Consider the following 328,872-nt stretch of genomic DNA (forward strand, 5'->3'; position numbering starts at 1 on the left):
CCGACATCGCCCAAGCAGCCGTCACCGTCCACCAGGACCAACCCGGCAACACCCGACTCATCGCCTACGTCGTCGCCGACACCACCACACCGGCGAGCGACGAGGAAGAGCGGAGCCAGATCGGCGAGTGGCAGGATCTCTACGACTCGCTGTACTCGGAGCCTGGTTCCGAGTTCGGTGAGGACTTCTCCGGCTGGAACAGCAGTTACGACGGCGAGCCGATCCCGCTGCCCGAGATGCGGGAGTGGCGCGCGGCCACGGTCGAGCGGATCAGGGCGCTCAGGCCCGGCCGGGTTCTGGAGATCGGCGTGGGTACCGGTCTGCTCCTGGCCAAGCTGGCGCCCGAGTGCGAGGAGTACTGGGGCACCGACTTCTCCCCCACCGTCGTCGAGGCGTTGCGGCGTCACGTCGACGCCGACCCCGAGCTCGCCCGGCGGGTCACCCTGCGGGTGCGGGCCGCGCACGAACACGACGGCCTTCCGCACGGTCACTTCGACACGATCGTCCTCAACTCGGTCGTCCAGTACTTCCCGAACGCCGGCTACCTGCGGCAGGTCGTCGAGCAGGCGTTCCGTCTGCTCGCTCCCGGCGGAGCCCTGTTCGTCGGTGACATCCGCAATCCGCGTCTGCTGCGCACCTTCACCAGTGCGGTGCAGGCGGCCCGAGCCGACGATCCCGGTGACACCGTCGCGGTGCGTCGGGCCGTGGAGCAGAGCCTCGTGCTGGAGAAGGAACTCCTCGTCGACCCCGAGTACTTCACCGCCCTCGCCCACGACGTCCCGGATCTCGCCGGCGCCGACATCCAGCTCAAGCGCGGCGCCGCCCACAACGAACTCACCCGCTACCGTTACGACGCCGTCCTCTACAAGTCCGGCGTCACCGTCCATCCCCTCGACGACGCGCCCACCCTGCCCTGGGCCCGGGACATCGGCGTCCTCGCCGAGCATCTGCGTACCGCGCGGCCCGAGCGGCTGCGGGTGACCGGCGTCGCCAACTCGCGCATCGCGGACGATCTCGCCGTACAACACCGTCTGGAAGGCGGGACGTCGGCGGCGGATCCGCTCGTGCCCGGGGTCGACGCGGAAGCCTTCCACCGTCTGGGCGACGAGTACGGCTACTGGACCGCGGTCAGCTGGAGCCCGCACGACCCCGCCGCCGTCGACGTCACCTTTGTCAGGCGTGCGCTCCTCGGCGACGGTGTGCCCGTCGGTTCCTACGCGCCCGCGGGTGCCGCCGACGGCAGTACCCCGCTGTCGGACTGGACCAGCAGTCCGGCCACCGGCCGGAGCACCGGCGCCCTGCTCACCGCCCTGCGCGAGCATGTCCGCCGCCATCTGCCGGACTACATGCGTCCCACCGCCATCGTCCCCCTCGACCGGCTCCCCCTCACCGCCAACGGCAAGCTCGACCGCGCCGCGCTGCCCGCGTGGGACCTGGAGCCCGCGGACATCGGCCGGGCGCCCGCCACTCCGCAGGAGCAGGTCGTGTGCGAGCTGTTCGCGGAGGTGCTCGGCCGGCCCGTGGTCGGCGTGGACGAGGACTTCTTCGACCTGGGCGGACACTCCCTGCTGGCGACCCGGCTGATGGCCCGCCTCCGGTCCGCCTTCGGCGTCGAGCTGGGTCTGCGGAGCCTGTTCGAGGCGCCGACCCCGGGCGGGATCGCGGCCCGGCTCGACGTCGACGACCCGGACGGCTCCTACGAGGTGATGCTGCCGCTGCGTACCGGGGGCAGCCGGCCGCCGCTGTTCTGCGTCCATCCTGGCGGAGGCATCAGCTGGTCGTACAGCGCGCTCATCAAGCACCTCGGTCCGCAGTACCCGCTCTACGGAATCCAGGCGCGCAGCCTGGCCCGCCCGGAAGCCCGGCCGGGCAGCGTGGAGGAGATGGCGGTGGACTACGCCGACCAGATCCAGCGGGTGCAGCCGCACGGTCCGTATCACTTGGCCGGCTGGTCCTTCGGCGGGCTGTGCGCGCACGCGCTGGCCGCGGAGTTCCAGCGGCGCGGCGAACCGGTGGCGCTGGTCGCGGTGCTCGACGTGATCCCGAACTGGCAGGGGCTGACCCATGCCGACGTCCCCGCCCCCGACGACCGGGTGATGCTGCTCTACCACGTAGGTCTCGTCGACGACGGCAGTCACCGGCACGACGGCGAGGAGATGACCTTCGCCAGGGCCCGGGAGATTCTGCGTCGCCAGGGAAGCGTGCTGGCCAACCTGGAGGAGGACCGGCTCGCGACGATCACCGAGATCTCGGCCAACAACACGCATCTGACCGTCGACTACCGGCCGGGCCCGATCGACGGCGACCTGCTGCTCATCGCCTGCTCGGAGCAGCAGGACCCGCCCGTCACCGCCGCTGCCTGGCAGCCGTACGTCCGCGGCACCGTCGAGGCCCATGTGGTGTCCGGCGAGCACGGGACCATGCTGACCCGGCCGGACACGCTGGCCGAGATCGGCCGGATCCTGTCGGCCGAGCTCGACCGGCTCAGCGGCGACGAGTGACGTCCCGAGGCCGCATGCGAGGCCCCCACCGTCCGCTTCACGCGAGGACCGACTCCCGAGGACTGACAACGATGCTGACCGACGTGCTCTCCGTCGACCTGGCCAAGGCCTTAGAGGCCGTCGACGGCTGGCTGATCGAGTACATACGCCAACCGCACGGCGAACTCGGACGCCCCGGCCCGGTGTGCCCGTTCGTCGAACCGGCCCAGCGCGCCGGTGCGCTGGAGATCCGGGTCAGGCTGGTGGGTCCCACCCCCAGCCAGACCCTGATCGACGAGATCGTCCGCTGCGGCCTCGACGAGTTCAGCGAGGTCGACTGGAAGGCCGGCAATCCGAATCTGCGCTCGCTGCTGCTCGTCCTGCCGGACCTGCCGCCCGAACAACTGCACCTGCTGGACGCCGCGCACACCGCGCTCAAGCCCGAGAGCGTGCGGCGCGGGCTGATGATCGCCCAGTTCCACGAGAAATGCCGGGAGAAGGCGGCCCGCAACCCCAGGTTCGAGGTGAGTTACGCCCCGGTGCCGATGATGGCGGTGCGTTCGATGGCGATCCACGACGTGCTGTTCCTGGCGGACCGGCGGGAGTGGTTCGAGGAGTACGCGAGCCGCTTCGGCGCCCGCTACCGCGACTCGGGGCACGGCGTCGACCCGCTGCTGACCGAGGTGTACGAGCGGGCCCGTGCCAGGTACGGCGTGGGGGGCTGAGGGATGCGTGGCGAACCGCGGCCGGGGAGCACGCGATGACCGGCGCCGCCGTGTACCGGGGCATGGACCAGGCCACACTGGACCGGCAGTACTCGCCGAGCAGCCGTGTGCCGAGCCTCGCGGCCTATCTGCGGGAGTACGAGCGGCTGAGCGCGAGCGCCCGCCGCGACCACCCGGTGCGCACCGGTCTCGGCTACGGCCCGCACCCGGCCGAGGTACTCGACTACTTCCCCGGCGCTGGTGCCCGTCCGCCGCTGCTGGTGTTCGTGCACGGCGGGAACTGGCAGGCGCTCGGCCGGGCCGAATCGGCCTTCCCCGCACCGCCGTTGCTGGCCGCGGGCGCGGCGGTCGCCGTGCTCGAGTACGGCCTTGCGCCGGAGGTCGGGCTGGACGCCATGGCGGGGATGGTGCGGCGCGGCGTGGACTGGCTGCTGCGGCACGCGGACCGGCTCGGGTTCGCCCCGGACCGGCTGCATCTGTGCGGCACCTCGGCCGGCGCGCATCTGGCCGCGATGGCCCTGTTGCCCGGCCCGTCCGACGGCCCCGACGTGTCCGGCCGGATCGCGGGGGCGGTGCTGCTGAGCGGCATGTACGACCTGGAGCCGGTGCGGCTGTCGTACGTCAACGAGGCGCTGCGGCTGGACGAGGCCGCGGCCCGCCGCAACAGCCCGCTGCGCCTGCTGCCGGCGCGGCTTCCCGAGGTGGTGGTCGCCCGCGGCGGCAACGAGACCGAGGAGTACGTCCGCCAGCACGACCGGATGGTGACGGCGCTGCGCGCCTCGGCGTCGGTGACGGAGGTCGTCGTCGAGCGGCGCGACCACTTCGATCTCCCCTACGACCTGGGGGTGAGGGGCACCGAGCTGGGCGACGCGGTCCTCACGCAGATGGGACTGGAAGGAACGGCCACATGACCACCGAGCAGACCGCCCAGGGCTCCGAGCCGAGCCTCGGGTGTCCGTTGTCCGCCGGGACCCCGCCGGGCACCACCCCGTACGCGCACTATGCGCGGATGGACGAGCTGCTGGCGCTCCAGCACCCGCTCAGCACGGCGGACACCGAGCCGGGCTTCATCATCATGAGCCAGGTCAAGGAGCTGCTGTTCAAGCTGCTGCACACCGAACTCACCACCGCACGGGACCAGTTGGCCAAGGACCGGCTCGGCGACGCGCTGTGGACGCTGCGCCGGTCGGCGCGGGTCCAGCAGGTCCTGCTGGTGTCCTGGGAGACCTTCTCCGTGCTGTCGCCCGTGGAGTTCGCCGAGTTCAGGGATGTCCTCGGGTCCGCCTCCGGCTTCCAGTCGGCCGGGTACCGGAGGCTGGAGTTCCTGCTCGGCAACAAGAACCCGGCGATGGCGGAACCGCACCGCCACACGGCAGGCCATGACGCGGTGGTGAACCAGCTGCACGAGCCGAGCCTGTACGACGCGGCGCTCGCGCTGCTGGCCCGCCGCGGTCTGCTCGCACCGGACGACTCCCCGGCCCGTGGCGCCACCCGGCCCTACCGGGCCGGGGCGGAGGTCGAGGAGGCCTGGCGGGCGGTCTACCGGGATCCGGTCCGCCACCACGACCTGCATCTGCTCGCCGAGGCGCTGATGGACACCGCGGACCAGTTCGCCCGCTGGCGCTACACCCACCTGGTCACGGTGCAACGGATGCTGGGCGCCAAACCGGGCACCGGCGGCACCGAGGGCGTGGCCTGGCTCGCCCGGATCAGTGAGCACCGCTTCTTCCCCGAGCTGTGGTCGGTGCGCTCGACGCTCTGACCCGCCCGGCCGGTGACGGCTTCCCCGCCGACGGCCGGCGAGGTGGAGGACACCGGGGACAGAAAGACGCCGACGATTCGAGAAGGAGGGCCGATGGAGGGCGGGATCCCGCGCGCGGTGGCCGAGGAGCTGGACGCGGCCGATCCGCTGGCCGAGTTCCGGGAGCGGTTCGTCGTCGACGATCCGGAGCTGATCTATCTGGACGGCAACTCGCTCGGCCGGCTGCCCGCGGCCACCCCCGGTCTGCTGCGCGAGGTGGTCGAGGAGGGCTGGGGCGGCGGGCTGGTGCGGTCGTGGCAGGGCTGGATCGACTGGGGCGCCCGGCTCGGCGACCGCCTGGCGGAGCATGTGCTCGGCGCCCGGCCCGGCGAGGTGGTGGTCTCGGATTCGACCTCGGTCAACCTCTTCAAGCTGGCCGCCGCCGCGCTGGACGCCGCTCCGGGGCGCCGCACGGTCGTGATGGACGCCGAGGACTTCCCCACCAACCGGTACGTCCTCCAGGGCCTCGCCGATCAGCGCGGGCTGCGCCTGCGCCGGCTCGCCTCCGACCTCGACGGCGGCCTCGACCTCGACCTGCTGAGCTCCGCCCTGGACGAGGACGTCGCACTGGTGGTCCTGTCGCTGGTGTCCTACCGCAGCGGCGCCCTGCTGGACATGGCGAGGGTGAACGAACAAGCCCGCGCGGCCGGCGCCCGGGTTCTGTGGGACCTGTCGCACGCGGCCGGAGCCGTCCCCGTCGATCTCGCCGCGAGCGGTGCGGAGCTCGCCGTGGGATGCACGTACAAGTACCTCAACGGCGGCCCGGGTTCGCCCGCCTTCCTCTATGTGCGCCGCGACCTGCAGGCCGGGCTGCGGCAGCCGGTGTGGGGCTGGTTCGGGCAGCGGGAGCAGTTCCTGATGGGGCCCGACTACGATCCCGTGCCGGCGATCGAGCGGTTCCTGGTGAGCACCCCGCCACTGCTGTCGCTGGCCGCGATCGATCCGGCCCTCACCCTCGTCGAACAGGCCGGTGTGGCGCGGATCCGGGCGAAGGGGCTCCTGCTGGGCCGACTGGCCGACGACCTCACGGACCACTGGCTCACCCCGCTGGGTTTCCGGCCGGCCTCACCCCGGCCGCCGCAGCGGCGCGGTTCGCACGTGTCGCTGTACCACCCCGACGCCTGGCGGATCTGCCAGGCGCTCGCCGCCGACGCGAAGGTCGTCTGCGACTACCGGGTCCCGGACCGGCTGCGGATCGGCCCGTCCCCGCTCTACACCAGGTTCACCGAGGTCTGGGACGCACTGGCCCGCCTCCGCGAGATCGCCGCCGGGGGCGGCTACACGGCCCGGCCCGCCAGCCTGTCCCGGGTGACCTGACCGCCGGCCCGGCCTCTTCGTCCGCCACGCCCTCACCACACCACCCGATACGGAGTGTCCATGCACGACGCGTCCCCGCTCACCACCGACGGCCTGGTACGGATCCTGTTCGGTTCCTCGGCCTTCCAGATGCTCAACGCGGGCCGCAATCTCGGCCTGTTCCCGCTGCTCCACCGGCGCCCCGGCCTGACCCCGGAGGAGATCGAGGAGGAACTGGGCCTGGCGCAGCGCCCAGTGCAGATCCTCCTCCTGGGCACCACCGCCCTGCAGTTGACCAGGCGTCAGGGCGACGTTTACCACAACGCCGATGTCCTGAACGGCCTGTTCGCGGACGGAACGTGGGAGATCATCGAGGATCTGATCGACTACGAGGAGCAGATCGTCCGCCCCGCCGAGGTGGACTTCACGGAGTCGCTGCGCAGCAACACCAACGTCGGACTGCGGCGGATCAAAGGCACCGGCACGGACCTGTACCACCGGCTGTCCGCGGACCCGGACCTGGAGCGGCTGTTCTATCGCTGTATGCGGTCCTGGTCCCGGCTGTCGAACCCCGTACTGGTCGAGAAGGCCGACCTGACCGGGGTGCGCCGGGTGCTCGACGTCGGCGGCGGCGACGGAGTGAACGCCATCGCCCTGGCCCAGGCCAACCCCGGGGTCGAGTTCACCGTCCTCGATCTGCCCGGCACGGTGGAGATCGCCCGCCGCAAGATCGCCGAGCACGGGCTGGCCGACCGGATCTCCGTCCTGGCCGCCGACATCTTCGCCGACGCGTACCCGGCGGGACATGACTGCGTGCTGTTCGCCAACCAGTTGGTGATCTGGTCACCGCAGGAGAACGTGCGCCTGCTGCGCAAGGCCCACGCGGCCCTCCCGGACGGCGGCCGGGTGCTGGTGTTCAACGCCATGTCCGACGACAGCGGCGACGGCCCGCTGTACGCGGCCCTCGACAACGTGTACTTCGCGACCCTGCCCGCGGCGAGCAGCACCATCTACCGGTGGGGCCAGTACGAGGAGTGGTTCACCGCGGCCGGTTTCGTGAAGTCCGAGCGGCTGCCGGGCGGCCGGTGGACGCCGCACGGCGTGATCAGCGCGGTCAAGTGACGTCCCCGCGAGAACCGGAGCCGACCATGTCCCTCGCTTCCCCCGACATCTCGCCCAAGGGCGGGAGCCCGGCGTGCCCCGCCGGCCCGCACATGATGGATCCGGATCTGCTCGCCGACCCCTTCGGCGGCTACGGCCGGCTGCGCGAGCAGGGCCCGGTGGTCCGCGGCAGGTTCGTCGACGGCACTCCGGTGTGGTTCGTGACCCGCCACGACGACGTCCGCGCGGTGCTGCGCGACCCCCGGTTCGTCAACACCCCCTCCAACGTGCCGGGTGAGGGGGGCGCGGACCCCCGTGAGCGCATGATGGAGCTGCTCAAGGTCCCGGAGCACCTCCGGGTCTACCTGCTCGGCTCCATCCTGGACAGCGATCCGCCGGACCATCCCCGGCTGCGCCGCCTGGTGACCCGTGCGTTCGCGGCCCGGCGGATCCTCGATCTGCGGCCGGAGATCGAGCGGATCGCCGACCGGCTGCTGGGCGGGCTCCCGGACCTGGAGGAGAACGGCGCGGTCGATCTGCTGGAGCACTTCGCGTATCCACTGTCGATCACGGTGATCTGCGAGCTCGTCGGAATCCCGGCGGCCGACCTCGAGCGGTGGCGGGAGTGGGGCGGCGACCTCGTGTCGATGCGGCCCGAACGGCTGCAGCACTCGTTCCCCGTGATGATCGACTACTGTCACGCGCTGATCGAGCGGCGTCGCGTCGCGCTCGCGGACGATCTGCTGAGCGAGCTCATCCGGGCCCAGGACGACGACGGCGGACGGCTCAGCGACACCGAGCTGGTCACCATGATCATCACGCTGGTGCTGGCCGGCCACGAGACGAGCGCGCATCTGATCGGCAACGGCACCGCCGCGCTGCTCACCCACCCCGACCAGCTGGCGCTGCTGCGCAAGGATCCGGCCCTGCTGCCGCGCGCGGTCCACGAGTTGATGCGCTGGTGCGGGTCGGTGCACGTGGCGCGGCTGCGGTACGCCACCGAGGACCTGGAGCTCGCCGGCACACCCGTCGCCCGCGGCGAGGCGGTCCAACTGGTACTGGTGTCGGCCAACTTCGACCCGCGGCACTACGAAGACCCGGAACGGCTGGACATCACGCGCCAGCAGGACGGACAGGCCGAGAACCACGTCGGCTTCGGCCACGGCATCCACTACTGCCTGGGTGCCACGCTGGCCCGGCAGGAAGGCGAGGCGGCGCTCGCCGGGCTGCTGGAGCGCTACCCGGACCTCGCGCTCGCGGACGGCGACCCGGAGCTGAACCGCGCCCGGCTTCCGGGCAGTTGGCGGTTGGAGTCGCTGCCCCTGAGGCTGCGTCCGTGACGGCTCCGGCAGCACTGAGGGCTCCCCGGCATGCCGGGGAGCCCTCAGCCCTGGGGGGTGGCTGGTCGCGCGGTCAGTCGGTCACGGCGATGGCCCGCACAGGGCAGGACAGCGCCGCCTGAGTCGCCTGCCGCCGCGTCGCCGTCTCGGTGCCGCCGGGCACCAGCGCGGAGTATCCGTCGTCGTCCTGGGTGAACACGCCGGGCGCCGTCAGGGCGCACTGCCCGGACCCGATGCAGGTGTGATGGTCGATGTGGATCTGCATGAGAGGGCCTCTCCGGAGGTCGGGTGGCGGGGCCGTCAGTGACCGAGTTCGTGCGCGGCGGCGCGGTCGAGTGTCACGAGTATCCATTCCTCGAAGTCCCGGTCTCCCTTCGACGCGGCCTCGCGCCAGCGTTCCACTCGGTCGCAGGGTGCGCTGATGCGGGGCAGGCTGGCCCGCGGCGGCGCGGCGACTCGATTCCCCTGCCGGCTTTCTCTCAGCCGGAGTCTGAGCTGGTTCCGGGACCAGCCGTGCTGTTCCGCCCGCTCGAGCCAGGTGTCGGCCTCCGCGGGAGGCAGTGAGGCGACCTCGGCGTGATGGCCGAAGCTGAGGGTCTCGCGCCTGCGCCGGAGCTCGAAGTGCCGCGCCACCCATGCGTAGTTGCGCAGGGTCTGGTAGTCGAGCCCGGCGGCCTGCACTCCGGTCTGGTAGCGGTCGGCGTAGCGCTCCTGGCCGTACACGAGCCAGTCGCCCAGGCACCAGGCGGAGGAGTCGGCGATCTGGAAGATGTGCAGTCCGGCCTTCTCCCACCGGTCGTACGAAAGGGTGGCCGGGATCTTCAATCCGACCCGGGTGGTCAGGATGCGCTCCTGACCGCCCGCTCTGCGGGGAAGGGCGGTGTCGGCCGCCCTGCGGCCGACCGGCAATTGACTGTCGCGCTGATCGGACTTGGCGATTTGCTGCACCGGCTTTCTCCTGGAATTGAGGCACCGACACTCTCGTACCAGTCGTCAGCGCCCTTGAGCCATGAAAGTAGCAAGCTCCAAAAACGGTAGGTCACTGTTCGAGATGCCGTCAATGAGCAATTCCGGCCGGGTGCTGACCGATTGAGGCGCAATAGTTCTCTCTACCGACAGCTCGTGTCCCCGGGCTTGCGGGACCGGCGCGGGCCGTGCCCCGCACGGCCCGTCATGATCGGGGAGCGGAGGCGGGGAGGGCCTCACCGGAGGCCGAACGCACGGCCGCGTCGATGCCGTCAAGGATCACTTCCAGGCCAACCCGGAAGGCTTCCCTGGCTTCGCGTTCCATGTACGGTTCGGCGCCGCCCGGTTCCTCCCCGGCACCGACGGCGGCGGTGGTCGCCTGCGACTCCAGTGCCGCGAGGGCCGGGAAGCGCTCGGCGAAGTCCGGCGCCACCTCGGTCAGCAGGGCGGACCGCTCGGCCCACCACTCCTCGTCGGACACGCCGGTCTCCGGCGCCGCCTGCCGGTGCTCCGCGGCGACCCGGGACATGCCCCGGACGAACTGGAACAGCACGGCGATGACGCGGCGGACCTGCAACGGCTCCAGACCGACTCCGCCCAGGATCCGCACCACCGTCTCCAGTTGCGTGTACTCGCCCGGACCGAGCACGGGTCGGGCCTGTGAGATCTGCAGCACCCATGAATGGCGCAGATAGAACGCCCAGGCGTCCTCGGCCCAGGCGGCGATCGCCGGGCGCCATCCCGCGCCGGTGTCGTACTCGGTGGGCAGTTCGGCCAGCACCCGGTCGTGCATGAGGTCGACCAGTTCACCCTTGCTCGGCACATACGTGTAGAGCGCCATGGCGGTCCGCCCCAGCCACGCCCCGACCGCCCGCATCGACAGGGCCGCCATTCCCTGTTCGTCGGCCACGGCGATGCCCGCTGCAACAATCGTGTCCACATCAAGTCCAGGCTTCGGCCCGGGCCCCGATCTGGCACCCGCGGAATCGGCCGAGCGCCAGAGCAGAGCCATCGAGCGGCGGGCGTCGCCCTGTCCGGCAAAAACAACCACCTTGCAACTCCTTACTGCATAAAGTAACCTCACCCGAGCATCTCTTTACGGCGTAAGGATATCAGGTGGGCACAAGCCCGCCCCGGGATGCCCGACGTTCTCGGAAGGTTTTCGATGGCAGAGCTCCCTGTCTCATACATCCAGGTCACCGACATCACCCGCATCACACCGCGCATGGCCCGTGTGACGTTCGAGGCCGACCGGCTGGAGGACTCCGTCGGCCGGACACCGGACCAGCAGGTCAAGCTCTGCTTCCCGCTGCCCGGCCAGCGGTCGCCCGTCCTGCCGGACGAGGACGACGACGCGACCAGCTGGTACCAGGCGTTTTTGGCCATTCCGGAGACCGAACGGCCGTTGATGCGCAGCTTCACCCTCCGCCGGCGCCTGCCCGGGACCAACACCGTCGAGATCGACTTCGTCCTGCACGGGGACACCGGGCCCGCCACCAGTTGGGCCGGCACCGCCCGCCCCGGTGACCGGCTCGGCATGGTCGGCCCGTCGGCCGTCTACGCCCGGCCGGTCTCCCTGACGGACTCGATCGCGGGCTCCGACTGGCTCCTGCTGGCCGGCGACGAGACGGCGCTGCCCGCCATCGCCACCCTGCTGGAGGCCCTCCCGGCGGGAACCAGCGCCCAGGCCTTCATCGAGGTCTCCGACGCCGCCGAGCGGCAGTCCCTGGAGACGGCGGGCGACGTCACCGTCCACTGGCTGGAGCGCGAGGGCACTCCGGCCGGGCGCAGCGATGTGCTGATCGACGCCGTACGCCGGGCCGAGTTCCCGCCGGGCCGCCCGTTCGCCTGGCTGGCCGGCGAGTCGGGCGCCGTGCGGGCGCTGCGCCGTCACCTGGTCGACGAACGGGGCATCGACAAGCGGTCGATCGACTTCAGCGGCTACTGGCGCTTCAAGCTCACCCAGGACGACGCCCCCACCGCGGAGGACATGGCGGAGGCGCAGGAGCGGCTCGCGGAGTTCCAGGCCGCCGCCGAGGACCGCCCCTGACGAGCCGCGCGGCGGGCCCGCCACTCGGCCGGTCTCGCCGCGACCCGACCGAACAGCGGTACGCACGAGAGAAGGATCCCATGATCACAGTGCGAGGTCTTGCCCGGCGGTTCACCCTGCGGGGACGCACCGTCGACGCGGTCAAAGGCATCGACTTCGACGTGGCGGCGGGGGAACTGGTCGGGTTCCTCGGTCCCAACGGGGCCGGCAAGACCACGACCTTACGGATGCTGACCACCCTGCTGCGGCCCACCGGCGGGAGTGGCACCGTGGCCGGCTGCGATCTGCTGACGGACCCTCAGGGCGTCCGGCGCAGGATCGGCTATGTGGCCCAGGGCGGCTCCGCCTGGCCGGAGTCCAAGGTCGCGGAGGAGATCGAACTGCAGGCCCGGCTGTACGGTATCTCGCGCGCGGAGGCCCGGCGGCGCGGGGCGCTGCTCGCCGAGCGGCTCGACCTGGCCGGCCTCGACCAGCGCCCCGCCAAGACGCTCTCCGGCGGTCAGCGCCGCCGCCTCGACATCGCACTCGGGCTGGTGCACGAGCCCGCGTTGGTCTTCCTGGACGAGCCCACCACCGGACTCGATCCGCAGAGCAGGGCCAATCTGTGGGACCACGTCCGCCGGCTGCGCGCCGAGCAGGGCACGACCGTCTTCCTCACCACCCACTACCTCGACGAGGCCGACGCCCTGTGCGACCGGATCCTCGTCACGGACCACGGCACGATCGTCGCCGAGGGAACCCCGGACGAGCTCAAGGCCCGCGTCGCCGGCGACGCGATCACCGTGGAGGTAGCCGAGCGGGCCGCGGAGGCCGCCGAACTCGCCGAACGGCTGCCCGGCGCGCACGAGGTGACCGTCGCCGCCGACACCGTACGGTTCCGGGTGCCCCGTGGGGACGCGGCCCTGCCGGAGCTGCTGCGCACCCTCGACAGCCACCGGATCGCCATGGCGTCCGTCAAGGTCAACCGGCCCACCCTCGACGACGTGTTCCTCAGCCTGACCGGGCGCTCCCTGCGCGACGGCGAGGTCGCGGCCGAGGCCATGGAGGCCACCCATGCTGCGTGACACCGGCCTGATCTTCCTGCGGGACATGAGGCTCGCGCTGCGCAGTCCGACCTGGCTGATCATCGGGATCATGCAGCCGCTGCTGTACCTGTTCCTCTTCGGGCCGCTGATGGTGACAGTCGTCGACCACACCCCCGGCTTCCCGTCAGGTGACGCCTGGGAGGTGCTCACCCCGGCGCTCATCGTGCAGACGGCGCTGTTCAGCGGCTCCTTCGCCGGGGTCGGGCTGCTCACCGAGTACCGGGTCGGCGTGGTCGACCGCTTCCGCGGCACCCCGGCCAGCCGGTCCGCCCTGCTGTTCGGCAAGGTCCTGGCGCAGGCGGTGCAGGCCACCGCCCAGTCGGTGCTGATCGTCCTCGTGACGCTGCTCGTGTTCGACCTGAACGCCCCGGCGTCCGGTGTGCTTCTGAGCCTGGCGATCGCCGCGGTGCTGGCCATCACGCTGTCCTCGGGGTCGTACGCGCTGGCGATGGTCCTCAAGAGCGAGGCCGCGTTCCCCTCGCTGATGAACGCCGTGCTCCTGCCGCTCCTCCTGCTGTCCGGCGTGCTGCTGCCGGTCACCGAGCAACTGGCCCCCGGCTGGCTCTACCACCTGGCCCGGATCAATCCGCTGACCCATGTGGTCGACGCCGAACGCGCCGCCTTCCGGGGGGACATGAGCTCCACCGGGCTGCTGACCGGCTCGCTCCTGCTGCTGCTCATGGCCGCGCTCGCCCTGCTGTGGGGCACACGGACCTTCCAGAAGGAGAACGCCTGACGGCCCAGCGGGACAACGCCCGCGGGCGGCCCCGCCGCCGGACCCCGAGACCGGGCTCCCCCTTTTCCCCCGGAGGGGGAGCCCACCCGCACCATCCGAGGAGCACATGTGAGTACCCACGCCATCAAGGTGACCGGGGCCAGGGAGAACAACCTCAAGAACATCTCACTGCGGATCCCGAAACGGCAGCTGACGGTCTTCACCGGTGTCTCCGGCTCGGGCAAGTCCTCGCTTGTGTTCGACACCATCGCGGCCGAGGCCCAGCGTCAGCTCAACGAGACCTTCACCGCCTTCGTCCGCAACTTCCTGCCCGACCACGGCCGCCCGGACATGGACGCCATCGAGAACATCTCCGCCGCGGTCGTCATCGACCAGAAGCGCCTGGGCGGCAACCCGCGCTCCACGGTGGGCACGATCACCGACATCAACCCGCTGCTGCGGCTCATGTTCTCGCGCGCCGGCGACCCCGCCGGCCTGCCGCCCGGCGCCTTCTCCTTCAACGACCCCCAGGGGATGTGCCCGGCCTGCGAGGGCCTGGGCACCGTCGTGCGGCTCGACCTCGACGCGTTCGTCGACCGCACCAAGTCCCTCAACGAGGGGGCGCTGCTGCACCCCGACTTCTCCACCGACAGCTGGTACTGGCTGAGTTATGTGGAGTCCGGTCTCTTCGACAACGACAAGCCGCTCGCCGACTTCACCGAGCGGGAGTGGCAACTGCTGCTGCACGGCGAACTGCCGCACAAGCTCCGCCTGGTCTGGCAGGGCAACACGCTGAACGTCAGGTACGAGGGCCTGGCGGAGAAGTTCACCAGGGTCTACATCAAGAAGGAGGACATGTCCGAGCGGGCCCGCCAGGTGTTCTTGCGGTTCGTCCGGTCGGCTCCCTGCGAGGACTGCGGCGGCACCCGCCTCGCCCCGGCCGCCCTGTCCAGCCGGATCGCCGGCCACCACATCGCGGACCTCACCGCGATGGAGGCCGAACACCTGGTCACGGTCCTGACGGACCTGGATCTGCCCCAGGTGAAGCCGGTCCTGGACGATCTGGTCGCCCGTCTGCGGCACCTGGTCGACATCGGTCTCGGGTACCTCAGCCTGGACCGGGAGACGGGAACCCTTTCGGGCGGCGAGTCGCAGCGGATCAAGATGGTCCGGCACCTGTCCAGCGACCTGACCGAGATGCTGTACGTGTTCGACGAGCCGAGCGTGGGCCTGCACGCGCGGGACGTGCACCGGCTCAAGGAACTCCTGGTCGCGCTGCGGGACAAGGGCAACACCGTGCTGGTGGTCGAGCACGACCCGGACGTCATGGCCATCGCCGACCATCTGGTGGACATGGGTCCGAGGGCCGGGACGCGGGGCGGCGAAGTGGTCTTCGAGGGAAGCTTCGCCGACCTCGCCAGGGCCGACACCCTCACCGGCCGCCATCTCCGGCACCGGCTGCCCCTGAAGACCGAGCCCCGCCGCCCCACCGGGACGCTCACCGTGACCGGCGCGAAAAGCCACAACCTGAAGGACGTGACGGTCGGCTTCCCCACCGGCGTCCTGACCGTGGTCACCGGAGTGGCGGGATCCGGCAAGAGCTCGCTCGTCAACGACGAGTTCCTGCCCCGGCACCCCGACGCCATCGTGATCGACCAGTCCGCCGTGACGGCGAGCCGGCGGTCCAACGCCGCCACCTACACCGGGCTGCTGGACCCGATCCGCAGGCTGTTCGCCAAGGCCAACGGGGTCAGTCCGGCACTGTTCAGCGCCAACTCCAAGGGTGCCTGCCCGAACTGCCAGGGGCTCGGCGTGCTCTACACCGACCTGGCGTTCCTGGAGACGCTGAAGTCCGTATGCGAGGCCTGCCGGGGCCGCCGCTTCCGCGACGACGTCCTCGTGCACCGGCTGCGCGGCCGGTCGATCAGCGACGTTCTGGAGATGACCACGGCCGAGGCGGCGGACTTCTTCACCGAGCCCAAGCTCCACAAGGTCCTGCACGCGCTCACCGAGGTGGGCCTGGACTACCTGCGCCTCGGCCAGCCGCTCAGCACCCTCTCCGGCGGCGAGTGCCAGCGCCTCAAGCTCGCGGCCCACCTGCACCGCGTCGGCAGCGTCTACGTGATGGACGAGCCCACCACCGGCCTCCACATGTCCGACACCCACCGCCTCCTCGGCATCGTCGAGCGCCTCGTCGACCAGGGCAACACCGTCATCGTCATCGAGCACAACCTCGACGTCGTCAAGAGCGCCGACTGGATCATCGACCTGGGCCCCGAGGGCGGCAGCGGCGGTGGGCAGATCCTGTTCGAGGGAACCCCCACCGACCTCCTGAAGACCCCCGGCTCCCACACCGCCGAGTACCTGCGCAGGGACATCTCGAGGCACTGACACATCCGCGCGTGCCCGCCGGCCGCGCGGCGGTTCACCGGCTCGCGGAGGCGCTGTCGTTGGCGTACAGCCGAATGGTGGTGCACCCGGGGGCACGGTGGCACCTACCAGCACAGTACGGGAGTACCGCGACGCGGCGACCGCGGCGGGGTGGGATCTGCCTCGGCAGGGATGCGGGCGCCGTCACGACCGCGCCCGCCGTGAACGGCCTCCACGCGCGCATGGATGTCTTCGTACGTCCACGCGCGCGTGCCCCCGTTTTCAGAGCTCGCCGCCGCCCAACAAGCCACTGGCCGCGAACGGGCTCCCCCCGGGCACCTTGTCCACGGGAATCTCAGTGGCCCCCGACGGCGCGCTGACGTCGCCCGCCTCGGAGAACTTCAGGACCAGCGGCAGCTTGTCGGCCTTCGGGTCGTCGGCGAGGACGGAGAGGTCGACCTTGACTTGGGTCAGGTCGCCGTTCTTCAGCGTGAAGTCGACCGCGACGTTCTTGTTCGGGGCGTCCTTGAGGGCGTTGTCCGGCGGAAGGTCCGTTCCCGGCGGAAGGTCGCCCTCCAGCGGTCGCAGCTTGTCGAAGACTCCCCTGATCAAGTCACGGAAGTTGCCCTTGGCGACAACGTGTTCGGTGCCGTCGCTGCCGCTCTTGGTACGGAAGGTGACGTCGCGGGCGATGACACCGCGTACGGCCTTCATGATCTTCTGCTGGGCCTTGGCGTCGATCCCGTCGGTGCCGGCCGACCCCTGAGCCGTCTTCCCGGAACCCTGGGACTTCCGGGACTTGGCCAGCTCTTTGGTGTCGACCTTCACCCACTTGCCTTCGAGGACCTTCCTGAACTCCTTGGCGCTGTCCGGGATCTGGCCGGGCGTGGGCATCGGAACGCCCATCGCCTCGCCGAGGGCCTTCATGTCGGAGCGGTAGTACGTGAAGTCGCCGACGGCCCGGTACTCGGCCAGGACGCCGTCGGCCCCCGTGATCTTGAGACTCGTACCGATGAGGTCCTCCTCACCCGAATCCGACAGCGGCTTCTTGGACTTGACGGCGACGTCGACGCGCAGCCCGCTGACGAACTTCGCGAACTCCGGCGGAAGAGCGTCGTCGGAGTCGGCGTCGCCCGCGAGCGCGGTGAGCGCGTCGGGGGCGGCATCGAGATCCAACTGGAAGGCGAGTGACTTCTGCTCGCCGAGCCGGTCGACGGCGTGGTCCACCTTCTGGCCGGCGGTGAGGTTCTGGACCGTGCCGCAGGCGGCCGCCGTGGCGAGCAGGACGGCGGCGCAGCCGGCCGCGGTGATGGTCTTGCGTATGACAGTGATGAGGGTCTCCTCTACGATGCCGCGTGGCTCCGCGCGGCATCCCTTCGTTCACTCGTTCGCTTGATCACCTATGTGACTCATGAGTTGCCCACAGGGTTGTGCGGCAACTGGAGTGGCTGCTCGCCGCACTCGGTGACGAGGTCACGGGGATGATTCGCCGCGCGGGGCAGAGCGACGATCCGCACGGCGAAGAAGCGGTCCCTGGGCTTGATCCGCTTTGACGGACATTGGAGATCAGGGGTTCAGCCCCGGGAGGATGTCCATCATGGAGAGCATGGGGAAGAAGAAGCCTCGCCCTCGTCGCTCGTTCACGCCGGAGTTCAAGGCGGAGATCGTCGAGCCGTACCGACGCGGTGACCGCTCGGTCGGTCAAATCGCCAAGGACTTCGACCTGACCGAGACCGCTGTGCGCGAATGGGTGAAGCAGGCCGAGGTCGATGCGGGTGAGCGCGACGGCCTGACCAGCAGCGAACGCTAGGAACTGGCCGCACTGCGGCGGGAGAACCGCCGGCTGCGGGAGGACGTGGAGGTCCTCGAGCGGGCCACGGCTTTCGTACAACCTGCACCGTCTGCGCAGCAGCCTCGGCTACCGCAGTCCCGCCGAATACGAGACCGCACTCGCAGCCTGACCACCACACCGATGGTGTCCGTCAAAGCGGAACAAGCTCACCCTACCCATCGAGGCCAGTCTGTGGACTTCGCCCCACCCCCGGGCCGGGCCGCGCCATCGGCTACGTCGTGACGGCCACCGAGCCCCCGCAAGGGGTTGTCAACCTGTGCTCGGCCTACGCACCACGACGGAACCGGGCGGCCTTACGGGCCTCGGCGATCTGGCGGGCCTCAGCAGAGCGGCGAGACTCGCCACCGGCACCGGCCCGCCCCGGGTGGGTGCCCAGACCGCGGAAGGGGACACCGCCCCGCTTCGGGCGCTCCGCGACCGGCCTGCTGCCGCTGACGGGGACACCGGAGGGAGCCTGCGCGCCGGTGATGCGGCTCAGCTCGGCCTCGCCCGAGCGGACCTGCGTGATCTGCGGCCTGATGCCTGCGTCGGACATGAGACGCGCCATGTCCCGACGCTGATTGGGCAGGACCAGCGTGACGACACTGCCGGACTCGCCGGCGCGGGCGGTGCGGCCACCGCGGTGCAGGTAGTCCTTGTGATCGCTGGGCGGGTCGACGTTGACGACGAGATCGAGGTCGTCGATGTGGAGGCCCCGGGCCGCGACATTGGTGGCGACCAGCACCGTGACGTCGCCGGTCTTGAACTGTGCCAGGGTGCGGGTGCGCTGGGGCTGCGACTTGCCGCTGTGCAGCGCCGCGGCCTTCACGCCGCTGCTCAGCAGGTGCTTGGTGAACTGGTCGGCAGCGTGCTTGGTGTCCAGGAACATGATCACGCGCCCGTCGCGGGCGGCGATTTCGGTGGCGGTGGCGTATTTGTCGGCGCCGTGCACCTGCAGCACGTGATGCTCCATCGTGGTGACCGCGCCCGCCGACGGGTCAACCGAATGGACCACCGGGTCATGGAGGTGACGACGGACCAGGAGGTCGATGTTGCGGTCCAGCGTGGCCGAGAACAACATGCGCTGGCCATCGGGGCGTACCTGGTCCAGCAGTTCGACGACCTGTGGCATGAAGCCCATGTCCGCCATCTGGTCAGCCTCGTCCAGGACGGTGATGTTCACCCGGTCCAGGCGGCAGTCCTTGCGCTCGATGAGATCCATGAGGCGGCCAGGAGTCGCGACGACCACCTCGGCCCCGGCACGCAGTGCGCCGGCCTGCCTGCCGATCGACATGCCGCCGACCACAGTGGCCAGCCGCAGCTTCAGCAGCCGGGCGTACGGGGCGAGCGCATCGGTTACCTGTTGGGCCAGCTCGCGCGTGGGGACGAGAACCAGGGCCAGCGGTTTCCGTGAGTCGGCACGCTGCCCGGCCGTGCGCACGAGGAGCGCCAGGCCGAAGGCCAGCGTCTTGCCCGATCCGGTGCGCCCGCGCCCCAGGACGTCGCGCCCCGCGAGGGCGTTCGGCAACGTGGCGGCCTGGATCGGGAACGGCTCGTTCACGCCGAGGGTGGTGAGCATCTTCAGCAACTCGACGGGCATGTCCAGTTCGCCGAAGGTCGCGACCGCCGGGAGGGCCGGGGTGACGGTGACCGGCAGTGCGAACTCCCCCTGAGGTGCGGAGGGATGGCGTCCTTTGCCGCCTGAACTGACGCCGGGGCGACCCTGGCCCTGTGGACGAAAACGGTCGTTCGTGCGAGCTGAACGGCTCATGGAGAACCTTCCTCGACAGGGCACGCATCGAGGAATTCCCGACAGAAATGAGCCGGATGAATTGCAAGAACGAGCCGAATACGAAACCAAAAGAATCTCAGCGGAATACAAAAAAACAGTAACTGGGCCCGCCGCAAGATGCGCGGACTCCAGCTACCTCAATACGTTTTGACGTCAGGCGGGAGTGATGTTCTCCGCCTGCGGACCCTTCTGGCCCTGCGTGACATCGAAGTTCACCCTCTGACCTTCCTGAAGCTCACGGAAGCCCTGGGCTGCGATGTTCGAGTAATGGGCGAAGACATCCGGGCCGCCGCCGTCCTGCTCGATGAAGCCGAATCCCTTTTCCGCGTTGAACCACTTGACGGTGCCAGTAGCCATTTCACATCTCCTTCGGGGCACCCTGCGTTGCCACAATGCCCCCGTCCGGATAAACACCGGAGATACAAAAATGCCCGACGACATACGGTCGCCGAGGCACTTGAAACTTCGGGAACCACAACTACAGCTGCAGTTAATTTTAGCACAGCACGCACATGCGCGCCACAACGCCAACTCGAATGCGTGCGGGAGGAGGATTCTCGGATTACACAGGGTGTAGGCTTCCACGCCCTTTCGTAGTTTGCGGAAAATCAAGCGCGCCTGATGGGTTGGCCGACGGTGACCACTCGGCTCCCGGGCTGGTTCGGAGACCAGGCTGACGACTGCACGGCGATCTACGCGATGTGTTCACGGCGGCCGGTGGAGGCGGAGCTGCTCGGCGACACCGGTGCGCATCGCGGTCTGGTCGTGCATTCTTCCGGGCCGGTCGGGGACGTCGAAGCCCTCCAGGGTGTACCACCTGTCGAGAGCGGCGTGCGGGCACTGATGACTCGGCGCCCAGGACCCGGTCGGTGAGGACCGGGTCGTGCTTCGGCCCCGCGCCCGGCTGCTGCTTGCGCTGCCCGCCGCGCCGCTCGTGCAGTGCGGACTCACACCGCGCAATCCACGCACCGGCCAACTCCTCGGCCAACCCGCCGAGATGTGCAAGAGAGATGCCTTGAAGGAAGGATGGGACCACCGCGCGGTCCGTCTGGCGTACGCGGCCTCCTGGGCGTGTTCGGCGTCCTCGGACGCGGCGTCGGCGGCCTCCCGCACGGCGGCCAGCGACAGCAGCGGTTCCATGAACCGCTGCAGGTACTGCATCAGCCGGTCCTTGTATGCGAGGAACGCCTCGACCTCGACGTCGCGCAGGTCGATGGTGCGCCGGAGCGATCCCATGAAGGTGCGGGCGTCGTCCGCCAGGTCGGCGAAGCGTGCCGTCAGCACGGACAGCGCGATGTGGGCCTTGGCCGGATCCGGCTCGTCCTCCACGGCGATCACCAGCAGCGCCCGCAACTGCGTGACGATGTCGTGCAGCGCGACCGCCTGGGCTCGGCTTGCCGTACCAGCCGATCCGCAAGGTGTCGCGGGCGCGGGTGGCCGCGACGAACAGCAGTAACCCGGCCTTCAGTTCCTCCCGGGCGAGGCGCCGGGGGCCCGTGTCGCCGTAGCGCTGGACGATGGACGCGCGGGGGATGACGCCGCCACGGGCACCGCCGATGGCGATCCTCTGGAATTCGAGGCCCTGGAAGCGGTGCATGGTGCCGACATGGATGTCGCCGCCTCCCTTGACGCCCTCCTTGGGGCCTTTCCCTGTCGCGGAGAGTCTCCGTGGTCGAGTGGCCCGTGCCGCCAGGGGTGTCGCCCGGCTCCGGCGGCACTGACCAGGTAGCCGTCCTGGCTGACGGTAGGTCAAGTAAGGGTTGCGGAGCCGTTCTCTGAGGCCCCTGTTTCAGCGGTGTGTGCCGTGTCACGCATTCTGAGGGCTGGCTAAGTTGTCTGCATCACAGCGGAAATGTCCTTTTATTGCCCATGCTCGAAACGGATGCCGACTCCCGAAGTGGAGCTCATCGGCAACCTCTTGGGCGCGAAGTATCAAAGTGACCCATGACACAGCATTCGCGACATTCCCGCTTTTTCCTCTGGAAAGGTGCCGCATTATGGCCGCTTACCTCTGTCCTCCTGCCGTGATACACGGGGAGCACGCCGTGAAAACCAGCCAGATCGTGGCGGAGGTGCGCGAGCGGCATCCGCACGCGGCGTGGGCGCCGCGGATCGACGGCATCGCGGCCGGCACGGGCATCGAGACCCGCGGGTGGATGCTGCCGCTGGAGGCCGCGGTCGCGCCCGGCAACGGCGGTGGCCTGCGGGGCGTCGGCGTCGGGGCGGCCCAAGAGGCGTTGGCGCGAGACGGGTTCACCCAGCAGGACGTGGACCGCGTGATCGCCGCGCTTGAGGCGATACCCGCGCCGCAGACCGTCCAGGAGCGCACCGGGCCGGCCTGGGAGGCCGTGCAGTCCTACGGGGAGCGGGCGGCGCGCGGGGCCCTGCAGATCGCCGGGCTGGACGCCGCGGACATCGACTGCCTGATCACCAGCCACTCCACCACCCCGGCACTGCCGGGTCTGGACATCGCCCTGGCCAACAAGCTCCCGCTGCGCAACGACGTGATGCTGCTGCCGGCCACGCAGTGGGCCTGTATAGCGGGGACGCGCTCCCTGGCGCTGGCGGCGGATCTCGTGGCCGCGGACCCCGACCGGGTGGTCCTGGTCGTGATCGCGGAGGCGCTGAGCACGACCTATCAGCCCGCGGACGACACTCTCGAGTCCCTGATCGTCCGGTTGTTGTTCGCGGACACCGCGGTCGCCGTGGTGGTCACGGGCCGCCAGAGGCGCGAGTCGATGCTGCGGCTGGACGCCGCCTGGCACCACACCCTGCCCGGCACCCAGGACCTGCACCGTCTGGATACACGGGCGGACGGCACCCACTTCGTGATGGACCGGCGCGGGCCGCGCGCCGTACAGGAGACGGTCACCGCGATGTGGGAGTGGCTGCGCGTCCGCTACCAGGACGACCCCGACTCCTGGCACCCCGACGTGCTGCTGGCGCACCCCGGCGGGACCCGGGTGCTGGAGTACATGGAGCAGACGATGCCCGAGGCGTGGCCGTCGGGGCTGCTGGAGTACAGCCGGGACAGCTACACCAGCGGCAACCGCGGAGGCGCCGCCGTGTTCGACATCATGCGGCGGGCGCACGACGCCGGGCAGAAGCCGGGCAGTCGCGCCGTCCTGTACGCGGCGGCACCGGGCCTCACCGCCACCGCGCTGGAAGGAGAGTGGCTGTAGTGCGAGCCCGCGCCACCCGTACCCGCTCCCGTACACCGGCCGCGCCCCCGCCCCGCAGCCGCGTCACCTCACGACTTCCGCCCAGACCACCTTGCCGGTGTCCGTCCACCGCACCCCCCACCGGGTGGTGAGCCTGTGCACGATGTGCAGGCCACGACCGCCGTCGTCGAGGAGGCCGCCCCGGCCCAGACGTGGCCTGCCGTTGCCGGTGTCGCCCACCTCGCACAGCAGGCCGTGACCGGTCCTGATCAGCCGTACCGTGACGGGACCGGCGGCGAAGCGCACCGCGTTCGTGACCAGCTCACTGACCAGCAGCAGCACATTGTCCCGGGTGTCGTCCCTGGTGCGCCATTGCCGCAGCAGCGCGGAGACCTGTGCGCGGGCCCGGGCGGGGGCGTCGTCGCGGGCGGGCAGCCGCCAGGTCGCGGTGTCCCCCTTGCGGTAGCCGATCATCCGCGCGAGCAGCAGGGTCACATCGTCGCGCTGGCGCACGGGCGCCACCGCGGAGACGACGCGCCGTGCGGCCTGCTGCAGGGCGTCCCAGGGGTGCACCTCGGACACGGCGTCCGCCAGCCTGCCGATGCCCTCGTCGATCGACACGGCCGGGTCCTCCACCAGGCCGTCGGTGTAGAGGGCGAGCAAGGAGCCCGGGGGTGCGCCGAACGTGTGCACGCCGAAGGGCTCCCGCAGCGCGAACTCGGCGCCCAGGCCGGGATGAGGGCGGACCGCGAGCGGGCCCGCGTGCCCGTCCGGGGACACCAGGATCGGGGGGATGTGGCCGGCGCTGGACAGCGCCACATGGTGGCTGACCGGGTCGTAGAGGGCGATGCAGCAGGTCGACCCGAGGGCGCTGTAGCCGGCCGCCAGTCCGGAGTCCGCGTCGTCCAGCATCGACACGGTCTCGTCCAGGTGCTCCAGCACCTCGTCGGGCGCCAGCCCCGCGGACAGCAGCGCGCGGGCCTCCATGCTCAGCTGGCCCATGGTTGCCGCGGCTCCCAGGCCGTGCCCGACGACGTCACCGACCACCAGCGCGGTACGGCCGTCCGGCAGCGGAAAGCTGTTCACCCAGTCGCCGCCGACGCCCGCGCTGTCGGGCGTGGCGGGGTGGTAGACGCTGGCGATCTCGATGGTGTCGCCGCCGGTCCGGGGCAGCAGCCGGCGCTGCAACGCCAGCACCTGCGTGTGCTCGCGCTGGTGCTGACGGGCCAGGTCGACGTGATGGGCGGTCCTGGCCACCAGTTCCTGCAGGTCGAACAGCTCGCTGTCGCGGAAGGGGCAGTCCGCCCGCCGCCAGACCTCCGCCAGGCCCAGCACGACAGGCGGCGCGCCGTCCAGGACCAGCGGTATGCACGCCACACCCGCCGACCGGTCACCGGGCACCAGGGCCCGCATCACTCGCGGGCTGCCGAGGACCCGCTCGATCGCCTCCCGGTCGGGTATGACGATGACCTGCGGGGCGTCGTCCCGCCGTACCGCCTGTGCCAGCAGGCGACTAGCGTCGCTGGGAAGATCGTCGCCCGGAGTCACGTACCCCACGGGCCACGCCCTATCCGGCACCAGGGCCGCCCGCCGTAGCCGGATGCGCCCCTGTCCCTGCCGGGTGACTCCCTCGCCCGTCCACACGGCGAAGTCGAGGTCGACGGCGGCCACGTCTCCCCAAGCCAGCAGGGACTGCGCCAGCGACTGCGCGGTCTCGCCGATGTCCAGCGAGGTGCCGATCGCGGTCTCGGCGGCGTACAGGTGCAGCCTCCTGGCCATGGCGATCAGGGAGACGGTCAGGCCCTCCTGAGGCACCGCGGCGGGCAGGATGCTCAGCGAGACCACCAGCTCCGACCCGTCGCCGCGCCGCAGGCGCTGGATCCGGGCGACGTGCGCCTCACCGGTCTCCAGGACCTGCCGCAACCGCCGTGTGACCGTCGGTACGTCCCCGGGGGGCAGGAGATCGACGAAGGGGCTCCCGGCCACGGCGTCCAGGCCCGCGAACACGGGGGCGTCCAGATTGCAGCGGGTGATTCTCAGATCCCCGTCCAGGTTGACCACGCCGAGAATCTGATCCTGACGGCCGGCTGCCGGGTTGTCGGGTACGCGTGGGCGGGTGGTGCGGTCGCCCTGCGTGTCGGCAGGACCGGCGGCCGCTACCGCTCCGCCGCGCGGGATGTAGCGCCCCAGGGCGCTACTGACCAGGTCGAACGGCGAAGAGGACGAGGGAGAGGGTGTGGAGTCCATGGGGCTCTCTCGGCAATCCCCGGCGCAGCGCCGGGGCCGTACTCGGACCCGTGCGACGGGGCCCCGAGATCCCTGACCGCACACCTCATTGAATAACACCGGGGGTCGCTTCGCCCACACCGGCGAATCGCGCGGTGAACGCGGACAGAGGGGGGATGCCGCGGCCGATGGGGTCGTGCTCCCCTTGCCGGGGCCGTCGCCCGCCAGGAGCCCGAAGCGATGACCCCCGCAGCCCCTCCCCCCGCGTCCCAGGCGTCGCAGCTCCAGGGCTCGAAGGGGACCGTAGGTCCGGCGTCGACGGCGGGGAGCAGCGCGGCGACCTCGTGGTACGGCCGGAAGCCGTCCCCGCGGTCGTGACCGCCTCGGAACTACCCGAGGAACGACAGACGCACCTGACGGTCGGCATTGTCCTTATTGGTGTCCACCAGGCACACCGACTGCCATGTCCCCAGCTCCAGCCGCCCGCCGATCACCGGCAGCGTCGCGTGGGGCGGGACGATCGCGGGGAGGACGTGGTCGCGGCCGTGGCCGGGGCTTCCGTGGCGGTGCTGCCAGCGGTCGTCGGCGGGGAGCAGGGTGTGCAGGGCGGCCAGGAGGTCGTCGTCGCTGCCGGCGCCCGTCTCGATGATGGCGATGCCCGCGGTCGCGTGCGGGACGAACAGGTTCAGCAGGCCGTCGCGGCCGGCCGCCGCCTCGCCCAGGAAGGCCTCGCAGTCGCGGGTGAGGTCGACGACGCGCTCCCGGGAACCGGTGGCGACGTTCAGCACTCGGGTGGTGAAGGCATCTGACATGCCCCCATCCTGACCCATACGCCGGGTTTCACACCTCACCGACCGACCGACAGGCGATACTTGGGGTCCATTCCGCGAGACACCGTTGACCGTCTGCTCGCCGAGTGGCTACTTTCGGCCGCATGTTGCGTTCAGCCCTGCTCACCACGCGCGGTCACATCGACCTGCTGCGGGTGGCCTCCGCCGCGTGTCGCCGCGGCTGCTGACGCCCTTTTCCCGCTCTCTGCCTCACCTTCCGCCTGCGCCTAGCCTTGTCCGTCCGTCTGACCTGCTCATGACGTGACGGTGCCGAGGCGTATCGGTCGGCCCCCTCTTCCGCACCGGACGCTCTCCCCCCTCCGTGGAGCACCCATGAGCATCAGTCATGCCCCGCCCGGCCTCAGCAAATCCGACATTCCGGAAAGCTCCGGGGTCGCCGCACCCGACCTCCACCCCCTCGTCCCCGCATCCGCCGCCCGCCACACCCGCGTCCCCCGCTGGCTGCGCCGCACCACCGGCCCGTTGCTGCTGCTCGCCCTGTGGCAACTCCTCAGCAGCACCGGCGTGTTGACTTCGGACGTACTCGCCTCGCCCGGCCGGATCGCGCAGGTCGCCCGGGATCTGATCGCCGACGGGTCGCTGACCTCGGCGATGGGCACCTCGCTCCAGCGGGTCGCGGCCGGACTGCTGCTGGGCACCGCGATCGGTACCGGACTCGCCCTGGTGTCCGGGCTGTTCCGGATCGGCGAGGACCTCGTCGACGCGCCGGTGCAGATGCTGCGCACCGTGCCGTTCGTCGGTCTCATCCCGCTGTTCATCATCTGGTTCGGTATCGGCGAGGCCCCGAAGATCGCCATCATCACGCTCGGCGTGACCTTCCCGCTCTACCTCAACGTGTACGCCGGCATCCGCGGCGTCGACGCCCAACTGATCGAGGCCGGGGAGTCGCTCGGCCTGTCGCGGTGGGGGCTGGTGCGGCACGTCGTGCTGCCGGGCGCCCTGCCCGGGGCGCTGACCGGACTGCGCTACTCCCTGGGCATCTCCTGGCTCGCGCTGGTCTTCGCCGAGCAGGTCAACGCCGACTCCGGCATCGGCTTCCTGATGGTGCAGGCGCGGGACTTCCTGCGGACCGACGTGATCGTGGTCTGCCTGATCGTCTACGCCTTCCTCGGCCTGCTCGCCGACTTCGTCGTCCGCTCCCTCGAAAGGCTGCTGCTGCAATGGCGACCGACGTTCACCGGACGGTGAGCCCCGTGACCACCCCGTCAGCGGTACGTGTCGAGGGGCTGACCCGCTCCTTCGACGGCCGCGCGGTCATCGACGACCTCCATCTCGACATCCGCCCGGGCGAGTTCGTCGCCCTGCTCGGCCGCAGCGGCTGCGGCAAGTCCACTCTGCTGCGCATCCTCGCCGGGCTGGACCGCGAGATCGAGGGCACCGTACTGGTGCCGCGCCGCAGGGCGGTGGCGTTCCAGGCGCCCCGGCTGATGCCGTGGAAGCGGGTGTGGCGCAACGTACTGCTCGGCCTGCCCGGCAGGCCCGAACGTGCCGTCGCCGAACGGGCGTTGGACGAGGTCGGGCTCGGTCACCGGGTGGACGCCTGGCCGAAGACCCTGTCCGGCGGCGAGGCGCAGCGTGCCTCGCTCGCCCGGGCCCTGGTGCGCGAGCCCGATCTGCTGCTGCTGGACGAGCCGTTCGGCGCGCTCGACGCCCTCACCCGTATCAAGGCCCAGCGGCTGGTCGGGGAGTTGTGGCAGCGCCGCGGCTGCGCCGTCCTGCTGGTCACGCACGACGTCGAGGAGGCCGTGCTGCTCGCCGACCGCGTCCTGGTGATGGACGACGGCGTCATCGCGCACGAGCAGCGGATCGACCTCGACCGGCCGCGCGACATCACCGACCCCCGCTTCGCCGAACTGCGCGCCGGGCTCCTCGAACGGCTGGGTGTCGACACCGCCACCGAAGCCGCCTGAACTTCCCGTCCCCCACTCCACCTTTCGCAGTGCCCGTCTTTCGCAGTTCTCGTCTTTCGCAATCCCCGACATGAACGGAAACCCCATGCGACGCCCCCTCGTCCCCGCCGCACTGCTCCTCCCCCTCGCCCTGCTGCTCACCGCCTGCGGCGGGAACTCGGCCGCCAGCACCGGCTCCGGCGGCCGTACCGACGGCAAGGGCTCGCTCACCCTCAACGTCGGTGACCAGAAGGGCGGTTCGGAGGCGATCCTGCGCGCCGCCGGCGAGCTCGACAACCTCGACTACAAGATCAAGTGGTCCACGTTCACCTCCGGCCCGCCGCTGCTGGAGGCGGTCAACGCCAAGGCCGTTGATGTCGGCGGCGTCGGCAACACCCCGCCGGTCTTCGCGGCCGGCGCGGGCTCGAAGATCTCGGTGGTGGCGGCCTGGCACGGCACGTCCAAGGGCGACACCATCCTCGTACCGGAGAACTCCAAGCTGACCAGCCCCGCGCAGCTGAAGGGCAAGTCGATCGCGGTGGCGCAGGGCTCCTCCGCGAACTACCAGCTCGTCGCCTCCCTCAAGAAGGCGGGGCTGAGCCTGAGCGACGTGAAGGTGAAGTACCTCCAGCCGGCCGACGCGCTGGCCGCGTTCACCTCCGGCAAGGTGGACGCGTGGGCGGTGTGGGACCCGTACACCTCGCAGGTGCTCCAGGCCAAGCAGGGCCGGGTGCTCACCACCGGCGACGGCATCACCAACGGCCTTACCTTCCAGGTGGCGGCGCCCGCCGCGCTGAAGGATCCGAAGAAGGCCGCCGCCATCAAGGACTACCTGGCCCGACTGCGGCGGGCGCAGGTGTGGGTCTACACCCATCAGGAGGAGTGGGCCAAGGTCTGGTCGAAGGACACCGGACTGCCCTACGAGACGGCGCTGGCCTCGGTCAAGCGCACCAACGGCACCCGCGTCGCCGTCGCGGTCGACAAGCCGCTCGTCGCCTCCGAGCAGCAGATCGCCGACGCCTTCACCCAGTTGAAGCTGATCCCGCGCAAGGTCGACTTCAACGACTTCGTGGACGAGCGCTACAACGGCGACCTGCCCGCGTCGACCACCGCGCCCCGCCCCTCGAAGGGGCAGTGACATGACGGTACGGCTCCACTGGTTCCTGCCGACGGGCGGCGACGGCCGCACCCTCGTGGACCGGCACGCGTACGCCGCCAACGACACCTCGCGCCGGGTCAGCGGGGTACGCGCCCCCGACCTCGAGTACCTGGCCCAGATCGCCAAGGCGGCCGAGCAATTGGGCTTCGAGGCGGTGCTGACACCGACCGGTACCTGGTGCGAGGACGCCTGGCTGACCACGGTGGCGCTCGCCCAGCACACCCAACGGCTGAAGTTCCTGGTGGCGTTCCGGCCGGGGCTTGTCTCCCCGACGCTGGCCGCGCAGATGGCGGCCACCTACCAGCGGCTCACCCGCGGACGGCTGCTGCTCAACGTGGTCACCGGCGGCGACTCGGCCGAGCAGCGGCGCTTCGGCGACCGCCTCGACCACGACCGGCGCTACGCCCGCACCGACGAGTTCCTGTCGGTCGTCCGCGGGGTGTGGCGGGGAGAGCCGTACGACTTCCACGGCACCCACTACCAGGTCGACGGCGGACTGACCGCGCTGCCGCCGGACCCGCTGCCGCAGCTGTTCTTCGGGGGGTCCTCCGAGGCGGCCGGTCCGGTCGCGGCACGGCATGCCGATGTGTACCTGACCTGGGGCGAGCCTCCGGCACAGGTGAAGGGGAAGATCGACTGGATCCGGTCGCTGGCGGAGCGGGAGGGGCGCACGCTCCGGTTCGGGATCCGGGTGCACACCATCTCCCGGGACTCCTCCGCCGAGGCCTGGCGGACCGCGAACCGGCTGCTCGACGACCTCGACGCGGACACGGTCGCCGCCGCGCAGGCGGCGCTGGGCCGCAGTGAGTCGGTGGGGCAGCGGCGGATGCTCGCCCTGCACGGCGGCTCGCGCGACCGGCTGGAGATCCACCCCAACCTGTGGGCGGGTGTCGGCCTGGTCCGGGGCGGGGCGGGCACCGCGCTGGTCGGCAGCCATGCCGAGGTGGCCGACCGGATCGAGGAGTACCACGCGCTGGGCGTGGAGCACTTCGTGCTCTCCGGGTATCCGCACCTGGAGGAGGCCTACTGGTTCGGTGAGGGCGTGATCCCCGAGCTGGCGGCGCGCGGGCTGCTGGACCGCGCGGACACCGGGCGCGGGGCGCCGCTCCTGGTGGCGGGCGGACGCTGAGCGGGCGGGAAGATCCCCGGCCGGCGCGGTGTTCGCACAGACGTGAACAGCACACGTGAGGTCGAGGTGGTCGTTGCGGGCGCTGGACAGGCGGGTCTGTCCAGCGCCTATCACCTGCGGCGCACCGGCTTCGCGCCGGACCGCGACTTCGTGGTCCTCGACCACTCCCCCGCGCCGGGCGGCGCCTGGCAGTTCCGGTGGCCTTCGCTGACGTACGGCAAGGTGCACGGGATGCACGCGCTGCCGGGGATGGAACTGACGGACACCGATCCGGCCCGCCCGTCGGCCGAGGTCATCGGGGAGTACTTCGCCACCTATGAGCAGGCCTTCGACCTGCGGGTACGGCGGCCGGTCGACGTCCGTGCCGTGCGCGAGGGCGACGGCGGGCGGCTGCTGGTGGAGACCTCGGACGGTACGTGGTCGACGCGGGCGCTGATCAACGCCACCGGCACCTGGGACCGGCCGTTCTGGCCGCGCTACCGCGGTCAGGAGACCTTCCGGGGGCGGCAGTTGCACACCGCGCAGTACGCGGGGCCCGAGGAGTTCGCCGGGCAGCGGGTGGTCGTGGTGGGCGGGGGCGCGTCCGGCACCCAGCACCTGCTGGAGCTCGCCCCGTACGCGTCCGCCACCACCTGGGTCACCCGGCGCCCGCCCGTGTTCCGCGAGGGGCCGTTCAGTGAGGACGTGGGCCGCGCGGCGGTCGCGCTGGTGGAGGAGCGGGTGCGGCAGGGGCTGCCGCCCAGGAGCGTGGTCTCGGTCACGGGGCTGCCGCTCAACGACGCGATCCGGCAGGGGCTGCGGGACGGGGTGCTGGACCGGCTGCCGATGTTCGACCGGATCACCCCGGACGGGGTGGAGTGGAGCGACGGGCGGCGGGTGACCGCCGACGTCATCCTGTGGGCGACCGGGTTCCGGGCCGCCCTCGACCATCTCGCGCCGCTGCGGCTGCGCGAGCCGGGCGGCGGGATCCGGGTCGAGGGGACCCGCGCGGTCGCCGATCCACGCGTCCATCTCGTCGGGTACGGGCCGTCGGCGAGCACCGTCGGCGCCAACCGGGCGGGGCGCGCGGCCGTACGGGACATCAGGCGGCTGCCGGCCTCGCGGCCGCTCGCCGCGTGACGTCCCGCCGGCTCACCGCGGGGGCTGCGTGACCTGACCCGGTTGCGGGGGCTGCTGCGGGACCTGGCTCTGAGGCTGCGGGGGCTGCTGCGGGACCTGGCTCTGGGGCTGCGGCACGCCCGGGCTCCCGCTCGGCGGCTGCGGCCCCTTGCTCGCCTGCAGCGCGTTGAACTCGGCCACGTTGCGCTGGTGCTCGGCGTAGTCGGCGGTGAAGCGGGTGTCGCCGGGCTTGACCGTGACGAAGTACAGCCAGTCGCCCGGCGCCGGGTTGACCGCCGCGCGCATCGCGTCCTCGCCCGGGTTGTCGATCGGCGTGGGCGGCAGGCCCATGCGCTGGTAGGAGTTGTAGGGGCTCTCGATCCGGGTGTCCTCCGAGGTCGTCCGGACCGTGCGGCGGTTGAGGGCGTAGTTGATGGTGGAGTCCATCTGCAGCGGCATGCCGCGCTCCAGCCGGTTGAAGACGACCCGGGCCACCTTCGCCATGTCGGCCTTGGAGGAGGCCTCGGCCTGGATGATGCTCGCGATGGTGACCGCCTGGTAGACGTTCATCGCGTTGTGCTGGGCGCCGGCCGCGAGCGGCGCCCCGTTGAACCTCTGGTTGGCGGTGCCGACCATCGACCGCAGCACGGACTCCGGGGTCGCCTTCTCGTCGAGCGGGTACGTCGCCGGGTAGAGGTAGCCCTCCGGGTTGCCCTGGGCGTCGCTCGGCAGCTGCAGGGCGGCCTTGCCGATGGACTTCCGGGTGGTGCCGGCGGGCAGGGCGAGCGCCTTGTCGACGGCGTCGTAGACCTGGTTCGCGCGCCAACCCTCCGGGATCACCAGGGTCGCGGGCCGGGCGTCCCCGTCCTCCCCCAGGATCAGCAGCGGCACCGCCACGGCGGTGCCGGCCAGGACGGCGCCGGTCACGACGAGGGCGATACGGCCCCGTCGTGTCAGTCGGATCGTTCTCCGCGGCGGAGTGTTCGTCAGCATGCGGGCACGGTAACCCGCATATCACTCCAAACCGGGTAAATCAGCCTATACCACTGCGCATCTTCATCTTGTCGGTTCCAGTTGCGCGTCCCGGCGGACCAGGGCCGCGTACCGCCCGTCCAGCTCCAGCAGTTCCTCGTGCGTCCCCCGCTCGGCCACCCGCCCGGATTCCAGGACCACGATCTGGTCGGCGTCCCGGACGGTGGACAGACGGTGCGCGATGGTGAGCGTCGTCCGGTTGGCCGACAGGGCGTCGATGGCCTCCTGGACGGCGGCCTCCGTACGGGTGTCCAGGGCGCTGGTCGCCTCGTCGAGGATGAGGACCGGAGGGTCGCGCAGGATGGTGCGGGCGATGGCCAGACGCTGCTTCTCGCCGCCGGAGAAGCGGTGGCCGCGTTCGCCGACGACCGTGTCGTAGCCGTCGGGCAGCGCCGCGATGTGGTCGTGGATCTGGGCCGCCCTGGCCGCCTCGTGCAGTTCCTCGTCGGTGGCGTCCGGCTTGGCGAAGCGGAGGTTGTCGGCGACCGAGGCGTGGAAGAGGTACGTCTCCTGGGAGACGACGCCGACCGCGCGGGCCAGGGTGTCGAAGTCCAGGTCGCGGACGTCGACGCCGTCCAGGGTCACCCGGCCGCCGGTGACGTCGTACAGCCGGGGCACCAGATAGCCGAGCGAGGACTTGCCCGCGCCGGTCGGGCCGACGATCGCCAGGCTGCTCCCGGCCGGGACGGTGACGTCGATGCCGGCGAGGACCGGGCGGACCGCGGTGTCGGTGCCGTCCGTGCCGTCGGGGTTGTCGTATCGGAACTCGACGTCCGCGAAACGGACCTCGCCCTTCACGCGGTCGAGGTGGACCGCATCCTCCCGCTCGGTGATGTCGATGGGCAGGTCGAGGTACTCGAAGATGCGCTGGAAGAGCGCGAGCGAGGTCTGGATCTGCACCCCGGTCGACAGCAGGCTGACGGCCGGGCGGAACAGGCCCTGCTGAAGCGAGACGAAGGCCACGATCGTGCCGAGCGAGGTCCGCGGGCCGCCCATCTGGAGGGCCGTCCCGGCGGTCCAGTAGATGACGGCGGGCATGGCGGCCATGACGATGGTGATGACGGCCATCCGCCAGCGGCCGGCCATGCTGGACCTCACCTCCAGGTCGACCAGCCGCTCGGACTCCTCCGCGAAGGAGGCCGTCAGCGACTCGGCCCGGCCCATGGTGCGGCCGAGCAGGATGCCGCTGACGGAGAGCGACTCGGTGACCGTGGCGGCCATCGCGGCCATCTGCTTCTGGCGCTGGGTGGTGATCTTCCTGCGTTCGTTGCCGACCCGGCGGCTGATCCACACGAACACCGGCAGCAACAGCAGTGAGACGACGGTCAGCCGCCAGTCGAGCGCGACCATCGCGACGATCGTGGCGACCACGCTGGTGAGGTTGGAGACCAGGGAGGTGGCGGTGGAGGTGACGGTGGCCTGCATGCCGCCGATGTCGTTGGCGATGCGCGACTGCACCTCGCCGGTGCGGGTGCGGGTGAAGAAGGCCAACGACATGCGCTGCAGGCGGCCGTAGACGGCGGTGCGCAGGTCGTGCATGACGCGCTGGCCGACCGTCGTGGAGATCAGCGTCTGCAGGACGCCGAAGACGCTGGTGAGGACGGCGCTGAGGATCATGCCGAGCGCGAGCAGGCTCAACAGGCCGGTGCGGCCCTCGGGGATCGCGACGTCCAGGGTCTCCTTGAGGAGGAACGGCGTGGCCACCGAGACCAGGGACGCGGCGCCGACCAGCAGGCCGACGATCGCGAGCCGGCCGCGGTAGGGGCGGAAGAGCCTCAGGATGCGGCGCACCTGCCGGGGCTGTTCCTTGGCGTCGGCAGGCGGTGTCCAGGAGGTTTCACGGTCGGGATGCATGGGCTCCTACGGTGGTGAGCGGGTGTCGGCACGGGTCGGCCGACGATGACTGACGGATCGTAGCTCATTGTTACCTATACTCACAATGAACTACATCCTGATATTGTTCCCGCATGACCACCCCCGACCCCGAGGGCCTGCTCGCCGAGCAGTTGCTGCGGCTCACCCGCCGGGTGCACCGCATCCAGAAGCGCCACCTGGAACAGCGCGACCTGGGTATCACCCCGGCCCAGTCCCGGCTGCTGCGCACCCTCGCGCACTACGGCTCACCGCCGCGCATGGCCGACCTCGCCGAGCGCCTGGAGGTGGTGCCGCGCGCGGTGACCACCCTGGTCGACGGACTGGAGGCGAGCGGCAGGGTGCGCCGGGCGCCGGACCCGACGAACCGGCGGGTGACCCGGATCGAGCTGACGGACGAGGGGCGCAAGGCGCTGGGGGAACTGCGCGGCGCGCGCCGGGCGGCGGCGAAGGAGATCCTCGCGCCGCTCACGGACGAACAGCGCGAGGTGCTCGGCGGGCTGCTGGACAGCCTGATCGACGGGGATACCGCCAAGCGCTGCTGAACCTCTCGCGGCAGCACGCCGGTGACAAGGCAGCGGCTCCCCCTCCGTGCCGCCGGAGGGGGAGCCGCTGTGCGTCCGGGGCGGGTCAGCCTGCCTCGGGGGACGGTTGTCCGGCGGACTGGGCGGGCTGGGCGGGAATCTGCGCCAGGGAGGGCTCCCGGGCCTCCGGGACGGCTGCCTCCACAGCGCCCGCATCCGGTACGACGGCGATCTCGCCGTCCAGCACCTTCTTCGCCCGCTCGGCGTCCAGCGCACCCTCCCAGCGGGACACCGCGAAGACGGCGACGCAGTTGCCGAGCAGGTTGGTGGTGACGCGCATCGAGTCCATGATGCGGTCCACGCCGAGCAGCAGGGCGACGGCTCCGGCCGGAATGACACCGAGGGAGCTCGCGGTCGCGGACAGCGCGAGGAAGGCCGAACCGGGTACGCCCGCCATGCCCTTGCTGGTCAGCATCAGCACCGCGACGACCGTGATCTGCTGGCCGAGGCTCAGGTCGACGCCCACCGCCTGGGCGATGAACAGGGTGCCGATGGAGAGGTAGATGGAGGCGCCGTCGAGGTTGAAGGAGTAGCCGGTGGGCAGCACGAGGCCCACGGCGTCGTCCCGGCAGCCCGCCTGCCGCAGCTTCTGCATCATGCGCGGCATCACGGACTCACTGGAGGCGGTGCCCAGCGCCAGCAGCAGTTCCTCGCGGGTGTAGCGCACGAACTTCCACAGGCTCAGCCCGCTCACCATCCTGAGCGCCACGGCGAGCAGGACGAGGAACAGCGCGGCGACGGCGTAGCACAGGACGATGAGCTTGCCGTAGGTCCTGATCATGCCGAGGCCGTACTGGCCCACGAGATGGACCATCGCGCCGAACACGGCGAGCGGGGCGAGCCGCATGACGAAGCCGACGACGGCGAAGACGACCTCCTGGGCCTGCTCGATCGCGGGCAGCACCTTGGGCACCCTGGTGTGGCCGAGGTGCAGCAGCGCGGCTCCCACCAGGCAGGCCAGTACGAGGACTTGGAGCAGGGCGTTGTCGGCGAAGGCCCCGACGAAACTGGTGGGCAGGGCGTTGAGGACGAACTCCGTGGTCGACGGCAGCACGCCGCCCTGGGTCTGCTGGTCGAGGGCCGAGGCGTCGAGCTTGGAGGCGTCGATGTGCATGCCGGAGCCGGGCCCGACGAGGTTGGCGGCGAGCACGCCGAGGAGCAGCGCTGCCGTGGACGCGACCTCGAACCAGATCAGGGCCTTGAGCCCGATCCGCCCGAAGGCCTTCAGATCACCGGCCTTGGCGATGCCGAGGACCACCACGCAGAACACCAGCGGTGAGATGACCGCCTTGATCAGGCGCACGAAACCGTCGCCGAGCGGCTGGAAAGCCGTGGCCGAGTCCGGCCACAGCTTTCCGACGACGATGCCGAGCACGAGTGCGCAGGCGACCTGCGCGAAGAGGGAGGTACGCAGGATGCGTGCGACGCGTCGCGGCAGGGACGGTACGGACTGCGGCACGGACACTCCTAGGGGGACGTTCACATCCGGAAGCCGCGCAGGACTTCCGCGATGCGGAAAATTGATTCCGTAATCATTCACTCTGGGGGGTTCAGGGAACCCCTGCGAGACCCCCGTGTTGCGCACGTGTAAATCCGTCCCGAGCGACGCATCGCCTGTCTCCCTCAGCGGCAGCGGCTGTTGTCCTCGGTGATCACCCCCTGCACCGTCGTCAGCGAACGGTCGTGGCAGCCGGCCGAGCCGTACAGCCGGTAGCGCTCGCTCGTCGTACCGACCGCGTGACGCTGGTCGCGGGGCACGTTGAGGGTGTAGGCGGCGTCGCCGGTGTAGGTGTCGTCGAGCCTCGACCACGCGGTGCGCCGGCCCGCGCGCGTCTCGACGACCGCCGCCCGGTCTCCCAGTGTGAGGACGGTGCGCAGCCGGTCGTCGGCACCGATGGTCGTGGTGCCGTTCATCGTGTACATCCGGTGGGTGCGCGTCGTCCGCGCGGGTCCGCGTCCGTCGACCGTGACCGACTCGTCGTCCGTCCAGGTGGCGTCGAGGCCGTCGGTCGTCTCACCGTCGGTCCACCGATGGGCCGAGGTGGTGGCGAGTGTCCGCCTGACGGTGGTCGTCACGCGGCCGTGCGAGGTGTCGAGGTATCCGGCCACGGTCAGCCGGTGACCGGCCCGGGTGTCCACGCGGTGCTCCGAACCGGGTGTGTAGGTCGCGGAGTCGGTGAGGTCCCCGGCCTTGTGCACGGTGAGTCCGCCGGTGACGTGTGCCCGTCCCGCGTCCTGCCAGACCAGGACGTTCACGCCGGTGCTCCAGCCGGTCTGTCCTTCGGGGACGCCGAGCACGGAGACCTCGACGCGGTGCGGACGGCCGTCGTTGAGGATCCCCGCGTAGGGGGTCAGGTCGTACTCGATCGGCGTCACGTCGAAGGCGCGCGGGCCCGGGACGACGTACCAGAGGAAGGGGTTGGACCAGCCGCCGGTCCATACGTTCGGGAACGGCGCGGCGATGCCGGCCAGTTGGCCGTCGACCTTGACCTGCACCTCGCGGTAGGGCCCGTCGGCGGCCTTGCAGGAGTAGGGGGCCGGGTCGGGTGCGGCCAGGTACCAGAACTCCTCGCAGCCGCCGCCGGATCCGGTGGCGTACACCTCGGCGACGAGGCGTTCGCTGTTGCGCGGGGTGGTGAGGGTCGTGCCGGCGGCCGTGTCGGTGGGGGTGAGGACGCGGTCTGGGGTGTCCGGCGCGGGGCGGCCCGCATAGAAGGTCAGGGTGACCTTGACGTCGATGACGCCGGTGTAGGTGTCGTCGACGACGTTCCCGATGAGCATCTCGACGTCCTGTGTGTCGCGGAAGGTGGCGCTGTAGCGGGTGACGTCCTTCTCCACCGACCACGCGATGCCGTCGGGGGACGGCTCCGGCGTCGACGTGCGCAGCACCTCGACGCCGCCCACGTGGAGCCGGCCGAGCCGGTCGAACTGGCGGCCCTTCACCTTGCCGTCCAGACGCAGCACGACCTTGCTCCAGCGGTCGCCGCACCCCCGCGGGGGCGTGTAGGTGCCCTTGTACGGAGTGAAGTCCCGGAACTGCGCCTCGGCGAGGGTCACTTGGCAGGACTTGGTGTGCGGCCTGGTGACGGGCGGGGCGGCGGTCACCGGGTCGTGCCAGTCGGAGCCGAACTCGGCGGGGACGTCGGCGGAGTGGGCGGGAGCCGCCCCCAGGAGCGTGCTCGCCAGAAGGGTCGCCCCTGCGAGCATGGACATGACTATCCGGCTTCTCATGGCCGGTGTTCTACGGGGAGTCGGGTCTCCCCGCAACGGCGCCTCGGCGGATCAGGCTCTCAGATCCGCCCTGTCCCCCATGACGATGACAGGGTGCCGGTCCGGGTCAAGGGTGCGCAGCAGGTACTCCATGGCCTCCTTCGAGACACTCACACAGGCCGACGTGCCGCTGCCGTGGTCCATGTGCAGCCAGATCCCACCGCCCTTCTCCTGGCCCTCGGGCCGGGTCGGGTCGTTCGGCGGGGTGCCCCTGACGCGGTTGTAGTCGATGGCGATGACGTAGTCGAAGTCGTGCCAGTGCGACTCGTCCCACGCGCGGGGAGCCGCGAACGACTCGTCCCGCGTGTACGGCAGCCGGGCGCCCGGGTCCCCGAGCACGCCGCCGGCGTCGGAGAGCGTGTACACCCCGACCGGGCTGCGCTGGTCACCCATCTGGTGGTCGGTGGTCCAGCCCTTCTTGCCGTTGTGCGCCGGCCAACCGCGGGTGCGCTCCCAGGCGCTGCCGTGCCTGGTGTACAGCACCAGCGTGGAGTCGGCCGAGTCCTTGCCGCGGCCGTAGACGGCCACCAGCTGGCCGGAGTCGGCGGGAATCCGCCCGTGCAGCCGGTCGCCGACGCCCGGGACGCGGGTCGGGTCGGAGGTGGCGGAACGGCTCTGCCCGGACCGGCCGGTGGCCCCGGGACCGCCGACGGTCCGGGAACCGTCCGCTCCCGTCGAGCCGCACGCGGACAGGGCCGTCAGGAAGGTTCCGAGGGCCGCCACCGCGACCGTCTTCCGCCGCACGCCGTTCATCCGCACCGGGCCATCGTGGCACCCCCCACCGACCCGGCGCGCGATGTTCCGGACATCACACCCGAGCCGGTGAACAACGGACCGGGAGAAGGCTCGCCACGGCACAGCCGGATCTGTACGCCCCCGGGGAAAACCGCTTGCTATTGACCACGGTGCGACGCGAACCTTTCACGGTTTGCTGCCGCCTCCCCTCCCTGACACGAGCCACTGGGACGTCATACGTCATGCAGATCCAAGACCTTCCGTATCCCGACCCGGGCGTGCCCGACACGCGTTCGGGCCCCAGATTCCTGTGGTGGCTGTGGCGGAACCAACTGGGCGGGCAGATCAAGTCGCTGGCCTGGGGCCTGCTGCACTTCGTCTCCGTCTCCGCGCTGCCCTTCTGCGTCGGACTCGCCGTCCAGGCCGTCATCGACCGCTCCGGCACCCGGCTCGCCCTGACGGGTGCGCTGATGCTGGCGTGCGGTACGGGTATCGCCGTCGGCGACACCTTCCTGCACCGGGCCGCCATCACCAACTGGATCACGGCGGCCGCCCGCGTCCAGCAGCTGCTGGCCCGCAAGGCCGCCCAACTGGGCTCGGCACTGACCCGGCGGGTCGCGGCCGGCGAGGTGGTGGCCGTCTCGACGGGCGACGTGGAGAAGGTCGGCTGGTTCGTCGAGGCCGTCTCGCGCTTCACGGCCGCCGCGCTGGCGGTGGTCGTGGTCTGCGTCGGCCTCCTCGTGTACCAGCCGGCCCTCGGCGTGATCGTCGCGGTGGGCCTGCCCGTGGTGGCGCTCGCCGTGCTGCCGCTGCTGCCCCGGGCGACCCGGCGCGCCGACGTCCAGCGCGAGAAGGCGGGCCGGGCCACCGAACTCGCCTCGGACACCGTCGCCGGGCTGCGCGTACTGCGCGGCATCGGCGGCGAGGAACTCTTCCTCGACCGCTACCGCAGCGCCTCCCAGGAGGTACGGCGCGCGGCCGTGCGCAGCGCCCGGATGTGGTCCCTGATCGCCGCGATCCAGGTACTGCTGCCCGGGCTGCTGCTCATCGCGGTGGTCTGGCACGGTGTCCACCTGGCCCGCCAGGGCCGGATCAGCGTCGGCGAACTGGTCACCGCCTACAGCTCGGTGATGATCCTCGCCTATCCGCTGCGGCACTTCGAGGAGATCGCCATGGCGTACTCCTTCTCGCGCCCGTCGGCCAAACGGGCCGCCGGCGTGCTGTCCCTGGAGCGCGGCACGGACGCCGGGGGCTCGCGCGCGGCCGAGACGCCGGGCGGCGACCTGTACGACCCGGCCACCGGACTGCTCGCGCCCTCCGGCCGGTTGACCGCCGTGGTCTGCGGCGACCCCGACGCGGCAGGGCGGCTCGCGGAACGGCTGGGCGGACACCCCGCCGAACCGGGTCCGGCGGTACTGCTCGGCGGAGTGCCGCTGGACGAGCTGCCCCTGGACAGCGCCCGCACCGCCGTCCTGGTGCAGGACAAGGACCCGGTGCTGCTGTCCGGTTCGCTGCGCGAGCTGCTCGACGTGCCCGCGTCCGGCGCGGTCCGGGCGGAGGAGGCGCTGGGCGCCGCCCAGTGCGGGGACGTCCTGGACGCCCTCGTCCAGGGATCGCTGGACGCCGCCGACCCGATGGACGCCCGCATCACCGAGCGCGGCCGCTCCTTGTCGGGCGGCCAGCGCCAGCGGCTCGCCCTGGCCCGGTCCCTGATCACCGACCCCGAGGTGCTGGTCCTGGACGAGCCGACCTCCGCCGTCGACTCCCACACGGAGGCGCGGATCGCGGAGGGGGTACGGCAGCTGCGGACCGGCCGCACGACGGTGGTGTTCACCTCCTCGCCACTGCTCCTGGACCGCGCGGACCGGGTCGTCCTCGTGCACGACGGCGAGGTCGTGGCGGTCGGTGTGCACCGCGACCTGGTGCACACCGAGCCCCGGTACCGGGCGGTCGTGACCCGTGAGACCGACGACGAGGCCGCCGTGCCGGTGGCCCTGGATGCAGACGACGAGACCGCCCCGCGGGGCGCGCTGGAAGAGATCGAGGAGAGCGCATGATCGGCGTCGCGCCCCCGGCGTACGACCCGGCGGCCCCGACGACGGCCACCACCCTGCCCGTCGGTGCCGCCGGGACGGTACGCGCCTATGTGGCCGAGCTGTTCCGCCGGCATCGCCGTGCCTTCCTGGCCCTGATCGCCGTCAACACCGCCGCCGTGGTGGCCTCCATGGCGGGCCCCTACCTGCTGGGCGGCCTCGTGGAGCGGGTGTCCGACGAGGCACGCGAACTCCATCTGGGCCTGACCGCCGGGCTGTTCCTGCTCGCGCTGGTCGTGCAGGCCGTGTTCGTACGCGAAGTACGCCTGCGCGGCGCGATGCTCGGCGAGCGGATGCTGGCCGACCTGCGCGAGGACTTCCTCATCCGGTCGGTCGGGCTGCCGCCCGGCGTCCTGGAGCGGGCCGGTACCGGCGACCTGCTGTCGCGCATCACCACGGACATCGACCGGCTCGCCAACGCCATGCGCGAGGCGGTGCCGCAGCTGGCGATCGGTGTGGTGTGGGTCGGGCTGCTGCTCGGCGGGCTCGTGGTCACCGCGCCGCCGCTGGCGGCCGCCGTGCTGCTCGCCCTGCCGCTGCTGGTGGCGGGCTGCCGCTGGTACTTCAAGCGGGCGCCCTCCGGCTACCGCTCCGAGGCCGCCGGATACGCCGCCGTGGCCGCCGCGCTCGCCGAGACCGTGGACGCCGGCCGTACCGTCGAGGCCCACCGCCTCGGCGACCGCCGCATCGCCCTGTCGGAGCGCCGGATCAAGGAGTGGACGGCCTGGGAGCGCTACACCCTCTGGCTGCGGTCCGTGCTCTTCCCGGTGATCAACGCCACCCATGTGACGGTCCTCGGTTCGGTCCTCATGGTCGGCGGGGTCTTCGTGCTGCACGGCTGGATCGGGGTGGGTCAGCTCACCACGGGCGCGCTCATCGCGCAGATGCTCGTCGACCCGGTCAACCTGATCCTGCGCTGGTACGACGAGGTGCAGGTCGCCCAGGTGTCGCTGGCCCGCCTGGTCGGCGTGCGCGACATCGAGCCGGACGCGGGTGACGCCTCGCTGGCCCCCGACGGACGGGACGTGCACGCCGACCGGGTGCACTTCGGCTACCGCGAGGGCGTCGACGTCCTGCGCCAGGTGTCGCTGGAGGTCGAGCCCGGCACCCGGCTGGCCCTCGTCGGGCCCTCGGGGGCGGGCAAGTCCACGCTGGGCAGGCTGCTCGCCGGTATCTACGCGCCCCGGGACGGCCGGATCACGCTGGGCGGTGCCGAACTCTCCCGGATGCCCGCCGAGCGCGTCCGCTCGCACGTCGCCCTCGTCAACCAGGAACACCACGTGTTCGTGGGCTCCCTGCGCGACAACCTTCTGCTGGCCCGCACCGACGCCACCGATACCGAGCTGTGGACGGCGCTGGTCGCGGTCGACGCCGACGGGTGGGCGCGGGCGCTGGAGGACGGCCTGGACAGCGAGGTCGGCTCGGGCGGGCTGACGCTCACCCCGGCCCAGGCCCAGCAGATCGCGCTGGCCCGGCTGGTGCTGGCCGACCCGCACACCCTGGTCCTGGACGAGGCGACCTCGCTCCTCGACCCGCGCGCGGCACGCCACCTCGAACGCTCCCTGGCCCGCGTCCTGGACGGCCGCACGGTGGTCGCCATCGCCCACCGTCTGCACACCGCGCACGACGCGGACGTGATCGCCGTGGTGGAGAACGGCCGCATCAGCGAGCTGGGCAGCCACGACCAGCTGGTCGCGGCGGACGGCGCGTACGCGGCGCTGTGGCGGTCCTGGCACGGGTGAGCGGAGGGCTCCCGGGCCGGCCGGCGGAGCGAGCCTCGGCGGGCGGCGCGTGCGGTGCGCGCCCCCGGCCGCGGGCCCGCCGGTCGGGGTCCGCGGGCCGGGGCGGGCCCGCTTCCACGCAGGCCAGGCCCCGTGCCGTTGCGCGGGGCCGAACAGGGGTGGAAGGCTGGAAACCGGCACCGGCTCGGGGAACGCCCGGCAAGCATCCGGTTCGCGCCGGGTGACGCCTGTGCCCCGCACCCCGGCGGTCCGCCGCCGACCGCGGTGGGGACGGGCCCTGCCCAGCACCTGGAGGTATCCGTGGACAGCGCCGACGGATGGGGAGACGACGTCTACCAGCCCGATGCATCCGAGATCCAGGACGACGCGGGCCTGCTCGACGCGGAGGACACGCTCGTCGACGACGGTGTCGACGACCCCCTCGACCGCGGCTGGTCCCCTCCCGAGCGGCCGTGGGCGGTGGAGCACGCGGGCGTGACGGCGGCCGAGCGCCAGCAGGGCGAGACCCTGGACGAGCGCCTCGCCGAGGAGCTGCCCGACCTCGTCGCCCCCGACGGCGACGGCATCGGCGACTGCCAGGGCACTGACGGCGAACCTCTGGACAACGAGGTCGGCGACCTGCGCTCCGGCCGCCTGGTGGCCCCGGACGAAGGGGCCCACGAGGACGAGGAGAGCGCCCTCGTCGCCACCGACGTCGGTATCGACGGCGCCGCCGCCTCCGCCGAGGAGGCCGCGGTGCACATCGTGGACGAGGACACCTCCTACGGCTGACGCCCACGCCGCCTGCCCGCCCACCGCCCCACGCCAGGAGCCGCCATGCAGCAGGACAAGCACCCCGACTACCACTCCGTCGTCTTCCGCGACCGCGCCGCCGGATACGCCTTCCTGACCCGGTCCACCGCGACCAGCGACCAGACCATCGAGTGGGACGACGGAGAGACGTACCCCGTCGTCGACGTGGAGATCTCCTCGGAGAGCCACCCCTTCTACACCGGCAAGGCCCGCACAGTCGACACCGAGGGGCGCATCGCGCGCTTCGAGCGCCGCTACGGCGGGGCGGACTCCGGCGGGGGCGCCTCCCCCGGGCCCGCCTCCGGTGGGGGCGGCGAGACGGCCTGAGCCCGTCAGATGACGTTGAGCGCGGCCGCGCAGCCCACTCCGCCGAGCAGCATGAACACCGGCATCAGCACCTTCAGCTCGACCCAGCTGCCCGCCCGGAACCGCATCGCCTTCGGCGGGCCCAGCGGGTACCAGCGCTTGCGGCCCACGGGGATCGGCCACAGGATCGGGCAGCCGGAGACGGTCAGCGCGTCCCCGATGTCGTGCACCAGCGCACCCAGCACAACGGGCAGCCCCAGCCACAGGTACTGCTGACCGGGCTCGGTGAACAGCCAGTGGGAACCGTTGCCCGGCTTGTCCAGGACGCCCGCGAGGATCCACGCGCTGGTCGCGGCCAGCAGCCAGACCAGGACGTCGCTGCTGGATCCCCGGGCCGCCCGCCACAGCAGGCCCTCGATCGCCAGCACCATGTGTGCGAACAGGATCGCCAGCACCGCCCAGCGGCCCCCGGTGATCGCCGCCACGGAACAGCCGCCGCCGATCAGGACCGCCCACAGCCAGGTGTGCGTCAGCGTGCGGTGACCGCCGGAGCGCCGCGGGTCGCCCTGCTTCCTGGTCGCCTTGTAGACGGCGTACGACAGCTTGTCCACGATCTCGCACAGCCAGCGCGACAGCGGCCCGAAGGCGCGTGAGATGGTGGCCGCCTTGTGGTCAAGGTCCGGGGCGAGCGCGGCACCGGCGCAGATCAGCGCACCGACCAGGACAACCGGCCAGGGCATCGGGTGCCCGGCCGCGGCGGCGGCCGCTCCGACGCCGAGCCAGGCGGCGGCCCCCGACAGTGAGTGTGCTGGTCCCATCATGGCCGTTGCCCGCCCTATTCCTCGTGTGCCGCTGTCCAGTTGACCGGGTGCGTCGACGCTCCGTCGGCGACACAGCGTAGCGGCCATGATCTTCTTGCCCGCAGCCGATTCCCCCATTGGCCGGGGGGCCAGGCAAGATGGGGGCGTGACCCTCATCGATCAGCTGCCGCCGACCGCCGACCCCGACGCCCTCTACGAAGCCTTCGAGTCGTGGGCCCAGGAGCGCGGTCTCACGCTCTACCCCCACCAGGAGGAGGCGCTGATCGAGGTGGTCTCCGGTGCGAACGTGATCGTGTCGACGCCCACCGGCTCCGGCAAGTCCATGATCGCCGCGGGCGCCCACTTCGCCGCGCTGGCCCGGGACGAGGTCACCTTCTACACGGCGCCGATCAAGGCGCTGGTGTCGGAGAAGTTCTTCGAGCTGTGCAAGCTCTTCGGCACCGAGAACGTCGGCATGCTCACCGGCGACGCCTCTGTGAACGCCGACGCGCCCGTCATCTGCTGCACCGCCGAGGTGCTCGCCTCCATCGCGCTACGCGACGGCAGGAACGCGGACGTCGGCCAGGTGGTCATGGACGAGTTCCACTTCTACGCGGAGGGCGACCGCGGCTGGGCCTGGCAGATCCCGCTGCTCGAACTGCCCCAAGCACAGTTCGTCCTGATGTCGGCCACGCTCGGCGACGTCTCCTTCTTCGAGAAGGACCTCACCCGCCGCACCAACCGGCCCACTTCGGTGGTCCGCTCGGCGACCCGCCCGGTCCCCCTCTCCTACGAGTACAAGTTCACCCCGCTCACCGAGACGCTCACCGACCTGCTGGCGACGAGGCAGGCGCCGGTGTACATCGTGCACTTCACCCAGGCGCAGGCCGTGGAACGGGCGCAGGCGCTGATGAGCATCAACATGTGCTCGCGCGAGGAGAAGGACCAGATCGCCGAGCTGATCGGCAACTTCCGCTTCACCACGAAGTTCGGCCGCAACCTCTCCCGGTACGTCCGGCACGGCATCGGCGTCCATCACGCCGGCATGCTGCCCAAGTACCGGCGTCTGGTGGAGAAGCTGGCGCAGGCCGGTCTGCTGAAGGTCATCTGCGGCACGGACACCCTGGGCGTCGGCGTCAACGTGCCCATCCGCACGGTGCTGTTCACGGCCCTGACCAAGTACGACGGCAGCCGGGTGCGCACCCTGCGCGCCCGTGAGTTCCACCAGATCGCGGGCCGGGCCGGCCGGGCCGGCTTCGACACGGCGGGGCTTGTGGTCGCGCAGGCGCCCGAGCACGTCATCGAGAACGAGAAGGCGCTCGCCAAGGCGGGCGACGACCCGAAGAAGCGCCGCAAGGTGGTGCGCAAGAAGGCGCCCGAGGGCTTCGTCGGGTGGACGGAGAACACCTTCGAGAAGCTGATCGGCTCCGAGCCGGAGCCGCTGACGTCCCGGTTCCGGGTCACGCACACGATGCTGCTGTCGGTGATCGCCCGGCCCGGCAACGCCTTCCAGGCGATGCGCCATCTGCTGGAGGACAACCACGAGCCGCGCAAGCAGCAGCTCAGGCACATCCGGCGGGCGATCGCCATCTACCGCTCGCTGCTGGACGGCGGCATCGTCGAGAAGCTGGACGAGCCGGACGCCACGGGCCGTATCGTCCGCCTCACGGTCGATCTCCAGCAGGACTTCGCGCTCAACCAGCCGCTGTCCACCTTCGCGCTCGCCTCGTTCGAGTTGCTGGACCCGGAGTCGCCGTCCTACGCGCTGGACATGGTGTCGGTCGTGGAGTCCACCCTGGACGATCCGCGGCAGATCCTCGTCGCCCAGCAGAACAAGGCGCGCGGCGAGGCCGTGGCCGCGATGAAGGCGGACGGCGTCGAGTACGAGGAGCGCATGGAGCGCCTCCAGGACGTCACCTACCCCAAGCCGCTGGAGGAGCTGCTCTTCCACGCCTACAACACCTACCGCAAGAGCCACCCCTGGGTCGGCGACCACCCGCTGTCGCCAAAGTCGGTCGTCCGCGACATGTACGAACGGGCGATGTCCTTCACGGAGCTGGTGTCCTTCTACGAGCTGGCCCGCACCGAGGGCATCGTGCTGCGCTACCTCGCCAGCGCCTACAAGACCCTGGACCACACGATTCCGGACGACCTGAAGTCGGAGGACCTGCAGGACCTGATCGAGTGGCTCGGCGAGATGGTCCGCCAGGTCGACTCCAGCCTGCTGGACGAGTGGGAGCAGCTGGCCAACCCGGAGGAGATGACCGCCGAGGAGGCCCAGGAGAAGGCCGACGAGGTCAAGCCGGTCACCACCAACGCGCGTGCCTTCCGGGTGCTGGTCCGCAACGCGATGTTCCGCCGTGTGGAGCTCGCCGCCCTCGACCAGGTCGACGAACTGGGCGAGCTGGACGCGGAGTCCGGCTGGGACGCGCAGGCCTGGGGCGAGGCGATGGACAAGTACTGGGACGAGTACGACGACCTCGGCACCGGTCCCGACGCCCGCGGCCCCAAGCTGCTGGTGATCCAGGAGGAGCCGCAGAACGGGCTCTGGCGCGTCCGCCAGATCTTCGACGACCCCAATGACGACCACGACTGGGGCATCAGCGCGGAGGTCGACCTCACGGCGTCCGACGCGGAGGGCCGCGCGGTCGTACGCGTCACCGACGTCGGCCAGCTGTGAGCACAGGAGCATCCCACCCATGACGAATCCCGCCGAGAGGCTCGTCGACCTGCTCGACCTGGAGCAGATCGAGGTCAACATCTTCCGTGGCCTGAGCCCGCAGGAGTCCCTCCAGCGGGTCTTCGGCGGCCAGGTGGCGGGCCAGGCCCTGGTCGCCGCCGGGCGCACCACGGACGGCGACCGCCCGGTGCACTCCCTGCACGCGTACTTCCTGCGCCCGGGACGCCCGGGCGTGCCGATCGTGTACCAGGTCGAACGGGTGCGGGACGGGCGGTCGTTCACGACCCGCCGGGTCACCGCCGTGCAGCAGGGCCGCACGATCTTCAATCTGACCGCCTCCTTTCACAAGCCAGAGGAAGGACCTTTCGAGCACCAGCTGCCGCCGGCCCGCGAGGTGCCGGACCCGGAATCCCTGCCGACGGTCACGGAGGAGATCCGCAAGCACCTGGGCGCACTGCCCGAACAGCTGGAGCGGATGGCGCGCCGCCAGCCCTTCGACATCCGTTACGTGGACCGGCTGCGCTGGAACGCCGATGACATCGAGGGCGCCGAGCCGCGCAGCGCGGTGTGGATGCGCGCGGTCGGCCCGCTGGGCGACGACCCGCTGGTGCACACCTGCGCGCTCACCTACGCCAGCGACATGACGCTCCTGGACGCGGTCCGCATTCCGGTCGAACCGCTGTGGGGCCCGCGGAACTTCGACATGGCCTCGCTGGACCACGCGATGTGGTTCCACCGGCCGTTCCGCGCGGACGAGTGGTTCCTGTACGACCAGGAGTCCCCGATCGCGACGGGCGGCCGTGGGCTGGCTCGCGGGCGGATCTACGACCTGCGGGGGCGGCTGCTCGTGTCGGTCGTCCAGGAGGGGTTGTTCAGAGCTCTGTAGTCACCGCTCGGCGCGCTGCTCAGTGCTCTGCGGGCCGGGGGCTTCTGCGGCGCAGCCAGCCCAGCAGTCCGCGTGACGGCCGGGGCTCGGGCGCCGGGTCCGGTGCGGGCGGGGCCGGCCGCGAAGCGCGCCGGACAGGGCGCGGTGCGGGACGCGGGGCGGGCCGGTGGGCGCGTGCTTCCTCGACGGCCCGTGCCAGGTCGCCGCGGAGCAGGCCGATCTCGTCCGGGTCGTCCGCCGTCATGATCCGCTCGGCGAGCTCGGCGGCGGGCGAACCCGGGGCGCCGTGAGCGGGCGGCCCCGGCCGGAACCGGTTCAGATGGGCACGTTCATAGGGGTCCTTCACGACGTCCGCGATGTGCGCGGGTTCGAGGAAGGCGGCCATCGCTCCCGCGCGTTCCCATGGATCGCCGGCCTGCCGCAGCAGGAATTCGAGGTGACGTCGGCGCCAGGTGCGGGCCCGCAGATCCATGCCCTGCTTCAGCCGGTCGCGCAGCGCCGCGGGGGTCCGGCCGGTCAGCAGGGAGGAGTTGTGCTCCTCCGTCGCGAACTGCCGCACTTCCTCGGCCAGGTAGAGCCAGACGACGGCTCGGTACCGGTTCAGATGAAACTTCACCGGCACCACCAGGCCGAGGCGTGCGAGGCGGATGAACCTGGCGGCCGGCACCCGCATGAGGGCCGCGCCCTCCGCGGCGCCCACGGCCCTGACACTGTCCCGCAGCGATTCCGGGAATCCGTCCTGCGCGCGCAGGCGCTCGATCTCGGCGCGGTCGACGCGGCGGCCACCGCCGCCTCCCTCGTCGGGCAGGGTCCGGATCCGTCCGAGGTGTACGGCGAGGTCGAACTCGCCGCGCCTGAGCCCCAGTTCGCGAGCGGCTCGGCTCGGTGCGCAGGTCAGTCGACGTGGTGCCGTGATGGTGTCGCCCGACATGGTCGTCTCCCCCGTGGAGTCGGTGGCTCACGCCGTCCGCGTTCGCCGTGAAAAAACCGTAGCCGGTTCGGCGCATCTCGTGGCGAGCCTGTGGATAACTCCACGCGGAGGATGAATGACCAGGTCAGAGGTCTTCTTTCGGTGCGCGTTCGGGCTGTCGGGCGTCCACGCCGAGATGTTCGCCGACCCGGTTGACGAGCAGCGTCATCTCATAGGCGATCTGGCCGATGTCGGCCTCCGCGCCGCTGAGCACGCACAGACAGCTGCCGCTGCCGGCGGCGGTGACGAACAGCACGGCGTCGTCGTACTCGATCATCGTCTGGCGCACCCTGCCCGCGCCGAAGTGACGTCCCGAACCCTTGGCCAGGCTGTGCAGTCCGGACGCGACGGCGGCGAGGTGCTCCGCGTCCTCGCGGCGAAGTCCGGTGCTCGCCCCCGTCACCAGACCGTCGTTGGAAAGGACCAGCGCGTGCCGTACGTGTTCCACGCGTCCGGTCAGGTCGTCCAGGAGCCAGCCGAGTCCCTGGTTCTGCGCCATGTTCCGTCTCCCCGTGTGACGTCTCCCCCTGGCCGGAGGATCTCCCCGCCAGCCTTCCCCACGACCGCCCTCCGGGCAAGGAGGATGGGGGCATGGCAGAGAAGATGACCGATGAGGAATGGCGGGCGTTCGTCTCGGCGGGCACTCGCACCGGCAAACTGTCCACGGTGCGGGCCGACGGCAGCCCGCATGTGGCGCCGATCTGGTTCGTGCTGGACGGCGACGAACTGGTCTTCAACACCGGCAAGGAGACCGTGAAGGGGCGCAATCTGACCCGTGACGGGCGGGTCGCACTGTGCGTGGACGACGACCGGCCACCCTTCCACTTCGTGGTGATCAACGGCCGCGCCCGGGTGTCCGAGGATCTCGCCGACGTCCGGCACTGGGCGACCAGGATCGCCGCGCGGTACATGGGTGAGGAGCGCGCCGAGGAGTTCGGTGCCCGTAACGGCGTTCCGGGTGAACTCGTGGTCCGGGTCGCCGTCGAGAAGGTGGTGGCGCTGAAGGACCTGGCCGACTGAGGACCGCCGTCGGCCGGTCAGCCCACCGAGTCGAGCAGCCGGGCGGTGTGCATCCGCCCGGCGTACTCGACGAGACGGATGAGCACTTCCTTCCCCGAGTCCCGGTCGCGGGCGTCGCAGAGGACCACGGGCGTTCCCTGGTCCAGGTCGAGGGCGCGTGAGACGTCGTGGGCGCCGTAGGCGCGTGCGCCGGTGAAGCAGTTGACGGCCACGACGAACGGGATGTGCCGGTGCTCGAAGTAGTCCACCGCCGGGAAGCAGTCCTCCAGCCGCCGGGTGTCGGCGAGGACCACGGCTCCGAGGGCGCCCTGGGACAGCTCGTCCCACAGGAACCAGAAACGGTCCTGGCCGGGGGTGCCGAAGAGGTACAGGGACAGACCGGAACGGATGGTGATGCGTCCGAAGTCCATGGCCACGGTGGTGGTGACCTTCTGGTCCACACCGTCGGTGTCGTCGACCAACTGCCCGGCCTCGCTCAGCAGTTCCTCGGTGCGCAGCGGACGGATCTCGCTGACCGCGCCGACCAGGGTGGTCTTGCCCACGCCGAATCCGCCGGCGACCAGAATCTTCAGCGCCAGGGCGGATGTCTCGGCGTCCGCGGTGTCCGCGGTGTCGGAGTGCTCGGAGACCATGATCACTTCTCTCGGGAGTGCGGGTTGCGGTCGACGGTGGGGCGTGGGTCAGGTGGGTGGTGAACGGTCATCTACAGCGCCCGCAATCCCGCGATGACCTCGCGCAGGATCCGTTCGTCGGGCAGCTGGGCCGGCGGCACCGGGCGGCTGATCGTGACCTGGCCCAGTTCCAGCAGGTCGCCGAGGAGCACCCTGACCACTCCCACGGGAAGGTCCGCGCCGGCGGCGAGTTCGGCGACCGACTGGGTTTCCGTACGGCACAGGTCGACCAGCGCCCGGTGCTCGGGGCCGAGGGCGGAGTCGCCGTCCGCGGCGGGGCCGCCGGGGTCGAGCGTGACGAGCGCGATCAGGTCGAAGCGCACTCCGGTGGGACCGGGTCTGGTGCGACCTCCGGTCATGGCGTACGGGCGGACCAGGGGCCCGGCCTCGCCGTCGTACCACTGGCTGCCCCGCTCCCACGGGGCGCCTCTGGGGTCCTCGGTCATGGGTGCCGGCCGCCCTCTCGCCTCATCCGGCGGCGGGTGGCCGCGCGGCCACCCGGGGGGCCGCGTAGAGGTGCTCGCCGACGCGCTTGACCAGCCGTGCCATCTCGTAGGCGACCAGCCCGATGTCGGCGGTGACGGCGGTGAGCAGGGCGAGGCAGGAGCCGTCTCCGGCGGCGGCCACGAAGAGGAAGGCGTCGTCCATCTCCACCATGGTCTGGCGGACGCCCCCCACTCCGAAGTGCCGTCCGGTGCCCTTGGCGAGGCTGTGGAAGCCGGAGGCCACGGCGGCGAGGTGCTCGGCGTCCGCGCGCTCCAGGTCGGTCGAGGCGCCGACGGCCAGGCCGTCGTTGGACAGCACCACGGCGTGCCGTATGTCGCTCACGCGTGTCACCAGGTCGTCCAGCAGCCAGTCGAGTTCGCCGGACCGCTGGGCGGCCCTCATGCCCGGGTTCTGGATCATGCGGGGTCTCCTTCACTGCTGTCGCTGCCCGCTTCGGGGCCGGTGGTGGCACCGCGGCCGGGTTGCCTGCCGCCGCCGCGGGCCCAGCCGTCGCGGTAGGCCGCCATGCGGTCCCGCACCAGCTCGGGGGTGCGCCCGTCGTCGCCGCGCGCGTCCGGTGCCGAGGACGGCTCCTCGGGGCGGTGTTCGCGCAGTTGGGGCGCCAGACTCGCCTGCCGTACCCGGCGTGGGAGGTCGCCGGTGCCCTCGGGTTCGTCGGGTGGGCGGTGCAACCGCAAGGTGGTGACTCCCGGGGGTGGGGTTTCGGTCACGGGTTTTACCGACGGCCGGCCGGTGGCCGCTAGGGCGGGCCGGTCGGCGGACGCGGCCACGGCCTCCTGGGGTGAGCGGGCGCCGGGCACGCGCGCGTGAGCGCGGTGTTCGGCCCGCTCCGCGTCCGCCGCCGAGCGGGTGGCGGGTTCCGCCGGGCCGCTGTGCAGCAGGGCTGTGGGCAGCAGGACCACGGCGGTGGTGCCGCCGTAGGGCGAGGTGCGCAGGTGCACTTTGATGCTGTGGCGTGCGGCGAGCCTGCTGACCACGAAGAGGCCGAGGCGGTCGCTGTCGAACAGGTCGAGCGCCTCGGACTGCTCGATGCGCCGGTTGGCCTCGGTGAGGGTGTCCGCGCCCATGCCCAGGCCGCGGTCCTCGATCTCCAGGGCGTAGCCGTTGCCGACGGGTTCGCCGGTGACGCGCACGCGCGTGTGGGGCGGTGAGAACTGGGCGGCGTTCTCGACGAGTTCGGCGAGCAGATGGGTGAGGTCGGCGACGGCGGCGCCGACGACGGACGCCTCGGGGAGCTGCCGTACCTCCACGCGCGCGTAGTCCTCGACCTCGGAGACGGCCGCGCGGACGACGTTGGTCAGCGAGACGGGCATCCGCCAGGCCCGGCCGGGTGCCGCGCCGGAGAGGATGATCAGGCTCTCCGCGTGGCGTCGCATGCGGGTGGTGAGGTGGTCGAGGCGGAAGAGGTCGCCGAGTTCGTTGGGGTCCTCGGAGCGGCGTTCCATGCTGTCCAGCAGACTCAGCTGGCGGTGGACCAGGATCTGGCTGCGGCGGGCGAGGTTGACGAAGACCCCGGAGATGCCGTTGGCGAGTTCGGCGCGCTCCACGGCGGCGCGCAGGGCGGCCCGGTGCACCGTGCCGAGGGCCTCGGCGACCTGGCCGGTCTCGTCCTCCGCGGGGGGTCCCGGGGGTGCCTCGGCCCGGACGTCGATCTCCTCCCCGGCGCGCAGTCTCCCCATCGCCTCGGGAAGCTTGCGGCGGGCGATCTCCAGGGCGCTGTTGCGCAGGCTGACCAGTTCGACCACGAGGGCGCGTCCGATGCGCACGGAGATGACGAGCGAGGCGGCGACGGCGGCGAGGCCGAAGAGGACGGCGGCGCCCGCGGGGGTGAGCAGACCGCGGGTGTACGGGTCGGACCGGCCTGCGACGGCGCTCGCCGCGTCCGTCCCGATGGCCCGCATTCCGTCCCGCACGCGCGCGTGGGCCGCGTCCCAGGTGGCCGCCGGGGCCGCGGCGACCGCGCGGGGGCCCGGGGCGGCGGCGAGGACCTTGTCCTCGAGGGTGCCCACGGTCGTGTAGGCGCCGCTCGCGGCGAGCTTCTGCCAGGCGGTGCGCCGGCCGCCGGGCAGGTCGGCGACGGCGGACTCGGTGAGTGTGCGGCGCGTGTCGACCGCGCCGGTGAACAGCCTCAGCCGCTCGCCCGAGAGGCCGCCCGCCAGGCGCGCGCTGACAAGCACCGCGTCCTCCCGCGCCAGTGCCTCCCGCGCGCGGGAGAACTCGAGCACCACGCGCGCGTCGGAGCCCAGATCGGCCTGCTGGATGCCGGTGAGGGCGCCGTCCACGCCGAAGGCGGTGGCGATGGTCCGCGTGTACTGCCCGTACGCCTCGTCCCAGCCGGCGCGGCGGTCGAGCACCGCCGTGCGCAGCGTGCGCAGGTGCTCGGCCCCGGTGACGAAGGCCTCCAGGCGCTGTGCGACACCGGAGGGCAGTTCCTCGCTGTCGGCGACGGTGTGGTCGTCGCCCAGCCGCAGCCTGCCCACGGCCCGGTCGGTGCGGGCGGCGAGGGCCCGGAGGTCGCCGCTGTGGCCGGCGGCCGGGTCGGTCGCGTAGCGCACGGCTGCCGTGCGCTCGGTCTGCAGGGCGGTGACGGCCTGGGCGAGCGGGGCGCGCAGCCGGGCGTCCACACGCTGCGACTGACGCAGCCGGGACACGTCCTGGGCGGTGCTGACGGTGGCGTAGCCCCACAGCGCGAGCAGGGAGACGACGGGCACCATCAGCAGGCAGACGACCTTGGCCCGCACGGTCCGGGGCCGGATCCGGCGGCGTCCCGCGCGCGTGGGCGCGCCGTCGGGAACCGGGCCGGCCGGGTCGCCGGCATCTTCGTCGGCGGGTGGTCCGGCATGTGCGCGACGGCCGCGCACGGGCGGCGCGGACGAGGTCTTCGCGCCTGCTGTGGGGGTCCTACGGGGTGTACGCATGGCCTCCTCGCTCGGGAGTGGGTCAGGGCACGCGGTGCCGGGCGGGGCGCCGGTCAGTGGGCCGGGCTGCGCACCGGACGCTGCGCGGAGGCGGATGCCTCGCGCTCCCCCGCCGTCGGCGAGAGCGCGACGAAGGCCGAGGTGATGAACAGGTAGGACCCGAGGCCGACGGCGAGGGGGAAGATGAACTGCATCGCCGTGGCCCCGGGCAGGACCTCGCCGGAGGGAGTGACGTGCACGCGGACCGCGAACATGGCGGTGTAGTGCATGCTGCTGACGGCCGCTCCCATGACGAGGGAGGCGAGGGTGACCGCGATGGGCGACTTGATGTTGAGCCCGGCCCACAGGGCCGCGGTCGCGGCGACCACGGCGATCAGGATGGAAACCCCGACCAGCAGCGGGTCGTAGGTCACGTCGCCGTGCAGCCGCACCGCCGCCATGCCCAGGTAGTGCATGCTCGCCACGCCCAGTCCGGTGGTGAGGCCGCCGAGGAAGAGCGCGCGGGTGCGGTCGCGGCTGTAGCCGACGGCGAAGACGCCGGCGCAGACGACGACCATGGCGACCAGGAGACTGAGGATGGTCAGCGGAACGTCGTAGCGGATGTCGGTGCCGCCGACGCTGAAGCCGAGCATGGCCACGAAGTGCATGGTCCAGATGCCGGTGCCGATCGCGGAGGCCGCGGTGACGAGCCAGTTGCGGCGAGCGCGGCCGGTGGTGCCGAGCGCGCGTACGGTGCAGCGCAGCCCCAGTGCGGCGCCGATGCAGGCCATCACGTATGACAGCGCGGGCGTCAGCCAGCCCAGGGAGGCGTGGTCCAGGTGTCCCATGGCCCCGGGACGCTAGCCCTGGCAGGGGCGTACAAAGGGAGCGCATTTCGAAAGGTGTTGGAATCTGGCGCAGACGTGCGCCGGAACGATCGCGTCACGCTCGAACATGCGCGCCGGGCGTCATCCACGCCGGTGAGGGATCATGCGCAGCATGAGCGATGACCACACACACGTCCAGGAGTTCTTCACGGCTCGGGCGGCCGACTGGGACGGCAAGTTCCCCGACGACGGACCGGCCTTCGCGGCGGCCGTCGCCGAGCTCGGACTGCGCGCCGGGGACCGCGTGCTCGACGCCGGCTGCGGTACGGGACGCGCTCTGCCGCCGCTGCGCGCGGCCGTGGGGCCGTCCGGCCTCGTGGTCGGGATCGACCTGACCCCGGCGATGCTGGAGGCCGCCGTACGGGCGGGGCGGCACCGGGACGGGCGGCTGCTGCTCGCCGACGTCGCCGCGCTGCCGCTGCGGTCCCGGTCGCTCGACGCCGTGTTCGCCGCGGGGCTGATCGCGCACCTGCCCCACCCGGCGGAGAACCTGCGGGAGCTGGCCCGCGTGGTGCGTCCCGGCGGCGCCCTCGCCCTGTTCCACCCGGTCGGCCGGGCCGCGCTGGCCGCGCGCCAGGGCCGTCGGATCACCCCGGACGACCTGCGCGCGGAGGCCAACCTCGGCCCGCTGCTGGCCGCTTCGGGGTGGCGCATGACGTCGTATGTCGACGAGGACGCCCGCTTCCTGGCGCTGGCGGTCCGGGCCTCCTCGTAGGACCCGGGTAGCTCCGGGGGATGCGTACGCGTCGCTTCGCCGCACCGTCCCCCTTCTGTCGCCGATGGTCCAACTCCAGGTTGAATGGCAACAGATCGACGCTCAGCAGGCGAAGCGGCACAGGGGGAAGGTGATCCGTATGTGGGGCAGGATCCGCGAGAGAATAGCCAGGCTGTCCGTCTCCGCGCCGGCGGAGAAGAGCGGAGGCAAGGACAAGCGCACGCACAATTTGTTCGAAGCCGCGGCCGTCTATGTGTCGTCCTCCGCGGAGGACGACCAGGACCGGGCCGACGAGGCGGCGGCCTGGGTGTCGCCGGAGGCGCTGTCGTTCGGGGTGAGCGAGCTGGCGTGCCGGGCCGTCATCGCGCTGGCCCGGGAACGCGACGAGTCGCCCCAGAAGGTGGCTCGCGACCTACTGGGGCTGCCGGTGGTCTGAGCGGCGTCCGGTGAGCGGCTTTTCGCCCTGTCCAGGCGGAAAGCCGCAGCTCCGCGTGGAGCGGGAGTCGTGACAACCGCCTTCCGCTCGCACTAGGGTGCGCGCCGTTGGACGAACCACTGGGGAGGCTGGGATGGCAGAGACGGACGAGGAGGCCGTCGCCGCCGCGGACGATGCGCTGTACGTGCTCACCGCGGTGCTGCTGACGCCTGCGCAGTTTCCGAGCGTGCTGGGCGACGACTATCCGGAGGCATGCGCGGCGCTCGACCTCGCGCCCCGTGCCGACGGCTACGGCCTGGTGCTCGGCCAGGACGGCGACGGCGCGCGCTGGACGGTCGTGATCGACGACGTCTCGCTGGTCGCCGTCGCGATCGCGTCCTGGGACTGCGGCATGGAGTACGAGTTGTCGCCCGACGAGCGCACGGTCGTCGCCGCCCTGCCGGGCTGGCCCCTCGCACTCGCCGTGGCCGCTCCGGGCGTGCCCGCGCCGCACGACCCGGGCGCCGAGATCGCGGACCGCCCCCCGCTGGCGCCGCCGGACACCACCTCCTGGGGACCGGCTCAGCGCCGTCTGGGCGCCGACGAGATCGCGTCGCAGTGGGCCATGTGGCGGGGACAGATCGACGACGCGGACTTCCCGGCCCCGGACGGCTCGGCCGAGCGGGAGAGCGACGGGGCGCAGGCGCCGAAGGGCCACCGCGGCATCCGGCGCGCCCTGGCCGAGGCCCAGGCGTATGTGGACGCTCCGCCGCCCCTCGGCCGGATCCGCTCGACGTTCGCTCCGGGGGACGCCCGTACGCTGCGCGCCGACGGCCCCGGCTGGTCGATGGTGGCCCGCACCGACGACATGGCGTTCCTGCTGCTCGACGAGGAGCCCGGCGAGGTGCTGCCGGTGGGCCGGGGCCCGGAGCTGCCCGGCCTGCTGGAGGCGCTCGACAAGCTGGCCGTACGGCCCAGCTGACCCCGCCCGGGCCGCCGCGCTCCGCCCGCGCGGCGGCCGGGGTCACCCGCTCCCGTCCGGGTCGACCAGGAGGGCGCCCATGGCGGTGTCCGGGTCCTCGTGGGCCCGCAGCGCCTCCAGCTCGGCCCGCCACGGCTGCGCCCAGTCCGTTCTGGCGCCGCCGGCCCGCACCAAGGTCAGGGCGAGCAGCCCGGACATGGCCGTCGCACGTGCCCGCAGGCCGCGCGCGGCGGCGAGCAGGGCCGCGCGCACGGCGGGGCGGTCGTAGTCCACGGGCACATAGTCGCTGGCCGTCGGGACGCGTCCCGGACCGGCCTCGCACAGCCGCGCCAGCCGCTCCCACCGGTGCTGTTCGTGGCGTCCGTGGCGTACGTCCTCCAGAGCGGCCTCCCAGCTGAGGCTCGCGGCATCGGCGCACAGCCCGGCGGCCTCCAGCGTGTCGGCCAGGCTGTCCAGGAGGTGCAGCGCCTTGCCGCCCCCGATGCCCGGCCGCATGGCCCGCGCCCACTCGTGCAGACGCCGCAACGCCTCCACGCGCACCCCGGGCTCGTCGGCGCGGGCGCGTTCCGCCATGGCCCGCAGGGCGGTGTGGGCGGCGGCTTCGGCGACCGGCCCCGGCGGGAACCACACCAGTTGCCGTGCCGCCGCCTCCCACACCCGGTGGGGGCGGTCCGGGTCCGCCATCGCCGCGCCGAGCGCTCCGAGGGCGTCGGTGGCCTCGGGCGTCAGCAGACCTCCCAGCGCCTGACAGGCGGCCACCGCGGTGTCCTCGCCGCCCTGCTCAAGGAGCCGCACCAGGAAGGCCCGGTACGGCACGCTCTTGGCGTCGGGGACCGGCCGCACGCGCGCGTGCACGACGGCGTCCCGTACGGCGGGTTCGTCCGCCGCCGCGCGCAGCCGGTCCGCCACGCCCGGGCGGTCGATCTCGGGCAGCAGTGCGCGGGCCAGTACGGCCCGGACGTCCGGATGCTGTCCCGGGGCGTCCCAGGCCGCGAGGAGGGCATCGAAGGCGCCGTCCAGGGTGCCGAGCGCGCGGACGGCCTCCTTGCGGGTGCCCACGGGTGCGTCGGTGGCCGCGGCCACGGGCGCCAGCAGGGCCACGGCGTCGTGGTCGGGCACCCGCTCCAGGAGCCGCCGCAGCGCGGCCAGCGCGGCCCGTCCCCGCACCCCGCCGGTCGCCGCGTGCCGCAGCAGGGTGTCGCGCAGCCCGGTGCGGGCGGCTTCCGGCGTCCGGTCGGTGATCTCCCCCAGCGCGGCCAGGGCCGCCGCGGCCACGGGCTGCGGGGCCTCCCGCGCGAGTGCCGTCAGCCGCTCGGCATCCCTCAGCAGCGCCGCCGCGTCGGCCCGGGTCCGCAGGGGGGCGGTTTCGTCGGCGGCCACGCGCGCGTGGTGCTCGGACCACGCCTCCCGCTGGCCGGGCAGCCACCGGCCCATCGGCCCGGGGTGCACCTTCGGTGCCCAGGGCGCCGGGCGGGGCCGTACCCGCCCGGTGAAGCGTTCTCGTGCGGCGGTCAGGACGGCGTCCAGGAGGTCCGTGCGCCGGGCGGCGACGGTCCGCAGGACGACCGGGACGGTCGCGAAGGTGGCGTCCAGGGCCACGAGTTCGGCGCAGCGCCTCTCCCGCAGGCGCGGCGGCCGGACCCAGACCTCCGCCGCGCGGGCCGCGAGTTCAGGGTCGTCACAGGTGAGCGCCACCTGTCGGGTTTCGGCATCGAGTGTGGGCAGGGCGGTCAGCCGGTGGGCGAGGAGTTCGGCGAGCACCGTGGTCACGTCGGGCCGGTTCCGCGCCAGCCCGTAGGTGGCCGCCCAGATGGCCCGGGCCGCCTCCTCGTCCACGCTCAGGGCGGTCACCGTGCGGGTCCCCGTAGCCGCCAGGACCACCTGGCCGAGCAGTCCGGCCGTGTACACGGTGCGGTCGCGCCGGCCGGCCCGTGCGGCGTGTTCGACGACGCGGCGCAGCAGCCGCTCGGCGGCTGCCAGGCAGGCCCGTGTCGTGTCACGCGACTGGACGGTGGTGAGCACGGCGTCGCGCAGGACGCGTTCGGGCAGGGCGGCCAGCAGCCGTGGTGCGGCACCGGCGAGTTGCTCCAGCGTCGCGCGGCGCACCTCCTCCTGGTCGTGCCAGGCCCGTTCGCAGTCGGCCGCGATCCGGGCGAACTGCACGGGGTCGCCGTCGAGTTCCGCGCAGGCCAGCAGCGCGGGCCAGGCAAGGGCCCGGTGGTGGGACCGGTGGTTCGCCGCGAGTTCGCGCAGCAGCGGTTCGGCGTCCGCCAGCGGCAGGGCCGCGGCCAGCCGGGCCTGTCTCCAGGGGCTCGCGTGCTTGTCCAGCCTGGCTTCGATCATCTCCGCGCGGTCGGACGGGGTGAGGGCGGCGAACATGCTGAGGGGGGCGCTCCACGGTCGTCTGCCGCCCGCGAACCGGCGTTCGGCGACGCGGCGCCGGTCGGCCGGCGGCAGGAGCACCAGCAGCCCGTCGGGGGTCACCTCGCGCCGTTCCGGGCCGCGTCGGCGACCGACGGTCGCGGGGCACTGCTCCGCCAGGAACGCGAGGTCGTCGGCGGGCAGTTCGCGCAGCGCCCGTCGCACGGACGGTGGCAGCGGCCCCGCGGGTACGGAGTGGTCCGGCCGGCGGCCGTCCGCTTCGGGTTCCGCCGCGCGCAGCACGGCGACCGCTTCGGCGGGACGGCGAAGCGCCGAGAGGATCCCGTGCGGGGTGAGCAGGCTCGGTGCCCGTTCGAGAAGCAGAAGGGCCGCGTGGGGGTCGCGTCGGGCGGCGACCGATGCGACGGCGCGGTACCGGCTCATGAAGCGGTGCGACTCCTGCCGCGGGCGGGCCTCGAACCGGGCCGCCAGGTGTTCGGCCACGGCGCGTGGCGCGGTGCGCGCCAGGGAGTTGAGGACGCCGTGGGGCGGGTCGACGCGGTCCAGCCAGTCCCGCGCGGTCTCGGCGGAGCACGCGGGCAGCAGCGCCGCCGCTTCCCCTGCCCCGTGCCGTTCGCGCACCCGGGGCAGCAGCCGGGCGGCGAGTGCGTGTCGGCGGCTCAGCCTGAGCAACCGGAAGGTGTCGTGCCGGGTGGCCCTGACGTCGCTCAGGGCGAGGCGTTCCAGGGCTGGTTCGGGGACCGGCAGCCGGATCGCGGCGGCCCGGGCCCGGCTTCCGAGCAGGGGATCCGTGAGGGCGGCGGCCACCTGGTCCACGTCGCGCCGTACGACGGCGAGGAACAGGGCGGTGTGCCGTTCGTCGGGATCGCCGGTGTCGAGGGCGTGGTGGAGGGTTCGGTAGGCGTGCGGGGTGAGAGTGCGGGCGTAGCGCGCCAGGGCACTCGTCCGTTCCGGGAACGGCAGGGGGTCGAAGTGGGCCCTCAGCCAGGCGGGCGTCAGCGGCGCCTGCGGGGTGAGGGACTCTGGGGACGGCGTCTGCGACGCCTCGTTACCGGCCATCAGCGCTCACCGTGGAGCCGCTGGGCCTCCTTTCCATACGTCATGGCCGTCATGATGGTGCGCTGATGATCAGTGCCGCAAGCGAATTACACGCGGCGCGCCCCGCCGCCCCCGGACCGGGCCGTGGGCGGGCCCGGGCGGGGCACAGCACCTCAGCGGCCGAGTTCCTTGCGCGTGACCCGGCGCATCCTGCGCCGCTGCGAGGGATCCAGCGCGAGGTACGCGGCGGCCGGCACTCCCAGGATGATCAGGAACGAGACCCACCAGGGCAGCCATATCAACAGGATGAGCCCGACCGCCACACCCCCTGCGGCGATCTTCGCGTTCTTCGACATGAGCGTCGCCTCCTTCGCGGCCAGTGCCGCTCTCTGATCTGAAAACGGGCCCGAGCGTCCGGCGGTTCCGGACCTCGCCCCTGAGACATCCCTGAGACGTGACCCTTACGCGCCCCTGAGAGCCGGCGCCTCCGGCCGTTGCCTCGTATCGCACTGCCGCCGAAGTGGCTCAGGTCACAGCGTAACCATTCCGGTCCCACCGTCGAGTGCTGTACCCTCGGCGACTCCGACCGAAGTAGTCAAATTTGAGGAGTACGGCAGAGTCGTGCAGCGGATCACCCCGGCACCACCCTCTCAGATGTCCGAACTGGCCCGCTGCCGCGCCGTGTTCTTGCCGGCCGACCCGGCTCGCACCGGCGACGTCGCCTTCTGGCGGTCCGACGGCGGCGCCCCTCCGGCCGTCGCGTCGGGCTCCGCCAGGGACCTGGCCGTCGTCCTGCCCGGCCCGCACGGGGTCGAGCACGTGCGTGTGCGCGCGGTCCTGCTGCCGGTGCGGGCGGCCCTGCCGTTGCTCACGCGCGCGCGTGCCGCCGCGCAGGCACACCGGGCGACCGCGTTCTGGGGCACGGCCGCCGTGTTCGCGCTGCACTTCCTGGCACGCGGCCTCCTGCTGCCCGGCCTGTCGCCGGGGGATCACGACGCCTGGCGGGCGGGCCCGCTGTCCGCACGGGACGCGGAACTCGTCCGCGAACTGGCCGCCGCGATGCCGCCCGAGGCCCGCGCCGTACCGGTGGCCGGCGTCGAGCCGCCGCGTCTGCCGGACCCGGAGCGGCTGCTGCGCGCCTTCCTGGACGCGGTCGCGGACGCCCTCCCCCGCTCCCCCGCCGCACCTCTGGTGACGGGTGGCCCGGCGTACGCGGCACCGGAATCGTCGCGGCTGCCCCAGGCGCGGGCCTGGGCCGACGACGTCGCCGCGGGCCATGACGCGGGCGTACGGCTCTCGCTGCGCCTGGAGGTGCCCGGCCTCGGCGGCGCCGCGCCGGACGAGGTGCCGCAGCGGTTCCGGGCCGTGCTCCAGGTGCACGGCGTGAGCGACCCCGCGCTCGTCGCGGACGCCGCCGAGATGTGGGCCGGGTCCGGTCCCGTCGGCGGGGCGTTCGGCCCGCGCGCGAGGACGGACGCCCTGCTGGCGCTGCGCCGCGCGGTCCGCGCCTGGCCGCCCATGACGCCGCTGCTCGCCGCGGGCGTGCCGGACGCCGTCGAACTCGCCGACGACGAGGTCACCGAGCTCCTGGGCGAGGGCGCCCGGGCACTCGCCTCGGCGGGCGTCGACGTGCACTGGCCCAGGGAGCTCTCGCGCGAACTGGCCACCCACGCCGCCGTCGGCCCGCGGGACGGCGACACGGGACGCGGCGGCGACACCGCGCGGATGCCGTCGTTCCTCTCGGCCGACGTCCCGCTGAGCTTCAGCTGGTGGTTCGCGCTGGACGGGCAGGAGCTCTCCCGGGAGGAGCTGGACCTCCTCGCGGAGGCCAAGCGCCCCTTGGTGAGGCTGCGCGACCGGTGGGTCCTGATCGACCCTCGGGAGGCACGCGAGGCGCGGGGGCGCCAGGACCGCGAGGTCACACCGGTCGAGGCGCTCGGCGCCGCGCTCACCGGCTCTACGGAGGTCGACGGCCGGCGCGTCGAGGTACGGCCCACCGGATGGCTTGCCCAGCTGCGGGAGCGGCTCGCGGAGCCGGAGGCGCAGGAGCCGGTGGAACCGCCGGCCGCCCTCGCCGCCACGCTGCGGGACTACCAGATGCGCGGGCTCGGCTGGCTGGCCAGGATGACCTCCCTGGGACTGGGCTGCTGCCTGGCCGACGACATGGGCCTGGGCAAGACGATCACGCTGATCGCGCTGCATCTGCACCGCCAGACGGACCCCTCCGCCGCCGGTCCCACCCTCGTGGTCTGTCCTACGTCCCTCCTCGGCAACTGGCAGCGCGAGATCGAACGCTTCGCACCGGGCACGCCGGTACGCCGTTTCCACGGCTCCCGCCGCGACCTGGCCGGGGTGGCCGACGGCGAGTTCGTGCTCACCACGTACGGCACGATGCGCCTGGACGCCCGGCGGCTGGCCGGGGTGCCCTGGGGCATGGTGGTCGCCGACGAGGCGCAGCACGTCAAGAACCCGTACTCCTCGACGGCACGCGAACTGCGCACCGTCCCCGCACGCGCGCGCGTGGCGCTCACCGGCACCCCCGTGGAGAACAACCTGTCGGAGCTGTGGGCGATCCTGGACTGGACCACCCCGGGTCTGCTGGGCCGGCTCGGCACCTTCCGCTCCCGTTACGCGCAGCCCGCCGAGGGCGGCCAGGATCCCGCCGCCGCACAGCGGCTCGCCCGGCTCGTCCGGCCGTTCCTGCTGCGGCGCCGCAAGTCGGATCCCGGTATCGCGCCCGAACTGCCGCCGAAGACCGAGACCGACCACGCCGTCTCGCTGACCAGCGAGCAGGCCGGTCTGTACGAGGCCGTGGTGCGCGAGACCCTGGCCCGGATCGCGATCGCCGACGACATGTCCCGGCGGGGGCTGATCGTGAAGCTGCTGACGGGGCTCAAACAGATCTGCAACCACCCGGCGCAGTATCTGAAGGAGGACGAGCCGAAAATCGCGGGACGATCGGGAAAGCTGGAACTGCTGGACGAACTGCTCGACACCATCCTGGCCGAGGGCGCGAGCGTCCTGGTCTTCACCCAGTACGTGCGCATGGCCCGCCTCCTGGAACGGCATCTGGCAGCCCGTGGCGTGCCCTCGCGGCTGCTGCACGGCGGGACGCCCGTCGCCGAACGCGAGGCGCTGGTGCGGCGCTTCCAGGACGGTGAGGTGCCCGTCTTCCTGCTGTCGCTGAAGGCCGCCGGCACCGGCCTGAACCTCACCAGGGCCGAGCACGTCGTGCATTTCGACCGCTGGTGGAACCCCGCCGTCGAGGCGCAGGCGACCGACCGCGCGTACCGCATCGGCCAGACCCGGCCCGTACAGGTGCACCGGCTGATCGCCGAGGGAACCATCGAGGACCGCATCGCGGAGCTGCTGAGCCGCAAGCGGAACCTGGCCGAGACCGTGCTCGGCTCCGGCGAGGCGGCACTCACGGAATTGACGGACGCCGAACTGACCGATCTGGTCCAGCTGCGAGGGGAGCCGCGATGAACCGGTACGACGAGGACACCGAGCGTACGTTCGCCGCGCCGCCACCCGCGCACGGGCGTGGCTTCGCGCAGACCTGGTGGGGTCGCGCATGGGTGCGGGCGCTGGAGGACGCGGCGCTGGACACGGCACAGGTGAAGGCGGGGCGCAGGCTCGCGCGCGCGGGAGCGGTCGGCGCCGTGACGGTGCGTCCGGGCCGGGTCACGGCGGTCGTCCGGGATCCCTCGGGCGCGTCGCACCGGGCGGACGTCCTGCTGCCGGAGCTGTCCGAGGAGCAGTGGGCCCGCTTCCTGCGCCTGGCCGTCGAGCGGGCCGGGCATCTCGCGGCGCTGCTCGACCGGGAACTGCCGCCGCATCTGGTCGAGGACGCGGCGGCCGCGGGCATCGACCTCCTGCCGGGCCTCGGCGACCTGGAGCCGGAGTGCGGCTGCGACGCCTGGGACCACTGCGGGCACACGGCGGCGCTGTGCCATCAGGTGGCGCGGCTGCTGGACGAGGACCCCTTCGTACTGTTGCTGTTGCGGGGCCAAGGCAAGCGGGCCTTCCTCGACGAACTGCGGCTGCGCGAGGCCGCGCCCGAGACGCCGCCCGCCGAGCCCGAGGGCGAGGACGCGCTGGAGGCCTGGGCCGCCGGGGACATCCTTCCACCGCTGCCTTCCCTGCCCGGTCTGCCGGAGGCGCCCGGCGTACCGCCCTCCCTGGACACCGAGGCCCCGCCCGTCCCCGGGATCGATCCGGCGGCGCTGGAGTACCTGGCCGCGCGCACCGCCACCGAAGCGCACCGGCTGCTCACGGAAGCGCTCGGGGCCCCACCGGAGCCGCGAGGATCCGCACCAGAGCCACGAGGATCCGCACCGGAGCCGACGGTGGCGCTGGATGCCGTACGGCTTGCCGCCGGTGACCCGCCGGGGGCCGTCGCGGACCGGCTCGCCGAGGGGTCGGGGCGTGGCAGGGAGGGGCTGGCCACGGCCGTGCGGGCGTGGCGTCAGGGGGGTGCGGCCGGACTGGCCGTGCTCGACGAGACGTGGCCGGTGGAGGGCGAGGCGCTCGCACGCGCGCGTGCCGCCCTCGAAGCGGCCTGGGACGAGGACGAACGCCCGGCGCTGCTGTCCTCGGACAACCGGTGGACCGTTGCGGAAGCGGGGCTTCAGTTGCGTCTGGGACGGGACGGCCGCTGGTGGCCCTACCGCGAGGAGCGCGGGCGCTGGATTCCGGTGGGCGGCGGGGTGCGGGATCCGGCGACGGCACTGGCATCGGCGCGGCTCGCCGGTGAGGACCGGCCGGAGGAAGGGAACTGACGCCTCGTCACCGAGCGGCTCCCTCGAGCCGACGAGTGGGCGACGCCCCGCGTTCACCCGCCGTCCCCGCGCAGTTCCGCCGAGGAGCCAAATCTGGCCACGGTCAGTCAAGTTGCCCATCAGGAGGCCCGATGTCCTCGCACACCACCGGACGGCGCCGCGTCCGCCGTACCGCCGCTTCCGGTCTGCCCCTGGCCCTGGCCGCCGCCCTCGTGGCGGCCGGCACGGCCGCGGCAGCGCCCTCGGGGGACGCGCATGTCACCCGCGCGGCGACGCTCGGTGACATCCCCCTCGGTGCGTTCAGCGACGCGCTGCTGCCCGGCAGCGTGAGCGACGACCGGGGCATCGACCTCGGCGGCATCGGCAGCGACATCTACCCGGCGGGCCGCAAGGGCGAGTACTGGACGGTGACCGACCGGGGCCCCAACGGCCAGATCAAGGTGAGCGGCCAGAAGCGCCGCACCTTCCCGGTGCCGGGCTTCGACCCGGCGATCGTGAAGATCCGGGTGTCCGGCGACACGGTGAAGGTGATCGACGCGATCCCGCTCACCACGTCCTCCGGGAAGGCCGTCACCGGGCTCCCGAACCAGCAGGGCCGCGACGAGGCGCCGTACACCTACGACGCCGCCTCGCAGCTGTCGTACAACCCGAACGGGGTGGACACCGAGGGGATCGTGCGGGCCGGGGACGGGACCTTCTGGCTCGTCGACGAGTACGGCCCGTCACTGATCCACGTCTCCGCGCGTGGGAAGGTGCTCACGCGCTACGTCCCCCGGGGGCTCGGCCTCACCGGCACGGACTACCCGGTCGTGGAGGCGCTGCCGTCCGTGCTGCTGCACCGGAAGACCAACCGTGGCTTCGAGGGGCTGGCCAAGCTGCCCGGCGGCGACCTGGTACTGGCCCTGCAGAGCCCGCTCTCGCTGCCGGACGGGGACGCCGGGGACGCGTCGCGGACGACCCGTCTGCTGCGGTTCTCGCCGAAGAAGAAGGCGGTCACCGCCGAGTACGCCTACCGGTTCGACGCGGTGAACGTGGTCGACCCGAGCGAGGACGACACCTCGGAGCTCAAGATCTCCTCGGTGGTGGCCGTGGGCCGTGACCGGCTGCTGGTCGAGGAGCGCACCGACAAGGCGGCCCGGCTGCAGGTGGTGAAGCTGGGGCGCGAGGCGGACATCCTGGACGGCCCCTGGGACGACGACACGACGTCTCCGTCCCTGGAGCAGCTGGACGACCCGGCGGCCGAGGGCGTCCCGGTGCTCGCCAAGCGCCTCGTCGTCGACCTGGGCAAGGTCTCCGGGGTGCCCGGGAAGATCGAGGGCGTCGCGCGCGTGGACGACGACACGCTCGCGCTCGTCAACGACAACGACTTCGGGATGACGGACGGCTCAGGTGCCTTCGACGCGCAGGGCCGGCTGGTGGACAGCGGCATCGAGACGACCGTGACGTACGTCCGGCTGCCCCACGGCATCTGACGGCGCCGCCTCAGGGCAGCGTGTCCGGGAACGAGCTGACGAACGACTCGAAGTCGCTCGGCACCTCGCTCGGCAGCACACTGGGGAACCCCGACGGCAGACCGCTAGGCAGCCTGGAGGGCAGCCCCGACGGCAGCCTGCTGGGCAGCTCGGTCGGAAGTCTGAACGAGGGCCGGGGAGTCGCGCTGCTCGCGCCGCTCCCCGGCTTCTGGTCGTCCGGGGATCCGTCGTCCCCGGAGGCCATCAGCACCACTGCGAGGACCGCCCCGGCCGTGACGAGCACGGCGAGGACGGCGAAGAGCGGGCCCCGGCGCCGCTGCGGGCCGGGGCCCGGACCGTCGGCGGGCGGTCCGAAGCCGCCACCCGGCGGTCCGGGCGGCGGAGGCGGTACGGACGGTGTGGTCATACCGTCCACCATCGCCGCCTGCGGTCCACGAGGCGAGCGGCGCACGGAAGTTGATACCGGCTCACGCCACGGACCGTACGATTCCGGCGCACTGCGCGCGCGGGCCGGTCGGCGGCACGCGCGCGTACGCTGCACCGGCACGCGCGCGTGTGTGCGCTCAGCCGCGCGCCCCCAGCAGATGGTCCATGGCCAGCTGGTCGAGGTGCTCGAAGGCCATCCCGCGCGCGGCGGCGGCCTCCACGTCGAAGTCCTCGAAGGCCGTGCGGTCGGCGAGCAGCGCCTGGAGGCCGTCCGCCGCGGTGGGCTGCGCCAGCTGGTCGAGGCGCGCGGCGCGCAGCGCCTCCTGGACCTCCGGGTCGGCCCGGAAGGCGGCCGCACGCTCCTTCAGGATGAGGTAGTTGCGCATGCAGCCGGCCGCCGAGGCCCACACCCCGTCGAGGTCCTCGGTCCGCGGCGGCTTGAAGTCGAAGTGGCGGGGACCGTCGTAACCGGCGCTCTCCAGGAGGTCGACCAGCCAGAAGGCGGACCGCAGGTCGCCCGCGCCGAAGCGGAGGTCCTGGTCGTACTTGATGCCGGACTGGCCGTTGAGGTCGATGTGGAAGAGCTTGCCCGCCCACAGGGCCTGCGCGATGCCGTGCGGGAAGTTGAGCCCGGCCATCTGCTCGTGGCCGACCTCGGGGTTGACGCCGTACAGCTCGGGCCGCTCCAGGCGCTCGATGAAGGCGAGCGCGTGGCCGACGGTGGGCAGCAGGATGTCGCCGCGCGGCTCGTTCGGCTTGGGCTCGATGGCGAAGCGCAGGTCGTAGCCCTGGGAGGTCACGTACTCGCCGAGGAGGTCGAAGGCCTCCTTCATGCGGTCGAGGGCGACCCGCACGTCCTTGGCCGCGCCGGACTCGGCGCCCTCGCGTCCGCCCCAGGCCACGTACGTCTTCGCGCCCAGCTCGACCGCCAGGTCGATGTTGCGGACGGTCTTGCGCAGCGCGTAGCGGCGCACGTCGCGGTCGTTGGCGGTGAACGCGCCGTCCTTGAAGACCGGGTGCGTGAAGAGGTTGGTGGTGGCCATCGGCACGGTCATGCCGGTCGCGTCCAGGGCCTGGCGGAAGCGCTTGATGTGCGACTCGCGCTCGCTGTCCGAGGACCCGAAGGGGATCAGGTCGTCGTCGTGGAAGGTCACTCCGTAGGCGCCGAGCTCGGCCAGGCGCTGCACCGTCTCGACGGGGTCGAGGGCGCGGCGCGTGGCGTCGCCGAACGGGTCCCGTCCCTGCCAGCCGACGGTCCACAGGCCGAAGGTGAACCTGTTCTCGGGGGTGGGCTGGTAGCTCATGCCGCGGCTCCTTGCTCGCTTGCGACTATTTCGTCATGGCGATTTACAAATTAGTATGCGCTCGCGTCCCTGGGAAGGGACAAGATGTCCTCGAGGTCGGATCTCGAGACCAGATCCCGCGAGCCGCGGAAAGAGGGAGAGCCCGATGTCAGCAGCCGAGGGTCCGCTCGTCGTCGGCGTGGACTCGTCCACCCAGTCCACCAAGGTCCTGGTCGTCGACGCGGCCACCGGGCAGGTCGTGGCGAGCGGCCAGGCGCCGCACACCGTCTCCTTGGGCGCCGGCCGGGAGAGCGACCCGCGCCAGTGGTGGGAGGCCCTGTGCGCGGCGCTCCAGCAGTGCGGGGACGCCGCCCACGAGGCCGCCGCGGTGTCGATCGGCGGCCAGCAGCACGGCCTGGTCACCCTGGACGCCCGGGGTGAGCCGGTGCGCCCGGCGCTGCTGTGGAACGACGTGCGTTCAGCGCCCCAGGCCCGCCGCCTGGTCGAAGAGCTGGGCGGCCCGAAGGCCTGGGCGGAACGGACCGGCAGCGTGCCCGGCGCGTCCTTCACGGTGACCAAGTGGGCCTGGCTCGCCGAGCACGAACCGGACGCGGTCCGTGCCACCGCGGCCGTCCGGCTGCCCCACGACTACCTCACCGGGCACCTGACCGGCCAGGGCACCACCGACCGCGGCGACGCCTCCGGCACGGGCTGGTGGGCGTCCGGGACCGAGGCGTACGACGAGGAGATCCTCGCGCATGTGGGGCTCGACCCCGCGCTGCTGCCCCGGGTGGTGCGGCCGGGCGAGGTGGCCGGGACGGTGCGCGACAGCCACGACCTGCCGTTCTCCAAGGGCACCCTGGTCGCCGCCGGCACCGGCGACAACGCCGCCGCGGCGCTGGGCCTCGGGCTGCGTCCGGGCACCCCGGTGCTCAGCCTCGGCACCTCGGGCACGGTGTACGCCGTCTCGACGCGCCGGCCCGCCGACCCGAGCGGCACCGTCGCGGGCTTCGCCGACGCCCGTGGCGACTGGCTGCCGCTGGCCTGCACCCTGAACTGCACGCTCGCGGTCGACCGGGTCGCGACCCTGCTGGGCCTGGACCGGGAGGCCGTCGAGCCCGGCACCTCCGTGACGCTCCTGCCGTACCTGGACGGCGAGCGCACCCCGAATCTGCCGAACGCCTCCGGTCTGCTGCACGGGCTGCGCCACGACACCACCGCCGGGCAGCTGCTGCAGGCGGCGTACGACGGCGCCGTGCACTCCCTGCTCGGCGCGCTCGACCTGGTGCTCGACGAGGACGCGGACCGCTCGGCGCCGCTGCTGCTGATCGGCGGCGGTGCCCGGGGCTCGGCCTGGCAGCAGACGGTACGGCGGCTGTCGGGGCGGCCGGTCCAGGTGCCCGAGGCCAGGGAACTGGTCGCGCTGGGCGCCGCGGCGCAGGCGGCCGGGCTGCTGACCGGCGAGGACCCGGCCGCGGTCGCCCGCCGCTGGAACACGGCGGCCGGACCGGTGTTCGACGCGGTGGAGCGGGACGAGGAGACGCTGGCCCGGATCGCCGGGGTAGTCTCCGACGCGGCCCCGCTGCTGGAGCGGGCGGACGGCCGCTGAGCCACCCCTCACAGGCACGCCCACGAGGGCCACGGACCGAGGACTGACTTCAGGCATGACCGCATCGCCGCACGAGGGCCGCCCGGCCGGCCCCGGCCGGGCTCTGCCCGACACCCAGCAGGGCATGCGCCGCCGCAACCTCGCCCGGGTGATGCACGCCGTCAGCGCCGAGGGACCGCTCTCGCGTGCCGCGGTCGCCTCGCGCATCGGCCTGACGCGGGCGGCGGTCTCGACGCTGGTGGACGAGCTGATCCGGTTCGGCCTGCTGGAGGAGCTGGGCCCCGAGCGGCCCGGCCGGGTGGGCCGGCCGGGGTCGGCGCTCGCGCTCAGCGGGCGGGGGCCGGCCGGGATCGGGGCGGAGATCGGCGTCGACCACCTCGCGGTGTGTGCGGTGGACCTGCGCGGCGAAGTCCGGGCCCGGGCCGTCCGGCACTGCGCGAACCGGGGCCGAGCGCCCGAACCGGTGCTGGAGGAGCTCGACGCGCTCGTCCGCCGGGTCGTGGCCGAGGCCGAGCGGGAGGGACTGTGGCCCGCCGGGCTCGCGGTCGCCGTACCCGGCCTGGTTGCGCGGGACGGCCGTACGGTCGTACGCGCCCCTAACCTCGACTGGCACGACACGGACCTCGGCGGTCTGCTACCCACCGGCATACCGCTGACCGTGGACAACGAGGCCAACCTCGGTGCCCTGGCCGAACTCTGGCTCGGGCAGGACACCCCGGGCGACTTCCTGCACGTGTCGGCCGAGATCGGCATCGGCGCCGCGGTCGTCGTGGACGGCCGGCTGCTGCGCGGCAAGCGGGGCTTCGCGGGCGAGCTGGGGCATGTGCCGGTCCGCCCCGACGGGCCCCGCTGCCCGTGCGGCGGACGCGGCTGTCTGGAGCAGTACGCCGGTGAGGAAGCGGTTCTGCGCGCGGCCGGGCTCGAACCGGGTGAGGATCTCGTCGGGCTCCTGGCCCGGCGCGCCGACGACGGGGACGCGGGTGTACGACGGGCCCTCCAGGACGCCGGTACCGCCCTGGGCATCGCCCTGACCGGAGCGGTCAACCTGCTGGACCCCGAGTCCGTCGTCCTGGGCGGCGCGCTGGCGGGGCTGTCGCCGTGGCTCCTGCCGTCGCTGGAGGCCGAGCTGGCGAGCCGGACGGCGGGCCCCGCCTGCCCGGTGTCGGTGTCCCGCCTGGGCCCCGAGGGACCGCTGCTCGGCGCCGCGCACTCCGTGATACGCGCCGTGCTCGACGATCCGGCGACGGTGGCGGAGCGGGGTTGAGGGCCGCGCACGGCCGGCCGTACCGCACACGATTCACCGATGGTCGAGTTCACCAGGGAGGCACACGTGACGGAATGGTTACCCCGTGAGGAGTGGGTCGGGACCCAGCCGCAGGCCCTGCTGGCCTCGTGCGTGGTGATGCTGGACGGCCGCGGCCGCGTCCTGCTCCTGCGCTACGGACCCGGTCAGCCGACCGCCGGTACGTGGTGGCTGCCGGGCGGGATGGTCGACCACGGGGAGGACCCGTGGGCGGCGGCGCGGCGGGAGATGCGGGAGGAGACCGGCATCGAACTCGGCCCCACCCCCGCCCTGATCGGCGTCGACCACCGGGTGGACGTCCTGGGGACGGGACCCGTGCTCGACTGCTTCTTCCACGGCGGCACCCTCGACGCCGAGGCGGAGGTCCGGCTCAGCGCCGAACACGACCGCCATGGGCTGTTCACCCTCGACGAGCTGACCGACACGCCGCTCACCGCCCGCCTCCGCACCCTCACCGCCCTGCGCACGGCGGCGCTGTCCGGAAGTGTCGTCTGTCTGCGGGAGGGTGAGCCCCTGTGATGTCTAGGCGTCCCGCTTCCACGGGCCGACGGCGAGCTTCCCCGTGGTGCCCAGGTCCAGCTCCGGGGTCACCATCACCGGCGCGGCGCCGGGCTTCGCCCAGACCCTGACGTACGGGACGTCGAGCGCGGTACCGGAGAGGACGGTGTTGCGCCACACCAGACCGGCGTGGGCGCCCTCGCCCGGCTTCAGGGACAAGGGGCGGGCCGGGCCGTCGGCCCCGGTGCCGGAGGCGATGGCCGAACCGTCGTGCAGGATCCGTACACCGGAGACCGGCCGGTGTTCCTCGTCGAGAGGGCCCACCCGGGGGTAGCCGGTGAGGCGCTGGGTCCGGGTACCGCAGTTCACCAGATGGAGGCCCACCACGCGCAGGCCCATGGCGGCGTCCCCCTCGTCGGCGTACAGGCGCAGTCCCGAGGACGGGCAGGGGCCGCCCGGGGCGGGTGCCTCGTCGACGGGGACGCTCCTGACCTTGTCGACGCGCACCCGTGACCAGCCCTGCGCGCCCCCCAGCAGGTCGCCGACGCCGACGGTGCCGGTCACCGTCCGGCCGGGTCCGACGGACGGCACGATGCGGGAGCCGTCGGCCACGCGGGATCCGGAGTCGGAGAGGAAGGCGAAGGTGACGGTGTAGGTGAAGGGTTCCGTCGCGTGGTTGGTGATCTGGAACTCCGCGCAGTCCCCCGCTCTGCCGCCCCCCGGATCGGTGACCCTGACACCGGCCGTCTCCTCGGCGGCGGGCTCGGAGGGCGCCGCCGACCGCGAGGAGAACTCCGTACCGCACGCCGGGCCGTTGGACGAACCGGCGGAACTCGCCGCCTGGGTGCAGGAGGTGAGGAGCAGCAGGCCGATGACGGCGGACAGGCCGGCGGGGACGGTACGCATCCGCCGAGTGGATCAGGAAGCGACCACGATGGGCTGTGGCGGAAGCCACTGCTCCGGTCACAGGGCCGTCACAGGCCCGCTTCACTCGATCGAGTGGCCGAGTTGTCCACAAAACAGCCGCCGTCCACGGAACGGCTCGCCGTCCTTCTGCCCAACCCGCAAGCACCGTACCGTGATTCACGCGAGGCGCTGCCGGCGTGGCCTCGCGTACTCGCGGAACACACATGATCGGGGGGAGACACATGTCGGGGGAAACGTCTGAGCCGGACGCGTGTCAGTTCGCAACCCGGGCGGTCGATTCGCCGTTGGCGAGGGTGTGCGACACCAACGACCACGGCTGCGCGAGACGGCCGTGACTCTCCACCGCTGACCGCGCTCCCGCACGCCCCCACACCGGAAGGCAATCCCATCATGCACCGGGACAGACCCCTCCCCACCAGAAGACGCCTGCTGAAGGGGGCCGCCCTGGCCGCCGTCCCCTGCGCACTGCTCCCCAGCACGCGGGCCGGAGCCGAAACCGAGGCCGTCGACTACCCGGCCGCCGAGTGGCAGCCGGCGACCACCTCCAACTACACGGCGTCCAGCCGCCCGTACACCTACGCGGTCGACCGCGTGATCATCCACGTCACCCAGGAGACCTATACCGACACGCTGACCATCTTCCGGAACCCGCAGAAGCAAGTGTCCGCGCACTACCTGGTGCGCTCCGCCGACGGGCACGTCGCACAGTGCGTACGCGAGGCGGACGTCGCCTGGCACGCGGGGAACTGGGACTACAACACGCGCAGCATCGGCATCGAGCACGAGGGCTGGGTGGACCAGCCCGCCTACTTCACCGACGCCCTGTACGAGCAGTCGGCGAGGCTGACGGCGGCGATCTGCGACACATACGGCATCCCCAAGGACCGGGCCCACATCATCGGGCACTACCAGGTACCGGGGACCGACCACACCGATCCGGGGCCGAACTGGGACTGGGTCCGCTACCTCAGACTGGTCAACTTCGTCTGACCGGTTGTCCGGGTCACCACCCCGAGTGACGATGTCCCCAGCCGCATCGCCCTCCGGGAGGCCGAGTTGTCCGATCCGTGGGTGGCCCTGGAGCCCGGGGCCGACCCCGCCGAGCGCGTCCGGGTGCTGCGCCGGGCGCACGAGACGTTCACCACGGCGGGTACCGTGCCGCGGCCGGTGCGGTCGGTGGTGGCGGACTCGTGGCGGCGCAGCGCGCGGGCGGGCGTCGGTCCGGAGGGCACCGCCAGCGTGGAGCTGACGGACGGTGACCTGGGCGCCTACCGCGCGGAGCACCCGCTGGCCCGGGTGATGCCGCTGGTCCGGGAGCTGATGGGGCCGTTCGCCGCGGACGGCGAGCATCTGCTGGCGGTGTGCGACGCGCACGGCAGGCTGTTGTGGGTCGAGGGCCATCCGGCCACCCGGCGCCGGGCGGACCGGATGAACTTCGTGCCGGGCGCGCGCTGGGCGGAGACCGCGGTCGGGACGAACGCGCCGGGCACGGCGGTCGCCGTGGACCGGCCGGTGCAGGTGTTCGCGGCGGAGCACTTCATCCGGCGGGTGCAGCCGTGGACCTGCGCCGCCGCGCCGGTGCACGATCCGCACACCGGCCGGGTGCTGGGCGCGCTGGACATCACCGGCGGCGACGGGCTGGCGCACCCGCACAGCCTGGGCTTCGTACAGGCAGTGGCGCGCGCCGCCGAGTCGCAGCTGGCGCTGCTCGTCCCGCCGCGCCCCGCCGACGAGGCGCCCGCGCTGACCGCGCTGGGCCGCGACGAGGCCATGCTCCGGCTGGACGGGCGCCGGATCATGCTCAGCCGTCGCCACAGTGAGCTGCTGGTGCTGCTCGCCCGCCATCCCGAGGGCCTGACCGGCGACGAACTGCTGTGCGCGCTGTACGAGGACGAGGCGGTGACGCCGGTGACGCTGCGCGCCGAACTGGCCCGGCTGCGCCGGCTCCTGGGACCGGGGCTGCTGGCGTCCCGCCCGTACCGGCTGACGGCTCCGGTCGAGTCGGACGTCGCCGTAGTCGAACGGCGGCTGCGGTCGGGCGCCGTGACCTCGGCGGCCGCGGCGTACACGGGTCCCCTGCTGCCCGCCTCCCAGGCTCCGGCGGTGGTGCGGCTGCGGCGTCGCCTGGACGAGGGGCTGCGGGCCGTGCTGATCGCCCGCCGCGACCCCGATCTGCTCGCGGACTGGGCGCACGCGCCCTGGGGCGAGGACGACCTGGAGGTATGGCGGGCGCTCGCGGCGGTGCGTCCGACGGCGGCGGTACGGGCGCGGCTCACGGCGCTGGAGTCGGAACTGGCGGCCCCCGCACACCGGGCGCCACGCTGACCGGCCGCGCAACGTGGTCGCAACGTTTCGCTTCCTACCCTCGCGCCGGGAGCTGCCCAACGGCGGGCAGCGCTTCACCGGGAGGCAGACCAGCATGACCCGTTACGCGGCACCCGGCACCGAGGGCGCGATCGTCTCCTACCAGGCGCGCTACGACCACTTCATCGGCGGCGAGTACGTGCCGCCGGCTCGCGGTCAGTACTTCGAGAACCCCTCCCCGGTGAACGGGCAGCCGTTCACGGAGATCGCGCGCGGCACCGCGGAGGACGTGGAGCGGGCGCTCGACGCGGCGCACGCGGCCGCGCCCGGCTGGGGCCGTACGTCGGTGACGGAGCGCTCCGACATCCTGCTGAAGATCGCCGACCGTATGGAGGCCTACCTCGAACCCCTGGCGGTCGCCGAGAGCTGGGAGAACGGCAAGCCGGTGCGCGAGACGCTGGCCGCCGACATCCCGCTGGCCATCGACCACTTCCGGTACTTCGCGGGGGCGATCCGCGCGCAGGAGGGTTCGCTGGGCGAGATCGACGACGACACCGTGGCGTACCACTTCCACGAACCGCTCGGCGTGGTCGCGCAGATCATCCCCTGGAACTTCCCGATCCTGATGGCGGTCTGGAAGCTCGCCCCGGCGCTCGCGGCGGGCAACGCGGTCGTCATCAAGCCCGCCGAGCAGACCCCGGCCTCCATCCACTACTGGATGAGCCTGATCGCCGACCTGCTGCCCCCGGGTGTGGTCAACATCGTCAACGGCTTCGGTGTGGAGGCGGGCAAGCCGCTGGCGTCCAGCCCGCGGGTCGCGAAGGTCGCGTTCACCGGTGAGACCACCACGGGGCGGCTGATCATGCAGTACGCCTCCGAGAACATCAAACCGGTCACGCTGGAGCTCGGCGGCAAGTCGCCGAACATCTTCTTCGACGACGTCTGGGCGCACGACGACGACTTCCGCGACAAGGCGCTCGAAGGCTTCACGATGTTCGCGCTCAACCAGGGCGAGGTGTGCACCTGCCCCTCCCGGGCGCTGGTCCAGCGCGGCCACTACGCCGAGTTCCTCGACGCCGCCGTCGCCCGCACCCGGCAGATCAAGCCCGGCCACCCCCTCGACACCGACACGATGATCGGCGCCCAGGCCTCCAACGATCAGTTGGAGAAGATCCTCTCCTACCTGGACGTCGGCCGGCAGGAAGGCGCCAAGGTACTCACCGGCGGCGAACGCATCGAGTACGACGGCGAGCTGAAGGGCGGCTACTACGTCCAGCCGACCATCTTCGAGGGCGACAACCGCATGCGGATCTTCCAGGAGGAGATCTTCGGCCCCGTCGTCTCCGTGACCGGCTTCGACGACTTCGACGACGCCATCAAGACCGCCAACGACACCCTCTACGGCCTCGGCGCCGGCGTCTGGACCCGCGACGCCACCACGGCCTACCGCGCCGGCCGCGCCATCCAGGCGGGCCGGGTCTGGACGAACTGCTACCACGCGTATCCCGCACACGCGGCGTTCGGCGGCTACAAGCAGTCCGGGATCGGGCGTGAGACGCACAAGATGATGCTGGAGCACTACCAGCAGACGAAGAACCTGCTGGTGTCGTACTCGCCGAAGAAGCTGGGCTTCTTCTAGACACCGAAGCCCGGCGCCCGACCATTCACAGGAACGAGAGAGTCTTCAGCAGGAGCCCAGGAGCCGACAGGAAGTCGAAGTGGCCGCCGGGCAGCGGGACGTACTCCACCTCCGGTGAGTAGTGCCGCCAACCGTCCATCTGCCCGAGGCGGATCTCCGCGTCCTCGGTCCAGTGCAGCACCGAGATCGGGCTCTGCACGGTCACCGGAGCCGGGCGCCTGTACAGCCGGTTCACCTCCAGGTCCTTGTGCAGGACTTCGAGCGCGAGGTCGATCAGGACCGGATGGGGGACGCCGCCGCGCATGGTCACAAGGTTGCACATCTCCGCGCGCAACTGGTCCTCGTCCAGGCCGAGATACCGGTCGTACGGGCAGTGGTGCGGAGCCACCTGCGCCGATACGTAGAGCCGTGCCGGGGCCGGGAGGCCGATGTCGGCGAGGCGGTGGGCGGTCTCGAAGGCCGGCAGGGCGCCGGCGCAGTGGCCGAAGAACGCGAAGGGCCGGTCCAGATACGGCTCCAGGTACTCGACGAGTTCCACGGCGAGCCGCTCGTAACTGCCGTAGTGCGGCTCGCGGGAGCGGTTCTCCCGTCCGGGCGGCTGGATGGGGCAGACCTCGATGCCGTCGATCTCCTCGGGCCACCGGCTGAACATCGACGCGCCCACACCGGAGTAGGGGAAGCACAGGAGACGTCCGACGGGGTCCGACTGGGGCCGGCGCAGCAGCCAGTTACCACTCATGTCAGGCTCCCATTCTCCCGGCCACCGACGCGGCGGCGGCCGATTCGTAGGCGAAGATGACGGCCTGAACCCGGTTACGCAGGCCCAACTTGCTGAATATCTCCTGGACGTGCGACTTGACCGTGGAACCGGCGACGCAGAGCGCGGTGGCGATCTCCGCGTTGGACATCCCCCTGGCCAGCAGGCGGAGTACCTCGTGCTCGCGCTCGGTCAGTGTCGGTAGCGCGCCGATCCTCGGAACGTTGTGGGCGAGCCGCTGCACGAGTGTGCGTTCGACCGGCAGATAGCCGGACGCCAGCAGACGTACGGCGGAAGCCAGTTCACCTGCGGCCACCTGTCGGCGCATGATCGCGCAGCCGCCGAGCCTGAGCACGTCCAGGTCCATGTGGCTGATGTCGGAACCGAGGATGAGCACCGAGGCCGGTCCGCTGCGCGCCGCCGCCGCCAGCTGCCTGACCTGCCCCAGCAGGAAGTCCGCGTCCTTGATCACGGGTACGTCGACGACGAAGAGCGCCGGATCCAGCTGGGCGCCGAACCGGCAGGCCTGACTCATGTTCGCCGCTTCCCCGACGACCTTGACCGATGGTTCGCTGCCGAGGATCGATCTGATCCCGTTGCGGACGAAGGCGTCCTCCGCAACGAGCACGACGCTCATCCCTGTCACATCAGTCTCCCTAGATGGCATCAAGCGGCTGGATCGCGGGGCGGAAGAAGCGGGTCGGATCGCTCCGATCAGCGTTGTGCGGGAGGGCGCGGAGCCCTTCGAGTATCTTTCGGCGCGGCCCTATCGCCGCCCTATCGCTGGACGATCGCCCACCGCGAAGAGCCCACCGCGAAGAGCCCGCCGCGGGTGCCGAGACAGGCTCCGGGCGGGCTCTTTTCCGTAACGTGCTCCCTCACCGCTACGTCGTGTCGAGGCTCTTCTCCTCCTCCCGCCCGGCGGGAGCCGGTGCGGGAACGCGTGCCATCTCGTTCCATTGCGGGAGCAGCCCCGGCACCACGACGGCGACCAGATACACCCCTCCGGCCGTGAGCAGCACCGGTGCCAGTCCGACGGCGGTGATCATCGAACCGGCGAGGATTCCGCCGAGGGGCATGCCCGCCCAGGCGGCGGCTTCCGCCAGGGAACTCACCCGGCCCAGCAGTTCACGCGGAATCCGCTCGACGAAGACGGCACTGAGGATCGGATTGATGAAGCCCGATCCGAAACCGCCGACCAGGGTGGTACCGATCACCAGCCACAAAGGCGCGCCCAGTGCCAGCGCGACGAGGCGCGGTACCCCGCCGAGGAAGAAACCGAGCAGGAATGCCAGTCTTCGGGGCACGTGCTCGCCGTAGAGCGCCGCCAGGACCGCGGCGAGGGCTGCCGTCACGGAGAAGGCCGATCCGATCAGGCCGAGTTCGAAAGCCCCGTGACCGTGGTCGTGTATCCACACGGGAAGCAGGACCGCGCTGTACGCGGAGTCGATCATGTTCGTCACGCTGATCATCGCGACCAGCGACCGCACCATGGGGCTGGACACGATGAACGACCAGCCGCCGCGTAATTGGCTGAGATACGCCTCCTGTTCGGCGGCCTCGGCCGGCCGCTCGCGACCCGGGGCGCAGAGGGCGACGGTGATCGCGCACACCAGGAAGGACGCCGCGTCCACCAGCAGCGCGTTGACCGGCCCGGTCACCCCGATGACCGCGCCCGCCATGGCGGGCGCGACGATCATCGCGGTCCGCTCGGTGGCGCTCACCAGCCCCGTGACCCGCTCCAGCGGCAGTCCGGTCGCGTCCGCGATGTCCGGAGCCAGGGTGAACTTCGAGGTGTCGGCCGGCCCCCTGGTCACCCCGGCGACGGCGACGAGCACCAGCAGGACGGGGAAGGTCAGCGCGCCGGTCACGTGCAGCAGGGGCAGGAGGGCGACCGTGGCCGCACTGCAGAGGTCGGCGTAGCAGCTGACGCGGCGCGAGCCGAGGCGGTCGATGACCGGACCGCAGGCCGCTTTGGCGATGACGAGCGGGGTCAGTTCCGCCGCGGCCACGATGCCGGTCTTGGTGGCGGAGCCCGTGGTGGTCAGCACGAGCCAGGGGATGGCGATGGCGGTGAGCCGCGTACCGGCCACCGAGAGCGCGTTCGCCGCCAGGACGGGCAGCAGCGTCGATGTGCCGCCTTTCGGTCCGGCTTTCATGCCGCCGCTGCCCGGGAGTCGATCAGCTGGGCCATGCCCGCGGGGGTCGGGTTGAAGTAGAAGTCCCGGGGGGAGATGTCGATGCCGAACTCACGGTGGAGCTCCGCGATGATCTTCACGCCGAGCAGCGAGTGCCCGCCCAGTTCGAAGAAGTCGTCGTCCGCGCCGATGCCCTCGACGCCGAAGTGGTCGGCCCAGAGGTTCACCACGGCCTGTTCGGCCGGCGAGGCCGGGGCGCGGTACTCGCTCATCAGCTGCGGGTTCCTGCCCTTGGTCCGGGCCGCCAGCACGGCGCCGTCCACCTTGCCGTTGGCGGTCAGCGGGAAGGCGTCGAGGACGGTGATCAGCGACGGCACGGCGTAGGACGGGAGTACATCGGCGAGCGACCGGCGCAGTTCCATGAGCGTCGTGTGCCGGTGGTCCTTGCGCAGCACGACGGCGGCGTGGACGGTGTGGCCGCCGGTCGCGGTCGCGGCCTTGGTGACGTGGTACTGGGCGACGGCGGGCAGGCCCGCGAACGCGGCCTCGATCTCCCCCAGTTCGATCCGGAACCCCCTGATCTTGACCTGGCGGTCGGCCCTTCCCAGGAACTCGATCTCCGGCTCGGTTCGCCGCACGATGTCGCCGGTGCGGTACATACGGGCGCCGTGCCCGTCCGGGTCGGGCACGAACTTCTCGGCAGTGAGCGCCGGCCGGCCCAGATAACCGTGGGCCAGCCCCAGGCCGCTCGTGTACAACTCGCCCGTCCCGCCCGGGGCGACAGGCCTCAGGTCGGCGTCCAGCACCTTGACCGTGGTGCCGTTGATGGGCTGGCCGATGGGCACGGAGGGGGTGCGGATCGGGCTGTCGAAGGCGTGGCAGCAGGTGTAGGTGGTGTTCTCGGTGGGACCGTAGCCGTTGACCACTACGGTGCCGGGGAGGGCCGCGACCGCGCGGTTGGAGTGGTCGACGGACAGGACGTCACCACCGGTCAGCAGGTACTTCACCTTCTTCAGGTCGTCGAGCCCGTAGTCCACGACCTGGTGCAGCAGACCCGTCGTCAGCAGCAGCACGGTGATGCCCGAGGCCCGGATGAATCCGGTGATCTCCGCGAGGGAGAGGTCCCCGGCGGGGGCGACGACCAGCCGCGCCCCGTTGAGCAGCGCGCCCCAGATCTCGTACGTCGAGGCGTCGAAGGCCACCGGGGCGATCTGGAGGAGGACGTCGTCGGGGGTGATCTCGGCGAAGTCCGGGTCGACGACGAGCCGCACCACGCCCCGGTGCGGGACCATCACGCCCTTGGGGGTCCCGGTCGACCCCGAGGTGTAGGCCACATAGGCCAGATCCTCGCCGGAGGCGTTCTCCACGGCCCGCGTGGACGAGGCCCGGTCGTCGACGAGTACGGTGGCGATGTCGTCGGGGAGGTCACCGGCCGGCTCGCGCTGCGTGATCACCAGGCGCACCTTCGAGTCGCGCAGCATGAACTCGGTGCGGGCGGCGGGGTAGCGGGTGTCCAGGGCCAGATAGGCGGCCCCGGCCGTGAGCACCGCCAGCAGGGCGACGATGCCGTCGGCCGATCGCGTGGTGAGGACGCCGACGACGTCACCCGCGCGCACGCCCCGCTCGACGAGCCGCCCCGCGAGACGGTCGGCCCGGGCCTTGAGCTCGGCGTAGGTCAGGGATCCGCGCTCGTCGCTCAGGGCCTCCCGGTCGCCGAACTTCTCGCAGCACCAGCGGAACCGGGCCATGATACTGAGGTCATTCATTGTCGCTCCTCTGGCAGCTTGAGTCGCATGTGGGTGGCGGCTTCGCGCCGCGAGCCGCGGGTGGCACGAGGCCGGAGCGCCGCGCTCATCGCCAGCCCGCGCGGGCGGCCGGTGTCAGCCCGTACAGACGCCACCGATCGGCGCCCTCCGCACCGCTGAAGTGGACCGGTGTGCCGGAGCCGCCATGGCGGTCGGCGACGATGTCGCGGGCGAAGGAGAAGGCGGCCTCCTCGGGCGTCCGGGCGCCGAGGCCGATCGGCGAGCGCAGCCGGGTGAGTTCGAGCTCCGTCGTGCCGGCCTCCCGCAGCCGCTGCAGGGGCGGGCTGATGGCGCCGACGTGGGCCACCGGCAGTTTCAGGGCGCGGGTCAGCACGGGCACGTCGAAGGTGTCATCATGGGTGAGGACGCACAGGACCGTCCGGCCGTCGGTGCGGGTCGAGTCGAGGTAGTGGTGCGGCCGGTCGACCACGATCTCGTCCGCCTCCGGGAAACGGCCGCGGGTGGCGAACGCCGGGCGGGCGTCGCACACGGTGACGTGGTAGCCGAGGGACTTGCCGATGCGGACCAGTGCCGAGGCGGGGTCGATCGCCCCGAACACGATCATGCGGGGCGCCGGCACGCAGGACTCGACCAGGAGCACGACCGGCTGCCGGTCGCGGCTTCCGTCCGCCTCGATCACCACGCTTCGCGTGCGGCCCAGGGCCAGCAGCGCCGCCGCCTCGCGGGCCGCGGTCGCGTCCAGCGCGGCGCCCTCGCCGAGGGTCCCGTCGTACGCACCGTCAGCCCGTACCAGCAGCGCCCGGCCGAGCAGGCCGGCCGGGCCTTCGGTGACCCGTGCGACCGCCACGGACTCTCCCGCTGCCGCCGCGGCGACGCATGCGGCGACGATCGGCCGGGCCGGGTCCGTCAGGCGCACGGGAGTCACCAGGATGTCGATGACGCCGTCGCCGGAGTCGCCGAAGCGCTCCAGCACGGTCTCGCCCGTTTCGAGCGCCTTCCGGCACAGGACGTGGGCGGCGTCTTCCGCACCCGCGCCGGGCAGGCTGCCGAGCGCGGTGCCGTCGGTGTCGACCGCGAGCGCCGCGCCGGGCTGCCGGGGGGCGGGCCCGTCGACGGCCACGACCGTGGCGAGGGCGAAGTCACGTCCCTGTCCGCACCATTGATGCAGTTCGGCGGCGATGTCGAACATGCTGTGTCAACTCCGCTCAGGAGGGGCTGTCAGCCGGGGACGGTGGGTGCCACCTGGGCCATGGGCAGGGGGACGTGCGGGGAGAAGATGTCCTCCAGCGCGTCGAGCGACGGCACGTCCCTGATCAGCGCCCGGTCCCGGTCGCTCGTCATCCCCTCGCGCACCGCCAGATCGACCCAGGCGAGCAGACCGTCGAAGAAGCCGCCGTGGTTGAGGACGAACACCGGCTTGGTGTGCAGGCCCAGCTTGGCCCACGTGGCGATCTCCATCAGCTCGTCGGCCGTGCCCAGTCCGCCGGGCAGCGCGACGAAGGCGTCCGCGAGCTGGTACATCAGGGCTTTGCGCTCATGCATGGTGCCGACCACCATCACCTCGACCCCCGCGGGCTCCCTGCCCTCCAGGCTCAGCAGGTGATGGGGCACCACACCGGTGACGTACGAGCCGGAGCGCAGGGCGGCCTCGGCCACGGCGCCCATCAGCCCCGTCCCCCCACCGCCGTACACCAGGCCGATCCGCCGGCGCCCGAGCCAGCGGCCGGTCTCCCGCGCGAGGTCGAGGTACTCCTCCTTGGCCGGGCGCGCGCCGCAGAACACACTGACTCTCCGAAAACCGGCCATCAGCACTCCGAATGGATCGCGAGGGGCCTCGAACGGGACGATTCGATCTCCACCAGGAGATCGAGCAGCACCTGGGCCCCGAGGATGAGGTGTTCGTCGGGCGTCCGCTCCACGGGCGAGTGGCTGATGCCCGCGGTGCTGGGGACGAAGATCATGCCGGTGGGCACCCTGGTGCTCAGCGCCGAGGCGTCGTGCCCGGCGTAGCTCATCAGGCGCCCCGCCGACGGGGCGTGCCGGACGCACACCTCGTGGATCCGGTCGACGTAGCTGTCGTCGAAGCGCACCACGGGTTTGTGCGACAGCCGGGACAGCTCCACGGAGCAGCCCTGCTCGGCACCGATCCGCCGGACGAGCGCCTGGGTCCGCTCCACCGCGCGCAGCAGCGACAGCTCCGACTGGGCACGGAACTCCACCGTCAGATGCGCCTCCCCCGGCACCACGTTCGGCGCGCCCGGATACAGCTGCATCGCACCGACGTTGACCACCATGGACTCGTCGACCTCGTACGCCGTCTCCCACAGATACGCGGCGATCTTGGAGACCGCGCGTCCCGCGTCGGCGCGTACGTTCATCGGGGTGGTTCCGGCGTGGTTGGCCTGGCCCCGGACCACCAGCAGATAGCGGTCGATCCCGACGATGCCCTCCACCGCCGCCAGCGTCCTGCCCTGTTCCTCCAGCCGGGGCCCCTGCTCGATGTGGAGCTCGATGAAGCCGCTGATCTCCTCGATGTGCCCGGACTCCACCAGTGCGCTGGAGCCGACCAGTCCGCCGTTCGACGTGGGCAGGACGCCTTCCTCGTCCCAGAAGCCGACCGCCTCGATCGCCGCCGCCGCCGGATGGCCGGACTCGTGCAGGGTCCTGAGCACTTCGACGGCCGCGATGGCGCCGTACGCGCCGTCCAGCCGGCCGCCGACCGGCACGGTGTCCGTGTGCGATCCCGTCAGCAGCCAGGGCCCGGTCGATCCCGCCTGCCGTCCGAAGACGTTGCCGACCTCGTCCGTCCAGGCGTACAGCCCGGCGGCGGAGATCCGGTCCGCCAGCCAGACCCGCGAGGCCAGGTCGGCGGCCGAGCCCGCCACCCGGTCCACGCCACCGTCCTCCCGCCCGCCGAAGGTGGCGAGCTTCTCCAGGTCGTCGAGGAGGCGACGCTCTGAGATCCGCAGTGAGTTCACGACACTGCCTCCAATCAACTCAAGACGTTGCCGTCGCCGACCCGCAGAGCGCGTGTGCGCCGGTGGTCGATGTGCACGAACGCGCGTTGCAGCCAGCGGTCCTCGCCGTCGTAGCGCGGCACGAAGGCCGACCGTCCGTGCATGGTGATCCGGTTGTCCACGACGACCAGGTCGCCCGCGGCGAGCACCAGGTCCGTCTGCACGGTCTCGATGGCCTGCCGGAGTTCGGCCATCGCCGCGGCGGCACGGGCGTCGAGCGGATGGGTGTTGGCGAAGTCGACCCGGATGTCGGGGTCTTCGTCCGCCCCGTACAGCACCGCGTGCACCGGGTCCCGGCCGGCCGCGAACGAGGGCGGCGGGGTGGACCGGAAGCGGGGTTCGGCCAGGACGGTGCGGTGCTCCGGCCCGACCAGGGGCAGGGCCTCGCGTATCGACGCGATCCGCAGTCCGGCCCGGCCTTCGTGGTCGTTGCGCAGGCACAGCAGCGACACGAAGTCCGGCCGGTGCTCCAGGTGCACGTTCTCCACATGCATCTGCAGCGGCCGGGACCCGGCGTTGCTCTGCTGGAACTCCTGGCCCGGCACGGGCACCACGTTCTGCACCAGCGCCCCCGCCTTCTCCCGGCGGAAGGCGATCATCTCGCCCAATTGCAGCACGCTGAGCGCCAGCAGGGCGGCCGACGGGGTCGCGTCGCGTTCCACGGACCCGGCCTCGATGGGGGTCGGCCGGTCCGGCCGGACCGGCAGCCCGCTGATCCGCAGGCAGCCCCGGGGGCCGGGATCGCTGCGGAAGCGCCGGAGCTCCTCCAGCAGGCGGCCCGGCAGACAGCAGGAGTGATCGCGTGCGGCGGCGAGCCACTTGGGGTGGTCGACCAGCCGTGGCGGAGTCTCGGCGAGGCGCTTGACGAGCCGCTCGACGTCCGCCCGCTCGGCCTCGTCGAGCACGAGTGCGCCCGATTCGGCTATGTGGATGTCCAGGCTTACAGCCACGGTCTTTGTGCCCTCTCTTGATCCGATTGAGCAAGGTGGGCCGACGGCGGGGCGGTTACCTCGGTCGGCGTGCCGGGCGTGACGTCAGGACGGCTGGTCCGGCCCCCGGCCATGTATGTAGCCGTAGAGGTGCATGTAGCGGTGGATGCCTTCCATCCACGCGAGTTCGGGGCCGGTACGGGACGCGGTCCGGGTGAGCCGTGCGATGACCTCGGCCCCGTCGGCGCTGTTCGTCGCGATGGCCAGGCCCTGGCCCGACCGCACGCCGACCACGGCCATCACGACCGTGCCCTTGGTCGATCCCGAATGCCCGAACCACTGGCCGTGGCGGTCGGTCATCATGCCGAGCCCGTAGTCGAAGTCCGCATGGCCGGTGAGCATGTCGCGGGCCGGCCCGGTGCCGAGCACCCCGGGGCCGAGCCCGAGCGCCGCCGTACGCACCGACAGCATCAGCCGGGCCAAGTCCACCGGGGTGGACCACAGTCCGCCCGCGGCCTGCTCCAGGATGACGCGCCGACCGCCGTCGAGGGGCCGCCCGTCCGCGTCGTGGCCCCAGGCCACCGGCACTTCGGCCCGTGCGGGATGGTCCTGGGCGAAGCTGCTGTCCACCAGTCCGAGCGGCTCCAGGACCAGCCGCCGGGCCAGCTCGTCGAACGGCTCGCCGGTGAGATCGGTGAGCACCTGCTGCAGTACGGCGAAGTTGGCGGCCGAATAGCTGGTGAGCCCGGCGAACAGCGGGTCCACGACCAGGGCCGGTTTCTCGCTGGGCACCCGCCGCTCCAGTACGTCGCCCAGGGCCGGCACCGGTGTCTCGGGGTGGAAGTCGGTGAAGCCGTGGATGGGCAGTCCCGCGCTGTGGCTGAGCAGCTGCCGAACGGTGATCCGGGCCTCGTCCCCGTGGATGTCACGGATGCGCAGGGTGCGCAGGTACGTTGCGATGTCCGCGTCGAGGTCGAGCCGCCCCTGGGTCGCCAGGGCGAGCGCGACGGTGGCCGCCGCAGTCTTGCTCGCCGACCCGGCCTGGAAGGCGGTGCGTTCGCCGACGGCCGTGCCGGAACCGGCCCGTGTCTCACCCAGCTGCCAGGTGCCGGAGATCTCCCCGCCGTCGATCAGGGCGACGCTGACGGCGGGAATGCCGCGGGCGGCCAGCAGCTCCCGGATCCCGTCGTCCGGCCCCAGTCGGAGCCGGCTCCTCTTCGAGCCGCGCGCCGCCGCCCGGACCCGCGCCGTCCAGTCCCCGGCCCGCGCCGGTCCCGCCGCCTTCGCCGCGTCGAGGGCGGCGGCGAGCTCCGACACCGTCTGATGGGTCATCGCCATCCGCGGAGTGAGCATCAGGCCGGTCAGCTTGGCCTGGGCGACCATCCGGACGACCGTGATCGAGTCGCCGCCGAGGCGGGTGAACTCGTCGTGCACGCCCACCCGTTCCCGGTCCAGGACCTGGGCCCAGATCGCCGCCAGCACATGCTCCGTCGTGCTGCGCGGTGGCACGTACCCCGCGGCCATGGCCGCCGACTCGGCCGCCTCCGGCGACGGGAGCGCTTTCCGGTCGACCTTGCCCGCCGGGCTCAGCGGCATCGTGTCGAGCTCGACGAAGACCGCGGGCACCATGTACTCGGGCAGCGCGGCGGAGAGATGGGCACGCAGTGTCGGCGGTGCGGGCCGCGCGCCGGGGGCCGCCACCACGTAGGCCACCAGCCGCCGGATGCCCGGGGTGTCCTCACGGGCGGTCACGACGGCCTCGCTGACCTCCGGGTGGGTGAGGAGCACGGCCTCGATCTCGCCGAGTTCGATCCGGTAGCCCCTGATCTTGACCTGGTTGTCGACGCGGCCGAGGAACTCCAGCTCGCCGTCGGGGCGGCGGCGGGCCAGGTCGCCGGTGCGGTAGAACCGGGCTCCCGGGCCGGGGGCGTACGGGTCCGGGAGGAAGCGTTCGGCGGTGAGCGCCGCCTTGCCCAGGTAGCCGCGGGCGACACCGGTCCCGCCGATGTACAGCTCGCCGGCCACCCCGACCGGCACCGGCTGGAGCGCGGCGTCCAGCACGTACATCCGGGTGTTGGCGATGGGGTGGCCGATGGGCACGGGTACCGACGGGTCGAAGTCCTCGGGGATCACGTGGACCGAGCAGCCCACGACCGTTTCGGTGGGCCCGTACTCGTTGATGATCCGGGCGCCGGGGGCCACGCTCCGCCAGGCCGCCACGGTCTCCGGCTTGACCTCGTCGGCGCCGACGACGAACGTGCGGACCGAGTCCACCGCCCCGTCGGCGCCGATCAGTGAGCGCAGGACGTCCAGATGCGCCGGGGTGATCTTCAGCAGGCTGTAGTCGGCCCGCCCGGTGAGCAGCCGGGCCAGCGTCTCGGGCCGCTGCTCCGGGGGGAGCACGGTGACGCTGCGCCCGCCGATCAGCGGCAGGAAGAAGTTCGGGACGGACAGGTCGAACGCGACCGAGCCGAGCATGATCGCCCCGTCGGCGCCGTCCAGCCCGTACCCCTCGACCGCCCAGAGCAGGTAGTTCACCAGCCCCTCGTGGCTGATCAGCACGCCCTTCGGCCGTCCGGTGGAACCCGAGGTGTACAGGGCGTACACCAGGTTGGCGGGCGTCAGATCCCGCCGTGGCGGTGTGCACGGCGCGGCGGCGATCCGCTCGGCGTCGGCGTCCAGGCACAGCACCGTCCCGTCGTAGGGCGCGAAGCGGTCCCGCAGGGAGTCCTGCGTGATCAGCACGTCGGCCTTCGTGTCGTCGAGGATGTAGCGGGAGCGGTCGGCGGGGTGGGCGGGGTCGATCGGTACGTACGCACCTCCCGCCTTCGCCACGGCCAGCAGGGCGGTCAGGATGTCCGGGCCGGAGCGCAGGCTGACGGCGACGAAGCTCTCCGCGCCCACGCCGTGCCCGGCGAGTACGTGTGCGAGCCGGTTCGCGCGCGCGTCGAGCTCGCGGAAGGCGGTCGTGCGCCCGTCGGTGTCCAGGATCGCGACCGCGTCCGGCGTGCGGCGGACCTGCTCCTCGAAGAGGTCGGGCAGGGTCGCCGCGGGGTGGTCGGTCGCCGTCCGGTTGCGGGCGAAGAGCTCCAGCTCGCGGTCGCCGTCCGCCAGCCAGGCGGCCGTCGCGTCGCCCTCCGGGTCACGGACCATCGCCTCCAGCACCGCGCGGTACATGGCGCCGAGGCGTTCCCGGTTCTCGGCGGACACGTCCTGCGGGCGGCTGATCAGGGCGAGCAGCCCGGGATGCGAGGTCACGGAGAGCCCGAACTCGTTCGGGCTGTCGTCGATGCTGGTCTCGACGTCGATGAGCCCGGTGTCCAGCACATGGAAGTCGAGGTAGTTGAAGTACACGTCGGCCAGTCGCCGGCCACCGGCGAACTCGCGCTGCATCTGGCCGAGCGGGAACCGGCGGTGCGGCCACAGCCCGATCTCGGTCTCGAACACCTGCCGGACCAGTTCGGTCCAGGTCCGCGCGCCCCGCTCGAAGGGGAACGGCACGGTGTTGATGTACAGCCCGTACACCTTGTCCGCGCCCGCCACCTCGGGACGGGTGTCGCAGACCAGGCCGCTGGAGAAGGCCTGCTCGCCGGTGAGCATGCTCATCACCTTCAGATGCGCCGCGTGCATCACGCTCTTCAGCGGTACGTCCGCGTGCTTGGCCAGCGCCTTCAGCCCGTCCTGGAGGTCCCTGAACCAGACATGGGTCTGCTGGATCGATCCGGGGGGCTCGGTGCTGGAGCCCCAGGCGCTCGGCAGCGTGAACTTCGGGTGCGCCGCCACGGACGCCCGCCAGTGTTCGCGGGAGGCCTGCGAGGCCAGCGCCCTGCGCTCCAGCGCCACGAAGTCGGCGAAGCGGACCGCCGGAAGCGGCTGCGGCTCCCCGGCCGTGCCCGCGTACAGGGCGCGGTAGCGGTTCAGCACCTCCATGATCATGGAGCTGAAGCTCCAGCCTTCGAGGATGGGATGGAACTCGGTGAAGGTCAGCCACCAGCCACCCCGGTAGCTGCGGGTGAAGAACCGCAGCAGCGGGGGCTTGTCGAGCTCGAAGGGCCGACCGCGCTCGCGGGCCATCAGGGCCCGCAGTTCGGTCTCCTGCTCGTCCGCGGGCAGATGGGAGAAGTCGCGGCTGTCCACCGTGACCCGGGCGTCGGGGTGGACGAGCTGGATCGGCTCCGAGTAGCCGTCGAGGTCCATCGACGTGCGAAGGATCTCGTGGCGGGCCACCACATGGTCCACCGCGGCCTGGAACTTCTGCGCCGAGAACGGCTGGGGGTCGCGGATACGGAACGAGGTCACATTGTGGTAGTTGCCCTCGCCTCCCGCCGCGTGCATCTCGAACAGCATGCCGAGCTGTACGTGGCTGAGCGGATAGGCGTCGCGTACGCCTTCCGGGACCCGCTCGCGGTCGGCCTCGGTCAGCAGCTCGAAGGGGGCGACCAGCGGGGCGTCCAGGCGCTGAGGGCCGCGCTCGCCGAGAACGGCGGCGAGCCGGGCGACCGTACGGTGCTCGAAGACGTCCCGTACCGAGACGTCGAAGCCGTCCCCGCGCAGGGCGCCGACCAGCGCCACGGCGCGGATGGAGTCGCCGCCCAGCTCGAAGAAGCTGTCGTGCGCGCCGATCGCCTCGGTGCCGAGGACGGTGCGCAGACGCGCCGCCAGCTCGGACTCGGTGCCCGGCCGCGGTGCCACGAACTCCGAGCTGAGCCGCGCCCCTCGGCCGGGGGCGGGCAGCGCGCGGCGGTCGACCTTCCCGTTGCTGGTCAGCGGGATCTCGTCCAGCCGGACGACCGCGGCGGGGATCATGTAGGCGGGCAGCCGTTCGGCCAGGAAGCCGAGCAGGTCGGCGCCCGGGTCGTCGGTCACCGCGTAGGCGACCAGTTCGGTGCCGGACGGTCCGTCGGTGCGGCTGGTGACCACCGAGGCGTGGACGGCCGGGTGCTCGTCGAGCGCGTTCTGCACCTCACCGGGCTCGACCCGGTAGCCGCGGATCTTGACCTGGGTGTCGCGGCGCCCGACGAAGTCCATGTGGCCGCCCGGCAGCATCCGGGCGAGGTCGCCCGTGCGGTACAGGCGTCCGCCGGGGACGGCCGAGAACGGGTCCGGGAGGAACTTCTCGGCGCTCGGCCCGGGCCGGCCGCGGTAGCCGCGGGCCACGCCCACGCCGCCGACGTACACCTCGCCGACCACGCCGGTCGCCACCGGCCGGAGCTGCTCGTCGAGCACATAGGCCGTGGTGTTGGGGATGGGGCTGCCGAGCGGGACCAGGTCGGTGCCGATCGGGCCCGGGATCTCCTGGCAGGAGTTGCCGACGGTGATCTCGGTCGGGCCGTACTCGGAGGCCAGCCGGGCGCCGTCGACGCGCCAGCGCTCCACGAGGGTGCTGGTGAAGCTGTCGCCCGCCGCGATCACCATGGCCGCCACCGATGCGCGCTGTTCCGCGTCCAGTTGCCCGGCCAGCAGCTCCAGATGTCCGGGGGCGAGCTTGAGGAAGCTCAGCGGGCGGGCGTCGAGCAGCAGCCGGCCGAGGTCGGCCAGGTCGAACTCGGCGGGAAGCAGGGTGACGGGCCGGCCCAGCAGCAGGCCGGTGTAGAGGTTCGGCACCACCAGGTCGAAGGCCACCGAGGAGAACAGGGCGGTGCCGCCCGGCGCCCGCGCGTACGTCTCGGCGCTCCACAGCAGGTAGTTGACCAGGCCGCGGTGGGTGACCTCGACGCCCTTGGGGCGTCCGGTGGTGCCGGAGGTGTAGATGACGTAGGCCAGGCTGTCGGGGTCGATGCCGACGCCCGGGTCCGTGGCCGGGTAGCCGTCGAGTCGTACGGTGTCCACGAGGACCGTCGTACGGTCCTCGGCGGGCGCGAGGTCGGCGGCCCGCGCGGAGGTGCTGAGGACCAGCCGGGCGCCCGCGTCGGCGAGGACGTGGGCGGTGCGGTCGGCGGGGTGGGTGGGGTCGACGGGCACGTACGCGGCGCCCGACTTGAGCACCGCGAGCAGTGCGACCACCAGCTCGGGGCATCGGTCCAGATGGACGCCGACCACGGACTCCGGGCCGGCGCCGAGCGAGATGAGATGCCGGGCGAGCCGGGCGGCCCGCTGCTCGAGCTCGCCGAAGGTCAGCCTGCGCTCACCGGCGACGACGGCCACGGCGGCCGGGTCCTGCGCCGCGATGAGCGTGTGCACGGCGTCCCAACGGCGGTCCTCGGCGGTGTCGTTGGGGGCGACGACGAAGCGGTGCAGCTCGTCGTCGGTGAGGTACTCCAGCGCGGCGACCGGGCGGTCCGGGTCGGTCGCGGCGCTGTCCAGCAGCCGCAGGAAGTGCGCGGCGACCCGGGCGGCGGTGTCCGGGTCGAACAGCTCGGCGGAATACTCCAGTACGGCGTCCAGCGGGCCGTCGGGCGCGTCGACGATCTGGAGGTTCAGGTCGAACTTGGCGGTGGTCCAGGAGGTCTCCACGGCCTCGGCCCGCACCCCGGGCAGCTCCGGGCCGCTCGCGCCGGTGTTCTGGTAGCCGAACATGGCCTGCACCAGCGGGGTGCGGGAGAGATCGCGTCCCGGGTCCAGTTCGTTCACCAGCCACTCGAACGGGACCTCCTGGTGGTCGAAGGCGTCGAGCACGGCGAGCCGGTTGTCCCGCAGCAGTCCGGCGAAGGACTGGTCGCCGGACCAGCGCGCCCGCATCACCAGGGTGTTGACGAAGAAGCCGATCAGGTTCTGCAGCTCCGGCCGCAGCCGGTTGCCGACCGGCGCCCCGACCGCGATGTCCGTGCGTCCGGTGTAGCGGCCGAGCAGCGCCTGGAAGGCGGTGAGCAGCACGACGAACGGCGTGGTGCCGTGCTCCTGGGCGAGGGCGCGTACCGAGTCGGCCGTCGCCGCGGGGACGGCGAACCGGTGGGCCCCGCCCCTGGAGGTGCGCACGTCCGGCCTGGGCCGGTCCGCGGGCAGCTCCAGCGGCGTGATCCCGGCCAGCCGGTCCTTCCAGTAGGCGGTCGCGGCCGCCATCTCGCCCTCGTCGAAGCGTCGGCGCTGCCATGCGGCGTAGTCGGCGTACCGCAGCCGCTGCTCGGGCAGTTCGGCCGGTCCGGTGCCGGTCTCCTCCCGGTAGAGAGCGCTCAGTTCGGACCAGAACAGCGACTCGGACCAGCCGTCGAAGGCGATGTGGTGGAAGACCACCACGAGGAGGTGCCGGTCGTCGGCCAGGCGCAGCAGGTGGATCCGGGCGCTGGTCCCCTCGGCCACGGCCAGCGGCTGGGCGGCGAGCTGTCCGGCCAGCTCCTCGGCCGCCCGCTCCTGATCGGGAGTGGCGCTGAGATCGGTCGTCTCCAGCCGCGGGCCGTCGGCGGCGATCTCCTGTACGGGCTCCTCGCCGGCCAGCCGGTAGCGGGTGCGCAGGATGTGGTGCCGCTGGACGAGCCTGCTCCAGGCTCGGGCCAGGGCGCCGGTGTCCAGCTCCCCGGTGAGCCGCAGCACCATCGGCACCAGGTTGTCGGCGGCCAGATGGTCGAGGCGGTCCAGGAACCACAGCCTGCGCTGACCGAAGGAGAGCGGCAGCCCGGCCGAGGAGGCCAGCCGCGGGATGGTCGTCTGCGACCGCTCGGCACCGGCCAGCCGGCGCCGCAGCAGCTGCTGCCGGCGGTCTTCGATCTCAGTGCTCATCTCGGTCCTCTTCATCCGAAGTGGTCAGCCGGTTCAGCTCGGCCTCGGACATCTCGGCGATGTCCGCCCGGATCCGCTCTTCGACGAGCCGGGCGAGGCCGGCGACGGTGGGGTGCTCGAAGACACTCCGGAGCGGCAGCCTGATCCCGTAGTCGGTCTCGATCGCCGCGACGAGCCGCGACGCGAGCACCGAGTCGCCGCCCAGCTGGAAGAAGGTGCGGTGGACGTCCGGCGTCACGTCGTAACCGAGCAGGTGCGACCACGTCCTCGTCAGCCCCCGCGCCAGTTCCCCCCGCGGTCCCGCGTCGCCGTCCGCCGCCTCCTCCGGGGCGGCCGGCAGGGCCGCGGAGTCGACCTTGCCGTTGGCGTTCAGGGGGATCTTGTCGATCAGCACCAGGGCGCCGGGCACCATGGGCTCCGGCAGCAGGCCGGCGCAGTGCTCCAGCAGCTCGGCGGGTGCGGGGTGGTGGCCGGGGGCGGGGACCGCGTAGGCGACGAGCCGGCTGGTGGCGCCCTTGCTCTCGACCCGCACCAGCGCGTCGCTGACCTCGGGCCGCGAGGTCAGTACGCCGACGATCTCGCCCGGTTCGATCCGGTAGCCGCGCAGCTTGATCTGCTCGTCGAGGCGGCCCAGGAACTCGACGTTGCCATCGGGGAGGAGCCGGGCCCGGTCGCCGGTGCGGTACAGCCGGCGCCCGGGTTCGGCGGAGAACGGGTCCGGGACGAACTTCTCGGCGGTCAGCGCGGGCCGGTTGCGGTAGCCGCGGGCGACACCGGTGCCGCCGATGTGGAGCTCGCCGGGCACGCCGATCGGAGCCGGGTTCCCCTGGCCGTCGAGCACGTACATGGTGGTGTTGGGGATGGGTGTGCCGATCGGCAGTACCTCCGGCTGCTCGGCGCTCTCGATCGGGTAGGTGGAGTTGGCCACCGAGATCTCGGTGGGGCCGTACTCGTTCAGCAGGCGCGGGCCGTCGGGTCCGGCCTTGTGCAGCCACCGGTGGAGCACCGCGGCCGGGAAGGCGTCGGCGCCGACCGCCAGCGTCCCCGCGATACCCGCGGCCTGCTCGGGGGTGAGCTGGGCGCTCAGCAGATCGAGATGTCCGGGCGTCAGCTTGATGAACGAGAACGGCGCGGCGGCGGCGAGCAGCCGGCCCAGGTCGGCCGGGTCGAAGCCGGGTGGCAGCAACACCACCGGCTCCCCCATGAGCAGCGCCGTGTAGAGGTCCGGCACCACCATGTCGTAAGCGGTGGACGAGAACAGCGGGGTGCCGCCGCGGCCGGAGCCGGCATAGCCCTCCACGGTCCACATCAGATAGTTCCGCAGGCCCCGGTGGTCGACCAGGACGCCCTTGGGCCGGCCGGTCGAGCCGGAGGTGTAGATCACGTAGGCCAGCGAGTCCGGGTCCGTGGCGGTGGCCGCGAAGGGCGGTTGTGCGGCGAGTTCGGCCCGCTCGGCGGGGGCGTCCAGGACGAGCGGTACCACCGAGTGCAGCAGACCGGCGTGGGCGGCGTCCGTGATCGCGTAGCGCGCACCGGAGTCGGTCAGCATGTACACGAGCCGCTCGGTGGGGAAGTCCGGGTCCAGCGGCACATACGCCGCGCCCGCCTTCCACACCGCGAGGAACGACACCACCAGGTCGGTGCCGCGTTCCAGGCAGACGCCGACCACCGACTCCGGCCCCACGCCGAGGCCGCGCAGCCGCGAGGCGAGCCGGTCGCTGCGGTCCGCGAGCTCGGCGTAGGTGAGGTCGCCCGTGTCGCAGAGGAGAGCCGGCGCGTCCGGGGTGGCCGCCGCCTGCCGGGCGATCAGCTCGGGTACGCAGAGCTCGGGGCGGGCCGCGGTGAGGTGGTTCCGGCTCCGCAGCACCGTCTCCCGCTCCTTCTCCGGCAGGATGGGCAGGTCGTGCAGGCGGGCCTGCGGGTCGGCTCCGATGCTCGCCAGCAGCTGGGTGAAGTGCTCGGACAGCCGGTGGGCGGTCTCGGTGTCGAACAGGGCGGTCGAGTACTCCAGTACGGCCAGGCAGGAGCGGTCGGGCTGGATCTGGACGACCAGGTTGAGGTCTGCCTTCGACCCCGTCCAGGCGTCGAGCAGCATCCCGGTGTCCCGCCTGCCGCCGTCGACCGAGGTGACGCCGTCGTCGTGGAGGTCGAAGAGGACCTGGGCCAGTACGTTGCGGGACTGATCGCGCTCCGGGGCGAGTTCGCGGACCAGCTGTGCGAGGGGCACCTCCTGCGCGTCCTGGGCTTCCGCGACCGTCCGGCGGACCCGGTCGAGCAGTTCGGTGAACCCGGGGTCGCCCGCGGCGTCGCAGCGCATGACCACGGTGTTGAGGAAGCAGCCGAGGACACCCTCGGTCTCCTCCCGCAGCCGGCCGGCCAGGGGGGTGCCGATCGGGATGTCGGTTTGCCCGCTGTAGCGGGAGAGCAGGGTGGCGTAGACGGCGAGCAGCGTCGCGTACGGTGTCGCGCCCCGCTGCCAGCCGGCTTCGAGCACCGGCCGCATGATCACGGCGGGGATCTCGAACTCGAAGGCCGCGCCGCGGGTGTCCCGGATCGGGGGGCGGGGGCGGTCGGTCGGCAGGTCGAGCGTGGGCAGACCGGCCAGTTGGCGGCGCCAGTACGCCAGTTGCTCTTCGAGGGCGCCGCCGCCGACCCGTTCGCGCTGCCACACCGCGAAGTCCGCGTACTGCACGGACATCTCCGGCAGCAGGGGCTCGCGGCGCGTCTGACGGGCGGCGATCAGCTCGTCGAGCTCGCGTCGCAGCACGACCATCGACCAGCCGTCGGAGGCGATGTGGTGGAAGGTCAGCAGCAGGGCGTCCGCGCCGTCTTCGACCCGGACGAGCAGGGCCCGCCAGACCGGACCGGCGGCGAGGTCGAAGCCGCGGGCGACCTCGCGGCCCACCGTCGCGGGCAGCTCGTGCTCGGGTACCCGGACCACGCCGAGTTCGACCGGGCGGTCCTTGTCGATGATCTGGCACACGTCGCCGTTGACGGACCGGTAGCGGGTGCGCAGGATCTCGTGCCGCGCGGCGAGGTCGCGCAGCGCGCCCTCGATGATCACGGCGGGGATCCGGTCCTCCGCGAGCCGGATGATGATCGGCATCGTGTATTCGGTGCCGCCCGGGTTCAGCTGGTCGAGGATCCACAGGTCCTGCTGGGCGAAGGAGAGCGGCAGCGGCCGGTCGCGGGGCACGGGTTCGACGACTGCCGTCGGCAGGGTGACCCGGCCGATCAGCCGGGCCTGCTCGGCCGGTGTCGCGGCGTTGAAGAGCCGGCGCACCTGCACCGTCCGGCCGGAGATCTTGCGTAGTCGCATCGCCACCCGCAGCAGCAGCAGCGAATACCCGCCGAGCTGGAAGAAGTTGTCGTCCAAGCCGATCCGCTCGGCGCCCAGCACCTCCTGCCAGATCTCGACGACCTGGATCTCCTCAGGTGTCTTCGGGGCACGGTACGGGGCGCGCCGGGGGTCCGCCGTGAGGGTGAGCGCCGCCCGGTCGATCTTCCCGTTGGCCGTCAGGGGCAGCTCGTCGACCTGCTGGAAGACGGACGGCACATGCGAGTCGGGCAGCCGGGCGCGCAGATAACCGCGCAGCTCGTCGTGGTCGGGCGGCCCCTTGACGAAGGCCACCAGCCGCAGACCGCCGCAGCGATCGGGGGCCACGGTGACCGCTGCCGCCTCCACCCGGGGGTGGGCGGCCAGCAGCGCCTCGACGCCCTCCGGTTCGATCCGTACGCCGCCCAGCTTGACCTGGTTGTCGATCCGGCCGGCGAACTCCAGATCGCCGTGCACACCGGTCCGCGCCAGATCGCCCGTGCGGTACAGCCGGGCGCCGGGCGGGCCGGCCGGGTCGGGCCGGAAGCGGTCCGCCGTCAGCCCCGGGGCGCCGAGATAGCCGCGGCCCACGCACTCGCCGCCCAGATGGATCTCGCCGGTCTCGGCGCTGTCGCCGTCCCTGTCGAGCAGGACGATCCGCACGTTGTCGATCGGGCCGCCGAGCGGAACCGCGCCGGGGGCGGTGGACGGCTCGTACGGATGGTCGGTGACGCCGATGGCGCACTCGGCCGGGCCGTAGACGTTCCAGACCCTGGTGCCGAGGACCGTCAGGGCGCGGGCGCACAGGTCGCTGGTCAGCGCCTCGCCCGCCGAGGTGAGCCAGCGCAGGGTGGTGACCTGTGCCGCCTCCGGCTGGTCGAGCAGCAACTGCAGTATCGAGGGGACCAGTTCGAGCGCGGTGATCCGCTGTTCGCGCATGAACTGGAGCAGCCCGACCGGGTCGCGCTCGACGCCGTCGGGGGCGAGCACCAGGGTGGCGCCGCAGACCAGCGGCAGGAAGATCTGGAAGACGATCGGGTCGAACCCGGCGTTCGTCGCCGACAGCAGCCGGTCGCCGGGACCGACCTCGTGTCGGCGCACCGCGTCCCACAGCCGGTTCGCCAGGCCCCGGTGGGTGTTGACCACGCCCTTGGGCGTACCGGTCGAGCCCGAGGTGAAGGCGACGTACGCCGCGTTGTCGGGATGGACCGCGGTAAGCGGCCGGGCGGGCTTCGCCGGCAGCGTGTCGGGCCCGATCACCGACCACGGGCCCTCGAGGGGTTCGGTGGAGATCAGCACCTGGGCGCGGGCCGTGGTGAGCATACCGGTCCGGCGCTCCACCGGATGATCCGCGTCCAGCAGCAGGAAGGCGCCTCCGGAGGACGCCACGGCCAGCATGGCCACCGCCAGCCGGGCCGAGCGCGGCAGCTGGATGCCGACCATCGCCTCCGGGCCCACCCCGAGTTCACGCAGCCGCACTGCCAAGGCGTGCACGCGGTCGCCGGTCTCGCGGTAGCTGAGGGCCTCGGCCCCGTCGCTGACGGCCATGGCGTCCGGGGTCAGGGCGACCTGACGCCAGAACAGCTCCGGCAGCAGCGGCTCCGCGATGTGCGGCACGCTCGGCACGGCGGCTTCAACGGTCATGAGCCGACTTCCTGCGCCATGCGCAGACGAAGGCTCAGCGGACGCATATCGGTCCAGACCTCCTCGATGTGCGCGAGGCAGACCTCGCGCGTGCCGCTGACGCCCTCGCTGCTCCACCCCGCGGGGAGTTCGCGGCCCAGCGGCCAGATCGAGTACTGCAGCTCGTGGTTGACCACGACCCGGAAGAGCTCGGAATTCGACTCGGACACTTCTGCTCCTACTGATCGGTGGCGGGAACGCCTTGGGCGAGCAGGTCAAGATCGAGGGTCATGCAGCGGATACCGCCGCCGCCTTTGGTGAACTGGTCGACCGGGGTGACGATCGGGTCGAAGCCCCAGGCCGCGAGCTGTCGGCGGATCCGGTCGGGGCAGGCGGACATCACGATCGAGGTCCCGATGACCACGGAGTTGACGCAGAAGGTGGTCGCCTCCTGCTCGGTCACGACGAGTGGTTCCGGGATGAGCTCCAGCAGCCGGCGGCGGCTGTCCTCGTCCCAGGCCCCCGGCCATACGAGGGCGCGCCGGTCGTCCAGCGGGCAGACCGACATGTCGAGGTGGTAGAACCGCGGGTCCACCAGACGGACCGGGACCACCTCGCGGCCGAACGCCGCGGCCAGGCCGGGGTGCGCCGCCGCTGTGGTACGCGTGCCGTGCCCCGCGAGCAGCCGCTCGCCGAACGCCAGGACGTCGCCGCCCTCCAGACGGGCGGCCGGATCCCAGTCACCGGCCGGGATCTCGGTCCAGCCGTGCGCCGTCAGCCATTCGGCCGCCAGTCGCGCCTCACCGTCCCGTTCGGGTCTGCTGAACCGTGACCGCAGGAACCGGCCGCCGCTGACGACGGCGGTGTCGGTCGGGTACACCATGTCGGGCCAGTCCGGGTCGGACGGTGCGGTGTGCACCGTTCCCCCGGCCTTGCCCAGCGCCCTCGCCAGCTCCTCCCACTCTGCGCGTGCCTGCTCGGGGCTGGGCTGGGAGCTGGTGGTCATCCACGGGTTGATCTCGAAAGCGACCCGGAAGTGCGCCGGGTCACGCAGCAGGAAGGGACGCGCCACGGACTGCGGGATCATACGACCACCCGCGACTGCGCACTGCTCCGAAGCTCCCGCGACTTGCGCAGGTCCCGGGCGACGACGACCTTCTTCAGCCACCGGTCGGTCCCGTCGTACCGTGCGGTGAAGGGCCGCCGACCGTGCACGGCGCGGTAGTTGTCGATGAAGCCGATCTCCCCGGCGTCCAGCACCAGGTCGTCGAGTTCCTCGTCCAGTGCCGCCACCACGCGTTTGAGCGCGTCCTCGGCGTCCCAGTCGCCGGGCGCGGCATCCATGAAGTACGGATCGATCCGCAGATAGGGTTCGTCGCGGCTGCCGAAGAGGACGGACACCGGTCTGGTGCGCTCGGCGATGTCGTGCACGCTGGTGCTCTCCGTCACCTCCGCGCGCAGATGCTCGGTGTCGGGCTTGATGAGGAACCGTGGCTGCCGCAGCACCTCGGTCACCTCGGGCGACAGCGCGATGTTCTTGATGCCGGCGAAGGTCGTGGCCACCGCCGTGTGGTTGCGCAGGGCCATGAGTCCGAGGTAGTCGCAGCGGAACGGGTGGAAGCCGTCCTCGGTGTGCCACTCCAGGAGCTTCGTGCTGCCGTGACCGCTCTGCGCGGCCTCCTCGCCCCGCACCGGCACCACGTCGTGGACGAGCCGGCCTCCCTGCAGGGTCGACCAACCGAACGGCTCGCCGAGCAGCGCCGCGAGCAGCACGAAGAAGATCTCCTCGCGCAGCGTGGAGTCCGGCTCCGGCTGCCTCGACCAGTGCGAGGGGGTCGGGCCGATCGCGCCGTCGTCGACGGGGAACCCGCTCACCACGACACCGGCGGAGGTCTCGCACAGTTCGAAGGAGCGCAGAAAGTCCACAAGTCCGTGCGGCAGTCCGGTGGCCAGGTTCCCCGCCTGGAAGAGAAAGTCCGCGTCGGACGCGGAGGTGCACCGGTCCCGAATCTGAGCCACCAGGTCCTCGATCCGGCTCAGCTCGCCACCGTCGACTCGATAAACGCCCACATCCCGTGGGAATTCCTTGGAGTTCATGATTGCCCGCTTTCTCGGCGAGCGGACTCAGTGGCCCGCCATTCGGTGTGCCGTACCAAGCTCGCCGAGACGGACCGGCCGAACCATCCACCCCGGGACTGGAATCGGCTCCCGCATCCGCCACGCGGCGGAGAACCCGCTCACCGGCGCTTTCTCCCCCGTACGGAGGAGGGGCGCCCGCAAAGCCGACGCCCGGCCGGTACCGGCCGCCGTGCCCGGCCGGTGAGCATGGCGGGGACAACCATCCGCCGCCAGCGAGGAAGGGATCCCGTATGAAGACAGAGGATCTGCTGCCGTTCTGGGACAGCGACCTCACCGGTCTCCCGGTCTTCTGCCTGCCGCACGCGGGAGCGGGCGCGGGTGCGTTCCGCGTCCTGGCCCGCGAACTGCGTCCGGCCGTCAACCTCCAGCCGGTGCAACTGCCGGGGCGCGAGAACCTGGTGGGACTGCCCCTGGTCGACGACGCCCGGCAGGTCGTCGACTGGCTGGGGCCGCGACTGCTGCCGAGGCTAGCGGCGCCTTTCGTGCTGGCCGGTCACAGCATGGGGTCGCTGCTCGCCGCCGAGCTGACCGCCTGGCTCGAACGCAACGGCGGACCGGTACCCGAGCTGCTCGTCGTCTCCTCCTATCCCGGCGACTTCCGGCTGAACCGGATGGCCGCCCGCGAGCGCACGGACGCGGAGTTCGCGCAGGTGCTGGCCGAGCTGGGCGGAACCGCGCCGGAGGTGCTGGAGAACGCGGAGATGCTCTCCTTCGTCCTCGAATCGGTGCGCAACGACCTGCGTCTCGTGCGGGGGTACAGCCCGTCGTACGACCGGGTGAGCGTGCCCATCCTCGCCGTCGGGGGCACGACGGATCCCGACGCCGACCGGGCGGCGCTGGAGACCTGGCGTGCCCGGACCACGGCGAACACCAGGGTCGAGGTCTTCGAGGGAGGGCATTTCGCGGTGTTCGAGAACGCGGATTCCTTCGGGGCCCTGATCGAGGAGCAGGCCACGGCGGCTGTGCGGGTCGGGTCCCCTGAGCAGGTTCTCCTGGAGGTGCTGCGGCGCCGTCTGGAGGACGACGAGGTCACGCTGGACGACGACTTCTACGCGGCCGGCGGGGACTCGCTGATCGCCCTGGCCGTGGTCTGCGAGCTCAAGGAGCGGGGGCTGGAGCTGCCGCTGCGCGCGCTGCTCACCAGCACGTCCATCAGGGAGCTGGCGCCGCTCGTCGTCCCGGCCGCCGCCGAGGCCGAGGACACGCTGCGGCCCTTCGACGCACTGGAGCCGGCCGACCGCGACCTGCTGCCCCCGGGACTGCAGGACGCCTATCCGGCCTCCACGCTGCAGGTCGGGCTGATCTACCTCTGCGAACTGGCCGGTGACCCGAGCCTCTACAACGACCTCGTCGGAATGCGGGTCCACGCGCCCTTCGACGAGGCGAGGTTCCGTGCGGCGCTCACCACGGTGACGCGGCGCCATGCGGTGCTGCGCAGCTCGTTCGACCTCAGCACGTACTCCACCGCCGTGCAGTTGGTCCACCCGGCCGTGACGCCCCCGGTCGAGATCGAGTCCGGAGACGGCGAGGCGCTGGTCCGCGCCTTCCGCGAGCGGCAGCTGGCCGCCGGTATCGACTACGCGACCCCGCCCGCGTTCAGGATCCACATCGCCCGGGAGGCGGACTCCTTCCGGCTCACCGTGGCCATCCACCACGCCATCATCGACGGCTGGAGCATGGCCCAGCTGGTGGTCGAGCTGCTCACCGCCTACGACGCCGAGCTCGCCCACCGCGACGCGGGCCTGCCACCGGTACCGTCCGACGGCCATCGGCGGTTCGTGGCGCTGGAGGCGGCCGCCTCGCAGTCGGCGTCCTTCTGGCAGACGGAGGCCGACGTACCGCCGCTGCTGCTCCCCCGGCGCACGCAGGACACCGTGCCCGATCCGGTGGAGACCCGCCGGATCGGGCTGGACCCTTCGGACGTCGCCCGTCTGGAGGCCGCCGCGGGACACGCGGGCGTACCGCTGAAGAGCCTTCTCCTCTCCTTCCACCTCCGGGCGCTGGCGCAGGCCACCGGCCGGGACCGTGACGTCGTGACCGGGCTGGTGGCGGGTGGCAGGCCGGAGGTTCCCGGCTCCGACCGGCTGATCGGGCTGTTCCTCAACACCGTTCCGCTGCGTATGCGTTCCGTCGCCGGCGACTGGGTGGAGCACGCCCGGCGGACCTGGACGGCCGAGCGGAATCTGCTGGCGCACCGGCGCTGTCCGCTGTCGGCGATCGAGCAGGGCCTGGGGCGTCCCGCCTTCGACGTCTCGTTCAACTTCACGCACTTCCACGCGTACCGCCAGGTGGATGCTCTCGGCCTCAAGGTCGACGAGTGGTGGTCGTACGACAAGGCGAGCTTCCCGCTCGGCGTCGACGCCATGATCGACGCGCCGGACCTCGGCAGCTGTGTGGTGGTCGCCTTCGACCCGTCGCTCGTCCCGGCCGCGCTGGTCGACACGTATGCCGACGCCTTCGGCTCCGCGCTGCGCCGCGTCGCCGCTCCCCGCCCGGCCGGGGAGCGGCGATGACGGTCATGTCGCGGAGCACACCGGACCTGTCCGGCCCCGAGGTGGACCTCGACGCCCTGAACCTGTTCGACCCCGGCCTCTACGCCGAGCGGGACCCGCACCCCCTCTGGGCGTACCTGCGCAGGGCCGCGCCGCTGCTCCGGCAGACGCTGGCGGACGGGCGTACGTTCGCGTCGGTCACCCGGTACGAGGACGTGCGCCGGGTGCTCAGCGACTCCCGCTCGTTCACCTCGGAGCGCGGCAGCCTGCTCGAACAGCTCGGCCACGACGACGAGGCGGCGGGCCGGATGCTGGTATCCACGGACCCGCCCGATCACGCGGCCCTGCGGCGCCCGCTTCAGCAGGCCATGCAGCCGCGTGCCCTGGAAGCCGCCCGCGACCGCATCCGGTCGGCCGCACGTGCGGTCCTCGCACCGGCGGCCGGCGGTGAGCCGTTCGATCTGGTCGATGTCGCCCTCACGTTCCCGATGATGTTCACCGGGGCCCTCATGGGCGTTCCGGAGCGGGACTGGCCGGAACTCGTCCGGTGGACGTCGATGGCCGCGTCCCCGGAAGACCCCCGCTTCAGGGTCGGGCACCGGAGCGCGACCCTGGCCATCGCCCACCACGAACTCTTCTCCTACTTCACCGCCCAGACCCGTGCCAGGCCCGACGGGAGCGGCGATCTCCTCGACGTCCTGGCCGCGATGGACAGCACGGAGAAGACCGTCTTCAACTGCTACAGCGTGCTGCTCGGCGCCAACGCCACCACGCCCCACGCGTTCACCGGCACCGTGCTGGCGCTGCTGGAACGGCCCGGCCTGCTGGCCGAGGCCCGCCGCGACCTCGGCCTCGTCCCCTCGCTGGTGGAGGAGGGGCTGCGCTGGACCTCCCCCGCCAGCAGCTTCCTGCGGCACGCCGTGGCGGACGTGGAGTTCGAGGGCGGCCTGCTCCGCGAGGGGGAGGCGGTCGCGGCGTGGGTCGGGTCGGCCAATCGGGACGAGTCCGTGTTCGAGGACCCGTTCCGGTTCGATCCGCGGCGGACCCGCAACCGCCACCTGGCCTTCGGCGCGGGGCCCCACTACTGCCTGGGCGCGGTCCTGGCGAGGATGGCGCTGCGCGACCTCTTCACCGAACTCCTCACCCGGGTGGACCTGATCGAGCTCGCCGGCCCGGTCCAGCGCCTGCGGTCGAACTTCGTCGCCGGTCTGCGGACCATGCCGGTACGGATGGTGCTGCGCGGTATCTAGGAGGCGGAGCAGATCGCAAGGGGCCGGCGAGCTCGATGAGCCGGCCCCTTTTGCTCATACCACTATCCGGAATCGACCTTGCCGAATTCCCCGTGATATCCGGGTTTTCCCCTGCCGTTGCTGATCCACTCAAACGACCACTCGGCGGCGTCATACATCCAGTACGAGAAAGCTCACACTGAGCCGAAAATCCACTACAATTGCGGCGCCCTGAACGGATGTTGATTCCATTCCAGAGGGAAAGGTCTCCTCCTCCGGTGAAGCAGACTGGGACACCCGCAGGCCGTGATCACGAGGGCACGCTCTTCGCGCTTCTGGGACGATTCGAGGTCACCCGCGGCCGTGTCTCGGTACCACTCCACGCCCGCAGGACCCGTCTCGTGCTGGCGGCCCTGGCGTGCCGCCCCCAGGAGATCGTGGGCGTCGAGTACCTCAGTGAGGTGGTGTGGGGCGAGGATCCGCCGGCCACGGTCCGCAGCCAGATCCAGATATGTGTCTCCGCGGTACGCAGGGCCCTGGCCACCGTCGGCATGGGAGAAGCCCTGCGCACACACGCCGCCGGGTACTCCCTGGTACTGGAGCCCGGCCAGCGGGACATCGACCGCTTCACCCGCCTGGTACGCGCCGCGCGGTCCGCCAGCGACGCCGGCAGCCTCGAGGCGTCCGTCGGCCACTACCGCGAGGCGCTGGGACTCTGGCGCGGACCGGCCCTCAGCGACATCGACAGCGACGTCCTCCAGCGCAAGGCGGTGGCGCTCAACGAGGAGCATCTCACCGTCCTGGAGGAGTACTTCGACCTGGAGCTGCTGCGCGGCCGCGACCGGACCCTGATCCAGGAGCTGGCCGACCAGGTCGCCGACAACCCGCTGCGTGAGAAGCTCCGCGGCCAGCTGATGCTCGCCCTGCACCGGGCCGGCCGGCGCTCGGACGCGCTCGCGATCTACCGCGAGGGCCGGCGACTGATGGTGCGCGAGCTGGGGATCGAGCCCTCCGACGAACTGCGCCGCCTCGAACAGGAGATCCTCCGGGACGCACCGGAACTGGCCCCCGCTCACGGCAGACCCGCCGGCCCCCAGACACCACGACAACTGCCCCGGCAGTCCCGCTACTTCGTCGGCCGGGCGGGCAGCGTCCACCGGCTCACCTCGATCCTCACCGGCCCCGGCGACCCGGCGGAGCCCTGCGACCGGGCCGTGAACCTCTACGGCCGGGGCGGGACGGGAAAGACGACGCTCGCCGTCCATGTCGCCCACGCGCTCGCCCATGACCACTTCGGCGACGGACAGCTCTACTACGACATGCACGGCAGCCACACCGTCACCGCATCCCCGACCCGGGTCCTCGACCACTTCCTGCGCGCGCTCGGCGTGCAGCCCGCCGACATACCGGACGAGCTGGACGAGCGGGCCGCCATGTTCCGCAGCCGCCTCGCCGAGCGGAAAGTGCTGGTCATCCTCGAGGACGCCGCCGACGAGCATCAGATCCACCCGCTGCTGCCGGGCGGCCGGGACTGCGGGGTCATCGTCACGAGCCGCCGGCCCCAGACAGGTCTGCCCGAACTCGAGAGCATGCAACTGGACGCGCTGAGCCAGTCGGAGGCGGTCGACCTGCTGGGGCAGATCATCGGCGACCGGCGGGTACGGCAGGAACCGCTGGCCAGCGCCCAGCTGGTCCGCGAGGTCGACCGCCTGCCCCTCGCGGTGGGCATCGTGGGAGCACGGCTCGCCGCGTCGCCGCACCGGACGGTCTCGTCCATGGCCCACCGCATCCACGACGAGCGCCGCCGGCTCGACGAGCTCGCCCACGGCAACCGGGCGATACGCACCACGATCTCCTCCACCTTCGACACACTCAAGCCCGACTTACGCGAACTCCTGGGCGGGCTCAGCCTGTTCGGTGTCGAAGCCGTACCGGGATGGATGGCCGGCGCGATTCTCCGGGGGGTGACCGAGGACGCCAACGACCTGATGGACGAGGCCGCCACCAGTCAGTTGCTCGTACCGCTGGACATCGAGCCGACCGAGAACCCCCGCTACCGCTTCAACAGCCTCATCCGCCTCTATCTGAGGGAGTCGGTCGACCAGCTCCCTTTCGAGCAGCGCGCCGAGGTCGTCCGCTCCGTCACGGAGGGCTGGCTGGCACTCGTCGACCAGGCGCAGGCGCAGCTGTGGGGCGGCAACTACACCGTCGTCCGCGGCGCGTCGGTCCGCTGGCAGGCGCCCGAGGAGGTGGTTCGGCACGTACTGTCGGATCCGCTGGGCTGGCTGGACGCCGAGCGGCCGGGTCTGCTCGCGGCGGTCGCTCTCGCGGCCGAGTTCGACCTGGACGAGGCGTGCTGGGAGCTCGCCACCCAGCTGGTGACGCTGTTCGAGGTCCGGCAGCACTACGCCGACTGGCAGGAGACCCACGAGACGGCGCTGCGGCTCGTGCGACGCACGGGGAACATCCGCGGTGAGGCGGCGGTGCGCTGCTCACTGGGATCGCTCCACCTCTCCCAACGGCAGGTCGCGACGGCTCTTCCGTATCTGGAGAGGTCGCTGGAGCTGTTCGAGGAGCTGGCGGACATCAGCGGAATGGCCCTGGCGATACGCAACATCGCCCTGTGCAAGCACACGGACGGCGCCTTCGACGCCGCGTGCCGGCACTACGAGCGGGCGGCCGAGCTGTTCCTCCGGGCGGAGGACCCCCTGGGCCGCGCCCATGTGCTGTGCAACATGGCGCCGATCCACGCCGCGTGCGGTGACCCGGCACGAGCCGAGCGGGATCTGACGGAGGCGCTGCGCATCTGCCAGTCGATCGGCAGTCCCCGGGTGGCCGCCATGGGCCTGCACCGGCTGGGCGCGCTCTGTCTCGGCCAGGGGAAGCTGGACGCCGCTCTGGAGCGGTACCGGGAGGCCCTCGCCATCGTGCGCCGCCAGAACGATCCGCTCGGCGAGTGCTACGTCCAGCACGGCCTCGGCGACACCCACCTGGCCAGGGGTGACTACGCGGAGGCCGCGGGCTGCCTCGAAGGGGCCCTGATCACCGCGGAGACGGCGGGGAACACCCACGCGGCGGCACAGGTGCGGGTGAGCCTGGCGGAGGTGTGCATCGCCCGGAACATGCACCAGCGGGCCAGGAGTCTGCTGGAGCAGGCGCTGACGGTGCTGGAGCAGTACGACCACAGGGGCGCGACCGCCAAGGCCCGTGCGGCCCTGGCGCGGCTGAACTGAACGGGGGCCGGTCGCTCATCGCTGAGCGCCCGGCCCCCGGCGGGACGGTGATCGCGTCGTCAGGAGTGCGAGGACGGCCCCCACGGGGTGTCGTCGGTGGTCGCGCCGATGGCCTGTCCGAGCGACGAGTGAGCCGGAGCCGACGGCGACACGAGGGGGCCGGCGGCCGCGCCGAGGACGGCGGCGAGCAGGAAGGCGCACACGCGTACCGTGGTGAGCTGGGTCATCGTCTACTCCCGGTAGGTCGGCCGACTGCTCTCGGCGGTCCCGGACTTGCCTGATGAGCTCACGCTAGGCAGCGCTTCCATTACCCACCCATCGGCCCGCTATCGCCGCGATCCCGACGGCGATAGCGAGCCCACTTCCACCGGCTGACCTGCGCTTGTGCGGCAGAACGCGACTATCGGGCAGGCTCCTGCCCAGCCCACGGCCGCGGCGGTGCGAGCCGGACGGTCCGCCCGTCGTCGAACCGGAACTCGTACCGGATCCGGCCGAGGGCCTCGTCGAGCACCGCGAACATCTCCTCATGGGTCGCGGCCTCCCCGCACACCGTGTCCAGCTGGCAGGTCATCCCTCCGCCGAACAACGACTGCCCGGGCCTGACGATCTGGCGATAGGCCGTGATCCCCGGCACCTTGCGGGCCGCCCTGCCCCCCTCCACGGCGGTCAGCCGACAGGGCTCGGCGGGTCCGGCGCCCCAGTACTGGAAGTACACGCGGTCCATCGCCTCCGGCTCGGCCCAGTCGTCCTTGCCCAGCGCCCGCAGCCCGGCGAGGCGGATCAGGTCCACCTTGGCCGCCCGGCGGCTGATCTCGTTGACGAGTCCGCCGAGCCTGCCGTTGACCTCGATGACGCGCGGTCCCCGCGCGGTGAGCTTCACCTCCGTGTGGGCGACGCCGAAGTCCACTCCGAGTGCCAGCAGCGCTCGGGTGGTCAGCTCCGCCACCGCCCTCAGCTCGTCGGGGTGCAGCGCGGACGGCCAGAACTGGCCCTGCTCACGGAAGGGGGGAGCCTGGGGGAACTTGCCCGAGACCGACACATGGGTGATCCGGCCGGGGGCGCAGAGGCTCTCGACGGACACGTAGTCCCCGTACGGCAGGCTCGGTCTGCCGTGCAGGTACTCCTCGAGCATCATGCCCGAGGGGTGCCGTCGGGACATCTGCTCCAGGGTCGCCTCGTCGCGGATCAGATGGGTGTCGCGACTGCCGCCGCCGTACAGGGGCTTGGCGATGGCGGGGAGCCCGACGGTGCGCAGGGCCGCGGTCCAGTCCGGCGCGCGGTGGATCGGGTGGTGGCGGACGGAGTCGACGCCCGCTTCGGCGAGCCTGCGGCGCTGCCGGTACTTGTCGGTCAGGAGCAGCACCGTTTCCGGCCGGTGCCCCGGGAGGCCCAGGGCATCGGCGATCCGGCCGGTGTCCCGGAGCATGGGCTCGCTGTAGGTGACGATCCCGTCGGGGCGCAGCGCCCGCACCCGGGCGATGTCGTCGTCGCCGCCGGTCAGCTCGACGACCTGGCCCAGCTCCCCGAGCAGGGGCCGGACCTGGTCGGTGTGCTCCGAGCGCGGGACGAGGAAGGCCAGCGGGGTGTCCCCGGCCAGCGCCGTGGCTATCTCGGCCGCGGCCGCTGCGCCGTGGTCGTAAGCGATCACCAGCATGTCAGTCTCCGGGGAACGGGCGCGTCGCGAAGGGAAGGGAGATGGCGCCGCACAGCAGCGCGAACGTGAACGACTGCAGGTATTCGTCGACGATCGGGTGCCTGATCAGTGCGGGGTCGAAGGCGACCAGTACGCCGCTGCCGAGGCCAGGTGCGTCGATCAGCACGTCGACGCGGAGCGGAACGCCGCTCTTGCTGAAGGACCACCACGAGTCGGTCCGCGTCCGCAGGTGCTCCAGCCGGTGCCGGGGCCGGAAGCGGGTGAGTGCGAAGGTGACGTCGAACGACGGGCGGCGCAGCCGGTGTTCGAGCGCGGTGAGTGGGAGGTGGCGGTGTGCCCACAGGTTCTGTTCGGCGGTCCAGGCCCGTCTGGCCTGGTCGGACCAGGTGCCCGTGGTAGTGCGCAGCCGCAGGGGGAGAGTGTTCAGGAACAGCCCCAGGAGGTGGTCGGCTCGGGCGTCCCCGGGCCTGCGGTCCAGCTCCACTCCGGTGACGATGTCGGTGTCGCGCCCGGTCGCCTGCACGAGCGACCAGAGGTGCATGGCGAGGAAGACGCTCCTGGGCGGGACGCCCGCCTCCTCGGCGGCGGCGCGGATTCGGTCGACGGCCGTTTCCTCCAGGGGGATGAACCGTGTCTCGGTGGGATCGGGTACGGCGCCGACGGGACGGAAGGGAAGGAGCAGGGGCGGCACGTCCGCCTCGGCGAGCCAGAACGCCTCCGCGTCCGGATCCGCGCGGTCGAGGCCGGCGGCGTCGGCCGGTACCGCGGGCAGTTCTCCGCGCGCGCCGGTGAGGCCGGTCTCGTACCGGGTGAGCAGCTCGGCCAGCAGCAGCCACACGCTCCACCGGTCGAGGACCGCGTGGTGGGCGGCCACCGAGAGCCTGAACGAGTCCGGTTCGCGGACGACGTGACAGCGGAAGGCCGGAGGTTCGGACCAGTCGACGCAGGCGGCGAGTCGGCGTTCGCGGAAGCCGCGGACGAGTTCGTCGCCGTCACCGGTCTCGATGTCGAGAGGAGGCCGGGCCTCCGGCCGGACGAGTCGTACGGAGGTGGAGTATCCGGTCATGTCGAAGGAGCTGCGCAGTGGGTCATGGCGGGCCATGACGCCGCGCAGGGCCGCGCGGAACGTCTCCTCGTCGAAGCGCGCGCGGACGCGCAGGCCGGCGAGGTTCAGGCAGAGACCGTGGTCACCGCTCGACCGACGGCTCTCGCAGTGGGTGAGGAGCGCCGCCTCCTGGGCCGTCACGGGGCGGGCGTCCGCGGCCCCCGCGGGCGTGCGTGCGCTGAACGGCCGTCCCTCCACCCGGAGTTGCCGGAGGATCAGGGCTCCGACGGCCGCCGCCTGTTCGTGCGGGGCGAAGTGGCCGCCCGGGATCGTCTCGACGCGGCAGTCCCCGGTGGTGCGATGCCGCCACAGGGCCAGTGTGGAGGCGGTGACCGCCGGGTCGTCCTTGCCGCCGATGGCCAGGATCGGGGTGGTGAGCCGGTCGTAGGTGGGGCGATAGCGGCGGACGAGGCGCAGGTCGTTACGGAGGACCCGCAGCTGGGGGGCGTCCGCCTCCGAGGCCTGTCGCGCCCCGGGTTCCGTTTCGCCGAGACGCGCGAGCTCCGTGAGGATCCGGGCGTCGCCGAGGTCACCGGTCGCCATGGCGTCCGGCCGCAGATCACCGCCGCAGGAGGAGACGACCAGCAGCCGGGGCGCCGGCGCCCGGTGGCGCTCCAGCCAGGCGGCCCACTCGGCGGCGATCAACGCGCCCATGCTGTGCCCGGCGAGGCCGAACGGTTCCTCCAGTACGGGCCGCAGCACCGTCCCGAGCAGCTCGGCGAGTTGCGCCGCGTCGTCCTGCAGAGGCAGCCGGGCCAGGCTCCCCCGGCCGGGAAGCTGCACGGGCTGCAGGTCGATCTCCGGCGGCATGCCCCGGGCGAGGCCGCGACAGGCCGATGCGCCGCCGCCCGCGTGAGGCAGGCAGAAGACGGGGAAGCCACCTCTACGGCCGGACCAGAACGGCAACAGGTCCTCTACCCTCATGCTCGGCCCCTTCTGGTCGGCGGCACAGGTCGACTCTTCCACCAGGGTTCGCCGCTGCCGCCGCCCGCGTAACCGGCCGCCTGCCGGGTCTTTCCCCCCTCACCCGCCGCACGGGGGAGCCGATGCGGGCCTCATGACCAAAAAGTCCTGCCCACGACCGGCCGCGGCCTCGCCCCACCTCGTACGGCCTGAAGCCAAAGCGTCCGCACATGCGTGCACCCCCCGACAACTTCCTCACAGGCGTACGTCATGATCATCGGGAAGTCTGACGCCCGCGCCCGTCCCCCACCCAGGGTCGCGAGGCGTGGGCACGTCATCACCGGCTGACCTCCGAGCGCAGCCGAACAGCACCACAAAAGGAGGCCCGCCGTGGGGCAGCCCGCAGCCCGCCGGTACGACCGCACGCGCGACTCCGGCGGAGCCGAACCAGGAGGCCGCCGGCGCCGCGCCCGCCCTCGCGCGCGTGTCCGCAGGGCGACCGCCCGTGGGCTCTGGGCCGGGGCGGCGTTAGGTGCCGTGCTGCTCTGCGCGGGCATCGCCGTGGCGTACGACGCCCTGGGCGCCGGAGACCGGGCGGGCCGCGCAGCCCGCCCGGACGCATCACCGAGCCCGTCCGCCGACCCCGGCGCCTCCGCTTCACCGTCACCCGATCCCAGCCCCTCCGCCTCCGCCTCCGCCACCGCGATCGCCGTTCCCGCCACCGGTCCCGGCACCTTCACCGCCGCCCGCGCCGGCGGAAAGGCGGTCGGCCGAGGCAGCCGGCTGCGGCGCTACAAGGTGCTCGTCGAGGACGGCATCGCCGTCTCTCCGGAGGCGGCGGCGGCCGAGGTCTCCGCGGTCCTGGCCGACCGCCGGGGCTGGACCCGGGACGGCGTCAACTCCTTTCAGCTGGTCCGTTCGGGCTCCTACGACTTCGTGGTGAAGATCGCCACCCCGGGCACGGTGGACAGCATCTGCGGTGCCGCGGGCCTGCGGACCCGGGGCAAGGTCAACTGCAGCGTCGGCACCGACGTGGTGGTCAACCTCAAGCGGTGGGTGCGCGGCTCCCCGGAGTTCGACGGGCCGATCAGCGAGTACCGTGCCCTGATCGTCAACCACGAGGTCGGCCACCGCCTCGGCCACGGCCACGAAACCTGCCCCCGCGCCGGCAGCCCCGCCCCCGCGATGATGCAGCAGATCAAGGGCCTGAAGGGCTGCATCGCCAACGCCTGGCCCTACGACGCCGACGGCCGGTACCTCGGGGGGCCTACCGTCCCCTGAGCGTCCGGGAGGGACCGGCGATCAGAATTCCGGCTCTCGTGCTCTCCCCTGTACTTCGTCGGCTGATTTAGGATCTGACGGATCGACACGTACAGGGGGACGTATGCGGCCGAAACAACTGAACGGGTATGCACGGGTCGCGGCGGGTGTCTCATGATCAAGGCATTCTTCTCCTACTCGACCCAGGACGCCGCCTTCGTGCGCGAGGTGGCCTCCGAGGTCGGCCGCGCCTTCGCCACCATCGACTACCGGTCGTTCAGCGCGGGCGGAGACATCCTCGACTCCGTCGACGAGGCCGTCAGGGAGTCCGCCGCCTTCGTCTTCTTCCTCAGCAAGGCGGCCCTGGCCTCCCCATGGGTGAGGCACGAGATCCGTGAAGCACGCTTCCATACGGCGATGGGACGGATCAAGAACGTCCTCGTGGTCCGCATGGACCACGGCATCACGCCCGATGACCTGCCGGAGTGGCTGAACCGCACCAAGCACATCACCACGATCTCGGCGAAGCCCGCGGCGCGGAAGATCAGAACCATCATCGACGACCTGGTGCGTCAGGGCCAGAGTCCCCGCTTCGTCGGGCGGGCCACCGAGATCGCGGCGCTGCAGGACGTGTACTCCGCGCCGGAGCCGGGAGCGGAGAGCCAGGTCGCCTGTGTGGCGGGGCTCTCGGGCATAGGCAGGCGCGCCACGTTGACCAAGATGATCCGTGAGTCGCTGGACCTGGAAGCCCTCCTGGTGATCAATGTGGAGCCCGGCGACACCGTTCAGGCGCTCGCGGCGAAGCTCTCCGCACTGGTCGATCCCTCGGAGACCCCCGAAGAGTCGCTGCAACGGACCAAGGAGATCACCGCGCTCGGCGACGAGCAGGCCCTCGCCCGTGCGCTGACCAAGCTGCAGGAGATCTGCCAGTACCACCAGATGCCCGTGCTCAACGACGAGGGCGGGCTCCTGGACAACGACGGCGACATCGCGCCGTACATCCTCGACCTCATCGAGGCCCTGGGCCAGTACCCGGACATCGTCACCGCCTTACTGACGAACAGGCGGCCCGCATCGGAGCGGTTCGTCGCCCGCGGCATGCGCCCGCCGTCCGTGGTCCACCTCCAGCCGCTGGAGGACTCGGACATCAACCGTCTCGTCGGCCTGATGGCGAAGGCCCGTCAGATCACCCTGAACCCGGCGACCGTCAAAAAGATCACGTCAGCGGTCCGCGGATACCCGCCTTCCGTCACCTACGCGCTCGAACTCGTCGCCGCCTACGGTCCCGATCTCGGGATCCGGGGCCCGATGCTCTCGGACTTCGGCGCCTCACCGTTCACCCGTTATCTCAAGGACAACAAGTTCAGCGGCCTGGAGCGCAAGATCCTCCGGGTCATGGCGGCGAACAGTCCGCTGCCGCTTCCCGTTCTGCAGGATGCGACCGGTACCTCCGACGACGGCATCGAGAAGGCCCTGATCCATCTCATCGACGTCTCGCTGATCGTCCCGACCGCCGGCGGCTGGTACGAGGTGTCCGGACCCGCCACGGACGCCATCCGCCGTGAGTTCGGTGCCTGCCACAAGGACGAGTACGGGGCGGTCGCGAGCAGGCTCGACGAGTTCCTGGCCCATTCCGAGGACGGAACCGACTTCCTGGCCCTGCAGCGCACGCTGTTCCGCGCCATCGACCTGGCCGGACAGCGCTCCACTCCTCGGGCGTACGCCCTGCTCACGGACCGGGTGAAGCTGGCCGAGCAGTACTACCACGAGCAGGAGTACCAGCGGGCCGTCGACATGGCGACCGATGCGCTCAAGACGGACCCCGGCATCCACCAGGCCCGGACGACGCTCATCCGCGCCCATGTGAAGCTCAGTGAGTACGAAGAGGCCCGGGAGCACATCGCGCAGCTGAAGAAGCGCGGTCAGATCCGCGACGCGTTCTTCCTGATGGGTTTCCTGGAGCGGCACCGGGGCGAGCACCGGGAGGCACTGAACTACTACCAGAAGGCGCTCGACAGCGGGCGCGGCGGCATGGCCATCCATCGCGACATGGCCGACTGCTGTCTGCGCCTGGGCGATCTGCCCCGTGCCAGCGAGCACATCTCCCGGGCGGAGGAGAAGCAGCCCGACAACCGGTACGTCGTGGACCTGAAGATCCAGATCGCCTGCAAGCTGGGTGACCGGCAGACGGCGCTGTCCCTGCTCCTGCGGCTGGCGGACATCGACCGGGCCGAGATGGTCAGCCACCGCACCTCACGCGTGGAGTACCTGTCCGGCAACATGGAAATCGCGTACGAATTCGCCCAGAATGCCGTCGAGAAGTCGGACAATGTGCGCTTCGAGGTTCTGGCCAACTACGTCCTCTGCGCGCTGCGCACCTCCCGCATCGACGAAGCGGGGGCGGCCCTGGAACAACTCGACCGCAAGTTCAGCAGGCAGCGCCGTGACATCCGGACCGGGCTGAGGGCGCGGCTCTGCATCGCCCAGCAGGACTACCAGACGGCCCTCGAACACACCGAGCGGTTCATCAGCCCGGAGCGTCTTGTGCATCTCCTCATCCGGCGGGACGCGCTGCGCGGACTGCTCGACCGGACCGCGCTCTCCCCGCAGCGGCGGGCCGACCTCAAGGCCGAGCTGAAACGGTGCGAGGACCGGCTCGCCGGCCGGGAGGAGGACTTCGACCTGGACGCGCGGGGGGACGCGGGCTAGCTCGGGAGTCGCGGGTCCGCTTTCCAGGTCATGTGGGTCTCGGCTGTCTGATCCAGCCCAGGGAGCGCTCGACGGCTCGCTGCCAGTTGTCGTATTCGGACTCGCGGCGTTCGGGGTCCATGTCGGGCAGCCATTGGGCGGCGCGGTGCCAGTTGCGGCGGAGGACTTCCAGGTCGGGCCAGTAGCCGGCGGCGAGGCCGGCGGCGTAGGCGGCGCCGAGGGAGACGGTTTCGGCGACCATGGGGCGTACGACGGGGACGTCGAGCACGTCGGCCACGAACTGCATGAGCAGGTTGTCGGCTGTCATGCCGCCGTCCACCTTGAGCTCTTCCAGGGTGAGCGAGGAGTCGGCGTTCATGGCGTCGACGACCTCGCGTGTCTGCCAGCCGGTGGCCTCCAGGACGGCCCGGGCCAGGTGTCCCTTGGTGATGTACGAGGTGAGGCCGACGATGACCCCGCGCGCGTCGCTGCGCCAGCGGGGCGCGAAGAGACCGGAGAAGGCGGGGACGATGTAGCAGCCGCCGTTGTCCTCGACCGTCCGCGCGAGGGTCTCGATCTCCGGAGCGCTGCTGATCAGGCCCAGGCGGTCGCGGAACCACTGGACCAGTGCGCCGGTGACGGCTATCGACCCTTCCAGGGCGTAGGCCGGGGGCTGGTCCCCGATCTTGTAGGCGACGGTCGTCAGGAGTCCGTGCCGGGACCGCACGACCTCGCTGCCGGTGTTGAGCAGCAGGAAGCTGCCCGTTCCGTAGGTGCACTTCGCCTCGCCCGGGGAGAAGCAGGTCTGGCCGAACAGGGCGGCCTGCTGGTCGCCGAGGGCGGCCGTGATGCGGACGCCCGGGAGGAGTGAGCGGGCCTCGGCGTAGGTCTCGGCGGACGACCTGATCTCGGGCAGCATCGGGCGGGGCACCCCGAAGAAGGACAGAAGCTCCTCGTCCCAGGTGAGGGTGCGGATGTTCATCAGCATGGTGCGGCTGGCGTTGGTGGCGTCGGTGATGTGCAGGCCGCCCTCCGCGCCCCCGGTGAGGTTCCAGATCAGCCAGCTCTCCATGGTGCCGAACAGCACCTCGCCGTCCTTGGCACGCTGCTCCAGACCGTTGTCGTGGTCGAACAGCCAGCGGATCCGCAGCGCCGAGAAGTAGGTCGAGGGCGGCAGGCCGCACCGTTCGAGGAAGAACTCGTCGCCGGGCCGCTGTCTGAGGTCGTCGACGAGCGGCGCCGTGCGGGTGTCCTGCCAGACGACGGCCCTGCCCAGCGGGGCGCCGGTCCGCCGGTCCCAGAGCACCGTCGTCTCCCGCTGGTTGGCCAGGCCGATGGCGGCGACCTCTCCCGTGTCCACTCCGGCTTCGGACAGGGCCTCGGGGACGACGCGCTGCAGATTGCGCCAGATCTCGACGGCGTCGTGCTCCACCCAGCCGGGCCTGGGGAAGTGCTGCCGGTGCTCGCGCTGGGCGACCGACACCAGCCGCCCGTGGTGGTCGAACAGAATGCATCGGGTGGAATTGGTGCCCTGATCGATGGACATTACATACCGTTCAACCATGATCGGGTCTGCCTTCCGATGTGGCGAGGAGGGGGCGCGACTACCAGCGGGCCGCACCCAGGTCTCTGGAGATCGCCCGTGCGGCCTCCCGGAGCAGGGTGATCAGACTCGGCCGGGGACGGCCTCGGCCGTCGCAGATCCGCTCGACCGGGCCGGCGAGCCCGATGGCGCCCACGACGAGGCCGCCGTGCCCTCGGATCGGCGAGGCGATGCCCGCGTCGCCCATGCTCATCTCCTGGACCTCGGCGGCCCAGCCGAGCTCCCGGACCTCGGCGAGCGCCCGGGTGAGCCGCTCCGGATCGACCAGGGTGTGCCGGGTGTACGCCTCCAGCCCCGATTCCAGGACCGGCTCCAGGGGCGTGGTGCCGAAGGCCAGCAGAACCTTGCCGAGCGAGGAGGCGTGCAGCGGCAGCAGCGAGCCCACGTCCAGGGTCTGGAGTGTGTCGTCCGGCCGGAACACATGGTGGACGACGAGCACCTTGCCTTCCAGGGGGGTGCCCAGACGGACGGTTTCCCCGCTGCGGGCGGCCAGGGCGTCGGCCCAGTTGATGGAGCGCGACCGCAGCTCGTTGACGTCGAGGTAACTGGTGCCGAGATGCAGCAGGGCGGCCCCGAGCTGGTATTTTCCGGTCGCAGCGTCCTGCTCCACGAAGTCCACGTGCTGGAGCGTGCGCAGTATGCCGTGGGCGGTGCCCTTCGCCAGCCCGAGCGAGGACGCCACCTCGCCGAGCCCGAGCCGACGGGGCCCTCCGGCGAGCAGCCGCAGGATCGCGGCCGCCCGTTCGATCGACTGGACGGGGCCGGTCATGAAGCGAGCCTATTACCGCCGTGGAGGGTTCGCTTCGCGTGCGGACGGCCGCTTCGGCACGGGGATGACCCTCGGCGTTCGGTAATGCCGACCGTCGTTCATTGACCTGCCCCGCTCCCCTCCCTAACGTGCTCTGAAGGCCAGGCAACGTGCCCGAGGCCCGGCGTTCGGCCGGCGTTCACCGGAGGAGGGAAGATGGCGGTGCAGCTCGATACGCTGCTTCGAGAGGCAGTCGAACACGTCTTTCCGCTGCCGCCCGTGGCCGGGGCCGTCTCGGCCGTGCGCCGACGGGTCGGGGTGGTCCTGACCGACTGGAACGTGTCCCCGGAGATCGTCGAGGACTCGCTCCTGGTGGTGTCGGAGCTGCTGACGAACGCGATCGTCCACGCCCTGCCCCCGGCGGAGCTGCGGCTGTCGTGGGCGCGGGGCGACGGGCCCGGCACCTTGCGCGTCGAGGTCACCGACGCGGGACCCGCGCGACCGGCGGGGCAGTCCCCCGTGGGTATAGACCCCGACGAGCACGGCCGGGGCGAGCACATCGTCCACGCGCTGGCGGCCCGGCACGGTGTACGCGTCCACCCCGGCGGGTTCACACGGTGGGCCGATCTGGTCGCGGCGTGAGTACGCGCGGCGGTATGCGGGATGTCAGGCCTCGGAGAGGCGCTGGGAGGCGGCACGGACGCCCGGGAGCTCGGCAACGGCCGACTCGGTGACCGTCTGTCCGGGAACGGCCGGCTTGCGCAGCAGGAGCAGCGCCGCGTCGTCGTGCAGCCGGCCGCCCACATGCGCCAGCAGTTCGTCGTGGAGCGCGGTGAGAGTGCGTGCCGGTTCGTCGGACACATGGCGCGCCACTCCGTCGGCGAGCGGGTAGAACTCACGCCCGTGATCGCGGGCCTCGGTGACCCCGTCGGTGTAGAGCAGCAGCTGATCTCCGTCGGCGAAGGGCAGCACCTGGAGGCTGGGAACCTCGCCGGAGAGGGCGCGCAGCCCCAGGGGCGGGGTCGGGTGCGTGGGCTCCACCGCCTCGACGCTTCCGGATGCCCGGATCAGCAGCGGGGGCGCGTGTCCGCAGTTGACCACTTCCAGCTGGCCCGGCCTCGGGTAACCGGCGACCACGGCGGTGACGAAGTCGTCGGCTCCGAGGTTGCGGGCCAGGCTCCGCTCGATCCTGCCGACCACGGCGAGGAGGTCGGGTTCGTCGTAGGCGGCCTCGCGGAAGACACCGAGCACCAGTGCGGCCGTCCCCACGGCCGGCAGTCCTTTGCCGCGTACGTCGCCCACGATCAGCCTCACCCCGTACGGGGTGGGCACCAGCGCGTAGAGATCCCCGCCGATCCGGGCCTCGGCCGCCGCGGCGCTGTAGCGGACCGCCACCTGGAACGGGCCGACCCTCTCGGGTACGGGCCTGAGCAGCGCGTGCTGGGCGGCCTCCGCGACCGAGCGGACGGCCGCCAGCACCCGTTCACGCCGGCCGCGCAGCGCGCTGGCCAGGCCACTCGCCAGCGTGACGGCCACCAGGGCGGACAGAACGGCCGCCAGCTCGGAGGCCGGAACGCCGTCCCGGGCGCCGAGCGTCGCGCCGAGCCCCGTGGCGAGCAGGCCGACGCAGAGGACACCGCGCGGCCCGTTGGTGGTGGCGGCCAGCGCGGGGCCGGCCGCGAGCATGGGCAGCCAGATCATCCCGGCTCCGCCGACGAGGTCGACGAGCACGATGACGGAGACGATCAGCACGGGCAGTACGGGCATCCCGGCGGCCAGCTGTGCGGCGGCGCGCCTCTGGGCCGGCGCCCCGGGACTGGCCACCCGCCTGAACAGCCGTTTCGGCCAGTGGTCGCCACCATGGTCTCGGGCCTGACTCATTCCGTCCGCAGTCCTCACCTGTGTGCGCGTCTGTACGCCGGGGCGCTCCCGACTTGTCCGTTTTATCCAGGAAACGGGTTCGGCTGGGGTGCCACAAGGAGAGGATTTTCAGATAGTGAGCGAGAGGCTCCTGGTCACGCGGCTCGCGGTGGGGATCAGCCGCGCCCGGATCTCCTGGAGGCGGGGGAGCCGGTCCGCCGGCAGCGAGACGCCGAGCGAGCCGAGTATCTCCCCGCAGTAGACGGGCACGGCGACGCAGACCGTGCCCAGGGAGTACTCCTCCAGGTCCGTGACGGCCGGGGCCACGGGTGAGGAGTCGAGCCGCCGCAGGAGTTCCGGACGACTGGTGATGGTCCGTGGCGTGAGGTCGGCGAGGGCGTGCCGGGAGAGGTAGTCCATGCGGGAGTCGTCGTCCAGTTCGCGCAGCACGGACTTGCCCAGGGCGGTGGCATGCCCCGCGTCCTCGAACCCCACCCAGAGATCGACCCGGGGCGCCCGGGGACCGTCGACGATCTCGGCCACCCGGATCTCGCCCTCCTCGTAGAACGTGAGGTAGGCGGCGGTCGCGAGCTCGTCCCGCAGCGCGGCGAGCGTGGGCCGGACCCGGGTGAGCAGCACCTGCGCGCGGCCCATGGCGTGCAGGTTCTGCAGTTTGTCGCCCAGGACGAACCCGCCGTCGTCCATCTTCCGTATGTATCCGTCGTGGACCAGCGTCCGCAGCAGGTGATAGGCGGTGGCCAGGGGCAGGCCCGTCTCACGCGCCAGCTGCTTCGCCGGTGCGCCGTTCTCGTGCGCGCTCACCGCCTCCAGCAGCCGGAAGGCCCGCTGCACGGACGTGATGAGAGTGGGGCCGTCGGGAGCACCCATGCCACCAGCGTGCGCCGAGCGCCCAACGCAGGCAAGGCGGCCATGCCCGGGACCAGATCACCAGCGCCCCCGATGAACCCTGGTGACAGCGGCCGCTGTCGTGCCTACGAGACACCAGACGTCCGAACCGGCGGCCCCGCCCCCCTCACGACACAGCCACGGCACCGTCCTCCGCGGCGGCCGGGACACCCCAGCGGATCCGGAAGGCGCACAGCGAGACGGTCAGTGCCGAGGCGGCGACCGCGGCCATGCCGAGGGTGAGGCCGCCGGCGCCCGCGATGAAGCCGATCAGGGCGGGGCCGGCCAGCAGGCCGGTGGTGCCCATGGCGGCGACCAGGGCCAGCGCGTCCGCGCCGCGCGCGGCGGCGGCCACGTACACGCACGGGGTGATCGCCGCCGCGCCCAGTCCGACGCAGGCGAAGCCGAGGAGTGTGGGCAGTACCCCGCCGGCCGGCAGGGCGAGCGCCAGTCCGAGGCCGGCCACGGTGCTGCCGACGCGGACGACACGGCCGTCGCCCCAGCGGCTGCGCCAGCGGTCGGCGAAAGCGCGCGCCAGCAGCATCATGACCGAGACCACGGCGATGCCCAGCGGCGCGACGGCCGCCGAGGCCTTGACGACGTCCTTCAGGTAGAGCGCCGACCAGTCGTTCATGGCGCCTTCGGTGACGGTGCCGAACGCCATGGCGCAGCCCATCCACAGCGTCGTCCGCGACGGCGGGGTCAGGGCGCGGGAGCGTGTCCGGGGCTCCTTCCTCTCCTGCGGCGGCTCGTCCGTCAGCAGGCGGGGGCGGGCCCAGCCGAGGAGCAGTACGAGCAGGGCGGCGGCCGTGGCGAAGTGTGCCGTGACGGCCGGGGTCACCGCGTTGACGCCGGAGGCCAGGAGTGCCGCGCCCAGCAGCCCGGCGCTGAACGTCGCGTGCAGCTGGGACATGGCGGTGCGCCCGTACTTGGTCTCCAGTGCGGCACCCTGCGCGTTCATGGCGACGTTCAGGCAGCCGACGGCGACGCCGTCGCAGCAGATGACCAGGAGCGCCACCGGATAGTCCGGCACCACGCACAGGGCGACGAGCAGCGCGGCGAGGCACAGGGCGGAGGCGAGTGCCAGGCGCCGGGAGCCCAGTCGCCGGGTCAGGAGGGCGACGAGCGGGAAGGAGGCGGCGGCGCCCGCACCGCAGGCCATCAGCAGCAGGCCCAGTTCCTCCTCGGTCAGGTGCAGCCGGGTCTTCAGCGCGGGGAGGCGGGAGGCCCAGGTGGCGTACTGGAACCCGAGGAAGCAGAACAGGGCCGCGATCGCCCACTTCTCGCGGCGGAATCCGTCGTGGACGTGTGGCAGGCGCATCAGCCCGTCTCCTCCCCGTCGTGAGGGCGGCTCGTACGCACCCCGGTGGACATGTACACCGCGTCGCCGCCGTAGCCCGGCGGCAGGGCGACCTCGCGGTGGGGCCGGTGGCCGTGGGCCCGCCAGAAGGTCTCCTTGCCGCCGACCGCGACCAGCGAGATGTGCTCGTACCCGCCCGCCTCGGCGGCGGCCGTCAGGCGGTGCAGCAGCCGCCCGCCCAGTCCCCGGCCCCGCAGGTCCTCGGCGACGACGAGGTCGTGCAGGTGGAGGTTGCGGGAGCGGAAGACGGTGCCTTCCGGCCTGGTGAGGTCGGGGCAGTGGAACCTCGGATAGGGCAGCGCGAGTACGTAGCCCGCGATCCGGCCGCCGAGGTCCAGGACGAAGCAGGTGTCCGGCGAGCTGCGGCCCCGGGACTCCAGCGCGGCCCGGCCCTCCGAGAGCGAGCAGTCGGCGTACGCGGCGGCTTCCAGGGCGGCCACGGCGGGCCAGTCGTCGTCGGCGACCGGGCGGACGCGCACGACCTCGTAGGGCAGCGGGCGGAAGCCGTTGAATCGCTGGGCCATGTAGCTGGTGGCGTAGGCGCCGGCGGACAGGATCCAGACCGGGTCGCCGGACGCCAGGCCCCTGGGCACACGCACCCGGTGGTGCCCGGCTCCGTAGGCGTCGTCGCTGTCGCAGGTCGGGCCCGCGACGACGGCGGGGACGTACGCCGTGTCGTCCCCCTTCTCCGCACCCGGGAACACCAGCCGATAGCTCACCCGGTCCATCTCGTACAGCCCGTTGAACTTGCCGACGCTCAGGTACAGCCAGTGTTCGGCCTCGCCGTCCGGTCGCCGGCGCTCGGTCATCCGGTACACATGGGCCCGTACGGCGCCGTGGTCGGCCACCAGGTGGCGGCCCGGCTCCATGACGAAGGCGAGCGGGGTCCCGCTGATGTCGCGCAGCCGCTCCATGCCCTCGCGGATGACGGCGAACATCTTGTCCAGCGGGGGTTCGAGCCTCCGCCCCCACCGGTCGAGGTAGCCGAGCGCGGGCAGGCCGCCGCCGAGGTTGACGTGGTCCGGCGCGATGCCGCTCCGGCGCAGCGCCACGAGCACCTCGGCGAGGGTGTCGAAGGCGTCCTGCCAGGCTTCGACGGTGAGCTGCTGGGAGCCGACGTGCACGGACAGTCCCGCCGGGATCAGGCCGGCCGCCCGCGCCTCGGTCAGCACCCGTACCGCGTCCGCCGGCGAGCAGCCGAACTTCCGGCTCAGGCCCCACAGGGCCCCCTCCCCGCTGGTGGCGAGGCGGCAGAACACCCGGGCACCGGGAGCGTGGTCGGCGATCGCCGCCATGTCCTGCATGCTGTCGGTGGCGAAGGTCCGGATGCCGAGCCGGTGAGCCTCGGCGATGGCCGCGTCGGACTTGACGGTGTTGCCGTAGTGGATCCGGTCCGCGGGCACGCCCGTCCGCAGGGCCTGCGCGATCTCGGCGGGGCTCGCCGCGTCGAACCCGGCACCCCGGTCGGCGAGGCAGGTCAGCACCTCGTCGACGGGGCAGGCCTTGACGGCGAAGCGGACGGCGAGGCCGGGCAACTCCCGCAGGAGAGCGTCGTACTGTCCCTCGATCCCCGGGAGGTCGAAGACGACGGCGTCGTCCGAGGCGGCGGCCGGCGGGGCGGGCACGTTCCCGTTCACTGGGCCGCGCTCCCGAGTCCGGTGTCCCGGGCCGCGCGCACCAGCGAGGGCCAGGCCTCGATCAGCCGCGCGAAGTCCTCGATGTCGCGGCGGGCCTCGTCCAGCAGCCGTTCGCGGCGCGTGGCCAGCAGGTCGGCGAAGTCCGCGTAGCGGCCGCCCAGTTTCCGGTAGGCGCTGTCGACGCGGTCCAGCCGCCACACGTTCTCGGACCGGTCCAGGCGGGTGCTCTCCCGCAGGAGCCGGACGACGGCGTCGGGCCGGACGCGTTGCCGGTCGTCGAGGAGGGCGGCGCCCGCGGCGGCCATCCGGTCGTAGACGTGGTGGAAGTAGAGCATCGACAGCAGGAACTTCACGAACCGCGTCTGGTAGGCGAGGAAGCCGGTCTCGGTGCGCCGTTCCGGGGTGTGGAAGTTCTCGATGTGGCGGTTGTGCAGGATGCCCGGCAGCGTGGCGTCGTGGACGAGGTGGAGGAGGAAGTAGTCGCTGCCGATGGTGTCGGTGGCCGGGGGCAGCGGCACCCGCTCGTACACCTCGTGGTGGAAGGCGATGTTGCACATGTCCACCCGCATGGGGTCGACCAGGGTCAGCGTCGAGTGGTCGCCGGTGAACGGGGCGGTGCCGGCCCCCTTGAAGGACTCCTCGACCAGGTCCCGTCTGCGCTCCTCGGACCAGTCACCGGGCGCCCACAGGCCCACCACCTCGTGGTAGATGTCCTCGTCCAGACGCTGGATCTCGCCGATGTCCACGGAGAGTTCGCCGATGAAGGAGGCCCCGGCCAGCGACACCGGGCGGTCGGCGTGGGCGGGGGCGAGGTCGGTCTCGGACACGTGGGACGCGGCTTCGGCGGCGCGTCGGCCCAGCGAGGGGAGTTCGTGGTGGACGGGGAAGACCGGCTCGCCGTCCAGCAGTTGGTAGGCGCTGTCGGAGTCCCGGCGGTGCACCGACCGGCAGCCGAGCGCGGCGGCGGTCAGGAAGGCGCGGTTGGTGCAGGCCCCGTAGGAGACGCCGGCCGGGAGCATGAGGCCGAGTATCCGGTCCGGGTCGGCGAGGCCGGCCCGGTGCACCACGCGCCGCAGGAAGTCCCGCTGGCGCGCCTCGTCGAGGTGATGGCCGGTCACGCCCGGCACCGTGGGCAGACCGGCCAGGACGCGGGCGTGCTCGGCCCGGATCCGGTCGTCGCAGGAGTCGAGGACCAGCAGGTGCACCTCGGCGTCGAAGCGGCGGGCCGCGTGGGCCGCCTCCTCGGCGACGGCGGCCAGGGTCGGTGCGCACGGCCGGTTGGTGGGGAGGGTGAGACAGATCCGGTGTGTGCCGGTCCCCCGGTTCACCGCGCGTCCTCCTGTCCGCGCCAGGAGTCCAGCCCCAGCAGCTTCCGGCCCAGGCCGTCGAGCGTGGCGGGGCCGTAGCGGAGGGCCTCGGGCCTGCGGGCGTCGCCGAGGAGGGTCGCGTTCCAGTCGGGGGTGGCGAGGGTGCGCCAGGACTCGACGCGGGAGCGGCGCAGGTCCGTGTGCTCCTCCAGCGCGGGCATCATCGACAGGTACTGGACGGCTCGGACACCGTTGTCGGAGAGGTTGGGTGCCACGCCGTGCGCCAGCAGCCCGTTGAAGATCAGCAGGTCGCCGGCCTGGAGGTCGGGCCGTACGACGGGGAACTCCGCGCGGTCGACGTCGGGGCGGATCGGGTCGCGGCCGGCGGGCTGGGCGGCCCGCCACCGCTCGAAGCCGCGGAACAGTTCGGGCGCGCACTGGAAGCCGCCGAGTTCGGGGCGGGTGTCGGTGAGCGCGATGATGCCCTGGACGCGTTGCGGAAGGACACCGAGGGTGGTGTCGACGTCCCAGTGCAGCTCGATGTCGAAGCCCTGGTCGGTGGGTTCGATCAGCGAGCGGGAACGGTTGCCCCGGTTGGGCGGGTTGAGGTTCAGCCGGTCCAGGGTGACCCACAGCTCCTCGCAGTCCCATACGTCGACGAAGGCGTCGTGGACCCGCTCGGTCTGGCGGCTGTCCCACAGGAGCTGGTGGTGGTAGGCCTCGACGAAGCCGTAGACATGCAGATCGCGGTCGAGGTCCGAGCGGAACTCCCGCTCCTGGTACCAGGTTTCGGGACGGTCGGGGTCGAGTCCCTGGAACTCCCAGGCGAACTCCAGCAGGCTCTTGGCCGCACCCGGGGAGATGGCGTCCCGGACGACGACATAGCCGTACGTCTGCCAGAAGGCGTGGTCCGCCTCGGACAGCACGCGCAGCGGCCGTGACTTCTCGATGTCTCTGAGCGGGGTCTGGGCGAGATAGGTCTCGGCGTCCGCGCTGAAGTAGGGGCGGTCCGAGGCCGCTCGGTACAGGTGGCGGTCAGGCGTCGGCATGGCGGCGACTCCGGGGTGGTCGAACTGACGTGCCCTCAAGTTGGACTAGACCACTTCTGGTGTCAACGGATCATGGCCGAAAATGCCGCCAAGTGCCTGTGTACTGCCGGTTGTTGCCCGGCTCAGTCCCGTGCGAGACCGCTCGTGTTCATGGCATGGCCCAGGCAGAGCCGGGGCATGTTCTCGTGCGGCCGGCCGTCCCATTCGGGTGCGCCGGTCGGGGGCGGCGAGGTGACATAGCTCCGGGACATGGACAGCGCCTGGATGGTGCCGGTGCGGTTGGCGGCCAGGACCGCCCAGTACGGGTCCTTGCCGTGCGGGCCGGTTCGGTGGACGCTCCGGCCGCCCCGCATCTCTCGCGCGAGATCCTGCGCGAACGTTCGGCCGCCGGACTGCGTGTCGCGGGGATCCCAGCGGCCGTTGGGATCGTCGCTCTGGTAGATACGCAGTCGGCGGTCGCCCCGCCCGGCCCACCGGGCCGCCCGGTTCAGGAAGTCGACGTGTAGTCCGGTGTCCCCCCTGAACGCCAGGTCCACCGGCCAGAGTTCACCCCAGGCGCGGTCGAAGTCGGGGCCGTCCACCGCTCGGCCCCACTCCTCGTCCTGGTAATACGGATCCGCTCCCGCGCGGGTGAGCAGCCGGTGCAGTGTGACGGCCGCCGCGCTGAATCCCGCGACCGCCACCCGTCCCACCTCCGGCGGCGCCGGGTGGACCCGTGGCACCCTTCCGTCGTCGTCCCTGGGAATCCAGCGGCAGATCTCCTTGAGCATCCGCATCAGGGTCCGCTCCGAGTGCCACAGCTCGAAGTGCGAGCTGGGGGCGACTGGGATCACCACGACCGACTTCCGCTGCGCCGCCAGCATCTGGTAGACGATCCCGTGCTGGTTGAACCAGTGGGTGTAGGCGATCTCGGCGTAGGTCTGCGAGGCGAAGTAGGGCCGGTCGGGGAGGGTGCGGGCCATCAGCCCGTACGGGTAGTCGCGGCCGAAGGGATACGAGTCCACCGGGTAGTCGGGCGGCCGGGTGTTGGGCGTGAACCAGACCAGGAAGTCCAGCGTGCGGCGTCCGACCTTGGCCAGCTCGTGCGGCAGCCACACCCCGACCAGGAAGCGGGGGCCTTTCGGCTCGGTCCCCACCTCCCCGTACTCGATCATGTGGATGCGCCCCGCCTGCTCCGGCGCGCACGGCCGTACGGTGGTGCGGAAGCGGCCCCAGCCCTGCGCCGCCACCGGCCAGTCCTTCTCGTCCTCGTTCCCGAGCGGCTCGGGGGCGAGGGTGTGGTAGGCGGTCTGCGGTGGGGCGTAGGAGTTTCGGTAGCGGTGGTCCTGGTCCCGCAGGACGCCCGGGAGCGGACCGATCCGTACCGATCGCGGCGGGATCCTCTTCTGCGGGTCGCGCTCGTGCGCGTGGGCGGCGCGGTACCTCTCGTCCTGCGGCTCCTTGGTCCGGCGGGCGAGCTCCTGGAGCTCGTTCTCCGACCGGAAGGTGAGGGGCGCCGGCCGTACCCGGGACAGGACCGCGGTCACGGTCACCAGCTGACCGCGGGTGACGACCCGGAGCCGTGGATCGGTCCACCGCCAGACACTCTCGGCGGCCGTGCGCACCAGGTTGACGACGAGCGGCGCGAAGCGGGCGTGGTCCAGCGAGAAGGTCACGTTGACGACGGCGTCGGGCGTCTCCGTCTCGTCGTCCGCCGTCACCACCCGCCGCGGCTCCACGCGCACATCGCCCGATCCGGTCCAGGTCGAGAGCACCAGCCCGGCCCCGGTCACCTTCCCGCCGCTCGCGTCCCGCACCTCCAGCCGGAACCGCCGGCTCACAACTCCTGCCCCGTGGCGGGGTCGTACTGCACCTCCACGGCCACCACCTGGTCGGTGGGCAGGACCTCGACCCACTGATCGAAGACCTGGTAGGGCTCCGCCGGCCGGAAGCCGCCGTCCAGCGGGTCGAATCCGGTCTCGAAGGCCCGTTCCGTGGCCAGGGTCCGGGAGATGTCGGTATTGGCCGCCCGGAGTTCGGCGGCGAGCATCCGAAGGACCTCTCCCACGTTCTTGCCCTGGTACTCGGGCGGGTCCCCCGGCTGGAACGGGTACGGCAGGTCGAGCGCGGCCTCGCCCTCGACGTTCGCCTGGGACAGCCACAGCAGGGCGTCCAGCTCCCGCCCGGGCCGAACCGGCAGCACCGCCTTGGCCCAGGCGGCGTTGAGGAACTCGTTGCGCCGCTCGTCGCCGTCCTCCTGGATCAGCCAGCCCAGGGAACTGCCGAGCGGGGCGGGCTGGGTCTCCTCGGTGATGAGGTAGTCGGTGCGCCACTCGGGAGTGGCGTGGCCCTGGGTGTCGAGCGCGTTGGTCGCGTCGGTGTGGGTGTACCAGCTGACCACGGTCTGTCCCGCGAGCGGACCGCCCGTCGGGGCGGCCGGGGCGGGAACCGGATACCGGCTGGGGCTGCCCTGACCGGCATGGACGGGTACCACCGGCCTGGCCCGCCAGTAGTCGGGGGCCACGAAGTACAGCATCTCGTCCACGTCGAAGATCTGCCGGATCAGCTCCGAGCCCAGATGCGGGTCCTCGAAGAGCTGGAGCTGCTGGATCAGGGCTCCGTAGACGGTCTGCCGCTCCTCGCTGCGCAGGTCGCGTGACGGGCGCGGACGCACGCCGCTGACCAGCCTCAGCCGCTCGCGCACCGCGTTCCCGTACGCCTCGTGTTCCAGGCGCGCCACCTGCTTGTCGTACGCCTCCTGCGCGGCCGTGTTGGTGGCGTCGATCGCGTGCTTGTTCTCGGCCGTGGGCTCGTACACCATGACGGCGTCGAACGGGATGAACTTCTGGCCGCCGAAGTTGGCGTAGGTGAGCCGCAGTTTGAGGACGTTCGCGCCGGTGTCGGGGTTGGGCAGCAGGTCGTCGGCGTCGGTGGTGTACCTGACCTGGGCGCCGTGGAAGTCGAGGGTGCCGATCTTCTTCAGCGCGAACCCGGGCGGCGGGGGCGGCAGCGGATAGTCGAAGCGGAACTGGATGATGTCGTTGGTGCCGACGTCGGGCCGGAAGATGCCGTGGTCCCGGTTCTCGTCCGAGGTCTGGTAGGTGTTCTCCGCGTCGTGGTCGGCGCCCTGGTAGAGCACGAACGGAACGCTCAGATGGTGGGTCACCTGCTGGTCCGGCGGATACGGCACCACGTCGGGCTTCTTCACCGAGGTCAGGTCGGGCGCGGGCGCCACGTGCACGAGGTCGCCCAGGCCCAGGTCGCGGCCGGGCCCGTCCAGGTAGACCTGCCAGCTCAGCCGGGTACCGATGTGCTGGACCTGCACGCCGACCTTGCGCATCTTGCGCCGCAGCTCGTAGTTGACCAGGTGGTCGGTGGTGTTCTGGATGAGATAGCGGCGGCTCGTGGTGTCCGTGGTCTCGGTGACCTGCTTGAAGGTGGTCTTGAAGTTCCGCTTGATCTCGCTCGTGACCTTCGAGCTCTGGGTCCGGGCGTGCTTGTGGGTGCGCTCGGCGGACTGCTTGACGGTGGTCTGCTGGCTGAAGCTGGCGCTGGCGTCGGCGTGGTAGACCCCGGCGTCCACACCGCCGGTGACGCTGACACCCAGCGTGGTGTCGTTGGCGTTCTCCTCCTTGACCGCGTCGACCAGGTCGTCCTGCTCGGTCAGGGACTCCTCGACCTTGCGGGAGGTCTCCTCCGACTGCTCGGCGGTCCGCTCCAGGAGCATCCGCCGGGTGCTGGTCTCGACGACCTCCACGGTGCCGCCGGGGCTGATCCACAGATGTCCGGCCGGCGTCCCGAGGAAGGTGTCGAACTCGAAGAAGTACTGCCGGAACAGGTTCACCACGCCCACGGGTGACAGCACTCCCTGCGCGGCGGCCTCGAACCGCTCGGCCAGTTCGCTCAGTTCCCGGCCGGCCAGGGCGCGGGCGTCGGCCCCGGTGAACGCCGCGTCCGGTGCGTCGGCCAGCGCGCGCAGCGAGTTCTGCCGGCCGAACCAGCCGGCCAGCGGCTGGTAGACGCCGAACAGCTCACTCGCGTACGGCAGCGTGCCGGTGAAGTCGGCGAGCGGGCGCCCGTTGAACACCGGTGGGCCGATCACGGGCGCGGGGAGCAGCTGTACCGTCTGCGGGGTGCCGCCCGTGGTCGTCGCGAAGGGCACCGAGCTCAGCTGCTGACCGGGCGAGGCCTTGGCGAGCAGCAGTTCGCTACGGGTCTCGGCCGCCGGTGCGGCGAACGACAGGGTCTGGGCGCCGGTCGAGCCGATCTGCCGCCCCACGTACTGCCGGCTCGCTCCCGCGGTTCGTTCGATGAACATGCCCTCCAGCAGGGGCACTCCGGGATACCGCTCGGGGCCGCGCACCTCCACCGCGCTGGGCAGGCCGAGGGCGATCCGCTGTCCCGCCGGCAGCTCGCCGGGGGTGGTGGACTCGATCCGGTAGGACCAGATGGCGAAGCCCGGCTCCGCGCCGGGCGTGGGAAGGGGCGTCCTCCCCTTGAAAGTGACCGTGAGCATCTTTCCCCCCATCGCCGCACCGTCGCCTGGGAGATGCCCTGCTACTCCGTTCCGGGCACGTCGACATGCCGGAAACCACCGGATCGAGCGTATTTCGCGCCCCGCCCCGCCCGTCAGCCCGCGAGGACGCGCTCCGCCGCCGCCACGCCGCAGACGCGGGCGGCGCCGTGCGTGGCGAGGTGCAGGGCGCCGCGCGGCGGGGCCTGCGGTACGCCCATCTCGACCACGATCGTGTCCGGGCGGGCGGCGAGGAGGACGTCCAGGGCGGCGCGCATCCAGTCGTGCCGGTGCTCGTCACGCACCACGGCGACGACACGGCGGCCGCCCGCCGCCGCCAGCGCCGCGGCGCCCGCGTCGGCACCGGTGAAGGTGCCGCCGGTGGTGCCGGGCAGCAGACGCTCCAGCTCGGCGCCGAGGCCCCAGGGGGTCTCGTTCCCGACGGCGATGTTGGCGGCCGGGTGGAAGGTGGCGACGTACACCGGTCCGGTGACCGGTTCGGCGCCGCCCGTGCGGGTCACGGTCAGCGCGCGGCGCGCCGCCACCAGGCCGATCTCCGGGGCGGGTTCGACCTCGGCTCCCCCACCGCGGCGCGCCTCGGCGGTCCAGCGGGCCAGGTGCCGTACCCGGGCGGCGGCGTCGGCCAGACGCTCGTGCGGCAGTTCACCGGAGCGGACGGCGGCGACCAGTGAGTCCCGCAGTGTGAGCACCGTGTTCTCGTCGCACAGTCCGCCGCCCACGCAGATCGCGTCGGCGCCGGCCGCGATGGCCAGGACGACACCGTGCTCCAGCCCGTACGTCCCCGAGATCGCGCGCATCTCCATGCCGTCGGTGACGATGAGGCCGTCGTAGCCGAGTTCGCCGCGCAGCAGCTCGGTGAGGATCCGGCGGGACAGGGTCCCGGGGTGGTGCGGGTCCAGGGCGGGGACGAGGATGTGCGCGCTCATCACGGCGCGGGTGCCGGCCGCGATGGCCGCGCGGAAGGGGGGCAGTTCCCGCTCGTACAGGGTGTCCGCGTCGACGTCGATGCGGGGGACGGCGTGGTGGGAGTCGACGTTGGTGTCGCCGTGCCCGGGGAAGTGCTTGGTGCACGCGGCGACGCCGGTGGACTGCAGGCCCTGCACGTATGCGGCGGTGTGCCGGGCGACCAGGTCGGTGCCGGCGCCGAAGGAGCGGACGCCGATGACCGGGTTGTCGGGGTCGGCGTTGACGTCGGCGGACGGCGCCCAGTCGAAGTTGACGCCGCAGGCGGCGAGGCGGCGGCCCAGTTCGCGGGCGACGCTCCGGGTGAGGTCCGGGTCGTCGACGGCGCCGAGGGCGAGGTTGCCGGGGAAGGAGGAGCCCGTGCGGACCTCCAGGCGGGTGACGTCGCCGCTCTCCTCGTCGATGGCCACCAGCAGGTCGTCCCGCTCGGCCCGCAACTGGGCGGTGAGGTCGGCGACCTGTTCCTGGGTGGCGACGTTGCGGCCGAACAGGGCGACGGAGGCCAGCCCTTCGCCGAGCCGGCGGCGCACCCAGTCCGGCGCGGTGGTGCCGGCGAAGCCCGGCTGCAACACGGCGAGCGCGTCGCGGGTGAGGGTGTCGCCCGCGGCGGAGCCGCTGTCGGACGCGGTGGTGGCGCGTGTGGTCATCGGGGGTGTCATCCCTTCACGGCTCCGTCGGTCAGGCCACTGACCGCCTTGCGCTGCAGAACGATGAAAAGGATCAGGATGGGCAGCGCGAACAGCGTCGACGCCGCCATAGTGGCGCCCCAGTCGTCGCCGAAGGCGGTGCGGAACTGGGAGATCCAGATCGGCAGGGTCTGCTTCTCGATGCTCTTGTTGAGGATCAGGACGAGCGGGTACTCGTTCCACGCGGTGATGAAACCGAACAGCGAGGTGGCCATCAGGCCGGGCGCCAGCAGCGGGAAGATCACCCGGACGAACGCCTGGGTCCTGGTGCAGCCGTCGACCATCGCGGACTCCTCCAGCTCCTTCGGCACGGCGGCCACATAGCCGCGCAGCGTCAGGATCGTGAGGGGCAGCACCATCATCGTGTAGAAGACGGTGAGCGGGACGAGGCTGTCGAGCATGTCGTTGTCGCGGACCAGCATGTAGATGGCGATGACCATGACCTCCCAGGGGGCCATCTGCGCCAGCATGAAGGTCACGATGAGGCCGCGCCGCCCCTTGAACCGCATGCGGGCCAGGGCGAAGGCCGCGAAGAGCGCGATGACCAGGGAGAAGACCACCGCGCAGACCGTGACGACGACGGAGTTGCCGACCAGCGTCCAGAAGTGGTCCGCGTGCACGGCCTTGTCGAAGTGGCCGAGGGTGACCTGGGTGGGGAACCACACCGGGTCCTCGGCGATGATGTCGCCGGTCGGCTTGAAGGCCGTGGCGAACATCCAGTAGACGGGGAACGCGAAGCCGACGAAGAGGACGAGGGCGGTCGCGTTGGGCCAGATACGGCCGAAGAGTGAGCGCTTCACAGCTCGTCCTCCTCTTGCTTGAGCACCATGCGCAGGTAGTACGAGGTGATGACGAGCAGCACCAGGATGGTGAGGAACGAGATCGCCGCGCCCACCCCGAAGTGCTGGTTGCCGACGCCCTCGACGAAGGCGTAGATGGGCAGGGTCTCGGTCAGCCGGTCGGGGCCGCCCTCGTTGATCGCGAAGATCTGCGCGAACGACTTGAAGACCCAGATGACCTCGAGGAAGGTCGTGGCGTACAGGAACGGTCTGAGGAAGGGGAAGGTCACCGAGGTGAAGCTCTGCCAGGCGCCGGCGCCGTCCAGGGACGCGGCCTCGTACAGCTCCTTGGGGATCGTGGTCGTGGCGGCGTAGAGGTTGATCGCCACGAACGGGATCGACTGCCAGACGATCAGCAGGGTGACCACGGAGAAGGTCGAGAACTGGCTGCCGAGCCAGTTGTAGTCGGCCATGGAGTGCCAGCCGAGCTTGTCCAGCACCCAGTTGACGACGCCGAACCGCTGGGCGAACAGCCACTGGTAGACGGTGGTGGCCGCGATGACGGGCATGGCCCAGGCGAGGACGAGGCCCAGCATCAGTGTCAGCCGCATCTTCCGGCCGAGGCGGGCGAGCAGCAGGCCGATCAGGGTGCCGAAGACCATGATGAGCACGACGTTGGCCGCGGTGAAGACGACGGAGCGCTCCACGACGTGCCAGAAGTCCGCCCCGCTGAGCACGCTCTTGTAGTTCTCGACGCCGTTCCACTCGGTGAGGTGCTGGATGAGCTGCCGGGGGTTGAGGTTCTGGAACGACAGCATGCCGTTCTTCACCAGCGGCCAGCCGAGCAGGATCAGGGTGGCCAGCAGCGCCGGCAGCAGGAGCAGGTAGGGAGTGGCGGCACCGCGCCTGGGTGAGGGCCCGGACCCGCGTGCCTCACCCCGGGGAGGCGCCGGCGTCTCGGCCTTGCGGACAGCGGGCTCCCCGGCCGTGTCCGTGCCTTCGGTCTGCACTGACATGAGTTGCCATCTCTTCCGTGGCGGTACCGGCCGCAGGAGTCGTACCGGCCGTTCGAACGACACGTATGAGCCGGGGGCGACGTGCGGCGCCCCCGGCGCGGGTCATCAGTTCTGCTGGGCCAGACGCTTGTTGATCTCGCCCTCGACTTCCTTGGCGGCGGCCGCGGGGGACTTACCGTTCAGCACCGCGGTCATGTAGGACTTGATCGGGTTCGGGGTGTTCTCCACCGCGGCCCACTCGGGGATCAGCGGGGTGGTGCCGCCGGCCGCCGCCGCCGGGGCCGCCGCCTCGGCCACGGCGTTGCCCTTGAGGTTGCTCTGCAGCGACTCCTTGTTGGGGATGACGCCGTTGAGCTTGGCCAGCTGGCCCTCGAACTTGTCGGACAGGGCGAGCTTCAGGAACTCCTTGGCCAGCGCCTGCTTCTTGCTGCCCTGGGCGACCGCCAGGTTGGAGCCGCCGAGGAAGACGCCCTCGGGCTTGTCGGCCGTCTCGCCGGGGATGGTGAAGTAGCCGAGGTCCTTCTCGATCGACTTGTTGGCGGCGACGGCGGTGCCAGCCTCCCAGCCCATGCCGATGAACGCGCCGGTCTTGCCCTTGGCGAACACCTCGGCCTGCTGCGGGGTGGCCTCGTCCTTGTCCTTGGGGGCCTTGGAGTAGGAGGCGTACTGCTGGTAGATCCCCATGGCCTTGGCGACCTTGGGGTCGGCCAGGTTGGAGACGTACTTGTCGCCGTCCTTCTTCACCAGGTCGGCGCCCTGGCCGATGGTCAGGCCGTCGAAGAAGTACCAGTTCTGGCCCGGCAGGTAGAGCGGCTCGGCGTCGGTCTTCTTGCCGATGGCCTTGAGGTCCTTGAAGAACTCGTCCCGGGTCTTGGGCGTGGACTTGATCCCGGCCTTGGCCCAGATCTTCTTGTTGTAGATGACGACCCGGTTGGCGAAGTACCACGGAGCCGCGTACTGCTTGCCGTCGTAGACGGAGGACTGCGAGACGGACGACGTCCAGTCCGTGCCGATCTGCTGCTTGAGGTCACCCAGTTCGGCGAGGCCGCCGGTGGCCGCGTACGCCGGGGTCTGGGTGTTGCCGACCTCCAGGACGTCCGGCGGGTCGGACTCCGAGAGGGCGGTGATGATCTTCTCCTGGATCCCGTCCCACTTCTGGACCTCGAACTTCAGCTTGGCACCGGTCTTCTTCTCGAAGGCCGCCTGGAGGTCCTTGCTCCACTGCGGCGGAGCGGACCCGTCCATCGTCCAGACCCGCAGGGTCTGGCCCTTGAAGCTGTCCGGTCCCGCGTCCTTGCCGCTGTCGCCGTCGTCGCCGCCGCACGCCGCGACGGAGACCATCATGCCTGCGATACCCATCGCGGCTATCAGCTTGCGCTTCACGCCACCCTCCTCAGGAATGCCACTGACCCCCCACGCCCCCGGCCATGACCTGCGTAAGTCGCTGCTGCACGTGGGACTCGGGACCTGGCCACTAGTGGTGTAGACCAGTACGGTGGAGCTTGGCCTAGACCTTTGGGGGTGTCAAGGGTGGTTCGGGAAGCCGTTCGGTCCGTTATGAGAAAGTCACCGGACGCGACCGAGCGGGCATCGGGCGGCCCGCGGCGCGCCGGGGCGCGCCTTCCTGGTTGGACTAGACCATAGGGCAGTTGGGGGCTATAACGGGAGATCGCCGAATGAGCCGGGAAGGCAGGCCATGACCATCGATGTCAGCAGCGCCCAGCACCGGGGGGCGCCCGGACGCAGCGCGCGCGTGCCGAAGTACTACCGCGTCAAGCAGCAGATCCTCGAGATCACCGAGGCCCTGCGGCCCGGTTCGGCGATGCCCGCCGAGCGGCTGCTCGCCGTACGCTTCGACACCTCGCGCACCACCGTCCGGCAGGCGCTGCAGGAGCTCGTGGGCGAGGGGAGGCTGGACCGCATCCAGGGCAAGGGCACGTTCGTCGCCCGGCCCAAGCTGTACCGCACCCTCCGGCTCACCTCCCACACCGAGGACATGCGGGCCCAGGGCCTCGACCCGGCCTCGCAGGTGCTGGACATCGGCCATGTCGCCGCGGACGCCAAGCTGGCCGGGCTGCTCGGCACCGAGACCGGCGACCGGGTGCTGCGCATCGAGCGGCTGCGGCTGGCCAGCGGCGAACCCATGGCGATCGAGACGACGCACCTGTCCGCACGGCGCTTTCCCGGCCTGCGGCGGTCGCTGGCCACCTACACCTCGCTGTACACGGCGCTCGCCGAGGTCTACGGCGTGCACCTGGCGGAGGCCGAGGAGACCATCGAGACGTCCCTGGCGACACCGCGCGAGGCCGGGCTCCTCGCCACCGACGTGGGTCTGCCGATGCTGCTGCTGTCACGCCACTCGCGGGACGCCGACGGGGCGCCGGTGGAGTGGGTGCGCTCGGTCTACCGCGGATCCCGCTACAAGTTCGTGGCCGCGCTGATGCGTCCGGCGGACCGAGGACACGGCTGACGCCTCCTCGGACACGACCCGCACAAGGGGATGGGCTTTTCGTGACCGACATACCGGCGCCAAAGACGCTCGCGGCGGCTCTGGCCGATGCCCGTGAGGCGGCCTGCCTCACACAGGAGGAGCTGGCCGGGCGGTCCGGACTGAGTGTGCGGGCGATCCGCAACCTGGAGACCGGCCACACCGCCCGCCCCCGCAGGCAGTCGCTGCTCCTCCTCGCCCAGGCCCTGGGGGTCCCGCCCGGACGGCTGCTGAGGCCGCCGTCCGCCCGGAACCCGGCCGGGCCGGAGCCCGCCGAACTCCCCGCGGCCCCGGGGCACCACCTCGCCGGACGGGAGGGGCTCGTCGCCTCCCTGATGGACCACCTGTCCAGGCAGCGACGGGGCACGACAGGGCCGGCCGTCGTCGTCGGACCGCCCGGCGCCGGTAAGACCTCGCTGCTCCTGCGGGCCGCGCACGGCGTGCGCGACCGGTTCCCCGACGGGCAGGTCTTCGTGGACCTGCACCCCGCCTCCTCCCTCCCCTTCACCGCGGACACCCTGGTCCGCCGCGTCCTGCGCTCCCTCGGCGCCGCGGCCCCGGCGGACAGCGCGGAGGAGGCGTCCGCCCGGCTGCGGGACGCGCTGAGCAGACGCCGCGTCCTGGTGGTCCTGGACAACGCCGACAGCGAGGCGCAGATCCGCCCACTGCTCGTGGACGAGGTGCGCAGCGCCGTCCTGGTGGCCGCACGGCGGGAACTTCCGGCGCTTTCGGCGCAGTTCCGTCACCAGATCGGTGCCCTGGCGCAGCTGGACGCCCATCGGGTCCTGGAAGACCTGGTGGGCGTCGCGCGCACCCGGGCGGAACGGTCCGCCGCGTCGAGCATCCTGCACTCCTGCGCCCGTCTGCCGCTGGCCCTGCACATCGCCGGCCTGTGGCTCACGGCGCGGCCGTACCGGTCCCTGCGCGACCTGGCGGACCGCCTCGCGGACGAGCGGGACCGCGTGGCGTTCCTGCGCGTCGGGGACCTGTCCCTGCAGTCGAGCGTGACGGCCTACCATCGGTTACTGCCGCCCCCGCTCAAGGAGTCGCTCAGTCAACTCCGAGCGATGCGGGGCGACTTCGGCGTGGACGACGTGCTGAGCCGGGTGACGCCGTCCAGGGAACTCGCCGTCGACCTCCTGGAGGACCTGCTCCACCGCCAGATGATCCATGTCGCCACGGTCGAGCGGGCCGGCCGGATCCGCTACCGGCTGCACGACGCGGTCCGTCTGTACGTGGCGCACTGCCTCTCGGACCGCCGCCCGCTCGGCACCGGCGTACTCGGCCACCGGTGACCCTGGACGTCCCGCCGGCGAGCCGTGAGACTCGTGGTCCATGGACGACGAAACCCCGCGCGTCGAACTCACCCCGCACGCCGCCGACCTGGTGCGCCGGTTGCGGGCGGTGCACGGCCCGCTGATGTTCCACCAGTCCGGCGGCTGCTGCGACGGCAGCGCGCCCATGTGCTACCCGGACGGCGAGTTCCGCACCGGCGCCTCGGACGTGCTGCTGGCGGAGCTGGAGGTCGAGGGCGTCGAGGAGCCGGTGACGTTCTGGATGTCCAGGAGCCAGTACGAGGTGTGGAGTCACACCCGGCTGATCGTGGACGTGGTCCCGGGACGGGGCAGCGGCTTCTCGCTGGAGGCACCGGAGGGGGTTCGTTTTCTCACTCGTTCTCGCGTAGTCGACGCATAGCCGTCCCACCGGACATCGCGGTCTGGTGCACTTCCCCCGAGTGCTGGGACAGTTGACGGGACTTCAGGGGGGACAGTGACGCGTCGTCGGAAGCGGTTAGCGGCGGGCAGAGCGGTCTGCACGGTTCTCACGGCGTTCGGCGTGCTGGCCGGTGCGGCTCTGACGGGGGCGGCACCGGCCGCCGCCGTACGGGACGCCGGCTCGGAGATAGCGCCGGGCGTCACCTACGAGGAGTTCGACCTCCCGGCGGCCAAGGGCGTGACCCACGCCCACCTGCTGGCCGTCGACCTGCGCAACCCGCGCGTACGCCTGGACCTGCTGTACCCGGGCGCGGTGGCCGCCCGGAAGCCCGTTTCCGAGCTGGCCGACTCGGCGGGGGCGGTGGCGGGCGTCAACGGCGACTTCTTCAACATCACCGAGACCCAGCACCCGGGCGTCGAGGCGACGGGCGCCACCGTGGGCCCGGCCATCGCGCACGGCCGGGTGCTGAAGGCCGCGGTGCCGAACGGGCAGCGGTTCGGTCCCGCGCTGCCGCCCGGCACGACCACCGAGGACGTCTTCGGCGTGGGCGTCGACCGGCGGGGCCGCCTGGACCGGCTCGCCCTCCACGGCTCCGTGCGCACGCCGGACGGACGGCTGCCGCTCGGCGGGCTCAACCAGTACGCGCTGCCGGTGGACTCCGTCGGCGCGTTCACCGCGCGGTGGGGCGGCGTCTCCCGGGTGCGCGCCACCTGCGGCACGGACACCGACCGGGCGGCCCCGTGCAGCACGGACACCTACGAGGTGACGGTCCGCCACGGCCGGGTGGTGGCCGCCTCCGACACCCCGGGCGGCGGTCCGATCGCGGCGGGCACCACGGTGCTGGTCGGCCGGGAGGCGGGCGCGCGGCAGTTGCGGAAGCTGTCCACGGGCGAGCGGGTGACGGTACGGCACCAGCTGGTGGCCGCCACGTCCGGGATCCCGTACCGCTTCGCCCTCGGCGGCTATCCGGTGCTGCGCGGCGGGCAGCCGCTGCCCGGCCTCGACCGCACCACCTCGGCGGTGCGCACGGCCGTGGGCGTCATGGGCGGCGGGCGCCGGCTGCTGCTGTTCGCGGTGGACGGCGCCCCGGCGTACCGCAGCGGTCTGACGATCGGCGAAGTCGCCGACGAGATGCGGGCCTTGGGATCGGTCGACGCGTTCAGCCTGGACGGCGGGGGCTCGACCGAGCTGGTCGCCCGCGAGCCGGGCGCGACCACCGTGTCGGTGCGCAACCATCCGAGCGGCGGCGCCGAGCGGCCCGTGCCCAACGGCATCGGGGTCTTCTCGGCGCCGTGACGCGCGGGTGGCTCACGGCCGCAGGCTGCTGACCAGTTCGGCGGTCGCGGTGAGTCCGCTGTGGATGGTGGGGGCCATGCTCGTGCTGGCCAGGTAGAACCCGAGCAGCACACAGACCAGGGCATGGGAGATCTTCAGCGCGCCGTTGCGAATGAAGATCACCGCCATGATCAGGAGCAGCAGCACCACAGAGATGGAAACGGCCATCGCGAACCTCCTCCGCCACATCCATTTCGCGGCGTTCGCCCGCAAGTGTGGCGTAGCGGAGGGTGCGCCCGGTGGGCCGACATGTCCCCCGTTCGTGTGGTGTTTACCGAGTCGGGTGGGCGTCCAGGAACGCCTCCAGTCCGGCCAGGTCGTCGGTGTTGAGGTGGTCGACGTCGGCGGCGAGCAGTTCCGTCCACAGCGCGTCCCGCGCCGGACCGGCCGTGTCGGGGGTGGCCCAGAAGCGGACCCGCCGGCCACGCGCGTGCGCGGCCTTGATGATGCCGCGCAGCTTCTGGCGCTCGGCGTCCGGGAACGGCCCCTCGCCCAGCCAGCTGAAGTTCAGCGTCCAGTTGTCGCTGATCAGCGGGACGAAGGAGGCGGGGGCCGCGCTGCCGAGGTCGGTGAGCCGGCCGTCGTAGAAGGCCCGGCGCACGCTCTGGGCCTCCATGGGGGTACGGGCGGCACGGTCGCCGGAGATCACGGCGGTGACCGGCCCGGGGTGGACGCGGCCGTGGGCGTAGGTGGTGAACAGGTGCTTGTAGCGCTGGAGGTGGCGGTCGAGTTCGAGGTACGTCGAGGAGCCCTCGGTCTTGATGTCGATGAGGAGTTGCAGCGGCCTGCGCGCTCCCCGGTGGACCGAGCCGTGGTTGGCCTTCACCCGGGCGGCGAGCGGGTCGAGGTAGAGGGACTCCAGGGTGCGGGACGGGTCGAGCTGGGTGGCGTCGTGGGCGACGAGGAGCTGGTCGCCCACGAGGAAGATGTCGGCCTCGACGCTGCCGAAGCGGTGGCCGAGGGCGTCGAAGAGGGGGTGGGGGTGCTCGTAGTCGTTGTGGGCGTGGGCGCGCCACAGCGGACGCGGGCCGTGTTTCCGCTCCCCCGCCAGCGCCTGCGCGCCGGGCGGGGCGAGCGAACCCGCGAGGGCGGCGCCGAGGGTGGTGAGGGCTCTGCGGCGGGTGGTGAGGGCCATGCGCTGCCTCCCTGTTAGGCCTTACGGAACCTCAGCGATTGTGCGATCCGTAGGGGGCCAAGGAGCAGTGCTGTGCGGGGAGTTGGCCGGACTGCCGTCGTCTGTTCACTTCTCCCGCGGGATGCGCGCGCAAAAGCCCGCCCCTGGTGGGACGGGCTTCGCGCGGACTTGCCGCGGGCTTTTGCGGGTGTACGTCAGGGGGCGCGCAGGTCGGCCAGTTCGGCCACCGTCTCCCGGTGGGCACCCGCCGTGCCGAGCGCGACCGAGTCCGCCTTGGCCCGCTTGAGGTACAGGTGGACCGGGTGCTCCCAGGTCATCCCGATGCCGCCGTGCAGCTGGAGTGCCTCCTCGGCGGCGTGGACGGCGACGGGGGACGCGTAGCCTTGCGCGACGGCGACCGCCATGTCGGTGTCCTCTCCGGTGGCCAGCGCGTCGGCCGCGGCCCGTGCGGCGGCCCGGAGGCTGACGACCTCCAGCCACAGCTGGGCGAGCCGGTGCTTGAGCGCCTGGAAGCCGCCGACCGGCCGGTTGAACTGCTTGCGCTCCTTCAGGTACCGGACCGTCTCGGTCAACGTCCAGTCCGCGACCCCCAGCTGCTCGGAGGCGAGCAGCCCGGCCCCGGCCCGCAGCGCCCGTCGTACGGCGGGTTCGGCGGCGCCGAGCCTGCGGCCCGCGGCCCCGTCGAAGCGGACGGTCGCGACCGGCCGGGTCAGGTCCAGGGAGGGCTGCGGGGTGACGGTGACGGCGGCGGCGTCCACGGCGTACAGATCGCCGTCGTCGGCGGGCACCAGCAGGACGTCCGCGACAGCCGCGTCCGCGATACCGGTCAACTCGCCGTGCAGGGCGCCGTTTTCCTGCCGTACGGTCTTGACGGCGCCGCCCGGTGCGACCTGCAGCCCGACGGCCAGGACGCCGATCGTCCGGCCGGAGGCCAGCTTGGCGAGCAGCTCGCCGTCGTGGCACTCCAGCAGGGCCTCCGTGGCCACCACCGCGCTGGTCAGGTACGGCACCGGCGCGACCGCCCGCCCCAGCTCCTCCAGGACCACGGCGGCTTCGCGGTGGGTGGCGCCGTGGCCGCCCAGCTTCTCGGGCACCAGCAGGCCCGCCAGGCCCATGCCGTCGGCGAGCGCCTTCCACAGGGCGAGGTCGTGCGGGGCGTCCGACTCCGTGCGAGCGATCACGCCCGCCGCGTCGCAGTGGTCCGTGAGCAGGTCACGGACGGCGGCGCGCAGAGCCTCTTCCTCCTCGGAGTAGAGAAGATCCGGCTGTGTGCTCATCGGGCCAGGTCCTTCCAGGCGACGTCCTTGTCGGTGCGCGGCTCGGTGGGCAGGCCCAGGACGCGCTCGGCGACGATGTTCAGCAGGACCTCGGTGGTCCCGCCCTCGATGCTGTTGCCCTTGGAACGCAGGTAGCGGTAGCCGGCGTCGCGGCCGGTGAAGTCCACCAGCTCGGGGCGGCGCATGGTCCAGTCGTCGTACAACAGGCCCTCCTCGCCCCGCAGTTCGACCTCCAGGCCGCTGATCTCCTGGTTGAGGCGGGCGAAGGCGAGCTTCATGCCGGCGCCCTCGGGGCCGGGCTGTCCGGCGACGAGCTGCTGGCGCAGGCGTTCGGCGGTGAGGCGGGAGACCTCGGCCTCGACCCAGAGCTTCAGCAGGCGCTGGTGGAGGTCGTGGGTGCGCAGCTCCGGGCGTTCGCGCCAGGTCTTCGACACCGGGCCGATCATGCCGCCCTCGCGGGGCAGGCGCATGCCGCCGATGGCGACGCGTTCGTTGTTCAGCGTGGTCTGCGCGACCCGCCAGCCGTCGCCGACCTCGCCGAGGCGGCGGGAGTCGGGGATGCGGACGTCGGTGAGGAAGACCTCGTTGAACTCGGCCTCGCCGGTGATCTGGCGCAGCGGCCGGACCTCGACGCCGGGGTCGGTCATGTCGCAGAGGAAGTAGGTGATGCCCGCGTGCTTGGGCACGTCCGGGTCGGTGCGGGCGATGAGGATGGCCCAGCGGGCGATGTGGGCGCTGGACGTCCACACCTTCTGCCCGTTGACCACCCAGCCGTCACCCTCCTGGACGGCCCTGGTGCGCAGCGCGGCCAGGTCGGATCCGGCGCCGGGCTCACTGAAGAGCTGGCACCAGACCTCCTCCCCCGTCCACAGGGGCCGCAGAAAGCGCCGCTTCTGCTCCTCGGTGCCGTACTTCAGGATCGTCGGCGCCGCCATGCCGAGCCCGATGCCGATGCGCCGGGGGTCGTTGTCGGGGGCGCCCGCGGCCTCCAGCTCGGCGTCCACGACGGTCTGGAGGGAGCGGGGGGCGCCCAGGCCACCGAGCCCTTCCGGGTAGTGCACCCAGGCCAGCCCCGCGTCGAAGCGGGCCCGCAGGAAGTCCAGCCGGTCGGTGGTCGCGGGCGGATGGGCGGCCAGCAACTCCGCCGTACGGCGCTTGAGTTCGGCTGCGTCGGTCATGCGGCGGCTCCGTTCTCCGAAGTGGGATCCAGCGACAGGGAGGGCACGACGGCCACCCGTCCGGTGGTGACGCCGTCGGCGACCCGCTGCACGGCAGCCGCGGCCCCGCTCAGCGGCACCCGCTCGCTGACCAGCGGCTTGACGGCTCCCTGGGCGGCCAGCTCGGTGAGCCGCTCGTGGCAGTGCCGGACCAGCTTGGGGTTCTTGGTGTTGTAGAGGCCCCAGTGCAGGCCGAGGATCGAGTAGTTCTTCACCAGGGCGTGGTTCAGCCCCGGGCTGGGGATGCTGCCGCTGGCGAAGCCTACGACCACGATCCTGCCCTCGAAGGCGACGACCTTGGTGGACTGCGTGTAGGCCTCGCCGCCGACCGGGTCGTAGATCACGTCGGCGCCCCGGCCGCCGGTGGCCTCCTTGACCGTCGCGACGACGTCCTCGGCGCGCCGGTCGATCACCACGTCGCAGCCCAGCTCGCGGGCGACGGCGGCCTTGTCGGCGCCGCCCACCACGCCGATGACGGTGGCCCCGGCCGCCTTGCCGAGCTGCACGGCCGCGCTGCCGACCCCTCCTGCGGCAGCGTGGACGAGCAGTGTCTCGCCGGCCTCCAGAGCGGCCCGCCGGTGCAGGCCGAACCAGCCGGTCTGGTAGCCGATGTGCAGCGCGGCGGCCTCGGCGTCGTCCAGCGATTCCGGTGCGGGCAGCAGGGCGGCGGCGTCGGCGACGGCGTACTCGGCGAACCCGCCGTACGGCAGCGCCGGGTTGGCGAGCACCCGCCGTCCGTCCTCGGTCTCCCCGCAGATCTCCACGCCCGGCGTGAACGGCAGCGGCGGCCGGATCTGGTAGTGGCCCCGGGCCATGAGCACGTCCGGGAAGTTGATGTTGGCGGCGCGTACCTTCAGCAGGATCTGGCCGTCACCGGGCGTGGGGCGCTCCACCTCCTCGAGCCGCATCACCTCGCTCGGCTCACCGTTCTCGTGCACTTGCCATGCCTGCATGCGGGTGCCTCCACGCGACTGCCTCGTCCGACGGGGTTCCTCGCATACTAAGCGGTCGCTTGCCCATCAGGGAACAGTCAGATGCGTCACCCCTGCCGGGGTCGCGCCCGCACGTGCATCCGCTCCCCCTGCGGTCCGAACAGACTGAGGAACTCCACCGGCCCCTCCCCCGTCGACCCGAACCAGTGCGGCACCCGGGTGTCGAACTCGGCGGCCTCCCCGGCCGTGAGCACCACGTCGTGCTCGCCCAGCACCAGCCGCAGCCGTCCGGACAGCACGTACAGCCACTCGTACCCCTCGTGGGTGCGCGGCTCCGGTTCGAGTCTCCGCTGCGGTTCCAGCACCTTGAAGGCCTGGAGCCCGCCGGGCTGGCGGGTCAGCGGCCAGTGGGTGCGCCCGTACCGCACGATCGGCTCGGACCGCACCCGCGGGTCCCCCACCGGTGGCGCGCCGACCAGTTCGTCCAGCGGCACCCGGTGGGCCTGGGCGATCGGCAGCAGCAGTTCGAGGCTGGGCCTGCGCAGGCCGGACTCCAGCCGGGACAGGGTGCTGACGGAGATCCCGGTCGCCTCGGAGAGCGCGGCCAGGGTCACCTCCCGCTCCTTGCGGATGCGCCGCAGCCGTGGACCCACTTCCGCCAGTACGTCATCGGTGGTCATGCCCGACATTGCAGAATCGGCAACGAGGTTTGTCAATACGGCAGAGGCCGGGCGACCGTCTCCGCATGACCGAGAAGAGCGAGAGCACCTACGAAGTGATCGTCGTCGGAGGCGGGGCGGCCGGGCTGTCCGCCGCGCTGGTCCTCGGCCGGTCCCGGCGCCGCACGCTGGTCGTGGACGCGGGCGAGCCGCGCAACGCGCCCGCCGCGCACTTGCAGGGCTATCTGTCACGGGACGGCATGTCTCCGGCCGAGTTCCTGGCCGTGGGCCGCGAGGAGATCGCCCGGTACGGCGTCGCGCTGGTCCGGGACCGGGCGGTGGACGCCGCCAAGGGGACCGGCTTCAGCGTGCGGCTGGAGAGCGGGCGGAGCGTGCACGCCCGGCAGCTGGTGGTCGCCACCGGCCTGAAGGACGAGCTGCCGCCGGTCGCGGGGCTCGCCGAGCGCTTCGGGCGGGACGTGCTGCACTGCCCGTACTGCCATGGCTGGGAGGTGCGCGACCGGGCGTTCGGCGTGCTCGCCACCACCCCCCTGGGCGTCCACCAGGCGCTGATGGTCACCCAGTGGTCCAAGGACGTGACCCTCTTCCTGCACACCGTCGCCGAGGCGGAGCTGTCGGCCGACGACCTGCGCAGGCTGACGGCGGCCGGGGTCCGGGTGGTCCCGGGCGAGGTGGCCGCCGTGGTCGCCGCCGACGACCGGCTCACCGGGGTCCGGCTCGCGGACGGGACGGTGTACGAACGCGACGTGCTGTTCGCCGCGCCGCGTGCCGTCCCGCGGACCGATCTGCTCGCGCGGCTGGGCGCGGAGCTGCGCGAGACGCCCTTCGGCACCTATCCGGTGATCGACGAGCGGGGACTGACCACCGTGCCCGGGCTGTGGGCGGCGGGCAACGCGAGCGGGTTCGCGGAGCAGGTGGTCAACGCGGCCAGTCGCGGCTACCGGGCGGGCGCGGCGATCAACGGGGAGCTGCTCTTCGCGGATCTGGACGCCGCCGCGGGGGTGTAGGCCGGGCGGCCCCGTTGCACCATGGCTGCATGCTGCTGACCCGGCTCGCCCACGTGTCCCGGGAGGTCGCCGCGACAGCGGCGCGGTCCCGGAAGACCGCCCTGCTCGCGGAGCTGTTCCGGGAGGCGGAGGCGGACGACGTGCCGATCGTCATCCCGTATCTGGCGGGACGGCTGCCGCAGGGACGGCTCGGCGTCGGCTGGAAGGTGCTGTCCCGCCGCGTCCCGCCCGCCACCGAGCCGTCCCTCACCGTCCGCGAGGTCGACGCCCGGCTCACCGGGCTCGGCGAGGTCTCCGGGCCCGGTTCCCAGGCGGAGCGGGCGCGGCTGGTCGGCGAGCTGATGGGCGCGGCCACCGAGGAGGAGCAGCGCTTCCTGTTCGGGCTGATCACCGGCGAGGTGCGGCAGGGCGCCCTGGACGCCGTCGCCGTGGAGGGGCTGGCCGGGGCGACCGGTGCGGACGCGGCGGACGTACGGCGGGCGGTGATGCTCGCCGGTTCGCTGCAGACGGTCGCCGAGGCCCTGCTCGCCGAGGGGCCCGGGGCGCTGGACCGCTTCCGGCTCACCGTCGGCCGTCCGGTACTGCCGATGCTGGCGCACAGCGCCTCCTCGGTCGCCGAGGCGGTGCAGAAGCTGGGCGCCTGCGCGGTGGAGGAGAAGCTGGACGGCATCCGCGTGCAGGTCCACCGGGACGGGCCCACCGTACGGGTGGTCACCCGCACCCTGGACGACATCACCGACCGGCTGCCCGAAGTCACCTCCGCCGCGCTGGAGTTGGCGGGCGAGCGGTTCATCCTGGACGGCGAGGTGATCTCCTTCGACACGGCCGGCCGGCCCCGCTCCTTCCAGGAGACGGCGGGCCGGGTCGGCTCCCGGGCGGACGTGGTGAAGGCGGCCCAGGAGGTGCCCGTCTCCCCCGTCTTCTTCGACGCGCTCGCGGTCGGCGGGCGCGACCTGCTCGACCTGCCGTTCGCCGAACGGCACGCGGAGCTGGCCCGGCTGGTGCCCGGGCCGATGCGGGTCCGGCGCACGCTGGTGTCCGGGCCGCAGGACGTCGCCGAGGCGGAGCGGTTCCTCGCCGACACCCTGGCGCGCGGCCACGAGGGCGTGGTGGTCAAGTCCCTGGACGCCGCCTACAGCGCGGGCCGGCGGGGCGCGTCCTGGCTGAAGGTCAAGCCCGTGCACACCCTCGACCTGGTCGTCCTGGCCGCCGAGTGGGGGCACGGCCGCCGCACCGGCAAGCTGTCCAACCTCCACCTCGGCGCCCGCACCCCGGACGGCGGTTTCGCCATGCTCGGCAAGACCTTCAAGGGCATGACCGACGCGATGCTCACCTGGCAGACCGGCCGGCTGACGGAGCTGGCCGTCGAGGAGCACGGCTGGGGGGTGACCGTACGCCCCGAACTCGTCGTGGAGATCGCCTACGACGGCCTGCAACGCTCCACCCGCTACCCGGCCGGTGTGACCCTCCGCTTCGCCCGCGTGGTCCGCTACCGTGACGACAAGCGCCCCGAGGAGGCGGACACCGTCGAGACGCTGCTGGCCGCGCATCCGGAGGTGAGGCCGTGAGCCCGACCGCGCCGAAACGCAGCGCCGGACTGCTGTTGTTCCGGCACACGGGCGACGGCCTGGAGGTGTTGCTCGGGCACATGGGCGGCCCGTACTTCATGAAGAAGGACGCCGGCGCCTGGACCGTCCCCAAGGGCGAGTACGAGCCCGGTGAGCCCGCCTGGGACGCGGCCCGCCGGGAGTTCCGGGAGGAGCTCGGTCTGCCGCCGCCCGACGGGCAGGCCGTAGCGCTGGGCGACGTCCGGCAGACCAACGGCAAGATCGTCACGGCCTGGGCGGTCGAGGCCGACCTGGACCCGGAGACGATCGACCCGGGCACCTTCACGATGGAGTGGCCGCCGCGGTCGGGCCGCGTAGGGGAGTTCCCCGAACTGGACCGCGTGGCCTGGTTCGGTCTGGACCGGGCCCGTGGGGTGATCGTTTCGGCGCAGGCCGCGTTTCTGGACCGGCTGGCGGAGCACTCGGCTGACTAGCCGTTCCGCGTTGCGGTGCCCTCCGCCGCGCGGGATGGTCGAAGCAAGCCCGCTCCGAGGGAGGTCAGCCATGCCCATCGCGACGGTGAACCCGGCGAACGGCGAGACGATCAAGACGTACGAGGCCATGGGCGAGGAAGAGCTGGAACGCCGCCTCCAGCTCGCCGAGGCCACCTTCCGTACCTACCGGACGACGGCCTTCGCGGAGCGCGCCCGGCTACTGACCAGGGCCGCCGATCTCCTCGACGAGGACCAGGCGGAGATCGGCCGTGTCATGACCACCGAGATGGGCAAGCCGGTCAAGCAGGCCCGCGCGGAGGCCGCCAAGTGCGCCAAGGCGATGCGCTGGTACGCCGAGCACGCCGAGGGACTGCTCGCCGACGAGGAGGCGGCCGGGCAGGACGTGGCGGACTCCGGGGCCTCCCGGGTGCGGGTACGCTACCGGCCGCTCGGTCCGGTGCTCGCCGTGATGCCCTGGAACTTCCCGCTGTGGCAGGTGGTCCGCTTCGCGGCCCCGGCCCTGATGGCGGGCAACGTGGGCCTGCTCAAGCACGCCTCCAACGTCCCGCAGACCGCCCTCTACCTGGAGGACCTGTTCCACCGGGCGGGCTTCACCGAGGGCTGTTTCCAGACCCTGCTGATCGGCTCCGGGGCGGTCGACGACATCCTGCGCGACGACCGCGTGAAGGCGGCCACACTCACCGGCAGCGAGCCCGCGGGCCGGGCGGTCGCCTCCACCGCCGGGGAGATGATCAAGAAAACGGTGCTGGAACTCGGCGGCAGCGACCCGTTCGTCGTGATGCCGTCCGCCGACATCGACCGCGCCGCCGAGGTCGCGGTGACCGCGCGGGTGCAGAACAACGGGCAGTCCTGCATCGCGGCGAAGCGGTTCATCGTGCACACCGACGTGTACGACCGCTTCGCCGAACGGTTCGTCGAGGGCATGAAGGCGCTCAAGGTCGGCGACCCGCTGGAGGAGGACACGGAAGTCGGGCCGCTCGCCAGCGAGCGCGGGCGGGCCGACCTGGAGGAGCTGGTCGACGACGCCCGGCGCGGCGGGGCCCGCGTACTGTGCGGCGGCGAACGGCCGGAGGGGCCCGGCTGGTACTACCCGCCGACCGTCCTGGCCGGCATCGACCGCGAGATGCGCATCCACCGCGAGGAGGCGTTCGGACCGGTGGCGACCCTGTACCGGGCCGGTGACCTGGACGAGGCGGTGCTCATCGCCAACGACTCGCCGTTCGGCCTGAGTTCCAACGTATGGACCCGCGACGAGGCCGAGGTGGACCGGTTCGCACGGGATCTGGAGGCCGGCGGCGTGTACGTCAACGGCATGACGGCCTCCCACCCGGCCTTCCCGTTCGGCGGTGTGAAGCGGTCCGGGTACGGGCGTGAGCTGTCCGGGCACGGAATCCGCGAGTTCTGCAACATCACCACGGTTTGGCAGGGTGCGTGACACTTCCGCGGCTACGATCCCGTCTGTGAACCGCGAAGTGACTCTGCCTCTGATCGTCGACGACCGCGGTACCTTGCAGGTGTCCGCGGCCGAAGTGAGCAAGCTGCTGCGGACGGTGGGCGGGCGCTGGCTGCGCCTCGTGGAGGCCGGGGAGGACGGGCTCGACGAGGACACCGTCGCCGCCTTGACCATCGAGCTCGCGAAGCTCGCCGACCGGATCGACGTGGCCTGCATCGCGCACAGCAGCGGGCAGCACGGCTAGGACCTGGCCCAGGCCCCCGTCTGGAGTAATCCGACGCGAGATCGTCGCCCTCCCGGGTGATCGTGGATGAACCACCTCCTGAGGTGAACCACCTTCTGACCGGCGGGCGCCTGCCTGCCGGACGGCGAAAGCAGGCACGGTTCATGGCGACTTTGTGCAGACCCTCGGTGTCGGTTCCGGAGCACGTGATCACGATGGAGGAGACGCTGGAGCTGGCGCGCTCCCGCCACGCGGACCACCCACAGCTGCCCCTGGCCCTCCGGCTGATCGAGAACACGGGCGTGAAGACCCGGCACATCGTGCAGCCGATCGAGGAGACCCTCAAGCACCCGGGCTTCGAGGAGCGCAACAAGCTCTACGAGGCCGAGGCCAAGGCCCGGGTCCCCGCGGTGATCCAGCGCGCGCTCGACGACGCGGAACTGCTCACCACCGACATCGACGTGATCATCTTCGTCTCGTGCACGGGCTTCATGATGCCCTCGCTCACGGCGTGGCTGATCAACGAGATGGACTTCGACAGCACCACCCGGCAGATACCCATAGCCCAGCTGGGCTGCGCGGCCGGCGGCGCCGCGATCAACCGGGCCCACGACTTCTGCACGGCCTACCCCCAGGCCAACGCGCTGATTGTGGCCTGCGAGTTCTGCTCGCTGTGCTACCAGCCCACCGACATCGAGATCGGCACCCTGCTCTCCAACGGCCTGTTCGGGGACGGCATCGCCGCCGCCGTGGTCCGGGGCAGGGGCGGCACCGGCGTCGAACTCGAGCGCAACGGCTCGTACCTGATCCCCAAGACCGAAGAGTGGATCATGTACGACGTCCGGGCCACCGGCTTCCACTTCCTGCTGGACAAGCGGGTCCCGGCGACGATGGAGCCGCTCGCCCCGGCACTGCAGAACCTGGCCGGCCTGCACGGCTGGGACGCGGCCGACCTGGACTTCTACGTCGTCCACGCGGGCGGCCCCCGAATCCTCGACGACCTCAGCAAGTTCCTTCAGGTCGACCCGCACGCGTTCCGGTTCAGCCGGGCCACCCTCACCGAGTACGGCAACATCGCCAGCGCCGTGGTGCTGGACGCGCTGCGCCGGATGTTCGACGAGGGCGGCGCCGAGCACCGGGCGCGCGGGCTGCTCGCCGGGTTCGGTCCCGGCATCACCGCGGAGATGACGCTGGGCCGCTGGCGCGGCGCGGACGAAGAGCCTGCGGCATGACCGAGGAGACGCTCACCGACACGCTCCCCGGGCCCCTGCCCCCGGTCCGGCCCTGGCCGGCGCTCGATCTGACCGGGGTGGACTTCGACCCGGTGCTGACCGAGCTGATGCGCGAGGGCCCGGTCACCCGCATCCAGTTGCCCAACGGGGAGGGCTGGGCGTGGCTCGTCACCCGGTACGACGACGTCCGCATGGTGGCCAACGACCCCCGGTTCAGCCGCGAGGCGGTCATGGACCGGCAGGTCACCCGGCTCGCCCCGCACTTCATCCCGAGCCGGGGCGCGGTCGGCTTCCTGGACCCGCCCGACCACACCCGGCTGCGCCGCTCGGTCGCCGCCGCGTTCACCGCGAAGGGTGTGGAACGGGTCCGCGACAGGGCCCGGGGCATGCTGGACGAACTGGTCGACGAACTCCTCCAGGACGGCCCGCCGGCCGACCTCACGAGTGCGGTGCTCGGCCCGTTCCCCATCGCGGTGATCTGCGAGCTGATGGGCGTCCCGGCGGCCGACCGGCACGACATGCACACCTGGACCCAGCGCATCCTGTCCTCCTCGCACGGCAAGAAGGTCAGCGAGCAGGCCAGGGACGAGATGGGCGCGTACTTCGCCGACCTCATCGGCCTGCGCGAGGGCGGTACGGCCGAGGACGTCACCTCGCTGCTGGGTGCGGCCCTGGGCCGCGGCGAGGTGACGCTGGAGGAGGCCGTCGGGCTCGCGGTGCTGCTGCAGATCGGCGGTGAGGCGGTCACCAACAACAGCGGGCAGCTGTTCTACCTGCTGCTGACCCACCCCGACCTGGCCGAACGGCTGCGCGCCGAGCCGGAGATACGCCCCCGGGCCATCGACGAGCTGCTGCGCTACATCCCGCACCGCAACGCGGTCGGCCTGTCCAGGATCGCCACCGAGGACGTGGAGATCCGGGGCGTGACGATCCGCGCCGGCGACCCGGTCTATGTGTCGTATCTGGCCGCCAACCGCGACCCGGACGTCTTCCCCGACCCGGAGACGATCGACTTCTCCCGCGATCCCAACCCGCACGTGGCGTTCGGCTTCGGCCCGCACTACTGCCCGGGCGGCATGCTGGCGAGGCTGGAGTCCGGGCTGCTGGTGGACGCCCTGCTGGACCGGGTGCCGGGTCTGCGGCTCGCCGTACCACCGGACCAGGTGCCCTTCCGCAAGGGCGCGTTGATCCGCGGTCCCGAGGCCCTCCCGGTGACCTGGTGAGGGACCGATGACGGCGACCGACGGGCTGCTCGTGCCACCGGGCCACGGCCGGGTGGTGCACACGCCCGCCCAGCGCGTGACCTTCAAGGTGACCGGCACCCACTCGCGGATGGCCTCCACCTTCGAGGTGGAGGTCCCGCCGGGCTTCGACGTGGGCGCCCATGTGCACACCCGCAGCGAGGAGTTGTTCTACGTGCTGGAGGGCGAGCTGGACGTGCTCGCCTTCGAGCCGCGGGTGCGCACGCCCGACAACTGGCGGAAGTGGCAGTCCCGTTCGGGCGGCGGAGTGGTACGGGCGACACCGGGCACGGTCATCGTCGTACCCCCCGGCTGTCCGCACGCCTTCGCCAATCCGACGGAGGCACCCGCGAAGATGTTCTTCCAGGCGTCTCCGCCCCCGGACCACGAGCGCTACTTCGAGGAGTTGCTGGAGATCCTGGGGAACGGTGGCCCGCCGGATCACGAGGCCATCGAGGCACTCCGCGGGCGCTACGACATCGAGCAGCTCACACCGCTGCGGCACCGGTGAGCCGCCCCGCCCGCTACCGGATCGGCATCCCCGACAGGGTCCGCGCGATCACCAGCCGCTGGATCTCGCTCGTCCCCTCGAAGATCGTATAGATCGCGGCATCCCGGTGCATCCGCTCCACCGGATACTCCCGCGTGTACCCGTTGCCGCCCAGGATCTGGATCGCCTGCGCCGTGACCTTCTTCGCGGTCTCACTGGCGAAGAGCTTCGACATCGACCCCTCGGCGGCGGTGAACGGCCTGCCGTTGACCGCCATCCAGGACGCGCGCCACACCAGCAGCCGGGCCGCGTCGATGGACGTACGCATGTCCGCGAGCTGGAAGGCCACGCCCTGGTTGTCGATGATCGGCCGCCCGAACTGCTCACGGGTCCTGGCGTAGTCGAGGGCGACCTCGTACGCGGCCCGGGCGGTGCCCACGGCCATCGCTCCCACGGCCGGACGCGAGGCCTCGAACGTGGCCATCGCCGCGTTCTTCACCCTCCCCGTCCCGCCCGCCTTGGCCCGCTCCCGGGCCCGGGCCAGCCGCTCGTCCAGCTTCTCCTTGCCGCCGAGCAGGCAGGAGCCGGGGACGCGCACGTTCTCCAGGACGACCTCGGCGGTGTGCGAGGCGCGGATGCCGTGCTTCTTGAACTTCTGGCCCTGGGACAGACCCGGCGTGTTCGGCGGGACGATGAAGGAGGCGTGGCCCTTGGAGCCGAGTTCCGGGTCGACCACGGCGACGACGACGTGGACGTTGGCGATACCGCCGTTGGTCGCCCAGGTCTTCGTACCGTTGAGCACCCACTCGTCCTTGGCCTCGTCGTACACCGCACGCGTGCGCATGGAGGCCACGTCGGAGCCGGCGTCGGGCTCGGAGGAGCAGAAGGCGGCCACCTTTACATCATCGGCGTCGCCGTACATCTGGGGGATCCAGGTGCCGATCTGCTCCTCGGTTCCGTTGGCGAGAACGCCCACGGCGGCCAGGCCGGTGCCCACAATGGACAGGGCGATGCCCGCGTCGCCCCAGAACAGCTCCTCCATGGCCATCGGGATACCGAGCCCGGTGGGATCGAAGTACTGCTGCGCGTAGAAGTCGAGGGAGTAGATGCCCACCTTCGCGGCCTCCTGGATGACCGGCCAGGGAGTCTCCTCACGCTCGTCCCATTCGGCGGCCGCGGGCCGGATGACGTCGGCGGCGAAGCCGTGCAGCCAGTCCCGGACCTCCTTCTGTTCGTCGTTGAGCTCCATGGTGAACTCGGCCATGTCCCCTCCAGCGGCGGCACGTACATGTTACTAGCGGTAACACGAGTCTGTTACCGGCCGGTAGGAAAAGTCAACTCCCGACGGCCCGTCGGCATCCCGTTCGATGTCAGGGCCATAGTCAGTGTTAGTTTGCGCAGGCGTCACCGAATCAGACGGGTGGGGAGAGCACATGGACACCACACAGCGGACCGATCAGCAGCGGGCCGCCGACCGCAGACGGCGCGAGCTGCTGGAGGCCGCCGACCGGGTGGTGCTGCGCGACGGGCCGCAGGCCTCGATGAACGCCATCGCGGCGGAGGCCGGCATCACCAAGCCGATCCTGTACCGCCACTTCGGCGACAAGGGCGGTCTTTACGCCGCCTTGGCCAAACGGCACACCGACGCCCTGCTCGACTCGCTGCGGGCCGCGCTGGACGCTCCCGCCGACCGGCGGGAGCGGGTGGAGGCCACGCTGGACACCTACCTCGCCGCGATCGAGGCACGGCCCCAGGTCTACCGGTTCCTGATGCACCCCTCGGAGGGCGGTCAGGGGGGTGACCAGGGATTCGACGTCGGCAAGCACTCCGCTCCGCTGCTTCGGCGGATGGGCGAGGAGCTGGCCCAGGTCATCGAGGACCGGCTGGATCTGGGGCCGGGCAGTCAGCAGCTTGCCCGGGTCTGGGGGCACGGGATCGTCGGCATGATGCATGCGGCGGGTGACTGGTGGCTTGGCGAACGCCCCTGCTCGCGGGCGGAGTTGGTACGCAGCCTGGCCGACCTGCTGTGGGGCCGCCTGGCGGCGGCGGGGGACAAGATGGGCGGCCCGGGGTTCTGAGGGACCCCGCACGGCTCATCGCCCCCAGGACGCCCGCGCCACCTGCCGCATCAGCCGACGATGCCGCCAGCCCGTCAGGTGGTCCGCGTACACCCTGCCCTCCAGGTGGTCGCACTCGTGCTGCAAGCACCTGGCGAAGAACCCCGTGCCGTGGACGGTGACCGGCTCCCCCGTCACCGTGAAGCCCTCGACGACCGCGTGGTCGTACCGCTCCGTCCCCGCCTCCAGCCCCGGCAGGGACAGACAGCCCTCCGGACCGCGGATCACCACGCCGTCGGCCTCCACCAGCCGTGGGTTCACCACATGGCCGAGGTGGCGCACGTCCTCGTCGTCGGGGCAGTCGTAGACGAAGACCCGTACCGGCTCGCCGATCTGGTTCGCCGCCAGGCCCACCCCTCGCGCCGCGTACATCGTCGCGAACAAGTCCTCCACGAGCCGCGCCAGTCCGGGACCGAAGTCGCCGACCTCCGCGCAGGGCGCGTGCAGCACCGGGTCGCCGAGCAGGGTGAGAGGCCGGACGCGCCCGCGGGCGCCCGGGATGGAACCTAGTCGCATGGCGGCAAGGGTACGGTTCCTTCGGCCCATGCCCGTCGCGCTGTCGTGGGCCGCGGTTCGGGCATGTGAGTGGATCTCGATAGGCTGAGGCCACACCACGTTGCCGGTTGGCTTCAGGCGCGGCGCGTACGCAAGGAGGATCGAGAACTGATGGCAGGCAACTCGGACCCGCTCACGCCGCGGGCCAAGCTGGCCGTGACCGCGGGCAAGGCGGTCGCGGCGGCGTCCCGAGCGGCGGGGCGCGGCAGCGGATCGGTGATCGGTGGCCGGGTCGCGCTGAAACTCGACCCCGACCTCCTCGGACGGCTCGCCCAGAACCTGGACGTCGTCCTGGTCTCGGCGACCAACGGGAAGACCACGACCACCCGGCTCATCGCGGAGGCGCTGCGGGCCGCCGGCCCGGTCGTGTCCAACGCGCTGGGCGCCAACATGCCGGCCGGCATCACCTCGGCACTGGCGGGCGGTTCGGAGTCCAAGTTCGGCGTGATCGAGGTCGACGAGAAGTACCTGGCCGGTGTGGCCCGGGACACCTCTCCCAAGTGCATCGCGCTGCTCAACCTCTCCCGCGACCAGCTCGACCGTGCCGCCGAGACCCGGATGCTGGCCGAGAACTGGCGCGAGGGCCTGGCCGGCTCCAAGGCCGTCATCGTCGCCAACTGCGACGACCCGCTGGTGGTGTGGGCCGCGTCCTCCTCCCCCAATGTGATCTGGGTCGCGGCCGGGCAGATGTGGAAGGACGACGCCTGGTCCTGCCCGTCCTGCGGCGGTGTGATGCAGCGGCCGGGCGACGACTGGTTCTGCGGCGAGTGCGGCTTCCGCCGTCCCACGCCGAGCTGGGCGCTGTCCGGGGACCACGTCCTCGACCCGCACGGCTCCGCCTGGCCGATCCACCTCCAGCTGCCGGGCCGCGCCAACAAGGCGAACGCCACGTCCTCCGCGGCCGTCGCCGCCGTTTTCGGGGTGCCGCCGCAGGTCGCCCTGGAGCGGATGTACCAGGTGCAGGCGGTCGCGGGACGGTACGACGTCGTGCAGTTCCAGGGCCGTGATCTGCGCCTGCTGCTGGCGAAGAACCCGGCAGGCTGGCTGGAGACGTTCTCCCTGATCGACCCGCCGCCGGCCCCGGTGATCCTCTCCGTGAACGCGCGCGGCGCCGACGGCACCGACACCTCCTGGCTGTGGGACGTCGACTACACGCGGCTGACCGGCCACCCGATCTTCGTCATCGGCGACCGGAAGCTGGACCTCGCGGTGCGTCTGGAGGTCGCGAACCAGCACTTCCAGGTCTGCGAGAACCTGGACCAGGCCGTGCAGCTGTGCCCGCCGGGCCGGGTCGAGGTCATCGCGAACTACACCGCGTTCCAGGACCTGCGCCGCCGCGTCGGCAACTGACCCCTAAGGACGATCACTTGATGAGCGACAACCAACTGCGGCTGGTGTGGATCTACCCCGATCTGCTGAGCACCTACGGCGACCAGGGCAACGCGCTGGTCGTCGAGCGCCGGGCGCGGCAGCGCGGCCTGGACGTGGCCCGGCTCGACGTCCGCAGCGACCAGCCGATCCCGACCTCCGGCGACATCTACCTGATCGGTGGCGGCGAGGACCGGCCGCAGCGGCTCGCCGCCGAGCGGCTGCGCCGTGACGGGCATCTGTACCAGGCGGTGCAGAACGGCGCGATCGTCTTCGCGGTGTGCGCCGGCTACCAGATCCTCGGCCACGAGTTCGTCAACGACCTCGGCCAGCGCGAGCCCGGCCTCGGCCTGCTCGACGTGACCACGGTGCGCGGCGAGGGCGAGCGGTGCGTCGGCGACGTCCTCGCGGACATCGACCCGCGCCTGGGCCTGCCCCAGCTGACCGGCTTCGAGAACCACCAGGGCCACACCCAGCTCGGCCCCACCGCCCGCCCCTTCGCCAAGGTCCGCATGGGCAAGGGCAACGGCACGGGTGACGGCACCGAGGGCGCGTACAACGACACGGTCTTCGGTACGTACATGCACGGGCCCGTCCTCGCCCGCAACCCGCAGATCGCCGACCTGCTGCTGAAGCTGGCGCTGGACGTGAACGCGCTGCCGCCGATCGACGACCGGTGGTACGAGGCGCTGCGCGAGGAGCGCATCGCGTCGGCGCAGCAGCCTGCGTGAACCGTCCGGTCAAGAGGCACTGAAGGCGCCCTCTAGCGCCCTCGGTCAGGGTGGTCCGTGGGCCCGCCTGACGGCTCGTCCGCTCACATGTGCGGGCGAGTCCAGCAGGCGGACGCCCGCTACGGAGCCACCCCCTCACGCCGGTAGGGTGGCCGGGATCCAGCCGGACAGCGTGGTCCGGTTTCCCGGCCCACGTCGAGAAGGTATTTCGGGCTATGCGCATTGGTGTCCTCACGTCCGGCGGCGACTGCCCCGGCCTGAACGCCGTCATCCGGTCCGTCGTGCACCGTGCCGTGGCCGACCACGGCGACGAGGTCATCGGGTTCCGGGACGGCTGGAAGGGCCTCCTGGAGTGCGACTACCTCAAGCTCGACCTCGACGCCGTCGGCGGCATCCTGGCGCGCGGCGGCACCATCCTGGGCTCCTCCCGGGTCCGCCCGGAGCATCTGCGGGACGGTGTGGCGCGGGCCAGGGGTCATGTCGCGGAGCTCGGGCTGGACGCGATCATCCCGATCGGCGGTGAGGGCACCCTCAAGGCGGCCCGCCTGCTGTCGGACAACGGCCTGCCCATCGTGGGCGTGCCCAAGACCATCGACAACGACATCGCGGTCACGGACGTCACCTTCGGCTTCGACACGGCCGTCGGCGTCGCCACCGAGGCCCTGGACCGGCTGAAGACCACCGCCGAGTCCCACCAGCGTGTGCTGATCGTGGAGGTCATGGGCCGCCACACCGGCTGGATCGCGCTGCACTCCGGCATGGCGGCCGGCGCCCACGCCATCGTCGTACCGGAGCGCCCCTTCGACATCGAGGAGCTGACGCGGAAGGTCGGCGAGCGGTTCGAGGCGGGCAAGCGGTTCGCCATCGTGGTGGCGGCCGAGGGTGCCAAGCCGAAGGCCGGCTCCATGGAGTTCGACGAGGGCGGCAAGGACATCTACGGCCACGAGCGGTTCGCCGGGATCGCCCGGCAGCTCTCCGTCGAGCTGGAGCAGCGGCTGGGCAAGGAGGCGCGGCCGGTCATCCTGGGGCACGTCCAGCGCGGCGGGACGCCGACCGCGTACGACCGCGTGCTGGCCACCCGGTTCGGCTGGCACGCGGTGGAGGCCGTGCACCGCGGGGAGTTCGGCAAGATGACCGCGCTGCGCGGGACCGACATCGTGATGGTGTCGCTGGGCGAGGCCGTGGAGACGCTGAAGACCGTGCCGGAGAACCGGTACGAAGAGGCGGAGTGCGTCCTGTAGGCCAGCTGAGCCGAAGCCGCCCCCGGTCACAGCGGTGACCGGGGGCGGTTCTACTCTTGGGGGCGGACAGAAACCGTACAACCCCCACGAATCAGGAGCCGGCGGATGGATCACGGCGGGCACGGCATGATCATGGATCTGCCGCCGTTCACGCTGGGGCGGGGTCTTCAGTGGTCGGCGGACCCGTTCTTCCTCGTCGCCTGCCTGGTGGGGCTGGGGCTGTACGGCTGGGGCGTCGTGCGGCTGCGGCGGCGCGGTGACGCGTGGCCGGCCGGCCGGACGGTGTCGTACGTCGTCGGTGTGCTGACCATCGGGCTGATGATGTGCACCAGGCTGAACGACTACGGCATGATCATGTTCAGCGTGCACATGGTGCAGCACATGGTGATCAGCATGCTGTCGCCGATCCTGATCCTGCTGGGCGCCCCGGTCACGCTCGCGCTGCGCGCGCTGCCGGCCGCGGGCCGGGGCCGCAGGGGTCCGCGCGAGCTGCTGCTGGCGCTGCTGCACAGCCGGTACATGCGGGTGATCACGCACCCGGTGTTCACGATCCCGCTGTTCATCGCGAGCCTGTACGCGCTGTACTTCACGCCGATCTTCGACTTCCTGATGGGCTCGAAGACGGGGCATGTCGCGATGATGGTGCACTTCCTCGCGGTGGGCGTGGTGTTCTTCTGGCCGATCATCGGAGTGGACCCGGGGCCGCACCGGCCGGGGTACCTGATGCGGATGCTGGAGCTGTTCGCGGGCATGCCGTTCCACGCGTTCTTCGGGATCGCGCTGATGATGGCCTCGACGCCGATGGTGGAGACCTTCAGGAACCCGCCCGCCTCGCTCGGTATCGACGCGCTCGCCGACCAGAACGCGGCCGGCGGCATCGCCTGGGCGTTCAGCGAGATCCCGTCCGTGCTGGTGCTGATCGCGCTGCTGTTCCAGTGGTACGGCTCGGAACAGCGGCAGGCCAGGCGCAAGGACCGGGCGGCCGACCGGGACGGGGACCAGGAGCTGGAGGCGTACAACGCCTATCTTGCCTCTCTGAACACGCGAGAGGGCTGAGAAAGCGGGGATCGCGGGGCACCATGGAGGGACGGACCCTGAGGAGGCTGGTGCGATGCCCGGTTCCACGAACGGTTCCACGAAGACCATGGGGGTGCTCACCATCGGCGGACTCGTCGTGGTGACGGCCTACACGGTGGCGCTCGGCAGCAACGGCTGGCTGTGGTTCGGCTGGGTCGTGCTCGGGCTGCTCACGATCGCCATGATCATGACCCGGAGCACCTGAGCGTCCCGCGGTCACCCGGTGAGCCGGCCCGCGGAGTGCACGCCCGGCTGGTATTTCGGCAGCCGGGCGGTGATCTTCATGCCCGCGCCGACCGCGGTCTCGATGACGAGGCCGTGGTCGTCGCCGTAGACCTGGCGGAGCCGGTCGTCGACGTTGGACAGGCCGATGCCGCCCGAGGGGCCGACCTCGCCGGCGAGGATGCGGCGCAGCAGCGCGGGGTCCATGCCGACACCGTCGTCCTCGATGACGACCAGCGCCTCGGCGCCCGCGTCCTGCGCGGTGATCTGGATGTGGCAGGCGTCGGCCTTGCCCTCCAGGCCGTGCTTGACGGCGTTCTCCACGAGGGGCTGCAGGCACAGGAAGGGCAGGGTGACCGGCAGCACCTCGGGGGCGATCTGCAGGGTGACGGAGAGGCGGTCGCCGAAGCGGGCCCGCACCAGCGCCAGGTAGTGGTCGATGGCGTGGAGTTCGTCGGCGAGGGTGGTGAAGTCGCCGTGCCTGCGGAACGAGTACCGGGTGAAGTCGGCGAACTCCAGGAGTAGTTCACGGGCGCGCTCGGGGTCGGTGCGGACGAACGAGGCGATCACCGCGAGCGAGTTGAAGATGAAGTGCGGGGAGATCTGGGCGCGCAGGGCCTTGATCTCGGCCTCGATGAGCCGTGTCCGGGACTGGTCGAGGTCGGCGAGCTCCAGCTGGACGCTCACCCAGCGGGCCACCTCGCCGGCCGCCCGGACCAGGACCGCGGACTCGCGCGGGGCGCAGGCGACGAGGGCGCCGTGCACCCGGTCGTCGACGGTGAGGGGCGCGACCACCGCCCAGCGGACCGGGCAGTCGGGGGTCTCGCAGGTCAGCCGGAACGCCTCGCCGCGGCCGGTCTCCAGCGGTCCCGCCAGCCGTTCCATGATCTCGGCGCGGTGGTGGCCGCCCACGCCGTCCCACACCAGCACCTGCTTGTCGTCGGTCAGGCACAGCGCGTCCGTGCCGAGCAGCGTGCGCAGACCACGGGCCGACTTGCGGGCGGTCTCCTCGGTGAGTCCGGCCCGCAGCGGGGGCGCGGCGAGGGAGGCGGTGTGCAGCGTCTGGAAGGTGGCGTGCTCGACGGGGGTGCCGAGACCGGCCAGACTCTCGGGTCGGGCGGTACGCCGTCCAAGCCAGAACCCGGCCGCCAGCAGCGGCAGCACCGCGACACACAGGCCCGCCAGAAAGCCGCTCACGCCTTCACCTCCGCCCGCAGCTCCTCGGGCAGATGGAAACGCGCCAGCACCGCCGCCGTGCCGGGCGGGACCCGGGACGGGGTGGCCAGGGAGACCAGCACCATGGTGAGGAAGCCCAGCGGCACCGACCACAGGGCGGGCCAGGCGAGCAGGGCGTGCAGTGGGCCGGTGCCGGGGAAGTCGGCCATGGTCGCGGCGACGGCGAAGAAGGCGGAGCCGCCGCCCACCACCATGCCCGCCGCCGCGCCGGGCGGGGTCAGCCGCCGCCACCAGATGCCGAGGACGAGCAGCGGGCAGAAGGAGGACGCGGAGACGGCGAAGGCCAGCCCCACCGCGTCGGCCACCGGCAGGCCGCCCACCAGCATGCTCGCCGCCAGCGGTACGGCCATGGCGAGCACCGTGCCCAGCCGGAAGTGCCGTACCCCGCGCGAGGGCAGCACGTCCTGGGTGAGCACTCCGGCGACCGCCATGGTGAGCCCGGACGCCGTGGACAGGAACGCGGCGAAGGCGCCGCCCGCCACCAGTGCCCCGAGCAGGTCGCCGCCCACCCCGCCGATCATGCGGCCGGGCAGCAGCAGGACGGCGGCGTCCGCGTCGCCGGTGAGGGTGAGTTCGGGGGCGTACAGGCGGCCGAGGGCGCCGTAGACGGGCGGCAGCAGGTAGAAGCCGCCGATCAGGGCGAGCACGGCGACCGTGGTGCGGCGGGCGGCGACGCCGTGCGGGCTGGTGTAGAAGCGGACGACGACGTGCGGCAGGCCCATGGTGCCGAGGAAGGTGGCGAGGATCAGCCCGTACGTGGCGTACAGCGGGCGTTCCTCGCGGCTCGCGGCCAGTGAGGTGGACATGCCGCCGTTGCTGCTCCGGTCTGCGGCGGGGACGGCCGTGCCCCGGGCGAAGGTCAGGCGGGTGCCGCCCTCGACGCGGTGGGTGCCGGCGGGCAGGCGGAGCCGGGTGCCGTCGTGGGCGCGGCCGTCGACCCTGCCGCTGACGGTGACCGTGAGCGGCTTCCCCAGCCGGAGGACGAGGGTGTCCTCGACGCGGACGGTGCGCTGCTCCCGGAAGGCGGCCGGTTCCCCGAAGGCGGGCCGGGGGCCGCCGTCGGTCTGCCAGGCGAGGACGAGGAAGAGGGCGGGGACGAGGAGGGCGGTGAGCTTGAGCCAGTACTGGAAGGCCTGTACGAAGGTGATGCTGCGCATGCCGCCCGCGGCGACGGTGGCCACCACGACCACGGCCACGATGAGCCCGCCGAGCGGGTCGGGGGCGCCGGTGAGCACCGCCAGGGTCAGCCCGGCGCCCTGGAGCTGGGGCAGCAGGTACAGCCAGCCGACGCCGACCACGAAGGCCCCGGCGAGCCGTCGCACGCCCTGTGAGGCGAGCCGGGCCTCGGCGAAGTCGGGCAGGGTGTAGGCCCCGGAGCGGCGCAGTGGGGCGGCGACGAAGAGGAGCAGGACCAGGTAGCCGGCGGTGTAGCCGACCGGGTACCAGAGCATGTCCGGCCCCTGCACGAGGACGAGGCCCGCGATGCCGAGGAAGGAGGCGGCGGAGAGGTACTCCCCGCTGATGGCCGTCGCGTTGAGGCGGGGGCCGACGGTGCGCGAGGCGACGTAGAAGTCGGAGGTGGTGCGGGAGATGCGCAGCCCGAAGGCGCCGACGAGGATGGTCGCGACCACGACCAGGGCGACCGCGGGGACGGCGTAACCGGAGTTCATCGCGCCTCGGAGTTCATCGGTCCTCGACGAGGCGCACGAAGTCGCGCTCGTTGCGTTCGGCGCGCCGCACGTACCAGCGGGCGAGCAGGATCAGCGGCACGTACAGGCAGAAGCCGAGCACCGTCCAGGCCAGGCGGCGGGCGTCCGGGGCCGCCGCGAAGACCAGCGGGAGCGGGCCGACGAGCAGCACCAGGACCGCGAACCCGGTGAGCGCGGCGCGCAGTTGGGTGCGCATCAGGGAGCGGACGTAGGTGTGGCCGAGGGTGGTCAGCTCGTCGATCTCGGTGCGCGGCCGGTAGTAGCCGGAGGTCCGGCGGGTGCGGCGGGGCGGTCCGGTGACGGTGACGCGGCGCTCGGTGGGCTCCACCGTGCCCCCTATCCGGCGGTCCGGCGCATCAGCAGGTCCCGCAGTTCGCGGGCGTGCCGACGGCTGACCTGGAGTTCCTCGCCGCCGACCAGGACGCTCACGGTGCCCGCGTCCAGGCGGAGTTCGCCGATGTGGTGGAGGGCGACGAGGTGGCGGCGGTGGATGCGGACGAACCCGCGGGCGCGCCAGCGTTCCTCCAGGGTGGACAGCGGGATGCGGACGAGGTGGCTGCCGCGGCCGGTGTGCAGGCGGGCGTAGTCGCCGTGCGCCTCGACGTGGGTGATGTCGTCGACGGCGAGGAAGCGGGTCACGCCGCCGCGTTCCACGGGTATCTGGTCGGGGTCGGGTTCGTGCACGGGGATCGGCTGGGCGGTGCCGCGCAGTTCGGCGGCGCGCCGGACGGCCTCGGCCAGGCGTTCCTTGCGGACGGGCTTGAGCACGTAGTCGACCGCCTTGATGTCGAACGCGCGTACGGCGAAGTCCTCGTGGGCGGTGACGAAGACGACCAGCGGGGGCCGGGCGAACCCGGTCAGTAAGCGGGCCATCTCCAGGCCGTCGAGGCCGGGCATCTGGATGTCGAGGAAGACCACGTCGATGGCGTCGGGCCCGCCCGGTCCGGACTCCAGGGCACGGGTGATGCGGCGCAGCGCCTCGGTGGCGTCCCCGGCGCCCTCGGCGTCGGCGATGCGCGGGTCGGCGTGCAGCAGGTAGAGGAGTTCCTCGAGCGAGGGGCGTTCGTCGTCGACGGCGAGGGCGCGCAGCATGAACGTGGAGTGTAGGAGGAATCCGCCCGCCTGGACATGTGCCGGGTGTGGACGTTGCCGCTGGATACAGTGCCGACATGAACAGCAGGACCGCCCCGTTCGACGAGCTCGACCGGAAGATCATCACCGCGTTGATGGCGAACGCCAGGACCAGTTTCGCCGAGATCGGCTCAGCGATCGGGCTGTCGGCCACCGCGGTCAAGCGGCGTGTGGACCGGCTGCGCGACACGGGCGTGATCACCGGGTTCACGGCCACCGTGAAACCGTCGGCGCTGGGCTGGCGCACGGAGGCGTATGTCGAGGTGTACTGCGAGGGGGCGGCCCCGCCGAGGCGCCTCGCGGAGGTGGTGCGCGGTTATCCGGAGATCACGGCCGCGATGACGGTGACGGGCGGCGCGGACGCGCTGCTGCATGTGCGGGCGCGGGACGTGGAGCACTTCGAGGAGGTGCTGGAGCGGATCCGCGTGGAGCCGTTCATCCGGAAGACGATCAGCGTGATGGTGTTGTCCCACCTCCTCCCGGACAGTCCGGAGGCGGGCGCCACCCACGCGGCCCCTCAGGAGTCCGCGGATCACGCAGCGGACGTGCGCTGACGGGCCCTACAACGCAGCAATCCTGCGCACACACGCAGCTGTCGTTGCTTGTCCACCGTATCGGTCCCTTCCTACCTTGGTGTCAACCCTCAGTCGACACCGCAGGAAGCGGAGGAACCCCTCTGTGCCCGACAGCCGTGTGCCGCGCCTTCGGCGCTTCCTCGTCTGCGAACCCAGACACTTCGCCGTGCAGTACGCGATCAATCCCTGGATGCACCCCGACACCCGAGTCGACGTGGACCTGGCCCGTGAGCAGTGGCAGGCGCTGATCGGCGCCTACCGTGCCCACGGCCACACCGTCGACGCCGTGGACCCGGCCCCGGGTCTGCCGGACATGGTCTTCGCCGCGAACTCGGCGGTCGTCGTCGACGGCCGGGTCTTCGGCTCCCTCTTCCACGCGCCCGAGCGGCGCCCCGAGTCGACCCACTACGACACCTGGTTCAAGTCGGCCGGGTTCGATGTCCACCGCCCCGAGTCCGTCTGCGAGGGCGAGGGCGACCTGGTGTGGACCGGCCGGTACGTGCTGGCCGGGACCGGCTTCCGTACGACCCGTGAGGCGCACCGCGAGGTGCAGGAGTTCTTCGGCCATCCGGTGATCAGCCTGACGCTGGTGGACCCGTACTTCTACCACCTGGACACGGCGCTGTTCGTCCTGAACGACGGCCACGACGACAACATCGTGTACTACCCCGAAGCCTTCTCGCCCGGCAGCCGCGAGGTGCTCGCGCGCCTCTATCCGGACGCGGTGCTCGCCACCCGCGACGACGCGATGGCCTTCGGCCTCAACTCCGTGTCCGACGGCCGGCACGTCTTCATCGCACCGCGGGCCGAGGCGCTCGCCGGCCGCCTCGCCGACCACGGCTATGTCCCCGTCCCCGTCGACCTGTCGGAGTTCCACAAGGCCGGCGGCGGCATCAAGTGCTGCACCCAGGAGATCCGCTCATGACCGCACCCGCGCGCACCCAGACCTCCGACGACCTGATCCGCGCGGAGGAGCCGGTCCTCGCGCACAACTACCACCCGCTGCCGGTGGTCGTCGCCCGTGCCGAGGGCACCTGGGTGGAGGACGTCGAGGGCCGCCGCTACCTCGACATGCTGGCCGGCTACTCGGCCCTCAACTTCGGCCACCGCCACCCGGCGCTGATCGAGGCCGCCCACCGCCAGCTCGATCTGCTCACCCTGACCTCGCGCGCCTTCCACAACGACCGGCTCGCCGGATTCGCCGAGCGCCTGGCGGAGTTGACCGGCCAGGACATGGTGCTGCCGATGAACACCGGCGCCGAGGCGGTGGAGAGCGGCATCAAGGTGGCCCGCAAGTGGGCGTACGAGGTGAAGGGCGTCCCGGCCGACCGGGCGACGATCGTGGTCGCGGCGGAGAACTTCCACGGCCGGACGACGACGATCGTGGGCTTCTCCACCGACGAGACGGCCCGGACGGGGTTCGGTCCCTTCGCGCCGGGCTTCCGGATCGTCCCGTACAACGACCTGGCGGCGCTGGAGGAGGCGGTCGACGAGACCACGGCGGCCGTGCTGATCGAGCCGATCCAGGGTGAGGCGGGCGTCGTCATCCCCGACGACGGCTATCTGCGCGGTGTCCGTGAGCTCACCCGTCGCGAGGGCTGTCTGTTCGTCGCCGACGAGATCCAGTCGGGGCTTGGCCGCACCGGCCGTACCCTCGCGGTGGAGCACGAGGACGTCGTCCCGGACCTGCTGCTGCTCGGCAAGGCGCTGGGCGGCGGGATCGTGCCGGTGTCGGCCGTGGTGGGCCGGCGCGAGGTGCTCGGTGTACTGCGGCCGGGTGAGCACGGCTCCACGTTCGGCGGCAACCCCCTCGCGGCCGCGGTCGGCACGGCGGTGGTGGAACTGCTGGAGACGGGCGAGTTCCAGCGCCGGGCGACGGAGCTGGGCGTCGTACTGCGCGACGGGCTGGCCGCGCTGGTCGGCCGGGGCGTGGTCGGCTTCCGTTCGCGCGGGCTGTGGGCGGGCGTCGACGTGGACCCCGCCATCGGCACCGGACGCGAGGTCAGCGAACGCCTGATGCGGGAGGGGATCCTGGTCAAGGACACCCACGGCTCGACGATCCGGCTGGCCCCGCCGCTGACCATCACGGCCGAGGAACTGCGCTCGGCCCTGGGCACGTTGGAGCGGGTGCTCACCCAAGGGAGCTGATGTTCGACCGGCCGCCGCTGCCGTCCCCCGGCGCGGTGGCCGGTCGCTTCGCGCGTGGTTCCGGCGTACGGCTCCCGCCTTTACACTGGCCTCCCTCTCACACGCCGGAGCGAGCCCTCTTGTTCTACTACCTGCTCAAATACGTGCTGCTGGGGCCGTTGTTGAGACTGGTCTTCCGGCCCCGCATCGAAGGCCTCGATCATGTGCCGTCCTCGGGCGCGGCCATCGTCGCCGGCAACCATCTGTCCTTCGCGGACCACTTCCTGATGCCGGCCATCCTCAAACGGCGTATCACGTTCCTCGCCAAGGCCGAGTACTTCTCGGGACCGGGCGTCAAGGGCCGCCTGACCGCGTTCTTCTTCCGCAGCGCGGGCCAGATCCCGGTCGACCGCTCCGGCAAGGAGGCGGGCCAGGCCGCGATCCGCGAGGGCCTCGGCGTGCTCCGCAAGGACGAGCTGCTCGGCATCTACCCCGAGGGCACCCGCTCGCACGACGGCCGCCTGTACAAGGGCAAGGTCGGGGTGGCGGTGATGGCCCTGACGGCCGGGGTCCCGGTCGTCCCCTGCGCGATGATCGGCACCTTCGAGGCGCAGCCGCCGGGGCGGGTCGTCCCGCGCATCCACCCCATCACCATCCGCTTCGGCAAGCCCCTCGACTTCTCCCGCTACGCGGGGATGGAGCACGAGAAGGCCGTGCTGCGGGCCGTCACCGACGAGATCATGTACGCCATCCTGTCGCTGTCCGAGCAGGAGTACGTCGACCAGTACGCGGCCGTCGCCAAGGCGGAGCAGGCCGCGGCCGGGCAGGAGCGCCGCTTCCCGCGGCTGCCGCTGAGCTGACGGCGGACGTGCGAGAGGGGCGACCGGAGTCCGGCCGCCCCTCGTCGCCGTAGCGGATGCGGTTACGGCTTGGGCGTGGCGTGCGGAGCGCAGGTGACGTCCGCGGTGTCCAGCTTGCCGGTGAGCAGGTAGGTGTCCACCCGGTCGTTGACGCACGGGTTGACCAGGCCGGTCACACCGTGGGAGCCCGCGTCCTTCTCGGTGATCAGACGGGAGCCCTTGAAGCGCTTGTGCAGTTCGACGGCGCCCTCGTACGGGGTGGCCGCGTCACGCGTGGACTGCACGATGAGCACCGGCGGCAGGCCCTTGTGGGTCTTGACGTTCACGGGGGTCTGCTGCTTGACGGGCCAGGTGGCGCACGGCAGGTTCATCCAGGCGTTGGCCCAGGTCATGAACGGGTAGTCCTTGTTGAGCCGGGTGTTGTCCCGGTCCCACTTCTGCCAGCTGGTGGGCCACTTGGCGTCGGTGCACTCCACGGCCGTGTAGACGGCGTTGGAGTTCTCCGAGGCGATGTTGCCCGCGGTGTCCGTGAGGTCCGGGGCGGCGGCGTCCACCAGCGCCTGGGTGTCACCGGCGACGTACTTGCCGAACACCGTGGCGACCGGCACCCACGAGGAGTCGTAGTACGGGGCGCTCTGGAAGAAGGAGATCAGCTCGGCCGGGCCGACGACTCCGCCGATCGGGTTCTTCTTGGCGGTGGCGCGCAGCTGGAGCCACTTGGCCTGGACGGCGGCGCGGGTGGTGCCGAGGTGGAAGGTGGCGTCGTTGGCGGCGACCCAGTCCTCCCAGTCCTTCCAACGGCCCTCGAAGGCGACGTCCTGGTCCAGGTTGGCCTCGTACCAGATCTTCTCCCGCGACGGGTTGACCACGCTGTCGACGATCATCCGGCGGACGTGGCCCGGGAAGAGCGTGCCGTAGACGGCGCCGAGGTAGGTGCCGTAGGAGACCCCGAGGTAGTTGAGCTTCTTCTCACCGAGCGCGGCGCGGATGACGTCCAGGTCGCGGGCGGTGTTCGGGGTGGTCATGTGCGGCAGCATCTTGCCGCTGCGCTCGTAGCAGCCGTCCGCGTACTCGCGGGCGAGCTTGCGCTGGGCCTTCTTGTCGGCCTCGGTGTCCGGCACCGGGTCGGCCTTGGGCGCCTTGACGAACTCCTGCGGGTCGATGCAGGAGATGGGCGTGGAGTGGCCGACGCCGCGCGGGTCGAAGCCCACGAAGTCGTACGCCTTGGCGGTGTTGGCCCACAGGGCGTTCTTGGTGGTGACCCGGCGCGGGAAGCGCATGCCGGAGCCGCCCGGACCGCCGGGGTTGTAGACGAGCGCGCCCTGACGCTCCTGCTTGGTGCCCGTGTTGCCGATGCGGTCGACGGCGAGCTTGATCTGCTTGCCGTACGGCTTGGCGTAGTCGAGCGGTACGGAGACCCAGCCGCACTGGATGGGCTTCTCCAGCCCCCAGTCGGCGGGGCAGTCCTGCCACGTGATCCCGGTCTTCGCGGCCCGGGCCGCGGCGATCGCCGCGCCGCGGGCCTCGCGGTCCTGGCCGTGGCGCTCGGCCGCGCCGGCCGCGGGCGCCGAGACGGCACCGGCTATCAGTGTCGCCGTGACGAGCGCTCCGGCCGAACCGAGCGCCAGCACGCGGTTCTTCGGTCTGATGTCCCTCAAGTGGGCCCCTCCCCCTGTGTCGTTGCTGATGGTCAGGGGGATCCTCGCGGCTGTGAGCTGCCTGAGAACAGGGGTCGTTGACCTTCTTTGCCAATCCGATAACCGGGTGATCACGTACCGCTCAGCGGAACACCACCGGGAACCGCCTTACGCCAGAAGCGCCAGCGCCTCGTCCAGCACCCGCCGCAGCCGCAGCGCGTCCACCGCGACGGCGGTCACCAGTACGGCGGGACCCGCGAGCGGAGCCATGGCGGCGCCCTCCCCCAGCATCCGCGCCGCCACCGGCTCACGCGCGAACTCGGGCCGGACGACGACCAGTTGGCCCACGGCACGGTGTCCCGCCAGCACGGCGGGCCCGTCCCAGCCGCCCGGCGCGCCCGGCCCGCAGGCCAGCTCCTGGTCGAGCACGGTCCGCCCGGCGATCCGCACCGTGAGACGGCTGGTGAGCCGCCCGGGTTCCTCCCCGACCCGCCCCAGCACCTGCTCCTCGCGCAGCACGAGCCGGGCCCCGGCCGCGAGATCGACGCGGGTGGTGACATACAGGTCACTGCCCCCGGCGGAGATCAACTGCTCGGGAAGCCAGCGTAGTTCACCGCCGTCGGCGACGCCCAGCCGCACGTCGTAGCGGGCCTCCCCCTTCGCCTGCCCGGGCAGCGCGATGGTCGCGGCGGCGGACCCGACGTGCAGCCGGGCCCCCTCCCCCACCTCCGCCTCCACGGCGAACCGGTCGCCGCCGAGGGGCCCGCTCATCGCCCCGACGAGCATGACCCGCGCCTCGGCGCCGCTCGCCCGGGTCCGGCGCGGCGCCAGCGGCCCCTCGCCGTCCAGCACCGGCAGCGCCGTACCGCCCCGCCCGTCGTCCCGGGCGACGATCCGGGCGGTGGCCCGCACCCCCGTCGCCGTCATGCCGTCCACGCGGCGAGCCGCCCGCGCACCCAGCCGGCCACGTCCGTCACGCCCGCCTCGCTCCTGAGCGACTGGAAGACGACCGGCAGCTCGGCCCGCTGCGCCTTCGCGTCGGCGGCCATCCGCGCGAGGTCGGAGCCGACGTACGGCGCGAGGTCGGTCTTGTTGACGACGAGCAGGTCGGCGGTCGTCACCCCGGGCCCGCCCTTGCGCGGGATGTCATCACCGCCCGCCACGTCGATGACGAAGATCTGCGCGTCCACGAGCCCCCTGGAGAAGGTCGCGGTCAGGTTGTCCCCGCCCGACTCCACCAGGATCAGGTCCAGCGGCCCGACCTCGTCCTCCAGGTCCTCCACCGCTTCGAGGTTGGCGGAGATGTCGTCCCGGATCGCCGTGTGCGGACAGGCGCCCGTCTCCACGGCCGTGATCCGCTCCGGCGGCAGCACGGCCTCCCGCAGCAGGAACTCGGCGTCCTCCCGCGTGTAGATGTCGTTCGTGACGACCGCCAGCGACAACTCCTCCCGCAGCGCACGGCACAGCGCGGCCACGGTCGCGGTCTTCCCGGACCCGACGGGCCCCCCGAGCCCGATCCGCAGGGCACGACGGGACCCGTCGGGCCGGTGGGCATCGGCGCCGAGGGCGGGGGATTCGTGGGTGTGAGTGTGGTCGATATGCATGGAAACGGCTCCATCGGTCAGCCCGTCCGGCGTTTGAGGACGAGGCCGTTCAGGCCGAACGGGGGTCCAGGGGGCGAAGCCCTCTGGCGGGGTCGAAGGGGCGGAGCCCCTGGGACGGGACGGGTAGGGGCGGCGGGGGCGAGAACCCCCTACGACGCGAACAACCGCACGGGCCAGGCCGCATGCCACTCCGCCCCGACCTCCAGCAACGGCGCCGACGACGCGGGCAGAGCGTCAACACCCTCGTCGACCACCCGCCGAGCCGCCTCCACCGCCCGGTCCGCCACACGATCCAGCTCCGGCGCCAGCCGGGCCAGAACGGCAGTGGCCTCAAAGGGATCCAGACTCAGCAACCGCACCGTCGCGGTCGCGGGCCCGCTCACGCTCTCGTACGCCGCACAGTACGCCGCGTCCGAAGCCTCCAGCCCGGCCGCCCGCGCCACAAGCCCGAGCACCACCGGCTGATGGGCGCCCTTGGGAAAGTCCCCTGCCAGGACGTCCAGTTCGCCCGAAGGCCAGGTCGCCCGACCGGCCCGCGTCAGCTGCCGCCCCAGCCGCCGCGCCGCGACCCGCAACGCGGGCGACGGCGTCCGCGCGTCCGCCGCGGCGTCCAGCGCGACCGGGTCCACGCCGAGCACAGCGGCCGCGGCGAGAGCCGCCGCCACGAGCCCGGCGGTGTGCAACCGCCCCCGGCAGAAGTCCTCCAGGCTCGCGGCCCCGCTGATCCGCCCGGCCTTGACGGCCGCCTCGGCACCGCCGGAGTGCGCGTGCCCTCCGGCGGGAAAGCGGCCGTCGGCCAGGACGAGAAGTGCTGCCCTGGACATCAGAAGAGGAAGTAACGCTGGGCCATGGGCAGTTCGGCCGCCGGTGTGGCCTCGACCAGCTCCCCGTCGATGTGCACGGCGAAGCTGTCGGGGTCGACCTGGACGCGCGGCCGGGCGTCGTTCTCCCTCATGTCGGCCTTCGTCACCCCGCGCGTCGACTCGATGGCGACGAAGCGCTTGCCGAGCTGCAGCCGCTCCGGCAGCCCGTCCTCGACGGCCAGCGGCGCCACGAAGTTGAACGAGTTGGCGGCGGGCGCCCGCCCGATCGCCCCGTACATCGGCCGCGGGAGGATCGGCTGCGGTGTCGGGATGGACGCGTTGGCGTCGCCCATCTGCGCGTAGGCGATCTGGCCGCCCTTGAGGACGAGATGCGGCTTGACGCCGAAGAACGCGGGCTCCCACAGCACCAGGTCGGCGAGCTTGCCGGTCTCGACGGAACCGATCTCCCGGGCCAGCCCCTGGGCGAGCGCCGGATTGATCGTGTACTTGGCGACATAGCGCCGCACCCGCCGGTTGTCCGCCCGCCCGTCGCCGGGCAGCGTGCCGCGCCGCCGCTTCATCACGTGCGCGGTCTGCCAGGTCCGCAGGACGACCTCGCCCACCCGTCCCATGGCCTGGGAGTCGGAGGAGATGATCGAGATGGCGCCCAGGTCGTGCAGGATGTCCTCGGCGCCGATCGTGGACGGCCGGATCCGGGACTCGGCGAAGGCCAGGTCCTCGGGGACGGCCGGGTTGAGGTGGTGGCACACCATCAGCATGTCGAGGTGTTCCTCGGCGGTGTTGACGGTGAACGGCCGCGTCGGGTTGGTGGAGCTGGGCAGTACGTGCGGCTCGGAGACCACGGTCATGATGTCCGGGGCGTGCCCGCCGCCCGCGCCCTCGGTGTGGTAGGCGTGGATGCCGCGCCCGCCGATCGCGGCGAGCGTGTCGCCCACGAACCCGGCCTCGTTGAGGGTGTCGGTGTGGATGGCGACCTGGATGCCGGTGCGGTCGGCGACGGTCAGCGCGGCGTCGATGACCGCCGGGGTGGAGCCCCAGTCCTCGTGCAGCTTCAGGCCCAGCGCGCCGCCCCGGATCTGGGACAGCATCGCCTCGTGCGAAACGGTGTTGCCCTTGCCGAGGAAGCCGATGTTGAGCGGGTAGGCCTCCATCGCCTCCAGCATCCGGGCCAGGTGCCAGGGGCCGGGGGTGACGGTGGTGGCCTTGGAGCCCTCGGCCGGGCCGGTGCCGCCGCCGACCAGCGTGGTGATCCCGGCCGCGAGGGCCTCGTCGGCTATCTGCGGGCAGATGAAGTGGACGTGCGCGTCGATGGCGCCGGCGGTGAGGATCCGCCCGTTGCCCGCGATGACCTCCGTCTCGGGGCCGATGACCAGGTCCGGGTGGACGCCGTCCATGGTGTCGGGGTTGCCCGCCTTGCCGATGCCGGTGATCCGGCCGTCGCGGATGCCGACGTCGGCCTTGACGATCCCCCAGTGGTCGACGATGACGACACCGGTGACGACGGTGTCGGGCGTGCCCTCCGCGCGCGTGGCACGCGACTGGCCCATGGACTCGCGGATCACCTTGCCGCCGCCGAAGACCGCCTCGTCACCGGCGAGCCCGGGACCGCCGGAGCGGTCCTCCTCGATCTCGATCAGCAGGTCGGTGTCGGCGAGCCGGATCCGGTCACCGGTGGTCGGGCCGAACAGGTCCGCGTACGCGGCCCGGGAGATCTCAGGCATCGAGGGCACCTCCGGTCTCCCCGCGCAGGCCGGGCACGATACGGCCGCCGGCGAGCGGGACGAGTTCGACGTCGACGGGAATGCCCGGTTCGAAGCGCACGGCGGTGCCGGCGGCGATGTTCAGCCGCTTGCCGCGCGCGGCCGCGCGGTCGAACTCCAGGCCCGGGTTCGCCTCGGCGAAGTGGTAGTGGGAGCCGACCTGGACGGGCCGGTCGGCGGCGTTGAGGACGGTGAGCCGGGTGACCTCGCGGTCCTCGTTGTAGACGACCGGGTCGTCGGCGAACAGGATCTCTCCGGGAATCATCGACGGCCCCCTTCAGACGATCGGCTCGTGGACGGTGACGAGCTTGGTGCCGTCCGGGAAGGTGGCCTCGACCTGGACGTCGTGGATCATCTCGGGGACGCCTTCCATGACGTCGTCCCGGGTGAGCAGCTTGCGGCCGGAGGACATCAGTTCGGCGACCGTACGACCGTCACGCGCGCCTTCGAGGATGTGCGAGGTGATGAGGGCGACCGCCTCGGGGTGGTTGAGCCTCAGCCCACGGGCCCGGCGCTTCTCGGCCACGTCGGCCGCCACGTGGATGAGCAGCCTCTCTTGTTCGTGCGGGGTCAGTTGCACGTCCCACCTCACAGTCCTCGCTCCGGACCGTGCGGGGCCCGGTTGCCGCGGCCACGGGGCAAAGTCCCTGGTGGCGTGGATGGGCAGGCTAGTGCGAGCTGGTTTCGGGCACGTTAACCCCGCTGTGATCCCCGGCCGCCGCCGGTGCGCCCGCCGGTCGCTACGAGACGTCGGGCCCGCGGTGCTCCGCCGCGATGCCGAAGCGCTGCCGTTCGCGGGCGGCGGACGTGGTCTCGCGGACCCGGGAGACGGAGCTGATCACCTGCTCCTCCTCCGGCCGGTCGAGCGCGTCGAGTCGCTCCAGGTCGGCGGCGGAGACGAGGGCGACGAGAGGCTTGCCGTGCCGCGTCACGACGACGCGCTCACCGCCGTACACCACACGGTTGATCAGGTCGGCGAGTTCAGCCCTGGCTTGCGTCACCGGAATCTCGTAGGCCATACCCCCATCATAACGTCACGTACGTCCTGTACATTTTTTACAGATGACGGAGCCGATCCACCGGATACGGCCGTGCCCGAGGAGGGGTTTGCCATGACCCGACCGTCCGCCCGCCACGTACTGCCCGAGTTCACCGAGCGCACCAGCGGCGGGCACCGCACCCTCGACCCGTACTCGAAGCTGCTGCAGGAACGGATCGTCTTCCTCGGGACGCCGATCGACGAAACCTCGGCCAACGACGTCATGGCGCAGTTCATGTACCTGGAGTACGACGCCCCCGGCCGGGACATCGCGCTGTACGTCAACTCCCCGGGCGGCTCGTTCAGCGCGATGACGGCGATCTACGACACCATGCGATACGTCAGCTGCGATGTGCAGACGACCTGCCTGGGGCAGGCGGGCTCGTACGCCGCGGTGCTGATCGCCGCCGGCACGCCGGGCAAGCGGTTCACGCTGCCGGGCGCGCGGGTCATGCTCCGGCAGCCGTCGCTGCCCGAGCCGACGCGGGGTCAGCCGAGCGATCTCGTCATCCAGGCGGACGAGTTGATCCGGACGCGCACCCTGCTCGAAGACATGCTGGTCCGGCACACGGGCCGCGACCCCGAGCAGGTCCACACGGACCTCGAACGGGACCTGCTGCTGGACGCCCCGGGCGCACTGGAGTACGGGCTGGTGGACGGGATCATCTCCAGCCGCAAGTCCTCGCGGACCACCCCGGACGCGGGGTGAGCCGCCGATGCTGCCACCGGAACTGCCGCCACTGCCCGCCCTGACCCGGGCCGAGGGCGAGTTGATCGACCGTTACCTGGACGTGGTGGACCTGCTGGGCCGGATCAACCCGGCACAGCACGGGGACACCTACCGCGGGCTGCGGGCCGCCCAGGCACTGGTGAGCAAGGCGGTGGAACTGCGCGACGCGCTGACCCTGATGCACCAGCGGGGCGAAACGGAGTTGCACGCGGCCACCTTGGCGCGGGCGCTGCGGGTGCTGGACGGCGAGCGCCGTACCGCACGCGTCATCGTGCCCCCGGACGGCGCCGGTTGACGGTTGCACACCCGCGCTTGAGTCGAAACGACCCAAAAGACGTACCCACGTCCGGAGTAGGCGCGCGTGCTTTTCCAGGGCCCCCGAACTTGCGCAAATCGCCCGGCCGAAGGGCGTCGCGAAGTGCTTAGGCCCTGGTGGGAGGCTGCGCGGCTGTCCCGGTCGTGGCTCGAACACAGGGCTGTCCACCCGAACGGGCGAGTGGTGAGTAACGCCACAAACCCTCGGTTCCGTTGGGATTTTCGGACAGCTGTGGGCGAAGATCCCTGACTGACGACAAGACCCCGCCGCAGCGGCGGGGCGATCCGGGCGGACGCCGAGTCCTGCCGCCGCCCGGATGACCGGTCGACAGGAGTGGATCGGCAGGAGTGGAGGACCCAAGCAAGACGGGTCGCCGGAGTGGACGTTCGTTCACTTCCGAGCAGCCCTTGGGGTGAAGCCGTGGCAACGCGGCCGGGCAACTTCGCCAGCCCGAATCCGACAGGTCATCCTTCACAGGCGGCTGACGAAGGGTTGCGCATGACTGCGCTCAATCGTGTCCCGTCGCTCATGGTCCGGGCCGGTACGGCCTCGGCCTTCGCCATCGCCGCCGTCGGCGGCTCGATAGCGGTACCCGGTGTCGCCCCCGACGCCGCGGCCGCGACTCCGGCGACGAAGGCACTACACATCGCCGCGTCCAAAAAGGGCGCGCCGTACAAGTGGGGCGCCACCGGCCCGGGCAGGTTCGACTGCTCCGGCCTCACGCTGTACTCGTTCAAGAAGGCGGGCAAGAAGCTGCCGCGGACGGCCGCCCAGCAGTACAACAAGACCCACCACATCTCCGCCAAGAGCCGCAAGGCCGGAGACCTGGTCTTCTTCCATTCCGGCTCCAGCGTCTACCACGTCGGCATCTACGCCGGGAAGGGGAAGATCTGGCACGCCCCGAGGACCGGGGACGTGGTGAGGCTGCAGAAGATCTGGACCAAGAGCGTCTGGTACGGCCGGGTCAGCTGACCCGCCCGAGGGGGTGGCGGTAGCCGGCGCGCCGTCACCCCCTGGGCAGCCGCCCCGGCTGACCTCCCGTCACGCCACCAGCGGCTCCAGGAGCAGAGCCGCTCCCAGGCCCGTCAGCGCCACTCCGGTGGCCGCTCGGAGCGCACGGGCGGCCCGCGGCCGGCGCAGCCACCGGCCCAGCCGGTCGACCAGCAGGGCGACCACCGGGAACCACACCAGCGCCAGCGCGAAGACGATCAGCGCGAGCAGCAGCGTCCTGGGCACCGCCGAGGCGCCCGAGGGCACGAACTGCGGCAGCAGGCTGAGGAAGGTCAGCGAGGCCTTGGGGTTCAGAGCGTTCGTCACGAACCCCTGCCGCAGGGGATGCGCGGCCGCCTCCGCCTCGGGCTCCGCCGCCGGCCGCCACAGCGACCACAGTGTCCGCAGCCCGAGCTGCAGGACGTACGCGCCGCCCAGCAGTCGCAGCGCCCAAAACAGCGCCGGGACGGCCGTGAGGACCGCGGCGACGCCCGCCACCGCGAGGGTGACGTGCACCAGCAGCCCGCCGGCGATGCCGAGCGCGCAGGTGACTCCGGCCCGGCGGGAGACCAGGGCGTTGCGCACGACCACGGCGAAGTCGGCGCCCGGCATGACGACCATGCCGACGGCGATCCCGGTGAAGGCGATGAGCTGTCCGTCCATGCACCCCAGCCTGCCCCGCGGAAGCCTTCAGAGGGTATTTCGAATCAGCTCCCCGTTCCTTAAGCAGTGCTTTAGGCTCGGGTCCCATGTACGACCCGACACGGCTGGCCGCACTTGTCGCGGTGGCGGAGGCGGGGTCCATCACCCGGGCCGCCGAGCGTCTCGGCTACACCACGCCCGCGCTCTCCCAGCAGCTCGCCAAGCTGGAGCGGGAGGCGGGCACGGCGCTGCTGGTGCGGCACCACCGGGGGGCGCGGCTGACGGAAGCGGGCGAGCTGCTGGTGGCCCGGGCTCGCCGGGTCCTCGACGAGCTGGAGCGGGCGCGGCACGAGCTGTCACGGCTGGCCGGGCTGTCGGGCGGCACGCTGCGGCTGGGCACCTTCCCGACGGCGGGCATGCATCTGCTGCCTCCGGTGCTCAGCGCGTTCCGCCGGGCGCATCCGGACGTGGAGCTCTCGGTCGCGGACTACGACCCGCCGACGGGCGTGACGGCGGTGGCGGCCGGGGAGATCGACCTGGCGCTGACCCACGCCTACCACCCGGGCCAGTCCGCCCCGCCGCCCTCCTCGGTCGGCCTGGAGCCGGTCCTGGTGGAGGAACTGGTCCTGGTGACCGCGCCGGGGCACGCGTTGAGCAGCGGGTCCTCTCGGTTGCCCCTGGCAGATCTCGCCGGCCAGCCGCTCGTCAGCATGGCGCCGCACCATCCGGCCCGGCGCGGTGTGGAGACCCTCCTGGCCGAGGCGGGGGCCACCCCGTCGGTGCTGGTCGCGACGCCCGGGTACGGCGTGGTGTGCGCACTGGTGAGCGCCGGGCTCGGCGTGGCCGTCGTACCGGAGATGGTGGCGCGTACGGCGGTCACTCCGGTCGGGGTCCGGCCGCTGGGGGCCGGGGCACCGCACCGTACGATCTCGGTCGCGTACCGCGTCGAGGAGGCGTCTGCCGCCGCGGACGCCTTCCGTGCCTTGCTGCGCGGCGCGTTCGGCCGGGCGCGGCAGGTCTGAGCAGGGGGGCGAGGACTACTGCGGCTCCTGCTGTCCGGCCGCCGTCACCGGCCGGGCGGGAACCGTCCAGGGCACTTCGATGAAGACCGTCTTGCCGCCCTCCCGGGTGGGCCGGACGCGGAGTCTGCCGCCGCACTCGGCGGTCAGCCAGCGGATGATGACCATGCCGCGTCCGTTGTCCTGCTGGACGGCGGCGGGGAGTCTCTTCGGGAAGCGGGGGTGGCTGTCGGTGACGCCGATGCGCAGGTGTTCGTCACGGTCGAGCGCGAGGTCCACCGTGAAGGTGGGTGACAGCCCGAGGGTGTGCTGTACGGCGTTGGTGGCGAGTTCGGAGACGATGAGCCGGATGGTGTCGGCCACGTCCGTGTCCGACGGAAGACCCCATTCCGCGAGGGTGCCCACCACATAGGTGCGGGCCGCGGAGACCGAGGCTGGATCGCTCGGCAGAGTGACGGATGCTTCCAAATGGTCTGCCATGGCGAATGTCGTCCTTCCCACGGGACCGCAGTCCGACATGGAGCGGATGGTTCGAGTACGGTCCCGGACTGGTGCTTCATCGCCAGACTGCCATCAGCGCGCCGGTCACGGGTGGGATCCACCAAGATATGCATATATCTGTCGCCCAAAGCGGTGAACTCTGCGACGGCAGACCGTATTTGGGTGGCGCATAAGGAGTAATGGCGAGTAAGGAGTGGCCATGCAGAACGGTCCCGCGGTGCGCCGCCGGAAACTGGGCGCCGAACTGCGCACGCTGCGCACCGGCGCGGGCCTCACCAGTGGTGAGGCGGCCCGCCTGGTGGGCTGGCACCAGTCGAAGGTGAGCCGGATCGAGACCGGCGCCAGCGGGGTGAAACCGGCCGATGTGCGGCTACTTCTGGACGCCTACGAGGTGACGGACCGCCAACTGCGCGAACTGGTCCTGGTGCTGGCGGGGTCGCACGACGGCGGCGGACGGCACCACTGGTGGCACGCCTACCGCGGGGTGCTGCCGCCCACCTACCGGGACTTCATCAGCCTGGAGTCGCAGGCCAGCGGGATGCGCACCCTGGAGACATCGGTGGTCCCGGGGCTGTTGCAGACTCCCGAGTACGCCCGTGCGGTCACCCGGGCGGCCGTGGGCGTGGGCGACGACGTCACCGAGGAGCGGCTGGACGCGCTGGTGGAGGTGCGGCTGGCCAGGCAGGACGTGCTGCGGTCGGAGCCGCCGCTGGAGCTGAGCGCCGTGCTGGACGAGGGGGTGCTGCGGCGGGAGGTCGGCGGGCCGGACGTGATGGAGCGGCAGCTCCGGCGGCTCGTGGAGGCGGCGCGGCTGCCCCAAGTGCGGCTCCAGGTCCTGCCGTTCTCCGCCGGGGCGCACATCGGTATCACCGGCCCTTTCGTTATCTTCTCTTTTCCGAGCACTTCCGATCTGGATGTGGTTGTTCTCGACCACTTGACGAGTAGCCTCTATCTGGAACGGAAAGAAGACCTCCAGGCCTACACGGAGGCCTTCGACACCCTTCGGATCCACGCCCTTTCACCCGAGGACTCGTTGGATTACATCGCCGGGATAGGTGACGGCGCGTAAGGAGGCACCATGTCTGCACTGCCTCGGAACGTACCTTCCAGTACCGAACTGCACGATGTGCGGTGGCTGCGCAGCAGCTACAGCACAGGGGCGAACAACTGCGTGGAGACGGCCCGGCCGCACTCCGGTCCGCGGACCGGGCTGCTCGCCGTGCGCGACTCCAAGGCCCCGGCCGGACCCGCGCTGCTCTTCTCCCCCGAGAGCTGGGCCGGGTTCCTCGCCGCGCTCCGGTGACCGTGCACTGATCAGTTCCCGTCCGGGCGACGCACGGCCGTGTCACGCCGACTCATGGTCGCGTCTCGCCGATCACTCGTACAGCGCGTTCGATCTCGGCCCCGGAGAGGTCCGCCCGGGCGGTCAGCCTGAGCCGTGAGATGCCGTCGGGCACGGAAGGAGGACGGAAGCAGCCCACGGCCAGGCCCGCCGCCCGGCAGTCGGCCGCCCAGCGCACGGCCCCCTCCGGGGACGGGGCACGCACGGACACGACCGCGGCGTCCGGGGACACCGCCTCCAGACCCGCGGCGGTCAGGCGTGCGTGCAGCTCGGCGGCGACCGCGCGGGCCCGCGCCGCCCGTTCCGGCTCGCGGCGCAGCAGCCTGAGGGCCGCCAGGGCCGCGCCCACCGCCGCGGGAGCCAGGCCCGTGTCGAAGATGAACGTCCGCGCCGCGTTGACCAGGTGGTCGATCACCCGGGCCGGACCGAGGACGGCACCGCCCTGGCTGCCCAGCGACTTGGACAGGGTGGCCGTCACCACCACATCGCCGGCGCCCGCGAGGCCCGCCGCGTACGCGGCGCCCCGGCCGCCGTCGCCCAGGACGCCCAGACCGTGCGCGTCGTCCACCAGCAGCCCCGCGCCGTGTCCCCGGCACGCCTCGGCGAGCGCGGCCAGCGGCGCCGCGTCCCCGTCGACCGAGAACACCGTGTCGGAGACGACGACCGCGGGGCCCTCGTGTGTGCCCAGGGCCTTGTCGACCGCGTCCGGGTCGGCGTGTCCGACGACCTGTGTCGTACCGCGGGCCAGCCGGCAGCCGTCGATGAGGGAGGCGTGGTTGCCCGCGTCGGACACGATCAGGGAGCCGTGCGGCCCCAGCGTGGTGACCGCGGCCAGGTTGGCGGCGTAACCGGAGGAGAACACCAGGGCCGCCTCGAAACCGCAGAAGCCGGCCAGTTCGCGCTCCAGCTCCGTGTGCAGCTCGGTGGTGCCGGTGACCAGACGGGAGCCGGTGGAGCCGCCGCCCCAGGTCCGGGCCGCCGCCGCGGCCCCCTCGGTGACCTCCGCGTGGTGGGCGAGACCCAGGTAGTCGTTGCTCGCGAGGTCCAGCAGCGGGGAGTCGGCGGGGCGGGGACGCAGGGTCCGTACCAGTCCGGCGCGGCGGCGCAGCTCCGCCTGGTCGTCGATCCAGCCGAACGCCATGACTCCTCCGGGGATTTTGTAGGCAATGGACAGACACTAGCCGGACGACCAGCCGCCCAGGATGTGGCAATACCCACACCACGAACCGTCTCCGTTGTACAAACTCTCCTTGGCCCCGGGCGGTCACGTAGGACAGGATCGGACCTCATGGATCTGCTGAACACGCTGGTGGAAAAGGGGCTTCGGCGCGAGCTGCCGACCCGCGACGAAGCACTCGCCGTGCTGGCCACCTCCGACGACGACGTACTCGATGTGGTGGCCGCGGCCGGCAAGGTGCGCCGGCACTGGTTCGGCCGGCGCGTGAAACTTAACTACCTGGTGAACCTCAAGTCCGGCTTGTGTCCGGAGGACTGCTCCTACTGCTCCCAGCGGCTCGGCTCGAAGGCCGACATCCTGAAGTACACCTGGCTCAAGCCCGACGAGGCCTCCCAGGCCGCCGCCGCGGGCCTGGCCGGAGGTGCCAAGCGGGTCTGTCTGGTGGCCAGCGGGCGTGGGCCGACGGACCGGGACGTGGACCGGGTCTCCGAGACGATCAAGACGATCAAGGACCAGAACGAGGGCGTCGAGGTGTGCGCCTGCCTCGGCCTGCTCTCCGACGGTCAGGCCGAACGGCTGCGCGAGGCGGGCGCGGACGCGTACAACCACAACCTCAACACCTCGGAGGGGACGTACGGGGACATCACGACCACGCACACGTACGCCGACCGGGTGGACACGGTGCAGAAGGCGCACTCGGCCGGCCTGTCCGCCTGCTCCGGTCTGATCGCGGGCATGGGCGAGAGCGACGGGGACCTGGTCGACGTCGTCTTCTCGCTGCGTGAGCTGGACCCCGACTCCGTTCCGGTGAACTTCCTGATCCCGTTCGAGGGAACCCCGCTCGCCAAGGAGTGGAACCTCACGCCGCAGCGCTGCCTGCGGATCCTGGCGATGGTCCGGTTCGTCTGCCCGGACGCCGAGGTGCGGATCGCGGGCGGCCGTGAGGTGCACCTGCGCACGATGCAGCCGCTGGCGCTGCACCTGGCCAACTCGATCTTCCTCGGCGACTACCTGACCAGTGAGGGCCAGGCGGGCAAGGCCGACCTGGAGATGATCGCGGACGCCGGGTTCGAGGTGGAGGGCACCGGCCAGGTGACGCTGCCGGAGCACCGGGCGGCGGCCGGGGGCGGCTGCGGATCGCATGCGGAGGCGGGCTGCGGGTCGCACGCCGCGGAGGCGGGCTGCGGCTCTCACGAGGGTGGCGGAATCTGCGGCACGGCTTCCGCGCACCAGACCGGCGAGGCGCGTACCGACCTCGTCGCCGTACGCCGCCGGGGTGCCGGCACGGACCTCGCGCCCAATGCCTGACCGGCCCGGCCTGAACGTGCCGGAACTGCTGGAGCTGGACCGGCGGCACGTGTGGCATCCGTACGGCCCGATGCCCGGGCGTGCCGAACCGCTCGTCGTGGAGGCGGCGAGCGGGGTCCGGCTCCGGCTCGCCGATGGCTCGGGCGAGCTGGTGGACGGCATGTCGTCGTGGTGGTCGGCCATCCACGGCTACAACCACCCGGTCCTGAACGAGGCCGCGCGCGAGCAGCTCGGGCGGATGAGCCACGTCATGTTCGGCGGGCTCACCCATGAGCCCGCCGTCCGCCTCGCGAAGCACCTTGTCGACATGTCGCCCGAGGGGCTCGAACATGTCTTCCTCACCGACTCCGGATCGGTGTCGGTCGAGGTCGCGGTCAAGATGTGCCTGCAGTACTGGCGTTCGCTCGGCCGTCCGGAGAAGCGGCGCCTGATGACCTGGCGCGGCGGCTACCACGGCGACACCTGGCAGCCGATGTCCGTGTGCGACCCCGAGGGCGGGATGCACGAACTGTGGGCCGGGGTCCTCCCCCGCCAGCTGTTCGCCGACCTGCCGCCCGCGGAGTACGAGGACGCGTACGCCGCCCACCTGCACGAGCTGATCGAGCGGCACGCCGGTGAACTGGCCGCCGTGATCGTGGAGCCGGTGGTGCAGGGCGCGGGCGGGATGCGGTTCCACTCCCCCGCCTATCTGCGGACGCTGCGCGAGGCGTGCGACGCGCACGACGTGCTGCTGGTGTTCGACGAGATCGCGACCGGCTTCGGGCGTACGGGGGCGCTGTTCGCGGCGGACCACGCGGCCGTCACGCCGGACGTGATGTGCCTCGGCAAGGCCATGACCGGCGGCTACATGACGATGGCGGCGACGCTGTGCACCGCGCGTGTGGCCGACGGCATCTCGCGGGGTGAGGTGCCGGTCCTGGCCCATGGGCCGACGTTCATGGGCAACCCGCTGGCGGCGGCCGTCGCCTGCGCGTCCATCGAGCTGCTGCTCGGGCAGGACTGGCGCACGGAGGTCAAACGCATCGAGGCGGGCCTCAGGGACGGGCTCGCTCCGGCCGCCGAGCTGCCGGGAGTGCGGGACGTACGGGTCCTGGGTGCGATCGGGGTCGTCCAGCTCGACCACGAGGTGGACATGGCGGCGGCCACCGGGGCCGCCGTGCGCGAGGGCGTCTGGGTACGGCCGTTCCGCGACCTGATCTACACGATGCCGCCGTACGTCACCGGTGACGCGGACCTGGCACGGATCGCACGCGCGGTGTGCGCGGCGGCACGGGAGGGATGAGATGCCGGTACTGGTGATCACGGGGACGGGCACGGAGGTCGGCAAGACGGTCACGACCGCCGCCGTCGCCGCAGCCGCGGTGGCGGCCGGGCGGTCGGTGGCCGTCCTGAAGGCCGCGCAGACGGGCGTACGGCCCGACGAGCGCGGGGACGCCGACGAGGTCGCGCGGCTCGCCGGAGTCGAGGCGACGTCCGAACTGGCCCGCTATCCCGAGCCGTTGGCGCCGGGGACGGCGGCTCGGCGGGCGGGCATGGCACCGGTGCATCCGCACGAGGTGGCCGAGGCCGCCGCCAAGCTGGCCACCGAGCACGAACTGGTGCTGGTCGAGGGGGCGGGCGGGCTGCTCGTGCGGTTCGACGCGGCGGGCGGGACGCTGGCGGACGCGGCCCGGCTGCTGAACGCGCCGGTGCTGCTGGTCGCCGCGGCCGGTCTGGGCACGCTGAACACGACGGAGCTGACGGCGCGGGAACTGCGCGTCCGGGAGACCGAGTTGCTTGGCGTGGTGATCGGCAGCTGGCCCGACGACCCGGACCTGGCCTGCCGCTGCAACCTCGCGGACCTGCCGGAGGTGGCCGGCGCCCCGCTGCTGGGCGCGCTGCCCGCCGGGGCCGGTGCGCTGCTGCCCGCCGACTTCCGGGAGCTCGCGCCGGGGTGGCTGGCGCCGCGACTGGCCGGGACGTGGGACGCGGAGGCGTTCCGGGTGCGCAACGCGCCCTGAGCCCGCCCCTCATGCGCTGCCCGGTGGTTCGGCGTCCGCCAGCAGCCGTACCAGCTCGATCCGCGAGCGGATGTCCAACCGGGTGAAGACGCCGCGCAGATGGTGGTCGATGGTGCGGGGGCTGAGGGCCAGGCGGTCGGCGATCTCGCGGTTGGTGGCGCCCTCGGCGGCCATGCGGGCGATCATCAGCTGCTGGGCCGTCAGCCGGGTGGCCGGGTCCGCCGAAGCGGTCGACGCGGTGGTCGCCGGCGTACCCAGGGCACGGAGTTCGGTCCGTGCCCTGGCCGCGCAGTGCGGGGCGCCGAAGGACTCGAACGCCTCCAGGGCGCTGTGCAGCCGGTCGCGGGCCTCGGTACGGCGGCGCAGTCGGCGCAGCGCGCTTCCGAACAGCAGCTCGGTGCGGGCGCGTTCGTAGTCGCGGGTGCCGCGGGCGTGCAGGTCGAGGGCGGTGCGGTAGTGGTCCACGGCCTCGGCGCCGGGGGCGAGCAGGGCGCGGCAGCGGGCGCTGAGCGCCAGGTCGTCGGGGCTGCCTACGGCGCTCGCCCAGCGCTGGTAGTCGGCGTGGGCGGCGCGCGCCACCCGGGTGTCGCCGGTGCGGACGGCGGCCTCCACGTAGTGCGGGGTGGCCAGGTGCCGGATCGCGCGGTGGCCGTGGCCGGGGCCGAAGCCGGCGAGGGCGCGCAGCCGGGCCGCGGCGGCGGGGTAGCGGCCGCCGGCGAGGTCGAGGAAGGCGAGCGCCCACTGCGCGAGAGCCGCGGGCAGACCCAGGCCGCGTGCGAGGGCGTGGGAGCGGGCGGCGCGGGCGTGCTCCCGGCAGGCCTCCTCGTCGCCGGTCACCGCCGCGAACATGGCCAGCGCGGCGCGCAGATGGCAGGCGCCGTTGTCCTGCCCGGTGGCGTGCGCCTGCTCCAGCGCGTCCCGTGCGGCGGCCTCGGCGGCATGGGTACGACCCGTCCAGAAGTCGGCGTAGACCCGGAACTCCATCGCCTGCGCGGCGGTCACGAGGGTGCCCCCGGCCCGGGCCGAGGTGGCCGCCCGGACGGTGGCGGTGGCGGCGCGGGTGTGGTCGCCGAGCATCAGGGCGGCGATGCCCGCGTGGATCAGCGAAGTGGGGTCACCGCCGGGCCCGCACCGCCCGGCCGTCCGCTTGAGCAGGTCACGGGCGTCCTCGTAGCGTCCCTCCACCGCCGCCGCCAGCCCACCGAGCACACCGGGCGGCGGCACGCCCAGCCAGTGGGCCACCAGATACGCCTCCCGGCACCGGCGCAGATCCCCGGTGTACACCGCGGCCTCCACGGCCAGCGCCACCAACTCGACGCCCTCCCCCGGCCCACCGCGCGGGGCCGCCGCGCGGACGCCCCGCCCCGGATTCCCTCCTTCCCCCAACCGCACCGCCCCCATGAGCAGGGCGTCGAAGGCCTCCGCGGCATTGCCGGTACGGAGGGCGAGGAGGCCGTTCAGGACGGGGTCGTCGGTGCGGGCGGCGAGTTCGCGGGCGCGGTCGGGGGCGCCGGTGCGCCAGGCGTCGGTGGCGGCCCGGGTCAGGAGCGGGTTCCGGGTGCCCGGGTCGGTGCAGAGGGCTGCGGCGCGTTCGGCGAGGGCGCCGGCCAGGGCCGTGTCACCGGCGGCGCGGGCCCGGTCGGCGGAGGTGCGCAGTTCCGCCGCGAGGCGCGCGCTGGGGCCGAGGGCGCCCGCGGCCCGGTGCCAGGAGCGGCGGGGCGCCTCGCCCTTGCCGCTCAGCACCCGGGCCAGCAGCCGATGCGCCTCGCGCCGGTCCGCCGGGGAGGCGGTCTCGTACGCGGCGATCATGGTCCAGGGGTCCCGGAACTCGACCCCGTCGGCCGTGGCGTGGGCGACGCCCGCCGCCTCGGCGGCCTCCAGGGGGCGGGTGTCGAGGCGGGCCGCGGCGACCGCGCGCAGGAAGGCGTGCGTGGCGACGGGATGCCGGTCCGCCGCGGCGAGGAGCAGGAGCAGCCGGGTGTCGTCCGGCAGGGCGCGGATCTCCCGGCGGTGGGCGCGCAGCAGCACGGGGGCGATGGCGGCGGGCCGCGTGGGCAGCGGGTCGAGGCCCGCCGCCTGACGTGCGGTCAGGCGCCCGAGGAGTTCGGCGGCGGCGCGCGGATCGCCGTAGGCGACATGCGGCAGCCGGGCACGGACGCCCGCGGACACAGCGGGACCCGCCTCGGGCGGAGGTGGCGAAGTGCGGTCCAGAGGTGGGGGGTTCACCGGCGTCACCACACCATCGACGTTACTGGCGGGTTAGTTGACTCGTAAAGACTGGCGACTTCGCCGATGCGGCGCGCGTAGACCCTTCCCGACACTCCTGGCAACCCCACCCGTTCCAGGAGGCTTCATGCAGCGCCACAAGCGTCGCGTCGCCACGGCGGTCTCGGCGATGACCGCATCGTTCCTTCTGTCCCTCCCCCTCGCCGCGGCCCCGGCCCACGCGGCGAGCCACAACCCGGTCGTGTTCGTGCACGGCCTCAGCAGTTCGTCGAGCAGCTGGGACGACTGGGTCGCCGACTTCGAGGCCGACGGCTACTCCTCCTCGGAGTTGTTCGCGTGGTCCTACGACTGGGCGCAGCCGAACGCCACCACCGCCCAGCAACTGGCCACCGAGGTCAAGAGCGTGCTGGCCAGGACCGGCGCTTCGAAGGTCGACCTCGTCGTCCACTCCATGGGCGCGCTGAACGGCCGGTACTACCTCAAGAACCTCGGCGGGACGTCGTACGTCGACGACTTCGTCTCGGTCGCCGGGGTGAACCACGGCACCTCCATCGCCTCCCTGTGCGGGTGGCTGTACACCTCCTGCAAGGAGATGCAGACGGGGAGTTCGTTCCTGACCGCGCTCAACTCCGGTGACGAGACACCCGGCGGTGTGTCGTACGCCAGCTACTGGTCGGACTGCGACGAGGCGATCAACCCGGACTCCTCGGCCCTGCTGAGCGGTGCGACCAACGTCGACGTCGGCTGCGTCTCGCACACCGACACGAACAACGACCACGGCGTGTACGAGCAGGTGCGCGACTTCATCGCGTAGCTCGGCGTGGACCGCGCGAAGACACGGGGGGGTGCGACGGGCCGCCGCGGGGGACAATCCCCGTAGGCCCGTCCACTCCGGGAGGTCGCCATGCGGCTACGATCCACCGGCTCCGGCACGATGGCGCGGGATCCCGTCCACCACCCGGTCTTCGCGCGCTACTACGCCCGGGTCAGCGCGAGCGCCGAGACCAGGTTCGGGCTGGCCGGGGTGCGGGCCCGGCTGCTCGCCGGGCTGTCCGGGCGGGTGATCGAGATCGGCGCGGGCAACGGCCTGAACTTCGCGCACTATCCGGGGGCGGTCTCGGAGGTGGTGGCGATCGAGCCGGAGCGGCTGCTCAGGCGGCTGGCGGTGCGGGCCGCCGTGCGCGCGGAGGTGCCGGTGGACGTGGTGCCGGGCGCGGCGGAGGCGCTGCCGGTGAAGAGCGAGGCCTTCGACGCGGCGGTGCTGTCGCTGGTGCTGTGCAGCGTCCGGGACGTGCCGCGCGTGCTGGGCGAGGTGCGGCGGGTGCTGCGGCCCGGCGGCGAGGTGCGGTTCTTCGAGCACGGCCGGGGCGGCGGCCGGGCGATGACCCTCACCCAGCGTGCCCTGGACCGGACCGTGTGGCCGGCGCTGAACGGCGGCTGCCACCTGTCCCGCGAGCCGGTCGCGGCGCTGCGGGAGGCCGGGTTCGAGCTGGGCCCGTACCGCGAGGTGCCGGTGCCGGAGAAGGGGCCGAGGCTGCCCACCTCGTACTGCGTACTGGGCACGGCCTGGCGGACCGAGGGCGGGTGATCGGCCGCCCACAGGGCCTGCCCCTCCTCCCGTAGGTGGAGAGTGCCCCCTACACCGGTATCAGGGACACGACCTGAGGCGGAGACTCGCTCGGTCGCAGGGGGGATACCGGCTGTGCCACCCGTCACACTACGCTCGCCGGACGAGGAGTCAGCACGTCGAGGCGAGCGAGGAGGCGGCCTTGTCCACACCTGCTGCGGAGCACCCGCCCGGCCGGGCACCGGGCGACGGGATCGCGGCCCGTGCCCGGGGGCTGACCAAGGCGTACGGCTCGGGCGAGACCGCGGTGGTCGCCCTGGACTCGGTGGACGTGGACGTCGCGCGCGGCCGGTTCACCGCGGTCATGGGGCCCTCGGGCTCCGGGAAGTCCACGCTGATGCACTGCCTGGCGGGGCTCGACACGGTGTCGGCCGGTCAGGTGTGGCTCGGCGACACCGAGATCACGGGGCTGCGGGAGCGCGAGCTGACCCGGCTGCGGCGGGACCGGATCGGCTTCATGTTCCAGTCGTTCAACCTCATCCCGACGCTGAACGCGGCCGAGAACATCACCCTGCCGATGGACATCGCGGGCAAGAAGCCCGACGAGAAGTGGCTGGACCAGGTCATCGACACCCTCGGACTGCGGGGGCGGCTGAGGCACCGGCCCGCGCAGCTGTCCGGCGGGCAGCAGCAGCGCGTGGCCTGTGCCCGGGCGCTGGCCTCCCGCCCCGAGCTGATATTCGCCGACGAGCCGACCGGCAACCTGGACTCGCGGGCCGGTCTGGAGGTCCTCGGCTTTCTGCGCGACGCCGTCGACGACCTCGGGCAGACCGTCGTCATGGTGACCCACGACCCCGGCGCCGCCGCCCACTCCGACCTGGTGCTCTTCCTCGCCGACGGGCGGATAGTCGACCAGATGGAGCGGCCGACGGCGGAGGCGGTGCTGGAGCGGATGAAGCGTTTCGACGTCACCCGGGGCGGGCTCGACCGCGACGGCTCCGCCGAGGAGGACTGACCCGGTGCTCAAGGCGACGCTGAGAAGCTTCCTCGCCCACAAGGGACGGCTGCTGCTGTCCGCGCTGGCCGTCGTCCTGTCCGTGGCGTTCGTCGCGGGCAGCCTGATCTTCTCCGACACGGTCACCCGCACCTTCGACCGGCTCTTCGCCTCCACCTCCGCCGATGTGACGGTGGAGCCGAAGCAGGACCTCAAGTCCTCCGTGCCCACCGGCGCGGTCCAGACCGTGCCCGCGGCGCTCGCGGAGCGGGTCGCGAAGGTCGAGGGGGTCGCGGCGACCCACGCGGACGTGTCCGTGCAGAACATCGTGGTGGTCGACAGCCGGAACAAGTCGGTGGGCCCGACCACCGGCGCCCCGACCATCGCCACCGACTGGTACCTCACCCACCGCAGCCCGGTGAAGCTGACCTCGGGTCACGCCCCGCACGGCGCGGGCGAGGCACTGCTGGACGCGGACACCGCCGACAAGAAGCACGTACGGATCGGCGACACGCTGAGCGTGCAGGCGGCGCCGGGTACGTTCCGGGTGAAGGTCGTCGGCATCGCCACCTTCACCACCACCAACCCGGGCGCCGCCCTGGTCTTCCTCGACCCCGCGGTCGCCGCCCGCGAGCTGCTCGGCTCCGCCGACCGGGCCACCAGCATCTCCGTGGACGCGGCCGAGGGCGTCAGCGACGCCCGGCTGAAGAGCCGTGTCGGCCAGGCGATCGGTGCCGGCCCCTACGACCTGAAGACCGCCGACGAGCAGGCCGAGTCGGCCGCCGCCGACCTCGGCGGCTTCCTCGACGTGATCAAGTACGTGATGCTCGGCTTCGCCGGGATCGCCGTCCTGGTCGGCGTCTTCCTGATCGTCAACACCTTCTCCATGCTGATCGCCCAGCGCACCCGCGAACTCGGCCTGCTGCGGGCGCTGGGCGCCGACCGGCGGCAGGTGCGGCGGTCCGTGCTCACCGAGGCGGTGCTGCTCGGCCTGGTCGGCTCGACGCTGGGCCTGGCGGCCGGGATAGGGCTCGCCCTCGGGCTGATCAAGCTGATGTCGGCCTTCGGCATGAACCTCAAGGCCACCGAGATGGTCATCGGCTGGCCGACGCCCGTCTCGGCGTACGTCGTGGGTGTCGGCGTCACCTTCGTGGCGGCGTACCTGCCCGCCCGGCGCGCGGCGGGCGTCTCGCCGATGGCGGCGCTCGCGGACGCCGACATCGCCGGGGTGGGACGGCCGCTGAAGACGCGCGCGATCGTCGGCGGCGTCGTCGGGGCGGCCGGCGTTGCCGCGCTGGCGGGCTGCGCGGCGGCGACGAAGACCGCCTCGGCCGCCTCCCTGCTGGGCCTCGGTGTCGTACTGACCCTGCTCGCCACCGTCATCGCCGGTCCACTGCTGGTCCGGCCGGTGATCCGGGTCCTGGGCGCGGCCTTCCCCGCGCTGTTCGGCTCGATCGGCCGGATGAGCCAGCGCAACGCCCTGCGCAACCCCCGCCGCACCGGCGCCACCGCCGCCGCCCTGATGGTGGGCCTGGCCCTGGTCGGCGGCATGTCGGTGGCCAGCGCCTCCATGTCCCGGTCGTTCGACCAGCAGATCGACAAGACGCTCGGCGCCGACTTCACCGTCCAGAACGGCAACTTCCTGCCCTTCACCAAGGAGATCACCGACAAGGTGCGGGCCACCGAGGGCGTGGGTCTCGTCGTCCGGCAGCGGTTCGCGCCCGTGGCGGTACGGCTGCCGGACGGCAAGCGGGTGAAGACGACCGCCGCCGGGTACGACCCGCGGGTGGACGACGTCGCCCATGTCACGTACACGGGCGGCGACAGCGCGGCGGCGCTGGCGGACGGCCACCTCGGCATGGACGTGGACTTCGCCGAGGACCACCATGTGCGCCTGGGCAGCTCGCTCCCGGTGGAGTTCCCGGGCGGCCGGACCACCGAGATGACCGTGGGCGCCCTCACCGACCAGGGCAACTCGGGATTCGGTATGCAGGGCGGGCTGTTCTTCGGCATCGCCACGGCGGAGAAGTACGTGCCCGACGGCCAGGACGCGGCGCTGTACGTGAACAAGGCCCCCGGCACGAGCGGCGATCAGCTGCGCTCGCGTCTGGAGCGGACGCTGAAGCCGTATCCGCAGGTGCAGGTCCGCGACCAGGCCGACTACAAGAAGCTGGTCCACGACCAGATCGCGGTGCTGCTCTACCTCGTGTACGCGCTGCTCGGGCTGGCGATCGTCATCGCGGTGCTGGGCGTGGTCAACACGCTCGCCCTGTCGGTGGTGGAGCGCACCCGGGAGATCGGTCTGCTGCGCGCGATCGGGCTGGCCCGGCGCCAGTTGCGCCGGATGATCCGGCTGGAGTCGGTGGTGATCGCGGTGTTCGGCGCGGTCCTGGGGCTCGCCCTGGGCCTGGTGTGGGGCGTGTGCACGCAGCAGGTGCTGGCCCTGCAGGGCATGACCGCGCTGGCGATTCCCTGGGGCACGATCGTCGCGGTGGTGATCGGCTCGGCGGTGGTGGGCGTGGTGGCGGCCCTGCTGCCGGCGCTGCGTGCATCTCGCATGAATGTGCTGGCGGCCATCGCGCACGAGTGATGGAATCGCGGCGAGGCTCAAGTCGCCCGTCAACGAGGAGAGTTCATGCCGCGCCCGTTCCGTTTCGGAGTCAACCTGCTCACTCCCGCTCCCGCCGGGGAGTGGCGCGCCAAGTGCCGCCGTGCCGAGGAGCTCGGGTACGACGTGATCCTCGTCCCCGATCACCTCGGCATGGTCGCGCCCTTCCCGGCGCTGGTCGCCGCCGCCGAGGCCACCGAACGTCCGCGGCTGGGCACGTTCGTGCTCAACGCCGGCTTCTGGAACCCGGCGCTGCTGGCCCGCGAGGTGGCGACCACGGACGCGCTCACCGGCGGCCGTCTCGAACTGGGGCTGGGCACCGGATACGTACAGGCGGAGCACGACACGGCCGGGCTGCCCTACGGTTCGCCCGGCGAGCGGGTGGACCATCTCGCGCACACGGTGGCGGAGCTGGAGCGGCTGCTCGGTTCGCCGGAGCACCAGCCCCGGCCCGCACAGTCCCGGGTGCCGCTGCTGATCGGGGCCAACGGCGACCGGATGCTGCGGCTGACCGCCGAGCGGGCCGACATCGCCGCGTTCACGGCCGCCCGGCCGGTCGCCGGGAGTACGGAGGGCAAGATAGCGCCGATCACGCCCGAGGAGCTCGACGAAAGGGTGGCCCGCTACCGGCGGCTCGCGGCGGACCGCGCGGAGCCCGCCGAGCTGAACCTGCTGGTGCAGCTCGTGGCCGTCACCGACGACCCCGAGGCGGCGGTCAAGCCGCTGCTGGACAACCAGCCGCAGCTGACCGCGGACCAGGCGCTGGCGCTGCCCATCGTGCTGGTCGGCACCCTGGACGGGATCGTCGCGCGGATCAGGGCGCAGCGGGAGCGGTACGGGTTCTCGTACCTGACCGTCCTGGAGCCGTACATGGAGGCCTTCGCGCCGGTGATCGAGGAGTTGCGCGGCGAGTGAGCGGCCGTCCGCATGCTGGAATTCCCGGGACCGCGTCGAGTCGCGTGATGTGGTGATCAAATGACTGACCTGCGTATCCGCCCCGCCGTACCCGACGACCTCGACCCCGTGCTGGCCTTCTGGAGTACGGCCGCCGAGGGCACCAGCATCAGCGACGACCGGGACGGCGTCGAACGGCTGGTGACCCGTGACCCCGACGCGCTGATCCTGGCCGAGGAGGACGGGGACCTCGTCGGCACGGTGATCGCCGGATTCGACGGCTGGCGCTGCCATCTGTACCGGCTGGCGGTGCACCCCGAGCGGCGGCGGCAGGGCGTCGGCTCGGCGCTGCTGGCCGCCGCCGAGGAGCGGTTCGTGCGGCTGGGCGGGCGGCGCGGGGACGCGATGGTGCTGGTGCGCAACGAGACCGCGCAGCACGCCTGGCGGGCGGCCGGGTACGCGCCGCAGGAGCGCTGGCGGCGCTGGGTGAAGCCGCTCACCGCCGGCTGATCTCACCCCACCGGACTTCTTTGCCCATCCTTTACCATTGGAGGATCACTCGGTCCTCCATGAAAGGTTGTGAGCGTCCGCCCATGGGCGAGCCTCCCGGTCGGCGACATCGCGCGCCGCTTCCTGCCCTGTCCGACCATGGGAAGGAGGTGACCCGATGACCGAAGTGCTCCTCCTGCTGGTGGCGGTCCTGCTCTCGCTCGCCTGTGGCGCCTTCGTCGCCGCCGAGTTCTCGCTGACCACGGTCGAGCGGGGCGAGCTGGAGCGGGCCGCCCAGCGCGGTGAGCGCGGTGCCGCGGGCGCCCTGAAAGCCGTACGGAATCTGACGTTCCAGCTCTCGGGGGCGCAACTCGGCATCACGGTCACCAACCTGGTGGTCGGCATGCTCGCCGAGCCGTCCGTCGCCAAGCTGCTCGCCGGTCCGCTCCAGGCACTGGGCATCTCGCGGTCCGCCGCCGGCTCGGTCGCGCTGGTGCTCGGCACGGCCCTGTCCACGGTGTTCCTGATGGTGGTCGGTGAGCTGGTGCCCAAGAACTGGGCGATCTCCTCGCCGCTGGCCATGGCGAAACGGGTCGGCAACGCGCAGCGCTGGTTCAGCGCCGCGTTCCGTCCCTTCATCACCCACCTCAACAACACGGCGAACCGCGTCGTACGGCGCCTGGGCGTGGAGCCCGCCGAGGAGCTGGCCTCCGCGCGCGGACCGCAGGAGCTGGCGGCGCTGGCAAGGCACTCCGCCAGGGCGGGCGCCCTGGAAGCGGACACCGCCGAGCTGTTCGTCCGCACCCTGAACCTCGCCGACCTCACCGCGGAGAACGTGATGACACCCCGCGTCCAGGTCATCGCACTCGACGTCCAGGCCACCTGCGCGGACGTGGCGAACGCGACCCGGGCGACCGGACTGTCCCGCTTCCCGGTCTACCGCGACAGCCTCGACTCGGTCGTCGGGACCGCCCACATCAAGGACGTCCTGGCGGTGCCCGCCGAGCAGCGGCCTCACCGCTCGGTCGCGCAGACGATGCGCGAGCCGCTGCTGGTCCCCGAGTCGCTCACCGTCGACCGGCTCCTCGACCGGCTCTCCGGCAAGCGCACGATGGCCGTCGTCATCGACGAGTACGGGGGTACGGCCGGCGTGGTCACCCTGGAGGACATCGTCGAGGAGGTCGTCGGCGAGGTGCGGGACGAGCACGACCCGCACGAGACGCCCGACCTCGCCCCGGCCGGGGCCGACGAGGAGGGCCGCGCCCTGTACTCGGCGGACGGTTCGGCCCGCATCGACCAGCTCGCGCGCCTGGGCCTGAGGCCGCCGGAGGGGCCGTACGAGACGCTGGCCGGGCTCGTGGCGACGCGGCTGGGGCGGATACCCGAGCAGGGGGACAGCGCCGAGGTCGCCGGATGGCGCCTCGACGTGGTGGACGCCTCGGGGCACCGGGCCGCCCGGGTGCTGCTGCACGCGCCGCTCGACGATGAACACCTGGACGATCACAGGGAACAGAGGGAGGGGACGCGGTGACCGCCGTTCAGTTGCTGATCGGCCTGGCGACGCTCGTCGTCAACGCCTTCTTCGTGGGCTCCGAGTTCGCGCTCATCTCCGTGCGCCGCAGCCAGATCGAGCCGCACGCGGACGCGGGCGACCGGCGCGCGAAGAGCGTGCTGTGGGGTCTGGAGCACGTGTCCGCGCTGCTGGCCGCGGCGCAGCTCGGCATCACGCTGTGCACCCTGGTCCTCGGTGTGGTCGCCGAACCGGCGATCGCGCACCTGCTGGAGCCGGTGTTCCACGCGGTGGGCGTGTCCACGAGCGCGGGTCACGCCATCTCCTTCGTGATCGCGCTGGCCCTGGCCACATATCTGCACATGCTGCTCGGTGAGATGGTGCCGAAGAACATCTCCCTCGCCGAACCGGTGCACAGCGCGCTGCTGCTCGGCCCGCCCCTGGTCGCGCTGTCCAAGGGGCTGCGCCCGGTGATCTTCACGGTGAACGCCTTCGCGAACGCGCTGCTGAAACTGCTCAGGGTCGAGGCCCGGGACGAGGTCGCGGCGACCTTCTCGGACGCCGAACTGGCCGAGATAGTCAAGGACGCCGGCGAGGCCGGCCTGATCGACGACCGCGCGCAGGAGCGGCTGCACGACGCGCTGGAACTGGGCAGCCGACCCGTGCGGGACGTCGTGGTCCCGCTGGAGCGCGTGGTGTACGCGCGTGTAGGCGTCACCCCCGAGCAGCTGGAGCGGCTCTCGGCCCAGTCCGGCTTCTCGCGCTTCCCGGTGGTGGACGAGAGCCGCCGGATCGTCGGCTACCTCCACATCAAGGACGCGCTGGACGCCTCACCGAGTGACACGCCCTTCCGGCCGCAGGACATGCGGCTCATCCCCCGGGTGCGCGCGGACACCCCGCTCGACGACGTGCTCACCGCGATGCGGCGCAGCCGTACGCACCTGGCCGCCGTCCTCGACGCCGATGGCCGGCTCGCCGGGCTGGTGACGATGGAGGACGTCCTGCGGGAGCTCTTCGGCCAGCGCGCGTGAGGACTCCGGCCGACGGCGGGGCCGAGGGCGACCGACCAGTGGGTATGGAGCCGGGATACCATCTCTGTCGCCATGCACATGAATCCCACGCCCCCTCCCGCCCACACCAGCCTCGTCGCCGTCGGAGACTCCTTCACCGAGGGCATGTCGGACCTGCTGCCCGACGGCTCCTACCGGGGCTGGGCCGACGTCCTCGCCGCGCGGATGGCCGCCCGCACCCCCGGTTTCCGGTACGCCAACCTCGCGGTGCGCGGCAAGCTGATCGGCCAGATCGTCGCGGAGCAGGTACCGGTGGCGGCCGCGATGCAGTCCGACGTCATCACGCTGGTCGGCGGGCTCAACGACACACTGCGGCCCAAGTGCGACATGGTGCGGGTACGGGATCTGCTCACCGAGGCCGTGGAACGGCTGGCACCGTCGTGCAAGCAGCTGGTGCTGATGCGCAGCCCCGGTCGGCAGGGCCCGGTCCTGGAACGGTTCCGGCCGCGCATGGAGGAGCTGTTCGCCTGTGTCGACGAGCTCGCCGCTCGGCACGGCGCGCTGGTGGTCGACCTGTACGGGGCGCCCTCGCTGGCCGACCCCCGGCTGTGGGACGTGGACCGGCTGCACCTGACCGCCGAGGGTCACCGCAGGGTCGCGGAGGCGGTCTGGCAGGCGCTCGGCCATGAGGCGGAGGACCCGGAGTGGCGGACCCCGATGGCGGCGAGCCTGCCGCCGGGGTGGGTCGACCGGCGGGTCGCGGACGTACGGTTCGCCCGGCAGTATCTGCTGCCCTGGATAGGCCGCCGCCTGACCGGCCGCTCCTCCGGCGACGGCCTCCCGCCGAAGCGGCCGGAGCTGCTGCCTTACGAGGACCCGACGGCGTAGCACCGCCGACAATCGGACATAGCGCCACAAAACATGTGAATACATATGAATAAGGTCGTCCGGTCGGGGGGACTCCGAAAGCTGACCCCCCACAGAACGGAGACCCATCGAATGATCATCAAGCAGATGCACGAAATGGGCGTCCGCAGCGAACACGCCTACCTCGCCGGCATGGCCTCCATCGGCCTGAGCATCGCCGCCTGGGCCGGCAGCCTGAAGATGGAACCGGGAACCGGCCTGGCCCGAGCCGACCGCTGGGGCCTCTTCGTCGGCGAGTGGGCACCCACCTTCTTCGGCCTCGGTCTCGCCCTCTCCCACTACGAGCAGAACGACGGCACCCTCACCGCCGCCAACGTCCACGAGTTCCGCGAGCGGCAGAAGGTCGGCTGACCACCCACGGGCCGGCGCCCGCCTCTGGACCAAGGGGTGGGCGCACGCCCCGGGGGCGCTCGGGCGCCGGGTAAACTCCCGACACGTGACTTCAGCGCCCGCCAAGCCCCGCATCCCGAACGTCCTCGCCGGACGCTACGCCTCCACCGAGCTCGCCACGCTCTGGTCGCCCGAGCAGAAGGTGAAGCTGGAGCGGCAGCTCTGGCTCGCCGTGCTGCGGGCCCAGAAGGACCTCGGGATCGAGGTGCCCGACGCGGCGATCGCCGACTACGAGCGCGTCCTCGACCAGGTCGACCTCGCCTCGATCGCCGAGCGCGAGAAGGTCACGCGGCACGACGTGAAGGCGCGGATCGAGGAGTTCAACGACCTCGCCGGGCACGAGCACGTGCACAAGGGCATGACCTCGCGCGACCTGACGGAGAACGTCGAGCAGCTGCAGATCCGGCTCTCGCTGGAGCTGGTGCGCGACCGCACGGTGGCCGTCCTGGCCCGGCTGGCCAAGCTGGCCGCCGAGTACGGCGAGCTGGTCATGGCCGGCCGCTCCCACAACGTGGCCGCGCAGGCCACCACCCTCGGCAAGCGCTTCGCGACCGCGGCCGACGAGCTGCTCGTGGCGTACGGCCGGGTCGAGGAGCTGCTCGGCCGTTACCCGCTGCGCGGCATCAAGGGCCCGGTGGGCACCGCGCAGGACATGCTGGACCTGCTGGGCGGGGACGCCGGCAAGCTCGCCGAGCTGGAGCGGCGGATCGCCGGTCACCTGGGCTTCGCACAGGCCTTCACCTCGGTCGGCCAGGTCTACCCGCGCTCGCTGGACTACGAGGTCGTGACCGCGCTGGTGCAGCTGGCCGCCGCGCCGTCCTCGCTGGCGAAGACGATCCGGCTGATGGCCGGGCACGAGCTGGTGACCGAGGGCTTCAAGCCCGGCCAGGTCGGCTCCTCCGCCATGCCGCACAAGATGAACACCCGCTCCTGCGAGCGCGTCAACGGCCTGATGGTCATCCTGCGCGGCTACGCGTCGATGACCGGCGAGCTGGCGGGCGACCAGTGGAACGAGGGCGACGTGTCCTGCTCGGTGGTGCGCCGGGTCGCGCTGCCGGACGCGTTCTTCGCGCTGGACGGCCTGCTGGAGACCTTCCTGACGGTCCTCGACGAGTTCGGCGCGTTCCCCGCGGTGATCGCCCGTGAGCTGGACCGCTACCTGCCGTTCCTCGCCACGACCAAGGTGCTGATGGGTGCGGTGCGTGCGGGCGTCGGCCGGGAGGTCGGCCACGAGGCGATCAAGGAGAACGCGGTGGCGACGGCGCTGGCGATGCGCGAGCAGGGCGCCGAGCGCAACGACCTGCTGGACAAGCTCGCCGCCGACGAGCGCCTCCCGCTCGACCGGGCGCAGCTGGAGCGGCTGATGGCGGACAAGCTGTCCTTCACCGGCGCGGCGGCCGACCAGGTCGGCGTGGTCGTCGGCCGGATCGAGGAGCTCGTCAAGCGGCACCCGGAGGCCGCGGGTTACACGCCGGGGGCGATCCTCTGACCCGTTTCACCCCGGCGGAACTGGAGGCCGCCCGCGACCGTCTCGTACCGGACGTGGTCGCGGACGGTCTCCACGTCCTGTTCTGCGGTATCAATCCCGGGCTGATGACGGCGGCCACCGGCCATCACTTCGCCCGGCCGGGCAACCGCTTCTGGCCGGTGCTGCATCTGTCGGGGTTCACGCCCAGGCTCCTGAAGCCCTCGGAGCAGGGCGAGTTGCTGTCCTACGGGCTGGGCATCACGAACGTCGTGGCGCGGGCCACGGCGCGGGCCGACGAGCTGACCGGCGCGGAGTACGTCGAGGGCGGGCGGCTGCTGGCGGCCAAGGTGACGCGGCTGCGGCCGAGGTGGCTGGCCGTGGTCGGGGTGACCGCCTACCGGGCCGCGTTCGGCGACCGCACCGCCCGGGTCGGTCCGCAGGAGCGGACGATCGGGGACGCGCGGGTGTGGGTGCTGCCCAACCCCAGCGGCCTGAACGCCCACTGGACGGCGGCGACGATGGCGCAGGAGTTCGCGCGGCTGCGGGAGGCGGCGCAGGCCTGACGCTCAGGTCATGGGGGGTCGGTGTCCGTGACCACCGCGAGGAGCTGGTACGGCAGTTCCCTGTCCCACTGGGAGACGCCGAGGGCGACCCACCGGCCCGACTCGGGCGACTTCCACAGCAGCACGTCGGGGACGTGCGACCCCAGGGTCGCCCACGGCTCCTCGACGTCCTCGCCCTCCATGCTCCGCGGGGCGATGCTGAACAGGCTGAACGCGTACGGCGGCCCCCACCGTGCCGTCAGGCGCTCCGCCAGGCCGTCCCGGTCGAGCTCGTACTGTGTCTCGGTCTCCTCCCGCTCCGTGCCGTCGTCCTCCCAGAAGTCGCCGCTGGTCTGTAATGCGGCTATGTGGTACCCGGGCCCGCTCTCGCCGTGCTCCGTCCTGCCGTACGCCGCGGGGAACTCCCGGGCGCACAGCAGGTCGACGAGGGCGAGGTACCGCGCGATGTCCATGTGCACCAGTAAAGCGGGCGCCACTGACAATTGGCGGGGGGTCAGGCGTCCCGCCGGGTCACGCTCCACGCCCCGCCGAGGAGCGCCGCCGCCGTCCACAGCGCGGTCACCGCGAGCCCGGACCACGGGCCCAGGATGCCGTCCCAGGCGCTGTGGAGCGCGACCTGGCCCGCCCGGTCGGGCAGGAAGTCGGCGACGCCGCCGGCCACGTCGCCGATCACGAAGGACACGATCAGGAGGAACGGGATCAGGGTGCTCAGGGTGGCGACTCCGCTGCGCAGCACGGCCGTCAGTCCCGCCGCGAACAGGGCCATCAGCGTGAGGTAGGCACCGCAGGCCACGGCGCCGCGCAGGCCCTCGGCCCAGGTCGGCCGGGACTCCCCCGCCCCGAGTGCGGCCCTGCCCACCACCAGGGACACCAGTCCGGTGAGCAGTCCCACGGCCAGCACGGGGACGCCGATCGCCGTCACCTTGGCCGCGAACCACCGCCGGCGGTCGGGTACCGCGGCGAGGGCCAGCCGCAGCCCACCGCCCTGGAACTCGGACGAGACGGCCGTCGTGCCGAAGGCGATCGCGGCGATCTGACCGAAGCTCACGCCGAAGAACACCGAGAAGAGCTGGTCGGACTCACCGTCGCCGGCCGAGGCCAGCGCGGAGAAGGCGGCGGTGGCGAGCAGGACCGCGCACAGGCTGCAGACGAGCGACCGCAGCGTACGGATCTTGATCCACTCGGCGTGGAGTGCGGGTGCGAAGGACATGGTCAGGCCTCCTGGCGCTGTGCGGTGAACTCGGCTTCGGCGGAGGTCAGATCGAGGTAGGCCTCTTCCAAGGTGGCCTCCTCCTGGGTGAGTTCGAGGACGGGAACGCCCGCTTCGGACACCAGACGGCCGATGTCCTCCACGCGCGCGTGCCGCACGTTCCACGCCCCGTCCTCGGTGCGGGAGGCGTCGTACCCGTGGCGGTCGAGCAGACCCCCGAGTGCCGCTCCGTCCGTCGTACGGACGCGTACGCGAGGCCGCACGCGCGCGTGAATGAAGTCCCGGACCGGGGTGTCGGCCAGCAGGCGCCCGCGCCCGAGGACGACGAGGTGGTCGGCGAAGGAGGCGGTCTCGTTCATGAGATGGCTGGAGACCAGGACCGTGCGCCCTTCCGCCGCCAGCCGGCGCAGCAACTCACGGATCCAGATGATGCCTTCGGGGTCGAGCCCGTTGGAGGGCTCGTCGAGCAGCACCGTCCCGGGGTCGCCGAGGAGCGCGGCGGCGATGCCGAGCCGCTGGCGCATGCCCAGGGAGTACGTCCGCACCCGGCGCCGGGCCGCCGGCGCGAGGCCGGACTCCTCAAGGACCTCGTCGACCCGGCGCGGGGAGATGCGGTTGCTCGCCGCGAGGGCGCGTAGGTGGTCGCGCCCGGTGCGGGAGCCGTGCGCCGCCTGGGCGTCGAGCAACGCGCCCACGTGGCGCAGGGGTTCGTGGAGTGTGGCGTAGGCCCGCCCGCCGATCGTGGCGCTGCCAAAGGTCGGCCGGTCCAGGCCGAGGACGAGCCGCAGGGTGGTGGACTTCCCGGCGCCGTTGGGGCCGAGGAAGCCGGTGACGCGGCCCGACCGGACGCTGAAGGTGAGGTGGTCCACGGCCCGCCGGGTGCCGTACTCCTTGGTGAGGTCTCGTACGTCGATGCTGGTCATGGCAATACCGTCGGTCTTCAAGGGGGTTGGCGTCCTCCCCCGCCGGCGGGGAGTGTCTCCCCCGCTCGGGGGAGGAGCGGTGTCGGTGCCGCCTGCGACGATGTCCGCATGGCCCGCTTCCTGCGCCCGCTGCTGCGGGGGACGACGTACACACGCCTGCTGCATCTGTGGGTGCCGATGCTCGTGGTGAGCCTGTGGCTGTTCATCGACCCTTCGACACCGTGGGTTCCGGCGCTCGTGCTGATCCCGGTCGGGCTCATCCCGGCGGTGCGGCGGGGTGAAGGGGTGCAGGCGCAGTTGCTGCTGGCGCCCGGTGAGCAGGATTCGGAGATCTCCCTGAACCCGTCGGCGACGTGGCGGGACCGGCTGCGCACCGTGCTGTGGCTAGAGGTGCGCATGGCGCTGAGCGTGGCGGCCGTGTTCGCCTGCGTCTGGTCCACCGCGTGCACCTACGAACTCGTCCGCCTCGCGCTCGGGCATCCCGCGGACCTTGCCTTTGTGTACGTCTCGCAGCCCCATGCGGCGTACGCGTTGCTGATCCCGGTCCCGCTCGCCGTGCTGGGCGCGGCCGTCGTGGGCCTCGGCGAGCTGGTCACCGCCGTCGCGCGCCGCCTCCTCGGTCCGTCCGCGGCCGAGCGCCTCGCCGCCCTGGAGGAGCGCGCCGAACAGCTCCTGGAGCGCACCCGCATCGCCCGGGAGCTGCACGACTCCATCGGGCACGCGCTGACCGTGGCGGTGGTGCAGGCGGGCGCGGCGCGGGCGGCGGGCGACGCGGAGTTCACCGACCGGGCGCTGGGCGCCATCGAGGAGACCGGGCGGGCCGCGCTGGAGGACCTGGAGCGGGTGCTCGGCGTCCTGCGCGAAACGCGGCGGCCGGTGAGCGGCAGGCCCACGCTGGCCGACGCCGACCGGCTCCTGGAGTCGGCGCGTGCCGCCGGTGCGGAGGTCGACGCGGAGGTCACCGGCCCTCTGGAGACCGTGCCGGGTCCGGTGTCCCGCGAGGGCTACCGCATCCTCCAGGAGGCGCTGACCAACGTGCTCCGGCACGCGGGAGGCGTTCCCGTCCAGGTCCGTGTGCGGGTCGCCGACGGCACGCTGGGGCTGGAGGTCCGCAATCCGCTCACCGCCGAGGTGCCCGGTCCCGGCCGGGGCAGCGGTCTGCGCGGGATACGCGAGCGCGCGGCCCTGCTCGGGGGCCGCGCGCGCACCGGGCCGGACCAGGGGGACTGGCAGGTGCACGCAGAGCTGCCGGTGCGCTGATCTACGCTGGCCGGATGCCGGTCACCGTTCTCCTCGTCGACGACGAACCCCTGGTCCGCGCGGGTCTGCGGGCCGTGCTGGAGGCCCAGCCCGATATCGAGGTCGTCGGCGAGGCGGCGGACGGGGCCGCGGTGATCCCGCTGGTCCGGCAGCTGCGGCCGGACGTGGTCGCCATGGACGTACGGATGCCTCTGCTGGACGGCATCGAGGCCACGCGCGCGGTGCTGCGCAGCGTCGACGGGCCGCCGAAGATCCTCGTGGTGACCACTTTCGAGAACGACGAGTACGTGTACGAGGCGCTGCGCGCGGGCGCCGCCGGCTTCCTGCTGAAGCGGGCCCGTCCCGCCGAGATCGTGCACGCCGTACGGCTGGTCGCGGAGGGCGAGTCGCTGCTGTTCCCCGCCTCCGTGCGGCAGCTCGCCGCGCGGTACGGCGGGGACGGCGACGGCGGCGACCGTGCGGCGCGGGCCGCGCTGGAGCGGGCCCGGCTGACCGAACGGGAGGCGGAGGTGCTGCGGCTGATGACCCGTGGGCTGTCGAACGCGGAGATCGCCGGACTGCTGGTGGTCGGGACGGAGACCGTCAAGTCGCACGTCAGCGCCGTCCTGGCGAAGCTCGGCGCGCGGGACCGTACCCAGGCGGTGATCGCCGCCTACGAGTCGGGGTTCGTGGCCCCCGGCTGATCCGGTGGATCCGCCGGATCGTGGGTGCCCGGCACTCGCCGGGGTCCGGCGTGCCGAGTACCATCCGCCCCACACGGCGCACGAGCTGGGAGGACGGACGGTGGGGCGGCTGACCGGCGGGGATCCCTCGCTGCTGCGAAGGATCAACTCCGCGGTGGTGCTGCACGCGCTGCGTGCCACGGACTGCGCGACGCTCACGGAGGTCACCCGGGTGACGGGGCTGTCCCGGCCGACCGTCGAGGGCGTCGTCGAGGGGCTGATCGAGGCCGGCCTCGTCGTCGAGAAGGCGGCCGAGGAGGGTGCCGCCCGGCGGCAGGGGCGGCCCGCGCGGCGGTTCCGGTTCCGGGCCGAGGCAGGACACCTGCTGGGCCTGGAGATCGGCGCGCACCGCGTCGCCGCGCTCCTGTCCGACCTGGACGGGCGGATCCTGGGCGCCCAGGCCAAGGGCGTCGACGAGAGGGCGGACGCGGACGAGCGTCTGGAACGGCTGCGCGGCGCGGTGGCCGAACTGCTGCGGCGGGCCGGGGTCGCGCGCGGCTCGCTGCGGGCGGTGGGGGTCGGCACGCCGGGGATCGTGGAGGCGGACGGCACGGTACGGCTGGGCACCGCGCTGCCCCAGTGGACCGGTCTGCGCCTCGGGGAACGGCTCAGCCGCTCCTTCAAGTGCCCGGTCCTGGTGGAGAACGACGCCAACGCCGCGGCGGTCGCCGAGCACTGGAAGGGGTCAGCCACCGAGTCCGACGACGTCGTGTTCGTACTGGCCGGGCTGAGCCCGGGCGCCGGTTCGCTGATCGGCGGGCGGCTGCACCGGGGGTACGGCGGGGCCGCCGGTGAGATCGGCGCACTGCATCTGCTGGGCCGGGAGGCGACGCCCGAGACCCTGCTGTCCACCACGCACGAGCCGCTGCACCCGCTGGACGAGCAGGCGGTCGCCAAGGTGTTCGCCCTGGCCCGCGAGGGCGACGAGCGGGCCCGGGCCGCCGTCGACCGGTTCATCCAGCGGCTGGTGCACGACGTGGCGGCGCTCGTCCTCGCGCTCGATCCGGAGCTGGTGGTGATCGGCGGCTGGGCGGCCGGGCTGGACGGCGTCCTCGAACCACTGCGCCGCGAACTCGCGCGCTACTGTCTGCGGCCCCCCGGCGTGGCCCTGTCCCTCCTCGGAGAGGCGGCGGTGGCCACGGGCGCCCTGCGGCTCGCGCTGGACCACGTCGAGGAGCAGCTGTTCGCGGTGGAGGGCACGGTGACGGCGCGGCGCTGACGGGGCCCCGCACGTCGCGCCCCGGAGGGGTTCCGGGGCGCGACGGGGTGCGGCTACGGGCGGGGCCGGTGTCCGGCCCCGGGCGGGTCAGGAGGCCTGGCGCTCGGGTCCGTGGTGTATCTCGACGCCGCCGGAGTCACCGAAGGTCAGACGGCAGGTGTCCGCGCGGTAGGTGGCCACGGAGAGCGCGGCCGTGCGGCCCCCGGCGAAGAAGCGGGTGGTGACGACGAGGACGGGCGCCCCGGGGAGCCGGTCGAGTTCCTTGGCGTCGTCCGCACGGGCGGAGCCGAGTTCCACGGCGCGGTCCTGGCCCTCCAGCTCCAGGTGGTGCAGCTCGCGCAGCACGGCACGCGCGCGTGCGGGTCCGGAGGGGGCGTCGATCCCGGACAGCTCGGGGACCGAGGACGCCGGGATGTAGAGCAGCTCGGCGGCGACCGGCTGGCCGTGCGACACACGGGAGCGGCGCACGATGTGCACGGAGTCGTCCGGGCCGAGCTCCAGGGCGGCGGCGACGGCGGCCGGGGGCACGGCCTGCGCGCAGTCGGCGGGCTGCCAGGCGTCGCCGGTGGCACCCGGCCAGGCGTGCTCCTCGGTGCCGACGGCCACGCCCACGCGCGGGGGCGCCACGGTCGTACCGACACCGCGCCGGCGCTGGAGCCGGCCTTCCAGCTCGAGCTGTTCGAGGGCCTGGCGGAGAGTGGCGCGGGCGACGCCGAAGCGGGCGGCGAGGTCGCGCTCGTTCGGCAGGATCTCGCCGACGGCGAACTCGGAGTCCAGTGCCTCACTGAGCACGGTCTTGAGATGCCAGTACTTCGGTTCCGGCACCGATTCCAGCTGCGTGGTCCCCACCCTGTCCTCCGCAATCGCCGTGGTCCGCGGTTTTTTAGCGCCCTTGTTTATTAAAGGTTGTTGCACTTATCTGCGACCATAAGGCGGCCCCTACCCTTGGTCAAGACCAATCCTCGATCCCATGGGCAACGCAGAGGTGTCCGTCGCGGAGCGTTCACACGGCGTTGTCGGAAGCGGGTCGGCGGCCGGCGGGCCGGAGACGAGCGGCGGGACCAGACGGGGCCGGACGGGAGCCACCGGGGGCTACCGGTCGGTAGCAATTGCTGACAGGCTGTCTACCCACGTCGTCCGTCAGCGAGTCCAGACGAGGAGCAGCACCATGTCCGCCACCGTCTCCTTCCCGGTCCCCTCACCGCAGGGCCCGCGGACCGTGACCGTCTCCTACGCGCGCGTGGGCAGCGGCGCACCGCTGCTCCTGCTGCACGGCATAGGCCACCACCGGCAGGCCTGGGACCCGGTGGTGGACGTCCTCGCGACCGAGCGGGACGTGATCGCCGTGGATCTGCCCGGTTTCGGCGCCTCCCCCGGTCTGCCGGAGGGCCTCACGTACGACCTGTCCACGACGACCGCCGTGTTCCGCGCGTTCTGCGAGGCGATGGAACTGGAGCGTCCGCATGTCGCGGGCAACTCGCTCGGCGGACTGATCGCCCTGGAACTCGGCCGCGAGAAGCTCGTACGGTCCGTCACCGCCCTGTCCCCCGCCGGGTTCTGGTCCGAGGCCGAGCGGGTCTACGCCTTCGGTGTCCTGTCGGTGATGCGCCGGATCTCCCGGCGGCTGCCGCTGCCGCTGGTCGAACGGGCGTCGCGCACGGCGGTCGGCCGGGTGGCCCTGACGAGCACGATCTACGCCCGCCCCACCCGCCGTTCACCCGAGGCCGTGGTCGCCGAGACGCTCGCGCTGGCGAACGCCACCGGGTTCCACGACACCCTCCGGGCCGGTACGGCGGTCCGGTTCACCGACGACATACCCGGCATCCCCGTCACCCTCGCCTGGGGTTCCCGCGACCGGCTGCTGGTGCCCCGCCAGGGCGTCCGGGCCAAGGGCATCATCCCCAAGGCGCGGCTGGTGCGGCTGCCCGGCTGCGGTCACGTCCCGATGAACGACGACCCGGCGCTGGTCGCGCGCGCCATCCTGGACGGCAGCCGCTGACCGGCGCGGACGGCGGGACAACGCGCCGGAGCCCAGGGCGACTCCGGCTCCCACTAGGGCGCTGCCCGCGGCCTGGGCCGCGCCGTAGGCGCCCGTGCCGACGAGTGGCGCGGTGCAGGCGGCGGCCACCGGGATGAGCCCGGAGAACAGCGTGGCCCGCTCCGCGCCGAGGCGCTGCATGCCCATGTACCAGCACACGAAGCCGACGACCGTCACGACCACCGCCTGCCACAGCAGCGCCGCGGTCTGCGTGGCGTCGGGACGCCGCAGCCAGCCGCCGCCGTCGAGGACGATCCCGGCCACGGCGGCCTCGACGGCGGCGACGCCGCACACCGCGGCGGACAGCAGGCGGGGCCCGAGCGGCCGCAGGACGGGCACGGCGAGGACCGCGAAGCCCACCTCACCGGCCAGCGCGCACGCCGAGAACGCGATCCCGGCGCCGTCGGTGCGGCCCCAGCCCTGGACGGTGCACGCGCCGACGGCGACGAGCGACGCCCCGTACAGCACGGCCGGCCGGGGACGGCGGCCGTCGAGGAGCGGCACGACGACGGCCACCACCACGGGCGCGCACCCCACGAAGACGCCGGGAACCGCCGGTTCCGCGCTGCGTTCGGCGGCGATGACGGCGAGGTTGAAGCCGACCATGCCGACCGCCGCGAGGAGGGCGAGACGGGCCCACTGGCGCGGTGCGAGCCCGCGCAGCGGCGCGCGTCCGCCCCGGCCGGTGAGCGGGAGCAGCAGCAGACAGGCCAGGGCGTACCGCAGGAACTGGCCACCCGCGTACGGATAGTCGCCGAGGACGCTGTTGGCGGTGAAGGAGCCGCCGACGAGGACGCAGGCGAGCGCGGCGAGGAGGGCGCCGCGGGTGGTGGTGTTCATGACGGCGACGTTAGGAAGCTTCGCGGTCCGGTTTAAGGTCCAGTTCCATGACGTCATCGGGGACCAATCCGGGCGGGCTCGTCGGCTCCGCCGCGTGGGAACTGCTCCTCCCCGCCGCCTCGGCACCGGCACGCGCGCGTGGCCGTTCCCTGCAGGCGGCGCTGCGCGAGGCGATCCGCTCGGGGCGCCTGGCGGCGGGCACCCGGCTGCCGTCGAGCCGGGACCTCGCGGCCGACCTCGGCGTGTCGCGCGGGCTGGTCACCGAGGCGTACGAGCAGTTGACCGCCGAGGGCTATCTGCGCAGCGGCCGGGGCGCGGGGACCTGGGTGGGCGGGGCCGTACGGGCCGCCGCGCCCCGCGCGCGTGACCTGGCCCCCCGTGCCCCGGGAGCGCGGGCCGACTTCGTCCCCGGGACGCCGGACCTGTCGCTGTTCCCGCGCGCCGCCTGGGCCGCCGCCCAGCGCGGCGTCCTGGCCGACCTGCCGCACCACGAGCTCGGCTACCCCGACCCGCGCGGGCTGCCGCGTCTGCGCACGGCCCTGGCCGAACTGCTGGCCCGCCGCCGGGGCGTGGTCGCCGACCCGGAGCGGATCGTGGTCGTCTCCGGTGTCGCCCAGGCCACCACCCTGCTCGGTTTCACGCTGCACGCGCGCGGGATGCGCACGATGGGCGTGGAGGACCCGGGCAGCCCGCAGCACGACGCCCTGTACGCCTCGGCGGGCATGGCGACGGTGCCACTGCCGCTGGACACCGACGGCCTGGCCGTCGGCCCGCTGCGCGCCTCGGGCGTACGGGCCGTGACGACGACGCCCGCCCACCAGTTCCCCACCGGCATCGCGTACTCCGCCCGGCGCCGCGCCGAACTGCTCGACTGGGCCCGGTCCGTGGACGGCCTCGTCCTGGAGGACGACTACGACGGCGACTTCCGCTACGACCGGGCTCCCGTGGGCGCGCTGCAGGGGCTGGACCCGGACCGGGTCGCCTACGCGGGATCCGTGAGCAAGTCCCTCGCTCCGGGACTGCGGCTGGGCTGGCTGCTCGTGCCGCAGTGGCTGGCCGGCGAGGTCGTGGAGCGCAAACGCACCATGGACCTCGGCCACCCAGCCCTGGACCAGGCGCTGTTCGCCCGGTTCCTGGAGCGCGGCGAGTACGACCGCCAGCTGCGCCGCTGCCAGCGCGCCTACCGCGAACGGCGCGACGTGCTGGTCGGCGCGCTGGCGGAGCACTTCCCGAACGCCCGGGTCTCCGGGATCGCCGCGGGCCTGCACGCCATCGCCGAACTGCCCGAACGGTACGGACCGGAGGAGCACTTCGCCGGCCGTCTGGACGCGGCGGGCATCGCGGTGCGCCCGCTGAACGCCTACACGCACGCGCGTGCCGACGCTCCCGGGGTGCGGCTGGTTCTGGGATACGCGCATCTGTCCCCCTCGCGGATCCGCGACGGGGTGAAGCTGATGGCGGAGGCGCTCGCCGCCTGAGGGCCGGGGCGACCGGGCGCCCGGGAATCGCCCGCCGGTTCCCCTCGACTCGCGGCCAGTTGTTCACTTGCGGTTTGCGTGCGCGCTGCGGCGCACCAGTAGTTCTGGCACTGCACACCGGCCGGATCCCGTCCCTGGAGGCTCCTCCATGTCCCACCGATCCTTTCCCGGCCGCCGCAGCGTGCTGCGCGGTTCCCTCGCCGCGTCGGCGGCCCTGACCCTGCCCGCCGCCGCCGGCGCGGCGCCGGCGTTCGCCCTGTCCGGGCGGCCCGAGGCGGACTGGGGCGTGCAGGCGGGCGACGTGACCTCCGACTCCGGTCTGGTGTGGGTGCGCTCGGACCGGCCGGCCCGCATGATCGTCGAGACGTCGGCCACCGAGTCCTTCCGCAACCCCCACAGATGGCACGGCCCGCTGCTCGGCGCGGACACCGACTTCACCGGCACCACACGGCTGCGCGGGCTGCCGTCCGGCGAGCAGATCCACTACCGCGTGCTGCTCGCCGACCCGGACGACCCGCGGCGCACCGGCGCGCCCGTGACCGGCACCTTCCGCACGGCGCCCGCACGGCGCCGCCAGGGCGTGCGCTTCGTCTGGTCCGGCGACCTGGCCGGACAGGGCTGGGGCATCAACGAGTCGATCGGCGGCTACCGGATCTTCGACGCCATGGCGAAGCTGGACCCGGACTTCTTCCTGTGCAGCGGCGACAACATCTACGCCGACGGCCCGATCCCGGCCAGCGCCACGCTCCCGGACGGCAGCCTGTACCGGAACGTCACCACCGAGGAGAAGTCGCACGTCGCGGTCTCGCTGGCCGACTTCCGGGGCAACTTCCGCTACAACCTGCTGGACGCGGCGCTGCGCCGGTTCAACGCCCAGGTGCCCAACGTCATCCAGTGGGACGACCACGAGGTCCGCAACAACTGGTACCCGGGCGAGGTCATCGGCACCGGCACCCCCTACCCCGCCGGTACGCAACTCGACGACCTGGCGCTCCGCTCCCGGCAGGCCTTCTCCGAGTACTTCCCGATATCCACGATCAGCGGGCGCCCGGACGGCCGGATCTACCGCGTCGTCCACCACGGCCCGCTCCTGGACGTGTTCGTGCTCGACATGCGCACGTACCGCAACGCCAACTCGCCCGACGACCAGACCACCGACCCGCAGGGCATCCTCGGCCGCGAGCAGCTGGAGTGGCTCAAGCGCGAGCTCTCCCGGTCGCGTGCGGTGTGGAAGGTCATCGCCGCGGACATGCCGCTGGGCCTGGTCGTGCCCGACCCGGTCGAGGGCAGGGCGAACATCGAGGCCGTCGCCCAGGGCGACCCCGGCGCGCCGCTCGGCCGCGAGCTGCAGATCGCCGAGCTGCTGCGCTTCGTCAAGCACCGGCGGATCACGGGCACGCTGTGGCTGACGGCCGACGTCCACCACACCTCGGCCCAGCACTACGACCCGTCGCGGGCCGCGTTCAAGGACTTCGAACCGTTCTGGGAGTTCGTCTCCGGTCCGCTCAACGCCGGCGCCTTCCCGGCCAACGCGCTCGACGGCACGTTCGGCCCGGACCGGGTGTTCGTCAAGGCGCCGACCGCGTCGAACGTGTCGCCGGCCCAGGGCTACCAGTTCTTCGGCGAGGTCGACATCGACGGCGACAGCGGGGAGCTGACGGTCCGGCTGCGCGAGCAGGACGGCACCGTGCTGTTCACGCAGGTCCTGCGGCCGGGCCGGGTCGGCCAGTAACTCCCGTACGCTCTTCACCCGCGCCGCGCACCGGAGTCATCCCCCGGTGCGCGGCACGCTCTCCAGGCCCCAAATCGCCCTCGCCGTAGGCGTTTTCGCTGGTCAGGCCGATTGTCAGTGGTCGCCTCTACGGTTTTCCCATGACGCGATCTCTACAGGCCGTGGCCTATCGGCGACCCTCCGTGCTGGAGTCCGCGGCGGGTGGACCCCGCCTCGGGCTGGAGACCTCCCGGGGCGCGACACCCACGGGTGTCGAGGACCATCCGCGGTTCTTCGCGGGCTTCCTGACCTCGCCTCAGGTGGCCGCCGCCGGGCTGCTCGCGGTGGCCGACGTGGCGGCCACGCGGTACTACCAGCCGCAGTTGCGCGCCTCGCTCGACCCGGTGGTCACGGGCAGCGGCGACCGGCTGCGTTTCGAGTCGTTCTCCGGCTGCGGCGGGGTGTACGCGCGCCTGGACGTCCTCGGGCCCGGCCTCGACGGCGGTGAGGTGGGACACGGCACGACGAACGTCGACGTCAACAATCCGCTGCGCGAGGCCCTGACCCGGATCGGCGCGGGCGATCCGCTGCATCTCCGGGTCGGCCCGGAGGAGATGGCCGTCACCACGCGGGACGGTCCGGTGGTGGAGAAGAAGGTGCCCCTCCCCGACCGGTGGCTGCGGGGCTTCGCGGAGGCGCAGGTCGTGGCGGCGGGGTTCGATCTGCGCGCCGAACTGCCCGCGGCCGAGGCGGTCCGATTTTTGCGGTCCCTGCCGCGCGGCGGCCCGAGGGGCGGCGCGAGCGGACCGCGCTGGGTGGTGCCGGCCGGGCGCGGGCTGCGGCCGACGACGCGGGCGGTGCCGGGCGCGGTGTGCCTGCCGGGACCGGAGCGGCTGGCCGCGCTCCAGCGGGTGCTCCGGCACGCGACGGCCCTGCGGGTGTACGGCCCGGCGGTCACCGCCGCCTCGGCCGCGATCTCCGCCACGGCCGGTGCCTGGGAGGCCGTCCTGCCGGGCATGCGGCTCACCCTGACGCTGTCGCCCGACGCCTCGCGCGGGTTCTCCGGCGAGGGCGGGGTCCTGGACGCGCTCGCCACCGACGAGGCCGCCGAGGACGCGGAACTGATCGAGGTGCTGCTGGCCTGGGAGCCCCGCATCGACGTCGGTGACCTCGCCGCCGCCTCGGGCCTGACGCCGGAGCGGGTGCGGACGGCGCTGGTCCGGCTCGGGACCTCGGGCCGTGTGGGCTACGACACGGCGGAGGCGGCCTACTTCCACCGGGAGCTGCCGTACGACGCCGGGCGTGCCGATCGCCACAACCCGCGGTTGCGCTCGGCCCGCGCGCTGGTCGCCGCCGGCGCGGTCGCCCTGGACGGGCCGCTCGGGACGGTCACCGCCGAGGACGGGCATGTGCACCGGGTGCGCGAGGAGGCGGGGGCGCTCAGCTGCAGCTGTCTGTGGTGGGCGAAGTACCGGGGCGGGCGCGGACCGTGCAAACACGCGCTGGCGGTGCGGATGGTGCGCCGGGGCTCCGTGGCGGGGCGGGACCTGGCGGGAAACGAGGGGGCTGCGCGATGAGTGCGCTGGTGGAAGCGGTCCGGGCCGGACGGACGGCCGAGGTGGTGTTCCTGGCCGAGGGGATGACCGACGCCGAACGGCGCGCGTGCCTCCCCGAGTTGCAGGACTTGCGCAAGGAACTGCGGGCGGCTCCCTGGGAGGCCTTGGCCCGCCGCGCCCATCCGGCGCTGCACGCGGCCGGGGCGGCCTGCCACACGGGGGCGGCGGCGGCCGCGAACTGGATCGCCGCGTCCGACATGCGCTGGTCCTCCGCGCCGCCCAAGGTGCTGCTGCGTCTTTTGGAGGGCCGGGACACCGGATGGCTGGCGGATGTGGCGAACCGGCTGGCGCAGCGGCCCGTGACGGCGAACGTGCCGTACGAGCTGATGTGCGGGCTGGTGCACCGCTCGGGGTGCGAGGTCCCGGCGACGGACGCCTATGTCCGCGGCTGGGTCGGGCACGTCGCCGCCACCTGGCGGCACGGCACCGTCGTGGAACGGCTGCGCGGCGAGCCGGACCTGGTCCCGCTGGTGGCCGCCCTGTTCGAGCTCACCGACCTGCACGGCATCTGGTGGCTGTTCGGTGACGGACCGGGTTCGTGGCAGGGCGCCCTCGCCGAACTCACCCGGGCGGGGGCGCTGGACCGCGAGGCCATGGTGGACGCCTGTGTCGCCCGGCTGCTGCGCGGCGGCGGCCCCACCGATCACCGGGTCTTCCTCCCGCTGCTGGCCCGGCTCGAACTCACCCGGGACGAGGAGCGCGAGCGGACGGCCGACTGGACGGCGCTGGCCCGCGACGCGGTCTCCCCCGTCGCCTCACACGCCCAGTCGGTGCTCGCCACCCTCGCCCTGGCCGGGGAGCTGGCCCCGGGGCAGCTGGCCGAGGCCTCCGAAGGCGTGCTGTTCCGCAGTGAGAAGAAGCTGGTGCGGGCCCAGCTCGTGCTGCTCGGCAAGGCGCTCGCCCGGGACCCGTCCGCCGCGGCGGAGCTGCTGCCCGTCGCGGCACAGGTGTTCGGGCACGAGGACACCCAGATCCAGGAGCGGGCGCTGAAGCTGGTCGAGCGCCATGCGAAGCGGCTCGACTCCGCGTCTGCGCGGGACGAACTCGCTCAGGCGGCGGAGCAGTTGACACCCGCCCTGCGTACCCGGGCGATGCGTGCCCTGGGCATCCCCGAGACGGCTCCGGTGCCGACGGTGCGCGAGGAGGTGCTCCCGCCCGCCACGGAGCCTTCGCGGCTCGCGGCGGCGCCCGCCTCGGCCGCCGAACTCGCCGAGGAGGTCGGGGCGCTACTGGCCTCCGGCGGGGACGTGACCGCGTTCGAGCGGACCCTGGACGGCCTGGTGCGCCACGCCCACCGGGACCGGGACGCCTTGCTGGAGGCGCTCGCCCCGGTGACCGCGCGCCGCTGGTGGGAGACCGCGCCGCCCGAGCACCAGCCGCACACGGAGGCGTACTTCGGCAGCGCCCGGCACAACCTCTCCACCCCGCAGGACGGCATCGAACTGCTTCTCGCCACGCTGCGCGGCAGAGTCAGCACCTCCACGCTGCACGCGGCGACAGGGCTCGGTCCGGCCGGAGACGGCTGCGGGCACAGCGCCCTCGCCCGGGTGTTTTACATCCGGCTGAACGAGGTGGCGTACCGGCTTCGCACCGACCCGCTGCCGTTGCTGCTGTCCACGCCCACCTGGAGCACCGGCCTGCTGGAACCGGACGACCTGGTCGAGCGCCTCGACACCTACCGGCGCCTGGGTGCGCGGGTCTCGGCGGCCGACTTCGCGCAGGCGCTGCTGCGGGTGCGGCGCGCGGACCGTACGGCTGCCGCGGCGGCGGCGAAACGGGCGGCGGCGCTCGGTACGGCCGAGGGCGACCGGCTGGCCGACTGGCTGTCCGGTGCGGGTCCCGTCCTGCCCCCGGTCAGACGGCGGACCTCGGGGTCACGGATCCTGGTGGAGTGCGGGGAACTCCCCGAACTGCAGGAGGGCTTCCCCGCGGAGTTCCGCCCGCTGGGCCGGCCGGTGACCGCCTTCGGTGAGCGCCGGCACTGCTCCCACTGGGACCACGACATACGCCGGCACTGGCTGGCCGCGCTCCCGGAGCGGCGCGAGCTGGTGGCGGTGCGGATGGTGCACGACCTCGCCCAGGCGGCCGTGAACGGCACCCGGGGCGCCGCCGCTTCCCTCCCCCTGCTCGCCGAGTCCGGCGGCGAGGCGGGCGAGAGCGTGCATCTGTGCCTGGCGTACGGGCTGGGTGCACGGCATCCGGAGGACCGGCTCGCCGCCGTGGACGCGCTGCTGGTGCTCGCCGCGCACGGACAGCTCGATGCCGCCCGGCTGGGCGCGGACCTCGGGCAGTTGGTGCGGCGCGGGGCGGTGAAGCCGTTGCGGCTGGCCGAGTCGGCACGCACGGCGGCGGCCACGGGGGCGAACGCGACGATCTGGCAGATCCTCCGCCACGCCCTGCCCGTTCTGCTCGCCGACCTGGCGACCGGCGGCCCGGCGGGGTCGGCCGGGTCCGCCCGGGGGCTCGGGGACCTGCTGGCCGTGGCGGCCGACTGCGCCGAGCGGTCCGGTGCGCGCGGTGCCATGCCGCATCTGGCCCGGGCCGCGGCCGGACGCGGCTCGTCCCGCTTGGTGACGGAAGCCCGCCGGCTGTGCGGGGCGCTGTCCAGGAACGAAACCGAAAGGGTCGCCGCTTGATGCCACAATCATAAAAACTGCAACAAAAAGGGGCAGAAGCGCACTTTACCCATCAGTCACAAAGCGTTCGTGATCACGCAACACCCTTCCTTCACAGTGGATGCATGACTCGAAAACTCTGTGATGTGACGCGGGCCAAGGACGGACGACCGGTGCACCACTGGCGGCGGGACATCGTCGAACTCGCGGCCCTGTTCACGGCCGTCGCGGTGGCGGACGTGGTGGCGAACCTGGTCGGGCACGGACCTGACGGCCCGGCACTGCTGGTGATCTCGGCGATCGCGCTGGCCGCGACCGCCGGGTTCCACACCTGGTGGGCAAGGCGCCACGGGCACGCACCGCCGGCCGGTGATACCGGCGCCCGGACTTCCGCCGTGGCGCGGCGGTCCGGGCAGTCCGAGGAGCCCGCGGCGACGCCCGGGGCCGTGGCCGGGGCGAGCGTGCTGTGGCGGATGCGGACGACGGTGAAGGACGAGCCGGGCTCGCTGGCCGCGCTGTGCACGGCGCTGGCCGGGCGGCGGGTCGACATCCTGAGCCTGCAGACGCACCCGCTGCCCGAGGGCACGGTGGACGAGTTCCTGCTGCGGGCCCCCGGCGCGCTGGCGGCGTCCGAGATCAACCGGGCGGTCTCGCTGGCCGGGGGCGTGAGCACCTGGATCGAACGGGCGGACGCGCACGATCTGGTGGACGCGCCGACCCGGGTACTGGGCCTGGCGGCCCGCACCGCGCTGGACGCGGCGGAACTGCCTCTGGCGCTGAGGCAGTTGCTCGGGCGGTGCACCATCCGTTCGCTGCCCGCCACTCCGGTCGGCGGGGGACGCGGACCGGCGGCCGTGCCGGTCGAGGGGGTGCTCGAGGACACCGTCATGCGGTTGCGGGCGCCGGAAGGCGGAGTGATCACCCTGGAGCGGCCGTATCTGCCGTTCACGCCCACGGAGTTCGCGCGGGCGCGGGCGCTGGTGGAGCTGGACGCCCGGCTCGGTCCGCGGATCCCGCGCAGCCAGGACGTGCTGACACTGCCCGAGGGCAACGCCATCACCGTACGCCGGGCCGACACCCGCGATGTGGAGGCGGCGAAGGCGATGCACGAGCGCTGCTCGGCACGGACCCTCGGTATGCGCTACCACGGTCCGGTCGGTGACGCGGACCGCTACCTCAACCACCTGCTCAGCCCGCACTTCGGACGGACGCTGGCCGTGCAGACCGCGTCCGGCCGCATCGTCGGCCTCGGCCACCTGCTGTGGGACGGCGACGAGACGGAGGTCGCGCTGCTCGTCGAGGACGAGTGGCAGCGGCGCGGTGTCGGCAGCGAACTGCTGAGCCGGCTGGTGGCGCTGGCGGTCGAGGCGGGCTGCGAGAGTGTGTACGCGGTGACGCAGGCCTCCAACACCGGCATGGTCGCCGCGATGCGCGGCCTGGACCTCCCCCTCGACTACCAGATCGAGGAGGGCACCCTGGTCATCACCGCCCGTCTCGCCGCCGCCCCGGCCGTCTCCGGCCTGCCGTACCCCGGCGAGGGCGCGGAGCAGCCGTCCGGCGGCCGGGTCGGGCGGGACTGACCGCCGGCCCCGATGTGACGCGAGGCCCGATGCGAGGCCCGACGCGAGGCCCGAAACCGCCCGCACGCCGGGCCTCGCGTCACGGCGGCCTCCGCCCCCGGCGGGCTGCCACGGCTCAGCCCACGGCCTCGGCCTCCCGGCGCCGCCCGGCAACCGGCTCGGGCCTTCCCTCCCCCAGCGCCCGGTCCAGGTCCGCCCACAGGTCCTCGACGTCCTCCAGCCCCACGGACATCCGCAGCAGCCGGTCGCTGACACCGGCGCCCCGCCGGTCCTCGGCGTCGACGATGCGATGGCTGATGGACGCCGGGTGCTGGATGAGGGTGTCGACGCTGCCCAGGCTCACGGCGGGGCTGATCAGCCGCACCCGGGCGATGACCTCGTGGGGATCGCCGTGCACCTCGAAGGCGATCATCGCGCCGCCCAGACGCGGATAGCGGACCCGGGCGACGCGCGGGTCGGCCGTGAGGCGGCGGGCCAGCTCCGCGGCGTTCGCGGAGGCGGCCCGCACCCGCACCGGCAGCGTGGACAGCCCCCGCAGCAGCAGATAGCCGGCCAGCGGGTGCAGCACACCGCCGGTGGCGAACCGCACCTGCCTGAGCCGCCGCGCGAACTCCTCGTCGCAGGCCACCACGCCCGCCAGCACGTCACCGTGGCCGCCGAGGTACTTGGTGGCGCTGTGCAGCACCAGCCGGGCACCCAGTTCGGCCGGGCGCTGCAGCACGGGCGTGGCGAAGGTGTTGTCCGCCAGCAGCGGCACGCTGCCGCAGGCGTGGGCGATGGCACGCAGGTCGAGCTCGGCGAGGGTGGGGTTGGCCGGTGACTCGACCATCACCAGTCCCGTGTCGGGGCGCAGCGCGTCCGCGATCCCGGCCGGGTCGGTCCACGTCACCTCGGTGCCGAGCAGCCCGGCGGTCAGCAGGTGGTCGCTGCACCCGTAGAGGGGGCGTACCGCCACCACGTGGCGCAGGCCCATCGAGCCGCGGGCGAGGAGGACGGCGCTGAGCGCGGCCATCCCGCTGGCGAACGCGACCGCCGCCTCGGCGCCTTCGAGCCTGGCCAGGGCGGTCTCGAAGCGGGCCACGGTCGGGTTGCCCAGGCGCCCGTAGACCGGCGGGCCGACGGGCTCGGCGCCGTCGGTGGCGAAGGCGTCGATGCGGGCGGCCTCGGCGCGGCTGTCGTAGGAGGGGTAGGTCGTGGACAGGTCGATCGGCGGGGCGTGCAGGCCCTGCCGGGCGAGGTCGTCACGGCCGGCGTGCACGGCCTCGGTGGCGAGTGCTCTCGACGCGGTGTGCGCGTCGTCGTGTGCGCGGATGCTCGCTTGGTCCATGAGCGGAAGGGTGAACACGGAGCGGGATGACGAGCGAATACTCCGTGTTATGTTCGGGCCATGGCCGAATCCGTCGTACTGGATCCGGTGGACCTGCATCTGCTGCGGCTGCTGCAGAACGACGCCCGGACCACCTACCGCGACCTCGCCGCACAGGTCGGTGTGGCGCCGTCGACCTGTCTGGACCGGGTGGCCAGGCTGCGCCGCTCGGGCGTGATCCTGGGCCATCAGCTGCGGCTCGACCCGGCGAAGCTGGGGCGCGGTCTGGAGGCGTTGCTGTCGGTGCAGGTCAGGCCGCACCGGCGGGAGCTGGTGGGACCGTTCGTGGAGCGGATCAGGGCGCTGCCGGAGTCACGGACGGTGTTCCACCTGACCGGGCCGGACGACTATCTGGTGCACGTCGCGGTCGCGGACATGGCGGACCTGCAGCGGCTGGTCCTCGACGAGTTCACGTCACAGCGCGAAGTGGCCCGTGTGGAGACCCGGTTGATATTCCAGCAGTGGGACTGCGGGCCGCTGCTGCCACCGGGCACGCCCACAGCTGAATCGGGGTGACGGGGACGCGGTCCCGTATGAGGATGGACCGCATGTCTGACACCAAGAGCCCGCTGCCCCGCGATGTCGCCGACGCGTACGTCGACGAGCTCATCGCCCTCGATCCGGTCATCGGTACCTACCTCGGCGTCGCGGAGAGTTCGAGCAGGCTGCCCGACTTCTCGCCCGCGGGCCAGGAGGCCTGGGCGAAGCTGGCGCGGGCCACGCTCGCGCGGCTCGACGAAGCCGAGCTCCGGCCCGGGGCGGACAGCGACCGGGAGCGCCGCTGCGGACGGCTGCTGCGCGAGCGGCTGACCGCCCGGCTCGCGGTGCACGAGGCCGACGAGGGGCTGCGCGAGGTCGGCAACATGCACACGCCCGGGCACGCGGTGCGGGACGTGTTCACCGTGACGCCGGCGCAGACGGAGGAGGACTGGGCGGCGATCGCCGAGCGGCTGCGCGCGGTGCCGGCCGCGCTGGCGGGCTACCGCGAGTCGTTGGAGCTCGGGCTGGAGCGCAAGCTGTACGCGGCTCCGCGGCCCACGGCCACCTTCGTCGAACAGCTCACGGAGTGGTCGGACACGGACGGCAAGGGCCGCGGCTGGTACGAGGACTTCGCCTCCGCCGGTCCCGAGGCGCTGCGCGCGGAGCTGGACGCCGCCGCCCGCACGGCGACCGCGGCCGTGGTGGAGCTGCGGGACTGGATGCGGGACGTGTACGCGCCGGCCGTCGAGGGCGCGCCGAACACGGTGGGCCGCGAGCGCTACGCCCGCTGGACGCGCTACTACAACGGCACCGACCTGGACCTGGACGAGGCGTACGCCTACGGCTGGGCCGAGTTCCACCGCCTCCTCGGCGAGATGCGGCAGGAGGCCGAGAAGATCCTGCCCGGCGCTGGGACGCCGTGGGTGGCGCTGGCGCACCTGGACGAGCACGGCAGGCACATCGAAGGCGTCGACGAGGTCCGCGAGTGGCTGCAGGGCCTGATGGACCGGGCGATCGAGGAGCTGGACGGCACCCACTTCGAACTCGCCGAGCGGGTACGGAAGGTGGAGGCGCGCATCGCGCCGCCCGGCGGTGCGGCGGCGCCGTACTACACCGCCCCCTCGCAGGACTTCTCGCGTCCCGGCCGGACCTGGCTACCGACGATGGGTCAGACGCGGTTCCCGGTGTACGACCTGGTCTCCACCTGGTACCACGAGGGCGTGCCGGGTCACCACCTCCAGCTCGCGCAGTGGGCGCACGTGGCCGAGGACCTCTCCCGCTACCAGGCCTCGGTAGGCGGGGTCAGCGCCAACGCGGAGGGCTGGGCGCTGTACGCGGAGCGGCTGATGGACGAGCTCGGCTACCTCTCCGGTCCCGAGGAGCGGCTGGGTTACCTGGACGCGCAGATGATGCGGGCCGTCCGGGTGATCGTGGACATCGGCATGCACCTGGAGCTGGAGATCCCGGCGGACTCGACGTTCCACCCGGGCGAGCGGTGGACGCCGGAGCTGGCCCAGGAGTTCTTCGCCGCGCACAGCAGCCGTCCGGCGGACTTCGTGGAGAGCGAGCTGACCCGCTATCTGACGATCCCCGGCCAGGCGATCGGCTACAAGCTCGGCGAGCGGGCCTGGCTGCTGGGCCGGGAGAACGCCCGCAAGCGGCACGGCGACGCCTTCGACCTGAAGGCCTGGCACATGGCCGCCCTCTCCCAGGGGGCGCTGGGCCTGGACGACCTGGTGGACGAGCTGTCCCAGCTCTGACCCGCGCGGCGCCTCAACGCCGGAAGCCGCCTTCCGAGTCGATGACCTGACCGGTGATCCAGCCCGCCTCGTCGGTGGCCAGCCACGCGATGAGCCGGGCCGGGTCGTCGGGCATGCCCCAGCGTCCGGCGGGGAAGCGTTCGGCGACGGCCGCGTGGGCCTCGCCGGTCAGGTAACCCGTGTCCACGGGGCCGGGGTTGACGGTGTTCACCGTGATCGCGTGCTCGGCGAGCGCGGTGGACAGGGAGCGGGTGACCGACGCCAGGGCGCCCTTCTGGAGGGCGTAGGCGATCTCGCCGGGCATGCCGTCCGCGATGTCCTGCCCCGAGGTCATCATCACGACCCGCCCGCCGGGGGTGCTGGCGGGCAGCGCGCCCCTCAGCCGGGCGTACGCCCGCACCAGCAGCAGCACCGAGCGGGTGTCCACCGCCCAGTGCGCGTCCAGCATCGCGGCGTCCACCTCGTCGAGGGTGCCGTCCGAGCCGCTGAGCGCGTGGTTGGCGACGAGGATGTCGAGCCGTCCGCCGAGGGCCTCGGCGGCGGCGGTGACCAGTGCGGCCGGGGCGGCCGGATCGGACAGATCACCGGGCCCGGCGACCACCCGGGCCTCCGGGTCGCCGAGCACCGCCCGTACGGAGGCGGCCACCTCCTCCGGCCGGTCGGCGCCCCAGGGCATGGCGGCGTCGTGCGGCACATGGTGGTGCAGGTAGACGCTCGCCCCGTACGCCGCGAGCCGCCGGGCCACGGCGTGGCCGATCCCGGCGCGTCTGCTCGCCCCCGTCACCAGGGCTGTCCGGCCGCGCAGCGGCAGGGGGTCACGGCGCGGATCCACGTCCGCGGCGAGTCCTCGGGTCACGTCGCGACCCGCCGCAACTGCACGAGCCCCAGCCATGTCTCCGGTCCCGGCTTGGCGTAGGTGGCCCGAACCGCGTACCGGCCGGCCTCCAGCGGGACCCGCAGGTGTTCGGTGCGGTCCGTCTCCGTGCCCGGCCAGGCCGAGTCGAAGAGGAGGACCGGGCCGGGCACGTGCCAGCGCACCTCGTGCTCCCAGACGGCCGTGTCGAGGGCGGCGGGGACGCCGGCCAGCAGTTCGTCCTCGGAGTCGGCGGCGCACCAGCGTACGAAGGTGCCGTGGTCGGGCAGGAAGGAGGTGGACGCCGGTTCGTCGCCGAGGACGAGGGCCGCGCTGTCGCCGACCGGCAGCAGACCGACGTGTCCGCCGACCTCGCACGCCCGGTCGTAGTCCGTGGCCAGGTCCTCGCCGTCGGCGCCCGCCCAGAACGGCAGCACCGCCTCCGGGACCGCCACCAGTGGGCCCCCGCCCGACCCGACCCACTCCACCGCGCCTGGATCCGCGTATCGCGCCATGGAACAGAACCTACACGGACGGCGGTTCAGCAGCCGCAGTCGCCTTCCGCCGGTGCGGTCAGCGGGTCGGCGGCACGCTGCTCGCGGCCCTGCCAGGTCTCGTACGCGAAGCCCTCGCGCGCCCAGTACTCGAAGCCGCCGAGCATCTCCTTGACCTGGTAGCCGAGTTCGGCGAGCGCGAGGGCGGCGCGGGTGGCTCCGTTGCAGCCGGGGCCCCAGCAGTACGTCACCACGGGTACGGACCTGTCGAGGAGTTGCCCGGCCTGCTCGGGGATGAGCGCGGTCGGGAGGTGGATCGCGCCCGGGACGTGGCCCTGGTCCCAGGACTCGGTGGAGCGGGAGTCGAGGACGACGAATCCGGGGTCGCCGCCCGCGGCGAGCGCGGCGGCCACGTCGGAGACGTCGGCGTGGAAGGCGAGGCTCGCGCGGAAGTGGGCGGCGGCTTCGGCGGGGGCGGCGGGGGCGACGCGCAGGACGGGGTTCACGGCGGCGGTCGTGCTGGTGGTCATGGCGGCCCCTTCGGCTCAGGTATCGATGACCGAAATCTACGGTCGAAGATCCGCTCCCTGAAGGGGTGATCCACGGCGTCCCCCTTGATCCGCCGGGGATTGCCCTGCTATCCCTCGGGAATGACCGCGTTTTCCCCCGACGCCACCGACTGGCGCATCCTCGACGTCCTCCAGCGCGAGGGCCGGGCCAGCTTCGCCGAACTCGCCCGGGCCGTCTCGATGTCCCCGAGCGCGGTCACCGAGCGGGTGCGCCGGCTGGAGGAGGCGGGCGTCATCCAGGGGTACGCGGCCATCGTGGACCCGGAACGGCTGGGGCTGCCGATCCTGGCCTTCGTACGGCTGCGCTACCCCAACGGCAACTACAAGCCCTTCCACGACCTGGTCGCCGCGACGCCGGAGATCCTGGAGGCGCACCACGTCACGGGCGACGACTGCTTCGTCATCAAGGTCGCCGCGCGCTCGATGGCCCATCTGGAACAGGTCTCCGGCAAGATCGGCGCGCTGGGTTCGGTGACCACGAGCGTCGTGTACTCCTCCCCCCTGCCCCGGCGCCCGCTCGGCCGCTGAGCCGGTGCCACCTCGTCATCGACGTCAGGGGCTCGTGAGGACGACGAGTCGCTGGGTCGCCCGGGTCATCGCCACATAGCGGTCGACCGCTCCCTCGACACCCTCGCCGAACGCCTCCGGGTCGACGAGGACGACCAGGTCGAACTCCAGCCCCTTCGACAGCTCCGGTGTCAGCGACCGGACGCGGGGCGTCGCCCGGAACGTGGGATCGCCGATGACGCAGGCGATCCCGTCGGCATGCGCGTCGAGCCAGGTGTCGAGGACCGAGTCCAGCTCCGCGACGGATCCGTGGACGACGGGGACGCCGCTGCTACGGATGGAGGTCGGCACATTGGCGTCCGGGAGCACGGCTCGGATGACCGGTTCGGCTTCCGCCATGACCTCTTCCGGCGTCCGGTAGTTGATGCTCAGGGAGGCCACGTCGATCCGGTCGATCCCGATCCTCTCCAGTCGTTCCCGCCACGACTCCGTGAACCCGTGCCGGGCCTGGGCGCGGTCCCCGACGATGGTGAAGCTGCGGGACGGGCAGCGCAGCAGCAGCATCTGCCACTCCGCGTCGGTCAGTTCCTGGGCCTCGTCCACGACGATGTGCGCGAACGGGCCGGCGAGCAGGTCCGCCTCGACGGTGGGCAGTTCGGACTCGTCGACCAGGCTGACCCGGGCGTCCTCGCCGCGCAACATCCTCACCAGACCTTCGCCGTCGTCACCGTCGGCGCCGGAGTTCGCCGCGGCCTCGATCAGGTTGTCGACGACCTGTGTCATGCGCTCGCGCTGGGCGGCGATGACGGCCTCGTGCCGGCGCTTGCGCCGTGCCGCCTCCGGGTCGCCGAGCCGCTGCCGTGCCGCGTCCAGGAGCGGCAGGTCGGACACCGTCCAGGCCTGGGCGTCCGCGCGCCGCAGCTTCCTGACGTCGTCGGGGCCGAGCCAGGGAGCGCACATCCGCAGGTAGGCGGGTACCGACCACAGGTCTCCGACCAGGTCGGCCGCTTCGAGCAGCGGCCACGCCCGGTCGAGGGTGCCGACCAGCTCCTTGTCGTGCAGCAGCGACCTTTTGAACAGGTCGGGCGAGACGTCGCCGTCGTACTTGTCCATCAGGATCGTGACCAGTTCCTCCCAGATCTGATCGCGCGCCTCGTTGTGCGGAGTACCCGGTTCCGGTGCTTCGAACGCCTCGGCCCAGTCGTCGGCGCTCAGCCAGATGTCGGACCAGGAGGTCGTGACCGTCATCCCCTCGGTGGGCGGCTCCTCGTAGAACCTGACGGCCGTCTCGATCGCCTTCACCATGTTCACGGACGACTTCAGGCGGGCCACGTCCGGATCGGTCTCGATCGCCGCTTCCGCTCCCTCGGCGACGAGGTCCCGCAGGATGCAGGTCTGCACGCCCTCTTCTCCGAGGCTGGGGAGGACATCGGCGACGTAGGCCAGGTAGGGCCGGTGCGGACCGACGAACAGCACGCCGCCCCGACGGTGGCCGAGGCGGGGGTCGGAGTAGAGGAGGTAGGCGGAGCGGTGCAGGGCGACGACGGTCTTCCCCGTACCCGGTCCGCCGTCGACGACGAGAGCGCCGCGGGATCCCGCCCGGATGATGGCGTCCTGGTCGGCCTGGATGGTGGCGAGCACGTCCCGCATCCGGTCCGACCGGTTGCCGCCCAGGCCTGCGATGAAGGCCGACTGGTCGTCGAGCGCGGCGTGCCCTTCGAGCCCGTCGGCGGTGAACACCTCGTCCCAGTAGTCGCTGATCCGGCCGCGGGTCCAGCGATACCTGCGGCGGCTTGCCAGGCCCATCGGGTTGGCGTGGGTGGCCGCGAAGAACGGCTCGGCCGCGGGGGAACGCCAGTCGAGCAGCAGTCGGCGCCCCGCGCTGTCGGTCAGGCCGAGCCGTCCGACGTACACGGGCTCGGGGTCGTCCGCGCCGACCATGTGCCCGAGGCACAGGTCCAGACCGAAGCGACGCAGGGTGCGCAGACGCCCGGTCAGCCGGTGGATCTCGATGTCCCGCTCCATCGCCTCCCGGCCGATGCCGCCGGGCGCCCTGCGCTCGGCGTCGAGGCGGTCGGAGAGTTCGGCGATCGCCTGCTCCAGGCACTCCGCGATGGCCGCGAAGTGCCGCTCGTCGCCGGCGATCAGCGCCGGGTCGGCCTTGGGGGCGAGTTGGTCGGGAAGGGCGAACGCGTGGGTGGTCAGCGGGTTCACGGCCTCAGCCCCGATCCGAGGTCGCGCCCGCGAAGGCCACCGAGCAGAACATAAGCCCACAACAACACACGCACTTCGTGAATCTCCCGTTTCCGCAAGTTCTGGCCACGGCCAGTGATTCTGCGGTACGACCCGGGCCTTGCCGCAAGCCCCCCGGTGCGCTATACGTTGAGAGTGGCAAGGAGTGGGTATTCCTCCTAGCCGAGCCTCCGCTGCCGCAGCACCGATCCCGATCTGCCCTTGACGACTTCCAGTTGGGCGTGGATCCGGCGCCGCAGGTCGGCGACGTGGCTGACGATCCCGACGCTGCGGTCGCGTTCGCGCAGCGAGTCGAGGACGTCGAGGACCTCGTCGAGAGTCTGGTCGTCGAGGCTGCCGAAGCCCTCGTCGATGAAGAGCGTGTCCAGCCGCACCCCGCCGGCCTCGTCGGTGACGACGTCCGCGAGACCGAGGGCGAGTGCGAGGGAGGCGAAGAACGTCTCGCCGCCGGACAGGGTCGCCGTGTCCCGCTCACGGCCGGTCCACGCGTCGACGACGTGCAGGCCGAGCCCGCTGCGTCCGCGTCCGCTGCGGTCGGCGGAGTGGACGAGGGTGTAGCGCCCGGAGGACATGTGCCGCAGCCGTACGGTCGCGGCGGCGGCGACCTGTTCCAGACGCGCCGCCAGCACATACGACTCCAGGCGCATCTTGCGCTCGTTGTCGGCGGAGGTACCCGCGGTGAGGGCGGCGAGGCGGGCCACGCGCTCGTACTCCTCGCGCAGTGGCGCCAGCCGTCGTACGGCGTCGGCCGCACGCGCGGAGAGCCGGTCCAGCTCGGTGCAGCAGCGGGCGGCGGCGTCGCGCGCGGAGGCGGCCTCACGCAGTCGCCGGGCCGCCTCGGCGGTGGCCCGTTCCGCCGCGTCGACGTCGGCGGGCGGCTGCTGGGCGGCGGTCGCGGCGTCGGTCTCGGCGAGGGCGGCGCGCACGGCGGCCTCCTCGGACTGCCAGGCGTCCAGGCGGTGTTGGAGGTCGCGGTGGGCCGCGTCGTCCAGCAGGGCGACGGCCGCCGCCTGCGGGGTGTCGAAGCCGGCGCGGTAGGCGGCGTCGGCCAGCCGGGCGTCGGCGTCCTTGAGCCGCTGGGCGGTGTCCTCGGCGACGCGGGCGGTGTCGGCCGCCTCGGTGAGCAGCGCCGCCCGCCGCTCCAACTGGGCGGCCCGCGCGGCCACACTGTCGGCGCCGCCCCGGGCCTCGGCCAACTCCTGCTCCAAAGTGGCCTGTTCGCGCTCCAGTGTCTCGCGCCGGGTGAGCCGGGAGGCGGCCCGGACCGCGGCCTGCTGCCGGTCGGCTAGGCGCCGCTCGCGCTCCTGCTCGGCCCGGCGCAGCTCCTCCTGGGCGGCGTGCAGCCCGGAGGCGTCCCGGCGGGCGCGTGTGTACTCCTGCTCCAGCTCGTCGGCCTCGGCGGCGAGCCGGGCCGTGGGGGTGTCGCCCGCCTCGGCGGTCGCGGCGGCCAGCGCCTCCCGTACGACACCCAGGCGCCGCTCGTCCTCGGCGCGCTGCTCCTCGGCGCGCTGGAAGACCGCGAGCGCGCGCTCCTCCGCCTCGCGGTCCACGTGTCCGGCGACCTTGCGGGCGGGAGCGGGGTGTTCGGTGGCCCCGCAGACGGCGCAGGGCTCGCCGTCGGTGAGGTTCGCGGCCAGTTCGGCCGCGATGCCGTTCAGCCGCTGTTCCTTGAGGTCGAGCCAGTGGGCGCGGGCGTCGAGGACGCGGGCCTCGCAGGAGAGGACCCGCCGCTGGGCCTGCTCGGTGTCCCCGACCAGCTGATCGCGCGTCCGTGCCGCGTCGAGCCGTCGCCGGGCGGGTTCGCGCCGGACGGCGAGCTGTTCGGCCCGGGTGGCGGCCTCCTGCGCGGACTCGACGCGGGCCTGGAGGGACGCGCGCCTGCCGTCCCACTCGGCGAGCCAGCTCTCGGCCTCCCGCAGGACGTCGTCGTCGGCGCGCTCCTGACGGTCCAGGCCGACGCGTTCCGTGACGAGCTCGGTGAGCCGCCGCTCGGCACGGCGGGCCGACTCCAGGCCGCCCAGTTCCTCGGCGGCGCGGCGGGCGGCGGCGGTGAGCCCGGCCGGACCGGAGTCCGCGTGAGCGTCCGGCAGCCGGGCACGCGCGTGTGCCTCGGCGGCGGCGGCCCGCCGGTACTCGGTCTCGGCGGCCTCGCGCAGCTCCAGCGCCGGCGCCACCGCCTCCGCCTTGCGCGCCCGCTCCATCCGCGCCTGCGCCTCCCGGTGGGCGCCGGCCCGCTCCTCCAGGCGTACGGCCCGCTCCCGCGCCTGCGCGAACCGCAGCTGCAGCCGGGCCAGTTCCCGTACGTCGGCCAGCGTGCGGTCGGCGGCGGCCTGTGCGGACTCGGCGGCGCCGAGGCGGCAGTGGGCGAGGGTGAGCCGTTCGCGAGCGGTGCTGCGGGCGACGGCGGCGGCGCCGAGGACCGCCCCGGCCAGGCCCGGTTCGCCCGGGGCCAGCTCCGGCAGTTCCATGGCGTCGCCGGCCTCCTGCTGCATACGGTGCGCGTCCGCGAGCAGCGCGGCGTCCCCCTCCCGCACCCGGGCCTCGGTCGCGCGCCGGCGTTCGGCGAGCCGCTTCTCCGCCTCGGCGAACCGCTGGGTGTCGAAGAGCCGGCCGAGCAGTCGGCCGCGGGCCTCGGCGTCGGCGCGCAGGAAGCGGGCGAAGTCGCCCTGGGGCAGCAGCACGACCTGGCAGAACTGCTCGCGGCTCATGCCGAGCAGCTGGGTGATCTCCTCGCCGATCTCCTGGTGGGAGCGGCTGAGGTCCTTCCAGGCGCGGCCCGTCGCGTCGTACTCGCGCAGCCAGGTCTGGGCCTTGTCCAGCGTCGTGCCCGAACCGCGTTTCTTGGGCCGCTCCCAGGGCGGCTGCCGGGTGATCTCCATCCGCCGTCCGGCGACGGTGAGTTCGAGGCGCACCTCGGTGCGGGTGCCCGCGTCGGCGTGGTCGCTGCGCAGGCTCAGGCCCTGCCCGCTCTGTCGGGCTCCCGGGACCGAGCCGTACAGCGCGTAGCACACGGCGTCCAGGACGGAGGTCTTCCCGGCGCCGGTGGGCCCGTGCAGCAGGAACAGGCCCGCGGTGGACAGCGCGTCGAAGTCGACCGTCTGGGACCCGCCGAAGGGCCCGAAGGCGGTGATGTCGAGCCGGTGCAGCCTCACCGGGCCACCTCCCGCACCGCGTCGTCGGCGCGCACCGCGTCGAACGCCTCGCGCAGCACCGCCTGTTCGTGGGCGTCGGGCCCGGCGCCGCGCACATGGGCGACGAAGTCCTCGGCGATCTGCTGGTCGCTGCGGTCCGCGAGGCGCCTGGCGTACGACACGGCGGGGTCGTCCGGGGCGCGGTCGGGGGCGAAGGCGAGGCTGAGGGTGTGCGGGAACCGTTCGGTGAGCCGGGCCATGGGGTCGGCGGGGCGGACCGGGTCGGTGAGGGTGGCCTCGACCCAGGCGTCCTCGTGCCGGGCCAGTCCGGGGTCGGCCAGCAGGTCCTCCAGGGTGCCCCGGATGCGGGCCAGCGGGCGCGGCACCGGGCAGTCGAGGCGCTCGGCGGTGACGGACCCGTCCGCGTCCAGGTCGACGAGCCACATGCTCTTGCGGTGGCCGGCCTCCGAGAAGGAGTACGCCAGCGGGGAGCCCGAGTAGCGCACGCGCTCGGTGATGGTCTGGCAGCCGTGCAGATGTCCCAGGGCCACGTAGTCCACCCCGTGGAACACGCCGGCCGGTACGGCGGCCACCCCGCCGACGGTGATGTCCCGCTCGCTGTCGCTGGCCTCGCCGCCGGTGACGAAGGCGTGCGCGAGGACGACGGAGCGGGTGCCGGCCGGGCGGGCGGCGAGGTCGGCGCGGACCCGGTCCATGGCGGCGGCGAGGACGGCCTCGTGGCCCGCCTTTTCCACCGCGAACTCGTCCTTCACCAGGGCCGGTTCGAGGTACGGCAGGCCGTAGAAGGCCACGTCCCCGCAGCCGTCGGCGAGGACGACGGGGGTGCCGCAGGCGGACGGCTCGGTCCGCAGGTGTATGCCCGCGCGCCCGATGAGGCCCGCGCCGACGCCGAGGCGGCGGGCCGAGTCGTGGTTGCCGGAGATCATCACCGTGGGCACGCCCAGCTCCGCCAGCCGGTGCAGGGCGTCGTCGAACAGTTCGACCGCGGCCAGCGGGGGCACCGCCCGGTCGTACACGTCTCCCGACACGACCACCGCGTCCACCTCGTGCTCACGCACGGTCGTGACGAGGTGACCGATGAACTCGGCCTGGGCACCGAGCATGCTCACCCGGTGGAACGCCCGGCCGAGATGCCAGTCGGAAGTGTGCAGGAGTCTCATGATCCCCGAGACTAACGGCCGGGTCTGACAACACGGGCGGTTACTCCCGTATCGGCCCGTCATGAGCCCATTGCAAATAGGGAATTATGCCCGATTCGCCCCGAACGTCAGGCGTCTCCGTAGGCCTCTCCACCCAGTTCGAACCGGGCCGTCCCGGCCGTGGCGTCGGCCAGCCACGCACGGAAGGCGTCCACGTCGGCGTCGGGCAGGCCGATCTCGATGGTGACCTCCTCGCCGTAGCGGACGTCCCGCACCTCGCGTCCGGTGGAGCGCAGGTCGTTCTGCACCTTGCCCGCGCGCTGGTGGTCCACGGTCACCGTGGCGAGCCGGAAGCGGCGACGGGTGAGCGTGCCCAGGGCGTCCAGGGCCTCGCCCACGGCTCCGCCGTACGCCCGGATGAGCCCGCCCGCGCCGAGCTTGACCCCGCCGTAGTAACGGGTGACGACGGCGACGACGTACCGCATGTCGCGGCGCAGCAGCATCTGGAGCATGGGCACGCCGGCCGTGCCGCCCGGCTCGCCGTCGTCGCTGGCCTTCTGCACTGAGGCGTCGGCGCCGACGACGTACGCCCAGCAGTTGTGCGTGGCGTCCGCGTGCTCCTTGCGGACGGCGGCGATGAAGTCCTGGGCCTCCTGCTCGGTGGCCGCCGGGGCGAGGGCGCACAGGAAGCGGGAGCGGTTGACCTCGGTCTCGTGCACGCCCGCGCGGGCCACTGTGCGGTACTCGTCCTGCATCGGGCCAGCCTATGCGGACCCGCGCGGTCGCCCTCGCCCGAGGTGCGGGACAGGATGTGGGGGATACTCACCCACCTTCCCCCACGCGGCGTGCCCGCGAAGGCGTCGGATCGAGGAGGTAGGACCGTATGACCCGCACCCGGGTGAAGAGCGCGGACCCAGGTGAGCGGGGGCATCCCGGGCCCGCTTCCCGCTGCCGGGCGTGGCTCCTGGAGGGCCTGAGCGAGCAGACGGCCCGTCACCCGGGCCCGCACGGCACGCCGCGTCCGGAGCAGGAGGGCCACCGGTGGTGGCGGGTGATGTGCCTCACCGGTGTGGACTACTTCTCCACGCTGGGCTACCAGCCGGGTATCGCCGCCCTCGCGGCCGGGCTGCTGTCCCCGCTCGCCACCCTCGTCCTGATCGCGCTGACCCTGCTGGGCGCGCTGCCGGTGTACCGGCGGGTGGCGCACGAGAGCCCGCACGGCGAGGGGTCGATCGCCATGCTGGAGCGGCTGCTGCCGTGGTGGTCGGGGAAGATCTTCGTCCTGGTGCTGCTGGGCTTCGCGGCGACGGACTTCATGATCACCATCACCCTGTCGGGCGCGGACGCCGCCGCGCACGTGGTGGAGAACCCGTTCGCCCCGCACTGGACCGAGGGCGGCAACACCTGGATCACCCTGCTGCTGGTGGGCCTGCTCGGCGGGATCTTCCTGAAGGGCTTCCGGGAGGCCATCGGCATCGCGGTGCCGCTGGTGGCCACCTACCTCACCCTCAACCTCGTCGTGCTCGCCGCGTCCGCCTGGGAGGTCCTCAGCCGGCCGGTGAAGATCGGCGACTGGACCGAGGCGATGACGGCGGAGCACTCCTCGCCGCTGGCCATGGTGGGCGTGGCGCTGCTGGTCTTCCCCAAGCTGGCGCTGGGCATGTCCGGGTTCGAGACCGGTGTGGCGGTGATGCCGCAGGTCAAGGGCGACCCGTCGGACACGTTCGAGAACCCGGCGGGCCGGATCCGCGACACCCGCAAGCTGCTCACCACGGCCGCGCTGATCATGAGCTGCTTCCTGCTGCTGTCCAGCCTGGCGACGACGATCCTGATCCCGCAGGACGACTTCAAGAGCGGCGGCCCGGCCAACGGGCGCGCGCTCGCCTATCTGGCGCACGAACACCTCGGCCAGGTCTTCGGCACGGTCTACGACCTCTCGACGATCACGATCCTGTGGTTCGCGGGCGCCTCCGCGCTCGCCGGTCTGCTGAACCTCGTACCGCGCTATCTGCCGCGCTACGGCATGGCGCCCGAGTGGACCCGGGCGGTCCGGCCGCTGGTGCTGGTCTTCATGGTGACCGCCGTGCTGATCACGCTGTGGTTCCACGCGAGCGTCGACGCGCAGAGCGGGGCGTACGCGACCGGGGTGCTGGTGCTGATGCTGTCGGCGTCCTTCGCCTCCACGGTCGCCGTGCACCGGCGGGGGCACCGGCGGGCGACCGCCGGGTTCGGCCTGATCACCGCCGTGTTCGCCTACACGCTGGTCGCGAACGTCATCGAGCGGCCCGACGGCATCAAGATCGCGCTGATCTTCATCGTGGCGATCATGGTGACGTCGTTCGGCTCACGCGTGCACCGGGCCTTCGAACTCCGCGTCGGCCAGGTCGTCTTCGACGACACCGCGCGGCGGATCCTCGACGAGGCGGCCCAGCACGGCCCGCTGCGGCTGATCGCCAACGAGCCGCAGGAGCACAGCACCCGGGAGTACCGCGCCAAGGAGCGCGAGCAGCGGGCGCACACCACCATCCCGGGGGGCGGGCCGGTGCTCTTCCTGGAAGTCTTCGTGCGGGACTCCTCGGACTTCACCACCGACATCACCGTGCGCGGCGACGAGAAGCACGGGGCCCGGCGGCTGCGGGCGGCGGGACCCACGGTGCCCAACACCATCGCCGCGGTCCTGCTCGCGCTGCGCGACCGGACCGGGCAGGTGCCGCATGCCTACTTCAGCTGGACCGAGGGCAACCCCGTCAGCCACCTGATCCGCTTCCTCGTCTTCGGCGACGGCGAGGTCGCCCCGGTCACCCGCGAGGTACTCCGCCGCGCCGAACCGGACCCGGAGCGGCGGCCCTGGGTGCACGTGGGCTGAACGGCGGGACGCGCACGCGTGTGTGAGCTAGTGCTTCGCGCCCCGGGGCACGGTCATCGACGTCAGCAGTGCGGTGCCGGGGGTGAGGTCCCGCCAGGTGGGGCCGTGCCAGGTCAGGTCAGCGATGGCCGAGGTCGGGAACTTCGTGCGTACCGCGTCCAGCGCGTCGTCCAGGTCGTCCCCGGCCAGTTCGAGGACCAGGTCCTCCAGGCCGGGGTTGTGCCCGACGAGGAGCAGCGTCCCGACCTCGGGCGGTGTCTCGCGCACGACGGCCAGCAGGTCCGGTACGTCGGCCGCGTACAGCCGCGCGTCGAACCGCGCCGGGGGCGGGGTGCCCCACTGGGCCGAGGCCAGTTCCCAGGTCTGGCGGGCGCGTAGGGCGGTGGAGCACAGGGCGAGGTCGGGCAGGCGGTCGGTCTCGGCGAGGACGCGGCCGGCGGCGGGGGCGTCCCGGCGCCCGCGCGGTGCCAGCGGGCGCTCGTGGTCGACGACGCCGGGCGGCCAGGCGGACTTGGCGTGCCGCAGGACGACGAGGCGGCGCAGCGGGCCGGCGCCCGCCCGGGCGGTCATACGGGGCTCCCCAGGTCGCGCACGAGGTCGAGGCCGAGCAGCCGGTCCGCGTAGGCGTACGTCTCGAAGCGGGCGCCGTCCGGCAGGCCGGGCGCGGCCTCCACCCACCGCAGCACGCGCAGCACCTCGGGCACGTCCAGATCGTCCTCCCAGGCGGTACGCAGTCGCCCGCGCACCTCCTCGGGCACCGGCCGCGACGGCTGCCGGGCCCAGACGGCGACCGCCCGCCGCCAGCGCGCGAGACTCCGGCCGGCCTCGCCGAGGGCGCCGGCGTCGAGCCGTACGGGGGTGCCGCGCGGCGTGGAGAGCAGGGCCAGGCGCAACGCGGAGGACTCGGACGCCGCCGCGACACCGGCGGTCCGAGGCACGGCCGGCGCGGAGGCGGGGGATCCGGGCGATCCGGCGGCCACGGCACCCGCGGAGGAGACGACTCCCGGCTCCGCCCCCACGCCCGCGCCGTCCGCGCTTTCGAGCACCGGGGCGACCCCGACCAGGACGGCCCCGCCGGCGCTCGCGCTCCCCTCCCCCGCCACGTGGATGACCTGCGCCTCACCCAGCCCCGAGGCGAGGTCCCGGTCGTCCTCGAAGGGGCGGACGCCCAGGGTCGTGGCGGCGGCGCGGAGTTCGGCCTGCTGCCGGTCGCCGGTGAGCATCGCCCACACGGGGGTGCCGCCGAGTTCCAGGGCGCGGACGAGGACGTCGGCGACGAGGAGCACACGCAGGGCCCAGGCGTCGAGGCCCGAGGCGTGCGCCTGCACCCGGGTCAGGCCCCGCCGGGCGGGGGCGGCCTCGACGGGCTCACCGGTACGGGCGTCGATGATGCGCAGCACGGGGCGAGCGTAGGCGCAGAGGCGGCCGTATGCAGCACTTGGCGCCGATTCCGGACATCGTGGCGGGGCGCCGGCCCCGGTCGGGGACGGTCCGATGGGAATCACCGCCCGGCGGGTGCCGTTTGCGCCGAGGACAGTCATCCCCGAGGCCCGAGGAGGCCGGCCGTGTACGGCGACGCAGCGACCATCCGCAGGATCCTGACCGAGCTCGGTGACACCTGGGCCGTCGTCGGCCTCTCCTCGAACCGGAGCCGGGCCGCGTACGGCGTCGCGGAGGTGCTGCAGCGGTTCGGCAAGCGCGTGGTGCCCGTCCACCCCAAGGCGGAGACGGTGCACGGCGAGCGCGGCTACACCTCCCTCGCGGAGATCCCCTTCGAGGTGGACGTCGTCGACGTCTTCGTGAACGGCGATCTCGCCGGACCGGTCGCCGACGAGGCGGTGGCCAAGGGCGCGAAGGCCGTCTGGTTCCAGCTCGGAGTGATCGACGAGGCTGCGTACGAGCGGACCCGGGCCGCGGGTCTCGACATGGTGATGGACCGGTGCCCGGCGATCGAAATTCCCCGTCTCCGCTAGCTGTCTTGCTCTCTTCTCACATTCCGTGCCTGAATACGGACATTCCGTGTAACCGGCTGACCTGTGCAAAGACTGCGACCGTACGTTCCAGGTGAAGGGTCAAAATTTCGGAAACAGTCTTTTGCCACCTCTGAACGCATCCCTAACCTGTGGCGTCATTGCTCGTTAGACCTGCGTTTCAGAAACTGAGAGGCCACTTGACATGGTGAATGTCGACCATGCCGTGCCGGAAACCACGAAGGACCCAGGCGGTCTGCGAAGGGACGTCGGGCTGATCGGACTGATGTGGGCCTCCGTGGGTTCCATCATCGGCTCCGGCTGGCTCTACGGCGCCGAGAAGGCGGTCGTGGTGGCCGGGCCCGCGGCGATCATCTCGTGGGTGATCGGCGCGGTCGCCATCGTGCTGCTGGCGCTCGTGCACGCCGAACTCGGCGGCATGTTCCCCGTGGCCGGCGGCACGGCCCGCTATCCGCACTACGCGTTCGGCGGCCTGGCCGGCATGTCGTTCGGCTGGTTCGCCTGGCTGCAGGCGGCGACCGTGGCCCCGATCGAGGTCGAGGCCATGATCGGCTACGCCGGTCACTGGAAGTGGGCCCAGGGCCTGCAGCACACCGACGGCACGCTGACGACCAGCGGTTTCGCCACCGCCGTCGTCCTCATGGCCGTCTTCGTCGGGGTCAACTTCTTCGGCGTCCGGGCCCTGGCGCACACCAACAGCGCCGCCACCTGGTGGAAGATCGCCGTCCCGCTGGGCGCCATCTTCATCATCGCCGCGGGCAACTTCCACCCGGCCAACTTCACCTCGGAGGGCTTCGCGCCGTTCGGCGCCAAGGGCGTGCTCGGCGCCATCAGCTCCAGCGGCATCATCTTCGCGCTGCTGGGCTTCGAGCAGGCGATCCAGCTGGCGGGCGAGAGCCGCAACCCGAAGCGGGACCTGCCGCGGGCGACCCTCGGCTCGGTCGCGATCGGCGCGGTGATCTATGTCGCGCTCCAGGTCGTGTTCATCGCCGCGCTGCCGCACAGCTCCTTCGCGCACGGCTGGGCCAAGCTGGACTTCCCCGGCATCACCGGCCCCTGGGCGGGCCTCGCGACCCTGGTGGGCCTGGGCTGGCTGGGCTGGGTGCTCTACGTCGACGCCATCATCTCCCCCGGTGGCACCGGCCTGATCTACACCACCGCCACCTCCCGCGTCTCCTACGGCCTGGCCAAGAACGGCTACGCGCCGAAGGCCTTCGCCAAGACCGACGCGCGCGGCGTGCCGTGGTTCGGCCTCGCCATGTCCTTCGTGACCGGCGTGGTCTGCTTCCTGCCGTTCCCCAGCTGGCAGGAGCTGGTCGGCTTCATCACCTCCGCGAGCGTCCTGATGTACGCGGGCGCGCCGCTGGCGTACGGCGTCTTCGCCGACCGCCTGCCGCACCACGAGCGCCCCTACCGCCTGCCCGGCGGCAAGATCATCTCCCCGCTGTCGTTCGTGGTCGCCAACCTGATCATCTACTGGGCCGGCTGGGACACCCTGTGGCGGCTGGGCTTCGCGATCGTCCTCGGCTACCTGCTGCTCGGCGGCTACGCCTGGTACGCCACCAGCAAGGACCTGCCCGACGCGCCCCGGCTGGACTTCCGCGCGGCGCAGTGGCTGCCGGCCTACCTGCTGGGCATGGGCCTGATCTCCTGGCAGGGCGGCTTCGGCGGCCAGGGTCACATCGCCCTGTGGTGGGACATCCTGGTGGTCGCCGCCTTCTCCGTGGGCATCTACTACTGGGCCCGGGCGACCGCGTCGCGGTCCGAGGAGATCGAGCGCAGCATCGAGGAGGTCGTGGTCACCGACGCTCCGGCGCACTGACCCGGTCCCCGAGCGAATGACGGTGTCCCGTCGGCCACGGCTTCCCTGCCGCGGCTGACGGGACACCGTCATAATGCCCGGGTGACGCTCCCCTCCTCCCGTCCCGGCTCCCCGTCCGCAGAGCGCCGTCCGGTCGTCGTGGTGGGCGCGGGACCGGCCGGGCTCACCGTCGGCAACATCCTGCGGGCCGCCTCCGTCGACTGCGTGGTCCTGGAGACCGAGAGCCGGGAGTTCATCGAGACGCGGCCGAGAGCCGGGGTCGTCGAGGAGTGGGCGGTGCGCGAGCTCGGGCGGCGCGGTCTGGCCCGGGACCTGCCCGGCCGGGCGCAGGCGCACACCGCGTGCGAGTTCCGCTTCGGCGGTGAGCGCTACCGGTTCCCCTACACGGACCTGACGGGGCGGCACCACTACGTCTACCCTCAGCCGTTGCTGGTGACCGACCTGGTGCGCGAGTACGCCGACGTCCGGGGCGGCGACATCCGCTTCGGCGTGCGGGACGTACGGCTGCGCGACCTGGACACGGACCGGCCCTCGGTGTCGTACCTCTGCCCGGAGACGGACGAACGGCGGGTGCTCCACTGCGAGTTCGTGGCGGGCTGCGACGGGGCGCGCGGGGTGACGCGGGACGCGCTGCCGCCCGGGCGGGCGAGGATCGCGCGGCACGACTACGGCATCGGCTGGCTGGCGCTGCTCGCCGAGGCGCCGCCGTCCTGCGACTCGGTCGTCTTCGGCGTCCACCCGCGCGGCTTCGCCGGGCACATGGCCCGCGGCCCCGAGGTCACCCGCTACTACCTCCAGTGCCCGCCCGGCGACGACCCGGAGAACTGGGGGCACGAGCGCGTCTGGGCCGAACTGCGGGAGCGGCTCGCGGCGGCGGGCGCGCCCGCGCTGACCGAGGGGCGGCTGATCGAGAAGCGCGTGCTGGACATGCACGACTACGTCGTCGAACCCCTGGTGTCCGGGCGGCTGTTCCTGGCCGGCGACGCCGCCCATCTCACCGCGCCCATCGCGGCCAAGGGCATGAACCTCGCCCTGCACGACGCCTTCCTGCTCGGCGACGCCCTCACCGCCCGGCTCACCGAGGGCGACGGCGGCGGGCTGGACGGCTACTCGGCGGCGTGCCTGCGGCGCGTGTGGGACTACCAGGAGTTCTCCCAGTGGCTGTCCGGCATCTACCACGGGGCCGCCTCCGGCGACCCCTACCGCGCGGGGACCACGCTGGCCCGGCTGCGGCGTCTGTTCACCTCACCGGCCGCCGCATCCGCGTTCGCGGAGCAGTACCTGGGGACGGCCGCGCGGTACTGAGGCGGACCGTCCGTCAGTCGTGCACCGGCCGGTCGCTCAGCCGGTGGTCCGCCACGTTCAGCGCCTCGTCGACGAGGCGGCGCAGATGCCCGTCGCGCAGCGAGTAGACCACCCGGCGGCCCTCCTTGCGCGTGTTCACCAGCCCCGCGAGCCGCAGCCGGGCCAGGTGCTGGCTGACGGCGGGCCGGGCCGCCCCGCAGGCCGCCGTGAGCGTCGTGACGTCGGCCTCCCCCGCCGTCAGGGCGTGCAGCAGGGTGAGGCGGGTGCGGTCGCCCAGCAGGGCGAGGACTTCGGCGGCGAGCGCGAACTGCTCCTCGCCCGGGGTGCGCGGGTGCGCATGGTCCGCAGGTGACAGGTGCATGCGTGCGCTCATACGCACATAATGGCTCCGTGGGCGGCCCCGCGTCCACTCCCGCACCGGAAGGGGAACCCGCGTGAGCGACCGGCACCATCACCACGAACACCCGCACCGTCCCTCCGCCCGCCACCGCCTCGCCCACCTCCTCACCCCCCACTCCCACGAGAGCGCCGACAAGCTCGACCCCGCCCTGGAGTCGAGCGCGCGCGGTATGCGCGCCCTGTGGGTCTCGCTGGCCGTGCTGGGCGGGACGGCGCTGGCGCAGGCGGTCGTGGTGGCCGCCTCCGGGTCGGTGGCGCTGCTCGGCGACACCGTGCACAACGCGGCGGACGCGCTGACCGCCGTACCGCTGGGCATCGCCTTCGCGCTCGGCCGCCGCGCTCCGACCCGCCGCTTCACGTACGGCTACGGGCGCGCCGAGGATCTCGCGGGCATCGCGATCGTGCTGACGATCGCCGCCTCCGCGGCGTTCGCGGCCTGGACGGCGGTGGACCGGCTGCTGGATCCGCGGCCCGTCGCGCACCTCCCGGCCGTGGCCGTGGCCGCCCTCGTCGGGTTCGCGGGCAACGAGTGGGTGGCCCGGTACCGGATCCGGGTGGGCCGCGCGATCGGCTCGGCCGCGCTGGTCGCCGACGGTCTGCACGCCCGTACGGACGGGTTCACGTCACTGGCCGTGCTGGTGGGCGCCGGAGGCTCGGCCCTCGGCTGGCACCTCGCCGACCCGCTGGTGGGTCTGGCGATCACGGCGGCCATCGCGCTGGTGCTGCGGGACGCGGCGCGCGAGGTGTTCCGGCGGGTGATGGACGCCGTCGACCCCGCACTGGTGGACCGGGCCGAACGGGCGCTGCGGGAGGTCGAGGGCGTGCGGGAGGTGGGCGAACTGCGGCTGCGGTGGATCGGGCACCGGCTGCGGGCCGAGGTCGCGGTCGTGGTGGACGGCGAGGCGACGGTCCGCCAGGCCCACACGATCGCCGTGGAGGCCGAGCACGCCCTGCTGCACGCCGTCCCGAGGCTCACCGCGGCCCTGGTGCACGCGGACCCGGCGCCCGCCCCGGGCGAGGCGGACCCGCACCTGCCCCTGGCCCACCACCTGACGGCCTGAAAGCGGGCTCAGCGCACCGGCGGGACGGAGATGGCCATGACCATCCGCATCGGGACATCGCCGTCGTTGCCGTAGGTGTGCGGGGTGTCGGCCTCGAAGGACGCGCTGGCGCCGGCCGGGACGCGGTGATCGACTCCGTCGACGGTGAGCGTCAGCTCGCCCGCCGTGACATGGACCAGCTCGACCGTGCCGGCGGGGTGCGGGTCGGAGGCGCTGCGCTCGCCGGGCGTCAGATGCCAGTCCCACATCTCCAGCGGACCGGGGGCCTCGGTGCCCGCGAGGAGCCGGTTGTAGCTGCCGGCGTCGGTGTGCCAGAGCCGTACGGCCTGGTCGGCGGGGACGATCCGGACCTTCGGTCCCTGCTCGTAGTCGAGCAGCGTGGTGACGCTGATGCCGAGCGCGTCGCCGATCTTGACGACCGTGCCGAGGCTGGGGTTGGTGCGGGCCTGCTCGATCTGGATGAGCATCCCGCGGCTGACTCCCGCACGGGCGGCCAGAACGTCCAGGGTGAAGCCGCGCTCGCTGCGCCAGCGTTTGACGTTGCGCGCCAGGGACTGGGTCAGCAGGTCGAGGTCCGACACATCACGTCCAAGAGTCACTGCACTACGGTGGGGTGCACCTGATCGTTCACCGAACTGTACTGCGAGGCCGGCCGCGCCAGGGGCCGATGGGCGTGGTCCGTCAGCTCTCCGGCTCCAGCTCGGCGAGCCGGGCCACGTCCTCGTCGTCCAGGTCCGCCAGGGCCAGGAGTTGCTCCGGTGTGACGCCTTCCGGGATCGGCACCGGGGGCGGGGTCCTAAGCGGCGGCTGCCAGCCGTCGGCGGGGGTCCAGCGCCGTACGACGCGGGCGGGGGCGCCCGCCACCACGGCGTGGTCGGGCACGGTCCCGCGGACCACCGCGCCGGCGGCCACCACCACGTTCCGGCCGATCCGCGCGCCCGGCAGGATCACCGCGCCGGTGCCGATCCAGCAGCCGGGGCCGATCTCCACCGGCTCCATCCGCGGCCACTGCCTGCCGATGGGCTCGTGCGGATCGTCGTACGAGTGGTTCGTGGACGTGACGTAGACGTACGGCCCGAAGTAGCAGTCGCTGCCGATCGTGACCGTCGTGTCGGCGATGACATGGCTGCCCCGGCCGAGCACGACTCCGTCGCCGATGCGCAGGATGGGCTCGGGCCCGAGGTCGAGGTCGGGCATGAGACCCGCGGTCAGGGTGACCTGCTCGCCGATGATGCAGTGGGCGCCCAGGTGGATCCAGGGCTCGCCGAAGACCGTGCCCAGCGGGAAGGCCAGCCTGGTGCCGGTGCCCATCGCGCCGAAGCGCAGCCGCCCCGGGTTCTCGGCGGTGACGGAGCCCGTGCGCTGCACCCACGCCCAGCCCGCGTGCACCGCGCGCTGGACGAGGCCGCGCCGCCAGGAGGCGAACGAGAACGTGTTCTTGGGCTTGGGCACCCGCTCACCGTACTCAGCCCGCGGTGCGCCCAAGAGCCCGGATCGCTGTGATCTTCGCCCCACCGGGTGGCGTACGGTGCGGTGAACCGACGACGAGGAGAGGGCGATGACGCACAAGGCGCTGATCGTGGGCATCGGCGGCAGGGAACCGAAGGTCGACCCCGAGGCGTTCGTGGCACCCACGGCCTCCGTGATCGGGGACGTGACGCTGGAGGCGGGCGCGAGCGTCTGGTACGGGGCGGTGGTGCGCGGTGACGTGGAGCGGATCACCGTCCGGGCGAGCGCCAATGTCCAGGACAACGTGACGCTGCACGCCGATCCGGGGTTTCCGGTGACGGTCGGGGAACGGGTCTCCATCGGGCACAACGCCGTGGTGCACGGGGCGACCGTCGAGGACGACTGCCTGATCGGGATGGGGGCGACCGTGCTCAACGGCGCGGTGATCGGGGCGGGATCCCTCGTCGCCGCGCAGGCGCTGGTGCCGCAGGGGATGGTGGTGCCGCCGGGGTCACTGGTGGCGGGGGTGCCGGCGAAGGTCAGGCGTGAGCTGACCGAGGAGGAGCGGCAGGGGGTGACGCTCAACGGCACGATGTATTCCGAGCTGGCGAAGGCGCACCGGGACGTGCACCGGGACTGAGTCCTAGGTCGTGTCCGCAAAGTCCCGTCGTCCGCCCGGAGGGCGGGCCCCGCGGCGGCTGGTGCGTGCTCTCGGCGTGCCGGGCGGAGGCCCTCGTACTGGATGTACTTGGGGCTTCGCCCGGTGCGGCGAGAGTGCGTGCCAGGCGTCGCGGGGCAGGCGGGACTTTGCGGACACGGCCTAGTCGGTGGCGGGTACGGGTTCCTGCTCGGAGTCGGGTTCCCGCCTCTCGGCCGCCGCCTTCTTCGCCTTGCGCTTCAGCACCAGCATCGACGTCACGCCGATCAGTACCGCCACCACCAGGCCCAGGTACGAGAAGCGCTTGAGCCAGTCCTCGGCGACGACTCCGACGTAGTAGATGACGGCGGTCGTGCCGCCGGCCCAGCAGATGCCGCCGAGGACGTTGGCGATGAGGAACTTCCAGTACGGCATGTGCAGGACACCGGCGAGCGGGCCTGCGAAGATGCGGAGCAGGGCGACGAAGCGGCCGAAGAAGACGGCCCACATGCCCCACTTCTCGAAGGACCGCTCGGCGGTGGCGATATGGCCCTCGCCGAAGTGCCTGGGGAACTTCTTGCCCAGCCAGGCGAGCAGTGGCCGGCCCCCCTTGCGGCCGATGGCGTAGCCGATGGAGTCGCCGATGACCGCGCCGGCGGTCGCGCAGACGCCCAGTACGACCGGGTTGACGCCGGAGTGCTGCGAGGACATCAGCGCCGCCGAGACCAGGATGATCTCGCCCGGCAGCGGGATGCCCAGGCTTTCCAGGCCGATCACCAGGCCCACCACGGCGTAGACGGCGGCCGCTGGCACCGAGTCGAGCCATTCCTGGACGTGCACCGCCGGTTCCTCCCGTGTCGTGTCCTCACCGCGCGGACGTCACCCGTCGGGCGCGTCCCCGTGAAGGCTACCGGTTCACCGCCGAAGGGTGACGCCTCTCAGTCACGGCGGGCCACGAGGCGGTAGGCGTTGGACAGGCCGAGGCGGTGGGACAGCGGCCGGATCGCGAAGCGGTCCAGGAGGGTGGCCAGGGCCAGTGCGGGGACGCCCGCGAGGAGGGTGGCGGTGCGCAGCCCGCGGCCGACGGGGCCCGGCGGTTCGGGCAGCCAGGGCGCGTCCTCGCGCGGCGCGGCGTGGTCCAGGGCGAGCCAGACGGCGGCGAGCAGGTCGACCGGATCGTGCGGCTGCGCGTGCTGCTCGGCGACCACGGTGAAGCCCAGCTCCGTCAGCCTTCGGCGCAGGTTGGCGACCGGTACGAGGTGCAGGTGCTGCGGCTGGAGCCAGGGCAGCCACCAGCGGCCGAGCAGGCGGGCGAAGCGGCTCTCGGGGTCGGGGACCTCGATGAGCAGGTGGCCGCCGGGGCGGACGGCCCGGTGGGCGGCGCGCAGTTCGCGGTCGGGGTCGGTGCTGTGTTCCAGGTAGTGGAACATGCTGACCACGTCGTAGCGGGCGGCGAGGTCGGGCGCCAGGTCGGGGAAGGCGCCGCGGTGGCCGTGTTCGACCCGCCCTTCGCGTTCGGCGAGTTCGACGCCGTCGGTGAAGTCGAGCCCGTCGAAGGACGTGGCGGGCAGCACCGCGCGGGCGGCCTCGCAGAAGTGGCCGTGCCCGGTGCCGACGTCGAGCCAGTTCTTGGGGGTGGGGTCGTACGGCAGCATCGACTCCGCGCGGCCCCGGTACGCCTTGGTGCGGCCCCCGAAGGTGCCGCCCATCCTCTGCTCGCCGAGGCCGTCGTAGAAGTCCCGGTAGTAGAACTCCAGGCCCGCCTCGTTCAGCGCCGGGTTCTGGAAGGTGTGCCCGCACTCCTGGCACCGGTCGAGGACGAAGCGGCCGGGTTTGTGCTGGAGCAGGTCGGTGGTGCGCAGCCGGGTGGTCAGCCGGCCGGAGTCGCACCAGGGGCAGGTGGTGCGCCGGGGTGCGAAGAAGCGGTCCACGCCGTCGGCCAGGTCGGCCCGGTAGGCGGGGCGCAGCGCGGCGACCCGGGCGGCGCGGCCGGTGCCCCGGGGTTCGTTGCTCATCGGGTCTCCTCCGGGCGGGCGTCGGCGGCGAGTCGCTCGAGGTGGGTGGCGGCGGCCGGGGCGCCTCCGGCGGCGCGGAAGGCGGTGCGGACGCGTCCCGCGGCTTCGCGGTGGGCGGGTTCGTGCAGGACGGCGTCGAGGGCCGGGCCCAGCCGGGCCGCGGTGACCCGGCCGAACCTCACCCGGATGCCCGCCCCGGCCTCGACGACCTGGGCGGCGATGGTGGGCTGGTCGTCGCGGATGGGGGCGACGACGAGCGGGACGCCGTGCCAGAGGGCCTCGCAGACGGTGTTGTGTCCGGCGTGGCAGACCACCGCGTCGACCCGTTCCAGGAGTGGGAGCTGGGGCACGGCGGGCAGGACGAGTACGTCCTTGTCGTCGCCGGACGCCGGCAGGGTGCCGCCCGGGTCGGCCACCACCGCCTGCACCCGGTCCGCCCGTTCCCGCACCGCGCTCACACACTCGGCGAGGAACCGGCCGCCCGTGTCGGCGTTGGCGGTGCCGAGGCTCACCAGCAGCTTCGCCCGCCCGGGGTCCAGCCACTCCCAGGGGAAGCCGGGCGCGGCCGGGCGGTCGGCGATGGAGGGGCCGACGTAGTGGATGTGGTCGCCCCGGGCGGCCGTCGGCCCGACGAGTTCGGGCGTGCTGAAGGCCAGCACCAGGTGGGGCGAGAACCGCGGGTCGGTGTCGCCCGCCGGGTCTCCGATGCGGGAGCGCAGTTCACCGAGCCGCGCCCGCAGCCAGTCGGCGACCTTGGGGATGCCGTCGTAGGCGCCGGTCAGCTCGGCCGAGGTGGTGGCGGAGGTGGCCCAGGGCAGGCCGAGGCGTTCGGCGACCAGGGCGCCGGCGAACGCCTGCTGGTCGGCGACTACGACATCGGGCCGGAACTTGTCGGCCGCCGCCCGCACCCCGGGCGCCATGGCGTCGGCGAGGGGCAGCAGATAGCCCTCCCACAGGTACTTCAGCGCCTCGGGGCCGCGCAGCTTTGGCGGGCGCGTAGCCAGGGCGAGTCCCGTGCAGGGCAGGACGTCGGCCTCCGCGCCCGCGAGCCGCCGTACCAGCCCGGGGTCGGCGCAGGCCCAGGCCACCCGGTGGCCGCGCGCGGCGAGCCGGGCGGCGACGCCGACGGTCGGGTTGATGTGCCCGACCAGGGGCGGCACCACGAACAGGAACGCGCTCACCGGGCCTCGGCCCCCGCCGCGCTGAGTCCGCTCGCCGAGCGGATCAGGTCCAGGACGTGTTCGCCGACGGCCCCGGCGGCCTCCACCAGCACGGAGTGCTCGTGCCCCGGCAGCACGGCGGACCGGAAGTCCGCGAGCAGCGCCTCCTTCAGCGCCGCGAGCTCCAGCACGTCCGAGTCGCCCCCGTAGACCCCGAGGACAGGGCAGCGTACGGCCCTGATCTCGTCCTCGGTGAGCACCCGGCTGGCGGGGATGTCCCGGCCGATCGTGGTCTCCCGGACGAGCCGTGCCGCGCCTTTGGCGAGGCGGGCGGTGTGGCGGCTGTGGTTCTCGGCGACCCAGGCGATCGCCGCGGCCTCGTCGTGGCTCAGCCCGGTCACCACCCGGTCCATGATCCCGCCCAGTTTCGCCGCCCAGGCCGCGGTCGCCGGTTCGGACTCGATGAGGGCGAGGCTGGCCGCCCGCTCGGGGTGGCGGGCGGCGTAGCCGAAGGCGATCGTGCCGCCGTAGGAGTTGCCGACCAGGTGGACCGGGCCGGTGATCTCCAGCCGGTCGAGCAGCGCCTCCAGGTCGTCGATGTTGTGGTCGAGGGTGTAGCCGGCCGGGGGCCGTTCGCTGCGGCCGTGGCCGCGCAGGTCGTACATGACCACGTCGACGCCCGCCGCCGCGAACCGCGCGGCCACGGTGAAGTAGTAGCTGGCCAGACTGTCGGTGAGCAGGCCGTGCACGAGCACGGCGGTGGCGACCGGGGGGCGGCCGTCCTCGGGGCCCATTCTCTGCACGTGCAGCCGGATGTCGCCGGTGTCGACCATGGCCATCCGTCAGCTCGCCCCCGCGGCCTTGAGGCTCTGCACGATGTGCTCGACGAGCCGGCCGACGGTGAGCTCGATGATCTCCTCGAACTCCATGCCGGCCAGGAACTCGGCGAAGTTGACCCGGTTTCCGTAATGCTCCCTGAGCAGACCGGCCAGGGTCACGAGATCGATGCTCTCCAGCTCCAGGTCGCGGTTGAACGCGGTGGTCATGCCGATCTCGACGTCGTCTTCGCCGTACTCCTCCAGGAGGGTCAGGAGCATGCCCCTGATGTCGGCGAGCACCGCCTCCTCGTCGGCGCACGCGATGGTGGGCTCCGTGGGGTTCATCGTTCCTGCTCCTCTTCGTCTTCGCCCGCCGGGCCCGTCGTCCAGGCCACGACGTAGTCCCGGGTCGGCAGTGCGGGGGGATTGCGGACGGGTGCGCAGTGCACCGTGTAGGCGCGCTCCAGGCGTCCGGAGACCAGCAGCCGGTCGCCGGCCGGTGCCGCGTGGAAGACGGCGAAGTCCCGGGGGCGTCCGCCGAATCCGGTGCCCTCCGCCTTGGCGACTGCCTCCTTGGCGGCCCAGAACCGGGTGAACCACAGCGCCTCGGACGCGCCGCCGTCCGCGCACAGGGCGCGCAGCAGCCGGAGCTCCTGCGTGCCGAGTGCGGCGGCGAGGGCCGCCGGGTCCCGTTCGGTGACCTCCTCGATGTCGATGCCGGGGCCGGGGCCGGGCCGGTGCGGCCGTACGATCGCCACGCCCGCCTCGGCGCGGTGGGCCAGCGAGACGTCCAGCTGGGGCAGGGTGCGGCCGTGCACGCCGGTGACGTACGGGCGGCCCAGGTCGTCGTTGCGCACCCGGAGCTCGGCGGGGAAGACCGGTCCCTCGCCGTGCTCCCAGAGCCATCGCCGTACGGCGTCCTTGACCGCGATCCGGCCGAGCAGCCACTGCCTGCGGCCGCGTGGCGCGTGCTCGGCGTACTCCGCGCGTTCCGGGCCGCCCAGCGAGTTGCGCATTATCAGCTCGCGGGAGGCGAGGTCGGGCCACCGCTCGTGCAGCAGGGACCAGCCGCCGGGCTGCGGCACGGAGAAGGTGTTGCGCTCGGGGAAGCGTTCGACCGGGCGGGTCTGCGGGTCGTTGTCGAAGCGGCGGTCCTGCCAGCCGGTCAGCCGCGCCCACACCCGCCCGGCGACGGTCAGTTCCACGTCCGCCTCCAGGACGGTGTCGGTGAACGAGGTGATCCGCACCAGGCAGCCGACCTCGGTCCCCGGCGCCGGGTCCGGTCCGTGGAAGCGCATGTGGCGCATCTGCACGGGGAACACGGCGGTCCGTTCGGTCCGGGTCGCCATGATCCAGTAGCCGAGGATCTGGCCCACGTTGTCCAGCAGGGCGCCGGGGGCGGTGGGCGTGGTGATGACCCCGCGTACGTGTCTGTCGCCGATCCCCGTGAGTTCGGTGACGCCCTGGAACGCCGGTCCGTGGAACATCCAGCGCTCGGCGTAGATCTGGGCGGCGGTGTGGTCGGGGGTGCGTTCCGGGGTGGGGGGAGCCGTGCGGGTCGTGGGGGGTGCGGGGTGGTGGGCGGCGAGTTCGATCACGGCGCGGGCCGTGGGGCCGAAGGTGACGGCGAGGCGGTGGGGGTCGTCGGGGGTGCGGGTGACCGTGACCGGCACGTCCACGGGTGGGGTCGCGGTGAGCCACCGGTCGAAGCGCGCTCCGTGCACGGCGACCGCGCGGGTGCCGGGGGCCGCCTGTTCCGCCGCGTCCATCATGTGCCGCACGATCGTGGTCGCCGGGACCACCGGCCATCGGTCGGCCACGTCCGGCCAGCCCGGCCGCTGCGGGAAGAAGCAGTGGTCGAGCAGGTGGGGCATCGTGGCCGGGGAGACGTGGACGGTGGTGCGCCAGGTGTCGGGGGCGGGGCGTGGGGTGGCGGGCTCGACGCGGTCGGCGGGTTGCCGGGGAGTGGGGGTGGTGCGGCCGGCGGGCCGGCCGGTGCCCGGGGTGACGGGCACGGCCGCGGGTCTGCGGTCGCCCGCCGCGATCAGCGCGGCCGCCGTCTCCTCGGTGTCCCGCAGGAGCGCGCTCAGTTCGGCGGCGGCCGGGAAGCGCCCGGCGAGGGTGTCGAGGGCGGACGGGGCGGTGGTGCCTGCCGACGCGCCGCTCGTGGGGGACGCGGCGCGCAGTTCGGAGCGCAGCGCGGTGAGGGCCGGGCCGTCGAGGGACACCAGCGCCCCGCCCAGGTCGAGCCGGACCGGTGGACGGTGCGGCCGGGTCGCGGAGGCGGGGGCGTACGGCCGGGGCAGTGCCGGGGCCACCGGGGCTCCCGCCGTCCACAACGCCGTCGCCACGCGCCGGAGTTGGGCGAGTCCCGGCCGGTGGGACGAGTTCGCGGCGACCACCAGGTGGTCGCGGTCGCCGAGGGTGTCGCCGACCAGGGAGGCGAGCTGGCCCGGGCCGGCCTGGACGAAGGCACGGTGACCGGCGCCGTACAGGCCCTCGACGAGTTCGCGGAAGCGGACGGGCTCCAGCAGGTGCCGCACGAACAGCTCGCGCACGGCCGCCTCGTCCTCGGGGAACGGCGTCGCCGTGGTCCCCGACCAGATGGGGACGGTGGGCGGGTGGAGCCGGAACCGGTCCGCGGCCTCCTTGATGGGTGACAGGTAGGGCTCGAGCATCGGCGTGTGGAAGCCGGACCGGAAGGGCAGCACCTGGCACAGCACGCCCCGGGCGCGGAAGGAACGTACGAACTCCGTCACCGCGGCGTCCGGTCCGCACACCATCGACTGGCTGGGCGCGTTGTCGTGCGAGAGCGTTATCCCGGCGTCCGCCCAGCCGTCGGCGATGGCCGCGACGACCTGCGCGGCGGGCGCGCCGATGGCGCCGAAGGCCAGGCCCGGGACGGTCAGGCTGTCCGGGTCGAACCCGGTGGTGAACGCGTCGACCTCGGCGCCGGAGTAGAGCCCCGACACCGCCATGGCGGTCCACTCGCCGATGCTGTGCCCGGCCACCGCGTCCGGGACGACGCCCATGCGGCGCAGTGCCGCGTCGAGGAGCCGGCCCACGCCGACGACGCCGATGCCGTGCCGGCCCACGTCGCCGACCCGCACGTCCTCTCCGGACGGGGTGGCTCCGGGGAGGCGGGGCAGGTCGAAGTGGGCGGCGATGTCGTCGACGCGGGGGGTGAACTCGGCCTCCAGGCCGGGGAAGAGGAAGGCGAGACCGCCCTGCCCGGGGCCGAGCAGCGGTCCGGGCCGGAACCAGACGTCGCTGCGCCCCTGCCAGGCCCGGCCCTTGCCGACCGCCCGCCGGGCCAGCGCCAGCCGCTTGGCGGTCGGGTCGACGACACCGAGACGGGCCGGGCCCGCCTCCGGGTGCGTCCGGCCGGTGTCCAGGCCGGAGCCGAGGACGGCGCTGTCGTCGGCGGCGAGCAGCGCGGCGAGCCCCTCGGGGTGATCGGCGGCCAGCAGGAGCACGCGCTCGGGTTCGGTGACGGTGGCGGGGGTGCGCGGGGCTTGTCCTGCGGCCGTCGCGACGCCCTCCGGTGCGGTGCCCCGGGCGGTGGTCCGGGGGCCGCCTGTGGCGGTTGTCGCGGCAGGCGCCTCCTCCAGCACCACATGGGCGTTGATCCCGCCGAAGCCGAAGGCGTTCACGGCCGCGCGGCGTACCGGGTGGTCCGGGGTGGTCTCCCAGGGGGTCGCCTTCTCCAGCGGGCGGAAGCGGGTGCGGGCGAGGGCGGGGTGGGGGTCGTCGCAGTGCAGGGTGGGCAGGAGTGTGCCGTGGTGGACGGCAAGGGCGGCCTTGACGAGGCCCGCCACTCCGGCGGCGGGCATGGTGTGGCCGATCATCGACTTCACCGACCCGAGCACCGCCCGCTCGTCGCCGTACCGGTCGTCGCCGGGGCCGAACACCTCGGCGAGGGTGGTCAGTTCGGCGGCGTCGCCGGCCGGGGTCGCGGTGCCGTGTGCCTCCAGGAGGCCGATCGCGCCGGGGGCGGCGGGGTCGAGCCCGGCGGCGCGCCAGGCCTGGCGTACGGCGTGGGTCTGGCCGCCGGGGTCGGGGTTGACGAGGCCGGACGTACGGCCGTCGCTGGCCACGCCGGTGCCCCGGATCACGGCGTAGACGCGGTCGCCGTCGCGTTCGGCGTCGGCGAGGCGCTTGAGGACGACGACGCCGGTGCCCTCGCCGATGAGGATGCCGTCGGCGTCCCGGTGGAAGGGGCGGATGCGCTGGCTCGGGGAGAGGGCGCGCAGTTGGGAGAAGACGCTCCAGAGGGTGATGTCGTGGCAGTGGTGCACTCCCCCGGCGAGCATCAGGTCGCAGCGTCCGGCGGCGAGTTCGCCGACCGCCTGGTCGACGGCGACCAGCGAGGAGGCGCAGGCCGCGTCCACGGTGTAGGCGGGGCCGCGCAGGTCGAGCCGGTTGGCGATCCGGGAGGCCGCGAGGTTGGGCACCAGGCCGATCGCGGACTCGGGGCTCTCGGGTCCCAGCCGTTCGGTGAACGCCTCCCGGACGCGGCCGAGCTGGTCCGCTGTCAGGTCGGGCAGCAACTCGCCCAGGGTGCGGACGAGTTGACCCGCCGTGCGGACCCGCTGGTCGAGCCGGACCAGGCCGGGGGTGAGGTAGCCGCCCCGGCCCAGGACGACGCCGACGCGGTGCCGGTCGGGCAGCCGGTCCGCGCCGCCCGCGTCGGAGAGGGCCTCCGCGGCCACCTTCAGCGCGATCAGCTGGTCGGGTTCGGTGCCCGCGACCGAGGACGGCATGATGCCGAACCGGGTCACCTCGACGTCGGCCAGGCCGTCCACGAATCCGCCGCGCCGGCAGTACACCTGGTCGGCGGCCGCGGGGCCCGTCCCGGCGCCGGGACGGTAGTAGTCGGCGTCCCAGCGGCCGTCCGGTACGTCGCCGATCGCGTCCACGCCGTCGCGCAGGTTGCGCCAGTAGGCGTCGAGGCAGGCGGCGCCGGGCAGCAGGACGGCCATCCCCACGATGGCGACCGGGATTTGACGGGCCGTCATGCCGTGGTCCGCCATGTCACCAGCCCGAGGAGGTGTAGACGACCGCGCGGGCCGACTCGTCGCCCCAGGCGAGTTCCCGCAGCAGGGCCGCGGTGCCCTCTTCGGGGTCGATGAGCTTCACACCGCGCCGGGCGTACTCCCGGCCGAGCTCCGGGCTGACCATGCCGGTGTGGCCGCCGGTGGGTGCCCACGGTCCCCAGTGCACGGTCAGCGCGCGGTGGCCGGTGCGGGCGGCCCAGTCGGCGCCGAGGCCCTCCAGGGCGTCGTTGGCGGCGGCGTAGTCGGCCTGGCCCCGGTTGCCGAGGACGGCGGAGATGCTGCCGAACAGCACGGCGAAGCGCGGTCCGGTGGGGAGTTCCTCCAGCGCGGCGAGCAGGGTGGCGGCGCCGGCGGTCTTGGTGCCGTACACCCGCTGGAAGGACTCGGGGCTCTTCTCGGCGATCAGCCGGTCCTCGATCACCCCGGCCGCGAACACCACCCCGTCGAGCCGGCCGTGCTCGGCGTGGATCTCCTTGATCGCCTGGAGTGCCGCGTCCCGGTCGCGGAAGTCCACGGAGCGGTAGCGGACCTCGCTGCCGCGGGCGGTGAGTTCCTCGAGCGTGGCGGTGATCTCCCGTTGCGCGAGCACGAGTTCGGCGGCGCGGTTGACCTCGGCGGGCTTGAGCGGGCCACCGCCCGCGCGGGCGGCGAGTGCCGCTCGCAGTTCGGCCGGGGTGCGGGCGGCGGCGATCGTCGGGTCCTCGGGGCCGGAGGGCGCGGGGGTCCTGCCGATCAGTTCGACGCGGCAGCGGCAGGCCGCGGCGAGGGTGGCCGCGAACTTCGCGGTGATCCCCCGGGCGCCGCCCACCAGCAGCACCACGGAGTCCCGGTCGAGGCCGAGCGCGGCGGCCTCGGCGGCGCCGTCGCCGGCCGGACCGGCGCCGGTGGTGCCGAGCGGGCCGAGGGGCGCCTCGACGAGCTCCATGCCGTGCCGGCCCGCGGCCGTGTGCAGCACGACCGGGGCGGGTTCGGGCGCGAGCAGTTCGGTGAGCAGGGCGTCGGCGACGGCGGAGGGGGCGGTGTCGCCGAGGCCGACGACCCGTGCGACGGTCTCCGGGTACTCGCGGGCGACCGTGCGGAACAGGCCGTTCAGCCCGGCCGCGCGCAGCGCCTCGCCGCCGTCGGCGGGCCGGGCGGCCAGCAGCCAGCGCGGCGCCCGGGCCAGGGCGGCCCGCAGTACGGGGAAGACGTCCGGCAGCACCGGGACGTCGGCGCCGGGCAGCGCGCCGAGGTACAGCACTCCGTCCAGCGGTCCGTCCGCCTCGGGGAGCAGGTCCTCCCGGCCGGTGACCACGTCGGCGCCGTACGCGGCGAGCCGGGACTCGACCTGGGCGGCGGCCCCCGCGCCGTCACCGAGGACGGCGAACCGCTTCCCGGCGAGCACGGCGGCCGGGTCCACCGCGTGGGCGGGCCGGGGCAGGGGCACCGGGCGCAGTTCGAACCGCTTCGGGGCCTCACCGGTGATCTCCCCGGGCTCCTCCGCGGCCTCCTCGGGGGAGACGGCCGGCGCCGGCAGGTCGACGACGGGCGAAACGGTTTCCCCCGCCGTCCGCTCGTCGGCCGCGGCCAGCCGCGCCGCCAGCCACTCGGTGACCGAGGCCGCCGTCCGCGCCTTGGCCAGCTCCTCCAGCTCCGCGTCGTCCAGGGACGCCTGGAGCTCGGCGCCGCCCGCGATGCCCAGCCGCTTGGCGAGTTCGCCCGCGATCTCGGCGCGCTTGATCGAGTCGATGCTCAGGTCCGCCTCCAGGTCGAGGTCGGGCTCGATCATGTCGACGGGGTAGCCGGTGCGTTCGCTGATGATCTCCAGGACGACCCGCTGGACGTCCGTCTCCGAGGGCGTGCCGCCGGCGGCCGGGACGGGCTCGGGTGTGTGCGGCCGGGCAGCCAGGGGCTCGGCGGCCGGGAGCTGGGCGGGCAGCAGTTCGGCGGGCACGGCCTCGGCCCGGGGCAGCGGACCGGGAGCCGCCGGTGCGGGGATCGGGGTGCCCGGTGCGGCGCCGAAGTAGGTGAGGAGGACGTCGCGCTGGGCGGCGATCATCTCCCGGCTGGTGCGCAGGAATTCGGAGATGAGTGCGTCCCGGTCGGCCGGGTCGCCGTGCGGGGAGTTCGTCGTCACAGTCGTCTCCACGACTCGTCGGGCCGGTGCGAGCGCACCGGGGAGGAGGTCTCCGGCGGCGGTGCGGACCAGCTGTCCGTCGACCGTCCACCCGGGCCGCTTCGGCGCCGGTGTCCGGACCGCGTCGACGGCGTCGCGTCCCCTCAGCAGCCACGCGGTGCGCACCGGCTGTCCGGCGACGGCCAGTTGGGCGAGCGCGTCGAGCCAGCCGCGCAGGCCGCCGCCGTCACGGGGCTCGCAGGCGACCGTGCGGTGGGGACGGTCGCCGAGGATCTGCCGGACCAGGCGGGTGAGGACCGTGCCGGGGCCCGCCTCCACGAAGATCCGCGCCCCCGCCTCGTACATCGCCTCGACCTGCCGGACGAAGGCGACCGGGGCGCCGATCTGCGCGGCGAGTTCGGTGCGCACGCCGTCGGGGTCCGGGGCGTAGGGGGCGGCGGTGCGGTTGGCCCACACGGGGAACTCGGGCGGCCGGACGGTCTTGTCCTTCAGCACCTTGGCGAACCGCTCGCCCGCACCGGCCACCACGGGGCTGTGGAAGGCGCACGCCACGGGGATGGCCTTGGCGGTGTGTCCGGCGGCGCGCAGCAGCCGGACGGCGGTGGCGATGTCCTGAGTCGGGCCCGAGATCACCGTCTGCTCGGGCGAGTTGTGGTTGGCGACGACGACCGTGGGGGGCGCGTCGGCGGCGCGCAGGGCCCGTTCGACGTCCTCGGCACCGGCGGCGACGGCGGCCATGGTGCCGGGTTCGTCGCCCGCCGCCGCCAGGATCGCCGCCGCCCGTTCGGTGCTGAGCTCCAGCAGTGTCTCGGGGTCGAGGGCACCGGCCGCGCACAGGGCGGCCAGTTCGCCGTAGCTGTGCCCGGCCGCCATGTCGGGCCGTACGCCCGCGGCGGTGAGCAGGGCGTGGGCGGCGAGGCCGGTGATGCCGAGCGCGGGCTGGGCGGCCCGGGTGTCGGTGAGCGCGGCCCGCTGCCGCGCGCGCCCGGCCTCGTCGAAGGCGGCGGGCGGATACATCCGCTCGGCGTGTTCTCGTCCCAGTTCCAGGAACCGCTGCAGTTCCGGGAAGGCGAGGAACACCTCGGCGAGCATGCCGGGGCGCTGGCTGCCCTGGCCGGGGAAGAGGAAGGCGACCTTGCCCTCGGCGGAGGCCGCCGTCTCCTCCGCGAGGTGGATGCCCGCGGCCGGGTCGTGCTCCCCGGCCAGCGCCCTGCGCAACTGCCCGGTGAGTCCGTCGAGGTCGCTCGCCACGACCGCCGCCCGCACCGGCTCCGAGGTGGCGTCCGCACGCCGGGCCGCGCTCAGCGCGAGGTCGCGCAGCCGCCAGGGACGGCCGTCGGCCTCGGCGGCCGTGAGCAGCTCCGCCATGGCGCGGTGGGCCGCCGCGAGATCCCTGCCACGGAAGAGGAACAGCTCGGCGGGCCAGGCGTCCAGTCCCTGCTCAGGGGGTACGGAGTCCCCGTACGCACCGAGCACCGCATGGAAGTTGGTGCCGCCGAAGCCGAACGCGCTGACCCCGGCGACCCGATCCCCGGCCGGTACCGCCCAGGGCCGGGCCCGGGTGTGGAACGCGAAGGGGCTCTCCCCCTCCCTCCACGCCTCGTTGGGCCGCTCCAGGTGCAGGGTGGGCGGTTTGACGCCGGTGTAGAGGGCGAGCGTGGTCTTGATCAGGCCCGCGAGACCGGCGGCGCACTTGGTGTGCCCGATCTGCGACTTGACCGACCCGAGCGAGCAGTCGCCCGCACCGGCTCCGGCGTCGGCGAACACCTCGCTGAGGATGGTGAGTTCGGTGCGGTCGCCGACGACGGTGCCGGTGCCGTGCGCCTCCACGAGACCGACCTCGGCGGGCGACACGCCGGCGTTGCGGTAGGCCCGTTCCAGGGCGGCCCGCTGCCCTTCCGGCCGGGGTGCGGTCAGGCCGAGGGAGCGGCCGTCGCTGGACGAGCCCAGCCCCTTGATCACACCGTAGATCCGGTCGCCGTCGCGCTCCGCGTCCGCCAGCCGTTTGAGGACGACGCAGGCGACGCCCTCGCCGAGCGCGATGCCGTCGGCCGAGCTGTCGAAGGCCCGCGACCGGCCGGTCGGGGAGAGCGCGTGCACCGAGGAGAACAGCACGTAGTCGTTGATGCCGTTGTGCAGGTCGGCGCCCCCGCACAGCACGACGTCGCTGGTCCGGGCGACCAGTTCCTTGCAGGCCACGTCGACGGCGGCCAGCGAGGACGCACAGGCGGCGTCCACGGTGTAGTTGGCCCCGCCGAGGTCGAGGCGGTTGGCGATCCGGCCCGAGATGACGTTGGCGAGCATGCCGGGGAAGGAGTCCTCGGTGAGCCGGGGCAGCTGCTCCCGCAGCCCTTCGGGCACCGTGCCGAAGTACGAGGGCAGTACGGCGCTCAGGGTGGCGGCGTTGGACAGGTCGCTGCCCGCCTCCGCGCCGAAGACGACGGAGGTGCGGGCGCGGTCGAACTCCCGTCCCGCCTCGCCGTATCCGGCGTCCTCCAGCGCGCGCCGGGCGGCCTCCAGGGACAGCAGCTGGACCGGCTCGATGCTGCCGAGGGAGGCGGGCGGGATGCCGTAGCGCAGCGGGTCGAAGGGGATGCGGGGCAGGAAGCCGCCCCACTTGGACGTCGAACGGCCCTCGGTGTGGTGGACGGCCGGATCCCAGCGCTCGGGCGGGACCTCGGTGACCGCGTCGTGTCCGGCGACGACGTTCGCCCAGAAGGCGGGCAGGTCGGGGGCCTCGGGGAACATGCAGGCCATGCCGATGACAGCGATGTCGAGCGGGGCGGGCGCCGGCTGCCGGACCGCCCGTTTACGGCCCAGCCGTTCGGTCAGCCGTCGCGTGCGGTCGGTGAGGAAGGCGGCGGCGCCGTCGGTCACCGAGTGGTGCAGGGCGTCGAGCGTGGTGGTCGCCGAGCGCAGCACGGCCACGTCTCCGGCCATGAACATGCCTTCGGCGAGCTGGCGTTCCTCGTCGACACGTGCGAGGCCGCCGCCGTCGGCCCGGTCGACTCCCTTGCTGGCGATGCGCAGCCGCCCGACGTTGAGCCGCTCCAGCTCCTCCCAGACCTGCCGGTCGGGGACGCCCCGGCCGCGCAGTTCGCTCTCCCGGTCGCGGTAGTCGTGGGTGAACGGGCTGGGGACGCAGCGGGTGGCATGGCCGGGGGCGGTCTCCAGCAGGGCGGTCGCGGTCGCGGCCATGACCTGCCGCTGGAACAGGGGCTGGATCGCGCCGCGTGCCACCGCCTCCTCGGTGAACAGATAGGCGGTGCCCATGAGGAGGCCGACCGCCGCGCCCCGGGCGGTCAGCGGTGCACCGAGCGCGGCGACCATCGCCGCCGACCGCTCGTCGTGCACACCGCCCGCGAAGAACACCTCGATCCGCCGGGCGGTCTCGTCGTCGGCGCCGGCCAGGAAGTCCTCCAGGACGGCGAGTTGCGCCTCCCACAGCGGGAAGCTGGCCCGCGGTCCCACGTGGCCGCCGCACTCGGAGCCCTCGAACACGAACCGCCGTGCCCCGGCCTCCAGGAACTGCCGCAGCAGGCCCGGCGAGGGCACGTGCAGGAAGGTGCTGATCCCGGCCCGCTCCAGCGCCTCGGCCTGCGCGGGCCGGCCGCCCGCGATGATCGCGTGGCTGGGCCGCAGCTCCCGTACGGCTTCGAGCTGGGCGTTCCTGATCTCCTCGGGCGCGAAGCCGAGCACGCCCACGCCCCAGGGCCGTCCCCGCAGCGCGGCCCGGGTCGCGGTCAGCATCGCCCGCGCCCGCTCACCGTCCGCGAGGGCCAGCGCCAGGAACGGCAGGGCACCCTCGCCGGCCACGGCGGCGGCGAACCCCGCCTGGTCACTGACCCGGGTCATGGGCCCCTGGGCCACGGGCAGCCGTGTCCCGAGGGCCCGGCTCATCGGGGAGCCGGGGAGCAGGGACCGGGCGGCGGAGACCGGCTCGGGGCCGGGCGACGCCGACGCCCCGGCGTCACCGGGCGGCAGGTCGGCGGGCGAGTCCGGTACGGCGGTCTCGGGCCCGGCATCCACCAGGGCCCCGCGCACGGCCGCCGTCAGTCCCCGGACCGTGCCGCCGACATCACGCCAGCGCTCGGCGAATCGGGCCGCGAGGAAGCCGTCCTGTCCCACCGGCAGGAGCTGGTGGCGCGGATCCTGTGCGCCCAGCAGGGGTGCGACCGCCGCCGGGTCGTCGGCCGGCAGGGGCGGGGCGTCGGGGCCGCGGCGGCGCAGCACCCGGTGCCCGCCCACCACGACGGTCTCCGAACCGTCGAGCGAGCGCAGTGCCGCCGCCGTCGCCTCGGGCAGCCCGGACTCGGCCAGCAGGGCGAGTTGGCTGTCGAGGACCACTCCGGCCGCTCCGCCGGCCACGGCCGCCGCCGCCGCGCGGGGCCCGATGCCGCCGCAGGCCCACACGGGGACGTCCAGGTCGCGTGCGGACAGGAGTTGCTGGAGCAGTACGAAGGTGCTGAGTGCGCCGATCCGGCCGCCGCTCTCGCAGCCCCGGGCGATCAGCCCGTGTGCCCCGGCGCGGACCGCCTCCCGGGCCTGGGCCAGGTCCGTGACCTCGGCCAGGACGCGGTGGCGCCCGGCGACCTCGTCGACGCGCCACGGCGCGTCCGGGGCCAGCACCACGCAGTCCGGTCCGCCCGCGCTCCCCTCCCCCGGGCCCGGCGCGCCGGATTCGAGGAGGTCCCGGGGCCGCATCCGGCAGTGGGCCGCCACACGCACCCCGTAGGGCCCGGGGGACATCCGTCTCAGGCGGGCCAGCGCCTCACGGGATCTTCGGTCGCCGGACCCCAGGTCCAGAACCCCGAGTCCGCCGGCCCGGGAAGCCGCCGCGGCGAGCCTGGAATCCGGCTCTCCGAAAGGGGTGACGCAGATGATCAGGTCCAGGGCGCGCACAGCAGACGTCATGATGCTCCGAATAATCGGTGGACCAGCACGGTGGGGGGTGTGCGACGGAACTCGAGGGCCACCGGAAACTAGCGAGCTCCTTACTCGCGGGTCAATATCAGCGCGGTCTTTCCGTATGCCGTCGCATCAATTCAGCCAGCCTCCGAAACTCGCCGCAAGAGCCGAAAATCCGAGCAATTCCCTTAAGGCACGCTACCCCACGGACCACGCCACAGAGGCACCACACCACCGCAAGCCCGTCAAAATGTCCGACGGATTCACCCGGCACTCACCCTTCCGCAACACGCGGGCAGCAAGCGCCGCACTCTGTAAACTCCGCATGTCGTCGGCCCGGTGGCTCGATCGAGGCGCCGCCCGCGGGGAAACCCCTCGCCGGACTAATTCCCGTACGCAAAAGGCGAATCAGGATAATTATCGTAAATCATGGAAATAGCAACGACCGCCGCGCAGTTAGCCGCAGGGGGACCCGACGGTCCGGCCGCCGGTGGCGCCCCAGGTTGCGTGGGGGCCGGGGACACCGTTGTCATCGGACCAGCCCCGGCCCGCGAGGACGGTCACGACCAGCACGAGGGCGACGAGTCCGACGCCGATCGCCAGCGCCTTGCGGCGGCGCCTGCTGTCGGAGGCGGTGCGGTGACGTCCGTCCGCCGTCGGGGGCGAGGCCTCCGTGGGCCGCGGCGGCTCCTGGGCGGGTCCGCGTCCCGGGCGCGAGTCGAGATAGCGGCGGGCACCCCAGCCGAGCACGGTTTCGGCGAGCAGCACGTCCAGTCCGCCCTCGAAATGGCTGAGCTGTTCCGCGGCGTGCCGGCAGTACCGGCACTCCACCAGATGCCGCTGCACATCGGGCAGCAGGATGCCGCTCCGGCGAATGGGGACTTCGAGCAGACGGTTGTAGAAGCGGCATTCCCTGGTGGGCGCGAGTTCGCGGTGGGCGCGTACGCAACCCGCCCGGAATTGCTCGCGGGCCCGTTCCAGAGCGACCGTCGCGGTGGCGGTGTCCACCCCCAGCAGACCGGCGGGTATGTTTATGGGTTCGGCCTCGACCTCCGTGTGCCACAGAAGGCATTGGGAGGCTCCGGGGAGGCCCCGGAAAGCGCGCTCGGCGAGTTGCCGCCTTTCCGGAGTTCCGGGCATCGCCGCGCGTAGACCGCGACCACCGGTGGGCTTGCGCAGTTCCGGCAGCACGATGGGAATCGCGTCATCGGCCGCCCACGCCCTGACCGTCTCCCGCACCGCCACGAGGAGCTGCGGGCGCAGCGCGCCGCCGGCCGCGCCGGCCGCGAGCCGGCCGAGCACCTGATGGAAGGCCGAGGTGGCCACCACCTGTGCCGAACCGGATGCGGACGCGAGGCAGACGACCGCGTAGTCGCAGGTCGCCCGCCAGTGGCGGCCCAGCAGCATGGCGACCGCGTGGTGCTTCTCGTCGCCGGTGGCGCCCAGCCGGGCGACGAGATCGCGGTCGGATTCCACCGGGGCGGATCCGGGGCGGGGCGGGTACGGCGGGCGTGGGGGGCAGGGGTCTTGCACTGGACCTTTTCCTTCCAGGCCGCAGGGCGGCACGGGGAATGCGCGCCCTGTCGGAAAGCAGTGCCTGATTGGTGCGTACCTATAGAGGTTCGGCCTTCCTCCGTGGGCGCGGCCTTACCCCTCCCGCGGGACGCTCACCTTCGCACACGCGCCTCACAGGAAACAAGAAGTTCGAGTGACGTACGTTCAGGGTGAGGGGAATTCATAAGAGTTACCGCCGGTATCCGCACCCGTTTTCGAAACCGGCGGCCGGGTACCGTCAACTCCTGCCCGGTAAAAGCCGAATGACACACCGTCGCTCAGCCACACAGGGTTCTCCCATGTCACTCTCGGCGCTCTCTCAGGCCCGTGCCCCAGCATGGGCCGCATGATCGCCCCCCACTCCGCATCCAGCCCCGCGTCCCCCCGCGCCGTGCGCAAGGCCGTCGTCCCGGCGGCCGGTCTCGGCACCCGGTTCCTGCCCGCGACGAAGGCGACGCCGAAGGAGATGCTGCCGGTCGTCGACAAGCCGGCCATCCAGTACGTCGTCGAGGAGGCCGCCGCGGCCGGTCTCGACGACATCCTCATGGTCACCGGCCGTCACAAGCGCGCCATCGAGGACCATTTCGACCAGGCCTACGAACTGGAGCAGGCGCTCGCCGCGAAGGGTGACACCGTGCGGCTCGACGCGGTGCGCGACCCCGCGCGCCTGGCCGACATCCACCACATCCGCCAGGGCGACCCGCTCGGCCTCGGCCACGCCGTCCTGTGCGCCCGCCAGCACGTCGGCGACCAGCCCTTCGCCGTGCTCCTCGGCGACGACCTGATCGACCCGCGCGAGACCCTGCTCAGCCGCATGCTGGACGTCCGCGACCGGTACGCCGGCAGCGTGGTCGCCCTGATGAAGGTCGACCCCGCGCAGATCCACCTCTACGGCTGCGCGGCCGTGGAGACCACCGGCGAGGACGACGTCGTACGCGTCACCGGCCTGGTGGAGAAGCCGTCCCGGGAGAACGCCCCGAGCCACTACGCGGTCATCGGGCGCTACGTCCTCGACCCGGCCGTCTTCGGCACCCTGGAGCGCACCGCGCCCGGCCGCGGCGGCGAGATCCAGCTGACCGACGCCCTCCAGGAACTCGCCGCGGGCGGCACGGTGCACGGAGTCGTCTTCGACGGACTGCGCTACGACACCGGCGACAAGGCGGACTATCTCCGCACGGTGGTCCGGCTGGCCTGTGACCGCCCGGACCTCGGCCCTGAATTCCGGTCCTGGCTGAAGGAGTTCGTGGCGGGGCTGGAGGGCGACACGGTGGCGGACCGGGAGGAGGGACGGCGGGCCGCCTGAGCGCGGAGCGGCTCGGGGGCGGTACGCCGACGGCGGGGCTCACCGCCTGCGGCCCCGCGCACGCCGAGGCCCCGGCCGCACCCGGCCGGGGCCCGACACGCACCCGGTGTCAGCTGTTGGGCCGCAGGGTCCACACCACCGTCATCTCCGTCGTGACCGCGCCGTCCTCCCGCTGGATGGCGACGGTCACCGGGAACTCGGGACGCTTGCCCTCGTCGAGTTCGGCGACGACCTCCGCGGCCGGACGGCCGAGGGTGGCGGTGGCCTTGACCGGGCCGAGGGCGATCTTCTTGAACGCGATCTCCGCGGTGACCGGAAGCGGCACGGCACGCGAGAGCTGGTCGCCGAAGGCGGCGAGCACGATGGCACCGCTGGCGGACTCGCCGAGGGTGAACATCGCTCCGGCGTGCGGCCCGCCGACGTGGTTGCGGTACTCGCTCTGGTCGGGCAGGGACAGCACCGCCCGCTCCGGAGTGGTCTCGAGGTACTCGAGGTTCAGGGTCCGGACCATCGGCACCGTGGCGGCGAGCAGCTCGCCGATCGACATCTGGTCTGCGCTCATGGCCGCAATGTTACTCACGAGTAGCCGATCCTGGCCAGAGCCCGGCACGATGATCGCTGTATCGTTTCGCCGCATGTGGCCAGGGGAGCAGCAGCCAGGGGGCGGTACGAGTCCGCAGCAGCCCAACCCGTACCAGCAGCCCGGCTACCACCAGCCCAACCCCTACGCCGGACAGCCGCCCGCGGCTCCCGCGCCCTGGGACGCGCCCACCGCCGTACCGTCCGCACCGCGGCCCGGCGGTGGTGGCCGTACCAAGCTGGTCGCGGTCCTCGCGGCGGCGGCCGTCGTCGTCGCGGCCGGGGTGACCGGCTTCCTGGTCCTGGGCGGCGGCACGGACGACGGGGCCGCCCCCGGCCCCACCGCTTCCCCTTCCCCGGCAGCCGCCTCGCCGTCCGCCTCCGGCGCCGCGGACAACCCGCGCGCGGGCGGCGACCAGAAGCCGACCGTCGCCGGCTGGAAGGTCGTGGTCAACCCCGACGTGGGCATCGCCTTCGACGTGCCGTCCGACTGGGCACCGAGGTCCAAGGACTGGATCACGTACGTCACGGACGACGCCGACCCCAAGGACAAGGCGCTGGTCGCCATGAAGGCACCCGCGGTCCTGAAGGAGAAGTGGTGCGGGACCGACGAGGACAAGGACGGCACCACCGACTACACCTCCCTGGCCAACGCGGGCACGCGCGGCAACCCGGACGCCGAGAGCACCGAGCAGATCGCCCGTACGGACTCGGCGAACTGGGTCTACGGCTGGTACGCCCAGCCCGACCGCGAGAAGGTCACGACCGGTCCGGTGACCTCGTACACCACCGCGTCCGGCATCACCGGAAGCCTCGTCACCTCGCGGTCGTCGGGGGTGGCGAAGAAGGGCAAGTGCGACTCGGACGGCAAGGCGACGACCTTCGCCTTCGAGGACGAGTCGGACGGCGCCCTGCTGTCCTGGTCGTTCGTGGGCGCCAAGGGGGTCGGCGACGAGGTCCCGGACGCGACGGTCCGCAAGATCCTGAGCACGGTACGGCTGTACGACACCCATTAGGGTTACTCGCCATGTGGCCAGGACAGCAGCCGCCCGGGGGCGAGCAGAACCCGCAGAACAACCCGTACCAGCAGCCGGGTTACCAGCAGCCGAATCCGTACCAGCAGGCCGGCTATCAGCAGCCCAACCCCTATGCGCAGCAGCCGCAGTGGGGCGCGCCGGCACCCGCGGGCGCACCGCAGCCGCCGCCGGGAGGGGGCGGGAACCGGACGAAGCTGGTCGCGATCGTGGCGGCCACGGCCGTCGTCGTCGCGGCCGGAGTGACCGGGTTCCTGGTCCTGGGCGGCGGCTCGGACGACGACGCGGGCGGGTCGCACGGCAAGGCGAGCAAGTCGCCGACCGTCACCTCCTCGGCCTCCGACGACAACCCGCGCGGCGACGAGACCGAGAAGCCGACCGTCGCGGGCTGGAAGGTCGTGGTCAACACCAAGTGGGGCACGGCCTTCGACGTCCCGGCGGACTGGCAGGTCGAAGCGCCCGGCACCATCTTCAGCTACCCCGACGAGAAGTCGTCCGACGGCGAGCCGCTGGTCACGATGACGTCGACGGCCCAGTACAAGACGAAGTGGTGCACGTCCGACGACGACAAGGACGGCCGGACGTCGGACACCCCGCTGGCCGTGGCGGGCACCAAGGGCGCGAGCGGCGCCAAGAGCCCGGCCGACGCGGCGATCAGGGAAGCGCCCTGGTGGGTGTACGGCGGTTACACCCAGCCGGACAAGAAGAGCATCACGTTCGACAAGAAGGCCACGCCCTACAAGACCGCCTCGGGCATCGAGGGCGCCTACGTCTGGGCGCGTTCGACGAACACCCCGCGCAAGGGCAAGTGCGCCAGCGACGGCAAGGCGCTCACCTTCGGCTTCAAGAACTCCGCCGGTGACCTCGTGTCGTTCGACATCCTCGGCGCGAAGGGCGTGGACGAGGAGCTCGACACCGCGACCATCATGAAGATCCTCAGCACGGTACGGCTGCACGGCGAACCGACGGCGAGCTGACCGTTCAGCCGATGTGACCGTTCAGCCGATGCCGAACGCCCCGTCGGGCGGGGCGGGCGACGGTACGGCGTCCTCGTCCCGCACCGGGGCGGCGGCGCCGGTGAACTCCCGCAGCGCCGTGCCGTGTTCCACCCGGGCCGGGAAGGCGTCGGAGGCGGTGCGCCGTGCCAGGGTGGCCGTGTCGAGGGTGTGGTGCGCCGCCACGAGCACGGCGTTGCCGAACCGGCGGCCGCGCAGCACCCCCGGCTCGGCGATCAGCGCCAGCTCCTCGAAGACGGCCGCGAAGGTGGCGAGTTGGGAGCGCAGGAAGGCGAACGGCGCGGCGTCGGCGAGGTTGGCCAGATAGACCCCGTCGGCACGCAGGACGCGGGCGGCCTCGCGGGCGTAGGCGAGCGAGGTGAGATGCGCGGGGACCCGGGATCCGCCGAAGACGTCGGCGATCAGCACGTCCGCCGAGCCGTCCGGGGCGGCCTCCAGCCAGGCCCGGGCGTCGGCGGTGTGCAGCGTGATGCCCGCGCCGTCCGGCAGCGGCAGGTGCTCGGCGACCAGCTCCAGCAGCCCCCGGTCGGCCTCCACGACGTCCTGCCGGGAGCCCGGCCGGGTCGCCGCGAGGTACCGGGGCAGGGTGAGCGCGCCGCCGCCGAGGTGCAGGACGTCCAGCGGACGCCCCGACTCGGCGACGGCGTCCAGGACGTACCCGAGCCGCCGCGCGTACTCGAACTCCAGATGCGTCGGCGCGTCCAGGTCGACGTACGACTGGGGCGCCCCGTCGACCGTGAGCAGCCACGCCCGCTCCCGGTCGACGTCCGGCATCAGCTTGGCCGTGCCGTGATCGACGACGCGGGAGACGGGTATGGCTTCACTCACCTTCCCATTGTGCCTACTCGACGGCGGTCACGGTGCCCGCCCCGACGGTCCGGCCACCCTCACGGACGGCGAAACCGAGCCCCGGCTCCAACGGCACCTCACGCCCCAGCTCCACGGTCATGGTCACCGTGTCCCCGGGCCGCGCCACCGCCACCTCCCCGAGGTCGACGTCCCCGACCACGTCCGCCGTGCGGATGTAGAACTGCGGCCGGTACCCGGTCGAGACGGGCGTCGTCCGCCCGCCCTCGCGCGCCGACAGCACGTACACCCGCGCCGAGAACCGGCGCCGGGGCAGGACGCTCCCCGGCGCGGCCACCACATGCCCGCGCCGGACGGCGTCCCTCGGCACCCCGCGCAGCAGCAGCGCCACGTTGTCCCCGGCCTGGGCCTCGTCCATCGGCTTGCCGAACGTCTCCAGCCCGGTCACCACGGTCTCCACGGAGGCGCCGAGCACCTCGACCCGGTCGCCGACCCGGATGGTGCCCCGCTCCACCGCACCCGTGACGACGGTCCCCCGCCCGGTGATGGTGAGCACGTTCTCCACCGGCAGCAGGAACGGCGCGTCCAGGTACCGCTCCGGCATGGGCACGTAGGTGTCCACCGCGTCGAGCAGCGCCTCGACGGAGGCCGTCCAGCGGGGGTCGCCCTCCAGCGCCCTGAGACCGGAGACCCGTACGACGGGGGCGGCGTCGCCGCCGTAGCCGTGCGTCGTGAGCAGGTCGCGGACCTCCAGCTCGACCAGGTCGGTGAGCTCCTCGTCGCCCGCGTCGGCCTTGTTGAGGGCGACGACGATGTGGTCCACGCCCACCTGCCGGGCGAGCAGTACGTGTTCGGCGGTCTGCGGCATGATCCCGTCGAGCGCGGAGACGACGAGGATCGCGCCGTCGAGCTGGGCGGCGCCGGTGACCATGTTCTTGACGTAGTCGGCATGGCCCGGCATGTCCACATGCGCGTAGTGCCGGGTGTCGGTCTCGTACTCGACGTGCGCGATGTTGATGGTGATGCCGCGCGCGGCCTCCTCCGGGGCGCGGTCGATGCGGTCGAAGGGCACGAACGTGCCGGTGCCGCGCTCGGCGAGGACCTTGGTGATGGCGGCGGTCAGGGTGGTCTTGCCGTGGTCGACGTGGCCCATCGTGCCGATGTTCAGGTGCGGTTTGGTGCGCACATACGCCGTCTTGGGCATGGCTGAGTACCTCGAAGCCTCTGCGTAGGAGAGATGGGGACCCCGAGGACCGGCCGACCCTCCCCCTGCGGGGTCCGCCGGACAATCCGGAGAGGGTCAGCTTCGGGCGCCGTCGACAGCGGCCAGGAGGATCGGAACGGCAGCCTTCGGGGCATCCGCGACGGCGGATGCTGCGAGAGGGAAGGCGTGCCGGAACATGACGCAGATCATTGCCGACGTGTTGTCCCACGTCGAATGGTTTTTCGTGGTTCGCTCACCGGCGACGGACAGGATCCATACGCCGATCACACACCTTCGTCGGTTACTGTCACCGGATGCTCGATGCCACCAACCGCTCTGGGGGCACCGCCACGGCCTCTCCCCGGGCCGCCGCCACGGAGCTCGCGCTCGCCGTCCCCGCGGCCGCGACCGTCCCGCCCCTTGCCACCGTCCCGTCCGTCCTGCCCGCCGCACCGGGTGGATTCGCCGCCCGCTGCACGCGCGCGCTGCTGTCGCCGTGGTCGCGGCTGTCGCTGCTCCTGGTGCTGCTCGCGGTCGCCGCGACGAGTGTGCTGCTGTTCGAGCCGCAGCGGCTGATCACGCACGGCTGGCCGCCGCAGCTCGGCGGGGCCGGCGCGGCGGCGGTGTTCGCCGCGGCGTACGGACTGTGCACGGTGGCCTTCGTGCCCCGGCCGCTGCTGAACCTGGCGGCGGGCGCCCTGTTCGGCTCCCAGTTGGGCCTCGGGACGGCGCTGACCGGCACCGTGCTCGGGGCCGGCGTCGCCTTCGGTCTGGGCCGGCTGCTCGGTCAGGACGCCCTGCGTCCGCTGCTGCGCGGGCGCTGGCTGAAGGCGGCCGACGGACAGCTCAGCAGGCACGGCTTCCGGTCGATGATGGTGGCGCGGCTCTTCCCGGGCGTGCCGTTCTGGGCGGCGAACTACTGCGCCGCCGTCTCCCGCATGGGCTGGCTGCCGTTCCTGCTGGCGACGGCGCTCGGCTCGGTCCCGAACACCGCCGCGTACGCCGTCGCCGGGGCCCGCGCCTCGTCGCCTACGTCACCCGCCTTCCTGGTGGCGATGGCCTGCATCGCCGCACCGGCCCTGGTGGGCACGGTGGTGGCCTGGCGCAAGCGCCACCACCTGCGCGCCGGGTGACCCGTCAGACGGCTTCCAGGATCATCGCGTTGGCGAGTCCGCCCGCCTCGCACATCGTCTGCAGGGCGTAGCGGGCGCCGCGTTCGCGCATCGCGTGGACGAGGGTCGTGGTGAGGCGGGTGCCGCTCGCGCCCAGCGGGTGGCCGAGGGCGATCGCGCCGCCGTGCACGTTGACCTTGGCGAGGTCGGCGCCGGTCTCCTGCTGCCAGGCCAGGACCACGCTGGAGAAGGCCTCGTTGACCTCGAACAGGTCGATGTCGCCGAGCGTGAGGTGGGCCCTGCGCAGCACCTTCTCGGTGGCCGGGATGACGCCGGTGAGCATCAGCAGCGGGTCGGACCCGGTGACGGCGAAGCTGTGCAGCCGGGCCAGCGGGCGCAGCCCGAGCCGCTGCGCGGTCTCGTCGGAGGTGATCAGCACCGCCGAGGCGCCGTCGTTGATCGGGCTGGCGTTGCCCGCCGTGACGTTCCACTCGATCTGCGGGAAGCGTTCGGCGAATCCGGGGTCGTGGTAGGCGGGCTTGAGTCCCGCGAGGGTCTCGGGGGTGCTGCCGGGCCGTACGCACTCGTCGCGGGAGACGCCGTCCAGGGGCGCGACCTCGGCGTCGAAGAGGCCCTTGTCCCAGGCCGCGGCGGCCTTCGTGTGCGAGGAGACCGCGAAGGCGTCCATCTGTTCGCGCGTGATGGACCACTTGGCGGCGATGAGTTCGGCGCTGATGCCCTGCGGGACGAGGCCCTCGGGATAGCGCTCGGCGACTCCGGGGCCGAAGGGGTCCTTGCCGGGCGGCACGTTCGACCACATCGGCACCCGGCTCATCGACTCCACGCCACAGGCGACGACGAGGTCGTAGGCGCCCGCCATGACGCCCTGGGCGGCGAAGTGCACGGCCTGCTGGGAGGAGCCGCACTGGCGGTCCACCGTGGTCGCCGGGACGGTCTCGGGCAGGCCCGCCGACAGGGCGGCGTAGCGGGTGGTGTTCATGGCCTGCTCGCCGACCTGGTCGACGGTGCCGCCGATGACGTCGTCGATCAGGGCCGGGTCGACACCGGAGCGCTCGACGAGGGTGCGCAGGGTGTGGGCGAGGAGCTCGACGGGGTGGACGTGCGCGAGGGCGCCGTTCGGCTTGCCCTTTCCGATCGGGGTGCGTACGGCTTCGACGATGACTGCGTCACGCATGTGCGGGCCTCCGCGGCTACTGGCGAGTAGGAAATCCAAACTCACCATAACGCCGCAGGTTGGAAAATCAAACCCTCACCTAGACTGGGCGCATGGCCGCCCCCAAAGATCCGCGCCCCTGCTCCATCGCCGACGCCCTGGCACTCGTCGGCGAGAAGTACTCCCTGCTCGTGCTGCGCGAGGTGTGTCTAGGCAACGGCCGCTTCGACCAGATGGTGCGCAACATCGGCGCCCCGCGCGACATCCTGGCCACCCGGCTGCGCCGGCTCGTGGACGCGGGGATCCTGGCCAAGCGCGCCTACAGCGAGCGCCCGCAGCGCTTCGAGTACCGGCCCACACAGGCGGGCCTCGAACTGGAGCCGGTCCTGATGACCCTCATGGCGTGGGGCGACCGCCATCTGCGCAAGAACGACGACCGCCCCATGGTGGTCGAGCACATCTGCGGCAACGAACTGGTCCCGGTCGTCACCTGCCGGGCCTGCGGCGAAGCGGTGCACCACGAGGACCTGACGGCCCACCCCCAGGCCGAGGGCTGGACGGTGTCGGGACCGACGGCGGCCTAGCCAGAACCTGCTGCCGTCAGGCGGGCCCCGGGTACACGTCGAGCCGCCCGCACATCCCGAACCTGCCGTACTCCGAGGGCTGTTCGGCCCGTACGGCGGCACCGGCCAGGTGGGACACGTCCCCGCCCTCCAGCTGGTCGAGCTGCTCCCCCGTCGCCGCGGCGGCGGCCCGCGCACCGCGCCGCCAGCGCTCGCGCCACTCGGCGATCCGGGGCCGTACGAGCGCGGCGGCGGCCCGGTGGAAGGCGGCCAGCGCCTCGGGGCCGGCGGCCTCGCGCAGCGCCCGGTACCCCGCCAGCGCGAGGTCGCGCCGGGCGCGGGCGATCCGCTCCCGCTCCTCCTGCGGCGCGTCGGCCGGAACGGCGGTCGCGGCGGCGTAGGTCTCCGGATCGGTCAGGTACTCCGGGGGCAGCGTGAGCACCGCGTCGCCCGCCTCGGGCAGCCCGCTGTTCTGCATCAGGACGGTGATGCGCAGGTCGTCCTCGTTGACCAGCCGGTGCACGGTGCCCGGCGTGAACCAGGCAACCGTGCCGGGCGCGAGGGGCGTGACCTCGTACCCGGACGTCGTGAGCGTCTGCACCGCGCCCCGCCCGCCGGTGACCACGTACGCCTCCGAACAGGCCAGGTGCAGATGGGGGGTTCCGCCGCGGACGCCGTCGGCGGCGGGCCAGTCGTAGACGCACAGCCGGGAGACGGCGACGCCGCCCGGCAGGCCCGTGAACTCCCCGGCGTTCACCATGGGTGCGCCTCCAGGTACTTGGCGATCTCCTCCCGCTCCCAGGTCCGGTCCGCCACGACGACCCGGTAGCGGCGGCGCAGGGTGTCGCCGGGGGCCAGTTCCAGCTCGTCGAAGAAGGCCCAGGAGGGGGCGACGGCGGCGAACGGCTCGTTGCGCACGAACCAGTGGGCGGGGTGGGCGCCGCCGGCACCGGAGTGGTCGTTCTCGGGGGCGTGCGCGAACACCAGGGTCGCGTGGCCGTCGACGCCGTCGTGCTCACCGGAGAAGGCCAGCCAGGGGGCCTGCTCCCCCATCAGGCCGGGGCCCTCGGCGTCGGGACCGGTGATCCGGCCGTCCCGGAAGGCCCGCGGACCGCGCCAGAACAGGCCGGTGTAGCCCGCCATCTCCCGCCCCGCCGTGGTCGGACTGCCGAAGCGCAGCGGCTCGTCCCGCCGGTTGGTGACGGCGCTGGTCCAGGTCAGCGCCCAGGAGCGCGACTCGGGGTCGACGTCGTGCACCTCGATCCGGCGCTCCTCCTCGGCCCACAGTTCACCGCTGTACGGGTGCCAGGTCAGCCGTTGCGCGATCACGACCCGGTCGTCGTGCGCGGCGACCTCGTCGAAGGCGACGTGCGCCATCGAGCCGACCCGCTCCGGGAGTTCGAGATAGCCCTCGCCGTGGACGTACGAGTTGCCGCCCCACAGGTTGGCACCCGACAGGTGCGAGGCGGTCAACGACAGGCCCTTGTGCCAGCGGTGGTCGTTGGGCCGGTAGTCGGTGACCACCTCCCCCGCCAGGGTCCTCAGCGGATGGAGGTACGGCTTCGGGGCCTCCCACGCGGCCTCGGGCCGGTAGACGTAGGCGAGGAGTTCGACGCCGGTGACGGGCTCGGTGATCGTGACCCGGTCACCGTGGGCGTGGACGACACGCAGTCCGGTCATGCGGACACCTCCTCCGCCACGACGGGTGCCCAGCCGGGCGCGTTCCCGTGCATCGCCGTGTAGAAGGGGTCGCCGGGGCCGATCTCGCCGGCCTTCACCGTGGTGTCCGTGAACGCCGACTTGTACAGCGCGGTGATCAGCTCCAGGCTGTTGCGCCCGTCCGCCCCGCTGCTGCGCGGCCGCTGCCCGGTACGCATGCTCGCGACCAGCTCCCGCAGCTGCTCCAGGTGCGAGCTGGGCACGTCGGGACCGAAGTCCTGCCAGGCCGCCGCCTGATCCGCCGGTACGCCGGGGGCCGCGGTGATGCGCCAGTCGGCGTTGCCGTGGCCGTAGAGGTGGGTGAGCTCGACGGTGGCGCGCTCGCAGTCGACGCGGATGCGGCTGACCTCGTCCGGACTGAGGACGCTGTTCACGACCGTCGCCAGCGCTCCGCTCTCGAAGCGGACCAGTGCCGTCGAGACGTCCTCGGTCTCCACGTCGTGGACCAGCCGTCCGGCCATGGCGCGCACCTCGCTCCACGGGCCGAGCAGGTCGAGGAGCAGGTCCATCTGGTGGATGCCGTGCCCCATGGCGGGGCCGCCGCCCTCGGTGTGCCAGCGGCCCCGCCAGGGCACGGAGTAGTAGGCGGTGTCCCGGTACCAGGTGGTCTGGCAGTGCGCCACCAGCGGGCGCCCCATCGCCCGCTCGGCGAGCAGCCCGCGCACGTGCCGGGCGCCGGAGCCGAAGCGGTGCTGGAAGACGATCGCCGCGTACGGGCCGCCGTCGGCGCCCTCCTCGGCCTCGATCGCGTCGAAGTCGGCGAGCGTGGGCACCGGCGGCTTCTCGCACCACACCCAGGCCCCGGCGCGCAGCGCGGCCACGGTCTGCTCGCGGTGCAGTGTCGGCGGGGTGCAGATGGAGACCAGGTCGGGCCGCTGTTCCTCCAGCATCCGGTCCAGGTCGGTGTAGGCGTGCGGGATGCCGGCCTCGGCGCGCATGGCCTCGACGGCGTCCGCGTCGACGTCGACGGCGGCGACGACCTCCGTCTCGCCCTCCTCGGCGAGCCGCGCCAGTGCGGGCAGGTGCGAACCGCGCCCGATGGCGCCGGCGCCGACGACGGCGGCCCGGATACGCCGGCCGGTGAGCGGGGGTGTGGGGCGGGGCATGGGCGTGATCAGCACTCCTCCGGGTACGGCGGGCGCGCGCAGACAGGTACAGCAAGCGCTTACTCCATCGCCGCAACGTATGCGGCACCCCTGTGACCGGTCAACACCTCCGGCCCCGCGCCCCCTGGTGAACCCCTGTGTCCGGCCTGTCACCGCGGGACGATACGCTGCCCCTCGCGACACAAGATCGCCACCAACCCCCCAGGCCTTCTCAGCACTTGGACGCCATACCTCCATGTCTTGGTTTGAATCCCTCGTCCTCGGACTCGTCCAGGGGCTGACCGAGTTCCTCCCCGTCTCCTCCAGCGCGCATCTGCGGCTGACCGCTGCCTTCTCCGGCTGGGAGGACCCGGGCGCGGCCTTCACGGCGATCACCCAGATCGGCACCGAGGCCGCGGTGCTGATCTACTTCCGCAAGGACATCGGGCGGATCATCTCGTCCTGGTTCCGGTCGCTGGCCGACAAGGAGATGCGCCGGAACCGCGACGCCCAGATGGGCTGGCTGGTGATCGTCGGCTCCATACCCATCGGGGTCCTGGGCGTGACGCTCAAGGACCAGATCGAGGGGCCCTTCCGCGATCTGCGGGTCACCGCGACCATGCTGATCGTCGTCGGCGTGGTCATCGGCATCGCCGACCGGCTGGCGGCGCGCGACGAGACGGGCGGGCGGCACCGGACGCCCAAGCAGCGCAAGACCCTGGAGAACCTCAGCGTCAAGGACGGCCTGATCTTCGGCCTCTGCCAGGCCTGCGCCCTCGTCCCGGGGGTCTCCCGCTCCGGTGCGACGATCAGCGGCGGCCTGTTCATGGGCTACAAGCGCGAGGCTGCCGCCCGGTACTCCTTCCTGCTCGCCATTCCGGCGGTGCTCGCCTCCGGGGCGTTCGAGGTGAAGGACGCGCTGGGCACCGGACACGTGGCGTGGGGGCCGACGCTGTTCGCCACGGTGATCGCCTTCGGGTCGGGGTACGCGGTGATCGCCTGGTTCATGAAGTTCATCTCGTCGAAGAGCTTCATGCCGTTCGTCTGGTACCGCGTCGTCCTCGGCATCGTCATCATCGCCCTGGTCACGGCGGGCGCGCTGAGCCCGCACGCGGCCGAGTCGGCGAGCTGAGACCACGGTCCCGGCCGGGGCCGTGACCAAGCCCATACGGTTTGCGTAGCGATGCGGTAGCGCAGTGTCAGTGCTTGCCCCTAGGCTTGTCCGCGTGTCCCCCCAATCCATGACCCCTGGTTCCGTGCGGTCTGCTGCCGAGGTGAACGAGCAGATCCGCGCGCTGTGGCGGCGTGCGGGCGGGTCCCTCTCGGAGCAGGAGCGGGCGGAGTACGAGCTGTTGGTGATCGAGTGGGCCGAGGCGATCCGGGACGGGATCGCCGAGGCGGCCTGACTACGACCGCAGATGGGCCAGCACGTCGTCGGCCACCGGATACGGCCGCTCCACGGGCAGCAGCCCGGCCGCCCGGTCCAGTTCTCCGGCGCGCACCAGTGAGTGGACCTCCGTGGCGAGCGGTGTCACGTCCTCGATGCCGACGATCCACTCGTCCGCGTACCGCTGCGTCGCCTCCCCGGCGAGCCCCAGTTGCAGCGACCGGTACGGCAGCGGGTTGAGCCGCAGGTCCCGCTCCGGATCCCACTGCACGCGCGCGGGGGCCCGCCTCAGCTCGCGCTTCCAGGCGGCCTGGTCGTCGTGCAGGCCGGGCGCGTAGTGGGACAGGCAGCCGTGACGCAGCGCCCACTCGAAGCCCTCGCGGGTGATCTCGACGGCCAGGACGGTCTCCTGTCCCTCCTTGGTGCCCCAGCCGCAGCGGTACATCATCCACAGGAACGACGGCTTGATCCAGGTCATGCGGTCGCGCTTCCACGAGGAGGGGAAGCGGCCGGTGCGGGCCGCCGGCCGGCCGATCTCCGGGCGGTAGGCCTGGTAGACGGTGAGCGTGGACTCCGTGTGGCGGGCGCGGACGCGGTGTCTCGGTTCCTGTTCGACCGATGGTTCGGCCGACGGTTCGACCGAGGGTTCGGGCGCCGGTCGGTCCGGCTGAGCGTTCAACTGATCGTTCACGGGAACAGCGTCCGTCGTCGACCCGGCCCGGCACCACCGAATATCCCCTCCCGCACGCCTCTTGGCTCCGCCCGCCGCGTGCCCAACACTGTGCCGATGACGCAGCGTGTGGAGCTCGCGACCGTGATGGACCGGCTGGCCGTCGACGGGCTGGTGACCGACTACGCGGTGGCCGTGGACGACGGCGACTGGGCGGCGTACCGGGGGCTGTTCACGGCGGACGGACGGGCCGACTACCGTTCCGCCGGTGGCATCGAGGGGGACGTGGGGCAGGTCGCGGGGTGGCTCGCGGAGAGTCTGGGGCTGTTCTCGATGCGGCAGCATCTGATCGTCAACCGCCGGGTGACGTTCGGCGTCCTGGAGCAGGACACCGGGGACACCGCCCGGGTGGGGGCCGACTACGTCAACCCGATGCGGTTCGCCGGCGGTGACGGCGGTTCCACCGTCCCGGACCTGGTGTGCGGCGGCCGGTACTCCTTCGCGCTGCTGCGCACGCCCGAGGGATGGCGGCTGCGCGAGGTGGTCGTCCAGGAGAAGTGGCGCCACCTGCCGGACCCGAGCCCGGCGCGTGCGACGGGGTGAGCCCGGGCCCGAGCCCCGGCCGGGCCCCGCCGTCGCCGCCGGGGCCGTCCGCGATGCCCTGTCCGGGATCCCGGTGCGGCGCGCACACTGGAACCACTCACCGGGAAATCGGCGTGCACATGCTGGCGCTCGCGGGGTAGAGAGGCGACGTATGAATACGTTCGACCGCTGGCTCGCCTCCCGGTGGCGGCGCTCCGCCGCCGCCGTGCTCGCGGGTGCCCTGCCCGTCTTCGCCTTCCCCGCGCCGTCGCTGTGGTGGTTCGCGTACGTCGCGCTGGTCCCGTGGATCCTGCTCGCCCGCACCGCGCCGACCGCACGGCGGGCGGTGTACGACGGCTGGTGCGGCGGGTTCGGGTTCATGGTGGCGGTGCACCACTGGCTGCTGCCGAGCCTGCACGTGTTCATCTTCCTGCTGGCCGCGCTGCTCGGTGCGCTCTGGGCGCCGTGGGGCCTGCTGGTGCGCCGGTTCCTGGGTGACCGGCCGGCCGGCGGGGGCGCGCCCGGACCGGGCCGGGGCGTGGCGGCGCTGCTGGTGCTGCCGTCGTGCTGGCTGGGGGTGGAGCTGGTCCGCTCCTGGCAGGGGCTGGGCGGCCCCTGGGGCATGCTGGGTGCCACCCAGTGGCAGGTGGCCCCGGCGCTGCGGCTCGCCTCGGTGGGCGGGGTGTGGCTGCTGAGCTTCCTGGTGGTGGCGGTGAACGTGGCGGTCGCCGTGCTGGTGTCGGTGCGCGAGTCCCGGGTGCCCGCCGTGGCCGCGCTGGTCGCCACCGCCGCCGCGACCTCGGCGGCCTGGATGTGGTCACCGCGGCCCGACGTGGACGGCCGGGTCCGGATCGCGGTCGTCCAGCCCGGCGTGATCGCCGGCCCGGACAGGCGCTTCGACCGCGAGGAGGAGCTCACCCGGCGGCTCGCCGGCCAGGGCGTCGACCTGGTGGTGTGGGGCGAGAGCAGTGTCGGCTACGACCTCGACGACCGTCCGGATCTGACCCGTCGGCTGGCGGCGCTGTCCCGCGAGACCGGCGCCGACGTCCTGGTCAACGTGGACGCCCGGCGCGCCGACCGGCCCGGCATCTACAAGAGCTCGGTCCTGATCGGCCCGGACGGGGCGACCGGCGACCGGTACGACAAGATGCGGCTCGTCCCGTTCGGCGAGTACATACCCGCCCGCTCGCTGCTCGGCTGGGTCACCTCGTTCGGCAAGGCGGCGGGCGAGGACCGGCGGCGCGGCAACGGGCAGGTGGTGATGAACGTCGGGCACGGGCTGCGCGTCGGCCCGCTGGTGTGCTTCGAGACCGCGTTCCCCGACATGAGCCGCCATCTCGCCGAGGACGGCGCGGACATCCTGCTCGGCCAGTCGTCGACGTCCTCGTTCCAGGACAGCTGGGCGCCCGCCCAGCACGCCTCGCTGGGCGCGCTGCGGGCCGCCGAGACCGGCCGCCCGATGGTGCACGCGACGCTGACCGGCGTCTCCGCGGTCTACGGCCCGGGCGGGCAGCGCGTCGGCCCGTGGCTGGGCACGGACGCCAGCACTACTCGCGTGTACGACGTACCGCTGGCGCACGGCGTGACCCCGTACGTCCGCTACGGCGACTGGCCGGTGCACGGCGCCCTGCTGGTGCTGGCCGCGCTGTGCGCGAGCGAGGGCGTGCGGGCCGTCAGGCGGCGCCGGACGAGCGCTCCAGAACCGCACGCACCACCCGCTCGCACAGTGCGTGGGTCGCCAGTGCGTCCCGGGCGCTGAGCACCTTGCCCGCGCGCACCGCGTCGAGGAACGCGAGCGCCGCCTGCTCGATGCCGCGCTGCCGGGCGACCGGCACCCAGTCACCGCGCCGCCGCACCGTCGGCTGGCCCTTGTGGTCGATTATCTCGGCGAGGTTGACCACCTGGCGCTTGGTGTCCTGCCCGGAGACCTCGAGGATCTCCTCCGCCGAGCCGCTGAGCCGGTTCATCACGCCGAGCGCGGTGAAGCCGTCCCCGGCGAGTTGCAGGACCACGTGGTGCAGCAGGCCGTTCTCCACCCGGGCCCGCACGGTCACGTCGTCGACCGGACCGGGCGCCAGGAAACGCAGGGTGTCCACGACGTGGATGAAGTCGTCGAGGACCAGCGAGCGCGGTTCCTCCGGCAGCCCGATCCGGTTCTTCTGCATCAGGATCAGCTCGCGCGGGTGGTCGGCGCACTGCGCGTACCCGGGGGCGTACCGCCGGTTGAAGCCGACGGCGAGCGAGACGTTGCGCCGCTCGGCGAGCTTCACCAGCCGTTCGGACTCGGCGAGTTCGTAGGCCAGCGGCTTGTCGACGTACGTCGGCACGCCCGCCTCCAGCAGCCGCGTGACGATCTCGGGGTGCGTGACGGTGGGCGCGTGCACGAAGGCGGCGTCGAGATCCTGGGCGAGCAGCGCGTCCAGGGTGGGGTGCCGGCGGTCGGCCGGGAGATGGAGGCCGTCGGCGACCCGGGCGAGGGTGGCGGGCGTACGCGTGTGCAGGTGGAGGTCGATGCCCGGCCGCGTGCCCAGCACCGGCAGGTAGGCCTTCCGCGCGATGTCACCGAGTCCGATGCAGCCGACCTTCACGTGTGCTCCCCTGGTGGTTGCCCGCCGGTGTCCTTCCCGCAGCATACGGGGGCCGCCAGTCGGCGATCCCGTCGAAGCTGCGCAGGAACAGCGCCGGTCCGGCCTTCGACAGGGCGGCGATCGCGGTGTCGCGTACGGCGACGGCGGCGCGGCTCCCGGTCATGCTCAGGCGGGCGGTCCGGACGGCCTGCCGGGCGATGGCGGTGGTCCGGGGCAGCCGTGCCGCCGTGTAGGCGGGCAGGTCGCCCGCGTGGAAGGCGAGGACGACGGCGTCCTCGACGGCCTGGTTGCCGCCCTGGCCGAGGGTCGGCGGCATGGCGTGCGCGGCGTCGCCCAGGAGGGCGGTCCGGCCGCGGTGGAAGGCGGGCAGTGGCTCGGATAGGTGGTGGACGTCGTGGCGGAGCACGTCCTCGGGGCGGGCGGCGGCGATGACGGCCGGGATCGGGTCGTGCCAGTCGCCGAACCGGCGCAGCAGCTCGGCCCGCTCGTCGTCCCGGGCGCGCTCCCCGGCGGGGGCCGTGCCGGCGGCGTACGCGTACACCCGGCCGTCCTTGAGGGGGTGCGTGCCCCACAGGCCGCCCCGGCCCCAGGTCTCGTGCGAGGCGAACCGGGCGCCGGGTACCGGAATCACGACCCGCCACGTGGTGAACCCGGAGTACACCGGCCCCGGATGCGCGGGGAACAGCAGGCCCCGGGTGCGGGAGCGGACGCCGTCCGCGGCCACCACCAGCTCGGCCTCCATCTCGTCGCCGGAGGTGGTGACGCGGGCCGGACGGTCGCCTTCGCCGGGGTCGGCGAGGGTCGCGGAGGCTTCGGTGCGGACGGCGCCGGGCGGGAGCAGGGCGGCGAGGCTGCTGATCAGGGTGGCCCGGTGCAGCAGTACGAGAGGGCCGCCGAAGCGGGCGGCGGCGGCCTCGGCGCTGGAACGGGAGAGCCAGCGTCCGCGCGGGGTGCGCAGTCCCCCGTGGCCCTGCCAGGCGGCCAGGTCGCGGATCTCCTCCCCGATGCCGAGGACGTCCAGGGCGCGCAGCGCGTTCGGGGCCAGCGAGATGGCCGCGCCGACCGGTTCCAGGGAGCGGGCCCGCTCCAGCACCGTGACCCGCCATCCCCGCTGGTGCAGGGCCGCCGCGGCGGTCAGGCCTCCGATGCCGCCCCCGATGACGACGGCGCGCGACGACTGTGCCATGGCTCCTCCTCAGGCGCGGCGAACCGCGCACTACAACTGTAGTGAAGCAGTGCCTCGACAGTACTACAGACGTAGTTCGGCGGGTAGGTTGTCCCGCATGTCCGTACACACGCCGAGCGCCTCCCGCGCCGACCTCGTCGCCGACACCGCCCTCGCCCTGCTCGCCGAACGCGGCATGCGCGGGCTGACGCACCGGGCCGTCGACGAGGCGGCGGGGCTGCCGCAGGGCTCCACGTCGAACCTGGCGCGCACCCGGCAGGCACTGCTGGAGCTGGCGGTGCGCCGGCACGCCGAACGGGAGGCGCGGGTGCTCGCCCTGGAGGAGATGCCCGACCCGCACGGCGGGACGGACGCGCTCGCGGACGCCCTGGCCCTGGCCACCCACCGCTCGATCACCCGCGACCGCGACCTGCTCGTCGCCCGCTACGAACTGGCCCTGGAGGCGACCCGCCGCCCCGAACTGCGCGCCTTCTACGACCGGACGGGCGCCGTCTTCCGCGACCGGCTCACCGCCATGCTCACCGCCGCGGGCTCGACCGACCCCGCCCGGCACGTGCTGTCGCTGGTCGCCTGGGCGGACGGGCTGATGTTCTCGTGCGTGGCCGGGTCGTTCGGCGCGGCGGTGCCGAGCCTGGACGAGGTGCGGGCGGGAGTGCGGGAGCTGCTGCGCGGGATGCTCGGCGGCTGACCCGCGGCAGCGGAAAACCCCTCGTGGAAAGCGGCGCCCTGGGCGAGGATGCGGGCATGACGATCGAGCGGGAAGAGCCCGCCCAGGACGCCGGTGAACGCACCATGCTGGAGGGCTGGCTGGACTACCACCGCCGGACCCTGGCCTGGAAGTGCGAGGGCCTCACCGACGACCAGCTGCGGACCGCGTCGGTGGAGCCGTCCGAGCTGTCGCTCCTGGGTCTGGTGCGGCACATGGCGGAGGTGGAGCGGTTCTGGTTCCACGAGGTGCTGCTGGGCGAGGATCCCGGCGTGCTCTACTGCACCGAGGAGGACCCGGACGGCGACTTCCACTTCACCGAGGCGGACACCTGGGAGGAGGCGTACGCGGCCTGGCAGGCCGGGATCGAGACGGCCCGGCGGCACACCGCGGACCTCACGCTCGACGACTTCTCCAAGGGCCTGGGCAGGTCCACCGGCCGGCCCTTCAACCTCCGCTGGATCTACACCCACATGATCGAGGAGTACGCCCGCCACAACGGCCATGCCGACCTGCTCCGTGAGCGCGTGGACGGCGCCACCGGCGACTGACGTCACCTCGGGCACGCCCAAGCCCCCCGAACGGGGTGCGAGTTCACCCGTGCGGGGCATGATCCGCTCCGGAGCCGTTTCCAAGGCGAGCGCCGACCAGCAGAGTGATGCGGGTGCATCGAACGACGACCACCGCAGCGCTCCTGGCCACCGTGGCCGTCTCGGCCCTCTCCGGCTGTGTGACGGTCCAGGGCACGCCGACGCCCGGCCCGCCGCCGGATGCGGTGCCGTCGCAGACGTCGCTGCCCCGGCTGGACGGCAGTGCCCGGCCGAGGGCCGTGCAGGCACCGGCCCGGGAGGCGCTGGAGAGGGTGGGCCCGACCCGTCACCCGCGGCACCCCGCGACCCACCACCCGGCGGCCCCACCGGCCCCCCGGCAGCCGCCACCCCCCGCCGCGCGCCCGCACCCCCGCCCGCATCGAGGGCAACCGGAGCAGCCGCGCGTCGACATCCCCGACGTCTCCGCGTCCGTACCGAAGAACCCGGACGTGTGCGCCCTGGGAAAGAAGTACGGCCACTGGCGCCCCGACAGCCCGGAGGCGGTCATCTGCCGGCAGACGTACGGACGCTGACCCGGCCGGGAACCGGCACCGTCACGTCGGCCGCTGCCTCGGCGGGCCCCACGGTTCTCCGCCGGAGGGGCCCTCCTGCCCCAGGCGCAGTTCCAGTCGGCTGATCGCCGCCCGTACGCCGTCCCCGTAGCGGTCGTCGACGAGTGCTCCGGCCGCTCCACGGGCCCAGCGGAGGTGGGTGCGGGCGGCGTCGGAGTGGCCCAGCTTCAGGTAGTCGGCGGCGAGGTTGAGATGCAGGCTGGGGTAGAAGGCGCGGACCGCGGCGGGGCCCTCGTCCCCGTCCGCGCGGTCCTGCGCCAGCTCGTCGGCCGCCGACAACGCCCGCAGATCCCAGGCCAGTTCGTCGGAGGGGTCGTCCTGGGTGTCGGCCAGGTAGTGGGCCAGCGTGCAGCGGTGGAGCGGGTCCCCGTCCTCCCCCAGCTCCGCCCACAGGGCCAGGAACCGGCGCCGGGCCTCCTCGCGGTCCCCGCCGTGATGCAGCATCACGACCTGCCCGATCCGCGTCAGCACGGCGTCCGGCGCCGCCTGCTCCTGTCGCTCCGCCACCGCGTCCTCCGGGCACTAGGGGCCTGTCTGCGACGACGCTAACCGGCGGCACCGGCAATCCCGGTCAGGCGGCCCCGTACGACACGGGACCGCCTGGGGTGGTCAGCCGAGGCTGGGGATCGTCCAGTCGACCGGCGCGTGGCCCTGCGCGGCGACGGCCTCGTTGATCTGGGTGAACGGCCGGGAGCCGAAGAACTTCTTGGCGGACAGCGGAGAGGGGTGCGCGCCCTTGACCACGGCGTGCCGCTCGGCGTCGATCAGCGGGAGCTTCTTCTGCGCGTAGTTGCCCCACAGCACGAAGACCGCCGGGTCGGGCCGGTCGGCCACCGCGCGGATCACCGCGTCGGTGAACCGCTCCCAGCCCCGGCCCTTGTGCGAGTTGGCCTCGCCGCCCCGGACCGTGAGCACCGCGTTCAGCAGCAGGACGCCCTGCTGGGCCCACGGCATCAGATAGCCGTTGTCCGGGATCGGCGTGCCCAGCTCCTCGTGCATCTCCTTGTAGATGTTGCGCAGCGACGGCGGGATCCGCACCCCGGGCCGCACCGAGAAGCACAGGCCGTGACCCTGACCCTCGCCGTGGTACGGGTCCTGCCCCAGGATGAGGACCTTCACCTTGTCGTACGGCGTGGCGTCCAGCGCGGCGAAGACCTCCTCGCGCGGCGGGTGGACGGGGCCCTTCGCCCGCTCCTCCTCGACGAACTCCGTCAGCTCCTTGAAGTAGGGCTGCTGCAGCTCGTCGCCCAGAACCCCGCGCCAGGACTCGGGCAGCATGGCGATGTCGGTCACGTCAACGTCCTCACGATGTGCGGTCACTTGCAGGTCACTGAACCTACAGGCGACCACTGACAACGGGCCCGGGCCTGTGGAAACCGCCCGGCTACCAGCTGGTCTTCCGGTGCAGCTCCCACATCATCATGATCGTCGAGGGGTCCAGCGCCTGTTCGCCGCCGGAGACGTCGTCGGTGGCCGCCACGTACTGGCGGCCCTGCCACAGCGGCAGCAGCCGGACGTCGTTCACCAGGATCTGCTGCGCCTGCTCGAACTCCTTCACCACCTTGGCGCGGTCGCTCTCACCGCGCGACTCGGGCAGCAGCTCCTTGGTGATCTTCGGCGCCGGGTAGGGCGTACCGAGTGCGTTCTGCTCGCCCACGAACGGGGCGATGAAGTTGTCCGCGTCGGGGAAGTCGGGGAACCAGCCGCGGCCGAAGACCGGGTACTCGCCCTTCTGGTAGCCGAGCACGTACGTCTTCCACGGGCGGCTCTTGAGGGTGATCGTGAACAGGCCGGAGTCGTCGAGCTGGCTCTTGAGCTCCTGGAACTCCTTGGCGGTCTCCGAGCCGTAGCGGTCGGTGGTGTACCAGAAGGTGAGCGGGACGCGCTGGGTGATGCCGGCCTTGGAGAGGATGGCGCGGGCCTTGGAGACGCTGGGGTCGCCGTAGTCGTCGAAGAAGCCGGTGGTGTGGCCGGTCAGGCCCTTGGGGACCATGGAGTACAGCGGGTCCACGGTGTCCTTGTACACCTTGTGCGCGATCGCCGCCCGGTCGACGAGCTGCGCGATGGCCTTGCGGACGGCGGGGTTCTTGGCCCAGGGGTCCTTGGGGTTGAACACCAGGTAGCTGATGTCCGTGCCGGCGCCGTCCACCAGCTGGAGGTCGGTGGAGTTGCGGCGCTGCAGGGCGACGATGTCGTCGGCGGCGAGGCCGCGGTAGGTGACGTCGATCTGCCCGTCCTTGAGCGCCTCGACCATGCTCGCGGAGCCCTGGAAGTAGCGGATGGTCACGGCGTCGTTCCGGCGGTCGGCGAAGCCCTGGTAATTGTCGTTGCGGACCAGTACGGCCTTCTTGCCCTCGTCGTACGACTGGAGTTTATAGGGCCCGGACCCGAAGACCTTGCCGTCCTTGCGCAGTGACCTGGCGGGGTAGTCGTCGGGGTCGACGATGGACATGGCGGGCGTGGCGAGCACGAAGGGGAAGGTGGCGTCGGCCTTGTTGAGGTGGAAGACGATTTCGCGGTCGCCCTCGGTCTGCACCTTGTCGAGGCTGCCGAGCAGCCCGGCGGGGCCACTGACCGCGTTGATGGTGCGGATGCGGTCGATGGAGTGCTTGACGGCCTGCGCGGTCAGCGGGTCGCCGTCCGCGAACTTCATGCCGGAGCGCAGCTCGCAGCGGTAGGTGCGGTTCGTCGCGTCGGTGAAGCCGCAGCTCTTCGCGGCGTCGGGCTGCGGGGTGGTGGCGCCGTTGGGATAGGCGAGGAGCGTCTGGTAGATGTTGCGGAACAGCTCCCAGGAGCCGTCCCAGGACGCGGCGGGGTCCAGCGTGCTGGGGGCACTCGTGGTCCCCACGACGATCGGGCCTCCGCTGCTCGAATCACCGTCGGAGAAGACACCGCACCCCGCCACCAGGCCTATGGACGCGACCGCCGCCACTCGACGTAGGCATCGCTTCCGGTTGAACACGCGCACGCTCCTCGATCTGCCATACCAAGGGTCGGCAGACCATACCGCAGCGTCACGCCCCGCGAACCACCCTGGTCACAGGCTGCTTGATCAACTGTGCTATGACGACGTTGTCATTCCGCTGTGCGGATCCCGTACCACGCGAAACGGGCGCCGCTCCCCCCGAGGGAACGGCGCCCGAAGCGCGGTGACAGCCGGTACCGTCAGCCCACGCCGGCGTTCAGGAAGATGCCGCCGTCGACCACGAGCGTCTGCCCGGTGATCCAGTCGGACTGCGTCGAGGTGAGGAACGCGGCGGCGCCGCCGATGTCGGAGGGCACGCCGAGCCGGGCGAGCGGGTAGGAGGCTGCGGCCTCCTCCTCCCGGCCCTCGTACAGGGCCTGCGCGAACTTGGTCTTGACCACGGCGGGGGCGATGGCATTGACCCGGACCTTGGGCGCGAACTCGTGCGCCAGCTGCTGGGTCAGGTTGATCATCGCGGCCTTGCTCACACCGTACGCGCCGATGAACGGCGAGGGCGCCAGGCCCGCGACCGAGGCGATGTTGACGATCGCGCCGCCGTTGTCCTTCTGCCAGGCGTGCCAGGTCTTCTGGGCGAAGCCGAGCGCCGAGATCACGTTGGTCTCGAAGACCTTGCGCGCGACGTCCAGGTCGAGGTCGGCGATGGGGCCGAACACCGGGTTCGTACCGGCGTTGTTGACCAGGAAGTCGACGCGGCCGAAGGCCTCCACGGTGCGCTCGACGGCCTCGGCCTGGTGGGCGAGGTCGTGGGCCTTGCCCGCGACGCCGATGACCCGGTCGGCGCCGAGCTTGTCGACGGCCTCCTTCAGGGCCTCCTCGCTGCGGCCGGTGATGCACACCCGGTCACCGCGGGCGATCAGGGCCTCGGCGACGCCGTAGCCGATGCCGCGGCTGGCGCCCGTGACGAGGGCGACCTTGCCGGAGAGTTCAGGCAGTTCAGTCATGTCCGTGATCCCCAGTGTCCCTAGTTCAGCGGTCCGCCGGCCACGTACAGCACCTGGCCGGAGACGAAGCCGGCGGCCTCGCCGGTGAAGAAGGCGATGGCGTTGGCGATGTCCTCCGGCTCGCCCACGCGCTGCACCGGGATCTGCGTGGCGGCGGCGGCCTTGAACTCCTCGAAGCCCATCTTGACGCGCTCGGCGGTGGCCTTGGTCATCTCGGTGGCGATGAAGCCGGGGGCGACGGCGTTGGCGGTGATGCCGAACTTGCCGAGCTCGAAGGCGAGGGTCTTGGTGAAGCCCTGCAGGCCCGCCTTGGCGGCGGAGTAGTTGGCCTGGCCGCGGTTGCCGAGCGCCGAGGACGAGGACAGGTTGACGATACGGCCGAAGCCCGCGTCCACCATGTGCTTCTGGACGGCCTTGGTCATCAGGAAGGAGCCGCGCAGGTGCACGTTCAGGACGGTGTCCCAGTCGGACACACTCATCTTGAAGAGCAGGTTGTCGCGGAGCACGCCCGCGTTGTTGACCAGGATCGTGGGCGCGCCCAGCTCCTCGACGACGCGCGCGATCGCCGCCTCGACCTGCGCCTCGTCGGAGACGTCGGCGCCGACCGCGATGGCCTTGCCGCCGGCCGCGGTGATCTTCTCCACGGTGTCCTTGCAGGCGGCCTCGTCGAGGTCGATCACGGCGACCGCGCGGCCCTCGGCGGCCAGTCGTACGGCGGTGGCGGCGCCGATGCCCCGCGCCGCGCCGGTGACAACGGCGACCCGCTGCTCAGTGGTGGACATTGCTGATTCTCCTCGCCCTAGAGAAGGTGCGCCCGATGGGTGAGCGACCGCTTAGTACCTTCAGCACACGTGACGCTAGAAGCCCTGGCACCCGGTGTCAACGCCACACCCGGTGCGTGTGATCCATTACCTCACCAGGAGGTCCAGCAACCGCTCCGCCTCCGCCGCCGGATCGATGGTCAGCCCGGTGTGCACGGGGCCGGGCTGCACGACCGTCGAGCGGGGTGCGATCAGCCAGCGGAAGCGCCGCCCGGCGTCGTCCACGGCCGCCTGCCCGGCCGCCGCGCCGCCGGTGCACACGCCCTCGACGGCCCCCAGCGCGGCCCGGACGCCGGCCACGTCCGCGTCGGGGTCCAGGGCCAGCAGCCGGGCCTCGTCGAGGTGGGTGCGGGCGCCGACGTATGCCTTCGCACGGCAGTAGACGATGACGCCCGCGTTGATGCACTCGCCGCGCTCGACCCGGGGTACGACCCTCAGCAGCGCGTACTCGAAGACGTCCCGGTCCCCGCCCTGGCCCGCCCTGGTGATGTGGCGCTCGGTCACTTCTCCCCCTCGATGCCCTCGACGCCGCTGACACGCTGGTGGATGACGGCGGCCCGCGCGAGCAACGGCCGCGCATAGGCCCGCCGCAGGTCGTCCGGGCTGTCGAAGCCGGGCTCCCCGGCCAGCCAGGCGTCGGGGATCTCGGCGGTGACCTCGGCGAGGAGCTCCTCGGTGACCAGGGGCGCCAACTCGGCGGCGGCGTGCGCCACATCCGGCGCGAAGCGCGCGAGGGCGTGGTCCGAGGCGTCGTACGGGCGGGCCGCGGAGGCCTCGGCGGAGGGCCAGTTGTGGTGCCAGATCATGGTGGCGCCGTGGTCGATGAGCCACAGCTCGCCGCGGTGCATCAGCAGGTTGGGGTTGCGCCAGGAGCGGTCGACGTTGTTCACCAGCGCGTCGAACCAGACGATCCGCCCGGCCTCCTCGTGGCTCACCCCGAAGGCGAGCGGGTCGAAGCCGAGGGCGCCGGAGAGGAAGTCCATACCGAGGTTGGTGCCGCCGCTCGACCTGAGCAGTTCCTGCACCTGCTGGTCGGGCTCGCCGAGCCCGAGGACCGGGTCGAGGCCGATCGCCACCAGCCGGGGCATCCGGAAGCCGAGGCGGCGGGCCAGTTCGCCGCAGACGACCTCGGCCACCAGCGTCTTGCGGCCCTGACCAGCGCCGGTGAACTTCATGACGTACGTCCCGAGGTCGTCGGCCTCGACGAGCCCCGGCAGCGAGCCGCCCTCACGCAGGGGCGTGATGTAGCGGGTCGCGATGACTTCCTTGAGCATCGCCCCAGGTTACTTGGGCTGCGACGACGCCCCGACCGACAGCGGATCGACAGCCGTGGCTTACGTGCGCCTCATCTCCCGGAGGACAGGATCTCGGCACCGTCTGAACAGGTGGTGCCCGAAGACCGTACCCCTGGACGGATCACGAATAGCTCCGCGGAAGGGAACCTCATGACCAGCGCATCGCCCACTCCCGCAGCCGGACCGGCCCGCCGTACCGTCGTGGCGGCAGCCGGAGCGGCGGGACTCGCCGCCGCGCTGACCGCCTGCGGGTCGGACGACAAGTCCTCGGACACCTCCAGCGCGGCCGGGTCCGCCGGCTCCACCGCAGGTGCCGGAACCACGGGCTCGACCGGATCCAGCAGCTCGCCCAGCGCCCAGGAGAGCGGCGGCAGCGCCGGCGGCACCGCGCTCGCCAAGACCGCGGACATCCCGGAGGGCGGCGGCAAGGTGTTCAAGGACCAGGGCGTGGTGGTCACGCAGCCGACGGCGGGCACGTACAAGGCGTTCTCGTCCAGGTGCCCGCACGCCGGGTGCGCGGTGGGCAGCGTCGCGGACGGCGTGATCGTGTGCCCGTGCCACAACAGCCACTTCTCCGTCACCGACGGCAGTGTGAAGCAGGGGCCCGCGACCAAGGGGCTGGCCGCCGCGAAGATCAGCGTGTCGGGGGAGGAGATCAAGCTCGCCTGAGCGTCAGATCCGCCGGCGCGGCCGTTCGAGGCAGCCGAGCACCTCGTCCGTGGTGGCGATCGTGGCGACCAGCGCGAGGGTGTTGCGGATCATCGCGGGGGTGTAGTCGCAGGGCACCCCCGCGATGGCGTCACGCGGCACGACGGCGGTGTAGCCGAGGTTCACGGCGTCGAACACGGCGTTGGGGATGGCGATGTTGGCCGAGACACCGGTGACGATCAGCGTGCGGCAGCCCAGGTTGCGCAGCAGCGCGTCGACCTCGGTGCCCTGGACGGGCGACAGCCCGTGCAGCCGTCGTACGACGATGTCCTCCTCGGTGACCTCGATCGGCGCCGCGACACGGACCGCCGTGCTGCCGGACAGCTGCTGGACGGGGAGCCGTTCGGCGGCGCGGAACAGCCGGGCGTTGCGGCCGGCGCCCCGGCCGTCGGGGCGGCGTTCGGCGACCGCGTGGATCACCTGGACGCCGCTGTCGTGCGCGGCGGCGACCAGCCGGGCGATGTTGCCGAGGGCGCCGGAGGAGCGGGCCTGGCCGGCGAGCTCGGGCAGCGCGCTGTCCGGGCCGACGACTCCCTGCTGGCACTCCACGGTCAGCAGGACCGTGCTCGCGGGTTCGAGGAGCTCGCCGAGCCGCTCGTACGACGCCATGACGCCCTCTTTCGCCGGGGTAGCGGGCGGGCGAGACTAACCGGCATTGCGTACGGGGGGAAGACGACTCATTCTTTTCTGACGTGATGTCAGAGGATCCAGGCGCCGGACAGGACCCGGACCGTCTCCTCTGGCACGACGTGGGAGAAGAGGGGGCCGCATGACCGTGACTCAGCGCCGGGGCAGGAAGATCATGATGACACCGGGGGAGGTGGACGAGTTCCTCACCGCCCAGCGCACCTGCCGGGTCGCCACCGTGTCCGCGACCGGTGCTCCGCATGTGAGCGCCCTGTGGTTCGCGTGGGACGGCGTCTCGCTGTGGCTGTACTCGGTGGTGCGCAGCAAGCGCTGGACGGAGCTCAGCCGCGATCCGCGGGTGGCGGTCGTGGTCGACTCCGGTGAGGAGTACGACCAGTTGCGCGGTGTCGAGCTGTCCGGCAGCGTGGAGTTCGTGGGCGAGGTGCCGCGCATCGGGGAGCTGTGCGCCGAACTGGACACCGCCGAGATGCTGTTCGCGCGCAAGAACTTCGGCCTGGAGGAGATGCCCCACGACGGGCGGCACGCCTGGGCGCGACTGACGCCGGAGAAGATCGTCTCCTGGGACTTCCGGAAGCTGGGCCCCGCGTAAGCCGCTCAGCCCACCTGTTCGGCCGCCGTCCGCAGCGCGTCGACCGCCGCGCGGATCGACGGGCGGCGGTCGGCGTCCGCGCGCCAGACGACGTACACATGGCGGCGGACGCGCTGCTTGAGCGGGACCGTCACCACGCCCGGCGGCACCGGGTGGCGGCCCAGCAGGGGCGCGATGCAGACACCCAACCCGGCGGCGACCAGGCCGAGTTGGGTGTGGGTCTCGGCGGCGCGGTGGCCGACGATGGGCTCGACGCCGCGTGAGCGCAGCGTGAACATCAGCCACTCGTGGCAGAACTCGCCCTGGCCCCAGGTGATCCACTCGTCCCCTGCGAACTCGCCGAGGTCCACCTCGTCCCGCTCCGCGAGCGGGTGGCCGACCGGCATCGCCACATCGGCGGGGTCGTCGAGCAGGGGCGCCTTGACCAGGCCGTCGGGCACCGGCATCGGCTTGTTGTACCAGTCGAGGACGACCGCGAGGTCGAGGTCGCCGCGCACCACCCCGGCCACGCCGTTCTCCGGTTCCAGCTCGCAGGAGCGCACCCGCAGCGCCGGGTGCCGGGCGCGCAGGTCGGCGAGGGCGCCGGGGAACAGGCCCCGCGCGGCGGTCGGGAACGCCGAGAGCCGCAGCTCTCCGGCGACCTGTCCCCGGTGCGCCTCCAGGTCGGACTGGGCGAGCTCGACCTGGGAGAGGATGCGCGCCGCGTGCTCGCCGAGCAGCCGGCCCGCGTCGGTGAGCCGGACGCCGCGCCCGTTCTTGGCGAGGAGTTGCTGGCCGACCTCCCGTTCCAGCTTGCCCAGTTGCTGGGAGACGGCGGAGGTGGTGACGTGCAGCGCCTCGGCCGCGCCGCTGACCGAGCCGTGCCGGGCGAGGGCGTCGAGGGTGCGCAGGCGCTCCAGGTTCAACATGTAAGTGATACTACGAGATATCGGGTGGGAAATCTCGATTGTGCTACGAGGTTGCCTCCCTCATCGTGGAGGCCATGAGCACCGTCACCACCACCCGCGCCGAGCCCCGCACCCCCACTCGCCCCCGCCCCCGCCTCGACTGGCGCCTGCGCTTCGGCGCGCTGTCCCTGATCTGGGGCTTCAGCTTCCTGCTGATCAAGGTGGGCACGGAGGGCTACGCGCCCTTCCAGGTCACTCTGGGCCGGCTGGCGTTCGGTACGGCGGTGCTCGCGGCGGCGATGACGGTGAAGCGGGAGCGCCTCCCTCGCGGGGTCCGCCTCTGGGGTCACCTGGCCGTCGCCGCCTTCTTCCTGAACGCCCTGCCGTTCTCGTTGTTCGCCTACTCGGAGCTGACGATCCCGTCCACGCTGGCCGGCATCTGCAACGCCACCTCGCCGCTGTGGGGCATGGCGCTCTCCCTGGTCGCCCTCTCCGAGGACCGCCCGACGCGGGTCCGGGTCGCGGGGCTGGGCCTCGGCTTCCTCGGCGTCCTCACCGTCCTCGGCGCCTGGCAGGGCTTCCACGGCCTCGACCTCACGGGCACGGCGCTCGCCCTGCTGGCCTCGCTCAGCTACCCGGTCGGCTGGATCTACGTCCGTCGCACGCTCGCCGGTTCCGGTCACTCCCACCTGTCGATGACCGGCGCCCAGCTGCTCCTGGCCACCCTCCAGCTGTCCGTCGTGACCCCCCTGTTCACCACCCTCCCCGGCCGCTTCTCCCTCGTGCCGCTGCTCGCCGTCGCCGCACTCGGTACCCTCGGCACCGGCCTCGCCGTCCTCATCCAGTACGGCCTGGTCGCCGAGGTCGGCCCGACGACGGCCCAGATGGTCACCTACTTCATCCCGGTCATCGCCACCGCAGCGGGCGTCGCCATCCTGGGCGAGTCGCTGCGCTGGACCACACCGGTGGGTGCGGTGATCGTCCTCGCCGGGGCGGCACTCACCCAGGTGAGGCCTCGCCGCGGGTGACGCCCGGCGGGGTGCGGTCGGCCATCTCCGGCTAGGCATAGCTTCGCGGCGGTGCCGGGCTCACCGCTGCCGCCACCGCCGCCGCCAGGGGAGCGGCTTCTTCCGGGGCCAGGGTCGAGACGGTGATCCGGATGGCGGGCGGGGCGTTCAGACGGAAGCGGGCGCCCGGGGAGACGGCCCAGCCGGCGTGCAGGAGGCGGGCGACCGTGCCGGTCTCGTCGGGGACGGGCACCCAGACGTTCATTCCGCTGCGGCCGTGGGCGCGGACGCCGCGCTCGGCGAGCGCGTCGATGAGCAGCTCCCGTCGGGCGCGGTAGGCCGCCGCCACCGCCGGTCCGTCGACCGCGTCCTCCGCCCGCAGCCGGACCACGGCCCGTTGCAGCAGCAGGCTCACCCAGCCCGGCCCCAGCCGCTGCCGGCCGCGGACCCGGTCGACGGTGACCGGATCGCCGGTGAGCACCGCGAGCCTGAGGTCGGGGCCGTAGGCCTTGGCGGCGGAGCGGACGAACGCCCAGTGGTGGGTGACGCCCGCGAGGGGGTGCAGCGGCAGGTCGACGATGCCGTGGCCGTGGTCGTCCTCGACGAGGAGGGTCTGCGGGTGGTCGCGGAGGACGGCCCGCAGGGCTCGCGCGCGGGGGGCGCTCACCGAGGCGCCGGTGGGGTTCTGCGCGCGGTCGGTGACGATCAGGGCGCGCGCGCCGGAGCGCAGGGCGGCGCGCAGCTCCTCGGGGCGGGGCCCCTCGTCGTCGACGCCCACCGCGGCCGTGCGCAGCCCGAGCGCGGACAGCAGGTCGAGGGTGCGGCCCCAGCCGGGGTCCTCGACGGCGACGGCGTCCCCCGGCCTGAGGTGGGCGGCAAGGACGCGTTCCACGGCGTCCAGGGCGCCGGAGAGCACCGCGAGGGGGCCCTCGGGCACACCGTCGGCGTCGAAGTCGGCCCGCGCGACCCGGACCAGCTCCGGCTCCACGGGGTCGTCGCCGTAGAGCACCGGTTCCCGGTCCGCCTCCTGGGCGACGGCCGCCAGCGTCGGGGCGAGCGGCGGCAGCAGCGCGGGGTCGGGGTTGCCGCTGGACAGGTCGCGCACCCCGGCCGGCACGTCCACCCGCACCTTCTCCCGTCCGGTGGTGGCGGGCTTGGGCCGGATCCGGCTGCCCCGGCGCCCGGCGGTCTCGATGACCCCGCGCTCGCGCAGGGTGCGGTAGGCGGCCGCGACGGTGTTCGGATTCACGCCCAGTCTTGCGGCCAACTCCCGCATGGGCGGCAGCAGTTGCCCTGGTTCCAGCGCACCGGCACCCACCGCCTGTTCGACGCTCGCCGCGATCTCCGCTGCGCCCCGGCCTTCAATCCGATACTCTCCTAGCACAAAGCCTATTATGCACTAGTGCAATAAATCCGCAAGGGAGACCGCCATGCAGGGCACCCAGCAGACGCCACCGCCGGCCGCCGCGTACCGCCCGACCGACCGCACCGTCCCCACGCGCGCCGCACACAAGGCGTCGTACGACCGGGACCTGGTGCACGCGATACTCGACGAGGGCTACGTCTGCCACCTGGGCTTCGTCCGCGACGGTGCTCCGGTGGTCCTGCCCACCCTGTACGGCCGGGTAGGCGAGCGGCTGTACGTGCACGGCTCCACGGGTTCGCGCCCACTGCGGATGACCGGCGAGGCCGACCCGGGGCTGCCGGTGTGCCTGACGGTCACCCATGTCGACGGCCTGGTGCTGGCCCGCTCCGCCTTCCACCACTCGATCAACTACCGCTCCGTGGTGGTGCACGGCACCGCGTACGAGGTCACCGACCCGGAGGAGCGGCGGCTCGCCCTGGACGCACTGGTCGACCATGTCGTACCGGGCCGCGCCGCCGACTGCCGGCCCGCGAACAAGAAGGAGCTGGCCGCCACCGCCGTGATCCGCCTGGACCTGGACGAGGTCTCCGCCAAGCTCCGCACCGGCGGCGTGAACGACGAGCCCGAGGACCTCGCACTCCCCCACTGGGCCGGCGTGGTCCCGCTGCGCAAGGGGTACGACGCTCCCGTGGCCGAGGCCGACCTGGCCCCCGGCACCGCCCTCCCCGAGTACCTCGCGGGCCTGTGATGCTGATCCACCCCTGGGACGCGCCCCACGACGACACCGAGTGGCAGACCTGGCTGGCCGCCCACGACTTCGGCCAGCTCGCGGTCAACGGCCCGGCCGGCGAGCCGCCGTTCGTCCAGCCGCTGCACTTCGCCTACGACCCCGCCCGAAGCGAGGCCGTCACCCACCTCGCCCGCCCCAATCCGCTGTGGCCGGCGCTGGAGGCGGACCCTCGGGTGCTGCTGAGCGTGGTCGACGACTATGTCTACGTCCCCGGTCCCTGGCAGGCCGCACCGCGGACCCCGCCCGAGCACGGCGTCCCGACGAGCTTCTACGCGGCCGTCCAACTCCGCTGCACGGCCCACGTCGTGGACGACCCGGCGGAGAAGGCCGACCTGCTCAACCGCCAGGTCGGCCACTTCCAGCCGGATGGCGGCTCGGCTCGCGCGACGCCGGGCGAGGCCCCGTACGGCCGCCTCCTGTCCGGTATCCGCGTCCTGCGGCTGGAAGTGACCGGGGTCCGGGCGAAGTTCAAGTACGCGGGCAAGCGGCCTGAGGAGGTGCGGGAGAACATCGCGACCGCCCTGGCCGACCGGGGCGGCCCGCGCGACGCGGCGGCGCTGGAGCACCTGACCCGGCGGAGGGCGTGACCGGCGCGTTCGCCGGGGCCCGGCTCAGGCCGCTTGGCGGGCGGACGCCTCCCGTTCGGCGCCGCCGCCCGCCACCGGCTCCGCGGCCCCCTCGGCCGGGGCCGAGGACTGGGCGATGAACGCGCCGAGCAGCACCACCGCGCCGCCGACGACCTGCGGCGCCGAGAGGTGCTCGCCGAGCAGCACCCAGGCCAGCACGGTCGCGATCACCGCTTCGAGGCAGGCCACGACGCCCGCGACCTGCGGGGAGAGACGGCGCACGGACAGTACGCCGGTGACGTACGCGACGACCGTGGCGACCAGGACGATCCAGGCCAGCAGGGCGACGGCCGGGACCTCGGTGCCATTCATGCGGGCGGTGCCGGACAGCACGGACCAGTCCATGGTCCAGGGGCGGGCGACGAAGGTCAGCACGAGGGCGCCGACGAGCAGGCCGTAGGCGATGACACCGAGCGGGTCCGGCGCCTCCTCGCCGGCCCCGCCGCCCTGGTCGGACAGCACGAAGTAGCCGACCTGACAGCCGGCCGCGCCGAGCGCGAGCAGCAGCCCCAGCGCGTCGAAGCCCAGGCCCGACCAGACCTCCACGACACAGGCGAGGCCGCCGACCGCGAGGACCACCCCGAACGCCGCCGCCCGGGTCACCGGCCGCCGCTGCACGAACCGCACCCAGCCGAGCACCAGGGCGGGCGCGAGGTACTCCACGAGCAGCGCGACCCCCACCGGGATGCGGGAGAGCGCGGCGAAGTAGCAGGCCTGGACGCCGGCGACGGCGAGCAGTCCGAACCCGGCGAGCAGCGCGGGACGGCGGCGCGGCAGGGCGCGGTGGCGCACCGCGAGAGGCAGCATCACGAGAGCGGCGCCCGCCCCCCTGAGCCACACCACGTGCAGCGGGTCGAGCCCCGCCTCGATCAGCGGCTTGGCCGCGACCCCGGATCCCCCGAAGGCGAGCGCGGAAGCGAGCGCCAGGCCGAGCCCGACACCCTTCCCGACGCTGTGGTGACTGCTGTCAGACGTACGCACCGGCACATGATGACAGGCGATGACATGAGCGTCATCCCCGTTGACACCTGTCTCACCGGCTGGACGGGCCGCCGCCGTTCAGCGGACCGCCCCGCCCTCGCCCACGCACTCCGCCGTGGCGCGGTCGATCCGCGCGAGCAGGCCGGGCACCTCGACCCCGGCACGGCGGAGCACCTCGACCGCGCGGGCCTGCGGTTCGGCGGCCAGCGCCGCGAGGAGGTCGGTACCGCGGGCCCGGTCCTCGCCGCGCCGCCCGGCGCGCTCATGTGCGCACCGCATGGCGGTTACGGCGACCGGCGACCAGCCCTCGGCGCCTTGCGGGACGGACAGCGCGCCGGAGTCCTCCACACCGCTCTGCCAGCGCAGGCCGTAGCCGATGCTGCGCTGCACGAGATAGCCGAGCAGGCGGACGACGTGCCGGGGGTCGCCGATGACGGCGCGCACCTCGGCGTCGGTCTCCAGCAGCGAGTGCAGCAGATGGGCGGTGTCGATCTGCCGGTCCCCGTCCCGCACGGCCCTGCGGCGGGCGCGGGCGACCACCGCCGCGAGCTCGGCGCTGAGCCCGGCGTCTTCGTCCGCGCGACGGACGCCCTGGTCAGGCGCGGGCCGGCGGGGAGTACGGGGTTGCACATCCTCTACCTCACCAGCCTCGCGGGCCCAAGTCATCACCGAAGGGAACCATTTCCGCGTCCCACGGAGAGTGGACACCGGCGGCCGGTATCTCCTCCTTGCGGAGGAGATCAGGCCCGTTTTCTCCCCGATGACCCACCGCCCCTGTTCTCCACATCTTCTGACGGTTCATCAGTATTGAATGTTCAGGGCCCTGCGGCTACGTTCCGCGACACCGTAGCCCGACACGAAGGGGTGGTCGCATGGCCGAAGTCAGCGCGGAGGCACACATCCAGGCACCGGCCGAGAAGGTGTGGGCGAAGCTCACGGACTGGCCGGCGTACGGGGAGTGGAACGCGACCCACACCAGCTTCCCCAAGGGCGGTCCCGAGACCCTGGCGGTGGGCGGGACCTTCCAGGAGAACATGAAGCTGATGGGCTTCCCGGCGGAGGTCGAGTGGACCATCGAGGAGCTGGAGCCGGCCCGGCTGCTCGCCATTCGCGGCAAGGGCCCGATGGCGGTGACCGTCGCCACGCGCTACACGCTCACCCCCGACGGCGACGGTACGACGGTGCGCATCGACGGCGAGTTCACCGGCGCGGCCGTCTCGCTGATGGCGGGCAAGCTCAAGGACTCGGCGACGGCGGCCCTGAACGAGTCGCTGCGGAAGCTGGGAGGCCTGGTGGCCTGACCCCGTCGCGCTCACCCCGTACACGAAGGCGCCCCGCGGACCGCTCCGCGGGGCGCCTCACGGCCGTACGGCTGTCAGTCCTCGTCGGCGAGGATCAGGTACAGCTTCTTGCGGGCGTCGTTGATCACGCCCAGCGCCTTCTCGCGCTGCTCCTTGCTGCCGGTCTTCCAGACCTGGCTGAAGGCCTCCATCAGGCCGAACCCGGCCTGGCGGATCTCACCGAGGGCCTCCCAGTCGACCCCGCGGGACGCCTCCTCCCAGGGAGCGTCCGGTCCCCCCTCGGCAGCGCCGCGGCCCTCGTCGGTGAGCGAGAAGAGCTTCTTGCCGCCCTCGCTCGCGCTGGTGATCAGGCCCTCGTCCTCCAGCAGTTGGAGGGTGGGGTAGACCGAGCCGGGGCTGGGCTTCCACGCGCCGCCGCTGCGCTCGGCGATCTCCTGGATCATCTCGTAACCGTGCATCGGCCGGTCCTTCAGCAGGGCCAGGATCGAGGCCCGTACATCACCGCGCCGCGCCCTCCCCCTGGGACCACCGCGCCCTCGTGGCCCCCAGGGCCCCGGCCCGAAACCGGGCCCACCGGGCCCGAACCCCGGGCCGCCCGGCCCGAAGGGCCCGAAGGCCGCACGCCGCCCGTCCCGGCCGCGCCGGGGGCCGTCCTGTCCATGTCCACGCTCGAATCCGTGGGTGCGCATCGCAATCACTCCGTTTCATCGTTGATCTGTCGCGATGCTTCAACGATATATCGGAACCGATCGCATGACAAGACTCTTCGAGGTGAGCGGTGGCTGACCCGACTGACAGGTCTCGTTAGGATCTGCCGATCATGGACGTGATGACGGGGACCGAGATGATCGCCATCCCGCCGGGGCAGGTGACGCTGTCGGACCGGCGGACACAGCGCAGTTGGTCGGTCGAACTTGCGCCCTACCGGCTCGCGGCATCCCCGGTCACCCAGGCGTTGTACACACGGATCACAGGCCGGCGGCCGAGTACCACACCTGGGGACCGGTTGCCCGTCGAGTGCGTCTCCTGGTGGGACGCGGTGCGGTTCTGCAACGCCCTGTCCCAGTGCGCCGGCCTCACACCCGCGTACCACTTCCGTGCCGAGGCCGAAGATATCGAGTGGGACGCGTCCGCCGACGGGTATCGACTGCCGACCGAAGCCGAGTGGGAGCACGCCTGCCGTGCCGGGACGACCGGGCCGCGCTACGGGGAGCTCGACGAGATCGGCTGGTACCGCGGTAACTCGCACGAGCGCATCCACGAGGTGGGCGGCAAACGCCCCAACTCGTGGGGGCTTTACGACATGCTCGGCAACGTCTGGGACTGGTGCTGGGACGTCTACGACGCCGAGGTCTATGGCGCCTACCGGGTGCTCCGTGGCGGTGGTTGGTTCGATGAGCACTGGAGTTGCCGGGCCTCCGCGCGGCGCCGCAGCCACCCGGCTTTCCAGGTCGACGACGTGGGATTCCGCGTCGCGCGTTCCGTCGTGCGCTGATCCACGTCGTGTGCGAAGGCCCGGCCCGGGCGGGGTCGATCTGGCGCTAGCGTGATCCTCGTGACGGCTGAGGACGAGGCGCTGGTCGGCGGGATGGCGAACGCGGGGGCGGTGTTCCGCCGGGGGGAGTTGGTGGAGCGACCGGCACCGCGCAACGCGCGCGCCCTGCATGTCTATCTCCTTGCGCTGAGGGAGCACGGCTTCGACGCGGCGCCGGCCCCTGTCGGTCTCACCGCGGATGGCCGTGAGCAGCTGACTTTCATCCCTGGCGACGTGGCCCTGCCGCCGTTCCCGGACTGGGCGATGACGAGTTCTGCCCTCGAATCGGTGGGGAGCCTGCTGCGGCGTCTGCACGAGACGAGCGCGGCCGTCGCGGTCGACACCCGTGCCGAGTGGCCCCCGGACCTTGCCGACCCGGAGGGGGGAACGATGTTGTGCCACAACGATGTGTGCCCGGACAACGTCGTCTTCCGCGACGGTCGTGCCGCGGCCCTGATCGATTTCGACTTTGCGGCCCCGGGCCGTGCCCTCTGGGACATCGCCATGACCGCTCGCTACTGGGTACCCATGCTCGATCCCGAGTCCGCGGCCGCTCTCCATCCCCCCGGGCTGGATGCGGCCGCACGGCTGCGGATTCTTGCCGACAGCTACGGCCTCCCGGCAGGGGACCGCGCCGAGTTGCCCGGCGTCATCGAGCAGGCCACGGAGGTCTGCCGCGCCTTCGTCGCCCACCGCGTGGCCGTCGGAGACCCGGTCTATCTCCAGGCGTTGGCCGAGCGTGGTGGATGGGAACGCTGGGACCGCATGCAGACCTGGCTGGTGGACCACCGCAAGACGTTCACGGCTGCTCTGCTGAACTAGTGGCCCGCTACGCGGCCTGCGGGGCGAACGGGAGCAGTTCGTCCTCTCCGGGCTGCACGACGCCCCAGGTGCTCTCCGGGACCTCGTGCCAGGCACCGGGCAGGTCACCCAGGGGCTCGGAGACGACGAGGCGGGTGTCGTCGGAGACGCCCCTGAGGAAGGCCACGTCGGGGTGGAGTGCGCGCAGGGTCTCCACCCGGGTGCTGTAGTAGAGCGAGCGCGAGGCACCCTGGCTGGAGTAGCGGAAGGCCCACAGCCGCCGTCCGTCCGTCACGGCGACCGTCATCTGCAGCGGGTTCTCCACCCCATGCCGGTGACCGGTCTCCTCCACCAGGCCCGCCATCCGCGCGACGGCGCCCGGCGGGTCCTTCTCCAGGTCGAGGGTGAGCGCGAGGAAGAACATCATCTCGGAGTCCGTCGAGCCCTCGATGTCCGAGAAGAGCTCCGGGTCGACGGCCAGGGCGAGGTCCCGCCGCATCTCGTGGAAGCCGGTGATCGCCCCGTTGTGCATCCACATCCAGCGGCCATGGCGGAACGGGTGGCAGTTGGTCTGCTGCACCGCGGTACCCGTGGAGGCGCGGATGTGCGCGAAGAACAGCGGGGAGCTGACATGCCCGGCGATCTCCCGCAGGTTGCGGTTGTTCCAGGCCGGGGCGGTGTCCCGGACGACGGCGGGGGTGCCGGCGTCCGCCGTGTACCAGCCGACGCCGAACCCGTCGCCGTTGGTCGTCTCCACGCCCAGCCGGGAGTGCAGGCTCTGGTCGATGATCGAGTGCGCCGGTTTGTAGAGAATGGTGTCGAGCGGGACGGGTGTTCCGGAGTAGGCGAGCCAACGGCACATCGTCGCTGCCACCTTCCTGATGCCTGTTCACGTGTGCGGGCGCTCGTCGAGGGGCCTGGACGGCCCCCGCGGCACCCGCACCCGCGCCGCCCTCGTCAAACCCTGGCGGACTCGTCGCTCCGCGCCACGCACAGAGCCCAGATGATGAACCCCGAGAAAGCGATCATCACCACGGACCAGACCGGGGAGTACGGCAGGGAGAGGAAGTTGGCGATGACGATGAGTCCGGCGATGGTCACGCCCGCGACGCGGGCCCACATCGACGCCTGGAACAGTCCGAGGCTGACGATCACCGCGGCCGCACCGAGAATCAGGTGGACCCAGCCCCAGCCGGTGAGGTCGAACTCGAAGACGTAGTTGCGCGTCGTGACGAAGATGTCGTCCTGGGCGATCGCCGAGATGCCCCGGAACACGTCGAGTATCCCGGCGATCATCAGCATGACGGCGCCGAAGGTGATCAGACCTCCGGCCCACTGCCGCTTGGCCGACGGCGCTTGTGTCTGGTGTGACGCTGTCATCCTGCTGCCTCGATTCGGTGTCGTGCGGTGTGTTCAGCGATGGGAGGTGGGGGTGGCGGGACCGGGACGTCCGCCCGCGCCGGAGCCGCTCAGGACCAGCTGCTTCGCCTTGTTGAACTCGTCCTCCGTTATGTCGCCGCGGGCGCGGATCTCCGACAGCCTGGCGAGTTCGTCGACGCTGCTGCGCGGGCCCTCACCGCCCTGGGCCGTCTGCCGGATGTAGGTGTCGAACGCCTCCTGCTGCGCGCGTGCCTGCGCCACCTCCCGGCGCCCCATGTTCTTGCCGCGGGCGATCAGGTACACGAAGATGCCCAGGAAGGGCAGGAGCAGGACGAGCAGCAGCCAGCCGGTCTTGCCCCAGCCGCTCAGGGTGTCGTCGCGGAAGATGTCGGCGATGACCCGGAAGAGCAGGACGAACCACATGACCCACAGGAAGAACCACAGCATCGTCCAGAAGGCGTTCAGCAGGGGATAGTCGTCCGCGAGGTACGTCTGCGCACTCATGTCCGTCCTCCGTTCCGGGCCCGCGCCCGGCAGCCGTTTCGTGCCGACTTCAGCGTGCCCACGGCAAACGCCGGACGGCCTCACCCGAGGCGGGTGAGCGTGACGGGCGCATCAGACGGTGTCGCCCGGCGGAGCGGGGCGCGACCGGCGGAGCGCGGCTCGCCAGGCGAAGGCGACCCCGACCTCGGCCAGACCGAGCAGCACGAGCCACAGGCCGAGCAGCCGGGTCAGCGCCCGGGCCGACTCGGCCGGCAGGGCGAGCACCACGACGCCCGCGACGATTCCGAGCACCGCGGCGGCGAGCACGAAACCACGGTGGGGCAGGTCCCTGACGGCGACGGCCGTGAAGAGGGTGAGCATGCCGGACACCAGCCAGACGATCCCGACGATCAGCGAGAGCGCGGCGATGGTCTGCAACGGGTGCCTCAGGCACAGCACACCGGCCAGGACGTACACCACCGCCAGCAGCAGCCCGGGCAGCCGTGCGCCGTGCTCCTCCCGGCTGAAGGACTCGACGAACCGGAACACCCCGGTCACCAGCAGATGGAGGCCGACGAGGACGGCCAGCACGTGCAGCGTCTCGTCCGGCCACACCAGTACCAGGACGCCCGGCACGAGCGTGGCGACCGCCGCTCCCAGGATCCAGGTCCACGAGCGCCCGAGCACCGCCAGCGCCTGAGCCGGATCGCCCGTCGGCCCGGGAGTCGTCCCCTCGGGCGTGCGCTGCTCTCCGGCCATGGCTCCTCCTCGCGCGATCGAACGGGCCGCCCTCACTCCGGCAGCTGCCGCATCTCCAGCACCCGCAGTCCCAACGACCGGAAACGGGCCAGCAGCCCATAGAGGTGCGCCTCGTCGACGACGGGCCCGAACAGCACGGTCTGACCGGACATCACCACGTGGTCCAGTTCCGGAAAGACTTTGGCCAACGTCTCCGACATATGTCCGTCGACACGGATCTCGTAGCGCATGAGCTGCTCTTCCCCGGGGTGTCCTGGGACAGGCGGGCCGCGCCCTCTCCCTGCGATCGTCCGTCGCCGCGTACCGCCCGGCCTCACCCCGCACAGGTGATACTCGGCCGGCCCGGACCGTGTCCGCCTCAGTGCTTCAGGAGCAGCTTGAACAGGACGATCAACAGGCCGAGCAGCAGGTTCACCGAGGCGGTGGCGGCCGTCAGCCGCCAGGAGGCGCCGGCCCGCCGGGCCGCGGCCACCGACCAGCCCACCTGCCCGGTCACCGCCACCACGAGCGCGAACCACAGGGTGCCCTGTGTGTCCAGGCCCAGCAGGGGGCTGACGGCCACGGCGGCGGCCGGCGGGACGGCGGCCTTGACGATCGGCCACTCGTCGCGGCACACGTGCAGCACGACCCGGCGGTCCAGGCTCCGCTGCGCCAGACGCGCGCCGAACAGCTGGGCGTGCACATGCGCGATCCAGAACGCCACGCCGGTGAGCACCAGCAGCAGGACCAGCTCAACACGCGGGTAGGAACCCAGCGTTCCGGCACCGATGATCACGGAGGCGGCGAGCATGGATCCGTAGACGCCACCGGTGTAGTCGGCGTGCGCCCGGCGCTCCGCGGTGCGGGCGGCGTGGGGCGAGACGTGCCCGGTGGTGGGCATCGCGGCCTCCCTTCGGGCTCAGCGTGCCGGGCCGGGGGCGGTGGCCGGAGCGCCGGCGCCCGATCGCCTCGTCCGTCCGGTCGGCAGGTGCGGTGTGACCAGGAAGCTGACCAGCGTGATGCCTCCGGTGGCGAGGATCGCCGCCTTCAGGCCGTTCAGTTGCGCGGCCGCGTAGGAGTCCGCGAGGGCGTCGGCCTCGGCGGGCGGCAGTCCGGCCCGTTCGGCGGCCGAGCGCACCTGGTCGGTGGGGACGAAGTTGATCCCGGCCTCCAGGGCCACACTCGTCTGCCGCCTGGTCTCCTCCGACAGCCGCGGGTCGGCCGCCACCTGGGTGGTGAAGGCGTGCGCCAGCGCGCCGATGAGCAGGGATCCGATCAGCGCGGTGCCCAGGGCGGAGCCCAGATTCTGTGCCGTGAACTGCAGCCCTCCGACCTCACTGCGCTCCACCTCCCCCGCGCTGGACTGGACGACGTTGCCCAGCTGCGAGGCGAGCAGGCCCATGCCCACGCCGAGCAGGGCCATGGCGCCGGCGAACTGCGCGTCGTCGATGACCGGGTCGATGGTGGCCAGCAGCCACGCGATGGCCCCGGTGAGGGTCAGCAGGGCCAGCCGGACCACCGTGCGGGGGCCGGCCCGCTTCCCCAGCCGGGCGGCGCCCATGGATGCCGCGAGCATGGTGACGGACACCGGGAGCAGCCGCAGACCGGTCTGGAACGCGTCGAAACCCTGGACCACCTGCAAGTAGAGCGGAATGGTGAAGAACAGTCCCAGCAGGATGAGGTTCTGGCTCAGCAGCGACAGCAGACCGGCTCGGAGCGTCGGCCTGCCGAGCAGGGCCAGGTGCACCAGGGGGTCGGTGCCGTGCGCCTCCCGGCGCCGCTCCCAGTGGACGAACGCGGCCAGTACGGCCGCTCCGGCGCCGATGACGAACAGGGTGGGGGCGAAGCCCAGGACGGTGAAGGGCGGGTTGCGGGGCTGTACCCATCCCCAGGTACTGCTCTGCAGCACCCCGAGCACGCCCAGGGACAGCCCGGCCGCCGAGAGCACGGCGCCGACGCCGTCCAGCCGGGTACGCGGACCGCTCCGGGGGGCCTCCGTGACGGCCCCGCGGAAGCACAGGAGGACCACCACGACCACGACCTCACCGGCGAAGACCAGCCGCCAGGTGAGGTACGTCGTCACCCAGCCGCCCAGCAGCGGGCCGACCGCGATCCCCGCGCCGGCCAGTCCGCCGATGACGCCGTAGGCGACGGCCCGGTCCCGCCCCCGGTAGGACTCGGCGACGAGGGCCGCCATGGCGGGCAGCACCATCGCGGCACCGAGCCCTTCCACGACGGACCAGCCGAGCGCGAGGACCCACAGGGTGGGAGCCACGGCCGTCACGGCCGAACCGGTGGCGTAGACGACCAGGCCGATGAGGAAGAGGCGGCGGCGTCCGAAGATGTCTCCGCATCTGCCACCGACGATCATGAATGCCGCCATGACCAGCGCGTACAGCGTGATGACGGCCTGGATGGCGGTGACCTCGGTGTCGAAGTCGTCGACCAGCCGGCTGATGGACACGTTCATGACGGAGGTGTCCAGGACCATCAGGAACTGCGCGGTACCCAGGACGATCAGAGCACGCCAGTGGGTCACGGTGTCCACCTCGCAGTCGGCCGGGAGAGCCGTCACTCCATCGCAGACGAAGAACTCACCCGGTGCCTCACCCGCCACGGGCGAACGGAGTGCTCCGCGCGGCCCGTGCCGGACCGCCCGGGTCACAGCAGCCGGAGCTCCCGCGCACGGCGCACCGCGTCGCTGCGGCGGTTCACCGCCAGCTTCCGGTAGACGCTCTTGAGGTGGGTCTTCACGGTGTTCACCGACACGTACAGATCGGCGGCGATCTCTTCCGTCGACATCATCTGGCCGAGCCGTCGCAGCACATCGCGCTCGCGCCCGCTCAGTTCCTCGACGACGGGAGGCAGAGGCTGGTCCCCGGGCCGGGGCGGTTCGTCGTGCGGCGGCTGTCCGGGGGTGAGCCAGCCGGCGGCCAGGTCCCGCGGTTCCGCCGTGCGCAGGTAGGGCCGGATCCACGCGCCCGCGTCGAGGAAGGGACGTCGCAGCCGCTCGCCGCGGGCCGCGCGCAGGGCCTGGGCGACGAGGGCGCGCGCGGTGGCGGAGTCCCCGGCCCGGTCCGCGGCCTGCGCTCGCACCAGCGTGGCGCGCACGGTCACCGCGGGACCGGCGTGTTTGTCCGAGCGCACCCCGTCGAGCAGGGCGATCGCCGAGGCGGGCCTGCCCACGGCGAGCTGGACCCGGGCGGCTTCCACGGCGCAGGCCGCCTGGTCCTCGGGCACCGCGGGCAGCAGCCTCGCGGCCGTCTGCGGCCTGCCTTCGGCCAGGTGCACGGCGCAGGCGACCAGTGCCGTGTGTCCCTCGGCCCAGGGTGAGGGCACGTCGGCGGACACGACCGGTAGCGCCGCCTCCAGCGCGGCCTGCGTATGGCCGCGGGCCAGGAGCAGTCGTGCCGTGGTGATGGCCCGGGCGGCTTCCGTCACCGGGTCCCGCGTCGCGGGGGGCGAGTCCGCCGCCGCGTCGAGGAGGGCCCGGGCCTGAGCGAGCTCGTTGCGTTCGACGGCCACGGCGGCCAGGACCAGCCGCCCGATCCCGGATCCGGACGGCTGCGGCAGGCTGTACCGCTCCGTCTCGGTCATCGCCGCCCGGGCCTTGCGCTCCGCCCTGCCGGGCCGGCCGTCCAGGTAGTCGATCAGGGCGAGGCGGCCCAGGCAGTCCTCGCGCGCGAGCGCCGTCGCGGCTCCGCCGCTGCCGCCGACGACCGTCGAGAGGGCGGCGCGTGCGTCGTCGAAGCGCCCGGCCCACAGCCGTGCGGAGCCCAGGTGTGCCAGCAGCAGGGCGGTGAGTTCGGGATGCTTGTCCAAGAGGTGGGCGGGGACCTGCTCCCGCAGGCTCTCGGCCGCCTTCGCGGCGCTCTCCGCCCGTCCCGGCGAACCGGTCAGCCGGGCCGCCAGGGCCTCCAGCAGGGACCAGCTCAGCCGGGCCGCCGCCAGGCCGGCCGCGTCCACCGCCCGGCTCCGCTCTCCCGTCAGACCCCGCTCCGCGTGCCGCAGGTGGGTCAGGCCGTCGTCGAGGTCGTGCCGGGACAGCGCACGGGCCGCCCGGACGAGGTGCGTGGCCGGGCTCGGGGCCCCGGGATCCATCCCGGAGAACAGCTCGGACAGGTCGTCGCGGTTGAGGCCGGTGAAGAGCTGTCCGATGGCGAGGTCGTCGACGAGGGCACCGGCGGTGAACTCCCAGTCCCCGGCGGCGGCACCGTGGCCGACCGTCTCGACGAGGGATCCGCAGCGCCGCAGCCACCGCGCCGCCCGCCGGTGGAGTTCGGGCTCCAGGCCGGGAGCGCGCATCCGCAGATGGGCCCGGAGGATCTCCCCGAACAGCGGGTGCAGGCGGTACCAGGCGTGCCCGAGGTGCTCGACGAACGCGTTCTGGCGGTGCAGGCCGACGAGGATGGACTCGGCGTCGGTGCGCTCCGTGAGCACGTTGGCCAGCTCGGGGCAGAAGCGATCGAGGATGCTGACCCGCAGCAGGAGGTCCTCCGTCTCGGGGGTCTGCCGCTTGAGCACCTCCGCGAGCAGGAAGTCGGCGACCGTGCTGCGGTCGGCCTCGAACTCCTTGAGATACGTCTGCGGGTTCGGGCTCTCCCGCGCGGCCAGGGCGCACAGGCGGAGGCCGGCTGCCCAGCCCCGGGTGCGCTCCATGAGCGCGTCGACCGCGTGGGCGGGCAGGCGCAGCCCGTGCAGCCGCAGGAGCGCGTCCGCCTCCTCGGCGGTGAACGCCAGCTCGGCGTCTCTGATCTCCGTGATGTCGCCGGCCGCCCGGTGACGGTGCAGGGGCAGCAGCGGTTCGGTGCGGGTGACCAGGATCAGGCGCATGCCCTGGCCCGCGTGGTGGAGGACGAACTCCAGTTGTTCGGCGATCTCCGGATCGGTCACCCGGTCGAACTCGTCCAGTGCCACGATCACGGGCCGGTCCCGGGCGCTCAGTTCGGTGGCGAGCCGTGTGAGCAGCGTGTCGTCCACCCGGTTCGCGTCCGCGGGACAGCCCAGCTCGGCGGGCAGCCGCACGCCGGAGACCCGCAGCGCCTGGAGCAGATAGGCCCAGAACATTCCCGGGCGCTGGTCCGCCGCGTCGGTGGTGAGCCAGGCGAGGCACCGCTCCCGCCCCGCGGCCCAGTCCGCGACCAGCAGCGTCTTTCCCGCCCCGGCGGACCCGTCGACCACGGTCAACGGTGTCCCCAGGGCGTGGTCGAGGTGGCTGACCAGGCGCTCCCGCCGCAGGAACGTGGCGGGCAGCGTCGGTATGGCGAACCTCGTACGCAGGAACGGTTCTCCCTGGGGATCCGCACGGGGCGTGATCGGTCCGGAGTCGTTCCCCTTGAATCCGGCCATGGCGTTCACCATCGCTGTCTGTCAGGTCATGGACAGCGCTCTCCTCCAGGATCCCAGTGATGCCGCGCGTGCGCGCGCCACGGTGGCCCGTCCGGGACCGGTCCAGCGTCCCGGAATTGGCCTTGGTCAGGCGGGAACCGCGCCGTCTAGCGTCGGCCCATGCGTATCCGAATCGTCGACGCCTTCACCGACCGCCCCTTCGCAGGCAACCCCGCCGGGGTCCTGCTGCTCGACGCCTTCCCCGACGACGGCCGGCTGCAGCGGGTCGCCATGGAGGTCAACCACGCCGAGACGGCGTTCGCCCACCGCCTGCCCGAGGGCGGGGACGCGGACTGGGCGCTGCGCTGGTTCACGCCCGTCACCGAGGTGGCGATGTGCGGCCACGCCACGCTCGCCACGGCCCATGTCCTCAACACCACCGGCGCCCACGAGGGCCCGGTGCGGTTCGCCACCCGCAGCGGGGTGCTCCGCGCGACGCCCGGCGACGACGGCTCGATCACCCTGGACTTCCCGACCGCCCCGCTCACCCCGGTCGAGGTCCCGGAAGGCGTGGCGGCGGCGCTAGGGGCCGAACCGGTCGCCGCCTTCGACACCGGGCCGAACGTGGGCGACCTGCTGCTGGAGCTCGCCGACGAGAAGACCGTCCTGGGCCTCTCCCCCGACCACAAGGCCCTCGCCGCCTACTCCGCGCGCGGCATCATCGCCACCGCCCGCGCCGAGGACCCGGCGCGGGGCCACGACTTCGTCTCCCGCTGCTTCTTCCCGAACGTCGGCATCGACGAGGACCCGGTCACCGGCAGCGCCCACACCGCCCTGGCCCCCTACTGGTCCGAACGCCTGGGCCGCCCCGACCTCACCGGCCTCCAGGCCTCCCGCCGCACCGGGCTGGTCCGCACCGGTCTGCGCGGCGACCGCACCCTCCTGACCGGCCGCGCGGTCACGGTCATCGAGGGGGAACTGCTCGCCTGACGCCGCGCGCACACCCACATGGGAAAAGGGGCGTACGACAGCCTCGTACGCCCCTTCGCCGGCCGCTCACGCCGTCGGCAGCCACCCCACCTTCCCCGCCAGCAGGGCGTAGCCCACGAACGCCCCGATGTCGAGCAGCGAATGGGCCACCACCAGGGGACCGACCCGGCCCCAGCGCCGGTAGAGGTACACGAACACCACGCCCATGACCATGTTGCCGACGAAACCGCCGATGCCCTGGTACAGGTGGTAGGAGCCGCGCAGTACGGAACTGGCCACCAGCGCGGTCCCCGGGGTCCAGCCCAACTGGCCCAGCCGGCGCAGCAGATAGCCGACGACGATCACCTCTTCGAGGATGGCGTTCTGCATCGCCGAGAGGATCAGCACGGGGTACTTCCACCACACGTCGGGCAGCGCCTCCGGCACCACCGTGAGGTTGAAGCCCAGACCGCGCGCGGCCAGGTAGAAGGCGATGCCGGTGCTGCCGATCACCGCCGCGACCGCCGCCCCGCGCCCGAGGTCGGCCCGGGGCCGGGTCCGGTCGAAGCCGAGGGTGCGCAGGCTCTCGCCCTCGCGCAGCAGGAAGTGCGCGACCAGGGCGACGGGGATCAGTGCCGTGGTGATGCCGAACAGCTGCCAGGCGAGGTCCAGCCAGGGCCGGCCCGGCGCGGCCGAGGCGTTGAGGGTGGCCGCCTGGTCCTTGAGACCGCCGGGTTTCGTGACCGATCCGACGAAGCTGATGAACGCGGATACCCCGCTCGCACCGAGCGAGAGGCCCAGGACGAGCAGCGTCTCGTCCCGGAAGATCCGTCGCGAGGGCCACTCCCGCGTATGGGAATCGGCATCCGAGCCCGCTTCCACCTGCACACCTGCCTCGAGTCGCTCATGGGATGTCACAGCTTGCCCGATCAGTGCGGGGCGGGCTGCGCCGACCCCCGTGACCGTGACCGCGCGACCTGTGTGCGAGAGGAGGATGTTCAGCTGGACCGAGCCACCTCGGCGTGCCTACCCCAGCGGCACCGGCTCCGGCAGACCCACCGGCCAGGTGTGCACCGGCTCTCCGAGTTGCATGAGCTCGCAGTAGCGCCGGGTGGTGGCCGCCAGCGCCGCGTCCCGGGCCAGGCCCTGTTCGAGCGCCCGGTGGAAGGTCGCCGCCTGCCAGGACGCGCCGTTGACCCGGCGCCGGCACCGCTCCTCGATGACCCCGAGGTAGAGGTCCCGGTCGGCGGCCTCGACGCCCCACCCCTGGAGCCCCGCCTCGGCGAGGGGCAGCAGCTCGTCACGGACGAGTGTCACCGCGTCGACCTCGCTCAGACCGCCGTACCGTCCGCGCCGGGGCCAGACCAGGCGTGCGTCGATGCCGTACCGGCACGCGGCGTCGAAGTTGGCGGCAGCCGTCTCGAAGGGCATCCGGGTCCACACGGGCCGCGACTCCTCGGCGAGGGCGCGCACCAGGCCGTAGTAGAAGGCCGCGTTGGCGATCACGTCGGTGATGGTGGGCCCGGCGGGCAGGACGCGGTTCTCCACCCGCAGGTGCGGTCGCCCGTCGGCGACGTCGTACACCGGGCGGTTCCAGCGGTACACCGTGCCGTTGTGCAGGACGAGTTCGGCGAGCTTGGGCGCGCCGCCCGCGTCGATGACCTCCAGCGGGTCCTCGTCGTCGCAGATGGGCAGCAGGGCCGGGAAGAAGCGCAGGTTCTCCTCGAACAGGTCGTACGCCGAGGAGATCCAGCGTTCCCCGAACCAGGTGCGCGGCCGTACGCCCTGGGCCTGCAGCTCGGGCGGGCGGGTGTCGGTGGCCTGGAGGAAGAGCGGGGGGCGGGACTCGCGCCAGAGTTCGTGACCGAAGAGGAACGGCGAGTTGGCGCCGACGGCGATCTGCGGCGCGCAGACCGCCTGGGCCGCGTTCCACACATCGGCGAAACGGCCCGGGGTGACCTGGAGATGGAGTTGCACGGACGTGCAGGCGGCCTCGGGGACGATGGAGCGGGAGGTGCAGGTGAGGTGCTCGACCCCTTCGATGTCCAGGCGGAAGTCCTCGCCGCGGGCGGCCACGATCTGGTCGTTGAGCAGGGTGTAGCGGTCGACCTCGGAGAGGTTGGAGGAGACCAGGTCGTCACGGCCGAGGGTGGGCAGAATACCGATCATCACGATTCCGGCGTCCAGCTCGCCCGCCTTGCGGTCGGCGTACGCCAGCGAGGTGCGGAGTTCCTCGGCGAGCTGGTCGAATACCCGGCCGCCCAGCCGGTGCGGGGCGATGTTGACTTCCAGGTTGAACATGGCGAGTTCTGTTTGGAAATCTCGGCTCGCGATGCGCTCCAGCACCTGCCCATTCAGCATTTTCGGCATGCCGTCGGGACCTACGAGATTCAGTTCTATCTCCACGCCCATGAGGTTCTTCGGGCGGTCGAACCGCTTCTGGGCCAGCAGCCGCTCCAGCCCCGCCAGGCACTTCCGGAGCTTCTCCCGGTAGCGCTGGCGGTCGGACAGGTCGAACGGCCCTGCCACGACCTTCTCCCCCATCGAAGCGTCCCTCCTCGGATGGGCGGGCGGAAGATCCGGCCGCCGGGGTCCAGCGTCAGGTGGGATGATGCCCACCCGACGCGATCGATAACGTCCCGCGCGGACCCCGTCCCCGCTACTCTGGTTGGAAAGTGTCCCGCGGCACATTCACGGGGCATGGGGCAGCACGCACCTTCGTGTGCCCCGATGACCTCGTGAAAAACGCCGACGAGAATGGGCCGACCGCTGCGGCAGCGTATTCCGAGGTCAGGATGGTCCCACCGGCCCGGGAATCGGGATGTTTCTCGCAAATCACCGACCGATTGCAGCCTTGTTCTACTCACCGGAAACGGCTAGACGAAACACCGTCTGAACATATGTCGTATAAACTCCGCGAAGAAGGCAGAAGGTTGGCGCCCACCGTTCTGGTTCCCGCCGTCCAGGCGACGTGCGGCAGGCCGCGTCCGCACCTCTCGTTCACCGCCCCGGGCCCCCGCCTCTCTGACCCCATGAGCTGACAGCGTCGTCCGCCCACGCCCTCGCGCCGTCGCGCCTGTCGAATGAGAGGCGACCCACCATGCCCCTGCACGTTCCCCCTGCCCCCGCGCCCGCCCTGCGCTCGGTGCTCACGGCCCTCGGTTCCCCCACCGCCGTCCGTGAGGCCCGCACCCCCTCCCTGCGCGCCGCGCAGGGGCCCGCCACTCCCGAACTCCCGCTGCCCCTGCACGTGCTGGACCGGGTCACCGCCGAGGGCGTGTCCGCGACCCGGCTGACCGGCTGGCGGTTCCTGATCCGCTGCGCCGACCGCGCGGTGGCCGCGGCCGAGACCAGACTGACCCCCGACGGCTGGGCTTTCTCGCACTTCTTCGAGGGCCCCTACATCGCCTCCACCGAACGCGCCCTGCGCCAGGCCGAGACCATGCCACAGGCATACCAGCCACGCCTGCTGTCCGTGCCGGGCCTGTACATGCTCACGCTGTGGCTGCACGGCGACTGCGCCGCGGACGGCGCCGTGGGCCATCCGGCCGCCACCGATCTGCTCGTCCCACTGGCCCCGGCACCCCCCGGAATCGCCGCCCACCGGCCGCACCGGGTCGCCGAACTGCTCCCTGTGCTGACCCACCGGGTCACTCCGATCCCCCTGCTCGGCTCGCCCGCCTGACGCCTCTGCCCGCTCCGATTCTCCTCGCGTACCCCGCCGCCTCTTCGGTGGCGGGGTACGCGTGTGACTAGCCCCTTCAGGTCACCGAGAACCACCCGAAATGACAGTGCGGTTGAGCTGAACCGACCGCTCGGGTGATGCGTCATCAACCTGTGAGAAGCGGTGCTGCGAAATACCTGCGGATTGACGCCCGGAGGGCAACACTGGGTTCCGACCGACTTATGACCACGGGGGGCGGACATGACCACGACAGAGCGAGAGAACCCACCCATGTGCCAGCACCAGCCACCGTGCCCGACAGCCGAATCCGCCGACCGGGAGTCCGCCCGCCTCGTGGCGCACCACCCGGAGCAGGGATGGAGCCTGCTGTGCAACGGCGTTCTGCTCTTCGAGGACACCGGTGAGCTCCTGCCGGACGGCCAGATCATCGCCCCGCACCGCCCGCTGGACATCAGCCGGGTGATGACGGCCGCCTAGGCCTTACGGCACCACCCCGGGCGACATCTCCTGCCGCCCGGTGACCCAAGGGGCCGGCTCGCACACACTCGGTGCGCACCGGCCCCGACGTATGTCCGACGGCGGCTACTCCTCGTGGCCGACCGCTACCTGAGCGCCTCGCGCAGCGCCTGGTACGCCGGCTTCGGCTTCAGCTGCTCGTCCCACGGCAGGGCGGCGCCCTCGCCCGGGAAGAACGCCGGGATCCACGAGTACTTGTCGGTGTAGTCCCACACCGTCACGCCCACGCAGCGGCGCACCGCGAGGCAGGCCTCGGTCAGGTCCCGGTACCAGGTGGCCTGCTCGGCCAGCTTGGCGTCGGTCGCGGGCAGTTGCATACGGACGTCGACCTCGGTGAGGGCGGTGTCCAGACTCAGCCGGGAGAAACGGCGGAGGTTGTCCTCCAAGGTGGCCGGATAGCCGTACTGGAGGGCCAGGTGAGCTTGGAACCCGACGCCGTCCAGGGGTACGCCCCGCGCCTTGAGGTCCTTGGCCAGCGCGTAGTAGGCGTCGCTCTTCGGGCCGGTCGCCTCGATGTTGTAGTCGTTGAGGTAGAGCTCGGCGTGCGGATCGGCCTGGTGGGCCCAGCGCAGCGCGTCGGCGATGTAGCCGGGGCCGAGGGTCTTGTACCAGAGGGTCTCGCGGTACGTCCCGTCCTCGTTGAAGGCCTCGTTGACGACGTCCCAGGAGTAGGCCTTGCCCCGGTAGTGCCGTACCTCGGCGAAGATGTGCTTCTTCAGTACGGCCCGGAGTTCGGTCGGGGTCCACTCCTTCGACGTCAGCCAGTCGGGCAGCTGGCTGTGCCAGACCAGGGTGTGGGCGCGGACGCGCTGGTGGTTCGCGCGGGCCAGGCCGACGATCTCGTCACCCTGGGACCAGTCGAAGACGCCCTGCTCGGGCTCGGTGGCGTACCACTTCATGCCATTGCCCGGCGTGATCATGTCGAACTCGCGGCCGAGAATCCTCGTATACGGGCCGTCGGTCAGTTCGGGGTTGTCGGTGGCGCTGCCGAAGTAGCGCCCCTGCCGGTGGGCGAGCTCGGCGAGCGTCGGCTGCCGCCCGTGCGCCTCGGCGGCGGGCCCGGTGGCGACGCCCGCGGCCACGAGGACGGCCGCGAGGGCGCCGGCGAGTCTGAGGCGCGTGCTGGTCCTGGGCATGGTGCGACTCCTCACTGTCGGGTGCGGTGGGGTCGTGCGTGCGTCAGCGCGCGTCAGCCCTTCGTCGCGCCGGCGGTCAGGCCACCGACGAGCTGGCGTTCGGCGACCGAGTAGAGGGCGAGGGCGGGGACCATGGCGAGCACCAGGTAGGCGAAGACCCGGGCCGTGTCGGAGACGTACTGGCCCTGGTACTGCTGGACGCCGAGCGGGATGGTCCACCACTTGGGGTCGGTGAGCACCAGCAGCGGCAGCAGGAAGTTGTTCCAGCTGGTGACCACGGCGAGGACGGACACCGTGCCGAGCGCCGGGCGGGCCATCGGCAGCAGCACCCGCCAGAAGAAGCCGAGCGCACCGCAGCCGTCGAGGGTGGCCGCCTCCTCCAGTTCGGCGGGGATCTCCCGGAAGAAGCCGCGCAGGATCACGATGGTCATCGGCAGCCCGAAGGCGGCCTGCGGCAGGATCACACCGAGCGGGTTGTCCAGCAGGTCCATCGAGCGCAGCAGCAGGAACAGGGGCAGGGCCGCCACCGCGAAGGGGAACATCAGCCCCATCGTGAACAGCGTGAACAGCACCTCGCGCCCCCGGAAGGCGAACCGCGCGAAGGAGAACGCGGCGAGCGCGGAGACCACGACCGTCAGCACCGTCGTCGCCACCGCGATCAGCGTGCTGTTGCCGATCAGCTTCCAGAAGTCCTCCGAGCCGAGGATCCCGCCGTAGTTGGAGGTGACCCACGGGTCGGGCAGGCCGATCGGGTTGCGGGAGAGCTGGTCGGTGGACTTGAACGCGGAGAGCACCGCGTACAGCAGGGGCACGGCCATCACCGCGCCGACGGTGACCAGGACCGCGTGCACCGGCAGCGTGCGGCCTTTTCTGCGCACACTCATGTGCCGCCTCCTCGCATGGTCGTGGTGGCTCCCTCCAGGTCGCGGCGGAGCACGAACCGCTGGTAGGCGAGGGCGAAGACGAGGCTGATGCCGAACATGACCACGCTGATCGCGCTGGCGTAGCCCACCTGGTAGCGCTTGAAGCCGTACTGGAACATGGTCACGGCCATGCTCTCGGAGTGGTGGTCGGGACCGCCCGCGGTGATCACCCAGATCAGGTCGAAGAGCTGGATCGACCCGATGACGGACAGGAACACGCTGATCCTGAGGGTCGGTGCGAGCAGCGGCAGCGTGACGCTGCGGAAGCGCTGCCAGGGCCCGGCGCCGTCGACGATCGCGGCCTCGGTCAACTCGGCCGGGATGGACTGGAGTCCGGCCAGGCAGAGCATCATGTGGAAGCCGAAGTACTTCCACGTCATGACCAGGAAGAGGGTGGCCATGACGGTGGACGGGTCGGAGAACCACTTGCCGCCGAGGTCCTCCAGGCCGATGGCGCCCAGGACATGATCGGCGAGACCGTCGTCCGGGGCGAAGAGCAGGCTGAACAGACCGCCGGTGATCACCTCGGACAGCACGTACGGCGCGAAGAACAGCATCCGGTAGAAGGCACGCCCGCGCAGCCTCTGGTTGAGCAGCACGGCCATGGCGAGCGCGAACGGCAGCTGCAGGGCGAGCGACAGCACGACCAGCACCAGGCAGCGCCACAGGTCACCGAGGAAGACGGGGTCCTCGAAGAGGCGGGTGAAGTTGTCCGCGCCGGTGTAGTCCGAGGGCATCCCGAAGCCGCCCCAGCGGAAGAACGAGGCGTACAGCGCGAAGAGGATCGGGAGCAGGACCAGCAGGCCGAACAGGACGAGGGCGGGCAGTTGGAAGGAGACCGCGGTGAGCCAGTGCAGCAGGCGGCGCCTGGAGCGGGCCCGGGCCGCCGGCGGGGGCGGCTGGGGCGCGAGATCGGGACCGGACCGCTTGTCCGGAAGGAAGGTGGAGGTCATCGCGGCCTACTGCTCCTCCTTGGCCGTCTTGGTGATCGACTGCGCGACCTGCTCGGGCGACTTGGACCCGGCGATGAGCGCGGAGACGCTGTCGTTGATCTCCTGGCCGACCGCGGGCGGGTAGGCCTGGTCGAGGTAGAGCTGGAAGCCGGTGGCGCTCTTCAACTGCTCGTTGACGAGCTTGAGGTTGGGGTCGGTGAGGGCGTCCTCGGCGGCCTTGGCCACCGGGATGACCCCGGTCTTTTGCACCAGTTGGCGGTCGGTGGCGGCGGAGGCGAAGAACTTCAGGAACTCGACGGCGGCGTCCGGCGCGCCCCGGCGCAGGGCGAGCCCGCCGCCTCCGCCGAACACCTCGGTCAGGGTGCCCTTTCCGCCCTCGACCGCCGGGAACGGGAAGAACCCCAGGTCGGCGCCGAGGCCCTTGCCCGAGCTCTTCTCCACCTGCGGCGCCCACTGGCCCATCAGCTCCATCGCTGCCTTGCCGTTGCCGACGGCGGCGGCCTGGCCGGTGGGGGTGGAGTAGCCCGCGCCGAGGAACCCCTTCTGGAACGGCTCGAGTTTCACCAGCTCTTGCAGGTGCTTGCCCGCCTCCACGAATCCAGCGCCGGTGAAGTCCTTGCTGTCGGCTGCCTTTTGCAGGGCGTCCAGGCCGGCGGTGCGCATCGCGAGGTAGGCCCAGTAGTACATCTCGGGCCACTTCTCCTTGCCGGCCAGGCCGATCGGGGTGACCCCGGCGGACTTCAGTTTGCGTACGGCGTCGAGGAATCCGGACCAGGTGGTCGGGGGGGTGGTGACGCCCGCCTTCTTGAAGAGCGACTTGTTGTACCAGAAGCCGACCATGCCGATGTCGTCCGGTATGCCGTACACCTTGCCGTCGAGCTTGTACGGCTCCTGCGCCACCGGCAGCAGCGTGCCGGTCCAGGACTTCGTGCGGTCGGTGAGGTCTTCCACGAGGCCGGCGTCGACCTGCTGCTTCAGCACGCCACCGCCCCAGGTGTGGTAGATGTCCGGCAGCTTTCCGGAGGCGGTCAGCGCGGTCATCTTCGACTTGTACGACTCGTTCTCCAGGGTGACGATCTTGATCTTCACCTTGGGATGCTCGGCCTCGAACTGCTTGGCCAGTCCGGCCCAGACGCCCTTGGCCGGTTCGGTCGTGGTGATGTGCCACCACTCGAGCGTGGTCGTCCCCGACGACCCTCCGTCCGAGTCGCCGCCGCAGCCGCTGAGTGCCGTCATGCCCAGACCGGCCGCGGCGGAGGCCGCCAGGAAGCCGCGGCGGGAGAGTGCCGGGTCGCCCATCATGCGCTCCTAGATGATCGAAAGTTTCGGAATCTTCCCGGAAAGCTGCGCCGCACCCTAGGGACAGCTCTCACAGGGTGACAACCCTTCGTACGACACTTCCTGCGCGGGGTCGCGGCTCCTACCCCGACGGAGCCGACGCTGCCCCGGCACGGCGCCGGAGCGAAACATTCGGCGAATTGACCGAACGTTCCGAACGGCGACTCTAGAAAGGCCTTCCAAGAGCGTCAAGGTGTCGCGCATCAGGACGTCGGCCGGAGGAGAGGGTGTCGGGCCCGCTTGCCGGAGCGGGTGCCGAGCGGCCGGTGTCACACTCGGTGTCGGAGTCCGCGACGACACCTCCGCCCGCCCCCGCATGGCCCAACCGCCGGTGGCCGTCGCCGGTCACCGTGTCCTGACTGGCCACCCCCGCTTCCCCCGGACGTTCTTAACGCAAGATTGACGCCCACCGCCCCCTGATCCATGGGCCCACGCGTCACTCTCTGCTTACGCTGGTGCCGCCGTCCGCGTGATGGCCGGAAACATACGGAGCCGCACACCAGGAGCACGGCGATGGCCACGACCGAACACCCTCCCCCCAGTCGCCTGCGCGCCTGGATGCTGGAGGGCCTGTCCGACATGGGCAAGGGCACCGGCCACACGGGACCGCACGCCGAACCGGAGCCGGCGCACCAAGGTCAGCGCTGGTACCGGGTGATGTGCCTGACCGGCGTCGACTACTTCTCCACCCTCGGCTACCAGCCGGGCATCGCCGCGCTGGCGGCCGGACTGCTCTCCCCGATCGCCACCATCGTGCTCGTCGTCGTCACCCTGGCCGGCGCCCTGCCCGTCTACCGGCGAGTGGCCGAGGAGAGCCCCCACGGCGAGGGCTCCATCGCCATGCTGGAGCGGCTGCTGTCCTTCTGGCAGGGCAAACTCTTCGTCCTGACGCTGCTGGGCTTCGCCGCCACCGACTTCCTGATCACCATCACCCTCTCCGCCGCCGACGCCTCCACCCACCTCGTCGAGAACCCCCACCTGACCAGCGTCCTGCACGGCAAGGAAATGCTGATCACCCTGCTGCTGGTGGCCCTGCTCGGCGCTGTCTTCCTCAAGGGCTTCCTGGAGGCGATCGGTGTCGCCGTCGCCCTGGTGGTCACCTATCTCGCGTTGAACGTCGTGGTCGTGTTCGTCGGCCTGTGGCACGTGCTGACCGCCGGCCACGTCGTCACCGACTGGACCAGCGCCCTGACCACCGAGCACGGAAACGTCTTCGCCATGATCGGCGTCTCCCTGCTCGTCTTCCCCAAACTCGCCCTGGGCCTGTCCGGCTTCGAGACCGGCGTCGCCGTCATGCCCCATGTCCAGGGCGACCCGGGCGACACGGAGGAGCACCCCGCCGGGCGCATCCGCGACACGAAGAAGCTGCTGACCGCGGCCGCCCTGATCATGAGCGTCTTCCTGATCGCGACCAGCTTCATCACCACGGTGCTGATCCCGGAGAAGGAGTTCGAGGACGGCGGCCAGGCCAACGGCCGAGCCCTGGCCTACCTCGCCCACGACTACCTCGGCAACGCCTTCGGCACCCTCTACGACCTCTCCACCATCGCCATCCTGTGGTTCGCCGGCGCCTCCGCCATGGCCGGCCTGCTCAATCTGATGCCCCGCTACCTGCCCCGCTACGGCATGGCCCCGCACTGGGCCCGCGCCGTGCGCCCCATGGTCATCGTCTTCACCCTGATCGCCTTCCTGGTCACCTGGATCTTCGACGCCGACGTCGACGCGCAGGGCGGCGCCTACGCCACCGGCGTCCTGGTCCTGATGTCCTCCGCGGCGATCGCGGTCACCATCGCCGCCCGCAAGGCCGCACAACGCGGCTGGACCATCGCCTTCGCCGTGGTCGCCGCGGTCCTGCTCTACGTCACCGTCGCCAACGTCATCGAACGCCCCGACGGCGTCAAGATCGGCGCCTGCTTCATCGCCGGCATCATCCTCGTGTCCCTCCTCTCCCGCCTCGCCCGCGCCTTCGAACTCCGCGTGACGAGCGTGCAGCTCGACCCCATGGCGGAACGGTTCGTCAGGGACATCGCCAGCCGCAAGATCCGGTTCATCGCGAACGAACCCGACCGGCGGGACAAGGCCGAGTACCGCGACAAGATCGAGCAGATCCGGAAGGACAACGACATCCCCGGCCAGGAGGACTTCGTCTTCGTCGAGGTCACCGTCACCGACCCCTCCGAGTTCGAGGCCGGCCTGACCGTCCGCGGCGAGGTCCTGCACGACCGCTACCGCGTGCTGACCCTGGAGTCCTCCTCCATCCCCAACGCCCTCGCCGCGCTCCTCCTCCACGTCCGGGACACGACCAACTGCATCCCGCACATCTACTTCGAGTGGACCGAGGGCAACCCCTTCGCCAACTTCCTGCGCTTCTTCCTCTTCGGCCAGGGCGAGGTCGCCCCCGTCACCCGCGAAGTCCTCCGCGAGGCGGAGCCTCGCCGGCAGCGGCGGCCCCGGGTCCACGTCGGCTGAGCGCAGCCGCCCCGCCGGTCGAAACGGGTGAGCGGCACGCCCTATCGTGACCGGCATGCAGTCCTACACGATCGGCCAGGCGGCGCGGCTGCTCGGCGTGAGCCCGGACACCGCCCGCCGCTGGGCGGACGCGGGCCGGATGGCGACCCACCGCGACGAGGCGGGCCGGCGGCTCATCGACGGCAAGGACCTCGCCGCGTTCTCCGTCGAACTCGCCAAGCCGGGCGCCGGCGACGAGGACGCGGGCGCCTCCTACACCTCGGCCCGCAACGCCTTCCCCGGCATCGTCACCGCGATCAAACTCGGCGACGTCGCCGCCCAGGTGGAGATCCAGGCGGGCCCCCACCGCCTGGTCTCCCTCCTGACCCGGGAGGCCGTCGAGGAACTGGGCCTGGAGGTCGGCATGGAGGCCACCGCCCGCGTGAAGTCGACGAATGTACATATCGACCGGGTCTGAATCCACGACGGTCCTGCGGAGCCCGGGAGCATGACCCGACTCAAACCCACGCATACCCGGCCTGAAGTGACCGTCGTCGTACGTTGGTGCCCATGACCCTGAGCATCCGCAACCAGCTCCCCGGCACCGTCACCGCCGTCCACCCCGGCGAGGTCATGGCCACCGTCAAGATCCGCCTGGACGGGGGCCAGGACCTCACGGCGGCCATCACCTTGGAGGCCGTCGAGCAGCTCACCCTCGCCCCGGGTGTCTCCGTCCGCGCCCTGGTGAAGTCGACGGAGGTCTCCCTGGCCACCGGCCGGGTCGACGGCCTCTCGATCCGCAACCGGCTCCCCGGCACGATCACCCACCTCACGCTCGGCGGCGTCATGGCCTCCGTGCGAGTCACCGTGGACGGTGGCGAGATCACCGCGGCCATCACCAAGGAGGCGGCCACCGACCTCGGCCTCTTCGTGGGCTCCGACGTCGTCGCCCTGATCAAGTCGACCGAGGTGTCGCTGGCGACGGCGTAACACGTGTGAGGGCCCCGTCCGTGCCCGGACGGGGCCCTCACACGCTCACTCAGTCCTCGTAGGCGTCCAGCGGCGGGCAGGAGCAGACCAGGTTCCGGTCGCCGAAGGCCTGGTCGATGCGGCGCACCGGCGGCCAGTACTTGTCGGCCGCCGAGACCCCGGCCGGGAACACCGCCTCCGCGCGGCTGTAGGCGTGCTCCCACTCACCGCCCAGCGCCGCGGCGGTGTGCGGGGCGCCCCGGAGCGGGTTGTCCTCGGCGGGCCACTCCCCCGAGCCGACCTTCTCGATCTCCGCGCGGATCGCGATCATCGCCTCGCAGAACCGGTCCAGCTCGGCCAGGTCCTCCGACTCAGTGGGCTCGATCATCAGCGTGCCGGCCACCGGGAAGGACATCGTCGGCGCGTGGAAGCCGTAGTCGATGAGCCGCTTGGCGACGTCGTCGACGCTCACACCGGTCGCCTTGGTCAGCGGGCGCAGGTCGATGATGCACTCGTGCGCGACCAGGCCGCCGGGGCCGGTGTAGAGCACCGGGTAGTGCGGCTCGAGGCGCTTGGCGATGTAGTTGGCGGAGAGCACGGCCACCTGGGTGGCGCGCCTGAGGCCCTCGCCGCCCATGAGGCGGACGTACGCCCATGAGATCGGCAGTATGCCCGCGGAACCCCACGGAGCCGCCGAGATCGGCCCCACACCGGTCTCGGGACCGGCCGCGGGCTGCAGCGGGTGGTTCGGCAGGTACGGCGCCAGGTGCGCGCGGACGCCGACCGGGCCCACGCCGGGGCCGCCGCCGCCGTGCGGGATGCAGAACGTCTTGTGCAGGTTGAGGTGGGAGACGTCACCGCCGAAGTGGCCGGGCTTGGCGAGGCCGACCAGGGCGTTGAGGTTGGCGCCGTCGACGTACACCTGGCCGCCGGCCTCGTGGACCTGGGCGCAGATGTCGGCGACGTGCTCCTCGAACACGCCGTGCGTGGACGGGTACGTGATCATCAGCACCGCCAGCTCGTCGCGGTACTGCTCGATCTTCGCCCGCAGGTCCGCGACGTCGATCTCGCCGTCCTCGGCGGTCTTCACGACGACGACCTTCATGCCCGCCATCACGGCGCTGGCGGCGTTGGTGCCGTGCGCCGAGGACGGGATGAGGCAGACGGTGCGCTGCTCGTCGCCGTTGGCCCGGTGGTAGCCGCGGACGGCGAGCAGACCGGCGAGCTCGCCCTGCGAACCGGCGTTCGGCTGGAGCGAGACCTTGTCGTAGCCGGTGACCTCGGCGAGACGCTCCTCCAGCTCACGGATGAGCGTGAGGTAGCCCTGCGCCTGCTCGGCGGGCGCGAAGGGGTGCAACTGGCCGAACTCCGGCCAGGTGACCGGCTCCATCTCCGTGGTCGCGTTGAGCTTCATGGTGCAGGAGCCCAGCGGGATCATGCCGCGGTCGAGCGCGTAGTCGCGGTCGGCCAGCCTGCGCAGGTAGCGCAGCATCGCGGTCTCGGAGCGGTGCTGGTGGAAGACCGGGTGGGTGAGGTGGTCGTCGGTGCGCAGCAGGGCCTGGGGCAGCGCGTCCTCGGTCGCCGCGTCCAGGGCCTCGATGTCGGCCCCGACGCCGAACGCCGTCCATACGGCGGCCAGCTGGGCCCGGGTCGTGGTCTCGTCGCAGGCCGCCGAGACGTGGTCGGCGTCGACGAGCCGCAGGTTGACCCCGTTGTGCCGGGCGGCGGCGACGACCTCGGCGGCCCGGCCGGGCACGCGCGCGGTCACCGTGTCGAAGAAGACGCCGTGCACGACCTCGACACCGCCCGCCCGCAGGCCCACGGCCAGGACGGCGGCGTACCGGTGGGTGCGCCGCGCGATGGTCCGCAGGCCCTCGGGGCCGTGGTAGACGGCGTACATCCCGGCCATGACGGCGAGCAGCACCTGCGCGGTGCAGATGTTGCTGGTGGCCTTCTCGCGGCGGATGTGCTGCTCGCGGGTCTGCAGGGCGAGGCGGTAGGCCCTGTTCCCGTCGGCGTCGACGGAGACGCCCACCAGACGGCCGGGCAGGCTGCGGGCGAACTTCTCGTGCACCGCCATGTAGCCGGCGTGCGGCCCGCCGAAGCCCATCGGCACGCCGAAGCGCTGGGTCGTACCGACCGCGATGTCCGCGCCGAGCTCGCCCGGCGAGGTCAGCAGGGTCAGGGCCAGCAGGTCCGCGGAGACGGTGACGAGCGCGCCGAGCTCGTGCGCCCGGTCGATGACGGGCTTGATGTCGCGTACGGCCCCGGAGGCGCCGGGGTACTGAATCAGTACGCCGTTGATCTCACGCTCGGCGACCTCGGCCGGGATGCCCTCGCTGAGGTCGGCGACCACGACCTCCACGCCGGTCGGTTCGGCGCGGGTCTTGATCACGGCGATGGTCTGCGGCAGCGCGTCCGCGTCGACCAGGAAGAGGCCCTTCTTGTTCCGGCCCATGCGCCGGGACAGCGACATCGCCTCGGCCGCCGCCGTGCCCTCGTCGAGCAGCGAGGCCCCGGAGGTGGGCAGCCCGGTGAGCTCGGCGACCATGGTCTGGAAGTTCAGCAGGGCCTCGAGCCGTCCCTGAGAGATCTCCGGCTGGTAGGGCGTGTACGCGGTGTACCAGGCCGGGTTCTCCATGACGTTGCGCAGGATGACGGGCGGCGTGAAGGTCCCGTAGTACCCCAGCCCGATCATGGAACCGAGGACCTGGTTGCGGTCGGCGAGCGAGCGCAGTTCGGCGAGCACCTCGGCCTCGGTACGGGCACCCGGCAGGTCCAGGGCATCGGCGTTCTTGATCACATCCGGCACCGCGGCGGCGGTCAGCTCGTCGAGCGAGCCGTAGCCGACCTGCGCGAGCATCTTGGCCCGCGCCTCCTGGTCGGGCCCGATGTGGCGCTGCTCGAAGGGGATGCCCTGTTCGAGCTCGGAGAGCGGAGTGCGGTGGGCGGTCATTGCGGAGGCCTCCTGGTCTGACGCGACCTTCGAGGGGCACCCCGGCACGGGTACCCCGACGGCCTCCCCCTCTGTCATCTCAACCTGAGAGCTTCACCGGGCTGCCCGAGGGGCCCGGCTTTCACCGTCGGTGAGAGCGGAAGCCGTCGACACCCGCCCTGCTTTCCAGAGTGACCTCGTCCGTGCGGTACGTGGGCCTGAGAGATTCCGGGGAGGATTTGCTCCTTCGGCGCCTCCGATGGTGTCCGGAGGACTCTCCCGCACGGGGTCAGCAGCCGCTTGCCAGCGTACCAGCGAGGTCAACGCCCGGGCCTCGAGTGGCCACCTTCCTGAATGTGCTCTTTTGTAGTGCTTACGGATGAGTTGCGACCAAGAGGAGGGACCGTGCGAACCGACATCGATCCGCGCCACCTGATCGGCCGCAAGGCGTTCGACCGCAACGGCGACAAGCTCGGCACCATCGACGAGGTCTACCTCGACGACGCGACCGGCGAGCCGGAGTGGGCGGCCATACGCACCGGCCTCTTCTCCCGGGACGCCTTCGTCCCACTGGAGCCCAGCGAACTGATCGACGGCGTCCTCCGGGTCCCCTTCGACCGGTCCCTCATCAAGGACGCCCCCGACTTCGGCGTGGGCCGTCACCTCTCCCCCGAGCAGGAGCTCCAGCTCTACCACCACTACGGCCTCGACGTGACCCCGGCACCCGCGCTCCCGGACCACGACTTCGGCAACCTGGCGGGCACGGACGAGACGGCGGGCCCCACGTAGGGGCACCCTCCCCTCCCGGGCCCGCCCTCACCCCGTCGAATCCGTACGCGCCATCCCGGGCGCCCCCCTCTCCTCCTCCACGCCCCCGTCGACCAGCGGCAGCGGATCCGCCGGTTCCAGAGCCGGGTCGTCGATCCGGAAGGTCCGCACGCGGCCGGGTTCCGAGGCCGGCGTCTCGAAGCGCACGGTGACCCGTCCCAGGCCGCTGCCCTGCACCCATCCGTGTCCGTGCTCGGCGTGTCGCACGTCGTGCCCCGCGGGCCAGCGCCGTTCGGCCATCGCGGGCTGTTCCTGGAGGGGCTCGGCCACCGTCTCCTCCGCCGACGCCTCCGTCCGCTCGCCGGCGGCCTGCGCGAACAGGTCCTCCTGCGTGTAGTCGGCGAGCCCGGAGACGCCCACGCCCAGCAGCCGGACGCCGCCGGTCGTGTCCACCGACTCCAGCAGCCGCGCGGCGGCCTCCCGCACCACCGCCGTGTCGTCCGTGGGCCCACGGAGCGTCTCGGACCGGGTCAGCGTGGAGAAGTCGTACCGCCGCACCTTCAGCACGATGGTCCGCCCCGACAGCCCGGCCTCGCGCAGCCGCCGCACGCACCGGTCGGCGAGCCGCTGCACCTCCAGGCCCACCCGGACCCGGTCGTGGATGTCCACGTCATAGGTGTCCTCGACCGACACCGACTTCGTCTCCCGCTCCGCCACCACGGGCCGCTCGTCGCGGGCCAGCGCCATCGCGTACAGCGCGTGCCCATGGGCCTTGCCCAGCAGCCGTACCAGCTCGTCCTCGCCCGCCTCGGCGAGTTCGTCGACCGTGGTGATCCCGGCGCGCCGCAGATGGTCCCCGGTCGCCGGGCCCACCCCGGGCAGGGTCCGCACCGGCATGGGACCCAGCAGCCCCCGCTCGGTCCCGGGGTGGATCAGCACCAGCCCGTCCGGCTTGGCCTGCTCGGAGGCGATCTTCGCCAGCATCTTGGAGGCCGCGAGCCCCACCGACCCCGTGAGCCCCGTGACGGCCCGGATGTCCCCGCGCAGCCTCGCCCCGGCCAGCCGCGCGGACGCCTCGTCCCAGGCCGTCCCCCCGGCCTCCAGGTCCACGAACGCCTCGTCCAGGCTCAGCGGCTCCACGAGTGGGGACAGCGCCCGCAGCAGCCTCATCACCTGCTCGCTGATCGACCGGTACAGGGCGAAGCGCGGCACCAGATACGCCGCGTTCGGAGCGAGCCGGCGCGCCTGGGCCATGGGCATCGCCGAGTGGACCCCGAAGACCCGTGCCTCGTACGACGCGGTGGCGACCACCCCGCGCGGCCCCAGGCCGCCCACGACGACGGCCTTCCCGCGCAGGCTCGGCTTGGACGCCTGCTCCACCGAGGCGAAGAAGGCATCCATGTCGAGATGCAGGATCGTGGGCGCGTTTCTCACATCTCCGATGCTGCACCACGCCACTGACAATGCCCCGGCACAGGGCCGGGCTCGGGGGAAGGCGGTCAGACGGCCCGGTTACGCCGCCGCGCCAGCTCGTCCGTGGGGTTGTGCCCGACGAGGGTCTCACCGGTGTCGATGCGCTCGCCGTGCAGCTGGGAGAGCGCGCTCTCCACGTCCCGCCACACCACGCCCACGGCGATCCCGAAGATCCCCTGACCGCCCTGGAGCAGGGCGTGCACCTCGTCGGGGGACGTGCACTCGTAGACCGTGGCACCGTCGCTCATCAGCGTCATGCGCTCCAGGTCGCGGAAACCGCGCTCCCTCAGGTGCTGGACGGCGGTGCGGATGTTCTGCAGCGACACACCGGTGTCCAGAAACCGCTTCACGATCTTCAGGACGACGACGTCCCGGAAGCTGTAGAGCCGCTGCGTGCCCGACCCGTAGGCGGGCCGCACGCTCGGCTCGACGAGGCCGGTGCGGGCCCAGTAGTCGAGCTGCCGATAGGTGATGCCGGCGGCCGCGCAGGCCGTCGGGCCTCGGTAGCCGATCTCCTCGGACGCCATGGGCGCCGCCCCTCCGCCGCTCGGCACGGCCGTCGGTCGCTGCGGGATGTGATCGGCCGCGCTGCCGTGAAACGGGTACGGACCGCTCGCCCCGAAACCGCGTCCGGGGGCACCCCCAGCCGTACCGTCGCCGCTGCTTCTCACGCCGACCTCCGTCCTTGACCTGCCTTCTCGACGGTAGGCAGTCACCAGGGGTGCGTCAACGATCGCCACACTCGGCACGCCGAGTGATAATCACCCTAAGAGTGGTTTCCCGTGCCCCACCGCGGGGAAAGGCTAGCCGAATGCCCTGGCGGGGAACCGTCGGACGCCCCCACCGGCCGTCGGCAAGCACCACCCCCGGCCTGCGGGAGTCCCCCCTCACTGGCTGCTGGTGCCGAAGTCCTCGGGCGAGATCTGGTCGAGGAACTCGCGGAACTTCTCGACCTCGTCCTCCTGCTCGTCCGGAATCGCGATGCCCGCGTCGTCGAGCACCGTGTCGCTGCCGTAGATCGGCGTTCCGGTGCGCAGGGCCAGCGCTATGGCGTCGGACGGGCGGGCGCTCACCTCCACCCCGCTGGCGAAGACCAGCTCCGCGTAGAAGACGCCCTCACGCAGGTCGGTGATGCGCACTTCGGTGAGCTCCTGGCCAACGGCCTCCAGCACGTCCTTGAACAGGTCGTGGGTCAGCGGTCGTGCGGGGGCCATGCCCTGCTGGGCGAAGGCGATCGCCGTCGCCTCCCCCGGTCCGATCCAGATGGGGAGGTACCGGTCGCCACCCACTTCACGCAGGAGCACGATCGGTTGGTTGGAGGGCATTTCGACCCGGACACCTACGACATCGAGCTCGTTCACACAGCAACCCTAGGCCGTGCCCGGGATGTTTGGGTAGTCGGGCCGGGAACGGGTGCCCGATCCGGCCTCCCGGCACCAGTGCCGTTCAAGGCAGCCGCACCCCGAGCGCGGTCTGCACCAGGGCCGCGTGCAGCCGCACGGTGAGCGCGGCCAGCTCCTTCGCACGGGCCTCGGCGTGGGCCCTGGTCTGCGGATTGCGGTGGCGCCTGAGCGGGGCCACCACCTGGTCCACCAGCCCGGCCTCACGGTCGGCCGCGGCCTTCATCACCCGCAGATGGCGCGGCTCGATCCCGAACCGCCCCAGCTCGGCGACGAGGGAGGCCACGGTGACGGCCTCCGCGTCGTACACCCCGTCCTCCAGGGGAGCGATCAGCCCGTACGACTCCCACTCCCTGAGGTCGTTCTCGTCGATCCCAGCGGCCGCCAGCAGCTCGGACCGCCCGATCCGCGCGGCCATGGGTGCCTCGGCGGGCTCCAGGACGGTCTCACCGTCGCGCTGGCGCCCCACGACCGGCAGCTGCACCGCCTCGCCGCGCTCGATCGCGTCCAGGTGCTCGCGGATCACCTTGAGCGGAAGATAGTGGTCCCGCTGCATCCGCAGAACGTGGCCGAGGCGCTGGACGTCCCCGGCACTGAACTTGCGGTACCCCGAAGGAGTCCGCTGCGGCTCGATCAGCCCCTCCGACTCCAGAAAGCGGATCTTGGAGATCGTGACTTCGGGGAACTCGTCGCGCAGCGCGTTCAGCACCGTGCCGATGCTCATCAGCCCGCTGTCCGTGGCGGCGGTACCGCGCCCGGCACCGCCGCTCGGTGTTCGCAGCATGGACCTTCCCTGGGGGTCCCCCCGGACACGGGGTCCGGGGGAGGGTCAGATGCCCTGCCGGCTCGCGTAGAACACCAGCCGGTACTTGCCGATCTGCACCTCGTCACCGTTCGACAGAGCGACCTGGTCGATCCGCTCACGGTTGACGTACGTGCCGTTCAGGCTGCCCACGTCGGCCACCGTGAAGGAGCCGTCCGCGGCGCGCCGGAACTCCACGTGGCGGCGCGAGACCGTCACGTCGTCCAGGAAGATGTCGCTCTGCGGATGACGCCCTGCCGTGGTCAGCTCGCTGTCCAGCAGGAAGCGGCTGCCCGAGTTCGGCCCACGGCGCACCACCAGCAGCGCCGAGCCCAGCGGCAGCGCGTCGACGGCCGCCTGCGCCTCCGGGGAGAGCATCGGCGTCTGGCCGGTCGCCTCCGCGTCGTAGGCCTCCAGTCCCGAGATGGAGATCGTGGACGTCGTCTCGGACGCACGCTCCGGCACGGCTCCGGGGCGCAGCGGCGCACCGCAGTTCGAGCAGAAGCGGGCGTTCTCCGCGTTGCGGTTACCGCACCTCGTACACACCAGGACCGACATGGACGGATCCTCCTGCCCCGCCGGAGCGTTGGAAGCGTAGGGGCCGGGGGCGAACCCTCCACCCGTACCTGAGGTTGACGGTTGGCCGAAACCTATGCCGCCGGACTGGGCAGGGTCAACAGACGGCGCGCCCTGGCCTCCGGAAACGTCACCGCCCGGACCAGCCACCTGGTCACGGAACAGCGGACGCTGACCTTCTGCGTCAGGCTGTGCGCGATGACGAGCGGTCGCGTTGTCGCTGGCCTCTCGCGCGCTCTTGCCGAACAACTTCGCAAACAACTTCACGGGCGATTCCCCTTGACCGAAACAGACCCGCCCGTGGGGCAGGACGAACCCTGATTGCCTTCACCGGCCGACCCGGACACCCTCACAACGTCCGTAGCCACCAGACAGTTTCCACCACGCACCACCCCTTCGGTGCGCCGACCCCCCGCAACGTCATGCCCCTGCCGGACGTCCCCCATGCACCCCCGGTTCACTGGGAGGACGACCGAGCGTAGTCAGGCCGCTTCGCCGCTCGCAAGGCGTCCACGACGATCTTGGCCGACCGCTCGACGGTCACGGTGGCCTGCTCCTTCTCGAGAGTCTGCACCACGCCTCCGGGAATGTTCAGCGCCGGCTCGAGGTCCTGCGGCTTGCCGATGACCTTGAAACGATAGGGAGCGTTGATCTTGTTCCCGTCGACGCTGACGCTCTTGCCGGAATCCGTGAGGTAGGTGCCGGCGACGACCCGGACACCGTTCACCTGGATCGCCTCGGCACCGGCCGCGCGCAGTTCCTGGATCGCGTCGAGCAGCATGTCCGCCTGGACCGTCCCCTTCGTGTCGTCGATCGTCATCGTGATGCCGGGACCCTCGGCCGCCACGGTGCCCGCGAGGATACCGAGTTGCCTCTCCTTCTCGGCGGTCTGCTTGCGCGCCTCCGCGGCCTGGTCGGAGCTGCTCTGCAGTTCCTGCCGCTGCTTGTCCAGTCCTTGCTTCTCGTCCTCAAGACGCTGAGTGCGGTCGTCGAGTTCATCGAGGATACGGACGAGATCCTCCTGACGGGCGCCGCGCAGGGCGCTGTCGCTGTCGCTGTTCGACGCCACCTGCACGGCCAGCCCGAAGCCGAGACCGAACAGCAGCACCGCGACGATGAGTTGGGCCCGGCTGAACCGGGGTGGCCACAGGCCCTGGACCAGGCGCTGGCGGCCGGTCAGCGCCTGCTGGGGCTGCCGGGGCTCCTCCTCGGCGGCCGGCTCGGGCTCGGGGGCCCTCGGCGTGGGCACCTCGTCGGGCAGTTCCTCGCGCAGCCTGTTCTCCGGCTGCTCGTCCTTGTTGCTCATCGCCGTCACGCCCGGAACACGTGGCGCCGGATGGCCGCGGCGTTGGAGAAGATACGGATGCCGAGGACCACCACCACGCCGGTGGACAACTGCGCGCCCACACCCAGTTTGTCGCCCAGGAACACGATCAGCGCCGCCACGACCACGTTCGACAGGAACGACACCACGAAGACCTTGTCGTCGAAGATGCCGTCCAGCATGGCCCGCAGACCGCCGAACACGGCGTCGAGCGCCGCGACGACGGCGATCGGCAGATAAGGCTCGACGACCGCCGGAACCTCAGGCCGGACCAACAGGCCGGCCACGACTCCCACGACGAGGCCCAGTACGGCGATCACGATGTGCCCTTCTCAGTGCTCGGCTGTGCTGTTCGTACGATCACACTCGGTGCTGCGGGCAGCCGGAGGTCGCTCTCGGTGGAGATGCCGGTCCGGATGCCGTAGTTCTCTTGCAGGGCGTGCAGATACAGGCCGTCGGCGCTGTTCTGGAACCTGGTGCTCACCCTGTCCCCGTCCCCCACCGCCAGCACCGTGTAGGGCGGCACCAGGGGCTTGTTGTCGACCAGTATCGCGTCACCCGCGGCCCTGATCGCCGACAGGGCGGTCAGCCGCTGTCCGTTGATGGAGATGGCCTCGGCGCCGGAGGCCCACAGCCCGTTCACCACGCGCTGCATGTCGCGGTCGCGCACCCGGCCGGTGTCGGAGAACCCCGCGGTCTCACGCGGATCGGCGCCACCGCCGGTGCTGGCTTCCTTGGCGTCGTTCACGACGAGCTTCACACCGGGCCCATGCACGGCCGTGGCGCCCGACAGGACGCCCACCAGGTCCGCCTCGCCGCTGCCGCCGCTCTTCTTCAGCGCCGCCCGCTGGCGCGCGCTGACGTCGTCGCGCAGCTCGTCCACGTCGCCCTCGAGCTTGTCCGCCGCCGCCGTCTCGCGGTCGATGCGGTCGATCAGCTCCTGGCGCTCCTTGGCGATCACGGGCGCCGCCACCCGCGCCTGGGCCGCCCCGACGGTCACCACGAGCGCCGCGAGCACCAGACCGGCGGCAAGCCCCAGCTTGGCCCGGAGAGTCTTCGGCAGACCGCCCTCCCCCTTGTCCTTCCTCCGGGCGGCCTCGGCGTACCCGTCGTCGAGACTGTGGTCCATGACGTTGGTGATCAACGACATGGAGGCATCCGGACGCGGGGGCCGCGAGGGTGTGCTCCGAACGGGGGGTTGCTGCGGCATGCCGCACATCGTCGCACGTCGCGACCAGTACCTCCGAATGGCCCCACCGGCGTGCCGGACAGGCCCCCTTGGGGACACTTGTCCGGCACGCGCGCGTGCGGCCGGTTTTACCGTCCGGCGCTGTCCACCACGGCCGACCACTCGTCGAGCAGGGCCTGCGCGGAGGCGTCGTCCGGCCCCTCCGCCCACAGGTGCGTGACCGCCTCGGCCGGGTCGGGCAGCACCATCACCCAGCGCCCGTCGGTCTCCACGACCCGTACGCCGTCGGTGGTGTCGACGAACCGGTTCCCGGCGGCCTCGACGACCCGCCGCATGACGAGCCCCTTGACCGCCCAGGGAGTCGCCAGATCCCGCTTGAGGACGTGCGCCCGCGGGATACGGGCGTCGATCTGGCTGAGGGTGAGCTGCGTCCGCGCCACCAGCCCGATCAGCCGTACGAAGGCCGCCGTGCCGTCGTAGACGCTGCTGAACTCGGGGACGATGAACCCGCCCTTGCCGTCACCGCCGAAGATGGTCCCTTCCTCGCCGCCCACGCGCGTGAGGTCGTCGGGAGACGTGGTGGTCCACTCGACCTGGGTGCCGTGATAGGCGGCGACCTGCTCGGCGATCCTGGTGGTGGTCACCGGCAGCGCCACACGGCCGCTGCGCCGCTCGGCGGCGACGAGGTCCAGCATCACGAGCAGCGCCCGGTCGTCCTCGATGATCCGGCCCTTCTCGTCGACGAGCGACAGCCGCTCGCCCACGGGGTCGAACCGGACGCCGAACGCCGCGCCCGACGACGCCACGATCTCTCCGAGCCGCACCAGTCCGGAGCGCCGTATGTCGGCGGTCTCCGTCGGCCTGGACTCGTCGAGGCCGGGGTTGATGGTCAGCGAGTCCACGCCGAGCTTGCCGAGCAGGCTGGGCAGCACGAGCCCGGCACTGCCGTTGGAGGCGTCCACGACGACCTTGAGCCCCGACTCGGCGATCCCGGTCGTGTCGACGTTCCGCAGCAGCGACCCGGTGTACGAGTCGAAGACACTCGCCGGGAAGTACAGGTCGCCGATCTCTCCCGGGAAGGCACGCCGGTACTCCTGCCGCGCGAACACCCGGTCCAGCTTCCGCTGGCTGCCCTGCGAGAGGTCCGCCCCGTTCCCGTCGAAGAACATGATGTCGACGGAGTCGGGCACACCCGGCGAGGTCCGGATCATGATCCCGCCGGCGCTGCCCCGAGCGGTCTGCTGCCGGGCCACCGGCAGCGGTACGTTCTCCAGGTCGCGTACGTCGATGGCGCTGGCCTGGAGCGCGGAGATCACCGCCCGTTTCAGCGCACGGGCACCGCGGGAGTGGTCGCGGGCCGTGGTGACGGTGGAGCCCTTCTTGAGGGTGGTCGCGTAGGCGCCGGCCAGCCGCACCGCGAGCTCGGGTGTGATCTCGACGTTCAGGATCCCGGTGACCCCGCGGGCGCCGAAGAGGTGCGCCTGGCCCCTGGACTCCCAGATGACCGAGGTGTTGACGAACGCACCGGCCTCGATGGTCTTGAAGGGGTAGACCCGCACATTGCCCTGAACGATCGATTCTTCGCCGATCAGGCACTCGTCGCCGATGACGGCGCCGTCCTCGATCCGGGCCGCGCGCATGATGTCGGTGTTCTTGCCGACCACACAGCCGCGCAGATTGCTGTGCTGCCCGACGTACACGTTGTCGTGCACGACGGCCCTGTGCAGGAAGGCACCGCTCTTGACGACGACGTTCGATCCCACGACCGTGTGCTCACGCAGCTCCGCGCCGGCCTCGACCTTGGCGTAGTCACCGACGTAGAGCGGGCCCCGGAGCACGGCGTCGGGGTGCACCTCGGCACCCTCGGCCACCCACACGCCCGGGGAGATCTCGAACCCGTCGATGTCGACGTCGACCTTGCCCTCGAGAACGTCCGCCTGCGCCTTCACATAGCTCTCGTGCGTGCCGACGTCCTCCCAGTAGCCCTCGGCGACATAGCCGTAGACCGGCTTGCCCTCCTTCATCAGCTGCGGGAAGACGTCGCCGGACCAGTCGACGGGGACATCGGGATCGACGTAGTCGAAGACCTCGGGCTCCATGACGTAGATGCCCGTGTTCACGGTGTCGGAGAAGACCTGTCCCCAGGTCGGCTTCTCGAGGAAGCGCTCGACCTTGCCCTCCTCGTCGACGATCGTGATGCCGAACTCCAGCGGATTGGGCACACGCGTCAGACAGACGGTGACCAGCGCGCCCTTTTCCTTGTGGAAATTGATCAGCTCGGTGAGGTCGAAGTCCGTCAGGGCATCGCCGGAGATGACAAGGAAGGCATCGTCCTTCAACGCCTCTTCGGCGTTCTTGACGCTTCCGGCGGTACCGAGTGGCTTCTCCTCGTTGGCATAGGTGAGCTCCATTCCGAGCTCCTCGCCGTCACCGAAGTAGTTCTTGACGAGCGATGCCAGGAACTGCACGGTAACGACGGTCTCGGTGAGCCCATGCCTTTTGAGCAGCCGCAGCACGTGCTCCATGATCGGCCGGTTCACCACCGGCAGGAGCGGCTTGGGCATGCTCGAGGTCATGGGGCGAAGGCGAGTGCCTTCACCACCGGCCATCACGACGGCCTTCATGTCGGAAGCGTCCTCCTCTTAAGAGATGACGGTCTAGCCGACTTCACCCGTCCCGATTGTCCCGCACTTTTCCGCAAACGGCCATCGAGGCGCTACGACGTCCGGACAATCGCCGAGCTCAATCGGCCATGGCGTCCGCGCGGACCAGGCGGCGGACTTGTACCACGTAGAGCACTCCTGCCCACCAATAGAGCGTTGTACCCCACCCTGCGAACGCCCATCCGAAAATAGCAGCGAGTGACGAGATCCAACCGGTTCCGTCACTGAGCAACAACAACGGGAAGGCGTACATCAGGTTGAAGGTCGCCGCCTTCCCGAGGAAGTTCACCTGCGGCGGCGGATAGCCGTGCCGTCTGAGGATGCCCACCATCACCAGCAGAACCAGCTCTCGCGCGAGCAGTACTCCCGTCAGCCACAGCGGCAGGATCTCGCGCCAGGTGAGTCCGACCAGCGTCGACAGGATGTAGAGCCGGTCGGCGGCGGGGTCGAGGAGCCGGCCGAGGCTGCTGATCTGGTTCCAGCGCCGCGCGAGCTTGCCGTCCAGATAGTCACTGATCCCGCTCAGCGCCAGCACGAGCAGCGCCCAGGTGTCGCTCTTGGGGCCCCCGAACTCCGGCCGGAGGATCAGCCACAGGAAGACGGGTACGCCGACGAGCCGCGCCATGCTGAGGATGTTCGGGATGGTGAGGACCCGGTCTGTCTGGACGCGGGTCTCCTGGACCTCCACCCGGGGGCCTCCTGTGGGAAACGTGCCAACGATGCCCCCTGACCCTACCTCAACGCAAAAAAGCTCTGGCTCCTGGGCTGATGCCCAAGAGCCAGAGCTATAAAGGGAGTTCGGCGGCGTCCTACTCTCCCACAGGGTCCCCCCTGCAGTACCATCGGCGCTGTGAGGCTTAGCTTCCGGGTTCGGAATGTAACCGGGCGTTT

At 72.3% G+C, this 328,872-nt stretch carries 286 protein-coding genes, 1 rRNA gene, 3 pseudogenes and 2 riboswitches; of the genes and pseudogenes, 133 read left to right on the forward strand and 157 right to left on the reverse strand.

Translation table 11 applies throughout. The annotated features are described in order from the left end of the window. The 7 genes from ACZ7L0_RS22710 to ACZ7L0_RS22740 form a co-directional block, all read left to right on the forward strand. Positions 1–2,501, forward strand: a 2,501-nt coding sequence (locus ACZ7L0_RS22710; RefSeq protein WP_471244329.1) for a class I SAM-dependent methyltransferase, incomplete at its 5' end; no start/stop codon positions are given. Between the two features lie 71 nt (positions 2,502–2,572). Beyond that, positions 2,573–3,205: a DUF6875 domain-containing protein gene (locus ACZ7L0_RS22715; RefSeq protein WP_471244330.1), complete on the forward strand. Its 633-nt coding sequence runs from the start codon at positions 2,573–2,575 to the stop codon at positions 3,203–3,205. 35 nt (positions 3,206–3,240) lie between these two features. Beyond that, positions 3,241–4,116, forward strand: coding sequence for an alpha/beta hydrolase (locus ACZ7L0_RS22720; RefSeq protein WP_471244331.1), 876 nt, complete (start codon positions 3,241–3,243; stop codon positions 4,114–4,116). Continuing rightward, entirely contained in the window at positions 4,113–4,967 is an 855-nt protein-coding gene (locus ACZ7L0_RS22725; protein WP_471244332.1) for a tryptophan 2,3-dioxygenase, read from the forward strand. Before ACZ7L0_RS22720 ends, ACZ7L0_RS22725 begins: the two co-directional genes overlap by 4 nt. A 93-nt stretch (positions 4,968–5,060) precedes the next feature. Further along, the gene (kynU, locus tag ACZ7L0_RS22730; RefSeq protein WP_471244333.1) at positions 5,061–6,323 is read left to right on the forward strand and encodes a kynureninase; all 1,263 of its coding nucleotides are present in this window, start codon (positions 5,061–5,063) and stop codon (positions 6,321–6,323) included. A gap of 60 nt (positions 6,324–6,383) precedes the next feature. After that, the gene (locus ACZ7L0_RS22735) at positions 6,384–7,424 is read left to right on the forward strand and encodes a methyltransferase (RefSeq protein WP_471244334.1); all 1,041 of its coding nucleotides are present in this window, start codon (positions 6,384–6,386) and stop codon (positions 7,422–7,424) included. A 26-nt stretch (positions 7,425–7,450) separates the two neighbouring features. Next, positions 7,451–8,743 (forward strand): cytochrome P450 family protein, encoded by a 1,293-nt coding sequence (locus tag ACZ7L0_RS22740; RefSeq protein WP_471244335.1) that lies wholly within the window; start codon positions 7,451–7,453, stop codon positions 8,741–8,743. A gap of 73 nt (positions 8,744–8,816) precedes the next feature. On the opposite strand, the gene ACZ7L0_RS22745 is transcribed toward ACZ7L0_RS22740, so the two are convergent. The 3 genes from ACZ7L0_RS22745 to ACZ7L0_RS22755 form a co-directional block, all read right to left on the reverse strand. After that, positions 8,817–9,008 (reverse strand): ferredoxin, encoded by a 192-nt coding sequence (locus ACZ7L0_RS22745; RefSeq protein ID WP_471244336.1) that lies wholly within the window; start codon positions 9,006–9,008, stop codon positions 8,817–8,819. 35 nt (positions 9,009–9,043) lie between these two features. After that, positions 9,044–9,691 (reverse strand): LmbU family transcriptional regulator, encoded by a 648-nt coding sequence (locus ACZ7L0_RS22750; RefSeq protein WP_471244337.1) that lies wholly within the window; start codon positions 9,689–9,691, stop codon positions 9,044–9,046. 223 nt (positions 9,692–9,914) lie between these two features. Beyond that, on the reverse strand, positions 9,915–10,760 hold the full coding sequence (locus ACZ7L0_RS22755; protein ID WP_471244338.1) for a TetR/AcrR family transcriptional regulator C-terminal domain-containing protein: 846 nt from the start codon (positions 10,758–10,760) through the stop codon (positions 9,915–9,917). 114 nt (positions 10,761–10,874) lie between these two features. Here ACZ7L0_RS22755 and ACZ7L0_RS22760 point away from each other — a divergent pair, with 114 nt between their 5' ends. The 4 genes from ACZ7L0_RS22760 to ACZ7L0_RS22775 all read left to right on the forward strand — a co-directional run bounded on the left by ACZ7L0_RS22760 (position 10,875) and on the right by ACZ7L0_RS22775 (position 15,950). After that, positions 10,875–11,759 (forward strand): siderophore-interacting protein, encoded by an 885-nt coding sequence (locus ACZ7L0_RS22760; RefSeq protein ID WP_471244339.1) that lies wholly within the window; start codon positions 10,875–10,877, stop codon positions 11,757–11,759. A gap of 80 nt (positions 11,760–11,839) precedes the next feature. Then, a complete protein-coding gene (locus ACZ7L0_RS22765; protein ID WP_471244340.1) occupies positions 11,840–12,823 on the forward strand; it encodes an ATP-binding cassette domain-containing protein in 984 nt (327 codons plus the stop codon). Next, a complete protein-coding gene (locus ACZ7L0_RS22770; protein WP_471244341.1) occupies positions 12,813–13,580 on the forward strand; it encodes an ABC transporter permease in 768 nt (255 codons plus the stop codon). Before ACZ7L0_RS22765 ends, ACZ7L0_RS22770 begins: the two co-directional genes overlap by 11 nt. A 108-nt stretch (positions 13,581–13,688) precedes the next feature. Then, complete coding sequence (locus tag ACZ7L0_RS22775) at positions 13,689–15,950, forward strand: ATP-binding cassette domain-containing protein (RefSeq protein WP_471244342.1); 2,262 nt, start codon at positions 13,689–13,691, stop codon at positions 15,948–15,950. Between the two features lie 261 nt (positions 15,951–16,211). On the opposite strand, the gene ACZ7L0_RS22780 is transcribed toward ACZ7L0_RS22775, so the two are convergent. Then, positions 16,212–17,156 (reverse strand): hypothetical protein, encoded by a 945-nt coding sequence (locus ACZ7L0_RS22780; RefSeq protein ID WP_471244343.1) that lies wholly within the window; start codon positions 17,154–17,156, stop codon positions 16,212–16,214. A 379-nt stretch (positions 17,157–17,535) separates the two neighbouring features. On the opposite strand from ACZ7L0_RS22780, the gene ACZ7L0_RS22785 reads away from it, so the two are divergent. After that, entirely contained in the window at positions 17,536–17,739 is a 204-nt protein-coding gene (locus ACZ7L0_RS22785; RefSeq protein WP_471244344.1) for a transposase, read from the forward strand. A gap of 307 nt (positions 17,740–18,046) precedes the next feature. Here ACZ7L0_RS22785 and ACZ7L0_RS22790 read toward each other — a convergent pair whose 3' ends face one another. From ACZ7L0_RS22790 to ACZ7L0_RS22800, 3 genes are all read right to left on the reverse strand, one after another. Beyond that, positions 18,047–19,531: a DEAD/DEAH box helicase gene (locus tag ACZ7L0_RS22790; RefSeq protein WP_471244345.1), complete on the reverse strand. Its 1,485-nt coding sequence runs from the start codon at positions 19,529–19,531 to the stop codon at positions 18,047–18,049. A gap of 174 nt (positions 19,532–19,705) precedes the next feature. Further along, a complete protein-coding gene (locus ACZ7L0_RS22795; RefSeq protein ID WP_067004365.1) occupies positions 19,706–19,909 on the reverse strand; it encodes a cold-shock protein in 204 nt (67 codons plus the stop codon). 348 nt (positions 19,910–20,257) lie between these two features. Further along, positions 20,258–20,905: a DUF2397 family protein gene (locus ACZ7L0_RS22800; RefSeq protein WP_471244346.1), complete on the reverse strand. Its 648-nt coding sequence runs from the start codon at positions 20,903–20,905 to the stop codon at positions 20,258–20,260. A gap of 644 nt (positions 20,906–21,549) precedes the next feature. Here ACZ7L0_RS22800 and ACZ7L0_RS22805 point away from each other — a divergent pair. Next, entirely contained in the window at positions 21,550–22,734 is a 1,185-nt protein-coding gene (locus ACZ7L0_RS22805; RefSeq protein WP_471244347.1) for a beta-ketoacyl-[acyl-carrier-protein] synthase family protein, read from the forward strand. A 63-nt stretch (positions 22,735–22,797) separates the two neighbouring features. Here ACZ7L0_RS22805 and ACZ7L0_RS22810 read toward each other — a convergent pair whose 3' ends face one another. Both ACZ7L0_RS22810 and ACZ7L0_RS22815 read right to left on the reverse strand, forming a co-directional pair. Further along, a complete protein-coding gene (locus ACZ7L0_RS22810) occupies positions 22,798–24,960 on the reverse strand; it encodes an ATP-binding SpoIIE family protein phosphatase (RefSeq protein ID WP_471244348.1) in 2,163 nt (720 codons plus the stop codon). Between the two features lie 368 nt (positions 24,961–25,328). Beyond that, complete coding sequence (locus ACZ7L0_RS22815) at positions 25,329–25,751, reverse strand: secondary thiamine-phosphate synthase enzyme YjbQ (protein ID WP_471244349.1); 423 nt, start codon at positions 25,749–25,751, stop codon at positions 25,329–25,331. 122 nt (positions 25,752–25,873) lie between these two features. Here ACZ7L0_RS22815 and ACZ7L0_RS22820 point away from each other — a divergent pair, with 122 nt between their 5' ends. The 6 genes from ACZ7L0_RS22820 (at position 25,874) to ACZ7L0_RS22845 (ending at position 31,086) form a co-directional block, all read left to right on the forward strand. Next, positions 25,874–25,957 carry a putative leader peptide gene (locus ACZ7L0_RS22820; RefSeq protein WP_349817350.1) on the forward strand — a complete coding sequence of 28 codons (84 nt, stop codon included), beginning with the start codon at positions 25,874–25,876 and terminating at the stop codon, positions 25,955–25,957. Positions 25,958–26,102: 145 nt separating this feature from the next. Beyond that, complete coding sequence (locus ACZ7L0_RS22825) at positions 26,103–26,978, forward strand: ABC transporter permease (RefSeq protein WP_471244350.1); 876 nt, start codon at positions 26,103–26,105, stop codon at positions 26,976–26,978. After that, positions 26,951–27,700, forward strand: coding sequence for an ABC transporter ATP-binding protein (locus ACZ7L0_RS22830; RefSeq protein ID WP_471244351.1), 750 nt, complete (start codon positions 26,951–26,953; stop codon positions 27,698–27,700). Before ACZ7L0_RS22825 ends, ACZ7L0_RS22830 begins: the two co-directional genes overlap by 28 nt. Positions 27,701–27,785: 85 nt before the next feature. Next, positions 27,786–28,817: an ABC transporter substrate-binding protein gene (locus ACZ7L0_RS22835; RefSeq protein WP_471244352.1), complete on the forward strand. Its 1,032-nt coding sequence runs from the start codon at positions 27,786–27,788 to the stop codon at positions 28,815–28,817. 1 nt (position 28,818) lies between these two features. Next, positions 28,819–29,967, forward strand: a complete 1,149-nt coding sequence (locus tag ACZ7L0_RS22840; protein WP_471244353.1) for an LLM class flavin-dependent oxidoreductase — start codon at positions 28,819–28,821, stop codon at positions 29,965–29,967. Positions 29,968–30,009: 42 nt separating this feature from the next. Then, the gene (locus tag ACZ7L0_RS22845) at positions 30,010–31,086 is read left to right on the forward strand and encodes an NAD(P)-binding domain-containing protein (RefSeq protein ID WP_471244354.1); all 1,077 of its coding nucleotides are present in this window, start codon (positions 30,010–30,012) and stop codon (positions 31,084–31,086) included. A 12-nt stretch (positions 31,087–31,098) separates the two neighbouring features. Here the strand turns inward: ACZ7L0_RS22845 and mltG are convergent, their stop codons facing one another. Together mltG and ACZ7L0_RS22855 are read right to left on the reverse strand one after the other, a co-directional pair. Next, positions 31,099–32,058, reverse strand: a complete 960-nt coding sequence (gene mltG / locus ACZ7L0_RS22850) for an endolytic transglycosylase MltG (RefSeq protein WP_471244355.1) — start codon at positions 32,056–32,058, stop codon at positions 31,099–31,101. Between the two features lie 63 nt (positions 32,059–32,121). Further along, a complete protein-coding gene (locus ACZ7L0_RS22855; RefSeq protein WP_471244356.1) occupies positions 32,122–33,951 on the reverse strand; it encodes an ABC transporter ATP-binding protein in 1,830 nt (609 codons plus the stop codon). Between the two features lie 113 nt (positions 33,952–34,064). Here ACZ7L0_RS22855 and ACZ7L0_RS22860 point away from each other — a divergent pair, with 113 nt between their 5' ends. Further along, positions 34,065–34,514, forward strand: coding sequence for a MarR family winged helix-turn-helix transcriptional regulator (locus ACZ7L0_RS22860; RefSeq protein ID WP_471244357.1), 450 nt, complete (start codon positions 34,065–34,067; stop codon positions 34,512–34,514). Between the two features lie 85 nt (positions 34,515–34,599). Here the strand turns inward: ACZ7L0_RS22860 and ACZ7L0_RS22865 are convergent, their stop codons facing one another. The 3 genes from ACZ7L0_RS22865 to ACZ7L0_RS22875 all read right to left on the reverse strand — a co-directional run bounded on the left by ACZ7L0_RS22865 (position 34,600) and on the right by ACZ7L0_RS22875 (position 38,582). Continuing rightward, positions 34,600–36,012 (reverse strand): cation:dicarboxylate symporter family transporter, encoded by a 1,413-nt coding sequence (locus tag ACZ7L0_RS22865; RefSeq protein WP_471244358.1) that lies wholly within the window; start codon positions 36,010–36,012, stop codon positions 34,600–34,602. A 164-nt stretch (positions 36,013–36,176) separates the two neighbouring features. After that, complete coding sequence (locus ACZ7L0_RS22870) at positions 36,177–37,784, reverse strand: peptide-N4-asparagine amidase (protein WP_471244359.1); 1,608 nt, start codon at positions 37,782–37,784, stop codon at positions 36,177–36,179. Positions 37,785–37,835: 51 nt separating this feature from the next. Continuing rightward, complete coding sequence (locus ACZ7L0_RS22875) at positions 37,836–38,582, reverse strand: L,D-transpeptidase family protein (protein ID WP_471244360.1); 747 nt, start codon at positions 38,580–38,582, stop codon at positions 37,836–37,838. Between the two features lie 218 nt (positions 38,583–38,800). Here ACZ7L0_RS22875 and ACZ7L0_RS22880 point away from each other — a divergent pair, with 218 nt between their 5' ends. From ACZ7L0_RS22880 to ACZ7L0_RS22895, 4 genes are all read left to right on the forward strand, one after another. Then, positions 38,801–40,615 carry an ABC transporter ATP-binding protein gene (locus ACZ7L0_RS22880; RefSeq protein ID WP_471244361.1) on the forward strand — a complete coding sequence of 605 codons (1,815 nt, stop codon included), beginning with the start codon at positions 38,801–38,803 and terminating at the stop codon, positions 40,613–40,615. Then, positions 40,612–42,393 carry an ABC transporter ATP-binding protein gene (locus tag ACZ7L0_RS22885; RefSeq protein WP_471244362.1) on the forward strand — a complete coding sequence of 594 codons (1,782 nt, stop codon included), beginning with the start codon at positions 40,612–40,614 and terminating at the stop codon, positions 42,391–42,393. Before ACZ7L0_RS22880 ends, ACZ7L0_RS22885 begins: the two co-directional genes overlap by 4 nt. A gap of 300 nt (positions 42,394–42,693) precedes the next feature. Continuing rightward, positions 42,694–43,164 (forward strand): DUF5709 domain-containing protein, encoded by a 471-nt coding sequence (locus ACZ7L0_RS22890; RefSeq protein WP_471244363.1) that lies wholly within the window; start codon positions 42,694–42,696, stop codon positions 43,162–43,164. 45 nt (positions 43,165–43,209) lie between these two features. Further along, positions 43,210–43,512 carry a type B 50S ribosomal protein L31 gene (locus ACZ7L0_RS22895; protein WP_471244364.1) on the forward strand — a complete coding sequence of 101 codons (303 nt, stop codon included), beginning with the start codon at positions 43,210–43,212 and terminating at the stop codon, positions 43,510–43,512. 5 nt (positions 43,513–43,517) lie between these two features. Here the strand turns inward: ACZ7L0_RS22895 and ACZ7L0_RS22900 are convergent, their stop codons facing one another. Further along, entirely contained in the window at positions 43,518–44,312 is a 795-nt protein-coding gene (locus ACZ7L0_RS22900) for a metal-dependent hydrolase (RefSeq protein ID WP_471244365.1), read from the reverse strand. A gap of 145 nt (positions 44,313–44,457) precedes the next feature. Here ACZ7L0_RS22900 and ACZ7L0_RS22905 point away from each other — a divergent pair, with 145 nt between their 5' ends. Further along, on the forward strand, positions 44,458–46,971 hold the full coding sequence (locus ACZ7L0_RS22905; RefSeq protein ID WP_471244366.1) for a DEAD/DEAH box helicase: 2,514 nt from the start codon (positions 44,458–44,460) through the stop codon (positions 46,969–46,971). A gap of 19 nt (positions 46,972–46,990) precedes the next feature. Further along, positions 46,991–47,857: an acyl-CoA thioesterase gene (locus ACZ7L0_RS22910; protein WP_471244367.1), complete on the forward strand. Its 867-nt coding sequence runs from the start codon at positions 46,991–46,993 to the stop codon at positions 47,855–47,857. Between the two features lie 19 nt (positions 47,858–47,876). Here ACZ7L0_RS22910 and ACZ7L0_RS22915 read toward each other — a convergent pair whose 3' ends face one another. Then, complete coding sequence (locus tag ACZ7L0_RS22915; RefSeq protein WP_471244368.1) at positions 47,877–48,788, reverse strand: DUF6397 family protein; 912 nt, start codon at positions 48,786–48,788, stop codon at positions 47,877–47,879. Between the two features lie 124 nt (positions 48,789–48,912). Then, positions 48,913–49,326, reverse strand: a complete 414-nt coding sequence (locus ACZ7L0_RS22920) for a roadblock/LC7 domain-containing protein (RefSeq protein ID WP_471244369.1) — start codon at positions 49,324–49,326, stop codon at positions 48,913–48,915. A gap of 92 nt (positions 49,327–49,418) precedes the next feature. Here ACZ7L0_RS22920 and ACZ7L0_RS22925 point away from each other — a divergent pair, with 92 nt between their 5' ends. Next, a complete protein-coding gene (locus ACZ7L0_RS22925; protein ID WP_471244370.1) occupies positions 49,419–49,847 on the forward strand; it encodes a PPOX class F420-dependent oxidoreductase in 429 nt (142 codons plus the stop codon). A gap of 17 nt (positions 49,848–49,864) precedes the next feature. On the opposite strand, the gene ACZ7L0_RS22930 is transcribed toward ACZ7L0_RS22925, so the two are convergent. From ACZ7L0_RS22930 to ACZ7L0_RS22950, 5 genes are all read right to left on the reverse strand, one after another. Beyond that, on the reverse strand, positions 49,865–50,479 hold the full coding sequence (locus ACZ7L0_RS22930) for a GTP-binding protein (RefSeq protein ID WP_471244371.1): 615 nt from the start codon (positions 50,477–50,479) through the stop codon (positions 49,865–49,867). 71 nt (positions 50,480–50,550) lie between these two features. Further along, entirely contained in the window at positions 50,551–50,964 is a 414-nt protein-coding gene (locus ACZ7L0_RS22935) for a DUF742 domain-containing protein (protein ID WP_471244372.1), read from the reverse strand. Between the two features lie 22 nt (positions 50,965–50,986). Further along, the gene (locus tag ACZ7L0_RS22940) at positions 50,987–51,424 is read right to left on the reverse strand and encodes a roadblock/LC7 domain-containing protein (protein WP_471244373.1); all 438 of its coding nucleotides are present in this window, start codon (positions 51,422–51,424) and stop codon (positions 50,987–50,989) included. Continuing rightward, positions 51,421–53,943 carry a sensor histidine kinase gene (locus ACZ7L0_RS22945; RefSeq protein WP_471244374.1) on the reverse strand — a complete coding sequence of 841 codons (2,523 nt, stop codon included), beginning with the start codon at positions 53,941–53,943 and terminating at the stop codon, positions 51,421–51,423. The genes ACZ7L0_RS22940 and ACZ7L0_RS22945 overlap by 4 nt, the downstream gene beginning before the upstream one ends. Positions 53,944–53,996: 53 nt before the next feature. Next, a complete protein-coding gene (locus ACZ7L0_RS22950) occupies positions 53,997–54,770 on the reverse strand; it encodes an MHYT domain-containing protein (RefSeq protein ID WP_471244375.1) in 774 nt (257 codons plus the stop codon). A gap of 151 nt (positions 54,771–54,921) precedes the next feature. On the opposite strand from ACZ7L0_RS22950, the gene ACZ7L0_RS22955 reads away from it, so the two are divergent. The 3 genes from ACZ7L0_RS22955 (at position 54,922) to ACZ7L0_RS22965 (ending at position 56,921) form a co-directional block, all read left to right on the forward strand. Further along, on the forward strand, positions 54,922–55,524 hold the full coding sequence (locus tag ACZ7L0_RS22955) for a class I SAM-dependent methyltransferase (protein ID WP_471244376.1): 603 nt from the start codon (positions 54,922–54,924) through the stop codon (positions 55,522–55,524). A 139-nt stretch (positions 55,525–55,663) separates the two neighbouring features. Beyond that, a complete protein-coding gene (locus ACZ7L0_RS22960) occupies positions 55,664–55,960 on the forward strand; it encodes a hypothetical protein (protein ID WP_471244377.1) in 297 nt (98 codons plus the stop codon). Positions 55,961–56,093: 133 nt separating this feature from the next. After that, the gene (locus ACZ7L0_RS22965; protein WP_471244378.1) at positions 56,094–56,921 is read left to right on the forward strand and encodes a hypothetical protein; all 828 of its coding nucleotides are present in this window, start codon (positions 56,094–56,096) and stop codon (positions 56,919–56,921) included. A 42-nt stretch (positions 56,922–56,963) separates the two neighbouring features. Here the strand turns inward: ACZ7L0_RS22965 and ACZ7L0_RS22970 are convergent, their stop codons facing one another. Further along, on the reverse strand, positions 56,964–60,362 hold the full coding sequence (locus tag ACZ7L0_RS22970; protein WP_471244379.1) for a hypothetical protein: 3,399 nt from the start codon (positions 60,360–60,362) through the stop codon (positions 56,964–56,966). A gap of 152 nt (positions 60,363–60,514) precedes the next feature. Beyond that, on the reverse strand, positions 60,515–60,697 hold the full coding sequence (locus tag ACZ7L0_RS22975; RefSeq protein ID WP_471244380.1) for a hypothetical protein: 183 nt from the start codon (positions 60,695–60,697) through the stop codon (positions 60,515–60,517). Positions 60,698–60,995: 298 nt separating this feature from the next. On the opposite strand from ACZ7L0_RS22975, the gene ACZ7L0_RS22980 reads away from it, so the two are divergent. From ACZ7L0_RS22980 to ACZ7L0_RS22990, 3 genes are all read left to right on the forward strand, one after another. Continuing rightward, positions 60,996–63,827 (forward strand): SNF2-related protein, encoded by a 2,832-nt coding sequence (locus ACZ7L0_RS22980; RefSeq protein ID WP_471244381.1) that lies wholly within the window; start codon positions 60,996–60,998, stop codon positions 63,825–63,827. Continuing rightward, complete coding sequence (locus ACZ7L0_RS22985; protein WP_471244382.1) at positions 63,824–65,122, forward strand: SWF or SNF family helicase; 1,299 nt, start codon at positions 63,824–63,826, stop codon at positions 65,120–65,122. Before ACZ7L0_RS22980 ends, ACZ7L0_RS22985 begins: the two co-directional genes overlap by 4 nt. 131 nt (positions 65,123–65,253) lie before the next feature. After that, the gene (locus ACZ7L0_RS22990; RefSeq protein ID WP_471244383.1) at positions 65,254–66,594 is read left to right on the forward strand and encodes an esterase-like activity of phytase family protein; all 1,341 of its coding nucleotides are present in this window, start codon (positions 65,254–65,256) and stop codon (positions 66,592–66,594) included. 10 nt (positions 66,595–66,604) lie between these two features. Here the strand turns inward: ACZ7L0_RS22990 and ACZ7L0_RS22995 are convergent, their stop codons facing one another. Both ACZ7L0_RS22995 and xylA read right to left on the reverse strand, forming a co-directional pair. Next, a complete protein-coding gene (locus ACZ7L0_RS22995) occupies positions 66,605–67,000 on the reverse strand; it encodes a hypothetical protein (protein WP_471244384.1) in 396 nt (131 codons plus the stop codon). A gap of 157 nt (positions 67,001–67,157) precedes the next feature. Then, complete coding sequence (xylA, locus tag ACZ7L0_RS23000; protein ID WP_471244385.1) at positions 67,158–68,324, reverse strand: xylose isomerase; 1,167 nt, start codon at positions 68,322–68,324, stop codon at positions 67,158–67,160. Between the two features lie 145 nt (positions 68,325–68,469). Between xylA and xylB the strand changes: the two genes are divergently transcribed. The 3 genes from xylB (at position 68,470) to ACZ7L0_RS23015 (ending at position 71,734) form a co-directional block, all read left to right on the forward strand. After that, entirely contained in the window at positions 68,470–69,912 is a 1,443-nt protein-coding gene (xylB, locus tag ACZ7L0_RS23005) for a xylulokinase (RefSeq protein ID WP_471244386.1), read from the forward strand. A gap of 55 nt (positions 69,913–69,967) precedes the next feature. Next, positions 69,968–71,176 carry an ROK family protein gene (locus tag ACZ7L0_RS23010; RefSeq protein WP_471244387.1) on the forward strand — a complete coding sequence of 403 codons (1,209 nt, stop codon included), beginning with the start codon at positions 69,968–69,970 and terminating at the stop codon, positions 71,174–71,176. Between the two features lie 66 nt (positions 71,177–71,242). Further along, positions 71,243–71,734 carry an NUDIX hydrolase gene (locus ACZ7L0_RS23015; protein WP_471244388.1) on the forward strand — a complete coding sequence of 164 codons (492 nt, stop codon included), beginning with the start codon at positions 71,243–71,245 and terminating at the stop codon, positions 71,732–71,734. A gap of 3 nt (positions 71,735–71,737) precedes the next feature. On the opposite strand, the gene ACZ7L0_RS23020 is transcribed toward ACZ7L0_RS23015, so the two are convergent. Continuing rightward, positions 71,738–72,619 carry a DUF4232 domain-containing protein gene (locus ACZ7L0_RS23020; protein WP_471244389.1) on the reverse strand — a complete coding sequence of 294 codons (882 nt, stop codon included), beginning with the start codon at positions 72,617–72,619 and terminating at the stop codon, positions 71,738–71,740. 411 nt (positions 72,620–73,030) lie between these two features. On the opposite strand from ACZ7L0_RS23020, the gene ACZ7L0_RS23025 reads away from it, so the two are divergent. The 3 genes from ACZ7L0_RS23025 to exaC all read left to right on the forward strand — a co-directional run bounded on the left by ACZ7L0_RS23025 (position 73,031) and on the right by exaC (position 76,583). Next, positions 73,031–73,630 carry an N-acetylmuramoyl-L-alanine amidase gene (locus tag ACZ7L0_RS23025; RefSeq protein ID WP_471244390.1) on the forward strand — a complete coding sequence of 200 codons (600 nt, stop codon included), beginning with the start codon at positions 73,031–73,033 and terminating at the stop codon, positions 73,628–73,630. Between the two features lie 66 nt (positions 73,631–73,696). Then, positions 73,697–74,965: a GAF domain-containing protein gene (locus tag ACZ7L0_RS23030; protein WP_471244391.1), complete on the forward strand. Its 1,269-nt coding sequence runs from the start codon at positions 73,697–73,699 to the stop codon at positions 74,963–74,965. A 94-nt stretch (positions 74,966–75,059) separates the two neighbouring features. Continuing rightward, positions 75,060–76,583 (forward strand): acetaldehyde dehydrogenase ExaC, encoded by a 1,524-nt coding sequence (gene exaC, locus ACZ7L0_RS23035; protein ID WP_471244392.1) that lies wholly within the window; start codon positions 75,060–75,062, stop codon positions 76,581–76,583. Between the two features lie 25 nt (positions 76,584–76,608). Here the strand turns inward: exaC and ACZ7L0_RS23040 are convergent, their stop codons facing one another. From ACZ7L0_RS23040 to gntD, 13 genes are all read right to left on the reverse strand, one after another. Further along, positions 76,609–77,322 (reverse strand): thioesterase II family protein, encoded by a 714-nt coding sequence (locus ACZ7L0_RS23040; RefSeq protein ID WP_471244393.1) that lies wholly within the window; start codon positions 77,320–77,322, stop codon positions 76,609–76,611. Between the two features lies 1 nt (position 77,323). Next, positions 77,324–77,977: a response regulator transcription factor gene (locus ACZ7L0_RS23045; protein WP_471244600.1), complete on the reverse strand. Its 654-nt coding sequence runs from the start codon at positions 77,975–77,977 to the stop codon at positions 77,324–77,326. Between the two features lie 247 nt (positions 77,978–78,224). Further along, on the reverse strand, positions 78,225–79,499 hold the full coding sequence (locus ACZ7L0_RS23050; protein ID WP_471244394.1) for an MFS transporter: 1,275 nt from the start codon (positions 79,497–79,499) through the stop codon (positions 78,225–78,227). Beyond that, the gene (locus tag ACZ7L0_RS23055; RefSeq protein ID WP_471244395.1) at positions 79,496–81,244 is read right to left on the reverse strand and encodes an amino acid adenylation domain-containing protein; all 1,749 of its coding nucleotides are present in this window, start codon (positions 81,242–81,244) and stop codon (positions 79,496–79,498) included. The genes ACZ7L0_RS23050 and ACZ7L0_RS23055 overlap by 4 nt, the downstream gene beginning before the upstream one ends. An 85-nt stretch (positions 81,245–81,329) precedes the next feature. Next, positions 81,330–82,433, reverse strand: coding sequence for an XdhC family protein (locus ACZ7L0_RS23060; RefSeq protein ID WP_471244396.1), 1,104 nt, complete (start codon positions 82,431–82,433; stop codon positions 81,330–81,332). Between the two features lie 29 nt (positions 82,434–82,462). Next, positions 82,463–83,026, reverse strand: a complete 564-nt coding sequence (locus ACZ7L0_RS23065) for an LOG family protein (RefSeq protein ID WP_471244397.1) — start codon at positions 83,024–83,026, stop codon at positions 82,463–82,465. A 23-nt stretch (positions 83,027–83,049) separates the two neighbouring features. Next, positions 83,050–84,222, reverse strand: a complete 1,173-nt coding sequence (locus ACZ7L0_RS23070; RefSeq protein ID WP_471244398.1) for a M20/M25/M40 family metallo-hydrolase — start codon at positions 84,220–84,222, stop codon at positions 83,050–83,052. A gap of 14 nt (positions 84,223–84,236) precedes the next feature. After that, a complete protein-coding gene (locus ACZ7L0_RS23075; RefSeq protein ID WP_471244399.1) occupies positions 84,237–85,211 on the reverse strand; it encodes a TauD/TfdA family dioxygenase in 975 nt (324 codons plus the stop codon). A gap of 84 nt (positions 85,212–85,295) precedes the next feature. Next, positions 85,296–92,843, reverse strand: coding sequence for an amino acid adenylation domain-containing protein (locus tag ACZ7L0_RS23080; RefSeq protein WP_471244400.1), 7,548 nt, complete (start codon positions 92,841–92,843; stop codon positions 85,296–85,298). After that, positions 92,833–97,803, reverse strand: coding sequence for an amino acid adenylation domain-containing protein (locus tag ACZ7L0_RS23085; protein WP_471244401.1), 4,971 nt, complete (start codon positions 97,801–97,803; stop codon positions 92,833–92,835). The genes ACZ7L0_RS23080 and ACZ7L0_RS23085 overlap by 11 nt, the downstream gene beginning before the upstream one ends. Then, complete coding sequence (locus ACZ7L0_RS23090; RefSeq protein WP_471244402.1) at positions 97,800–98,012, reverse strand: MbtH family protein; 213 nt, start codon at positions 98,010–98,012, stop codon at positions 97,800–97,802. The genes ACZ7L0_RS23085 and ACZ7L0_RS23090 overlap by 4 nt, the downstream gene beginning before the upstream one ends. Positions 98,013–98,020: 8 nt before the next feature. Next, positions 98,021–98,869, reverse strand: coding sequence for a dimethylarginine dimethylaminohydrolase family protein (locus ACZ7L0_RS23095; RefSeq protein ID WP_471244403.1), 849 nt, complete (start codon positions 98,867–98,869; stop codon positions 98,021–98,023). Beyond that, positions 98,866–99,879, reverse strand: coding sequence for a guanitoxin biosynthesis L-enduracididine beta-hydroxylase GntD (gene gntD, locus ACZ7L0_RS23100; RefSeq protein ID WP_471244404.1), 1,014 nt, complete (start codon positions 99,877–99,879; stop codon positions 98,866–98,868). The genes ACZ7L0_RS23095 and gntD overlap by 4 nt, the downstream gene beginning before the upstream one ends. A 272-nt stretch (positions 99,880–100,151) precedes the next feature. Between gntD and ACZ7L0_RS23105 the strand changes: the two genes are divergently transcribed. The 3 genes from ACZ7L0_RS23105 to ACZ7L0_RS23115 all read left to right on the forward strand — a co-directional run bounded on the left by ACZ7L0_RS23105 (position 100,152) and on the right by ACZ7L0_RS23115 (position 106,875). After that, a complete protein-coding gene (locus ACZ7L0_RS23105; RefSeq protein WP_471244405.1) occupies positions 100,152–102,434 on the forward strand; it encodes an alpha/beta fold hydrolase in 2,283 nt (760 codons plus the stop codon). Continuing rightward, positions 102,431–103,663 (forward strand): cytochrome P450, encoded by a 1,233-nt coding sequence (locus tag ACZ7L0_RS23110; protein WP_471244406.1) that lies wholly within the window; start codon positions 102,431–102,433, stop codon positions 103,661–103,663. Before ACZ7L0_RS23105 ends, ACZ7L0_RS23110 begins: the two co-directional genes overlap by 4 nt. A gap of 380 nt (positions 103,664–104,043) precedes the next feature. Then, on the forward strand, positions 104,044–106,875 hold the full coding sequence (locus ACZ7L0_RS23115) for an AfsR/SARP family transcriptional regulator (protein ID WP_471244407.1): 2,832 nt from the start codon (positions 104,044–104,046) through the stop codon (positions 106,873–106,875). A 59-nt stretch (positions 106,876–106,934) separates the two neighbouring features. Here the strand turns inward: ACZ7L0_RS23115 and ACZ7L0_RS23120 are convergent, their stop codons facing one another. The 3 genes from ACZ7L0_RS23120 to ACZ7L0_RS23130 form a co-directional block, all read right to left on the reverse strand. Beyond that, positions 106,935–107,102: a hypothetical protein gene (locus ACZ7L0_RS23120; protein WP_471244408.1), complete on the reverse strand. Its 168-nt coding sequence runs from the start codon at positions 107,100–107,102 to the stop codon at positions 106,935–106,937. 173 nt (positions 107,103–107,275) lie between these two features. Then, positions 107,276–108,529: an ATP-grasp domain-containing protein gene (locus tag ACZ7L0_RS23125; protein ID WP_471244409.1), complete on the reverse strand. Its 1,254-nt coding sequence runs from the start codon at positions 108,527–108,529 to the stop codon at positions 107,276–107,278. Position 108,530: 1 nt separating this feature from the next. Next, complete coding sequence (locus ACZ7L0_RS23130) at positions 108,531–110,558, reverse strand: thioesterase domain-containing protein (RefSeq protein WP_471244410.1); 2,028 nt, start codon at positions 110,556–110,558, stop codon at positions 108,531–108,533. 369 nt (positions 110,559–110,927) lie between these two features. Here ACZ7L0_RS23130 and ACZ7L0_RS23135 point away from each other — a divergent pair, with 369 nt between their 5' ends. Both ACZ7L0_RS23135 and ACZ7L0_RS23140 read left to right on the forward strand, forming a co-directional pair. After that, positions 110,928–111,818, forward strand: a complete 891-nt coding sequence (locus tag ACZ7L0_RS23135; protein ID WP_471244411.1) for a DUF3152 domain-containing protein — start codon at positions 110,928–110,930, stop codon at positions 111,816–111,818. 153 nt (positions 111,819–111,971) lie between these two features. After that, positions 111,972–114,506, forward strand: coding sequence for a tetratricopeptide repeat protein (locus ACZ7L0_RS23140; protein ID WP_471244412.1), 2,535 nt, complete (start codon positions 111,972–111,974; stop codon positions 114,504–114,506). A gap of 28 nt (positions 114,507–114,534) precedes the next feature. On the opposite strand, the gene glpK is transcribed toward ACZ7L0_RS23140, so the two are convergent. After that, positions 114,535–116,049 (reverse strand): glycerol kinase GlpK, encoded by a 1,515-nt coding sequence (glpK, locus tag ACZ7L0_RS23145; RefSeq protein WP_471244413.1) that lies wholly within the window; start codon positions 116,047–116,049, stop codon positions 114,535–114,537. A 40-nt stretch (positions 116,050–116,089) separates the two neighbouring features. Next, complete coding sequence (locus tag ACZ7L0_RS23150; RefSeq protein WP_471244414.1) at positions 116,090–116,857, reverse strand: IclR family transcriptional regulator; 768 nt, start codon at positions 116,855–116,857, stop codon at positions 116,090–116,092. A gap of 195 nt (positions 116,858–117,052) precedes the next feature. On the opposite strand from ACZ7L0_RS23150, the gene ACZ7L0_RS23155 reads away from it, so the two are divergent. Beyond that, positions 117,053–117,478 carry an ATP-binding protein gene (locus ACZ7L0_RS23155; protein WP_471244415.1) on the forward strand — a complete coding sequence of 142 codons (426 nt, stop codon included), beginning with the start codon at positions 117,053–117,055 and terminating at the stop codon, positions 117,476–117,478. Positions 117,479–117,502: 24 nt separating this feature from the next. Here the strand turns inward: ACZ7L0_RS23155 and ACZ7L0_RS23160 are convergent, their stop codons facing one another. The 13 genes and pseudogenes from ACZ7L0_RS23160 to ACZ7L0_RS23220 form a co-directional block, all read right to left on the reverse strand. Further along, positions 117,503–118,717, reverse strand: a complete 1,215-nt coding sequence (locus tag ACZ7L0_RS23160) for a PP2C family protein-serine/threonine phosphatase (RefSeq protein WP_471244416.1) — start codon at positions 118,715–118,717, stop codon at positions 117,503–117,505. A gap of 108 nt (positions 118,718–118,825) precedes the next feature. Beyond that, positions 118,826–119,584, reverse strand: coding sequence for an IclR family transcriptional regulator (locus ACZ7L0_RS23165; protein WP_471244417.1), 759 nt, complete (start codon positions 119,582–119,584; stop codon positions 118,826–118,828). Between the two features lie 145 nt (positions 119,585–119,729). Further along, positions 119,730–120,923 carry an MFS transporter gene (locus ACZ7L0_RS23170; protein ID WP_471244418.1) on the reverse strand — a complete coding sequence of 398 codons (1,194 nt, stop codon included), beginning with the start codon at positions 120,921–120,923 and terminating at the stop codon, positions 119,730–119,732. Further along, entirely contained in the window at positions 120,923–121,441 is a 519-nt protein-coding gene (locus ACZ7L0_RS23175; RefSeq protein ID WP_471244601.1) for a GNAT family N-acetyltransferase, read from the reverse strand. Before ACZ7L0_RS23175 ends, ACZ7L0_RS23170 begins: the two co-directional genes overlap by 1 nt. Beyond that, a pseudogene (locus tag ACZ7L0_RS23180) lies at positions 121,436–122,599 on the reverse strand (type III PLP-dependent enzyme); the annotation flags it as partial. The pseudogene ACZ7L0_RS23180 and the gene ACZ7L0_RS23175, both read right to left, overlap by 6 nt. After that, positions 122,596–123,927, reverse strand: coding sequence for a DUF6271 family protein (locus ACZ7L0_RS23185; RefSeq protein ID WP_471244419.1), 1,332 nt, complete (start codon positions 123,925–123,927; stop codon positions 122,596–122,598). The gene ACZ7L0_RS23185 and the pseudogene ACZ7L0_RS23180, both read right to left, overlap by 4 nt. Beyond that, a complete protein-coding gene (locus tag ACZ7L0_RS23190; protein WP_471244420.1) occupies positions 123,924–124,955 on the reverse strand; it encodes a phytanoyl-CoA dioxygenase family protein in 1,032 nt (343 codons plus the stop codon). Before ACZ7L0_RS23190 ends, ACZ7L0_RS23185 begins: the two co-directional genes overlap by 4 nt. Positions 124,956–125,077: 122 nt before the next feature. Next, positions 125,078–126,775 carry a hypothetical protein gene (locus ACZ7L0_RS23195; protein ID WP_471244421.1) on the reverse strand — a complete coding sequence of 566 codons (1,698 nt, stop codon included), beginning with the start codon at positions 126,773–126,775 and terminating at the stop codon, positions 125,078–125,080. Beyond that, complete coding sequence (locus ACZ7L0_RS23200) at positions 126,772–129,450, reverse strand: hypothetical protein (RefSeq protein WP_471244422.1); 2,679 nt, start codon at positions 129,448–129,450, stop codon at positions 126,772–126,774. Before ACZ7L0_RS23200 ends, ACZ7L0_RS23195 begins: the two co-directional genes overlap by 4 nt. A 113-nt stretch (positions 129,451–129,563) precedes the next feature. Beyond that, positions 129,564–131,078, reverse strand: a complete 1,515-nt coding sequence (locus ACZ7L0_RS23205; protein ID WP_471244423.1) for a glycoside hydrolase family 3 protein — start codon at positions 131,076–131,078, stop codon at positions 129,564–129,566. A gap of 8 nt (positions 131,079–131,086) precedes the next feature. After that, a complete protein-coding gene (locus ACZ7L0_RS23210; protein ID WP_471244424.1) occupies positions 131,087–131,917 on the reverse strand; it encodes a carbohydrate ABC transporter permease in 831 nt (276 codons plus the stop codon). Beyond that, a complete protein-coding gene (locus ACZ7L0_RS23215; RefSeq protein ID WP_471244425.1) occupies positions 131,914–132,912 on the reverse strand; it encodes a carbohydrate ABC transporter permease in 999 nt (332 codons plus the stop codon). The genes ACZ7L0_RS23210 and ACZ7L0_RS23215 overlap by 4 nt, the downstream gene beginning before the upstream one ends. A gap of 105 nt (positions 132,913–133,017) precedes the next feature. After that, the gene (locus ACZ7L0_RS23220) at positions 133,018–134,295 is read right to left on the reverse strand and encodes an extracellular solute-binding protein (protein ID WP_471244426.1); all 1,278 of its coding nucleotides are present in this window, start codon (positions 134,293–134,295) and stop codon (positions 133,018–133,020) included. 313 nt (positions 134,296–134,608) lie between these two features. On the opposite strand from ACZ7L0_RS23220, the gene ACZ7L0_RS23225 reads away from it, so the two are divergent. The 4 genes from ACZ7L0_RS23225 (at position 134,609) to ACZ7L0_RS23240 (ending at position 138,412) form a co-directional block, all read left to right on the forward strand. Further along, positions 134,609–135,382 (forward strand): GntR family transcriptional regulator, encoded by a 774-nt coding sequence (locus ACZ7L0_RS23225; RefSeq protein ID WP_471244427.1) that lies wholly within the window; start codon positions 134,609–134,611, stop codon positions 135,380–135,382. 41 nt (positions 135,383–135,423) lie between these two features. Further along, positions 135,424–136,695 (forward strand): AAA family ATPase, encoded by a 1,272-nt coding sequence (locus ACZ7L0_RS23230; RefSeq protein WP_471244428.1) that lies wholly within the window; start codon positions 135,424–135,426, stop codon positions 136,693–136,695. A gap of 40 nt (positions 136,696–136,735) precedes the next feature. Further along, the gene (locus ACZ7L0_RS23235; protein WP_471244429.1) at positions 136,736–137,095 is read left to right on the forward strand and encodes a DUF779 domain-containing protein; all 360 of its coding nucleotides are present in this window, start codon (positions 136,736–136,738) and stop codon (positions 137,093–137,095) included. Positions 137,096–137,170: 75 nt separating this feature from the next. Continuing rightward, on the forward strand, positions 137,171–138,412 hold the full coding sequence (locus ACZ7L0_RS23240) for a phosphodiester glycosidase family protein (RefSeq protein ID WP_471244430.1): 1,242 nt from the start codon (positions 137,171–137,173) through the stop codon (positions 138,410–138,412). 12 nt (positions 138,413–138,424) lie between these two features. On the opposite strand, the gene ACZ7L0_RS23245 is transcribed toward ACZ7L0_RS23240, so the two are convergent. The 6 genes from ACZ7L0_RS23245 to ACZ7L0_RS23270 all read right to left on the reverse strand — a co-directional run bounded on the left by ACZ7L0_RS23245 (position 138,425) and on the right by ACZ7L0_RS23270 (position 143,692). Beyond that, positions 138,425–138,619 (reverse strand): hypothetical protein, encoded by a 195-nt coding sequence (locus ACZ7L0_RS23245; protein ID WP_471244431.1) that lies wholly within the window; start codon positions 138,617–138,619, stop codon positions 138,425–138,427. 103 nt (positions 138,620–138,722) lie between these two features. Next, entirely contained in the window at positions 138,723–139,586 is an 864-nt protein-coding gene (locus ACZ7L0_RS23250; RefSeq protein WP_471244432.1) for a phosphatidylinositol-specific phospholipase C/glycerophosphodiester phosphodiesterase family protein, read from the reverse strand. 194 nt (positions 139,587–139,780) lie between these two features. After that, complete coding sequence (locus ACZ7L0_RS23255) at positions 139,781–140,863, reverse strand: acyl-CoA dehydrogenase family protein (protein ID WP_471244433.1); 1,083 nt, start codon at positions 140,861–140,863, stop codon at positions 139,781–139,783. Beyond that, a complete protein-coding gene (locus tag ACZ7L0_RS23260) occupies positions 140,860–142,041 on the reverse strand; it encodes an acyl-CoA dehydrogenase family protein (protein WP_471244434.1) in 1,182 nt (393 codons plus the stop codon). The genes ACZ7L0_RS23255 and ACZ7L0_RS23260 overlap by 4 nt, the downstream gene beginning before the upstream one ends. Beyond that, positions 142,038–143,033 (reverse strand): NADPH:quinone oxidoreductase family protein, encoded by a 996-nt coding sequence (locus ACZ7L0_RS23265; protein WP_471244435.1) that lies wholly within the window; start codon positions 143,031–143,033, stop codon positions 142,038–142,040. Before ACZ7L0_RS23265 ends, ACZ7L0_RS23260 begins: the two co-directional genes overlap by 4 nt. A gap of 86 nt (positions 143,034–143,119) precedes the next feature. After that, positions 143,120–143,692: a helix-turn-helix domain-containing protein gene (locus ACZ7L0_RS23270; protein WP_471244436.1), complete on the reverse strand. Its 573-nt coding sequence runs from the start codon at positions 143,690–143,692 to the stop codon at positions 143,120–143,122. 65 nt (positions 143,693–143,757) lie between these two features. On the opposite strand from ACZ7L0_RS23270, the gene ACZ7L0_RS23275 reads away from it, so the two are divergent. The 8 genes from ACZ7L0_RS23275 (at position 143,758) to ACZ7L0_RS23310 (ending at position 151,421) form a co-directional block, all read left to right on the forward strand. Next, positions 143,758–144,699 carry an NAD(P)/FAD-dependent oxidoreductase gene (locus ACZ7L0_RS23275; protein WP_471244437.1) on the forward strand — a complete coding sequence of 314 codons (942 nt, stop codon included), beginning with the start codon at positions 143,758–143,760 and terminating at the stop codon, positions 144,697–144,699. A gap of 29 nt (positions 144,700–144,728) precedes the next feature. Next, positions 144,729–146,267, forward strand: coding sequence for an ATP-dependent DNA ligase (locus ACZ7L0_RS23280; protein WP_471244438.1), 1,539 nt, complete (start codon positions 144,729–144,731; stop codon positions 146,265–146,267). Beyond that, the gene (locus ACZ7L0_RS23285; protein ID WP_471244439.1) at positions 146,264–146,740 is read left to right on the forward strand and encodes an NUDIX hydrolase; all 477 of its coding nucleotides are present in this window, start codon (positions 146,264–146,266) and stop codon (positions 146,738–146,740) included. The genes ACZ7L0_RS23280 and ACZ7L0_RS23285 overlap by 4 nt, the downstream gene beginning before the upstream one ends. Positions 146,741–146,810: 70 nt before the next feature. Then, positions 146,811–148,196 carry an NADP-dependent succinic semialdehyde dehydrogenase gene (locus tag ACZ7L0_RS23290; RefSeq protein ID WP_471244440.1) on the forward strand — a complete coding sequence of 462 codons (1,386 nt, stop codon included), beginning with the start codon at positions 146,811–146,813 and terminating at the stop codon, positions 148,194–148,196. A gap of 25 nt (positions 148,197–148,221) precedes the next feature. Next, a complete protein-coding gene (locus ACZ7L0_RS23295; protein WP_471244441.1) occupies positions 148,222–148,458 on the forward strand; it encodes a DUF6213 family protein in 237 nt (78 codons plus the stop codon). A gap of 110 nt (positions 148,459–148,568) precedes the next feature. Then, a complete protein-coding gene (locus tag ACZ7L0_RS23300) occupies positions 148,569–149,669 on the forward strand; it encodes a type III polyketide synthase (protein ID WP_471244602.1) in 1,101 nt (366 codons plus the stop codon). Then, on the forward strand, positions 149,666–150,892 hold the full coding sequence (locus ACZ7L0_RS23305; protein WP_471244442.1) for a cytochrome P450: 1,227 nt from the start codon (positions 149,666–149,668) through the stop codon (positions 150,890–150,892). Before ACZ7L0_RS23300 ends, ACZ7L0_RS23305 begins: the two co-directional genes overlap by 4 nt. 7 nt (positions 150,893–150,899) lie before the next feature. Continuing rightward, positions 150,900–151,421: a cupin domain-containing protein gene (locus ACZ7L0_RS23310; protein ID WP_471244443.1), complete on the forward strand. Its 522-nt coding sequence runs from the start codon at positions 150,900–150,902 to the stop codon at positions 151,419–151,421. A 13-nt stretch (positions 151,422–151,434) separates the two neighbouring features. Here ACZ7L0_RS23310 and ACZ7L0_RS23315 read toward each other — a convergent pair whose 3' ends face one another. Beyond that, positions 151,435–152,664, reverse strand: coding sequence for an acyl-CoA dehydrogenase family protein (locus ACZ7L0_RS23315; protein WP_471244444.1), 1,230 nt, complete (start codon positions 152,662–152,664; stop codon positions 151,435–151,437). A gap of 169 nt (positions 152,665–152,833) precedes the next feature. Here ACZ7L0_RS23315 and ACZ7L0_RS23320 point away from each other — a divergent pair, with 169 nt between their 5' ends. Further along, positions 152,834–153,478, forward strand: a complete 645-nt coding sequence (locus tag ACZ7L0_RS23320; protein WP_471244445.1) for a TetR/AcrR family transcriptional regulator — start codon at positions 152,834–152,836, stop codon at positions 153,476–153,478. A gap of 15 nt (positions 153,479–153,493) precedes the next feature. Here the strand turns inward: ACZ7L0_RS23320 and def are convergent, their stop codons facing one another. Continuing rightward, the gene (gene def, locus ACZ7L0_RS23325) at positions 153,494–154,033 is read right to left on the reverse strand and encodes a peptide deformylase (protein WP_471244446.1); all 540 of its coding nucleotides are present in this window, start codon (positions 154,031–154,033) and stop codon (positions 153,494–153,496) included. Between the two features lie 150 nt (positions 154,034–154,183). Between def and ACZ7L0_RS23330 the strand changes: the two genes are divergently transcribed. The 5 genes from ACZ7L0_RS23330 (at position 154,184) to ACZ7L0_RS23350 (ending at position 158,694) form a co-directional block, all read left to right on the forward strand. After that, a complete protein-coding gene (locus tag ACZ7L0_RS23330) occupies positions 154,184–155,422 on the forward strand; it encodes a MurT ligase domain-containing protein (RefSeq protein ID WP_471244447.1) in 1,239 nt (412 codons plus the stop codon). Between the two features lie 20 nt (positions 155,423–155,442). Then, positions 155,443–156,171: a type 1 glutamine amidotransferase gene (locus ACZ7L0_RS23335; protein WP_471244448.1), complete on the forward strand. Its 729-nt coding sequence runs from the start codon at positions 155,443–155,445 to the stop codon at positions 156,169–156,171. Positions 156,172–156,386: 215 nt separating this feature from the next. Then, positions 156,387–157,412, forward strand: a complete 1,026-nt coding sequence (locus tag ACZ7L0_RS23340) for a 6-phosphofructokinase (RefSeq protein ID WP_471244449.1) — start codon at positions 156,387–156,389, stop codon at positions 157,410–157,412. 105 nt (positions 157,413–157,517) lie between these two features. Next, positions 157,518–158,468 (forward strand): cytochrome c oxidase assembly protein, encoded by a 951-nt coding sequence (locus ACZ7L0_RS23345; protein ID WP_471244450.1) that lies wholly within the window; start codon positions 157,518–157,520, stop codon positions 158,466–158,468. 55 nt (positions 158,469–158,523) lie between these two features. Next, positions 158,524–158,694 carry a hypothetical protein gene (locus tag ACZ7L0_RS23350; RefSeq protein ID WP_471244451.1) on the forward strand — a complete coding sequence of 57 codons (171 nt, stop codon included), beginning with the start codon at positions 158,524–158,526 and terminating at the stop codon, positions 158,692–158,694. A gap of 11 nt (positions 158,695–158,705) precedes the next feature. Here the strand turns inward: ACZ7L0_RS23350 and ACZ7L0_RS23355 are convergent, their stop codons facing one another. The 4 genes from ACZ7L0_RS23355 to ACZ7L0_RS23370 are packed head-to-tail and all read right to left on the reverse strand — an operon-like array spanning position 158,706 to position 162,748. Next, positions 158,706–159,908, reverse strand: coding sequence for a sensor histidine kinase (locus ACZ7L0_RS23355; protein ID WP_471244452.1), 1,203 nt, complete (start codon positions 159,906–159,908; stop codon positions 158,706–158,708). After that, positions 159,905–161,617 (reverse strand): sodium/solute symporter, encoded by a 1,713-nt coding sequence (locus tag ACZ7L0_RS23360; RefSeq protein ID WP_471244453.1) that lies wholly within the window; start codon positions 161,615–161,617, stop codon positions 159,905–159,907. Before ACZ7L0_RS23360 ends, ACZ7L0_RS23355 begins: the two co-directional genes overlap by 4 nt. Before the next feature lie 13 nt (positions 161,618–161,630). Then, positions 161,631–161,984 carry a hypothetical protein gene (locus tag ACZ7L0_RS23365; protein ID WP_471244454.1) on the reverse strand — a complete coding sequence of 118 codons (354 nt, stop codon included), beginning with the start codon at positions 161,982–161,984 and terminating at the stop codon, positions 161,631–161,633. An 8-nt stretch (positions 161,985–161,992) separates the two neighbouring features. Continuing rightward, entirely contained in the window at positions 161,993–162,748 is a 756-nt protein-coding gene (locus tag ACZ7L0_RS23370; RefSeq protein ID WP_471244455.1) for a LytR/AlgR family response regulator transcription factor, read from the reverse strand. Positions 162,749–162,825: 77 nt separating this feature from the next. Between ACZ7L0_RS23370 and ACZ7L0_RS23375 the strand changes: the two genes are divergently transcribed. The 4 genes from ACZ7L0_RS23375 to ACZ7L0_RS23390 all read left to right on the forward strand — a co-directional run bounded on the left by ACZ7L0_RS23375 (position 162,826) and on the right by ACZ7L0_RS23390 (position 166,349). Continuing rightward, positions 162,826–163,341 carry an Lrp/AsnC family transcriptional regulator gene (locus ACZ7L0_RS23375; protein ID WP_471244456.1) on the forward strand — a complete coding sequence of 172 codons (516 nt, stop codon included), beginning with the start codon at positions 162,826–162,828 and terminating at the stop codon, positions 163,339–163,341. Between the two features lie 124 nt (positions 163,342–163,465). Beyond that, positions 163,466–164,287, forward strand: coding sequence for a dimethylargininase (gene ddaH / locus ACZ7L0_RS23380; protein ID WP_471244457.1), 822 nt, complete (start codon positions 163,466–163,468; stop codon positions 164,285–164,287). Beyond that, positions 164,284–165,510, forward strand: coding sequence for an ornithine--oxo-acid transaminase (gene rocD, locus ACZ7L0_RS23385; protein WP_471244458.1), 1,227 nt, complete (start codon positions 164,284–164,286; stop codon positions 165,508–165,510). The genes ddaH and rocD overlap by 4 nt, the downstream gene beginning before the upstream one ends. Positions 165,511–165,629: 119 nt before the next feature. After that, complete coding sequence (locus ACZ7L0_RS23390) at positions 165,630–166,349, forward strand: lysophospholipid acyltransferase family protein (RefSeq protein WP_471244459.1); 720 nt, start codon at positions 165,630–165,632, stop codon at positions 166,347–166,349. A gap of 62 nt (positions 166,350–166,411) precedes the next feature. Here ACZ7L0_RS23390 and ACZ7L0_RS23395 read toward each other — a convergent pair whose 3' ends face one another. The 8 genes from ACZ7L0_RS23395 to ACZ7L0_RS23430 form a co-directional block, all read right to left on the reverse strand. After that, complete coding sequence (locus tag ACZ7L0_RS23395) at positions 166,412–168,007, reverse strand: alpha/beta hydrolase (RefSeq protein ID WP_471244460.1); 1,596 nt, start codon at positions 168,005–168,007, stop codon at positions 166,412–166,414. Positions 168,008–168,154: 147 nt separating this feature from the next. Continuing rightward, complete coding sequence (locus ACZ7L0_RS23400) at positions 168,155–168,913, reverse strand: urease accessory protein UreD (protein ID WP_471244461.1); 759 nt, start codon at positions 168,911–168,913, stop codon at positions 168,155–168,157. After that, entirely contained in the window at positions 168,910–169,590 is a 681-nt protein-coding gene (gene ureG / locus ACZ7L0_RS23405; protein ID WP_471244462.1) for an urease accessory protein UreG, read from the reverse strand. The genes ACZ7L0_RS23400 and ureG overlap by 4 nt, the downstream gene beginning before the upstream one ends. Positions 169,591–169,739: 149 nt before the next feature. Beyond that, on the reverse strand, positions 169,740–170,414 hold the full coding sequence (locus ACZ7L0_RS23410; protein WP_471244463.1) for an urease accessory protein UreF: 675 nt from the start codon (positions 170,412–170,414) through the stop codon (positions 169,740–169,742). Beyond that, entirely contained in the window at positions 170,414–172,135 is a 1,722-nt protein-coding gene (locus ACZ7L0_RS23415) for an urease subunit alpha (protein ID WP_471244464.1), read from the reverse strand. Before ACZ7L0_RS23415 ends, ACZ7L0_RS23410 begins: the two co-directional genes overlap by 1 nt. Further along, positions 172,128–172,439 (reverse strand): urease subunit beta, encoded by a 312-nt coding sequence (locus ACZ7L0_RS23420; protein WP_471244465.1) that lies wholly within the window; start codon positions 172,437–172,439, stop codon positions 172,128–172,130. The genes ACZ7L0_RS23415 and ACZ7L0_RS23420 overlap by 8 nt, the downstream gene beginning before the upstream one ends. Positions 172,440–172,451: 12 nt before the next feature. Next, entirely contained in the window at positions 172,452–172,754 is a 303-nt protein-coding gene (locus ACZ7L0_RS23425) for an urease subunit gamma (RefSeq protein ID WP_313746622.1), read from the reverse strand. A 160-nt stretch (positions 172,755–172,914) separates the two neighbouring features. Then, positions 172,915–173,193, reverse strand: coding sequence for a type II toxin-antitoxin system Phd/YefM family antitoxin (locus ACZ7L0_RS23430; protein WP_471244466.1), 279 nt, complete (start codon positions 173,191–173,193; stop codon positions 172,915–172,917). A 93-nt stretch (positions 173,194–173,286) separates the two neighbouring features. On the opposite strand from ACZ7L0_RS23430, the gene ACZ7L0_RS23435 reads away from it, so the two are divergent. From ACZ7L0_RS23435 to ACZ7L0_RS23445, 3 genes are all read left to right on the forward strand, one after another. Then, a complete protein-coding gene (locus ACZ7L0_RS23435; RefSeq protein ID WP_471244467.1) occupies positions 173,287–173,922 on the forward strand; it encodes an ATP-dependent Clp protease proteolytic subunit in 636 nt (211 codons plus the stop codon). A 7-nt stretch (positions 173,923–173,929) separates the two neighbouring features. Further along, complete coding sequence (locus ACZ7L0_RS23440; RefSeq protein ID WP_471244468.1) at positions 173,930–174,238, forward strand: hypothetical protein; 309 nt, start codon at positions 173,930–173,932, stop codon at positions 174,236–174,238. 317 nt (positions 174,239–174,555) lie between these two features. Further along, positions 174,556–174,754: riboswitch (cyclic di-AMP (ydaO/yuaA leader) on the forward strand. A 3-nt stretch (positions 174,755–174,757) separates the two neighbouring features. Continuing rightward, positions 174,758–175,231, forward strand: coding sequence for a C40 family peptidase (locus ACZ7L0_RS23445; RefSeq protein WP_471244469.1), 474 nt, complete (start codon positions 174,758–174,760; stop codon positions 175,229–175,231). Positions 175,232–175,300: 69 nt separating this feature from the next. Here ACZ7L0_RS23445 and ACZ7L0_RS23450 read toward each other — a convergent pair whose 3' ends face one another. Then, positions 175,301–175,912, reverse strand: coding sequence for a LysE family translocator (locus tag ACZ7L0_RS23450; RefSeq protein ID WP_471244470.1), 612 nt, complete (start codon positions 175,910–175,912; stop codon positions 175,301–175,303). An 86-nt stretch (positions 175,913–175,998) separates the two neighbouring features. Between ACZ7L0_RS23450 and ACZ7L0_RS23455 the strand changes: the two genes are divergently transcribed. Next, positions 175,999–176,913: a LysR family transcriptional regulator gene (locus ACZ7L0_RS23455; RefSeq protein WP_471244471.1), complete on the forward strand. Its 915-nt coding sequence runs from the start codon at positions 175,999–176,001 to the stop codon at positions 176,911–176,913. A gap of 15 nt (positions 176,914–176,928) precedes the next feature. Here the strand turns inward: ACZ7L0_RS23455 and ACZ7L0_RS23460 are convergent, their stop codons facing one another. Beyond that, positions 176,929–177,390 carry an ATP-binding protein gene (locus tag ACZ7L0_RS23460; RefSeq protein WP_471244472.1) on the reverse strand — a complete coding sequence of 154 codons (462 nt, stop codon included), beginning with the start codon at positions 177,388–177,390 and terminating at the stop codon, positions 176,929–176,931. A 220-nt stretch (positions 177,391–177,610) separates the two neighbouring features. On the opposite strand from ACZ7L0_RS23460, the gene ACZ7L0_RS23465 reads away from it, so the two are divergent. Further along, positions 177,611–178,480: a helix-turn-helix domain-containing protein gene (locus ACZ7L0_RS23465; protein ID WP_471244473.1), complete on the forward strand. Its 870-nt coding sequence runs from the start codon at positions 177,611–177,613 to the stop codon at positions 178,478–178,480. 9 nt (positions 178,481–178,489) lie between these two features. Beyond that, a complete protein-coding gene (locus ACZ7L0_RS23470; RefSeq protein ID WP_471244474.1) occupies positions 178,490–178,714 on the forward strand; it encodes a DUF397 domain-containing protein in 225 nt (74 codons plus the stop codon). Positions 178,715–178,766: 52 nt separating this feature from the next. Here the strand turns inward: ACZ7L0_RS23470 and ACZ7L0_RS23475 are convergent, their stop codons facing one another. Further along, the gene (locus tag ACZ7L0_RS23475; RefSeq protein WP_471244475.1) at positions 178,767–179,894 is read right to left on the reverse strand and encodes an 8-amino-7-oxononanoate synthase; all 1,128 of its coding nucleotides are present in this window, start codon (positions 179,892–179,894) and stop codon (positions 178,767–178,769) included. Positions 179,895–180,041: 147 nt separating this feature from the next. Between ACZ7L0_RS23475 and bioB the strand changes: the two genes are divergently transcribed. From bioB to bioD, 3 genes are read left to right on the forward strand one after another with little or no spacing between them, the layout of a single operon-like run. Further along, on the forward strand, positions 180,042–181,238 hold the full coding sequence (bioB, locus tag ACZ7L0_RS23480) for a biotin synthase BioB (RefSeq protein ID WP_471244476.1): 1,197 nt from the start codon (positions 180,042–180,044) through the stop codon (positions 181,236–181,238). Then, on the forward strand, positions 181,231–182,520 hold the full coding sequence (locus ACZ7L0_RS23485; RefSeq protein ID WP_471244477.1) for an adenosylmethionine--8-amino-7-oxononanoate transaminase: 1,290 nt from the start codon (positions 181,231–181,233) through the stop codon (positions 182,518–182,520). Before bioB ends, ACZ7L0_RS23485 begins: the two co-directional genes overlap by 8 nt. 1 nt (position 182,521) lies before the next feature. Continuing rightward, on the forward strand, positions 182,522–183,238 hold the full coding sequence (bioD, locus tag ACZ7L0_RS23490) for a dethiobiotin synthase (RefSeq protein WP_471244478.1): 717 nt from the start codon (positions 182,522–182,524) through the stop codon (positions 183,236–183,238). Positions 183,239–183,247: 9 nt separating this feature from the next. Here bioD and ACZ7L0_RS23495 read toward each other — a convergent pair whose 3' ends face one another. Then, entirely contained in the window at positions 183,248–185,476 is a 2,229-nt protein-coding gene (locus ACZ7L0_RS23495; protein WP_471244479.1) for a LuxR C-terminal-related transcriptional regulator, read from the reverse strand. Between the two features lie 115 nt (positions 185,477–185,591). On the opposite strand from ACZ7L0_RS23495, the gene ACZ7L0_RS23500 reads away from it, so the two are divergent. From ACZ7L0_RS23500 to mug, 12 genes are all read left to right on the forward strand, one after another. Then, positions 185,592–186,278: an esterase/lipase family protein gene (locus ACZ7L0_RS23500; protein WP_471244480.1), complete on the forward strand. Its 687-nt coding sequence runs from the start codon at positions 185,592–185,594 to the stop codon at positions 186,276–186,278. A 90-nt stretch (positions 186,279–186,368) separates the two neighbouring features. Next, on the forward strand, positions 186,369–187,052 hold the full coding sequence (locus ACZ7L0_RS23505; protein WP_471244481.1) for a class I SAM-dependent methyltransferase: 684 nt from the start codon (positions 186,369–186,371) through the stop codon (positions 187,050–187,052). A 181-nt stretch (positions 187,053–187,233) separates the two neighbouring features. After that, on the forward strand, positions 187,234–188,046 hold the full coding sequence (locus ACZ7L0_RS23510) for an ABC transporter ATP-binding protein (RefSeq protein WP_471244482.1): 813 nt from the start codon (positions 187,234–187,236) through the stop codon (positions 188,044–188,046). Between the two features lie 4 nt (positions 188,047–188,050). Then, positions 188,051–190,615, forward strand: a complete 2,565-nt coding sequence (locus ACZ7L0_RS23515) for an ABC transporter permease (protein WP_471244483.1) — start codon at positions 188,051–188,053, stop codon at positions 190,613–190,615. 45 nt (positions 190,616–190,660) lie between these two features. Continuing rightward, positions 190,661–191,548 carry an LLM class F420-dependent oxidoreductase gene (locus ACZ7L0_RS23520; RefSeq protein ID WP_471244484.1) on the forward strand — a complete coding sequence of 296 codons (888 nt, stop codon included), beginning with the start codon at positions 190,661–190,663 and terminating at the stop codon, positions 191,546–191,548. A 60-nt stretch (positions 191,549–191,608) separates the two neighbouring features. Continuing rightward, positions 191,609–192,037, forward strand: coding sequence for a GNAT family N-acetyltransferase (locus tag ACZ7L0_RS23525; protein WP_471244485.1), 429 nt, complete (start codon positions 191,609–191,611; stop codon positions 192,035–192,037). A 157-nt stretch (positions 192,038–192,194) separates the two neighbouring features. Beyond that, the gene (locus ACZ7L0_RS23530; RefSeq protein ID WP_471244486.1) at positions 192,195–193,547 is read left to right on the forward strand and encodes a hemolysin family protein; all 1,353 of its coding nucleotides are present in this window, start codon (positions 192,195–192,197) and stop codon (positions 193,545–193,547) included. Beyond that, the gene (locus ACZ7L0_RS23535) at positions 193,544–194,557 is read left to right on the forward strand and encodes a hemolysin family protein (RefSeq protein ID WP_471244487.1); all 1,014 of its coding nucleotides are present in this window, start codon (positions 193,544–193,546) and stop codon (positions 194,555–194,557) included. The genes ACZ7L0_RS23530 and ACZ7L0_RS23535 overlap by 4 nt, the downstream gene beginning before the upstream one ends. 72 nt (positions 194,558–194,629) lie before the next feature. Further along, positions 194,630–195,424 (forward strand): SGNH/GDSL hydrolase family protein, encoded by a 795-nt coding sequence (locus ACZ7L0_RS23540; RefSeq protein ID WP_471244488.1) that lies wholly within the window; start codon positions 194,630–194,632, stop codon positions 195,422–195,424. 111 nt (positions 195,425–195,535) lie between these two features. Beyond that, the gene (locus ACZ7L0_RS23545) at positions 195,536–195,814 is read left to right on the forward strand and encodes a hypothetical protein (RefSeq protein ID WP_471244489.1); all 279 of its coding nucleotides are present in this window, start codon (positions 195,536–195,538) and stop codon (positions 195,812–195,814) included. 85 nt (positions 195,815–195,899) lie between these two features. Continuing rightward, positions 195,900–197,342: an adenylosuccinate lyase gene (gene purB, locus ACZ7L0_RS23550; RefSeq protein ID WP_471244490.1), complete on the forward strand. Its 1,443-nt coding sequence runs from the start codon at positions 195,900–195,902 to the stop codon at positions 197,340–197,342. Then, entirely contained in the window at positions 197,339–197,884 is a 546-nt protein-coding gene (gene mug, locus ACZ7L0_RS23555) for a G/U mismatch-specific DNA glycosylase (RefSeq protein WP_471244603.1), read from the forward strand. Before purB ends, mug begins: the two co-directional genes overlap by 4 nt. An 8-nt stretch (positions 197,885–197,892) precedes the next feature. Here mug and ACZ7L0_RS23560 read toward each other — a convergent pair whose 3' ends face one another. The 3 genes from ACZ7L0_RS23560 to ACZ7L0_RS23570 are packed head-to-tail and all read right to left on the reverse strand — an operon-like array spanning position 197,893 to position 200,017. Further along, on the reverse strand, positions 197,893–198,336 hold the full coding sequence (locus ACZ7L0_RS23560) for a hypothetical protein (RefSeq protein ID WP_471244491.1): 444 nt from the start codon (positions 198,334–198,336) through the stop codon (positions 197,893–197,895). A gap of 41 nt (positions 198,337–198,377) precedes the next feature. Then, entirely contained in the window at positions 198,378–199,094 is a 717-nt protein-coding gene (locus ACZ7L0_RS23565) for an ABC transporter permease (protein ID WP_471244492.1), read from the reverse strand. Between the two features lie 2 nt (positions 199,095–199,096). Further along, entirely contained in the window at positions 199,097–200,017 is a 921-nt protein-coding gene (locus tag ACZ7L0_RS23570) for an ATP-binding cassette domain-containing protein (protein ID WP_471244493.1), read from the reverse strand. A gap of 108 nt (positions 200,018–200,125) precedes the next feature. Between ACZ7L0_RS23570 and ACZ7L0_RS23575 the strand changes: the two genes are divergently transcribed. The 3 genes from ACZ7L0_RS23575 (at position 200,126) to ACZ7L0_RS23585 (ending at position 203,218) form a co-directional block, all read left to right on the forward strand. Then, complete coding sequence (locus ACZ7L0_RS23575) at positions 200,126–201,277, forward strand: sensor histidine kinase (RefSeq protein ID WP_471244494.1); 1,152 nt, start codon at positions 200,126–200,128, stop codon at positions 201,275–201,277. A gap of 14 nt (positions 201,278–201,291) precedes the next feature. After that, a complete protein-coding gene (locus ACZ7L0_RS23580; RefSeq protein WP_471244495.1) occupies positions 201,292–201,960 on the forward strand; it encodes a response regulator transcription factor in 669 nt (222 codons plus the stop codon). A gap of 100 nt (positions 201,961–202,060) precedes the next feature. Then, positions 202,061–203,218 carry an ROK family transcriptional regulator gene (locus ACZ7L0_RS23585; RefSeq protein WP_471244496.1) on the forward strand — a complete coding sequence of 386 codons (1,158 nt, stop codon included), beginning with the start codon at positions 202,061–202,063 and terminating at the stop codon, positions 203,216–203,218. Positions 203,219–203,305: 87 nt separating this feature from the next. On the opposite strand, the gene ACZ7L0_RS23590 is transcribed toward ACZ7L0_RS23585, so the two are convergent. Further along, on the reverse strand, positions 203,306–204,067 hold the full coding sequence (locus tag ACZ7L0_RS23590) for a GntR family transcriptional regulator (RefSeq protein ID WP_471244497.1): 762 nt from the start codon (positions 204,065–204,067) through the stop codon (positions 203,306–203,308). Positions 204,068–204,386: 319 nt separating this feature from the next. Between ACZ7L0_RS23590 and ACZ7L0_RS23595 the strand changes: the two genes are divergently transcribed. Next, entirely contained in the window at positions 204,387–205,217 is an 831-nt protein-coding gene (locus ACZ7L0_RS23595; RefSeq protein ID WP_471244498.1) for an alpha/beta fold hydrolase, read from the forward strand. A 480-nt stretch (positions 205,218–205,697) separates the two neighbouring features. Here the strand turns inward: ACZ7L0_RS23595 and ACZ7L0_RS23600 are convergent. Further along, positions 205,698–206,153 (reverse strand): annotated as a pseudogene (locus tag ACZ7L0_RS23600) (EamA family transporter); the annotation flags it as partial. Between ACZ7L0_RS23600 and pdxR the strand changes: the two are divergent. From pdxR to ACZ7L0_RS23625, 5 genes are all read left to right on the forward strand, one after another. Continuing rightward, entirely contained in the window at positions 206,144–207,574 is a 1,431-nt protein-coding gene (gene pdxR / locus ACZ7L0_RS23605) for a MocR-like pyridoxine biosynthesis transcription factor PdxR (protein WP_471244499.1), read from the forward strand. The pseudogene ACZ7L0_RS23600 and the gene pdxR overlap by 10 nt on opposite strands. 148 nt (positions 207,575–207,722) lie before the next feature. After that, positions 207,723–209,306, forward strand: a complete 1,584-nt coding sequence (locus tag ACZ7L0_RS23610) for an alkaline phosphatase D family protein (protein WP_471244500.1) — start codon at positions 207,723–207,725, stop codon at positions 209,304–209,306. Positions 209,307–209,446: 140 nt separating this feature from the next. Continuing rightward, positions 209,447–210,862, forward strand: a complete 1,416-nt coding sequence (locus ACZ7L0_RS23615; protein ID WP_471244501.1) for an SWIM zinc finger family protein — start codon at positions 209,447–209,449, stop codon at positions 210,860–210,862. Beyond that, positions 210,859–213,537 (forward strand): DUF7824 domain-containing protein, encoded by a 2,679-nt coding sequence (locus ACZ7L0_RS23620; RefSeq protein WP_471244502.1) that lies wholly within the window; start codon positions 210,859–210,861, stop codon positions 213,535–213,537. The genes ACZ7L0_RS23615 and ACZ7L0_RS23620 overlap by 4 nt, the downstream gene beginning before the upstream one ends. 104 nt (positions 213,538–213,641) lie before the next feature. Then, the gene (locus ACZ7L0_RS23625; protein WP_471244503.1) at positions 213,642–215,096 is read left to right on the forward strand and encodes a GNAT family N-acetyltransferase; all 1,455 of its coding nucleotides are present in this window, start codon (positions 213,642–213,644) and stop codon (positions 215,094–215,096) included. A 115-nt stretch (positions 215,097–215,211) separates the two neighbouring features. Here the strand turns inward: ACZ7L0_RS23625 and ACZ7L0_RS23630 are convergent, their stop codons facing one another. After that, positions 215,212–216,423: a trans-sulfuration enzyme family protein gene (locus tag ACZ7L0_RS23630; protein WP_471244504.1), complete on the reverse strand. Its 1,212-nt coding sequence runs from the start codon at positions 216,421–216,423 to the stop codon at positions 215,212–215,214. 60 nt (positions 216,424–216,483) lie between these two features. Here ACZ7L0_RS23630 and ACZ7L0_RS23635 point away from each other — a divergent pair, with 60 nt between their 5' ends. Together ACZ7L0_RS23635 and ACZ7L0_RS23640 are read left to right on the forward strand one after the other, a co-directional pair. Beyond that, positions 216,484–216,978, forward strand: coding sequence for an Lrp/AsnC family transcriptional regulator (locus ACZ7L0_RS23635; protein WP_471244505.1), 495 nt, complete (start codon positions 216,484–216,486; stop codon positions 216,976–216,978). A gap of 32 nt (positions 216,979–217,010) precedes the next feature. Continuing rightward, entirely contained in the window at positions 217,011–218,702 is a 1,692-nt protein-coding gene (locus ACZ7L0_RS23640; protein WP_471244506.1) for a DUF885 domain-containing protein, read from the forward strand. A 13-nt stretch (positions 218,703–218,715) separates the two neighbouring features. On the opposite strand, the gene ACZ7L0_RS23645 is transcribed toward ACZ7L0_RS23640, so the two are convergent. The 3 genes from ACZ7L0_RS23645 to ACZ7L0_RS23655 are packed head-to-tail and all read right to left on the reverse strand — an operon-like array spanning position 218,716 to position 220,579. Next, positions 218,716–219,558 carry an SDR family oxidoreductase gene (locus ACZ7L0_RS23645; protein ID WP_471244507.1) on the reverse strand — a complete coding sequence of 281 codons (843 nt, stop codon included), beginning with the start codon at positions 219,556–219,558 and terminating at the stop codon, positions 218,716–218,718. Beyond that, positions 219,555–220,070: an immunity 21 family protein gene (locus ACZ7L0_RS23650; protein ID WP_471244508.1), complete on the reverse strand. Its 516-nt coding sequence runs from the start codon at positions 220,068–220,070 to the stop codon at positions 219,555–219,557. Before ACZ7L0_RS23650 ends, ACZ7L0_RS23645 begins: the two co-directional genes overlap by 4 nt. Before the next feature lie 26 nt (positions 220,071–220,096). Beyond that, complete coding sequence (locus tag ACZ7L0_RS23655) at positions 220,097–220,579, reverse strand: rhodanese-like domain-containing protein (RefSeq protein ID WP_471244509.1); 483 nt, start codon at positions 220,577–220,579, stop codon at positions 220,097–220,099. Positions 220,580–220,699: 120 nt separating this feature from the next. Between ACZ7L0_RS23655 and ACZ7L0_RS23660 the strand changes: the two genes are divergently transcribed. Then, a complete protein-coding gene (locus ACZ7L0_RS23660; RefSeq protein WP_471244510.1) occupies positions 220,700–221,146 on the forward strand; it encodes an Lrp/AsnC family transcriptional regulator in 447 nt (148 codons plus the stop codon). A gap of 24 nt (positions 221,147–221,170) precedes the next feature. Here ACZ7L0_RS23660 and helR read toward each other — a convergent pair whose 3' ends face one another. From helR to ACZ7L0_RS23680, 4 genes are all read right to left on the reverse strand, one after another. Continuing rightward, positions 221,171–223,339 carry an RNA polymerase recycling motor ATPase HelR gene (gene helR / locus ACZ7L0_RS23665; protein ID WP_471244511.1) on the reverse strand — a complete coding sequence of 723 codons (2,169 nt, stop codon included), beginning with the start codon at positions 223,337–223,339 and terminating at the stop codon, positions 221,171–221,173. Between the two features lie 197 nt (positions 223,340–223,536). Further along, positions 223,537–226,530 (reverse strand): AAA family ATPase, encoded by a 2,994-nt coding sequence (locus tag ACZ7L0_RS23670; RefSeq protein ID WP_471244512.1) that lies wholly within the window; start codon positions 226,528–226,530, stop codon positions 223,537–223,539. Further along, positions 226,527–227,690, reverse strand: a complete 1,164-nt coding sequence (locus ACZ7L0_RS23675; RefSeq protein ID WP_471244513.1) for an exonuclease SbcCD subunit D — start codon at positions 227,688–227,690, stop codon at positions 226,527–226,529. The genes ACZ7L0_RS23670 and ACZ7L0_RS23675 overlap by 4 nt, the downstream gene beginning before the upstream one ends. A gap of 107 nt (positions 227,691–227,797) precedes the next feature. Beyond that, a complete protein-coding gene (locus ACZ7L0_RS23680; RefSeq protein ID WP_471244514.1) occupies positions 227,798–228,424 on the reverse strand; it encodes a YigZ family protein in 627 nt (208 codons plus the stop codon). A gap of 128 nt (positions 228,425–228,552) precedes the next feature. On the opposite strand from ACZ7L0_RS23680, the gene ACZ7L0_RS23685 reads away from it, so the two are divergent. Beyond that, a complete protein-coding gene (locus ACZ7L0_RS23685) occupies positions 228,553–230,535 on the forward strand; it encodes an APC family permease (protein WP_471244515.1) in 1,983 nt (660 codons plus the stop codon). A 27-nt stretch (positions 230,536–230,562) separates the two neighbouring features. Here ACZ7L0_RS23685 and ACZ7L0_RS23690 read toward each other — a convergent pair whose 3' ends face one another. Continuing rightward, a complete protein-coding gene (locus tag ACZ7L0_RS23690; RefSeq protein WP_471244516.1) occupies positions 230,563–231,105 on the reverse strand; it encodes a SixA phosphatase family protein in 543 nt (180 codons plus the stop codon). After that, on the reverse strand, positions 231,102–231,935 hold the full coding sequence (locus ACZ7L0_RS23695) for a hypothetical protein (protein ID WP_471244517.1): 834 nt from the start codon (positions 231,933–231,935) through the stop codon (positions 231,102–231,104). Before ACZ7L0_RS23695 ends, ACZ7L0_RS23690 begins: the two co-directional genes overlap by 4 nt. A 165-nt stretch (positions 231,936–232,100) precedes the next feature. On the opposite strand from ACZ7L0_RS23695, the gene ACZ7L0_RS23700 reads away from it, so the two are divergent. The 3 genes from ACZ7L0_RS23700 (at position 232,101) to ACZ7L0_RS23710 (ending at position 235,653) form a co-directional block, all read left to right on the forward strand. Then, entirely contained in the window at positions 232,101–232,508 is a 408-nt protein-coding gene (locus tag ACZ7L0_RS23700; protein ID WP_471244518.1) for a CoA-binding protein, read from the forward strand. A 202-nt stretch (positions 232,509–232,710) separates the two neighbouring features. Further along, positions 232,711–234,348 (forward strand): APC family permease, encoded by a 1,638-nt coding sequence (locus ACZ7L0_RS23705; RefSeq protein ID WP_471244519.1) that lies wholly within the window; start codon positions 232,711–232,713, stop codon positions 234,346–234,348. Between the two features lie 81 nt (positions 234,349–234,429). After that, entirely contained in the window at positions 234,430–235,653 is a 1,224-nt protein-coding gene (locus tag ACZ7L0_RS23710; protein WP_471244520.1) for a 4-hydroxybenzoate 3-monooxygenase, read from the forward strand. A gap of 13 nt (positions 235,654–235,666) precedes the next feature. On the opposite strand, the gene ACZ7L0_RS23715 is transcribed toward ACZ7L0_RS23710, so the two are convergent. After that, entirely contained in the window at positions 235,667–236,026 is a 360-nt protein-coding gene (locus tag ACZ7L0_RS23715) for an ArsR/SmtB family transcription factor (RefSeq protein ID WP_471244521.1), read from the reverse strand. Between the two features lie 61 nt (positions 236,027–236,087). Here ACZ7L0_RS23715 and ACZ7L0_RS23720 point away from each other — a divergent pair, with 61 nt between their 5' ends. After that, complete coding sequence (locus ACZ7L0_RS23720) at positions 236,088–237,113, forward strand: cation diffusion facilitator family transporter (RefSeq protein WP_471244522.1); 1,026 nt, start codon at positions 236,088–236,090, stop codon at positions 237,111–237,113. Between the two features lie 8 nt (positions 237,114–237,121). On the opposite strand, the gene ACZ7L0_RS23725 is transcribed toward ACZ7L0_RS23720, so the two are convergent. Beyond that, positions 237,122–237,694, reverse strand: coding sequence for a helix-turn-helix domain-containing protein (locus ACZ7L0_RS23725; RefSeq protein ID WP_471244604.1), 573 nt, complete (start codon positions 237,692–237,694; stop codon positions 237,122–237,124). A 100-nt stretch (positions 237,695–237,794) separates the two neighbouring features. Then, entirely contained in the window at positions 237,795–238,565 is a 771-nt protein-coding gene (locus tag ACZ7L0_RS23730; RefSeq protein WP_471244523.1) for an acyltransferase, read from the reverse strand. Between the two features lie 106 nt (positions 238,566–238,671). On the opposite strand from ACZ7L0_RS23730, the gene ACZ7L0_RS23735 reads away from it, so the two are divergent. Further along, on the forward strand, positions 238,672–239,202 hold the full coding sequence (locus ACZ7L0_RS23735) for a gamma carbonic anhydrase family protein (RefSeq protein WP_471244524.1): 531 nt from the start codon (positions 238,672–238,674) through the stop codon (positions 239,200–239,202). 180 nt (positions 239,203–239,382) lie between these two features. Here ACZ7L0_RS23735 and ACZ7L0_RS23740 read toward each other — a convergent pair whose 3' ends face one another. The 8 genes and pseudogenes from ACZ7L0_RS23740 to ACZ7L0_RS23775 all read right to left on the reverse strand — a co-directional run. Continuing rightward, positions 239,383–240,039: a DedA family protein gene (locus tag ACZ7L0_RS23740; protein ID WP_471244525.1), complete on the reverse strand. Its 657-nt coding sequence runs from the start codon at positions 240,037–240,039 to the stop codon at positions 239,383–239,385. 98 nt (positions 240,040–240,137) lie between these two features. Next, the gene (locus ACZ7L0_RS23745) at positions 240,138–241,214 is read right to left on the reverse strand and encodes a class I SAM-dependent methyltransferase (RefSeq protein ID WP_471244526.1); all 1,077 of its coding nucleotides are present in this window, start codon (positions 241,212–241,214) and stop codon (positions 240,138–240,140) included. Continuing rightward, positions 241,211–242,395, reverse strand: a complete 1,185-nt coding sequence (locus ACZ7L0_RS23750; RefSeq protein ID WP_471244527.1) for a glycosyltransferase — start codon at positions 242,393–242,395, stop codon at positions 241,211–241,213. Before ACZ7L0_RS23750 ends, ACZ7L0_RS23745 begins: the two co-directional genes overlap by 4 nt. Further along, entirely contained in the window at positions 242,392–243,213 is an 822-nt protein-coding gene (locus tag ACZ7L0_RS23755) for an alpha/beta fold hydrolase (protein ID WP_471244528.1), read from the reverse strand. The genes ACZ7L0_RS23750 and ACZ7L0_RS23755 overlap by 4 nt, the downstream gene beginning before the upstream one ends. Before the next feature lie 3 nt (positions 243,214–243,216). Continuing rightward, positions 243,217–243,537: an acyl carrier protein gene (locus tag ACZ7L0_RS23760; protein WP_471244529.1), complete on the reverse strand. Its 321-nt coding sequence runs from the start codon at positions 243,535–243,537 to the stop codon at positions 243,217–243,219. Continuing rightward, positions 243,534–248,210 (reverse strand): beta-ketoacyl synthase N-terminal-like domain-containing protein, encoded by a 4,677-nt coding sequence (locus ACZ7L0_RS23765; RefSeq protein ID WP_471244530.1) that lies wholly within the window; start codon positions 248,208–248,210, stop codon positions 243,534–243,536. The genes ACZ7L0_RS23760 and ACZ7L0_RS23765 overlap by 4 nt, the downstream gene beginning before the upstream one ends. A 16-nt stretch (positions 248,211–248,226) precedes the next feature. After that, a complete protein-coding gene (locus ACZ7L0_RS23770) occupies positions 248,227–255,279 on the reverse strand; it encodes an SDR family oxidoreductase (RefSeq protein ID WP_471244531.1) in 7,053 nt (2,350 codons plus the stop codon). 468 nt (positions 255,280–255,747) lie between these two features. Beyond that, positions 255,748–256,806 (reverse strand): annotated as a pseudogene (locus tag ACZ7L0_RS23775) (RICIN domain-containing protein); the annotation flags it as partial. A gap of 367 nt (positions 256,807–257,173) precedes the next feature. Between ACZ7L0_RS23775 and galU the strand changes: the two are divergent. Beyond that, a complete protein-coding gene (gene galU, locus ACZ7L0_RS23780; protein ID WP_471244532.1) occupies positions 257,174–258,130 on the forward strand; it encodes a UTP--glucose-1-phosphate uridylyltransferase GalU in 957 nt (318 codons plus the stop codon). Between the two features lie 109 nt (positions 258,131–258,239). Here the strand turns inward: galU and ACZ7L0_RS23785 are convergent, their stop codons facing one another. Then, a complete protein-coding gene (locus ACZ7L0_RS23785; protein ID WP_471244605.1) occupies positions 258,240–258,677 on the reverse strand; it encodes a DUF4442 domain-containing protein in 438 nt (145 codons plus the stop codon). 88 nt (positions 258,678–258,765) lie between these two features. Here ACZ7L0_RS23785 and ACZ7L0_RS23790 point away from each other — a divergent pair, with 88 nt between their 5' ends. Beyond that, positions 258,766–259,725, forward strand: a complete 960-nt coding sequence (locus tag ACZ7L0_RS23790; protein ID WP_471244533.1) for a DUF8017 domain-containing protein — start codon at positions 258,766–258,768, stop codon at positions 259,723–259,725. 11 nt (positions 259,726–259,736) lie between these two features. Next, a complete protein-coding gene (locus ACZ7L0_RS23795; RefSeq protein WP_471244534.1) occupies positions 259,737–260,720 on the forward strand; it encodes a DUF8017 domain-containing protein in 984 nt (327 codons plus the stop codon). A gap of 21 nt (positions 260,721–260,741) precedes the next feature. Here the strand turns inward: ACZ7L0_RS23795 and ACZ7L0_RS23800 are convergent, their stop codons facing one another. Beyond that, on the reverse strand, positions 260,742–261,587 hold the full coding sequence (locus ACZ7L0_RS23800) for a spermidine synthase (protein WP_471244535.1): 846 nt from the start codon (positions 261,585–261,587) through the stop codon (positions 260,742–260,744). Positions 261,588–261,600: 13 nt separating this feature from the next. Next, positions 261,601–262,770, reverse strand: a complete 1,170-nt coding sequence (gene tuf, locus ACZ7L0_RS23805) for an elongation factor Tu (RefSeq protein WP_471244536.1) — start codon at positions 262,768–262,770, stop codon at positions 261,601–261,603. Between the two features lie 314 nt (positions 262,771–263,084). Between tuf and ACZ7L0_RS23810 the strand changes: the two genes are divergently transcribed. Beyond that, entirely contained in the window at positions 263,085–263,903 is an 819-nt protein-coding gene (locus ACZ7L0_RS23810) for a TVP38/TMEM64 family protein (protein ID WP_471244537.1), read from the forward strand. Positions 263,904–263,907: 4 nt separating this feature from the next. On the opposite strand, the gene ACZ7L0_RS23815 is transcribed toward ACZ7L0_RS23810, so the two are convergent. Next, positions 263,908–265,077 (reverse strand): thiolase family protein, encoded by a 1,170-nt coding sequence (locus ACZ7L0_RS23815; RefSeq protein WP_471244538.1) that lies wholly within the window; start codon positions 265,075–265,077, stop codon positions 263,908–263,910. Positions 265,078–265,169: 92 nt separating this feature from the next. Here ACZ7L0_RS23815 and ACZ7L0_RS23820 point away from each other — a divergent pair, with 92 nt between their 5' ends. Next, a complete protein-coding gene (locus tag ACZ7L0_RS23820; protein WP_471244539.1) occupies positions 265,170–265,640 on the forward strand; it encodes a winged helix-turn-helix transcriptional regulator in 471 nt (156 codons plus the stop codon). A 16-nt stretch (positions 265,641–265,656) separates the two neighbouring features. Here the strand turns inward: ACZ7L0_RS23820 and ACZ7L0_RS23825 are convergent, their stop codons facing one another. From ACZ7L0_RS23825 to ACZ7L0_RS23835, 3 genes are read right to left on the reverse strand one after another with little or no spacing between them, the layout of a single operon-like run. Then, on the reverse strand, positions 265,657–266,379 hold the full coding sequence (locus tag ACZ7L0_RS23825; RefSeq protein ID WP_471244540.1) for a cupin domain-containing protein: 723 nt from the start codon (positions 266,377–266,379) through the stop codon (positions 265,657–265,659). Further along, entirely contained in the window at positions 266,373–267,299 is a 927-nt protein-coding gene (locus ACZ7L0_RS23830; RefSeq protein WP_471244541.1) for a DUF6807 domain-containing protein, read from the reverse strand. The genes ACZ7L0_RS23825 and ACZ7L0_RS23830 overlap by 7 nt, the downstream gene beginning before the upstream one ends. Next, positions 267,296–268,444, reverse strand: coding sequence for a Gfo/Idh/MocA family protein (locus ACZ7L0_RS23835; RefSeq protein WP_471244542.1), 1,149 nt, complete (start codon positions 268,442–268,444; stop codon positions 267,296–267,298). Before ACZ7L0_RS23835 ends, ACZ7L0_RS23830 begins: the two co-directional genes overlap by 4 nt. A gap of 235 nt (positions 268,445–268,679) precedes the next feature. Between ACZ7L0_RS23835 and ACZ7L0_RS23840 the strand changes: the two genes are divergently transcribed. Both ACZ7L0_RS23840 and ACZ7L0_RS23845 read left to right on the forward strand, forming a co-directional pair. Then, complete coding sequence (locus tag ACZ7L0_RS23840) at positions 268,680–269,555, forward strand: undecaprenyl-diphosphate phosphatase (protein ID WP_471244543.1); 876 nt, start codon at positions 268,680–268,682, stop codon at positions 269,553–269,555. A 94-nt stretch (positions 269,556–269,649) separates the two neighbouring features. Next, positions 269,650–269,829, forward strand: a complete 180-nt coding sequence (locus tag ACZ7L0_RS23845) for a hypothetical protein (RefSeq protein ID WP_471244544.1) — start codon at positions 269,650–269,652, stop codon at positions 269,827–269,829. Here the strand turns inward: ACZ7L0_RS23845 and ACZ7L0_RS23850 are convergent, their stop codons facing one another. Further along, positions 269,830–270,501, reverse strand: coding sequence for a DUF4291 domain-containing protein (locus ACZ7L0_RS23850; protein ID WP_471244545.1), 672 nt, complete (start codon positions 270,499–270,501; stop codon positions 269,830–269,832). A 96-nt stretch (positions 270,502–270,597) separates the two neighbouring features. Between ACZ7L0_RS23850 and ACZ7L0_RS23855 the strand changes: the two genes are divergently transcribed. Then, positions 270,598–271,083 carry a nuclear transport factor 2 family protein gene (locus tag ACZ7L0_RS23855; RefSeq protein ID WP_471244546.1) on the forward strand — a complete coding sequence of 162 codons (486 nt, stop codon included), beginning with the start codon at positions 270,598–270,600 and terminating at the stop codon, positions 271,081–271,083. A gap of 151 nt (positions 271,084–271,234) precedes the next feature. Next, on the forward strand, positions 271,235–272,821 hold the full coding sequence (lnt, locus tag ACZ7L0_RS23860; protein WP_471244547.1) for an apolipoprotein N-acyltransferase: 1,587 nt from the start codon (positions 271,235–271,237) through the stop codon (positions 272,819–272,821). On the opposite strand, the gene ACZ7L0_RS23865 is transcribed toward lnt, so the two are convergent. Together ACZ7L0_RS23865 and ACZ7L0_RS23870 are read right to left on the reverse strand one after the other, a co-directional pair. Further along, on the reverse strand, positions 272,736–273,650 hold the full coding sequence (locus ACZ7L0_RS23865) for a Gfo/Idh/MocA family protein (RefSeq protein ID WP_471244548.1): 915 nt from the start codon (positions 273,648–273,650) through the stop codon (positions 272,736–272,738). The genes lnt and ACZ7L0_RS23865 overlap by 86 nt on opposite strands. Continuing rightward, positions 273,622–274,836 (reverse strand): FAD-dependent monooxygenase, encoded by a 1,215-nt coding sequence (locus ACZ7L0_RS23870; RefSeq protein WP_471244549.1) that lies wholly within the window; start codon positions 274,834–274,836, stop codon positions 273,622–273,624. The genes ACZ7L0_RS23865 and ACZ7L0_RS23870 overlap by 29 nt, the downstream gene beginning before the upstream one ends. A gap of 97 nt (positions 274,837–274,933) precedes the next feature. On the opposite strand from ACZ7L0_RS23870, the gene ACZ7L0_RS23875 reads away from it, so the two are divergent. The 3 genes from ACZ7L0_RS23875 to ACZ7L0_RS23885 all read left to right on the forward strand — a co-directional run bounded on the left by ACZ7L0_RS23875 (position 274,934) and on the right by ACZ7L0_RS23885 (position 276,665). Continuing rightward, positions 274,934–275,524 carry a TetR/AcrR family transcriptional regulator gene (locus ACZ7L0_RS23875; RefSeq protein WP_471244550.1) on the forward strand — a complete coding sequence of 197 codons (591 nt, stop codon included), beginning with the start codon at positions 274,934–274,936 and terminating at the stop codon, positions 275,522–275,524. Between the two features lie 56 nt (positions 275,525–275,580). Beyond that, positions 275,581–276,093: a DinB family protein gene (locus tag ACZ7L0_RS23880; RefSeq protein ID WP_471244551.1), complete on the forward strand. Its 513-nt coding sequence runs from the start codon at positions 275,581–275,583 to the stop codon at positions 276,091–276,093. A 107-nt stretch (positions 276,094–276,200) separates the two neighbouring features. Next, a complete protein-coding gene (locus ACZ7L0_RS23885) occupies positions 276,201–276,665 on the forward strand; it encodes a hypothetical protein (RefSeq protein WP_471244552.1) in 465 nt (154 codons plus the stop codon). A gap of 21 nt (positions 276,666–276,686) precedes the next feature. On the opposite strand, the gene ACZ7L0_RS23890 is transcribed toward ACZ7L0_RS23885, so the two are convergent. The 7 genes from ACZ7L0_RS23890 to ACZ7L0_RS23920 form a co-directional block, all read right to left on the reverse strand. Next, positions 276,687–277,211, reverse strand: a complete 525-nt coding sequence (locus ACZ7L0_RS23890) for a hypothetical protein (protein WP_471244553.1) — start codon at positions 277,209–277,211, stop codon at positions 276,687–276,689. Between the two features lie 102 nt (positions 277,212–277,313). Further along, positions 277,314–277,997: a uracil-DNA glycosylase gene (gene ung / locus ACZ7L0_RS23895; protein WP_471244554.1), complete on the reverse strand. Its 684-nt coding sequence runs from the start codon at positions 277,995–277,997 to the stop codon at positions 277,314–277,316. 91 nt (positions 277,998–278,088) lie between these two features. Continuing rightward, positions 278,089–279,666: an ABC transporter substrate-binding protein gene (locus tag ACZ7L0_RS23900; protein WP_471244555.1), complete on the reverse strand. Its 1,578-nt coding sequence runs from the start codon at positions 279,664–279,666 to the stop codon at positions 278,089–278,091. Positions 279,667–279,869: 203 nt separating this feature from the next. Then, positions 279,870–280,631 carry an SDR family oxidoreductase gene (locus ACZ7L0_RS23905; protein ID WP_471244556.1) on the reverse strand — a complete coding sequence of 254 codons (762 nt, stop codon included), beginning with the start codon at positions 280,629–280,631 and terminating at the stop codon, positions 279,870–279,872. Positions 280,632–280,651: 20 nt separating this feature from the next. Beyond that, positions 280,652–281,413 carry a 3-oxoacyl-ACP reductase FabG gene (gene fabG, locus ACZ7L0_RS23910; protein WP_471244557.1) on the reverse strand — a complete coding sequence of 254 codons (762 nt, stop codon included), beginning with the start codon at positions 281,411–281,413 and terminating at the stop codon, positions 280,652–280,654. Positions 281,414–281,539: 126 nt separating this feature from the next. Next, on the reverse strand, positions 281,540–281,956 hold the full coding sequence (locus tag ACZ7L0_RS23915) for a DUF3037 domain-containing protein (protein ID WP_471244558.1): 417 nt from the start codon (positions 281,954–281,956) through the stop codon (positions 281,540–281,542). Beyond that, on the reverse strand, positions 281,953–282,726 hold the full coding sequence (locus ACZ7L0_RS23920; RefSeq protein ID WP_471244559.1) for a HipA family kinase: 774 nt from the start codon (positions 282,724–282,726) through the stop codon (positions 281,953–281,955). The genes ACZ7L0_RS23915 and ACZ7L0_RS23920 overlap by 4 nt, the downstream gene beginning before the upstream one ends. A 171-nt stretch (positions 282,727–282,897) precedes the next feature. On the opposite strand from ACZ7L0_RS23920, the gene ACZ7L0_RS23925 reads away from it, so the two are divergent. Beyond that, positions 282,898–283,416 carry a Rieske (2Fe-2S) protein gene (locus ACZ7L0_RS23925; protein ID WP_471244560.1) on the forward strand — a complete coding sequence of 173 codons (519 nt, stop codon included), beginning with the start codon at positions 282,898–282,900 and terminating at the stop codon, positions 283,414–283,416. Between the two features lie 3 nt (positions 283,417–283,419). Here ACZ7L0_RS23925 and ACZ7L0_RS23930 read toward each other — a convergent pair whose 3' ends face one another. Beyond that, positions 283,420–284,064, reverse strand: coding sequence for a cysteine hydrolase family protein (locus ACZ7L0_RS23930; RefSeq protein WP_471244561.1), 645 nt, complete (start codon positions 284,062–284,064; stop codon positions 283,420–283,422). Between the two features lie 160 nt (positions 284,065–284,224). Between ACZ7L0_RS23930 and ACZ7L0_RS23935 the strand changes: the two genes are divergently transcribed. Next, on the forward strand, positions 284,225–284,692 hold the full coding sequence (locus ACZ7L0_RS23935; protein ID WP_471244562.1) for a pyridoxamine 5'-phosphate oxidase family protein: 468 nt from the start codon (positions 284,225–284,227) through the stop codon (positions 284,690–284,692). 5 nt (positions 284,693–284,697) lie between these two features. On the opposite strand, the gene ACZ7L0_RS23940 is transcribed toward ACZ7L0_RS23935, so the two are convergent. Next, positions 284,698–285,600 (reverse strand): LysR family transcriptional regulator, encoded by a 903-nt coding sequence (locus ACZ7L0_RS23940; RefSeq protein WP_471244563.1) that lies wholly within the window; start codon positions 285,598–285,600, stop codon positions 284,698–284,700. A 74-nt stretch (positions 285,601–285,674) separates the two neighbouring features. On the opposite strand from ACZ7L0_RS23940, the gene ACZ7L0_RS23945 reads away from it, so the two are divergent. Then, positions 285,675–286,607: a DMT family transporter gene (locus ACZ7L0_RS23945; protein WP_471244564.1), complete on the forward strand. Its 933-nt coding sequence runs from the start codon at positions 285,675–285,677 to the stop codon at positions 286,605–286,607. Positions 286,608–286,638: 31 nt separating this feature from the next. Here the strand turns inward: ACZ7L0_RS23945 and ACZ7L0_RS23950 are convergent, their stop codons facing one another. After that, positions 286,639–287,970, reverse strand: coding sequence for an aminotransferase class I/II-fold pyridoxal phosphate-dependent enzyme (locus tag ACZ7L0_RS23950; RefSeq protein ID WP_471244565.1), 1,332 nt, complete (start codon positions 287,968–287,970; stop codon positions 286,639–286,641). Positions 287,971–288,016: 46 nt separating this feature from the next. Here ACZ7L0_RS23950 and ACZ7L0_RS23955 point away from each other — a divergent pair, with 46 nt between their 5' ends. Together ACZ7L0_RS23955 and ACZ7L0_RS23960 are read left to right on the forward strand one after the other, a co-directional pair. After that, a complete protein-coding gene (locus tag ACZ7L0_RS23955; protein ID WP_471244566.1) occupies positions 288,017–288,700 on the forward strand; it encodes a pyridoxamine 5'-phosphate oxidase family protein in 684 nt (227 codons plus the stop codon). Next, positions 288,700–289,329: an FMN-binding negative transcriptional regulator gene (locus ACZ7L0_RS23960; RefSeq protein ID WP_471244567.1), complete on the forward strand. Its 630-nt coding sequence runs from the start codon at positions 288,700–288,702 to the stop codon at positions 289,327–289,329. Before ACZ7L0_RS23955 ends, ACZ7L0_RS23960 begins: the two co-directional genes overlap by 1 nt. A gap of 24 nt (positions 289,330–289,353) precedes the next feature. Here ACZ7L0_RS23960 and ACZ7L0_RS23965 read toward each other — a convergent pair whose 3' ends face one another. Both ACZ7L0_RS23965 and ACZ7L0_RS23970 read right to left on the reverse strand, forming a co-directional pair. Next, entirely contained in the window at positions 289,354–290,355 is a 1,002-nt protein-coding gene (locus tag ACZ7L0_RS23965) for an EamA family transporter (protein WP_471244568.1), read from the reverse strand. A 72-nt stretch (positions 290,356–290,427) separates the two neighbouring features. Beyond that, complete coding sequence (locus ACZ7L0_RS23970) at positions 290,428–290,979, reverse strand: peptidase (protein WP_471244569.1); 552 nt, start codon at positions 290,977–290,979, stop codon at positions 290,428–290,430. A 242-nt stretch (positions 290,980–291,221) separates the two neighbouring features. On the opposite strand from ACZ7L0_RS23970, the gene ACZ7L0_RS23975 reads away from it, so the two are divergent. Further along, entirely contained in the window at positions 291,222–291,650 is a 429-nt protein-coding gene (locus tag ACZ7L0_RS23975; protein ID WP_471244570.1) for a type II toxin-antitoxin system Rv0910 family toxin, read from the forward strand. Between the two features lie 74 nt (positions 291,651–291,724). On the opposite strand, the gene ACZ7L0_RS23980 is transcribed toward ACZ7L0_RS23975, so the two are convergent. Beyond that, on the reverse strand, positions 291,725–292,339 hold the full coding sequence (locus tag ACZ7L0_RS23980) for a PadR family transcriptional regulator (RefSeq protein WP_471244571.1): 615 nt from the start codon (positions 292,337–292,339) through the stop codon (positions 291,725–291,727). A gap of 131 nt (positions 292,340–292,470) precedes the next feature. On the opposite strand from ACZ7L0_RS23980, the gene ACZ7L0_RS23985 reads away from it, so the two are divergent. Both ACZ7L0_RS23985 and ACZ7L0_RS23990 read left to right on the forward strand, forming a co-directional pair. Beyond that, on the forward strand, positions 292,471–293,145 hold the full coding sequence (locus ACZ7L0_RS23985; protein ID WP_471244572.1) for a formylglycine-generating enzyme family protein: 675 nt from the start codon (positions 292,471–292,473) through the stop codon (positions 293,143–293,145). Positions 293,146–293,238: 93 nt separating this feature from the next. Then, the gene (locus ACZ7L0_RS23990; protein WP_471244606.1) at positions 293,239–294,006 is read left to right on the forward strand and encodes a phosphotransferase; all 768 of its coding nucleotides are present in this window, start codon (positions 293,239–293,241) and stop codon (positions 294,004–294,006) included. Positions 294,007–294,013: 7 nt separating this feature from the next. On the opposite strand, the gene ACZ7L0_RS23995 is transcribed toward ACZ7L0_RS23990, so the two are convergent. The 8 genes from ACZ7L0_RS23995 to ACZ7L0_RS24030 all read right to left on the reverse strand — a co-directional run bounded on the left by ACZ7L0_RS23995 (position 294,014) and on the right by ACZ7L0_RS24030 (position 301,935). After that, positions 294,014–294,847, reverse strand: a complete 834-nt coding sequence (locus tag ACZ7L0_RS23995; protein ID WP_471244573.1) for a class II glutamine amidotransferase — start codon at positions 294,845–294,847, stop codon at positions 294,014–294,016. A gap of 95 nt (positions 294,848–294,942) precedes the next feature. After that, positions 294,943–295,365, reverse strand: a complete 423-nt coding sequence (locus ACZ7L0_RS24000; RefSeq protein WP_471244574.1) for a DUF7144 family membrane protein — start codon at positions 295,363–295,365, stop codon at positions 294,943–294,945. Positions 295,366–295,398: 33 nt separating this feature from the next. Then, positions 295,399–295,869, reverse strand: coding sequence for an SHOCT domain-containing protein (locus tag ACZ7L0_RS24005; protein ID WP_471244575.1), 471 nt, complete (start codon positions 295,867–295,869; stop codon positions 295,399–295,401). A 111-nt stretch (positions 295,870–295,980) separates the two neighbouring features. Further along, positions 295,981–296,607, reverse strand: coding sequence for an HdeD family acid-resistance protein (locus ACZ7L0_RS24010; RefSeq protein WP_471244576.1), 627 nt, complete (start codon positions 296,605–296,607; stop codon positions 295,981–295,983). A gap of 32 nt (positions 296,608–296,639) precedes the next feature. Next, positions 296,640–296,837 (reverse strand): hypothetical protein, encoded by a 198-nt coding sequence (locus tag ACZ7L0_RS24015; protein WP_471244577.1) that lies wholly within the window; start codon positions 296,835–296,837, stop codon positions 296,640–296,642. Between the two features lie 128 nt (positions 296,838–296,965). Next, positions 296,966–297,487 carry a hypothetical protein gene (locus tag ACZ7L0_RS24020; RefSeq protein ID WP_471244578.1) on the reverse strand — a complete coding sequence of 174 codons (522 nt, stop codon included), beginning with the start codon at positions 297,485–297,487 and terminating at the stop codon, positions 296,966–296,968. Positions 297,488–297,505: 18 nt separating this feature from the next. After that, the gene (locus ACZ7L0_RS24025; RefSeq protein ID WP_471244579.1) at positions 297,506–299,125 is read right to left on the reverse strand and encodes an MFS transporter; all 1,620 of its coding nucleotides are present in this window, start codon (positions 299,123–299,125) and stop codon (positions 297,506–297,508) included. Between the two features lie 122 nt (positions 299,126–299,247). Continuing rightward, on the reverse strand, positions 299,248–301,935 hold the full coding sequence (locus ACZ7L0_RS24030) for a winged helix-turn-helix domain-containing protein (protein ID WP_471244580.1): 2,688 nt from the start codon (positions 301,933–301,935) through the stop codon (positions 299,248–299,250). 159 nt (positions 301,936–302,094) lie between these two features. Between ACZ7L0_RS24030 and ACZ7L0_RS24035 the strand changes: the two genes are divergently transcribed. Next, positions 302,095–302,904 (forward strand): PhzF family phenazine biosynthesis protein, encoded by an 810-nt coding sequence (locus ACZ7L0_RS24035; protein WP_471244581.1) that lies wholly within the window; start codon positions 302,095–302,097, stop codon positions 302,902–302,904. 66 nt (positions 302,905–302,970) lie between these two features. On the opposite strand, the gene ACZ7L0_RS24040 is transcribed toward ACZ7L0_RS24035, so the two are convergent. Together ACZ7L0_RS24040 and ACZ7L0_RS24045 are read right to left on the reverse strand one after the other, a co-directional pair. After that, the gene (locus ACZ7L0_RS24040; protein WP_471244582.1) at positions 302,971–303,771 is read right to left on the reverse strand and encodes a CPBP family intramembrane glutamic endopeptidase; all 801 of its coding nucleotides are present in this window, start codon (positions 303,769–303,771) and stop codon (positions 302,971–302,973) included. Positions 303,772–303,909: 138 nt separating this feature from the next. Then, positions 303,910–305,427, reverse strand: a complete 1,518-nt coding sequence (locus tag ACZ7L0_RS24045; protein ID WP_471244583.1) for a glutamate-cysteine ligase family protein — start codon at positions 305,425–305,427, stop codon at positions 303,910–303,912. A 556-nt stretch (positions 305,428–305,983) separates the two neighbouring features. On the opposite strand from ACZ7L0_RS24045, the gene ACZ7L0_RS24050 reads away from it, so the two are divergent. Then, positions 305,984–306,568 carry a hypothetical protein gene (locus ACZ7L0_RS24050; RefSeq protein WP_471244584.1) on the forward strand — a complete coding sequence of 195 codons (585 nt, stop codon included), beginning with the start codon at positions 305,984–305,986 and terminating at the stop codon, positions 306,566–306,568. Positions 306,569–306,838: 270 nt separating this feature from the next. Beyond that, entirely contained in the window at positions 306,839–307,045 is a 207-nt protein-coding gene (locus ACZ7L0_RS24055) for a DUF5999 family protein (protein ID WP_471244607.1), read from the forward strand. A gap of 125 nt (positions 307,046–307,170) precedes the next feature. Here ACZ7L0_RS24055 and ACZ7L0_RS24060 read toward each other — a convergent pair whose 3' ends face one another. Genes ACZ7L0_RS24060 through ACZ7L0_RS24075 form a run of 4 tightly spaced genes read right to left on the reverse strand, consistent with a single transcriptional unit; the run spans position 307,171 to position 311,395 of the window. Continuing rightward, complete coding sequence (locus ACZ7L0_RS24060; protein ID WP_471244585.1) at positions 307,171–308,220, reverse strand: endo-1,4-beta-xylanase; 1,050 nt, start codon at positions 308,218–308,220, stop codon at positions 307,171–307,173. Between the two features lie 53 nt (positions 308,221–308,273). Further along, positions 308,274–309,104: a carbohydrate ABC transporter permease gene (locus ACZ7L0_RS24065; protein WP_471244586.1), complete on the reverse strand. Its 831-nt coding sequence runs from the start codon at positions 309,102–309,104 to the stop codon at positions 308,274–308,276. After that, the gene (locus ACZ7L0_RS24070) at positions 309,101–310,096 is read right to left on the reverse strand and encodes a carbohydrate ABC transporter permease (protein WP_471244587.1); all 996 of its coding nucleotides are present in this window, start codon (positions 310,094–310,096) and stop codon (positions 309,101–309,103) included. The genes ACZ7L0_RS24065 and ACZ7L0_RS24070 overlap by 4 nt, the downstream gene beginning before the upstream one ends. Positions 310,097–310,102: 6 nt before the next feature. Beyond that, positions 310,103–311,395 carry an extracellular solute-binding protein gene (locus ACZ7L0_RS24075; protein ID WP_471244608.1) on the reverse strand — a complete coding sequence of 431 codons (1,293 nt, stop codon included), beginning with the start codon at positions 311,393–311,395 and terminating at the stop codon, positions 310,103–310,105. 552 nt (positions 311,396–311,947) lie between these two features. Between ACZ7L0_RS24075 and ACZ7L0_RS24080 the strand changes: the two genes are divergently transcribed. The 3 genes from ACZ7L0_RS24080 (at position 311,948) to ACZ7L0_RS24090 (ending at position 314,872) form a co-directional block, all read left to right on the forward strand. Continuing rightward, positions 311,948–313,903, forward strand: coding sequence for an APC family permease (locus ACZ7L0_RS24080; protein WP_471244588.1), 1,956 nt, complete (start codon positions 311,948–311,950; stop codon positions 313,901–313,903). A 55-nt stretch (positions 313,904–313,958) separates the two neighbouring features. Beyond that, positions 313,959–314,360, forward strand: coding sequence for a TOBE domain-containing protein (locus ACZ7L0_RS24085; protein ID WP_471244589.1), 402 nt, complete (start codon positions 313,959–313,961; stop codon positions 314,358–314,360). Between the two features lie 92 nt (positions 314,361–314,452). Next, positions 314,453–314,872 (forward strand): TOBE domain-containing protein, encoded by a 420-nt coding sequence (locus tag ACZ7L0_RS24090; RefSeq protein ID WP_471244590.1) that lies wholly within the window; start codon positions 314,453–314,455, stop codon positions 314,870–314,872. Between the two features lie 49 nt (positions 314,873–314,921). Here ACZ7L0_RS24090 and gcvP read toward each other — a convergent pair whose 3' ends face one another. Next, positions 314,922–317,807, reverse strand: a complete 2,886-nt coding sequence (gcvP, locus tag ACZ7L0_RS24095) for an aminomethyl-transferring glycine dehydrogenase (protein ID WP_471244591.1) — start codon at positions 317,805–317,807, stop codon at positions 314,922–314,924. A gap of 175 nt (positions 317,808–317,982) precedes the next feature. Further along, positions 317,983–318,078, reverse strand: a riboswitch (glycine riboswitch). 113 nt (positions 318,079–318,191) lie between these two features. On the opposite strand from gcvP, the gene ACZ7L0_RS24100 reads away from it, so the two are divergent. Next, positions 318,192–318,575, forward strand: coding sequence for a PRC-barrel domain-containing protein (locus tag ACZ7L0_RS24100; RefSeq protein ID WP_471244592.1), 384 nt, complete (start codon positions 318,192–318,194; stop codon positions 318,573–318,575). Between the two features lie 27 nt (positions 318,576–318,602). Here the strand turns inward: ACZ7L0_RS24100 and ACZ7L0_RS24105 are convergent, their stop codons facing one another. From ACZ7L0_RS24105 to rrf, 11 genes are all read right to left on the reverse strand, one after another. Next, complete coding sequence (locus tag ACZ7L0_RS24105) at positions 318,603–319,988, reverse strand: DNA polymerase IV (protein ID WP_471244593.1); 1,386 nt, start codon at positions 319,986–319,988, stop codon at positions 318,603–318,605. A 65-nt stretch (positions 319,989–320,053) separates the two neighbouring features. Continuing rightward, positions 320,054–320,698, reverse strand: coding sequence for a MerR family transcriptional regulator (locus tag ACZ7L0_RS24110; RefSeq protein WP_471244594.1), 645 nt, complete (start codon positions 320,696–320,698; stop codon positions 320,054–320,056). 216 nt (positions 320,699–320,914) lie between these two features. Beyond that, positions 320,915–321,388, reverse strand: a complete 474-nt coding sequence (locus ACZ7L0_RS24115; RefSeq protein WP_026253112.1) for a bifunctional nuclease family protein — start codon at positions 321,386–321,388, stop codon at positions 320,915–320,917. Between the two features lie 85 nt (positions 321,389–321,473). Further along, a complete protein-coding gene (ftsR, locus tag ACZ7L0_RS24120; RefSeq protein ID WP_471244595.1) occupies positions 321,474–322,211 on the reverse strand; it encodes a transcriptional regulator FtsR in 738 nt (245 codons plus the stop codon). Between the two features lie 45 nt (positions 322,212–322,256). Continuing rightward, a complete protein-coding gene (locus tag ACZ7L0_RS24125) occupies positions 322,257–323,114 on the reverse strand; it encodes an FHA domain-containing protein (RefSeq protein WP_471244609.1) in 858 nt (285 codons plus the stop codon). 148 nt (positions 323,115–323,262) lie between these two features. Further along, positions 323,263–324,111 (reverse strand): DUF881 domain-containing protein, encoded by an 849-nt coding sequence (locus tag ACZ7L0_RS24130; RefSeq protein ID WP_471244596.1) that lies wholly within the window; start codon positions 324,109–324,111, stop codon positions 323,263–323,265. A gap of 5 nt (positions 324,112–324,116) precedes the next feature. Next, positions 324,117–324,449 (reverse strand): small basic family protein, encoded by a 333-nt coding sequence (locus ACZ7L0_RS24135; protein WP_003988855.1) that lies wholly within the window; start codon positions 324,447–324,449, stop codon positions 324,117–324,119. Next, positions 324,446–325,279, reverse strand: coding sequence for a DUF881 domain-containing protein (locus ACZ7L0_RS24140; RefSeq protein WP_471244597.1), 834 nt, complete (start codon positions 325,277–325,279; stop codon positions 324,446–324,448). The genes ACZ7L0_RS24135 and ACZ7L0_RS24140 overlap by 4 nt, the downstream gene beginning before the upstream one ends. Positions 325,280–325,446: 167 nt before the next feature. Beyond that, entirely contained in the window at positions 325,447–327,942 is a 2,496-nt protein-coding gene (locus ACZ7L0_RS24145; RefSeq protein WP_471244598.1) for a sugar phosphate nucleotidyltransferase, read from the reverse strand. A 118-nt stretch (positions 327,943–328,060) separates the two neighbouring features. Beyond that, positions 328,061–328,669: a CDP-alcohol phosphatidyltransferase family protein gene (locus ACZ7L0_RS24150; protein WP_471244599.1), complete on the reverse strand. Its 609-nt coding sequence runs from the start codon at positions 328,667–328,669 to the stop codon at positions 328,061–328,063. 108 nt (positions 328,670–328,777) lie between these two features. Continuing rightward, a 5S ribosomal RNA gene (rrf, locus tag ACZ7L0_RS24155) occupies positions 328,778–328,872 on the reverse strand; the annotation flags it as partial.

The organism is Streptomyces sp. NPDC039424 (genome assembly GCF_055639495.1).

What these genes read in the sequence shown, in the direction of transcription:
- ACZ7L0_RS24035 (WP_471244581.1), top strand. Translation starts at nt 302,095, where the DNA reads ATGCGTATCCGAATCGTCGACGCCTTCACCGACCGCCCCTTCGCAGGC.
- ACZ7L0_RS23680 (WP_471244514.1), bottom strand. Translation starts at nt 228,424, where the DNA reads ATGCAGGACGAGTACCGCACAGTGGCCCGCGCGGGCGTGCACGAGACC.
- ACZ7L0_RS23520 (WP_471244484.1), top strand. Translation starts at nt 190,661, where the DNA reads ATGCCGCGCCCGTTCCGTTTCGGAGTCAACCTGCTCACTCCCGCTCCC.
- ACZ7L0_RS22805 (WP_471244347.1), top strand. Translation starts at nt 21,550, where the DNA reads ATGGCCGCTTACCTCTGTCCTCCTGCCGTGATACACGGGGAGCACGCC.
- ACZ7L0_RS23905 (WP_471244556.1), bottom strand. Translation starts at nt 280,631, where the DNA reads ATGACTGAACTGCCTGAACTCTCCGGCAAGGTCGCCCTCGTCACGGGC.
- ACZ7L0_RS23055 (WP_471244395.1), bottom strand. Translation starts at nt 81,244, where the DNA reads ATGAATGACCTCAGTATCATGGCCCGGTTCCGCTGGTGCTGCGAGAAG.
- ACZ7L0_RS22960 (WP_471244377.1), top strand. Translation starts at nt 55,664, where the DNA reads ATGTGGGGCAGGATCCGCGAGAGAATAGCCAGGCTGTCCGTCTCCGCG.
- ACZ7L0_RS24055 (WP_471244607.1), top strand. Translation starts at nt 306,839, where the DNA reads ATGTGCCAGCACCAGCCACCGTGCCCGACAGCCGAATCCGCCGACCGG.
- ACZ7L0_RS23255 (WP_471244433.1), bottom strand. Translation starts at nt 140,863, where the DNA reads ATGAGCACACAGCCGGATCTTCTCTACTCCGAGGAGGAAGAGGCTCTG.
- ACZ7L0_RS23855 (WP_471244546.1), top strand. Translation starts at nt 270,598, where the DNA reads ATGACGCAGCGTGTGGAGCTCGCGACCGTGATGGACCGGCTGGCCGTC.
- ACZ7L0_RS23340 (WP_471244449.1), top strand. Translation starts at nt 156,387, where the DNA reads ATGCGCATTGGTGTCCTCACGTCCGGCGGCGACTGCCCCGGCCTGAAC.
- ACZ7L0_RS22745 (WP_471244336.1), bottom strand. Translation starts at nt 9,008, where the DNA reads ATGCAGATCCACATCGACCATCACACCTGCATCGGGTCCGGGCAGTGC.
- xylB (WP_471244386.1), top strand. Translation starts at nt 68,470, where the DNA reads ATGTCAGCAGCCGAGGGTCCGCTCGTCGTCGGCGTGGACTCGTCCACC.
- ACZ7L0_RS23945 (WP_471244564.1), top strand. Translation starts at nt 285,675, where the DNA reads ATGAGCACCGTCACCACCACCCGCGCCGAGCCCCGCACCCCCACTCGC.
- ACZ7L0_RS23785 (WP_471244605.1), bottom strand. Translation starts at nt 258,677, where the DNA reads ATGTCGATCGGCGAGCTGCTCGCCGCCACGGTGCCGATGGTCCGGACC.
- ACZ7L0_RS23830 (WP_471244541.1), bottom strand. Translation starts at nt 267,299, where the DNA reads ATGACCGGACTGCGTGTCGTCCACGCCCACGGTGACCGGGTCACGATC.
- ACZ7L0_RS23430 (WP_471244466.1), bottom strand. Translation starts at nt 173,193, where the DNA reads ATGGCCTACGAGATTCCGGTGACGCAAGCCAGGGCTGAACTCGCCGAC.
- ACZ7L0_RS23105 (WP_471244405.1), top strand. Translation starts at nt 100,152, where the DNA reads ATGAAGACAGAGGATCTGCTGCCGTTCTGGGACAGCGACCTCACCGGT.
- ACZ7L0_RS23140 (WP_471244412.1), top strand. Translation starts at nt 111,972, where the DNA reads ATGATCAAGGCATTCTTCTCCTACTCGACCCAGGACGCCGCCTTCGTG.
- ACZ7L0_RS22815 (WP_471244349.1), bottom strand. Translation starts at nt 25,751, where the DNA reads ATGTCAGATGCCTTCACCACCCGAGTGCTGAACGTCGCCACCGGTTCC.
- ACZ7L0_RS23870 (WP_471244549.1), bottom strand. Translation starts at nt 274,836, where the DNA reads ATGGCACAGTCGTCGCGCGCCGTCGTCATCGGGGGCGGCATCGGAGGC.
- ACZ7L0_RS23790 (WP_471244533.1), top strand. Translation starts at nt 258,766, where the DNA reads ATGTGGCCAGGGGAGCAGCAGCCAGGGGGCGGTACGAGTCCGCAGCAG.
- ACZ7L0_RS22720 (WP_471244331.1), top strand. Translation starts at nt 3,241, where the DNA reads ATGACCGGCGCCGCCGTGTACCGGGGCATGGACCAGGCCACACTGGAC.
- ACZ7L0_RS23500 (WP_471244480.1), top strand. Translation starts at nt 185,592, where the DNA reads ATGCAGCGCCACAAGCGTCGCGTCGCCACGGCGGTCTCGGCGATGACC.
- ACZ7L0_RS22795 (WP_067004365.1), bottom strand. Translation starts at nt 19,909, where the DNA reads ATGGCTACTGGCACCGTCAAGTGGTTCAACGCGGAAAAGGGATTCGGC.
- ACZ7L0_RS22975 (WP_471244380.1), bottom strand. Translation starts at nt 60,697, where the DNA reads ATGTCGAAGAACGCGAAGATCGCCGCAGGGGGTGTGGCGGTCGGGCTC.
- ACZ7L0_RS23935 (WP_471244562.1), top strand. Translation starts at nt 284,225, where the DNA reads ATGACCGTGACTCAGCGCCGGGGCAGGAAGATCATGATGACACCGGGG.
- ACZ7L0_RS23170 (WP_471244418.1), bottom strand. Translation starts at nt 120,923, where the DNA reads ATGCGCCTGCCACACGTCCACGACGGATTCCGCCGCGAGAAGTGGGCG.
- ACZ7L0_RS23930 (WP_471244561.1), bottom strand. Translation starts at nt 284,064, where the DNA reads ATGGCGTCGTACGAGCGGCTCGGCGAGCTCCTCGAACCCGCGAGCACG.
- ACZ7L0_RS24090 (WP_471244590.1), top strand. Translation starts at nt 314,453, where the DNA reads ATGACCCTGAGCATCCGCAACCAGCTCCCCGGCACCGTCACCGCCGTC.
- xylA (WP_471244385.1), bottom strand. Translation starts at nt 68,324, where the DNA reads ATGAGCTACCAGCCCACCCCCGAGAACAGGTTCACCTTCGGCCTGTGG.
- ACZ7L0_RS22830 (WP_471244351.1), top strand. Translation starts at nt 26,951, where the DNA reads ATGGCGACCGACGTTCACCGGACGGTGAGCCCCGTGACCACCCCGTCA.
- ACZ7L0_RS23615 (WP_471244501.1), top strand. Translation starts at nt 209,447, where the DNA reads ATGACGCGATCTCTACAGGCCGTGGCCTATCGGCGACCCTCCGTGCTG.
- ACZ7L0_RS23635 (WP_471244505.1), top strand. Translation starts at nt 216,484, where the DNA reads ATGGCCGAATCCGTCGTACTGGATCCGGTGGACCTGCATCTGCTGCGG.
- ACZ7L0_RS23925 (WP_471244560.1), top strand. Translation starts at nt 282,898, where the DNA reads ATGACCAGCGCATCGCCCACTCCCGCAGCCGGACCGGCCCGCCGTACC.
- ACZ7L0_RS23225 (WP_471244427.1), top strand. Translation starts at nt 134,609, where the DNA reads ATGACCATCGATGTCAGCAGCGCCCAGCACCGGGGGGCGCCCGGACGC.
- ACZ7L0_RS24085 (WP_471244589.1), top strand. Translation starts at nt 313,959, where the DNA reads ATGCAGTCCTACACGATCGGCCAGGCGGCGCGGCTGCTCGGCGTGAGC.
- ACZ7L0_RS23085 (WP_471244401.1), bottom strand. Translation starts at nt 97,803, where the DNA reads ATGACCGTTGAAGCCGCCGTGCCGAGCGTGCCGCACATCGCGGAGCCG.
- ACZ7L0_RS23305 (WP_471244442.1), top strand. Translation starts at nt 149,666, where the DNA reads ATGACCGAGGAGACGCTCACCGACACGCTCCCCGGGCCCCTGCCCCCG.
- ACZ7L0_RS23530 (WP_471244486.1), top strand. Translation starts at nt 192,195, where the DNA reads ATGACCGAAGTGCTCCTCCTGCTGGTGGCGGTCCTGCTCTCGCTCGCC.
- ACZ7L0_RS22915 (WP_471244368.1), bottom strand. Translation starts at nt 48,788, where the DNA reads ATGTCGGGCGACACCATCACGGCACCACGTCGACTGACCTGCGCACCG.
- ACZ7L0_RS23560 (WP_471244491.1), bottom strand. Translation starts at nt 198,336, where the DNA reads ATGGACATCGCGCGGTACCTCGCCCTCGTCGACCTGCTGTGCGCCCGG.
- ACZ7L0_RS23980 (WP_471244571.1), bottom strand. Translation starts at nt 292,339, where the DNA reads ATGCGCACCCACGGATTCGAGCGTGGACATGGACAGGACGGCCCCCGG.
- ACZ7L0_RS23120 (WP_471244408.1), bottom strand. Translation starts at nt 107,102, where the DNA reads ATGACCCAGCTCACCACGGTACGCGTGTGCGCCTTCCTGCTCGCCGCC.
- ACZ7L0_RS23735 (WP_471244524.1), top strand. Translation starts at nt 238,672, where the DNA reads ATGACGCACAAGGCGCTGATCGTGGGCATCGGCGGCAGGGAACCGAAG.
- ACZ7L0_RS23655 (WP_471244509.1), bottom strand. Translation starts at nt 220,579, where the DNA reads ATGACCACCAGCACGACCGCCGCCGTGAACCCCGTCCTGCGCGTCGCC.
- ACZ7L0_RS22895 (WP_471244364.1), top strand. Translation starts at nt 43,210, where the DNA reads ATGCAGCAGGACAAGCACCCCGACTACCACTCCGTCGTCTTCCGCGAC.
- ACZ7L0_RS23250 (WP_471244432.1), bottom strand. Translation starts at nt 139,586, where the DNA reads ATGGCCCTCACCACCCGCCGCAGAGCCCTCACCACCCTCGGCGCCGCC.
- ACZ7L0_RS22900 (WP_471244365.1), bottom strand. Translation starts at nt 44,312, where the DNA reads ATGATGGGACCAGCACACTCACTGTCGGGGGCCGCCGCCTGGCTCGGC.
- rocD (WP_471244458.1), top strand. Translation starts at nt 164,284, where the DNA reads ATGACCGCACCCGCGCGCACCCAGACCTCCGACGACCTGATCCGCGCG.
- ACZ7L0_RS23215 (WP_471244425.1), bottom strand. Translation starts at nt 132,912, where the DNA reads ATGTCAGTGCAGACCGAAGGCACGGACACGGCCGGGGAGCCCGCTGTC.
- ACZ7L0_RS23575 (WP_471244494.1), top strand. Translation starts at nt 200,126, where the DNA reads ATGGCCCGCTTCCTGCGCCCGCTGCTGCGGGGGACGACGTACACACGC.
- ACZ7L0_RS23060 (WP_471244396.1), bottom strand. Translation starts at nt 82,433, where the DNA reads ATGTTCGACATCGCCGCCGAACTGCATCAATGGTGCGGACAGGGACGT.
- ACZ7L0_RS22825 (WP_471244350.1), top strand. Translation starts at nt 26,103, where the DNA reads ATGAGCATCAGTCATGCCCCGCCCGGCCTCAGCAAATCCGACATTCCG.
- ACZ7L0_RS23095 (WP_471244403.1), bottom strand. Translation starts at nt 98,869, where the DNA reads ATGATCCCGCAGTCCGTGGCGCGTCCCTTCCTGCTGCGTGACCCGGCG.
- glpK (WP_471244413.1), bottom strand. Translation starts at nt 116,049, where the DNA reads ATGGTTGAACGGTATGTAATGTCCATCGATCAGGGCACCAATTCCACC.
- ACZ7L0_RS23595 (WP_471244498.1), top strand. Translation starts at nt 204,387, where the DNA reads ATGTCCGCCACCGTCTCCTTCCCGGTCCCCTCACCGCAGGGCCCGCGG.
- ACZ7L0_RS23315 (WP_471244444.1), bottom strand. Translation starts at nt 152,664, where the DNA reads ATGGCCGAGTTCACCATGGAGCTCAACGACGAACAGAAGGAGGTCCGG.
- ACZ7L0_RS23330 (WP_471244447.1), top strand. Translation starts at nt 154,184, where the DNA reads ATGGCAGGCAACTCGGACCCGCTCACGCCGCGGGCCAAGCTGGCCGTG.
- ACZ7L0_RS23705 (WP_471244519.1), top strand. Translation starts at nt 232,711, where the DNA reads ATGGTGAATGTCGACCATGCCGTGCCGGAAACCACGAAGGACCCAGGC.
- ACZ7L0_RS22950 (WP_471244375.1), bottom strand. Translation starts at nt 54,770, where the DNA reads ATGGGACACCTGGACCACGCCTCCCTGGGCTGGCTGACGCCCGCGCTG.
- ACZ7L0_RS24145 (WP_471244598.1), bottom strand. Translation starts at nt 327,942, where the DNA reads ATGAAGGCCGTCGTGATGGCCGGTGGTGAAGGCACTCGCCTTCGCCCC.
- ACZ7L0_RS23440 (WP_471244468.1), top strand. Translation starts at nt 173,930, where the DNA reads ATGCTGCCACCGGAACTGCCGCCACTGCCCGCCCTGACCCGGGCCGAG.
- lnt (WP_471244547.1), top strand. Translation starts at nt 271,235, where the DNA reads ATGAATACGTTCGACCGCTGGCTCGCCTCCCGGTGGCGGCGCTCCGCC.
- ACZ7L0_RS23155 (WP_471244415.1), top strand. Translation starts at nt 117,053, where the DNA reads ATGGCGGTGCAGCTCGATACGCTGCTTCGAGAGGCAGTCGAACACGTC.
- ACZ7L0_RS22820 (WP_349817350.1), top strand. Translation starts at nt 25,874, where the DNA reads ATGTTGCGTTCAGCCCTGCTCACCACGCGCGGTCACATCGACCTGCTG.
- ACZ7L0_RS23755 (WP_471244528.1), bottom strand. Translation starts at nt 243,213, where the DNA reads ATGGCCATGGTCGACACCGGCGACATCCGGCTGCACGTGCAGAGAATG.
- ACZ7L0_RS23630 (WP_471244504.1), bottom strand. Translation starts at nt 216,423, where the DNA reads ATGGACCAAGCGAGCATCCGCGCACACGACGACGCGCACACCGCGTCG.
- ACZ7L0_RS22910 (WP_471244367.1), top strand. Translation starts at nt 46,991, where the DNA reads ATGACGAATCCCGCCGAGAGGCTCGTCGACCTGCTCGACCTGGAGCAG.
- ACZ7L0_RS23685 (WP_471244515.1), top strand. Translation starts at nt 228,553, where the DNA reads ATGACCCGCACCCGGGTGAAGAGCGCGGACCCAGGTGAGCGGGGGCAT.
- ACZ7L0_RS23020 (WP_471244389.1), bottom strand. Translation starts at nt 72,619, where the DNA reads ATGCGTACCGTCCCCGCCGGCCTGTCCGCCGTCATCGGCCTGCTGCTC.
- tuf (WP_471244536.1), bottom strand. Translation starts at nt 262,770, where the DNA reads ATGCCCAAGACGGCGTATGTGCGCACCAAACCGCACCTGAACATCGGC.
- ACZ7L0_RS23640 (WP_471244506.1), top strand. Translation starts at nt 217,011, where the DNA reads ATGTCTGACACCAAGAGCCCGCTGCCCCGCGATGTCGCCGACGCGTAC.
- gntD (WP_471244404.1), bottom strand. Translation starts at nt 99,879, where the DNA reads ATGAACTCCAAGGAATTCCCACGGGATGTGGGCGTTTATCGAGTCGAC.
- ACZ7L0_RS23975 (WP_471244570.1), top strand. Translation starts at nt 291,222, where the DNA reads ATGGCCGAAGTCAGCGCGGAGGCACACATCCAGGCACCGGCCGAGAAG.
- ACZ7L0_RS24140 (WP_471244597.1), bottom strand. Translation starts at nt 325,279, where the DNA reads ATGTCGTTGATCACCAACGTCATGGACCACAGTCTCGACGACGGGTAC.
- ACZ7L0_RS23565 (WP_471244492.1), bottom strand. Translation starts at nt 199,094, where the DNA reads ATGTCCTTCGCACCCGCACTCCACGCCGAGTGGATCAAGATCCGTACG.
- ACZ7L0_RS24005 (WP_471244575.1), bottom strand. Translation starts at nt 295,869, where the DNA reads ATGAGTGCGCAGACGTACCTCGCGGACGACTATCCCCTGCTGAACGCC.
- ACZ7L0_RS23485 (WP_471244477.1), top strand. Translation starts at nt 181,231, where the DNA reads ATGCCTGACCGGCCCGGCCTGAACGTGCCGGAACTGCTGGAGCTGGAC.
- ACZ7L0_RS22810 (WP_471244348.1), bottom strand. Translation starts at nt 24,960, where the DNA reads ATGGACTCCACACCCTCTCCCTCGTCCTCTTCGCCGTTCGACCTGGTC.
- ACZ7L0_RS22790 (WP_471244345.1), bottom strand. Translation starts at nt 19,531, where the DNA reads ATGAGCCGTTCAGCTCGCACGAACGACCGTTTTCGTCCACAGGGCCAG.
- pdxR (WP_471244499.1), top strand. Translation starts at nt 206,144, where the DNA reads ATGACGTCATCGGGGACCAATCCGGGCGGGCTCGTCGGCTCCGCCGCG.
- ACZ7L0_RS23985 (WP_471244572.1), top strand. Translation starts at nt 292,471, where the DNA reads ATGGACGTGATGACGGGGACCGAGATGATCGCCATCCCGCCGGGGCAG.
- ACZ7L0_RS22735 (WP_471244334.1), top strand. Translation starts at nt 6,384, where the DNA reads ATGCACGACGCGTCCCCGCTCACCACCGACGGCCTGGTACGGATCCTG.
- ACZ7L0_RS23445 (WP_471244469.1), top strand. Translation starts at nt 174,758, where the DNA reads ATGACTGCGCTCAATCGTGTCCCGTCGCTCATGGTCCGGGCCGGTACG.
- ACZ7L0_RS23650 (WP_471244508.1), bottom strand. Translation starts at nt 220,070, where the DNA reads ATGGCGCGATACGCGGATCCAGGCGCGGTGGAGTGGGTCGGGTCGGGC.
- ACZ7L0_RS22740 (WP_471244335.1), top strand. Translation starts at nt 7,451, where the DNA reads ATGTCCCTCGCTTCCCCCGACATCTCGCCCAAGGGCGGGAGCCCGGCG.
- ACZ7L0_RS24080 (WP_471244588.1), top strand. Translation starts at nt 311,948, where the DNA reads ATGGCCACGACCGAACACCCTCCCCCCAGTCGCCTGCGCGCCTGGATG.
- ACZ7L0_RS23350 (WP_471244451.1), top strand. Translation starts at nt 158,524, where the DNA reads ATGCCCGGTTCCACGAACGGTTCCACGAAGACCATGGGGGTGCTCACC.
- ACZ7L0_RS23880 (WP_471244551.1), top strand. Translation starts at nt 275,581, where the DNA reads ATGACGATCGAGCGGGAAGAGCCCGCCCAGGACGCCGGTGAACGCACC.
- ACZ7L0_RS22970 (WP_471244379.1), bottom strand. Translation starts at nt 60,362, where the DNA reads ATGGCCGGTAACGAGGCGTCGCAGACGCCGTCCCCAGAGTCCCTCACC.
- ACZ7L0_RS22945 (WP_471244374.1), bottom strand. Translation starts at nt 53,943, where the DNA reads ATGCGTACACCCCGTAGGACCCCCACAGCAGGCGCGAAGACCTCGTCC.
- ACZ7L0_RS23690 (WP_471244516.1), bottom strand. Translation starts at nt 231,105, where the DNA reads ATGACCGCCCGGGCGGGCGCCGGCCCGCTGCGCCGCCTCGTCGTCCTG.
- exaC (WP_471244392.1), top strand. Translation starts at nt 75,060, where the DNA reads ATGACCCGTTACGCGGCACCCGGCACCGAGGGCGCGATCGTCTCCTAC.
- ACZ7L0_RS23470 (WP_471244474.1), top strand. Translation starts at nt 178,490, where the DNA reads ATGTCTGCACTGCCTCGGAACGTACCTTCCAGTACCGAACTGCACGAT.
- ACZ7L0_RS23290 (WP_471244440.1), top strand. Translation starts at nt 146,811, where the DNA reads ATGCCCATCGCGACGGTGAACCCGGCGAACGGCGAGACGATCAAGACG.
- ACZ7L0_RS23875 (WP_471244550.1), top strand. Translation starts at nt 274,934, where the DNA reads ATGTCCGTACACACGCCGAGCGCCTCCCGCGCCGACCTCGTCGCCGAC.
- ACZ7L0_RS22980 (WP_471244381.1), top strand. Translation starts at nt 60,996, where the DNA reads ATGTCCGAACTGGCCCGCTGCCGCGCCGTGTTCTTGCCGGCCGACCCG.
- gcvP (WP_471244591.1), bottom strand. Translation starts at nt 317,807, where the DNA reads ATGACCGCCCACCGCACTCCGCTCTCCGAGCTCGAACAGGGCATCCCC.
- ACZ7L0_RS23335 (WP_471244448.1), top strand. Translation starts at nt 155,443, where the DNA reads ATGAGCGACAACCAACTGCGGCTGGTGTGGATCTACCCCGATCTGCTG.
- ACZ7L0_RS22885 (WP_471244362.1), top strand. Translation starts at nt 40,612, where the DNA reads ATGATCGGCGTCGCGCCCCCGGCGTACGACCCGGCGGCCCCGACGACG.
- ACZ7L0_RS24030 (WP_471244580.1), bottom strand. Translation starts at nt 301,935, where the DNA reads ATGGCCGGATTCAAGGGGAACGACTCCGGACCGATCACGCCCCGTGCG.
- ACZ7L0_RS23795 (WP_471244534.1), top strand. Translation starts at nt 259,737, where the DNA reads ATGTGGCCAGGACAGCAGCCGCCCGGGGGCGAGCAGAACCCGCAGAAC.
- ACZ7L0_RS23820 (WP_471244539.1), top strand. Translation starts at nt 265,170, where the DNA reads ATGGCCGCCCCCAAAGATCCGCGCCCCTGCTCCATCGCCGACGCCCTG.
- ACZ7L0_RS23435 (WP_471244467.1), top strand. Translation starts at nt 173,287, where the DNA reads ATGACCCGACCGTCCGCCCGCCACGTACTGCCCGAGTTCACCGAGCGC.
- ACZ7L0_RS22725 (WP_471244332.1), top strand. Translation starts at nt 4,113, where the DNA reads ATGACCACCGAGCAGACCGCCCAGGGCTCCGAGCCGAGCCTCGGGTGT.
- ACZ7L0_RS23360 (WP_471244453.1), bottom strand. Translation starts at nt 161,617, where the DNA reads ATGAACTCCGGTTACGCCGTCCCCGCGGTCGCCCTGGTCGTGGTCGCG.
- ACZ7L0_RS23265 (WP_471244435.1), bottom strand. Translation starts at nt 143,033, where the DNA reads ATGCAGGCATGGCAAGTGCACGAGAACGGTGAGCCGAGCGAGGTGATG.
- ACZ7L0_RS24050 (WP_471244584.1), top strand. Translation starts at nt 305,984, where the DNA reads ATGCCCCTGCACGTTCCCCCTGCCCCCGCGCCCGCCCTGCGCTCGGTG.
- ACZ7L0_RS24075 (WP_471244608.1), bottom strand. Translation starts at nt 311,395, where the DNA reads ATGGGCGACCCGGCACTCTCCCGCCGCGGCTTCCTGGCGGCCTCCGCC.
- ACZ7L0_RS23525 (WP_471244485.1), top strand. Translation starts at nt 191,609, where the DNA reads ATGACTGACCTGCGTATCCGCCCCGCCGTACCCGACGACCTCGACCCC.
- ACZ7L0_RS23765 (WP_471244530.1), bottom strand. Translation starts at nt 248,210, where the DNA reads ATGACGGCCCGTCAAATCCCGGTCGCCATCGTGGGGATGGCCGTCCTG.
- ftsR (WP_471244595.1), bottom strand. Translation starts at nt 322,211, where the DNA reads ATGCTGCGAACACCGAGCGGCGGTGCCGGGCGCGGTACCGCCGCCACG.
- ACZ7L0_RS23045 (WP_471244600.1), bottom strand. Translation starts at nt 77,977, where the DNA reads ATGAGCGTCGTGCTCGTTGCGGAGGACGCCTTCGTCCGCAACGGGATC.
- ACZ7L0_RS23415 (WP_471244464.1), bottom strand. Translation starts at nt 172,135, where the DNA reads ATGCCTGAGATCTCCCGGGCCGCGTACGCGGACCTGTTCGGCCCGACC.
- ACZ7L0_RS23205 (WP_471244423.1), bottom strand. Translation starts at nt 131,078, where the DNA reads ATGACCACACGCGCCACCACCGCGTCCGACAGCGGCTCCGCCGCGGGC.
- galU (WP_471244532.1), top strand. Translation starts at nt 257,174, where the DNA reads ATGATCGCCCCCCACTCCGCATCCAGCCCCGCGTCCCCCCGCGCCGTG.
- ACZ7L0_RS22785 (WP_471244344.1), top strand. Translation starts at nt 17,536, where the DNA reads ATGGGGAAGAAGAAGCCTCGCCCTCGTCGCTCGTTCACGCCGGAGTTC.
- ACZ7L0_RS23990 (WP_471244606.1), top strand. Translation starts at nt 293,239, where the DNA reads ATGGCGAACGCGGGGGCGGTGTTCCGCCGGGGGGAGTTGGTGGAGCGA.
- ACZ7L0_RS23280 (WP_471244438.1), top strand. Translation starts at nt 144,729, where the DNA reads ATGCTGCTGACCCGGCTCGCCCACGTGTCCCGGGAGGTCGCCGCGACA.
- ACZ7L0_RS23370 (WP_471244455.1), bottom strand. Translation starts at nt 162,748, where the DNA reads ATGCTGCGCGCCCTCGCCGTCGACGACGAACGCCCCTCGCTCGAGGAA.
- ACZ7L0_RS23810 (WP_471244537.1), top strand. Translation starts at nt 263,085, where the DNA reads ATGCTCGATGCCACCAACCGCTCTGGGGGCACCGCCACGGCCTCTCCC.
- ACZ7L0_RS23625 (WP_471244503.1), top strand. Translation starts at nt 213,642, where the DNA reads ATGACTCGAAAACTCTGTGATGTGACGCGGGCCAAGGACGGACGACCG.
- ACZ7L0_RS24060 (WP_471244585.1), bottom strand. Translation starts at nt 308,220, where the DNA reads ATGCCCAGGACCAGCACGCGCCTCAGACTCGCCGGCGCCCTCGCGGCC.
- ACZ7L0_RS23675 (WP_471244513.1), bottom strand. Translation starts at nt 227,690, where the DNA reads ATGAGACTCCTGCACACTTCCGACTGGCATCTCGGCCGGGCGTTCCAC.
- ACZ7L0_RS22870 (WP_471244359.1), bottom strand. Translation starts at nt 37,784, where the DNA reads ATGAGAAGCCGGATAGTCATGTCCATGCTCGCAGGGGCGACCCTTCTG.
- ACZ7L0_RS22935 (WP_471244372.1), bottom strand. Translation starts at nt 50,964, where the DNA reads ATGACCGAGGACCCCAGAGGCGCCCCGTGGGAGCGGGGCAGCCAGTGG.
- ACZ7L0_RS23040 (WP_471244393.1), bottom strand. Translation starts at nt 77,322, where the DNA reads ATGAGTGGTAACTGGCTGCTGCGCCGGCCCCAGTCGGACCCCGTCGGA.
- ACZ7L0_RS23465 (WP_471244473.1), top strand. Translation starts at nt 177,611, where the DNA reads ATGCAGAACGGTCCCGCGGTGCGCCGCCGGAAACTGGGCGCCGAACTG.
- ACZ7L0_RS22760 (WP_471244339.1), top strand. Translation starts at nt 10,875, where the DNA reads ATGGCAGAGCTCCCTGTCTCATACATCCAGGTCACCGACATCACCCGC.
- ACZ7L0_RS23955 (WP_471244566.1), top strand. Translation starts at nt 288,017, where the DNA reads ATGCAGGGCACCCAGCAGACGCCACCGCCGGCCGCCGCGTACCGCCCG.
- ACZ7L0_RS23050 (WP_471244394.1), bottom strand. Translation starts at nt 79,499, where the DNA reads ATGAAAGCCGGACCGAAAGGCGGCACATCGACGCTGCTGCCCGTCCTG.
- ACZ7L0_RS23815 (WP_471244538.1), bottom strand. Translation starts at nt 265,077, where the DNA reads ATGCGTGACGCAGTCATCGTCGAAGCCGTACGCACCCCGATCGGAAAG.
- ACZ7L0_RS23770 (WP_471244531.1), bottom strand. Translation starts at nt 255,279, where the DNA reads ATGACGTCTGCTGTGCGCGCCCTGGACCTGATCATCTGCGTCACCCCT.
- bioD (WP_471244478.1), top strand. Translation starts at nt 182,522, where the DNA reads ATGCCGGTACTGGTGATCACGGGGACGGGCACGGAGGTCGGCAAGACG.
- ACZ7L0_RS23455 (WP_471244471.1), top strand. Translation starts at nt 175,999, where the DNA reads ATGTACGACCCGACACGGCTGGCCGCACTTGTCGCGGTGGCGGAGGCG.
- ACZ7L0_RS23270 (WP_471244436.1), bottom strand. Translation starts at nt 143,692, where the DNA reads ATGACCACCGATGACGTACTGGCGGAAGTGGGTCCACGGCTGCGGCGC.
- ACZ7L0_RS22920 (WP_471244369.1), bottom strand. Translation starts at nt 49,326, where the DNA reads ATGGCGCAGAACCAGGGACTCGGCTGGCTCCTGGACGACCTGACCGGA.
- ACZ7L0_RS23110 (WP_471244406.1), top strand. Translation starts at nt 102,431, where the DNA reads ATGACGGTCATGTCGCGGAGCACACCGGACCTGTCCGGCCCCGAGGTG.
- ACZ7L0_RS23505 (WP_471244481.1), top strand. Translation starts at nt 186,369, where the DNA reads ATGCGGCTACGATCCACCGGCTCCGGCACGATGGCGCGGGATCCCGTC.
- ACZ7L0_RS23660 (WP_471244510.1), top strand. Translation starts at nt 220,700, where the DNA reads ATGACCGCGTTTTCCCCCGACGCCACCGACTGGCGCATCCTCGACGTC.
- ACZ7L0_RS22930 (WP_471244371.1), bottom strand. Translation starts at nt 50,479, where the DNA reads ATGGTCTCCGAGCACTCCGACACCGCGGACACCGCGGACGCCGAGACA.
- ACZ7L0_RS22990 (WP_471244383.1), top strand. Translation starts at nt 65,254, where the DNA reads ATGTCCTCGCACACCACCGGACGGCGCCGCGTCCGCCGTACCGCCGCT.
- ACZ7L0_RS23200 (WP_471244422.1), bottom strand. Translation starts at nt 129,450, where the DNA reads ATGCTCACGGTCACTTTCAAGGGGAGGACGCCCCTTCCCACGCCCGGC.
- ACZ7L0_RS22925 (WP_471244370.1), top strand. Translation starts at nt 49,419, where the DNA reads ATGGCAGAGAAGATGACCGATGAGGAATGGCGGGCGTTCGTCTCGGCG.
- ACZ7L0_RS23310 (WP_471244443.1), top strand. Translation starts at nt 150,900, where the DNA reads ATGACGGCGACCGACGGGCTGCTCGTGCCACCGGGCCACGGCCGGGTG.
- ACZ7L0_RS22855 (WP_471244356.1), bottom strand. Translation starts at nt 33,951, where the DNA reads ATGCATCCCGACCGTGAAACCTCCTGGACACCGCCTGCCGACGCCAAG.
- ACZ7L0_RS22840 (WP_471244353.1), top strand. Translation starts at nt 28,819, where the DNA reads ATGACGGTACGGCTCCACTGGTTCCTGCCGACGGGCGGCGACGGCCGC.
- ACZ7L0_RS23715 (WP_471244521.1), bottom strand. Translation starts at nt 236,026, where the DNA reads ATGAGCGCACGCATGCACCTGTCACCTGCGGACCATGCGCACCCGCGC.
- ACZ7L0_RS24130 (WP_471244596.1), bottom strand. Translation starts at nt 324,111, where the DNA reads ATGAGCAACAAGGACGAGCAGCCGGAGAACAGGCTGCGCGAGGAACTG.
- ACZ7L0_RS23570 (WP_471244493.1), bottom strand. Translation starts at nt 200,017, where the DNA reads ATGACCAGCATCGACGTACGAGACCTCACCAAGGAGTACGGCACCCGG.
- ACZ7L0_RS23190 (WP_471244420.1), bottom strand. Translation starts at nt 124,955, where the DNA reads ATGCCGACGCCTGACCGCCACCTGTACCGAGCGGCCTCGGACCGCCCC.
- ACZ7L0_RS24000 (WP_471244574.1), bottom strand. Translation starts at nt 295,365, where the DNA reads ATGACAGCGTCACACCAGACACAAGCGCCGTCGGCCAAGCGGCAGTGG.
- ACZ7L0_RS23410 (WP_471244463.1), bottom strand. Translation starts at nt 170,414, where the DNA reads ATGTCCAGGGCAGCACTTCTCGTCCTGGCCGACGGCCGCTTTCCCGCC.
- ACZ7L0_RS23130 (WP_471244410.1), bottom strand. Translation starts at nt 110,558, where the DNA reads ATGAGGGTAGAGGACCTGTTGCCGTTCTGGTCCGGCCGTAGAGGTGGC.
- ACZ7L0_RS24015 (WP_471244577.1), bottom strand. Translation starts at nt 296,837, where the DNA reads ATGCGCTACGAGATCCGTGTCGACGGACATATGTCGGAGACGTTGGCC.
- ACZ7L0_RS23125 (WP_471244409.1), bottom strand. Translation starts at nt 108,529, where the DNA reads ATGCTGGTGATCGCTTACGACCACGGCGCAGCGGCCGCGGCCGAGATA.
- ureG (WP_471244462.1), bottom strand. Translation starts at nt 169,590, where the DNA reads ATGCATATCGACCACACTCACACCCACGAATCCCCCGCCCTCGGCGCC.
- ACZ7L0_RS23400 (WP_471244461.1), bottom strand. Translation starts at nt 168,913, where the DNA reads ATGACGGCGACGGGGGTGCGGGCCACCGCCCGGATCGTCGCCCGGGAC.
- ACZ7L0_RS23610 (WP_471244500.1), top strand. Translation starts at nt 207,723, where the DNA reads ATGTCCCACCGATCCTTTCCCGGCCGCCGCAGCGTGCTGCGCGGTTCC.
- ACZ7L0_RS24065 (WP_471244586.1), bottom strand. Translation starts at nt 309,104, where the DNA reads ATGAGTGTGCGCAGAAAAGGCCGCACGCTGCCGGTGCACGCGGTCCTG.
- ACZ7L0_RS23580 (WP_471244495.1), top strand. Translation starts at nt 201,292, where the DNA reads ATGCCGGTCACCGTTCTCCTCGTCGACGACGAACCCCTGGTCCGCGCG.
- ACZ7L0_RS22715 (WP_471244330.1), top strand. Translation starts at nt 2,573, where the DNA reads ATGCTGACCGACGTGCTCTCCGTCGACCTGGCCAAGGCCTTAGAGGCC.
- ACZ7L0_RS23620 (WP_471244502.1), top strand. Translation starts at nt 210,859, where the DNA reads ATGAGTGCGCTGGTGGAAGCGGTCCGGGCCGGACGGACGGCCGAGGTG.
- ACZ7L0_RS23160 (WP_471244416.1), bottom strand. Translation starts at nt 118,717, where the DNA reads ATGAGTCAGGCCCGAGACCATGGTGGCGACCACTGGCCGAAACGGCTG.
- ACZ7L0_RS23320 (WP_471244445.1), top strand. Translation starts at nt 152,834, where the DNA reads ATGGACACCACACAGCGGACCGATCAGCAGCGGGCCGCCGACCGCAGA.
- ACZ7L0_RS23825 (WP_471244540.1), bottom strand. Translation starts at nt 266,379, where the DNA reads ATGGTGAACGCCGGGGAGTTCACGGGCCTGCCGGGCGGCGTCGCCGTC.
- ACZ7L0_RS22765 (WP_471244340.1), top strand. Translation starts at nt 11,840, where the DNA reads ATGATCACAGTGCGAGGTCTTGCCCGGCGGTTCACCCTGCGGGGACGC.
- ACZ7L0_RS23920 (WP_471244559.1), bottom strand. Translation starts at nt 282,726, where the DNA reads ATGCTCAAGGAAGTCATCGCGACCCGCTACATCACGCCCCTGCGTGAG.
- ACZ7L0_RS22860 (WP_471244357.1), top strand. Translation starts at nt 34,065, where the DNA reads ATGACCACCCCCGACCCCGAGGGCCTGCTCGCCGAGCAGTTGCTGCGG.
- ACZ7L0_RS23960 (WP_471244567.1), top strand. Translation starts at nt 288,700, where the DNA reads ATGCTGATCCACCCCTGGGACGCGCCCCACGACGACACCGAGTGGCAG.
- ACZ7L0_RS22835 (WP_471244352.1), top strand. Translation starts at nt 27,786, where the DNA reads ATGCGACGCCCCCTCGTCCCCGCCGCACTGCTCCTCCCCCTCGCCCTG.
- ACZ7L0_RS23760 (WP_471244529.1), bottom strand. Translation starts at nt 243,537, where the DNA reads ATGAACCCCACGGAGCCCACCATCGCGTGCGCCGACGAGGAGGCGGTG.
- ACZ7L0_RS23010 (WP_471244387.1), top strand. Translation starts at nt 69,968, where the DNA reads ATGACCGCATCGCCGCACGAGGGCCGCCCGGCCGGCCCCGGCCGGGCT.
- ACZ7L0_RS24070 (WP_471244587.1), bottom strand. Translation starts at nt 310,096, where the DNA reads ATGACCTCCACCTTCCTTCCGGACAAGCGGTCCGGTCCCGATCTCGCG.
- ACZ7L0_RS23460 (WP_471244472.1), bottom strand. Translation starts at nt 177,390, where the DNA reads ATGGCAGACCATTTGGAAGCATCCGTCACTCTGCCGAGCGATCCAGCC.
- ACZ7L0_RS23275 (WP_471244437.1), top strand. Translation starts at nt 143,758, where the DNA reads ATGACCGAGAAGAGCGAGAGCACCTACGAAGTGATCGTCGTCGGAGGC.
- ACZ7L0_RS23540 (WP_471244488.1), top strand. Translation starts at nt 194,630, where the DNA reads ATGCACATGAATCCCACGCCCCCTCCCGCCCACACCAGCCTCGTCGCC.
- ACZ7L0_RS23165 (WP_471244417.1), bottom strand. Translation starts at nt 119,584, where the DNA reads ATGGGTGCTCCCGACGGCCCCACTCTCATCACGTCCGTGCAGCGGGCC.
- ACZ7L0_RS23375 (WP_471244456.1), top strand. Translation starts at nt 162,826, where the DNA reads ATGAACAGCAGGACCGCCCCGTTCGACGAGCTCGACCGGAAGATCATC.
- ACZ7L0_RS23840 (WP_471244543.1), top strand. Translation starts at nt 268,680, where the DNA reads ATGTCTTGGTTTGAATCCCTCGTCCTCGGACTCGTCCAGGGGCTGACC.
- ACZ7L0_RS23025 (WP_471244390.1), top strand. Translation starts at nt 73,031, where the DNA reads ATGCACCGGGACAGACCCCTCCCCACCAGAAGACGCCTGCTGAAGGGG.
- fabG (WP_471244557.1), bottom strand. Translation starts at nt 281,413, where the DNA reads ATGTCCACCACTGAGCAGCGGGTCGCCGTTGTCACCGGCGCGGCGCGG.
- ACZ7L0_RS24020 (WP_471244578.1), bottom strand. Translation starts at nt 297,487, where the DNA reads ATGCCCACCACCGGGCACGTCTCGCCCCACGCCGCCCGCACCGCGGAG.
- ACZ7L0_RS23995 (WP_471244573.1), bottom strand. Translation starts at nt 294,847, where the DNA reads ATGTGCCGTTGGCTCGCCTACTCCGGAACACCCGTCCCGCTCGACACC.
- ACZ7L0_RS22955 (WP_471244376.1), top strand. Translation starts at nt 54,922, where the DNA reads ATGAGCGATGACCACACACACGTCCAGGAGTTCTTCACGGCTCGGGCG.
- ACZ7L0_RS23475 (WP_471244475.1), bottom strand. Translation starts at nt 179,894, where the DNA reads ATGGCGTTCGGCTGGATCGACGACCAGGCGGAGCTGCGCCGCCGCGCC.
- ACZ7L0_RS23450 (WP_471244470.1), bottom strand. Translation starts at nt 175,912, where the DNA reads ATGGACGGACAGCTCATCGCCTTCACCGGGATCGCCGTCGGCATGGTC.
- ACZ7L0_RS23885 (WP_471244552.1), top strand. Translation starts at nt 276,201, where the DNA reads ATGCGGGTGCATCGAACGACGACCACCGCAGCGCTCCTGGCCACCGTG.
- ACZ7L0_RS23260 (WP_471244434.1), bottom strand. Translation starts at nt 142,041, where the DNA reads ATGACCGACGCAGCCGAACTCAAGCGCCGTACGGCGGAGTTGCTGGCC.
- def (WP_471244446.1), bottom strand. Translation starts at nt 154,033, where the DNA reads ATGCGACTAGGTTCCATCCCGGGCGCCCGCGGGCGCGTCCGGCCTCTC.
- ACZ7L0_RS23080 (WP_471244400.1), bottom strand. Translation starts at nt 92,843, where the DNA reads ATGAGCACTGAGATCGAAGACCGCCGGCAGCAGCTGCTGCGGCGCCGG.
- kynU (WP_471244333.1), top strand. Translation starts at nt 5,061, where the DNA reads ATGGAGGGCGGGATCCCGCGCGCGGTGGCCGAGGAGCTGGACGCGGCC.
- ACZ7L0_RS24010 (WP_471244576.1), bottom strand. Translation starts at nt 296,607, where the DNA reads ATGGCCGGAGAGCAGCGCACGCCCGAGGGGACGACTCCCGGGCCGACG.
- bioB (WP_471244476.1), top strand. Translation starts at nt 180,042, where the DNA reads ATGGATCTGCTGAACACGCTGGTGGAAAAGGGGCTTCGGCGCGAGCTG.
- ACZ7L0_RS22985 (WP_471244382.1), top strand. Translation starts at nt 63,824, where the DNA reads ATGAACCGGTACGACGAGGACACCGAGCGTACGTTCGCCGCGCCGCCA.
- ACZ7L0_RS23545 (WP_471244489.1), top strand. Translation starts at nt 195,536, where the DNA reads ATGATCATCAAGCAGATGCACGAAATGGGCGTCCGCAGCGAACACGCC.
- ACZ7L0_RS23345 (WP_471244450.1), top strand. Translation starts at nt 157,518, where the DNA reads ATGGATCACGGCGGGCACGGCATGATCATGGATCTGCCGCCGTTCACG.
- ACZ7L0_RS23745 (WP_471244526.1), bottom strand. Translation starts at nt 241,214, where the DNA reads ATGAGCAACGAACCCCGGGGCACCGGCCGCGCCGCCCGGGTCGCCGCG.
- ACZ7L0_RS23235 (WP_471244429.1), top strand. Translation starts at nt 136,736, where the DNA reads ATGGACGACGAAACCCCGCGCGTCGAACTCACCCCGCACGCCGCCGAC.
- ACZ7L0_RS23420 (WP_471244465.1), bottom strand. Translation starts at nt 172,439, where the DNA reads ATGATTCCCGGAGAGATCCTGTTCGCCGACGACCCGGTCGTCTACAAC.
- ACZ7L0_RS23835 (WP_471244542.1), bottom strand. Translation starts at nt 268,444, where the DNA reads ATGCCCCGCCCCACACCCCCGCTCACCGGCCGGCGTATCCGGGCCGCC.
- ACZ7L0_RS22965 (WP_471244378.1), top strand. Translation starts at nt 56,094, where the DNA reads ATGGCAGAGACGGACGAGGAGGCCGTCGCCGCCGCGGACGATGCGCTG.
- ACZ7L0_RS23940 (WP_471244563.1), bottom strand. Translation starts at nt 285,600, where the DNA reads ATGTTGAACCTGGAGCGCCTGCGCACCCTCGACGCCCTCGCCCGGCAC.
- mltG (WP_471244355.1), bottom strand. Translation starts at nt 32,058, where the DNA reads ATGCTGACGAACACTCCGCCGCGGAGAACGATCCGACTGACACGACGG.
- ACZ7L0_RS23150 (WP_471244414.1), bottom strand. Translation starts at nt 116,857, where the DNA reads ATGACCGGCCCCGTCCAGTCGATCGAACGGGCGGCCGCGATCCTGCGG.
- ACZ7L0_RS23245 (WP_471244431.1), bottom strand. Translation starts at nt 138,619, where the DNA reads ATGGCCGTTTCCATCTCTGTGGTGCTGCTGCTCCTGATCATGGCGGTG.
- ACZ7L0_RS24045 (WP_471244583.1), bottom strand. Translation starts at nt 305,427, where the DNA reads ATGGGGGAGAAGGTCGTGGCAGGGCCGTTCGACCTGTCCGACCGCCAG.
- ACZ7L0_RS22770 (WP_471244341.1), top strand. Translation starts at nt 12,813, where the DNA reads ATGCTGCGTGACACCGGCCTGATCTTCCTGCGGGACATGAGGCTCGCG.
- ACZ7L0_RS22995 (WP_471244384.1), bottom strand. Translation starts at nt 67,000, where the DNA reads ATGACCACACCGTCCGTACCGCCTCCGCCGCCCGGACCGCCGGGTGGC.
- ACZ7L0_RS22940 (WP_471244373.1), bottom strand. Translation starts at nt 51,424, where the DNA reads ATGATCCAGAACCCGGGCATGAGGGCCGCCCAGCGGTCCGGCGAACTC.
- ACZ7L0_RS22880 (WP_471244361.1), top strand. Translation starts at nt 38,801, where the DNA reads ATGCAGATCCAAGACCTTCCGTATCCCGACCCGGGCGTGCCCGACACG.